This is a genomic window from Agrobacterium sp. BT-220-3 (genome assembly GCF_025910175.1).
Lineage (GTDB): Bacteria > Pseudomonadota > Alphaproteobacteria > Rhizobiales > Rhizobiaceae > Agrobacterium > Agrobacterium oryzihabitans.
Genome location: NZ_JAPAIX010000003.1, coordinates 282694 through 607128, shown reverse-complemented (window position 1 = coordinate 607128; position 324435 = coordinate 282694). Strand labels below are relative to the sequence as shown.

At 59.9% G+C, this 324435-nt stretch carries 306 protein-coding genes, 3 tRNA genes and 1 pseudogene (1 of these 310 only partly in view); 173 read left to right on the top strand and 137 right to left on the bottom strand.

All coding sequences use genetic code 11. The features are described 5' to 3' along the window. Positions 1-42: 42 nt before the first annotated feature. Positions 43-119: transfer RNA gene (locus OK142_RS13265), tRNA-Met, on the top strand. 77 nt (positions 120-196) lie between these two features. Further along, entirely contained in the window at positions 197-346 is a 150-nt protein-coding gene (locus tag OK142_RS13260; protein ID WP_164056413.1) for a hypothetical protein, read from the top strand. A gap of 373 nt (positions 347-719) precedes the next feature. Here OK142_RS13260 and OK142_RS13255 read toward each other — a convergent pair whose 3' ends face one another. Together OK142_RS13255 and OK142_RS13250 are read right to left on the bottom strand one after the other, a co-directional pair. Then, positions 720-1346: an SGNH/GDSL hydrolase family protein gene (locus OK142_RS13255; RefSeq protein ID WP_498683213.1), complete on the bottom strand. Its 627-nt coding sequence runs from the start codon at positions 1344-1346 to the stop codon at positions 720-722. Positions 1347-1387: 41 nt separating this feature from the next. Then, on the bottom strand, positions 1388-2299 hold the full coding sequence (locus OK142_RS13250) for a 2-dehydro-3-deoxygalactonokinase (protein WP_498683212.1): 912 nt from the start codon (positions 2297-2299) through the stop codon (positions 1388-1390). 118 nt (positions 2300-2417) lie between these two features. Between OK142_RS13250 and OK142_RS13245 the strand changes: the two genes are divergently transcribed. The 10 genes from OK142_RS13245 to OK142_RS13200 all read left to right on the top strand — a co-directional run bounded on the left by OK142_RS13245 (position 2418) and on the right by OK142_RS13200 (position 13662). Next, positions 2418-3323 carry a dihydrodipicolinate synthase family protein gene (locus OK142_RS13245; RefSeq protein WP_498683210.1) on the top strand — a complete coding sequence of 302 codons (906 nt, stop codon included), beginning with the start codon at positions 2418-2420 and terminating at the stop codon, positions 3321-3323. Next, positions 3320-4486, top strand: a complete 1167-nt coding sequence (locus tag OK142_RS13240; RefSeq protein ID WP_498683209.1) for a mandelate racemase/muconate lactonizing enzyme family protein — start codon at positions 3320-3322, stop codon at positions 4484-4486. Before OK142_RS13245 ends, OK142_RS13240 begins: the two co-directional genes overlap by 4 nt. Positions 4487-4510: 24 nt before the next feature. Then, positions 4511-5782 carry an ABC transporter substrate-binding protein gene (locus tag OK142_RS13235; protein WP_216330224.1) on the top strand — a complete coding sequence of 424 codons (1272 nt, stop codon included), beginning with the start codon at positions 4511-4513 and terminating at the stop codon, positions 5780-5782. Between the two features lie 67 nt (positions 5783-5849). Next, positions 5850-6776, top strand: coding sequence for a carbohydrate ABC transporter permease (locus OK142_RS13230; protein WP_498683208.1), 927 nt, complete (start codon positions 5850-5852; stop codon positions 6774-6776). A 10-nt stretch (positions 6777-6786) separates the two neighbouring features. Then, positions 6787-7617, top strand: coding sequence for a carbohydrate ABC transporter permease (locus OK142_RS13225; protein ID WP_003492168.1), 831 nt, complete (start codon positions 6787-6789; stop codon positions 7615-7617). A gap of 2 nt (positions 7618-7619) precedes the next feature. After that, positions 7620-8702: an ABC transporter ATP-binding protein gene (locus tag OK142_RS13220; RefSeq protein ID WP_003492167.1), complete on the top strand. Its 1083-nt coding sequence runs from the start codon at positions 7620-7622 to the stop codon at positions 8700-8702. After that, positions 8699-9682, top strand: coding sequence for an NAD-dependent epimerase/dehydratase family protein (locus tag OK142_RS13215; protein WP_444759651.1), 984 nt, complete (start codon positions 8699-8701; stop codon positions 9680-9682). The genes OK142_RS13220 and OK142_RS13215 overlap by 4 nt, the downstream gene beginning before the upstream one ends. Then, positions 9679-11361 carry an SMP-30/gluconolactonase/LRE family protein gene (locus tag OK142_RS13210; protein ID WP_498683206.1) on the top strand — a complete coding sequence of 561 codons (1683 nt, stop codon included), beginning with the start codon at positions 9679-9681 and terminating at the stop codon, positions 11359-11361. Before OK142_RS13215 ends, OK142_RS13210 begins: the two co-directional genes overlap by 4 nt. 2 nt (positions 11362-11363) lie before the next feature. Further along, entirely contained in the window at positions 11364-12125 is a 762-nt protein-coding gene (locus tag OK142_RS13205; RefSeq protein WP_498683204.1) for an SDR family NAD(P)-dependent oxidoreductase, read from the top strand. A 376-nt stretch (positions 12126-12501) separates the two neighbouring features. After that, positions 12502-13662 (top strand): iron-containing alcohol dehydrogenase, encoded by a 1161-nt coding sequence (locus tag OK142_RS13200; protein ID WP_498683202.1) that lies wholly within the window; start codon positions 12502-12504, stop codon positions 13660-13662. Between the two features lie 854 nt (positions 13663-14516). Here the strand turns inward: OK142_RS13200 and OK142_RS13195 are convergent. From OK142_RS13195 to OK142_RS13180, 4 genes are all read right to left on the bottom strand, one after another. Next, positions 14517-16235, bottom strand: coding sequence for a hypothetical protein (locus OK142_RS13195; protein ID WP_498683200.1), 1719 nt, complete (start codon positions 16233-16235; stop codon positions 14517-14519). Positions 16236-16368: 133 nt separating this feature from the next. Continuing rightward, positions 16369-16935: a hypothetical protein gene (locus OK142_RS13190; protein WP_498683198.1), complete on the bottom strand. Its 567-nt coding sequence runs from the start codon at positions 16933-16935 to the stop codon at positions 16369-16371. Between the two features lie 307 nt (positions 16936-17242). Further along, on the bottom strand, positions 17243-18022 hold the full coding sequence (locus OK142_RS13185) for a hypothetical protein (protein ID WP_137038238.1): 780 nt from the start codon (positions 18020-18022) through the stop codon (positions 17243-17245). Positions 18023-18179: 157 nt separating this feature from the next. Beyond that, the gene (locus OK142_RS13180) at positions 18180-19064 is read right to left on the bottom strand and encodes a LysR family transcriptional regulator (protein ID WP_498683196.1); all 885 of its coding nucleotides are present in this window, start codon (positions 19062-19064) and stop codon (positions 18180-18182) included. 101 nt (positions 19065-19165) lie between these two features. Here OK142_RS13180 and OK142_RS13175 point away from each other — a divergent pair, with 101 nt between their 5' ends. Further along, the gene (locus OK142_RS13175; RefSeq protein ID WP_498683194.1) at positions 19166-20500 is read left to right on the top strand and encodes an aspartate aminotransferase family protein; all 1335 of its coding nucleotides are present in this window, start codon (positions 19166-19168) and stop codon (positions 20498-20500) included. A 69-nt stretch (positions 20501-20569) separates the two neighbouring features. On the opposite strand, the gene OK142_RS13170 is transcribed toward OK142_RS13175, so the two are convergent. Beyond that, positions 20570-21640, bottom strand: a complete 1071-nt coding sequence (locus tag OK142_RS13170) for an aldo/keto reductase (protein ID WP_498683192.1) — start codon at positions 21638-21640, stop codon at positions 20570-20572. A gap of 240 nt (positions 21641-21880) precedes the next feature. On the opposite strand from OK142_RS13170, the gene OK142_RS13165 reads away from it, so the two are divergent. After that, a complete protein-coding gene (locus OK142_RS13165) occupies positions 21881-22813 on the top strand; it encodes an AraC family transcriptional regulator N-terminal domain-containing protein (protein WP_498683190.1) in 933 nt (310 codons plus the stop codon). 30 nt (positions 22814-22843) lie between these two features. On the opposite strand, the gene OK142_RS13160 is transcribed toward OK142_RS13165, so the two are convergent. Both OK142_RS13160 and OK142_RS13155 read right to left on the bottom strand, forming a co-directional pair. Beyond that, entirely contained in the window at positions 22844-24952 is a 2109-nt protein-coding gene (locus tag OK142_RS13160) for a sensor histidine kinase (RefSeq protein ID WP_498683188.1), read from the bottom strand. After that, the gene (locus OK142_RS13155) at positions 24949-25695 is read right to left on the bottom strand and encodes a winged helix-turn-helix domain-containing protein (protein WP_080835962.1); all 747 of its coding nucleotides are present in this window, start codon (positions 25693-25695) and stop codon (positions 24949-24951) included. The genes OK142_RS13160 and OK142_RS13155 overlap by 4 nt, the downstream gene beginning before the upstream one ends. Before the next feature lie 199 nt (positions 25696-25894). Between OK142_RS13155 and OK142_RS13150 the strand changes: the two genes are divergently transcribed. The 6 genes from OK142_RS13150 (at position 25895) to OK142_RS13125 (ending at position 33027) form a co-directional block, all read left to right on the top strand. Further along, on the top strand, positions 25895-26923 hold the full coding sequence (locus tag OK142_RS13150; RefSeq protein WP_498683186.1) for an ABC transporter substrate-binding protein: 1029 nt from the start codon (positions 25895-25897) through the stop codon (positions 26921-26923). 114 nt (positions 26924-27037) lie between these two features. Further along, positions 27038-28063: an ABC transporter substrate-binding protein gene (locus OK142_RS13145; RefSeq protein ID WP_003503939.1), complete on the top strand. Its 1026-nt coding sequence runs from the start codon at positions 27038-27040 to the stop codon at positions 28061-28063. A 98-nt stretch (positions 28064-28161) separates the two neighbouring features. Further along, on the top strand, positions 28162-30393 hold the full coding sequence (locus tag OK142_RS13140) for an ABC transporter permease (RefSeq protein ID WP_003492135.1): 2232 nt from the start codon (positions 28162-28164) through the stop codon (positions 30391-30393). Next, entirely contained in the window at positions 30390-31451 is a 1062-nt protein-coding gene (locus OK142_RS13135; RefSeq protein WP_003492134.1) for an ABC transporter ATP-binding protein, read from the top strand. The genes OK142_RS13140 and OK142_RS13135 overlap by 4 nt, the downstream gene beginning before the upstream one ends. A gap of 156 nt (positions 31452-31607) precedes the next feature. Beyond that, positions 31608-32333, top strand: a complete 726-nt coding sequence (locus OK142_RS13130) for a L,D-transpeptidase (RefSeq protein ID WP_137038230.1) — start codon at positions 31608-31610, stop codon at positions 32331-32333. Between the two features lie 31 nt (positions 32334-32364). Next, positions 32365-33027 (top strand): DsbA family protein, encoded by a 663-nt coding sequence (locus OK142_RS13125; protein ID WP_498683175.1) that lies wholly within the window; start codon positions 32365-32367, stop codon positions 33025-33027. Between the two features lie 96 nt (positions 33028-33123). Here OK142_RS13125 and OK142_RS13120 read toward each other — a convergent pair whose 3' ends face one another. Then, a complete protein-coding gene (locus OK142_RS13120; protein ID WP_498683252.1) occupies positions 33124-33726 on the bottom strand; it encodes a DsbA family protein in 603 nt (200 codons plus the stop codon). Continuing rightward, positions 33726-35576 carry a protein-disulfide reductase DsbD gene (gene dsbD, locus OK142_RS13115; protein WP_498683173.1) on the bottom strand — a complete coding sequence of 617 codons (1851 nt, stop codon included), beginning with the start codon at positions 35574-35576 and terminating at the stop codon, positions 33726-33728. Before dsbD ends, OK142_RS13120 begins: the two co-directional genes overlap by 1 nt. A gap of 155 nt (positions 35577-35731) precedes the next feature. On the opposite strand from dsbD, the gene OK142_RS13110 reads away from it, so the two are divergent. Beyond that, positions 35732-36394, top strand: coding sequence for a response regulator (locus OK142_RS13110; RefSeq protein WP_498683171.1), 663 nt, complete (start codon positions 35732-35734; stop codon positions 36392-36394). Beyond that, positions 36394-37752, top strand: a complete 1359-nt coding sequence (locus OK142_RS13105) for an ATP-binding protein (RefSeq protein WP_498683169.1) — start codon at positions 36394-36396, stop codon at positions 37750-37752. Before OK142_RS13110 ends, OK142_RS13105 begins: the two co-directional genes overlap by 1 nt. Positions 37753-37786: 34 nt before the next feature. Here OK142_RS13105 and OK142_RS13100 read toward each other — a convergent pair whose 3' ends face one another. After that, a complete protein-coding gene (locus OK142_RS13100; protein ID WP_498683167.1) occupies positions 37787-39823 on the bottom strand; it encodes an oxidoreductase in 2037 nt (678 codons plus the stop codon). 142 nt (positions 39824-39965) lie between these two features. On the opposite strand from OK142_RS13100, the gene OK142_RS13095 reads away from it, so the two are divergent. From OK142_RS13095 to OK142_RS13080, 4 genes are all read left to right on the top strand, one after another. Then, positions 39966-40604, top strand: a complete 639-nt coding sequence (locus OK142_RS13095) for a TetR/AcrR family transcriptional regulator (protein WP_498683166.1) — start codon at positions 39966-39968, stop codon at positions 40602-40604. A gap of 156 nt (positions 40605-40760) precedes the next feature. Further along, positions 40761-41435 (top strand): response regulator transcription factor, encoded by a 675-nt coding sequence (locus tag OK142_RS13090; protein WP_137038225.1) that lies wholly within the window; start codon positions 40761-40763, stop codon positions 41433-41435. A 35-nt stretch (positions 41436-41470) separates the two neighbouring features. After that, positions 41471-42871 carry a sensor histidine kinase gene (locus tag OK142_RS13085; RefSeq protein WP_498683249.1) on the top strand — a complete coding sequence of 467 codons (1401 nt, stop codon included), beginning with the start codon at positions 41471-41473 and terminating at the stop codon, positions 42869-42871. Positions 42872-43154: 283 nt separating this feature from the next. Further along, positions 43155-43784: an outer membrane protein gene (locus OK142_RS13080; protein WP_498683165.1), complete on the top strand. Its 630-nt coding sequence runs from the start codon at positions 43155-43157 to the stop codon at positions 43782-43784. Positions 43785-43899: 115 nt separating this feature from the next. On the opposite strand, the gene OK142_RS13075 is transcribed toward OK142_RS13080, so the two are convergent. Both OK142_RS13075 and OK142_RS13070 read right to left on the bottom strand, forming a co-directional pair. Then, the gene (locus OK142_RS13075; RefSeq protein WP_216330206.1) at positions 43900-44286 is read right to left on the bottom strand and encodes a hypothetical protein; all 387 of its coding nucleotides are present in this window, start codon (positions 44284-44286) and stop codon (positions 43900-43902) included. 103 nt (positions 44287-44389) lie between these two features. Continuing rightward, positions 44390-44821, bottom strand: coding sequence for a MarR family winged helix-turn-helix transcriptional regulator (locus OK142_RS13070; RefSeq protein WP_498683163.1), 432 nt, complete (start codon positions 44819-44821; stop codon positions 44390-44392). 206 nt (positions 44822-45027) lie between these two features. Here OK142_RS13070 and graD point away from each other — a divergent pair, with 206 nt between their 5' ends. The 7 genes from graD (at position 45028) to OK142_RS13035 (ending at position 51682) form a co-directional block, all read left to right on the top strand. Then, entirely contained in the window at positions 45028-45567 is a 540-nt protein-coding gene (gene graD, locus OK142_RS13065) for an FADH(2)-dependent resorcinol hydroxylase reductase component (protein WP_003492118.1), read from the top strand. 52 nt (positions 45568-45619) lie between these two features. Further along, positions 45620-46849, top strand: coding sequence for an FADH(2)-dependent resorcinol hydroxylase oxygenase component (gene graA, locus OK142_RS13060; protein WP_498683162.1), 1230 nt, complete (start codon positions 45620-45622; stop codon positions 46847-46849). Between the two features lie 45 nt (positions 46850-46894). Further along, positions 46895-47878, top strand: a complete 984-nt coding sequence (tsdA, locus tag OK142_RS13055; RefSeq protein ID WP_045017872.1) for a gamma-resorcylate decarboxylase — start codon at positions 46895-46897, stop codon at positions 47876-47878. Positions 47879-47881: 3 nt separating this feature from the next. Continuing rightward, complete coding sequence (graC, locus tag OK142_RS13050) at positions 47882-48937, top strand: maleylacetate reductase (protein ID WP_498683161.1); 1056 nt, start codon at positions 47882-47884, stop codon at positions 48935-48937. 12 nt (positions 48938-48949) lie between these two features. Next, on the top strand, positions 48950-49840 hold the full coding sequence (gene graB, locus OK142_RS13045; protein ID WP_498683160.1) for a hydroxyquinol 1,2-dioxygenase: 891 nt from the start codon (positions 48950-48952) through the stop codon (positions 49838-49840). Next, positions 49837-50166 carry a YciI family protein gene (locus tag OK142_RS13040; RefSeq protein WP_313608263.1) on the top strand — a complete coding sequence of 110 codons (330 nt, stop codon included), beginning with the start codon at positions 49837-49839 and terminating at the stop codon, positions 50164-50166. The genes graB and OK142_RS13040 overlap by 4 nt, the downstream gene beginning before the upstream one ends. 229 nt (positions 50167-50395) lie before the next feature. Continuing rightward, positions 50396-51682, top strand: a complete 1287-nt coding sequence (locus tag OK142_RS13035) for an MFS transporter (protein WP_003492112.1) — start codon at positions 50396-50398, stop codon at positions 51680-51682. A 42-nt stretch (positions 51683-51724) separates the two neighbouring features. Here OK142_RS13035 and telA read toward each other — a convergent pair whose 3' ends face one another. From telA to mprF, 3 genes are all read right to left on the bottom strand, one after another. After that, positions 51725-53053, bottom strand: coding sequence for a telomere resolvase TelA (gene telA / locus OK142_RS13030; RefSeq protein ID WP_498683158.1), 1329 nt, complete (start codon positions 53051-53053; stop codon positions 51725-51727). A gap of 284 nt (positions 53054-53337) precedes the next feature. After that, positions 53338-54723, bottom strand: a complete 1386-nt coding sequence (locus OK142_RS13025) for a virulence factor (RefSeq protein ID WP_498683157.1) — start codon at positions 54721-54723, stop codon at positions 53338-53340. After that, positions 54720-57320 carry a bifunctional lysylphosphatidylglycerol flippase/synthetase MprF gene (gene mprF / locus OK142_RS13020; protein ID WP_003492109.1) on the bottom strand — a complete coding sequence of 867 codons (2601 nt, stop codon included), beginning with the start codon at positions 57318-57320 and terminating at the stop codon, positions 54720-54722. The genes OK142_RS13025 and mprF overlap by 4 nt, the downstream gene beginning before the upstream one ends. A gap of 281 nt (positions 57321-57601) precedes the next feature. Between mprF and OK142_RS13015 the strand changes: the two genes are divergently transcribed. Next, a complete protein-coding gene (locus tag OK142_RS13015) occupies positions 57602-57895 on the top strand; it encodes a hypothetical protein (RefSeq protein WP_035241042.1) in 294 nt (97 codons plus the stop codon). Positions 57896-57959: 64 nt separating this feature from the next. On the opposite strand, the gene OK142_RS13010 is transcribed toward OK142_RS13015, so the two are convergent. Next, positions 57960-59000, bottom strand: a complete 1041-nt coding sequence (locus tag OK142_RS13010) for a dipeptidase (protein WP_137038215.1) — start codon at positions 58998-59000, stop codon at positions 57960-57962. 238 nt (positions 59001-59238) lie between these two features. Between OK142_RS13010 and OK142_RS13005 the strand changes: the two genes are divergently transcribed. From OK142_RS13005 to OK142_RS12975, 7 genes are all read left to right on the top strand, one after another. Continuing rightward, on the top strand, positions 59239-60834 hold the full coding sequence (locus OK142_RS13005; protein ID WP_498683155.1) for an ABC transporter substrate-binding protein: 1596 nt from the start codon (positions 59239-59241) through the stop codon (positions 60832-60834). 2 nt (positions 60835-60836) lie between these two features. After that, a complete protein-coding gene (locus OK142_RS13000) occupies positions 60837-61850 on the top strand; it encodes an ABC transporter permease (protein ID WP_498683248.1) in 1014 nt (337 codons plus the stop codon). Next, positions 61847-62749 carry a nickel transporter permease gene (gene nikC, locus OK142_RS12995; RefSeq protein WP_216330197.1) on the top strand — a complete coding sequence of 301 codons (903 nt, stop codon included), beginning with the start codon at positions 61847-61849 and terminating at the stop codon, positions 62747-62749. Before OK142_RS13000 ends, nikC begins: the two co-directional genes overlap by 4 nt. Before the next feature lie 3 nt (positions 62750-62752). Continuing rightward, the gene (locus OK142_RS12990) at positions 62753-63583 is read left to right on the top strand and encodes an ABC transporter ATP-binding protein (RefSeq protein WP_082182874.1); all 831 of its coding nucleotides are present in this window, start codon (positions 62753-62755) and stop codon (positions 63581-63583) included. Further along, positions 63580-64320, top strand: a complete 741-nt coding sequence (locus OK142_RS12985; protein ID WP_498683152.1) for an ABC transporter ATP-binding protein — start codon at positions 63580-63582, stop codon at positions 64318-64320. The genes OK142_RS12990 and OK142_RS12985 overlap by 4 nt, the downstream gene beginning before the upstream one ends. A gap of 227 nt (positions 64321-64547) precedes the next feature. After that, positions 64548-66059: a serine hydrolase domain-containing protein gene (locus OK142_RS12980; RefSeq protein ID WP_498683151.1), complete on the top strand. Its 1512-nt coding sequence runs from the start codon at positions 64548-64550 to the stop codon at positions 66057-66059. Positions 66060-66307: 248 nt separating this feature from the next. Then, the gene (locus tag OK142_RS12975; protein ID WP_313611086.1) at positions 66308-67204 is read left to right on the top strand and encodes a LysR substrate-binding domain-containing protein; all 897 of its coding nucleotides are present in this window, start codon (positions 66308-66310) and stop codon (positions 67202-67204) included. 6 nt (positions 67205-67210) lie between these two features. On the opposite strand, the gene OK142_RS12970 is transcribed toward OK142_RS12975, so the two are convergent. The 9 genes from OK142_RS12970 to OK142_RS12930 all read right to left on the bottom strand — a co-directional run bounded on the left by OK142_RS12970 (position 67211) and on the right by OK142_RS12930 (position 76147). Beyond that, positions 67211-68077 carry a D-amino-acid transaminase gene (locus OK142_RS12970; protein ID WP_498683150.1) on the bottom strand — a complete coding sequence of 289 codons (867 nt, stop codon included), beginning with the start codon at positions 68075-68077 and terminating at the stop codon, positions 67211-67213. A gap of 20 nt (positions 68078-68097) precedes the next feature. Beyond that, complete coding sequence (locus OK142_RS12965) at positions 68098-69156, bottom strand: DmpA family aminopeptidase (protein ID WP_498683149.1); 1059 nt, start codon at positions 69154-69156, stop codon at positions 68098-68100. 144 nt (positions 69157-69300) lie between these two features. Next, complete coding sequence (locus OK142_RS12960; protein ID WP_498683147.1) at positions 69301-70263, bottom strand: sugar kinase; 963 nt, start codon at positions 70261-70263, stop codon at positions 69301-69303. Between the two features lie 21 nt (positions 70264-70284). After that, positions 70285-71343 (bottom strand): ABC transporter ATP-binding protein, encoded by a 1059-nt coding sequence (locus tag OK142_RS12955; RefSeq protein WP_498683144.1) that lies wholly within the window; start codon positions 71341-71343, stop codon positions 70285-70287. Positions 71344-71373: 30 nt separating this feature from the next. Next, entirely contained in the window at positions 71374-72195 is an 822-nt protein-coding gene (locus OK142_RS12950) for a carbohydrate ABC transporter permease (RefSeq protein ID WP_026363927.1), read from the bottom strand. Between the two features lie 14 nt (positions 72196-72209). Further along, positions 72210-73148 (bottom strand): carbohydrate ABC transporter permease, encoded by a 939-nt coding sequence (locus tag OK142_RS12945; protein WP_020011696.1) that lies wholly within the window; start codon positions 73146-73148, stop codon positions 72210-72212. Continuing rightward, the gene (locus tag OK142_RS12940) at positions 73148-74479 is read right to left on the bottom strand and encodes an ABC transporter substrate-binding protein (protein ID WP_498683142.1); all 1332 of its coding nucleotides are present in this window, start codon (positions 74477-74479) and stop codon (positions 73148-73150) included. Before OK142_RS12940 ends, OK142_RS12945 begins: the two co-directional genes overlap by 1 nt. 105 nt (positions 74480-74584) lie before the next feature. Further along, complete coding sequence (locus OK142_RS12935; protein WP_498683139.1) at positions 74585-75241, bottom strand: GntR family transcriptional regulator; 657 nt, start codon at positions 75239-75241, stop codon at positions 74585-74587. Between the two features lie 21 nt (positions 75242-75262). Next, positions 75263-76147, bottom strand: a complete 885-nt coding sequence (locus tag OK142_RS12930; protein ID WP_498683137.1) for a dihydrodipicolinate synthase family protein — start codon at positions 76145-76147, stop codon at positions 75263-75265. Between the two features lie 282 nt (positions 76148-76429). Between OK142_RS12930 and OK142_RS12925 the strand changes: the two genes are divergently transcribed. The 7 genes from OK142_RS12925 (at position 76430) to rutF (ending at position 81707) form a co-directional block, all read left to right on the top strand. Further along, on the top strand, positions 76430-77041 hold the full coding sequence (locus OK142_RS12925; RefSeq protein WP_498683133.1) for a biliverdin-producing heme oxygenase: 612 nt from the start codon (positions 76430-76432) through the stop codon (positions 77039-77041). A gap of 462 nt (positions 77042-77503) precedes the next feature. Next, positions 77504-78595, top strand: coding sequence for a pyrimidine utilization protein A (gene rutA, locus OK142_RS12920; protein ID WP_498683131.1), 1092 nt, complete (start codon positions 77504-77506; stop codon positions 78593-78595). After that, on the top strand, positions 78592-79332 hold the full coding sequence (rutB, locus tag OK142_RS12915) for a pyrimidine utilization protein B (RefSeq protein WP_003492071.1): 741 nt from the start codon (positions 78592-78594) through the stop codon (positions 79330-79332). The genes rutA and rutB overlap by 4 nt, the downstream gene beginning before the upstream one ends. Positions 79333-79357: 25 nt before the next feature. After that, on the top strand, positions 79358-79744 hold the full coding sequence (gene rutC / locus OK142_RS12910) for a pyrimidine utilization protein C (RefSeq protein ID WP_003492069.1): 387 nt from the start codon (positions 79358-79360) through the stop codon (positions 79742-79744). A gap of 13 nt (positions 79745-79757) precedes the next feature. Further along, the gene (gene rutD / locus OK142_RS12905) at positions 79758-80549 is read left to right on the top strand and encodes a pyrimidine utilization protein D (protein ID WP_216330184.1); all 792 of its coding nucleotides are present in this window, start codon (positions 79758-79760) and stop codon (positions 80547-80549) included. A 16-nt stretch (positions 80550-80565) separates the two neighbouring features. Then, positions 80566-81156: a malonic semialdehyde reductase gene (locus tag OK142_RS12900; RefSeq protein ID WP_137038203.1), complete on the top strand. Its 591-nt coding sequence runs from the start codon at positions 80566-80568 to the stop codon at positions 81154-81156. A gap of 26 nt (positions 81157-81182) precedes the next feature. Beyond that, positions 81183-81707 (top strand): NADH-dependent FMN reductase RutF, encoded by a 525-nt coding sequence (rutF, locus tag OK142_RS12895; protein WP_137038202.1) that lies wholly within the window; start codon positions 81183-81185, stop codon positions 81705-81707. A 270-nt stretch (positions 81708-81977) separates the two neighbouring features. Here rutF and OK142_RS12890 read toward each other — a convergent pair whose 3' ends face one another. The 3 genes from OK142_RS12890 to OK142_RS12880 form a co-directional block, all read right to left on the bottom strand. After that, the gene (locus OK142_RS12890) at positions 81978-83423 is read right to left on the bottom strand and encodes an NAD(P)(+) transhydrogenase (Re/Si-specific) subunit beta (protein ID WP_498683127.1); all 1446 of its coding nucleotides are present in this window, start codon (positions 83421-83423) and stop codon (positions 81978-81980) included. A gap of 19 nt (positions 83424-83442) precedes the next feature. Further along, positions 83443-85017: a Re/Si-specific NAD(P)(+) transhydrogenase subunit alpha gene (locus OK142_RS12885; protein ID WP_142170144.1), complete on the bottom strand. Its 1575-nt coding sequence runs from the start codon at positions 85015-85017 to the stop codon at positions 83443-83445. 196 nt (positions 85018-85213) lie between these two features. Beyond that, positions 85214-87097 carry an MFS transporter gene (locus OK142_RS12880; RefSeq protein ID WP_003492052.1) on the bottom strand — a complete coding sequence of 628 codons (1884 nt, stop codon included), beginning with the start codon at positions 87095-87097 and terminating at the stop codon, positions 85214-85216. A gap of 507 nt (positions 87098-87604) precedes the next feature. Here OK142_RS12880 and OK142_RS12875 point away from each other — a divergent pair. Then, positions 87605-88639 (top strand): aspartate-semialdehyde dehydrogenase, encoded by a 1035-nt coding sequence (locus OK142_RS12875; RefSeq protein ID WP_035241030.1) that lies wholly within the window; start codon positions 87605-87607, stop codon positions 88637-88639. 216 nt (positions 88640-88855) lie between these two features. Beyond that, complete coding sequence (locus tag OK142_RS12870; RefSeq protein WP_003492049.1) at positions 88856-89671, top strand: lytic murein transglycosylase; 816 nt, start codon at positions 88856-88858, stop codon at positions 89669-89671. A 178-nt stretch (positions 89672-89849) separates the two neighbouring features. Here OK142_RS12870 and OK142_RS12865 read toward each other — a convergent pair whose 3' ends face one another. Next, positions 89850-90491, bottom strand: a complete 642-nt coding sequence (locus OK142_RS12865) for a carbonic anhydrase (RefSeq protein ID WP_498683124.1) — start codon at positions 90489-90491, stop codon at positions 89850-89852. A 74-nt stretch (positions 90492-90565) separates the two neighbouring features. Next, the gene (gene pdxY, locus OK142_RS12860) at positions 90566-91441 is read right to left on the bottom strand and encodes a pyridoxal kinase PdxY (protein ID WP_498683245.1); all 876 of its coding nucleotides are present in this window, start codon (positions 91439-91441) and stop codon (positions 90566-90568) included. A gap of 284 nt (positions 91442-91725) precedes the next feature. Between pdxY and OK142_RS12855 the strand changes: the two genes are divergently transcribed. The 3 genes from OK142_RS12855 to OK142_RS12845 all read left to right on the top strand — a co-directional run bounded on the left by OK142_RS12855 (position 91726) and on the right by OK142_RS12845 (position 94683). Continuing rightward, the gene (locus OK142_RS12855; protein ID WP_498683122.1) at positions 91726-93186 is read left to right on the top strand and encodes a phospholipase D-like domain-containing protein; all 1461 of its coding nucleotides are present in this window, start codon (positions 91726-91728) and stop codon (positions 93184-93186) included. Between the two features lie 70 nt (positions 93187-93256). After that, positions 93257-94099: an endonuclease/exonuclease/phosphatase family protein gene (locus tag OK142_RS12850; protein ID WP_498683121.1), complete on the top strand. Its 843-nt coding sequence runs from the start codon at positions 93257-93259 to the stop codon at positions 94097-94099. A 236-nt stretch (positions 94100-94335) separates the two neighbouring features. Then, a complete protein-coding gene (locus OK142_RS12845) occupies positions 94336-94683 on the top strand; it encodes a hypothetical protein (RefSeq protein WP_035241001.1) in 348 nt (115 codons plus the stop codon). Between the two features lie 95 nt (positions 94684-94778). Here OK142_RS12845 and OK142_RS12840 read toward each other — a convergent pair whose 3' ends face one another. The 4 genes from OK142_RS12840 to OK142_RS12825 all read right to left on the bottom strand — a co-directional run bounded on the left by OK142_RS12840 (position 94779) and on the right by OK142_RS12825 (position 100646). Beyond that, positions 94779-94982 (bottom strand): hypothetical protein, encoded by a 204-nt coding sequence (locus OK142_RS12840; protein WP_003491930.1) that lies wholly within the window; start codon positions 94980-94982, stop codon positions 94779-94781. A 292-nt stretch (positions 94983-95274) separates the two neighbouring features. Next, positions 95275-98469 (bottom strand): efflux RND transporter permease subunit, encoded by a 3195-nt coding sequence (locus OK142_RS12835; RefSeq protein WP_498683118.1) that lies wholly within the window; start codon positions 98467-98469, stop codon positions 95275-95277. 133 nt (positions 98470-98602) lie between these two features. Then, positions 98603-99793, bottom strand: coding sequence for an efflux RND transporter periplasmic adaptor subunit (locus OK142_RS12830; RefSeq protein WP_003491925.1), 1191 nt, complete (start codon positions 99791-99793; stop codon positions 98603-98605). Between the two features lie 55 nt (positions 99794-99848). After that, a complete protein-coding gene (locus OK142_RS12825) occupies positions 99849-100646 on the bottom strand; it encodes an alpha/beta hydrolase fold domain-containing protein (protein WP_035241821.1) in 798 nt (265 codons plus the stop codon). Positions 100647-100780: 134 nt separating this feature from the next. Between OK142_RS12825 and OK142_RS12820 the strand changes: the two genes are divergently transcribed. Further along, complete coding sequence (locus OK142_RS12820; RefSeq protein ID WP_003491921.1) at positions 100781-101680, top strand: LysR family transcriptional regulator; 900 nt, start codon at positions 100781-100783, stop codon at positions 101678-101680. Positions 101681-101714: 34 nt separating this feature from the next. On the opposite strand, the gene OK142_RS12815 is transcribed toward OK142_RS12820, so the two are convergent. Further along, entirely contained in the window at positions 101715-102614 is a 900-nt protein-coding gene (locus tag OK142_RS12815; protein WP_498683114.1) for a LysR family transcriptional regulator, read from the bottom strand. Between the two features lie 161 nt (positions 102615-102775). Here OK142_RS12815 and OK142_RS12810 point away from each other — a divergent pair, with 161 nt between their 5' ends. Further along, positions 102776-103957 carry an MFS transporter gene (locus OK142_RS12810; protein ID WP_498683113.1) on the top strand — a complete coding sequence of 394 codons (1182 nt, stop codon included), beginning with the start codon at positions 102776-102778 and terminating at the stop codon, positions 103955-103957. A 64-nt stretch (positions 103958-104021) separates the two neighbouring features. Then, positions 104022-104855, top strand: coding sequence for an aldo/keto reductase (locus tag OK142_RS12805; protein WP_498683111.1), 834 nt, complete (start codon positions 104022-104024; stop codon positions 104853-104855). A gap of 141 nt (positions 104856-104996) precedes the next feature. Here the strand turns inward: OK142_RS12805 and OK142_RS12800 are convergent. Continuing rightward, positions 104997-105071 (bottom strand) — tRNA-Gly (locus tag OK142_RS12800). A 382-nt stretch (positions 105072-105453) separates the two neighbouring features. On the opposite strand from OK142_RS12800, the gene OK142_RS12795 reads away from it, so the two are divergent. Next, entirely contained in the window at positions 105454-105675 is a 222-nt protein-coding gene (locus OK142_RS12795; protein ID WP_003522612.1) for a hypothetical protein, read from the top strand. Positions 105676-105753: 78 nt separating this feature from the next. Here the strand turns inward: OK142_RS12795 and dps are convergent, their stop codons facing one another. The 10 genes from dps to OK142_RS12745 form a co-directional block, all read right to left on the bottom strand. Then, positions 105754-106242 (bottom strand): DNA starvation/stationary phase protection protein Dps, encoded by a 489-nt coding sequence (dps, locus tag OK142_RS12790; RefSeq protein ID WP_003491909.1) that lies wholly within the window; start codon positions 106240-106242, stop codon positions 105754-105756. Between the two features lie 122 nt (positions 106243-106364). Next, positions 106365-107123 carry an iron ABC transporter ATP-binding protein gene (locus tag OK142_RS12785; RefSeq protein ID WP_498683109.1) on the bottom strand — a complete coding sequence of 253 codons (759 nt, stop codon included), beginning with the start codon at positions 107121-107123 and terminating at the stop codon, positions 106365-106367. Further along, positions 107120-108088, bottom strand: coding sequence for an iron chelate uptake ABC transporter family permease subunit (locus OK142_RS12780; protein ID WP_498683107.1), 969 nt, complete (start codon positions 108086-108088; stop codon positions 107120-107122). The genes OK142_RS12785 and OK142_RS12780 overlap by 4 nt, the downstream gene beginning before the upstream one ends. Then, positions 108081-109046, bottom strand: coding sequence for an ABC transporter permease (locus OK142_RS12775; protein ID WP_003491903.1), 966 nt, complete (start codon positions 109044-109046; stop codon positions 108081-108083). Before OK142_RS12775 ends, OK142_RS12780 begins: the two co-directional genes overlap by 8 nt. Positions 109047-109263: 217 nt before the next feature. Beyond that, the gene (locus OK142_RS12770; RefSeq protein WP_498683104.1) at positions 109264-110202 is read right to left on the bottom strand and encodes a siderophore ABC transporter substrate-binding protein; all 939 of its coding nucleotides are present in this window, start codon (positions 110200-110202) and stop codon (positions 109264-109266) included. 360 nt (positions 110203-110562) lie between these two features. Beyond that, the gene (locus OK142_RS12765) at positions 110563-110820 is read right to left on the bottom strand and encodes a hypothetical protein (RefSeq protein ID WP_137038191.1); all 258 of its coding nucleotides are present in this window, start codon (positions 110818-110820) and stop codon (positions 110563-110565) included. A gap of 129 nt (positions 110821-110949) precedes the next feature. After that, a complete protein-coding gene (locus OK142_RS12760; RefSeq protein ID WP_003491896.1) occupies positions 110950-112467 on the bottom strand; it encodes a tripartite tricarboxylate transporter permease in 1518 nt (505 codons plus the stop codon). Between the two features lie 107 nt (positions 112468-112574). Continuing rightward, a complete protein-coding gene (locus tag OK142_RS12755; RefSeq protein WP_003491894.1) occupies positions 112575-113069 on the bottom strand; it encodes a tripartite tricarboxylate transporter TctB family protein in 495 nt (164 codons plus the stop codon). Then, a complete protein-coding gene (locus OK142_RS12750) occupies positions 113066-114010 on the bottom strand; it encodes a Bug family tripartite tricarboxylate transporter substrate binding protein (RefSeq protein WP_035228016.1) in 945 nt (314 codons plus the stop codon). Before OK142_RS12750 ends, OK142_RS12755 begins: the two co-directional genes overlap by 4 nt. Before the next feature lie 423 nt (positions 114011-114433). Then, positions 114434-115531: an ABC transporter substrate-binding protein gene (locus OK142_RS12745; RefSeq protein WP_498683101.1), complete on the bottom strand. Its 1098-nt coding sequence runs from the start codon at positions 115529-115531 to the stop codon at positions 114434-114436. Positions 115532-115583: 52 nt separating this feature from the next. Between OK142_RS12745 and OK142_RS12740 the strand changes: the two genes are divergently transcribed. After that, on the top strand, positions 115584-116264 hold the full coding sequence (locus OK142_RS12740) for a response regulator (protein ID WP_010972345.1): 681 nt from the start codon (positions 115584-115586) through the stop codon (positions 116262-116264). Then, entirely contained in the window at positions 116261-117652 is a 1392-nt protein-coding gene (locus OK142_RS12735) for a sensor histidine kinase (protein ID WP_498683098.1), read from the top strand. The genes OK142_RS12740 and OK142_RS12735 overlap by 4 nt, the downstream gene beginning before the upstream one ends. Positions 117653-117678: 26 nt before the next feature. Here the strand turns inward: OK142_RS12735 and purU are convergent, their stop codons facing one another. The 4 genes from purU to hmuQ form a co-directional block, all read right to left on the bottom strand. Next, the gene (purU, locus tag OK142_RS12730) at positions 117679-118563 is read right to left on the bottom strand and encodes a formyltetrahydrofolate deformylase (RefSeq protein WP_082182853.1); all 885 of its coding nucleotides are present in this window, start codon (positions 118561-118563) and stop codon (positions 117679-117681) included. 202 nt (positions 118564-118765) lie between these two features. Continuing rightward, positions 118766-119542: a YbaY family lipoprotein gene (locus OK142_RS12725; RefSeq protein WP_498683096.1), complete on the bottom strand. Its 777-nt coding sequence runs from the start codon at positions 119540-119542 to the stop codon at positions 118766-118768. A 337-nt stretch (positions 119543-119879) separates the two neighbouring features. Next, positions 119880-120401 (bottom strand): heme utilization cystosolic carrier protein HutX, encoded by a 522-nt coding sequence (hutX, locus tag OK142_RS12720; protein WP_003491870.1) that lies wholly within the window; start codon positions 120399-120401, stop codon positions 119880-119882. A 9-nt stretch (positions 120402-120410) separates the two neighbouring features. Next, on the bottom strand, positions 120411-120758 hold the full coding sequence (gene hmuQ, locus OK142_RS12715) for a heme-degrading protein HmuQ (protein WP_003522597.1): 348 nt from the start codon (positions 120756-120758) through the stop codon (positions 120411-120413). Between the two features lie 196 nt (positions 120759-120954). Here hmuQ and OK142_RS12710 point away from each other — a divergent pair, with 196 nt between their 5' ends. Genes OK142_RS12710 through OK142_RS12700 form a run of 3 tightly spaced genes read left to right on the top strand, consistent with a single transcriptional unit; the run spans position 120955 to position 123712 of the window. Next, positions 120955-121848, top strand: coding sequence for a heme/hemin ABC transporter substrate-binding protein (locus OK142_RS12710; protein WP_498683094.1), 894 nt, complete (start codon positions 120955-120957; stop codon positions 121846-121848). Next, entirely contained in the window at positions 121845-122933 is a 1089-nt protein-coding gene (locus tag OK142_RS12705) for a FecCD family ABC transporter permease (RefSeq protein WP_498683091.1), read from the top strand. The genes OK142_RS12710 and OK142_RS12705 overlap by 4 nt, the downstream gene beginning before the upstream one ends. After that, positions 122930-123712 (top strand): heme ABC transporter ATP-binding protein, encoded by a 783-nt coding sequence (locus tag OK142_RS12700; RefSeq protein ID WP_082182848.1) that lies wholly within the window; start codon positions 122930-122932, stop codon positions 123710-123712. The genes OK142_RS12705 and OK142_RS12700 overlap by 4 nt, the downstream gene beginning before the upstream one ends. A gap of 13 nt (positions 123713-123725) precedes the next feature. On the opposite strand, the gene OK142_RS12695 is transcribed toward OK142_RS12700, so the two are convergent. Further along, positions 123726-124082, bottom strand: a complete 357-nt coding sequence (locus OK142_RS12695; RefSeq protein WP_082182847.1) for a YbaN family protein — start codon at positions 124080-124082, stop codon at positions 123726-123728. 252 nt (positions 124083-124334) lie between these two features. Between OK142_RS12695 and OK142_RS12690 the strand changes: the two genes are divergently transcribed. From OK142_RS12690 to OK142_RS12670, 5 genes are all read left to right on the top strand, one after another. Next, positions 124335-124730: a VOC family protein gene (locus OK142_RS12690; RefSeq protein WP_137038183.1), complete on the top strand. Its 396-nt coding sequence runs from the start codon at positions 124335-124337 to the stop codon at positions 124728-124730. A 13-nt stretch (positions 124731-124743) separates the two neighbouring features. After that, entirely contained in the window at positions 124744-125436 is a 693-nt protein-coding gene (gene ung, locus OK142_RS12685; RefSeq protein WP_498683087.1) for a uracil-DNA glycosylase, read from the top strand. 200 nt (positions 125437-125636) lie between these two features. Further along, positions 125637-126713, top strand: a complete 1077-nt coding sequence (locus OK142_RS12680; RefSeq protein WP_498683085.1) for a siderophore-interacting protein — start codon at positions 125637-125639, stop codon at positions 126711-126713. A gap of 164 nt (positions 126714-126877) precedes the next feature. Further along, positions 126878-127822, top strand: a complete 945-nt coding sequence (locus tag OK142_RS12675; protein ID WP_498683083.1) for a VOC family protein — start codon at positions 126878-126880, stop codon at positions 127820-127822. Positions 127823-127950: 128 nt separating this feature from the next. Further along, positions 127951-128565 (top strand): alpha/beta hydrolase, encoded by a 615-nt coding sequence (locus tag OK142_RS12670; protein ID WP_498683081.1) that lies wholly within the window; start codon positions 127951-127953, stop codon positions 128563-128565. Positions 128566-128766: 201 nt separating this feature from the next. Here OK142_RS12670 and OK142_RS12665 read toward each other — a convergent pair whose 3' ends face one another. Continuing rightward, positions 128767-129351: a transglycosylase SLT domain-containing protein gene (locus tag OK142_RS12665; protein ID WP_035228041.1), complete on the bottom strand. Its 585-nt coding sequence runs from the start codon at positions 129349-129351 to the stop codon at positions 128767-128769. Between the two features lie 683 nt (positions 129352-130034). Between OK142_RS12665 and OK142_RS12660 the strand changes: the two genes are divergently transcribed. Beyond that, complete coding sequence (locus OK142_RS12660; protein WP_498683078.1) at positions 130035-130568, top strand: transglutaminase-like cysteine peptidase; 534 nt, start codon at positions 130035-130037, stop codon at positions 130566-130568. A gap of 54 nt (positions 130569-130622) precedes the next feature. Here the strand turns inward: OK142_RS12660 and OK142_RS12655 are convergent, their stop codons facing one another. Further along, positions 130623-131510, bottom strand: coding sequence for a DMT family transporter (locus OK142_RS12655; protein WP_498683076.1), 888 nt, complete (start codon positions 131508-131510; stop codon positions 130623-130625). A gap of 241 nt (positions 131511-131751) precedes the next feature. Between OK142_RS12655 and OK142_RS12650 the strand changes: the two genes are divergently transcribed. After that, positions 131752-133050 (top strand): adenylosuccinate synthase, encoded by a 1299-nt coding sequence (locus tag OK142_RS12650; RefSeq protein WP_003491846.1) that lies wholly within the window; start codon positions 131752-131754, stop codon positions 133048-133050. A gap of 70 nt (positions 133051-133120) precedes the next feature. Then, a complete protein-coding gene (locus OK142_RS12645; protein WP_498683075.1) occupies positions 133121-135433 on the top strand; it encodes a hypothetical protein in 2313 nt (770 codons plus the stop codon). A 445-nt stretch (positions 135434-135878) separates the two neighbouring features. On the opposite strand, the gene rpoH is transcribed toward OK142_RS12645, so the two are convergent. The 3 genes from rpoH to OK142_RS12630 all read right to left on the bottom strand — a co-directional run bounded on the left by rpoH (position 135879) and on the right by OK142_RS12630 (position 139079). Next, positions 135879-136781 (bottom strand): RNA polymerase sigma factor RpoH, encoded by a 903-nt coding sequence (rpoH, locus tag OK142_RS12640; RefSeq protein ID WP_003491840.1) that lies wholly within the window; start codon positions 136779-136781, stop codon positions 135879-135881. Positions 136782-136946: 165 nt separating this feature from the next. Further along, on the bottom strand, positions 136947-137771 hold the full coding sequence (locus OK142_RS12635; RefSeq protein WP_498683073.1) for a class I SAM-dependent methyltransferase: 825 nt from the start codon (positions 137769-137771) through the stop codon (positions 136947-136949). A 285-nt stretch (positions 137772-138056) separates the two neighbouring features. Next, positions 138057-139079 carry an RluA family pseudouridine synthase gene (locus OK142_RS12630; RefSeq protein WP_498683071.1) on the bottom strand — a complete coding sequence of 341 codons (1023 nt, stop codon included), beginning with the start codon at positions 139077-139079 and terminating at the stop codon, positions 138057-138059. 38 nt (positions 139080-139117) lie between these two features. On the opposite strand from OK142_RS12630, the gene OK142_RS12625 reads away from it, so the two are divergent. Together OK142_RS12625 and OK142_RS12620 are read left to right on the top strand one after the other, a co-directional pair. After that, positions 139118-139510, top strand: a complete 393-nt coding sequence (locus OK142_RS12625) for a hypothetical protein (protein ID WP_003491837.1) — start codon at positions 139118-139120, stop codon at positions 139508-139510. Next, positions 139500-140360 carry a TrmH family RNA methyltransferase gene (locus OK142_RS12620; protein ID WP_498683068.1) on the top strand — a complete coding sequence of 287 codons (861 nt, stop codon included), beginning with the start codon at positions 139500-139502 and terminating at the stop codon, positions 140358-140360. The genes OK142_RS12625 and OK142_RS12620 overlap by 11 nt, the downstream gene beginning before the upstream one ends. A gap of 229 nt (positions 140361-140589) precedes the next feature. On the opposite strand, the gene OK142_RS12615 is transcribed toward OK142_RS12620, so the two are convergent. Beyond that, on the bottom strand, positions 140590-141816 hold the full coding sequence (locus OK142_RS12615; RefSeq protein WP_498683067.1) for a coiled-coil domain-containing protein: 1227 nt from the start codon (positions 141814-141816) through the stop codon (positions 140590-140592). Positions 141817-142088: 272 nt separating this feature from the next. Next, a complete protein-coding gene (locus OK142_RS12610; protein WP_003491833.1) occupies positions 142089-142685 on the bottom strand; it encodes a DUF1134 domain-containing protein in 597 nt (198 codons plus the stop codon). Positions 142686-142936: 251 nt separating this feature from the next. On the opposite strand from OK142_RS12610, the gene chpT reads away from it, so the two are divergent. The 3 genes from chpT to OK142_RS12595 all read left to right on the top strand — a co-directional run bounded on the left by chpT (position 142937) and on the right by OK142_RS12595 (position 145383). After that, positions 142937-143584 carry a histidine phosphotransferase ChpT gene (chpT, locus tag OK142_RS12605; RefSeq protein ID WP_498683064.1) on the top strand — a complete coding sequence of 216 codons (648 nt, stop codon included), beginning with the start codon at positions 142937-142939 and terminating at the stop codon, positions 143582-143584. Positions 143585-143673: 89 nt separating this feature from the next. Next, positions 143674-144201, top strand: a complete 528-nt coding sequence (locus OK142_RS12600) for a GNAT family N-acetyltransferase (RefSeq protein WP_498683062.1) — start codon at positions 143674-143676, stop codon at positions 144199-144201. A gap of 135 nt (positions 144202-144336) precedes the next feature. After that, positions 144337-145383, top strand: coding sequence for an alpha/beta hydrolase family protein (locus tag OK142_RS12595; protein ID WP_498683059.1), 1047 nt, complete (start codon positions 144337-144339; stop codon positions 145381-145383). A 53-nt stretch (positions 145384-145436) separates the two neighbouring features. On the opposite strand, the gene OK142_RS12590 is transcribed toward OK142_RS12595, so the two are convergent. Together OK142_RS12590 and ctrA are read right to left on the bottom strand one after the other, a co-directional pair. Beyond that, a complete protein-coding gene (locus OK142_RS12590; protein WP_003491825.1) occupies positions 145437-145952 on the bottom strand; it encodes a GNAT family N-acetyltransferase in 516 nt (171 codons plus the stop codon). A gap of 138 nt (positions 145953-146090) precedes the next feature. Beyond that, a complete protein-coding gene (ctrA, locus tag OK142_RS12585) occupies positions 146091-146795 on the bottom strand; it encodes a response regulator transcription factor CtrA (RefSeq protein WP_003491823.1) in 705 nt (234 codons plus the stop codon). Positions 146796-147276: 481 nt separating this feature from the next. Here ctrA and OK142_RS12580 point away from each other — a divergent pair, with 481 nt between their 5' ends. Continuing rightward, a complete protein-coding gene (locus OK142_RS12580) occupies positions 147277-147627 on the top strand; it encodes a flagellar export protein FliJ (protein ID WP_003491821.1) in 351 nt (116 codons plus the stop codon). 319 nt (positions 147628-147946) lie between these two features. Continuing rightward, a complete protein-coding gene (locus tag OK142_RS12575) occupies positions 147947-148150 on the top strand; it encodes a DUF1059 domain-containing protein (protein WP_498683056.1) in 204 nt (67 codons plus the stop codon). Between the two features lie 246 nt (positions 148151-148396). Here OK142_RS12575 and OK142_RS12570 read toward each other — a convergent pair whose 3' ends face one another. The 4 genes from OK142_RS12570 to cysQ form a co-directional block, all read right to left on the bottom strand. After that, the gene (locus tag OK142_RS12570; RefSeq protein WP_003491801.1) at positions 148397-148678 is read right to left on the bottom strand and encodes a GNAT family N-acetyltransferase; all 282 of its coding nucleotides are present in this window, start codon (positions 148676-148678) and stop codon (positions 148397-148399) included. Between the two features lie 242 nt (positions 148679-148920). Then, positions 148921-149196: a CtrA inhibitor SciP gene (gene sciP, locus OK142_RS12565; RefSeq protein ID WP_003491799.1), complete on the bottom strand. Its 276-nt coding sequence runs from the start codon at positions 149194-149196 to the stop codon at positions 148921-148923. Positions 149197-149387: 191 nt separating this feature from the next. Next, positions 149388-150431: a DUF2793 domain-containing protein gene (locus tag OK142_RS12560; protein ID WP_498683053.1), complete on the bottom strand. Its 1044-nt coding sequence runs from the start codon at positions 150429-150431 to the stop codon at positions 149388-149390. Positions 150432-150815: 384 nt separating this feature from the next. Continuing rightward, positions 150816-151610, bottom strand: coding sequence for a 3'(2'),5'-bisphosphate nucleotidase CysQ (cysQ, locus tag OK142_RS12555; protein WP_082182827.1), 795 nt, complete (start codon positions 151608-151610; stop codon positions 150816-150818). A gap of 343 nt (positions 151611-151953) precedes the next feature. Between cysQ and OK142_RS12550 the strand changes: the two genes are divergently transcribed. From OK142_RS12550 to OK142_RS12525, 6 genes are all read left to right on the top strand, one after another. Then, complete coding sequence (locus tag OK142_RS12550) at positions 151954-152856, top strand: branched-chain amino acid ABC transporter permease (protein ID WP_003491778.1); 903 nt, start codon at positions 151954-151956, stop codon at positions 152854-152856. A 4-nt stretch (positions 152857-152860) separates the two neighbouring features. After that, positions 152861-154258, top strand: coding sequence for a high-affinity branched-chain amino acid ABC transporter permease LivM (gene livM, locus OK142_RS12545; protein ID WP_003491776.1), 1398 nt, complete (start codon positions 152861-152863; stop codon positions 154256-154258). Continuing rightward, positions 154258-155124: an ABC transporter ATP-binding protein gene (locus OK142_RS12540; protein ID WP_003491774.1), complete on the top strand. Its 867-nt coding sequence runs from the start codon at positions 154258-154260 to the stop codon at positions 155122-155124. The genes livM and OK142_RS12540 overlap by 1 nt, the downstream gene beginning before the upstream one ends. After that, entirely contained in the window at positions 155124-155852 is a 729-nt protein-coding gene (locus tag OK142_RS12535) for an ABC transporter ATP-binding protein (protein WP_003491772.1), read from the top strand. Before OK142_RS12540 ends, OK142_RS12535 begins: the two co-directional genes overlap by 1 nt. Before the next feature lie 168 nt (positions 155853-156020). Beyond that, positions 156021-156374, top strand: a complete 354-nt coding sequence (locus OK142_RS12530; protein WP_003491771.1) for a DUF6867 family protein — start codon at positions 156021-156023, stop codon at positions 156372-156374. Between the two features lie 119 nt (positions 156375-156493). Further along, on the top strand, positions 156494-157612 hold the full coding sequence (locus OK142_RS12525; protein ID WP_003491769.1) for a branched-chain amino acid ABC transporter substrate-binding protein: 1119 nt from the start codon (positions 156494-156496) through the stop codon (positions 157610-157612). 192 nt (positions 157613-157804) lie between these two features. Here the strand turns inward: OK142_RS12525 and OK142_RS12520 are convergent, their stop codons facing one another. The 5 genes from OK142_RS12520 to OK142_RS12500 form a co-directional block, all read right to left on the bottom strand. Beyond that, positions 157805-158341: an AAA family ATPase gene (locus OK142_RS12520; protein ID WP_498683049.1), complete on the bottom strand. Its 537-nt coding sequence runs from the start codon at positions 158339-158341 to the stop codon at positions 157805-157807. 278 nt (positions 158342-158619) lie between these two features. Next, positions 158620-159549 carry a response regulator gene (locus OK142_RS12515; RefSeq protein ID WP_498683047.1) on the bottom strand — a complete coding sequence of 310 codons (930 nt, stop codon included), beginning with the start codon at positions 159547-159549 and terminating at the stop codon, positions 158620-158622. After that, on the bottom strand, positions 159546-162941 hold the full coding sequence (locus OK142_RS12510; protein WP_498683045.1) for a hybrid sensor histidine kinase/response regulator: 3396 nt from the start codon (positions 162939-162941) through the stop codon (positions 159546-159548). Before OK142_RS12510 ends, OK142_RS12515 begins: the two co-directional genes overlap by 4 nt. 31 nt (positions 162942-162972) lie before the next feature. Continuing rightward, positions 162973-163743, bottom strand: a complete 771-nt coding sequence (locus OK142_RS12505) for an SDR family oxidoreductase (RefSeq protein ID WP_498683042.1) — start codon at positions 163741-163743, stop codon at positions 162973-162975. A gap of 218 nt (positions 163744-163961) precedes the next feature. Further along, positions 163962-164996 (bottom strand): glutamine synthetase beta-grasp domain-containing protein, encoded by a 1035-nt coding sequence (locus tag OK142_RS12500; RefSeq protein WP_003520621.1) that lies wholly within the window; start codon positions 164994-164996, stop codon positions 163962-163964. A 480-nt stretch (positions 164997-165476) separates the two neighbouring features. On the opposite strand from OK142_RS12500, the gene OK142_RS12495 reads away from it, so the two are divergent. From OK142_RS12495 to urtD, 5 genes are all read left to right on the top strand, one after another. Then, positions 165477-165683, top strand: coding sequence for a DUF2735 domain-containing protein (locus tag OK142_RS12495; protein ID WP_003520619.1), 207 nt, complete (start codon positions 165477-165479; stop codon positions 165681-165683). Between the two features lie 367 nt (positions 165684-166050). Further along, positions 166051-167340, top strand: coding sequence for an urea ABC transporter substrate-binding protein (gene urtA / locus OK142_RS12490; RefSeq protein ID WP_035219970.1), 1290 nt, complete (start codon positions 166051-166053; stop codon positions 167338-167340). Positions 167341-167620: 280 nt separating this feature from the next. Continuing rightward, positions 167621-169234, top strand: a complete 1614-nt coding sequence (urtB, locus tag OK142_RS12485; RefSeq protein WP_498683040.1) for an urea ABC transporter permease subunit UrtB — start codon at positions 167621-167623, stop codon at positions 169232-169234. Continuing rightward, on the top strand, positions 169231-170403 hold the full coding sequence (gene urtC / locus OK142_RS12480) for an urea ABC transporter permease subunit UrtC (protein ID WP_498683038.1): 1173 nt from the start codon (positions 169231-169233) through the stop codon (positions 170401-170403). Before urtB ends, urtC begins: the two co-directional genes overlap by 4 nt. Before the next feature lie 4 nt (positions 170404-170407). Then, positions 170408-171169 (top strand): urea ABC transporter ATP-binding protein UrtD, encoded by a 762-nt coding sequence (gene urtD, locus OK142_RS12475; RefSeq protein ID WP_296068481.1) that lies wholly within the window; start codon positions 170408-170410, stop codon positions 171167-171169. A gap of 149 nt (positions 171170-171318) precedes the next feature. On the opposite strand, the gene OK142_RS12470 is transcribed toward urtD, so the two are convergent. Next, positions 171319-171603 (bottom strand): GIY-YIG nuclease family protein, encoded by a 285-nt coding sequence (locus OK142_RS12470; RefSeq protein WP_498683033.1) that lies wholly within the window; start codon positions 171601-171603, stop codon positions 171319-171321. Between the two features lie 248 nt (positions 171604-171851). Here OK142_RS12470 and urtE point away from each other — a divergent pair, with 248 nt between their 5' ends. The 16 genes from urtE to aidB all read left to right on the top strand — a co-directional run bounded on the left by urtE (position 171852) and on the right by aidB (position 183442). Further along, positions 171852-172547, top strand: a complete 696-nt coding sequence (gene urtE / locus OK142_RS12465; RefSeq protein ID WP_498683031.1) for an urea ABC transporter ATP-binding subunit UrtE — start codon at positions 171852-171854, stop codon at positions 172545-172547. Between the two features lie 255 nt (positions 172548-172802). Then, entirely contained in the window at positions 172803-174056 is a 1254-nt protein-coding gene (locus OK142_RS12460; protein WP_498683029.1) for a CE1 family esterase, read from the top strand. After that, positions 173963-174814 carry an urease accessory protein UreD gene (locus tag OK142_RS12455; RefSeq protein WP_498683027.1) on the top strand — a complete coding sequence of 284 codons (852 nt, stop codon included), beginning with the start codon at positions 173963-173965 and terminating at the stop codon, positions 174812-174814. Before OK142_RS12460 ends, OK142_RS12455 begins: the two co-directional genes overlap by 94 nt. Positions 174815-174926: 112 nt before the next feature. Beyond that, positions 174927-175229 carry an urease subunit gamma gene (locus OK142_RS12450; RefSeq protein ID WP_003491738.1) on the top strand — a complete coding sequence of 101 codons (303 nt, stop codon included), beginning with the start codon at positions 174927-174929 and terminating at the stop codon, positions 175227-175229. Between the two features lie 10 nt (positions 175230-175239). Continuing rightward, complete coding sequence (locus OK142_RS12445; protein ID WP_498683024.1) at positions 175240-175497, top strand: DUF1272 domain-containing protein; 258 nt, start codon at positions 175240-175242, stop codon at positions 175495-175497. 20 nt (positions 175498-175517) lie between these two features. Next, positions 175518-175823: an urease subunit beta gene (locus OK142_RS12440; RefSeq protein ID WP_003491734.1), complete on the top strand. Its 306-nt coding sequence runs from the start codon at positions 175518-175520 to the stop codon at positions 175821-175823. Between the two features lies 1 nt (position 175824). Next, complete coding sequence (locus tag OK142_RS12435; protein WP_003491730.1) at positions 175825-176181, top strand: GFA family protein; 357 nt, start codon at positions 175825-175827, stop codon at positions 176179-176181. A gap of 9 nt (positions 176182-176190) precedes the next feature. Continuing rightward, on the top strand, positions 176191-176601 hold the full coding sequence (locus OK142_RS12430; RefSeq protein ID WP_498683243.1) for a lysozyme inhibitor LprI family protein: 411 nt from the start codon (positions 176191-176193) through the stop codon (positions 176599-176601). 5 nt (positions 176602-176606) lie between these two features. Further along, complete coding sequence (locus OK142_RS12425; protein ID WP_498683021.1) at positions 176607-177251, top strand: Urease operon accessory protein; 645 nt, start codon at positions 176607-176609, stop codon at positions 177249-177251. A 4-nt stretch (positions 177252-177255) separates the two neighbouring features. Then, the gene (gene ureC, locus OK142_RS12420) at positions 177256-178965 is read left to right on the top strand and encodes an urease subunit alpha (protein ID WP_003491727.1); all 1710 of its coding nucleotides are present in this window, start codon (positions 177256-177258) and stop codon (positions 178963-178965) included. Between the two features lie 9 nt (positions 178966-178974). Continuing rightward, positions 178975-179643 (top strand): TIGR02117 family protein, encoded by a 669-nt coding sequence (locus tag OK142_RS12415; protein ID WP_498683018.1) that lies wholly within the window; start codon positions 178975-178977, stop codon positions 179641-179643. Positions 179644-179811: 168 nt separating this feature from the next. After that, on the top strand, positions 179812-180348 hold the full coding sequence (locus OK142_RS12410; protein ID WP_082182814.1) for a peroxiredoxin: 537 nt from the start codon (positions 179812-179814) through the stop codon (positions 180346-180348). A 354-nt stretch (positions 180349-180702) separates the two neighbouring features. Beyond that, a complete protein-coding gene (ureE, locus tag OK142_RS12405) occupies positions 180703-181191 on the top strand; it encodes an urease accessory protein UreE (RefSeq protein WP_498683016.1) in 489 nt (162 codons plus the stop codon). A gap of 3 nt (positions 181192-181194) precedes the next feature. Next, the gene (locus tag OK142_RS12400) at positions 181195-181866 is read left to right on the top strand and encodes an urease accessory protein UreF (protein ID WP_498683015.1); all 672 of its coding nucleotides are present in this window, start codon (positions 181195-181197) and stop codon (positions 181864-181866) included. Between the two features lie 136 nt (positions 181867-182002). After that, a complete protein-coding gene (gene ureG / locus OK142_RS12395; RefSeq protein ID WP_082182812.1) occupies positions 182003-182614 on the top strand; it encodes an urease accessory protein UreG in 612 nt (203 codons plus the stop codon). A 3-nt stretch (positions 182615-182617) separates the two neighbouring features. Continuing rightward, the gene (gene aidB / locus OK142_RS12390) at positions 182618-183442 is read left to right on the top strand and encodes an AidB family quorum-quenching N-acyl homoserine lactonase (protein ID WP_498683013.1); all 825 of its coding nucleotides are present in this window, start codon (positions 182618-182620) and stop codon (positions 183440-183442) included. Between the two features lie 72 nt (positions 183443-183514). On the opposite strand, the gene OK142_RS12385 is transcribed toward aidB, so the two are convergent. The 11 genes from OK142_RS12385 to OK142_RS12335 all read right to left on the bottom strand — a co-directional run bounded on the left by OK142_RS12385 (position 183515) and on the right by OK142_RS12335 (position 196812). Next, positions 183515-184204 (bottom strand): Crp/Fnr family transcriptional regulator, encoded by a 690-nt coding sequence (locus OK142_RS12385; protein WP_035240981.1) that lies wholly within the window; start codon positions 184202-184204, stop codon positions 183515-183517. Positions 184205-184663: 459 nt separating this feature from the next. Beyond that, complete coding sequence (locus OK142_RS12380; RefSeq protein WP_082182810.1) at positions 184664-187984, bottom strand: efflux RND transporter permease subunit; 3321 nt, start codon at positions 187982-187984, stop codon at positions 184664-184666. Positions 187985-187997: 13 nt separating this feature from the next. Beyond that, the gene (locus tag OK142_RS12375; protein WP_498683012.1) at positions 187998-189191 is read right to left on the bottom strand and encodes an efflux RND transporter periplasmic adaptor subunit; all 1194 of its coding nucleotides are present in this window, start codon (positions 189189-189191) and stop codon (positions 187998-188000) included. Between the two features lie 363 nt (positions 189192-189554). Continuing rightward, entirely contained in the window at positions 189555-190547 is a 993-nt protein-coding gene (locus tag OK142_RS12370) for an ABC transporter substrate-binding protein (protein ID WP_498683010.1), read from the bottom strand. 21 nt (positions 190548-190568) lie between these two features. After that, positions 190569-191441 carry an ABC transporter permease gene (locus OK142_RS12365; protein ID WP_003491714.1) on the bottom strand — a complete coding sequence of 291 codons (873 nt, stop codon included), beginning with the start codon at positions 191439-191441 and terminating at the stop codon, positions 190569-190571. Beyond that, the gene (locus OK142_RS12360; RefSeq protein ID WP_498683008.1) at positions 191438-192313 is read right to left on the bottom strand and encodes an ABC transporter permease; all 876 of its coding nucleotides are present in this window, start codon (positions 192311-192313) and stop codon (positions 191438-191440) included. Before OK142_RS12360 ends, OK142_RS12365 begins: the two co-directional genes overlap by 4 nt. A 210-nt stretch (positions 192314-192523) precedes the next feature. Further along, positions 192524-193318: an ABC transporter ATP-binding protein gene (locus OK142_RS12355; protein WP_003491711.1), complete on the bottom strand. Its 795-nt coding sequence runs from the start codon at positions 193316-193318 to the stop codon at positions 192524-192526. Next, positions 193315-193758, bottom strand: coding sequence for an NUDIX hydrolase (locus OK142_RS12350; protein WP_003491709.1), 444 nt, complete (start codon positions 193756-193758; stop codon positions 193315-193317). Before OK142_RS12350 ends, OK142_RS12355 begins: the two co-directional genes overlap by 4 nt. Continuing rightward, positions 193755-195209, bottom strand: a complete 1455-nt coding sequence (gene hydA, locus OK142_RS12345; protein ID WP_498683006.1) for a dihydropyrimidinase — start codon at positions 195207-195209, stop codon at positions 193755-193757. Before hydA ends, OK142_RS12350 begins: the two co-directional genes overlap by 4 nt. A 20-nt stretch (positions 195210-195229) precedes the next feature. Further along, positions 195230-195568, bottom strand: a complete 339-nt coding sequence (locus OK142_RS12340; RefSeq protein ID WP_498683005.1) for a hypothetical protein — start codon at positions 195566-195568, stop codon at positions 195230-195232. Further along, positions 195565-196812: a Zn-dependent hydrolase gene (locus tag OK142_RS12335; RefSeq protein WP_498683004.1), complete on the bottom strand. Its 1248-nt coding sequence runs from the start codon at positions 196810-196812 to the stop codon at positions 195565-195567. The genes OK142_RS12340 and OK142_RS12335 overlap by 4 nt, the downstream gene beginning before the upstream one ends. Positions 196813-197072: 260 nt before the next feature. Here OK142_RS12335 and rutR point away from each other — a divergent pair, with 260 nt between their 5' ends. The 3 genes and pseudogenes from rutR to OK142_RS12320 all read left to right on the top strand — a co-directional run bounded on the left by rutR (position 197073) and on the right by OK142_RS12320 (position 198560). Beyond that, the gene (gene rutR / locus OK142_RS12330) at positions 197073-197714 is read left to right on the top strand and encodes an HTH-type transcriptional regulator RutR (RefSeq protein WP_082182803.1); all 642 of its coding nucleotides are present in this window, start codon (positions 197073-197075) and stop codon (positions 197712-197714) included. Between the two features lie 254 nt (positions 197715-197968). Further along, positions 197969-198292, top strand: a pseudogene (locus OK142_RS12325) (DUF2325 domain-containing protein); the annotation flags it as partial. After that, a complete protein-coding gene (locus OK142_RS12320; protein ID WP_035240976.1) occupies positions 198273-198560 on the top strand; it encodes a hypothetical protein in 288 nt (95 codons plus the stop codon). The pseudogene OK142_RS12325 and the gene OK142_RS12320, both read left to right, overlap by 20 nt. 76 nt (positions 198561-198636) lie before the next feature. Here the strand turns inward: OK142_RS12320 and OK142_RS12315 are convergent, their stop codons facing one another. The 5 genes from OK142_RS12315 to uppO all read right to left on the bottom strand — a co-directional run bounded on the left by OK142_RS12315 (position 198637) and on the right by uppO (position 201603). Next, a complete protein-coding gene (locus OK142_RS12315; protein WP_003491691.1) occupies positions 198637-199002 on the bottom strand; it encodes a DUF423 domain-containing protein in 366 nt (121 codons plus the stop codon). Then, the gene (locus OK142_RS12310; RefSeq protein ID WP_003491689.1) at positions 198999-199400 is read right to left on the bottom strand and encodes a group II truncated hemoglobin; all 402 of its coding nucleotides are present in this window, start codon (positions 199398-199400) and stop codon (positions 198999-199001) included. The genes OK142_RS12315 and OK142_RS12310 overlap by 4 nt, the downstream gene beginning before the upstream one ends. Before the next feature lie 101 nt (positions 199401-199501). Further along, positions 199502-199855, bottom strand: coding sequence for a HepT-like ribonuclease domain-containing protein (locus OK142_RS12305; RefSeq protein WP_498683000.1), 354 nt, complete (start codon positions 199853-199855; stop codon positions 199502-199504). After that, entirely contained in the window at positions 199855-200151 is a 297-nt protein-coding gene (locus tag OK142_RS12300) for a nucleotidyltransferase family protein (protein WP_035240971.1), read from the bottom strand. Before OK142_RS12300 ends, OK142_RS12305 begins: the two co-directional genes overlap by 1 nt. 36 nt (positions 200152-200187) lie before the next feature. Continuing rightward, positions 200188-201603, bottom strand: a complete 1416-nt coding sequence (gene uppO / locus OK142_RS12295; protein ID WP_498682998.1) for a polysaccharide biosynthesis phosphomannomutase UppO — start codon at positions 201601-201603, stop codon at positions 200188-200190. Between the two features lie 257 nt (positions 201604-201860). Between uppO and uppM the strand changes: the two genes are divergently transcribed. Then, entirely contained in the window at positions 201861-203483 is a 1623-nt protein-coding gene (uppM, locus tag OK142_RS12290; protein WP_035240970.1) for a polysaccharide biosynthesis protein UppM, read from the top strand. A gap of 25 nt (positions 203484-203508) precedes the next feature. Here uppM and OK142_RS12285 read toward each other — a convergent pair whose 3' ends face one another. After that, a complete protein-coding gene (locus tag OK142_RS12285; protein ID WP_498682996.1) occupies positions 203509-203718 on the bottom strand; it encodes a hypothetical protein in 210 nt (69 codons plus the stop codon). A gap of 258 nt (positions 203719-203976) precedes the next feature. Between OK142_RS12285 and uppL the strand changes: the two genes are divergently transcribed. Next, entirely contained in the window at positions 203977-204777 is an 801-nt protein-coding gene (uppL, locus tag OK142_RS12280) for a polysaccharide biosynthesis UDP-hexose transferase UppL (protein ID WP_035241803.1), read from the top strand. Positions 204778-204953: 176 nt separating this feature from the next. After that, positions 204954-205202, top strand: a complete 249-nt coding sequence (locus OK142_RS12275) for a hypothetical protein (protein WP_035240965.1) — start codon at positions 204954-204956, stop codon at positions 205200-205202. A 34-nt stretch (positions 205203-205236) separates the two neighbouring features. Here OK142_RS12275 and uppJ read toward each other — a convergent pair whose 3' ends face one another. Together uppJ and uppH are read right to left on the bottom strand one after the other, a co-directional pair. Continuing rightward, positions 205237-206181, bottom strand: coding sequence for a polysaccharide biosynthesis UDP-hexose transferase UppJ (gene uppJ, locus OK142_RS12270; RefSeq protein WP_498682994.1), 945 nt, complete (start codon positions 206179-206181; stop codon positions 205237-205239). 8 nt (positions 206182-206189) lie between these two features. Next, on the bottom strand, positions 206190-207101 hold the full coding sequence (uppH, locus tag OK142_RS12265; protein WP_246231005.1) for a polysaccharide biosynthesis endo-1,4-beta-xylanase UppH: 912 nt from the start codon (positions 207099-207101) through the stop codon (positions 206190-206192). Positions 207102-207380: 279 nt separating this feature from the next. On the opposite strand from uppH, the gene uppI reads away from it, so the two are divergent. Continuing rightward, positions 207381-208448, top strand: coding sequence for a polysaccharide biosynthesis UDP-hexose transferase UppI (uppI, locus tag OK142_RS12260; protein WP_498682992.1), 1068 nt, complete (start codon positions 207381-207383; stop codon positions 208446-208448). A gap of 2 nt (positions 208449-208450) precedes the next feature. Then, a complete protein-coding gene (uppG, locus tag OK142_RS12255) occupies positions 208451-209530 on the top strand; it encodes a polysaccharide biosynthesis glycosyltransferase UppG (RefSeq protein WP_003491667.1) in 1080 nt (359 codons plus the stop codon). A gap of 269 nt (positions 209531-209799) precedes the next feature. Here uppG and OK142_RS12250 read toward each other — a convergent pair whose 3' ends face one another. Further along, positions 209800-210870, bottom strand: coding sequence for a GNAT family N-acetyltransferase (locus OK142_RS12250; protein ID WP_498683240.1), 1071 nt, complete (start codon positions 210868-210870; stop codon positions 209800-209802). Positions 210871-211397: 527 nt separating this feature from the next. Between OK142_RS12250 and uppW the strand changes: the two genes are divergently transcribed. Both uppW and OK142_RS12240 read left to right on the top strand, forming a co-directional pair. Beyond that, positions 211398-212768 (top strand): Wzy-type polysaccharide biosynthesis protein UppW, encoded by a 1371-nt coding sequence (gene uppW, locus OK142_RS12245; RefSeq protein WP_498683239.1) that lies wholly within the window; start codon positions 211398-211400, stop codon positions 212766-212768. 560 nt (positions 212769-213328) lie between these two features. Continuing rightward, positions 213329-215278, top strand: a complete 1950-nt coding sequence (locus tag OK142_RS12240; RefSeq protein ID WP_498682989.1) for a methyl-accepting chemotaxis protein — start codon at positions 213329-213331, stop codon at positions 215276-215278. 206 nt (positions 215279-215484) lie between these two features. Here OK142_RS12240 and OK142_RS12235 read toward each other — a convergent pair whose 3' ends face one another. The 3 genes from OK142_RS12235 to OK142_RS12225 all read right to left on the bottom strand — a co-directional run bounded on the left by OK142_RS12235 (position 215485) and on the right by OK142_RS12225 (position 217470). Then, complete coding sequence (locus OK142_RS12235) at positions 215485-215787, bottom strand: hypothetical protein (RefSeq protein ID WP_498682988.1); 303 nt, start codon at positions 215785-215787, stop codon at positions 215485-215487. A gap of 156 nt (positions 215788-215943) precedes the next feature. Further along, positions 215944-216567 carry a stage II sporulation protein M gene (locus OK142_RS12230; protein ID WP_498682987.1) on the bottom strand — a complete coding sequence of 208 codons (624 nt, stop codon included), beginning with the start codon at positions 216565-216567 and terminating at the stop codon, positions 215944-215946. A gap of 345 nt (positions 216568-216912) precedes the next feature. Beyond that, positions 216913-217470: a TetR/AcrR family transcriptional regulator gene (locus OK142_RS12225; protein WP_082182794.1), complete on the bottom strand. Its 558-nt coding sequence runs from the start codon at positions 217468-217470 to the stop codon at positions 216913-216915. Positions 217471-218152: 682 nt separating this feature from the next. On the opposite strand from OK142_RS12225, the gene OK142_RS12220 reads away from it, so the two are divergent. After that, positions 218153-219079: an alpha/beta hydrolase gene (locus OK142_RS12220; RefSeq protein WP_498682985.1), complete on the top strand. Its 927-nt coding sequence runs from the start codon at positions 218153-218155 to the stop codon at positions 219077-219079. Positions 219080-219504: 425 nt separating this feature from the next. On the opposite strand, the gene OK142_RS12215 is transcribed toward OK142_RS12220, so the two are convergent. Further along, positions 219505-219581: transfer RNA gene (locus tag OK142_RS12215), tRNA-Arg, on the bottom strand. A 521-nt stretch (positions 219582-220102) separates the two neighbouring features. Here OK142_RS12215 and OK142_RS12210 point away from each other — a divergent pair. Both OK142_RS12210 and OK142_RS12205 read left to right on the top strand, forming a co-directional pair. Then, complete coding sequence (locus OK142_RS12210) at positions 220103-220609, top strand: MarR family winged helix-turn-helix transcriptional regulator (protein WP_003491655.1); 507 nt, start codon at positions 220103-220105, stop codon at positions 220607-220609. A gap of 225 nt (positions 220610-220834) precedes the next feature. Further along, on the top strand, positions 220835-221110 hold the full coding sequence (locus tag OK142_RS12205) for a hypothetical protein (RefSeq protein WP_313608234.1): 276 nt from the start codon (positions 220835-220837) through the stop codon (positions 221108-221110). A gap of 51 nt (positions 221111-221161) precedes the next feature. On the opposite strand, the gene OK142_RS12200 is transcribed toward OK142_RS12205, so the two are convergent. After that, complete coding sequence (locus OK142_RS12200; protein WP_137038095.1) at positions 221162-221641, bottom strand: hypothetical protein; 480 nt, start codon at positions 221639-221641, stop codon at positions 221162-221164. A 72-nt stretch (positions 221642-221713) separates the two neighbouring features. After that, on the bottom strand, positions 221714-222718 hold the full coding sequence (locus tag OK142_RS12195; protein WP_498682983.1) for a LysR family transcriptional regulator: 1005 nt from the start codon (positions 222716-222718) through the stop codon (positions 221714-221716). Between the two features lie 254 nt (positions 222719-222972). Between OK142_RS12195 and chvE the strand changes: the two genes are divergently transcribed. The 4 genes from chvE to araD1 all read left to right on the top strand — a co-directional run bounded on the left by chvE (position 222973) and on the right by araD1 (position 227970). Further along, positions 222973-224037, top strand: a complete 1065-nt coding sequence (gene chvE, locus OK142_RS12190; RefSeq protein WP_003491647.1) for a sugar ABC transporter substrate-binding protein ChvE — start codon at positions 222973-222975, stop codon at positions 224035-224037. Positions 224038-224128: 91 nt separating this feature from the next. Further along, a complete protein-coding gene (gene gguA / locus OK142_RS12185) occupies positions 224129-225667 on the top strand; it encodes a sugar ABC transporter ATP-binding protein GguA (RefSeq protein ID WP_035240943.1) in 1539 nt (512 codons plus the stop codon). Then, positions 225664-226860 carry a sugar ABC transporter permease GguB gene (gguB, locus tag OK142_RS12180; protein ID WP_003491643.1) on the top strand — a complete coding sequence of 399 codons (1197 nt, stop codon included), beginning with the start codon at positions 225664-225666 and terminating at the stop codon, positions 226858-226860. The genes gguA and gguB overlap by 4 nt, the downstream gene beginning before the upstream one ends. Positions 226861-226974: 114 nt before the next feature. Continuing rightward, positions 226975-227970, top strand: coding sequence for a 2-keto-3-deoxy-L-arabinonate dehydratase AraD1 (gene araD1, locus OK142_RS12175; protein ID WP_498682981.1), 996 nt, complete (start codon positions 226975-226977; stop codon positions 227968-227970). A gap of 201 nt (positions 227971-228171) precedes the next feature. On the opposite strand, the gene OK142_RS12170 is transcribed toward araD1, so the two are convergent. The 6 genes from OK142_RS12170 to OK142_RS12145 form a co-directional block, all read right to left on the bottom strand. Continuing rightward, positions 228172-228582 carry a VOC family protein gene (locus tag OK142_RS12170; RefSeq protein WP_498682980.1) on the bottom strand — a complete coding sequence of 137 codons (411 nt, stop codon included), beginning with the start codon at positions 228580-228582 and terminating at the stop codon, positions 228172-228174. A gap of 46 nt (positions 228583-228628) precedes the next feature. After that, the gene (locus tag OK142_RS12165) at positions 228629-229093 is read right to left on the bottom strand and encodes a GNAT family N-acetyltransferase (RefSeq protein WP_498682978.1); all 465 of its coding nucleotides are present in this window, start codon (positions 229091-229093) and stop codon (positions 228629-228631) included. 120 nt (positions 229094-229213) lie between these two features. Then, a complete protein-coding gene (locus tag OK142_RS12160; RefSeq protein WP_137038092.1) occupies positions 229214-229810 on the bottom strand; it encodes a class I SAM-dependent methyltransferase in 597 nt (198 codons plus the stop codon). A gap of 4 nt (positions 229811-229814) precedes the next feature. Then, entirely contained in the window at positions 229815-230636 is an 822-nt protein-coding gene (locus OK142_RS12155) for a transglutaminase family protein (protein ID WP_003491633.1), read from the bottom strand. Between the two features lie 21 nt (positions 230637-230657). After that, positions 230658-231599 (bottom strand): alpha-E domain-containing protein, encoded by a 942-nt coding sequence (locus OK142_RS12150; RefSeq protein ID WP_498682977.1) that lies wholly within the window; start codon positions 231597-231599, stop codon positions 230658-230660. A gap of 3 nt (positions 231600-231602) precedes the next feature. Beyond that, positions 231603-233012, bottom strand: coding sequence for a circularly permuted type 2 ATP-grasp protein (locus OK142_RS12145; RefSeq protein WP_216330117.1), 1410 nt, complete (start codon positions 233010-233012; stop codon positions 231603-231605). A gap of 478 nt (positions 233013-233490) precedes the next feature. On the opposite strand from OK142_RS12145, the gene OK142_RS12140 reads away from it, so the two are divergent. The 4 genes from OK142_RS12140 to OK142_RS12125 all read left to right on the top strand — a co-directional run bounded on the left by OK142_RS12140 (position 233491) and on the right by OK142_RS12125 (position 236784). Continuing rightward, positions 233491-234387, top strand: a complete 897-nt coding sequence (locus OK142_RS12140; protein WP_082182788.1) for a DMT family transporter — start codon at positions 233491-233493, stop codon at positions 234385-234387. A gap of 78 nt (positions 234388-234465) precedes the next feature. Beyond that, positions 234466-235083 carry a L,D-transpeptidase gene (locus OK142_RS12135; RefSeq protein WP_003491624.1) on the top strand — a complete coding sequence of 206 codons (618 nt, stop codon included), beginning with the start codon at positions 234466-234468 and terminating at the stop codon, positions 235081-235083. Positions 235084-235324: 241 nt separating this feature from the next. Then, positions 235325-235714 (top strand): DoxX family protein, encoded by a 390-nt coding sequence (locus OK142_RS12130; protein WP_498682974.1) that lies wholly within the window; start codon positions 235325-235327, stop codon positions 235712-235714. A 161-nt stretch (positions 235715-235875) separates the two neighbouring features. After that, positions 235876-236784, top strand: coding sequence for a DMT family transporter (locus OK142_RS12125; RefSeq protein WP_498682973.1), 909 nt, complete (start codon positions 235876-235878; stop codon positions 236782-236784). A 380-nt stretch (positions 236785-237164) separates the two neighbouring features. Here OK142_RS12125 and OK142_RS12120 read toward each other — a convergent pair whose 3' ends face one another. Continuing rightward, complete coding sequence (locus tag OK142_RS12120; RefSeq protein ID WP_313608788.1) at positions 237165-238640, bottom strand: DEAD/DEAH box helicase; 1476 nt, start codon at positions 238638-238640, stop codon at positions 237165-237167. 461 nt (positions 238641-239101) lie between these two features. Between OK142_RS12120 and OK142_RS12115 the strand changes: the two genes are divergently transcribed. Further along, positions 239102-242800 carry a response regulator gene (locus OK142_RS12115; protein WP_498682971.1) on the top strand — a complete coding sequence of 1233 codons (3699 nt, stop codon included), beginning with the start codon at positions 239102-239104 and terminating at the stop codon, positions 242798-242800. A 27-nt stretch (positions 242801-242827) separates the two neighbouring features. Here OK142_RS12115 and mnmC2 read toward each other — a convergent pair whose 3' ends face one another. Further along, positions 242828-243583 (bottom strand): tRNA (5-methylaminomethyl-2-thiouridine)(34)-methyltransferase MnmC2, encoded by a 756-nt coding sequence (mnmC2, locus tag OK142_RS12110; protein WP_498682969.1) that lies wholly within the window; start codon positions 243581-243583, stop codon positions 242828-242830. On the opposite strand from mnmC2, the gene OK142_RS12105 reads away from it, so the two are divergent. The 11 genes from OK142_RS12105 to OK142_RS12055 all read left to right on the top strand — a co-directional run bounded on the left by OK142_RS12105 (position 243582) and on the right by OK142_RS12055 (position 250176). Beyond that, on the top strand, positions 243582-244790 hold the full coding sequence (locus OK142_RS12105; RefSeq protein WP_498682968.1) for an NAD(P)/FAD-dependent oxidoreductase: 1209 nt from the start codon (positions 243582-243584) through the stop codon (positions 244788-244790). The genes mnmC2 and OK142_RS12105 overlap by 2 nt on opposite strands. Positions 244791-244887: 97 nt before the next feature. Further along, the gene (locus OK142_RS12100; protein WP_313608792.1) at positions 244888-245595 is read left to right on the top strand and encodes a DUF1045 domain-containing protein; all 708 of its coding nucleotides are present in this window, start codon (positions 244888-244890) and stop codon (positions 245593-245595) included. Between the two features lie 200 nt (positions 245596-245795). Further along, complete coding sequence (puuE, locus tag OK142_RS12095) at positions 245796-246719, top strand: allantoinase PuuE (protein WP_498682963.1); 924 nt, start codon at positions 245796-245798, stop codon at positions 246717-246719. Further along, positions 246719-247216 (top strand): 2-oxo-4-hydroxy-4-carboxy-5-ureidoimidazoline decarboxylase, encoded by a 498-nt coding sequence (gene uraD / locus OK142_RS12090; protein WP_216330112.1) that lies wholly within the window; start codon positions 246719-246721, stop codon positions 247214-247216. The genes puuE and uraD overlap by 1 nt, the downstream gene beginning before the upstream one ends. Positions 247217-247269: 53 nt before the next feature. Beyond that, positions 247270-247560: a nucleotidyltransferase family protein gene (locus tag OK142_RS12085; RefSeq protein ID WP_082182779.1), complete on the top strand. Its 291-nt coding sequence runs from the start codon at positions 247270-247272 to the stop codon at positions 247558-247560. Then, positions 247557-247919 carry a HepT-like ribonuclease domain-containing protein gene (locus tag OK142_RS12080; protein ID WP_216330110.1) on the top strand — a complete coding sequence of 121 codons (363 nt, stop codon included), beginning with the start codon at positions 247557-247559 and terminating at the stop codon, positions 247917-247919. The genes OK142_RS12085 and OK142_RS12080 overlap by 4 nt, the downstream gene beginning before the upstream one ends. A gap of 2 nt (positions 247920-247921) precedes the next feature. Then, on the top strand, positions 247922-248422 hold the full coding sequence (locus OK142_RS12075; RefSeq protein ID WP_082184493.1) for an ureidoglycolate lyase: 501 nt from the start codon (positions 247922-247924) through the stop codon (positions 248420-248422). Further along, positions 248419-248775 carry a hydroxyisourate hydrolase gene (gene uraH, locus OK142_RS12070; RefSeq protein ID WP_003491599.1) on the top strand — a complete coding sequence of 119 codons (357 nt, stop codon included), beginning with the start codon at positions 248419-248421 and terminating at the stop codon, positions 248773-248775. The genes OK142_RS12075 and uraH overlap by 4 nt, the downstream gene beginning before the upstream one ends. Positions 248776-248780: 5 nt before the next feature. Further along, a complete protein-coding gene (locus OK142_RS12065) occupies positions 248781-249530 on the top strand; it encodes a metallophosphoesterase family protein (protein ID WP_498682958.1) in 750 nt (249 codons plus the stop codon). A 53-nt stretch (positions 249531-249583) separates the two neighbouring features. Beyond that, positions 249584-249835 carry a type II toxin-antitoxin system Phd/YefM family antitoxin gene (locus OK142_RS12060; protein WP_216330108.1) on the top strand — a complete coding sequence of 84 codons (252 nt, stop codon included), beginning with the start codon at positions 249584-249586 and terminating at the stop codon, positions 249833-249835. 56 nt (positions 249836-249891) lie between these two features. Next, on the top strand, positions 249892-250176 hold the full coding sequence (locus tag OK142_RS12055) for a Txe/YoeB family addiction module toxin (RefSeq protein WP_301183731.1): 285 nt from the start codon (positions 249892-249894) through the stop codon (positions 250174-250176). Between the two features lie 3 nt (positions 250177-250179). Here OK142_RS12055 and OK142_RS12050 read toward each other — a convergent pair whose 3' ends face one another. Then, positions 250180-251439, bottom strand: a complete 1260-nt coding sequence (locus tag OK142_RS12050) for a serine hydrolase (protein WP_498683237.1) — start codon at positions 251437-251439, stop codon at positions 250180-250182. 201 nt (positions 251440-251640) lie between these two features. Here OK142_RS12050 and OK142_RS12045 point away from each other — a divergent pair, with 201 nt between their 5' ends. Next, entirely contained in the window at positions 251641-252213 is a 573-nt protein-coding gene (locus OK142_RS12045) for a TetR/AcrR family transcriptional regulator (protein ID WP_498682954.1), read from the top strand. Continuing rightward, positions 252210-252554: a DMT family transporter gene (locus tag OK142_RS12040; protein ID WP_498682952.1), complete on the top strand. Its 345-nt coding sequence runs from the start codon at positions 252210-252212 to the stop codon at positions 252552-252554. Before OK142_RS12045 ends, OK142_RS12040 begins: the two co-directional genes overlap by 4 nt. A gap of 117 nt (positions 252555-252671) precedes the next feature. Here OK142_RS12040 and OK142_RS12035 read toward each other — a convergent pair whose 3' ends face one another. The 4 genes from OK142_RS12035 to puuD form a co-directional block, all read right to left on the bottom strand. Further along, positions 252672-253805, bottom strand: a complete 1134-nt coding sequence (locus OK142_RS12035) for an alpha-hydroxy acid oxidase (RefSeq protein ID WP_498682950.1) — start codon at positions 253803-253805, stop codon at positions 252672-252674. Between the two features lie 79 nt (positions 253806-253884). Beyond that, positions 253885-254604: a sulfite exporter TauE/SafE family protein gene (locus OK142_RS12030; protein ID WP_498683235.1), complete on the bottom strand. Its 720-nt coding sequence runs from the start codon at positions 254602-254604 to the stop codon at positions 253885-253887. 306 nt (positions 254605-254910) lie between these two features. Next, complete coding sequence (gene guaD / locus OK142_RS12025; protein WP_498682948.1) at positions 254911-256221, bottom strand: guanine deaminase; 1311 nt, start codon at positions 256219-256221, stop codon at positions 254911-254913. Continuing rightward, on the bottom strand, positions 256218-257480 hold the full coding sequence (gene puuD, locus OK142_RS12020) for a urate hydroxylase PuuD (RefSeq protein WP_080835594.1): 1263 nt from the start codon (positions 257478-257480) through the stop codon (positions 256218-256220). The genes guaD and puuD overlap by 4 nt, the downstream gene beginning before the upstream one ends. A 565-nt stretch (positions 257481-258045) precedes the next feature. On the opposite strand from puuD, the gene OK142_RS12015 reads away from it, so the two are divergent. Beyond that, positions 258046-258384 (top strand): hypothetical protein, encoded by a 339-nt coding sequence (locus OK142_RS12015; RefSeq protein WP_216330102.1) that lies wholly within the window; start codon positions 258046-258048, stop codon positions 258382-258384. On the opposite strand, the gene OK142_RS12010 is transcribed toward OK142_RS12015, so the two are convergent. The 5 genes from OK142_RS12010 to OK142_RS11990 form a co-directional block, all read right to left on the bottom strand. Next, entirely contained in the window at positions 258360-259286 is a 927-nt protein-coding gene (locus tag OK142_RS12010; protein WP_498682946.1) for a LysR substrate-binding domain-containing protein, read from the bottom strand. The two genes, OK142_RS12015 and OK142_RS12010, sit on opposite strands and share 25 nt — an antisense overlap. A gap of 238 nt (positions 259287-259524) precedes the next feature. Beyond that, the gene (gene xdhC, locus OK142_RS12005; RefSeq protein WP_498682943.1) at positions 259525-260379 is read right to left on the bottom strand and encodes a xanthine dehydrogenase accessory protein XdhC; all 855 of its coding nucleotides are present in this window, start codon (positions 260377-260379) and stop codon (positions 259525-259527) included. Between the two features lie 12 nt (positions 260380-260391). Further along, positions 260392-262731 carry a xanthine dehydrogenase molybdopterin binding subunit gene (gene xdhB / locus OK142_RS12000; RefSeq protein WP_498682941.1) on the bottom strand — a complete coding sequence of 780 codons (2340 nt, stop codon included), beginning with the start codon at positions 262729-262731 and terminating at the stop codon, positions 260392-260394. A gap of 200 nt (positions 262732-262931) precedes the next feature. Further along, entirely contained in the window at positions 262932-264401 is a 1470-nt protein-coding gene (gene xdhA, locus OK142_RS11995) for a xanthine dehydrogenase small subunit (protein ID WP_498682939.1), read from the bottom strand. A gap of 138 nt (positions 264402-264539) precedes the next feature. After that, positions 264540-265316 carry a 3-hydroxybutyrate dehydrogenase gene (locus OK142_RS11990; protein ID WP_082182771.1) on the bottom strand — a complete coding sequence of 259 codons (777 nt, stop codon included), beginning with the start codon at positions 265314-265316 and terminating at the stop codon, positions 264540-264542. A gap of 28 nt (positions 265317-265344) precedes the next feature. On the opposite strand from OK142_RS11990, the gene OK142_RS11985 reads away from it, so the two are divergent. The 5 genes from OK142_RS11985 to sbmA all read left to right on the top strand — a co-directional run bounded on the left by OK142_RS11985 (position 265345) and on the right by sbmA (position 270385). Next, a complete protein-coding gene (locus OK142_RS11985) occupies positions 265345-265500 on the top strand; it encodes a hypothetical protein (protein ID WP_318255121.1) in 156 nt (51 codons plus the stop codon). A 48-nt stretch (positions 265501-265548) separates the two neighbouring features. After that, positions 265549-266610: an LLM class flavin-dependent oxidoreductase gene (locus OK142_RS11980; RefSeq protein WP_498682935.1), complete on the top strand. Its 1062-nt coding sequence runs from the start codon at positions 265549-265551 to the stop codon at positions 266608-266610. A 54-nt stretch (positions 266611-266664) separates the two neighbouring features. Next, on the top strand, positions 266665-267417 hold the full coding sequence (gene map, locus OK142_RS11975) for a type I methionyl aminopeptidase (RefSeq protein WP_003494464.1): 753 nt from the start codon (positions 266665-266667) through the stop codon (positions 267415-267417). A gap of 323 nt (positions 267418-267740) precedes the next feature. Further along, the gene (locus OK142_RS11970; protein ID WP_498682933.1) at positions 267741-268931 is read left to right on the top strand and encodes an MFS transporter; all 1191 of its coding nucleotides are present in this window, start codon (positions 267741-267743) and stop codon (positions 268929-268931) included. Between the two features lie 176 nt (positions 268932-269107). Beyond that, positions 269108-270385 carry a peptide antibiotic transporter SbmA gene (sbmA, locus tag OK142_RS11965; protein WP_003494470.1) on the top strand — a complete coding sequence of 426 codons (1278 nt, stop codon included), beginning with the start codon at positions 269108-269110 and terminating at the stop codon, positions 270383-270385. Between the two features lie 208 nt (positions 270386-270593). Here sbmA and OK142_RS11960 read toward each other — a convergent pair whose 3' ends face one another. Then, entirely contained in the window at positions 270594-271577 is a 984-nt protein-coding gene (locus tag OK142_RS11960) for a polysaccharide deacetylase family protein (RefSeq protein ID WP_003494473.1), read from the bottom strand. A gap of 149 nt (positions 271578-271726) precedes the next feature. Here OK142_RS11960 and OK142_RS11955 point away from each other — a divergent pair, with 149 nt between their 5' ends. From OK142_RS11955 to OK142_RS11935, 5 genes are all read left to right on the top strand, one after another. Next, entirely contained in the window at positions 271727-272311 is a 585-nt protein-coding gene (locus OK142_RS11955) for an NnrU family protein (protein WP_003494475.1), read from the top strand. Between the two features lie 155 nt (positions 272312-272466). Beyond that, positions 272467-273138, top strand: coding sequence for a tetratricopeptide repeat protein (locus tag OK142_RS11950; RefSeq protein WP_082182765.1), 672 nt, complete (start codon positions 272467-272469; stop codon positions 273136-273138). A 133-nt stretch (positions 273139-273271) separates the two neighbouring features. Beyond that, positions 273272-274702, top strand: a complete 1431-nt coding sequence (der, locus tag OK142_RS11945; RefSeq protein ID WP_003494480.1) for a ribosome biogenesis GTPase Der — start codon at positions 273272-273274, stop codon at positions 274700-274702. Positions 274703-274875: 173 nt separating this feature from the next. Next, the gene (locus OK142_RS11940; RefSeq protein WP_003494482.1) at positions 274876-275484 is read left to right on the top strand and encodes a DUF2026 family protein; all 609 of its coding nucleotides are present in this window, start codon (positions 274876-274878) and stop codon (positions 275482-275484) included. Positions 275485-275605: 121 nt separating this feature from the next. After that, complete coding sequence (locus tag OK142_RS11935) at positions 275606-276217, top strand: hypothetical protein (protein ID WP_498682930.1); 612 nt, start codon at positions 275606-275608, stop codon at positions 276215-276217. Positions 276218-276419: 202 nt separating this feature from the next. Here OK142_RS11935 and OK142_RS11930 read toward each other — a convergent pair whose 3' ends face one another. Both OK142_RS11930 and OK142_RS11925 read right to left on the bottom strand, forming a co-directional pair. Then, a complete protein-coding gene (locus OK142_RS11930; protein ID WP_003494487.1) occupies positions 276420-277469 on the bottom strand; it encodes a bifunctional monoglucosyl/glucuronosyl diacylglycerol synthase in 1050 nt (349 codons plus the stop codon). Positions 277470-277854: 385 nt separating this feature from the next. Next, on the bottom strand, positions 277855-278775 hold the full coding sequence (locus tag OK142_RS11925) for a sugar kinase (protein ID WP_498683234.1): 921 nt from the start codon (positions 278773-278775) through the stop codon (positions 277855-277857). Between the two features lie 155 nt (positions 278776-278930). On the opposite strand from OK142_RS11925, the gene bglA reads away from it, so the two are divergent. Together bglA and aac(6') are read left to right on the top strand one after the other, a co-directional pair. Next, positions 278931-280595 carry a beta-galactosidase BglA gene (bglA, locus tag OK142_RS11920; protein ID WP_498682928.1) on the top strand — a complete coding sequence of 555 codons (1665 nt, stop codon included), beginning with the start codon at positions 278931-278933 and terminating at the stop codon, positions 280593-280595. Further along, positions 280592-281050 (top strand): aminoglycoside 6'-N-acetyltransferase, encoded by a 459-nt coding sequence (gene aac(6') / locus OK142_RS11915; protein WP_498682927.1) that lies wholly within the window; start codon positions 280592-280594, stop codon positions 281048-281050. The genes bglA and aac(6') overlap by 4 nt, the downstream gene beginning before the upstream one ends. Positions 281051-281358: 308 nt before the next feature. Here aac(6') and ade read toward each other — a convergent pair whose 3' ends face one another. Then, on the bottom strand, positions 281359-283053 hold the full coding sequence (gene ade, locus OK142_RS11910) for an adenine deaminase (RefSeq protein WP_498682925.1): 1695 nt from the start codon (positions 283051-283053) through the stop codon (positions 281359-281361). Positions 283054-283330: 277 nt separating this feature from the next. Between ade and OK142_RS11905 the strand changes: the two genes are divergently transcribed. Continuing rightward, the gene (locus OK142_RS11905; RefSeq protein WP_498682923.1) at positions 283331-284278 is read left to right on the top strand and encodes an HD-GYP domain-containing protein; all 948 of its coding nucleotides are present in this window, start codon (positions 283331-283333) and stop codon (positions 284276-284278) included. Here the strand turns inward: OK142_RS11905 and OK142_RS11900 are convergent. Next, positions 284275-284784 carry a GNAT family N-acetyltransferase gene (locus OK142_RS11900; RefSeq protein ID WP_498683232.1) on the bottom strand — a complete coding sequence of 170 codons (510 nt, stop codon included), beginning with the start codon at positions 284782-284784 and terminating at the stop codon, positions 284275-284277. The genes OK142_RS11905 and OK142_RS11900 overlap by 4 nt on opposite strands. Continuing rightward, positions 284784-286973: an anthranilate synthase gene (locus tag OK142_RS11895; protein ID WP_498682921.1), complete on the bottom strand. Its 2190-nt coding sequence runs from the start codon at positions 286971-286973 to the stop codon at positions 284784-284786. Before OK142_RS11895 ends, OK142_RS11900 begins: the two co-directional genes overlap by 1 nt. Before the next feature lie 282 nt (positions 286974-287255). Here OK142_RS11895 and OK142_RS11890 point away from each other — a divergent pair, with 282 nt between their 5' ends. Next, positions 287256-288176: an extensin-like domain-containing protein gene (locus OK142_RS11890; protein WP_498682920.1), complete on the top strand. Its 921-nt coding sequence runs from the start codon at positions 287256-287258 to the stop codon at positions 288174-288176. Positions 288177-288230: 54 nt separating this feature from the next. Here the strand turns inward: OK142_RS11890 and OK142_RS11885 are convergent, their stop codons facing one another. Beyond that, positions 288231-290447 (bottom strand): TonB-dependent hemoglobin/transferrin/lactoferrin family receptor, encoded by a 2217-nt coding sequence (locus OK142_RS11885; RefSeq protein ID WP_498682918.1) that lies wholly within the window; start codon positions 290445-290447, stop codon positions 288231-288233. Positions 290448-290850: 403 nt separating this feature from the next. On the opposite strand from OK142_RS11885, the gene OK142_RS11880 reads away from it, so the two are divergent. Together OK142_RS11880 and OK142_RS11875 are read left to right on the top strand one after the other, a co-directional pair. Then, entirely contained in the window at positions 290851-291372 is a 522-nt protein-coding gene (locus tag OK142_RS11880) for a TIGR00645 family protein (RefSeq protein ID WP_003494509.1), read from the top strand. A 100-nt stretch (positions 291373-291472) separates the two neighbouring features. Next, on the top strand, positions 291473-292189 hold the full coding sequence (locus OK142_RS11875; protein ID WP_003494511.1) for a helix-turn-helix transcriptional regulator: 717 nt from the start codon (positions 291473-291475) through the stop codon (positions 292187-292189). Between the two features lie 26 nt (positions 292190-292215). Here the strand turns inward: OK142_RS11875 and OK142_RS11870 are convergent, their stop codons facing one another. From OK142_RS11870 to OK142_RS11860, 3 genes are all read right to left on the bottom strand, one after another. Continuing rightward, positions 292216-293373, bottom strand: a complete 1158-nt coding sequence (locus tag OK142_RS11870) for a DUF2333 family protein (protein WP_082182751.1) — start codon at positions 293371-293373, stop codon at positions 292216-292218. Between the two features lie 236 nt (positions 293374-293609). Beyond that, on the bottom strand, positions 293610-294062 hold the full coding sequence (locus OK142_RS11865; protein ID WP_498682915.1) for a pseudoazurin: 453 nt from the start codon (positions 294060-294062) through the stop codon (positions 293610-293612). A gap of 155 nt (positions 294063-294217) precedes the next feature. After that, positions 294218-294799 carry a thymidine kinase gene (locus OK142_RS11860; protein ID WP_498682913.1) on the bottom strand — a complete coding sequence of 194 codons (582 nt, stop codon included), beginning with the start codon at positions 294797-294799 and terminating at the stop codon, positions 294218-294220. A gap of 386 nt (positions 294800-295185) precedes the next feature. Here OK142_RS11860 and OK142_RS11855 point away from each other — a divergent pair, with 386 nt between their 5' ends. The 4 genes from OK142_RS11855 (at position 295186) to OK142_RS11840 (ending at position 299037) form a co-directional block, all read left to right on the top strand. Next, on the top strand, positions 295186-296088 hold the full coding sequence (locus OK142_RS11855; protein WP_498683230.1) for a choline ABC transporter substrate-binding protein: 903 nt from the start codon (positions 295186-295188) through the stop codon (positions 296086-296088). Positions 296089-296277: 189 nt separating this feature from the next. Further along, complete coding sequence (choW, locus tag OK142_RS11850) at positions 296278-297129, top strand: choline ABC transporter permease subunit (protein WP_498682911.1); 852 nt, start codon at positions 296278-296280, stop codon at positions 297127-297129. Further along, the gene (choV, locus tag OK142_RS11845) at positions 297126-298172 is read left to right on the top strand and encodes a choline ABC transporter ATP-binding protein (protein ID WP_498682909.1); all 1047 of its coding nucleotides are present in this window, start codon (positions 297126-297128) and stop codon (positions 298170-298172) included. Before choW ends, choV begins: the two co-directional genes overlap by 4 nt. A 544-nt stretch (positions 298173-298716) precedes the next feature. Continuing rightward, a complete protein-coding gene (locus tag OK142_RS11840; protein ID WP_003524068.1) occupies positions 298717-299037 on the top strand; it encodes an ArsR/SmtB family transcription factor in 321 nt (106 codons plus the stop codon). A gap of 150 nt (positions 299038-299187) precedes the next feature. Here the strand turns inward: OK142_RS11840 and OK142_RS11835 are convergent, their stop codons facing one another. Further along, positions 299188-300363, bottom strand: coding sequence for a DUF3095 domain-containing protein (locus OK142_RS11835; protein ID WP_003494530.1), 1176 nt, complete (start codon positions 300361-300363; stop codon positions 299188-299190). A gap of 285 nt (positions 300364-300648) precedes the next feature. Here OK142_RS11835 and OK142_RS11830 point away from each other — a divergent pair, with 285 nt between their 5' ends. From OK142_RS11830 to queF, 4 genes are all read left to right on the top strand, one after another. Beyond that, positions 300649-301755, top strand: a complete 1107-nt coding sequence (locus OK142_RS11830) for a branched-chain amino acid ABC transporter substrate-binding protein (protein ID WP_003494532.1) — start codon at positions 300649-300651, stop codon at positions 301753-301755. A gap of 68 nt (positions 301756-301823) precedes the next feature. Then, positions 301824-302252, top strand: coding sequence for a glyoxalase superfamily protein (locus tag OK142_RS11825; protein ID WP_313608338.1), 429 nt, complete (start codon positions 301824-301826; stop codon positions 302250-302252). 156 nt (positions 302253-302408) lie between these two features. Beyond that, the gene (locus tag OK142_RS11820; RefSeq protein WP_003494536.1) at positions 302409-303311 is read left to right on the top strand and encodes a cation diffusion facilitator family transporter; all 903 of its coding nucleotides are present in this window, start codon (positions 302409-302411) and stop codon (positions 303309-303311) included. Between the two features lie 17 nt (positions 303312-303328). After that, entirely contained in the window at positions 303329-303793 is a 465-nt protein-coding gene (gene queF / locus OK142_RS11815) for a preQ(1) synthase (protein ID WP_003494539.1), read from the top strand. A 25-nt stretch (positions 303794-303818) separates the two neighbouring features. Here the strand turns inward: queF and OK142_RS11810 are convergent, their stop codons facing one another. Next, complete coding sequence (locus tag OK142_RS11810; protein WP_003494540.1) at positions 303819-304568, bottom strand: DUF2076 domain-containing protein; 750 nt, start codon at positions 304566-304568, stop codon at positions 303819-303821. Positions 304569-304668: 100 nt separating this feature from the next. Next, positions 304669-305259, bottom strand: coding sequence for a HupE/UreJ family protein (locus OK142_RS11805; RefSeq protein ID WP_498682902.1), 591 nt, complete (start codon positions 305257-305259; stop codon positions 304669-304671). Positions 305260-305494: 235 nt separating this feature from the next. Here OK142_RS11805 and OK142_RS11800 point away from each other — a divergent pair, with 235 nt between their 5' ends. Then, positions 305495-306076, top strand: coding sequence for an ATP-dependent Clp protease proteolytic subunit (locus OK142_RS11800; RefSeq protein WP_035242113.1), 582 nt, complete (start codon positions 305495-305497; stop codon positions 306074-306076). 99 nt (positions 306077-306175) lie between these two features. Here the strand turns inward: OK142_RS11800 and OK142_RS11795 are convergent, their stop codons facing one another. After that, positions 306176-306433, bottom strand: a complete 258-nt coding sequence (locus tag OK142_RS11795) for a pentapeptide MXKDX repeat protein (protein WP_003494546.1) — start codon at positions 306431-306433, stop codon at positions 306176-306178. A 185-nt stretch (positions 306434-306618) separates the two neighbouring features. On the opposite strand from OK142_RS11795, the gene OK142_RS11790 reads away from it, so the two are divergent. Continuing rightward, a complete protein-coding gene (locus OK142_RS11790) occupies positions 306619-307167 on the top strand; it encodes a sigma-70 family RNA polymerase sigma factor (protein ID WP_080600263.1) in 549 nt (182 codons plus the stop codon). Beyond that, the gene (locus OK142_RS11785) at positions 307164-307808 is read left to right on the top strand and encodes an NrsF family protein (RefSeq protein WP_082182742.1); all 645 of its coding nucleotides are present in this window, start codon (positions 307164-307166) and stop codon (positions 307806-307808) included. Before OK142_RS11790 ends, OK142_RS11785 begins: the two co-directional genes overlap by 4 nt. Before the next feature lie 83 nt (positions 307809-307891). On the opposite strand, the gene OK142_RS11780 is transcribed toward OK142_RS11785, so the two are convergent. Then, positions 307892-308974, bottom strand: coding sequence for an esterase-like activity of phytase family protein (locus tag OK142_RS11780; RefSeq protein WP_498682900.1), 1083 nt, complete (start codon positions 308972-308974; stop codon positions 307892-307894). Between the two features lie 286 nt (positions 308975-309260). Here OK142_RS11780 and OK142_RS11775 point away from each other — a divergent pair, with 286 nt between their 5' ends. Together OK142_RS11775 and leuA are read left to right on the top strand one after the other, a co-directional pair. After that, positions 309261-310448: a benzoate/H(+) symporter BenE family transporter gene (locus OK142_RS11775; RefSeq protein ID WP_498682899.1), complete on the top strand. Its 1188-nt coding sequence runs from the start codon at positions 309261-309263 to the stop codon at positions 310446-310448. A gap of 300 nt (positions 310449-310748) precedes the next feature. Then, positions 310749-312458 carry a 2-isopropylmalate synthase gene (gene leuA / locus OK142_RS11770; RefSeq protein ID WP_498682897.1) on the top strand — a complete coding sequence of 570 codons (1710 nt, stop codon included), beginning with the start codon at positions 310749-310751 and terminating at the stop codon, positions 312456-312458. 213 nt (positions 312459-312671) lie between these two features. Here the strand turns inward: leuA and OK142_RS11765 are convergent, their stop codons facing one another. Further along, positions 312672-313622: a metallophosphoesterase family protein gene (locus tag OK142_RS11765; protein ID WP_498682896.1), complete on the bottom strand. Its 951-nt coding sequence runs from the start codon at positions 313620-313622 to the stop codon at positions 312672-312674. A gap of 66 nt (positions 313623-313688) precedes the next feature. On the opposite strand from OK142_RS11765, the gene OK142_RS11760 reads away from it, so the two are divergent. After that, positions 313689-314180 (top strand): NUDIX domain-containing protein, encoded by a 492-nt coding sequence (locus OK142_RS11760; RefSeq protein WP_498682895.1) that lies wholly within the window; start codon positions 313689-313691, stop codon positions 314178-314180. A 13-nt stretch (positions 314181-314193) separates the two neighbouring features. Here the strand turns inward: OK142_RS11760 and OK142_RS11755 are convergent, their stop codons facing one another. Further along, a complete protein-coding gene (locus OK142_RS11755; RefSeq protein WP_498682893.1) occupies positions 314194-315186 on the bottom strand; it encodes a glutathione S-transferase family protein in 993 nt (330 codons plus the stop codon). Between the two features lie 299 nt (positions 315187-315485). Here OK142_RS11755 and OK142_RS11750 point away from each other — a divergent pair, with 299 nt between their 5' ends. Together OK142_RS11750 and OK142_RS11745 are read left to right on the top strand one after the other, a co-directional pair. After that, the gene (locus OK142_RS11750) at positions 315486-316055 is read left to right on the top strand and encodes a GNAT family N-acetyltransferase (RefSeq protein ID WP_035242115.1); all 570 of its coding nucleotides are present in this window, start codon (positions 315486-315488) and stop codon (positions 316053-316055) included. A gap of 337 nt (positions 316056-316392) precedes the next feature. Beyond that, entirely contained in the window at positions 316393-317706 is a 1314-nt protein-coding gene (locus OK142_RS11745) for an MFS transporter (protein ID WP_498682891.1), read from the top strand. A 59-nt stretch (positions 317707-317765) separates the two neighbouring features. On the opposite strand, the gene OK142_RS11740 is transcribed toward OK142_RS11745, so the two are convergent. Beyond that, a complete protein-coding gene (locus tag OK142_RS11740; protein WP_498682889.1) occupies positions 317766-318731 on the bottom strand; it encodes an MBL fold metallo-hydrolase in 966 nt (321 codons plus the stop codon). Between the two features lie 87 nt (positions 318732-318818). On the opposite strand from OK142_RS11740, the gene OK142_RS11735 reads away from it, so the two are divergent. After that, positions 318819-319772 (top strand): LysR family transcriptional regulator, encoded by a 954-nt coding sequence (locus OK142_RS11735; RefSeq protein WP_498682888.1) that lies wholly within the window; start codon positions 318819-318821, stop codon positions 319770-319772. Here OK142_RS11735 and OK142_RS11730 read toward each other — a convergent pair. The 3 genes from OK142_RS11730 to OK142_RS11720 all read right to left on the bottom strand — a co-directional run. Next, positions 319769-320182, bottom strand: a complete 414-nt coding sequence (locus tag OK142_RS11730) for a GNAT family N-acetyltransferase (protein ID WP_498682886.1) — start codon at positions 320180-320182, stop codon at positions 319769-319771. The genes OK142_RS11735 and OK142_RS11730 overlap by 4 nt on opposite strands. Before the next feature lie 88 nt (positions 320183-320270). Continuing rightward, positions 320271-322355: a hypothetical protein gene (locus tag OK142_RS11725; protein WP_498682884.1), complete on the bottom strand. Its 2085-nt coding sequence runs from the start codon at positions 322353-322355 to the stop codon at positions 320271-320273. Position 322356: 1 nt separating this feature from the next. Continuing rightward, on the bottom strand, positions 322357-324435 hold the 3' portion of the coding sequence (locus tag OK142_RS11720) for a DUF4159 domain-containing protein (RefSeq protein ID WP_498682882.1). Its footprint extends 732 nt past the window's final position; only the last 2079 of its 2811 coding nucleotides appear in the window; the start codon falls outside the window, past its right edge; the stop codon is at positions 322357-322359.

Sequence of the window (324435 nt, the reverse complement as noted above, 5' to 3'; positions counted from 1 at the left end):
TGATGCAGTCGCGATAAATCCAATAGGGATTTACGCCGGTAACGCGGGGTGGAGCAGCCCGGTAGCTCGTCAGGCTCATAACCTGAAGGCCGCAGGTTCAAATCCTGCCCCCGCAACCAAAAATACTTGTGAATTCGACCATTCTGTCTCTTTAACATCAAGCTCCTCCGCGTACGCGTCGAGGAGCTTTTTGCGTTTGGCATCCGTGTCCAACTCGCCGGCTCGAAGCCGTTCCAAGGAATCGGGCCGCGCAAGCGCCTCGAAACGCTTCTTCATGATCGTTGCTGCGTCCATCGCCGCCAAGATCGATGCGATCTGGCCACGGACCTCCAGCGAGGCCGGTTGATGGCCGGGCGTCTTGGCAATTACGACCTTCTGGATTAGGCGCCGGGTGCTGCCGATGAACGGCTGCATCGTCTCCGTATCCATGCCCTCGCGCATATGAAACAGCACGAGCGGCATTATCTGCTGAACCAGCTCGGGACGGGTAGCACTTGCATTGCGAGAAAACCTTTTAGCCGGCGTGCTCCGCACGCCGCGCCAACGAGGTGCAAGGTTACACCTAGCCGTGGGCGAACATGCATGGCGACCTTGACACCATGCCGGGAAGGTCCGGCGGAATTTAGTCGGACCTATGGGAAGAGGCTATCTTGAATGACAGGATATTGAAAGTCGAACGCCCTGGAACCTCGTTGTCGTTACCCCCTGCAGCTGTTGGTCTAACAGGCTTTTTTTAAACCGGCCTTGAGGTTCTGCGCCCAGATTGCATAACCTGCGGGGTTGAGGTGAACGAGGTCGGGTTGATAAAAGCCGAACCGCGGCAACCCGTTCTCACCCAGGAGGCCCTCGTTAGGATCCAGCCAGACTACCATCGTCCCCTTCTCACACCAGTCCCGCGTCAATCGGTTGAAGCGCTCGAACTCGTCGCGATATATCCAGCGTGCCGGACTGGGTTTGATCGCAAGAATGTACAACTGCGTTTGTGGCAAGGTTTCCGAAATGCGATCCGTCAATGTCAGGAAATGCCGAAACGCCGTTTCAGCCGTCTGACCGTCGCTGGCGATATCGTTCTCACCAAAATAGATGAGCGTTCGTTGGGGTTTCAGGGGCACCAGAAGCTGGTCCATGTAGTGGACTGCAGACAGGAAGGTGGCGCCACCAAAACCCAGATTGACGGCATCAAGCGAGTTCATATCTTCGGTGAGTGAATTCCACATGCGAAACGAGGAGGAGCCGTAAAATGCAATGGGATCGGTGGGTAACCCAAGGCGCTGCAGGCGGGTGAGGATGGCAACAATATCGCTATCATAGCGGTTCGTGCCGATGCTGGCCGGAAAGTGGTACATATTATCTCCTCTGATCCTGAACTGATTTCACCCAAGGCTCGTCACGAAAGCGTCTGATGCAGGACCGCCAGCGCACCTTTGGTCAAATCATCCTCGGTACCAATGGACGTCCTTAGGTCAAAGATCTCCGCCGCCTGTGCGTAGAGGTCATTGAGACCGTCATTACCGACAATTGTCGCTTCACCCTTTTCCACGAACCAGCCGGCATCCCGCGCCTGCTGAAACTCCTGGCCAATCACCAGTCCGCGGACGAATGATCGCAATTGATCGGCTGACAGCTTGCCCGCAAGGGTGCCTGTCCGCGCTGAAAATAACAGGGACGACATGGCGACGGATTGCTTTGCCTCTTTGAGCCCCCAAAGAAAAGCATCACCGTCATCTACCGGGGGCTGGGTGGAGCCGCGGGCGATGAAAGAGTGATTGATGAGCAGATTGAAGATTTCACCCGTGACGAACGTCTGAAAGCTGTCGATTTCCCCCGCTTTGATGCGCGCCCATTTGCTGTGTGTTCCAGGGATGATGACCGTAATGTTTCTATCGAGCCCATGGCCGACGATCTGGGTTTCTTCCCCTCGCATGACGTCCGGAAAAGGTCGGCGTGCAGGGTCGTTCAGGCCCGGCAGGAATACCAGATCCGATCCGTTCGGCAGCGTGCGGCGCACCGTCCCGGCGGCAAGTTCGGCCGGGCCTGCCGGGCAGGGCACATAGGGAACTTCGATCCAGCCGTTACGGCTGGTGATCATGCCCAGTGCCGCGACGGGCAATGCCCCGTGCGTGGAAAACCAGGAAGCAAGTGCCGCCATCAGGACAGCTTCGTGCTCCCCCTTGCTCAGGCTCGAGATACCCTGCGCCGTTTCAAGATGATCCAGTTCCTTGCCGTTTTGGCTGACGAGCGTTGCCCGCAACGATGTTGTTCCCCAATCGACGATGATGGATGTCGCTTGTCCTGCCATTCCGTGAACCTCCTCGCTCATTTCATCTGGGGGCTTGTCATAGGGCGCAAGTCTATGTAGTGTCAATTAGTGAATTCAAGGTATCAATATATGATACTTAGTGAGGAGGAGTAAGAGAGTGGTTGGCCTTAAGGGGATTTTGCCTGTCTTGCCGACGCCTTTTCTGGCGAGTGGCGGCGTTGACGAAGCGGGTATGGAGCGGCTGGTGAAGTTTGCGCTTGAGAAGGGTGTGGACGGTGTCGTGTTTCCCGGTTTCGCCAGTGAGGTCGAGGCCCTCAGCGCAGGGGAGCGGGCGGCGCTGCTGAAGATCGTCGTTGCGGCCGTTGCCGGCCGGGTGCCGGTCGTCGCAGGTGCCAGCGCTGCCGACTGGCGCGAGGTTGTCGAGCACGGGCGCGCTGCGGCGGATCTCGGCATTCGCCATCTGATGGTTCAGCCGCCAAAATCGGTGGGCACAGATGCGCCTGCCCTGATTGCGTTTCTCGGCAAGGTCGTCGAGGCGCTGCCGGAGGTGGAGATTATCCTGCAGAATGCGCCGGCGCCGCGGGGCTCAGACCTTTCGCCGCAGGCGATCGTCGAGATCGTGCGTGCTCTGCCTCAGGTCGCCTATGTGAAGGAAGAGACGCTGCCGGCGGGCCCGGCCATCAGCCATATCATGGCCCATGCGCCCGACACCCTGAAGGGTACCATCGGCGGCGGCGGCGCCCGCTACATTCTCGACGAATATGCCCGCGGCGCGACTGCCGCCATGCCGGCTCTGGAAATTGTCGAGGAACATGTGGCGATTGATCGGGCGATCAATGCAGGAAAGCATGATGAAGCCCGCAAGATCTATGTCCGCACCCTGCCGCTTCTGGTCCTGCAGGCGGTGTACCGCATGCGCCTGACCAAGCATGTGCTGGTGCGTCGCGGCGTCATCGAAGGTGTCGGTGTGCGTGCGCCCACGCCGGATCTCGATTCGGCGGCCATTGCCGATATCGATGCCAATCTGGTCGAGCTTGGCCTCCTTGCTCCGGAGGCCGCATGAACAGCCCCATCGCAACCATCGAGGTTTTTACGCTGACGCAGCCGCGCAAGGTTCCGTATCTCGGCGCCCTGCGTGAGGGGGAGGTGGTCAATCCCAACGGCTATATCGTGCGCAAGGGAAACCGCACGGTCTATCCGACCTTCGACCGCAGCGTGCTGGTGCGCATGACGACAGCGGCCGGTACGGTCGGCTGGGGGGAGACCTACGGTATCGTGGCGCCCGGCGCGGTTGCCGCGCTGATCAACGATCTTCTCGCCGGTTTCGTCGTTGGGCGCGATGCTTCGGATCCTTCGGCGATCTACGACGATCTTTACGACATGATGAGGGTGCGCGGTTATACCGGCGGCTTCTATGTGGATGCGCTCGCCGCTCTCGATATCGCGCTATGGGATATTGCCGGACAGGAAGCCGGCAAGTCCGTTCGCGATATGCTGGGTGGCGGCGTTGATGTTTTTCCGGCCTATGTTTCAGGCCTGCCGGAAAAGACGCTCAAGGCGCGTGGTGAACTGGCAAAATACTGGCAGGATCGCGGCTTCAATGCGTTCAAGTTCGCAACACCCGTGGCGGACGATGGCCCGGCTGCCGAAATGGAAAATCTCCGGCACGTTCTCGGACCGGATGCAAAGATCGCCGCTGACATGCACTGGAACCAGACGCCCGAACGGGCGCTGGAACTCATTGCCGAGATGGAGCCCTTCGATCCCTGGTTTGCCGAAGCACCGGTCTGGACGGAAGACATTGCCGGTCTGGAGAAGGTTTCCAAGAACACCGAAGTTCCAATTGCCGTTGGTGAGGAATGGCGCACCCACTGGGACATGCGCGCCCGCATCGAGCGCTGCCGTATCGCAATCGTGCAGCCGGAAATGGGCCACAAGGGCATCACCAATTTCATCCGTATCGGTGCTCTCGCTTCCGAGTACGGCATCGATGTGATCCCGCACGCCACCGTTGGCGCAGGCATATTTCTTGCCGCCAGCCTGCAGGCGTCATCGACATTGCCAACGCTTAAAGGTCACGAATTCCAGCATTCGATCTTCGAGCCGAACCGTCACCTGCTGGAAGGCGACATGGATTGCCGGGAGGGCACATATCACCTGCCGTCCGGACCCGGACTTGGGGTAAGGCCGTCGGAGGCGGCGCTCGGTCTGATTGAACGTATCTGAACTGGTTTTTTGGAGGAGGAAGCCATGAACAAGACAATAAGCCGGCTGGCGCTCGGCACCGCAACCGCCGTTTTGATGACAATGGGCAGCCTTGCCCCGGCCAGGGCCGATACCGTCCTGAAATTCATTTCCTGGCAGACGGATGATGCCGGTACCGGCGAATGGTGGCATTCGGCGATTGCCGCATTCGAAAAACAGCATCCGGGCGTGAAGATCGAATTCACCAAGGCGGAGCGCAGTTCCTATGCGGATACGATGACGACGCTTTTCGCGGCCAACCAGCCGCCGCAGATCGTCCATCTCGCATCCTTCGAGTTCCAGATGTTCGCCGATAGCGGATGGCTGGAGCCGCTGGACCCGTGGCTGAAGAAGGACGGGATCGACATGACCGGCTGGGCCGGTCAGCAGAAATGCGAATGGAATGGCGAGACTGTCTGCATCATGACGAACTATTTCGGTTTCGTCATGGCTTACAACAAGAAAATCCTCGACGCGGCCGGCATTGCCGTGCCGAAGACCTATGACGAGTTTCTGGCCGCCGCGAAGGCAACCACCAAGGACCTCAACGGCGACGGCATCATCGACCAGTTCGGCACCGGCCACGAAACAAAGGGCGGTCCGGGTCAGTATCTGACGGAAATGCTGAACTACATCATCGATGCCGGTGCTTACTGGACCGACAAGGACGGCAATGTCACCATCGATACGCCTGAAATGGTCGAGGGTCTGACGCGCTGGAAAACCGTCATGAAAAGCGGTGTCAGCCCGGTGGACATGAGCGCCAGCGACGTGCGCAAGCTGTTTGCCGATGGCAAGATGGCCATGCGGCTGGACGGCCCCTGGCTTTATGGCACCACCGAGAAGGGTTCGGCCAAGAGCGATATCGTCTACGCCGCCCCGCCGCTTCATCCGCCGCTCGGCGGATCGTCCAACGTGCTCGCCATGCCGGCGGATATTCCCGACGATCAGAAGGCTCTGGTCTGGGACTTCATCAAGCTGACCATGACACCGGAATTCCAGCGCAGCTATGCGACGCTGGGCGGCAATACGCCACCGAGCCCAACCGCGGATGTCTCCGGCGTCGAAAAGACCATTCCGCATTTCCCGGTGCTGATCGAGACGATGAAGGCCGCCTCCGAGGCCGGGATCGACCGCATTCCGACCGGACTTGAACTCTTCTACAACGAGTTCAGCAAGATGGTGATGGAAGAAAGCCAGCGGATGATCATTCAGGATCTCGATCCGGCGGCGGTAGCGAAAACCATGCAGACAAAGGCCGAAGCCATCAAGGGTTGATCCCGTTGTCTTGCCATGGTCCGGAAAGGGCCATGGCCATCATCCGCATCCGGCAGGAGGACCATCCATGACCGAACCCGTTCGGGCTGGGCGTCGCAAGTTCTTCGATCTTGCGCGTCCGAGCCGGCAACATCTCCTCGGCTATATTCTGATCGCGCCAGCGGTCCTGATGGTTGCCGCCATCATCGTCTGGCCGCTGATCCTTGCAATCGACCTGTCGTTTCAGCAGGTCAAGATACCCCGGCTTGGCGGCGCGAGCCGGCCGTTTTCGGTCAGCAACTACACCTGGCTGTTCTCCTCGCCGGAATTCTGGCTGGCCTGCTGGGTGACGCTGAAGCTGGTTATCGTCGTAACCGCCGGCAGCGTCGCGGTCGGCCTCAGCACGGCGCTTCTCGCCAATAACCGCTTCAAAGGTCGGACCGTCGCGCGGCTGGGAATGGCGCTGCCCTGGGCGGTGCCGGAAATCATCGCGGTCGTCATCTTCGCATGGATGTTCGACACGTCTTTCGGCCTGTTCGGATGGCTGGCGATAAAGCTCGGTTTCACCGACCAGATGATCCCCTGGGTCAGCAGTTCCACAGCCGCCTTCTGGGCGGTGTCGATCACCATGGTGTGGAAGGGCTTTCCTTTCGTGTCGATCATGTGCCTCGCCGGCCTGCAGTCCATTCCCGCCGATTATTACGCCGCCGCCAAGGTGGATGGCGCCAGCGTCTGGCAGCGTTTTCGCTGGATCACCATGCCTCTGCTGATGCCGGTCCTCGGCGTCACGCTGGTGCTGACCCTGCTTTGGGTGTTCCGCGACTTTTCCATCATCAAGGTCCTGACCGGCGGCGGCCCGCTGCGCTCGACGCAGACGCTGTCGATCATGACCTACGATCAGGCCTTCCAGTATCACAACTTCGGTCGCGCTGCCGCCGTCGGCGTGCTGACGCTGGTGATCTGCATCATTGCCAGCCTGCTGATGCTCGGCCGGCGCTCGAAATCAATCTACTGAGGAGGCTTTGATGAAACGTAGCTTTGCACAGAGCCTTGCCCTCTACGCGACGGTGATCTTCACGCTGGTGATGATCCTGTTCCCGGTCTACTGGCTGCTGGTTACCGCCCTTTCCACCACCGACGAACTCTACCGCCTGCCACCGACTTTCTGGCCGGACGATCCGCAATGGGACATTTTTGCCCGTGTCTGGGCGGCAAAGCCGATCCTTCTGTGGCTGTGGAATTCGATGCTTGCCGCTGTCGGCTCGGTTGCGCTGTCGATGCTGGTTTCGGTCAGCGCCGGTTACGCCCTGTCTCGCTATTCGATGCGGGGCGGCGCTACCATGGGAATGTTCGTTCTCACAGCCAAGATGTTGCCCGCCACGCTACTCGTCATCCCGCTGTTTTCGATCTTTTCGAGCTTCGGTCTGATCGGCAGCCTATGGACGCTGGTGCTTGCGCATTCGACCATGATCATTCCCTTCGCAACCTGGATGCTGAAGGGTTATTTCGATACGATCCCGAAGGAACTCGAGCAGGCGGCCATGGTTGATGGCTGCTCGCCGATCGGCGCAATGGTGCGTGTCGTGCTTCCCATCGCAACACCCGGGCTTGCCGCCACCGCGCTTTACGCCTTTGTGCTCAGCTGGGCCGATTACGCCTATGCGCGCACCTTTCTGGTCAACTCGCCGGACAACTGGACGGCCAATCTCGGCATCACCACGATGCAGGGCGAATATGTCACCTACTGGAACGACATCTCTGCCGCATCGGTGTTCATCGCGTTGCCGATCATCGCAATCTATTTGTTCCTTGAACGTTATTTGGTCGGCGGTTTGACCGCTGGCGCGGAGAAATAAGCATGGCCAATATTTCCATTCGCAACGTCAGCAAGTCCTATGGCGCGCTCAACGTGCTCAGACCCTTCTCGCTTGAAATCGAGAATGGCGAGTTCGTGGTGCTGGTCGGGCCTTCCGGCTGCGGCAAGTCGACGATGCTGAAGATCCTCGCCGGTCTCGAGCCGGCAAGCGAAGGGCAGATTTTCATCGGCGACCGCGAAGTGACCGACCTTGCGCCGGGCGACCGCGACATCGCGATGGTTTTCCAGAATTACGCGCTTTATCCGCATCTGACGGTCCGCCAGAATATCGGTTTCGGGCTGAAGATGCGCGGCACGGACAGGCAGGAGATCGACAGGCGCGTCGACGATGCGGCGCGTATCCTCGAAGTGACGCCCTATCTCGATCGCAAGCCGAAGGATCTGTCGGGTGGTCAGCGTCAGCGCGTGGCTCTGGGACGAGCGATCGTTCGCCAGCCGCAGGCGTTCCTCATGGACGAGCCGCTGTCCAACCTCGATGCCAAGCTGCGTGTCCACATGCGTGCCGAAATCGGCGCGCTGCACAAGCGGATCGGCGTCACCACCGTTTATGTGACGCATGACCAGGTCGAGGCGATGACGATGGCGGATCGTGTCGTCATCATGCAGGGCGGCATCATCCAGCAGATCGCGGCACCGGACGAGCTGTTCAACAACCCGGCCAATCTTTTCGTTGCCGGCTTCATCGGCTCTCCGGGCATGAACTTCCTCAATGCGGATATACGCGACGGTACGCTCACCCTTTTTGGGCAAAAGGTCTCACTGCCGGGTGCGGCGCGCCATCAGGGAAGCGTTGTCGTCGGTTTGCGGCCGGAACATCTCGTGCTCGGCGATGCACCCGTCACATTCGGCGTTCGCCCGACGCTGGTGGAAAGCCTCGGATCGGAAAAATACGTCTATTTCGATGCTGAGGGTGCCAGAATCGCCGATGGTGAAGAGGGCAAGTCCAAGGGGCTGATTGCCCGCGTTTCGCACACCGGCAACCTGCCGGGGAATGAAGAGCTGCGGCTTGGTTTCGATCCGGCCCAGCTTTATCTCTTCGACGCGAAGAGCGGAGAACGGCTATGATCCTCGTTACCGGATCGGCGGGTCGAGTCGGCCGCGCCGTCGTTGCCGCGTTGCGTGCAGAAGGCCGTGCCGTTCGCGGCTTTGATCTGCGGCCGTCCGGCACGGGCGGTGAGGAGGTCGTGGGGTCGCTGGAAGACACAGAGGCATTGGCTGGCGCCATTGAAGGCGTCACCGGCGTTCTGCATCTCGGCGCATTCATGTCCTGGGCACCGGGAGATCGCGATCGCATGTTTGCCGTCAATGTCGAGGGCACGCGCCGCCTTCTCGATGCGGCTGCGGCGGCCGGCGTGCGGCGGTTCGTGTTCGCTTCCTCAGGCGAGGTCTATCCCGAAAATCGGCCGGAATTTCTGCCGGTAACGGAGGAACATCCTCTCAATCCCAACTCACCCTATGGTCTGACCAAGCTGCTGGGTGAGGAGCTTGTAAGTTTCCACCAACGGGCCGGGACAATGGAAACGGTCATCCTGCGTTTCTCGCATACGCAGGATGCGGCCGAACTGCTGGATGAAGACAGTTTCTTTTCCGGCCCCCGGTTTTTCCTGCGGCCGCGCATTCGCCAGCAGCAGAACTTCGGAAACGTGGCGGTCGCCGAGCTTCTCCAGTCACGGGATATCGGCGAAGCATCGCATGTTCTGGCACGCAACGAGGAGGGACGGCCTTTCCGCATGCATATAACGGACACCCGCGATATGGTTGCCGGCATTCTGCTTGCCCTGGACCACCCGAAAGCGGCGGGCGGCATCTTCAATCTCGGAGCGGATGAACCAGCCGATTTCGCCGAACTTCTGCCGCGCATGGCAGCATTGACCGGCCTGCCAATCGTGACAGTCGATTTTCCCGGCGCCGGCGTTTATTACCATACTTCAAACGAGCGGATCAGAAACACCCTGGGGTTTGAAGCGCAATGGACGATGGACCGGATGCTGGACGAAGCGGCCACCGCAAGGCGACAGCGCCTCGCGAAGGAGCAGACGCGATGAAGCCGGAAACACCGGGGGGAACGGCGGCTCTTTCCAAGGGGCTGACGCTTCTCGATATGGTCGCCGATGCGCCCGAGCCGCCGCGCTTTGCCGAGCTTTTGCGTGCCTCCGGTCTGCCCAAGCCGACTTTCGCCCGCATCCTGCGCACACTCATCGCCTATGGCCTTGTGCGGCAGGATGAGGCGCGTGGCACCTACGTTCTGGGACAACGTTTTCTCGAAATGTCCCATAAGGTCTGGGAGAGCTTCGATCTCGTCTCGGCCGCGACCCCGGAACTGGAACGGCTGGCGGCTGAACTTGGCGAGACCGTCGCGCTTTGCCGGCTCGACGGCATCATGACGCAATATCTGGCCGAGCGCTCGCCCAATGGTCTTTCCGTCCGCGTCGAAGTGGGGCGGCGTGTGCCGTTGCATTGCACGGCACCGGGCAAGGCGCTGCTCGCCTTTCAGGATCCCGCCGTTGGTCGTTCTCTGCTGGATCGCCTCACGCTCGATCCGCAGACACCCAAGACCATCACCGCTCTTGATGCATTGCAGGCCGATCTGACACTGACGCGGGCGCGGGGTTATTCGATTTCTTACGAGGAACACCTGCCGGGCGTGAATTCCGTCGCAGCGCCGGTGATGGGCCGGGACAATACGCCTATGGGTGTGCTTGTCGCGCTCGGGCCGTCGTCGCGTCTCGACGCTTCCAATATCCACCCTGCCGGACGCGAGCTGATTGCCGCTGCCCGCCGCATCACCGGTGCGGCCGGTGCCGTCGCCATCAGTTCCCGACCCCGTCCGCGCTCGGCGACAGGCCGACCGATAGCCGAACTTAGCTGCATTCTGCCATGGGGTGCGCAACTGGGCGAAAGCCCGGTCTGGCATGAGGCCGAAAACGCGCTTTACTGGGTCGATATTCTCCATCCGGCTGTCCACCGTTACGATCCGGCCACCGGCCGTAACGAGACGTGTGAAACCGGCAAGCTCGTCAGCGCGGTCATCCCGGTTACGGCCGGAAGGTTGCTGGTGGCCTCCCAAGACGGGGTCGAATGGCTCGATTTTGCGTCTGGCCGCCTGACGCCTTTCGTCAGCCCGGAGGCCGGCATTGCCGACAACCGGCTGAATGATGCCAAATGCGGGCCGGATGGCGCGATCTGGGTCGGGTCGATGCGTATCGACGCTTCCAAGCCAACCGGTGCACTCTATCGGATCAATGCCGACGGCGCATTCGAGCGCAAGGAAGGCGGCATCATTGTCTCCAATGGTCTCGGCTGGAGCCCGGACGGCAGAACCTTCTATTTCGTCGACACGGTGCCGGGGCTCATACATGCCTATGATTGCGATCCGGCGACGGGTACGCTTTCGGAGCGGCGCGAATTTGCCCGCATCCCCGTGGCCGATGGCCGGCCGGACGGTCTCGCCGTCGATGCGGAAGGAGGCGTCTGGTGCGCGATCTGGGATGGCTGGTGCGTGCGCCGCTACCTGCCAAACGGCAAGCTGGACCAGGTCATCGAAATGCCGGTGCCGCGTCCAACCAGCATCGCCTTTGGTGGGCCGGACCTTTCGACGCTGTTCATCACCAGCGCCCGTACGCGCCTGCCGGCATCCACGCTCGCCGATGCGCCGCTATCCGGCGGTCTGTTTTCCTGCCGCCCGGGTATTGCCGGCGCGCGCATCTTATTGTTCGAAGGATAGAAATGCGTCTCGAAAGCGTCTTTGGTCTGAAGGGTCGTACGGCTCTGGTCACCGGTTCCAGTCGCGGCATCGGTGCGGCGATTGCCGAGGGGTTGGCGGGTGCTGGTGCGCATGTCATCCTGCATGGCGCGAAGCCGGGTGCGACAGCGGCCGTGCAGCAGCGGATCGTCGCGAGCGGCGCTACAGCTGATGAGCTGGCGGGCGATCTCTCCGAAGCCGGCGCTGGCCGGGCTCTCATCGAGCGCGCAGAGGCGATCGCACCGGTCGATATTCTCGTCATCAACGCAAGCGCTCAGATCAATGCCACGCTTTCTGCGTTGACGCCAAACGACCTGGCGTTTCAATTGGCGGTCAATCTGGGTTCGACCATCGATATGCTGCAATCGGCGCTGCCAAAAATGGCGGCGCGCAAATGGGGCAGGGTTGTTTCCATTGGCTCAGTCAATCAGCTAAGGCCAAAAAGCGTCGTTACCGCTTACGCGGCAACCAAGGCCGCGCAGCATAATCTGATTCAAAGCCAGGCGCGAGACTATGCTCGTGACAACGTCTTGCTCAACACACTTGCTCCCGGTCTTGTCGACACGGACCGCAACGCGCACCGCCGCACCGAGGACCCGGAGGGCTGGGAAGAATATGTCAGGACACTCAACTGGATGGGGCGTGCGGGGCGGCCGGAAGAAATGGTGGGAGCAGCGGTGTTCCTCGCGTCTCAGGCATGTAGCTTCATGACTGGTGAGACAATCTTTCTTACCGGTGGCTATTAGGTGGCCAGCCGGACTTGAGATTATGGGGATCGCTGCGGGCCGCAAGCAAGCTTTCCTGCTGATCGAAAAGACGTCGCCACAATTCGCATTTGTAGACATTCAATTGTCGGATGGGCAATTGTCGGATGGGGCGACGTCGGCCAACATCGCGTCGGGGCACTTCGAGAATGCGGTCGTCTGGAATTCGTTTCCGTGCCCGGCCTGCCGCCGTCAGTCTCGATACTACTGCAGGAGGTACACTCCTAGCCAAGGCGCCGCGTTCGGCGAGGTCCGGTAAAAGGTATTGGCCACGAGGATGCCAACGCGGTATCGATATATGTCGCGGCATAGACATCTCCCGATTGGCCGGTCGCTGATGCGGGACCGGGAGGATCAGATGATTATCAACCCCTTCGAATTTCGAACTGTTCCCTCCATCCAGGTTGCCTGGGGCGGCGCGAGAAGGCTCGGAGAACTTCTCTCCGTACGGTTCCCCGAGCGAAGAGCGCAGCTGATTACGGATAGCGGACTTATGAAAGCCGGGCTCGTTACCCCTGTCGCCGAGGCGCTTTCCCGCAGTGGGTTTTCGGTCACGATCTTTGACAGGGTGGTTGCCGATCCGCCGGAGCAGATCGTTACAGAATGCGTCGCCTCAGCAAAGGAGTCCGGTACCGATATCGTCATTGGCCTCGGCGGCGGCTCATCCCTCGATATCGCCAAGCTGGTCGCCATCCTTCTGGTTTCGGATCAGGCTCTTGCCGATATGTATGGCATCGGAAATGTGAGGGGCATGCGTCTGCCACTTGTTCTGGTGCCGACGACAGCCGGAACCGGCTCGGAAGTTACTAACATTTCGATTATTACCACTGGCCAAACCACGAAAATGGGGGTGGTGTCGCCTCAGTTGTATGCCGACTTCGTTTTGCTCGACGCGGAGCTGACGGTCGGCCTGCCCCGGACTCATACTGCGGCCACCGGCATCGATGCGATGGTCCATGCCATCGAGGCCTATACAAGCAAGCATAAGAAAAACCCACTTTCGGACTCGCTCGCACGCGAAGCACTTCGGCTTCTCGGAGACAATCTGGTGACCGCCTGCAACGAGGGAAAGAACAGGCCTGCCCGGGAGGCCATGCTGCTGGGAGCGACCCTGGCGGGGCAGGCCTTTGCCAATTCGCCAGTGGCAGCCGTTCATGCGCTAGCCTATCCTCTGGGGAGTCATTATCACGTCCCGCACGGGCTTTCGAACGCATTGATGCTTGGCCCTGTGCTTCGGTTCAATGCTGCTGCGGCAGCACCGCTTTACGCCGAGCTGGCCGATGTCCTCAGGGTCCCGGGAAACGGGGATGCAACGAGCCGCTCGAATGCCTTCGTCGAGCACATGGACAAGCTCATGGTGGCGAGCGGTGCGCCACGTCGTCTGCGGGACGTCGGCGTCACGGACAGCGGTCTTGCCATGCTTGCTGCGGACGCGATGATGCAGACGCGCCTGCTTGTCAACAACCCTGTCGAGGTTCGCGAAGACGATGCGCTGGCGCTTTATCGGGAAGCATTCTGACGTACGCAACCTCCGTTCTCGAAACCTTGCCTTCGCCAAGATCTCTCGAGTTCGGTGAGAAATTCGTCCGCGACATGGAATGTCGACGTCCCGCCTGTTGGCGCGACGCCATCATGTCCCGCCTGGCTGGGCCTAATTTAACCTCAGGCCAGTGCCGGGATCAAATATGTGAATGTCCGACGAGCCACTTCGACACCAAGCACTTCTCCGATAAATATTTAGTATTATATTGGTAATTTGAATTAAATTGTGAAATAATCTCTACAGAAATGGCCTTATGTCGAATATTGTAACTCAAAACATTAAATTCAGTGGCAACCGTAGTGCGATAAATTAGAAAAATTCCGTCTTTTTTTACAGATTGCCTAAAAATTTTATTGAAAGATGTATCCACTGCGCCGAGTTTTAATAAAATTAATCTCTGTTCCAGTTAGATGTTCGCTTTCGTCGAAAATAATAACATTCCAATTCGACCAACAGTAATCTGTTGTGTCATTCCCCCTGGCTAGGCATCCCCAGATATGCGGTCCGGCACGACGTTGCATGGTGCGAAATTTATACTGTGGTGCTACGAGGTGGCGCGAAACAGGCCTGTTTGATGCGACCCAGCGAACTTTTTCAGCAGATTGCCCCCTGCCGTTGAAAATCTCAATTTGAGTTGGTTCCCCGCAACCAAATAAACAATGATTGCAGCTTTTACGTTTCCAATACAACAATTCAGATGGAAATACGCCCGGACCTCGGACTATAGAAACAGGCTGAACATCGGCCTTCAATGGTTTTTGCCTGCTCCTTGGCATCCTATGTACCGATTGTTTCCACTCGCGTTGGAAGAGATGAAGTTGTCTCGGCACTCACTCCGGGAGGCGCTTAGCCACATCTAAATACTGGGCGCCCACCTGCACCAGCTTGCGCAGGGCTTCCTGCAAGTCGTCGTCGCTGGGAGCCTCTGGCAGCATTGTGATCGGCGACTGTCGTAGGAGCAACAGGGTCTGGGTGAAGGCTTCCTGCATTTTCGCGATGAGGGCCTCACTTGCCGCATCGAGCGGCAGATGCTCGCGTAGAATATTGAACTTCGTGCCAAGAAACTCCATTCCGATAGCGCGGTCCTCGCCCATGGCGGTGTTGAACCGTTCGAAAAGGAAACGCTCCAGATCGATCGTAATGCCGGCGTCGAGGAGCACATCGTCCCGTGCGGGCGCGCGTGCTTCCATGGGAGGATCGATGCGGTCGGATTTCAGGGCGATGAAGACGCTGGTGTCTTCCTGCGCCTCCATGCTGGCGATGAAATGCGCGGGGCTGCGGCCTGTGCCTGAGACGTCTGCAATTATCGTGCGCTGGCCCCGCAGCCGCGAGAAATAGGCAGCATAGGCCGGGCTTTGGGCAAGGAAAAGGTCTCGTGACGAAGGGAGATAGTGCACGGCGAGATTGCGCGGAGATAGGCTGAGCATCCAGCGCAGCAGATGGACCCACATATTGGAATCCCTGCCGCACATCAGCAATGTGTCCGCCTGGAGTGCATTTGCCCGCCGGATGAGAAGCATGCTGGCGACGATCAGCAGAGGGATGTTGGAGTCGAATTGCGCCAGCTGGGCCTGCCGCGCTGTCCTGTCAAAGGAAAAGCTGGTGAGCCGTGCTTTTCGCACGGCCTTGGCAAATTCGGCGAGGCCGACTGAACAGAGGATGGTTTCACCCGTGGACCAGCCGGAGATTGTGACGTATTCGGCGTCGATGCCAGCCTTGTGCGCCTGTGCGACATCCGAATGATGGTTGTCGCCGTGGTGCCGAAGGATACGATGCGTTGCGAGGATCGTTGGCCATATCGTACCGTGATGCTTGCCGTGATTGCTCAGATGAATTGTGAGCCCTGGCAGGCCGCATTTCTCCTCTACGATCTTCCGCAGGAAGGAATGGGGCAGGTACATGTCGGAAATGATAAGATCGTCGCGCCGAACACGGGCGACCATTTCCTGAATGGGAAACAGGTTGTCCCATTCTTCGGCAAGTTCCAGCATTTTCAACCGCTCGATCAGGCGGTCAGGCCAACCCGTCGCCTCGGCCAATTTCATATAGACATCATCGAGCGTGTAGTTCCCGCTTCGCCAGAGATCCGCCTCAAGGCTCTGACGGAGCCTTGCAAAGCCGTCTGCGCGGGCCTTGGCCTCTACCGAATGGAAAATCGCCAGTGGGTCAACACAATAGCGCGCCACCAGCGTATCGAAGAGATCGAAGGTCTGCACTGCCGGCAAATCATTTCTCAGCGCGAGAGGCCTGAAGTAGTGAAGGCGCACCTCCTCCTGCAACAGGAAGGGGCCGACAATCATCCAGCCTCCGTCATCCGCCTCCATCAGCATGGCGACGCAGGAGGGTGTCCCGTCCTCTGTCAGGATCAGCAACCTGTCGCCATCGATCCGCCATCCAGCTTCGTTTGGGTGTTGGTAGCCACCGATCCGGCCGTCCTTTTCGAAGATGAGGCCGGAGGTTACCAGATGGCGCTGTGGCCCCGCTTCGAAACTGAAGACGTGTCTGGTCAGCCATTCGGCCGCCAGCGTTTTTTCGGGGACCGCAGGCATGCCCGGTTCTGTTTGCCGGGAAATCAAGGGAGGGGCGCTCAGGTTCACAATGCTGCTCCGGCGTGTTGTATCTTCTGGACCGCGTTCGCCCGAACCGATGCGTCGCGGGCGGACCAGCGTCGAAGATTCGATCCTATTTTTTCTGGATAGCGATCATCTTGACCCGCCAGTGGTCGGTTCCGCCGCGCTCGTCCCAGTGCACGAAAACATTGGCGATCTGCGACTGGATCAACTCCCGTCTGCTCTCGTTGATCTGGGGGCTGTCGAGAAACCCGGTCCGCAGGTACTTCTGGAGAACGTCTTCAGTCCGCGGCGTAGGCGGCAGGATGTCATCGACTTCCTGATTGTGCCAATGAAGGTCCTCGATGATGTAGAACCCGCCCGGCTGCAATTTCTCAAACAGTTCGGAAAATGCGACCTGTTGATGATAGGGGCAATGCGAACCATCATCGACGATGATCTTGAGTGGTGGTGTGTTCCGCTTCACCGCTGTTAACGATTCACGCGAGCCAGCATCGCATTGGAAAAACGTGAACCGATCCCGTTCGTTCAGGGATGAGAAATCGGAAATATCGATGCCGTAGACATAGGCATTCGGAAAGAAATTGAGCCACATCTCGACGGATGGCGCGGTCGCTGAAACACGGTTTGCAGCGAGTTGCTGGTTCTGCGGACCAATTTGAAGGCCGATTTCGAGCATGTAAAACGGCTGCTCCCGGAAGCCTCCGAACAGGAAGGAATAAAGCGGCGCATAATTATGCGCGTGATGGACAATATCCCCTTTGTCCGAGCCAAAATGGTTGGCAAGCTTTGTCAGGTTTGGGGCGGGACTCAGCAATGCATTTCTCCGTTCCGTGTATTTCCAGATTGATTTCCCATCGACGGCGCCGATGAGATCTTGCCGGCGGGTTGGAAATACCAGCAGCGGCTATTTCTTCCTGAATACATGGTTCATCTTTACTGAGGCTTGCGGGGACGAATGGGGCCGACTGCGCTCAGCAACATCGTCAAAGTGGTGCCGGTGTCAGCTTCGGCAGGGCAAATCTTTCACCGAAAAGATGTAGCCACAGGCGCTCGAGGATGTAGCCGTAGACGGCGATACCGGACACCGAGAGATTGCGCAGAATATCGATGGATGCCTGGGGGACCGATGCGACCCTGCTGTTGCGCACGGCGAAGATGGCACCGTAAGAGAACACACCCACCATATGCCGCTCTGCTTCCGATGCCAGATCCTCTAGCCCGGCTAGGTTGAGGAAGTGGCTGGCAATGTTGGTCCCGTCAGGCAGGTCCCCGTGGATGGCCCGGTACACGCTTCCCATGCCCCAGGCGCCCTGATCGATGAAGTCGATCGGTCCCCAGGTCAGCAGCGAGAACCGTTCGAGGCGCACGCGTGGACGCCCGAAAAGGCCGCGCTCATACTCGGAAAGAAGCAGCGGCGGCGGTACATTCTTCTCGGAGAGCCATTGCCACGACATCGGCTGCAGATCAGCCCAGTTTTTCCAGGTGTGCAGTAGGCTGATGAAGTCCGGGCTATGCTCGAAGGGACCGCCCTGGGCATAGACGGTGAAACCGTCATCGTCCCGCACGTCGGTCAGCATGTGATGGAGGTAGGTTTCCGATTCCCGTCCTTCATTGGGACGGTCGATGATCCGCGCCGCGCGCTGCAATACGCCGGGCGTTTCGATTTTGTCACCCTTGTTGTAGATGATGACTTCAAAATCATCGGGGATCAGCTTGATCCAGTCCAGCGGTTCGCGATAGCGGGCAAGTACGACACGGTTCATCAAAAGCCTCCAGAGCGTCACAGGGACCTGAAAGGAGGCCTTCGCATCCACTGGTTCCTGCCTCTGGATATGGCATGAATATCTTGCTCAAGGCTGGCCAAGTCTGGGCACATTGGAGCGACGGACTGCCGTCGGGAAATCGTCCGTCGGCACTGACCTAACCACGATCCTGCGACTGATCACTCGAGAGATCAGCATTGCTCAACCCCGGCAGGACTGTGCGGATGTGCTCGCCCAGAACTCTGGCGGTCGAGGATGTCTGCGGATCGGCAAATTCCATCGCAATACCGATGGTTGGCAGGGGCGGAAGCCCCATTTCCACGATATGAAGATCGGGCGGAACGGCTGTCCTCGTCAGGACACTGATCGCATGGCCGGAGCGCGCGATTGCGATGAGACCGGCAAGGCTGTTGCTGGCAAAGGCAACACGGTAACGACGATTGGCAGCTTCCATGGCATCGCAGGCCGCACGGTGGTCAAGTGTCGCCGGTGCCGAAAGAGCAAGCGGCAGAATGTCCTTGGCAAGCAGATCCGGTTCCGGCTTATCCGCAACCCAGACGAAGCTTTCCCTGCGCAGGACGTCGTCGTGGTCCGGATCGGATTGCGAGACCAGCGCGATGTCGATCTGCCGCCGCTGCAGGAGGGGACGCAACTCTATCGTCGGCGCGCAAACCATGCGCAGCTCGACTTTGGGGTGGGCGGCACAGAAGCCGCGCAACAGTTCCGGCAGGAAGGCAATCGAATAATCTTCAGGGCACCCAAGGCTGACGGTGCCCTGAAGTGTTTCCCCGCTCATGTCGGCAAGAATTTCGTCATGCCGGGCAAGAAGTGCGCTGGCGTGGGCAAGAAGTTTCTCGCCCGCGGTCGTCAGCCGTACGCCCGAACCCGTTCGCTGCAGCAGGGTGTGGCCGACCAGTTCCTCAAGCCGCTGCATCTGCGTGCTCAGCGCCGATTGCGTGCGCCCAACCTGCATCGCAGCCACGCTGATGGAGCCGGCGCGGGCAACGATGATAAAGTTCTTCAGGAGCGTCAGATCGAGCATGGCGATATCAAAATTATCAATATCTGAGTAAAATACTATCAATTAGACTGGGGCGGCAAGCGCTTGTTATTCTCCGGGAAGATAAAATTGGGGAATGCATCATGGACAATCTCGCAAACAGCTTTACCTCGCTGAATGATGAGCCTGCCTTCTGGGAGGCCGCCAACAAACATCTGACCCGTTACGGACCCGCCTTCGAGGATATCATTGTCGAGCGCGCCGAGGGCAGTTTTGTCTATGACGCGGATGACCGCGCCATTCTCGATTTCACTTCGGGCCAGATGAGCGCTTTGCTCGGACATACCCACCCGGATATCGTCACTACCGTCAACCGGCAGATGGCTTCGGTCGCGCATCTCTTTTCCGGCATGCTGTCGCGCCCGGTGGTCGAGCTTGCAACGCGGCTGGCGGCTCTCGCGCCGGGGCTGGACCGCGTGCAATTGCTGACGACCGGGGCGGAATCCAATGAAGCGGCAATCCGGATGGCAAAGCTCGTCACCGGCGGTCACGAGATCGTCGCTTTCGCGCAGAGCTGGCATGGCATGACGGGCGCTGCGGCTTCGGCCACCTATAGCGCCGGCCGGCGGGGTTATGGCCCGGCCACGGCCGGCTCGCTGGTCATACCGGCCCCGAATGCCTATCGCCCGCGCTTCAAGAACCCCGATGGATCAAACGACTGGCAGGCGGAGCTGGACGATGCTTTCGAGCTGATCGACCGTCAGTCGACCGGCAACCTGGCTGCCTTCATCGCCGAGCCCATCCTGTCGAGCGGCGGCATCCTCGAACTCCCGCTCGGTTATCTCGCCGCCCTGAAGAAGAAATGCGAGGAGCGCGGCATGCTGCTGATCCTCGATGAAGCCCAGACCGGCGTTGGCCGTACCGGGCACATGTTCGCTTTTCAGCGCGACGGCGTGACGCCTGACATCATGACGCTGTCGAAGACGCTCGGCGCCGGCCTGCCGCTTGCTGCCGTCATGACCAGCGCAGAGGTCGAGCAGAAGGCATTCGAGAGGGGCTTTCTGTTCTATACCACCCATGTTTCCGATCCGCTGCCGGCGGCTGTCGGTGTGACGGTTCTCGATGTCGTGGCGCGCGATGGCCTGGTCGAGCAGGCGATCGTCCGTGGAAACCGTCTGAAAGAAGGTCTCCTGTCGCTGCAACAGCGGTTCGAATGTGTCGGCGATGTGCGCGGGCGCGGGCTTCTGCTCGGACTGGAAGTTGTCGCCGACCGGCACACGAAAGCCCCCGGTTTCGAGCTTGGCGCCCGTATCATGCAGGAAGCGATGCTGCGGGGCATGAGCATGAATATCGTCAAGTTGCCCGGCATGGGCGGCGTCTTCCGCATTGCACCGGCCTTGACCGTCTCGGATGCCGAGATCGATCTTGGACTGGATATATTGGCGGCGTCGATTGAAGCGGCGCAGAAGGCCGGTTAGGTTCGCCGCAGTAGTGATTTGCCTCTCGCCGTTGTCTGCAAGCGCCGGCGAGAGGCAATGTTACGTAGATTATGCCCGTTTGCTGACGGTGTTCGTTCCGAAGATGAGCTTCTGCGCCATGGGCCGGCCGATGAAGCGCTCCGGGAAGATCGGCTGGGGAGCGCTGGCCCTGTTCAGTCGCTCAAGCTGATCCTGCGTGAAGGAAACGCTCAAGGCGCCGAAGTTATCCTCGGCCTGCTCAAGGGTGCGTGCGCCCATGACCGGGGAAACGACCGCGGGATTGATCAGCGTCCAGGCAAGGGCGACCTGCGATCGCGAAACGCCAAGTTCCGCCGCGACTGCGCCCACGACATCGGCGACAGCGAGCGAGCGTTCATTGAGGTGGCCGGTCGATGCGATCACGCCCCTGCGGGTTGCCGCGACATTCGCCTCATTCTCGTCGGTCAGATCCGCGCGGCCATATTTGCCCGTGAGGATGCCGCCGCCGAGCGGGGACCATGGAAGAACACCGAGGCCCAGCGCCTTGGCCATGGGCATAAGCTCATGTTCGACGGTCCGCTCGACCAGGCTGTATTCGATCTGAAGCGCCACGAAGGGTGACCAGCCGCGGAGATCGGCAAGGGTCTGCATCTGCGCCACGCGCCATGCGGGCGTGTTACAAATGCCGACATAGAGGATCTTGCCGGCTCTCACGAGATCATCGAGCGAGCGCATGGCTTCCTCCGGCGATGTCGTGAAATCCCAGGCATGCAGGTAAAGGAGATCGATCCGGTCCGTGTCGAGCTGGCGCAGGCTCGTTTCTACCGACCGCACGAGGTTGAAACGATGGTTGCCGCCGGAATTGATATTCGCCGGATCACGGGCCATCGTAAATTTGGTTGCAAGCACGATATTATCGCGCTTTTCTTTGATGAAGCCGCCAAGAAGGCGTTCCGAGGCTCCGTTGGTGTAGTTGACGGCGGTATCGATGAAGTTGCCACCTCTGTCGACATATGCATCGAAAATGCGTCTCGCTTCTTCAGCGTCGGCTCCCCAACCCCAGTCAGACCCGAAGGTCATCGTGCCAAGCGAGAGCGGCGAGACACGCAGCCCGGATCGGCCGAGCAGTCTGTATTGATCGAGTGATTTCACTTCAGCCATGTTGGTATACTCCATTGGTCTTCGTTGATGCGCTGGGATGCGCCGGGTGGGTGACACCTTTTTCCGCGAAAGACCTGCGAGGGCGGTAGACCGGATTTCCGGAATTCTTGCACGATTGTCTCAAGCAGACGGGACAGGACTGCCTCTTCTGCCTGAGCTATTGTCCGGCGCTCTTGCACGATTGTCCGAGAAGCGGAGTTCTGGCTTCCATCACACAGGCGCATATGAGATAAATGGCGGATGACCTCAGACCGCCACATCGTCGATATCATCACCCGACACGCGCCACGAGACGGCACTTTTGAATGCCGGTTGCCGGGGGTGAAGCTCATCCGCTGTTCGCACCCAACCCTCCCCATGCCAGTAATCTATGAGCCGACGCTTTGCCTTGTGGCGCAGGGCCGCAAGCAGGCTATGCTGGGGCAATCGGCCTTCATCTATGACAAATCGCGTTATCTGATCGCTTCCGTCGATCTTCCCGTCATGGGCTCCGTCATCGAGGCGAGTGCGGAAGAGCCATATCTGTGCATGCAGCTCGACCTTGATACGGTCGAGCTGGCGGAACTGGCGATCCGCTATCCGTCGAAATCTCCCGGAAAATCCCGGCCGCAGGCCGGTCTGCTGCTGAATGAGACCAATCCCGGGGTGCTCGATGCGGCGGCACGCCTGTTGGGCCTTCTGGATACGCCTGACGATATTGACGCGATTGCGCCGCTGGCGCTGCGGGAAATACTTTACCGGCTGCTGACCGGGCCGGGCGGTGACGTTGTCCGGCACATGGCGCAGGCGGGCACCCATCTCCATCAGATTGCCCGGGCAATCGTCTGGATCAGAAGCCATTTCCGCGAAGCCTGCCCCATCGAGACGGCAGCCGAAATAGCCGGAATGAGCCGCTCCACCTTTCACGCTCATTTCAAGGCGATCACCTTGATGAGCCCGTTGGAATTCCGGGCGGAACTGCGATTGCAGGAGGCGAGACGCCTGATGCTCAGCGAAGGGCTGGATGCAGCAACCGCGGGGTTTCAGGTTGGCTATTCAAGCCCGTCGCAGTTTTCGCGCGAATATGTTCGGGTTTTCGGAATGCCGCCCTCGAAGCACGCCAATCTCCTGCGTCATCCTGCCGATGATCGGCAAGTGCCTCACGCCACGGCAGCGAACCAGAGTAACATCTAGGTTCGGGCTAGGCTGGCTCCCTTCTTGCCTCTATTTTGCGTGGTCAATGCCTGCCGGAAAAGTCAGCTGCACCCTTGCGCCTTCGCCGGGTTTTGAGCGGATATGCGCCTCGCCGCCGCTCTGGCGGACGAAGCCGTAGACCATGGCGAGGCCGAGGCCGGCGCCGCCATATTCTTCGCGTGTGGTGAAATAGGGTTCGAATGCCTTGTCCACGGCCTCGGGCGTCATGCCGGTGCCCTCGTCGGTGACGGCAATTATCAGCGCATCTTTCTCGGTCGTGGCCTCGATCAAGATCAGGCCGCCGTCCGGCATGGCGGCTGCGGCATTCAGGCAGAGATTGAGAATGGACTGCTCGAAGAGGGCGGGATCGAGCGGGATCGACGGGAGGTCGTCATCGAGATCAAGCGCGATCCGGCATTTCGGGCCGACCGCGATCTCGAGGATATCGGCCATGCCGCGCAGCAGGTTGGCGACGTTGATGTGGCTGGCATGGATAGGCTGCTGGCTGCCGATGGTCAGCATGCTGCTGGCGAGAGACCGGCCGCGGTCTGCCGCCTTGCGGATACGGGCGATATGCCGTTTCTGACGGTCGTTGAAACCCGCTTCGCGTTCCAGCAGGCCGAGGCTGCCGGTGATGATGCCGATCATGTTGCCCACCTCATGGCTGACCTGGTGGGTCATGCGCATGATGCCGTCCAGTCGCTGGGCCTTTACGGCTTCCGCTTCCTGGCGATCGAGAGCCGTCACATCGCGGGCGAGCAGGACGATGCCGCCATCCGGCTGGCGTGACATCGACACTTCGATCACCAGCTGATCTGCGGTGCGATGGCGCACGACGGCGCGGTCCATCAATTCGCCGCGCCCGCTCTCGAAGGGAAGCAGTGCGGGGTCGATTTCCGGGATCGGTTCGACAAAACGGCGAAGCGGCAGCTTTCGCGATGAGCCGGAGCGTCCGACAAGCTCGATGATGCGGCGGTTCATGGTGATTGGCCGGCCCGCCGGATCGAACAGCGCTATTCCCTCATTCATGTTGCGGAAGGTCGAGCGGATGGTGCGGGCCGCCGCTTCCGCCGTGCGCCGGAGGCGGGAGACACGATCAACGCTTTCATGGAAGGCACGGAAGGCGTCTAGCAGGCGGATCAGCTCCGTCTCGGACCCGGTATAGGATGGCGGGCCGACATCCTTCTCCCCCTTGGCAAGCGCGTTCATGCCGTTTGAAAGCGAGGCGATGCCGCGCGAGACGCGCATCACCGAGCGGATCGAGAAAATCGCCACCACCAGAACCAGAAGGGAAGCGACGGCGACGATGACCAGCAGCCGGCTAAGGGCATCGGAGGTCGAGATCAGGTCCTCGTTCAGGCTGCGGGCAACCGCGTCGCCCTGGGTTTCCGTGACATGGGAGAGATCGCGCGACACGGTGTGAAGCCGCGATACGGACGCGCGGATTGCGAACATTTCCAGAAGATAGCGGCTCTGGGCCTCGAAGACCCGCTCATAGGGCTGCATTTCCGCCAGCGGAAGACGCTCGCCGGGATAACCTTCCTGACGTGCCGTCGTTTCGGCGACGTAGCGGCGGCGCAGTTCGCCCAGCTGGAAGAGGCTGTCGGACGCGGATGCGGCCTGCACGATGCCGTTCATCCGCCGGCGCAGTTCAGGATCGACGATGCCCCGGCCGGTGGCGATTTCGCCGAGTGCCGCTGCCGCGTCCGCCTTGTGGCCCTGCGCCGCATCGGCATCCTTTGCCAGATCCAGCGTCTGCGCCCTTATGAGTTGAAGAAGTTCGACGATTCGGTCGTTGGCAAAGCCGCGGGTGACCCGGTCGTCGCTGCCCGGTCCTGTCATTTCGAGCAGGATGTCGACCTGTTGGACCACCGACCGGCTTTCGCTGGAAACGCGATAGGGAGAGGCGGCGTTCATCAGGAACGGGGCGCTTGAAACGAGGTCGGAGACCTGCCGCGAGACCAGCGATGCCTTGGCCAGGCTGGAAAAGGCCTGCAGACCGTAAGCGGCCATTTCGTCACGCGCCCGTTGCAAACCATAGATGGCGATGGCGGAGAGGCTGAAGACGAGGATGCAGATGAAGACGATCGCAAAGGGCAGGCGAAAGGCGATCGAGGAAAGGAAGGAACGGCTGATCACGGGGAAAGCTCGCCCTCGTCGGTATGCAGCACATAACCCTTGCCGCGCCGCGTCTTGATATGACGCGGCAGGTCCGGATTACGCTCGATCTTGCGCCTCAGCCGCAGCACCAGCACATCGACATTTCTGTCGATGTAGCGGTCGCTTTCAGAACCCAGCCGGTCGAGTATCTGCGAGCGGCTGACGGGCTGGTTGGGCGTTTCGGCCAGAATCTCCAGAAGCGCGAATTCGGCGCTCGTCAGCGTCTTGCTGCGATCGCTGAGGCAGACCGCCCGGCGCGCATCAAGATCAATCGCCCAGTCGCCGAGGTTGAGTGTCGCGCGGCCATGATCGCGCTCGCTATCCTTTTCCTGTTTCAGTGAGGGGATCGTCCGGCGCAGAACGGCCTTGATCCGGGCCGTGAGTTCGATGGGTTCGAAGGGTTTGACCACGTAATCGTCGGCGGCCGTCTCGAGGCCCAGAACCCGGTCGGCGGCACTGCCGGCAGCTGTTACCATGACGATGCCGATGTCGATGTCGGCCTTGCTGCGCAGTCTCTGGGCAAAGGTCCGACCTGATGTGCCGGGCAGATTGTGGTCGACCAGCACAAGCTGCATCACGTCCTTCGCCAGTATCTCGTCCGCCTCCTCGGCGGACCGGGCGCAGGTGGGCAGCCAGCCTTCGGCCTCCACGAGGTCCGAGATGAGCTCTGCCATATCCGGATCGTCCTCGACGATCAGAATGCGAACCTTCTGATTAAGCACTTTGTATTCCTCCCGCCATCATCATAGGCACGGTGACGGCGATCTTCAAAGGCTCGCTGGTTATCTCTCCTGTCATAATTGTAATATCTGTAATCTTGTTCGGAAAGATTGGTAACCATTCTTCGATTGCGGCGCGGGCAGGATGTGACATGCTGTTGGTGGAGACTGGAACGGGGAGGTTCCAGGCAGGGAGGCTTAATTGAAAGCATTGACCGCACTTGCGGCGAGCATGGTCCTATGGCTGTGCGGCGCAGGGCATGGCATGGCCGAGCCGAAGTTGAACGTCCTTTGCGGCGTCGACGAGGCTTGGTGTTTGACCATGCAGCGGGCTTTCGAGGCCAAGGCAGGTCTCGAGATTTCGATGGTGCGCAAGAGTACCGGCGAAATTCTCGACCAGATTCGTGCCGAACGATCCCATCCCACTGTCGACGTCTGGTGGGGCGGTACTGGCGATACCCATCTGCAGGCCGGCTCGGAAGGCCTGCTGGAAGAGTACACGCCCGTGCATCAGCGGGATCTGCTGCCCTGGGCGCAGAATTTCTATGCGATGTCCGGCTCGAAATCGGCTGGCATCTATGCCGGTGCGCTGGGTTTTGCCTATAATTCGGAACTGCTCGCGAAGAACAACCTGCCCGCACCCACCTGCTGGAAGGATCTGGCGAAGGATATCTATCGCGGCCACATCCTGACCGGCAACCCGAACTATTCCGGCACGGCCTTCACCATGCTGGCCACCCTCGTTCAGCTCTTCGGCGAGGAGGAGGCTTTCGGTTTCATGGCGAAGCTCAATCAGAACGTCGTGAGCTATACCAAGGTTGGTGCAGCGCCGGTCAAGGCGGCGGCGCGGGGCGAGATCGTGATCGGCATTTCTTTCATGCATGATGCCGTGACCCAGAAAATCGAAGGTTTCCCGCTGGTGATCGTCGCGCCCTGCGAGGGGACGGGCTATGAGATCGGGGCGGTCAGCATCGTCAAGGGCAACCACAATGATGCGCTGGCACAGGCCTTCGTTGAATTCGCGCTGAGCCCGGAGGGGCAGGCGACCGGGGCCAAGGCCGGGCAAAATCAGGTACCATCAAACGCCCGGGCGACATTGCCGCTGACGGCGCCTGACATATCGATGATCAAGATGGTGGATTACGACTTCGCCACCTTCGGACAGCCGGAAGAGCGAAGTCGGTTATTGAGCCGCTTCGACAGCGAAATTCACCCGAGCCAGACCCAGTAGGGCCAAAAACCAACACCTCAAAAAGACAGCGCGCGCGCCGCAGGGCGCCGCGACCGGCAGCGCCATGTTCGCGCATGGCCCAAGAATTCAGACGCAAGCTACAGGAGGATAACCATGCGACTGACGATACTTTCCACCCTGCTTTTTGCCGGCACGGCACTGAGCGCCGTTTCCGCACAGGCGGCGGGCGAACTCAACCTCATCTGCTCGGCCGATGTTGTCATCTGCGAACAGATGAAGGGCGATTTTGAAAAGTCGCATGACATCAAGGTCAATATGGTTCGCCTTTCTTCCGGCGAAACCTATGCCAAGGTGCGTGCGGAAGCCCGCAACCCGAAGACCGACATCTGGTGGGCCGGCACCGGCGATCCGCACATGCAGGCGGCATCGGAAAACCTGACGCTGGAATACAAGTCGCCAATGCTGGATCAGCTGCAGGACTGGGCCGTCAAACAGGCGGAAAGCACGGGTTACAGAACTGTCGGCGTTTATGCCGGTGCGCTGGGCTGGGGCTACAACACCGAAATCTTCAAGTCCAAGGGTTATAAGGAGCCGAAGTGCTGGGCCGACCTGCTGGCGCCGGAACTCAAGGGCGAAATCCAGATCGCCAATCCGAACTCTTCGGGCACGGCTTATACTGCGCTCGCGTCGCTCGTGCAGATCATGGGCGAAGATCAGGCGATCGACTATCTGAAGAAGCTCAACGCCAATATCTCGCAATATACCAAGTCCGGTTCCGCGCCGGTCAAGGCGGCAGCGCGTGGCGAAACGGCGCTTGGCATCGTCTTCATGCATGATGCCGTGGCGCAGACGGCGGAAGGCTTCCCGGTCAAGTCCATCGCGCCCTGCGAAGGCACAGGTTATGAAATCGGCTCCATGTCGATCATCAAGGGTGCGCGCAATCTCGACAATGCGAAGACCTGGTACGACTGGGCGCTGAAGCCGGAAGTGCAGTCGCGCATGAAGGACGCCAAGTCCTTCCAGCTTCCCTCCAACAAGACGGCGGAAGTGCCGAAGGAAGCGCCGAAGTTCGAGGACATCAAGCTCATCGACTACGACTTCAAGACCTATGGCGATCCGGCCAAGCGTAAGGCGCTGCTGGAACGCTGGGACCGCGAGGTCGGTGCGGTCGCGAACTGATCTGAAACACTGATCTTAATTCCGGCGACAGGCATCCCGGCTTTTTAAGCCGGGGTGTCCGCCACTCTTTCATCGGCATGAAACAAGCGAGGTCGGCCATGACACGTGGCAATCGCAGGCTGGACATCGTCCTGGCGTTCGGGGCTTTTGCCCTCATTCTTCTTCCCTGGTATCGCATCGAAGGCGGCTTTTTCAGCTTCCGCTGGCTTTCCGGATTTTTCTCGTCGGCCAGCAATGCGCCCGGTGTGCTGCAGATCCTGTCCTATGGAAAACCATGGCTGGTCGGCGTCGCTATCTTTTTCCTTGCCGCGTGTCTTGTCCGGCCTATCGGCGATCCGATGCGACGCGGCGGACTGCTTGCCATTATCGGTGCTATTGGCCTCGTTTTCCTCGCCTTGCAGGGGCTGGCCATCGGCTTTACCGGCTGGAGCTGGACGGTGAGCGAAAACCTCTTCGGCATGCTTGCCGATGGCCAACCCTCCATGGGTGCCGGTGCCGTCGTCATGTCGTTCGTCTTCGTGCTTCTTTTCGCCTTCGGGCTTGCCGAACGCGGCGTCATGAAAGGTGATGCCTTCGTCGTCGGCGCCATTTCCGTTCTGGTTTTCCTCGTCACGGTTTTTGTCTTTTATCCGATCGGCAGCATGCTGGTCGCTTCCGTTCAGGATTTCGACGGCTCCTTCAATGCTGATGGCTTCATTCGCAATATTCAGGATCCCGGCATCTGGAGCCTTGGCTGTGTCACAGGTGAAGAGCGTTGCGGTGTTGCCTGGCGCACGCTGTTCCTCGCCCTGATGACCGCCTTCGGCTCGACCGTGCTCGGTCTCGGCTTTGCGCTGATCGCCACCCGCACGCGCTTTCCCTTCAAGAAGGGCCTGCGGCTTCTGACGGTTCTGCCGATCATCACGCCGCCTTTTGTCATCGGTCTTGCCCTGACGCTGCTTTTCGGCCGCGCCGGTGTCGTCACTGAGTGGCTTTCCTATCTCTTCGGCATTGAGCCAGGTCGCTGGCTTTATGGCATGACCGGCATCTGGATCGCGCAGGTCCTTTCCTTCACGCCTATCTCGTTTCTGGTGCTGATCGGCGTGGTCGAAGGCGTTAGCCCGTCGATGGAAGAGGCGTCGCAGACGCTGCGCGCCGACCGCTGGCGCACCTTCTGGCGGGTATCGCTGCCGCTGATGAAACCCGGTCTCGCCAATGCCTTCCTTATCGGCTTTATCGAGAGCATGGCGGATTTCGGCAATCCGCTGGTGCTTGGCGGCACCCATGGCGTGCTGTCGACGGAAATCTTCTTCGCTGTCGTCGGCTCGCAGAACGATCCCTCGCGTGCGGCGGTTCTGGCGATCATCCTCCTGTGCTTCACGCTATCGGCCTTTCTTGCGCAGCGCTTCTGGCTGGCGGGCAAGAATTTCGCGACGGTGACGGGCAAGGGTGATAGCGGTGCGCATATCGCCCTGCCGCGCGGCCTTTCTATTGGCGTCCATGCGGTCGTCGTGCCGTGGATGATCTTCACCATCGTCGTTTATGGCATGATCCTCGTCGGCGGTTTCGTGAAGACCTGGGGTCTCGATAATTCACTGACGCTTGACCACTATATCCGCGCCTTTTCCGTCAGCTTCTCGAATGGCTCGATTGCCTGGACCGGCGTTGCCTGGAACTCGTTCTGGACGACCATGGAGATCGCGCTGGTTTCGGCACCGCTGACCGCTGCCGTCGGTCTTTTGACCGCCTATATCATCGTGCGGCAGAAGTTCGCTGGTCGGAACCTGTTCGAATTCGCGCTGATGATGAGCTTTGCCATTCCCGGCACGGTCATCGGTGTCAGCTACATCATGGCCTTCAACCTGCCGCCGGTGGAAATGACGGGTTCGGCGCTGATCCTCATCGCCTGCTTCGTGTTCCGCAACATGCCGGTCGGCGTGCGCGGCGGCATCGCGGCGATGAGCCAGCTGGACAAGAGCCTCGACGAGGCCTCGCTGACGCTGCGGGCCAATAGTTTCCGCACCATCCGCAAGGTCATCCTGCCGCTCTTGAGGCCCGCAATCACGGCCGCACTGGTCTATTCCTTCGTGCGCGCCATCACCTCCATCAGCGCCGTCATCTTCCTTGTCAGCGCGCAGTACAACATGGCGACGTCCTATATCGTCGGTCTCGTCGAAAACGGCGAGTACGGTGTGGCCATTGCCTATTCCTCCATGCTGATCGTTGTGATGATCACGGTCATTACCGGCTTCCAGCTTCTCGTGGGTGAGCGCCGTCTGCGTCGCGAAAACCGTGTCGCCGGTCTGCCGTCCGCTTCCTCCGTTCCTCTCGCTCAGGAGAAAACCGCATGATTTCCGTAAAGCCCGGTTCCGTCACCTTTCAGAATGTTCGCAAGACCTTCGGCGCCTTCACCGCCATTCCCGACCTGTCGCTCACCATCGAGCCCGGCACGCTGGTAACCCTGCTTGGTCCCTCCGGCTGCGGCAAGACGACGACGCTGCGCATGCTGGCGGGTCTTGAACACCCCACCTCCGGCCGCATCCTCATCGGTGACAAGGATGTCACCATGCTGCCGGCCAATGAGCGCGATGTCTCGATGGTCTTCCAGTCCTATGCGCTTTTCCCGCACATGACCGCGCTCGACAATGTCGCCTATGGCCTGCAATCCTCGGGATTGCGCAAGGCGGAAGCGCGGGAAAAGGCGGAAGAGGGGCTGAAGCTCGTCGGCCTCGCCGGCATGGGCCACCGCCTGCCTGCCGAACTCTCCGGCGGGCAGCAGCAGCGCGTAGCGGTTGCCCGTGCGCTGGTGCTGGAACCGCAGGTGTTGTTGCTCGATGAGCCGCTTTCCAACCTCGATGCCCGCCTGCGCCGGCGGGTCCGTACCGAAATCCGCGAATTGCAGCAGCGGCTGGGTTTTACCGCCGTTTACGTGACGCATGATCAGGATGAGGCGCTGGCGGTTTCCGACCGGATCATCGTGATGAAGGAAGGCGAGATCGCCCAGTCGGGTGCGCCACGCGACCTTTATGAAGCGCCAGCCTCCGCCTTCATCGCCGATTTCATGGGCGAAGCGAATGTCGTCGGCTGTGAAGTGTTGAGCCTTGAGGGGCCCGATGCGCTGATCCGCGTCGGCGGTGTGGATCACAGGGTTGCAGCACGCAACGCCCGGCCTGGCCCGGCAAAGCTTGCAGTTCGCCCCGGCTCGATTTCCATCGGCCAGCCGGGCGGGCAGGGGCTTGCGGGGCGGGTGCTGCACAGTGCCTATCTCGGCGGTCATGTCGAGTATGAAGTCGAGACCGATATCGGCACGCTCTTCATCGTCGACCATGCGGTTGAGACCAGTCTGCCGCCGGCAAGCGATGTCACGCTGGGTTTCAGGAACCGCGGCATTGCATTGATTCAGGCCTGAGTTTTTCACCGATCTCACCCAGGGAGGGGCAGACGTGGTTCTGCCCCCGGCATTTTTCCGTCCGGTCATGTCAAATAAATGTCTCACCGGGTCGCCTTAAGACTGGCTTAAGGTGCCGGCTGACTGTGTGTCGCCAAACAGGAGACATGCCGCAGAATGCACGACAGACCAATATTCATCAGCCGCCGAAACCTTCTTGCCCTGGGAGCCGCAAGTCTTCTGGCAAGCTGCGCCACATCCGGCCAGCCGCCGATGACGGCAACGCCGGTAAAGAGCGACGAACCTTTGCCAGCCGTAACGCCAGTGACCCCGGCGATGTATGCGGCGATGCCGGACGAGACCTTTCCGATCCCGGCGGTAAACATCAAGCAGGTGGACCCGAAATACTGGCGGCAGGTCGTCGATTATCCGACCGAAGAGAAGCCCGGCACGCTGATCGTCGATACGCCGAACAAATTTCTCTACCACGTGCTTCCCGGCGGGAAGGCGAGGCGTTACGGGATCGGCGTCGGGCGCGACGGCTTTTCATGGTCCGGTCGAGCGACGGTCGCCTACAAGCGTGCGTGGCCGAAATGGACGCCGCCGGACGAGATGGTGGCGCGGCAACCAGCACTCCAGCCCTATAGCATCGCGAATGGCGGCATGCCCCCCGGTCTTAAAAACCCTCTCGGCGCGCGTGCGCTTTATATCCATCAGGGTGGAAAGGACACTCTTTATCGCCTGCATGGAACGCCGGAGGCCTTCTCCATCGGCAAGGCGGTATCCTCGGGCTGCATTCGTCTGCTGAATCAGGACGTCATCGATCTCTTCAACAATGTCAGGGATGGCAGCCCCATCGTGGTTATCCCCGATCCCTCGAAGCGCTCGCAACTCGGCGTCTGACTGCTGGCATATGAAAGAGAGACTTATTCCCATGGCACACCAAATTCGAAACCGCGTGGACAAGGCAGGCTTTGACGGGCTTAGACGTCGCGCCTTTCTCCTTGGCTCGCTTTCGGCAGTTTCCGCCGCCGCTTTTCCGGCCGCCGCATTCGCAAACAGTCTCAGGCTTGAGATGATCCTGCGCGATCCCGCGGCACCCGTTTCCGGCAACCCAGCCGGTAAACTCAACATGGTCACCTTCCTCGATTATAATTGCCCGTGGTGCAAGAAGACGGCCATTCCCATGCGCGATGCGGTCTTGAAGGACGGGGATATCAGGGTGGTCTACAAGGACTGGCCGATCATTACGAAAGATTCCGTCGAAGGCGCCCGTCTGGCGCTGGCGGCGAATTACCAGGGCGGTTACGAGGTCGTGCATCATGCGCTGATGGCGATCAAAGCCCGCAGGGCGGAAGCGGACGAGATGCGCGCTGCCGTGCGCGCGACAGCCATTGATTTCGCGCGCCTTGAGAGTGATCTCAAATCCAGGGCGGCGGAGATCAATGCGCTGATTGAGCGCAATCACGAACAGGCAATGTCGCTGCAGCTGACCGGAACACCGGCCTTCATCATCGGTAAGTTTCTCGTTCCCGGCGCTATTCGGAGCGCGGAGGAATTCACCAGCCTTTTCGAAAAGGCACGCGAGCAGGTTTAGCTTTGCCGGAGAATGGTGGTTTCAGATCCGGTCGGACAGGAAGCCACCATTCTGTCTATTTAGGAACGATGGTGAGCAATGCACCTGCGTTTCTCGCTAGCCCCGCGCTTTTGCGATTGCGTCCTTCAGACCCTTGCGGTCAAGGACGCCGGCGAAGCTTGTCGACCCGACGACAAATGAGGGTGTGCCGATAAATTTGAAGGCGGCGGCCTGCACCCAGTTCCGGTCCAGCAGGCCGGAAATCCACGCCTGATGCTGAACAACGGCCTTGCCCACGCCTTCGAAGGTGAGACCGGCTTTCGCAAGGGCTTTTTCGACATCATCCTGTTGCAACTTGTTCGGCGTATGAAACATCGCATCGAGCGTCTTGTCGTATTTGCCGAGCTTGGCGCTTGCAAGCACCGCCTGCGCCGCCATGACCGATGCACCGCCGAAGACCGGCCAGTCCTTCAGCACAAGCCTGACCTTGCCGTCCTGCTCTACTACCTCGCGGACCATCTCGTAGGACGTCTTGCAGTAGGGGCACTGGTAATCGAAATATTCCACGACCGTCACATCGCCTTTCGGATTGCCGAGGACCGGTGCGTCCGGGTCGTTCAGCACCATCTCCCGGCTGGTCGGGTCGCTTTTGGCGGCAACAAATGACGGTGCAAAGGTCGCAAGGCCAGCCATCGCAACAAGCTTTCGGCGTGTGAGGATCATTGAAGGGTTCCTGAGGTGTTTGTGATTGCAGGTTTCATGAGGGCTTGCTGTGTCTGCGTCACCGCGTCGATGACGGATCGCACCGAAATCTCGCCCACCATGCGGGCGGAGGAGAGTTCGGCACCGCTTTTGTCGAAGAACAGCATGGTCGGTGGGCCGACGACGTTGTTGTCCTTCATCAGTTGTTGTTTCGCAGGCGTGAGGTCTGAAAGATCGACGGAGACGAGATTAGTATTCGCAAGGCTGTGAGCAACCTGCGGATCGGCGAGGACCGAGCGCTCTATGACGCGGCAGGAAACGCACCAGTCCGCGGTGAAATAGACGAGGCTCGGCTTTTTCGCACCGCTTACCGCTTCTCTCAGTTCATCGCCGGATGCGACTGTGGTGAAACTCGCCTTTGTCAGGCCGGGCAAGGAGGATGCAACGACGGAACTGCCGGAGCCCTGAAGCGGCTGGAGCATGCTCGTGCTGCCGCTTGCCGCACCGAAGGCGAGAAACGCGCCGTAGAGAACGGAAAGAAGGCTTGCGGATTTCATGAGCCGGCGACCGACACCCGCCTGTGGTGACAGCGTATCGAAAGCACCGAAGAAGACACCAAGCGTCACGAGAAATGCTGCGGAAAGCGCGAGTGTTGCGGGCGCGGGAATGAGCCGGTCCAGATACCAGATGGTCGTGCCGAGGAAGATGAAGCCGAACAGCCAGCGGACCTGCGCCATCCAGGCGCCCGCGCGCGGCAGGAGCGTTGCCCCGGAGGTGCCGATGAGGATGAGCGGAATGCCTTTGCCGATACCCAGTGCAAAGAGCGCCGCAGCGCCGAGAAGCACGTCTCCGGATTCGGCGATGTAGAGCAGCGCCCCTGCAAGCGGCGCGGTCACGCAGGGGCCGATCAGCAGTGCCGAACTGAAACCGAGAATGGCGGTTGAGCCGAAGGATCCGCCGAGTGAGCGTTGTGACCGCGCCAGCCGATCCCGCAGCCCCGATGGAAGCTGCACCTCGACCACGCCAAAGCTGGCGATGGCAAGGAGGGTGAAGACAGCGGCGGTGATGAGGATGGCCACCGGCGATTGAAGGACAATCTGAAAGCTCTGGCCGAGCCATGCGGCAAGTATGCCGAACAGGCTGAAGGCGGCGGCGAGAGCAACGACATAGGTGGAGGAGAGGAGGAAGCTGCGCCCCGGCGACAGGGAGGCTCCCTGACGACCCAGCGTGGCCGCAAGGATCGGATACATGGGAAAGACGCAGGGCGTGAATGCGAGCAGCACGCCGAGGCCCATGAAGGAGGCGAGCAGAAGCGCGATGCCGCCCTGATCGAGCATTCCCTCCACCATTCCCGGTTCGGCGGCGGGCGCAGGCCGATCTATTTTTTCTGGCTGTGCGGCCGGGGACATCGGGATGAAGGACTGGAATGCCGGCGGTGGTGACGGGTTCATCCCGAACGGCGCATCCACTTCGATCCGCGATCCGGTGATGGTGACCGTTCGCACCGGATAGCAGATGCCGCCATCCTGACATCCCTGAAACGTCACTTTCATCGTTTGGGGCGCATTGGCGAGCGTGGCGGTCGTTTGCCCGAAATAAACCTCCGTATTGCCGAAGCCGGGATCGTCCTTCATCTCGCCGGGCAATGTCTGAAGATCAAGTTGTTTTCCGTCATTGTCCGTGGCGTTGAGGGCGTCTCGATAGAGATAATATCCCTCTGCTATTTGCCAGCGGAAGGTGGCGGCTGTTCCCGTGCGGTCGATCGAGAGCTTGAACGCATCTGCCATGTCCATCGGGGGATTGAGCGCGAAGGCGGGTCCGCAGACGGTGAAGAAGACGAGGAGCACGAACGAAAAATTGAGACGCATTCTTTTTCCTTATGGGATAGGCCTTTTAGGAGAGACCTATAGGATAGTCCATGAGTGGCGCAGGCTTCCGGTGGCAAGCTTAAGCCAGCCTTAAGGTTCGTTTTTCAGGTTCCCGCACGTCAAAACATCCGTGCACCGGAATGATGGAGTAGTTTATGCGTCTGTTAGTGGTCGAGGACGATGATGTCCTGCTGGATGGTCTTCGTGTCGGGCTGCAGCTTGCCGGCTTCACCGTCGATGCCGTCACGACCCTTGAAGATGCAAAAACGGCCATCGACAGCTGCCGTTTCGACGCCGTCGTTCTCGACCTGATGCTGCCAGACGGTTCCGGCCTCGATCTTCTGCGCCACATCCGCAATGAGCGCAACCGGGTGCCGATCCTGCTGCTGACGGCGAAGGACGCGACCACGGACAAGATTTCCGGCCTCGATGCGGGTGCCGACGATTATCTGGGCAAGCCGTTCGATCTGGACGAAGTTGCCGCCCGCCTGCGGGCGATCATCCGCCGCGGCGAAGGCCGCTCGGAGGGGACGCTATCCGCATTGGGCGTGACGCTCGATCCGGCGAAGATGGTGGCGAAGAGGGCCGACAGCATCATTCCCCTGTCGCGCCGTGAATTCGCGATCATCCATGCCCTCATGCAAAATCCTGGCATGATCTTCTCCAAACCGGTTCTGGAGGAAAAGCTTTATGGCTGGCAGGAGGATGTGGAAAGCAACACCATCGAGGTTCACATCCACAAGCTTCGCTCGAAGCTGGGTGCCGGCTTCATCGAAACGGTGCGGGGCGTGGGCTACCGTGTCGGGAGGGCTGTGTAATGTCAATCCGGGCAAGATTGTTCACCGTGCTGCTGTTGATGACGGGCGTCGTCTGGCTGTCCGGCTGCGTGTGGATCTATACCAGCACGAAGGCGCGGCTGGAGCATGTTCTGGATGCGCGTCTGATGGAATCGGCAAGCATGGTCGCTTCCCTTGTCGGCGACCGTCCGGCCGATATTGGCGTTGTCGGCCACATGCCCGCAGCGGGTGGTCACGCAGAAGATGATGCGGCCGCGTCGATACCTTCCTATGAACGCCAGCTTGCCTGCCAGATCTGGTCCGTCAGCGGTCGTCTCCTGAGCAAATCGGACAGTGCGCCCACCGCTTCCCTGTCTGAACATGCCTCGGGTTATCAGAATACGGTCATCAATGGTGTCGAATGGCGGGTTTATGCCGTGGTCAAGCCCGATCTCGGCGTCAGGGTTCTGGTGGGAGACAGCATTCAGGTCCGCGACCGTCTTGTCGATGACGTGATCAAGGGACTTCTCTATCCGGCGCTTTTCATCATGCCGTTGATGGCCGGTCTCATCTGGTTCTGTGTTTCGCGCGGGCTTGCCCCCCTGCAGAAGCTCGCGAACGGTCTGAAAGCACGCGATGCAACCGAGCTTCATGCCTTCGCCGACAGGGGAACGCCATCGGAGCTTCGGCCGATGATCCACGCCTTGAACAGCCTTCTTGCGCGCGTTCAGGCAACGCGGGAAAGGGAGCGCGAGTTCACGACCTATGCCGCCCATGAGTTGAAGACACCCCTTGCCGGCCTGAAGACGCAGGCGCAGGTGGCCATGCGCTCGACCGATCCCAAGGTTCAGCAACAGGCGCTCAGGCGCATCGAGCAGAGCGTCGACCGGACAAGCCGGATGGCGAAGCAGCTTATCGATCTGGCCGCCGTCGACGCCACCGAAACGCAGACGGCGAAAACCGGCGTGGATGTTCCCCGGCTCATTCTGGATGTCATTCAGGAACTTGAGCCGCTCAGACGATTACGGGAGGTGGATATTGCCTGCCGGCTCTCGGAAGAGGCGGATACGATCCTCGTCGAGGCGGACCGCTCGCTCCTTCGTCTTGCCATCAGGAATGTCATGGAGAATGCCGTGCAGCACTCGCCGAAGGGCTCGACAGTCGAATGCCGCGCCGAGTTGATCGGCGGCAAGGTCAACGTCGTTGTCATCGATGAAGGGGCGGGGATCGCCGTGGAGGAGCAGGAGCGTGTGCTGCAGCGTTTCTACCGTTCGCCGCGATCGGAACCGGGCGGAAGCGGCCTTGGGCTTGCGATCGTCAAGATGGCCATCGACCGTCTGGGAGGGCGATTGCAGTTCTTGAGATTCGATCAACGGTTTGCGGTGTCTCTGGAGGTTTGAAACGAGGGCCGCAATGCTGCGGCTCCCGTTTGTCTCAAATGTCCTTTGCGAGACGCAGCGCATCGTAGATCGCCGCATGGGTGTTGCGTGCCGCAACCGCATCGCCGATGCGGAACAACCGATAGGTTCCGGCAGGATTGCGCTCGACGGTCTGGGCACTGCCCGCAAGCAGGGCGTCATAGGATATTTCGCCGAGGTTCTTCGAGCCCGGCTTGAGTTCGAAATAGAGATCATCCAGCGGGATCGTGCCGTGATTGACGACGATCTGGTCCACGGTCCTCGATTTCGTCACGCCACCATAGTCGCTGCCGATGTGGGCGATGAGCTGGTTGCCGCTTCTTTCCGCGGCCTCCAGACGATAGGTGACGGTGAAGGTGACGTCGCGTTTTTGCAGCGAGCGCATGTAGGGAACGAGGTTCATCGCCATGACCTCTGGGGCAAAGGCACGGTCCGGTGTCATGATCTCCACTTTCGCGCCCGTCTTCGCGAGACATTCGGCGGCCTGCAGGCTCGCATGATCGCCGGCATCGTCGAAAACCAGCACATTGGTGCCCGGCTTGACGTCGCCGGAAATGATATCCCATGCCGAGACGATGAGATCGTTGCCCTTTGACAGCACGTCGGTGTGCGGCAGCCCGCCGGTGGCGATGATCACCACGTCGGGATTTTCCGAAAGAACCGTGTCCGTTTCCGCCCATGTGTTGAAATGGAAGGTGACGCCGAGCCTTTCGCACTGGCTCATGCGCCAGTCGATGATGCCAATCATTTCGCGGCGGCGTTCGCTTTTCGCCGTCAGGCGGATCTGGCCACCGGGATTGTTTGCGGCCTCGAAGACGATGACCTCATGGCCACGCTCGGCACTGACACGCGCGGCCTCGAGGCCAGCCGGGCCGGCGCCGACGATGACGATCTTCCGCCGTTGCGCCGCCTTGGTTATCTCATGCGGCATGGTTTCCTCGCGGCCCGTTGCCGCATTGTGAATGCAGAAAGCGAGGCCGCCCTGATAGATGCGGTCGAGACAGTAGTTGGCGCCAACGCAGGGGCGAATGTCGTCCTCCCGCTTTTCCATGATCTTGCGCACGATATGCGGGTCAGTCATGTGGGCGCGCGTCATGCCGACCATATCGACCTTGCCGGAGGCGATCGCATATCGGGCGGTGGCGACATCCTGGATCTTGGCGGCGTGAAAGGTGGGGAAGCTGGTTGCGGCGCGGATTTCACCGGCAAAGTCCAGATGCGGGGCATTGGCCATGCCCTGAATGGGAATGACGTCGGTCAGACCGGGATCGGTATCGATATGGCCGCGAATGACGTTCAGATAGTCGATCAGGCCGCTCTCCTTCAGCCGTCTGGAGATTTCTAGGCCCTCTGCCTTTCCGGTGCCGCCCTCGAGACATTCATCGGCTGTATAGCGCACGCCGAGGATGAAATCGTCGCCGACGCGTTCGCGCATCGCCTTGAAGACGTCGAGACAGAAGCGCATGCGGTTTTCCAGCGAACCGCCATAGGGACCGTCCAACTCGTTTGTCAGCGGGGAGACGAACTGGTCGATGAGATGGCCATAGGCCTCCAGCTCGATGCCGTCCATGCCGCCTGCTTTCATGCGTTCTGCGGCATCGGCAAAATCCTTGATGATGCGCTCAATATCCCAGTCCTCGATCTTCTTCGGGAAAGCGCGGTGGGCGGCTTCGCGGTGATGGGAGGGGGAGAGGATCGGCAACCAGTCGCCCTTGTCCCAACGGGTGCGGCGGCCAAGATGGGTCAGCTGGATCATGATCGCTGCGCCCTCTTCATGCACGGCGTCGGTCATTTCCCTGATCCACGGAACGATTTCATCCTTATAGGCCAGCAGGTTGTTGAAAACGGGCGGACTGTCCTTTGATACGGCGGCGGAACCCGCCGTCATCGTCATGGCGACGCCGCCTTTCGCCCGCTCGACCGTATAGGCGTGGTAACGCCCCTTCGGCATGCCATCCTCGGGATAGGCGGGTTCATGCGAGGTGACGATGATGCGGTTGCGCAGCGTGAGATGCTTGAGCCGGTAGGGCTGAAGAAGGGGATCATTCGACATTGCCATTCTCCGGATGAGACTGATGGGAGAAGGCTAGGTGGAAATGTACATAGGTGTCAATTAATAAAACACGTGTGTTTATGCTTTCGACAGAGGTGGACATTCGGCTTGTCGCAACCAGGCCGATTTGATAGAAATCACCATGGAAGCGACATTGAACGAGACCGGTTGGCGCGGATCGCAGGAGGGTTGGCTGGAGGCTGCCTATCAGGCTCTGCTCGAGTCCGGTGTGGACTCCGTCAAAATCCTGCCGCTGGCGAAAAAGCTGAGCCTGTCGCGTACCAGTTTCTACTGGTTCTTCAAGGACCGGGAGGAATTGCTGGCCGCGCTCGTTTCCCGCTGGCGCGAGAAGAATACCGGAAGCATCGTCAGGCAGTCGGAGGCCTATGCGGAAACATTGGCGGAAGCGATGCTGAATGTTTTCGATTGCTGGCTGGATCCCGGCCTTTTCGACAGCAAGTTCGAATTCGCGGTTCGCAGCTGGGCACTTCAGTCGGATGATATTCTTGCCGAGGTGCGCAAGGCCGACCAAGTGAGGATGCATGCGCTTTCGCGTATGTTCATGCGTTTCGGTCATTCCGAAACCATGGCGGATGTGCGCGCCCGGACCACCTATCTCGTGCAGATCGGCTATATCTCCATGCAATCGCAGGAGGATGTGTCCGTGCGGATGACAAGGATCCCGGACTACATTGCGATCTATACCGGCGAGGTGCCGCAACAGCGTGAACTTGACCGATTTTATGCAAGGCATGGATACAGGTCCGGGCCAAATACCTAGCATGTGTTCGGCGGACGTTTTCTGAGAAGTCGCGCGATACCGGTCGGCTTGTGTCTGGCAAGGTGCTAAAGAAGAGTCCGGCTCCCGCCTGCAATGTAACTGCAATATTCACCGACCAGTGGTGGGCTGCCAGAACTCACCTTTGAGGAAAAGTCGTTGCGAATCCTGCTTCTTGAGGATGAACCCGAAATGGCGCGAGCGCTGCTTGAGGCCCTGCGACGGCGCGACGTGCTCGCGGATCACGTCAGCACCATCAGCGATGCCGATGCTCTTGCCCGCGACGGGGCTTATGATGTGCTCGTTCTGGATCGCCGCCTGCCTGACGGTGAGGGGCTGAACCTCGTATCCTCGCTTCGTCGACGCAAACATTCCGTGCCGATCCTCGTGCTGACGGCGCTTGGAAGTGTCGATCACCGCGTTGACGGGCTCGATGCCGGAGCGGATGATTATCTCGCCAAGCCCTTTGCAATCGAGGAATTGCTGGCTCGCCTTCGCGCGCTGCACAGGCGCGGTCCCTCGCTTTCCGACAAATATGTGAGTTTTGGAAATCTCAGCATCGATCCGAAAAGCAACGAAATCAGTGTTGCAGGTTCGATCATCGAGTTTCGACGCCGGGAGTATCTGGTGCTTGAAGCCCTGATGCGACGGCCGAACCGCATCGTCACACGATCCAATCTGATCGAGGCGGTTTACACCCTGGATGACGAGATCGAGTCAAATGCTCTCGATGCCCATATCTCCCGGATCAGGAAGAAGCTTGCGCAGGCCGAAGCCACGGTCGAGATAAGGGCCGTGAGAAACATCGGCTATCTCATCCGGTTGAATACATGAAGGAAAAACGAAACGGATCCCTGCGATGGGCGCTGATGAAGCGCCTTTTCGCCCTGCAGGCATTCCTGCTCGTCCTCTTTGTCATCCTTCTCGTCGGCTGGATCTGGATCATTGATCCACGGCTGGAGGGCGCCAATGAAGAGGCTGTCCGCATCGTTGCGGAAAGCGTGACGCAGGATGCGCAGGGCCGCGCACAAGTGTCGCCCACGCCCGGCTTGATAGAGCTGAAACAGCGCTATCCCAATCTTTGGTTCGTGGTGCGGAATGCCGATGACATCGTGCTGCAATATGGAGAAATCCCCGCACCCGCCTTGGCGGCGGATTTTCCCCGGAGCATCGAAAGAGCGCGCCTTGACGCCGGGGAAACTGTCCGGGCCACCATGGAAAACCGCGATACGCCCGCGGGCCGGCTGCAATTCATTGCCGGGACGGAGAAAGGTTTCCCGAATGACGGCCTCAGTCTCTGGATCAGTATGCAGCTTGATCTGGAAAAGGATGCCAATGGCGACATACGCTGGCTTACTGTGCTGCCGGGTGTAGGTTTCATCATCCTTATCGTCGTCGTGCCCATGCTGATCCTGACCGGTATCGCGACCTTGCTCGTGACCCCGAGGGCGGTCGGCCGTTCCTTGAGCGGCCTCATGGAAACGGTCAGCCAAGCGAAATCGATCAATTTCGAGAACCGTTCAGCCCGTATCGATCGTTCGAAGGTGCCAAGTGAAATCATTCCCTTGGTCGACGCCTTCAATGTGGCGCTCTCCAAGCTGGATGAGGGATATAATCGCCGTAACCGCTTTCTTGCCGATGCCGCGCATGAGTTGAGAACGCCAATTGCGATTGCGCGTATCCGGGCCGACCTTTTGCCCGATGACGCGCTGAGCCGGCAGCTCCGGGTGGATATTGATCGCCTCTCACGCGTCGCGCATCAGCTTCTCGAAATGCAGGCGGTCGGCGCGGTGGAGCTGCCCGCCGTGCAGCAGGATCTCAACATTCTCGTCGAGCGTATCGCGACCGATCTCGCACCGATTGCGATGGATGCCGGTTACGAGTTTGATTTCGAACCGAGCGAAGGCCATGTCGTGTTGACGATGCAGACGTCGATTATCGAGATGGCCGTCGTCAACCTCGTCCGCAACGCCATCGATCATGGCGGCGGCAGGGGCGCGATCACGATCCGGGTTAGCGCTGCAGGCTTCATTGATGTTTGCGATGAGGGGCCGGGCATACCCCTCTCGGAACGCGAGCAGGTGTTCGAGCCGTTTCACCGCATCAACACGAATTCGCCGGGAGCAGGCCTCGGGTTGAACCTGGTTCAGAAGGCGGCGGAGCTTCATGGCGGGCAAGTGCTTTTTCTCGATCTTAATCCTGGTTTTTGCGTGCGGCTGGAAATTCGATCGGTAGCGTCGAAAGATGCAGCGGCTGACACTGTCTGCTGACGAGGTTCGAGCGATTGGAGGTGCTGCGATGACGATATTTCTTACTATTTAGTTAAAGAAATTCGTGTAACTCATTTAAATAAATAAATTATTCCTAATAAATCTCGATACATGCAATGCAGGCGCAATTCTCGCGGGGAAAATGCCTCTATCTGCTCAACTCATCCGCACGTCGTGCTGATCGGCGCAGCAGGCCAACGGGAGCCGGCTTCCGGTTCTTCAACGCGAACTGAAACCTTGCGTGCGCCAGAAGACGGCGCATCGGTTTCGTCTGGAGTCATTCATGTCGATCATCAAGAAATCGCTTGTCGCCGTGACCATTGCCATTGCGGCTGCAAGCAATGGCTATTCCGCCGATCTTACGAATTACAATTCGCAGCAATCCTTCGACTACGGCAATCAGCCGGCATTCTCATGGGGTGGCGCTTATGTCGGTGTGCACGGTGGTGTTGCTTCCCCAAGGCTGAACCCATTGGCCAGCGGCCGTGGACTGACAGGCGGTGTGCAGGCCGGCTATAACTTCCAGTTCGGCTCCGGCGTTGTCGGTGCGGAAATCGAAGGTTCCTATCTTGGGAACGATGCCCGCGTGCCGAACGGCCGGTTGAGGGAGCGTTTCCGCGGGGCTGCCAAGATGAAGGCCGGCGTGGCGCTCGACCGCACGCTTCTTTACGGCACCGCCGGCCTGACCACCACCAAGTTCAAGGATGGAAATGGCGTCACAGGTCCCGATGGCTGGAAACAGGGCTACCTGGTTGGCGCAGGCGTGGAGCAGAGCTTTGGCGGCGGCCTGTCGGCCAAGTTTGAATATAACTATGTGAGCACCGGAAATGTGAGCACGACTACTTCCAGTGGCAGGTCGAAGACCGATGTGAGCGATCACGTCATCAAGGCCGGCCTGAACTATCGCTTCTGATCGGCCTGCCCGATGACAGATCCCAGGGAGAATGTTCAAAAGAAAGCCGCCGCTTTAAGTGTCAAAGCGGCGGTCAAACACAGGGTAGAGGGCGGAGTTCAAAATCCCGAAAAGGTCATTCGCATTCGAGCGAAGGCTGCCGGAAACTCGTGACGTACCATTCGTTGCCGGAACTGCGTGTGTAGAAAGTGTAAAAGCAGTCTATGCGCTCGACATAACCAGGCGTCTCGGACACTTCGTAACGCTCCCCACGCCGTGTCGTCCGCACTTCACCACTTGATGATCCGGCGACAGCCTGTGTCTTGTTCTTCCGCCACTGGTAGGCCTGCTGTCCGCCGCCCAGGCTATAGATATTGTCCGGCGGCCCATAGTCCAGCATCACGCTGGTGATGGGCGCGCCGATGTAGCCTTTCATGACTGTCGAGGCGCAGGCCGAAAGCAGGATCGAGCCCGTGACAAGGGTGACCGCTGCCGAAAAGGCGGGTGAGGATCTGTCGGACATCGGTAATTTCCTCCGCTGTGGTAAGTTTCCACAGGGATAGGAACCGGCCATTACAAGTACATTGCACGTGAAAACCGCGTTGCGGGCAGTGCACCCCGGTTGATCAGAGACCGGCGATGTTGCGGCCGATATGGCGCAGGATGCTCTTGAAAAGTTTCACTTCCGCAGGATCGAGGCCCTCGATTGCGGTTTTTTCGAACATGGCCGCGATGGGCATGAGTTCGTCGGCTAGTTCCTCGCCCTTTGCTGTCAGCGTGATGCGCACGATGCGGGCATTATCGGCCGGCCTGACGCGGCTGACGAGGTTGCGCCTGACGAGCAGGCCAACGAGCCGGGAGAGCGTGGAAATCTCCACCGATACCATGTCGGAAAGCTCTGTCAGCGTCTTGCTCTCATCTTGTCTCAACGCTGCCAGCACGCGGTACATTGGCAGGGTCATATCGTAGGATGCCAGCCTTACGGAGAAGCGCTCTCCAAGCCGAACGCCCACCCAGTTGAGCAGATAGGGTACAGAGTCAGTGAACTGATAGGACACAAGCAAAACCCCGTTTGAGAACCACGTGCGCAGAGGATGCGGCGCACCCATCGGCTGTACCGGCATAATCCATCTGTTTCAATAGCTTCGCTCCAGAAGATGGGGAAATGCGAGGCAAAATCGCGGCATTTAGCAGTGGAAAAACATTTGCATTGACAAATGTTGCAAATGAAAATAATTAAGAATGCAGGATTTGGGAGGATCTCATGACATCAGCATTGTTTGGCCTGAACAATCTTGCGCCTGAGGGTGTCGGCCAGAATTTCCGCACGACGATGCGCCGGTTTCCGGCGACCGTAACGGTCATCACCGCCTGTGCCTCGGGTGATCAGCGCGACCACGGCATGACGGTCACGGCCGTTACATCGGTCTCGATGGAGCCGCCCTCTCTTCTGGTTTGCCTGAACAATCGCACGCTGCTGCACGAATTGCTGCTCTGCCGGCCCGATTTCATCGTCAATGTGCTGACGCAGGATCAGATCGCCCTGTCCGATGCTTTCAGCGGCAAGGTGTCGCCGGAAGAGCGTTTCCGTAACGGCGACTGGCAGCGCCACGAAAACGGCGTTCTCTATCTGCCCCAGGCCCATGCCGCCATCGCCTGCCGCCGTGTCGCGGCAATGCCATATGGAACGCATACGGTGTTTATCGGGCAGGTGGTTTCGGCCGATGTCAGCGAGACGACGCGGCCGCTGCTTTATGAAAACGCCCAATATTGCGCCGCAAGCCCAGCAGGCGTGCCCGCCTGATATTTCCCGGCCATATTATTACCGGCCAAGTCATTTCCGGAAGGAGACAATCATGAACGATATGAGCCATGCGCCGCAGTCGGCGCAAACGAACCCGCATGTCCGCCTCGCCAGCCGCGTTGCCGGCATAGCCGATCTTTTCCGGTCGAGCGCCAGACAGACCGAGGAAGCCCGGCGCGTTCCCGCTGCCCATATCAAGGCGCTGCGCGGCATCGGTTATTTCGATATCGTCAAGCCCCGGGCTTTCGGCGGCAAGGGTGGCGAATTCGCCGAGCTTGTCGAAGCCAATATAGAGCTTTCGGCCGCCTGCGCGTCGACCGGGTGGGTTGCCGGCCTGCTTTCCGCCCATCAGTGGCTGCTGGCGATGTTTCCCGAAGAGGCGCAGGCCGATGTCTGGGGTGAAAACCCCGACGCACTTCTGTGCGGTTCCTATGCGCCGGTGAAGATGGGGGAGGCGGCCGATGGCGGTTATCGCCTGAGCGGCAAATGGGCCTTCGCCTCGGGCTGCGAGAATGCGCAATGGTCTCTCTGCGCAGCCATCCTGCCGCCGCAGGGCGAGGGCAAGCCGGTTCCCGCCTTCCTTCTCGTGCCCGCAAGCGAATATGTCGTTGAAGATACCTGGCATGTGGTGGGTCTGGCCGGCACGGGCTCCAAGACGCTCGTTCTCGATGACGTCTTCGTTCCCAAACACCGTGTTCTGACCTTTCCCGACGCCACCAGCGGCAACACGCCCGGCGGACGCTACTATGAGGAAGAAGGCCTCTTCAACATGCCGCTTTTGACCGGCATTCCTTCCTGTCTCGCCTCAACGGGCGTCGGCGCGGCCAAGGGCGCGCTTGCCGCCTATGTCGACCATGTCGGCGGCCGGGTGACGCGCGGTGCAGTGGCCGGCGGCAATAACCGCATGGCTGAATTTCCCACCATCCAGCTGCGTGTTGCGGAAGCGGCGGCGAGTGTGGACGCGGCCTGCGAAATCCTGCTGCGCGATGTTGCCCGGGCACAGGCGCTTTCGCAGGCGAGGGTCGAGGGCCGGGCGGAATTTACGGTGGATGACCGCCTTGTCAGCCGTCGCGGCCAGTCCTTTTCCGTCTCTCTGGCGCTGCGCGCCGTGCAGGCGCTCAACGATTCCACCGGCGGTGTCGGGCTTGATCTTTCCAATCCCGTCCAGCGGGCCTGGCGGGATGCCAATGCGGTCGGCCGCCATATCAGCATGAACTGGGATGCCGTGGGCACCATGATCGGCCAGAGCATGCTGGGTCTTGAACCCAAGGGCCAATATTGACCGCATATTCGGCGGCACATGAACAGCGATTTCGGAGGAAACAACATGCAAGGCAAGGTCGCTCTCGAGGAGCATTTCGCAATCCCGGAAACACTTCAGGATTCGGCCGGGTTCGTGCCCGGTGACTACTGGAAGGAACTGCAGCATCGCCTGCTCGACATTCAGGATACGCGCCTGAAGCTGATGGATGCGCATGGCATCGAGACCATGATCCTGTCACTGAACGCGCCGGCGGTGCAGGCCATTCCCGACACGAAGAAGGCGATCGAGATTGCGCGGCGGGCCAATGACGTTCTGGCCGAGGAATGCGCCAAGCGGCCGGATCGTTTCCTCGCCTTCGCGGCTCTGCCGTTGCAGGACCCGGATGCGGCGACCGAGGAATTGCAGCGCTGCGTCAACGATCTCGGTTTCGTCGGCGCGCTCGTCAACGGCTTCAGCCAGGAGGGCGATGGCCAGACACCGCTTTATTACGATCTGCCGCAATATCGCCCGTTCTGGGGTGAGGTGGAAAAGCTCGATGTGCCTTTCTACCTGCATCCGCGCAATCCGCTGCCGCAGGATTCGCGTATCTATGATGGTCACCCCTGGCTGCTTGGCCCCACCTGGGCATTCGCGCAGGAAACGGCTGTCCATGCGCTGCGTCTCATGGCATCAGGTCTGTTCGACGAGCATCCGCGCCTCAACATCATTCTCGGCCATATGGGCGAGGGCCTGCCTTACATGATGTGGCGCATAGACCACCGCAATGCCTGGGTGAAGTTGCCGCCGCGCTATCCGGCCAAGCGCCGTTTCATGGATTATTTCAACGAGAATTTTCACATCACCACCTCGGGCAATTTCCGCACCCAGACCCTGATCGACGCCATTCTCGAAATCGGCGCCGACCGCATCCTGTTCTCCACCGACTGGCCGTTCGAGAACATCGACCACGCTTCGGACTGGTTCAACGCGACGAGCATCGCCGAGGCCGACCGGGTGAAGATCGGCCGCACCAATGCGCGCCGCCTGTTCAAGCTCGACGGAGCCTGAGCCATGCAGGCGTTCGTCTACACGGCCGCCCCGGCCCGCATCGTCTTCGGCGCGGGCAGTTCAGCGGGGGTGGCGGAGGAAATCCGCCGCCTCGGCTTATCTCGGGTGCTGGTGCTTTCCACCCCCCACCAGAAGGGTGATGCGGAAGCCTTGGCCGCTCGGCTCGGTCCACTGGCTGCCGGTGTCTTTTCCGATGCGGCCATGCATACACCGGTCGAGGTGACGAAAAAGGCGGTCGAGGCTTATCGCGCCGCCGGTGCCGATTGCGTGGTGTCGCTCGGCGGTGGTTCCACCACCGGTCTCGGCAAGGCCATTGCGCTGCGCACCGATGCGGCGCAGATCGTCATTCCGACGACCTATGCCGGCTCCGAGGTGACACCCATTCTCGGCCAGACGGAAAATGGCGTGAAGACCACCATGCGCGGGCCGGAAATCCTGCCGGAAGTGGTGATTTACGATGCGGAGCTGACACTCGGGCTGCCTGTTGCCATCAGCATGACGAGCGGGCTGAACGCCATGGCCCATTCGGCGGAGGCCCTTTATGCGCAGGACCGTAATCCGATCGTCAGCCTGATGGCGATGGAGGGATTGCGGGCGATGGTCGAGGCGCTTCCCGGCGTGAGTGCGCAGCCGCAGGATATCAAGGCGCGGGAAACGGCGCTTTACGGCGCATGGCTGTGCGGCACGGTGCTGGGCGCTGTCGGCATGTCGCTGCATCACAAGCTTTGCCATACGCTGGGCGGTAGTCTGGACCTGCCGCATGCGGAAACCCATGCGGTGCTTCTGCCGCATACCGTCGCCTATGTGGAAGAGGCGGTGCCGGATCTGTTGGCGCCGCTTGCGGCACTGGTTGGCGGCAGGGCCGGGGCAGGACTTTACGACTTTGCCGCCCGGCTTGGTGCGCCGGTTAGTCTTGCCGCGCTCGGCGTGCGGCCGGAAAATCTCGATCCTATGGCCGAGCTTGCGACGGCCAATCCTTACTGGTGCCCGCGGCCAATCGAAAAAACCGCGATCCGCGCCCTGTTGCAACGCGCCTTCGAGGGTGCACGGCCGGAGTGATGGGAGGAAGACATGACGGACATGAAAACGATCGGTGACGACGGCTATTTTGTCGAGGAACGTTCGGCCGAAACCGTGGTCGCCCGTATGCGCGATTGCGACGATCCGCGCCTCAAGGAGATCATGGCGGTCGTTACCCGCAAACTTCATGAGGCGGTGAAAGAGATCGAACCGACCGAGGAAGAATGGATGAAGGCAATCCATTTTCTCACTGAGGTCGGCCAGATCTGCAATGAATGGCGGCAGGAGTGGATCCTGTTTTCGGATATTCTCGGCGTCTCCATGCTGGTCGATGCGATCAACCATCGCAAACCGAGCGGCGCGTCGGAATCCACCGTTCTTGGGCCTTTTCATGTGGCCGATGCGCCGGAAATGCCGATGGGCGCCAATATCTGCCTTGATGGCAAGGGCGAGGACATGCTGGTGACCGGCCGCATCCTCGATACCGATGGAGTGCCGGTCGCAGGCGCCCGCATCGATGTCTGGCAGGCCAATGACGAAGGTTTCTACGACGTGCAGCAGAAGGGTATTCAGCCCGATTTCAACCTGCGCGGCGTCTTCATCACCGGTGATGACGGGCGCTACTGGTTCCGGGCGGCGAAGCCGAAATATTACCCCATACCGGATGATGGCCCGGTCGGGCAGCTGCTGCGGGCCATGGGGCGGCATCCCTACAGGCCGGCGCACCTGCACTATATTGTTTCAGCGCGGGGGTTTACCACGCTGGTCACGCATATTTTCGATCCTGATGATCCCTACATCCGTTCGGACGCGGTTTTTGGCGTGAAGGAAAGCCTGCTGGCCGACTTCCAGCGGGTGGAGGATGCGGAAAAGGCCGGGGATATGGGTTTCTCTGACGGCTGGTTCTGGTCGGTGAACCACGATTTCGTGCTCGCCCGATGACAGGCGCAGGTGATCGTTCCGCGCTTTATGTGCGCTTTGCCGAAAGTGATCCCGCTGCTGCGGAGCAACGGAGTGCACAGATGGATGCCCACAAGGCTCATTTGCGCAATGAAGACGGTTTGCCGGAAGGGTTCAGAATTCTCGCATCCGGGCCGATGCAGGCGGAGGGCGGCGGGTCTGCCGCCGCTCTCATCATCGCTGAGGCCCGTTGCATCGAGGATGTCATCGCTTTCAGCGACGCCGATCCATTTGTCATTCATGGCGTCTATAGTCGCATTCGTATTTTGAACTGGATACCGACGCTGTCGAGGGTTTCCGGGCTGTAACGCGTTTGAAATCAACGTCAGCGATGGCGGTTGATCACTATTAATATTTCAATTGCAATTTTTGCAAATGCAACATTTAATCGAAGGCGGGTGATATCGGCGATAGGTGTCTTGACAGGAGCGGGACACATATCAGGGTGGAGCAAGCCGGGTACCCACGGAGCAATCGCAGGAACGGGAAGACGTCGATCCATTCCGGATGGCGCGTTCATGCGTGAAAGGGAGGAATATGTCCACGAATTACATGAGCGCCGCTTCAGTGCGGACGAAAAACCCGGCCGGCGTCATCGCGACATGCGGCCTGATGATCATGTTCGACGGGTACGATCTGGTCGTATACGGTGCGGTTGCGCCGGCGCTGCTAAAGGAAGGGGCCTGGGCGCTCAATCCGGCCATGGTCGGGCGGGCCGCGGCACTGACGCTGTTCGGCATGCTGCTCGGCGCATTGTTTGCCGGCACCATGGCGGATCGCATCGGCCGCCGGAAGGTCGTGCTCATCAGCCTTGCGGGATTTTCAGCGATGATGATCGCCTCGGCCATGACGCCGAACTTCCTCGCCTTCGAAATCACCCGCTTCCTGGCTGGTCTCGGCCTTGGCGCGCTTTTGCCGACGGTGACGGCGCTGGTGCTGGAATTCTCGCCGCCCCAACGCAGGGCGCAGGCAAATTCCCTGTCCTTCCTCGGTTACCTTATCGGCGGCATCATTTCCGGCCTCATGGGCATCCTTCTTCTGGAGAGCTATGGTTGGCGGCCATTGATGCTGATCGGCGGCCTGCCGCTCATTCTTCTGCCGCTGTTCATGCGGTTCCTGCCGGAATCACCGGAATGGCTGGCGAGCAAGGGCCGGCAGGCGGAAGCTGACGGAATTTGCGACACCTACGGCCTGCAACGCATCGTGCCGCATGCCAAGATTCAAAAGGGCGGCGTGGGCGCACTGTTCTCGGAAGGCCGGCTGCTTTCGACGCTGAATGCCTGGGGCATTCACTTTTGCTCGCTGCTCCTCACCTTCGGCATGGTCAACTGGCTGCCCACCATCATGAACAAGATGGGTTACGATATCAGCTCGGCGCTCAGCTTCTCGATCATGCTCAATGTCGGGGCCGCGATCGGCATCCTCGTGGGTGGACGTTTTGCCGACAAGGGCAACGTCAAGGTGGTGGTGGCGGTTCTCTTTGCCATCGGTGCCGCCTCGATCTGGGCTCTCACGGTGAACAAGGGGCCGCTTCTCTATCTTTTCGTCGCCCTTGCCGGCGCAGGAACGATCGGCACCCAGATTCTTGCCAATGTTCTGGTCGGGCGGCTTTACCCCGTCCATATTCGTGGCACGGGCCTTGGCTTTTCGCTTGCGGTCGGCCGATTGGGCGGAATTGCTGGCCCCATGATCGGCGGCCTCGTCCTGCAGCGCGGGCTGGCGCCGGAGTGGAACTTCTACATTTTCGGCTCGGTGGCACTGGTGGGGCTGGCGCTGACCGTGTTGACACTGCTTTACCGCACCTCAGGCGACGGGCGGGTTTGACGAATGGCGTTGCCAGCTGCGGATTGACATCCGCGGCTGGCTTTATGCTTTGCGGGAAACGGGCGCGATGGTCGCCATCTGCTGCAATGTCCGTTCGTTGACACGTTTGGCCCGTGCCAGCGCATCGTCGCGATCTTCCGGCAGGGTATAGGTCATATAGGAGAGCGAGGTTTCGAGGTCGTTGTTGTTGTGACCGAGAATGGCGGCGAAATAGCTGTTCTTGGTGACGTGGGGCGGGGCGAAATTGTGATATGCGACTTCCGCGTAAAGGTGCCGCAGGCCATAGGGCTTGGGAAGTTCTTCCCTGGGCCAGAGATCCTCGAACAGATTAAAAACCGTGTCCCTGAGCAGCAGGCGGGTTTCCGATGAAAAATCATCGATCGACATGCCGTGCCACAGTTTTCCCTGCCCGCTTGCGCGCAGGCGCTGATAGGCGGAGAGAATGGCCGCGGAGCGGGCAAGAACCGGAATTTCGTAGGTAATCCCGAACTTCGTTCCCTCGCCCTGCTTGGTCTTGGCCTGGCCGTTGAACAGGATGCTCCATTTGGAAACGCCCTTGCCATAGGGGGCGGGGGAAAACTCAGCTTGGGTGAAGATCTCATAAGGGCGTCGTCCCGTCATGCCGATCAGGCCGATGCCGATCATCAGGGGATCGTCGGACTGGAGATTGTCGGCGCAGATCTTCAGCACCTCTTTGTAATTCTCGAATGTAATCAGCGCGCCATGCTTGTTGGCGATCTTCTCCATCTTGACCCGGCGTGCATCGTCATACATCGCGGCATCGCCGGTCGCGATCTTCAGCATTGGATGGTCGTCGCCGAAGGCTTCACGGATGGCATTGCGGTATTTCGTGATGTAGGAAATGATCGTCGTCTGGGCTCTGCCCTTCATGATGCTGATTTCAGCGTCCCACAAGGCCTGCATCTCTTCCTTCGTACCCATGCCGTTCATCGCCGAAATGAAATCGGCAATGCGCAGAAGAACGGTTGGCTTCCGGCCGGCGGTGTTGAATTCCGCCCGTTCGATTTTTTCGACAATCGATGCCGCTACCCCGGTTTTCGGATAGTCCGCCCGCTCGATATAGGTGTTCAGACGCTCCCGCAGCTTTTTCATGTTGCAGATGGCAAGCGGCGTGCTCTTCGGGCCGAATTCGGCCTTCAGAGCGTAGCGATATTTCATGATGTAAAGTTCAAGCGTCTTTTCCGTGCGGCCATTGTCGAAATGGTCGCGAACCTCGGCGTCCCAGAGGTCGCGGATTTTCTTGTTTCGCAATGCATCGCTGCTTTTCATCGCCTCTCTGACGCCAGCGACGAACTGGTCGATGCGTTCCACGAGGACGGGTGTTTTTGTCTTTCGCTTTAAGGCGGGCATGCGGCGGCTCCCTGAACCGGTCCGAAAATATAAAATCCATGGTTGGCAATCAACAGAGGCATGGTTGAGGAAACGCCATGAACATTCGCCGCCGGCCGGGTTCTTTTGAATAATAATTTAATCGATTCCGCAAGCGTGGGTGGCGATCGAAGACGGGTTTCGAACCGCCGCCGGTCATTCAGGGGAGTTTGAAGGCTGCGGGAGGTGATGTTTCTGGGGAGGAGCCCGTAAATTCATGGTCGGAGCTTCGGAAATTCTCCCGAAGCCCCTCAGGTTAAAATGTTCTATTTAGGCAGCCGGGTCTTCAGCGATGTCACAATCCGCTTTGCAAGCGCCTCATAGTCTTCGTCGAAATGGTGACCACCTTCAATGGCGATCGTCTCGACACCCTTCGCCTTCAAACCGGGGCAGGGGTCTTCATCCTCTTCCTCCGTGCCGTATACGCACTGTACCAGCTTCGGATCGATCTTGGCGATGTCGTCCACCGTCTTGCCGCCCTTGCCTTCGCCAGCCACGCCAAGCCAGCCCTGAACGGAAATTTCGAAGTCCACTTCCGTCGACAAGCCCAGCAGGGAGAGCTGCACGACGTGGGATTTCGCGCGTTCCGGCAGAAGATTATAGGTTGCAGGAATGATGTCGGCACCGAAGGAATAGCCGATCAGCACGACATTGCGAACTTTCCATTGCTTGCGATAGGTGTCGATGATGCGTGCAAGGTCGCCCGCCACTTCCTGCGGCTGTTTTTCTTTCCAGAAATAACGCAGGGCATCGACGCCAATCACGGGAATGCCCTGTTTCTGCAGCGCACCACCCACTTCTTCATCGAGGTCGCGCCAGCCGCCGTCGCCGGAATAAATCACCGCCATGGTGTCCATGACAGGGCTCGTTTCCAGAACCTTGATCGGCAAGCCGAGCGGGCTGTCGGTGTCACCGGCGGCGTCGATCTGGTCGGAAAGCGTCTGCGTCAGGATTTCGTCCGCCTTGTCATCCACATCCGTCACGTCGATATCGGGATGCAGCTTGACGAGCGCGTTGACGTGGTCGCGGCCCTTCTGATCCGCAGCGGGCGTAAACAGCACGCTGACGGGTGCGGGCAGCGGACCATCGGTCAGACCATAGACCGTTTCGCCATCTACCTTGTCCTTGGTGGCGGGGGTGCAGAGTATCTTCTGAAGCGGCAGACCTGCTTTCGGGTCGACGGCGACGGCGTCGCGGACGGTCGAGACCGGGCTTTGCGCGATCATGGCCAGCGCCAGCGTTCCGCCCTTGCCGATGCCGGTGAGGATGGGCTGGCGGTAGCTGCTGGTGCCGGCGGTGCGCTGGATCTGCTGCGACAGCGATTCGATGTCCGAGATCATATAGATGCACTCGTCCTCGTCTGCCTCGAGCGCCTTCATATATTCCTTGAAATCGATGCCGACCACGGCGGCACCCTTTTCCACCAGCGCCTTGGCGCGTTCTTCATCGGCATTCGTCCATCCATCCGCATCGGAAATCAGGAAGACGCTGGCGAGGATTTCGCCATCCGGCACCATGATATGCTCGGCGGGGATCATGCCGGTCTCATAGGCCGGCTTGTCCTGCGAAAAAGCGGCGCTGGACGTAAACAGCGGGGAGGTCAACAGGGCGGAAGCGGCAAGCGCCGCCTTCAGCATGCTGGATTTTCTCATTTTCCGATCACTCCTCTGACGCCGCCGCTGATCAGAACCGTCGCGTCCATCAGCGCCAGAGCGGCATCTGCGCCGTTCTGCACGGCAAGGTAACGCGGTTCCCATTTCGGGTGGAACTTTGCCTTGAAGGCGCGAAGTCCCTTGAAGTTGTAGAAACGTTCGCCGTGTTCGAACAGCGTGCTGCCGATGCGGTCCCAGACGGGTGCCGCATCGCGCTTCGACATGCCGGACATGGGCGCCATGCCGAGGTTGAAGCTTTCATATCCCGCCTCGCGCAGATGCTGCATGATGCTGACGAAGAGAAAATCCATCGAGCCGCGTGGCGCATCCGGCGAAAAGCGCATGAGATCGACGGTGGCTTCCTTTTTCGTGTCCGTCACCATCAGATTGGCGAAAGCGGTGATCTTGCCGTCCTTGCGCAGGATGGCGACGGGCTGGGACAGGATGTAATCCGGCTCGAAAGCGCCAAGCGAAAAGCGTTTTTCCCGCGTGTTGTGATGCGCAAGCCAGCTGTCGGAGACCTGTTTCAGCTCATCCAGAATGGCTGGCACCTGCGCCTGTTCGATGACTTCGAAGGTCAGCCCATCACGCGCGCCGCGGCTGAGCGACTGGCGCAGGTTCGCGAGCTTGCCGCCCTTCAGTTCGAAGGCGGTGAGATCGACCAGCGCCAGTTCGCCGAGCTTGAAGGCGCGCAGGCCGGCATCGGCACAATGGGAGAGAAGGAAAGGCGATATCTGGTAGAAGGCGGCGCGTGCGCCTGCCGAGCGGGCGGCCTCGACAAATTGCCAGACGAGATCGGGGAAATCCTCCTCGTCGCCGACCGGGTCGGCAAAGGCGATCCAGGAGCGGCCCTGAATGCCATACATGATGAAGGCATTGCCGCTTTCCGAGAACATCACGTGCTTGTCGCCCATGCGCACCAGATTGGCGTCAGCCGCATCCTGCGTCATCACGATGTCAGTCGCGCGCACGACGTCGTCGGCCTCGATCGCGTCCGGTCTGTAGGCGACCGGCCGCATGAGGCTGAAGATGGCGATGGTGGAAGAGGCGAGTACGAGACCGAGAAGAGCGCGCAATCCGCGCGGCGCTTCCTCGGAGAATTCGAACTGCCACCACAATGTCTGGCTGTAATCCGTATCGCGGTAGACGAAGAGCAGGATGGTTGCCGCGCCCGCGACGATGACGGCCATGGCGGCGAGCCAGCTTGGGCCCAGCGCCTGCTTTACCAGCGAGGCATGGCGGTTGAAGCTGCGCATATTGGCGGCAAGGGCCGCGATGAAGACGCCGAGGATGGCGGCCTCAAAGACCGCGATGGCCTTGAGAAGGGAGAGAACCAGCGCCAGCGACGCGGCGACGAGCGCGATCCACCAGGCGCCGTCAAGCCGTTGGCCGAGGCCGCGCGAGGCGACGACGAGCACGAGGCCGAGAATGCTGGTGAGAAAATGCGCGGCCTCGATGATCGGCAACGGCACGAAATTGGACAGGAAGTCCAGATTGCTGTCCGGCGTCGGCGTCACGCTCGAGAAGATCAGCATGGTGCCGAGGATCATCGCGAAGGTTGACAGCAGCGGCGGCGCGAGCCTGACGGCAAGCTGGCTGATATCGGAGACTACGGGTTTTGCCGCGAACTGCTTCATTTCCGAGACGAGCATCACCAGAATGGCGACCACCAGCGGCAGGACGTGATAGATCACGCGGTAAAGAACGAGGCTTCCAAGCAGCTGGTCAACGCTGATGGCATTGCCGAGGCCCGCAACCATCACGGTCTCGAAGACGCCGAGACCGGCCGGCACGTGGCTGAGGACGCCGAGGCCGACGGCGGTGGCGTAGATCGCGAAGAATGTCGGCCATCCGAGATGGGTGTCGGGCAAGAGCACGTAAAGTACGGAGGCGGAGGCGGCGATATCGAAGGCCGAGACAAGGAACTGGCGCGAGGATGTGCGGCTGTCGGGAAGGCGAAGACGCCATGCGCCGAGCCGGATCGTATGGCCGTTGCGCCCGACATAGGCCGCGACGACGAGCACCGCGATGACGGCGAGTGCTGCGCCTCTGAGGATGACAGCATCAACCCCAATGATGGCGGCGATGCGCGGCGCGACGATGAAGGTGGAGACGGCGCTGACCGAAAGCAGGCCGAGCCCGAAGGAAAGCGTGACGAAGGCGATGACGCGGGCGATTTCGCCGGGCGAAAGCCCAAGGCGCGAATAGGCACGGAAGCGGATCGCGCCGCCGCTCAAAGGACCGAAACCGGCGGTATTGCCGATGGCATAGGCGGCAAAGGCCGTTGCCGCCATGGGCGGGAACGGCAGCTTGCGGCCGATATATTCGATCGCATTGGCGTCGTAGAATATCAGCGCCAGAAAGCTGAGCGCGGTAAAGAGGATGGCGAGCAGCACGGCCGAAACCGAGGTCTGCGTCAGCGCGTCGATGACGTCGTCATAGCGGACTTCCGACGTCAGGTGATAGATGGCGAAGGTCATCATCACGAAGACCAGCGTGATGGCGATCGCCGTCAGATAGGGCCGGTTTCTGGCAAAGAAGCTTTCAACCGCGGATTCTGCGACGTCGGTCTGTGTGATTTCGCTCTTGTCTGCCATGTGCTTTATCCAGCGCCCATTTCCCAAGGTTGGCGAACCACAGGAATGTGTCGCTAATTCGTTTCGGTTGAGGAAATGTGATTAGCAGAAAAGCATGAAGTGTCGATGTGAAGTTTGTGACTGTTCATCCCATGAATTTCGCCAAGTCTAAAGGCCAAATTGCAACTATGGAATGCATGATTTGCGGGATTGTTCCGAAAGGCAGTCAATTGACCGTTGCGGTTGCTTGGTGACGGGGTTTGATGCGACTACACGCTCCTTTCAATTGAAGGAGAATGCAAATGAACATGCCCACAAGAATAGTGATTTCGCTCATCGTCGCCATCGTGGCGGGCGGCGGTTACATGACCGTTGACAAGATGCGGGGCGCCGAATGGGTCGTTTCGCCGCAGCAGATCGCCGATGCCAAGGCGAGCGGACAGGCCGGATATGAAGAGCGTCCGGGAACGGTAACGGTTCTGCCGATCCGCAGCGAAACGGCGGATGCGCTGCCGGTCAAATGGGCGATGATTGCCGTGGTTGCCGGTCTTCTGGCGTTTCGCGCCACGGGCAAAAAGAAAGCGGCAAAGGCCTGAGGGCCCGCCGCTCTTCTCTCTCCGGCGCGGTTGCGCGCCGGACGAAGGGTGAAAACGGGGCGCTTTACGCGCCCCAGCTTTTCTCCAGCACGCGCACCCAGTTGCCATGGCAGATCTTGGCGAGTGCGTCGTCGTCATAACCGCCCTTGCGCAGAGCCTCGACCAGCAATTGCAGGTCGGCTGCATCCTTCATGGCGGCGGGAATGGTGGTGCCGTCGAAGTCCGAACCGAGGGCGACGTGATCGATGCCGATGCGGTTGACGATATAGTCCACGTGGCGGACCAGTTCGTTCAGGTCCGTGTTCGGGTTCTTCACGCCATCCTGACGCAGGAACAGAACGCCGAAATTGATGCCGGCAAGGCCGCCCGTGTCGCGGATGGCGTCCAGCTGGCGGTCCGTCAGGTTGCGGCTGTGATTGCACAGCGCATAGGCGTTGGAATGCGATGCCACCAGCGGCGCATCGGAAATCTTGGCGATATCCCAGAAACCCTGCTCGTTCATGTGCGACAGGTCGACCATGATCTTCAGTTCGTTGCAGGTCTTCACCAGTCGCTTGCCGGCATCGGTGAGGCCGGGGCCAATATCCGGCGTCGACGGGAAACGGAAGGGAACGCCGTAAGCGAAGATGTTCGGGCGGCTCCAGACCGGCCCGAGCGTGCGAAGGCCCGCTTCGTAGAGAACGTGGAGTGCATCCAGATCGGCGCCGATCGCTTCCGCACCTTCGATATGGAACACGGAAGCGAAAGCGCCCTCGGCTATCGCGTTGCGGATATCGGCGGCCGTGCGGCAGACCTTCAGAGCGCCCTTCGACTGCTTCTCGGCACGGAACAGCAGCCCCGCCATCGCAAGCGTCGCCTTCAGCGCGTCTGCCTCGGTCGGTGTCGAGTAATCGCCGTTTGCGTCCTTTTCCATGCTGGGCGAGGGCACATAGGCGGCGCAGAGGCCGCCGGCCAGGCCGCCCTTCTTCGCGCGCGGCAGGTCGATGTGGCCGACTGTATCCCCTTCGATGAGAAGCGTTTCGGGAGAAGCATTGCCCGATCGCCATAACCGCAGAAGCACGTCGTTGTGGCCGTCGAAGACGGGTACGGTTTTTTCATCGGTCATGGTCATTCACCTTTGGATATGCGGAGCCGCGCGGGCGCGCGTCCGTCAGACTTTGTGGGAATTGGTAGAGGAAAGGTCAAGGCGGGAGCAAATGCAATCCGTGCATAGGCTCTGCCAAATTTGGAATTGGTCGCGCCTCGTTTGCTCATGGTAATCGCGGGGAAACATAAAAAAAATGACTGGATTGGGGCAGACCCATACCGTTTTCCGAAAAATAAGGTCCGAAAGGGGATTTTCGATGATTTCAAGACGCAACCTGCTGATTGCTGGCGCAGCCGTACCGTTCCTGTCCTATGCGCGCATTCCGGCATTTGCCGCAACGCCCAAGGATATTCTGGTCGTTGCGCAGCAGCTGGACAACATGACGAGCCTTGATCCGCATGAAGGCTTCGAAGCCGTCGGCGGTGAAATCATGTCCAACATGTACCAGAAGCTGGTGCGCGCCAATCGCGAAGATTCCACCAAGGTCGATCCGGTCATCGCGAAATCCTGGGAAGCCGATGCTGACAGCAAGGTCTTCACCTTTGTCATCGGTGACGAAGCGACCTTCTCCAGCGGCGCGAAAGTCACGGCGGAAGATGTTGCCTTCTCGCTGCAGCGCGCCATCAAGATGAACAAGAGCCCGGCCTTCATCATCAGCCAGTTCGGCTTCACTGCTGAGAATGCCGAGACGACCATCGTTGCCGCCGATGACAAGACGGTGAAGCTGACGACGGCGAAGCCGACCGCCATCTCCTTCCTGCTTTATTGCCTCTCCGCCAATATCGGCGCGATCGTCGAAAAGAAGGCGGTTCTCGCCAATGCTTCCGGCGAAGATCTCGGCAATGGCTGGCTGCAGAAGAACAGCGCCGGTTCCGGCGATTTCATGCTTCAGGCCTGGAAGCCGAGCGAAAGCGTCGCACTCACGGTCAACCCGAACGGCCCCTACAAGGGTAACATCAAGCGCATCATCCTGCGCCACGTCACCGATCCGTCTTCCCAGCTTCTGATGCTGCAGAAGGGCGATATCGACATTGCCCGCGACCTCACCTCGGAACAGCTGCGCAGCGCCCAGAACGACGCGAACATCGAACTGGATCGCAAGAGCATTGCCTCGCTGGTGCTGATCTCGCTCAACCAGGGCAATGAGAACCTTGCCAAGCCGCAGGTCTGGCAGGCCATCAAGTGGGCGCTGGACTACAAGGGCATGCAGGAAAACATCGTGCCGCTGTCCCACAAGGTCCACCAGAGCTTCGAGCCGGAAGGTTTCCCCGGCGCCGTCGACGACACGCCGTTCCAGCGCGATGTCGAAAAGGCCAAGGCGCTGATGGCGGAGGCCGGCCTTGCCGACGGTTTCGAAATCAGCATGGACCACTATTCCGCGCAGCCCTATCCGGACCTGGCGCAGGCCATCCAGGCAAACCTTGCCGATATCGGCATCAAGGTACGTCTGCAGTCGGCTGAAAACCGTCAGGTCCTGACCAAGATGCGCGCCCGCGAGCACCAGATGGCGCTTTCTGCATGGGGTACGGATTATTTCGATCCGCATTCCAACGCGGATGTCTTCAACATCAACAAGGACAATGGCGACGACGCCAAGTCGAAGCCGTTCCTGTGGCGTTCGCGTTTCAAGAACGACGATTTCGCTGCCAAGGCGGAAGCCGCCCGCGACGAGAAGGATCCGGCAAAGCGCGTGGAGCTTTATGAAGCCCTGCAGCGCGAGCACATGCAGAACAGCCCGTTCGTCTTCATGTTCCAGACGACGAAAACGGCTGCCTTCCGCAAGGGCGTTTCCGGTTTCGAACTCGGCGTTCTCTCCGAGGGCAATTCCTACCACGATGCGAAGAAAGCGTGACATTGAACAAGCGCGTCAAAAGCATATCGTCGATACTGAGCAGCGTCATTCTGACGCTGTTCGGTTTGATGGTCATCACCTTCATGATCGGGCGCGTCATGCCCGTCGATCCCGTCATTGCGGCGGTCGGCGACAACGCGCCTGAAGACGTCATCGTGCGCGTGCGTGCGGAAATGGGCCTCGACCAGCCGCTGGTCGTGCAGTTCTTCCATTATGTCTCGCAGGTCCTGCACGGCGATTTCGGCAATTCCATCCTGACCCGCAATCCGGTCTGGGTGGATATTACCCGCGTCTTCCCCGCCACGTTCGAACTTGCCACGGCAGCCCTCATTCTCGCAGCCCTGATCGGCATTCCGCTCGGCGTATGGGCCGCCGTGAGGCAGGGCAAGACGACCGACCAGATCATCCGCATCGTCTGCCTTGCCGGCCATTCCGTGCCCGTCTTCATGCTGGCGCTGATTTCGCTGCTGGTATTTTACGCCACGCTCGGCGTCGCGCCCGGACCGGGCAGGCAGGACATCATCTATGACGGCATGATCTCGCCGGTCACCGGCCTGATGACTGTCGACACGCTGCTTGCCGGCGACTGGGGCGCGTTTTACGACACACTTGCCCATATGGTGCAGCCGGTCTGCATCCTCGCCTATTTCAGCATGGCCTATATCACCCGCATGGCGCGCGCCTTCATGATCGATGCGCTGAAGGGCGAATATGTCATTACCGCCCGCGCCAAGGGGCTTTCGGCCACGACCGTCATCTGGGGGCACGCCTTCCCGACGGTTGCCGTGCAGCTCGTCACGGTTCTCGCACTCACCTATGCCGGCCTTCTGGAAGGTGCCGTGGTGACGGAAACCGTCTTCAGCTGGCCGGGCCTTGGTCAATACCTCACCGTCTCGCTCATGAACGCGGACATGAACCCCGTCGTCGGAGCAACCCTGTTGATCGGCCTGATCTATGTCGGCCTCAACCTGCTCGCAGACGTGCTTTACCGAGTAATGGATCCCCGCGTTCGATGATGTTAGCTAATTTCAGAAACTGGGCTCTGGATGAGACTCCGCATTCCCGCAGCCAGGCTGCCTGGGGAAACCGGTACCGCATCTGGCTGAACCTCAAGTCCAACCCGCTGGCGGTGATCGGTCTGACCATCATCGTCGTCTTCATCGCGCTGTCTTTGCTGGCGCCGCTCATTGCGCCTTACGATCCGGCCGCGCAGAACCTTGGCAACCGCCTTGCCTTCCCGAATGCCGAGCACTGGTTCGGCACGGATGAGCTGGGCCGTGATATCCTTTCGCGCATCCTTTACGGCGGCCGCGTCACGCTCGGCATGGTCATCGCCGTCGTTGTTCTCGTCGCGCCGATCGGCCTCGCCATCGGCTGCATCGCCGGTTATTTCGGCGGCATCGTCGATACGGTGCTGATGCGGGTGACGGACGTATTCCTGGCCTTCCCGCGCCTCATCCTCGCGCTCGCCTTCGTCGCGGCGCTGAAGCCCGGCGTCGAAAGCGCCATTCTCGCCATAGCGCTCACCGCCTGGCCGCCCTATGCGCGTCTTGCGCGCGCCGAAACAATGACGGTTCGCGGTAGCGATTTCGTCGCGGCTTACCGGCTGACGGGTGCTTCCGCCTGGCGCATCATTGCCCGTCACATCGCGCCGCTCTGCGTACCGAGCCTTATCGTGCGCATCACGCTCGACATGAGCTCGATCATCATCACCGCCGCCAGCCTCGGCTTCCTCGGCATGGGTGCCCAGCCGCCTTCGCCGGAATGGGGCGCGATGATTGCGACTGCAAAGCGCTTCATCTTCGAACAATGGTGGGTCGCCACCATTCCGGGCATTGCCATCTTCCTCGTTTCGCTCGCCTTCAACTTCCTTGGTGATGGCCTGCGCGACGTGCTCGACCCGAAGGGACATTGAGCCATGCTGGTCGAAATCGAAAATCTGAAGATCGCTTTCCAAACCCGCACCAGCCGTTTCGAGGCGGTGCGCGGTGTTTCCATGAAGCTTGGAACCGAAAAGCTCGGCATCGTCGGTGAATCCGGTTCGGGCAAGAGCCTCACGGCGCGGGCGCTGATGAAGCTTCTGCCCTCCAATGCCGATATCAGGGCCGACAAGCTCTCCTTCGACGGTATCGACGTGCTTTCCGCCAGCGAAAAGCAGATGCGCCAGATCCGGGGGAAACGGGCGGGTTTCATCCTTCAGGATCCGAAATATTCGCTGAACCCGGTCAAGACCATGGGCGCACAGATCGCGGAAGCATGGCGCGCCCACAAGGGCGGCAGCAAGCGCGCGGCCATGGAAGCGGCCATCGCCCTGCTCGATCAGGTGAAAATCCGCAATCCGCGTCAGGTTGCGTCGTCCTATGCGCATGAGGTTTCCGGCGGCATGGGCCAGCGCGTGATGATCGCCATGATGCTGGCGCCCGATCCGGAACTCCTGATCGCCGACGAACCGACGAGTGCGCTCGACGCCACGGTACAGGCGGAAATCCTGCGGCTGATCGAGGAACTGGTGTCGGAACGCGGCATGGGCCTCATCCTCATCAGCCACGACCTGCCGCTCGTCTCGCATTTCTGCGACCGCGTGGCTGTCATGTATTCCGGCCGGGTGATGGAGGAGCTGAAGGCTTCCGAACTCCTGAAAGCCGAACATCCCTATACAAAGGGACTTCTGAACTGCATTCCCTCGCTGACGCATCCGCGCGAGCGTCTTCCCGTTCTCAACCGTGATGCAGCGTGGTCCAGCCAATGATCGACGTCGATAATCTCCGTATCAAGTTCGGCGACCGTGAAGTGGTGAAGGGCGTGTCCTTCTCGGTCGAAAAGGGCGGCAGCTTCGGCATTGTCGGCGAAAGCGGCTCGGGCAAGTCCACCATCCTGCGCGCCATGGCCGGTCTCAACGAAAGCTGGGAAGGCCGCATCGCCTTTGCCGGCAAGGACGCGCCGCTGAAGCGCACGCCGAAATTCTTCCGGCAGGTGCAGATGGTGTTTCAGGATCCCTACGGTTCACTGCATCCGCGCCAGACCATCGACCGCATTCTCAGCGAATTGCCGCTGGTGCACGGCATGGACAATATCGAAAAACGCATCCAGCAGGCTTTGTCCGACGTGGCCCTCCCGCAGGCGGTGCGCTTCCGTTACCCGCACCAGCTTTCCGGCGGCCAGCGCCAGCGCGTTGCGATTGCCCGTGCGTTGATTGCCGACCCGCAGGTGCTGCTGCTCGATGAGCCGACTTCGGCGCTCGACGTTTCGGTGCAGGCGGAAATCCTGAACCTGTTGCAGGACCTGCGTGCGGCGCGCAACCTCACCTATATCCTCGTCAGCCACAATCTGGCTGTTATCGCGCATCTCTGCCCGCAGGTGGGCGTGATGCTGAACGGTGAAATGGTCGAGCAGCTGAGTGCAGGCGATCTGCGCGAGGGCCGCATCAAACACCCACATACGGAAGAGCTACGCAGCCTGAGCATCAGGCTGGAAGAGCCGGCCTGAGGGCCAGCCCCGTAGCCCGCGTTGCGCATAGATCGAGCGGGTGCCGCTCGCTTCTTCTCCCCGCCGGGGAGAAGGTCGCGGCAGCGGGATGAGGGGGCAAGCTCTCCGAAATCCGGCAATGTTGCCCCCTCATCCGACCCTTCGGGCCACCTTCTCCCCGGCGGGGAGAAGAAACAAGTGGTGACGTCGAGGCTATCGACGTCGAAACAAAGACACGAGACCGAACAATGTCACAGCAATTCGACTGGAACGCCGCTTCAACGCTTGCCGAGAGCTTCGTCTCGCAATGGGCGGGCAACGAGCCGGGCGGGGCAGTCATTGGTTTCGATCTCGGCGGCATCCGTTTCGCCCATGCGGGTGGCGTGGAAAGCCTTTCCACCTTCACACCCTTCACGCCGAAAAGCGTGGTGCGTTATGCCTCCGTCACCAAACACGCCTTCTGCGCCATGGTGCTTGCCCATTCCGATCTGATTGGGCTTGACGATCCGCTCGGCAAGCATCTGCCGGAGCTGCAATCGCCGCTCCGCGACGTCACTGTCGGGCAGGCGCTGGATATGAGCGGCGGCCTGCCGGACACGCGCGAATGCCTCTCTCTGCTTGGTCTTTCCGTCTACACCGAAACGAAGGCCGGCCCGCTTCTAGACTATCTGTCGCGGCTGACGCGACTGAACTTCGATGCCGGCAGCGAGGTTTCCTATTCGAATACCGGCTATCGTCTGGTGGAAGCGGCGCTGGAGCGCCATGGTTTCCGTTTCGACGATTTCGTGCAGGCGCAAATTGCCGGTCCGTTCGGCGTTTTCCTGAAGGCGCCGGATGTCTGGAACGATCCGGTCGATGGATTGGTACCCGGCTACTGGAAGGCGGAAAGCAACTGGCAGCTTTCGGCGGCCGGCCTGCATATTTCCGCCTCTGGCAGTCTTGCCGGCAGTGCCGAAGCGCTGACCCGCTGGCTGCAGGGCCTGATGCGGGGGGAGGGAAGCTTTGCGGGTGTTCTGGACGGGCTTTCCATTGAACGCCGTTTGGCAGATGGGCGGATGAGCGAATATGGTCTCGGCCTGCGCTGGTCGCACCTTGGCGACAGGCGCTTCGTCGGTCACGGCGGTTCGCATCCGGGATACAAGACCTATTTCTTGCTCGATCCGGAAAACGGCACGGGTTTCGTCGTGGTGTCTAACCGCGAGGATACCAATGGCTTCAAGATCGCGCTGGAAAGCATGGCGGCCCTGACAGGTCTGCCTTTGCCCAAACCCGCCGCCAGCCTGCCGGAAGGCCTTTATGTTACTGAAAGCGGACCGTGGTGGCTGGAAATCAAGGGCAGCACATCCACTTTCATCGATGGCGACGACACGCTTTATGAAGATGCCGATGGCTGGGTGTCATCGCGTTCGGCATCGTCGCCCATGCACCTGAAGCTCGAGGGTGATGCGTTTATTGGGGAGGCTGGTCACGCCGCCCGCCGCTTCCTGCCGGTAGGCGATCATGCTGTGCCCGATGATCTTTCGGGGTCGTGGCGCTCCGATGAGGGAGCGGAATTTGTGATCAGCGGCTCCTCGCTGACGATGGGCATCGGCCCAACGCGACGCAGCATGCCTCTGAAGGCACTCGGCAATGGCCGTTTCCTCTTCACGCTGATTGATGGGCCATGGACGAAGCGTGTCTGCCTCAATCGTCTGGGCGATGACCGGATCGAGCTGGTTTCCAGCCGCGCGCGGATGATCGAATATTCGCGAAGCCGCTAACGGTCTGAAATCGATCCCGTTGCGTCCCACAAACTCGACGTCATCCTCGGGCCTGTCCCGAGGATCCATTGTCGCGCGTGGTTGTGGATCCTCGGGTCAGGCCCGAGGATGACGGAAGAGAGTTTCGTGGCCGTTTATCCGCATTTTCGGCCTTCCTAAAAGGGTTTCAATCAGCCCTTATTGCTCCTAATAAAGACCCCATGTTCCGGTTGAAGGCCGGGACGACATCTTTGTGGGAGAACAGGCCCTTGGAAGTCAAATGGCTCGAGGATTTCCTGGCGCTGGCCGGAACGCTCAATTTTTCGAAGGCGGCGGATGAGCGGCATGTGACGCAATCCGCTTTCAGCCGAAGGATCAAGCAGCTGGAAGCCTGGGTGGGCGCCACGCTGGTCGACCGCGCCTCTTATCCCTCCCGGCTGACCGAAGCGGGGGTGAAATTCGTGCCGGTGGCGCAGGAAACGCTGAAACAGCTTTACCACGCCCGGCGCACACTGCTTCAGGAGGAGGGGGCGGATGCGAAGACCGTGCGGCTGACGGCGCTGCACACGCTGTCTTTCACCTTCTTTCCAGACTGGCTGAAAAGGGTAAACGAGACGGCGGGGCCGCTGTTTTCAGTTTTGAGGCCCGATTCCGGCAGCATGGAGGAAAACCTTAATTCGCTGGTGGATGGGCAGAGCGATTTCCTTTTGACCTATGCCCATCCCGAAGTGCCGATGCTGCTCGATGCGCAGACCTTCGAGTTCCGCGTGCTGGGTGCAGAAAATATCATTCCCGTTTCCGCGCCGGCGAAAGATGGTTCACCGCTGCATGAACTCGTGGAAAACGCGAAGAAACCCTTTGCTTATCTGGATTACGAAAAGGCGTCGTTCTTCGGGCCGCTGCTGCGCGATCTCTTGAGCGCGCGCCTGCCGCAGTTCGAGCGGGTGCATGAGGGCAGCATGTCGGTGGGGCTGAAAGCCATGGCAATGGCTGGCTGGGGTGTCGCCTGGGTGCCGGAAAGCCTGATGCGGCACGAGCTGGACAGCGGCACGCTGGTGCGTGCCGCCGATCACAGTTTCGATATTGCCGTCGATATCAGGCTTTATCGCTCAAGAGAGAACCGCCGCCCCGTTGTCGAGCGCATATGGGCGGTTCTCGAAGATTGATCGAGGTCAGATCGCCGTGCGGCGGGCGTTTTCGAGATAAAGCGCGCGCAGGCGGCTCACCAGCGGGCCGGGCTTGCCATTGCCAACCGGCTTGCCGTCGATCTTCGTCACTGAAACCACGAAGTTGGAGGCGCTGGTGAGGCAGGCCTCATCGGCATTCAGCGCCTCTTCCAGCGTGAAAGGCCGCTCTTCCAGCGTGAAGCCGGCTTCCTTGGCCAGTTGCAGGGCGGCAAGGCGGGTGCAGCCGGGCAGGGTCTTGTTGCTGTTGCCGCGGGTGATGATCTTCCTGTCGCCGGTGATGATATAGGCGGTGGAGGATGCGCCTTCGGTGACAAAACCGTCCTCGATCATCCACGCCTCGTCGCAGCCTTCGGCCTTGGCGATGCGTTTTGCCATTACCTGCGGCAAAAGGCAGACGGTCTTGATGTCGCGGCGCTCCCAGCGCTGGTCGGGAACGGATTTGACCGCAAGGCCCGCTTCTTCGACAGAGGTGCCGATGAGTTTCTTGGCCTGGGTGAACATCACCAGCGTCGGCTTCAAATCGGCGGAGAACAGGAAGTTGCGGTCTTCCGCACCGCGCGTCAGCTGTAGGTAGATCATGCCTTCAACAAGGTTGTTGTCGGCGATCAGGCGACGTTCGGCCTCGACGATTTCCTTCGTCGTGACCGGCAGCGGCACGTCGATTTCACGGGCGCTGCGTTCAAGCCGGGCCATATGCAGGTCGCTGTCAATCAGCTTGCCTTCGAGAACGGAGGTGACTTCATAAATGCCGTCGCCGAACAGGAAACCGCGGTCGAAGATGGAAAGGCGGGCGTCCGCCTCGGGCAGGAATTCGCCGTTGAGGTAAACGATGCGACCGGATTGGCTAGTCATGAAAACTCCGTCTGGAAAGGTCAGGCTGAAAGAAGGGTTTTGAGGGTATCGATGGAAATGGCCTCGACAGTTGAGACCTTGCCGGTTGCGGCATTGAAGCCCGTTGTCGTCGTTGCCGTGCAGAGCGAATTGAGGATCGCCTCTTCGCTCGCCTCTATGGCGGCCTCGAACAGCGGCGAAATCGCATCGTTGGAGAGTTCAGGGAAATCGGCGACGGCCTTGCGGCGCGCAGGTGTTTTGCGAAGCCGCTCGTCGGTCGAAAATGCCAGTGCATAGTCGCCGGAACCATTGCTGAGTGCGGCGCCCGTGCGGGCCAGCCCGCCGAAGCTTCTGGCGGCCAGACGCTTCAGATTGCGGGAGGAAAGCGGCGCATCGGTTGCGATGATGATGACGATCGAGCCGTCCTTGTCCTTGTGCTCCGGGCTGACATAGGGTTTGCCGCAGACCAGCAGATGGCCGCCATAGTTGGACTGTACGAGAACGCCGAGCGTATAGGTCTCCCCGGCAATCATGACGATACGGGATGCGGTTCCTATGCCGCCTTTCATGCCGAAAGCCACGGTGCCGCTTCCTGCGCCAACGCCACCTTCGGCCACCAGGCCTTTGTTTGCGTTTTTCAGCGCAGCCGAGATTTCCTCGACGGTTGGTCGCCCGGCGCGGATATCATTGAGGCGAGAGTCGTTGGTCTCTCCGACGACGGCGTTGATAGAGACGATTTTTTCATTGCCCTGCTGCGACAGCGTATGGCGATTGATCGCCTCGATTGCCCTGCCGGTCGCGAGTGTATTGGTAAGGATAATAGGCGTTTCGAGTTCACCCAATTCCTCGATCTGGGTCGAGCCGGCGAATTTGCCGAAGCCGTTATAGACCGCAAAACCCGCGGGCACCTTGTCCTGAAAGATGTTGCCGCCGTGCGGAAGGATTGCCGTCGCGCCGGTGCGGATCTTATCGCCTTCGATCACCGTGGAGTGGCCAACAAGCACACCTTCGACATCGGTAATGGCGTTGAGCGCGCCAGTCTTGAAATGGCCGGGCGGCAAGCCGATATCGCGCAGTCTCGGGCGGGTCGTCTCATGCATCGGGTCGGTCACTTTTGCGGAATTAAGGCTGGCATGTCGGGCGAGCGCAGCTTCCGAAAAGCTTTGCCTGTCCGAACGTTAGCCTAGTTCGCCGCGAAACGGCATCGCAAAAATGGAATAGTTTTATGCGGGCAACGTATGTGCTCAGGAGGCGCGCTGAGCCGGTTTCCGCTCCTGTGCCAGCCATTGCCGCATGGCCTCTTCGGCCTCTGTCCTGGTGGGCGCGCCGACGCGGCCGCCGAAGACGGTGCATTTGAGTGCGGCGGCAATGGAGGAGAGCCGGATGGCCGCGCGGCTTTCCATACCCTCAGCCATCGCAAGCGCAAAGGTGCCGTGGAAGATGTCGCCCGCCGCCAGCGTATCTACCGCCTCGACCTGCATCGTTTCCTGAAAATGCACGGTCGGATCGCCAGCTTCCGTCCAGTAGCAACCTGCTGGTCCGGCGGTGACGGCTATGAAGGTCTGCGGGTAGCGGGCGTGCAGCACCGGCAGCATGGCTTCCACGACCTCAAGCCCCGTCAGCCGGGCGGCGGCGGGTTCGGAAAAAACGATGTGGGTTGCGGCAGGCGCGAGCTTTTCAAGCGTTTCGACGGGCGCGACATCACCATCCAGAATGGCGGGTTTGCCGAGCGCGCGCGCTACACCAAGAACATCAAGCGCCAGTTCCGGCCAGCGCACATCCACCAGAACGGCGTCGAAAGTGGCGAGGTCTGCCGGCGTGCAGGAGCGCTTCTTCTCGTGCAGCCGGTGATCGTAGAAAGGCACGATCAGCCGTTCGCCACGATCATCGATTATGATTGTCGAGAGTGCGGAACGAGCACCGGCGGCGACCGTCATGCCTGATGTGTCGATGCCGCTTTCGGCGAGGTCGCGCAGGATACGGGTGCCGGTCTCGTCGTCGCCGACTGCACCCCACAGGCTGGCGTGGCCGCCCATGCGGTGCACCGCATAGGCCGCGCTGGATGCCATGCCCTCGGCAATCTGCAGCATCTCATAGGGCAGGACCTTGCCTTCGCCCTTCGGCATGTCATGGACGCGAAACAGCGTGTCGAGCACGGCAGCGCCCACGCACAGCACATGCCTGCGGCTCTCGTGTTGGCTCTCCATGCCCGTCACCCTTCTCAGTTCTCAGATTCGCTTACCGCTTGCCTTGTCGAAGAGATGCACCATTTCCGAGTCGATGGCGATATGGATCGTATCGCCGAACCGAACGTCCAGCCGCTCGCGGAACAGGCAGGCGATCTCGTCGCCCTTGCAGTTCAGCTTGGCATAGATTTCCGAGCCGGTGCCTTCAACCAGTTCGACACGGCCTTCGATCCCGCCGCTTGCTGCGCGGATATGTTCCGGGCGCACGCCGTAGACGAGGTCGCGGCCACCCAGTGCAGCGATGTCTGCGTTTGCGGGCAGGGGCAGGCTCAGGCCCTTCACCGTGCGGAACACGCCTTCTTCAACGCGTCCGCGAATGAAGTTCATGGCCGGTGAACCGATGAAACCGGCGACGAAGAGGTTGGCTGGGCGATCGTAGAGCTCCAGCGGCGCGCCGATCTGCTCGATGACGCCATCATGCAGCACCACGATCTTGTCGGCCATGGTCATGGCTTCCACCTGGTCGTGGGTGACGTAAATGGTGGTGGTGCCAATGCGCTGGTGCATGGCCTTGATCTCGCCGCGCATCTGCACACGCAGCTTGGCGTCAAGGTTGGAGAGCGGCTCATCGAACAGGAAGACCTGCGGGTCGCGCACCAGCGCGCGGCCCATGGCGACACGCTGGCGCTGGCCGCCGGAAAGCTGGCGCGGATAACGGTCCAGCAGCTTTTCCAGTCCCAGAATGGCGGCGGCCCTGTCCACCTTGGCCTTGGTTTCGTCGGCGCTCACCTTCTTCAGCTTCAGCGCGAAGCCCATATTGTCCTTCACCGTCATGTGCGGATAAAGCGCGTAGTTCTGGAAGACCATGGCGATATCGCGGTCGCGGGCGGGCAGGTGGCTGACCTCGCGCGCGCCGATGTGGATTTCGCCGTCGCTCAGCTCTTCCAGCCCGGCAATCATGCGCAGCAGGGTGGATTTGCCGCAGCCGGAGGGGCCGACGAGCACGACGAATTCGCCGTCCTTGATGTCGATATCGATGCCGTGGATGATGTTGACCGCGCCGAAGCGCTTCTGGACGTTTAGAATATTGACCGGTGCCATTGTAAAGGTTCCCGTTATAATTTGTTTGGTTCAGCCGCCCTTGACGGCGCCGGCGGTCAGGCCCGCCACGATCTGTTTCTGCGCGAACATTGTGAGCAGCAGCACCGGCAGCGTGACGATGAGCGCGGCTGCGGCCAGCGGACCCCAGCTGACCTGTTCGAAGGAGAGCATGTTGTAGACCGCGACCGGCAGGGTGCGCGTTTCACGGCTGGCCAGCACGATGCCGAAGACGAAGTTGTTCCACGAGAAGATGACCGCGAGGATGAAGGAGACGACGATGCCGGGCTTGGCAATCGGCAGCGCCACCAGCCGGAACACCTGCCAGGAGGATGCGCCATCGATGCTCGCCGCCTCTTCCAGCTCCTTCGGCGTGGTTTCGAAATAACCGATCATGATCCAGACGACGATCGGAACCGTCACCACCAGATGGATGATGATCTGCGGCCAGAGCGTGCCCAAGAGGTTCAGCCATTGGAACAGCAGGAACAGCGGAATGAGGAAGGAGAGGCCGGGCGTCATGCGGGCGATCATGATGACGACAGCGGATTTTTCCGCCTTCAGCCTTGCGATGCCGTAACCGGCGGGCACGCCGATGACGAGCGCGAGAATGGTGGCGGCACCGGTGACGAGGACCGAATTCCAGAAATAGAGGAAGAAATTATTCTCCTCGAACACTTTCACATAATTCGACCAGGCGAAACGTTCGGGAATGAGGATCGGCGGATAGGCGCCATTGTCGATTTCATATTTCAGTGACAGCGAGATCATCCACATGAAGAACAGGATGACCGGCGAGATCATCACCAGCGCCACGAAGAACAGGCCGATGCGATCAAGCGTCTTGCGTTTCAGGACTTTTGCAGACATCAGCGATCCTCCATCTCGTTCCATTGCGAGCGCTGGCGCACCATCAGAAGCACGAAGGAGAGCGCCACGATGATGATGAAGAAGACGACGGCCATGGCCGAGCCGTAACCGATGTCGTAATAAGCGAATGCCGTGTTGTAGAGATAGATGTTGATGGTTTCGGACGCCGTGCCGGGTCCGCCTTGAGTCATCGCATAGATGATGTCGAAGCTTTTGACGGCGTCGATGGAGCGGATGATGACGGCGATCATCAGGAACGGTGCGATCATCGGCATGGTCAGGTAACGGAATTTCTGCCAGGCGTTGGCGCCGTCGATTTCGGCGCTCTCATAGGGCTCGCGCGGCACGGCAGCGAGACCACCAAGCACGATCAGCATGACGAGCGGCGTCCATTGCCAGGTTTCCACCAGCACCAGCGAGGGGATGACGGTGGACTGGTTGTAGATCCATTCCAGCGGGCCGATGCCGATGAAGGAGAGCAGATAGTTCAGCACGCCGAGCTGCGGGTGGAACATCATGGTCCAGACGAGCGCGATGGCGACCGGGGTCGCCATCATCGGCATGACGAAGACGCCGCGCAGGAAACCGCGCAGCGGAAACTGCGCATCGAAAACCAGCGCCGCCAATGTTCCGAGGAACAGCGGAGCGACGACCGACAGCACGGTATAGATGAGCGTGTGCCAAAGCGATTCCCAGAACCGTCCGTCACTTGCGAGCCGGATGTAGTTCTCGAAACCGATAAAGCTCTGCTCCTGTCCGAGCGTCCAGCGATGCGCGCTCATCCAGAGCGTAAAGACCCATGGAAAAACGATCACCGCCGAGATGACGACAAGTGCCGGTATGACAAAGGGCCAGTAGTTGGGAGCAAGCCTTGCCGGCCTGCTCCCTTCCTTGCGACTGACGCCTGTTTTGGTGTTTTCGATGCTCACGGAGGCCATTATCCCTCGCTACGCGCCAGAACGGGTGCGAACTGTTCCGTCGCCTTCTTGAGTTCGGCCGCCGGATCCGCGCCACCGATCATGTTGGTGAGGCCGACGCCGTAGATGTCGCGGAACTCCGTCACCGGAATGATGACGGGCAGGGCAAGCTGCGAGACCTTGCCGGAACCGACGACCGCATCCAGCCAGGCGGCCGGCATCTTTACGCCTTCGCGCACCTTCTGGTCTTCGAGGATGGACTGGCGGAACGGAACGCCCGCACCGGCCTGCAGGAGACGTGCACCCATTTCATGGGAGATCGCCCATTGGCAGAAGAGATAGGCGGCTTCCTTCTTGCTGCTGGCTTCGACAACACCAAGACCATCGCCGAAGGTGCCGGCGGCCTGGGTTGCAGGGCCCTTCGGCATGACGCCGTAACCGACCTTGCCGACGACGCGGGATTTTTCCGGGTTCTCGATCGGCGGTGCAAAACCGACGCCATCGAACCACATGCCGATCTTGCCCTGCAGGAAGGCAGACTGCGCTTCCGCCCAGTTGAAGCCGGAGACGCCGGGAGGAGCGGCTTTGGTCATCAGGCGTTGATAGAGTTTCGCTGCCTCGACCGCTTCCTTCGATTCGGTATCGATCTTTCCGTCAGCGCTGATCGGCTTTGCGCCGTAACCCAGCATCAGCGAGGTCCAGACCGGGGTATTGGCGTTCTTCAGGCCACGGGCGACGAAACCATAGGTGTTGGTGGAAGGATCGGTGATCTTTTCCGCCGCGGTCACCAGTTCCTCGAAGGTCTCAGGATATTTCAGGCCCTTGGCTTCAAAGAGTTCCTTGTTCCAGTAGACGATCCAGTAATCCACCGAGAAGGGCAGCGAGCGCAGCACGCCGTCACTATCCTTGGCAAACAGCATGCCGGCCTCGGCGAAATCCTTTTCGACGAGCGACGGATCGGTGAGCGACGGATCCTTCAGGAAGCCGCTGATATCGGCCAGCCACTTGCCCTTTTCAAATTGACGCTTCTGAACGTGGTAGCTCAGATGCACGACGTCGAAGCTTGGCTTGCCGGAGGAAAGCTCGATGACGACCTTCTGGCGCTGCTGCTGTTCCGGCGTTGCCTCGGCATTGACCTTGATGCCGGTCAGTTCTTCGAATTCGCCGAGATATTTGATCAGCGTTTCGCTGCGTGGGCTTTTGACGAGATTGACCTCAAGCGTGGTGCCGGCGTGTTTTTTCCAGTTCACCGCTGCCGATGCCGGGCGAATGCCGAGCATCGCGCCGCCGCCAAGCGCCGCCGTGCCTGCCAGAAAGGCGCGACGCGTGGGGTTGAGCAATGAATGCGTCATGTCAGTTCTCCTCCAGATTAGCCGGAAATTCTCCTCACCCCGGCTTGTTGCTTATTTTCCTGCAATCCCGGCGCAGGACCCTCTTCAGTCCCTGCCGGAATTGCCCTAAACCGCCAGCGCCCTGTCCCTTGCGTTGCGGATATGGGCGGTCAGCCGCTCCACGGCGTCTTCGACGGATCGCCGCTCGATGGCCTCTAGAATGGCGAGATGTTCCTTCATCACCGATTTCACATGGCCGGCAATGCGGAAGCGCTCTTGATTGATGAGGCGCATCTTGATGGAGTTGACCCGATAGGCGTTCGAGATGATCGAATTGCCGAGCGCATCGATAAAGGCGTCGTGCATGCCCCAGTCCACCTGCTGTGCGTGCTGGTCCAGTTCCGGCGATTCACCGCCCTTTTCAGCCGCTTCGGCAATATCGCGATGCTGTTTTAAGAGCTTTGCGATGGTCTCGTCGGAGGCCGAACGGGTAAAGAGCGCCACGGCTTCCTTTTCGAGAAAGATACGGAACTGGAACGCCTCGCGGATGAGGTTGAGGTCGATATGGGCGACCTGCAACCCCCGCTGCGGCACGGTCTTGATCAGGCCCTCCGCCTCCAGCCGTGGAATTGCCTCCCGGATCGCGCCGAGCGGCAGACCCGTCAATTCCACGAGGCGGCGTTGCGAGATGAATTGCCCAGGGCGAACGTCGCGCGAGAGAAGGTGATGCGTAAAGCTTTCATACGCCCGTTCCCGCAATGTCTGTTCGCCGGTATCGTCCATGCTCAACCTTTCAAGGTCTGTTCAGGCGGCCTGTTTGCGAAACAGCGCGTCGAATGCGCCTTCGATCTGCCGCCGGTCCTCCGGCGAAATGGCGACGAGCGGCGCGCGCACATCAGACCAGATATTTTCCCCTGTCGTGTGTGATACCAGCACCTTGACGGCGGGTGTAACCGGGAATTTCAGAAGTTCCACAACAAGATCGACGATGCGTGGGTCGTCCTTGCCGTCAACGGCCATGGCGCGCACTTCCTGCGTCAGGAAATTGGCGACGCCTGATATCGCGCCCTGACCGCCGAGGCGAACGCCCTTGGCGAGATCGCGTTCATCGCCAATCAGGATGGCGAGATCGCCGTGCTCTTTCAGCAGACGCTCGGTATGTGCCCAATTGCCGGAGGAATCCTTCACGCCGGTGACGATTCCCGGGAAGGCCTTCTTGAGACGACCCACCAGTTCGACCGACAGTGTCACCATGGTCACGGAAGGGATGTTGTAGACGAGAATATCGCGTGCGCCCTTGCCGATCTTTTCGAAAACCGCCGAGAACCAGGCAAACAGCCCGTCATCGCTGACATTCTTGAAATAGGAGGGCGGGGCGAGAAGAATATTGCGAGCGCCTGCGTTCAGGGCCTCGGCGGATTGTTCGGCCGCATCCTCGATTGAATCCACCAGAACGCCGGTAACCAGACGGGAAGGCGCGACGCCTGCCTCGATGAAGCGGGAGAGAATGACCTGCCGTTCGCGGCTGCCGACGGAGCATCCCTCGCCGGTGGTGCCGAAGAGCGTCACGCTGTCGCAGCCATTTTCAAGGCAGCGGCGGGCATGGGCGATCATGGCGTCGATATCGACCGTTCCGTCCGTTTTGAAAGGGGTCGTCAGGGCTGCCGAAAGGCCGAATTTCTGGGTCAATTAAGATGCTCCTCCAAGATGGCTGCAGATTGATGGCATACTGACATGTTAGTTGTAAAGCGGTAATTGCAAGATGATTGTTCGGTAGGCTGGAATGGCGGGCGGATTGGTTCCGGAGGCTGCTTGATGGGGTGTGTTGCATCCGGTGAGGCATGGAATGTTTACAGCGGTTTACGCGAATGTCATTTTTCCGCTGAACACCAAAAAATGCTAAAATAAAATTTGACTGTTTCAGTAAAGATTTTTATCAGGCAATCTGTTTGTGGGATAAAGGGAAGTATCATGACCGTTGTGGAGCCGTCAGCGCCTGTGGAAGAGATCGAACAGAGCCGAGTGAAGCGCCTGAGGGCTGCGACGCGCGGCGCGCATGGCGGTCTCGATGCCTTCATCATGGCAGCGAAGCCGTTCGAGAGCCGGGAGAACTTCGGCAAATTCGTGGAAACGCAGTATCTTTTCCATCGCGATCTCGATGTCTTCTTCGCCAATGCGACGCTTGACGGCCTGCTTCCCGATCTCAAGGGTCGCCGCCGTCTTGCGATGATCGAGCAGGATCTTGCCGATCTCGGCCACGCAATTCCCGAAACCGCGGCACCGCGCTTTACCAGCGAGACGCCGTTCGATCTGCCGGAGGCCATGGGCTGGCTTTACGTGGTCGAAGGCTCCAATCTCGGCGCGGCTTTCCTTCTGAAAGATGCAGCCAAGCTTGGCCTCACCGAAGAATTCGGCGCGCGCCATCTGGCCGGCGCTCCGGAAGGACGTGGCCTGCACTGGCGCACCTTTACCGCCGCGCTTGATGAAATTGCGCTGACGGTTGAAGAGGAAGAGCGGGTTGTCGCCGGTGCGGAAGCCGCTTTCCGGGCCGTGCATGCCTATGCGCAGCAGCGCCTCGTCTGAGGTTTTGGCATAGCTTTGCGATTGTTGTCCTCATCGCGCAGACGTGCCCCGTTGCGCGGGTCTGTTCGATTGAGTCATAAAGTCCCTGCGGCCTCACCCCGGACTTGATCCGGGGTCCAGTGCGATCAAGTCCTTGATCGCGAAAGACTCCTCTCACGGCGCAGAAGCGCCGTGGCTGGATGCCGGATCAAGTCCGGCATGACGGAGGTGAGCATTTCGGATGCCGTGCACGCTCTGCGACCGTTTAGAGGGTCTCCCATTTCCCGCACATTGTGTTCGGTATTTGCTGAATAAACAGGCAAATATTTTTACCAAATGATAAAAATTTTATCGTTTAGTCAACGCTCGATGTGCTCCGAAATTTTATCCATTTGATAAAATTATTTTATTTGGTCTGGCACAGAACCTGCTACTCTTTTGTCAAGTCAGGAGACACCTGACGCTAAAAAAGGGAACAGCAAAATGGAAGTTGGTGTTTTTATCCCGATCGGGAACAATGGGTGGCTTCTTTCCGAAAACGCGCCGCAATACAAACCGAGCTTCGACCTGAACAAGGCGATCACGCTCAAGGCGGAGCAATATGGTTTCGACTTCGCGCTGTCGATGATCAAGCTGCGCGGTTTTGGCGGCAAGACCGAGTTCTGGGATTATAATCTGGAATCCTTCACGCTGATGGCGGGCCTTGCCGCTGTCACCTCCAAGATCAAGCTGTTCGGCACGGCCGCCACGCTGGTCATGCCGCCGGCCATTGTCGCGCGCATGGCGACGACGATCGATTCCATTTCCGGCGGCCGTTTCGGCATCAACCTGATTACCGGCTGGCAGCGGCCGGAATATAGCCAGATGGGGCTTTGGCCGGGCGACGATTATTTCGGCGACCGCTACGAATATCTCGGCGAATACACCACCGTTCTGAAAGAGTTGCTGACGGACGGGCAATCGGATTTCAACGGCAAGTTCTTCAAGATGGAAGATTGCCGCATGAAGCCGGTGCCGCAGGGCGATGTGAAACTCATCTGTGCCGGCTCTTCCAATTCCGGCATGGCGTTTTCGGCCAAGTTTGCCGATTACAGCTTCTGCTTCGGTGTCGGCGTCAATACGCCGAAGGCCTTCGCGCCCACCAACGAGCGGCTTTTGGCGGCAACGGAAAAGACCGGCCGTGAGGTTAAATCCGTCGTGTTGACGATGGTGCTTGCCGAGGAAAAATCCGAGGATGCCTGGGCCAAATGGGAGCACTACAAGGCGGGTGCGGATGAGGATGCGATCAAGTGGCTCGGCCTGCAAAGCGCTGTCGACACCAAATCCGGCTCCGACACCAATGTCCGGCACATGTCCAATCCCGTCTCGGCGGTCAATATCAACATGGGAACGCTGATCGGCTCCTATGAGGAAGTGGCGGCCATGCTGGACGAGATGAGCGAAGTGCCGGGAACGGGCGGCGTGATGCTGACCTTTGACGACTTCCTCGAAGGCGTCGAAAAATTCGGCAAATATGTGCAGCCGCTGATGAAGAGCCGCAAGCATGTTCTGGCCGAACTGGAGGCAGCGGAATGAGTGAAGCCGTCGTGGCGGGTTACAAGGGGCCGGAAAGCCGTTCGGAAAGCGTGACGCTTCCGGCAAGGCCGGAGCCGATCACCCTGAAGCCCAGCGAGACCGCCGTTGTCGTGGTCGACATGCAGAACGCCTATTCGACCGAGGGCGGTTATGTCGATCTTGCCGGTTTCGATATTTCCGGGGCCAAGGGCACCATTGCCAACATCAAGAAGACGCTGGATGCGGCACGGGCGGCGGGTGTTCAGGTCATTTATTTCCAGAATGGCTGGGACAAGGACTATGTCGAGGCGGGCGGCCCGGGTTCGCCCAACTGGCATAAGTCCAACGCCCTGAAGACGATGCGCAAGAGGCCGGAGCTGCAGGGCCAGCTGCTGGCAAAGGGCACGTGGGATTATGCCATTGTCGACGAGCTGCAGCCGCAGCCCGGCGATATTCTGGTGCCGAAGACGCGTTATAGCGGTTTCTTCAATACCAATATGGACAGCGTGCTGCGCGCCCGTGGCATCCGCAATCTGGTCTTTGTCGGCATCGCCACCAATGTCTGCGTGGAAAGCTCGCTGCGCGACGCCTTCCATCTCGAATATTTCGGGGTGATGCTGGAGGATGCCACGCATCATCTCGGGCCGGACTATATCCAGCAGGCGACGGTCTACAATGTCGAGAAATTTTTCGGCTGGGTCGCCACCGTCAATGATTTCTGCGGCGTCATCTCGCAGGCCGCACCCGTCAGCGCTTGATATCCAACCACAAGAGGAGAACGAAATGCCGAAGAAGATCGTCGTGCCCGCCGGCACCAGCAAACCCATCGCTCCCTTTTCGCCGGGAACCCTTGCCGATGGCGTGGTTTATGTTTCCGGTACGCTGCCCTTCGACAAGGACAATAATGTCGTGCATGTGGGCGATGCCAGCGCGCAGACCCGCCATGTTCTTGAGACCATCAAGTCCGTCATCGAGACCGCCGGCGGCACGATGGAGGACGTGACGATGAACCACATCTTCATCACCGACTGGGCCAACTACCAGGCCGTCAACACGGTCTATGCCGAATATTTCCCCGGCGACAAGCCGGCGCGTTATTGCATCCAGTGCGGCCTCGTGAAGCCCGACGCGCTGGTGGAAATCGCCACCGTCGCCCATATCGGCAAATAGGGCGAAACGGCAGATGATGCATTTCGAGGTTCATGGCCGGACTGATCCTGGGGCGCCCACAATCCTGCTGTCATCGGGGCTGGGCGGATCGGGCGCCTATTGGACGCCGCAGATCGAAGCCCTTTCCGATCATTTCCGGATCGTCACCTACGACCATCGCGGAACCGGCAGGACCGGTGGCGAGGTGCCGCTGGAGGGCGGCATATCGGCGATGGCGGATGATGTGCTGGAAATCGCTTCGGCGCTGGACCTCGATAAATTCCACTTCATGGGTCATGCGCTTGGTGGTCTGATCGGCCTCGATATCGCGCTGCGCCGGCCCGGCCTTGTCGACAGGCTTGTTCTGATCAATGCCTGGAGCAAGGCCGATCCGCATTCCGGGCGCTGCTTCGATGTGCGGATCGAGCTTCTGGAGAAATCCGGTGTCGAGGCTTTCGTGAAAGCCCAGCCGCTGTTTCTCTATCCGGCCGCGTGGATGTCGAAACATCAGGAGCGGCTGGCGCGGGACGATGCCCATGGCGTTGCGCATTTTCAGGGCAGGGCGAATGTGCTTCGGCGCATCGCGGCGCTGAGGGCCTTCGATGTGGATACCCGCCTTGGCGAGATCGGCAATCCGGCGCTAGTGGTGGGCACGAAAGACGATCTTCTGGTGCCCTACACCCGCTCCATGCGTCTCGCTGAGGGTTTGCCGCAGGGCGAACTCTGCCTTCTCGATTTTGGGGCGCATGCGGTCAATATTACCGAAGCTGACCTTTTCAACGCTCGGCTTTTGCAGTTTCTGCTACCGGCAACACGAACATTCTGACGGGATTTCCAGGACAATGACGACAGCACTCGACGACAAGGCACTTGCAGCACTTTTCACCGCGGCGCGCACCCATAATGGCTGGGCTGACAGGCCGGTCGGCGACGAGACTCTGAGAGAGCTTTACGATCTGACGAAGATGGGTCCGACCTCGGCCAATTGCTCGCCGGGGCGTTTCGTGTTCGTGCGTAGCCAGGAAGCGAAAGAAAAACTGCGGCCAGCGCTGTCTTCGGGCAATCTTGAAAAGACCATGGCAGCACCCGTCACCGTGATCGCTGCCATCGACCGCGAATTTTACGAGAAACTGCCGGTGCTGTTTCCACATGCCGACGCGCGTTCGTGGTTTACCTCCAGCCCAGCCGTCGCCGAGGAAACGGCCTTCCGCAATGCCACTTTGCAGGCGGGTTATCTCATTCTTGCGGCCCGCTCGTTGGGATTGGATACCGGGGCGATGTCCGGTTTCGACAAAGGCAAGGTCGACGAGGCGTTTTTCGCAGGTACGACGTGGAAGTCCAATTTCCTGATCAATCTCGGCTATGGCGATCCATCGAAACTCTTCGGTCGTCTGCCGCGCCTTGGCTTTGAAGAGGCCTGTGTCCTGGCTTGAGGGCCTGTTAAGGAAGGATAGTTTAGATGCAGATGATGTCTCTTGAAAAGGAAGCGGATATGGAGACGAAGACTGCACAGCAGCGCAGCCTCGAATACAGAAACGCCATGGCGCGGCTCGGTGCGGCGGTCAATATCGTCACCACGGATGGTGCGGCAGGCCGGGCGGGCTTTTCAGCGACGGCGGTTTGCAGCGTTTCCGACAATCCGCCCACGCTTCTCGTCTGCCTCAACCGCAATGCCTCCGCGTATAAGGTGGTGAAGACCAACGGCGTCATCTGCGTCAATACGCTTGCTTCAAAACACGAGGTGCTGAGCACGCTCTTCGGCGGCAAGACGCCTGCGGAAGAGCGTTTCGCCGCTGGCAGCTGGGGTGTGCTTGAAACCGGCGCTCCGGTTCTGGAGGACGCGCTCGTTTCCTTCGATTGCCGCATCCGCGAGGCGCATGATGGCGGCACGCATGATATTCTGATCTGCGAGGTTGTGGATATGAAGATCAATGAAGGTGATGAGGCGCTGATGTATTTCAACCGGCGTTACCGGGTACTTTGAGCGCGGTCCTTTGAAAGTTGGAAGTGGCGGCAGTCTACGACAAACTCCCGTGGAACGGTTCCGTTTGGCGCGGCCGTAGCATCCGCACACCGTCACCCCGGACTTGATCCGGGGTCCAGCGCGATCAAGTCCTTGATCGCGTAGGGCTCTTTTCACGGCGCAGACGCGCCGTGGCTGGATGCCGGATCAAGTCCGGCATGACGGACGAAACGTATCGTCGTTTCTCAGAAATTCGAAGGCGTTTCCGGTCTCCCGGAAACGCCCTTTCCGTTACTTGATCAGCGGCAGAAGATCGTTGATCGACTTCTTGGCGTCACCATAGAACATGCGGGTATTGTCCTTGTAGAACAGCGGGTTTTCGATACCGGAGTAACCCGTGCCCTGGCCACGCTTGGAGACGATGACCAGTTTGGACTTCCACACCTCCAGAACCGGCATGCCGGCAATCGGCGAGTTCGGATCGTCCTGGGCGGCCGGATTGACGATGTCGTTGGAGCCGATGACGATGACGACGTCGGTATTGGGGAAGTCGTCATTGATCTCGTCCATTTCCAGCACGATGTCGTAAGGCACCTTGGCCTCGGCGAGCAGCACGTTCATGTGGCCGGGAAGACGGCCTGCCACCGGGTGGATGGCGAAACGCACGGTCTTGCCGTCAGCGCGCAGCTTGCGGGTTAGTTCGGAGACCGCGCTTTGTGCCTGCGCCACCGCCATGCCGTAACCGGGAACGATGATGACGCTATCGGCGTCGTTCAGCGCTGCGGCAACGCCTTCGGCATCGATCGCTACCTGTTCGCCATCGATTTCCATCGCCGGACCCGTGGTGCCGCCGAAGCCGCCGAGGATGACCGAGACGAAGGAGCGGTTCATGGCCTTGCACATGATGTAGGAGAGGATCGCACCCGAGGAACCGACCAGCGCGCCGGTGACGATCAGGAGATCGTTGCCGAGCGTGAAACCGATGGCGGCGGCCGCCCAGCCGGAATAGCTGTTCAGCATCGAGACGACGACAGGCATGTCAGCGCCACCGATGCCCATGATCAGGTGATAGCCGATGAAGAAGGCGGCCAGCGTCATCAGCACCAGCGTCCATGCACCGGCGCCGTTGCAATACATGATGAGCAGCACGAGCGACAGGATCGCAGCGCCGGCATTGAGCAGATGTCCGCCGGGCAGTTTCTTCGCCTTACCGTCCACCTTGCCGGCAAGCTTGCCGAAGGCGACGACGGAGCCGGTGAAGGTGACCGCGCCGATGAAGACGCCGAGGAAGACCTCGACCTTCATGATCGCCAGTTCAACAGGCGTCTTGTGGGCGAGGATGGCGGAAAAGCCCGTCAGCAACGAACGCGCGGTCTCATCGAGCGAGGCGACATGCGCTTCCTCGATATGGGCGTTGAAGCCGATGAAAACGGCGGCTAGACCGACGAAGGAGTGAAGGGCTGCAACAAGCTGCGGCATTTCGGTCATCTGCACGCGGCTTGCGACGAAGTAGCCGAGCACGGAGCCGCCCGCCAGCATCAGCAGCACGACGAGCCATTGCCCGACACCCTTGCTGATTTCAGGGCCGAAGACGGTGGCGACAACGGCAAGGCCCATGCCGACGATGCCGTACCAGACGGCGCGTTTGGCGCTTTCCTGTCCGGAAAGACCGCCGAGAGAAAGGATGAAAAGAACGGCTGCGGCAACATAGGCCGCGGAAACGATACCAATGGTCATAAACTGTCCCCTACACGGCTCAGGACTTCTGGAACATGGCGAGCATGCGCCGTGTCACGAGGAAACCGCCGACGATGTTGATCGTCGCGATCAGGACGGAAAGCGAGGCGAGGATCACCACCAGCCAGTTGCCGGAACCGATCTGCAGCAGAGCGCCGATGATGACGATGCCGGAAATCGCGTTCGTCACCGCCATCAGCGGTGTATGCAGCGAGTGGCTGACATTCCAGATGACCTGGAAGCCGACAAAGCAGGCGAGCACGAAGACGATGAAATGGCTCATGAAACTTGCCGGCGCATAAAGGCCGACGAGAAGCAGGACCGCCGTGCCGGCGACGAGCAGACCGACCTGGCTTTTCGTCTGCGCCTTGAACTCGGCGCGTTCCTTGGCGTGCTTTTCCTCCGGCGTCAGTTCCTTTGCTTTTTCCTTTGGTTTCTGCGCGGCAATGGCCTGGATCTTCGGCGGCGGCGGCGGGAAGGTAATTTCACCCTGATAGGTGACCGTCGCGCCACGGATGACATCGTCTTCCATGTTGTGAACCGGCTTGCCGTCCTTGGCGGGCGTCAGATCGGTCATCATGTGACGGATGTTGGTGGAGTAGAGCGTCGAGGCCTGCGTGGCCATGCGGCTCGGGAAATCCGTGTAGCCGATGACGATGACGCCATTGTCGGAAACGACACGCTGATCGGGAACCGTCAGATCGCAATTGCCGCCGCGCTCGGCGGCGAGGTCGATGATGACCGAACCCGGCTTCATCATCGCCACCATGTCGGCGAGCCACAGTTTCGGGGCGTCGCGGCCCGGGATCAGCGCCGTGGTGATGACGATATCGATCTGCGGTGCAAGCTCGCGGAATTTTTCGAGCTGCTTCTCGCGGAATTCCGGCGAGGAGGGGGCGGCATATCCGCCGGTGGCGGCGCCGTCCTGCTGCTGGTCGGCGAAATCGAGATAGACGAATTCAGCGCCCATGGATTCGATCTGTTCGGCCACTTCAGGGCGAACGTCGAAGGCATAGGTGATGGCGCCGAGCGAGGTGGCCGTGCCGATGGCGGCAAGACCGGCAACACCTGCGCCGATGACCAGCACCTTGGCGGGCGGCACCTTGCCGGCGGCGGTGACCTGACCGGTGAAGAAGCGGCCGAAATTATTGCCGGCCTCGATGACCGCGCGATAACCGGCGATATTGGCCATGGAGGACAGCGCGTCCATCTTCTGGGCGCGGGAAATGCGCGGCACCATGTCCATGGCGATGACATTTGCGCCCTTTTCCTTCGCCTGTTCCAGAAGGTCCTTGTTCTGGGCTGGGTAGAAGAACGAGATCAGCGTCTTGTCCGAAGACAGGCGATCAATCTCCGACGTTTCCGGCGGACGAACCTTGGCGATGATGTCGGAACCGGCGTAAAGCGCATCGGCGCTGTCGACGATTGTTACACCGGCGGCGCGATAGGCGTCGTCGGAAAATCCCGCCGCCTTGCCTGCTCCGGTTTCGAGGATGCAATCATATCCGAGTTTCTGCAATGCCTGGGCGCTGTCGGGCGTCATACCGACGCGCGCTTCGCCCTCATATAATTCCTTAGGCGTCCCGATCTTCAAAATGGCTCTCCCTCTGCCTGAAAATACAGGGGGGTCATAACCTATTCAGGGGGGCTTTGTCTCCATATTGATTTTGTCTTGCCTGCGACGCAATGACAGCCCCTTGCGACAGTTCGTTCGATATTGCGGTTCGCCGCGCAATAAAAGAACCCGGCGCCTGCGCGCCGGGTTCCGAAAATGTCCGTCAGGACGTGGCTCACTCCATGGTGTGGATGTCGCGATCCTTGGTTTCCGGCAGGAACAGCAGGCCGATGACCAGCGTGATGCCTGCGAAAATGATCGGATACCAGAGACCATAGTAGATATCGCCCTTCGCCGCGCTCATCGCAAAGGCGGTGGCGGGCAGAAGACCACCGAACCAGCCGTTGCCGATGTGATAGGGCAGCGACATGCCGGAGTAACGGATGCGGGTCGGGAACAGTTCGACCAGCAGGGCGGCGATCGGGCCGTAGACCATCGTCACATAGATCACGAGGACAGTCAGAACCGCGATGATGACGACCCAGTTCACGGCGGCCGGATCGGCAACCATGGCGAAGGTGCCGCCGCCGGCAATGCTGTAGACGGCCATTTCGGCTGCTCCGGCCGTTTCCGCCGGTGTCAGCAGCTTGTCCGCCACCAGCTTGTCGGTTGCCACCATCTTCTTGTCGGTGGCGCGAACCGCGTCGGCATTGAGGCCGAGTTCCGGGTTTGCGGCAATGAAGGCGTCCAGCTTCGCATCCGGCACCTGCACCGCGCCGCGCACCAGCGGATAGCCGCTGTCGTGCAGTGCGATGTTGACCTGCTTCTGGAATGCCTTGTCCTTGGCGGCGGCATCGGCACCGGCTGCGATGGCATCGTAGCTGGCGATGGTGGCATCGCCGATCTTGACGCTCGCCGGCTGGCCGGCTGTTCCCGCAACGACGTCATAGGGAACGGAGTTGCGTGTCAGGAACGAGGTGGCGATGTCGCAGGATGTGGTGAATTTCGCCGTGCCTGTCGGGTTGAACTGGAACTTGCAGTCGCCGGGGGCGGCGGTCACGGTGGCGCGAACGGTGGATTGCGCTTCCGCAAGTGCCGGGTTACCCGCCCAGGTGAGCGCCTTGAACAGCGGGAAATAGGTCAGCATGGCGAGAACGAGGCCGGCCATGATGATCGGCTTGCGGCCGATCTTGTCGGAAAGCCAGCCGAAGATCACGAAGAAGCTGGTGCCGAGGATGAGCGCTGCCGCGACCATGATGTTGGCGGACTGGCCGTCCACCTTCAGAATGCTCTGCAGGAAGAACAGCGCGTAGAACTGGCCTGTGTACCAGACGACGGCCTGACCGATGACGGCGCCGACGAGGGCAAGCAGGGCGATCTTGGCGTTTTTCCACTGGCCGAAGGCTTCGCTGAGCGGCGCCTTGGAGGTCTTGCCTTCTTCTTTCATCTTCTTGAAGGCGGGGGATTCGTTCATTTTCAGACGAATCCAGACCGATACGCCGAGCAGCAGAACCGAAACGAGGAAGGGAATGCGCCAGCCCCAGGCGGCGAAGGCTTCCTTGCCGAGTGCGAACTGCACGCCGAGAATGACCACCAGCGACAGGAACAGTCCGAGCGTTGCCGTCGTCTGGATCCACGAGGTGTAATAACCCCTGCGGCCGTTGGGCGCGTGTTCCGCCACATAGGTTGCGGCACCGCCATATTCGCCGCCGAGCGCCAGACCCTGCAGCATGCGCAGGACGATCAGGATGATCGGGGCTGCAATGCCGATCTGGGATGCACCGGGCAGGACGCCGACGAGGAAGGTCGAAACGCCCATGATGAGAATGGTGATCAGGAAGGTATATTTACGGCCGACAATGTCGCCCAGACGGCCGAACACCAGCGCGCCGAAGGGGCGCACGAGGAAGCCTGCGGCAAATGCCAGAAGCGCGAAGATATTACGTGTCGTTTCCGGATACTGGCTGAAGAAGTTCGCGCCGATATAGATCGCGAGCGAGCCGTACAGATAGAAATCGTACCATTCGAAGACTGTTCCGAGAGAAGAGGCGAAAATCACCTTCTTCTCCTCACCCGTCATGGGACGGGCGGCGCCGCTCACGGCTGCAACGTTTGCCATTGTCTGTCCTCCACAGATGTCAAATGAGCGCATTGCGGAGCCCTGTCTCTCCTCCGGACTCCCCCTTGAGGGTGCAATGCGCATGACATCAGAGTGACAGAAAATTAACCCCAATAAGAGCGATGCTTTCGGATTATGACTTTAGTCTAATGTATAACGTGCAAAAATGTCGCGAGCCGGTTTTTGGCTGTTCGCGCCGGCGGCCCGGGACATGCCTTTTTTCTTGACACAAACAATAAACCTTCTAATAGCTTCTCGCGAAGAAGGAGCATCACCTTGAGCAGGCATGTTGCAGACATGATTGTCATGGAAGGACCGGCACAATCCGCCGGCGATGATCCGCGCCTTTCTTATTCTATCCGAATTACGGCCAAAACGACGATTAAAACCGTCTAACGTCTCTGGCCCGCCGCTCTCTCCCCGGTTTGGCTGGGGATCGAGGAAGCCGCAATGCGATGCGGGTTCCCACCTCACCCAAAAGAGGAGAGACAGAAAGAGAGCTTGATCATGGGTTTCAAAGTTGCAATTGTAGGCGCCACCGGCAATGTCGGTCGCGAAATGCTCAATATCCTGGCCGAACGTGGTTTTCCCGCAGATGAAGTCGTGCCGCTTGCCTCCTCCCGCTCGCAGGGCACGGAAGTCTCCTATGGCGACCGCACGCTGAAGGTTGCCAACCTCGAAAATTACGATTTTTCCGACACGGATATTTGCCTGATGTCGGCCGGCGGCGAGATTTCCAAGAAGTGGTCGCCGAAGATCGGCCAGCAGGGCTGCGTTGTCATCGATAACTCTTCCGCATGGCGTTATGATCAGGACGTTCCGCTGATCGTGCCGGAAGTCAATGCCGATGCCGTCGAGGGCTTTACCCGCAAGAATATCATCGCCAACCCGAATTGCTCCACGGCCCAGCTCGTTGTCGCGCTGAAGCCGCTGCATGACTTCGCCAAGATCAAGCGCGTCGTTGTCTCCACCTATCAGTCTGTTTCCGGCGCCGGCAAGGAAGGCATGGACGAGCTGTTCCAGCAGACCCGCGCCGTCTTCGTGGCCGATCCGGTCGAAACCAAGAAGTTCACCAAGCGCATCGCCTTCAACGTCATTCCGCATATCGATGTCTTCATGGAAGACGGTTATACCAAGGAAGAGTGGAAGGTTCTGGCTGAAACCAAGAAGATGCTCGATCCGAAGATCAAGGTGACCTGCACGGCCGTGCGCGTTCCCGTCTTCATCGGCCACTCGGAATCGGTCAACATCGAGTTCGAAAACGAGATCACCGCCGATCAGGCGCGCGATATCCTGCGCGAAGCGCCGGGTTGCCTCGTCATCGACAAGCACGAGGATGGCGGCTACATCACCCCGGTTGAATCTGCCGGTGAGGACGCGACCTATATTTCGCGTATCCGCGAGGATGCAACGGTCGAAAACGGCCTCAACATCTGGGTCGTTTCGGACAATCTGCGCAAGGGTGCAGCACTCAACGCCATCCAGATCGCCGAACTGCTGGTCAATCGTGGTCTCATCAAGCCCCGCAAGGCGGCTGCCTGATACCATTTTTTAAGGTTCGTTAAGTATAACCCGTCTGTTCTGTGTGGGGCAGGCGGGTTTTCTGATTGGTGACGATCACGGCCAGTTTATTTGCAGGCCTTGCTGCCGAAAGGCAATTTAGGCCGCCAAAAGGCAATTTTGGCACCTGAATTCATACAGCGGTGACGTTTTTGTTCTCGGGATGAATTCCCCAAAGGATATCGAAGGCAGATTTTGATGCGGGCAATGAAGGCAATCCTGGCTGGTGTGGCCATGGTCTCGGTTTTGGCAGCGACGCCGGTTCTGGCTGCGCAATGCGGCAATACTTCGGCAGGGTTTGAGGCCTGGGTCGGCGCCTTCAAGCAGGAAGCGGCGGGCCGCGGCGTCAGCGCTTCGGTGCTTGATCGCGCTTTCGCCGGCGTTTCCTACAACCGGGCCACCATCAGCGCCGATCGCGGCCAGCACAGCTTCAAGCTGTCCTTCGAACAGTTCATGCAGAAGCGCGGCGGTCAGACGATCATTTCGCGCGGCAAGACCATGAAGAAGAACAACGCCTCTCTCTTCGCCTCGATCGAAAGAGCCTACGGCGTGCCGGCCGGTCCGCTGCTCGCCATCTGGGGCATGGAAACCGGCTTCGGCGGCTTCATGGGCAACCAGCACACGCTTTCCGCCGTCGCGACGCTTTCCTTCGACTGCCGCCGTTCGGATTATTTCACCGAGCAGCTTTATGCAGCCCTCAAGCTCGTTGGCAGCGGCTCGCTGAACGTCAACGCCAAGGGTGCAGCCCATGGTGAAATCGGCCAGACACAGTTCCTGCCGTTGAACGTCGTGCGCTACGGCGTGGATTTCGACCGCGACGGACGGATCGATCTCGTCGGCTCGCGTGCCGATGCCCTGGCCTCCACGGCCAACTTCCTTGTCGGTCACGGCTGGCAGCGCGGTGCTGGCTATCAGCAGGGGCAGGCAAATTATGCGGCCATCCAGGGCTGGAACGCTGCAAGCGTCTATCAGCAGGCCATCGCCTTCATCGGCAAGGCGATTGATGGCCAATAAGGCCGCTTTCCAAGGACTAAGGCCCATTTTCGTCATGCCGGACTAGATCCGGCATCCAGCCACGGCGCGTCTGCGCCGTGCAAGAGTCTTACGCGATCAAGGACTTGATCGCGCTGGACCCCGGATCAAGTCCGGGGTGACGAAGTTGAATGTTATTGGCGGCGACTACGCGTCTAAATCACAGATCCGGACGACGAAAATCACCTGTCTTGCCGTCCATCACCCACAATTCGCCGGTCGAAATATCGAACCAAGCGCCATGCAGCTTGACCTTGCCGGCGGTTTCCTGCGCCTTGACGAAGGGGAAGCCGCGCAGATTGGCGATGGAGTTGCGGATGGAAACCCGTTCCAGCGCCGTCTGGCGCTCGGATGCGGTCATGACATCGTTGCTCTGGATCTGCTCGGCGGCGGACTTCACCATGTTCATCCATTTGCCGATGAAGTCGCCCGGCGACAGGGGTTCGAGATTGGGGTCGAGCGCTGCCTGAATACCGCCGCAGCGGCCGTGGCCCATGACCACGATGTCCTTCACCTTCAGAACCTGCACGGCATATTCAATGGCCGCCGAGGTGGCGTGGTATTGCCCGTCCGGCTCGAAGGGCGGCACCATGTTGGCGACGTTGCGGACGACGAAAAGCTCTCCCGGTCCGCAGTCGAAAATGGTTTCCGGCGCCGAACGGGAGTCACAACAGGCAACGAACAGGGTCTGCGGTTTCTGTCCGGTCTCGGCCAGAACGCGATATCTTTCGCGCTCGTCGGCATAGCGGCCGCTCATGAAGTTCTTGTAGCCGTTGAGAAGGTTTTCCGGAAAATCTTTCATCTATCGCAGTACCGTTGTGCTTGGACCAAGATCACGGGGCGAACCTGGTGCGTTGAAGACCAATTCCTGAAGCGCTATTTGCGCTTGCTGCGTGAAGGATGCAAGAGATGACGCATCTGCACCATGGCCATGGGTGTGGAAAGACTTGAAGAATCGGTCTCAAGCGTCAGTTCGTTCATCTCGCGTTTTTTCGTGCGGGCCAGAATTTCGAACACGCTGGCGGTGGCCAGCTGCAGCGCCTTTTCATCATCCAGGCCTTCGAGCAGGCGGGCGAGGAACAGCGCGGACATGAGGTCACCAAGCCCGTTCGGCGCATTCTCGATGGCGCGGTGTTCGGCAAGCAGGGCGTGCCTGCCGCTGAGATAAAGATTGCCGGTGCCGCCCGCCATCATCGGCACGGCCGAGGTGACCAGCATTTTTGGCGGCCCGAGTGCGAGCGCCGCATCCATGATGGCATTGTTGCTTTCAAGCTCGGCGCCGCTCATCCAAGCCAGTTCGTAGCGGTTTGGTGTTGCGACGGTCGCAAGCGGGATGAGGTGATCGCGGATGGCTTCGGCGGTTTCAAGGGGAATGTAAAGGCCGCCCAGATCGCCCATAACCGGGTCGCAGGCATAAATCAGCGCCGGGTTCTTTTCCTTCAGATTGCGGATCAGCCTTGCGACGGCGCGTACCTGTGCGACGCTTCCGAAATAACCGGTCAGAACGGCTTTGACCTCGCCAATCCATTTGGCGTTTTCAAGATCGGTCATGGCCTTGTCGAAGTCGTCGTCCTGAAAGCGCATCCGTGTAGAGGGGCCGTGGCCGGGGTGCCAGGGCATGACGATGGTGGGCACCGCCCAGACCGGATAACCCAGCGTCTCCAGCGCAAAGACCGCTGCGCGATTGCCGACGGAACCACGCATGACGTGGCTGGAAATGACGATGACGGCGCCTTGGGTATTTTCCTGCATCACGGCCTTCTTGCTTTCAAACATCGCAGAAAGCCCGCAAGAACCCCTGCCTAAAGATCAAGATGCGCTCTCATGACATATCGCAAGGCCGGTTTCCACCGTTAATCCCGCAAGGGTCTGTCCCGCAAAAGGATGGGCGGGAAGCTTGGGGTCCGCTCACCGACCGCGTCTGCATCGCCGGGTTGTGATCGCTGGACAGGCAAACCGCTCAACCATTCCGTTTAGGCATCGGGTTTTTCGAAAACCGCGATACACTTTTCGGCCCGATGCCCTATAGTTGCATTATGCTCGATCTCGTCATCGCCTACTGGCCACATATCCTTGCCGTTCTCTCCATTTTGATGGGAACCGTGGCGGCCGTGCACGCAACCATGACGAAGGAGGAGGTCCGCTCGGCGCTTGGCTGGGTGGGCGTCATCGTGCTGTCGCCGATTGTCGGTGCCGTCATCTATGCCATTGCCGGCATTAACCGCATTCGCCGGTCTAACATCACGCAGCAGCGATCCTTCATGCAGGATGAGATCATGGATCGCGTGGCGCGTCTCGACGCGAGCGGCGAACTCATCGCCGCGCGGTTCGGACGCCGTTTCGAGGCGATGAAGACGCTGGGTGACCGGGTGACGCGCCATGCGCTGACAACGGGAAACACAATCGAGCCGCTTGTGACCGGTGATGCCGCTTATGCCGCCATGCTGGAAGCGATTGGGGAGGCGAAGCGGTCGATCATTCTCGAAACATATATTTTCGACAATGACAGGATCGGCGCGCGCTTTGTGGCGGCGCTCGAAAGGGCGAAATTTCGCGGCGTTGAAGTCAGGGTGCTCATCGATGCCGTGGGCGCGCGTTACTCCGTGCCGAGCATCCTGCCGACACTCAGGGAAAAGGGCATCGTCGCCGATGTCTTCAACGGCAATGTCATCATGGGGCTTCGACTGCCCTATGCGAATTTGCGCACCCACCGCAAGATACTGGCGGTGGACGGGCGGATCGCCTTTAGCGGCGGCATGAATATCCGCGAGGGTTTCACCTTCGAATTCGGTGGCGAGAAACAATCGCATGACACCCATTTCAAGATCAGCGGCCCGGTTGTGTCTGATTTTTTCTCCATCGCGGCGGAGGACTGGCGGTTCACGACGGGTGAGCGTCTGGATCAGCCGGTCTGGGACATCGCCATTCCTGATGGCGTACCGGGATCGCAGATCGTCGCGCGGGTCTCCTCTTCAGGACCGGACAGGAGCATTGAAACCAGTCACAAGATGCTGATGGGCGCGTTTTCGGTTGCCCGTTCGTCCATTCTCATCATGTCGCCCTATTTTCTCCCCGATCGGGAGCTTATTTCGGCACTCATTACCGCAGCGAGGCGGGGGGTAGTGGTGGATATCATTGTGCCGCAGAGCAACAATCTGGTGCTTGTGGACAGGGCGATGACGGCGCAGTTCGACCAGATGCTGAAGAATTACTGCCGTATCTGGCGGGCAACGGGGGCTTTCAATCATTCCAAGCTTCTGGTGATCGATGAGCGCTGGACCTATATCGGCTCTTCCAACCTCGATCCGCGTTCCCTGCGGCTGAACTTCGAAATCGATCTCGAAGTCATGGACGAGGAATTTGCCGCGACGATCGGAAATCGCATCCGGGATGCGCGGGCGAGCGCTTTACCGGTCCGGCTGAGCGAACTGAATGCGCGCCCATTCGTTGTCCGTCTGGGGGAGCGTGTCCTGTGGCTCGCTTCGCCTTATCTTTAGAGCGCCATGCGTCCGAAAGGACGCATATAGGACGCTCTAACCCCTTTTATCTGCGCGGAGACATTGCAGCGTGAAGAAAAACGGTTTGCTCCACAGTAAAACGGCCCTGGCGAAGACCAGCAGCCTGCCGGCCTTCGTCATGCAGTCATTGCGCGACCGCCGTCAACGGCAGAATGCGGAGCAGGCGAAGACAGACCATTCCTTTCCCGTCATCGCTTCCTACAATGTGCATAAATGCGTGGGCCGCGACCGCAAGTTCGATCCGGATCGCACCAGCCGCGTCATTCAGGAAATCGGTGCTGACATCATCGCGCTGCAGGAGGCGGACAGCCGTTTTGGCGAGCGCACGGGCCTGCTCGATCTCGCCCGGCTGGAGCGGGAAAGCGGGCTCATTCCCGTGCCGGTGCAGGCCGGGGTAAAGGCACATGGATGGCACGGCAATGTCGTGTTGTTCAAGGAAGGCGCGGTGAGGGACGTTCATACGCTGAAATTGCCGGGGCTTGAGCCGCGCGGTGCGCTTGTCGTGGAACTGGACCTGAAAAGCGGCGGCACGCTGCGCATCATCGCCGCGCATTTCGGCCTGTTGAGACATTCCCGCGCCCAGCAGGCGAAGGCGCTTATCGGTCTTCTGGACGCGCGCGATGAATGTGCGACCATTCTGATGGGAGACCTGAATGAATGGCGCCTCGGCAACGGTTCGTCGCTCAATACGTTCAGGGACGCTTTCGGCGTCCTGCCACCCGCCGTGCCGAGCTTTCCGTCCAATCTGCCGGTGCTGGCGCTAGACAGGATCATCGCCAATCGCGAGGGGCTGATCGAGCAGGTGGAGGCGCATGACAGCGCGCTGGCGCGCATCGCCTCGGACCACCTGCCGCTGAAGGCTGCAATCCGGACTGACCTGCTTCCGGCCTAGGCCCTGTTGACAAAGTCCTCCGTCGTCGAGAAATATCCGGCCCGTCAAGCGTTCGGAGGGATGCGTTGCCACCGTCTTCAGCAGTTTTCGAGAAGTACCGATCCGCGCTTATATCGCAACCGTTGTCGGCGGTCTGGCGAGGTCATGGCTCAGCGATTTTCTTGGAGTTTGGCCACTTGTCTCCTCGAGTGAAGCGCGATGGGTCTGCCGGAAATCCACGGGGCGACCTCACCGTCATGATCCAGTGGAGTTGGCGAATTGAAAATGAGGACGCTATCCTGTGTGGGAGCTGGAGCGACGAAGAAGGTTGGGAAGCAGTCTTCAAGTCGCTGATCGGCCGCAAAGTTCAAGATGCCTCGATATACGGGCGACTTCCGGAACTCTCGATTGCGTTGACCGGTGGCCTTTATGTAGCGTCGTTCATGACCGCCGAGGGCCAGCCCGAGTGGACCATATTTGATCGTTGCGCCGAGCAGCAGAAATCCAGCTACATCGCAGTTCGCAATGGCCAAATTTATGAAGACTTGGATGCGGAAATGGCTTTCGTCATCGCCGACCCGATTCTAAAATCTCCTGAAGCATGATTCAATACTTCCTTTTAGGAGGATGCTTTGGCTCGTGGAGACCTGACCGATCCAGAGTGGCGCATAATAAGTTCCCGCAATATCAGGTAAAGCGTTCAGAGCCTGTGCGCTGCTGTGAGGTGGCTGCGCGAACGGGCTTCCAACAACGATGTGCGAATGGCCTCCATCAGCCGCTCGCGGTTGTTTCTGGTCTTGCCCCTGTCCAGATTCTGCGCGGAAAGCGCCAGGTCCAGACCTTCATGCATCACTATCGAATAGGCAACGGTTGTTGCCCAGGATTCGTAATCCTGCTCCATCATGTAGCCCCTGAACTAAATCATTTAGTCCGAATCACCCTGTTCTTGGAAATTACCACAAAATACAAAGCATAAAATAGCATTGTTTCTTTTGATGTTCGTCAATGCGGCCGAATATATTAAGCTTCCGGAGCTTCTAGTGAGATACAATGTCCGGATTGTTATCGCTTAAGTATTTGAAACAGATTCTATTTCAGAAAAATCGCATGAACGTTTTGTGTCATGAAAAACGCCGCGCATCGGGGGATGCGCGGCGGGCTTGCGTCGAAGGTTGCGGTGGATGGGAGGTTAGGTTTCAGCCGGCCTTTTCGAGCTTGTAGTCCGAATTGGCCGGTTCTTCCTGCTTGTGCTGGATGAGCGGACGGTTGCCCGCCAGCTTGCGAACCAGCACATAGAATACCGGTGTCATGAAGATGCCGAAGAATGTCACGCCGATCATGCCGGAGAACACCGCGACACCCATGGCGGCGCGCATTTCCGCACCCGCACCGGTGGAGATGACCAGCGGCACCACGCCCATGATGAAGGCGAGCGAGGTCATCAGGATCGGGCGCAGGCGAAGCCGGCTTGCCTCGACCGCTGCCTGAAGCGGCGTTCGTCCCTCGAATTCCAGCTCCCGGGCGAATTCCACGATCAGGATCGCGTTCTTCGCCGAGAGGCCGACAAGGACGACAAGGCCGATCTGCGTAAAGATGTTGTTATCCCCTCCCGTCAGCCAGACGCCGGTCAGGGCTGCCAGCACACCGAGTGGCACGATCAGAATGATCGCGATCGGCAGTGTGAGGCTTTCATATTGCGCAGCCAGGACGAGATAGACCAACAGCAGCGCCAGCGGGAACACGACGATACTGGAGTTGCCAGCCAGAATCTGCTGGTAGGTCAGGTCCGTCCATTCGTAGTCGATGCCGGCGGGCAGGGTTTCGGCAAGGATTTTTTCAATCGCTGCCTGTGCCTGTCCGGAAGAGTAGCCGGGTGCCGGACCGCCGTTTATATCGGCCGCAAGGAAGCCGTTATAACGGTTGGTGCGTTCCGGTCCCGTCGTCGCATCCACCTTCAGCAGCGTCGACAGCGGGATCATCTGACCCGTTGCGGAGCGCACCTTCAGGCGGCCGATATCTTCCGCATGGGCGCGGAACTGCGCGTCTGCCTGCACACGCACGCTGTATGTCCGCCCGAAGGCGTTGAAGTCGTTGACATAGAGCGAACCGAGATAGATCTGCAACGTCTGGAAGACGTCGCTGACGGAAACGCCCAGCTGCTCGGCCTTGGCGCGGTCGAGGTCGGCGAAGAGCTGCGGCACATTGATCTGGAAGCTGGAGAAGATACCCGCCAGCTCCGGTGTCTGATATGCCTTGGCGATCACCGCCTTTGTCGCTTCATCGAGCGTCTGGTAACCGTAACCGGCACGATCCTCGATCTGCAGCTTGAAGCCGCCCGTCTGGCCGAGACCGTTGACCGGCGGCGGCGGGAACATGGCGATGAAGGCATCCTGAATGCCTGCATATTTCTGGTTCAGCTGCATGGCGATGGCGCCGCCCGACAGTTCCGGCGTCTTGCGGTTTTCGAAGTCGTCAAGAACCGCAAAGACGATGCCCGAGTTGGAGCCGATGGTGAAGCCGTTGATCGACAGGCCGGGGAAAGCGATGGCGTGGCTGACGCCCGGCTGTTCAAGGGCGATGTCGCTCATCCGCTTGATGACGCTTTCCGTGCGGTCAAGTGTTGCTCCATCAGGAAGCTGGGCAAAACCGATCAGATACTGCTTGTCCTGCGCCGGCACGAAGCCGCTCGGAACGGTGCTGAACATGCTGTAGGTGGCCGCGACCAGCGCCATATAGACCATCATCACCAGGCTTTTGCGCGTCACCAGACCGCCCACGGTTTTGCCGTAGCCATTGGAGGCGGCCCCGAAGGCGCGGTTGAAGCCACGGAAGAACCAGCCGAAAAGCCGGTCCATGACGCGGGTCAGCCAGTCTTTCGGCGCGCCATGTTCCTTCAGCAGCAGGGCTGCAAGAGCGGGCGACAGCGTCAGTGAGTTGATCGCCGAAATGACGGTGGAGATGGCGATGGTCAGCGCAAACTGCCGGTAGAACTGTCCGGAAAGGCCTGAGATGAAGGCGAGCGGCACGAAGACGGCGACCAGAACCAGCGCAATGGCGATGATCGGGCCGGAGACTTCACGCATCGCCTTGTAGGTGGCGTCACGCGGTGACAGTCCGTTTTCGATGTTTCGCTCGACGTTTTCGACGACCACGATTGCGTCATCCACCACGATACCGATGGCGAGCACGAGCCCGAACAGCGTCAACGCGTTGATGGAGAAACCGAAGGCATACATGACGGCGAAGGTGCCGATGATCGAGACCGGGACGGCGATCAGCGGAATGATCGAGGCGCGCCAGGTTTGCAGGAAGAGGATGACGACAAGCACCACGAGGCCAACGGCCTCGAGGAGTGTGTCAACGACCTTCTCGATGGAGGAGCGTACGAATTTTGTCGTGTCGTAGACGATCTCGTATTTTACGCCATCCGGCATCGCCAGCTGCAGATTGTCCATGGTGGCACGGACATTGTCGGCGATTTCGATGGCGTTGGAGCCCGGGGCCTGCAGCACGGCGACAGCGACGGCGGGTTCGCCGTCGAGCAGCGAGCGCAGCGTATAGTCGGCAGCACCGAGCTCGATGCGGGCGACATCGCGCAGGCGGGTGATTTCACCGTTGGCGCCGCTCTTGACGATGATGTTGCCGAATTCCTCCGGCGTCGTCAGACGGCCCTGGGCATTGACGTTGAGCTGCAGGTCGACGCCGTTCGGGCTTGGGGAAGCGCCGATGACGCCGGCTGCGGCCTGCACGTTCTGCTGGCGGATGGCGTCCGAGACGTCGCTGGCGGCGAGATCATGCTCGGCAACCTTCTGCGGATCGAGCCAGACGCGCATGGAATAGTCACCCGCGCCGAAGACCTGAACCTGGCCGACGCCTTCGATACGGGCGAGCCGGTCCTTGACGTTCAGCGTTGCATAGTTGCGCAGATAGGTGATGTCATAGGCATCTGTCTTCGAGACGAGGTTGACGACCATGATGAAGTCGGGCGAGCTTTTGACGGTGGTGATGCCGAGTGCGCGCACTTCCGCCGGCAGGCGCGGTTCGGCCTGCGACACGCGGTTCTGCACCAGCTGCTGCGCCTTGTCGGGGTCGGTGCCGAGCTTGAAGGTGACGGTCAGCGTCAGCACGCCGTCGGACGTCGCCTGGCTGCCCATATAGAGCATGTCCTCGACGCCGTTGATCTGTTCCTCAAGCGGCGTGGCGACGGTTTCGGCGATAACGGCCGGGTTCGCGCCGGGATAGGTGGCGCGGACGACGACGGATGGCGGAACGACTTCCGGATATTCGGAAATCGGTAGGGCGCGCATGCCAAGAAGGCCCGCCACCACGATCAGGATCGATAGAACGCCGGCGAATACCGGCCTATCGACAAAAAATCTGGAAATATTCATATCCAGTCCCTCTCCGGGTATATTTTGGAATGCAAAGGCCGTTCCGGCGGCTTTTCTGCCGCCGGTGAAGGCCGGTTCTGTCTGAAGGGGCGTCTCGCGAAAGCGCGGGACGCTTACTGATCAAAGAGGAGGGTTACTGCGAAGCAGCAACCTTGTCTTCCGCTTGTGGTGCGATGGTCGCACCGGGACGAATGCGCTGCAGGCCGTTGACAACAATCGTATCACCGGCGGCAAGGCCGCTATCGATGATGCGCTGGCCATCGGCCGGTGCGCCCGGCTTGATCTGGCGGTAGCTCACCTTGTTTTCGGCATCGACCACGAAGACGAACCGCTTGTCCTGATCCGTGCCAATGGCGCGGTCGCTGATGACGATGCGGTTTTCCGGCTTCGGTTCACCCATGCGAACCCGAACGAACTGGCCGGGAATGAGCCTGCCATCAGGGTTCTCGAAGACGGCGCGCACACCGATGGTGCCGCTTGCCGAATCCACCTGGTTGTCGATGAGATGCAGCGTGCCCTTGATCGGCGTGCCTTCATCCGAAAGCGTGCCGATTTCCACCGGGATCTGTTCCAGAGCGGGCAGGGCGTCGGTCGTCTTCGGCAGTTCGGACAGCGCCTTCGCAACCGTTCCTTCGCTGGCGTTGAAGCTGGCATAGATCGGGTTGACCGAAACCAGCGTCGTCAGGGCAGGCGATGTCGAGCCGGCGGCAACAAGGTTGCCGGCGGTGATCTCGATCCTGCCGACCTTGCCGGAAACCGGCGCGATGATCTCGGTATAACCGAGATCAAGCTGGGCCGTCGTCAGTGCGGCGCGGGCAGCGCGAAGCTGGGCTTCGGCATCCGCAAACGAGCTTTGCCGCTGGTCGAGATCGCTCTGGGAGATCGTGCGATTGTCGGAAAGCCTGCGGCCGCGGTCGAGTTCCGTCTTGGCAAGGCTGACCTTGGCCTCGGCGGAGGCGACCTGGGCTTCAGCGCCCAAAACCGCGGCCTGATAGGGGGCCGGATCGATGGTGAAAAGGGCGTCGCCTTCCTTCACCAGCGCGCCTTCGCGGAAATGCACGGCCTTGATCTGGCCTGCAACGCGGGAGCGGATCTGCACCCGGTCAACGGCTTCGAGACGGCCGGAAAACTCTTCCCAGCGCATCACATCGCGGCTTTCCACCTTGGCGACGGTAACAGGGATTGCGGGCGTTTCGGCAGGCGTGGAGGCAGCCGTCGCATCGCGGCTGGCGGGGAGGTCGAAAATGAGTGCTGCGGCTGCAACGGACATAGCAAGTCCGATACCGGCGCCCGTCAGGGCCCGGCGCTTTGTGGTCAGCGTCATGGGTTTCTCCTTGGCTCCGATCAGGAGCCGATCAGTTTCTCAATAAATGCTGTATTCAGTGTTTTATCTGGTCAACGAAGGTCTTGAACTCCGAACAGACGGATGAGACCCATCCGCCGCCCTCTCCTTGATAAAGCCCCGTCCAGCCGATGCCGGCGGGAAAAACATGCTGCCGGACGCTGACACCGGAGGCGATGAGCCTGTCGGCATAACCGACCGTTTCGTCGCGCAGAGGGTCGTCCTCGGCGGTAAAGATCAGCGCCGGCGCCACCCGGTTCAGCCGCGTGCACTGGCAGGGCGCGGCATAGGGGTGGAAAAACCCGCAGGCCTTGGCAAGGTAATGGCTCCAGCCATCCGCCCAGCGCTGGCGCATGCCGATCCTGTCCGCGTCGCGGAAGGATTCCGTCGTCATCATCGGGTCGATCATGGGCGACAGAAGTATTTGACCGGCAAGCTTGCCCGGCATGCGGTCCCGGGCCTTGAGCGCAAGTCCCGCCGCCACATTGCCGCCTGCCTCTTCACCGGCCACGAACAGCAGCGATTTCGCGCCGCCATAATGCTTGCGGTCCCGGCTCAGATGATCGAGCGCTTCGAACGCGCAATCCATCGCCATCGGAAACTCGTTGCCGGACGGCTTGCTATAGTCAGCCTCGACAACGATCGCGCCGCTCTCCGCCAGGGCTCTTGCTACCGGAAGCTCCGGGCAATTGCCGCCCTTTTCAAGAAACGAACCGCCACGCAAATAAAGGATCACGGGTGGGTGGCTGCAGAGGCCCGCACTTTCATATCGGCGCACGGAAAGCTCTGATGTGGAGCCCCCACAGCGTTCGATATTTTCCCAGTGCGCTTTCATCTGATCCGGTCCCGTGCACCGCCATCGGCAGCTCACCATATTTGCAAAATCTAGAATTCATATTATTGTTCGGGAGAAAACGATCAAGTACGTCAAAATGAAAACACTATTCCAAATAAACGGATAATAGCACCATGGATCAGCTTTCTGCCATGCGGGTCTTCACACGTGTCGTCGAAACCGGCAATTTCAGCCGTGCCGCGACAGCGCTGAACATGCCCAAAACCACCGTCACCAACATGGTGCAGGCGCTTGAGGCGCATTTGCAGACGACGCTTCTCAACCGCACTACGCGACGGGTCATGCTGACAACGGACGGCGCTCTCTATTATGAGCGGGCCTCGCAGATTTTGTCGGAAATCGAAGAACTGGATGGCAGCATGTCCAGCGCGCAGGTGCAGCCGTCAGGCCGGTTGCGCGTGGAAATGGCCGGTGTCTTCGCGGACCTCGTGGTTATCCCACATCTTTGCGAATTTTACCAGCGCTATCCACAAATCCGTCTCGATCTGGGCGTCGGCGACCGGCTGGTCGATTATATCGCGGAGAATGTCGATTGCGCGCTCCGCGTCGGCGTGCTGCGCGATCAGTCGCTGATTGCCCGAAAAGTCGGCGAGTTGAGATTCGAGACCTTCGCCGCCCCTTTCTATATCGAAAACTTCGGCATGCCGGAAAAACCGGAGGATCTGGAGAACGGCCACTATTGCGTGGGTTACCTCAACGCCACCACAGGCCAGATCATGCCGGCCTCCTTCGACAACGGCGTTCGCAGCGTCGAACTGACCCCGAACTATGTGGTGTCAGTCAATGACAGCCGCACCTATCTCAACGCCGCACTTGCCGGCATGGGCATCATACAGCTTCCCGTCTTCATGGTGAAGGATGCGCTGGCAAAGGGGGAGCTGGTGCCGGTTCTACCGGAATGGCGGCGCGAGCCCATGCCTATTTATGTCGTTTATCCGCAGACCCGGCATGTGACCAACAAGGTCCGCGTTTTTGTCGACTGGCTGGCCAAGCTGGTTCATGGCCTGGTTTGAGGTTCCCTTACCGGCAGGCCGCCATTTATGCCAGTCATCTCCCCACCCTCGCAGCGACAAAATCGATGAAGGCGCGAACGCGCGCTGCAAGATGTTCATGGCCGGCATAAACGGCGTGGATCACCTCCATCTCCTCGGCATTATAATCCTCCAGCACAGGCACGAGCAAACCGGCCTCGATGTCCGGTTCGATGTGAAATTCTCCGACCCTTCCGAGCCCGAGGCCTGTCAGGCAGAGCCTTCGCATCGCCATGCCGCTGTTGACCGAGACGTTACCGGTGATGGGGAGGCGGTACACCTCCGTCGAGCCAGGATCGCGGAAGGGCCATTCGTTGAGGCTGCGGCTGAAATTGAAGCTGAAGCAGTTGTGGTGCATCAAATCCTGCGGCGTTTCCGGCATGCCGTGTTTTTCGACATAGGCGGGGGAGGCGACGATGACCCGGCGGACTTCCTTCAGCTTTCGCGCCTTAAGGGACGAATCTCCCATGCTACCGGAGCGGATGGCGATATCGGTGCGCTCCTCGATCAGGCTGATGACGCCGTCGGTCAGCGAGATATCCAGCTCGATTTCCGGATAAAGTGACAGGAATTCTGGCGCGAGCGGCAGGAGGTAGCGTTCGCCGAAACCGAGCGTGGCGTTGATGCGCAGCAGGCCGCGCGGCATCACCTTGCCGCCGCTCGCCACGATCTGCTCTGTCTCGGCTATGTCAGCAAGAATGCGCCGTGCTCGGGAAAGATAGATTTCTCCCTCGGGTGTCAGCGTCACAAGCCGGGTGGAGCGAGCGAGAAGGCGGGTGCCGAGACGGTCTTCGATGCGGGTGACGAGTTTGCTCACTGCCGAGGGGGAGAGCTTCAGCCTGCGTCCGGCGGCGGAAAAACTGCCGAGTTCGGCTGCCGCCACGAAGACTTCCATTTCTCCGGCCCGATTGTCCATCGCCGCACCACCTGTGAAACTAATTCAAAGGCCTTTATCCGATCTTGCCGATTATCATGCAAGTCCTCGTCCCCCATATTGCGCTCATACATTTGATTCAACCGAACAGCGCCTGCTGTTAGAACGCCCGTGATCGATATCGGGGCGAAGAGGTATTCGTCATGCCATTGGCCATATTTGCCTTGACGATCGCGGCTTACGCGATCGGGACCACGGAGTTCGTCATCGTCGGCCTTTTGCCGACGGTCGCCAACGATCTTCATATCACCCTGCCGCTTGCCGGCCTCATCGTCAGCGTTTATGCGCTCGGCGTTACTTTCGGCGCACCGATCCTGACCGCGCTTACCGGCAAGATAGAGCGAAAGCCGCTGCTGCTCGGCCTCATGGCCCTGTTTATCGTCGGGAACACCGCCGCGGCGCTGTCGCCGAGCTATGAGACGCTTCTCGTTGCGCGGGTGCTTGCCGCCTTCGCTCATGGCGTTTTCTTCTCTGTTGGTGCGACGATCGCTGCCGACCTCGTGCCGGAAAACCGCCGTGGCTCGGCGATTGCCATGATGTTCATGGGGTTGACCGTCGCCATCGTCACCGGCGTGCCTATCGGCACCTATATCGGTCAGATCTTTGGCTGGCGCGCCACCTTCTGGGCCGTTGCCGCTCTCGGTGTTGTCGCTTTTGCCGGCATCGCGTCCCTGTTGCCTTCGACGCTGAAGAAAGCACCGCCTGCAAGCCTCCTCGATCAGGTCCGCGTGCTCGGTTCCGGTCGTCTGCTGATCGTCTTTGCCATGACTGCGCTCGGTTACGGCGGTACCTTCGTCGCCTTCACCTTCCTGGCGCCGATCCTTCAGGACGTCACCGGCTTCTCCGAAAAGAGTGTCAGCCTGATCCTTGTGCTCTACGGCATCGCCATCGCTGCCGGTAACATCGGTGGCGGCAAGATCGCCAACAGCAACCCGGTCAGGGCGTTGATCGGCCTCTTCCTGGCGCAGGCCATCGTCCTTCTGGTGTTTTCGTTCACCGCCGTCTCGCCGGTCCTGACCCTGATTACGCTGGTGGCGCTCGGCTTCCTGTCCTTCGCCAATGTTCCCGGCCTGCAGCTCTATGTCGTGCAGCTGGCCAAAGAACATCGTCCCGGCGCCGTTGATGTCGCCTCCGCGCTCAACATCGCCGCCTTCAACCTCGGCATCGCCATTGGCGCATGGCTTGGTGGTCTGGTGGTGGAATCGCCGATGGGTCTTGTCGCAACCCCATGGGTCGGCGCCATCCTCGTCGCCGTCGCCCTGCTCCTCACCCTCTGGAGCAGCGCCCTCGACCGCCGCGCCGCGCTCACGCTGAAAACGGCTTAAGCTTTTCACACCAATTCCCGGCCATTCCCAAGGCTGGCCGGGGCAAACTCACAGGAGAAAATATATGTTTGATGTCACCGCGAACGGCGCTTCGATTCCGGCGCTCGGCTTCGGCACCTTCCGCATTCCCGGTCCCGATGTTCTGCGGATCGTTCCGCATGCGTTGAAAGCCGGCTTTCGCCATATCGATACCGCGCAGATTTACGGCAACGAGGCCGAAGTCGGCGAAGCCATCGCCGGTTCCGGCGTGGCGCGAGGCGAGATTTTCCTGACCACCAAGGTCTGGGTGGAAAACTACAAGCATGACGCCTTTCTCGCTTCTGTCGACGAGAGCCTTAGGAAGCTGAAGACCGATTATGTTGATCTGCTGCTGCTGCACTGGCCGAGCGACGCGGTTTCGCTTGCCGAACAGATCGGCGCGCTGAACGACGTCCGCGACGCGGGCAAGGTGCGCCATATCGGTGTTTCCAATTTCAATACGACGCTGATGACCGAAGCGGTCAGTCTGTCAAAAGCGCCGATCGTCACCAACCAGATCGAATATCACCCCTATATCGACCAGGACGTGGTGATCGCAGCGGCCAAGGCCGCCGGCATGTCGGTCACGGGTTATTACGGCATGGCCGACGGCAAGGTTTTTGCCGATCCGGTGCTGAAGGATATTGCGGCAAGCCGGGGCAAGTCGGTGGCGCAGGTGGTGCTGCGCTGGCTGATGCAGCAGCAGGGTGTTGTCGCTCTTTCGAAAACAGTCAGCGAAGCGCGCGTCGATGAAAACCGCGCGATCTTCGACTTCACCCTGTCGGCCGATGACATGGCGGCGATCCGCGCTCTTGCAAAGCCGGACGGTCGCATCGTTTCGCCCGATGGGCTTGCACCCGTCTGGGACGAGGTCGCCTGATCATGACGGGCCGGGAGGGCAAACCTCCCGGTCTGGTGTTTTCGCGGGGGGACTGCGGCACATTACGAGACAGGAAACGCGCCAAATCGCAATGCATCAGCCATGGCGATGGCTGTCGACGATTTGCTTGATCTGGAAAACTGGAGCGGGCGAAGGGATTTGAACCCTCGACCCCAACCTTGGCAAGGTTGTGCTCTACCCCTGAGCTACACCCGCTCAAAAACCGCTGGTCCGGGGTAGTTCGCTGGACTGCGGGCCGCCGAAGCGGCGACGGGTGCTATATCGCTCAATCGTTTTTGGAATGCAACAGTTTCTTTGTGGTTTCGGCGGAAATTCGTTTGTCGCTCGCTCTTCTTCAATCGACGTGACCGAAGTTGATGAAGAGGCCGGGAGTCACCGTGAAGCCATTGTTAGAATTGGCGTTTGCGGGATCGCCGCTGGCGATTGCCCGCTGTGTAACGGAAAAAATCACCTATTTACATTTGGTTAAAATCTGATTCGACAAGTGATTCGTTCGGGTGTACAAATTGCCTGTCCACAAGAAAATCGAACGATATTTGGAACGATACTTGGCATATCATCATCGGGAGGATGAGCCTTGTCGTACGCAGCTTTTGAACGGGTTGGCGCACAATTGTCGCCAGAGCAGATCACCGATCTGCAGACTATTTTCGATGGCGTATGTTTCGAATGCTTTCAAGACCGCAGCAGCCATGTTGCCAATGAGTGCGCGGCGGTTTTGATCCGTAGCGCCCAGCGCGGCATTCTTGACCATGAGATGTTGCGCGATATCGGTCTTGCGGTTTTACGTCGGCATTGATTGCGCCATATTACAATAAAAAAGCGCCCGAGCATCTCGGGCGCTTTCGTGTGTGTTGTGGCGAGAGCCGCTTCCGGCTCAGCTCTTTTCCTGAACATGGGCTTCGAGGAACCACAGCGACTTGTCGAGATCGCGCGAGGCGGCGGTGAAGATGTCAGCCGTCGTCGGGTCGCCGGCCTCGTCGGAATCGTCGATCGCCTTGCGGATCATGTTCGCCACGTCGCCATAGCGGGCGATCAATTCGTCGAGATGGTCGTGGATCTTGTAGATATCGGTCGGATAGGCCTTGAGCTTCGTCGTCGAGGAGACGGATTGCAGGCTGCCGAGCGCCGTGCCGCCAAGCTGGACCACACGTTCGGCGATGGTGTCACCGTGATTGTCGAGCTGGGCGCGGAAGGTGTCGAGAAGTTCGTGGACGGCAATGAATTGCGGACCCTTCAGGTTCCAGTGGGCCTGTTTGGTCACCAGCGCAAGGTCGATCACCGAAGCCAGCGATTCGTTCAGAATGCCGATTACGGTCGACTTGGCGTTTGAAGGCAGGTCGTTCTTCGTCTTGTGCGTCTTCATCGATGTCTCCTGAAGTTGCGGACGGAATGCCGCTTTGGAAAAGTCCGTCGTTTAACGTCCGGGCCCTTGGCCCTGTTCCATGTTAGGCAATGCGACAGTAAAAATCCTGCGCAATCATCATGTCATTCATAAAACAGGCAGATGCGTCGGCCGTCGATTTCGTTGACGCGGATTGGCATGTCGTAGATGTCCTTGAGGATATCCGGCCGGATGATCTCTTCCGAAGGCCCCTGATGGCAGATACGGCCCTCACGCATGGCGATGATGGTGTCGGAATACCAGGAGGCGAAGTTGATGTCGTGCAGCACCAGAACCACGGTCTTCTTCAATTCGTCGGCGGCGCGGCGCATGATCTTCATCATGCCGGAGGCGTGTTTCATGTCCAGATTGTTGAGCGGCTCGTCGAGAAGCACGTAATCCGTATCCTGACACAGTACCATGGCCACGAAGGCGCGCTGGCGCTGGCCGCCGGAAAGCTCGTCCAGAAAACGGCCGGCAAGGTTTTCGAGATGGAGATAGTCCAGCGCCCGGTCGATATGGACCTTGTCCTCGATGGTGGGGCGGCCCTTGGAATAGGGGTAACGTCCAAAACCCACGAGATCACGCACCGTCAGGCGCGAGGAGATGTGGTTGTCTTGCCTGAGGATCGAGAGCCGCTTTGCCAGCGTGTCCGAAGGGGTTTTGGTCACATCCAGCCCATCCACCGTCACGGTTCCCGCATCCATGGACATCAGCCGCGCCACGATGGAGAGCAGCGTGGATTTTCCTGCGCCATTAGGCCCGATGATGGAGGTGACGCCGCCTGCCGGAATAGAGACGGTGACGCCATCGACTACAACCGTGTCGCCATAGGATTTGCTGATCTGACTGGCGATGATCATCGCGCACCCCGTTTGAGAATGAGACCGATAAAGACGATTCCGCCCAGGAATTCGATGATGATGGACAGTGCCGTATCGAAGGCGAATATCCGCTCCAGAACCACCTGACCGCCGACGAGGCAGATGATGGCGATGAGGATCGCCGCCGGCAGCACATAGGCATGTTTGCCGTTGCCGGTGAGATAATGGGCAAGGGCCGCGACCAGCAGTCCGAAGAACATGACAGGGCCGACGAGTGCGGTGGAGACGGCGACGAGCACGGAGACCAGCACGAGGATGATGGTGACCGTGCGTTTATATTCGATGCCGAGGCTGATGGCCGTTGCCCGGCCGAGTGAAAGGACGTCGAGCGTGTGCAGGAGCCGCAAGCCGATGACCGTCACCATGCCGATGATGATGACTGAAACCGTCAGGAGTGTCGGATCGATGGAATTGAAGCTGGCGAACAGCACATCCTGCAGCACCGTATATTCATTGGGGTCGAGCACGCGCTGCATGAAGCCGGAAAGGCTGCGGAAGAACACGCCGAAGACGATGCCGACCAGCACCAGAAGATGCAGGCTGCGTTCGGCGCCGATGAAAAGCCAGCGGTAGAGCAGGGCGGAGAAGCCGACGAGCAGCGCGGTCTCAGCAAGGAACTTCAGCTGCGGATCGATCATGACAACGGTTGCGGAGCCGAAGACGAAAATCAGCCCGGTCTGCATCAGCACGTAGAGTGAATCGAAACCCATGACCGACGGGGTGAGGATGCGGTTGTTGGTGACTGTCTGGAACAGCACCGTGGAAACGGCGATGGCATAGGCCACCAGCAGAAGCGACAGAAGCTTGATGCCGCGAAACGGCAGCACGAAGCTCCAGCTTCCCTTTGCGCCGAGTGTCATGAAGGCGGCCATGGAGATGAGCGCCAGCGCCAGAAGCGCCAGCAGCACGATTTTGGCGCGCCTTTCGGGATGTCTCTCATGCATGGTGGCGTTTCCGCAGCAGGAGATAGAGGAACAATGCGCTGCCGATGACGCCGACTACGGTTCCGATCGGTATCTCGTAGGGCGCGCGCACGGTTCTACCGAGGATGTCGCAGGAGAGGACAAAGACCGCGCCCAGCGTCGCCACCCAGGGGACGGAGCGGCGCATATTGTCGCCGATCATCAGGCTGACGACATTCGGTACGATCAGCCCGAGAAAGGGGATCATGCCGACGGTCACGACGACGACGGCGCTGACCAGCGAGACGATGGTGAGGCCGAGCGCCATGACCCGGCGATAGTTGAGGCCGAGATTGGTGGTGAAATCGCGTCCCATGCCGGCCACGGTGAAACGGTCGGCGGCAAGATAGGCGGCGATGGCGAAAACGAAACCGATCCACAGCAATTCATAGCGGCCGCGCAGCACGCCTGAAAAATCCCCCGTCATCCACGCGCCGAGCGATTGTAAGAGATCGAAACGATAGGCGAAGAAGGTGGTGATGGCGGAAATAACGCCGCCCAGCATGATACCGATCAACGGCACCAGAAGCACGTCGCGCAGCGGCACCTGCCTCAGGATACGCAGGAAGAGCGCCGTTCCGGCGAGCGCGAAAGCGGCGGCCACCAGCATCTTGCCGAAGATGGGCGTTTCCGGCGCAAGGAGCGTGACGGTGAGCAGGCCGAGGCCGGCGGATTCGGTGGTGCCTGCCGTCGAAGGTTCCACGAAGCGGTTGCGCACCAGCATCTGCATGATGAGACCGGCAATCGCCATCGAGCTTCCCGCCAGTATGAGCGCCAAAGTGCGCGGAATGCGGCTGACGAGGAGCACGCGCAGCGCATCCGCACTCGTATCCGGTGAAAACAGCGTGCCGAGCGAAACGTTGCTCACGCCCACGAACAGGCTGACGATGGCGAGCGTCAAAGCCAGAAGAAGGGCAAGGATGAGAGACAGGGATTTCACGTTGGTGGTTTTTCGAAAATGGCAGAGATTTTCAGCGATCTTGCAGCTTGCCGAGAGAACGCCAAACTTTCCACTGTCATCCTCGGGCTTGACCCGAGGATCCACAGCCTGTTGCTAGCGATAGATCCTCGGGTCAAGCCCGAGGATGACGCCGCGCGTGGAGCAGCCTGCGAGCGCGCGTGTAAGCAGCTTTTCACAAGCTGACGCCCTGCAGCCTTTACGACTTCTTCTCGGAGACGGCCTTGTAGACCTGATCGAGCAGGGTGGTGAGCGCCGTATAGCCGCTGCTGACGATATAGGCCGCCTGCGGGTCGAGATAGACGATCTGCTTCTTCTTCCAGGCGTTGGTCTGGTGGACCAGTTCGTTGTCCAGCACCTGTGCGGCGGCCTTGCCGGGGTCCGTCGCGCGGCCGACGCCGGCGTCACGGTCGATCACGAAAAGCCATTCGGGATTGACCTCGGCCAGATATTCGAAGGACACGACGTCGCCACGGTCGAAGCGGTCGTCGATATCGGCAGCGACCGGCTTGAAGCCGATTTCGGTGTGCAGCCAGCCCGTGCGCGAGCTTGGGCCATAAACGCCGACCTTGCCGGCATTGGTAAGCAGGATCATCGCCGTGCCGGAATTCGGCGCGATGGCCTTCAGTTTCTCAACTTTTTCATCGATGACGGCGTCGAGCTTCTTTGCCTCTTCCTGCTTGCCGAAAATATCGCCGAGCTTGGTGATGTTGCCTTTGACGCTGCCGATGAATTTCTTGGAATCGATCGACATGTCGATGGCAGGCGTGATCTTCGCAACGTCAGGATATTTCGCCCGCGAACGGCCGCCGACGATGACAAGATCGGCTTCCGCCGCATTGATCGCTTCGTAATCGGGTTCGAACAGCGTGCCGACCTTCAGATATTTGCCATCGGCATATTTCTGCAGATAGGTCGGCAGGTTGGAGCTGACCACACCTGTGGGCTCGACGCCGAGCGCATCGAGATTGTCGAGCGAGGGAATATCCAGAACCAGAACCTTCTTCGGCGCCGCCTTCAGCACGGTTTCGCCCTGCGCGTGCTTGATCGTCATTTCTTCGGCACTTGCCGTCATCGCGCCGAGGCTGAAGGCCGCTGCCGCCAGCAGCCGAACGGGGAAGGTGAAGTTGATGGCCACGGATATGTCCCTTGCAATATGGTTCTGAGCCGGCGGAAGTGCTCCCGCCGGGTTAACTTGATGTTCGCTATCAGCTTTATTGGCAAGGTATGCGGAAATCAAAATTATGTTTTAGAACGGTTCTGAATTGCCGTGAGCGGGAAAGGGGGAGCCGCGCGTAGCAAGACTCGTTGTGATCGCCGGACGTAGGACGCAGCCTAGCCACGACATCCGTCATGCCGGACTTGATCCGGCATCCAGCCGACGCGCGTCTGCGCGGCGATGAGGGTTCTTTCAGCCCAAGGACTTGGGCTGGCTGGATGCCGGATCAAGTCCGGCATGACGGGGTCTCAATAGCAGCAACAGGTAAGCAGGTTCCCCTCACTCCGGTGGCCAGTCACCGACGATTTCGCGTCTCTCCAGTTTCAGGGAGCGGTCCGGTTGCACGCGGTAGGTTTCGATCGCCAGCCGGCCGTCGCCCATGACGAATTCATTGCTGAGCGTGCTGCCGATGGGGGATTTGGTCAGTTTGGTGCGCGGCTGCCCGCCATAGGTGATGCTGCCGGGAATGGGTTCGACATCGGGGGCGGTGGTGCAGCCGGTAAGCACCAGAACCATCATGATCGCGATTGTGCGCATGTTTTTCTCCTGCGTTTGGGCGTGAATAATATCACGGCCGCGCCTGCGCCACACATCCCGTTGGCGTGAATAAAAAAAGCCCCGCATCCGAAGATACGGGGCCAGTTGCCTTGGGAGGCTCTTGGTTTCTCAGTCCTCGTTGGCGGCAAGCTGCGTCAGCACCTCGCCACGGCCGCGGATACGCATGATGAGCGGAATGATGAAGGCGGCTGCCGCGACAGCGAACAGGCCGACGGCGATCGGTGAGGTGAACAGCACCGTCGGATCACCCTGGCCGATGGCCAGTGCGCGGCGAAGCTGCTGTTCCGCAAGCGGGCCGAGGATCAGGCCGACGACCGCAGGCGCAATCGGATAACCGAAGATGCGCATGACATAGCCGAGGATACCGAAGGCGAGCAGCATGCCGAGTTCGAATACCGACGGGTTGGCGCCAATGGTGCCGAGCGTCGCGAACAGCAGAATACCCGCATAAAGCCAGGGCTTCGGAATGGTCAGCAGCTTCACCCACAGGCCGACGAGCGGCAGGTTCAGAACCAGCAGCATCAGGTTTGCGATGAACAGGCTGGCGATCAGGCCCCAGACGAGCTGCGGATTGGTGGCGAACAGCAGCGGGCCGGGCTGCAGGCCGAACTGCTGGAAACCGGCGAGCATGATGGCGGCGGTCGCCGTCGTCGGCAGGCCGAGCGTCAGGAGCGGCACGAGCGTACCGGCGGCGGACGCATTATTGGCCGCTTCCGGACCGGCAACGCCTTCAATGGCGCCATGGCCGAATTCTTCCGGATATTTGGTCAGCTTCTTTTCAGTGGCATAGGACAGGAAGGTGCCGATTTCAGCGCCGCCCGCCGGCATGGCGCCGATAGGGAAGCCGATCAGGGTGCCGCGCAGCCAGGCTTTCCAGGAACGCGCCCAGTCCTGCGCACTCATCCAGACCGAACCCTTGACGGCTTCGACCTTGTCGTCGCCAGTCTGGCCCTGCGCGACAATGAAGAGCGTTTCGCCGATGGCGAACATGGCGACCGCAAGCGTCGTCACTTCGACGCCGTCGAGCAGGTCGGGAATGCCGAAGCTCATGCGCGTCTGGCCGGTCAGCTGGTCGATGCCGACGATGGCGAGCGCAAAGCCGATGAACAGCGAGGTGAGACCGCGCAGCGCCGAATCCCCGAAGGCGGAGGAAACGGTGACGAAAGCCAGCACCATCAGCGCGAAATATTCGCGCGGGCCGAAAACCAGCGCCAGCTTGACGATAAAGGGCGCAACGAAGGCCAGCGCGATGGTGGCGATGAGGCCGGCGACGAAGGAGCCGATGGCGGCGGTGGCCAGCGCCGGGCCGCCTCTGCCCTTGCGGGCCATCTTGTTGCCTTCGAGCGCTGTGACGATCGAGGCGCTTTCGCCCGGCGTGTTGAGCAGGATCGAAGTGGTCGAGCCGCCATACATGCCGCCATAATAGATGCCGGCGAACATGATCAGCGAACCGGCGGGATCGAGCCGGTAGGTGACGGGCAGAAGCAGCGCCACGGTCAGCGCAGGGCCGATGCCGGGCAGAACGCCGACGGCGGTGCCGAGCGTGACGCCGATCAGCGCATAGAGCAGGTTCATGGGTTGGGCGGCAACCTCAAGACCGTGCAGCAGGAATTCAAAGGTACTCATGGACAGATGTCCCCCAAGTGGACCCGATGGGCGGGCGGAACGGCTGGCATTCGCGTCATCGCGCGCCTGCGGTTTCCTGTGATCTCGAATTTTGGTCGGAATGGCTGTTAGAAGAGCAGCCGTTCCAGAGGCCCGGCGGGCAGCGAAAGCTGCAGCAGCCGCGCGAAGATGAACCAGATGAAGAAGCTCAGGGCGATGCCGATGGGGATCGAATACCAGAGCTTGCGTTTGCCGAAGGCGCGCGCCGTGAAGGCGAAGAGCAGGCCGGTGGCGATGGAGAAACCGGCAATGTTCAGCAGCAGCATCTGTGCGGCAAGGCCGGCGACGACCCAGATAACCGGGGCGATTTCCTGTTTGTCGCGTTCGGGAAAATCACCGCGCCAGGCTTCGATGGCTGTCCACAGCGCCAGGCCGATAAGACAGAAGCCGATAGCGTAAGGCACCGTTGCCGGGCCGACCGGCGAATAACCGGTGACGCTTGCGAGACGCGCGCTGTCCCAGAAGATCACCGAGGCGATGATGACGAGGAAGATGGCGATCGCCAGCGCCGCCCAGTCAGGGCGGCGCTTTTGATGCTGCGAAGGGTTGGAACCCTGGCTCATTTTACCAGTCCGATGTCTTTGAGGATGGCGGCGGTGGCGTCGGTATCCTTGGCGAGCTGCGCCTTGAATTCGTCACCGGCGAGATAGGTGTCCATCCAGCTCTTGGTCTTCAGGGTTTCCTGCCACTTGGCGGACTTCACCAGCTTTTCGATGTCGGCATTGACGGCCTTTTCCTGCTCCGGCGTCAGGCCGGGAGGAGCGGCGACCATGCGCCAGTTCTGGACGACGACATCAAGGCCGCTTTCCTTCAGCGTCGGCGCATCAACGCCTTCCAGCTTCTCTTCGCTGGAAACCGCGAGCAGGCGCAGCGTGCCAGCCTTTACCTGGCTTTCGAATTCGCCGTAGCTCGAAATACCGGCAGTCACCTGCGAGCCGAGGATCGAGGCAAGCGCTTCGCCGCCGCCGGAATAGGCGATGTAGTTGATCTTGGTCGGGTCGACGCCGGCCGCCTTGGCGATCAGGCCAACGGCGATATGGTCGGTGCCGCCAGCAGAGCCGCCGCCCCAGGAAACGCTGCCCGGGTCCTTCTTGAGCTGGTCGACGAGGTCGCCGATGGTCTTCAGCGGCGAGGATGCCGGAACGACGATGGCTTCATATTCGCCGGTCAGACGGGCGATCGGCGTTACTTCCTTAAGCGTGACGGGCGCGTTGTTGGTGAGGATCGCGCCGACCATGACGTAACCGCCGACGATGAGGGCGTTCGGGTTGCCCTTCTGCTGGCTGGCGAATTGTGCAAGACCGATGGTGCCGCCGGCGCCCGGTACGTTCTGCACCTGAACGCTCTTGGAAATGCCTTCTTCCTGCAGCACGCTCTGCAGGGAACGCGCGGTCTGGTCCCAGCCGCCGCCGGGATTGGCCGGCGCGATGATGGTGTAATCCGCTGCAACCGCCGGAAGAGCGATCACGCCCGCCAGAAATGTGCCGATAAGAAAATGCTTCACTTGGAAAACCCTCCTCAGGATGCCCTTTTGGGCGTCGTTTTTCGTTTATGCGGGGGGCTTTAGGGCGCATCTATCCGGCGCTGCAATCACAGCGCGGGGCCTTGGCGATCGTCCCAGATTTCCTCCCGCATCTTCTTCCGCCTCCACGGAATGAAGAAGGATTACAGAGCATCATAAAAAGCTGTCATCTAACTGACGCTACGCAAGTCCTTGCGCATTTACTCTCTATTAATTTGTGTCAGGCGTCTACTGTGGCGTGTGGGACAGCGCTTTTAAAGCTTGCCGCTCCCTCATCCCTGTGCCCGTCACAGGGATCCAGCCGACGCGCGTCTGCGCGGCGAATAGAGTCCTTTCAGCCCAAAGACTTGGGCTGACTGGATTCCTGTGACAAGCACAGGAATGAGGGTTGGTGGGCGCTTTGCCCTACTGCGACCGCAATGCCTCGTTCCAGCGCTCGATCAGGCGGCTGCGCTTGACCTGATCCAGATAGACCATCAGGCCGGGGCTGACAGGGACCGGGCGCAGTTGCGCACCGTGGATGGCCTGCATGGTGTTGGCAGTGTTTTCGCCCGCCACTTCCGGGCTGACGGCGGGGATCTGCAACTGCCGGGCCATGATCGTTTGGCCCTCCTTCGACATGAAGAATTCCAGATAACGGCGGCCGAGCGCTGGGTTGGCGGCGGCTTCCGGCACCAGACCGATGCGCGACATGACGACGGTATAGTCTTTCGGCAGCACGATGCCGACATCGGGGTGGCGCGAGGCCCAGTCCGCCGCATAGGAGCCGAGAATATTGTAGCCCAGCACGAAACGGCCATCGGAAACACGTTCCAGAATGGCCGAGGAGGTGGAATAGACCTTCACGCCCGCCGCGCCCATGGCCTTGATGACGCTCCATATATCGCCGAACTGTTCCTGATCCCGCGACATGAACAGGAAGCCGACGCCGGAGCGCTCGATGTCGTATGTGGCGATGCGGCCATGTACTTCCTTGGCGTGGCGTTCCAGATAATCAACGAATTCCGCGCGGGTGGCGGGCGGTTTTTCGGTGGTGAAGCTCGGCTTGTGATAAACGAAGACTGCGGGTTCGAAGGTCAGCGCATAGGCGGTATTGCGCCAGTTGGCCCAGGCGGGCCAGCGGGCACTCATGGCGAGGTCAGAACGCTGGGCATAACCGTCATTGCTTAGCTTCACCTGCAGATCCATGGCGGATGAAAAGGCGAAATCGGCGGTCTTCTTGCCGGCATCGGTTTCCTTCACGATGCGGTCGTAAATCTCGCCCGTCAGCATATCCTCATAATGGACGGCGATATCGGGATTGGCCTTCTGGAAACCCTCGATCATCGGCGTCGCCAGTGGTTCGTCCAGCGAGGAATAGACCACCAGCGTCTCGGCATCCGCCTTGCCGGAGGGTGCCGGAAAGATGGCGACTTGCGCAAGGGCGGGCGAGGCCATGCAAAGACAGAGACAGAGGAGAAGGCAGATACGCATGGAAAAGATCATGCAGCAGGCGCTGGCCATTCACAAGCGGTAAGGGTCTGGTTAAACTTGGCAATGCTGTGGGAGGGAAGATTTGCGTATTTTGCTGGTCGAGGACAATCAGGTGCTGTCGGAGGGGCTGTCGGCGCTTCTGCGCGGCAGCGGTTATGCGGTGGATGTGGTGTCCGATGGCGCTTCCGCCGATGCGGCGATTGCGGCGGAAAGCTTCGATCTGGTCATTCTCGATCTCAACCTGCCGGAAATGGACGGTATCGAGGTGCTGCGCTCCATGCGCTCGCGCCAGGACAAGGCGGCGGTGCTGATCCTGACGGCGCGCGGCACGCCGGAGGAAAAGGTCAAGGGGCTCGACCTTGGCGCTGACGACTACATGATCAAGCCCTTCGACATCACCGAATTCGAGGCGAGGGTGCGGGTGCTGCTGCGCCGCAATGCCGGGTTGCGCTCCTCGGCGCTCAGTTTCGGCAAGGTGCTGTTCGATCTCACATCGCGTACCTTTTCGGCGGATGGGCGCCCGCTCGATATTCCGGCGCGCGAGGTGGCGCTGCTCGAAGTGCTGTTCATGCGGGCGGGCAAGGTGGTTGCCAAGGAAGCCATCGTGCAGTCGCTGACCGGCTTCGACGACGATATTTCCGCCAATGCCATCGAGCAATATGTCAGCCGCCTGCGCAAGCGGCTCGCGCCCCACGGGTTGACGGTGAAGACGGCGCGCGGCATCGGTTATTATCTGGAAAAGCTGCCGGAGATGGCTGAATGATACAGGCCGCCTATTCGCTCAGGCGGCGTCTTTTAGGCTGGCTTCTCATCTCCACCGCCATCATCGGCTGCGTTGCGCTGACCGACACATGGCGCGAGGCGGTCAATACCGCCAATGTGGTCTCCGACCGGGTGCTCTCCGGTTCCGCACTCGCCATTGCAGAGCGGGTGGTGGTGGCCGAGGACGGTTCGCTGGAAGTCGACATTCCCTATGTCGCGCTGGAGATGCTGACATCCGCCGCGCAGGACCGGGTGTTTTACCGTGTCGATGGGCCGAACGGGCAATTCCTCACCGGTTACCAGAACCTGCCGACCGTGGAGAACCCGGCGGGTGATACCCCCGCCTATCGCGATGCGGTGTTTCGCGACGAGCCGATCCGCATCGCCGCCATCCGCCGTTTTGCCTCCACCGGCATCAATTCCGTACCCTTTTCCGTAACGGTTGCCGAAACCACCATTGCCCGCAGCCAGCTGGCGCAGGCGATCATCCTGCGCTCTGCGCTGCGCCTGCTGTTGATGATCGTCGGGGCGGCGATCATCGTCTGGATCGCGGTGACGATTTCGCTGCGCCCGCTTTACCGGCTCAGCGAAGCGATTGCCGAGCGCAGCCCGAACGACCTGCACCCCATCCGCCAATCCGTGCCGGTGGAGGTGGAAAATCTGGTGGAGACCGTCAATTCCTTCATGGTGCGGCTGCAATCGGCGCTCGATGCGCTCCGGCATTTTACCGGCAACGCCAGCCACCAGCTGCGCACGCCGCTCGCCATCATCAGCACCCAGCTTGCGCTTTCCGCCCGCGCTGCGAGCCTTGAGGAAGCGCAGGCGGCGGCGCTGAAGGGCGGGGCGTCCGTGGCCCATGCCGAACATATCCTCGCCCAGCTGCTGCGCATGGCCAATATTGATGCCGCCGGTTCCAGCGAAAAGCATGATTTTTCCGCAATCGATCTCGTGGCCGTTGCGCAGAATGTGACGGCCGATTTCGTGCCGCGTGCGGCAGAGGCCGGCATCGATCTCGGTTTCGAGGGCGAGGGCGAGGCGACCATTCTCGCCGAACCGCTCCTCACCGGCGAGCTGATCGGCAATCTCGTTTCCAATGCGATCAATTACGCCGGGCGCGGGGCGGAAGTCACCGTGCGTGTCGGCAGGGATACGGGCGCCGTCTGGCTGGAAGTGGAGGATAACGGCCCCGGCATCCCTCCGGAAAAACGCGCCATGGTGCGCCAGCGCTTCGCCCGCGGCGAAGCCAACGCCGCCCCTGGCGCCGGCCTCGGCCTTGCCATCATCGAAGAGATCGCCGGGCTGTTCGGCGGGCGGCTGACACTGGAGGATGGCGCGGAGGGCCGTGGGCTGAGGGCGCGGGTGGTGTTTGGTGGGAGGGGGGACGCCTAAGGATAGTGTGCCCAGACCGCCGGTGCTTACCCCATCCGCTCGGAAGCATAACTTCCCGGGCTTGGCGGGAAGACGACGGTGCGGTTGCCGTTGATGAAGGTGCGGTGGTGGATATGGGCGTGGATGGCGCGGGCCAGTACCTGGCTTTCCACATCGCGGCCGAGCGAGACATAATCGTCGGCCGATTGCGCGTGGGTGATGCGCACCGTGTCCTGCTCAATGATCGGGCCTTCGTCCAGATCGGCGGTGACGTAGTGGGCCGTTGCGCCGATCAGCTTCACGCCGCGCTCATAGGCCTGCTTGTAAGGGTTGGCGCCCTTGAAGGAGGGGAGGAAGGAGTGGTGGATGTTGATGATCTGGCCCGACATCTTGCGGCACAAGTCGTCGGAGAGCACCTGCATGTAACGGGCGAGCACCACCAGTTCGGTGCCGCTCGTCTCGATGAGGTCCATCAGCTGCGCTTCGGCCCTGGGCTTGTTCTCCTTCGTCACCTTGATGTGGTGGAAGGGAATGTCGTGGTTGACCACCACTTTCTGATATTCGAAATGGTTGGAGACAACGCCGACGATATCGATGGGCAGCGCGCCGATCTTCCAGCGGTAGAGCAGGTCGTTGAGGCAATGGCCGAAGCGCGACACCATCAACATTGTCTTCATGCGCTGGCCGTCGCCGTAGATGCGCGCCTCCATGCCGAATTTTTCGGCCACCGGCTGAAAGCCGTCGGTGATGGCCTGCAGCGTCGCGCCTTCCTCGGAAATGAAGGAGACGCGCATGAAGAACTTGCCGGTCTCCAGATCGTCGAACTGCGAACTGTCGATGATATTGCAACCCTTTTCCGCCAGATAACCGGAAATCGCGGCGACGATGCCGCGGGTCGATTTGCAGGCCACTGTCAGAACATAGGATGTCATCGTTTTCCCTCAAAGACTTTGCACCGGATGAGCCGGCGTAATTGGCGCGTTCCATAGCGCAGCTCTGCGGCGGAGCAAAGCGCCAAGAAGAATGCAGCCAAAGTCATAGGACGGGAAATGGGTGCGCGCCGTGCCGGAAGCGACATGGAATGTTCCACTGCCAGCACGGCGGTGTGCGTTGTTGCGGCGAGCCGCGGCCGCCTCAGGCGCGGCGCAGCCGCATGACCGCACGGCCGCGGCCGTCGATCAACTCCAGCGTGCCCCGGCGCGGCTCCAGCCGGAAGGAACGGGCGCCTTCCAGCGCTTCGATGAATTGCCGTTCCTGGCGCATGATATCGGGTGCGCAGGCCATCTGTGTGGAAATCATTCGGCCGAAATTGACGCGGTTGCGGCTGATCTTCACTTCACCGCCGATGCCGTTGCAGCCGGCATTGCCGGAAACGCGGCCTTCGCGGGAAATTTCCAGCGTCGCCTCACGGCGGCCGCGAACCCGTTCGCCGCGAATGTCCTGCACCAGCCAGCGTCCGTCGATGCCGGCTTCCTGCTCCGGCCTGCCCGGGCCTGCCCCAACGCGCTCAAGCACGAGGTCGGTATCGTCGCGACCGCCGGTCAGCACCGAATAACGGCGGGTGGTGGTGAAAAGCAGCCGGTCGCGGTCGCGGATTTCGGCGCTCAGCGCATAGGAGCGGCGGGCGCGGATATCGCGGTCGTCATAACGCAGCACGAAGGGCACGGGCACCTGCCCGCGCGGACGGATGGTCGTTTCGGCGATCGTCTGCGAAGGCGCATCCGCGAGCGACACATCGATAAGGCGCACGGTGACGGTCACGCCCGGGGGCAGGGCGATCCGCTCGCGATAGGATACGCTGCCGCGCAGGCTTGCCGGTGCGGCAGCTGCGCCGCCCGCTGCAAAAAGCGGTGCAAGCGCGACAAGCCCGGCGAAACTGCGGCGCGAAAGAAGTGGCTGGCGGTTGTTCATGATGCTTGCTCCGTGCTGGTGCTGGTCGAATTTCAGCGGATCATAAAAAACGGCACTGAACGGGCGATGAACCGGTGGAAATTTCCTTACGAGTCAGGCGGAGACATCCCGGGTGGATGATGACGGGTGTGATCGCGAGAGCCGATGCCAGTGCATCCCCACCACCCTCATTCCTGTGCTTGTCACAGGAATCCAGCCGACGCACGTCTGTGCGGCGGAAAGGGTCTTCTCAGCCCAATGACTTGGGCTGGCTAGATTCCTGTGACAAGCACAGGAATGAGGAGGGAGGGAAACCGCCGGCGGAAGCAATATCCCGGCAGCGGCGGTCCCCATTCACTCAGCCGCGCAAACCGTCACGCAGCGCTTCGAACTTCGCCAGCTGTTCGACCCGCAGTTCCTTGTTCTCGTCACGGCGGACGAAAATCTTGAACATGGCGCCGCCCGCGGCATTCATGAACCACACGGAACAGGAGCGCCGACCGTGGAAACCGCGATCGACGAAAGTAATGCCGGCGCAATTGTCCTTCTTGATGTGACCGCCGATGGGGCTGTCACCGTGGATGTTGAACCAGCCGTGGCTTTCGCTGCCTTCCGGTAACTCGCCCGGCACTTCCAGCACGATATCGCCGGTCTGGACGATCATCAGGACTTCGCCCCAGCCGCGCATCTCGTTCCAGATCCCGTTGAACTGATCGGAACCGGCGGAAATGGCCGAACCTTCGGGCAGGATCGCCAGAATTTCGGCCGGCGTCACCTCGGCCTTGGCGGCAATGGCTTCCACGATACCGTCAGGCTTTTCGGCGAGTGCTGCGGCGGCGCGGGCCTGCCGGTCGTCGGTCTTTTGGGCTGCAATGCTCATCGGGCGGCCTCAGGCGGCAATCGAGCGGCGTTCGCCGTTCTTGTCTTCATGGATGATGACGTCGAAACCTTCGAAATGCGGGCCTGAGAGATATTCGACCTTGCCGCGGTTCTCACCGGCCTTTGCATGGGCGGCGCGGAACTGTTCGGATTTTGTCCAGGCAAGGAAATCGTCCTTGGTGGCCCAGACGGTGTGCGAGGCATAAAGCGTATGGTCGTCCGCCTTCGGGCCCTTCAGCATGTGGAATTCGATATAGCCCGGCAATTCGCTCAGATGCGATTTACGCTCGCGCCAGATGGATTCGAAGGTTTCTTCGTAACCCGGAACGACGCGAAAACGGTTCATTGCGATAAACATGAAATTCTCCCTTTAAGTTTCCAGTTTCAGTCAGGATATCCAGCCGTGGTTAAGTTGGAAAGAGGCTCACGACAAAGCGAACAAAATTACTCCACTTATCGATTGCGCCTTCTATAAACATGTGCAAATAACTCAAGTTAAATAAGATGGGCAGGCCCATATCTGCCCGTGCCAGCTTGTGTTTCAGGATAGCGCCATGTTGAACTTTCGCCTTCGTCCGTTCGTTTTCGCCGCCCTCGTGCCTGCCGTGATCGCGGTTGCCGCGCCCGGTGCGCAGGCCTCCGACAAGGGCAATCCGGAGGCGAAACGCATCGTTGCCGTCGGCGGCACGGTGACGGAAATTCTCTATGCCCTCGGCGCTGAAGAGCGCATCGTGGCGCGCGACAGCACCAGCAGCTATCCGGCGGATGCGCTTTCGAAGCCGGATATCGGCTATATGCGGGCGCTGTCGTCGGAGGGCATTCTTTCGCAGAAGCCTGATCTCATCCTGTCGGAAGACGGTTCCGGCCCGGCGGATGTCATCGCCATCCTCAAGGCCAGCGCGGTGCCTTTCGTCACCGTCGATACCCCGCCGAGCGGCGATGCTATTGCGAAGAAGATCGAGGATGTCGGTGCGGCGGTCGGTCTTTCCGACAAGGCGAAGGCGCTGGCCGCCGAGACCAAAGCCGGGCTGGACGCGCTGGCCAAGGATGTGTCGGCCGTGCCTGAAAAGAACAGGAAGCGTGTGCTCTTCGTGCTCTCCAGCGCCGGCGGCCGCATCATGGCGGCGGGCAAGGACACCGAAGCAGCAGCAATCATCGAGATGGCCGGTGGCATCAATGCCGCGCAGGAAATCAGCGGTTATAAGCCGCTCACGGATGAGGCAGTCATTGCCTCAGCACCGGACGTGGTGTTGACCATGGCGCGTGGCGACCATGCCGCCAAGGCAGCCGAGATTTTTGCGCTTCCCGCCTTCCAGTCCACGCCGGCTGCTGTAAGCAAGGCACTCATCAGCATGGATGGGCTTTATCTCATCGGTTTTGGCCCGCGCACGCCGGCGGCTGGCCGTGAACTCGCACACAAGCTCTACCCTGACGTGGTGAAGCCGTGAGCCTTGCTGCCTTGAGTTCCACGGAGGGCAGGGTTGCCGGCGACAGATCCCGCCAGGGGGTCGTCACCCTTGCCGTGCTCGTTGGCATCCTGCTGTTTGCCTGTGGCGTGTCGCTTGTCAGCGGACCCACGGGCGTCGGTATTTCCGAACTCTGGGCCTATCTCACCGGGAGCGCGGATCAGCTCGATGCGCGTGACAAAGTCATTCTCGAGGCGGTGCGCCTGCCGCGTACGGCGCTCGGCATGCTGATCGGCGCAGGGCTTGGCGTCTCGGGCGCGATGATGCAGGGGCTGTTCCGCAATCCGCTTGCCGATCCCGGCATTGTCGGCGTCACTTCGGGTGCCGCGCTGTTTGCGGTTGCAGCCATTTCTCTCGGGGAAGGCGCGCTTGCCACGGTTGCGGTGTTTTTCGGACCACATTTCCTGCCGCTGATGGCGTTTTTCGGCGGGCTTTTGAACACCTGGGTGCTTTATCTCATCGCCACGAAGGACGGGGCGACCTCCACCACCACGCTCATTCTGGCCGGTATCGCGGTAGCGGCAATCAGCGGTGCGCTGACTGGCCTGATGATCTTCGTGGCCGATGATCGGGCGCTGCGCGACATCACCTTCTGGTCGCTCGGTTCGCTTGGCGGGGCCACTCCCGCCAAGGTGCTTGCCACCCTGCCTTTCATCGTCGTCGTGCTCGCCATCATTCCCTTCGTCGCCAGGGGGCTGGATGCGCTGATCCTTGGCGATGCGGCGGCTTTCCACATGGGCATTCCCGTGCAGCGGCTGAAGCGGGTCGTCATTCTGGCCGTTGCCGCCGCCTGCGGCGCGAGCGTGGCGGCTGCCGGCTCCATCGGTTTTGTCGGCATCGTCGTGCCACATCTGCTGCGGCTCGCCATTGGCCCGTCGCATCGGTTCCTGCTGCCCGCCTCGGCGCTTGGCGGCGCGGCACTTCTGCTTCTGGCCGACAGTTTTGCCCGCACCGTCGCAGCACCGGCGGAATTGCCCATCGGCGTGGTCACGGCTTTGATCGGCGCGCCGGTCTTCCTGTTCCTGCTGCTTGGCCGGGGCGGATTTTCCATGCGGAACATGCCATGATCCGGGCCGAAAATCTCACCCTTATCCGTTCCGGCCGCCGCCTGCTCGACGCGGTCAACGTCGATCTGAAGCCGGGCAAGGTCAATGTCATCATCGGTCCGAACGGCGCCGGAAAATCGACGCTGATGAAGGTTCTCTCGGGCGAGATGCACGCCGAGGCGGGGTCGGTAACCTATAATGATGTTGCCCTGCCGTTGTTCACACCGGTTCAGCTTGCGCGCATCCGCGCCGTCCTGCCGCAGAATACCCAGCTGGCCTTTCCTTTCACCGCGCTCGAAATCGTGCGCATGGGCGCTGTTGCACAAGGGTCGCGTGCGCCGGAAGAACAGGCCCGCCGGGCGCTCACCAAGGCCGGGCTTCGCGGTTTCGAGCAGCGTTCCTATAACATGCTGTCGGGCGGCGAGCAGCAGCGGGTGCAATTTGCCCGCGCTCTTGCGCAGGTGCCGCATCCCGTGGAAAACGGCGAGGTGCGGGCGCTGTTTCTGGATGAGCCGACGGCCAGTCTCGATATTGGCCACCAGATCGCGGTGCTGGAAACGGCGCGCGATTTCGCGGCAGGCGGCGGTCTGGTGCTTGCCATCCTGCACGACCTCAACCTTGCGGCGGAATTTGCCGATCAACTTATCGTCATGCATGGTGGCCGCGTGACGGCGAGCGGTCCTTCGCTGGAAACGATCAGCGACGAGACGATCGCTAGGGTCTATGGCATTGGCGGCGTCGTCGGACGGCTGCCCGCGCGGCATATTCCTTATGTGCTGCCGCAGTCGCGGCACCGCTGAGTGCGGCTGACCTTCAGCTTTCCGGCCGGGTGACGATGAAGAGTGCAGAGCCCAGCATGACGGCGGCAACGATTGCTGCGCGCAGCGCCGGCGGTTCGCTCAGGAACCAGAAGGCGGCGTAACTCGCACACATGGCAGACAGGGCGGCGATCTTCGCCTTGCGGGCAATTGCGCCGCGCTCGCGCCAGCGGCGAAGCGAAGGGCCAAATCTGGGATGGGCCAGAAGCCATGCCTCCAGTTTCGGCGAAGAGCGGGAAAAGCACCAGAGCGCCAGAAGCAGGAACGGGGTGGTGGGCAAAACGGGAAGAAACGCGCCGACAATGCCGGTCGCGACCATAAGCCAGCCAAGACAGAGGTAAAGAAGGCGCATGGATATGCCGGTATCATGAGTTCTCTACTCATGATAGGGCGGAGCGCTGAAATCTGTGTGCCGTGTTGCCGCAGGCCCTCGCCCTGCGGGAAAACCGGGATGTTTCGCCATCACATTTGCCGTGATCGAAGCTTTGCCTCCCGTCACAAAGCGCCTTTAGGGTTGAAAGCGAAGCACACTGTCTTTATCCCGTTGGTCCGCAATGCCCGGAGCATAACCGGGCCACGACGACAGGAAGAAGAAGGAAACACCATGGCCAAGCTGATCCACTCGATGGTCCGGGTGCTGGACGAAAAGCGTTCGGTGGAATTTTACAAACAGGCTTTCGGGCTCGAGATTGCGGAACGCGCCGAGTTCGAAAATTTCACGCTGATCTATCTCAGCAATGCCGAAGGCGATTTCGAACTGGAACTGACCGTCAATCGGGGTCGTGAAGTGCCTTATGCGCTGGGCGACGGCTACGGCCACCTCGCCGTCAGTGTTGCCGATGTGGATGCCGAACATCAGCGCTTTATCGATATCGGCCTGTCTCCGGGCAAGATCATCGAAGCCGAATACAAGGGCCAGCCTTTCGCGAAATATTTCTTCATTTGCGATCCGGATGGTTACAAGATCGAAGTGCTGCAGCGCGGCAACCGGTTCAAGTAAGAAGAGGCACATCATGGCAGAGGCAGGCGTCAAACTCGAAGACAGCTGGAAACGTGTTCTTTCCGCCGAATTCGCCAGCCCCTACATGTTGAAGCTCAAAGATTTCCTGCTTGCCGAAAAAACCGCCGGCAAGCACATCTTTCCCAAAGGCGCCGAATATTTCCGGGCGCTGGATCTGACGCCGCTCGACAGGGTCAAGGTCGTCATTCTTGGACAGGATCCCTATCACGGAATTGGCCAGGCGCATGGCCTGTGCTTTTCGGTGCAGCCCGGCGTGCGCATCCCGCCTTCGCTCGTCAATATCTACAAGGAATTGCAGAGCGATCTCGGCATTCGCCCGGTGGGTCATGGCTTTCTGGAAAGCTGGGCGAAGCAGGGCGTGCTTTTGCTCAACAGCGTGCTGACGGTGGAAGAATCGCGCGCCGCCTCGCATCAGGGGCAGGGCTGGGAAAAATTCACCGATGCCGTCATCCGCGCCGTCAATGACGAGTGCGAGCATGTGGTGTTCCTGCTCTGGGGTTCCTATGCCCAGAAGAAGGCGGCCTTTGTGGACCAGAAAAAACATCTGGTGCTGCGTTCGCCGCACCCTTCGCCGCTTTCGGCCCACAACGGCTTTTTCGGCAACGGCCATTTTTCCAAGGCAAACGCCTTTCTGGTTTCCCACGGCCGCGAGCCGATCGACTGGCAATTGCCGGAAACCGCTTAAGCAACCTTGCTGGCCTCCTGCGTCATTCCGGCCTTGAGCCGGAATCCAGCCGACGTGCGTCTGCAGGGCGAGGGAGTATTTTCAAGGACTTGGGCTGGCTGGATTCCGGCTCAAGGCCGGAATGACGGGGAGCGCAGCAAATATCTTTACAGCGTGGTCGTGTCCGGTTTAAGGATACTAGACTATAAAGTGAAGGATTTATGCCCGTGTCTCTCCTGTCTGCAGAAACTTCTGTCTCGCTGCCCGATCCCGCATCGATTGTCGATGCTTTCGAGGATCATTTCTCCGAACATATGGAGATGGAGCGGGAAGGGACGACGGTGCGTTTCAAGGCGGAATATGGCCATGGCAGCTTCAGCGCCGAAGGCGGCCAGTTTGCCGCCCGGGTCAGCTGCGTTTCCGAACATATATTGATGTCGGTGAAGGCCATGGTGGCCGAGCATATTGTCGAATTTTCCGGCAAGACGGGGCTCGATTTCCGCTGGAGCGGCCACGGCGCCTATCAGCGCGAGCTGCCCAATCTTTTCGTCGGCAAGGTTGTCCGCGCCTATAATCTGACGCCGCATATGCGTCGGCTCGTGGTTTCCGTTGAAAGCGGCATCGAAAGGCTCGTCACCGGCGGCATGCATGTCCGCCTGCTGCTGGTGCCGGATCAGGCCCGTGCACCGGTCTGGCCTTATCTCGCTCCCACCGGCGCCATCGTCTGGCCGGCGGATGACGATCTTCTGACGCGGCGCGTCTATACCATCCGCTCCGGCGATGTCGGGCGCGGCGAGGTGGATATCGATTTCGTCATGCATGAGGGCGATGACATGCCGGGCGCGAATTTCGGCGCAACGGCAAAGCCGGGCGACGTTCTCGGCATCATCGGCCCGAGCGGCACTTGCCCGGAGGCGGAGCGTTACGTCTTTGCCGGTGATGAGACGGCGCTACCGGTGATGCTACGCATGGCGGCGGAAATGCCGGCCGGCAAAAAGCTCAGCGTCTATGCCGAGATCGACAACGAGGCGGAACGGCAGGAGATCGTCTGCGCCGCCAATGTCGAATGGACGTGGCTTTACCGTCGCGGCAAGCCCGCCGGCACCGCTGGCCTCATCGAACAGGCGCTGCGTGGTCATGCCTTTACGGGGGAGCATGAAGGCCTGCATGTTTTCGTCGCCTGCGAGAAGTCGGAGGCGAGGGCTGCCAAGTCCTTCCTCACCGATGAGATTTCCTTCCCCAAGGCATCGCTGCGCGCCGTCGGTTACTGGACCATGGGCCTCGCCGACGATCACTGAGACGTGCCGTCAGGCTTGGTTGAACAGTAGGTTTGATCGTTCACCAATCGGGAACAATCCGTTCCTGTTGCCGGTCTATGCCTGCCGCGCCTCTTACCCCATCTTTACGCCATGAACAGGGCGGGCCCGATTGCGAGGCCTGTCAGTGCGAAAAGGGGTTTACCATGCTGAACCAGATCAAGGGCCTGCACCACGTCACATCCATGGCGGCCAGCGCGCGCCAGAACAACAGCTTCTTCACCGATACGCTTGGCCTGCGCCGGGTGAAGAAGACCGTCAATTTCGACGCGCCGGATGTCTATCATCTCTATTATGGCGATGAGCTCGGCACGCCCGGCTCCGTCATGACCTATTTTCCGTTCCCGCATATCGCCCGTGGCCGTCCCGGCACCGGGGAAGTGGGCACCACGCTGTTTTCCATCCCCGAGGGATCGCTTGGCTATTGGCAGGATCGTCTTTCCAGAGCGGGTGTGGAGGGTCTGAAGGCCGACGAGGCCTTCGGCGAGAAGCGCCTGCATTTTGCCGGTCCGGATGGAGACGGTTTCGCGCTGGTCGAGGTCAGGGACGACAACCGTGCGCAATGGATCGGCAATGGCGTCGGTGCGGATCAGGCGATCCACGGCTTTCAGGGTGCCTCGCTGCGACTTCGCGATGAAGGGGCGACGGCCGAACTGCTGAAATTTATGGGTTATCAGGAAGTGGATCGTCAGGACGGCGTTCTGCGCCTCGGTATTGCCGGCGGCAATGGCGCTGATGTCATCGATATCGAAACCATGCCGAACATCTCCGGCGCGCGCCTTGGTGCGGGTTCGGTACACCACATCGCCTTTGCGGTCGAAAACCGCGAAAAGCAGCTGGAAGTCCGCAAGGCGCTGATGGATACGGGCTATCAGGTGACGCCGGTGATCGACCGTGATTATTTCTGGGCGATCTATTTCCGCACTCCGGGCGGCGTCCTGTTCGAGGTGGCGACCAACGAGCCCGGTTTCGACCGGGATGAGGACACCGCCCATCTCGGCGAAGCGCTGAAGCTGCCGACCCAGCATGCGCATCTGCGGCGGGTGCTGGAAAAGCAGCTGGAGCCGCTTGGGGATGAGAAGGCGGTTTAACGGCCGCGATCGATTTTAAGTGAAATTCGGCGGCCGTCACCCTCGGGCTTGACCCGAGGGTCCACTCGCTATCGGCGTGGATGGTAGGGTCAAGCCCGACCATGACGGGAAATAGAAGGAAGCAATTCATGACCAAGGACAGCTATTTCCACAAATCCCGCGCCGGTTCTGCCGGTGCGCCGCTTTTCGTTTTGCTGCACGGCACCGGCGGCGATGAGAACCAGTTTTTCGATTTCGGCTCCCGCCTGCTGCCTGAGGCCACCATTCTCTCACCGGTCGGCGATGTTTCCGAACATGGCGCGGCGCGGTTTTTCCGGCGCACCGGCGAGGGCGTTTACGACATGGCCGACCTTCAACGGGCAACCGGCAAGATGGCGGATTTCATCAGGGCGAACCGGGAGCATTATCAGGCCGGACCGGTCATCGGTCTCGGCTTTTCCAATGGTGCGAATATTCTCGCCAATGTGCTGATCGAACAGCCCGAGCTTTTCGATGCCGCGGTGCTGATGCATCCGCTCATCCCGTTCGAGCCGAAAATCTCCCCGGCCAAATCAACGCGCCGGGTGCTTATCACGGCGGGTGAGCGCGATCCGATCTGCCCGGTGCCGCTGACGAAGGCGCTGGAAACGAGCCTTCAGGCGCAGGGCGGCACGGTGGAAACCGTGTGGCATCCGGGTGGGCATGAAATCCGCTCGGGCGAGATCGATGCGGTCAGGGGGTTTCTGGCGGCTTATGGAGGGTAGCTTTCTGCCCGACCTCATTCTTCACCGTCATGCCGGACTTGATCCGGCATCCAGCCACGGCGCGTCTGCGCCGTGAAAAGAGTCTCTTGCGATCAAGGACTTGATCGCGCTGGACCCCGGATCAAGTCCGGGGTGACGGAGAGGGTAGGTGATCTGCCTTTCCACGTTGCATGCAGACAAAATGGTCCTACTACTCCAACTTCAACGATATCCGCATTGCTGCAACTGCGCCTCGTAACGCAGCGCCATGTTGGCGGAGCGGCGGGCGGCCTTCTGGACGCCGGAATTGTTGCGCCAGCTGCCCTTGGCATAACCGGCATGGCCGGAATAATAAGCGAGGTAGAGATTATAGGGGTCGTTCAGCGAAATGCCGTTTTCGCGGCGGCTCTTGGCGTGGTACCAGCCGACGAAATGGATCGCATCGGTAAAGTCGGTGCGGCTTGCCGACCAGCGGCCGGTTTCGCGCTGGTAAACACCCCATGTGCCGTCCAGCGCCTGAGCATAACCGTAAGCGGTGGACTGGCGTTTCCACGGAATGAAGCCGAGAAGCTTTGTGCGCGGTGGGCGGGCATAAGGGCGGAAGGCGGATTCGGTGTAGATCGTCGCCATCATGACAGGAACCGGCACGCCGAACTCGCGCTCGGCCGCCTTGGCGTCGCGTCGCCAGTTGTTGAATATGCCGTTCCGCTGCTCGAAAATCGCACAGGCATTGGTGACCTGTGACGGTGCGGTGGCACAGCCAGCCAGAACGAGCATCAGAAAAACTACGGCAAATACGCCACGCATAACGGAACCCTTTCGTTCCGCCATTCTTAAATTGCTAACCATTAACGTCGGGTTTTAAGACAAGGTTAATTCAAATGCCGCCGATCAAGGGCTTGTTAACCCGCTGAAAATTCCTGTGTCCGGGATGGGGCGAAAGCGTGTGCCGCGCCTCTCCAGCATGCCTTTTTTGAGATGCATTTATCCCCGCGCGTCCCCGGTCCAGCCGGGGGCGCTACACTCGCTTCATCCCGGTCATTGAGCGTGCGCGCGGCGCAAGGTGGGTGGGGCAGGCGGCCAAAACCGGGGAGTTTCCCAATGTCACGGTCAAGGCGGCCGGCATATGTCCATCCTCCAAACAGGAACCGGTTTGGCGGGCGGATCATATGTTGAAACCGGGGCCGCATCGTCTGCAAAACCCTGCACTACCCCCTTCGATACCCCCGCAGCGATGCGGCCCATTTATCGCCTCTCAACGCTGCGCCGGAATTCGGCGCGGTGATATCGGCGCATATTCGAAAAAAAGCGTCCGCTGTACAAAAATGAAAACCGATAAAATTGTAGCAATCGGCTTAAAGCGGCTGAAAACAGTGCTGTGCCATTGTGGGATCACAGACAAGGAGCGGACATCCTGCGAAGACGGGACGCGCCACAAAACAGAAATCGAGACCGGCAAAAGCCGGCGGATCGCCAAACGGGGTATGAAAATGCTGAAGAAGATTATTGCTGCCGCCATCTGCGGAATTGCCGTTGCTTCCATGTCCACCCATGTCGATGCGGCTGGCGCTGCCGGTTTTGCCCGTGGTTTTGCCGCTGTCGAAAAAAGCGCGGTGACGCAGATCGGTGTTTCGGCTCGGGGCGGTTTTGATGGCTGCGTTCTTTCCGCCGGCCAATGTGTTTCGACGATCGCCGCGCCGCTGACCGGCGAGCGCCGTGAAGAACTGCTGCGCGTCAACCGCGATGTGAACGCCACCATGGGTGCGCTCGATGATTATTTTACCGGTTTCGGAGCCGATCTTCCGGCAACGCCTGCGATGAGCGCTAATGATTGCGGCGATTGCGCCGCGATCAAGCGCACGGCACTTGCCGGCGCCGGCTGGTCCTCCGCTGCGCTGCGCCTTGCCTTCGCCCTGAATGATGACGGATCGCTCGAAAAAGTGCTGATCGTCACCACCGACAAGGGCGATATCGTACTCGGTAACGCCGTCTTTTCTCCGGCCGAGCGCGAAACCGCGCTTTAAGCCCACCTTTTTCATGCCTGCCAGACTGCGCCGGTTTCTTCTGATCCTTCGAGATCAGGGAGCCGGCGATTTTTTTCGTTCTGCGACGGCAATACCCGCCAGCGCCATGACCAGCGCCGCGATCTGGTAGGTGTGCAGGGTTTCGCTGAGCACCACAACGGACAAAAGCGTGCCGAAGACGGGCACGAGGTTGATGAAGAGGCCGGCGCGGTTGGCGCCGATCTGTTCCACGCCCTTGATGTACAGGATCTGCGCGATGAGCGACGCAAAAATGGCGGCATAGACCACCAGCACCCAGCCCTTCTGATCCGGCCAGACAACGCTGTTTCGCGAGATTTCCCAGAAGACCAGCGGCACCGAGGTGAGGAGCGCGAAAAAGGCAGGTATCGCCATCAGCGTGCGCCAGTCAACGGCGGGTTTCCAGCGCAGGATGACGGTGTAGATGGCATAGACCAGCACCGCGAGCAGCATGATGGCGTCGCCGGCGTTCATCTCCAGCTGCAGCAGCGAGACCGGATCGCCATGCGAGGCAAGCAGCGCCACGCCTGCTATGGTGAGGCAGAAACCGGCGATCTGGCCGAACAGCACGCGGGTGCGGAACAGGATGAAGTTCAGCACGAAGATGACCATGGGAATGCCGGCCTGGATGACGGCGGCATTGATGGCGGAAGTGTGTTGCAGCGCTGTGTAGAGAAAGACGTTGAAGGCGGTGTAACCGACGCTGCCGAGGACGAAGAAATAGGGCAGGCGCTTTTTCACCACCGGCCAGTCCCTGATCAGCTGCGGCACGGAAATGGCGAAGATGATGGCGACGGCCAGAACCCAGCGCAGGAAGGTGAAGGCCATGGGACTGATGTGGCCGACGGCGAGCTTGCCGGCGACAGTGTTGCCGCCCCAGCAGAGCGTGGCGATGATGAGGGCGATGTAGGCTTTGGAGGGCACGCTGATGTTTCGCTTCTTCACGGGGCGGGATAACGGCTAAGGGGTGAACGGCGGTCTTGCGCCCGCGCTTGGCCCCCACGGGGCGAGATAATGCGGGAAATCCGCGCCTTGTCACGGAAAAAGCAAAATTCTCCATAAGAAACAGGGTCGCTTTCCGTAAAACAACACAGTATACATTCGCGGGTTTGGGTTTCCCATCGGGTTATCGGGCGCGCAAGCGCCATGAGCAGGAAAGCAAGAAATGACGAATGTTGTGGTGGTCGGCTCGCAGTGGGGCGACGAAGGCAAAGGCAAGATTGTCGACTGGCTGTCCGAGCGGGCAGATGTCGTTGTGCGGTATCAGGGCGGCCACAATGCCGGCCATACGCTTGTCATCGATGGCATCAGCTACAAGCTTTCGCTTCTGCCTTCCGGCGTCGTGCGTCCCGGCAAGCTGGCCGTCATCGGTAACGGCGTCGTGGTCGATCCGCATGCGCTGATCGCCGAAATCGGCCGTCTGGAAGTTCAGGGCGTCAAGGTCACGCCGGAAAACCTGCGCATTGCCGACAATGCCACGCTCATTCTTTCGCTCCACCGCGAGCTGGACGGCATGCGCGAAGACGCCGCCTCCAACAGCGGCACCAAGATCGGCACCACGCGTCGCGGCATCGGCCCGGCTTACGAGGACAAGGTCGGCCGCCGCGCCATCCGCGTGATGGATCTGGCCGACATGGAAGCTCTTTCCGCCAAGGTCGACCGTATCCTCACGCATCACAACGCGCTTCGCCGCGGTTTCGGCGTCGCCGAAATTTCGCATGAAACCATCATGGAAGAGCTGGGCTCGATCGCCGAGCGCATCCTGCCGTTCAGCGAAACCGTCTGGCTGCTGCTCGACAAGAAGCGCCGCGCCGGTGCGCGCATCCTGTTTGAAGGCGCTCAAGGCTCGTTGCTCGATATCGATCACGGCACCTATCCCTATGTGACCTCTTCCAACACGGTTGCCGGCCAGGCCGCTGCCGGCTCCGGCATGGGTCCGGGTTCGCTGGGTTACATTCTCGGCATCACCAAGGCCTATACGACGCGCGTCGGCGAAGGCCCGTTCCCGACCGAGCTGAACGACGAGATCGGCCAGTTCCTAGGCGAAAAGGGCCATGAGTTCGGCACCGTCACCGGCCGCAAGCGCCGTTGCGGCTGGTTCGATGCGGCACTGGTGCGCCAGTCGGTCGCCACCAACGGCATCACCGGCATCGCGCTCACCAAGCTTGATGTTCTCGATGGCCTCGACGAGCTGAAAATCTGCGTCGGCTACAAGCTCGACGGTCAGGAAATCGACCATCTTCCGGCAAGCCAGGGCGCGCAGGCGCGGGTAGAGCCGATCTACATCACGCTGGAAGGCTGGAAAGAATCCACCGTCGGTGCCCGAAAATGGGCGGATTTGCCTGCTCAGGCAATCAAATATGTCCGTCAGGTCGAGGAATTGATCGGGGCGCCTGTCGCGCTTCTGTCGACAAGTCCGGAGCGTGACGACACCATACTTGTGACTGATCCGTTTGAGGATTAATGTCCTCAACGATCTAGATTCATAAACCATATCGGGCCGGTACGTCGCCGGTCACGACGAGAAAGTGCTTATGGCGGATTTTGTAGCAGTCATTCGCAAGGCCGTGGATGGCTTGGCGAACAATACTCCCGAAAACCGGGCGAAGGTTTACGACAAGGCGCGCAGTGCGGTTGTGCGCCAGCTCGAGAATATGAAGCCACGTCCGCCGGAAGAATTGTTGCGCCGGCAGATCGCCAAGCTGGACGCCGCCATTGCCGAAGTGGACAGCGAATATGCCGAGGCGCTTCCGGCGCTGGAGGAAGACGACGCTTTCACGCCGACGGCTGAAGAGACGGCAACATCCTACTATCGAGAGGATGTTGCCGAAGAACCTGCGGCCCATGCCGCCGAGCCGGACCATGCCAGCGAGCGGCAGGAAGAACGGTACGAGCCGGTCGAGGAAGAGCCCGCCCCGGTTGTCGCCGCACAGCCTGAGCCGGTTTACGAAGAGCCTGCCCGCGAGGAAGAGCCGCTCCACGAAGCGCCCGTTTCCGCCGCTGCCTCGCATGACGAGGAGCGTTACGCGGAACGCGAGCCGGACGAGCTTTCCGACGCGCCGGAACCCGTTCATGTGGCGCCGGCTCATGCTGCCGTTTCCCATGAAGAGGTCGGCACCTATTTTACCCGCGCGGAAGAAGAGCCCGCTCATCAGCCGGAAGCCGAGCGCGACAGCGATGTGGCCGCACCTGCCCAGGCCGATGATTCCGTGCCGCCCCATTGGGCGCAGCCGGTTGATGAGGATGACTGGCGCAAGCTGGACGAGGCCGAGGATGAGCATGCTCGCCCGGCTGCCGAGGATTATGCCGAAATCCGCAACGAGACGGATGGACGTCCTGTCGTCGCCGGTTATGCCGCGCAGCATTACCAGGCCCCGGATGTCAGCTTCGAGCCCGACAGGCGCGATGACGAAGACTATGCCGGCAACCGTGCCGGTGCGGATCACGATCCGATCTTCGGCGGACAGGGTGATTTTTCCGAACCCCGCCTGACGGAAGACACGGCTCCGAAAAAAGCCGCTGTCGTCGAGGATTTCTCGTCCTATTTCCAGGACACGGATATCGCCATTCCCGCGAAGGACGCGCCGGCGCTGCCACGCGCCGATAACGATCCCTTCGGTGACCGGGGCTCGCCCAAGGACAACAAGGAACGTACCCCCTGGGACGATCTGGACGAGCTGATCGGTTACGACGGCGCGTCGTCGTCCAACCGGGCGGCTGCGGATGAAACGCCCGCTTTGGGCGCAGGGGCCACAACACCGGCCTACATGGTCAAGAAGAAGCCGCGCCGCAACTATGCGTCGCTGGTGCTTGCCCTTGTTGGCGCCGGGCTTCTCGCCGGGGGCGGATATGCGCTCTGGCAGAACCGCGATGCGCTGAACGACATGGTCGGCGGGCTGGTACAATCGGCGCAGAAGGGTGGGGAAACTCAGACGCCTTCGCCCGATACGGCGCAGCAGACATCCACGCCGCCGGCTGGCCAGCAGCCGCCCGCGGCCGGACAGCAGCCTGCAACAAACCCGACCAACCATCAGGCACAGCCCCATGGCGATGACGGTTCCGTCACCGGCACGAAATTCACCCAGCGGCTTCTGGCCGATGGGTCCGAGCGTGATGAAGGGCCTGCACCGGGCGCTAACGGCCAGCCGGTGACGGCGGAAGGCCAGTCGGTCTACGAACAGAACGTCGCACCGCCGCCTGCGGGCGAGGCTCCGGCCAACACGGCGGGTGCGCCCGCTGGAACGCCTGCCGGCACGCCGCCGGCCCAGCAGCCTGCCGCTGCCGCCACCGGCGACCGCATGTTCCTTTACGAGGAAGTGCTCGGCCAGACGGTTCCGACCGCCATTCAGGGCAGCGTTTCCTGGTCGTTGCAGCAGGAAAACGACAATGATGGCCGCCCGTCCCCGACGGTACAGGGCCAGATCACGGTTCCCGGCCGCGGCTTGAGCGCGCTCATCACGTTCAAGCGCAATACCGATCCGTCTCTGCCCGCAAGCCATCTGATCGAAATCGTCTTCTCGGTTTCGCCCGGCTTCGAAGGCGGCGCAATCGACAGCGTCCAGCGCATCGCGATGAAGAGCACGGAGCAGGATCGTGGTAACGCCCTGATCGCGGTTCCAGCCAAGATCACCGACGATTTCCACATGATCGCGCTCAACGACTTCCCGGATGCGATGAAGACCAATCTGGAGCTACTGAAGAGCCGCAACTGGATCGATATTCCGGTTTCCTACCGCAACGGCCGGCGCGCGCTGCTGACCCTGCAGAAGGGCAATGACGGCATCGCCGCCTTCGACAAGGCGCTCAGCGAATGGGCGGCCGCAACGCCGGCAGCCGGCGGACAATAAGGATTGAAAGGGCGGCTCGGGTCGCCCTTTTTCGTTATATGGCTACGGCGGTGTCTTTGCGTTTGTCGGGTGATGGGTGGGTTAGTTGGTGCCGGTGGGTGTGGCTCACCCCCCTCTGCCCTGCCGGGCATCTCCCCCACAAGGGGGGAGATCGATATGCCGCGAGGTCTCGACCAACTCAACGGACGAGGATGAAGCGGAGGTAGAGCGTCTTGCCGATCTCCCTCCTTGTGGGGGAGATGCCCGGCAGGGCAGAGGGGGGTAAGCGGCATCCCCCGAAGCATGGATATTTTTCCTGCCGGTTTTCCTCCAGCGCAATCGCCGGTCTCGGATGGCAGGCCATTTCCAGTCGTCAGCCTTTTACCAACAAAAAATCCCCGGCCGAGGGCCGAGGATGATCCATGGCACGGACGCAAAACCGCTCCGCACTTTTGCTGGATATGCTTTACGCATCCACCACGCGCAGCGCGCGGGCGGCTTCGAGGGCTTCCTTCTGTACCGCTTCCTGAACCTTTTCGAAGGCGCGAACCTCGATCTGGCGCACACGCTCGCGGCTGATGTCGAACTCGGATGAGAGTTCTTCCAGCGTCACCGGGTCTTCAGCAAGGCGGCGGGCCTCGAAGATGCGGCGTTCGCGGTCGTTCAGCACGCCCATGGCTTTCGCCAGCATGCGGCGGCGGGTTTCCAGTTCGTCCTGCTCGATCAGCACGGCTTCCTGGCTTTCATGGTCATCCACCAGCCAATCCTGCCATTGGCCGGATTCGCCTTCGGAGGCCTTGATCGGCGCATTCAGCGATGCGTCGCCATGCAGGCGACGGTTCATCGAGATCACTTCTTCCTCGGAAACCTGCAGCTTTGTGGCGATTTCCTTGACGTGTTCCGGCTTCAGATCGCCATCGTCAATCGCCTGGATACGGCCTTTGAGCCGGCGCAGGTTGAAGAACAGGCGTTTCTGGTTGGCGGTGGTACCCATCTTCACCAGGGACCACGAGCGCAGGATATATTCCTGGATCGAGGCCTTGATCCACCACATGGCGTAGGTGGCAAGACGGAAACCGCGTTCCGGATCGAACTTCTTCACCGCCTGCATCAGGCCGACATTGCCTTCGGACACGACTTCGCCAATCGGCAGGCCGTAACCGCGGTAACCCATGGCAATCTTGGCGACGAGGCGCAGGTGGCTGGTGACAAGCTTATGGGCGGCGTCGCGGTCACCATGCTCGGCGTAACGCTTGCCAAGCATGTATTCTTCCTGCGGCTCCAGCATCGGAAATTTACGGATTTCGTCGAGATATCTATTGAGACCGGCTTCGCCGGCCGTAATCGTAGGCAAACTATTGCGGGCCATAAAGCACCCCCTTATCTATGGTCTGGAACGGCACCCTCATGGATTGACGATTACTCGCCTGAGGCACACCGCTAGTGGCGGGTCGTTACCGACCCCGCACGAACCCATGTGACAGATATGTATGCGCCCGCCGCGTTTCAAGCGAACGCTGCGTTCACACATATGTTATGTTCCGGCGACACTGTCTCTCACCTGTCTAACTTTTGAACGGTAGATTCGTTCCGAAAATCCGCCAAGGCCGGAGCGTACCATCAGCTCATACATTACCCGTCTGCGCATGGGATTATGCAGGCGCACGACGGTGGAGCCAAGAAACTGCGTTTCGACATGGCCAAGGGTCTGCAAGTCGGGTTCTTCGGCGATCGCGCCTGCGTAAAGCGCGTGAAATTCGCGGCGGCAGACATAGGTCTTATATTTGGTCATTGCGAAGCAGGCGAGGCTGTGGCCGTGCGTGCGCAGAAAATCGGCAACCCCCACCGTCACTTCCGGCCAGGCGGGATTGAAAGTGTCGTCAAAGACGATGACGCCATGCGGGGCGATCACCTCCATCGCCAGCTTCGCATCTGCCAGAACATGGTGCAGGTGGTGCCCGCCATCGATGCTGAAGAACCGCGCAGGGCCGATCCGCGAGGTGATGTCGGAGGGGGCGAGCCGGGTACTGTCACCCTTGATGATCAGGTCCTCATCCATCGCAAAACCCAGCCGCCGGCCATTTTCCATCAAGCGGTCATATTGGTCCAGGCTGCCATCCTCGGGCGGGTCCATTTCGAACAGGTCGACGCCCAGCACCTTTTCCTTCGTCTGCGCAAACCTGCGCAGCAGAAAATAGGAGCGACCATAATAAACGCCGATTTCAGCCATGCCGCCTTGAAGGTGGTTTCTCGTCTGGGCCTGCAGCAGCGCCTTGAAGACGAGCGCGTCGGGCGGGTCGATATAGCCTTCGACGCTGCGCAGATCCTGAAATATAAACCGGCGTTCATCGATGTTCATGCGCGATAGATCCCGTCATCATGCCGGTTCCGTTCAGGATATGCGGATCGAACGAAAGGCGTCCCCTGCGGCGTCCGTCATTCGGCAAGCTTGGTTTGCGTCACCGAAATGGGGGTGATTTCAAGCCTTGCAGGGGTCGAGGAGGTGCGACGATTGAAGCGAAATTGGGGCGGTCTATAAAAAGGACCGACTGCGGAATATCGCGATCCGCTAATCTTTTTTTATTATCCGTGGCTTCGGGCAGAATTTACGGCGCGGTTTTTTTGACCGCGCCGTACAGCATTTTCAGCCGCGCAGGGCGGTGATCAGTTCTTCCATGTCATCCGGCATGTCGGTTTCGAACTCCATCACCTCGCCGGTGCGGGGGTGTTCGAAGGCGAGCAGATAGGCATGCAGCGCCTGTCGCGGAAAGCGGTTGACGGTGCTTCTGGCCGGTTCTTCCAGCAGGTTCGCCTTGGTGCGGAAGGCCGCGCCATATTCGGGATCGCCGATCAGCGGATGGCCGATATGGGCCATGTGCACGCGGATCTGGTGGGTGCGGCCGGTTTCCAGGCGGCACTCCACCATGGAGGCGAGGCAGGATGCATCCGGCCTTTCATGGAAGCGCTCCATCACCTCGTAATGGGTGATCGCCTCGCGGGCGTCGTCCCTGTCCTCATGCTTGACAGCGCGTTTGGTGCGATCGGCGCCACGGCCGAGTGCGGCATCGATGGTGCCGCGAAGGGTGCGCGGGCGGCCCCAGACGACGGCCTTGTAGGCCCGCTCCAGTGGGCCGGTGCGGCCGTGGTCGGCAAATTGCGCGGCGAGATGGCGGTGGGCATTGTCGTTTTTCGCCACCACCATGACGCCGGAGGTTTCCTTGTCCAGCCGGTGCACGATGCCCGGGCGCTTCACGCCGCCAATGCCGGAGAGGCTGTCGCCGCAATGGTGAATGAGGGCATTGACCAGCGTTCCGGTCCAGTTGCCGGCGCCCGGATGCACGACGAGACCGGCCGGCTTGACGAGCACGATCAGGTCTTCGTCCTCATATTCAACGTCGAGCGGAATATCCTCGCCCTTGGGTTCGGGGTCTTCCGGTTCCGGCATCACGATCTCGATGCGGTCCTGCGGATGCACCTGCTTTTTAGGCTCCGTCACCGGTTTGCCATTCAGGAAAACCGCGCCCTGCTCGATCAGCGCCTTCAGACGGCTGCGTGACAGATCGCCACCGACTTCGGTCGCCAGCCAGGAATCGAGGCGGCCTTCGGCGTCTTCCCCGGCAATCAGGACTTTCCTTGAGTCTCCGCCTTGTTTAAAGGGGTCGTTCATTCTTATTTTTCCGATCCATCAGCATTTCAGGGAACCCGATGACGCAGATCGAGCAAGACGAACAGGAAGACAAGCCGCTTGATCCGGCCATGGAAAAAGTTCGCCGCAAGATGATCCGTTTGCAGATCGTGTCGGGCTCCGTGATGTTTATCAGCCTTATGGCCGTCTTCGGAGCGGTTGTCTACAAGGCGATGGGGCCGTCGAAAACGGTTGCGACGCAGAGCGAACCGCAAAATCTGGCTGTTCCCACCGGCAACGGGCCGCTGGCCGTCACCGCCAGCCTGCCGCAGGGCTTCGTGATCGACAATGTCAGCTATTCCGGCGGTGACATGCTGTTTTACGGCAGGCTTGCCAACGGCACCCGCAAGGCGCTGGTCTTCAACGTCGCGGCCGGCCGGTTCCTCGCCGATGTGACGGTCGATGCCCAGTGAGGGCAGCGATCATACGCTCTTGGACGGACGGGCGCTGATCCCGGTCGACGACCCGGCCGATCCGCGCATCGCCGCCTTTCGCGACATTCGCGAGCGTGACCTTACCGGTAGGCAAGGCCGCTTCATCGCCGAAGGCACGGTCGTGCTGCGCATGCTCGCCGCCGCCCACAAAGCGGGCGGCGCCTTTGCGGCGGAGAGCATCCTCATCCTTCGCAACCGGCTTGCGGGTGTCGCCGATATCCTTGCTGATTTTCCAGCCGATGTTCCGGTCTATGTGGCGGAAGCACCGGTGCTGGACGGCATCGTCGGTTTTCACCTGCATCGCGGCATTCTGGCGCTCGGACGGCGGGTTGAGGATCGCGGACTGGAGGAGATGACGGCGGCGCTTCCCGCCTCTTCGCTGGTGCTCGTGGGCTGCGGCATTTCTAACCACGACAATCTCGGTGCGATGTTCCGTAACGCGGCGGCGTTTTATGCCGATGCGGTGTTTCTGGACGAGACCTGCTGCGATCCGCTCTATCGCAAGGCATTGCGTGTTTCGGTCGGTTCGGTCCTCTCGGTTCCCTATCATCGCGGTGGGGGCGCGGTGCAGATGCTGGAGCGTCTCTCTGCGGCCGGTTTTGCGATCTGGAGCCTTTCGCCCAATGGCGAGACCGAGATACGCGACATTCCCCGTTCCGAGCGCATGGCGCTGGTCATCGGCACGGAAGGCGAGGGATTGCCGCAATCGGTGCTCTCGCGTTTTCACACCGCACGGATCGCACAATCGCCGCAGCTGGACAGTTTGAATGCGGGGACGGCTTCGGGGCTGGCGCTTTATCAGATGGCGAGCGCGATAGGGCGGGTTTAGGGGCGCGGCGTTGCGTGTGGGGTTTATTACCCTCGCATATGCGGCTCACCCCCCTCTGCCCTGCCGGGCATCTCCCCCACAAGGGGGGAGATCGACCCGAAGCGACGTCTCGGTTATCTCGGCATTTGAGAATGAAGAGGCGGTAGTGCGTCTTGCCAATCTCCCCCCTTGTGGGGGAGATGCCCGGCAGGGCAGAGGGGGGTGAGCAGCATACTCAAGGGCGTAGATATCACCCCTTCCGCTTCTCCACCAACGCACTCGCCTGCTTCGCAAGGCTCTCACGCCCCGATGAAGCGGAAGCCTTGGCAAGCAGCACCGGGATCGGCGATTTTTCGCCTTCCTGCGCGGCCGTGAGCGCAATCATCTGGGCGGCGATGCGGGCGATTTCTCGGCGGATCGGTTCGTCGTTGCCGGTGCCGCGCGCATTCAGAAGGCGTTCGGTGAGCGCCGTTCCCTGGTTGCGGATATCCTCGATCTCCTGCGCCAGCCCCTCCGGCGGCGTTGCCGTCGGCTCTTCTGCAACCGGCAAGACTGGTGCGGCCCCGGCGGTTTCGACCTCTGGAGTCTCTGCCGCAACGGCGGGGGCGATTTCAGGCGCAGATACGGCCGGTTGCTGCGGGCTCACGGCCTTCTCCACCGGCACGGCCGGGTTCGGCAGGCGAATGATCATGTCGTCGCTGCGGCCGCCCGTTGTGGCAAGCTGTTCCTTCAGGCGTGCGACCTCCTGATTGCGCAGCGTCAGCATGGTGTCGAGATCGGCATTTTTCGCCATGACCGTGGCGATCTGTTCTTCCAGCCGGGTGACCTTGCGGCTTTCGCGCGCAACCGCCGTCATGGCTTCCTTGTTGCGGGCCGCCACATCCTGCAATTCGCGGGTCGCGGTCTCGCCTTCCTTGCGGAAACGCGTGGCGCTCTGCTTGGCCTGTTCCGCCTCAAGGTCGCGGGTCGCGGCGGTGATTTTCGAATCATCCAGTTCGCGCGTCAGGTTGGTGAGGCGGGCGGTGAGATCAGACATCTGCGCGGCGCGCTCGTTTGCGGCCTGTTCCTGCTGCAGGAGGTTCGCCCCAATGGCACCGGCGCGTTCCTCGCTGGCGTCGAGGGCGGCGCGCAATTCGGTAATCTCCAGCGTCAACTCCTCGATTTTCAGCGAAAAGCCGCGGTTCTGCTCGCCGAGGCGATAGGCATCGCTGGAAGCGGCTTCGTTGGCGAGGCGCAGGGAGGTGTTTTTTTCCCGTTCCGTATCCAGTTCCTGGCGGACCTTGGCGTTTTCGGCGGCATAAAGCGCACGCGCCATGTCCTTCTGGGCGCGGACTTCCTGCGGGCTGATGGGCATCGTCGCGCGCAGGCGGTTTTCCGTATAGGCGACGATGCGGCGATGGATCGCGGGCGCGATCATCAGGGCCAGCAGGGTAGCGGTGAGAAAACCCAATCCGAAAAGAATGGCATATTCAATCACGCGGGACAGTCTCCGAAACTCAGATACGCGCGCATTCGGAAAGAGGGGCGCGAAGGCACGTTACGCTATTATTGCAACCGTGGGGAGGGGTCTTTCCGGCAATTGCCGAGGCGGTGTTCGTCCCACTTGTTTCTTCTCCCCTAGGGGAGAAGTCCGCGGCAGCGGGATGAGGGGGCGAGGGTAGAGATATCAGGAGAGCTTGCCCCCTCATCCGACCCTTCGGGCCACCTTCTCCCCCTCGGGGAGAAGAAAGACGCGGCACCCTCGCATAATCAGAAAGGGTTCCACGTCGGCTGCTGGGTGAGCTTCAGGTAACCGACATTGATGCCGAGGCGCGCACCGATGCCGGTGCGGATGGGCGCCAGCGTGACATCGCTGCTCTTGAGATAGGTCATGCCGACGCCGGCGACGATGAAGGCGGAGCCGCTGACGCCGCCGTAACGGCGGTAAAGCGCATCGACCGAAGGCAGGTTATAGACCAGCATCATGGCGCGGGTGCCCTGGCCGCCATAATCGAGGCCGAGCGAGGGGCCCTGCCAGAAGACCGGGTGCTGGCCGGCATTCTTGGTATAAAGCGTGCCTTCGCCATAGGTGAGGCCGGCGACGAAGGCGCCGGAGCCTTCCTGGCCGAGAATATAACCGTTCGGAAGACCGTATTGCTGGAAGGCGCGCTCCACCACCTTGGCGAGGCCGCCGGTGGTTTCACCGAAGAATCCGTGGCCTGCATCCACGACTTCCTGGATAGAATATTGATCGCTGGTCTGGGCCGAGGCCGGTGCGACCCACATCAAGAGGCTCGCAAGGAGCGCAATAATCTTTCCCAGTCCGAGGCGTGCAATGGTGCGGGTTTTCGTAAGGCGCATCGTCATGTCCGTCCGTCTGTTTCGTTAGCGCATCAGCCCGAAAATCCGAATCGATTTCCGAAAGGGCCGATGTGCAGATTCAAAGTTCTACAGCATGTTTCGTGCATCCTGGCGGATACACGGGGCTCCAGTGTGGCCTGTTAAGGCATTTGGCATTTTGAAACCATCCTATTAACAATCGGTTTACCAAATATGGTGTCATTATGGCTTAACAATTTCCACACCGTCCGCGCATCCCTTGCGCAGGAGAGAATTTTATGACGAGCAAACTCAATATCACGCTGTCCGGTCCCGATCTGGCGTCTCTTCTGTGCAGTCGTGTGTGCCATGACGTGATCTCTCCTGTTGGCGCCATCAATAACGGCCTTGAATTGCTGGACGAGGGCGGCACCGACGACGATGCGCTTGACCTCATCCGCACGTCCGCTCTTAACGCATCCGTGCGGCTGAAGTTCGCCCGCCTTGCTTTCGGTGCGTCGGGTTCCGCCGGCGCTTCGATCGATACGGGCGAGGCCGAAAAAGCCGCCAAGGATTTCGCCGCCGCCGAAAAGAAGGCCGAAGTCAGCTGGAACGGCCCGCGCGCCATCGTCGCGAAGAATCGTGTCAAACTCTTGCTCAACCTCTTCCTCGTCGCTTATGGCGCGATCCCGCGCGGCGGCAATGTGGATGTGCTGCTGGAAAGCCCCGACGGTGAAGCCAAGTTCGAAATCACCGTCAAGGGCCGGATGATGCGCGTGCCGGCCAAATTTGCGGAGATTTACGAAGGCAGGCTGGAAGAGGCCGTCGACGCCCATTCCGTGCAGCCCTATTACACGCTGCTTCTGGCGGAAGAGGCCAATATGGCGGTGGAATACAAGGTGCATGAAGATCGCATCGTCTTTACCGCGAAAACGATTGCCGAGTGACCGTTCGATTGCGGGCATGATTTTTCAGGAAAGGGCCGGGCTGCGTCTGCCGACGCTCCGGCCTTTTTTCCGTTTTGGGGAGCACGTTCATGACACGCCTGACAACCGCCCGCCTCATCCTGCGGCCGCATGCCATCGGGGATGAAACGCTTTATTGCGCATTCTGGGGAGCGGATGTCCTGCCTATCGAGGGGGTCAAATCGATTGCACCGCTGGATGCAGAACTCGCTTTTGCCCGCCTCCTGCGCTTCATCGGCCATTGGTCAGCCTTCGGTTTCGGCCCCTTTGTCGTCGAGGAGGCGGACACGGGACGCATCGTGGGCGAGGTGGGTTTTGCCCATATGCGCCGCGGAAACGGGGCGGATTTTGATGGTGTGCCCGAGGCGATGTGGAAAATCGACAGGCAGCTGGTCGGCAAAGGTGTCGCGACAGAAGCTGTGGAGGCCGCGACGAAGTGGTTCGACAGTAGCGGAATTTCGCAGCGGACCGTCTGTATGATCGATCCCCTGAATAGCCCGTCTTTAGCCATTGCCGCCCGATTCGGCTTTCAGCCGTTTCGCGATGCGATGTTCCGGAAAAACCCCGTGCGGCTTTTCGAGCGGATATCCGCGATCTAGTTAAGGCGCTCATACGGATCGTCTGATGAAGATGTTGCCTCGATCGCGTTTCAGAACGTCCTGAAACCTGTTTCAGGTCTCAGGCGGGGGCGGTTTGGGTGAGGAGTTGGTCCATCGCAACTCCTGGAGCATCCCATGCGCAATTTTCTTCTGGCGGCATTCGTCGTTTTCTCCACCGCTCAGGCCGCGATGGCGCAAGGCGCCATCGGCTTTAGACAGATCGAATTGCCGGATGCGGCGGGTGCGAGGGCGCTTGCCGTCTCATTATGGTATCCGGCCGCGCCCTCTGGAAAAAGCGAGGTCGTGGGTGAGAACGCGGCTTTTTATGGTCTTGAGGTGCAACCGGCCGCTTCTTTTCTCACCGGGTCTCGTCCCCTCGTGCTGTTGTCGCATGGTTTCGGCGGAAGCTGGCGCAATCTGAACTGGATTGCCGGCGCACTTGCTCAGCAGGGTTATGTGGTGGCCGCACCGGATCATGGCGGCGAATCATTTACCGAAAAGAATGCGACGGAGATCGTTCCCCTGTGGGAGCGGCCGCGCGACATCAGCAGGACGCTGACCGCGCTCATCGAGAATGACCAACTCGCCGGCCAGATCGACAGCAAGCGTATCGCCGTCATCGGCCATTCTCTGGGAGGCTGGACTGCGATGGAGCTGGTGGGTGCACGCTATAGCGCCGAACTCGCCTTGAAGGACTGCAATAGGGAAAAAGCGCCGCCGCAATGCAAGGCTCCCCGGCTGCTGGCCAAGGTCGGGATCGTCGGTGACGGCAAGGCTGATCGGCGTCTTTCGATGGATTTGAGCGATGTTCGCATCCGGGCGGCGATCGCACTCGATCTTGGGCCTGCTTCCGGTTTTCTGCCGGAGACGCTGCAAAGGGTGGAGGTGCCGGTTCTGGTTCTGGCCGCAGGTGTGGAGACGCCGGAGATTGCCGCCATCAAGGCCGATTCCGACTATATCGCCCGGCATCTGCCAAAGGCGACGACCGTCTATCGGGAAATACCCGATGCCAGCCATTTCAGCTTTATGCAGATTTGTAAGCCGAACGGCGAAAAAATCGTGGAGGAGCTTTCACCGGGCGAAGGTTTCGTCTGCCGCGACGGGGGAGGCCGGGACCGCACAGCCATCCATGCACAAATCGCGGAGGCAATCACCGGCTTCCTGAAAGTGGAAATGCGTTAGGACAGTTCGGGACGTCTCGGGGATCCTGGTTGTCCTGAGGCGTCCCGATTTTTTCACGCCGCGTTGGACGGGTGATAGCGATAAACGAGGTCTTCGGGGTCGGAGCGTGGCGCTGACGGATCGAGTGTGCCGCCGATGCGCTCGGCAACGGCTGCGGATTTGCTGTTTTCCGGCGAGACGTAGCTGACAAGTGTGGGCAAGCTCAGCGTCTCAAAGGCCCAGTCGCGCATTGCCACAGCGGCTTCGGCAGCATAACCGCGCCCTTCATGGCCGTCATAAAGCAGCCAGCCGAGTTCCTTTTCGGGAAATAGCGGGCCGTGATTGATACCGATCTGGCCGATGCATTCACCCGTCTCACCAAGGTCGATCATCAGCGCGCCATGGCCGAAAAAGTACCAGTTGGCCAGATCGTGGCAGAACACGCCCCATGTTTTCCAGAGATCATACGGCCCGCCGACGCCAATGGAGCGCGGCGACGCCATGAAGTGCTGATAGGCGGGAAAGTCCGCGATGAGCAGCGGGCGCAGCGTCAGGCGTTCAGTCTTAAGCGTGGGGATAGGGTGGTTCATGTGCCGTCGTCCTTTTTGGGAGCGTAGCTAGGCCCTTGTCATTACATGCCGATGACGTTGTCGCTTCTCCCTTGAAATCACAACAAAAAACCCGCTGTCGCCAGCGGGTCTTTTAAAAACTGTCCTGTCCTTGAGGGGTCAGGCGGTTTCAAGGAATTCCGTGGCTCCGTCAGGCTCGCGCAGAACATAGCCGCGGCCCCAGACGGTTTCGATGTAGTTTGCGCCGCCTGCGGCATTTGCAAGCTTCTTGCGCAGCTTGCAGATGAAGACGTCGATGATCTTCAGTTCCGGTTCGTCCATGCCGCCATAGAGGTGGTTCAGGAACATTTCCTTGGTCAGCGTCGTGCCCTTGCGCAGCGAAAGCAGCTCGAGCATCTGATATTCCTTGCCGGTCAGGTGAACGCGCTGGCCACCCACTTCAACCGTCTTGGCATCGAGATTGACGATCAGCTCGCCGGTGGAAATGACCGACTGCGCATGGCCCTTGGAACGGCGGACGATTGCGTGAATGCGGGCAACAAGCTCATCCTTGTGGAAGGGCTTTGTCATGTAATCGTCTGCACCGAAGCCCAGACCGCGAACCTTGTCCTCGATGCCGGCCATGCCGGAGAGGATGAGGATCGGCGTCTTGACCTTGGAAAGGCGCAAAGTTCTCAAGACTTCGTAACCCGACATGTCGGGCAGGTTGAGATCGAGAAGAATAATGTCGTAATCGTAGAGCTTACCGAGGTCCACGCCTTCCTCGCCGAGGTCGGTCGTGTAGACGTTAAAGCTTTCCGACTTGAGCATCAGTTCGATGCTCTGCGCTGTTGCGCTGTCGTCTTCAATAAGTAGAACCCGCATAATTATCCCCTTTGCCGCCCGCGAACCGGTAAATCATTGCCTCGCGCGATGCGGATCCAGACGTTGCCTGATTTGCAGGCTGCCACCAAATGGTTAACAAATTCTAATTGCCTTTGGCAAGGTGTATCGAATTTATTAAGCAAAGTAGGCATTTCTCTGTTTTTGCACGTGAATCCACCATCGCCATAATTGAATCTTAACGTGAGGATTTCCCGCTAAGTGATTCAATCGACTCTTACATCGTCTGGTCCGCTTTTTTGGACCTGGCATTTACCGACCCTTAAATGATCGTGTTTATCATTAACGATGCCCGTAAACGAAAGGTTAACGGCGGTGGTTTTTTATTAACGCCGGGTAACTTTTGGGAATCATTCCGGCACAACGGGTTAACCCGGCCGGTTGAACGGGCGGGTTAAACGGGCCGATCAGGGGGGCATAGTGCCTTTTTGATCCGGGTCTCGCTATCCATGGAGTATTGCGTATGAAGTCGCGTGACAGCCTGGTTCGCCTGAAGGAATTTCAGGTTAATGAAAAACGCCGGCAGCTTAACCAGCTGCAGCAGATGATGTCCGAGTTCGAGCGGATGGCAAAGGAACTGGTGCATCAGATATCTCTGGAAGAGAGCAAGTCGGGCATTACCGATCCGACGCATTTCGCCTATCCGACCTTCGCCAAGGCCGCGCGCCAGCGGGCCGATAATCTTCAGGTCTCGATCCGGGAGCTGAAGGCCCAGCAGGAAGCTGCCGAAGCTTCGCTGGAAGAGGTGCAGGCCGAATATGAAAAGGCCGCGGCACTGGAAAACCGCGACGGAGCGATCCGCGCCCGCGCCTGACGACCGGCGCAAATTCGATGAACGATCGTCCTCATTGACGGCTGCCGGTGGATCAGGAGGCGGCTTTCAATGACGGGACGCCATGCATTTTTTCGAAAGGCCGCCACCTTTGGCGGCCTTTTGCGTTGCCGGGTGTCGGTCCTTTTCGATCCGGTTTCCTCCCAGCGACCACTGGCGGGCATTTCGGTGTTTTCAATTGTCCGGAACGGGGGAAAGGCGTAATTTAACGGGGTTCCGATCATGAACCGGAGGTTTTACGCGCGCGTCCTGCATAACCCCTGCGAGGGTGGGCGCGGGCGGTAACAGCAGGGAGAAAGAAATGGCTCGCCAATATATCGATTGCCGCGAATTCCCCAGTGACAGCAAATGCACCATCGCCATCTCCGCCGATACGCCGGAGGAGCTGATGGAAGCGGCCGTTCAGCATGCCGTGGCGGTGCATGGCGCCAAGGACACACGCGAATTCCGCGAGGAAGTCCGCAGGAGCATGCATGCAGGGACGCCGCCGCTGAAGGTGGCGTGACGGGAGGATCGACGCGTACTTATGAATGACGCAAGATGGGAAGGGGTTGCGAGAGACCGGGGCGTATGCCGCTTGCTTCTTCTCCCCGCCGGGGAGAAGTCCGCGGCAGCGGGATGAGGGGGCGAGGGTAGAGGGATTCGGCAACGCCCCCTCATCCGACCCTTCGGGCCACCTTCTCCCCCTCGGGGAGAAGAAATATGCCGCGACGTTTGCGAATATTCTGCCCTTTTACAGAATTAAGCGCCCTTACCCGTTTATAACATCCGCCCATTCAGGATGGCGCAGCGTCTGGGCCTTGAAGAACGGGCAGAGCGGAATGATTTTCCAGCCGCCCTTGCGGGCCTCGTCGATCGCATGGGCGGCGAGCGCCTGACCGACGCCCTTGCCGCGCAGGGCATCGGGCACGCCGGTATGATCGATAATGATCAGCGAAGGGGAGGTGCGGGAATAGGTCATCTCGGCCTTGTGGCCTTCGACGGTTGCCGAATATTCGCCGTGCGATCCGGTTTCGGTGCTGAGGATGTCCATGGTTTTCGCCTCCTGTTGCGTTCGTTGTTTCCACTGTAACGGCTCGCGCCCGAATTGAAACAGCGGGAAAGAGAACGCAGCGGACACAAACCGGCGACAATGGTTTTACCGAAGGAGGGGCTCTACCGAAGCAGGACAGGCCTTGCGGGGAGAAACCCGAAATCAAACCGAAAACCCCGTCGATAATCCGGCGGGGTGTTTTTGAGAATTCGGCTTTGGCGCGTTTCCGCGCGGGCGCAATATCAGTGGCGATATTGCTGAATGCGCGTGGTGCGCAGGCCTGCAAGGCCATGATCGGCAATTGAGGACTGCCAGGAGAGGAATTCTTCAACGGTAAGCGTATAACGCTCGCAGGCTTCCTCGAGGCTCAAAAGTCCTCCGCGAACCGCTGCAACCACCTCCGCCTTTCTGCGAATGACCCAGCGACGGGTATTGGCAGGCGGAAGATCCGCAATCGTCAGAGGGCTGCCATCGGGGCCGATGACATATTTAACTCGTGGGCGTATCATTTCGGTCATTGGACACTCTATACAAACTCAAGACCATATGCCGGGAACTTTAGCCCCGTACCTTTAAAAATTGCCTAAGCAGCTCTAGACAATTTATTAAGAATTTGAACGGTTTCGCCTGATTTGTTCGAGTCGCCTTATTTTGCAGGGGAAAAATTTTTCCAAAAATTGCATTTTTTATCGTCCATCGGTTGTTTCCCTCATAGGGCCGCAAGCGAAAGGCACGTTTTCCCGCTGCCCTGGGTAAATTCCGCCGATCCTTCATGCTGCAGCCGCAGGCGGTCTCCGGCATTGAGCGGAAGAATGAAGGTGGCCGATTGCGAGGTGCCGGCGCTGGAGGCGTTTCCGGCAATGCCGAAGCCGCCCGCCGCGCCGTTCACCGACAGCGAAACCCGGTGGCCGGCGGAGGAGACCACGGCAAGCGACAGAATGGCGAGATAAAGACCCTTGGCAGGAACGACGAGTTCCCTTCCGCCGCCGGTACCAACCGGATCGCCGAGCGTAAAACCGCCCTCATCGATGAAGAGCATGGAGAAACCCGCAGCCGATCCATTGGCCGGCTTCGTCGTGCCCGCCGGCAGGCCTGCGGCGGCGAGTGCGCGATTGGGCATCGAGACGCGGCCATCGCCGCTGCACAGGAGCGCGGTGCGCCAAATAGCGCCATCGGCGCTGGTCTTGATCGAAAAACCGTCATTGCCGGCAAGGCCCATTTCCGCGCGGCCGCTCCAGCCGGACTGGAACAACACCGATGCCGTATCGGTCTTCGCTGCCTTGTTGATCGCCATGCGGTGGCTGCCATCCTCCTGGCTGTGGGTGAAAAGGCTGGCGGGAGCGGCGAGCGCCAGACGGTTGGCGCCGTCAGCTTCCGCGCCGATGCCCAGCCTTTGAAACGTGCCGGTGGCGGGCAGCGGCATGTCCTGCCATGCGCCCTGCCGTAGCACCCGATATTTCCCCTCGCTTGCAAACCATGCCGTCCAGCCGGGCTGCGGCGTTATCGACAGCCATGCGCCATCCTGCCGGAAGGCAAGCTTTCCGCCCTTGCCGACCCAATCGCCGGTGGCGTCCGGGAGGAGAAGGAAACACTCGCCCTCCGACGCGTTTTCGGGCGGTGCGGCGACCACGGCCTTGACGACCAGCTGGACGATCGCATCCAGCCGTTGCAGCGCCTCATTGTGGGTCACGTGTTTCTGTGCCTGAGAGGGCAGGATATAGGGAAGCCGAAGTCTCGCCGTCTGTTCCGTCATGATGTCTCTTCCGCGCTGGATTGCCGTTCACCAGCGATTGTGATGCGGCGGGGCGGTGCGGGGATGAGCGGGGAAGAGATTATTTTTGTTGATGGGGGGTGGGTGTGTTTGCAGCGAATGGCGTCTATGGGCGAGACGGCCTCTTGGCTTCGGCGTATGGGGCTTACCCCCTTCTGCCCTGCCGGGCATCTCCCCCTCAAGGGGGGAGATCGACTCGCGGTGACGTTTCGCCCATCTCGACGTTCGAGGCTAAAATGGTGGTAAAGCTCCTTGCCGATCTCCCCCCTTGAGGGGGAGATGCCCGGCAGGGCAGAGGGGGGTAAGCCCCATACACCGAAGCGAAAGTTTAATTACCCACGAAAGCGCAGCGGTCTACCCGCCCGTCTATGTCGCCGCTTCCACCGTCACTGCCATCGCACCCTCCGCAATGAAATCTGGATTGGCCAGCGCATCCTCACCGTCACCTCTCACCTCATAGGCAAGCGGCTGGCCGTCGCAATCCAGCGTTCTGCCGCCGGCGGCGCGCAGCACGGCATCGCCGGCGGCCGTATCCCACATCATGGTGCGGCTGAAGCGGGGGTAGATGTCGGCCGCGCCTTCCGCCAGCATGCAGAATTTCAGCGAGGAACCGACGGAAATACAGTCCTTGAGCCCGTGTTCGGCGACGAAGGCTTCCGTTTTCGCCGTGCAGTGCGAGCGGCTGATCAGCGCCACGGGCGATGCGCCGCGCTGGCGGGCGCGGATGGGATGGCGCGCCAGGATCGCGCCTTCGCCTGATATGGCGAGCTTTTCGGCACCGTTGTCCTTGCCCGTCCATGCCTGGCCGCGGCAGGGGGCGTAAACCACGCCTGCGACGGGAACGCCGTTCCTGATGAGGGCGATATTGACGGTGAAATCGTCCTTGCCGGAAATGAATTCCTTGGTTCCATCCAGCGGGTCGACCAGAAAGAACTCCCTGCCTGTCTCCGGCAGGATGCCGTTCGAGACGGCCTCTTCGGCGATAACGGGAATTTCGGGAAAATTGGCGGCCAGCGCCTGAAGAATGATCGTCTCGGCGCGCTGGTCGGCCTCGGTCACCGGCGAGCAGTCATCCTTGTAGGACACGTTCGGGCCCGCGCGGTGGACCGCCATGATCGCCTGTCCGGCGTCCAGCGCCGCTTTCGTCAATATGTCGATCATCTCTTTGCCGTTGCCATTCCATCGCCATCCCGTGGCGGGATCTTGCGATACAACTTGGCTACTCCTTTGGCCGCCGCCCGTCAAACAATGGCGGCCGACAAGGCTAAAATAGGCATTCCGTCGCCGTTTTTTTAGCACTTCCTGCCGAAATCATGGCTCTTTTGATCGGGAAAAGGGCAACTGATGTGGAAATTCCAAATTTTGTGCAGGATCGCCCGTTTTTGACTTCACATTTTTAACGAACACGATATGCATTTTGGTGTTGGGGGTAAGTTTGCGAGGGCTCCCCTATAATTAACATAACGAGGCGTGGCTCATCAGAGGTCATGCCCAGGGGAAAGACATGGAGTATTTTATCCAGCAGCTCATAAACGGGCTGACTCTTGGATCTATCTACGGCCTCATCGCAATTGGCTATACGATGGTCTACGGCATCATCGGCATGATCAACTTCGCCCATGGCGATATTTTCATGCTCGGCGGTTTCGCCGCGCTGATCGTTTTTCTGGTCGTGACATCTTTTGTCGCCGGCATTCCGGTGGTGCTTCTTCTGCTTTTGATGATGGTCATCGCCATGCTGATGACCGGATTGTGGAACTGGGTCATCGAGCGCGTCGCCTACCGGCCTCTGCGCGGCTCTTTCCGCCTTGCGCCCCTGATCACTGCCATCGGCATGTCGATCGCGCTGTCCAACTTCATCCAGGTCACGCAGGGTCCGCGCAACAAGCCGATCCCGTCTCTGGTGACGGAAAGCTATCATCTCGGCTCCATAACGGTTTCGCTGAAGCAGCTCATCATCATGGTGGTGACGTCGGTGCTGCTCTTCGCCTTCTGGTATATCGTCAACAAGACACCGCTCGGGCGGGCGCAGCGCGCCACCGAACAGGACCGCAAGATGGCGGCGCTTCTGGGCGTTGATGTCGACAAGACGATCTCCATCACCTTCATCATGGGTGCTGCGCTCGCTTCGGTCGCAGGTACGATGTATCTGATGTATTACGGCGTCGCCTCGTTCAATGACGGCTTCATTCCGGGCGTCAAGGCGTTCACCGCGGCGGTTCTGGGCGGTATCGGCTCGCTTCCGGGCGCTGTTCTCGGCGGTCTGCTGATCGGCCTCATCGAGTCGCTCTGGTCGGCCTATTTCTCCATCGCCTACAAGGACGTCGCGGCATTCGGCATCCTTGCTTTCGTGCTGATCTTCAAGCCGACCGGTATTCTCGGTCGTCCGGAAGTCGAGAAGGTGTGATCCCATGACCAATATCGCTTCCGAACACGACACTTCCAACCCGAGCCTGATGGCGACGGCGGTGAAGGAAGGCATCTTTGCGGGCATCGTCTCGCTTGGCATGTTCATTCTCTACGTCGGCATCGTCACCTATCAGGACATCAACAACCAGCTTATCTGGGGCACACGCTGGGGCCTGCTGGCGGTCTTCGTCGGCGTTGCCGCCGTCGGCCGTTTCCTGATGGTGGGCTTCATCAAGCCGTCGCTGGATCGCCGCAAGCTCGCCAAGGCCAAAAGCGGCATTCTGGAAATTTCCGAGGAAAAAGGCTTTTTTCACAAGCATTTCCTGAAGCTGGCGCTGGTTCTGCTGCTGCTTTATCCTGTGATCGCCGTGCAATTGTTCGGCTTTCAGGGTTCGCTGAAATTCGTCGACAATTTCGGCATCCAGATCCTGATCTACGTGATGCTGGCCTGGGGTCTCAATATCGTCGTCGGTCTCGCCGGCCTGCTCGATCTCGGTTACGTGGCCTTTTATGCGGTCGGCGCCTATTCCTATGCGCTGCTCTCCAGCCATTTCGGCCTGTCCTTCTGGGTGCTTCTGCCCGTTGCCGGCATTCTTGCGGGCTTCTGGGGCATCATTCTCGGCTTCCCGGTCCTGCGGCTTCGCGGCGACTATCTGGCGATCGTCACGCTCGCCTTCGGTGAGATCATCCGTCTCGTGCTCCTGAACTGGACGGATGTGACCAAGGGCACCTTCGGCATTTCCGGCATCGCCAAGGCGTCCGTCTTCGGCATCTGGTCCTTCGATGTCGGCGCGCCGAACAATTTCGCCAAGGCCTTCGGCCTGTCGATGTCGTCCGCCTATTACAAGATCTTCCTGTTCTACGTGATCCTCCTTCTGTGCATGCTGACGGCTTACGTCACCATCAAGCTGCGCCGCATGCCGATCGGCCGTGCATGGGAAGCGCTGCGTGAGGATGAGATCGCCTGCCGTTCGCTCGGTATCGATACCGTCATCACCAAGCTCACCGCCTTTGCGACGGGCGCGATGTTCGGCGGTTTCGCCGGTTCGTTCTTCGCCGCGCGTCAGGGTTTCGTGTCACCGGAAAGCTTCGTCTTCCTGGAATCGGCCGTCATCCTTGCCATCGTCGTTCTCGGCGGCATGGGGTCGCTCACGGGTATCGCCATTGCGGCGCTGGTTATGGTCGGCGGCACGGAGCTCCTGCGCGAGATGGAATTCCTGAAGCATGTCTTCGGGCCGGATTTCACGCCGGAACTCTACCGCATGCTGCTGTTCGGTCTCGCCATGGTCATCGTCATGCTGTTCAAGCCACGCGGCTTCGTCGGCTCACGTGAACCCACGGCCTTCCTCAAAGAACGCAAGGCCGTCTCCGGCAGCTTTACCAAGGAAGGTCACGGTTGATGGCTTCCGGAACGACAACAATGGCAAATGATACGATCCTCAAGGTCGAACATCTCTCGATGCGCTTCGGCGGCCTGATGGCCATCAACGACTTCTCCTTCGAGGCGAAGCGCGGAGAGATCACGGCGCTTATCGGCCCCAACGGTGCCGGAAAGACCACGGTTTTCAACTGCATCACCGGCTTCTACAAGCCGACGATGGGCATGATCACCATGCGTCAGCAAAATGGCGAGGCGCATCTTCTGGAGCGCCTGCCGGATTTCGAGATCACCAAGAAGGCGAAGGTGGCGCGTACCTTCCAGAACATCCGCCTGTTCTCGGGTCTGACGGTTCTGGAAAACCTTCTCGTGGCGCAGCACAATGCGCTGATGAAGGCCTCGGGTTACACCATTCTCGGCCTTCTTGGCCTGCCTGCCTACAAAAAGGCGGTCAACAGTTCGATCGAGAAAGCCAAATACTGGCTGGACAAGGCTGACCTCACCGACCGCGCCGACGATCCGGCCGGCGACCTGCCCTATGGCGCGCAGCGCCGTCTGGAAATCGCCCGCGCCATGTGCACGGGGCCGGAACTTCTCTGCCTCGACGAACCGGCGGCGGGTCTCAACCCCAAGGAATCGCTGGCGCTCAACGCGCTGCTGCGCGGTATCCGTGATGAAGGCACGTCTCTGCTGCTGATCGAGCACGACATGTCCGTGGTGATGCAGATCTCCGACCATGTCGTGGTTCTCGAATATGGCCAGAAGATTTCCGACGGTTCGCCTGACCATGTGAAGAACGACCCCAAGGTCATCGCCGCCTATCTGGGTGTCGAGGATGATGAAGTGGAAGACGTGATTGCGGAAGAACTCGACGGAGGAGCGGCCTGATGTCTGGTGAACCGCTTCTTAAAGTTCAGGGTGTCGAAACCTATTATGGCAATATCCGCGCTCTGGCGGGTGTCGATGTCGAAGTCAACAAGGGTGAGATCGTCAGCCTGATCGGTGCCAACGGCGCCGGCAAGTCGACGCTGATGATGACCATCTGCGGCAGCCCGCAGGCGCGTGTCGGCCAGGTGACTTTCGACGGCGAGGATATTACCCGTCTACCGACCCATCTGATCGCCCGCAAACGCATTGCCCAGTCGCCTGAAGGCCGCCGGATTTTCCCGCGCATGACGGTGCTGGAAAACCTGCAGATGGGCGCCAATCTCGACAACCTCAAATATTTCAAAGAGGACGTCGAGAAGATCTTCGTGATGTTCCCGCGTCTCAAGGAACGCCAGAGCCAGCGCGGCGGCACGCTTTCCGGCGGCGAGCAGCAGATGCTTTCCATCGGTCGCGCACTGATGGCAAGGCCGAAGCTTCTGCTTCTTGACGAACCGTCGCTGGGTCTCGCGCCGCTGATCGTCAAGGGCATCTTCGAAGCGATCAAAAAACTCAACCAGGAGGAGGGGCTGACGGTCTTCCTCGTGGAGCAGAACGCCTTTGCCGCGCTCAAGCTTTCCGACCGCGCCTATGTGATGGTCAACGGCAAGGTGACGATGAGCGGTTCGGGCAGGGAACTGCTCGCCGATCCGCAGGTGCGCGCCGCCTATCTGGAAGGTGGCCGGCACTGAAAGATTTTACTTGCGCCGAAAATTTTGCGGCGCAAGATTGCAAAAGGCGTCCCGCCGGGCCTTCGGGCAAGCGGCGGGATGTAAACAATAAAATGCCCTCCGGAAAAACGGCGGGACGACAGACAAGGCAGGGCTGGCGCATCGCGCCCGGCACTGATGGGGAAAGAGATGCAGGGCCTTTTTTTCGAGACCGATAGCGGCGTGCGTTATATTCTGCGCGCACTGGTTGTTCTTCTGGGTTTCTGGACCGCCTGGCGCGCGGGAAAATCCGTCGCCGATGGCTGGGGTGGTTACCCGCGTGTGGTCATCTACACGCTGGCATTGGGGCTCGTCATGCGGTTTCTGCATCACGCGCTCTTCAACGGACCGTTCATAAACGGTTTTTACTATGTGTTTGACGTCGTTCTTCTTCTGGTCTTTTCCAGCATCGGTTTCCGCATGCGCCGGACGAACCAGATGGTCAATAACTACTATTGGCTTTACGATCGCACGTCGGCATTCTCCTATAAGAAGAAGGATTGACAGCCGGATTCGTCCGACTGCACAATGCTCGTCAGAGTGGAACAGTTTCCTGTTCAGTGAAGGTGGGTACTGAACAGGCCCTAGTAACCAACCCATCCAAAGGAACTGGGAGTAAAGTAATGAAGAAGTCTCTTCTTTCCGCCGTTGCGCTGACCGCCATGGTCGCCTTCAGCGGTTCGGCCTGGGCCGATGTCCTGATCGCTGTCGGTGGCCCGCTGACCGGCCCGAACGCTGCTTTCGGTGCTCAGCTTCAGAAGGGTGCCGAGCAGGCTGCGAAAGACATCAACGCTGCCGGCGGCATCAACGGCGAACAGATCAAGATCGTGCTGGGCGATGACGTTTCCGACCCCAAGCAGGGCATCTCGGTTGCCAACAAATTCGTTGCTGATGGCGTGAAATTCGTCGTCGGCCACTTCAACTCTGGCGTTTCCATTCCTGCTTCCGAAGTTTATGCCGAAAACGGCATTCTCGAAGTAACGCCTGCTGCGACCAACCCCGTATTCACCGAGCGTGGCCTGTGGAACACCTTCCGCACCTGCGGTCGTGACGACCAGCAGGGCGGCATCGCCGGCAAGTATCTGGCCGACCACTACAAGGACGCCAAGATCGCCATCATTCACGACAAGACCCCCTATGGTCAGGGCCTTGCCGACGAAACCAAGAAGGCAGCCAATGCGGCCGGCCTGACGGAAGCCATGTATGAAGGCGTCAATGTCGGCGACAAGGACTTCTCCGCGCTGATCTCGAAGATGAAGGAAGCCGGCGTCACGGTTATCTATTGGGGTGGCCTGCACACGGAAGCCGGTCTGATCATCCGCCAGGCGGCCGATCAGGGCCTGAAGGCGAAGCTCATCTCGGGTGACGGCATCGTCTCGAACGAACTTGCCTCCATCGCCGGCGACGCTGTCGAAGGCACGCTCAACACCTTCGGTCCCGATCCGACGCTGCGTCCTGAAAACAAAGAACTGGTAGAGAAGTTCAAGGCCGCTGGCTTCAACCCGGAAGCCTACACCCTCTACTCCTACGCCGCCCTGCAGGCGATTGCCGGCGCTGCCAAGGCTGCCGGTTCGGTTGAGCCGGAAAAGGTTGCCGAAGCTCTGAAGAAGGGCACCTTCCCGACCGCGCTCGGCGATATCTCCTTCGACGAGAAGGGCGACCCGAAGCTTCCCGGTTACGTCATGTACGAGTGGAAGAAGGGCCCGGACGGCAAGTTCAGCTACTTCCAGCAGGGGACGTGAGTCCTACTGGATAATTTTCTATCGAAGCCCGGCAGCGATGCCGGGCTTTTTTTTGGTGAGCGGCTGAACTCTTCTGGTGTCATCCTCGGGCTTGACCCGAGGATCCACCGCCGCGCGAGGAATGGATCCTCGGGTCAGGCCCGAGGATGACGTCGAGTGTGAGAGCACACACACAGCCTGAGTTGCTGTACTTCAGCCCACTTTCGCCGCCAGCCTCTCCAGTACCATATCGGCGCGCTCCGAAACCGGAGCTTTCGGCAGCACCACCGTTTCATAATCCAGCCGGGCGTAATCACGCAGCAGGCGTTGATACTCTACCACCGCCGCATCCAAACCGTGTTTGCGCTCGCTGTCTCCCCGGTAAATTTCCGGCCAGGGTGGGGTGAGGAAAACCAGCTGGTTATAGCGATGCGTGTTTTGCAGCGTATCGATAAATCCGTCACCGCTGACATGGTGAAGTGCCGAGGCGGCGTCGATCAGGCCGCGATCGAAAAAGAGAAGGCCATTCGGCGGGGCCTTTTGCCGGTCTCCGAGCGCCATGGCGATGGCGCGGCGGGCGAAGGCTTCGATGTCGATCCACGGCAGGGCCGTGCCGCCATTGCGGGTTTCTTCGATGACGATGCGGCGGCCGGGCTCTCCCACGGTGGCGAAACCGCGTCGGGCAAGCTCGGCGAGAAGCGTGGATTTTCCGCCGCCGGAGCAGCCGGAAAGAATGATGAAACGGTCCATGGGAACGTCCTCCTTGTTGGGGATGCGAGATATGTTTGGGGGAATGGGTTGCGGCGTTGCCGTTTGTTTCTTCTCCCCGAGGGGGAGAAGGTGGCCCGAAGGGTCGGATGAGGGGGCAACGTTGCCGGATTTCGGAGAGCTTGCCCCCTCATCCCGCTGCCGCGGACTTCTCCCCCTCGGGGAGAAGAAACAAGGGGCCGCCGCTCGACTAGTTAGCGGACGCTACGCTCAAGCAGAAAATATATGTTGGCCGAACCATACCACACTCAGCGCTGTCGTCACCCCTGATGCAATATATGCGCCGCCTTCACAGCCGCCGAAGCGCGGTTTTCGACGCCGAGCTTTACATAGATCTGTTCCAGATGCTTGTTCACGGTTCTGGCGGAAAGGCCGAGAATATCGCCGATATCGCGGTTGGATTTGCCCTTGGCGATCCACAGCAGCACTTCCGATTCCCGCGTCGTCAGGGCGAAATGGCTTTTCAGCAGATGGTCGTCCGATTTCTCGTTGGCGGCGGTCAGGCGGAAGAGATATTCGTCCGGTCCCATGGCGCCGAGGAAGGAGAGTTGCAAAGCGGGCCGCCCGGCCTCAGTGATCGTCAGCGGCGAATCGCGGGCGGCATCCACCGTCGCCCTGTCCGAAAGCCAGCCGGAAATATGGGCAACGACGATCTCCAGCCCATCATCACGGCCGGTGGCGGCATTGACCAGCCGGGTCGCCTGCGGCGTCGACCAGTGGATGGCGCCATTGGCGCGCACCGCAAGCAGGTGGCGGCCGGCAGCATCGAGCGCGACGCGGGCGCTTTGCGCCGAACGGGCATTGGAGAGATGGACGCGGATGCGGGCGCGCAGCTCGTCGATGTTGATCGGCTTGGTCAGATAATCGACACCGCCGGATTCGAGCGCCCGCACCACATGTTCGGTCTCGGTCAGCCCGGTCATGAAGATGACGGGCACCTGCGCCACCGCCGCATTGGCCTTCAGGCGGCGGCAGGTCTCGAAACCGTCCATGGCCGGCATGACGGCGTCGAGCAGGATGATATCGGGCGTGATGCGTTCGGCAATGTTGAGCGCGGCCTGCCCGGATGTGGCGATCAGCGCCGAAAAGCCTGACTGTTCCAGCGCATCGGTGAGGAACCCCAATGCCTCCGGGCTGTCATCCACCAGCAATACGATGTCTCTCGGCAGTGCCGTCCCTGGCCCGCTCATGCCTTGCCGTCTCCCATGTCGCTATCCGCAAACCGTTTGAGAAAATGCGCGTAACCGGCCAGATCGAAGGCCTGCACATAGGTGCCAAGCTCTTGCGTGAAGGGCAGGTTTTCCGTGTTGCGGGCAAGATCGGCGAGTTTCGCCTCTATGCCGCGTATGTAGCCTATTTCGCCGAGCCTCTGCAAATCCTTGATATGAATTGCGCCGGGATGAACGATCTGCGCCGGCGGCTGGGGGATGGGTGCAGGGGGAAGGTCGGTATCGTAAATCCATTTCAGGCCGAGATGCACCGCAAGCCTGTCGCACAGGTGGCGGATATCGACCGGCTTGGCGATGGCGTCGTTGTGATTGTCTTCTCCGGCACCCGCGACAGTGCCATCACCGATATTGGCCGAGAGCATGATGAGCGGGGCGGTCTGCCCGGCTTCGCGCAGTTTCGTAACCAGCTGCCAGCCGGTCATGCCGGGCATGTAAATATCGATGAGGAAAAGATCGGGCTTCACGCCTTCGATGAGTGTCAGGCAGTCCGGCCCGCTCTGGGCGGTCAGCACCACGAAATCGAGCGGCGAAAGTACCTGCCGCATCAGCTCGCGGTGATCCTCGTTGTCATCAACCACCACGATGGTGCGGCGCGGGCCGGAATAGGAGCGGATGGTCTTTTCTGCCGCCGGTGCCGTGCTTGGCCGATGCACGGCAGAGAGCATGAGGCGGACGCGGAAGGTGGAGCCCTCATCTTTTTCGCTGGAGACGGAAATTTCGCCGCCGAGCGTGTTGGTCAGAAGCCTCGTAATGGTGAGCCCGAGGCCGAGGCCCGGCATGGGGCGCACGCTTTCGGCCTCGCCGCGCTGGAAGGGTTCGTAGATGCGGGCGAGGTCTTTTTCGGCGATGCCGCGCCCGGTATCCGACACCGTGAAGCTTGCCACCTGGCTGCGATAGGCGACATCGAAGGTGACGCTGCCCTCGTCGGTGAACTTGATGGCATTTGAGAGCAGGTTGACGAGAATCTGGCGCAGACGCTTTTCATCGGTGCGGACATATTGCGGCAGGGCCCGCGACCGGTCGTGGCGGAACTCCAGCCCCTTGGCCTGCGCCTGCGGGCGGAACATATCGACGATCTGGTCGAGGAAATCCTGAATATTGATCTCGTTGGAATAGACCTGCAGACGGCCGGCCTCGATCTTGGAAATATCCAGAAGCCCGTCGATCAGGCCGGAGAGATGGTCGGCGGAACGGCGGATGACCTTGATGGCCGATTGCCGGGGAGGGGGAATGGTCTCGTCACGTTCGAGGATCTGGGCGTAACCTAACACGGCGTTGAGCGGCGTGCGCAGCTCGTGGCTGAGGCCGACGACATAACGGCTCTTGGCGCGGTTGGCGGCTTCGGCCGTTTCCTTGGCGTCCTGAAGGGCGGCGTCGGTCTTTTTGTGGGCTGCGATTTCTTTGAGGAGCAATGTGTTCTGGCGTGAGGATTCCTCCTCCGCCACCACCCGGCTGTCATGGGCGAGAACCAGAAACCAGCAGACGATGCCGGCGATGACGGCGAAGACGAAGAACACGATGAGGATGGTGCGGTTGACCACATCTGCCGTTTCAGGCGAGGCGGTGCCGACCTGATGGGCGATCATCGCGAGAATGCCGCCGATGGCGGTGACGGCGATGGCCGCCGCCATGCCGTAACGCCCGAGCCGGGTGGCGAGTTTGGCCACCAGCTGATCCGGCAGGAAGGATTTCGCGACGGTGGCGACCTGATAATTGAGCTTGGCCTTCGGCTTGCACATGTCGTGGCAGCGGCTGTCCAGCGAGCAGCAGAGCGAACAGATCGGTGCCGCATAGGCCGGGCACCACGCCATGTCCTCCGGCTCGAACGGGTGTTCGCAGATCGAACAGGTGATGGCGCTCAGTTCGCGCCATTGCTGGCGCGGTTTGCGGGCCAGATAGAACTTGCCCTTCGTGCCCCATGCGATCAGCGGCGAGGCGATGAAGGCGACGATCAGGGTCAGATAGGGCGCAAGTGAGGCGGCGAGTTCGCCGAAGGTGCCGAAATGCGCCATCAGCGCAATGGTGGCCGAAAGCGCCATGGAGCCGACGCCGACCGGATTGATATCGTAGAGATGGGCGCGCTTGAACTCGATGCCTGATGGAGCAAGGCCGAGCGGCTTGTTGATGAAGAGATCGGCCGAGATGGTGCAGAGCCAGGCCATGGCGATGATGGAGAAGATGCCGAGGGTTTCTTCCAGCAGCCGGTAGATACCGAGTTCCATCAGAAGCAGCGCGATCGCCACATTAAAGACCAGCCAGACGACGCGGCCGGGATGACTGTGGGTGAGCCGCGAGAAGAAGTTCGACCATGCGAGCGAACCCGCATAGGCATTCATGACGTTGATCTTCAGCTGCGAGACCACCACGAAGGCGACCATCAGCAGCATGGCGGCGGTCTCGTTGGGGATCATGTAACCGAAGGCGGTGAGGTACATCTGGGCCGGATCGGCGGCGCGATCCACCGAGACGCCGGAGCTGAAGGTCAAGACCACGAGGAAGGAGCCGGCCAGCAGCTTCGGCACACCGACGACCACCCAGCCCGCTCCCGCCAGAAAGACCGCGATGCGATGGCGCAGCCGGCTCTGGCCTTCCGCGGGCAGGAAGCGGAGGAAGTCCACCTGTTCGCCGATCTGCGACATCAGCGCGAGAATGACGGCGGAGGCCGCGCCGAATTCCACCAGATTGAAGTGGGCCACGGTGCCCGGCGGGCCGGAAGCATGATGAATACCGGCAAAGGCGCGCCAGAGATCGTATTTTTCCCAGTCCATCAAAGCGATGAACACGAAAGGCAGGACGTTGAGGATGATCCAGAAGGGCTGGGTGATGATCTGGAAACGGCTTATGAGCCGCACGCCATGGGTGACCAGCGGAATGACCATGACGGCCGAGATGATATAGCCGATCCAGAGCGGAATGCCGAGCGCCAGTTCCAGCGCGCCGGACATGATCGACGCCTCGATGGCGAAGAGCATGAAGGTGAAGGCGGCGTAGATCAGCGAGGTGATGGTGGAGCCGATGTAACCGAAACTTGCGCCGCGCGTCAGAAGATCGATATCGACGCCGTGGCGGATGGCGTAGCGGCTGATCGGCAGGCCGACCGCGAGCATGGCGATGGCGGCGACGAGGATGGCGTAAAAGGCGTTGGTGGTGCCATAGGACAGCGTGATCGCGCCGCCGATGGCTTCCAGCGCCAGAAAGGAAATTGCGCCGATGGCGGTGTGGGAAATGCGGTTGGAGGAAAACTGCCGGGCGCTTTTGGCGGTGAAGCGCAGCGCATAATCTTCCAGCGTCTGGTTGGCGACCCAGCGGTTATATTCGCGCCTGACGGGGATGATGCGTTGCCGTGCGGCCATGCCTATCTAGCGCCTTTCCGCAACGGGCCTCTCACAGCCGCACCGACATGCCGCCATCCACCGTCAGCACATGGCCGTTGACGAAGGAGGCCGCGTCGCTGGCCAGAAACAGCGCCGCACCGGCGATCTCGTCCGGCCGGCCCCAGCGCTCCAGCGGCACGCGCAGCTTGGCGAAGGCCACCATCTCAGGGTTTTCAGCAAGGGCGGCATTGGTTTCTGTCGCGAACATGCCGGGTGCGATGGCGTTGCTGGTGATGCCGCGCGCGCCATATTCCACGGCAATGGCGCGCATCAGCCCGGTCAGCCCCTGTTTGGCGACGGGATAGATCGCATCGCCCGGCCGAACGATATGGCCGAGAATGGAGGTGATGGTAATGATGCGGCCGTAACCGTTGGTGTTCATGGCCTCCGCCGCGTCGCGTGACAGCGAGATGGAGGAGGTGAGGTCGGTACGGATGAGCTCCAGCACGTCCTCGTCGCTGAATTCGGCAAGCGGGCGGCGGTCGCGTGCGCCGACATTGTTGACGAGGATATCGAGATGGCCGAACTCGTCCATCATACGGCGAACAAGAGCGCTGCCGGCTGCCGTATCGGCAATATCGAAGGCGGCGTAATCGGCTTTTCCGCCAGCCTTGCGCAACGTGTCGACCGCCTGTTCCAGCGTTTCGGCATTGCGGCCGGTCAGCCACACATGCGCGCCCGCTTCGGCAAAGGCGCTGGCAATTTCAAAACCGAGGCCGCGGCCGCTGCCGGTGATGATGGCCGTGCGGTTTTCGAGAGAGAATTTCTGGAGAATGCCCATCGCTCACCTTCTTGCTTTAGAGCGTCGGACCGAAAACGACGGTGCGGTTTTCGGAAAATCCGAGGCTGTTGGTCAAGGCCACGCCGCTTGTTTGAGCTTGCGTATGGGAAGACTATGCCGTGTGCGGCGCTCGGCGAAAGGTCGCCTGACCGGCCCGGCCGTTCGGTGGACAGAAAAATGGCGTCGCCCGGTTGCGGGCGACGCCATGTCTTGGCTTATCAGGCAGCAGCCGACTTTGCGAGCGGCACTTCTGCGATCGTCTTCAGAACGACGGAAGCGATCTGGTAAGGGCAGCCCTGCGAGTTCGGACGACGGTCTTCAAGGTAACCCTTGTAACCGTTGTTGACGAAGGAATGCGGAACGCGGATCGAGGCGCCACGGTCGGCAACGCCGTAGGAGAACTTGTTCCACGGAGCGGTTTCGTGCTTGCCGGTCAGGCGCAGGTGGTTGTCCGGACCGTAAACGTCGATGTGCTCTTTCCAGTTCTTGGCGAAAGCGGCCATGAGGGCTTCGAAATAGTCCTTGCCGCCAACTTCGCGCATGAACTTGGTGGAGAAGTTGCAGTGCATGCCCGAACCGTTCCAGTCGGTGTCGCCGAGCGGCTTGCAATGGAATTCGACGTCGATGCCGTACTGTTCGCAAAGACGCAGCAGCAGATAACGGGCGATCCAGATCTGGTCGGCGGCGCGCTTGGAGCCCTTGCCGAATACCTGGAATTCCCACTGGCCCTTGGCCACTTCGGCGTTGATGCCTTCGTGGTTGATGCCGGCTTCGAGGCAGAGGTCGAGGTGCTCTTCAACGATTTCGCGGGCAACCGAACCGACATTCTTGAAGCCGACGCCGGTGTAATAAGGACCCTGCGGAGCCGGGTAACCCTGTTCCGGGAAGCCGAGCGGGCGGCCGTCCTGGTAGAAGAAATATTCCTGTTCGAAACCGAACCATGCGTCCTCGTCGTCGAGGATGGTTGCGCGGCTGTTCGAAGCATGCGGGGTGACGCCATCGGGCATCATGACTTCGCACATGACGAGTGCACCGTTGGAGCGGGCCGGGTCGGGATAGATCGCGACGGGCTTCAGCACGCAATCCGACGAGTGGCCTTCGGCCTGCTGCGTGGACGAGCCATCAAAGCCCCAAAGCGGCAGCTGCTCGAGTGTGGGGAATTCGTCGAATTCCTTGATCTGGGTCTTGCCGCGCAGGTTGGGGACCGGCTTGTATCCGTCCAGCCAGATGTACTCGAGTTTGAACTTAGTCATTACGAACCTCTCATAGGTAACAATGCGAAGCCTTGAGGCCTCCCGTGGCTTTGGCCACCGAAGCGCATTCGCGTTCAAGGGCTGACCCCTTAGATGCATGCCGCGTGCCAGATTGGCGATATCAGGCGATTTTTTCGAAAAATCTTTCAGGCCCCCTGTCGCGCAGGAGCCTGGATATCGCGCGTGGCTGGTTCTGCTGCGCTGCGGCAGGCAAATTCACCTCTCATGTTTCATCATTGAATCCTGATAGATAGCTGGCGTCTCCCGGCGGAATGCCCTGCTGCGGTGCAATGATTTCGGTTGCGCGCGAGGGATTGGCATTTGCCCCAAAAACCGGCGCTTTCGGAATGGTTTTTCTTGTAGATGAGCCGATTAATGCCTATATTTTTCGCAAGGTGATTTTTTTTTAATCAAACGGAGCGAATCTGGCCTTTGCGGGTTAGCTCCAGACATAAAGTGCTTCGATGCAAACAAAGTGAGATGATCGAAATGGCAACTGGCATTCATCGCGAGACGGCAACGATCTATCAATTCCCGGTCGGCGGGCGCGCGGGTCTTTCCAAGTTCCGCAACAGCAGCCTCAGCGACCTCGAGCGTCAGGCGCAGGAGCCGCATATCGATTTCGGTTCGTGGTATCACGACGATGCGATCCGCGACGAAGAGCGGAACGACAAGCCACATTCCTGATGTGGGATTTGTAAACTGCGGCCGATTGCCAGATAATCGGTCTATCTATCTGCGTGTCTCCAACACCAACTGCCCACTCTGCGTCATCCTCGGGCTTGACCCGAGGATCCACTATCTGGAGGGGCCATGGATCCTCGCCTCAAGGGCGAGGATGACGTCGAATAGGTGGTGACGGTCCGGCGTGGAACCGCATTGTGTTTCAACAACTACCTTCCCTCCCCAAACACCCCCTGCATCTTTCGCCACCCCGCCTACGTCAATTGACGTATACGGTTTCGCTCTCACGAGATCGATAGTCCCTTCCAGCAGCGGCCGCAGATGCCGCTGAGCCTCCACGAGAGGCCAAACAAGGAGAGGGGTTCTTCCGATGATATTCCGCAAGACGCTTAGTGCCGCGCTGCTTGGCGCGATCCTGTCCACCACCGCCTTCCACGGCGCTTTTGCCGCTGACGACACCATCAAGGTCGGCGTGCTGCATTCGCTGTCCGGCACCATGGCCATTTCAGAGACGACGCTGAAGGACGCCATGCTGATGCTCATCGACGAGCAGAACAAGAAGGGCGGCGTGCTTGGCAAGAAACTCGAAGCCGTGGTGGTCGACCCGGCCTCCGACTGGCCGCTTTTCGCCGAAAAGGCCCGCCAGCTTATTTCGCAGGACAAGGTCGCCGCCGTTTTCGGCTGCTGGACGTCTTCCTCGCGCAAGTCGGTTCTGCCGGTCTTCGAGGAACTGAACTCGATCCTATTCTATCCGGTTCAGTACGAGGGTGAAGAATCCTCGCGCAACATCTTCTACACGGGTGCTGCACCGAACCAGCAGGCCATTCCGGCCGTCGATTATCTCGCCAATACCGAAGGTGTGGAGCGCTGGGTTCTGGCCGGCACGGACTATGTCTATCCGCAGACCACCAACAAGATCCTGAAGGCCTACCTGATGTCGAAGGGCGTCAAGGAAGAGGACATCATGATCAACTACACGCCGTTCGGTCATTCCGACTGGCAGACGATCGTGTCCGACATCAAGAAATTCGGCTCGGCCGGCAAGAAGACCGCCGTGGTTTCCACCATCAATGGTGACGCCAATGTGCCGTTCTACAAGGAACTGGCAAACCAGGGCATCAAGGCTGAAGACATTCCCGTCGTTGCCTTCTCCGTCGGTGAAGAAGAGCTTGCCGGTCTCGATACCGCACCGCTGGTCGGCCACCTTGCCGCCTGGAACTACTTCCAGTCCGTCGATGCGCCGGTCAATGCCGAATTCATCAAGACCTGGCATGCCTTTACCAAGAACGACAAGCGCGTGACCAACGACCCGATGGAAGCCGCCTATATCGGCTTCAACGCCTGGGTAAAGGCCGTCGAATCCGCCGGCACGACGGATACGGACAAGGTTCTCGACTCGATTATCGGCGTTTCCGTGCCGAACCTTTCGGGCGGTTACTCCACCGTCATGCCGAACCACCACATCACCAAGCCGGTGCTGATCGGCGAAATCCAGGCTGACGGCCAGTTCGAAATCGTGCAGCAGACGCCGCAGGTCGTGGGTGACGAGTGGTCGGATTATCTGCCGGACTCGAAGGATCTGATCTCGGACTGGAGGAAGCCGATGTCTTGCGGCAACTTCAATGTGGCCAGCGGCAAGTGCGGCGGCAAGGGTAGCTGATTAGCGGAGGTTCGGGGGGCCGCCCCTCTGGGGGCGGTGGCTTGAACTTCTATCGTTCGAAACTGAACAAGCATGCCCCCCTCTGCCCTGCCGGGCATCTCCCCCACAGGTGGGGAGATCGACTCGCAGCAAGGCCCCGCCCTTTCTCATCTGTCGAGATAGAGCGACGTGAGTGCGTCTTGCCGATCTCCCTCCTTGTGGGGGAGATGCCCGGCAGGGCAGAGGGGGGTGGCGGCACCCGCAGACGGCACTTCTACCGGAAACGCTCTAAGGAACCGACATGACGATCCGATCTTTTCTCGGAGCTGTTTTTTTCTTTCTCACCCTTGGGATCGCGGCCCAATCCATGGCGCAAAGCGACCCAAAGGCGCTGATCGATGCGCTCGGTACGGCGGATTTCAAGCAGGCCGAAACGTTGATCGGGCAGATTGCCGCCACCGGCGACGCACGGGTGGTGCCGGCGCTTGAGGCATTCGCATCGGGCGAGCTTTACGTCCGCAAGGCCGACAATCTGGTGTTCATGACGCGGGCCGCCGGGTCCAACTTCACGCTGATCGATCCGCTTTCAGGCGAAACCGTGGGCGAAGCGCCGAAGGCGGCCGTTTCCAAGATCAGGGTCAACAATAATCTTCGCCGCGTCATCCGCGCCGCGATGGGCGGGCTGACGCTGCTCAGCCCGGAAAAATCCGTGCGGCTTTCGGCGGCGGATGCCGTCTTGAAAGCGCCGAGCGCGGAAAATCTCGAATTGCTGGAAGCGGCCATCGCCAGGGAAAGCGACAGTGAGGTGCGGACCCGGATGGAGGAGGCGCGAGCCGTTTCGCTGCTCTCCTCCGACCGGTCGCTCGCTGAGAAGAAGGACGCGATCGCCACCATCAAGAAGCTGGGCGGGCGCGACGCCATCGGCATTCTGATGGCGGCCTCCGCTTCCGTCGATCAAAGCCTGAAACCGGATATCGACAGCGCCATATCGAGCATCGAAAGCTCCCTTGCCTTCTGGGATTATGCGCAGAATGTCTGGTACGGCCTGTCGCTTGGTTCCGTTCTCCTGCTTGCGGCCATCGGTCTTGCCATCACCTTCGGCGTCATGGGCATCATCAACATGGCCCATGGCGAAATGGTGATGATCGGCGCTTACTCCACCTTCATGGTGCAGGAGGTAATCCGTTCCAACTTCCCCGGCCTGTTCGACTGGTCGCTTGCAATTGCCCTGCCTGTCGCCTTTTTGGTCACGGCCTTCGTCGGCCTTGTCATGGAGCGCGGCGTCATCCGCTTTCTCTACGGGCGGCCGCTGGAAACGCTGCTCGCCACCTGGGGCATTTCGCTCATCCTGCAACAGGGGGTGCGCTCCATCTTCGGCCCGACCAACCGGGAAGTCGGCAGCCCCGGCTGGATGTCCGGCTCCTTCAGCGTCGGTTATCTCAATTTCACCTGGAACCGGGTGTGGATCGTCTGTTTCTCGCTTTCGGTGTTCTTCGCGCTGCTGGTTCTCCTGAAGCGCTCTTCCTTCGGCCTGCAGATGCGCGCCGTGACGCAGAACCGCCGCATGGCCTCTTCCATGGGCATTCGCACCCCCTGGGTGGATGCCTTCACCTTCGCGCTCGGTTCCGGCGTTGCCGGTCTCGCCGGCGTGGCGCTGTCGCAGATCGACAATGTCTCGCCCAATCTCGGCCAGAGCTACATCATCGACAGTTTCATGGTGGTGGTGTTCGGCGGCGTCGGCAATCTCTGGGGAACGCTGGTCGGCGCGCTGTCGCTCGGCGTGCTCAACAAGTTCCTCGAGCCGACGGTCGGTGCCGTGCTCGGCAAGATTCTCGTGCTTGTTCTCATCATCCTGTTCATCCAGAAGCGGCCGCGCGGTCTCTTCGCACTCAAGGGAAGGGCGATCGAAGCATGATTACCGGCTTCCTCCTGCGCGCGCTCGACCGCCGCATCTCCATCGCCATCGGCATCATTCTGGCCATTGCCGTGCTGGTGCCCGCCTCCAACCTGCTGTTGCCTGCCGATAGCGCGTTTCGCATCCCCACCTACATCATGTCGATGCTCGGCAAATATCTGGCCTATGCGCTGCTGGCGCTGGCGCTTGATCTGGTCTGGGGTTATTGCGGAATTCTCTCGCTTGGCCACGCCGCCTTCTTTGCGCTCGGTGGTTATGCCATGGGCATGTATCTGATGCGGCAGATCGGCACGCGTGGCGTTTACGGTCATCCCGTGCTGCCCGATTTCATGGTGTTCCTCAACTGGAAGGAATTGCCGTGGTTCTGGCACGGCTTCGACATGTTCTGGTTTGCAGCACTGATGGTGCTGGTGGTGCCGGGGCTGCTGGCCTTCGTGTTCGGCTGGTTCGCCTTCCGCTCGCGCGTAAACGGCGTTTATCTCTCGATCATCACGCAGGCCATGACCTATGCCCTGCTGCTCGCCTTCTTCCGCAACGACATGGGTTTCGGCGGCAATAATGGGCTGACCGATTTCAAGGACATCCTCGGCTTTTCCGTGCAGGCGGATGGTACGCGCGCCGTGCTGTTCGCCATGACGGCGGTGATGCTGGCGATCTCGCTGCTGATCGCATCGGGCATCGTCAATTCCAAATTCGGCAAGGTGCTGGTGGGCGTGCGTGATGCCGAAAGTCGGGTGCGTTTCCTTGGCTTCAGGGTGGAAAACATCAAGCTCTTCACCTTCGTCGTATCAGCCATGATGGCGGGCATTGCCGGCGCGTTGTTCGTGCCGCAGGTGGGCATCATCAATCCCGGCGAATTTTCGCCCGCCAACTCCATCGAAGTGGTGGTGTGGACGGCGGTGGGCGGGCGCGGCACGCTGATCGGGCCGATCATCGGTGCGCTCTTGGTCAATGGCGGCAAGAGCTATTTCACCGGCGCTTTTCCGGAATTCTGGCTGTTTGCGCTGGGTGGCCTGTTCATCGCGGTGACGCTGTTCTTCCCGAAGGGCATCGTCGGCACCGTGCAGCATTATCTCGTCGGGCGTCGCGAAAAGCGGGGCGCGCGGGCGGCAGGCGACGCCCAGCAACCCGGCAACGACAGCGCGGTTGCGCAACAGGCGGCGGAGTAAGCCCATGAATACGGTTTCCGAAAACAGAACCAAAAGCCTGCTTTATCTGGATGGCGTCTCGGTTTCCTTCGATGGTTTCAAGGCGCTCAATTCCCTCTCCTTCGTGGTGGAACCGGGCGAGCTGCGCGCCATTATCGGCCCGAACGGTGCTGGCAAGACGACGATGATGGATATCATCACCGGCAAGACAAGGCCGGATACGGGCACGGTGCTGTTCGAAGACAGTATCGACCTCACCAAGAAGGACGAGGCGGATATTGCCCAGCTCGGCATCGGGCGGAAATTCCAGAAGCCGACCGTGTTCGAAAGCCATACCGTCTGGGACAATCTGGAACTGGCGCTCAACCGCAAACGCGGCGTCTTCGCCACGCTGTTCTATCGGCTGACGGAGGAAGACAAGGCGCGCATCGAGGAAATCCTCGCCACCGTGCGTCTCAGCCACCGCCGCGGCGATCTCGCCGCCAACCTCTCGCACGGCCAGAAACAATGGCTGGAAATCGGCATGCTCTTGGCGCAGGAGCCGAAGCTGCTGTTGGTGGACGAGCCGGTGGCCGGCATGACGGATGCGGAAACCGCCGAAACCGCCGTGCTTCTGAAGGAAATCGCCAAAACCCGGTCGGTGGTGGTGGTGGAGCACGACATGGGCTTCATCCGCGAGCTGGGCGTGAAGGTGACGTGTCTTGCCGAAGGCTCGGTACTGGCCGAAGGGTCGATCGATTTTGTGTCCAGCGATCCGAAGGTGATCGAGAATTATCTGGGGCGGTGATGGGGCGGCTCATTGTTTCGGTTATTTGGCGCTTGCCGCTATGGATCCTCGGGTCAAGCCCGAGGATGACGGCGGAGAGTGTGGCACTGGTATCGACAAAACCACTGACGTCATCCTCGGGCTTGACCCGAGGATCCACCCCCAAGCCCTCATCCAAATTGCTCATAAAGATCGCGCCACTCCGGATTAAAATCCTCGATCAGCTTGATCTTCCAGTCGCGATACCAGCGCTTCAGCGATTTTTCCCGCTGGATGGCGGTGCCAATGCTCATATGCTCCTCGTACCAGACGAGCCGTGTACAGCCGTAGATGCTCGTGAAACCTTTCGTCAGTCCTTCGCGATGTTCGTAAATTCGTTGCTCGAGGTTCGACGTCACCCCGATATAGAGCGTTCCGTGCCTGCCGCTCGCAACAATGTAGACGAAGCCGGTCAAGGTGGTCTCTCGGGGGTGGATCCTCGGGTCAGGCCCGAGGATGACGGGTGGGTGGGGGTTACGTCCAGAGATTATTCCGGGAGTGTTGCGAGAAAATTTTCGCTGCCTGGCTTTCCGCCGGCAGGGCGAAACAGCAAGTCGGAACTCATATCTGGCAAGGTCGCGCTGCGTCCAGCTCACTCCACGTCATCCTCGGGCTTGACCCGAGGACCCACACCGCAATCTCCCCTGCAATCACAGGTAGCGCCATGCTGAACGTCGAAAACATCAACCTCCATTATGGCGCAGCACAGGCCCTGCGCGGCGTGTCGCTGAAAGCGGAGATGGGCAAGATCACCTGTGTTCTCGGCCGCAACGGGGTGGGCAAAAGCTCGCTGCTGCGCGCGGTCACCGGCCAGCACGCCATCAGCGGCGGGACGATCAGTTTTGAAGGGGCGGCGCTGGATGGGCTGGCGCCTTACCACCGGGCCAAGCGCGGTGTCGGCTATGTGCCGCAGGGGCGGGAAATCTTTCCGCTGCTCAGCGTGCAGGAGAACCTTGAAAGCGGTTATGCGCCGCTCGCCCGCAGGGAGCGTTTCATTCCGGATGATATTTTCAGCTTGTTTCCGGTGCTGCAAACCATGCTGGGACGGCGTGGCGGCGATCTTTCCGGCGGACAGCAGCAGCAGCTCGCCATCGGCCGGGCGCTGGTGACGCGGCCGAAAATCTTGGTCCTTGATGAGCCGACCGAGGGCATTCAGCCGTCGATCATCAAGGATATCGGCCGGGCGATCAAATACCTGCGCGACTCCACCGGCATGGCGATCCTGCTGGTCGAGCAATATCTGGATTTCTGCCGCGAGCTTGCCGACCATGTCTACATCATGGACCGGGGCGAGATCGTGCATCAAGGGCTTGCCGAAACGCTGGATACGCCGGAAGCGCGGCGTCATCTGACAGTATAGATCGAGACTAAAAACGCCGCGCGCCGATCACGGCGTGCAAACGGCCGATTAATATTTTGAAAGCCTATGCGCCTGTGCATGGCTTTCATGCGCAATTTTAGCATTTCATTGAATAAAAGCCTGTGATATTGGCAGCGCAAATGCTGCATGCGAGACACAGGAAAAGTCTATTCGCACGCCGCGACAGTTGATCCCTTACATTCCACGCACGTCCGACGTATCGTCGGGGAAACCGTGCCCAATAAAGGCGTGTCAATGAATCAAGACTTTGCCCCTGGCCGGGCCGCCCGGCTGTTCCGCTCCGTCCGCACCCTCTTTATGGGTCTTGCGATGTGCGCGAGCGCCGGCGTCGCAGCGTCGGCATCGACCTGCGGTCAGCTTCAGGGCGCCGGCATGGAGCCGGGCCGGCATGATTTTTCCATTCTCTCCAGTGGCCAGAAACGCGACGGCGTCTATTTTGTTCCATCAGCCTATGACGGAAAAAAGCCGCTGCCGGTGGTGTTCGATTTCCACGGCTCCAACAGCAATCCGCATGGCCAGCTGAACCGCAGCGGCTGGGACAAGCTTGCCGAGCGCGACGGCCTGATGGTTGTGGCGCTGGCGGGCAGCCTCAATGGCGAAATGCCCGGCACCCATGCCTGGAATGTTCCGGGTGTTACCACACGTCCCGGCGGGCTGGATGAGGTGAGCTTCATTCGCGATGCCATTGCCATGGTGAAGGGCAAGTTCTGCGTGGATGAAGAGCGCTTTTACGGCTCCGGTTATTCCGGCGGCGGGCGCATGCTGTCACAATTCATCTGCAACGGCAGCGCGGATTTCACCGCTGCCGGCTTCGTCGCATCGCTGCGTGCCGGTTATCCGCTGGAGACCGAAGGCAAATGGGGGCCGGATGCGGCAAGCTGCAAGCCGGCGCGGCCGATGTCGATCATCGCCTTTGCGGGTCTGAAGGATCCCGCCAATCCCTATCAGGGCGGCGGCAAGTCCTACTGGCAATATGGCGGCGAAACGGCGCTGAAGCGCTGGGCCGAGATGGATGGCTGCAAGGGCGGCGCGAAAACCAAGCCGGGCGAGAGCTTCACCGTCAATTCCTACGACGTTTGCAAGGGCGGCGCACGCATCCAGTCCTATGTCATCGACAATTGGGACCATGCCTGGCCGCGCGCCACCATGAAGGCCGAAGTGCTGGCAGCGGCCGCGGTCGTCACCCGCAAGCCGGGCGGCGAGCAGACGCCGAAGGCGGAACCCGCCGTGGAGCGCAAGATGCCCACAGGCGAAGTGACGCGCACGGTTGATGCGGCGGAAAGAATGTGGGATTTCTTCCGCAACACGGAAGGACAGATGGTCGTTGACGCCGTCGTCAAAAAAGATTGCGGTGCCAAGGCCGGGTCCGCTTCCGCAACAGCTTCGGAGACCGCGTGCAGCCAGAACAGCAAGTCATCCGCCCTTCCGGTTGCGAAGACGGTCAACCTGCCCGGCAGCAGCGCGCCCGTGGCAGAGGACGCATTGTAACCAAGGCAGTCGAAGGGCGCAGCCGGCTGGAGCAACTGTTTCAGGAAGGCTGCGCCAAGATCCGCCTGCCGGATACTTTTTCCAATGAGATCGAGGCCATTCTCATCAATTCCTCCGGCGGTTTGACCGGCGGAGACGAGATGGAATGGCAGGCGGTTGCCGGTGCCGGCACCTCGCTGGTGGTGACGACGCAGGCCTGCGAGAAGGTCTACAAGGCGTCGTCCGGCACCGCCACTGTGACCGCCCGCGTTTCCGCAGGGCCGGGTGCGCGGCTGCATTGGCTGCCACAGGAAACCATTCTTTTCGACCGGGCGTCCCTGACCCGCAGGCTGGAAGCCGATCTCGATGCAACCTCGGAATTCATCGCCGTTGAGGCCGTGCTGCTCGGGCGTCAGGCCATGGGCGAGTCGATGGTGCAGGGCCTGTTCCGGGATCGCTGGCGCATTCGCCATCGCGGCAAGCTGGTGCATGCCGAAGAGCTGCTGCTTGCGGGCGAAGTGGCGGAGCTGACCGCCAAACCGGCGGTGCTTGCCGGCCAGGTAGCATTCGCCACCCTTCTTTACATCGGGCCCTTGGCCGAGGCGCTTTTGCCTAAAATCCGGGCTATTGCCGGGGAAAGCGGCGGCGCCAGCGAATGGCAGGGCAAGCTGGTCGTGCGCGTTTCCGCAGTCGACGGTTTCTCCTTGAGAAAAATACTTTTTCCGGTGATTTCGCTCTTGCGAAATGGTGCATCAGTGCCGAAAGTCTGGAATCTGTAAATCTCCGGATCGCCCGCGACAGGCGACCTTCCGGGGTCTGTCAAACAAGTCGGATCTGGCTCCGTAAACGCTTTGATTTGCGGGGCTAAGGTGCGAAAGCTGCGGGACGACGATGAACCTTAGCCCAAGAGAAAAAGACAAGCTCCTGATTTCCATGGCCGCCATGGTGGCCCGCCGCCGGCTGGAGCGTGGCGTGAAGCTGAATTACCCGGAAGCGATTGCGCTGATTACCGATTTCGTGGTCGAGGGTGCGCGCGATGGCCGCGCCGTGGCCGACCTGATGGAAGCGGGAGCGCATGTCATTTCCCGCGATCAGGTGATGGAAGGCATCGCCGAAATGATCCATGATGTGCAGGTGGAAGCGACGTTTCCTGACGGCACCAAGCTGGTGACCGTTCACGAACCGATACGGTGAGGGAACCAACATGGCGCTGGAACTTCGGCCCAATTGCGAATGCTGCGACCGCGATCTTGCCCCCGACAGCCGGGATGCGATGATCTGCTCGTTCGAATGCACCTTCTGCGTCGATTGTGCGACGGATGTGCTTCACGACGCCTGCCCGAATTGCGGCGGCGAGCTGGTTCGCAGGCCCATCCGCCCGGCGGCCAAACTCGTCAACAACCCGGCATCAACGGCGCGGGTGCTAAAGGCCGAAGGCTGCGCGACAGTCACCGCCGCTTGAGAGAGATAAAGGGGAGCACCATGAAACCAGGCGAAATCATTGCCGCTGAGGGCACCATCGAACTCAATGCCGGCCAGCCGACCGTGACGATCGAGGTGGCCAATACCGGCGACCGGCCGGTGCAGGTGGGCAGCCATTACCATTTCTTCGAGACCAATGCGGGTCTCGTTTTCGACCGCGACAAGGTGCGCGGCATGCGTCTCGACATTCCGGCTGGAACAGCGGTTCGTTTCGAACCCGGCCAGAAGCGGGAGGTGACGCTGGTGCCGCTTTCCGGCAAACGCGAGGTTTACGGTTTTCGTCAACAGATCATGGGGAGGTTGTGAAATGACGACGGAACATTATCACGGAAGTTGCCAGTGCGGCGATGTCAGCTTCGAGGTCGATGCCGATCTCGACCACACGGTCATCTGCAATTGTTCGCGCTGCAAGCGCCTCGGCTCGACCCTTGCCTTTGCGCCGCGAGACAAGTTCACGCTGCTTTCCGGCGAGGACAAGCTGACGGAATATCTGTTCAACAAGCACCACATTCATCATCTTTTCTGCTCCACCTGCGGCATTGAAAGTTTTGCCTATGCCGACGGACCGGACGGGACGCCGATGGTGGCGGTGAATGCCAATTGTCTTGATGGTGTCGATCCACGCGCGCTGAAGTCGCAGGCTTTCGATGGCGCGGCGGCCTGAATGATGGCGATGACCCTGCAAAAACTCCGTTTCGCGGCGGCTGGACTGCTGTCCCTTGCAGCTTTTCCCGCGCTGGCCCAGAACGCGCCCGACTGCAAGGAACCGCAGACGCAGGCGGATATGACGATCTGTGCCGGACAGGATTATGAGAAGGCCGACAAGCAGCTGAACGCCGAGTATCAGAAGGTTCGCAAGCAGCTTGCGGAACGCGACAGGACGGCGGATGAGAGCGGCAAGGGCGCCTCCGAGGCGCTGATTGCCGCCCAGCGCGCCTGGGTGGCGTTTCGCGATGCCAATTGCGATGCCTTCGGTTTTCAGGCACGCGGCGGCACGATGGAGCCGATGCTGGTTTCCTCCTGCCTTGCCGATATGAGCCGCAAGCGCGCCGACGAATTGCGTCAGCTTTCCGAGGGTTTCTGACCGGCATGGGGCGACGGATCATGATTGTCGGAAATGGGGAGTTGCCGCAGGGCATTGCGGACTTCATCGACCTCTCCGACATCGTCATCCGTTTTAACGATTGCCGTTCGCTGGGTTCGGGCGGCAGCCGCACGGATGTGGTGGCCGTCTGCAACACCGGACGGCCCGGCCGCGAGATGGCGGAAGAGACCGGGTGGCGCAATAGTGACGGCGTGCGGCAGGCCTCCGCCATCTGGTCGGTGCGCGATCCCGCGAAATTTTCCGAAATGGAGCCGGATATTCGCGCGCGCTGGCCGGAACTCACCGACTTCTGCGCCGATTATACTGCGGGTTTCGCCGCGATTGCCGAGGAGACCGGCAAGAGCCATACCGTTATTCCACGCGGCGTGCATGAGCGGCTGGATTGTGCCCTGCAGGCTTATTCGCCTGCGCCCTATGTGTGCCCGAGTACCGGTCTCTTCGCCATTGCCCATGTTCTCGAAAGCTTGAACGGCGATGATGACGAGGTGGCGATTACCGGTTTCGGCCATCAAGGCTGGAACGGGCATCCGTTTGCCGCCGAAAAACAACTGGTCGAAGCCCTGACACATCAGGGCCGGCTGACACGAATTTCTCCCACATCGATTTTCTCCGCGTCCGAAGGAGCCTGAACCCATGCCTTACAAGATTTCCCGCGCCGCCTATGCCGGCATGTTCGGCCCGACCGTGGGCGACAAGGTTCGTCTTGCCGATACCGAACTCTTCATCGAGATCGAGAAGGACTACACGACCTATGGCGAGGAAGTGAAATTCGGCGGCGGCAAGGTCATTCGCGACGGCATGGGCCAGAGTCAGGCGACGCGGGCCGAGGGCGCTGTCGATACCGTCATTACCAATGTGGTGATCGTCGACCATAGCGGTATCTACAAGGCGGATGTGGGCCTGAAGAACGGGCGCATCCACGCCATCGGCAAGGCGGGCAATCCCGATACACAGCCCGGCGTGACGATCATCGTCGGCCCTTCGACGGAGGCAATTGCCGGCGAGGGCAGGATACTGACAGCCGGCGGCATGGATGCGCATATTCACTTCATCTGCCCGCAGCAGATCGAGGAAGCGCTGATGAGCGGCGTCACCTGCATGCTGGGCGGCGGCTCCGGCCCCGCGCACGGCACGCTCGCCACCACCTGCACCGGCGCATGGCATATCGAGCGCATGATCGAGAGTTTCGACGCCTTCCCGATGAATCTGGCGCTCGCCGGCAAGGGCAACGCCTCGCTGCCGGCGCCGCTGGAAGAGATGATTCTTGCCGGCGCTTCCTCGCTGAAGTTGCACGAGGACTGGGGCACGACACCGGCCGCCATCGACAATTGCCTGACGGTGGCCGATGAATATGACGTGCAGGTGATGATCCACACCGATACGCTGAACGAAAGCGGTTTTGTGGAAGACACGGTTGCCGCCATCAAGGGACGCACCATCCATGCCTTCCACACCGAAGGGGCGGGCGGCGGCCATGCGCCAGATATCATCAAGGTCTGCGGCAATCCGAACGTCATTCCGTCTTCCACCAACCCGACGCGGCCCTATACCGTCAATACGCTGGCCGAACATCTGGATATGCTGATGGTGTGCCACCACCTGTCGCCGTCCATTCCCGAAGATATCGCCTTTGCCGAAAGCCGTATCCGCAAGGAAACCATTGCCGCGGAGGATATTCTCCACGATATCGGCGCGTTTTCGATCATTTCCTCCGACAGCCAGGCCATGGGCCGTGTCGGCGAGGTGGCGATCCGCACCTGGCAGACGGCCGACAAGATGAAGCGCCAGCGGGGCCGTCTGAAGGAAGAGGTGGGCGAGAACGACAATTTCCGCGTCCGCCGTTACATCGCCAAATATACCATCAACCCGGCCATCGCCCAGGGCGTCAGCCATGAGATCGGCTCCATCGAAGTCGGCAAGCGCGCCGATCTGGTGTTGTGGAATCCGGCCTTTTTCGGTGTGAAGCCCGAAATGGTGCTGCTCGGCGGCTCGATTGCCGCAGCGCCGATGGGCGATCCGAATGCCTCCATTCCCACGCCGCAGCCGATGCATTATCGGCCGATGTTCGCCGCCTATGGCAAGCTGCGCACCAATTCCTCGGTGACTTTCGTGTCTCAGGCGTCGCTCGATGCCGGCCTTGCAGGGCGTCTCGGCGTTGCCAAGAAGCTGATGGCGGTAAAGAACGTGCGCGGCGGTATTTCCAAGGCCTCGATGATCCACAATTCGCTGACCCCGCATATCGAGGTCGATCCCGAAACCTACGAAGTGCGCGCCGATGGCGAGCTTCTGACCTGCGAACCGGCGACGGTGCTGCCGATGGCGCAGCGCTATTTCCTGTTTTAACGGCGTTTCGTGTTGAGATTTATCACAAGGTCGATCGGCGGTGGCCTGCTGCTGATCATCCTGCTTCTTGTGCTCGGTACCGTCGTGCCGCGCCCGTTTTTCGCTGACGATACGGGTGGCGTGAAGGATCGCGAAATTCTGCTGCTGTCCAATCCGATCCACACCGATATCGCCCTGCCGGTCGATGAGGATCTGCGGCGGGTCTTTTCCGAGTTGCAGGAGGACGGTATTGCGGTCAATCATCCGGCCGCTGTCTATCTAATATTCGGCTGGGGCGGCCGGTCGTTTTATACGCAGACGCCCACCTGGGCGGATCTCAAACCCATGCCGGTCCTGCGCTCGCTGACGCTGGATCACTCGGTGATGCATGTGGATGTGACGGGGGACTTTCCCGCCGATCTCTCCGGGGTGAAACGACTTCGCATTTCCGAAGCGGGGTATCAGCGCCTTCTCGCCGGTGTCAGGGCGAGTTTCGTCCGGAAAGATGGCAAGGTTCAGCTTGTCCCCGGTGTCGCCTATGGTCTCAACGACGCTTTTTTCGAGGCGAATGGCTGGTTCAATGCGTTGGCCGGCTGCAACACATGGTCTGCCGCCATGTTGCGTGAGGCCGGCATTCGCACAGGCTGGTGGACACCATTGCCGCCACTGCTGCGCTGGTCGGTGGCGCTGCACAATTGATCTTCGGCCGGGGCGATGTTTCGTTCATTTGACGTCTGGTAATCCGATTTTTATGCTGCACCGCAATGCATCTTGCGCTATGGAAGCCGCAAAAGAATTCCGCGCGGAGCGATCCCAGGCGATCCGCGCAAAACGCCAGAAAATTGAAGACAGATCAGGAGACAAGACATGCTCGGCAAAAAAGTGCCCGCCGTAACCTTCCGCACGCGCGTTCGCGACGAGGCCGTTGGTGGCCCCAACCCGTTCCGTTGGCAGGACATGACCTCCGACGATTATTTTGGGGGCAGACGAGTCGTTCTCTTCTCGCTGCCCGGCGCCTTCACGCCGACATGCTCGACCTACCAGCTTCCCGATTTCGAAAAGCTGGCTGGCGAATTCCGCGCGCTCGGCGTCGATGAAATCTATTGCCTGTCGGTCAATGACGCCTTCGTCATGAATGCCTGGGCAAAGGGCCAGAACCTCGAAAACGTCAAGGTTATTCCGGATGGTTCGGGCGAGTTCACCCGCAAGATGGGCATGCTGGTCGCCAAGGACAATCTCGGCTTCGGCATGCGCTCCTGGCGTTACGCCGCCGTCATCAACGACGGTCTGGTGGAGCAGTGGTTCGAGGAAGAGGGTTATTCGGACAATTGCGATACCGACCCTTACGGCGTTTCCTCGCCGCAGAACATTCTGGAAAACCTGAAGGCGCGCGCTGCGGCCTGATTTTGGTTTCAAGATTATTGCGAAGGCCCGGCGGCAATGCCGGGCTTTTTTCGTTTTCTGGGACGTGATTGTCGTTCGCGGTGCCGCCTCATCCGCACATCGTCACCCCGGACTAGATCCGGGGTCCAGCGCGATCAAGTCCTTGATCGCGAAAGACTCCTCTCACGGCGCAGACGCGCCGTGGCTGGATGCCGGATCCAGTCCGGCATGACGGAGGAGAAGTTGCCGGACGCCTCAAGTCTTTACGCCGGCAATGCCGACCTTTTTCATGCCCTGCATTCATTCACCTTGAAATCACCCCGCCTATCCGGCAAAAATCAGACCCCCAAGACAGTTTCTGAAACGGATCATTCCATGCTGCGCGTCACCTCCTATCATCCGGCCGGAACCCCCACCGACGAAGCCTCCGGTTATGTCACCCTGGCGCACGACCAGCGGCATCTGCGTCGCAAGCTGCTGCATCTGCAAAACGACGAGATGGTGATGCTGGACCTGAAGGAAGCCGTGCTGTTTGCCCATGGCGATCTTCTGGTGGTGGAGAACGGCGATTTGATCGAGGTCCGGGCGGCGGATGAAAAGCTGTTCGAAATCAAGGCGAAGGACCGCCTTCACCTGATCGAACTTGCCTGGCATCTCGGCAACCGGCATCTTTCCGCTCAGATCGAGGAAGAGCGTATTCTCATCCTTCGCGACCACGTCATCCGCGCCATGCTGGAAGGTCTTGGCGCCACCGTGCGTGAGGTGGAAGAGCCATTCCAGCCGGCGCGCGGCGCCTATCACGCCCATGGCGGCCATTCCCACGGACATGATCATGGCCATGGCCACCATCACGACCACGGCTGAGGCGTGAGCGAGGATCGCGGCGTCGCCGCGCTGCTGCGGCTCATGGCCTGGATGTCGCCGGCCTTTCCCGTCGGCGGTTTTTCCTATTCCGGCGGGCTTGAAAAGGCGGTGGAGGACGGGCGCGTTCGCGGTGCCGCCGGTCTTCTCGGCTGGGTGGAGGTGCTTCTGTGCCACGGCAGTCTCTGGAACGACGCGATATTTCTGGCGGAAGCCTGGCGCAACGGTGAGGACGCCGCTGTCTTAAACGAAACGGCCGATCTGGCGCGGGCGCTGGCCGGTTCGGCGGAGCGCCATCGCGAGACGGTGCTTCTTGGTGATGCCTTCGTTGCCGCCGCCGGGGCCTGGCCGCATGCGGTTCTCGAGTTGTTGCCGAAGGATGTTCCCTATCCCATCGCCGTCGGCGCGGTGGCTGCCGGTCATGCGGTGCCGCTCACGGAAACGATTGCTGCCTTTTTGCATGCCGGGGTTTCGCAGCTCGTCTCGGCGGGCATCCGCCTCGGGGTTGCGGGACAGAAGGATGGCGTCACCATTCTGGCCGCAAGTGAGGCGATCATCGCGGAGATGGCGGCGCGGGCAATGCAATCCACGCTCGACGATCTCGGCAGCGCGACGATCATCGCCGACACGGCAGCCATGCGCCATGAAACACAGGGCACCCGGCTTTTCCGGTCTTGATGAGCGAGCGGTCGCCACTTGTTTCTTCTCCCCGCCGGGGAGAAGAAACGCGCGGCACGATCCTTGCATATCTTGAAGCGTCCCGTTGAGGGACTATGGTGAAACAAGACCGAAGCATATCGAAGGGAACAGCGTGATGAAATCGGGTAATGGGCCGCTGCGCGTCGGCATTGGCGGGCCGGTCGGTTCTGGCAAGACGGCGTTGACGGAAAAGCTCTGCAAGGCGATGAGCGCCGATTATTCGGTCGCGGTCGTCACCAATGATATCTACACCAAGGAAGATGCCGAGGCGCTGGTGCGCATGCAGGCGCTGCCGTCCGACCGTATCGTCGGGGTCGAGACGGGCGGATGTCCACATACGGCCATTCGTGAGGATGCGACGATCAATCTGCAGGCGATTGCCGGGCTCAATGCGCGGTTTCCCGATCTCGATGTGGTCTTCATCGAATCCGGCGGCGACAATCTCGCCGCGACCTTTTCGCCCGATCTGGCCGATATCACCATCTATGTCATTTCCGTCTGCCAGGGCGAGGAAATTCCCCGCAAGGGCGGCCCGGGCATCACCCGCTCCGATCTGCTGGTCATCAACAAGAAGGATCTGGCTCCTTATGTCGGCGCTGATCTGACGGTGATGGACAGTGATGCGACCCGCATGCGCAACGCCATGCCCTTCGTCTTCACCGACATGAAACGCGGCGACGGTGTCGATCGCATCGTCGGTTTCCTGAAAGAGCAGGGCGGTCTCTGAGACATGGCGACATCTTTCCGTTTCGGTCCGTATGAGGTTTCCCGCTTCGTCGACGGTGTCTACAAGGCGCCGGTTGGCCATCTCATCCACCGGCAGGGCGAGGCCGCCCTGGAAGCGGCTCTCGCGGGGCACGCGGGTGAAACGGTGGACATGGACGTCAACTGTTTTGCGCTCTCCGGACCTGACGGGATGACGCTGATCGATGCCGGCTGCGGCACGGCCTGGGGTGCAGCCTATGGTAATGCCCGCGCGGCGATGATCGCCGCCGGGATTCAGCCGGCCGATGTGACGCGCGTCATCCTCACCCATATTCACGGCGACCATGCGCTTGGCCTCATCGATGGCGACCGGCCTTATTTTCCCAATGCGGAGATATGGGTTCCCGAGGCCGATCTCGGCTTCTTCACCAGCGAGGCGGCGCGAAAGACCCTGCCGCCCGCCCGGCAGGGCGGTTTCGATCTTGCCGCGCGGCTGCTCGACATTTGCGGCGCCATGCTGCGGCCGATTCCCACGGGAAAGATGGCGGATGATGTGGAGGCCATCGCCATGCCGGGCCATACGCCGGGACATACCGGCTATCTCATCGGCCATGGCGATCACCGGCTGTTATTGTGGGGCGATGCGCTGCATGTGAGTGCGTTGCAGGCCGACGATCCGGGCATTGGTTTCGTCTATGATATCGATCCCGAAACTGCCTATTCGACACGTTTGAAGGCGCTGGCCGAGGTTGCCGATCACGGCTGGCTGGTTTCAGGCGGTCATCTCGGCGGGTTCTTCCGTGTGGAGCGGGAGGGCGATAGCTTCCGCTTCGTGCCGCAGCCGGTCTAATATCGGGTGTACCAAAATTCGAGGACGGAATACCCGCAGGTGTCCCGTCCTCTTCCTCTCCCCGGTAATGTTTCAGATCTGCTTCAGTGCGGCGACATCATTGACCTGCACGATGCGTCCGCGCACGGTGACGCCTGCCTTTTTCAGCGCCGAGAAAGCGCGCGACAGGGCTTCCGGCGCAAGGCCGAGCTTGCCGGCGAGCAGGCTTTTCTGAAACGGCAACCGCAGTGAAAAGGATGTCGCGTCGCGCGGGCCTTGATTGATGAGGTAATGGGCGACGCGCTGCGGCGCGGTCTGCAGCCGGTCGTTGGCGATGCAATCCATGGTGCCGAGCAGGCTATTGGAGAGGCAGCGCATGACAGCCTTGGCGATTGCCGGTTCCTGATCGATCAGGCTTCGGATTCTTGTGAGTTCGAAACGCGCCACGGTGCAGTTTTCCGCCGCCTGCGCGCTGTAACGATAGCTGTCGCTGCCGAAAATCAGGCATTCGTTGAAGGTTTCGCCCGGGCCGCTGACGCGCACATCCGCCTCGCGCCCGTGCCGGTCCAGCCTGTAGAGCCTGACATAACCCGACAGAACGCAGTAGAAATATTGCGCCGTCTCGCCTTCCTTGAAGAGTACGTGGCGGGCGTTCACATTGATGACGCTGGCCGCCTCCATCAGCTTCAATGCAGCCGCGTCATCCGCTATCCCGATCAGGGGTGCGCGCAGCAGAATGTTCCTGTCCCTGTTGCTCAGCTTCACGGTCTTGTTCACGTCCATCCGGCTCCCGCTCAAACCTTTTGCCGGGTTTTCCGAAGCGATACGAAACCGGGGATGTTCCTTTTCCCTCACGCCTATCTGAAAAGAGCTCATCGCATTATCCTTCGACCGGCAATTCCCGATAGGAGGGAGATTAGCAGCTGGGCCGAAAAGGGAATTGATTTCGATCAAATGGGTGTTGGTGTTGTGGGGTCGGGGGTGGGGCTGGGAATCTGTGCTTCAGATCAGGGGGGAATGCGGAGCGAGCGGGTGCGGCAACTTTCTTCTCCCCGGGGGGGAGAAGGTCGCGGCAGCGGGATGAGGGGGGCAACGCCGGTGGGATGCGGAGAGGGTGCCCCCTAATCTGACCCTTCGGGCCATCTTCTCCCCGGCGGGGAGAAGAAACCAGCGGCGACGCCCTGCGATAAGCAAACTCACCATAAAAAGAAACGCCGGGCACTAGGCCCGGCGCTTTAACTTTCACTCCGCAGCGAGCGGCGGCAGCCGCAATATATTGCTGCCCTTGTCGCCGGATTTTTCGCCGGTGCCCTTTTCCATGCCGGCGACCCGTGCCTCCAGCGAGGAGAGCGCGAGGCTGTTTTCGCGGGCGATCTCCGAGAGTTTCTCGTTGGAGAGAGCCTCTTCCTCCTCTTCCTTCTTGCCGACGAAGCGGCCGAAGAGGTGGGCGAGCAGGCGCGACACGTCGTCCATGATGAGGAAGAAGGCCGGAACCACGATCAGGGACAACACCGTCGAGACGATGATGCCGCCGATCACCGCGATTGCCATCGGTGCGCGGAAGGAGCCGCCTTCGCCGACGCCGAGTGCGGAGGGCAGCATGCCCGCCGACATGGCGATGGAGGTCATGATGATCGGGCGGGCGCGCTTGCGGCCCGCCTCGACCATGGCATGGACCCGTTCCATGCCATGACGACGCATTTCGATGGCGAAGTCCACCAGCAGGATGGCGTTTTTCGTCACGATGCCCATCAGCATCAGGATGCCGATGAGAACGGGCATGGACAGCGCGTTCTGCGTGATGATGAGCGCGACCGCCACGCCGCCAATAGCAAGCGGCAGCGAGAACAGGATGGTGAAGGGCTGGATGACATCCTTGAACAGGAGGATGAGCACCACCAGCACCAGCATCAGGCCGAGCAGCATGGCGTTGACGAAGCCCTGCTGCATTTCGCCCTGCACCTTGGCATCGCCGCTTTCGGCAAGGCGAACGCTTGCCGGCAGCTCGGTTTCCGCCACGATCCGCTTGAACTCGGCCGTCGAGGTGTCGAGCGCCGTGCCGAAGGGAACGTCGGAGCCGATGGAGACGACGCGGTTGCGGTCGTTGCGCTTGATCGAGCTTGGACCTTCCGAATAGTCGATATCGGCCACGCTATAGAGCGGCACCAGCGATCCCGAGGCTGTCTTGATCTTCAGCGCGCGGATGGTGGCGAGGTCGCGGCGGGTATCGAGCGATGCCTGCACGCGGATCGGGATCTGCCGGTCATCCAGCGAAATCTTTGTCAGCTGTGCGTCGATATCGCCGATGGTGGCGACACGCACGGTCTGCGAAATCTGCTGCGGGGTGATGCCGAGGCGGGCGATTTCGTCCTTGCGCGGGCGGATCTGCAGTTCCGGCCGGGGCAGGGCGCCTTCCGAGCTGACATTGGCGAGGATGGGCGAAGCGCGCAGACGGCTTTCAAGAACACCGACGGCGTCGTTCAGATCCTTTTCGTTCGACGAGAGGAAGTTGAAGCTCAGTTCCCGTTCCGCACGGTCGTTCAGCTTGATGATGCGCACATCCGGGATGGTGCGGACCTTGGCGAAAATATCCCGCTCCACATCCCATTGCGGACGGAGGCGGCCCTTTTCCTCCACCTTCGGCAGATACTCGCCGATAAGCGGAAGGGAGCCGAGACCCTTGTTGACCAGGGTTTTCAGCAGCGAGTGATCAATATGCTCGAGGATGACATTGACCGTGGCGCGGCGAAGCTCCAGATCGCCCTTGGGCGAAGCGCCGCCGAGGATGAAGACGCTTTCCACACCGTCGATATCGCGGATGGCGTGGTTGATCGCGGTCGTTGTCCGGTCGGTTTCGTCCAGCGTCGCATTGGGTGGCAGTTCCACCGAAAGCGTCACGCGTGAGGCGTCGTCCGGCGGCAGGAAGCTGCCCGGCACCTGGCTCAGAAGATAGACGGATGCGACCAGAAAGCCGATGGCGCCGAGCAGCGTCAGGTAACGCGCCCACCACTTGCGGGTGGTGGCGGAAACCATGCGCGTATAGGATTTCATCAGCCAGCCGTCATTGTCGGCATGGTCGTCCATCGCATCTTCGGCGCGCATCAGATAGGCCGCCATCAGCGGCGTGATGAGGCGGGCCACCGCCAGCGAGAAGAACACCGAGAAGGCGACCGTCAGGCCGAACTGGATGAAGTACTGGCCGGGAATGCCGGGCATGAACGACACCGGCACGAAGACGGCGATGATGGTGAAGCTGGTGGCGATGACGGCGAGGCCGATTTCATCCGCCGCTTCGAGTGCCGCACGATAGGGTGTCTTGCCCATCTTGATGTGGCGGGCAATGTTCTCGATTTCCACGATGGCGTCGTCCACGAGGATACCCGTGGCGAGCGTCAGGGCGAGGAAGCTGACGAGATTGAGCGAGAAGCCCATCAGGTCCATGATCCAGAAGGTCGGGATCGCGGAAAGCGGCAGGGCGACGGCGGCAATCAGGGTTGCGCGCCAGTTCCTGAGGAAGAGCAGAACCACGATGACGGCGAGGATTGCGCCTTCGATCAGCGTGTCGAGCGCGGCCTTGTAGTTGCCATAGGTGAAATAGACGGCGTCATCGACCATCTGGATCGAGACGTCGGGATGATCCTTGCGGACCTGGTCGAGGCTTTCCGCCACGGTTTCGGCAACCGAAACCTCGCTGGCGCCCTTGGAGCGGAACACCGCGAAGGTGACGGCGGGGTTGCCATTGAACCGCGAGAAGGACTTCTGCTCCTCATAGGTGTCACTGACCGTGCCGAGTTCGGAAAGCTTCACGAAGCGGCCATTGGAGAGTGCGATGGTGGTATTGGCGAGCTGGGTGACGTCGCGTGTATCGCCGAGCGTGCGGATCGTCTGCTCGTTGCCGCCCACCTGGCCGCGGCCGGAGCCGAGATCGATGTTGGTGCCGCGCAGCTGGCTGTTCACCTCGGTGGCGGTGATACCGTAGGCGTCGAGCTTTTCGGGGCTGAGCGAAACGCGCACCTCGCGGTCCGCACCGCCGTAACGGTCGACCTTGCCGATGCCGGATTTGCCCTGCAGCGCGCGCTTGATGGTGTCATCCACGAACCAGGACAGTTCTTCCAGCGTCATGTTCGGCGAAGAGACGGCGAAGGTCTGAATAGCCTGGCCTTCGACGTCGATCTTGCTGACAACAGGCACTTCGATATCGGCCGGCAGATCGCTGCGGATCTTGTCGATGGCGTCCTTGGTGTCCTGAACCGCCTCTTCCGTCGGCTTTTCGATGCGGAAGACGACCGTTGTCGTCGACTGGCCGTCAACGACGGTGGACTGGATTTCGTCGACGCCGCTGATGGCGGCGACGGCGTCTTCGATTTCCTTCGTCACCTGCATTTCGAGCTCGGAGGGCGAAGCGCCGCTCTGGGTCACGGTGACGGCGACGACGGGAACGTCGATATTCGGAAAACGGGTGATCGGCAGCGCATAAAACGCCTGCATGCCGAGGAACATCAAAAGCGCGAAGCCGAGCAGCGGCGCAATCGGGTTACGGATTGACCATGCGGAGAAGTTCATTTCATTCCCTCAATCAGTTGGACACAGCCGCAGGGGCTTCCACCGGTCTTATCCGGTCACCATCACGCACGAATGCTCCAGCTTTCTCGACAACCTTGTCTCCAGCGGCAAGGCCGCTGACAATCTCGATGAAACCGCTGTCTTCTATACCGGTCTCGATCTTCACCTGCTTGACGACGTCGTCTTCCACCTTGCGGGTGGTCGAGCCTTCACGCCCGGAGGTGACGGCCGAAAGCGGCAGGGCAAGCGCGTTCGTTTCTTCAACGATGATCTCGGCGCTGGCATACATGCCCGACCGTGCCGGGCTGCCGACAGGCAGCACCACATGTACGGAACCGAGGCGCGTCGCCGGATCGACGGTGGGCGAAACAAGGCGCACCTTGCCCTCTATCTTCTTGGCTCCGCCGGCGACCGTCAAATAGGCTTTCTGGCCGACCTTGACCTTCAATATGTCGGTTTCCGAGAGATCGGCGACAAGTTCGATCGCGCCGTCCTTGATGACGGTGAAAAGCGGGTCGCCGGCGCCGCTGGCAATGGCCCCGACCTTGGCATTCTTGGCCGATACGATGCCGGCGACAGGGGTTTTCACACCCGTCCGCGTCAGCTTCAGATTGACATCGTCTATCTGCGCGTCGACGACCTTGCTGTCAGCCTCTCCGGCGGAAACGGCCTGTTTGGCCGCGTCGAGACGGGCCTGCGCAACCTGGGCGGCGGCCTCCGTCTTTTCCGTTTCGGAAACCGAACCCGAGCCGCTCTGGCCGAGCTTTGCGGCGCGGTCGCGCTGGCGAAGGGCGTCGGCCAGATTGGCCTGGGCTTCCAGCACCTGCGCCTTCGACTGGGTGACAGAGGCCTCGGCCTTGGCCTTGTTGGCCTCAAGCTGGCTCTTTTGCAGAAGAAGACTGTCGGAAGACAGCACGGCGAGAACCGCATTGGCCTCGACCCTGTCACCAATATCGACGTTCAGCTCATCGATCGACAGCCCATCGACCAGCGGCTGGACGTATATTTCGTCCACGGGGCGGATGGTGCCCGTGGCGATGATACGGTCGACGAGATCGCGTGTCTTGGCATGTGCGACGATGATGGAGGGGAGGTTCTGCTGTTTGACCGGTGCCTGTGCTTCGCCTTCGGCGGCTGCCGAAAGGGGCAGGGCCGTTGCGGAAAGAAGAAGGAAAACAAAGCGGTTAAACGTAAATCTATGCTGCATGTGTCTTGGCTCGCGCAATATTCGATCGCATGTCCTGCAGCCTTGCGGCGTATATTAGAAGGTCATGCTGAAACGAATGTGAAACAAGGGATCACAATACTTCCTTTTCGATCCTCCCGATTCGAACGCCCCTCAACGCGAATCTTCAGCACTTTGCCCTGTGCTTTTCTTACAAGATCAAATCTGGCAGTCTTGTGGGCGGGACTCTAATTGTTGTTGTCGTGCAAATCAATCCGCATAGCTGCGATGCTTGATATACATTTTTGTATAGGTTGGGATATTGTAATTCGTCAAATACGTCACCAGCGAAAAAAGAAACGCGCGGACGGGGCCGCGCGTTCCATGCGTTCGGGTTCGATTTTACTATTTCAGCGCCGCATCGGTGATTTCGGTGGTGAAAGCGCCGGAAGGTTCCTTGGTGATGACCGGATCGGAACCGCCGCCCAGCAGGGTTTTCACCGTCCGTTCGTAGTCCGCCTTGTCGAGTGCGCCCTTCGAGCCGGCTGTCAGTTTTGCCACTTCGCCCATCATGCGCTTCTGGTGTTTTTCGGTCTGTGCGCCGGAGGCGTCGTTTTCCAGCACGATGTCGGCCGCATCGTCCGGGTTTTCTTCCGCCCATTTCCAGCCCTTCATGGAAGCGCGGACGAATTTGACCATGTCTTCCTTGAACTTGGCGTCCTTCAGCTTGTCTTCCAGAACGTAGAGACCGTCTTCCAGCGTCGCCACGCCTTCCGCCTCGTATTTGAAGGTGACGAGTTCCTCCGGCTTGATGCCGGCATCAATGACCTGCCAATATTCATTATAGGTCATGGTGGAAATGCAGGCGGCCTGTTTCTGCAGCAGCGGATCGACGTTGAAGCCCTGTTTGAGGACGGTGACGCCATCCGCGCCGCCGGTGGTCGGGATTTTCAGATGCGCCATCCACGAGAGGAACGGATACTCATTGCCGAAGAACCAGACGCCGAGTGTCTTGCCCTTGAAGTCATCGGGCTTGGTGACGCCGGTTTCCTTGAGGCAGGTCAGCATCATGCCGGAGGTCTTGAAAGGCTGGGCGATGTTGACGAGAGGGACGCCCTTTTCACGGGTGGCGAGTGCCGAGGGCATCCAGTCGACGATGACATCCGCGCCGCCGCCGGCCAGAACCTGTGCAGGCGCGATATCCGGGCCGCCCGGCTTGATGTCGACATCGAGGCCTTCCGCTTCGTAGAAGCCTTTATCCTTGGCGACGTAATAACCGGCGAACTGCGCCTGCGTCACCCATTTCAGCTGCAGGGTGATCTTGTCGGCGGCCTCGGCGCTCACCGCCGTCAGGACTGACGCGCCGGCAAGAAGCATGGATGCAAGTTTCATTTTCATCGCTGTTCCCTTTTTCGTTATTTACGTTCGTCCCCCACGGACGGACGGATGCCAGAAGGTGACGGCGCGCTCTGCGAGCGCCACCAGACCGTAAAAGCCTGAGCCCGCGAGCGCGGCGACCGCGATTTCGGCCCAGACCATATCGACATTGCTGCGGCCCATTTCCGCCGAGATGCGGAAACCCATGCCGACGATGGGCGTGCCGAAGAATTCGGCGACGATGGCGCCGATCAGCGCGAGCGTTGAGTTGATCTTCAGTGCATTGAAGATGAAGGGCCAGGCGGCGGGCAGACGCAGTTTTATCAGCGTCGGCCACCAGCCGGCGGCATAGGTGCGCATGAGATCGCGCTCCATGTGGCTGGAGGCGGCAAGCCCCTGAACCGTGTTCACCAGCATCGGGAAAAAGGTCATGATGACGACGACGGCCACTTTTGACTGCCAGTCGAAGCCGAACCACATGACCATGATAGGCGCGATGCCGACGACAGGCAGAGCGGAGACGAAATTGCCGATGGGCAGCAGTCCGCGCTGCAGGAAGGGCGAGCGGTCGATGAGGATGGCGACGATAAAGCCAAGACCGCAGCCGAGCACATAACCCGTCAGCACCGATTTGAGGAAGGTCTGGCGGAAATCCGCCCAGAGGATCGGCAGGGACGTGAGAAGGCGCGCAAGGATGGCGCTCGGTGCCGGCAGCAGGATGGGCGGCACGGCAAAACCGCGCACCACGCCTTCCCAGAGCGCGAGAATGGCCAGCCCGAAGAGGAGCGGCACGGCCATGCGGCTGATGCGCTTTATCGCTGGCGAGAAGAATTTGCGACGTACCAGCCATTCGTTGAAGGCCCAGGCGGCAAGCCAGAACAGGATCGCGCCGAAAAACCAGCCGGGATGGGTCATGGCCGGGCTCCCATTCTCTTGAGGACGGCCGCGTGAGCAATGCCGATGATCGACACCAGAATGGCGGCGACACCGGCGGCCATGAACAGCGCCGCCCATATCTGCACCGTCTGGCCGTAATAGGAGCCGGAAAGCAGGCGCGCGCCGAGCCCTGCGACGGCGCCTGTCGGCAATTCACCGACGATGGCGCCGACAAGCGCGATGGCGATGGCGATCTTCAGCGACGTGAAGAGATAGGGCAGGGCCGAGGGCCAGCGCAGCTTCCAGAAGATCTGGCTAGGTGAGGCATTATAGGTGTGCATCAGGTCCAGCTGGATGGTTTCAGGGCTTCTGAGGCCCTTCACCATGCCGACGACGATGGGGAAGAAGGAAAGATAGGTGGAGATCAGCGCCTTCGGCAGCAGCCCCGAAATACCGATGGAGTTCAGGACGACGATGATCATCGGCGCGACGGCAAGGATCGGGATGGTCTGGCTGGCGATGATCCACGGCATGACCGAACGATCCATGGCGCGGTTGTGGATGATGGCAACGGCCAAGAGGATGCCGAGTACCGCGCCGATGGCGAAACCAAGGAGCGTGGCCGAGAGCGTGACGCCGGCGTGATAGATGAGGCTGCGCTTGGAAGTGATCGCCTTGTTGGCGGTGGTGTCCCACAGTTCCGCGACGATCTGGTGCGGGGCGGGGAGGACAGGGCGTTCCTGGGCGAAGGTTTGCGGCAGGAGTTCGAAGAAGCCCGGTGTTTGACCGGCGCGGGTGGCCTGGTCGCGGGCGAAGGGCATGTTGAGGTAGACGACGGCGAGGTGCCAGAGGATGAGGATGGCGAGGAGGACGGTTACGATGGGGAGGATGCGGTGGCGGATGAGGGTCATGGGTTTTCGCTCCGTCGCTCACTTCGAGGGTGCGGCTTACCCCCCTCTGTCCTGCCGGACATCTCCCCCTCAAGGGGGGAGATCAGCAGGAGGCTATTCCGCCATTTCATTCTCAAGTGTCGAGATGGTCGAGACCTCGCCGCAGGTCGATCTCCCCCCTTGAGGGGGAGATGCCCGGCAGGGCAGAGGGGGGTAATGCTGGCGATGACCTCACCCCTCATAGCTATGCCCCGCCTTCAGCCCCTCACGCACGCGATGCGCAATCGCCAGAAACTCCGGCGTCTCCCTGATCTCAAGCGGCCTTTCCCGTGGCAGCGTGGACGTGATCACGTCCGTCACCCGGCCGGGGCGCGGCGACATGACGACGATCTTGGTCGAGAGATAAACCGCTTCCGGAATGGAATGGGTGACGAAGCAGATGGTCTTGCCGGTCGTATCCCAGAGTTTCAGCAGCTGCTCGTTGAGATGGTCGCGGACGATCTCGTCCAGCGCGCCGAAAGGTTCGTCCATCAGCAGCAGGTCGGCATCGAAGGCGAGCGCGCGGGCGATGGAGGCGCGCTGCTGCATGCCGCCGGAAAGCTGCCAGGGGTATTTCTTGCTGAAACCGCTGAGATTGACGAGATCGAGCGTGCGTTCGATGCGCTCCTTCTGTTCGGCCTTCGTGTAACCCATGATTTCGAGCGGCAGGGCGATGTTCTTTTCGATGCTGCGCCAGGGATAAAGGGCGGCGGCCTGAAAGACGTAACCGTAGGAGCGATCCCTACGGGCGTTTTCCGGCGTGGTGCCGTTGACGGTGATATCGCCGGATGTGTGTTTTTCCAGATCGGCGATGACCCGCAGAAAGGTGGTCTTGCCGCAGCCGGAAGGGCCGATGAAGGAGACGAAATCGCCCTTGCCGACCTCCAGGTCGACATTGGAGAGTGCATGCACCGGGCCATCGCCCGTTTCGAAGGTGAGGCCGAGATTTCTGGCGGAAACGACGGAATAGGACGAGGCCTGGTTCATCTTGGCTTGTTTCCACTTTCCGTCAGGGCCGCGCGCGCCAGCGGCAGCATGCGGGTTTCCGTGAGTTTGGCGATCGGCAGATCGGAGGCCGCATCGACATCGAGCCAGCGCACCTCCTCTATCTCCGCCTGCGGGACGACATCGGTATCCAGCTGGGCGACGAAGGCATGGGCGACGACGTCCGCGCCCGTTTCATTGGCGGCCTCCTCGCGAAAGACACCCTCATATCGCGCGGCATTTTCAGGAAGCGCCAGGCCGATTTCCTCGGCAAGTTCGCGGTGGAGCGCCTCCTCAGGCGTTTCGCCCGGATCGATCTTGCCGCCCGGCTGCATGAATTGTGTGGTGCCGCGTTTGCGCACCACCAGCATTTGTCGTCGTTCGTTCAGGAGAACGGCCGCGGCGATGACGATTTCGCGTTTCGGATCAGTGCTCACGGTCATACACCCGATGCCGGAATGCCTGTGCGCTCCACCTTGCGGGGTGCGACAAGTTCCTTCCATGTGGAAAGCGCCCGGCTGACCGCGGGGTTGGGTGCGCGGGCGACGAACCGGCCGTGGCCTTCCTGTGTTTCGATGGTGGCCTCCTCGATGCTGACGAGACCGCGCGACAGGGTGAAGCGCGGCAGGCCCTTGACCTTTTGCCCTTCGAACACGTTGTAATCGATGGCCGATTGCTGGCTCGTTGCGCTGATTGTCTTCGTCAGTTGCGGGTCCCAGACGACGATATCGGCATCGCTGCCAACGAGGATCGCGCCCTTTTTGGGATAGATGTTCAGGATCTTCGCAATATTGGTGGAGGTCACGGCGACGAATTCGTTCATCGTCAGGCGGCCGGTCGCCACGCCATGGGTCCAGAGCAGTGGCATGCGATCTTCCAGCCCACCGGTGCCATTGGGGATCTTGCGGAAATCACCGAGGCCGAAGCGTTTCTGCTCGGTGGTGAAGGCGCAATGGTCGGTCGCCACGCATTGCAGCGAGCCGGAGGCGAGACCTGCCCAGAGGCTGTCCTGATGCTGCCGGTTGCGGAAGGGTGGCGACATGACCCGACGGGCAGCATGATCCCAGTCGGCATTGGCATATTCGCTCTCGTCTAGGATCAGGTGCTGGATCAGCGGTTCGCCATAAACGCGCATGCCGTTCTGACGCGCGCGGCGGATCGCTTCATGCGCCTGTTCACACGACGTATGGACGACATAAAGCGGCGCACCCGCCATATCGGCGATGATGATGGCGCGGTTGGTGGCCTCGCCTTCGACGGAGGGGGGCCGGGAATAGGCATGCGCCTCGGGGCCGACATTGCCTTCCGCCATCAGCTTTTCCTGCATCTGCGCGACGATATCGCCGTTTTCCGCATGCACGAAGGGAATGGCGCCAAGTTCGGCGCAGCGCGAGAAGGAGGCGAACATCTCGTCGTCATTCACCATCAGCGCGCCCTTATAGGCCATGAAGTGCTTGAACGAGTTGATGCCCTTTTCCTGAACGACCGTCTTCATCTCGTTGAAGACCTGCTCGCCCCACCAGGTAACGGCCATATGGAAGGAGTAATCGCAATTGGCGCGCGTCGCCTTGTTGTCCCATCTTTGCAGGGCATCGAGCAGCGACTGGCCGGGCTCGGGCAGGCAGAAATCCACCACCATGGTCGTGCCGCCGGCAAGGGCCGCCCGCGTGCCGCTCTCGAAATCATCGGCTGAATAGGTGCCCATGAAGGGCATTTCCAGATGCACATGCGGATCGATGCCGCCGGGCATGACGTAACATCCCGTCGCATCGAGCACGGTCCCGCCGGTCAGGTCGGGTCCGATCTCGGTGATCCTGCCGCCTTCGATCTTTACGTCGGCCTTGTAGGTGAGGTCAGCGGTGACGATGGTGCCGTTCTTGATGATGGTGGTCATAATTGACGTTCCATTTAGAGTTAAACCTTTGAACGACGCATCTTCACTGCGTATTGGTTGGCCTGTAGGCGGTCACGAGCTTTGTTAATTTCTTCGGGTGAAAACAGATCCAGCCATCTGACGTCCTCGACCACCAACGCCTCGACGGTCAAATCAAGACGCTTCGCGAGCATCAACGCGGTGTATCCTTGCGATTGCTGCTCAGCGTTGATGAGTGTTTTGGCTGTCGCTACGCCTCCACGATTGAGGAGCATGTTGTAGAAGATCGTCGCGTTATATTTTGCTTCAGATTTTGCGCGATGATAAATCTCAAACATCGCCATCTCGAATTTCTGCTCCAAGGGCGAGATTTTTTTCATTCCACGATCTCCGCAGTCTCAAGCACCGCATGCAGCAGCACGTCGCAGCCCGCGGCGGCCCATTCCGGCGAAATTTCCTCCGCTTCGTTGTGGGAAAGCCCGTCCACGCAGGGGCAGAAGATCATGGTGGAGGGGGCGACCCTTGCGGTCCAGCAGGCATCGTGGCCGGCGCCGGAAATGATGTCCATGTGGCTGTAGCCGAGTTTTTCCGCGGCAGAGCGCACGCGGCCGACCAGCACCGGATCGAAGGTGACGGGATCGAAATGGCCGATGGCCTCGATCGTGCAGCCGACGCCGAGTTCTTCGGCGATAACAGGCACCTCGCGTTCGAAGATGGCGCGCATGCTGTCGAGTTTCGCCTGTGAGGGAGTTCTGAGGTCGATGGTGAAGACCACCTTGCCGGGCAACACGTTGCGGGAATTGGGTGTGAAGATCATCTGGCCGACGCCGGCGACCGCGCCCGGCTGGTGGGCCATCGCCACTTCCTGCACCTTTTCGAGAATGCGGGCGGCAGCCAGGCCGGCATTGACGCGCATCGCCATCGGCGTTGAGCCGGTATGCGCTTCCTTGCCGGTCAGCGTCACTTCCAGCCACCACAGGCCCTGGCAATGGGTGACGACGCCGATCTGTTTGCCTTCTGCCTCGAGGATCGGCCCCTGTTCGATGTGATATTCGAAATAGGCGTGCATTTTGCGCGCGCCCACCTCTTCCTCGCCCAGCCAGCCAATGCGCTTCAGCTCCTCGCCATAGGTCTTGCCGTCCGTATCGGTGCGGCCATAGGCGTAATCGAGATCGTGAACGCCGGCGAAGACGCCGGAGGCCAGCATGGCAGGGGCAAAGCGTGCGCCTTCCTCGTTCGCCCAATTGGTGACGACGATCGGGTGCTTTGTCTTGATGTTCAGGTCGTTCAGGCTGCGCACCACTTCCAGCCCGGCCAGCACGCCGAGCACGCCGTCGAATTTGCCGCCGGTTGGCTGGGTGTCGAGGTGGCTGCCGATATAAACGGGAAGCGCGTCCGGATCCTCGCCGGGGCGGGTGGCGAACATGGTGCCCATGCGGTCGACGCCAAGCGTCAGGCCTGCCGCTTCACACCAGCGCTGGAAGAGACTGCGGCCCTGCGCGTCCTCATCCGTCAGGGTGCGGCGATTATTGCCGCCGGCGATGCCGGGGCCGATTTTCGCCATGTCCATCAGACTGTCCCACAGACGGTCGCCATTGACCGTCAAGTTCTTACCCGCCGCCATGAAGTGTCGTCCTCACCTGTTTTGTTTTTATCGAAGCAAAGCTTGTGCCGTTCCCGTTTTTGCCGGTTAAGATAACAGCCATTGCCTTGTGATGGCGATGGGGGATAAATTGACCGGCTGGTAAACATTGCAAATTCGCCATGATGTCAGCAAGGGATTTTCGTGACGAATCGCACTAATTTTGCCTAAACTGTACGCGGCGATTATTTTTTAAGCATACTGTAACGGCAATTGCATCGAAAAGAAACAGAGAGCTGAGAATGGCCATACCGCGAGCAGCGAAAACACAGAAGCGGACCCGCATTCAGGAAGAAAAGCAGGAAGCTATCCTTGAGGCGGCGCTCAGTGTGTTCTCCACCAACGGCTTTCGCGGTTCCACCATCGACCAGATTGCCGAGGCGGCCGGCATGTCGAAACCCAACGTGCTTTATTATTTCCGCACCAAGGAGGCGATGCATCGCGCGCTGATCGAGCGGGTGCTGGACACATGGCTTGATCCGCTCAGGGCTTTCGATGCTGAGGGCAACCCCGAAAGTGAAATTCGCTCCTATATTCGCCGCAAGCTGGAGATGTCGCGGGACTTTCCGCGTGAGAGCCGCCTGTTCGCCAATGAAATCCTGCAGGGCGCGCCGCATATCGAGGACGAACTGAAGGGGCCGCTGAAGCAACTGGTGGATGAAAAAGCCGAGGTGATCCGCGCCTGGGTGAAGGCCGGGCGGATGGCCAAATGTGATCCCTACCACCTGATTTTCTCGATCTGGTCGACCACCCAGCACTATGCGGATTTCGATGTGCAGGTGCGTGCGGTGCTGGGCGACAAGAACGGTGGCGAGGGGCGTTTCGAGGATGCGGCCCGGCATCTGGAGCAGCTTTTCATGGGCGGATTGCGGATTAGCGGCTGAGCCGTGAGGTTCTCGCGATGATGTGATCGGTTCTTTGTGTCAAAACATGAGGAAAATTATCACCTTTATACTTTACTCCAAAACTCATCTTTATTATGGTGCCGACATCCCGAACGTCCGGGGCATTGAAAAATCAACCGGCAGGTGAGGGAATGGCACGCAAGGAAAAGAAGAAGGCGGGACGCGGCGAAAAGCAGGGCAAGGGCGCGCAACAGACCGAAAGGGATGTGGCCGAACAGCAGCTTTCCGGCCCGAAGAGCTTTCTTTATGTCGGCGGCCGTGACTGTCAGGTTGCGCATCTTCGCCAGATTGCCAGCAATTTCGGTGCCGAGCTCATCCATCACGATGGCGGACTGCGTGAGGCGGTCTCGCGCATCGATACCGTCCTTCCCTCCGTCGACTGCGTTTTCTGCCCGATCGACTGTATCAGCCACGATGCGTGTCTGCGGGTGAAGTCCGGTTGCAAGAAATTCGGCAAGACGTTCATTCCGCTGCGCAATGGCAGCAAATCCAGTCTGGAGCGGGCGCTGCAGACGATGAATGAACGGACCTCCAACGATGAGCGACGAGCACAATAATTTTAAGGATGCAGAGCCCGCGGCGGCTGAAGCCTGCCGCGTGGAACTGCACAAGATCGCCGAACAGGCTGCCGATCCGGCCCTGACGGACATATATGAAATCCTTGGCGAACGCGAGCGGCGCAACCGCGCCGCGGCCGGCGGCGGCAATGTGGTGAACTTTCCCCATCTGCGCACCCGCCAGCCCGGAGAAACGCCATCCTTCGATATCGGGGAGGCGGCTGAGAAGGGCCGCAACATCCTGTCGTTTCGCTGGACGCGGGGCTAGGGTTTAATCCTCTCGCCGAGTGTGAGGGAAGCTCCGCGCGCAATATGCGTCACGACGCAGATGCTCTAAAACACGATCAGCCCTTCGGCTTTAAAAACGCGCCGGCGCAGAGCACCAGCCATCCGGCAATCATGCCGAGGCCACCGAGAGGCGCTGCGTAGGGAAACAGGCTGTGGCCCGAAAAATGCCGCGTGACGAGGTCGCCGACGAAGACCGCCGTGCCGAGGCCGAGGATCAGTCCAGCCGGAATGGCGGTTCTGATGCGATCCGCGCCGATATGCAGCGCCACCAGCACCGGCGCATGCGCGAGCGCCATCGCGGAGGCATTGCCCAGCATATAGGTTTCGCCGGTATGGGTGGCGGCCGCGGCCAGCATGACGCCGGCAGCACCCATAAGGCCGCCCAGCAACAGAATGAAAGCGCGCAGTCTTTCGTGGGTCATGATTTATCCGCTTCCTGATTCTGCATGTGAAAGGCCAGTCGCTCCACCGGTGCCCAGATGATGTCCCGGAGCTTCGGGTTTTCGATGGTCTCTTCCATCGCGCGGCGGAAGCAGAGCAGCCATTCATCCCGTTCGGCGGGCCCGATGGGCGCCACGAAATGACGCCGGCGCAGCATCGGATGGCCGTGTTTTTCGACATAGACCGGCGGTCCGCCAAGATATCCGGTCAGATAATCGTAGAACTTGCTTTCGCTGCCGGAGAGATCGGCGGGATGGATGGCGCGGCAATGCGCCGCCTCGGGCAACGTGTCCATCAATTCATAGAAGCGCCGCGTCAAGGCTTTGACCGTCGCATCGCCGCCGATCGCTTCATAAAGGGTAATGGTCTCGCCGCTCACATCCCGCCTCCTTGAACCCTGCGGCCCTTATCGCTTTCCGGGGCGGGAAGAGCAACAGGTAAAGGCGGGATGCGACATTTGCGACAGCGCGGTGGCAAAATTCACTTTTCGGATTCGATAGACCATTGAATAGTCTGAACAGCGATTTTGAGCGGAGCTACATGCTCGGTTACGACCGCCCAAACCACATCGTCGGCGATCTTATGATATTCGTGACGAAGAATATTTCCGATACCGCGAATCTGCTTCCACGGTACATCTGGTGCGAGGTTTAGCAATTCTTCCGGTATATGGCGGGATGCCTCCGAAACGATTTCCAATGCGCGCTGCACGGCAAGTTTCAGCAGCCAATTTTGCTGGAAATCAGCAAGTGACAGACCTGCGGTGTGGGTCTCTATGCCGTCTATGGCTTCCAGAATTTCTGTGAGAACGGGCCTGACTTTGCGCCGGATCATCAGAATATCCGCACTGCAGATTGCTCGATGTCAGTTCGAAGCATCGGGTGAAGACTGTTGCGTGTCGTCACGTCCACTTCCACTTCCAGTTCTTCTTCCAGAAACTGCTTGATACCGACGAGATCAATCAAGGAGAAACGGCGACCCGGATCATAGTCGATGAAGATGTCCAAGTCGCTTGAGGCCATGGCTTCATTGCGGGCGGTCGATCCAAAGAGATACAGCGAAGTCGCGCCCATGCTTTTCACTGCTTGGGCGTGCTGTTTGAGCTTTCTGATCGCGTCCGTTCTCTTCATGCGTTCAACTTACATCATCCCGCATGCGCCATCCACTCATCCGAAATTGCGGATGAGATCGAGCCCCTTGTTGAGAAGCATTTCGGCTTCATCCTGATTGGCGGCCTCGACATAGCAGCGCATTTCGGGAGCGTTGCCGGAAGGGCGGAAATGGATGGTGCTGCCGTCGGTCAGCGCCACACGCAGGCCGTCAATGTCGCTGAGCGCCTTCACCGCGCCGACCGGGGCGAGGAAGGTTTCGAGATTGCTGCGTGAGGCGCGCAGATGCGCCATCAGGGCGGCGCTCTTTTCCTGCGCGAAGTTCTCCAGACGGTCGGCGGCGGCAACCGGCAGCCTGTAGGCGGCTGCGATTTGCGACAAAGGCTTTTTCTGTTCGGCGGACAGAAGCAACACGGCAAGGACAGGCAGGAAGCTGTCGCGCGTCGGCAGCGGCGAAAGCGGCCTGCCGTTGAGGGTGAAGGCAGAGGCGGTCAACAGGCCGCCATTGGCCTCGAAGCCCATGACGCCGTTCTTTCCCTCGGCAAGCGCTTCACCCATGCCGGCGATCACGAAAGGTGAGCCGACCCTGGTGCGGACGACCTCGAACGAACCGCTCGCTTCAATGCCGGAATTGGAGGTGACGGGGGTGACAACCACGCCGGCGTCGAGAAAATTGGCGGTAATAAGCCCGATCAGGTCGCCGCGCAGAGGCACGCCGTTTTCATCGGCGAGCAGGGGGCGGTCGCCGTCGCCATCGGCGGAAACGATGGCGTCGAGACCGTGTTCCGGCGCCCACTCCTTAAGAAGTTCCAGCGTTTCCGGCGAAACTGCCTCGGTATCGACCGGAATGAAGGTCTCGGAACGGCCGAGCGGTACGACCTCTGCGCCATAATGGGCGAGAACGTCGACGAAGAGATCGCGCGCCACCGTGCTGTGCTGGTAGACGCCGATCTTCAGGCCCGACAGCGCCTTTTCCGGCAGCAGCGCGATATTGCGCTCGTAGAAAAGTTCGGCGGCGATTGCGGAATGATCCTCTGCCGTTGCGGCCTCGTCGCTGATGCCTTCAGCCTCGACCTCGGCTGCGAGTGCGGCAATCGCCGTTTCGTCCTGCTTGTCGATTTCGCCGTCGGGACGATAGAACTTGATGCCGTTGCGGTCGGCTGGAATATGCGAGCCGGTGATCATCAGCGCTCCGGCCTTCAGGGAAAGTCCGTAAAGTGCGAGCGCCGGCGTCGGCACCGTGCCGCAATCAAGCGGTGTCAGGCCGGCCTTTTTCAGCGCGGCGATGCAGGTTGCGGAAATATCCGGGCTCGAATCGCGAAAATCGCGGGCCACGAGAATGGGGTCTCCCGCCTTTGCCTGGCCCGATGCGAGAAGGTGCCTTGCAAATGCCGTGGCGTAGACGGCGGAGGCTTTTCCTTTCAGATCGACAGAGAGGCCGCGAAGGCCGCTCGTTCCAAATTTCAGGCTCATGCCAAACTCCGTTTCGATAAAATCTTTGAGGTTCAAATGGATAATACAAAAATATAACGCCTGAAAGAACCGTATCGATCCATCCAAGTCAATCGTCTCTTTCATGGCGGCCGGGAATAGGCAATGATGGCGGGAATGACGCAGGTAACCTAAAATTCACCCGTCATATTTAAACTTGCCCGCTAATGGCGGCCTTGGCGACGGTGAAAACCATCTGTTGCCGGCCTTTTTGTGGTTCGTTCGAGTTGGATTGGCTGATGTACAGGCTTCAAAAGGCGGGACATAAGCAGGCACGTCCGCTGGATGAAAAAGCGGCGCCCGCCGCCAGACCCCACGGTTCCCTGCTGGACGATCTGGTGGATGAGGACGAGGTTTTTGAGCGCACGGTGCTGAAGGAGCATCTTGAGCCGAAGCCGGCGGCCGCCGTTGCCGAGCCAGCCCCTACTGATAAACCCGTCAGGGCGGCATCGCCGACCGGGAGCCTCGCGAATGCGCTGCCGGGCCTGAAATACATCGACAGGATTGGCCTGGATGATGTGCTCACCTGGCTGCGCAACGGCATCGTCTGGATCGTGCTTGCGATCATTCTCTGCGTCGCCGCCGCACTCTCCTATGCCTATGTGACGCCGCCGCGTTACACCGCCTATACGGATATCGTCGTCAACCCCTCCAACCTCAACGTCGTCAGCGACGGGGTGTTTTCGCCGAACCAGCAGCGTGACACCCAGATCCTCGAGGTGGAGAGCAAGCTGCGCACCATCACGTCGCGCAATGTGCTGGCGCGGGTGGTGGACGAGTTGAAGCTCGATCAGGACCAGGAATTCATAACGCCGCCACCGCTTGCGCGGCTGAAGGCGATTTTTTCATCGAAACCGGAGGATGGCGATAACAAGGTCGGGGCGCTTCGTTCGCTTGGAGACCGGGTGGCCGCCGAGCGCGATCCGCGTTCCTTCGTGGTGACGCTTTCTGTCTGGACCAATGACGCCGAAAAATCCGTGCTGGTCTCCAAGGCCATCGTCAAGGCTTTCGAAAGCGAGCTGTTTCAGACGACCTCCGACAGCAGCCAGCGCATCGTCGACGATCTGAGGACGCGGCTTGAGGAAATGCGCGAGAATGTGACGGAGGCCGAAAAGCGCGTTGCGGATTTTCGCCGTGAAAACGGCCTGCAGGAGAATAACGGCCAGCTGGTCAGCAATCTTGCGTCCGGCGAGCTGAATGCGCAGGTTCTTGCGGCGCAGCAGCGGGTCATTCAGGAGGAATCGCGCCTCAAGCAAATGGAGGCGGCGATCGCCCAGAACCGCACGCAGAGCGACGCCATCTTCGACAGCCAGACCATGAACACCATCCGCGCGCAATACAGCACTTTGCAGCAGCAGATCGGTGCGATGACGCTGACCTACGGTGCGCGCCATCCGCGCCTCGCAACGGCGGGAGCGGAACGCGCCATGCTGGAACGCGGCATCGCGGATGAGGCGCAGCGCATTCTGCAGGCCGCCAAGACCAATGTCGCGGAGGCCCGCTCCTCGCTCGATGCCCTGAGGCTGAAGGCCGTGGCGGAACGCGCCAACGTCTTCACCGATAACGAGTCGCAGGTGCGCCTGCGCGATCTGGAGCGTGACGCCAACTCGGCCGCGGCGATCTACGAGACCTATCTCAACCGTTCGCGCCAGATCGCCGAGCAGCAGACAATCGATGCCACCAATGTGCGGGTGATTTCGCAGCCGGTGGCGCCCAATTCCAGAAGCTGGCCGCCGGGCAAGCTGATCTTCCTGATCGCCGGCGGCGCGGGCGGACTGTTCCTTGGCCTTGGCATCGCCATCGCGCTTGGGCTTCTGTCTTATCTGCGCCGCAACGATCACGAGGAAATCGCGGCGCGCTAGCCCAAGGACGATGGCCGGGGTCCGCTTATTCCTCGGAAATCAGGCCGTCATAAACCTCAAGCAGGGCGGCGGCGATGGCGGCACCCAGCGCATTGCCCGCGTCGCGAATACTGGCCTCGTCGCCGTCGCGGACGGAGACGGCAAGATCGGACGCTTCGTTCGCGACGATTTCCTTCGCCCGCTCTATCGCCCAAAGGCCGAAGTCGCCGCGGTTGTCGATCGATATGGTTTCCATGGTCGGGACCTTCTGTGTGGTTTGGTTTCGCCGTCCCTTAACCCATCGGTAGCAAAACCGGAATAGGACGGAGAGGGCATGTGTGAGCGTGCACTCAACCTTCAGGCGTATAAATTGCTTGCCTCAAGCTACGGATTTATAAAAATATTAATGATAGTTCTTCGTAGTGTTTGAAGCCTTATGGCCTAGCATCTGCGTGAATATAACAATGAAACGATGCCTATCTTGGACACCGGACAGAATATGACAGGGAGAGACATCCCGGATTTGGAAGGACCTGGCGCAGTCTGGCCGGTTATTCCGCTTGCGGCTTTACCCATCACTGACGCGACGATCGACGAGACGGCACAGGATTTCATTCTGCGCGCGGAAGGCGAGCGCGTGGCCGGCACGAGGCCGTTTTATTCGACATCGGCGAATGGCCAGGTCATCGCTCTCTGCCATCAGGACAAGGAATTCGACGCCATGCTGCGGCAGGCGGACCAGATTCACGCCGACGGCATGTCGCTGGTGATCTTTTCCCGCAAGTTCTGCAGCAAGGCGCTCAGGGAACGCGTCGCGACCACGGATCTCGTTCATGCGGTGGCCCGCAGGGCCGAAGAGACGGGTGCGCGTTTTTATTTCCTCGGCGGCTCCGAGGAGGTGAACCGCGCCGCGGTTGAGGAAATGCAGAGGCTCTATCCGCGCCTGATCTTCTCGGGCAGGCGCAACGGCTATTTCAAACGGGATGAAGAGGAGGCGATTCTTTCCGATATCGTCGCCTCACAGACCGATATTCTCTGGGTCGGCTTTGGCATACCGCTGGAGCAACGGTTCGTTTCGCGCAATCTCGACAGGCTTTCCGGCATTGCGGTCATTAAGACGTGCGGCGGGCTGTTCGATTTTCTCGCCGGCAAGAACAGCAGAGCACCGCAATGGATGCAGGATATGGGGCTCGAATGGCTCTACAGGGCCATGCTTGAACCGAAACGTCTCGGCAAGCGCTATCTGCTGACCAATCCGATCGCTATCTACTCGCTGCTGAAACATCGCTACATGGCTTCCGGTCAGAACCGGTAAGTCTTGCCACGGCAAGGTCTGGTATCCGCAGTCCGCTCCCCGCACATTACATAAGGCCATTCTAACGTATTGGATGAATGCGTCCCCGCGCCGAAATTCGTTGCAACTGCGCGCAACGGCGCTACATTAGGCGGATATTAGAAATTTATTCGAATCAGAGATATTTGAGGACAGCGATGGTTATTACGTCCGTTTCTCTTTTCATATATGGAATTGGTACCGTTACCTCTCTTGCCATGACCTATATCGAAGGCGCCCGCCGCGACAGGGACTGGGACCTTTATCGGGTGACCGGTATCATCCTTTGCTTTTTCTGGCCGGTTCTGGTGCCGCTTCTCATTCTCGCGGCTGTGTTTTCGTCATTCGGTTTCCAGAAACGACGCATGAGCCCATTTTCTCTGCGCAGGGAAAAAAGCCTGAGCTGAGAAGCCGGGACCTGCGGCTGGAACGGCCCTTTGTTCAGGCCTTTTTCGCCGGCGCCTTGTAAGGTGTGAGGGTGATGCCGAGGCTTGCCATGACGCGGCCGATGGACATCAGCGGCGGATGGGTGGCGGGCAGCAGCGATCCAGTTTTAAAGAATGCGGAGACGGCGCGGACCAGCGACAGGCAGAGGCTGACGGCGTTTTTGGCGGCAAGCGTGAGCCCGCCCTTCAGGCCGGGGCGACGGGCGCGGTCGATGCTGTAATTGATGATGCCGGTTCTGAGCGAGCGCTCCATGATCCAGCGCGGCGCCATGCGGTTTTCCGGCACATATTCGATGATGAGGGCTTGAGCGTTCCAGGCGAATTTGAAACCGGCCTTGCGGCAGCGGGTGAAGAAATCCATGTCGCCGCCGCCGAGGAAATTGAACTGCACGTCGAATTCCGGTTTTGCCAGCGTTTCGAAAACCCGCCCTGAGATCAGGCAGTTACCCGATCCGTGAATTTGATCGACCGGGCCGGTCGGCGCGTCGATGGAGCCGAACAGCGGATGTGACAGCACCGCCTTCGATGCGGGCGCGTCGAATTCGCGGTTGACCGGACCGCCGACGATATCAGCGCCGAAAGACCTTGCAGCCGAGACCATCTCGGCGAGCCAGACCGGGGAGGCTGCCTCGTCGTCATCGATCATCAGGAACCACTCAGCGGAAGGGTAGCTCTGCCGGGCGGTGCGAAACGCCGTGTTGATGGCGTAACAATTGCCCTGCGTCGGCTCTACAAGCGCCTGGCCTGTCACTTCATTTTCGGCAAAGAAGGAGCGCGCAACGGCAAGGCCTGCCTGACCTGCGCCATCATTATCGACCACGACGATGGCGAAGGGAAAATCGACCTTCTGGGCCAAGAGCGATGCCAATGTCTTGCGCAGGCCTTCCGGCCTGCGAAAACTTGGAATGCACACCACCGCTTCCGGCATGATCTCGGACATGGAAACTCCTAAATACCGGCAAGCGCTGCGGCGGAAAAAACGACGGCGCGCAGGCTTTGGCGCGGGCGATTGAGGAAAGTATCGGCAAGTGCCGAAACGGCCTCGCGATAGCGGCGGGCGCGAAAGGCCTGCGCCACCGTATAGGCGTTCATGTGGTTTTCGGACCTGTGACGGAGCCGCCTCAGCTCCTGCGGTGCAATGGCGGCGACGATGGCGGGGTCCGAAAACACCGCCTCGATCGCCGGTTCACAATCCCGGAACGTCAAAAGCCGGTTCATCATTACACTCGTCCTGTGCACCCGGTAGTCTAGAATATGCTGGCCCGGCAGATAGACGAAGCGGCCGGCGGCGGCCAGTCTGCACCAGCCGTACCAGTCTTCCGCATAACGCAATGTTTCGTCAAAGCCGCCGAAATCCTGAAAGATGCGGGTGCGGACCAGCATGATGCCGCCATTGACGATGAAGTTTCCGCCCAGAAGCGGCTGCAGAATGAAACCACCGGGCTTTTCCCGCCGGCGGATGAGATTGCGCCGGCCAATCTTGGCGCCGTTCTCGTCAATGCGCTCGTAATCGCCGTAGACGGCAACGACATCCGGCGCGGAGGCGCCGGCGCAAAGGGCCGCGATCGCGCCCGGTTTCAGGCGGTCGTCCGCATCGAGAAACATTGTCCATTCGCCGCGCGCCTGCGAAAGGCCGAAATTGCGCACGGCGGAAACGCCCTGCCGGCCCTGCGGCCGCGCAAGCAGTTTCACGCGTGGATCGGCAAAACTTTGCACCTTCTGCGCCGTGGCATCGGTGGAGCCGTCATCGACGACCAGCACTTCGCAAACGGTTTCGCCCTGAAACAACACGCTTTCGATCGCTTCCACGATGTAACGCTCACCGTTGCGAACGGGAATGACAATCGAGACGGAAACCAAGACTTTAAACTCCATAAGGCGTGGGCCAAGAATTCGCACAGTGAAGTTACTACCCGATTAAGCGGGCTTGCGCCAATTGTGACGTGGTATAGCGTCAGTTAACCTTGCAAATCTTTAATATCCTTTTGGCATGATTGAGATGTTATGTTTTGAGAATTAGAGCGCCCTTCGTCCTTTCGGATGTATCAGGACGCTCTGAAACTTTTGATCTGCGTATCGTTCCTGTCGAGAATCCATTCCGATTTTCGACCGATGCGCCGGGGTTGCGGAGGCGGGTAAATGCGGATCGGGCGACGGAATTTTCTCGGTGGTGCGGCATGTGCCGGCCTGTTGCATGGCATGGTCGGCCAGGGATTTGCCGCGCAGAAGAAAGCGCCGGTGAAGGTGGCTCCCTATGGCGCGGCCGTCTATCTGCCGGATATGACCGCCGACAGCCGCCTTGGTGAGGCGGTCGTCAAATATTGCTCGCGCATCACGCCCGTGACCGAAATGAAATGGGAGGTCATGCGGCCTTCCGAAGATGTTTTCGATTTTGCCGCTGCCGATGCGCTCGCCAACTTTGCGCGCCAGCACAATCTCTCCATGCACGGCCATCCGCTCATCTGGTACGCCTCCAATGCGCCCTGGCTGTCCGGTATCCGTGGCGCGAAGGTCGAGAAGCTGATGGAAACCCACATCGTCAAGGTGATGGAGCGTTACAAGGATGTGGTCCATAGCTGGGATGTGGTCAATGAACCGATCCCCGACGTGCCCGGCAATGTCCGTTCGCGGCGCGATGCGTGGTATTACGGCGCGGGCCCGGACGCGATCAAAAAGGCATTCGAGATCGCGCATTCCGTCGATCCCAAGGCGCAGCTGGTTCTCAACGAATATGACGTGGAGTTTTCGGTCGAAAAATCGCCGGCCAAGCGCGCGGCCTTCCGCAACCTCATTCTCGAACTGCTTGAAAAGGGCGCGCCGATCAATGCCGTCGGCCTGCAGGGGCATCTGCGCGGCGGCTGGCCCATCGCCAAGGACGAGCTTGCCGCCTTCACCAAGGAAATGCGCAGCTACGGTCTTGCCGTTCTGGTGACGGAACTGGATGTGATGGACCAGACGCTGCCCGCGCCGGAAGCCGAACGTGACATGCTGATAAACCGCCAGGTCCGCGATTTTCTCGAAGCGGCCTGCGAAGGCGGGCCGCTTTCCTCCATCACCACATGGGGCATTTCGGATCAGTATACCTGGATCCGCTGGGCCTATCCGCGCAGGGACGGCACCGTGAACCGGCCGCTGCCGCTGGACTGGAGCTTCAACGAAAAACCGATGATGGCGATCATCAACGAATTCCGGAACCGTGGTGCGTGACTATGAGTGCTGAAATGCCGCTTCCTCCCGTACAAAAGGCGCTGCAAATCAATCTGCATCCTTTTGATGCGCCCCACGCGGCCCTTACGCTTCCGCATCAGCTGCGGGTCTGGGGCGGGCAGGTGGACCGCATTCTCCTGACCGTGGATACCGGGCAGGTCGGGGCAGGCCGCTACAAGGGCAACGGTTTTGAGGCGGCAAGCAAACGTCTGTTCGACATGCTGGAGGAAATGCAGGCCAACTATCCGCATCTCTATGTGGATGTGGTCGACTACAGCGATGCGGCGCGCCGCGCCGTGACGGAGACGTTCTTTTCACGCTCACCGACCCCCTATCCCGCCAAAGCCTTCGATGGCGGGCCCTTCCATGTCTATTTTCACGGGCTGAAACGCGCCAATGCCCGTTATGTGATGCATATGGACAGCGATATGATGTTCGGCGGCGGCAGCCAGAGCTGGTTCGGCGAAGCCATCGCGCTGCAGAAGGCCAACCCGGACGCGCTCTGCATCACACCCTTTTCCGGGCCGCCGACCGTGCGCGGCGATCTCGATGTTTCCCGCCATGTCGGCATGCCGGGAGTGCGGAACATCCCCGAGCCGCGCAAGCTGCCGTCGCGCATTCCCACATGGCGCTTCGCCACCGTTTCCACGCGCCTTTTCATGATCGACATGGATCGTTTCGCGAAACGTATCGGCTCGCTCGAATTGCTGAGGCCGGATGTCAAACGGCGCATCCGCTCCTATGCCTATAACCAGCAGCCGGTCTCGATGCCCGCCGAGGAGGTGCTGAGCAACAACATGATGCGGATCGGCGTTCACCGGCTCGATTTTCTCGGCACGGGCAAGGGCATGTATTCGCTGCACCCGCCCTATCGCTCGCCTGAATTTTACGCGGCGCTCGGCTCCATTGTCGAGCGTATCGAAAAGGGCGATATTCCCGAAGGCCAGCTTGGCGATTTCGACATCAACGGATCGATGGTGGACTGGACGAGCGCGCTTGCCGCCAAGACACGCTCAAAACGTTATGCGAAGGCGCTTCGCCACCTGTTCTCGGCGAATGTGCAGCGCTTTACCAAGGCTTAGAGGGGCTTGGTTTCCATTTTGAGCGTAACGCGATCTTTCAGCTTAACGGTACGCTAGACAAATTTTCCAGGTGTCAGCGGGCCGCCCCCTCATTCCTGTGCTTGTCACAGGAATCCAGCCGACGCGCGTCTGCGCGGCGAAAACGAGTCTTTTCAGCCCAAGGACTTGGGCTGGCAGGATCCCTGTGACAAGCACAGGGATGAGGGGAGAACGGCCAAAACCGGGGCCATTTTGAGGAGACATTCTTCAGCCGACGCGCTGATGCGGCATCAATAGTCGGTGATGAGCTTGCTCCAGCTCTCCGAGCTCAGCCCGCCAATATAGATATCGCCGGCAAGCGCCCGGTCCCTCAGAGCTTCATCCCGGGTGGCCATGCAGAAATAACCGCGGTGACGGAAGGTCATGTGGTTCTGGCGGTAAAGCGCGTTCATGAGAAAGGGCTGCGACATGCCCGTGACATGGGCATAGTTTTGATCATCGAAATGGCGGAACAGGGCGTTGAGCGCATCGTTTTCGCGACCGGCGTCACAGACGAGATTCAGCACATAGGCAGTTCGTCCCGCCTGGCCAAAAAACAGGGCGGCGCCGATGACCTTGCCGTCGTCATTTTCAATCGCGACGCTGCTCAATTCGCCGAGAGTGTCATTGGTTTTGCTCATTTCGATCAGCCAGTGGAATTCCTCGTGGGACCATTCCGGCCGAATGGAAAAGCGCTCGATCATCGCAAGCGCCGTGCAGCGGAATGTCTCGAAATCCACCGGTCTCACCTTGGTGCCGGCGACCTCGTGCGGCCTGATGCCTTTTTTCCAGGAGCGCAGGATACGGTCCGCAAAACCGAGCGCCATGAGGGCTGGCGTGGATTTGGCAAGCTGTGAACGGCGCGGCATGCCCAGGGCAATCGCGCAGAAGGGCTTGAGCGCCTTGTGCCATTGCAGGCTCTCCATCGGCAGCATGTTGCCGCCGATCGCAATCCAATGATCGGCGCTGACAGGGGAGGCCGTGTCCGAAAACAGCATATCGTGTTTCGTTGCGCGCATGCCGCGGGACAGGCGGGCTGCTCCAAGAGCGCCGAGTTTGCCTTTCGATGCGAAAGCGCACAGCAACCTTGCGGTTATGGTTTTCCCATTCGCGACAAATCGCATGGGCACGGCCAGAATAACGCTGGTGACCCCGTTCTCGCCGGCGTCGTAGACGACGCTGCCGTGATCGGGATGGAAAACGGGGCTGCCGAAAAACAATGTCTCGATGTAGGAGCGGAAGTTGAAGCTTCCCTCGCGACCGGTCTTCCTGAACGCGCTATCGAGCACAATCTCGACAGCCGGGACGTCCTCCCGGAGCATGGGGCGAACGCCCGTTGCACCCGATTGAACCGGGCGTTGTGTTGACTGATCGTTATTGCTATCGTCCATATTGGTGTGTATCGGAACGTCCACCTTAGGTTTCCAGCCTTTTTGCGTTTATGAGATCAACAAGCCAAAGATATATCCTGAGTTGTTAATATACGTTAAACAGAGTTTCGGATTATTACTTTAGTATATTCGCAATACATTGAAATGCCGCTGCGTGTACGCAGATGCAGGCGACCCTTTATATAGGCGCATTATTACCAAATAATAGAGAAATCAGCAACTTAAATTTGGAAAAAGAAGATCGGCCGCTTCGGAAATTCTATGTATTTCCATGCGTTTACCTTGAAGTATTTTCTTCGGCTTTTTTCCTTCATGATCGATACGGATTGCGGAAATACTATTCTTCCGTGTATTATGCATAACTAAAAAATAGGGATTTCGCGGGATATTCACATTATCGAAATGACGCATCGGAGACGATGCGGACGGGCATGGAAAAAGGAAGAGAAAAACCCCTTATGGATGCAGCGCACGAACAGCAGGGGCGTGGCTACTGGCGGGACGTCCTGTTTTATGTGACGTTCCTTTATTTCACGGTCGGTTTTTTGCCCTATGTCTCGCTCTCGTCGACCTATATGGGGTCCGCGATGGCGGCCGGATCCAACCTGCTCAACCAGCTCACTGCGATCATTCTGCTGTTCAGCTTTGCGGCGTTCATGGCGAAGGAACGTTCGTTCTCCATCATCTTCACGCCGCGTCTGCTGATGGCGGCGATTTTCGGCTGGTATGTCTTTACCTCGCTGGTGGGCGAAGCGCCGATGTTTTCGCTGCGGCGGCTTTTCATGTGCGCCATCATCTGCGTGCTTGCCGGCTGTTTTCTGCAATTGCCGCGCACGGAACGGCATTTCACCACGCTGCTTGCCGTCTGCACGATGATCATACTGTTCCTGTGTTATTTCGGCGTCATCGTTCTGCCGTCCCGATCCATTCATCAGGCGAGCGATGCGCTGGAACCGCTTCTGGCGGGCGACTGGCGCGGGGTTTTCCGCCACAAGAACGAGGCCGCCTCGGTCATGACGGTGTTGATCATCGTCGCGATTTATCTTTGCAAGCGCTGGTCCTTTGTCGGCGGTCTGGCGATGCTGCTGCTGTCGCTGGTCTTCCTTGTCAAGTCAGGCGGGAAAACGGCGCTCGGCCTGTTGCCGATCATTATCGCGACGGGATGGTTCATCCTGCGCTGGCCCCGATGGCGTTACGTGGTTGTGACCTCGCTTCTCGCCGTCTTCGCCGTGGTGACTGTCGGCACCACCGTCGATCCGGTTTTTTCGCAGATGCTGACCAAAATGAAGATCGATGCAACCTTTACCGGCAGAACCGATATCTGGACCGTGGCCATCGATTATATCCGGCAAAGCCCGTTGGTCGGTTACGGCTATCAGGCCTTCTGGCGAAGTGACGCCCTGATGACGAGCTTCACCGAGAACAATACCTGGGCGACGACGGCGCCGGATTCGCACAATGGGTATTTCGACCTTCTGCTTGCGGGCGGTGTGCCGGGTCTGGTGTTGGTGCTGCTGTGGCTTTATCTGCTGCCACTTGTGTATCTCGGCAAAATGGATGACGCCACGCGCAACAGCCCGTTGACGAGGCTTTATGTCAGCGTCTGGCTTTATGTGCTGCTCTTCGGCTTCCTTGAAACGATTTTCTTTCTCAGTACCGGCTTCGTCTGGTTTTTCCTTGCCGTTGCGGTGATGGGGCTGCGTTTGCAGGCCAATGCAAGCCTTGTCGAGGATGAGGCGGAGCTTGAGCCCCCCCAAACTGACGGACATGCGGATATGTTGCCGAAACATATTCAGCGACAGCCCTCCGAGGTCATTCACCCCGGGTGATATTCTGACGGGCGTGGATGCGTCCAAGCCACCGGCTCTCATTTTCTATAGGGGTATCTGGGCGGCCTGCGCACCCGGGGCAGCTTCGCCCGGCCTTTGCGCAACTCCATGCCGCAGAGATCAGCTATGCCCTCGGCTATGTCCGTCTCCCATGAAGGCAAGGTGCATGCGGCAGCCGCCGTGCCTTTCACTTTGCCGGATCATATTTTTTCAGCTCGCCCGGACATGAAGGAATTATAAAGTTTTTAATCATAATGATTTTGCAGAGAAATGAATTGAAGACATGGATGACGATTCATTGCAGCACTCTTTCTCTCACAAAACTCGGCTCGGCGTTTCCGCTTGCTGGCGGTGCCGCCGCACTGATGGGGAACTGTGACCCGCCATTATTTGAAGGGCGGGGGACGTTGTCTTCGGCGCATGTTTGATGCAGCCGTGACCAAGCCGATGAGCGGCTCACCGAAGCCTTGATGATCGAGGTGTTCCGACGTGCAATGTCAGTTTCGCCGAACACCTCCGGCACGGGGAAGGAGCGGTTTTTCATTGACGTGAGGTCTTCCGTGTCTTTTCTTCAAAACGCCAGCATCCGCACCAAAATCCTGTCGCTCATTCTGCCGCTTTGCATTGTCGGTCTGGGCGCTACCGCATTCATGTCCAGCCGTTTCAAGGAAGCGGACACGGCCTATTCGTTCTTCATCGCCAATGACAACGCCGCTCTGGTGGAACTTTCGCGCGCAAACCGAAACCTTGCAGCAGTGGGGTATGGCGCCTATCAGGTCGCGGCCTATGATGCGAACGGTTCGGATATCAAAACCGCCCGCGAATTTTACACCGAGAGCAAGAGGCTGCTGGTGATGCGCCTCAACAATGTAAAGGCGGCGTTTCCGGAGGAAGCGCAGACCATTGATGGTTTCCTGGCGAAATCCCAGGAGATCGTCGCAATCACCGACAAGGCCGTTGAATTCGGCCTTGCCGATCGCAACGCGGAAGCGGCAGCGGAGATGCTGAAGGCCGACGCCTCCATTCGCCCGACAGCCAATGACATGGCGGCCTTTCTGGACAAGCTGACCAAGGGTGTCGTCAAGGGAAGTGACGATCTGACGGACAAGACCAATTCGACGATCCTGACATCGCTGGCGATAATCGGTGTTGTCTTCTCAATCGGCATCATCCTTGCGCTGTTCGTCGCATCACGCGGCATCACGACGCCGATCGCCCGCCTGCGCGCGCGCATGGTGTCGCTCGCCAGTGGCGAGACGTCAGCGGAAATCGACGGCACCAGCCGCAAGGACGAGGTTGGCCAGATGGCAAATGCGGTTCAGGTGTTCCGCGAAAGCGCCATCGAGCGCATTCGTCTTGAACAGGAAACCGAAGCCAATCGCAGCCTGTCCGAGAAAGAGCGCATCGAGCGCGAGCAGCAAAAGGCAAAGGAATCGGCCGACGTCAAATTCGCCGTCGACAATCTGGCCGCCGGTCTCTCGAAGCTTTCGGAAGGCGATGTTTCCTATCGCATCGGCCAGCCGTTCACGGCGACACTCGATGCCGTTCGCAACGATTTCAACATGTCCGCTGAAAAGCTGCAGGCCGCATTGACGAAGGTTGCACAGAATGCCGGTGGCATTGGTGCCGGCGCAAATGAGATCAAGTCGGCCGCCGACGATCTTGCCAAGCGCACGGAACAGCAGGCCGCGGCCGTTGAGGAAACCGCTGCCGCTCTGGAGGAAATCACCACGACGGTCAGGGATTCCACCAAGCGCGCGCAGGAGGCCGGCCAGATCGTGAGCCGCGCCAAGGCCGGCGCCGAACAATCCGGCGAGGTGGTGCGCCGCGCCGTGGTGGCCATGGAGCAAATCTCCAAATCCGCCAACGAAATCAGCAACATCATCGGCGTGATCGACGAGATCGCCTTCCAGACAAACCTTCTCGCCCTGAATGCGGGTGTTGAAGCCGCCCGTGCCGGTGAGGCCGGCAAGGGTTTTGCCGTTGTCGCACAGGAAGTGCGCGAGCTTGCCCAGCGCTCCGCCAGTGCGGCGAAGGAAATCAAGGCGCTGATCAACACCTCGAACGACCAGGTGCAGCAGGGCGTCCAGCTGGTGGGCGACACCGGCAAGGCGCTGGCAACGATCGTGCTCGAAGTGCAGGAAATCAACCGCCACGTCGTCTCGATCGTGGAATCCGCACAGGAGCAATCCTCCGGCCTCCAGCAGATCAATACCGCCGTCAACCAGATGGATCAGGACACGCAGAAAAATGCGGCCATGGTGGAAGAAACCAATGCTGCAAGCCACAACCTCGCCAAGGAGGTTGCCTCGCTCAACCAGCTGCTCTCGCAGTTCAGGCTTGCCGACACCGCCTATCAGCAGAGGAGCCAGCCGGCTCCCGTTCGCAATGCCGGAAGCAACGACAAATATGTGGCATCGCCTGTGCGCGCACTCGGCCGCAAGATCGCCTCGGCATTCTCGGGCAACGCCGCGGTCGATACCTCAAAGGACGACTGGCAGGAATTCTAAGTCCGCCTGCCAGGGCCATGAGACCCCGGCGGGCCTGATATCCGGCCGATAACCGATAACACGCCGCGCAAGACCTGATTTCTTGCGCGGCATGTTGGCTTATTCAGGCCTTCCGGCTGAAGGATGAAGGTCGCTCACCCTGAAACACGGATATTGGCGGCCTATCGCTGCATGCAATTGCTTGTCGGCATGGCAGTCTTCTCAGGTCACCTCTTACCCTCCCGCAGCCTTCGCATCACTTCGAGGTTGTTGAGTGACGTCTCCGAGGTGGCGCGCATGGTTTCAACGGCGAGCAACTGTTCCTGATCCCGGCGCTGCTGCTGCTGGAGCATGCATTGGGTATAGGACTGGGATCCATAGTGCGAACCGAAATTGGCGCATGTGTTTCCATCCTGGTACAGATTTGCCCGGCGCTGCTCTTCAGGCGACATGCATCCGGTGAGCGCGAGGGTGAGGGCGAGCAGGCCGAGTGCCGTCCGGGAGAGCGTCTTCATTTCAAGATTGGCCATTTGGGTTTTGATCCTTGGTTGTGATTGTTGCTGAGGCCCCGCCACAGGTCGACGGCGGTGCGGAAGGCGCAGGTGATCGGCAGCGCACTGCGTGTGCGACTTCATTTTTCACCCGGTGGGACGGATGTGGATGTTGTGGCTGCGACGGCCGCCCGCTCAGATGATGCGGGGAATGATGTATATTGCTTCCAGGACCTCGTAGATCGCAGCTACGGCGAGGGCGAGGATGACAAGGCAATATATATTGGCGAGGGGCACAAGCCCGGCTTTCCAGGCCTCCCAGCGGGTACTTACCCGATATTCGCTTATCCGCAGAAATGTGCGTCCATGCACATAGGCGCCGAATGCGGCCAGCACGTAGGCTTGCCCCTCGATCAGGAGAGTTATGGAATGCGGCACGAGCATCGCTTTGTGAGCCCCGAGGGGTGCGAACATGATGCCCCACAGGATTCCCCGATGGAGTGTCGCCAATATGCCGATGAAGGGAATGATCAGTGACGGCAAAGTCGTCATGACAAAGGCAACCAGCAGGTTGATGATGAAGGTCATGCCCATCGCCTTGGGAAGGTTCTGGGAGCCATAGGCATCGGCGACCGTCTTCAAGACCCCTGGCCGCAGATAAGCCTCATCAATGCCGGTTTTTAAATAGGCCTGTATCTCGGGCAGCAGCATCGTGATCGCCATCGAGACGGCGAACAGGCCGTAAAAAGCCACGTTGAGAGTGAGAAAAGCTTTCCTGTGCTTTCGGATTACGGCGAAGGGGCCATGTAAGACGTCCATTGGAGGTTCCATTGACTTTCGAGCGAGAGACCGGATGGCCATTAGGCCGTATGATATGGTCCATTGCAGACCGTATTGATCTGTAATGGACCATATTGGTCTAACGTGGTTTTTTAAAACCGTCAAGCATGACGCGCGAACGCTTTTTCGCGGGATGGAAGTCGCAAATTTTCAATTACGTAGATATTTGTGGGAGGTCTTTTCCGCTGAGAAGCAGCGCCATTTCCTCCGCATAGGCGGTGTTGAACAGGCGCATGAGGCCGGCCGTGCAGGGCAGGGCTGCGCGGTTACGGGAGCGGGCAATATTACCGCAAAATCAGTTTTGTCAGGGGGGTACGCTTGGGCTTATGTGGCGCTGTGGCCCAATGCATCCATTGCCGCGGTGACGATCAGCCCGCGCCATTCTTGCGTCAGCTTTGTCCGGGTCGCCAAGCCGGCGCAGACGCCCAGGCCGGAAAACGCGCTGGTCACCCGGATCAACCGTTCCATATCGAGGTTGCCCATGTCGATGCCCAGTGCTTCGTACATCATGAAGCCGATTTCGTTCATCTCCGCATCTTCCGGGTTGGGATCCAGCGCTATGCGGTTGGAAAGTGCAGAGACTCCCGGTTGGCGAAAGGAAAAATCGACAGCCTCTTCCACGACGGCGAGGTCACGTGCCCGGCCGACCGGTAGAGATTTGACGTTGTCGCGAACTTCCCGGACGTGTTCCCTGAGCGCTTTGACGACAGCGTCATATATCGCCTGTTTGCTTGGAAAATGGTGCAACAGCCCCGTTTTCGAATAACCGACCGTATCCGCGATTTGTTGAACCGAAGTATGTGAAAAACCGTGCTTCGCAAACAGTCCGGCGGCACAGTCGATGATCTCGGCTTCAATCTGGGATTTTGTCGGTCGGAGCATGTCTTGAACGTTTTATTCGATGATTGAGTATGTGACGGATATAGCTGTCCACAGGCCACCATACGAGAGAGGGCGGTGTTTGTCTTTCGATTATTCATCGACGGCAAACGACTGATCGCGCCACGATACGTTTATCTGATGAGTGATGGTTTGCTCATGTGGTGAAAAGCTGAAGTGGCGCACCGCGCCGGGTGATGATGAGAACTACGTCTACGCTATAGCCCGGCCAGCTTGCATCACCTGCGACCCGCAAAGTCAGCCGCCTATCCTGAGGGCACAAGGAGATCCGGAAAGATATTACTTCTGAACGATTGCGCCACGACCAATGTCTGAAATTGGGCCGGTTGCAGACCGTCCGGTCTTGGTAGCGGGGTGACATAGCTGCTATAGAGCGCGGGCGACCTCTATGACTGCTTCCGACCCCATTGCGGCCGTTCGATGATATGAGACGAAGACAGCTAAAGCGGACCGTATAAGTCCCTGTCATATTGCTGCAGGTTTCAGGATTTTTGCGACAAATTACGGACAGCCTTACAGCTTGGCTGGCTGATAGCCGAAACCACCAATCTCAGCCGTCACGTTTTGTTAAGTACGAATCCATTCGATAAAATCTTAGTCATAATGCCGCGCGTGTACGCCATTAGTGGTCGACACCATAGTAATCCAAGCGCGGAGACTTCACATGCGACGATGTTTTCTGAATACCTTACTGATAACTGTCATCGCCGGCTTCAGCGTCCCGAGTGGTCCGACGCACACGTACGCTCAGTCGACTCCAAAAGCCCAGTTGGGAGAGGGGCGCGCATACGAGGTCATCGATAGCGAAGTCTGGGATGTGCCCGATCCGGTTTCCGGTCGCACTTACCAAGTCTTCGTCGCCTTACCACCGTCCTATGCGAAGGAACCTCAGCGGCGTTACCCCGTGCTTTACGTCACCGATGCTGATTACGCTTTCCCGATCATCCGGCAGATTGGCCGCCGTCTGAACGTCGAAGGGCCCCGGATCGAGGAGTTCATTCTTGTCGGTTTGTCTTATGGAAAGGGTGAGGATGGCAAGGTCAGCCGTCAGCGCGACTACACCCCCACGTCGAACGGTCCAAGGAGCGCACCTGCTGGTGCGATCCATGGGCAGGGACGGGCCTATCAGCGATATTTGGGTGATCAGGTGAAACCATCTATCGCCGCCCGCTATCGTACCGATCCCGCCAGATCGCTCTTCCTTGGCCACTCCTACGGTGCTTTGCTTGGCGCACAGATCCTGTTCACCGAACCTGGCTTGTTTAGCGGCTATATCCTCGGTAGCCCCTCTCTCTGGTACGACAAGCGCCACACCTTGAAGCTCGAAACGGATTACGCCACGCGGAACAAGGACCTGCCGGCGAAGGTCTATCTTTATGTCGGCGCCTTTGAGGCGCAGCGCAAAGGCGACCGGCGCTACAACCAGACGGTGGATATGGTCGCCGACAACCGGGCTTTAGAAGTAGCGTTGCAGAGCCGAAAGTATCCGAGCCTGCAATTGAAGTCGGCGGTCTTGGACGACGAGGATCACCTCACCGTCGCGCCGCGTGGCTTCACGCGGGGCTTAGAGTACCTTCTGAGTGTGCGCTGACAAATCGCATCGAAAACTGGAACGAAGCTGTCGCACGATTCCCACGTTTTGCGAGCATACCAGCCGCGCTGAATTTTCAGTGGAATATCCGTCACAAAGGTCAGGTGCAAAAGTCGGTCCTACGCGACCGACCTTTGCGATGCCGAATGGCCGCTTCATCCTCCCCAACTGGGCCATTCAGCCCAAACAGGCCGAGCGGTTGCTTTGGAGAAATTTGCGGCCCGCGTGAAGGCCGGAGTGGAGGCGCATAGCTGCCATTCCAAGCCACATAGGCGACATTTCCGTAGAGCAATCAATCGACCGCAAACGATTCGAACTTTTCCACCGCCGCTTCTACGCTTTTTCTGCGTACCGGGCGCATTTACCAGATGCGAAAGCGTATGTTCGGCGGCTACAGCGTACCGTGGAGGGCAATCGGCGGTATTTGGCGCACCCGACAGGATTCGAACCTGTGACCTTTGGAATCGGAATCCAACACTCTATCCAGCTGAGCTACGGGTGCAGCGGTCACGCTTGAATCGCGTGCAGCGGTTGGTTCATACCCCAGCTTTCTTTCCGCATCAATGTCTAAAAATCAAAGATTTGCGAAACCTTGCCGGTTTTCCTGTCGTGGCAATGGCGGGGCTTGTTGCGGGGTGTTGGCATCCGCTGTCGGGCAAAAGGGGCGGTGCGTCGTTTGACGTATTGTGTTTTTTGTGGAAAACGGTTTTCCCTTTTAAGTAGTATATTATTACCCGATCCGGCGGCGATTTCGCCGCTGCCGTACGCAGGTGGCCGGATTGGCGCAACGCCTTTGAAACAAGGAGCGGAAAGGGGATCGGGCCCCTCAAAATCGGCGGGTAATTAGTCGTACTTTTCTTGTCGCCAAGATGTTGATCTGGCTGTAAAGTTCGGCTATTCGGTTATTAACTGTCAAATTATTATACAATATTAGTATCATCTACATTTATTTGGGATACAGTTTCGGAACGTTGTCGGTTATGATTTCGGCAGGGTAAGGGAACGAATCAGGCGGGGGATCGGATGGCTTTGCGATTGGCACATAGCAACGGGCCGCGGGCGGAAAAAGCCGAAAGCGGCAGCATGGAGACGGCGCATCCTGCGACAATCGACTATGGGTTGCTGACGACGGCAATCGGTTATCATTTGCGGCACTCTCAACTTGCCGTGGCAAACGGGTTCTCCGATGTACTGGCGGAACTGGGATTGCGGCCGGCCGATTTTTCCGTTCTCGTCATCGTCGGTGGCAATCCGGGGCTCAAGCAGAGCGATGTCGCCGAAGCGCTCGGCATTCAGCGCGCCAATTTCGTTGCGATCGTCGACAGCATGGAAGACAAGGGATTGCTCGTCCGCCGCAGATCGGAAGAGGACAGGCGCGTTCATTTTCTCGATATGACCGATGAAGGCAGTAGCCTTCTCGACCGTCTTTCCGATGCATGGCGGGACCGTGAGGAAAAGCTGATCGACAGGATCGGCGGCAAAAAGGCTCGCGACCAGTTGCTGGCCCTGCTTGGCCGTCTGCGGGACTGAAACATCGAAAAGGCAGACGGGCGTGCGGCGCTGCGTCCTTGCACGGCGCTGCCCTCAGTCCATTGAGGGCATGGCGACATTAAACCTTTCACGACAGCCTGATCGGCCGCGGATCGATTTGCATTGCAATTTTCTTATGAAACGGCCAAGACGCGTGAACGTGTTTGCGCCTTGGCGCGCCGCGATCGCAATCTGATGTAATGGAAAGGCCCGGACGGGGACGCCATGCTGAATATCGATACGAGCCATCCGCTTTATCGCCCGCTATGGGTCAGATTGCTTATCGTCGGCTTTTGCGCCGCATGGGCCGTTATCGAATTCGTCAATCGCGAGTTTTTCTGGGGAACCATCGTCGGTGGCATCGCGGCTTATGCGGCTTATGAGTTGCTGGTGAAGTTCAAACCTGCGAATAGCAGCGGCGTCAGCACAAATGATGCAGGCAAGGCCGCACCAGATGATGCTGCCGAAAGCGCGCCGGCCGACAAGAACGACGCCGGCTGAGACGCTCCTATCTCTGTTTTGCACATTTTCAGAGTATAATACGCGGCATTTTTACCGGAAGTGCGCGCGGGTTCGCAGCATCCGGATCGCCTGGTCGATCAGGAGATTTGCTGCCGTCATGCGCAGTGTCGCATTGTGCCGGAACTCCGGCTTAACCCCATCGGGGTGATTTAGCCGGGCGAAGGCGCGGCGTTTCTCCGCCAATGTTGTAGCCGTGTCGGTTTCATCGATTGCCAGTTCCGCCGAAACATCGGCGAGCGAGGTTTTTTCGAGATATGCCGGCATCGGCTCGGGCTGGGGGGCCGGCTCGGGCTCGGGGGGCGGAGCGGGATCCGGCAGAAAAGCGAGATAGGCGTCGAGGTGGCCGTTTGCCGGTGGCGGCGCTTCAGGATGTGTGCCGACGACGAAACCCGAACTGAAACCGGCGATGCGGTGACCGGCGGGCGGCGGCTGTTCTTCAGCGCTTTCCTCTTCTTTTTCCTGTTTCAGTCTTTCGACCACCGACTGGAAGACGGATTGTCCGAAGAGCATGCGGCTTTTCCCTGCATCGGCCTGAATAGATCCGGCCTTATATAGAATGAAGGTGGCGTCTGGCTTGCCGCGTCAGACGCCGGCGAGCTTGCGGCTTTCATCCAGAACCAGGTCGTAAAGCAGGCGGGCGCTGGGCGGCAAAACGCGGCCTTTGGTGGTGATGATGCTGTAGGGCTTCACCACGAGCTCGAAATCCGTCGGCAGGATGCGCGTGCGGCCGATATCGGCCTCCTGGCCCGTCACGAACTCGGCCATGTCCTGGGCGATCGGCGCAATCGCATCGGTGTTGCAGATCAGGGCGAGCGTCAGGAGCATGGAGGGTGTGTTGATGATGTTGCGCGGCATGGCGACGCCATGGGTGAGGAACACATCTTCCATCGTTCTGCGCAAAAGCGCGCCGGGCGGCTGGAACACCCAGTCATAGGCGGAAAGGTCATCAAGGGTCACGGGCTCGCCGCCCAGCAGTGGATGGCCTTCGCGCACCACAAGACAGGCACGCTCGATGCCGATTTCATGGATGGAGAAGAGGCCCGGATCAAAATCATCCGGGATGCGGCCGATGATGAAGTCATGCCGCGCGGCCAGCAGTTCGCGGGCCAGCACGTTGCTGCTTTCCACCTGCACGTTGATTTCGATGCCGGGATAGGTGTCCATCGCCCGTTTTATGGCGGGAACGACGAGGCTGACGGCAGGCGCAGTGACGGCGCCGATATAGACCGATCCGCCGCTGCCGGATTTCATCTGGTTCAGTTCGCGGCTTGCCTCGCGCAGTTCCAGCAATATGGTGCGGGCCCGGCGGGCCAGCGCCTCGCCGAATTTCGTCAGCACCACGCCGCGCGAGGCCCTTTGACAGAGCGGGCTTTTGACGATTGCTTCCATTTCCGAGAGCATGCGCGAGGCCGCCGGCTGCGTCATGTTCATGGTGGCGGCCGCCGCGCTGACCTGTCCGTGCTCCTCGATCATGACCAGCATGCGCAGATGGCTCATCTTCAGGCCGGCGCGCAGAAGCGGGTTGTCCTCAAAGACGAAAAGCGCATCTGTTGTTTGCGTCTGCTCATACACTTTCTGGTTGCTCATGCGCCGCCCTATACCCCTCAATGGTTATTGTATCGATTTAATATATCATAATTGATATATGTTGGGCGACATATTCTATTTGACAGTTATATGGATTCAGAACAGTTTGCGGAATGCCGGGGAGGAGCGGCATCTGTTTCATTTCGCACCTGCGAGATCGAAACGGGCTAAATGCGGCTTCTTCCTCTGACGGCATGAATTTCATGGTGCGCCGCAGCAAGCGGCACCAGAGAAGGGTTCAAGGGAGAGAGTTAATGAAGTCCATTATTTCGCTGATGGCGGCTTGTGCCATCGGTGCTGCTTCCTTCGCAGCGCCGGCTTTCGCGCAGGACAAGGGTTCCGTTGGCATTGCCATGCCGACAAAATCTTCCGCGCGCTGGATCGATGACGGCAACAACATCGTCAAGCAGCTCGAGGAAGCCGGTTACAAGACCGACCTGCAATATGCCGATGACGATATTCCGAACCAGCTTTCCCAGATCGAAAACATGGTCACCAAGGGCGTCAAGGTCCTCGTGATCGCATCGATCGACGGCACGACGCTGTCGGACGTTCTGAAGCAGGCCGGCGAGCAGGGCATCAAGGTCATCGCTTATGACCGTCTTATCCGCAACAGCGGCGATGTCAGCTACTACGCAACCTTCGACAACTTCCAGGTTGGCGTTCTGCAGGCAACTTCGATCACCGACAAGCTTGGCCTGAAGGACGGCAAGGGTCCGTTCAACATCGAGCTGTTCGGCGGTTCTCCTGATGATAACAACGCCTTCTTCTTCTATGACGGCGCTATGTCGGTTCTCCAGCCTTACATCGACAGCGGCAAGCTGGTCGTAAAGTCCGGCCAGACCGGCATGGACAAGGTCGGTACGCTGCGCTGGGACCCGGCAACGGCCCAGGCCCGTATGGATAACCTGCTGTCGGCCTACTACACCGACGCCAAGGTTGACGCCGTTCTGTCGCCTTACGACGGTCTGTCCATCGGCATCATCTCCTCGCTGAAGGGCGTCGGTTACGGCTCGAAGGATCAGCCGCTGCCGGTCGTTTCGGGTCAGGATGCCGAAGTTCCCTCCGTCAAGTCGATCATTGCCGGCGAACAGTACTCCACCATCTTCAAGGACACTCGCGAACTTGCGAAGGTGACCGTCAACATGGTGAACGCCGTTCTGCAGGGCAAGGAGCCTGAGGTAAACGACACCAAGACCTATGAAAATGGCGTCAAGGTCGTTCCGTCCTACCTCCTGAAGCCGGTTGCCGTGACCAAGGAGAACTACAAGCAGGTTCTCGTTGACGGCGGTTATTACAAAGAAGACCAGCTGAAATAAGCTTCACGACACATGCGGGGATGACTTGGCGTCATCCCCGTTTTTCCATAAAAATAAAAACGCCGAAATTAATCGGGCGCTGGATTGCGATATGGCCAATACCATTCTCGAAATGCGGAACATCACCAAGACGTTTCCGGGCGTGAAAGCGCTTGAGAACGTCAACCTCAAGGTTAAAGAGGGTGAGATCCACGCACTCGTCGGTGAGAACGGCGCGGGGAAGTCGACCTTGATGAAGGTCCTTTCCGGTGTTTATCCCGCCGGCACCTATGAGGGCGAAATCCATTATGAAGGCGCAGTGCGGAATTTTCGCGCCATCAACGACAGCGAAGATATTGGTATCATCATCATTCACCAGGAGCTTGCGCTTGTGCCGCTCCTGTCGATTGCGGAAAACATCTTCCTTGGCAACGAGGTCGCCTCGAACGGCGTCATCAGCTGGCAGCAGACCTTCAACCGCACCCGCGAACTTTTAAAGAAGGTGGGCCTGAAGGAATCGCCGGAGACGCTGATCACCGATATCGGCGTTGGCAAGCAGCAGCTGGTCGAAATCGCCAAGGCGCTGTCGAAAAGCGTGAAGCTGCTCATTCTCGATGAGCCGACCGCCTCGCTCAACGAAAGCGATTCCGAGGCGCTGCTCAACCTGTTGATGGAATTCCGCAAGCAGGGCATGACATCGATCATCATCACCCACAAGCTCAACGAAGTGCGCAAGGTGGCCGACCAGATCACCGTGCTGCGCGACGGCATGACGGTGAAGACGCTCGACTGTCATCAGGAAGAAATCAGCGAGGATGTCATCATCCGCAACATGGTGGGACGCGATCTGGAAGATCGTTATCCGCCGCGCGATGTGCCGATCGGCGAGACCATTCTCGAAGTGAAGAACTGGAACGCCTATCACCAGCAGCACCGCGACAGGCAGGTCCTGCACGACATCAACGTCACGGTACGCAAGGGCGAAGTCGTCGGCATTGCCGGGCTGATGGGGGCAGGGCGCACCGAATTCGCGATGAGCGTCTTCGGCAAGTCCTATGGCCACAAGATCAGCGGTGAAGTGCGGATCCATGGCAAGCCGGTGGATGTCAGCACCGTGCGCAAGGCGATCGACGCCGGTCTTGCCTATGTGACCGAGGACCGCAAGCATCTCGGTCTCGTGCTCAACGACAACATTCTGCACAACACCACGCTTGCCAATCTGGCCGGCGTGTCGAAGGCCAGCGTCATAGATGACATCAAGGAAATGAAGGTGGCGAGCGATTTCCGCACACGCCTTCGCATCCGCTCTTCCGGGATCTTTCAGGAAACGGTCAATCTCTCGGGTGGCAACCAGCAGAAGGTTGTGCTCTCCAAGTGGCTGTTCTCAGATCCCGACGTGCTGATCCTCGACGAGCCGACACGCGGTATCGACGTCGGCGCGAAATATGAAATCTACACCATCATCAACCAGCTCGCTGCCGACGGCAAAGGCGTTCTGATGATATCATCGGAAATGCCCGAACTGCTCGGCAATTGCGACCGCATCTACGTCATGAACGAAGGCCGCATCGTCGCTGAACTGCCGAAGGGAGAGGCGAGCCAGGAAAGCATCATGCGCGCTATCATGCGCTCAGGGGAGAAGAACTCATGAGTTCGGCAAACACAACAAGCGAAGAAAGTAACGTCATCTCGGTCACCTCCTATATTCGCTCCAACATCCGCGAATATGGCATGCTGATCGCGCTCGTCGCCATCATGGTTTTCTTCCAGTTCTACACCGGCGGCATCCTGTTCCGTCCGGTCAACCTGACCAACCTCATCCTGCAGAACTCGTTCATCGTCATCATGGCGCTTGGCATGCTGCTCGTGATCGTGGCCGGGCATATCGACCTTTCGGTCGGTTCAATCGTCGCCTTCGTGGGCGCGATCGCGGCCATCTTGACCGTGCAATGGGGCATGAACCCATTTTTGGCGGCACTGATTTGTCTCGTCATCGGCGGCATCATCGGTGCGGCCCAAGGTTACTGGATCGCCTACCACCGCATCCCGTCCTTCATCGTGACGCTGGCGGGCATGCTGGTGTTCCGCGGGCTGACCCTTTTTGTGCTCGGCGGCAAGAACATCGGCCCGTTCCCCACCGATTTCCAGATCATCAGCACCGGCTTCCTGCCTGACATCGGTGGTATCGAAGGTCTGAACACCACGTCGATGATCCTGACGCTGCTGATTACGGTCGTGCTGTTCTATCTGGCGTGGCGCCGCCGCGTGGTGAACGTGAAGCACGGCATCGATGTCGAGCCGTTCGGTTTCTTCATCGTGCAGAATCTGCTGATCTCTGGTGCTATCCTCTTCCTGGGTTACCAGCTGTCCACCTATCGCGGTCTGCCGAACGTTCTGATCGTGATGCTGGTTCTGATTGCGCTCTACAGCTTCGTGACGCGCCGCACGACCATCGGCCGCCGCGTTTACGCCATGGGTGGCAATGAGAAGGCGACCAAGCTTTCCGGTATCAACACCGAACGCCTGAGCTTCCTCACCTTCGTCAACATGGGCGTGCTTGCCGGTCTTGCCGGCATGATCATCGCGACCCGCCTCAATTCGGCGACGCCGAAGGCTGGTGTGGGCTTCGAGCTTGACGTCATCGCGGCCTGCTTCATCGGCGGTGCTTCGGCATCCGGCGGCGTGGGCAAGATCACCGGCGCGGTCATCGGCGCCTTCATCATGGGCGTCATGAACAACGGCATGTCGATCGTCGGCCTCGGCATCGATTTCCAGCAGATGGTCAAGGGTCTCGTGCTTCTCGCTGCCGTGTTCTTCGACGTCTACAACAAGAACAAGGGCTGATCGGCCCACCCAAATCGCAAGTCAAAAAAGTGGCCGGTTTCCGGCCACTTTCATAAGATGCAGGCGCATGCGCCGATGAAGATAAGGCGCGTTGCGCCGGAGGAAGGAAATCCCGTGCTCATTTCACAGATCAAAGATGCCAGCGGCAAAATCACCGTAGCCGTTCGCGAGGAAGGCGGGCAAGCACGCGCCGTCAACAATGCAGAGTCGGTTTATGCGCTGGCCATGGAAGCTGCCAATGGCGGCAAGAGCCTTGCCGATGTCATTGCCGCCCATGGTCTGGGCGATGCCGTCGATCTCGAAAAGGCTTATACCGAAGGTCGTTTCCTGCCGCCGATCACCCATCCAGATCCGGCGCATCTGCATCTGACCGGCACGGGCCTGACCCATCTCGGCTCTGCTGCTACCCGCGACAGCATGCACAAGAAGACCACGGAAGCCGCCGAGGAGAGCCTCACGGATTCCATGAAGATGTTCCGCATGGGTCTCGAAAACGGCAAGCCGAAGGCTGGCGAAAAGGGCGTTCAACCCGAATGGTTCTACAAGGGCAACGGCCATGTGGCAGCAGCGCCCGGTACCGCGCTCACCTCTCCGTCCTTTGCGCTGGATGGCGGCGAAGAGCCGGAGATGGCCGGCATCTATGTGATCTCCGACAAGGGCGAAGCTGTGCGCATCGGCTTCGCCGTCTCGAACGAATTTTCCGATCACGTCACCGAGCGGATCAATTACCTCTACCTCGCCCATTCCAAGCTGCGCCCCGCAAGCTTCGGCCCGGAAATCCGCGTCGGCGCACCGCCGTCGGATATTCGCGGCACCTCGCGCATCCGCCGTGGTGACAAGGTGATTTTCGAAAAGCCGTTCGTCTCGGGTGAGGACAACATGTCCCACACCTTCGCGAATCTCGAATATCACCATTTCAAATACGGCCTGTTCCGTGCGCCTGGCGATGTGCATGTGCACATGTTCGGTACGGCCACGCTCTCCTTCGCAGACGGCATCAAGCCGGAAGCGGGCGATGTGTTCGAGATCGAAGCCGCCGGTTTCGGCCTGCCGCTGAAGAACCCGCTGGCCGTTGATGCGGAAGAAGAGATCATCGTTCGGCAGATCTGATCTGCGGACTGTGTGTGAAAAATGGTCGGGGGTGGGTCATCCCTCCCTCAACGTCATCCTCGGGCTTGTCCCCAGGATCTGCGACCGATTGATTTTACTCGACGTGGATAGATCCTCGGGACAAGCCCGAGGGTGACGCCAGATGATAGCTCTTTCATCCGATTATCCCTTTGTGCGTCGGGCAACTTTCAAGCGCTTGCCTTATCCGAACCCCCACAGCTTTCCTTCACCAACCTCCACCGAATTACCCGCCGGGTCTCGGATATAGACGGAATAGCTGTCATTCGGCCAATTGTGATAGTGTTCGATGGCGATGCCTAGCTCTTCGAAGCGCGCCTTCCAGCCGTCCACTTCCGCCTTGTCTTTCGCATAAAAACAGAAATGGCCTTGCCCGGTTGCGCCATGGCGCGGGATCGGATTGTCCGGCGTGGCCTTGCGTGATTGTTGCGGATCGAAGATCAGCAGCATCTGCCGGCCGCATTTGAAGAATACGAACTGCCCCGCTAGCCTGCGCACCACCTCCAGCCCGAAGACATCGCGGTAAAAGGCCTCGGCGGCGTCGAGATCATCCGCGTAGATCGCGGTTTCCATAATGGCGGCTGGCGGGCGCATGGTTTCCTCCGGTCGTCCATGGGCTGTCCGGCGCGGACAGACGGCTTCAAGTTTTCGTGCTGTAGGTCAGCACGGTCAGATCGTGTTTGCCGACACCGCGTTCAAGGACGGTCCAGCCGCAATTGATATAGTAGGTTTCGAGATCGCGCTCACAACACAGATAGCTGATGTGGTGACCGAGTTCGGCAGCCCTTTTCGTCGCGGCTTGCATCAGCGCCCGGGCGACGCCCGCCCCCCGACGGTTTTCTTCCACCCAGAGAGCGGCGACCCATGGCAGATATTGCGGACGTTCTTCCAGATCGCAATGGATGAGGAAGGCGGAACCGACGTAACCGTCGTCATCATGGGCGACGAAGCCGGTCGGCAGTGTATGGGGGTTCACCATATCCTTCAGATGTTCCGCAACATCGCCGACATGCAGGCCGCTATCCTGCCACCATGCCGTCCAGACCCGTTCAGCGATGGTGGGGCCATGGGACTGGCAGTCCCGATAGTCGGAAATCCTGTACAAAAGTCGTCTCCTCGCGGACTTCGTTGCCCGCAGGCTGAAGCCGGACCATGCCATGTCAATCGATGCCGCGATTTAAACGGTCGGGACGCGCTTTCGCAACCTGCAGGTTGCTGAAAAGGATCAGGACTTCGTTGCCGTCACATGCAGCCAGTCGGTCGGCAGCTTGTCATATCCGCTGCCCATCCGGGCTTCTATCTCGAGGCTTGTCCAGCCAAGCTGGCCGTACAGGTCTTCCAGCCAGACTTTCGAAGGATAGTTGTAATAACGGCCGAAGGTGTCGCGGCCTTCCGCCTCTCCCGCCTTGAAGCTGGCGTAGAAAACGCCGCCCCGCTTCAGCGCTGCATGGATGCGGCCGATGATGCCGGGAAGGGCGGGGCGGGGCACATGCAGCAGGCAGGCATTGGCCCAGACGCCGTCATAACGATCGCTGTCGCCGATATCCTCGAACAGCAATGTCTTGACGGGAATGCCAAGCCGGGCTTCCGCAGCCTTGGCGATGTCGGGCGTTCCATCGGTGGGGTGAACGTCGAAACCCGCAGCCAGCATGAATTCGCTGTCCTGCCCACCGCCGCATCCCAATTCCAGGACGGTCGCGCCGTCCGGCAGGCGCGCCAGAAATTCTTCCAGTTGCGGTCGGTCCGGCGCCTGTCCCCTTGATGTATAGGCTCCGGCGTTGTCGGTATAAAAGCCGATGGTATCGTCGTCTCTGGCGGTCACTGTCTCAACTCTGCGACTGGCTCTGGCTTTGTGTTTCCTGCACCGTTACCGAAACGCTCAGCGTTTCGCCGGCCGGACCGATGCGCATGCCGGAGATCGGCGCACAATCACGGTAGCAGAGGCCGGAGGCGATGCGGACATAATGGTCATCCGGGCAGATGTTGTTGGCGGCGTCGAAACCGACCCAGCCAAGCCCCTGAAGATGCACCTCGGCCCAGGCATGGGTGGCCGTCTGCTGCGCCACTTCGTCCATCATCAGATAACCGGAGACATAACGCGCGGGCAGGCCAATCAGCCGTGCGGCCGAAATCAGGATATGGGCGTGGTCCTGGCAGACGCCCTTGCCGGCCTCCAGTGCCGTTTCCGCCGTGGTTTCAGTGTCGGTCGAGCCCGGCACATATTGAACCTTGCGGTGAATATTCTCCATGAGGTCATGCAGGCGGGCAAGCTCGCTGTCACCGTTGCTGGTCTTTGCCAGTTCACGCACCAGTTTTCCCGGCTTGGTCAGCGGAGTCTCGCGCATGAAGAGCCACAGCGGCGCATTGCCGGTATGGGTACCGAACACACCGGCCTTGTCCTCGGTGATGACGAGGCCGCTTGCCAGAACCTTGACCTTCCGTTGCGGGCCTTCCGTCTCCACCAGGGCAACCCGGTTGCCGAAATGGTCGTCATAGGTCACTTCGACGGTGGCGCCGTCGACCGATACATCCCAGTCTTCGACCGTCTGGCATGGGCCGGTCTGCGGTGTCAGGCGCAGCCGCTGCAATGCATAGGGCATCGGCTCGTCATAGACATATTCCGTCGTATGGGTGATTTTCAGACGCATAAGATGTCCCCGTCCACGCGCTTACTGATAAAAGCGGTAGCCTTCCACGATTTCCTGGCCCAACTGACCGTTGCGGTTGACAAATCTCTCCAGAAACTCGTGCAGACCTTCATCCATGACACGGCCGATGGTCGTTTTGCGTAGACCATCCCGAATGCTTTCCGCCGTCTCATGCGCCTTGTGCCTTTCGCCGTAATCCTCGGCTATGTAATTGAGGTTGCTGGCGATCTTTTCGTAACAATAGGCGAGCGAGCGCGGCATGCGGCCGTTGAGAATGAGGAAGTCGGCAATATTGGCCGGCTTGTACTCCGCATCGTAGACCCAGCCATAGGAGCGGTGCGCCGAGACCGAGCGCAGTATGGATTCCCATTGCGCATTGTCGAGCGAGGAGCCGACATGGGCGACGGCCGGCAGCAGTACGTAATATTTCACGTCCAGAATGCGGGCGGTGTTGTCGGCGCGCTCGATGAAGGTGCCGATGCGGGAGAAGTTATAGAGATCGTTGCGCAGCATCGAACCGTGAAAAGCGCCGCGCACCAGACCGGCGCGATGCTTGATGACATCGATGGTCTGCGGCAGCTCGGCGTGGCTGAGCTTGCGGCCGAGGATATTCTTCAGCTCGATCCAGAATTCGTTGGTGGCTTCCCATGTCTCGCGCGTCAGCGCCGTGCGCACCATGCGGGCATTGTTGCGGCCCGCCTCGATGCAGGACATGACGCTGGAAGGGTTGGCCTTGTCCCGCAGGAGATAATCGATCGCATTCGCCGCCGTCACCTTCTCGCGCGTTTCGAGAAATTCGTCGTGCACGCCGGCGCTCTGCAACACGCCGTCCCAGTCCTCATCGCCGCTGCCGCTGCGCGTCAATGAAACGCGCAGGCCCGCATCGATAAGCCGGGCGATGTTTTCAGCGCGCTCGATATACCGGAACATCCAGTAGAGCCCGTTTGCCGTTCTGCCCAGCATGGCTTAGTCCTCCAGTACCCATGTATCCTTGGTGCCGCCGCCCTGGCTGGAATTGACCACCAGCGAGCCCTGCTTGAGGGCAACGCGGGTCAGTCCGCCAGGAATGATCTTCACCTTGTCTGAAACCAGCACATAAGGACGCAGATCGACATGGCGCGGCGCGATGCCGTTTTTCACCATGATCGGCACGGTGGAAAGCGACAGCGTCGGCTGCGCAATGTAGTTGGAGGGGCGGGCTTTCAGCTTTTCGGCAAAAAGCGCTCGTTCCTTTTTCGACGCGGTGGGCCCGACCAGCATGCCGTAACCGCCCGAACCGTGGACTTCCTTGACGACCAGTTCGGCAAGGTTGTCGAGAACGTATCTCAGGCTGTCCGGCTCCGAACAGCGCCATGTCGGCACGTTTTCCAGCAGCGGCTTGCGGCCGGTATAGAATTCGACGATCTCAGGCATGTAGGAATAGATCGCCTTGTCATCGGAAATGCCGGTGCCGGGGGCATTGGCGATGGTGATGTTGCCGGCGCGATAGACATCCATGATGCCGGGCACGCCAAGCGCCGAATCCGGCCGGAATGTCAGCGGATCAAGGAAATCGTCGTCGACGCGGCGGTAAAGCACGTCGATGGCTTCATAGCCCCGTGTGGTGCGCATCTTGACCTTGCCGTCCATGACGCGCAGGTCGGAGCCTTCCACCAGTTCCACGCCCATCATGTCCGCGAGGAAGGAATGTTCGTAATAGGCGGAATTGTAGATGCCGGGCGTCAGCACCGCGACACGCGGCTTGCCGGTGCAGCCGGGAGGGGCGAGCGAGGCGAGGGACTGGCGCAGGAGGTAGGGATAGTCCTCCACCCGCCGGACCTTGTTTTCATGGAAGAGTTCCGGGAACATCTGCATCATCGTTTCACGGTTTTCCAGCATGTAGCTGACACCGGATGGCGTGCGGGCATTGTCTTCCAGAACATAGAACTGGTCTTCGCCGGTGCGGACGATATCCGTGCCGACAATATGGGTATAGACGCCGCCGGGCGGAGTAAAACCGATCATTTCCGGCAGGAAGGCTTCGTTTTTCTCGATGATTTCGCGGGGAATGCGCCCGGCGCGGATGATTTCCTGTTTGTGGTAGATATCGTCGAGGAAAGCGTTGAGAGCGAGAACCCGCTGTTCGATACCCTGGGCCAGTTTGCGCCACTCACGGCCGGAAATGATGCGCGGGATGATATCGAAGGGGATCAGTTTTTCTGAACTGTCGGCGTGGCCATAGACTGCGAAAGTAATGCCGGTTTTTCGAAAGATGTTTTCCGCGTCTTTTGACTTCTGGATCAGGTGCGCCCTGTCCTGCCGGCTGTACCACTCGTTATAGTTTTCATATGGGCTTCGCGGCGTTTCGTCCGCATTTATCATTTCGTCAAATGCCAACTTCGATGTCCCCTTTTTTACCATATGAATACAACGACAAATGCAATGCAAGAACTATGCGGGCGTCCCCGCGAAGATTTTTCAGCGCCCTAGAGTTTTAAAAAAGAAGCGTTTTTTCGGTTTCAGCCTATAAATGCGGCATCGGCAAAATGGTTGCGCGGCGAGGCGGGGCTGATGAGGGTGGTGGTGCTGTGTGCGCCTTGGGCGAATGCATAAATTTTGTTCGTTCGCTTTCGGTTGATGGCTTGCGCCGCATACATCAGAAAATCTGAAAGATGGCATCACGAAAAGGCTTTTGACCTTTTAAGGGGATGGCGATACCGCCTTGCCGAAACGGCTCCGGTTTTGCCGCGTATATTGGCCGTCATCCGGCCTGGTCATTCGCCGGTTGCCTGAAGCTGCAGAAATATCAATTCGCCGCATGCATTGATGTCGCCCATCTCCGGTGACAGCGCCTTGCGGCACAGGGGATGTTCCCATGTCGCTTGACCGTCTGGCTCCGGCCATCTTCGTCTTTCTGTGGTCGACCGGCTGGGTCACCGCCAAATATGCCGTTTATTATACGGGGCCGCTGACCTTCCTGTGTCTGCGGTACATATTGGCGGGTGCGCTGTTGTGGGGCATCTGCCGGCTCTCCTCCATTCCGTGGCCGGAGCGGCGCACCGACGTCTTCCGGGCGATCCTGTCCGGCGTTTTCCTGCATGGTCTTTATCTCGGCATGATCTGGTGGGCGATAGGGCAGGGCGTGCCGGCGGCGATCGGCGGCATCATTGCCGGTTTGCAGCCCCTGATGACGGCGGTGGCGGCCCGCTACATGATCGGCGAAAAAATCTCGCCCTTGCAGAAGGCCGGCCTGCTCATCGGCTTTGTGGGCATCGCCATTGCGGTTCTCCCCAAGGTCATGGCGTCAGGCGCGCTCGGCCTGTCCGTGCCGCTTTACGCCGTTGCGGTGAATGTCCTTGGCATGACCTCGGTGACCTATGGCACGCTCTACCAGAAGAAATACGTCCATGGCGGAAACATCATGGCGGTCGCCACGCTGCAATATGTCGGCGCTTTGCTGGTCACCATTCCCTTCGCGCTATTGCTGGAGGACGGGCATGTGGACTGGAGCCTCGGGCTTGCCGCCACGCTTGCCTGGTCTGTCGGGGCGATCTCCATCGGCGCCGTGGCGCTGCTTCTTTACCTGATCCGGCGCGGGCAGGTCTCGCGCGCGGCCTCGCTGATCTATCTCGTGCCGCCGCTTGCCGCCGTGGAAGCCGCCCTGCTTTTCGGGGAAACGCTGACGCCGGCCATGATCGCCGGCACGGTTCTGGCGGTGACGGGGGTTTACCTCGCCAATCGCAAGCCTGCCGCAGCGGTTGCGGTACGTTAATTACCACAACCTCATATTAGGGGTTTGTTAACCATAAAATTATACCTCTCGTTAATCTAGAGATTTGGCGGGGGTTACATGTCTATTTCACGTCGTGGTGTTCTGTTCGGATTGCCGCTGTTTCTGGCCGGCTGCGCGAATACCGGCATCGGCCAGCAGAGGCTCAATTATGCGGCGAAGCCGGAAGAGAAATTCCCGCTTCCCGCCATGCATCTGGACAAGGTCAAGCCGGAGCTTCGCCGGCAGGAAGTCGCCTACGATACCGCGCATCCGGCCGGAACGGTGGTTGTGGATACGCCGGCGCGGCGGCTCTATTATGTTATGGGTGACGGACGGGCGATGCGTTACGGCGTCGGTGTCGGCCGGCAGGGGCTTGCGCTCAAGGGCGACGCCTATATTGGCCGCAAGTCCGAATGGCCTTCCTGGACGCCGACCGCGAATATGATGCGCCGCGATCCGCGCAATCTGAAATTTGCGGGCGGCATGGCGGGCGGCCCGAACAATCCGCTCGGCGCGCGTGCCCTTTATCTTTATCGCGGCGGCAACGACACCATGTTCCGCCTGCACGGCACCAACCAGCCGCAATCCATCGGCCACGCCATGTCCAGCGGCTGCATCCGCATGCTCAACCACGACATTATCGATCTTTATAGCCGCGTGCCTGTCGGCTCCAAGGTCGTCGTGTTGCAGGCTTGAGGGAGAGGCGGATTTTTCCGCCTTTGCCGCACGAAAAAATGTCTGAAGCCTTGAGTTGATTTTTCCGGATTAATGTGAGTTTTATACGGTGAAATCAACTATTTGTAGAAAATCGACTTTTGCTTATTTTAGGTAGTCCTGCAATATCGGAAACGTGATTTCCGCTCTTCGGGACGTGTATCCATAAACGTGCCAGCGCGCTTTAACCGGCGCTTCATCACTTCAACGGGGACACATCTACATGGCAGCTTTCGACAATCTCTCCCGCTACCGACCTTACGCCCTTGCGGCGTTGCGCATCATCGTGGCACTGCTTTTCATCGAGCACGGAACACAGAAGCTCTTCGGCTTCCCGGCATCGCAGATGCAGGGTTCGCTGCCGACAATGCTGTTGGTGGCGGCGCTTCTGGAACTCGTCGGCGGCATTCTCGTGCTGATCGGCCTGTTCACGCGTCCGGTCGCCTTCATCCTTTCCGGTCAGATGGCTGTCGCCTATTTCATGGCGCATGCGCCAAGCAGCTTCTTCCCGGCCCTGAACGGCGGTGACGCCGCCATCCTGTTCTGCTTCGTCTTCCTTTATCTGGTCTTTGCCGGTCCGGGAGCCCTCTCGGTGGATGAGCGCCGGGTCTGATCTGCCCGACCCTCGGTCATCGATCCTTTCGCTGAGGCTCCGCATGGCCATGCCGTGCGGGGTTTCTCTTTTAGGATGAAAACTTCGGCCGCCGCCGAAGCATAGATGGTTGTTTTCGGAGTAGGAACGGTTCATCCTGAACGCTGTTGGAAAATCGATCCGTGACCTCTCAAAATCCCATTGCCCGCGAATTGCTGCTGCTCGCCCTCCTGTCCACGCTGTGGGCGGCATCCTATACATTCATCAAGATCGGGGTGGAGACGATACCGCCGATCACCTTCATCGCATCGCGAACGCTTATAGCCGGTCTGCTGCTGCTCTCGGTCATCCGGCTGCGCGGACTGCGTTTGCCGAGGGATTTTGCGACCTGGCGGCTGTTCTTCATCCAGGCCTGCATCAACAGCGTGTTGCCCTTCACGCTGATCGCCTGGGCGGAGCAGAGCATCGATGCCGGTCTTGCCGTCATTCTCAATGCGACGACGCCGATCTTCACCTTTCTTCTCACGGCACTCGTCATCCGGCATGAACAGGTCAGCGGGCGAAAGCTGTTCGGCACCATTGCGGGCATGACGGGTGTGTGCCTCATCATCGGTCTCGATGCGCTTGGTGGTGCGGGGGAGGCGCTATGGGGCCAGCTTGCGATGCTGATAGCGGCCTTTTCCTATGCCTGCGCCGCCATTTTCAGCAAGAACTTCAGAGGGCTTGATCCGATCATGCCGGCTGCCGGCTCAATGATTTGCGGTGCAGTCCTGCTGTTGCCGCTGAGCCTGATCGTCGACCGGCCATGGACTCTGTCTCCGTCTGCGGCTTCCCTCACGGCGCTTGTGTGCCTGAGCGTATTTTCCACCGCCCTTGCCTTCATGATCTATTTCCGGCTGATGCAGACGCTCGGCTCGGTTGGCACCACGTCGCAGGCCTATCTCAGGGTCCCGATCGGTGTTGCCATCGGCATGGTGTTTCTGGGAGAAGTGCCGACATCAGCCATGTGGGTGGGGCTCGTCTGCGTGATCGCCGGTGTGCTGGCCATGACCTTGCCATCGCGGCGTCGTCCGGTGGCGCAGGGTGGGTGAGGGGAAAGCAAAGCCCCGTTAGCCGTGGTTTGCGGGGATTGATTTGCAAGGGGTGCTGCGTGTCGCCTTCTCCCCGAGGGGGAGAAGGTCGCGGCAGCGGGATGAGGGGGCAAGGGTGGAGATATAAGGAGAGGGCGCCCCCTCATCCGACCCTTCGGGCCACCTTCTCCCCGGCGGGGAGAAGAAACGCGCGACAACGCCGAGCCCGGAAAGATTTGCGCCCTTTGTCGTGCAGGGTGGTTGAAGGCAAAGAAAAACCCCGCTGGCGGTGGCCTGCGGGGTTCGATTGGTGAGTGAGCGATTGCGTCTTGTCGCCTTCTCCCCCACTGGGACAAGAAACGCTAGGCAATGCCGAGCGTCCTCAATCCATGCAGGGCAAATTAACGGTTGCGGCCGCGATTGCCGTTGCCGGAAGCGCGCTTTTCCTGGCCGTTGCCACCAGCAGGCGCGTGACGGTTTGCGCCGCTGCCGCCGGGCTTGCGGGCGGGGCGGCGGTGCTTGCGCGGGCCGGCCGGACGACCTGCATCGCCTTCAGCCTGCTTCACGCGCTTGAAGTCTGAAGTGACTTCCAGATCGTTATCGGCATCACGCGGTGCGTGGTTGCGGGACGGGCGGGATTCGCCGTTGTGACGTCCACCTTCACGCGGGCCGCGCTGCTGGCCGCCATTGTTGTTGTTACGGCCGCCACGGTTGTTGTTGGGACGCGTCGGGCTGGCGAGACCGGCCGGACGTTCGCCGGAGGCAACCGGGATATCGATCTTCATCAGCTTTTCGATATCGTGCAGCAGGCGGGTTTCGTCCGGCGCACAAAATGCGATGGCGATACCGTCGCGACCGGCGCGGGCGGTACGGCCGATGCGGTGAACGTAAGCATCAGGCACTTCCGGCAGGTCGTAGTTGAAGACGTGCGTCACGGCCGGAATGTCGATGCCGCGGGCGGCAACGTCGGTTGCGACCAGCACCTTGATGTCACCGTCCTTGAAGCCCTTCAGTGCCCGCTCGCGCTGGCCCTGGCTCTTGTTGCCGTGGATGGAGGCAACCTTGAAGCCGATATGTTCGAGATGCTTGTAAAGCTTTTCCGCGCCATGCTTGGTGCGCAGGAAAACGATGGCGCGGCCATCCGGGTTCTCGTTCAGCGACTTCTTCAGGAGATCGGTCTTGTCGTTCTTGCCGGCGACGAAATGCACGTACTGCTCGACCTTGTCGGCAGCCTTGCCCGGAGGGGTCACTTCCACCTTGACCGGATCGGTCAGGTAGCTGTGCGAGAGATCGGCGATCGCCTTCGGCATGGTCGCAGAGAACAGAAGCGTCTGGCGCTTGGCCGGGACCATTCTGGAAATCTTGCGCAGGTCGTGGATGAAGCCGAGATCGAGCATCTGGTCAGCTTCGTCCAGCACCAGATAGGTCACTTTGGAGAGCGAGATGGCGTTACGGGCGATAAGGTCCAGCAGGCGGCCGGGTGTCGCCACCAGAATGTCCGTGCCCTTTTCCAGCTGAAGCTGCTGCTTGTTGATCGACGCGCCGCCGACAACCTGATTGATGCGCAGCGGCGTCTTCTTCACGAAGGAGCGCAGGTTCTCGCCGATCTGGTTCACCAGTTCGCGGGTCGGCGCAAGGATGAGGGTGCGGGTGGTGCGGTTTGCCGGGCGGTCGGCTTGCTTCATCAGCATTTCGATGATGGGCAGGCCGAAGGCGGCCGTCTTGCCGGTGCCGGTCTGTGCGAGGCCGATCAGGTCACGGCCTTCAAGCAGCAGCGGAATGGCCTTTGCCTGAATGGGGGTAGGGGTGGTGTAGCCGAGTTGGGTAACGCTGGCCACGATCTTTTCGGAGAGGCCGAGTTCGCTAAAACTGGTCAATATATTGCCTTTCGGGGCGCCAAAACAACCTCAACCGGAACAGGGCTGCTGTCCGGTGGTTTCGGCGTCAAGAACCCCGCGTGAATTGGGAACTTGTGGGTTGGAATAACTTTCTGCGCATCAGTGCGGCAAGTGCCGTCTTCTGTATTCGTTGCGCTTTTCCTTCATGCGGGCCAAGTCATCTTGATCATACGCTGCAGCTCACGCGGCTGCCGAAGGTGAAAGCTTGACCGGCATGTGGGCGTTTTGTGCGTTAAAGTCAAGCGATAGTTTTGTAACGCCCCTGTCCGGCGGCGCATGGCAGCCATGCGCAAGGTCGGTCGTTTAGGGTCGGAATGGTGAGGCCGGGGCGAATAATTATGGTTAAAAAAGGGTAGCGATACCCGTCGTACATAGCAAAGAGCGATTTTCTCACATAACGTTTTTTGCAACGACGTCCGGAAATATTTGATTCGACAGGGATGGAACTGCACGGTGTGGAGTATCGATTGACCGAAGGCAGCGGGTTGCTGGAAAAAGCTTACAGGGCCGTTGCCGCCCTGGACCTGCCCGCGTGCATCAAGGACAGCGAGCTTCGCTACCTCATGGTCAATGCCGCCTATGCCCGGGTCATGGGGCGTCCGCCCGCGTCATTTCAGGGCCATACCAGCTTTTCCCTTTCCGCCGACATTCGCGATGCCGAGCGCGAGGACAGGGAGCGCCGCTCGCTGGTCTTTGCCACGGACGAGGTGATTGCCTGTCATGGCGCTGCGTCCTCTGCACCGCACACGCTTCGCTGCGAGCGCTTCATCGGCGATGACGGCAATCTGTTCCTGTTCGAGGTGTTCGAGGACATGCCGGCGGCGATCGTGGAAGGTTTTCCGGGCGGCGGCAGCGCGTTCGACCTGCTGTTCGGCAGCGGCGTGATCGACCTCATCGATGCCGGCATCGTGATTTATGACCGCGACAACCGCCTGGTCTATTGCAATACGCGCTTTGCCGAATTCTACAGCGCCTTCGGCGTCGAGCTGAAGCCGGGTGTGCGACTTGAGACGCTGATGGAGGCCGTTTATTTTTCGGGCGGTTACAGCGGCGCGAAAGAAGACGATCCTGCGTTTGAAGGTTGGATGCGGGAGCAGCTGCGGGATTTTTCACTGCCCTATCTCGAAAGGGTGGAGCAGTTCGCCGATGGCCGCTGGGTGCGCATGGTCAACAAGCGGCTGGAAAACGGCATGCTGGTCGGCCTGCGCGTCGATGTGACGGAGTTCAAGGCGCATGAGGCGCTTCTCAGCACGCAGATTCGCGAGACCTGGCTGCTGCGCGCAGCGCTGGAGCAGTTGCCGGTGGCTGTCTTCCTGCGCGACGATGAGCGTCGCCTGACTTTTGCCAATACGGCTTACGAACAATTCCTCGGAGGCGATCTCAGCCGCTATATCGGCATGACCGAAAGCGAGATGTTTCCGGAAGACAGCGAGCGGTTCCGGATTGAAAACGAGCGGCTCCTTGCAACCGGCGAGGCGATAGAGAAAGCAGAGACCCTGCCGCTGCCGGGCGGCGGTTCAGTTCCGGTGATAACGCGGGTCGGCCGGGTGGCGACACCCGATGACGAATATTATCTGGTCGGTTCCATCACCGATGTCAGCCTCCTGCACGAGCGGGAAAAGGCCCTGATCGCCGCGCAGGCAGAAGCCGAGGCGCTGCATCGCCAGCTGGAGGCGGTTCTTCACGCCCTGCCGGTCGGTGTGCTGCTGCTGAGCCCCGATCTCGTCATCGAATATGTCAATCCGTTCTTCCATGAAGTCTGGGGCGAGATAGGCGGTGAGAAGTCGCTTGTCGGCAAGAGCTATCGCGAATTCATGGAGATGAATTTCGAAAGCGGCCTTTATGACTATGGCGACATGCCCTTCGAGGAACTCTATAACCAGAGGGCGGAGCGGCTTCTCAGCGAAGAGGTTTTCGCACCCCGGGAGGTGCGCAGCAAGAGCGGCAAGGTCACCGTCATCTCGAAAACCCGCCTCGATGGCGGTAAGATTCTCAGCACCTATGCCGATGTGACGGATGTGCGCATGCGCGACGCCGAGATCAGCAAGGCGAAGGCCGAGCTGGAGCGTGTCGGCGAATATATGCAGGGCGCCACGCGCGCCATGGCGCAGGGGCTGGTGCTTGTCGAACAGGGCACGATCATCATGTCCAACGAGGCGATGGCGCGGATGTTCGACGTGCCGCCGCATCTCCTCGAAAAGGGCTGCAACTGGTCGGGTTTCTTTGCCCATTGCGCCGGTCGCGGAGATTTCGGCACCGACGAGGAGGCGGCCGGGACGCTCGCCGCCTGGAGAGAGAATATCGCCGCCAACAGGCCTTTCTCCTGGCTCATCCACGTCGCCGGCAAGAGCTGGCTCAATCTGGAAGCCACCAACAGTTCCGGCAATTACTGGCTCATCATCGTTACCGACGTCACCGAGATGAAGATGCGCGAGGAGGAGTTGCAAAGGCTGCTTTCGCGCGCGGAAGCGGCGGATCGGGCCAAATCGGAATTCCTGGCCAATATGAGCCATGAAATCCGCACGCCGATGAACGGCGTCCTCGGCATGGCGGAGCTTCTGGCCAAGTCCAAGCTGGATACGCGCCAGAAAACCTTCACCGATATCATCGTCAAATCCGGCAATGCGCTTCTGACGATCATCAACGACATTCTTGATTTCTCCAAGATCGAGGCCGGGCAGATGCGGCTGCGCAGCGTGCCGTTCGATCCAGCGGAGGCTGTGGAGGACGTGGTTTCGCTGCTGTCCTCGGCGGCGCTGGAAAAGGACATTGAGCTGGTCGTCCGGATCGATCCGTCCGCTTTCGGCAAGGTCATGGGTGACGCCGGACGGTTCCGCCAGATCGTCACCAATCTGGTCGGAAACGCCGTCAAGTTCACGGAAACGGGACATGTGCTGATCGAGCTTTCGGCGCAGTCGGCGGAAGCGTCCGAGGCGATCCTGTCGCTGCGTGTCGAAGATAGCGGCATCGGCATTCCGGCCGACAAGCTGGAAACGATTTTCGACAAGTTCAGCCAGGTCGACGGTTCCGCGACGCGCAGGCACGAGGGAACGGGGCTCGGGCTGGCGATCACCGTCGGCCTCATCGGTCTTTTCGACGGTGTGATCAATGTCGTGAGCGAGGTCGGCACGGGATCGACCTTCGAGGTCAATATTCCGTTTCAGGTGACCGAGAGACGGCGCGACGTTCCGTTGCCCGCCATGGCGATCGACGATATCCGGGTGCTGGTCATTGACGACAACGACGTCAATCGCCGCATATTGACCGAGCAGCTGCGGACATGGGGTATCGACGGCCATGCGGTGGAGGACGGGCCATCCGGCATTGCCGTGCTGCAGGAGGCAGCGTCTCTCGGCTTTGCCATCGACGCCATCATCCTCGATTATCATATGCCTGTTATGAACGGGCTGGATGTTGTCGAGAGGATAAGGGCGGATAGTCGTTTCGACGATATCGCCATTGTCTTCCTGACCTCGATGGATGTCGTCGGCGACGAGACCCTGTTTACCGATCTCAGCATTCAGGCGCATCTGATGAAACCCGCGCGGGCGCGTCTTTTGCGCTCAACCCTGTTCGATGTGGTGCGGGATGTGCGGTTGAAGCGCGCCCGGCAGCACCCGCCCAAAATGGGGGCGGAGGGTGGCAATGGGCCGGTCCGGACGGAAGGCGGTCCTGCCGAGAAGGCGCAGCGGGCTGCGCCGCCAGCGGCTCCCGACCGGCGCAGGCCCTGCCTTGTCGATGTGCTGGTCGCCGAAGACAACGACGTCAACCAGATCGTCTTCACCCAGATCTTGCAGCAGGCGGGTTTGCGGTTCCTGATCGTCGGCAATGGCAAGAAGGCCGTTCAGGCGTGGGAGGAGCACAATCCCGCGGTCATCCTCATGGACGTCTCCATGCCTGTCATGAACGGGCATCAGGCGACACTGGCGATCCGCGCCGCCGAACAGGCGGCTGCCGACGGCCGGCATGTTCCGATCATCGGCGTAACCGCCCATACGCAGGACGCGGACCGCGAGCAATGCCTGGCAGCCGGCATGGACGACTATCTGTCGAAACCGATCAGTCCTGAAATACTCGAGGACAAGATCGCGCAATGGCTGGGGGACAACCGGTCGCGCCGCGACGTGCCGACCGCCTGACGATGCCGGCCGGCTGTGCAGGATGTCTCAGCGGGCGGGCTTGGTGCCGCAGAGCATTTCCCGTTTTCCTGCAAAACCCTTGCGGCGCTCCAGGTCAAAACCGGCGGCGATGAGATTGCGGCGGACGAAGCCGGCGGCGGCATAGGTGGCGAACGTGCCTTCCGGCGCGGTCTTGCCGAACAGCGTCTGCATGATTTCCAGCGACCACATGTCCGGATTGCGGGCAGGCGCGAAACCATCCAGAAACCAGGCGTCGAAGCTTTCGGTGCGTCCGGCAATGCCCGCGAGCGCTTCGCCGCACACCACCGTCAATCGTGTCTGGTCGTCCAGTTCGATCTCGACTTCGCCTTTAGGCTCTTCCGGCCAGCGGGCGACGAGCGCCTTGCGTTCCGCATCCACTTCCGGCCAGCGGGACAGCGCCCGGTCGATCTCATCCGCCTTCATCGGGTAAAGTTCGAAGGACATGAAATGCAGCGTGGAGCGGCCGTTGCGGACCTGTCTCCGGGCCGCCTTCCATTGACGCCAGGTTTCGCAGAGATTGAGGCCGGTGCCGAAGCCGAGCTCGCCGATGCGGAAGACACCTTCCCGTTCAAGCCAGCGTTGCGGCAGGCCGTTTCCGGACAAAAACACATGACCGCATTCCAGCCTGCCATCCGTCTGGCAATAAAAATGATCGTCAAAGGCCAGTGAATAGGGCATATCCCCCTCACGCCAGTCGAGCGCGGTGGGCGGGTTGTCGGCTGCCGAACCGACATCTGCGGTGTTTTCCTTGGAATGTGTCATGACCAATGCCGATAATCCCGCTTTTGAACCTGGTCAATCGCCAAGATTGCCGGTTTCCGTGCCTCTCCTCATCGTCGGCGGCGGCATCATGGGGCTATGGGCCGCCGTCAAGGCGGAACGGCTCGGCATAAACGCCCTGCTGGTGGAGGCGGACCGGTTTGGCTGCGGGGCGAGCGGCGGGCTGTTGGGCGCGCTGATGCCGCATATGCCGGACCGCTGGTCGGACAAGAAACAGTTCCAGTTCGACGCGCTGGTGGCCCTCGAAAAAGAGATTGCCGAACTGGAGGCAGAGACCGGACTTTCCGCCGGTTACCGGCGGTGCGGCCGGATCATTCCCCTGCCGAAACCGCATCTGCGCACCATTGCCGAACGGCATGAGCGGGATGCCGGCGAAAACTGGGTCTCGGGTGAACGCCGGTTCCATTGGCATGTTGGTGACAGCCCTTCCGTTGCCGGATGGGTGGATGATGCGGCGGGGGAGGCGGGCTTCGTGCTCGATACGCTGGCGGCAAGGGTTTCGCCGCGTGCGATGATCGCCCTTCTGTCGGCTTTCCTACAAAAGGCCCGGCATGTGCGGGTGGTGGAACAGTGCCGCGTGCTTTCGCTTGATCCGAATGGTGGGCGAGCGATGCTGTCGTCGGGAGACGATGTTCACTTCGGCCATGCTGTCGTTGCCAACGGCCATGATTCCTTTCCCCTGATCCGCGATGCGCTCGGTCTCGACGCAGGTATCGGGCTTGGACAGGCGGTGAAGGGTCAGGCGGCCCTTCTCGACGCGGCAGCCGATCCGGCCATGCCGGTGGTGTTCCTGAACGGCCTTTATATCGTGCCGCATGAGGATGGCACCGTCGCCATCGGCAGTACCAGCGAAGATTGTTTTTCCGATCCTTTCAGGACCGACGAAAAGCTGGAAAAACTGCTTGGCGAAGCCTGTCGGGTCGTGCCGGCGCTTGCCCGCGCGCCAGTACTAGAGCGCTGGGCGGGGCTGCGGCCGAAGGCGGTTGGAAGGGATCCGATGGTGGGGTCTGTCGCCGGCCATCCGAAGCTTGTCGCGCTGTCAGGCGGCTTCAAGGTCAGTTTCGGCCTTGCCCATTTTCTTGCCGATGCAGCCTTGCAAACCGTGTGCGGTCACACGCCTGCCATCCCCTCCGGCTTTCGTCTTCAAGAACACGTGAGTATTGCCGCTACGGACTTTAGAAAGTTCTGACTGGGCGGCTTACGTCGTTAATCTGTCACGCAAATCACTTATCTGCTGGCCTGCAACGAGGCCGTTTTGGCCGCTTTTGCGTCGAGGTGACCAGCGCATGCGATACGCCATTCATTTCACGCCTTCCCCAAATGACCCCCTGACGCTGGCAGCCGCCGCGTGGCTGGGGCGCGATGCCTATTCCGGTCAGGCGGTGGAGCCGCCGGGCATGATCGATCTCGGCATGCAGGAGATTTCATACCACACGGCGCTGCCGCGCCGGTATGGTTTCCATGGCACGATAAAGGCGCCTTTCCGGCTTGCCGAAGGCCATTCCGAAGCCGCGCTTTTGCGCGACCTGATGTATTTTTCCGGCAAGCAGGAGCCCTTCACGTTGCCACAACTGGTGGTAGCGCGGCACGAGAATGTTTTCAGTCTCGTTCCCGAGCGGCCCTGCGAGGTGCTGCATTTTTTTGCGGCCCGCGTCGTGCAGGAATTCGACCGTTACCGTGCACCGCTCTCCGAAGCGGAAATAGAGCGGGCGGATCCCGACCGCCTCTCGGCTTCGCAGCTGACCAATCTGCATCGCTGGGGCAGCCCGCATGTGATGGATGAGTTCCGGTTCCAGATGTCGCTGACGGGCGGTGTCGAACCCTCCAGCAGCCAGAGGATCGAGCGCGCCGTGCGCAAGGTTTTCGAGCCGCTCCTGACGCGGACGCTACCATTTTCGAGCCTTGCGCTTTTTATCGAGGATGAGCCTGGCGCACCTTTCCGTGTGCACTCGCTTCATCCCATGGGCCGCGTTTCCGCCCGCAAAATCGCCTGAGAAGCGTCGCTCGGGAATCGTACACAAAAAAGCATCGGAATGTCGGCAAAAATCATCTCGACATTCCGGATGCGGATGCTACCGTCCGCGCATCGCATGTCTGAAGCGTGTGGAGTTCTCCCGTTCGGGATTGCGCGCTTCAGAGGCTTGTTTGCTTCCCAGGAGCGGTTTCCGCCTTGGGAGAGATGTTGGGTGGCTGAATGATTTCCGAAAATTACTCCCGCAATCTGGTGGGCTACGGCCGCAATGTGCCTGATCCGAAATGGCCGGGCGGTGCGCGCATCGCCGTGCAATTTGTCATCAATTACGAAGAGGGCGGCGAAAGCTGCATTCTCGACAATGACAAGGCGTCGGAATCGCTGCTGTCGGAAATCGTCGGCGCGCAGCCCTGGCCCGGGCAGCGTAACCTGAATATGGAATCGATCTACGAATATGGCTCGCGCGCCGGTTTCTGGCGGCTGTGGCGCATGTTCACCGGCCTCGGCGTCACCACCACTGTTTATGGCGTGACCGCCGCCATGGCCCGTAATCCCGAAGCCGTTGCGGCCATGAAGGAAGCGGGCTGGGAAATCGCCAGCCACGGTTATCGCTGGCTGGAATACAAGGATTTCTCCGAGGACGAAGAGCGCAAGCATATTGCCGAAGCCGTGCGCCTCCATACTGAAGTGACGGGCGAACGTCCCTTTGGCATGTATCAGGGCAAGCCTTCGGACAATACCCTGCGCCTCGTCATGGAAGAGGGCGGGTTCCTTTATTCGTCGGATTCCTATGCCGACGATCTGCCCTATTGGGTGAAGGGCGTGGGCGACGACCCGTTCCTCATCATTCCCTATACGCTTGAAACTAACGATATGCGTTTTGCCACGCCGCAGGGTTTCAATTCCGGCGACCAGTTCTTCACCTATCTAAAGGACGCCTTCGACGTTCTTTATCAGGAAGGGCTTGAAGGCGCGCCGAAGATGATGAGTGTCGGTCTGCATTGCCGCCTCGTTGGCCGTCCCGGCCGCGCCGCGGCCCTTCGCCGTTTCATCGAATATGTACTGGGCCACGACAAGGTATGGATCCCGCAGCGGATCGAGATTGCCCGTCACTGGCATGAAAACCATAAGCCGGTGGCTCCGTGATGGTGGCGCGGGACGAATTTGTCACCCGTTTCGGTGGCGTGTTCGAACATTCACCTTTTATAGCCGAGCGCGCCTATGATGTCGGAGGCGCAGGTCTGGAGTTGACGGCGAAGGCGGTTCATGGCGCATTATGCGCGCAGTTTCGTGCCGCCTCCGAAGCGGAACGGCTTGGCGTTCTGCGGGCGCATCCTGATCTTGCCGGCAAGCTGGCGATTGCTGGCGAATTGACCGCCGATAGCCGCAACGAACAGGCGGGCGCCGGGCTCGACCGGCTGTCGCCGGAGGAGCATGCGCGCTTCACCGAGCTGAATTCCGCCTATACGCAAAAATTCGGCTTTCCCTTCATCATTGCCGTCAAGGGGCTGAACAGGCACGATATTCTTTCCGCCTTCGAGGCGCGTATCGACAATGATGCGGCGACAGAATTTGCGACCGCTACGGCGCAGGTGGAAAAGATTGCCTGGCTGCGCCTTTCCTCGATGCTGCCGGAGGGCTGAATTGGCGAGCGGCCGCCGTTCCGTTATACTCGCGCTGTCTGGAGATTGACCCCATGAGACCTTCCGAGGTGCTGGAAAAGAACAGGGAAGCGATCCGCGAAGCGACAAAGCGCTTCAATGCGGCAAACCCGCGCGTTTTCGGCTCCGTCGCCCGCGGCGAGGACCGGCCGGACAGCGATCTCGATATTCTGGTGGATGCGCTGCCGGGCACGACATTGTTCGATCTTGGCGGATTGCTGGAGGAACTTAAAGCCATACTCGGTGTCGAAGTCGATGTCGTCACCTCAGGCGGTCTGCGTTCGGATATCCGGGCGCGTGTTCTGAAGGAATCCAAAGCGGTATGAGTTCAGATCGGCTCCTGCTCTACCTGACGGAAATGGATATTGCCGCTTCGCGAATATCCGATTTCACTCACGACATGGACGAATCAACTTTTTCTTCCGATACGCGCACGCAGATGGCTGTGATGATGGGCCTTGCCCTGATTGGCGAGGCTGTCGCAAAGCTCGACAAACACTACCCCGCGTTTCTACAACAGCATCCGGAAATCCCATGGCTGAAGATGAAGGGTATGCGCAATCTGATCGTGCACGACTATTTTCGGGCGGAACTTTCAGTCGTATGGAAAACGATCACTGAGAGTATTCCCGATTTACAGGCGCGCCTCTCTCTTCTCCGAAACTGGCATGCCCAAGGTGAATGACATTGACTGATTTTCTCGAGATCAAGCCGCTGACCAAAGAGGCCTTCGCATCCTTCGGCGATGTGATCGAAATCACCCCATCTTCCATGCGCCACATCAATGGCGGCCAGACCGAGCGACATCATGCGCTTGCCGCACCGGAGGCGGCGGGTGAGGGCGCGCGTATCATTCTCAATATCTTTCGCGGACAGGCGCGGGCGTTTCCGCATGAAATCGAGATGATGGAGCGGCATCCGCTTGGCAGCCAGAGCTTTTCGCCGCTTTCCGGCAGGCCTTTCCTCGTTGTCGTTGCGGAAGATGACGGCGGCCGGCCCGCGCGGCCGCAGGTGTTTCTGGCGCGTGGAGACCAGGGCGTGAATTACCGCCGCAATGTCTGGCACTATCCCCTGATGCCGTTGCAGGCCATTTCAGATTTTCTGGTTGCCGACCGCGAGGGGCCGGGCAACAATCTGGAAGAGTATTTTTTCGATGAAACCTTCATGATCGCGGAGCCCCAGCCATGACCGGTCTGACTACCCATGTTCTCGACGCCGCCCATGGCGTGCCCGCCGAGGGGCTGACGATCGAGCTTTACCGGCTTTCCGGTGATCGCCGCGAGAAGCTGAAGACGGTCAAGACCAATAGCGACGGCCGTGTGGATGGCGGGCCGCTGCTTGTCGGCGACAGCTTCAAGGCGGGCGAATATGAGTTGATTTTTCATGCCGGCGATTACCTGCGGAGTAAGGGTGTGGAACTGGCGAAACCCGCCTTTCTCGACATCATACCCATCCGTTTCGGCATTGCCGATGAGAGTGGCCATTACCACGTGCCGCTTCTGCTTTCGCCCTATAGCTATTCCACCTATCGAGGAAGCTGACCGCCATGATCTTTGCCGCCATTGCCGATATTCATGGAAACTGTGCCGCGCTGGAGGCGGTGCTTGAGGATATCGCCCGGCTTGGCATCAAGGACATCGTCAATCTCGGCGATTGCTTCAGCGGCCCCCTGGAAGCGGGTTTTACCGGTGATGTGCTTGTTGGTAACTGGATACCCAGCATTCGCGGCAATCATGACCGGGAACTGATCGAGCGTGCGCCCGAAGAGATGGGTAGCTGGGAAAGGCCCGCCCATGCGCAGATGACCGCCGCACATCTGGACTGGCTGCAGACGCTGCCGTTCAGCATGGTTTTCAAGGATGTCGCCTATTGCTGCCACGGTTCGCCACGCAGCGATCTGGAATATTGGCTTGAGACGCTTTCGCCGGAGCGGGTGCTGAAGTTGCGGCCGCTGGCCGAGATCGAGGCGATGGCTGATGGCATCACCCAGCCGCTGATGCTGTGCGGCCATACGCATATTGCCCGCACCGTGCAGCTTTCCGATGGCCGGCTGATCGTCAATCCCGGCAGCGTCGGCTGCCCCGGCTGGAAGGACGACACGCCTTTCGACCATCACGTCGAGGCCGGGCATCCGCTTGCGAGCTATGCCGTGCTGGAAGAGACCACGCGCGGCTGGCAGGTCTATTTCCGGCAGATACGCTACGACAATCTTGCCATGGCAGAGATGGCGAGGGCCAACGGCATTCCCTATCTGGCGGATGCGCTGGCGAGCGGTTGGCTTCACAAGGATGCTTGAATTATGCGGGGAGTTGTACTATTTATTGTACAACTCCTATTGAGGTTACAATTATGCGCACGGTGATGTTTTCAAAAGCACGCGAATCCCTTGCATCGCTTCTGGATGAGGTGGCGCAGGATCGCGTGACTGTGGAAATCGTGCGGCGCGACAAGCCGTCAGCCGTTCTTATCGATAAGGACGAATACGAAGGCTTGATGGAAACCTTGCATCTCTGCTCGTCGCCGGAGAATTTTGCCAGACTTAGAAAATCGATGTCCGACGTGGACGCTGGGGTTTTCGAAAGCCACGATCTCATCGACTGATTTTTTTTATAATCCATCGCGCATGAGTGCGAGCTTCCATCAGGAGAAACTCTCTCATGCAGCAAAAGGGTACGATTGCTCTCTGCTGGAGCCACCAAGGCTGGGAAGACTATCTTCACTGGCAGCAATATGATCGCAAGATGCTGGAACGCATCAATGAACTCATAAAGGATTGTCGGCGGCATCCGTTTGAAGGCATCGGAAAACCCGAGCCGCTACGTTTTCAGTTGAAAGGTCTCTGGTCACGCCGGATTTCGCAGGAGCATCGGCTTGTCTATGAGCTACGCGGTGAAGGGGAAAAGACTGTCCTGATTATTCACCAATGCCGCTTTCACTACTGATCCTCACCCCTCGCTGGTCATCACCACACAGGCATAAGACTGCGCCTTCAGTTCCTTGCAGGCGGAGACCGCCGAAGACTGGTCTTCGAAACCGGTGAAGCGGGCGCGGTAGAGCGTTGCCGAGCCGCTTTGCACCGCTTCGGTATAGGGGGCGATACCGGCATAACTTCCCGCGATATTGGAGCGGGCATTGGCGAGCAGCGAGCGGGCCGCGGCTTCGCTGTCGGTGGCGGCGATCTGCACTTCCCAGCGGCTGCGCTGGCCGATGGCGGCAGCGGGTGCGGGTTTCGGAATGGCCGAGACCTGGATCATGTCCGCCATCTGGGTGTTGGCCGTGGCAATCTGCATGGCGACCGGATCCTGGCGGCGTTCGGCAAACATCGGCAAGGGTACCGCTGCAGGCGGCACATCAAAGGTGCGGCTGACATTGGCGCTGGCGACGAGCTGTTCGGTATTGCGGCTTCTCGATGCCTGCGGCACGGCCTTGTCCAGAAGGGCGGCCATCTGCGCATCTCGGCTGCGCGCGGTCTTGCCGCCGAGCACGACACCGACGACGCGGCGGCCATTGTGATTGATGGCGCTGACAAGGTTGAAGCCGGACGCATTGGTGTAGCCGGTCTTGATGCCGTCCATGCCCTGATAGCGGTACATCAGATTGTTATGGCCGCGGATGCGCTTGCCCCGGAAGCTGAAGGATTCCATGGCAAAGAGGCCGTATTCCTTGGGAAAGTCGCGCTGCAGCGCAAGGCCGAGCTTCGCCATGTCGCGCGCGGTCGTCACCTGCGATTTGCTGGGCAGGCCGGAGGCGTTGCGGAACACCGTCTTCGTCATGCCGAGCTGGCGTGCCTTGCGGGTCATCATCTCGGCGAACCTTGCTTCGGAGCCGCCGAGATGATCGCCCATGCCTTCCGCCATGTCATTGGCGGATTTGACGATCATGCCATAGACGGCCTCACGCACGGTGAAGGTCTGGCCCTGGCGCACATAAAGCTTCGAGGGAATGGTGGCTGCGCCATTCTTGGACATCGTTATCTTCTGGTCCCAGCGGATCCGGCCGGCGTGCAGCGCCTCGAAGGTCATGTAGAGGGTCATCATCTTGGTCAACGAGGCGGGGTGGTTCAGCACATCGGCATTGCGGGCGGCCAACACCTTGCCGGTATTGGCATCCATGATGAAATGGGCGTAACCAGCCTGGGCAGGCGATGCCTGCAATGAGAGGATCGCGCAAAAGAAGGTGAGTGCGAAGACCCATGCACCCGCCATTCCCCGTTTGACCGTTCCCGACATAATCCACCCCTTTTGTTCGATCGCCGCAATGAGCGAAGTTTTACTGACACTTTCCGGCAACAAAACCGCTAAAACTTTAGAGATCGCTTTCATGCTTAATTAAGAATGAATTTCAACCCGCACGCGGCTTCCACAATTTCCTTGAAAAGAAACCAACCATCCGGTATGTTTTAAAGCATGACAAATGCTCACGAACGCAAGAAGCAGCCTGAGGTCGTACGCCGCAATCTTCTCGATTGCACGGCGAAACTCGCTGCTGATCAGGGTGTTGCCGCACTTTCCGTGCAGGCGGTGGCGGATGCGGCTGGGGTGACGAAGGGTGGCCTGTTCCACCATTTCGCCTCCAAGCAGGCCTTGCTGGAAGCCGTGATGGCGGACCTTCTTTCGGCACTGGACATGGAAATCGACGCGCTTATCTCACAGGATTGTGAAGCTTATGGGAGCTTCACGCGGGCCTATGTGAACGCCGTTTTTGCCGATCGCGATCGGGAATCAGGCAGGCAGTGGGCTGCGTTATCCGTGTCGATGGTCGGCGAGCCGTCGCTCAGGCGCATGTGGACCAGCTGGTTCGAGGCGCGTCTTGCCCGTCATAAAGAAACGGATGACGGGGTGGTACTGGAGTTCGTGCGGCTTGCGGCTGATGGTATCTGGTTTGCCGATCTTCTGGCCGATGACGGCAGGGCAGGTGGCGACAGGGCAGCTCTCAAGGCCCTTATGATCGCTCAGACGAAAAAGGAAATGGAACGATGAACGCGGCTGTTTTTACCTATGGGGCGCTTGTCGCGGCCATTGTCTGCGAGGTCATAGCGACCTCTTTCCTGCAGCAGTCGCAGCAATTTACCAAGCTCTTGCCGACGGTGCTGATGGCGCTGTTTTACGGTGCGGCCTTTTATCTGCTGTCATTCACGCTGCGGGCCATGCCCGTCGGCGTGGCCTATGCGATCTGGAGCGGGCTCGGCATCGTGCTGATTTCCGGCATCGGCTATTTCGTGTTCCGGCAGACGCTGGATATTGCTGCGGTGGTTGGTCTCGGTTTCATCATCACCGGCGTGGTGATCGTCAACGTGTTTTCGAAGACGGTGGGGCATTGAGCGGACTTCTCCACCTCATCCCTGTGACAAGCACAGGGATGAGGGAGGCGGCGTAAAGGCGATATTCTTACCGAAGCATCGGCTTCGATCTTTACGTTGTATGCCGTGTCCTCACCATCACGCCAGAATGCTCTGGTCCACATCCGTAATCAGCCTCTTGCCGCAAAGCGCCATGCTGACATCCATCTCCTTGCGGATGATCTCCAGCGCCGTGGTCACGCCCTGTTTGCCATCGGCACCGAGGCCATAGAGGAAGGGTCGGCCGATATAGGTGCCCTTGGCGCCGAGCGCCACGGCTTTCAGCGCGTCCTGACCGGAGCGGATGCCGCCATCCATATGCACCTCGACCCTGTCGCCGACGGCGTCGACGATCTTCGGCAGCATGGCGATGGAGGAATGCGCGCCGTCGAGCTGGCGGCCGCCATGGTTGGAGACGATGATGGCGTCGGCGCCGGTATCGAGCGAGGCGCGGGCGTCTTCCTCGTCAAGAATACCCTTGAGGATCAGCTTGCCGCCCCAGCGCTCCTTGATCCATTCGACATCCTTCCACGACAGGCGCGGATCGAACTGCTCCGCCGTCCAGGAGGAGAGCGAGGAGAGGTCGGAGACATTTTTCGCGTGGCCGACGATGTTGCCGAAGCTGCGGCGCTTGGTGCGAGCCATGTCGAGGCACCATTTCGGGCGTGTCGCCATCTGCCAGATGTGTTTCGGGGTGAATTTCGGCGGCGCGGACAGGCCGTTGCGCAAATCCTTGTGGCGCTGGCCGAGGATTTGCAGGTCGAGCGTCAGCACCAGCGCCGAGCATCCGGCGGCCTTCGCCCGGTCGATCAGGTTGTTGACGAAATCCCGGTCCTTCATCACGTAAAGCTGGAACCAGAAGGGTTTCGAGGTGACGGAAGCGACATCCTCGATGGAGCAGATGCTCATGGTGGAGAGCGTGAAGGGCACGCCGAATTCTTCGGCCGCTTTGGCGGCCAGCATTTCGCCATCGGCATGCTGCATGCCCGTCAGTCCGGTGGGGGAGAGGGCTACCGGCATGGATACCTTCTCGCCGACCATTTCGGTGGCCAGCGACCGGTCGGTCATATCCACCAGCACGCGCTGGCGCAGCTTTATCTTTGCAAAATCATCCTCATTGGCGCGGTAGGTGCTTTCCGTCCACGCGCCGCTATCGGCGTAGTCGAAAAACATCTTTGGCACACGGCGTCGCGCCTGTTGCTTCAGGTCCGCTATGGTGAGGATTTTGCCCATGGATAAAGCCTTCACATTTGAATGATGGCTTCACATAACACGAATGGGACGGCTGCAACATCAAAATCGACGGGGTGGATCACCAGAAAGCCCGCAAAAACAGCTCGGCTCCCAATAAAAGCAGGCAGATGAGGAACCAGCGCCGGAATGTGGCCGGGCTGACGATGTTACGGATCTTCTGGCCGAGCCACATGCCGAGAAGCGCGGGCAGCACGGCGAGTGCGGAAAGCGATAGATGCTCGACGCGGAAGGCGTCTTGAGACGCAAGGCCGGCTGCAAGTGCAATGGTCGAAACAGTGAAGGAAAGGCCGAGCGCCTGCACGAGATCGTCGCGGTTGAAACCGAGCGACTGGATATAGGGCACGGCGGGCACGACGAAAATTCCGGTACCGCCGGTCAGCAGGCCGGTTGTCAGCCCTATGGCCGGCGAGAGCCTGGATTCCAGCCGTGCCGGAACGGAGAGGGGTTTGGCGAAGAGGCTGTAGGCCGCATAAGCAGCAAGGCATAATCCGAGTGCCGAGGTGGTCCAGATGCCGGTGCCTGCCGTCATCAGCCGGATGCCGATGAGGGCGCCGCCGGCGATGGCGATCATCATCGGCCATAGCCGCGCGACGATGGCCCTGAAATCTGGCCCCGCCAGCAATTGCCAGATATTGGTGATGAAGGAGGGCAAGATGAGCAGACCTGCGGCAAGGACGGGCGGCATGAACAGGCCGAGCACGCCCATGGCGACGGTTGGCAGCCCCATGCCGGTTACGCCCTTGACGATGCCCGCGATGATGAATGTCGCGAGGACCATGAGCATTGTGGTTGTGTCTAAATCCGGCACGGGGCACTCCAGAGGTCATTCGCGTTTCGGCCGGTGTGGCGTCAGCTTGTCATTAGAAGCGAGCGGGTGCGGCATGGTTTCTTCTCCCCGCCGGGGAGAAGGTGGCCCGAAGGGTCGGATGAGGGGGAAACGTTGCCGAATACCTCCACCCTTGCCCCCTCATCCCGCTGCCGCGGACTTCTCCCCGGCGGGGAGAAGAAACACGCGGCACCCGCTCACTCCAATATGTAACCGATATAAATGAGGTCGCAGCTATATGTTTCGGCCCAAGCCGAACTATGCAAGCGTGCTTTTCATCGCCTTGCCGGCCACGTAGGTCTCGACGACGGTGCGGTCGTCGCCCATGGTCAGCATCAGGAACAGTTCTTCCGTCAGGCTGTTCACCACTTCCATCTTCAGCGCCATGGCGGGGGTGGAGGAGGCGTTGAGCACGGTGATGTCGGCATCCGTGCCGGCATCGAGCGTGCCGATGCGGTCGACCATGGAAAGCGCTTCGGCATTGCCGCGCGTCATCAGATACCAGCTTTCCAGCGGGTTCAGGCGCTCGCCCAGCAATTGCTGGATCTTGTAGGCCTCATCCATGGTGCGCAGCATGGAATAGCTCGATCCGCCGCCGATATCGGTCGCAACCGCGATCCGCACCGGCTTTTCGCGCCGTTGCAGCTTTTTCATCGGGAACAGGCCGGAGCCGATGAAGAGGTTTGATGTGGGGCAATGCACCGCCACGGCGCCGGTTTCCGACAGCACGTCCGCTTCGCGCTCCGAGAGGTGGATGGCGTGGCCGAGCAGGGTCTTTTTGCCCATCAGGCCGTAGCGCACATAGATGTCGGTGTAATCTGTCGCTTCCGGGTAGAGCTCGCAGGTATATTTGATCTCGTCCAGATTTTCGGAAAGATGCGTCTGGATGAAGAGATCGGGAAACTCCTGCGCCAGCGCCTGGGCGGCTTCCATCTGCTTCGGGGTGGAGGTGATGGCGAAGCGGGGGGTGATGGCGACGTGGTTGCGGCCTTTGCCGTGCCAGTCGGCGATGACCTGGCGCGTCTCGTCATAGGAGGTTTCCGGCGTGTCCAGCAGGCCCTGCGGGGCGTTGCGGTCCATCATCACCTTGCCGCCCACCATCAGCATGTTGCGCGTCATGGCCTCAGTGAAGAAGGCGTCGGCGGAGGTCTTGTGCACGGAGCAATAGGCAGCCGCCGTGGTGGTGCCGTGGCGCAGAAGCTCGTCGTAAAAATGCGTGGCGATGCGCTGGGCATGGGCGCTTTCGACGAAGCGGCATTCCTCCGGGAAAGTATAGGTGTTCAGCCATTCCAGCAGATTGGCGGCATAGGAGCCGATGACCTGCATCTGTGGGAAATGCAGGTGCATGTCGATGAGGCCCGGCACGATGAGATTCGGCCGGTGGTCCTTTTCCTCGATGTCTTCGGGGGCCTGCTTATGGATATCGGCGTATTCGCCGATGGCGGCGATCCGGCCGTCTTCGATCAGCAGGCCACCGTCTTCGATATAGAAATAACTTTGCGTATCGTCGATTGCGAGCGGCGCGCGGCGGAAGCTCAGCAGGCGGCCACGCAGCAGAACCATGCTCATTCAGTCTTTCCTTCGGCTTTTCCAGCCCCGGAAACCGCGCTTTCATACCAGGCGGTCAGCACCTTGCGCTCATCCGGGGTGATGGCGGTGATGTTGCCGGGAGGCATGGCATGGCTGCGACCGGCTTGCAAATAGATTTCGCGCGCATGGGCGGCGATCTGTTCGTCCGTTTCCAGCTTCACCGATTTCGGCGTGAAGGGTACGCCTTCCCACACCGGCTCGGCCGCATGGCACATGGAACAGCGGCCCTGAACCACATCGCGCGCCTTGGCGAAATGGGCGTCGGCGACGAATTGCTGCTGCATCGGCGAGAGTGTCGCGGCCTTCTGTTCTTCTTCGCCGGTCAGCACCTTCGGCACGGTGGAAAGCCACATGATGACGATGAAGATGAGGGCGGTCAGTAGCCAGGTCCATGTCGGCTTGCCCTTGCGGGCATGGGTGGTGTTGAACCAGTGGCGGATGGTGACGCCCATCAGGAAGACGAGTGCGGCGATGATCCAGTTAAACTGCGTGGCAAAAGCCAGCGGATAATGGTTCGACAGCATGAAGAAGATGACGGGCAGTGTCAGATAGTTGTTGTGCAGCGAGCGCTGCTTGGCGATGCGACCATATTTCGGGTCCGGCGTGCGCCCGGCGATCAGGTCGGCGACGACGATCTTCTGGTTGGGGATGATGATGAAGAACACATTCGCCGACATGATGGTGGCGGTGAAGGCACCGAGATGCAGGAAGGCGGCGCGGCCGGTGAAGACCTGCGTATAACCCCATGCCATCGCCACCAGCGCCACATAGAGCACGATCATCAGGCCCCAGGTATTGTTGCCGAGCGGCGATTTGCACAGGAAATCGTAAAACAGCCAGCCGATGGCAAGCGAAGCGAGCGACAGACAGATGGCCTGGAACTGCGTAAGCGCCAGCACCGAATGGTCGATGAGGAAGAGATCGGCGCCGCCGTAATAAACGATGCAAAGCATGGCAAAGCCGGAAAGCCAGGTGACATAGCTTTCCCATTTGAACCAAGTCAGGTGCTCGGGCATCTGGGCAGGCGCGACCAGATATTTCTGGATGTGATAAAAGCCACCGCCATGCACCTGCCATTCCTCGCCATAGGCTCCCGGCGGCAGATGCGGCCGTTTGACCAGCCCGAGATCGAGCGCGATGAAATAAAAGGATGAGCCGATCCAGGCGATGGCGGTGATGACGTGGAGCCAGCGGACGGCAAAGGCCATCCATTCCCACGCAATGGCATATTCGTACATGCGGTTCCCCTGATCCTTGTGCAGCGCACCTTGCGAGAAATTTGGCCTTTAGGAAAGGGAAAAGCAGAGGGCGGGAGGTGATTGTTCACAATCCGGTTCGCTTGTGTCCACAACATCAGCCGAAGTGGCTCGCCTCTGGTGGCAGGCCCGGTAAAGTTGCAGCGGAGGTTTGCTGTCGCATAGTTTGTGCTTAGCTGGCTAACGCGACTCAGCTATTATCCTTTGTGCAGCCTGCCAATGTGCTAAAATAAAAGGCTGCGGAGCTTTGGAGCGCCCTGCGTCCGAAAGGACGCGACAAAGGACGCTCTAACTTTTTAAGTGGCGCATCGTTCCTGTCGAAAATCGGTCTCGATTTTCCGGCCGATGCGCAGGGCTCCCATGACATGTTTTCGCTGGCGGTTCATTCCGAAAGCGGGCGCTGCGAACCCCGGGGTGGGGCAGATCAGGGGCGGGCGTAGCAGTTCCCGGTGCCGTTGCGTCCGGGTCGCGTTGATGTTTTGATTTCGAATAAATGGACGCAATGACCTTCCGGCTGCCGCCGTTGTTTTCAACGGAGACCATGCCGATGCGCCTTGTTCTGACGGTCTTTTTCCTGCTCCTGGCGGTGAGCGCCACGGCGCTTGCCCATGAATCCCACAAGGGGTTCAAATATGAAAGCTACTGCTGCAACGGTGACGCCCAGACGGGAGATTGCCAGATGATCCCCACGCGAAGCGTTCGCGTCACGCCGGATGGTTATGAGGTGTCGCTGGCCCCCGGCGATCATCGCATGGTCACGCGGCGGCATGTCTTCAACTGGTCGCAACGGGAGGCAAGACGGTCGGAGGATGGCGAATATCATCTCTGTCTCTTTCCGGATGAAGACACGCCGCGCTGTTTTTATGCGCCGGATATGGGATATTGAGATGTTTGCGGCCGGTTTTCCTCGATCCGCTGCAATATCCAGTCGCGAAATAGCCTTATCTTGCGAATGTTCCTGCGGTTTTCAGGATAGACGAGCCAATAGTTCTGTCCTTCGCTGCTAAGATGCTCGAAGGGTTGATACAGCCGGCCGAGTGCAATTTCGTCCGCATAGAGTTCAGGGGTGAGCATGGCCACGCCCTGGCTGGCGATGGCCGCCGCGGCTTCGAATGCCTGGACGTTAAGGCGGCTGCGCGGATAACGGTCGAGGCCCGGATTTTCGACACCTACTTCCTGAAACCATTGGCTCCACCAGATGTCGCCGGGATCGATGATGCGCAGGCGCAGAAGATCCTCCGGCTTTTTCAATCCACCGATGGTTTCGGCAAGGTCGGGATGCAGCATCGGCGTATAAACGCCCCTGACAAGCCGGTGATAAATCAACCCCTTGCCATCGTCGTTGCTCCAGCGGATGGCGACATCGCAGTCGGACTGCGCAAAATCGATCAAGGCGTTGGATGTTTCCAGCCGGACGGCGATCGAAGGATGTTCAAGCTGGAAAGCCCCCAGATGTCGTGAAAGCCAGCGTGATGCGAAAGTGGCGGTGGAATGAATGGTCAGCGTCGTGTCTGACGTATCACGCACATTGTCGACGGCTTCCCGCAGGCTGTTAAAGGCTTCGGCCACTCTCGGCGCCAGCTTCTGCCCGGCCTCGGTCAACTGAACCTGGCGCGCTTTGCGTATGAAGAGCGGCTCGCCAATATTCTCCTCCAGCAGCTTCACCTGATAGCTGACCGCCGTCTGCGTCATGCCCAATTCCTCGCCAGCCCTGGTGAAACTCAGATGCCTGGCAGCGGCCTCGAACACGCGCAAGGCATTCAGGGGGAACTGGCGAGACATTTTCATGGATAAGTTCTCTTTATGCTAATCGCCAAAGGTTTCATTGGTTTTTACTCATAAATCAGAGCATTTTTAGTCCAACTCATCAACTGAGCTTCTGATATTTTTTGAATGGAGACGAACATGCGCACAGCACTCATGCGCGCGTGGTCCCGCCTGCGTGCGGGCCTGCGGACAGCGGAACGGTTTACCCTTGAAAGCCTTGCACCGGATAATCTGGCGGATGAAAGCCTGCCCGACGGGCTCAGGCGTGATCTTGGCCTTGAGGATGGCCGTGTCGATTTTCGTTGCGACGGATTTCGGCAGCGGAAAATGCTTGCAACAACTCGGCTGCCACAAGGGCCGCTATGACGGCGGGGCGCTTGTCCCTGACGCTATTGCCACCGATGGGCAAAGTGAGTTTTGCAAGGCGGGAAGGCGGTTCGCCCTCCCGCTCCAGCCAATGGGAAAAGGTGGCGCGTTTGGTCTTTGAACCGATCATGCCGACATAGGCGAGATCGTCGCGGGCAAGCGCTTCCCTGGCGATCAGGAAATCAAGTGCGTGGTCGTGGGTGACGATGATCGCAGCGCCGTTTGCGGGAATTTTCGCGACGAGCGCCTCCGGCATGGGAGTGAGCACGGATGTGGCATCGGCTGGAAGATCGTGCAACTCCGTTTCCCGGGTCTCTACCACTGTCAGCGTCAGGGGCAGCAGCGACAGCGCTTCCGCCAATGCCTTGCCGACATGACCAGCCCCGAAAATGAAGACGGCGGGCTGCTGTTCGGCTTCGCCTTTCAGCCGCGTCTCGAGAGCGAGCGCGATCTCCTTCGTCACCCGCCGGAAGCGGATGAGGGTGCGGCCGCCGCAGCATTGGCCGATTTCCGGGCCGAGCGGAATATCCATGCGGTCCTCGGCCGCACCGTTCCTCAGCATGGCGCGGGCATGGTCCATCGCCATATATTCGAACTGCCCGCCACCGATTGTTGCCCACAGCGCATCCTGACTTACCAGCATGAAGGTTCCGGCTTCACGCGGCGAGGAGCCTTTCACGGCCTCGATTTCCACGAGGATCGCGGCGGAGGAGCGGGCAAGGAAGTTGGAAAGGGAGGTGTCAGGCATTTGTTGGCCCCCTCACACCTTCTTCAGCCGTTCCACCGCCATCAGAACCCGTTCGGGCGTTGCCGGCGCATCGAGGCGAGGGCAGACCTTGTAATCGGCGACGGAGGCGACCGCCATGGAGAGGGCTTCGAGAACCGAGATCGCCAGCATGAAGGGCGGTTCGCCCACGGCCTTGGAGCGGCCGATGGTGGGTTCGGCATTTTCCGCCCATTCCGCCAGCTTGACGTTGAAACTCTTCGGCCGGTCGGAGGCGAGCGGGATCTTGTAGGTAGAAGGCGCGTGGGTCCGCAGCCGTCCCTTGCCATCCCACCACAATTCTTCCGTCGTCAGCCAGCCCATGCCCTGCACAAAGGCGCCTTCCACCTGGCCGATATCGATGGCCGGGTTCAGCGACTTGCCGACATCGTGGAGAATATCGGTGCGTTCCATCATATATTCGCCGGTCAGCGTATCGATCGATACTTCCGAGCAGGCCGCGCCATAGGCGAAATAATAAAACGGCGTGCCACGGCCGGCGGCGCGGTCCCAGTGGATTTTCGGCGTCTTGTAAAAACCGGCGGCGGAAAGCTGCACGCGGGCGAAATAGGCCTTCTTGATGAAATCGTTGAAGGCGATTTCCTCGAGGCCGATGCGCACCCGGTTCGGCAGGAAGACGACTTCTTCTTCCGGCACATTCCAGTTCTCGGTGGCGAATTTGACGAGCCGCTCGCGGATCTGGCGGGCGGCGTCATAGGCCGCCATGCCGTTCAGGTCCGTACCGGATGAGGCGGCGGTGGCCGAGGTGTTCGGCACCTTGCCGGTGGTCGTTGCGGTGATCTTCACCCGGCCGATATCCACCTGGAAGGCATCGGCCACCACCTGCGCCACCTTGGTATAAAGGCCCTGACCCATTTCGGTGCCGCCATGGTTCAGGTGGATGGAGCCGTCATTATAGATATGCACCAGCGCACCCGCCTGGTTGAAGGCGGTCATGGTGAAGGAGATGCCGAATTTGACGGGGGTGAGCGCGATGCCCTTGCGGATGATCGGGCTCGTTTTGTTGAACTCGATGATCGCCTCGCGTCGCGCGCGATAGTCGCTGGAGGTTTCCAGCTCCTCGACGATGCGGGCGATGATATTGTCCTCGACCTCCTGATGATAGGGCGTCGTGGTGCGGCCCGAGCCGGTCTCGCCGTAGAAATTGAGCTTGCGGACATCAAGCGGGTCCTTGCCGACGGCATAGGCGATTTCCTCGATGAAGCGCTCGGCCCCGAGCATGCCCTGCGGGCCGCCGAAACCGCGAAAGGCGGTGTTGGAGACCGTGTGGGTTTTCAGTGGCCGCGAGGTGAGGTGCACATGCGGATAGAAATAGCTGGAATCGGCGTGAAACAGCGCGCGATCCGTGACCGGGCCGGAGAGATCGGAGGAAAAGCCGCAGCGGGCGGCATAGGTGGCGTCGACGGCGTGAATGCGGCCTTCCTCATCGAAACCAAGCTCGTAATCGACGCGGAAATCGTGGCGTTTGCCGGTCGCGGTCATGTCTTCGTCGCGGTCGGGGCGGATTTTCACCGCGCGGTTCAATTTCTTGGCAGCGATGGCGCAAAGGGCGGCGAACTGGTTGCCCTGCGTTTCCTTGCCGCCGAAACCGCCGCCCATGCGGCGCACCTGCACCGTGACGGCATTGGACGGCACCTGAAGCATATGGCTGACAATGTGCTGGATTTCGCTCGGATGCTGGGTGGAGCTCCACAGCGTCACCTCGTCATCCTCGCCCGGCACGGCCATGGCGATGTGGCTTTCGAGATAAAAATGCTCCTGCCCGCCGATCCGCATGGTGCCGGTGAGGCGGCGCGGTGCGACATGCATTTCGATTTTGGCATCGCCACGCTTAAGCGTCATCGGATCGATGACCAGCGCGCCGCCATTTTCAATCGCCGTGTCGATATCGGTGAAATGCGGCAGGTCCTTATAGGTGATCTTCGCCTTGCGGGCCGCCTTTCTGGCGATATCGCGGGTTTCGGCAAAAACCGCGAAGATCGGCTGGCCGTGGAATTCGACCTTTGTCTCGGCCAGCAAAGGTTCGTCGTGACGTCCGCCTGACGAGACATCGTTTTCGCCAGGCACATCCTTGCCAACCATGACCCACAGGACGCCCGGTGTAGCCTCGACTTCGGACAGGTCCACGGAGACGATTTCCGCATGCGCCCGGTCGGAAAGGCCAAGCGCGCCGTGAACGAGGCCGGCGGGTTCGGGAATATCGTCGATATATTCGGCGCTGCCCGTCACATGCTTATGGGCGGAATCGTGCCGGAGCGAGGCGTGTACAGGGCCGTCGATTTCCGTTTTGGTCTTGTCGAAGCTTGTCGTGTCCATGTTTCAAGCCTCCCCTTCATCAATTGCGGCATATGACATCGACAATAAACCCTCATTCCTGTGCTTGTCACAGGAATCCAGCCAGCCCAAGTCTTTGGGCTGAAAGGGTTGTCTCGTCGCGCAGACGCGCGCCGGCTGGATTCCTGTGACAAGCACAGGAATGAGGGAGGTTGTGGGTGTCGCCAACGTCATCGTCATCGTCACGCCTCCGCCAATGCGAAACGGCTGAGTTCCTGCTTTTGCCCCGAAGTCTCGAGGAAGAACCGCGTCAGCAGGTTCTTGGCCGTCAGTTGCCGGTATTCGGCGGTGGCGCGCCAGTCGGTGAGCGGGGTGAAATCCTCGTCCAGCGCATCGCGCGCCGCATCGATCGTTTCCTGTGACCACTCTTTGCCGAGAAGTGCCGCCTCAAGATGCGCGGCGCGTTTCGGCGTGCCGGCCATGCCGCCAAAGGCGATGCGGATATCTTCGACGGTGCCGTCGGCATCGAGCGTCAGGTTAAAGGCGGCGCAGAGCGCGGAAATATCCTCGTCGCGCCGCTTGGAGATTTTGTAGACCGCGTAGTGGCTTTCGGCTTTCTGGAACGGGATGAAGAGTTTTTCGACGAATTCGCCGCTCAGCCGGTCCTGTTTGCCATAATCGATGAAGTAGCTTTCCAGCGGCACGGTGCGGCTGCCGGAGGAGGAGTGCAAGGTGAGCGTTGCTCCAAGTGCGATCAGCGCCGGCGGGGTATCGCCGATGGGCGAACCGTTGGCAATATTGCCGCCGATGGTTCCCATGTTGCGCACCTGCTCGCCGCCGAGACGATCGAACAGCCGGGCAAGCGGCGGGAAATGTTCCGTCACGGTCTTGAAGGCCTGGCTGTAGGTGACACCGGCACCGAGCGTGACGCCATTCTCATCCACGACAATGCCCTGCAGGTCCCCGAGATTGTTGATGAAGATGACGGGGTTCAGTGCCCGCATCTGCTTCGTTACCCACAGGCCGACATCGGTGGAGCCGGCGACGATGGTTGCCTTCGGCTCGGCGGCATAGATATCGGTGAGGTCAGACAGTGTCGCCGGAATGATGGTCCGATCCTCGTCGCGCGTCACCACGATCGTCTCGTTGGCGCGGATTGCCCAGAGCCTTGCCATGATATCGGTGCGGTCCCGTTGCAGCGGGTCGAACAGCGCGCTCGGGCGGGCGGCGGCGATCTTTTCGGCGGCCCGCACGATCGGCTCGTAACCCGTGCATCGACAGAGATTGCCTTGCAGCGCCTTTTCTATATCGGCGCGGGCAGGGTTTTCACTGGAAAGCCAGAGGCCGTAAACCGACATGATGAAGCCCGGCGTGCAGAAACCGCATTGCGAACCGTGGAAATCCACCATCGCCTGCTGCACGGGGTGCAGCGTACCGTCGCGCGCGGCCAGATGCTCGACCGTCACGATATGGGTGCCGTGCAGCGAGCCCAAAAAGCGGATGCAGGCATTGACGCTTTCATAACGCAGCGAACCGTCCAGCAGCCGCCCGACCAGCACCGTGCAGGCGCCGCAGTCGCCTTCGGCGCAACCTTCCTTCGTCCCGGTCAACCGTCTTTGAAGGCGGAGATAATCGAGAAGCGTGTCTGTCGGTCCGAAATCCTTCAGCGAGATGGTTTCGCTGTTGAGGATGAAGCTGATCGCGTCGTTCATGCAATGCCCTGCTTTTTTGACCGGCTGCCGAGCCGGTTTCTTGTCATTATCCCTGCGCATCATATGCACGCCCACGCGCGCATATCGATTTCCGTTTTGGCAATTCATTGTGTCCATAACGGAAAGAAAATCCGGCAATTATTGCGCCGTCCACCCGCCATCCACGGAAATATGCGTTCCCGTGATGTTGCTTGCGGCATCGCTTGCCAGAAACAGCGCGGCGGCGGCCACGTCATCGACGGTGACGAATTGCTTGGTCGCCTGCAATTCCAGCATCACATCGTTCTTCACCGCTTCTTCGCTGATGCCGCGCACTTTCGCCATTTCCGGTATCTGTTTTTCAACGAGCGGCGTCAGCACATAACCGGGACAGATGGCGTTGACGGTGACGCCCGTCTGCGCAAGTTCAAGCGCTGCCGTCTTCGTCAGGCCCATGATGCCGTGCTTGGCCGCCACATAGGCTGATTTGAACGGCGAGGCGACGAGACCGTGGGCGGATGCGATGTTGATGATACGGCCTTTTCCGGCCTTCTTCATCAGCGGTATCGCAGCCCGCATGGTATGGAAGGAACTGGTCAGATTGATGGCGATGATCCAGTCCCATTTCTCCGGGGGAAATTCCTCGATGGGTGCGATATGCTGAATGCCGGCATTGTTGACGAGTACATCGACCGAACCGAGTTTTTCGTTGGCGGAATTGATGAGGTCGGCGATCTCGTCCGGTTTCGTCATATCCGCCGGGTGGTAAAGCACACGCCCGCCGCTTTCGGCTTCCAGCAAAAGGCGGAGTTTTTCAATTTCGTCCTCGTCGCCAAAGCCGTTCAGCACGACATTGGCGCCCTCCCTCGCAAATCGCTGTGCGATGCCAAGGCCGATACCGCTTGTGGAGCCTGTCACGATAACTGTCCGATGCATGCTTTCCCCTTTTTGCATTACTTCGCACATGTTTAAGCAGGTTATGCCCAAACGGGGCGGGCTGGCAATCGTCATTTCGGGCGCGATTTTGGGGGATGCCCGCAAGGGACATAAAGTGGCCGCGCCCATCCATTTTTTCGAAGCTAAGCATCCAGATTTTGCGCCAGATTTTGCATTTGTCTGAAGGGCCGTCCGTCCCTATCTCTCAGACAATCAAACAGAGGTATCGTCTATGGAACTCGGTCTTTACACATTTGCGGATGTCAATCCCAACCCCGCCGATGGCCGTGGGCCGGAAGGTGCGCGCCGGCTGCGGGAACTCATCGAGGAAATCGAGCTTGCCGATCAGGTCGGGCTCGATGTTTTCGGCCTCGGCGAGCATCACCGCCCGGACTATGTCGCGTCCTCACCCTCCACCGTGCTTGCGGCGGCGGCAGTGAAGACGAAAAACATCCGCCTCACAAGCGCCGTCTCGGTTCTGAGTTCGGATGATCCGGTGCGGGTCTTCCAGCAGTTCTCCACCGTCGATCTGCTGTCGAACGGCCGCGCCGAGATCATGGCCGGGCGCGGTTCCTTCATCGAATCCTACCCGCTGTTCGGTTACGACCTCGAAGATTATGACGTGCTGTTTGCCGAAAAGCTCGATCTGCTCTTGGCGCTGCGCGAAAACGAGATCGTCACCTGGTCCGGCACCAAACACCCGGCCATCAATGGGCGCGGGGTCTATCCGCGTCCCCTTCAGGAGCGTCTGCCGGTCTGGATCGCGGTTGGCGGCACGCCGCAATCGGTGGCGCGGGCAGGGGCCATGGGGCTGCCGGTGGCGCTTGCCATCATCGGCGGCGAATATCGCCGTTTCGCGCCGCTGTTCGATCTCTATCATGAAGCCGCACGCCGGGCGGGGCAGGAAAAGACGAAGCTGCGCACCAGCATCAACGTACACGGCTTCATTGCCGACACCACCGACACGGCTGCGGACCAGTTTTACGGGCCGCAGGCGGAGGTGATGAACCGGATCGGTCGCGAGCGCGGCTGGGGCCCGACGAACCGCGCACATTTCGATGCGTCGCGCGGGCCGGAAGGCAATCTCTTCCTCGGCGAACCGGAACTGGTGGCGGAAAAGATCATCAAGGCGCACGGCGTTTTCAGGAACGACCGTTTCCTGTTGCAGATGGCCATCGGCCTGATGCCGCATGACCAGATCATGCGCGGTATCGAGCTTTATGGTACGAAAGTCGCCCCGATTGTCAGAAAAGAATTGACGGGAAGCGCCGATCCGGTGAAAGCCACGGCCTGATTATTACCAAGGCGGGTATCTCGATACCCGCCATTCGGAACGACGGACAGAAACATGGTCATCTCCACCGACGAAGAACTGGTTTTGCTGAAGGATATCGGCCGCATCTGCGCCGTGGCCATGCAGACCATGGCGGATGCGCTGGAACCCGGCATCACCACCGCCGAGCTGGATGCTATCGGCCGCAAGGTGCTGGAGGACAATGGCGCGCAATCGGCGCCGGAGTTCTGCTACCAGTTTCCCGGCGCGACCTGCATCAGCGTCAACGAGGAAGTGGCGCACGGCATTCCCGGCCCGCGCATCATCAAGGCGGGCGATCTCGTCAATATCGATGTCTCGGCGGTGAAGAACGGTTTCTTCGGCGATACGGGCTCGTCTTTCGCCGTGCCGCCGGTGAAGAAAGAGATCGAGCGGCTGTGCCGCGATGGCAAGCGCGCCATGTGGACGGGCCTGCAGCAGGTGAAAACCGGGCGGCCCTTTGCTGACATAGGCAATGCCATCGGCTCCTTCGCGAAAAAGAACCGCTACACGCTAATCACCAATCTGGCGAGCCACGGCATCGGCCGTTCCCTGCATGAGGAGCCGAAGGAACTGGCAACCTGGCCGGACAAGGACGAACGGCGCATCATGAAAGAGGGCATGGTGTTCACCGTCGAGCCTTTCCTGTCGACAGGCGCCTACTGGGCCGAAGACGGCGACGACGATCCGTGGACGCTCTACAGCGACCCGAGCGCCCCGACCGTGCAGTATGAACACACCGTGGTTGCGACCAAGAACGGGCCGCTGGTGCTGACGCTGGCTGAGTGAGGGGTGAAGGCGCCATTGTGTCCGGCGTAATGCCGTGGCCTGGTGCGTCAGTCACGAGGCTTGCGCTCTATTAATCGACGTTTCTTCACCCTCATTCCTGTGCTTGTCACAGGAATCTAGCCAGCCCAAGTCCTTCGGCTCAAAAGACCCCTCTCGCCGCGCAGACGCGCGTCGGCTGGATTCCTGTGACGAGCACAGGAATGAGGGTGGATGAGGATGCACAGGCGACGGGGGCCTTGCATCTCGTACCGATAAACACCGCTTATAACGCCGATCAAAATAACTCGCTTGTTCCGGGGTGGTGCGGTTGCGATAAGCCAAGCATGAGCATCGACAAACCACTTCCCGCCAGGCATCTGACTGCGCTCGGTTTCGCCGGAGCCTTGATGATGGCGTCCGCCATGGGCTTCGGCCGTTTTTCCTTTACCCCCATTCTTCCCGGCATGATGGCGGATGTTCCGCTTTCCGCGGGCGATGCGGGTATCGTCGCGGCGGGGAATTTCGCCGGTTATCTCGCGGGTGCGGTTCTCGCCGCCTATTCGTGGGGCTCGGGACGGGAAAGGCTGGTCGCGCTTTGCGGCCTGTTTTCCACGGCCACGCTGCTGCTTGCCATGGCCGCCTTCAACTCCGTTGCGGCCTTTACCGTCATCCGATTCCTGGCCGGTGTCGCCAGTGCGCTGACCATGATCTTCACGTCGCAGATCGTCATCGGCCATGCCATGAAGGCGGGCAAGGACCATATTCAGGCAATGCATTATGGCGGTGTCGGTGCCGGCATCGCGATTTCCTCGCTCGTGGTCTATCTCATCGGCGTCGTTTTTGATGGCGGCGGCGCTTCCTGGCGACAGGAGTGGATCGCAGGCGCCGTCTTTTCCTTCATCACCTTCCTTCTTGTCTTACGCGTGCTGCCCGCGGGACCTCCGCGCCACGCTTCTTCGCTTGCGGAGCCGCCGCTCAAATGGACGAAGCCGCTCTTTCTGACGACGCTTGCCTATGGGCTGTTCGGCTTCGGGTATGTCATTACCGCCACCTTCATCGTCGCGATTGCCCGCATGGCCGCCGCCGGTGCTTTCGTGGAGTTTCTGGCCTGGTTCGTCACGGGCTGCGCCGCCGCCGTCTCGCTTTTCCTCTGGAAGCCGGTTTTGAAGTCGCAGGGGCTGAAGCGTGCCTTCGTGATCGTTCTTGCCCTGGAGGCCGCAGGCGTTTTTGCGTCCGTCATGTTGCCGCCGGTGCCGGGTGTGCTGGCGGGCGGCTTGCTTCTGGGGCTGACCTTCATGGTCATTACCGCCTATGGCCTGCAGCTCGGCCGGGAATTTGCAGGGCCAAGCCCGCGCCGCGCCTTCGCGCTGATGACGGCGGCCTTCGGTACGGGGCAGATCGTCGGGCCACTCGCCGCCGGCTGGATTGCCGAAGTGACGGGAAGTTTTACCGCGCCAAGCATTCTCGCATCCGCCGTGCTTGTCGCCAGCATTCTTTTGATGCTGCCGGTTCTCGCCACGGAGCGGCAACGCTAAGCATCCTCACCGGGGCCTGATTCACGGTATTTTGCGGGGATTGCGGCGCCATCTGCGCCTTACATCTTGTTAAGGTCGTCGCTTCTCCGTTGCTGTGCACAAATTTCTGCCCTAGGTTCGGGCCATCTAGTGCTTCGCCAATAATGGCTGACTTCAAACGCGCGTGAGTTCAAAACGTGTTTCATTCCTTTTTCCCAAAACCGAAATTGTTTTTTACCTCGGCTGCGCTGTGGACAGTCGTCTGTATCGCGGTGTGGTACAGCGTTGGACCGCAAATGGGTGCTGCTCTCGGAATGCCGCCCCTGGCGCCCGGGGAAACCGCGCCGCTTGGCATCGCATATTTCTTCTCCCGTGATAACGTCTGGTTCTACCTCTATTTTACGGTCTTCGTGGCGATATTCGGCGTCACCTGGCAAATCATTGCCAGAGATCATCCGTGGAAAAACTGGTCGATCTGGGGTTCGGCGTTCATCATTTTCATCGCCTATTTCGCCGTTCAGGTTTCTGTTGCGATAAATAACTGGCGTGGTCCTTTCTTCGACCTGTTCCAGCGTGCGCTGGAGAGCCAGCCCGGCATCACAGCGTCGCAGTTCTATTCACTTCAGTTGCGTTTTCTCGAAATCGGTATGGTTGGCGTGGCGATGAACGTCATCACCGCCTTTTTCACCAGCCACTATGTGTTCCGGTGGCGCACCGCGATGAATGATTTCTACCTGTCGAAGTGGGAGAAGCTGCGTCATATTGAAGGTGCCTCGCAGCGTGTGCAGGAAGATACGATGCGATTTGCCTCGATTGTCGAGGGGCTCGGTGTCGTCCTGATCAACTCGGTCATGACGCTGGTCGTGTTCTTGCCTCTTCTGTTTCAGATGTCAGCGCATGTCACAGAGCTACCCCTCCTCGGCGCAATTCCGCATTCGCTTTTCTGGCTTGCGCTGTTGTGGTCTGTTTTCGGCACGGTGCTGCTCGCCGTGGTCGGCATGAAGCTGCCGGGGCTGCAATTCCGCAACCAGCGTGTCGAGGCGGCTTTTCGTAAGGAACTGGTCTATGGTGAGGACCATGAAGACCGGGCTCAGCCACCGACCATGCGGGAACTCTTTGCGAATGTGCGCAAAAATTACTTCCGCATGTATTTCCACTATCTCTATTTCAACGTTGCCCGCTACACGTTCGGCCAACTTGATGCCCTTATTCTAACATTCATGCTCATCCCCACCATCGTGGCAGCCAAGATCACGATGGGCATCTGGCAGCAGATTGCCACCGCCTTTGGACAGGTCAGCGACAGCTTCCAGTATCTGGTAAGTTCCTGGTCTACGATCATCGAGCTTCTTTCGATCCGCAAACGTCTGGTTGCGTTCGAATCCGCGATCGAAGACCAGCCCCTGCCGGATATCGACGAGCGCTATCTGCAGCGGGAAGCGGAAGCCGGAGAGATGGCGGCCAACAAACCCTGACGAAAAAAGGCGGCCGATTGGCCGCCTTTTTAATTCTAGTTAATATGCAAAATTTCCTGCGTCATCCTCGCCTTGAGACGAGGATCCGCAGTCGATTGAAAGCATGGATCCTCGGGTCGAGCCCGAGGATGCCGTCCAGTTTGGAGAGGGGATTGTCATCAAATTCATGGCGGCCGACCGGTCGCCATTTTTTGTATGACGAGAGCTTTCAGCCCTCAGTTTTCTGTTTCCTGCGCGCCTCGATCATCGGCATGGCCTGCGCATAACTCACGCAAGCGACATCGTCTTTCCGGCAGACTTCGCGCAGCAGCCTTTCATAGGCGTTCCAGTATGCGCCGCCGTTCATTTTCACGAAATGGAAGCCCATCTGCAAGGGGATGCGTTCGCCATTATATTGCCTGTCGAAAGCGTTGCGGAAAGCCGTATAGGCGCGTTCCTCGAATTCCTGCGCCCGGTCCGGCGTCTCGACGCCGATGGAGTGGCGGATGAAGAGATTATAGTCCATGGCGATGATCGGGCGGTTGCCGGGACCTTCGGGTATGAGCGGCAGGCCGAAATGCTGGATGCCGTCGCGCTCCACCGGCCATTCCGGCCCCTTGGTGACGCTCGTGGCGTCATAAACGAAACCGTGCTTTTTCTGCGCGGCGGTCAGCGCCGGTCCCTGTGAGAGATAGGGCGCGCGAAAACCGTTGATCTTTTTCACCATGTCGCGCCAGCCCTCAGGTTCCTCACCCTTCTTGCCGATCATCTGCCAGGCGTTTTCCAGCGTGCTGGTGAAGGTGGTGAATTCGCCGTCCCATTGCTCGGCGCTCCATTGGCCGCCATCGAAATGGCCGCAGGTGTGGTTGCCGATTTCGTGGCCTTCGCGATAGGCCGCCCAGATGTTTCTGAGCCGGGCTTCCACCTCCTCCTGCGACTGGCCGAAGCCGACATTGGAGCGGCCGGCCTTCTGGCCGGGGCCCTGATAGGTCTTGGCGCTGGTCTTGCGGTCCATCACCAGCGTGCAGGCGAGGAAATAGGTGAAATGCGCGCCGACCTCTTTCGCCGTCGCGCGGCTTCTTTCCCACAGCGTATTGTCGCCCGCGCCGTCGAAGGAGACGATGACGAGCTGCTTCGGCTTCTCCGCATTTTCGGCAAAAGCGGGCAAGGCAAGGCAGAGCGACAGGGAAAAGGCGGCAAAGGGGCGATACATCAGTCATCCGTCATATGAAACACCATGGCCTTTTGCGGGTGGAATAAGGCGAAGCTTTGAATAAACTGGCTTTTTTACGTCTTTCAGCCTAATTCGTTTCTGCGTCGCGGTGACAGCGCCGCTTTCGTTCCATCGGGGGACCACGTTCCATGCTCTTTCTCGTAATCTGTCTTGCCCTGTTTTTCCTGACGCATCTTCTGAAGGTGTTTGCGCCGCAATTTCGCGCGCGGATGATCGCGAGGCTGGGAGAGGGGCCTTTCAAGGGCCTGTATTCTCTTGCAAGCCTCGTTACGCTTGGTCTCGTCATCTATGCCTTTGGCGAGGCGCGGCAGGAGACCGGCATGCTCTGGTCGCCGCCGGTCTGGACGAGCCATCTCGCCGTGACCCTGATGCTGCCCGCGATGATCTGTCTTATCGCCAGCCTCATACCGGCTGGCCACATTGCCACTAAAACCAAGCATCCGCTCATTCTTGCGGTCAAGATCTGGGCGCTTGCCCATCTTCTGGCCAATGGTGAGACCTCTTCGATCCTCCTTTTTGCGTCGTTCCTCGCCTGGGGCGTTGTGATGCGGATTTCGCTGAAGCGTCGGGAAAGGGCGGGAGAAAAAGTGGTGCGGGACTTCGTTTCGAGCCGGTATGATCTGGTGGCCGTTGTCGGCGGCATCGTTCTCTGGGGGGCTTTCATCCTGAAACTGCACGAATGGTTGATCGGCGTTCAACCGATCGCCATGTAGGAAATCGACGTTTCCCCCTTACATATCAGGCAAAATAGGCTAGAAGGCCGACCATGACCCGGTCGATTTCGCTTTTGCTTGCCCGGGTAAGCGGCTTGGTATGTCCGCGGACGGATGGATCGGTGACGATCTCCGCGCGGGTAACGGAGAATTTGATGGCAAACGAGAATGATACCTTTATCCGCGAAGTGAACGAGCAGATCCGTTCCGAGCAGCTGTCGCGCTTCTGGGGCCGTTACGGTATCGTGGTCGTTGGCGCCGCCATTCTCGTGGTTGTGGGCGCTGCCGGCGCCGGCATCTACGAATACTGGAACACCAGCCGCGCTTCCAATTCCGGCGACCAGTTCCTTGCGGCGCTGAAGCTCGCTTCGGAAAACAAGACGGACGATGCGCTGAAGGCCTTTGCCGATCTCGAAACGTCCGGCCACGGCAATTATCCTGTTCTGGCGAAGTTCCGTTCCGCCACGCTGCTGTCGCAGAAGGGTGATGCGGCCGGCGCCATCGCTGCCTTCACCGCGATCGGCAACGATACCTCCGCACCGCAGGTCTTCCGCGATACTGCCAAGGTGCGTGCGGCGTGGCTCCTGGTCGACAACGGTACCTATGATCAGGTCGTCGCCTTGGCCGAACCGCTCAGCGCCGAAGGCCAGACCATGCGCGCATCCGCCCGCGAGGCGCTCGGTCTTGCGGCCTACAAGGCCGGCGATTTCGTCAAGGCCAAACAATGGTTCGAGCAGATCGTCGGCGATGCGCAGGCACCGCGCAACGTGACGAACCGCGCGCAGATCATGCTCGACAATATCACCGCTTCAGGCAAAGCTGCTTAACGCCGCTTCGCCACGCGAGATCGCCCCGGCATTTCTCCGCATTGCCAAAGCGATCTAACTCTTTATTTTACGCATGTCTTTTGCCCAAAACAGGTAACGTTTTGGGCAGACTTGCTTCAAGGAACAAAGATCAATGAGCTTCACCGTCGCCATAGTCGGGCGCCCCAATGTCGGCAAGTCCACGCTTTTCAACCGTCTGGTCGGAAAGAAGCTCGCCTTGGTGGACGACACGCCGGGCGTGACCCGTGACCGCCGCCCCGGCGAGGCGAAACTCGTCGATCTGCGCTTCACCATCATCGATACCGCCGGTCTGGAGCAATCCGGGCCGGAAACGCTTCAGGGCCGCATGTGGGCGCAGACGGAAGCGGCGATTGACGAAGCCGATGTCACGCTTTTCGTCGTTGACGCCAAGGCAGGCCTGACGCCCGCCGATGAAACGCTGGCGGAAATGCTGCGCCGTCGCGGCCGGCCGGTGGTTCTGGTGGCCAACAAGTCCGAGGCGCGCGGTTCGGATGCGGGCTTCTACGACGCCTTCACGCTGGGTCTCGGCGACCCCTGCGCCATCTCTGCCGAACACGGGCAGGGCATGATCGACCTGCGCGACGCCATCGTCGAGGCGATTGGTGAAGATGTCGCTTTCCCGCCTGAGGTGGACGAGGCGGAAACCGATATCGTTCTTCCGCGCCCTGAGCCCGGCAGCGAGGAAGAGGAAGACGAAGAGCCCGTCTATGACGAGACCAAGCCGCTGCGCGTCGCCATCATCGGCCGGCCGAATGCGGGCAAGTCCACGCTCATCAACCGTTTCCTTGGCGAAGACCGCCTGCTGACCGGCCCGGAAGCCGGCATTACCCGCGACAGTATCTCCGTCGAGTGGGACTGGCGCGGCCGCACCATCAAGATGTTCGATACGGCCGGCATGCGCCGCAAGGCCAGGGTGACGGAGAAGCTGGAAAAGCTTTCGGTGGCGGATTCGCTGCGCTCCATCCGCTTTGCGGAGACGGTGGTGATCGTGTTCGACAGCACCATCCCCTTCGAAAAGCAGGATCTGCAACTGGTCGACCTCGTGATCCGCGAAGGGCGCGCCGCCGTGCTCGCTTTCAATAAATGGGATCTGGTCGAAGACCCGCAGGCATTTCTTGCCGATCTGCGCGAAAAAACCGAGCGGCTTCTGCCGCAGGCGCGCGGCATCCGTGCCGTTCCGATTTCCGGTCAGACGGGCTACGGCCTAGACCGGCTGATGCAGAACATCATCGATACGGACAAGATCTGGAACCGCCGTATCTCGACTGCCAAGCTGAACCGCTGGCTGGATTCGCAGACGACGCAGCATCCGCCGCCGGCCGTCTCCGGCCGCCGTCTCAAGCTGAAGTACATGACGCAGGTAAAGGCCCGCCCGCCGGCCTTCATGATTTCCTGCACAAGGCCGGAAGCCATTCCGGAAAGCTATACGCGTTACCTCGTTAACGGGCTGCGCAAGGATTTCGACATGCCGGGCGTGCCGATCCGCGTGCATTATCGTGGCTCGGATAATCCGTTCGAGAGCAAGGCGAAGAAGAGGCGGTAATCTTACGCGCGGGCAGACGTTGACTACTGGGTCTCCTCGCATCGAAGGTCATCCTCGGGCTTGACCCGAGGATCCACAACTCTCTGATTTTGCTGACGTGCTTGGATCCTCGGGTCAAGCCCGAGGATGACGCCGAGCGAAAATAACAAATCAGCGAAAAGGTATAGGGCATCATGTTGATCAAGCAGACGGACTATCACCGGATTTACCGGGTCATCAACAGCCTGCTCGTCAGCCAGAATGCCGATCCCGCTTCGGCCTCCATGTATTTCAGCACCTTTGGCGCGTTCATCCTGCAGCAGCACTACAAGGTGAAAGCTGTGCCGAAGGGCGGGCTCGCCGCCTATAATCTGGGCGGTACGGTCCTGCTTTTCGCCGATCACCGCGAAGACGGTTATGTGACGGGTGCGGGCGAGAATTTCCATTGCTGGGTGGAGGCGGATGGATGGGCGATCGACTTCATGGCGCCCGCTTTTTCACAAGGGTCCGATGCGCTTTCGGTGCCGGCGAAAATGTTTCAGCGTCCTCTGTCGGCAATGTCGGCGTCCATCAACGATCTCGGGCAATCCGGTGATTTTTTCTATCGTTCGGAGGCAGAGGCCACGGCCAAGCGCTTCGCCGACTGGCACAGGCAGGCGATGATCGGCGATATGGCGAGCGTTGCCGCCAACTGGTTCCGCAAGTCGCCGAAACAGATGGCCGCTTCGCTTTCGGTAACAGATCGCGACGGCAAGGCGCGGACCGTGCCGCTTTCCGGCCAGATGCTCACCGGAGCATGGTGAAGGCAGGTTACGCCGCGCAGTGTCGATCCCGAAGGTTTTGGCAGCAAAAGGCCTTTTGATTTATAAGGGCAATCGTTGCTACAAGACTGAGTTTCAACAGCGACGGGATTGATGTGCTCCTATGGCCGATGACACCATTTCAATTAGCTTCACGCCCGACCCGAAACATGTCCCCGCTTATGTCTACGGCTACCAAAATCAGGCCTATGAAAATTACAGCATGATTTTCGACAAGGCCTGGGCGCGCCACTTTGCCTCGGCAAGGGTCAAGCTGTCATTGTTTGCGGGACTGGCCGCCGGATTTATCTATTCCGTGAGCCTGCCGTGGTTCCCGGGCGTCTGGCCGGTTGTCGGTTATTGGGTCTTCGCGCCCGCGCCGTTTGTGGCTCTTGTCATCTGGTACATCATCTGGCAGGGCGCAAAAAGGGAAGCGAAATCCTATTACGAGGTTCTGGCGCACTGGAATATCGCAAATGAGCGAATGTATTCGCCTCACTCGCAGATCGAGATCGGACCTGACGGCTACAAGCAGGTCACACGACTGGATACCGTGCAGCTGAGCTGGGCACGCTATCATCTCGCAATCACGCCGCCGGACAGTCTGGTGCTGGTTTTCCACGGAACGGTGGTTGTCATACCCAACAGCGCCTTGCCGATGGCTGCCAAGGACATTGTCGAGAAGATTAATCATTGGAGCGCAGCCCAACAAAAAGAGCTTCTTCCCTTGCCCTGAAGCGGCGTTTCGAAGGGTATGGCGGGATATCATCAGGAAACAGGACGGCCAGCGTGTCCTCGCGGCAGCCGCCTGACGTCAATCAGCAGCCCGACCCCGTTCTATAGATAACGGCGGTCGCGTCCTGACCGTCTTGTGACACCGCCGCTCCGTTTCGTCTACCGTCCGCCGATAAAATGTCGGGGATCGACGCGTATTCGTGTCAGGCAAGCTGCGAACGCGACAGGAGCGGCAGCGATTTTCCGGCGGCGTGGATGACATTGTCGAGGAATTGCCGTGACGCCTTCTCCCAGCTGTAGCTTCTGGAAAGCGCCAGTGCCTCCTGGGGCGAGCAATTGAGTGCTGCAAGACAGGCATCGCGAAGATTATTGTCCAGCGCGCCGGCGGCAGGGTTGCCGCCGAGAATATCGATCGGGCCGGTCACCGGAAAGGCGGCCACCGGCACGCCGCTCGCCAGCGCTTCGAGAATGGTGTTGCCGAATGTATCGGTCTTCGAGGGGAAAACGAAAACATCGGCCTGCGCATAGGCATCGGCCAGCTCTTCGCCGGTCTTGACGCCGGTAAACAGCACGCCGGGATATTTTTCCTGCAATTCGTGGCGGGCAGGGCCATCACCGATGACGACCTTCGATCCGGGCAAGTCGAGCTCGAGGAAATCCGGCAGGTTCTTTTCCACAGCCACGCGTCCGACCGTCATGAAGATCGGTCTCGGCAGATCAAAAGGCAGCGTGGATTTCGGGCGGGGATGGAAGAGTTCGGCATCGATGCCGCGGCTCCAGCGCTTCAGGTTCTTGACGCCACGGGCTTCCAGCTCTGTCTCAAGGCTCGGGGTGGCCACCATGCAGGTGTTGCCGCCATTGTGGAACCAGCGCACGAAAGCATAAAGCCAGCTTTCCGGGACGGGGAAGCGCGCCGCCACATATTCGGGAAAGCGGGTGTGATAGCTGGTGGAAAAACGCATGTGGTTCTTCACGCACCAGCGCCGCGCCATGAAACCCAGCGGCCCTTCGGTGGCGATATGCACGAAGGAGGGCTGGCTCTTTTCAATCTCCGCCGCGACACGGCGATAGCCTGCGACCGACAGGCGGATTTCCGGATAGGTCGGGCAGGGGATGCTGTAAAAGCTCTGCGGCGTGACCATGCGCACATCCACGCCCAGCCGCGCAAGTTCGGTATTGGTGTTTTCTATCGAGCGAACCACGCCGTTGACCTGCGGGTGCCAGGCATCTGTGACAATCGTGATTCTCGTCATGAAACACTGATCCTGCTCATCTGCGCACGGGCGATTCCCCACCACCCGGCTTCCGCCCGTATATGCGGCGTGCGTGTTACAGGATCATGTCAGGGTGAATGAGGGTAGAGAAGCGGCCTCTGTGTGTAGTTTCAAGGCACACGGCGGGTGACGTAGTTATTGGTTTCAGCGCGGTATATTTGAAGCTTGCGGTTGTCCGCAATGTTCTCTTTTGTCCTCATCCCTGTGCCTGTCACAGAGATCCAGCCAGGCCAAGTCCTTGGGCTGAAAAGACTCCTCTCGCCGCGCAGACGCGCGTCGGCTGGATTCCTGTGACAAGCACAGGAATGAGGGAGCGTGGGGTAGCCCACCCCGAAAATCCGCGTTCGCTCAGTTTGGCTGAACGTTATCCCACCAGCGGAAGAAGCTCGGGGCTGATCAGCGCGCCGTGGTGGCCGATGACGGTTGCGGCCGCTCTTGCAGCAAAGACGGCCGCCTCTTGCGGTGAGCTGCCCGTCACATAACGGGCGAGGAACGCGCCGTTGAAACTGTCGCCGGCGCTTGTCGTGTCCACCACCTCCACGGCCTCCACGGCCGACGCATGGCTGCGGTTGCCGCCGAAATCGAGCGTCGCGCCCTTTGCGCCGTCCTTGACGACGACATTGGCGACGCCGAGCCCGCGGTAGCGGTCGATGGTCACTTCCACGGAGCCGTCACCGAAGTGGCTGGCTTCATCGTCAAAGCTCGGCATGACAAGCGTCGCGGCGCGCGCGCCGTTGGTGATCGTCTCCAGCATCGCATCCTTGTCGGACCAGAGGCGCGGGCGGATGTTCGGGTCGAAGACCACGGGTTTGCCGGCGGCTTTCGCCCGGCGCAGTTCGGCCAGGAAGGTATCGACATCGTGGGGCGAGGCGAGAATGGCAAGCGTGATGCCCGAGAAATAGATGACGTCGGCGCTTTCCACCGTCCTGCGCAGGTGATCCGCATCGGCGGCAAGCTGTCTTGCGGCAGCGGCGTTGCGCCAGTAGCTGAAGGTGCGTTCACCATCTTTGAGGTTGATCAGGTAGAGACCGGGCGTGCCACCCTTGATGCGGCGGATTTTTTCCGTGCCGATGTCGGCGTCCGCGATGAAGGCCAGCATGTCTTCCGAAAGAGGATCGTCGCCGAGCGCTGTGAAATAATCCACGGACCAGTCTTCCGGCAGGCAGGCACGCGCATACCAGGCCGTATTGAAGGTATCGCCAGCAAAACCCTTGCGCAGAAGCCCGTTTCCGGCCTGCGACAGTTCCACCATGCATTCGCCAATCGACAGAAACCGTCCGCCCACGCCATCGTCCTCCTCTTGCTGCATCTTCGGGATTACGACGACAGGCGGTGCCTGACAAGCCCGCTTCGAGGTGATTTTGGGCATTTGCGAAGTTCCGGTTTACGCAAGGGCAGCTGCTTTATATTCTCGCGCCAACCCTCACCAGGAGATCACTCATGCCGACACCCCATGCCCCGGTCCTCAAATCCCAAGCGCAATCGGACTGGTGGAAGGGAGCGGTGATCTATCAGGTCTATCCACGATCCTTTCAGGATACCACGGGCGACGGATACGGTGATCTTGCCGGGGTGACGAAGCGGCTGTCCTATATTGCCTCGCTCGGCGTAGACGCCATCTGGCTCTCGCCTTTCTTCACCTCGCCCATGGCCGACATGGGTTATGACGTTTCCGATTATTGCAATGTCGATCCGATGTTCGGCACGCTTGCGGATTTCGACGCGCTGATGGCCGAGGCGCATCGGCTGGGGTTGAAGGTCATCATCGACCAGGTGATTTCGCACACGTCCGACCAGCATCCCTGGTTCGTGGACAGCCGTGCAAGCCGCAGCAACAGCAAGGCCGACTGGTATGTCTGGGCCAACCCCAAGCCGGATGGGACCGCACCCACCAACTGGCTCTCCGTGTTCGGCGGGCCGGCCTGGGAATGGGACGGCGTGCGCAAGCAATATTACATGCACAGCTTTCTCGCCTCGCAGCCGGACCTCAATTTCCACAATCCGGATGTTCAGGATGCCCTTCTGGAAACCGTGCGGTTCTGGCTTGATCGCGGCGTGGACGGTTTTCGTCTCGATACCGTCAATCACTATTTCCACGACAAGCTTTTGCGCGACAACCCGCCGCTTTTCGACGAAGAGAGTTTTGGTCTCGACGCATCCGACGTCAATCCCTATGGCATGCAGGATCATCTCTACGACAAGACGCGGCCGGAAAACGTGGCGTTTCTCCAGCGTTTCCGCGCGCTTCTCGACGAATATGTGGGCCGCGCCACCGTGGGAGAGGTGGGGGACGGCGCGCGATCGCTGAAGACGGTTGCGGCCTATACGTCCGGCAACGACAAGCTCAACATGTGCTATACCTTCGATCTCCTGGGGCCGGATTTCAGCGCAAAACACCTGCGCGGCTCGGTCGAGACTTTCGGCAAGGTGGTGACGGATGGATGGGTGTGCTGGGCCTTTTCCAACCACGATGTGGTGCGCCACCTCAGCCGTTTTTCTGAAGGCACGGAGGAGCAGACCCGGGTTGCGAAGCTCGCCATCTGCGTTCTCGCCAGCCTGCGCGGCTCGATATGTCTTTATCAGGGGGAGGAGCTGGGTCTGACGGAGGCGGAACTCGCCTTCGAGGATTTGCGCGACCCTTACGGCATTCGTTTCTGGCCAGCATTCAAGGGCCGCGACGGGTGCCGCACGCCGATGGTGTGGGAGACCGGTAAACCGAATGCCGGTTTTTCGAGCGCTGAAAAGCCGTGGTTGCCGGTGCCCTATGCCCACGCCATGCAGGCGGCGGATGCACAGGAGCGGAAGTCCGACTCGGTTCTGAACCACTACCGCGCGGTCTTGTCCTTCCGCAAAACCCATGGTGCCCTGCGCGACGGCGATATGAATTTCATCAAGACCAACCTCGACGTGCTGGCCTTCACGCGCCACAAGGGTGATGAAAAACTGCTCTTCGTCTTCAACCTGACCCGCGAGGCGATAGAGTTTCCGGTGCCGAAGGGCATGCGGGTCACCGATATCCTGCCGATGCCGGGCTTCGAGCCGTTGTTCGACGCCGGTATCGTGAAGCTTGAGGCGCTGGATGTGTTTTGCGGGGTCGTCGCATGAGCGGGCAATTCGTCATCAAGGCAGCCGACGCGGCATCGTTGGACGATTGGTCCCTCCTGCGGCACCGCTTATGGCCCGATGCCTCGCCTGCCGAACACAGCGAAGAATTGCAGGACCTCTCCGACAACGAGGCCGGATTTATTGCCTATAATCTGGCCGGAGTGGCCATCGGTTTTGCCGACGTCAGCCTGCGGCAGGATTATGTCAATGGATGCGACACCTCGCCCGTGGCCTTTCTTGAAGGCGTCTATGTGGAGGGGGCCTTTCGCGGCCAGGGCGTCGCCGCCGCGTTGATCGCCGCGGTGACCCGCTGGGCGGTCGGCAAGGGTGTAAGCGAGCTTGCCTCCGATGCCGATATCGCCAATGTCGATTCACACCGCATGCATGCGGCGCTGGGGTTTGAGGAGACCGAACGGGTGGTTTACTTCCGCAAGCTGCTGCCATCGGGGTCATAACTTGTCGATGCTTTTAAGCCAGCCATTTTAGCAATCTTTCCGCTTCGCGTTGCCTGAACGGGTGTTTTCACGCCAACGTTGTCCGTGAGGTCACTCCGGCTCTTTTATGCTCATTCCGGGAATTTGCATCGGACGGAAGTGGCAGCTATGTCGACAAGGCAACGGGAAATCACGCCTATTTTGGCAGGGTCGCGGGCAAATATTATTACGTGACCTGGCCCGTAGAAACGAAAACCTAAGTCTGCTCTCGCCGCCTTAGATACCTAGATCAGGCGTATTCCGCTGCTTCCGGCCGATAAGCTTCATCGTCAGATCAGCGCAAACCGATCCACATCCACCATGCCCATGTCTGAAATCTTGAGATGCGGGATGACCGGCAGGGGCAGGAAGGCAACCTGCAGGAAGGGTTCCTCCAGCGTCGTGCCGAGCGCATAGGCGGCCTTTCGTAGGGTGTGAAGCGTATCGCGCACCGTTTCGTAAGGTTCGAGGCTCATCAGACCGGCGACGGGGAGCGGGATTTCGCCGGTTACCTTGCCGTCTTCGACCACCACGAAACCGCCTTTGATTTCACCGAGCCGGTTGGCGGCCAGCGCCATGTCGTCCTCGTTCACGCCGACAACGCAGATATTGTGGCTGTCATGGCCGACGGTGGAGGCGATGGCGCCTTTTTTCAGGCCGAAGCCCTGCACGAAGCCGTTGGCGTGGTTGCCATTCTTGCCGTGGCGCTCGATGACGGCGACCTTGATGATATCGTTTTCGAGATCGACGGTCGTCTGGTTGCCGTCCGTCGGCAGAACATAGCGGCGATGTTCGGTGATGATCTTGCCGGGAAGCACACCCATGACGGGGGTCTCGCCTTCGGTAACCGGTACGCCGAAATGGGAGGCCAGCACCGGTCTTGCCTTGACGCTGTCAAGGCCGACGGGAGCGACCGGCTTCCGGGTGGCAAACAGGGCGTCATCGACGATACGGCCGCCGGAAAGCACCATGCCGGCCTTGCAGTTCTGCAGGCTGTCGATCACCACGAGGTCGGCGCGCCAGCCGGGCGCGATGAGACCGCGATCGCGCAGGCCGAAGGCCTTAGCGGCGGAAATCGAGGCAGCACGGTAGATGGCGAGCGGTTCCACGCCGCTGGCGATGGCCGTTCGGATCATATAATCGAGATGGCCCTGTTCGGCGATATCGAGCGGGTTGCGGTCATCCGTGCAGAGCGCGAGATAAGGCGAAAGGCGCTCGGTGATGACTGGCATCAGGGCATGCAGGTCTTTCGAGACCGAGCCTTCGCGCACCAGAATATGCATGCCCTTGCGGATTTTCTCCAGCGCCTCGGCAGCGCTCGTACATTCATGTTCGGTGCGGATGCCGGCCGCAAGATAGCCGTTCAACGCCGTTCCCGACAGCAGCGGCGCATGCCCGTCTATATGCTGGCCCTGAAAGGCTTCCAGCTTCGCCATGCATACCGGGTCCTTGTGGATGACGCCGGGAAAATTCATGAATTCGGCAAGCCCGATGACCTTCGGATGATTGCGAAACGGCAGCAGTTTTTCGATCGGCAGATCGGCGCCGGAGGTTTCCAGATGCGTTGCGGGCACGCAGGAGGAGAGCTGCACCCGAATGTCCATGATGGTTTCCATGGCGCTGTCGAGGAAGAACTGAAGCCCTTCCTCGCCGAGTACGTTGGCGATCTCATGCGGGTCGCAGATGGCCGTGGTGACGCCATAGGGCAAGACGCAGCGGTCGAATTCGTGCGGCGTGACGAGCGATGATTCGATATGAAGATGCGTATCGATGAAGCCCGGAACGACGATTTTTCCGGAAATATCGATTTCCCGGCGGCCATTATAGCTTTCGCTGGTTCCAACGATGGTATCGCCGCAGATGGCGATATCAGAGGCAACTAGTTCTCCCGTCACGAGATCGAAGAATCGTCCGCCTTTGAGGACCATATCTGCCGGTTCACGGCCTGTACCTTGATCGATGCGCGTTTCAAGTTTCGAATTCATGCGGGTTTTCTTCGGCTCCTGGTTTACGTCGTATGCGAGAATTTACAGTATTTACATTCTTGGGTTGTTTCTTGAGTTATTCATGTTGATTCTTTGTGTTTTAAATATAACGGGAGTAAAAAATTTTCATATTTGTGTTATCTTATATTTAAAGTTCAGCATTTGAATAATTTTGGGAAAGTGTAACTTCATCTTTAAGGGCGGGCCGGTCCTGTGCTGGCGTTTCCAAGATAGCGGTTGAGGTTACCATCCCCGGGAAGGAAAATAAAAGCGTCTGATGCTCAAACGAATTTCCACCCAGCAATTGACTGTTGGCATGTTTATCGAAGCGGTCGAAGGAGCGTTTTCGAACAATGATTTTTTACGGCGGCACCGTTTCCTTTTGCGGCATGAGGAATTGATGCGTCAATTAAAACTGAGCGGCGCTGAGAGCATCATCATCAACACCGCCAAGGGTAGCGACATTGATGGCAGGCCGCGTTCGGCCGGAGCCGGTGCGTCAAACCCGGATAATTGCCCCGAAACGATCGCTGCCGTCACCCATGCCGTGCGCTCTGCCGCCGATGCGATCGCCGAGACATTCGCGGTTGCCGAAGCCGGCGGCTGTGTGTCGTTGAAGGGCATGGCTTCAGCCGCGGGCAAGATTTCCGACGCGGTCCAGTCGAACCCGGCGATTTTCATCGGTGTCACCCGATTGAAATCGAAGGACGAAACGACTTTCGTGCATTCGGTTTCCGTCAGTGGATTGATGATCCATTTCGGTCATTATCTCGGACTGGACAGGGGAACGGTCGATCTGCTCGGCATCAGCGGGTTGCTGCACGATATCGGCAAGGTGGAAATTCCCTCGTCGATCCTCAACAAGGCAGAAGGGCTGAGCGCCAGCGAGCGGGAAATCATCAATCTTCACCCGGCTTTCGGCCGGGATATATTGTCACGCAATGAACAGATGCCGGCCATGGTTCTCGACGTCTGCTTCAATCATCACGAACGGATAGATGGCGGCGGTTATCCAAGCGGGCGCGTCGGAAACGAAATCAGCCTTTACGCGCGGATCGCGGCAATCTGCGATGTCTATGACGCGGTCACCTCGGTGCGTCCCTACAAGAAGCCGTGGACAGCAAATGACGCCCTGACCTGGATGCTGCGCCGGGAAGGTCATTTCGACACGCAGCTTCTGAAGAAGTTCGCACTGTGCATTTCGGCTTCGCTGCCGAGGGGTTAATCGCCGAGGATGACCGCCATCTGCAGGCTGTCGGTGTAGTGCCCGTCGATCAGAACGGCGTCGCGTGCCCGGCCTTCATGCACGAAGCCGATCTTTTCATAGAGCGCAATCGCCCTTACATTGTCGGCATGCACGCAGAGTTCGACGCGGTGCAGGCCGAGTTCGCGGGCCGCATCGAGTGCGCGCCCCATAAGCCGTGCGCCAAGCCCCCTGTCACGGTGCGGCGGCAGAATGCCGATGCCCAGCGCGCCGCGATGAGCATGGGTCGGTCTGCTTTCACGGCGAATATCGCACCAGCCGATCACTTCGCCATCCGCAATCGCCACGAATTGCGGATGGTCGTTTTCGATCATGTCGAGAACGAAAGCGCGCACCGCTTCAAGCGGCGGCGCCTCCAGAAAGCTCAGATATTTGCGTTCGCGCGACACCGTGTCGAGAGCACGGTGAAAGCTTTCAACGTGCTCCGCGCGGATCGGCTCGATTGTGACGACGCCATCGCCCGTCATCACGCCGCTTTCGTTTTCGCCTTGCGGGTCAGATGCACCACGACATTTTCGATCATGCGCATGCCGGCGTCCTGGCCGAGCGTCATGATCGATTCGGGGTGAAACTGAACGGCGGCCACCGGTTCCTTGGCGTGTTCGATACCCATGATCGTGCCGTCCTCGCTTTCCGCCGTGATGATGAAATCACGCGGAAGGGTGGCGGGGTCGGCGAAGATCGAGTGGTAGCGACCGACAGTCACTTCCTTGCCGAGACCGGAGAAGACGAGGCCCGGTTCCAGCACGCGGATGCGCGAAGGTTTGCCGTGCATCGGCACCGCAAGCTGGCGAAGCTCGCCACCATAGGCTTCCGCCAAAGCCTGAAGGCCGAGGCAGACGCCGAAGATCGGCAGGTCCCGGGCGCGGGCGGCCTTGATCGTCGCCTTGCAGTCGAAATCCGTCGGGCTGCCGGGTCCGGGCGAAAGCACGACAAGATCGGGCTGGAAGCGATCGAAGACCTCTGCCGCAACCGGCGTTCTGACTGTCGACACCGTTGCGCCGGTCTGGCGGAAATAATTCGCCAGCGTGTGAACGAAGCTGTCCTCGTGATCGACCAGCAGGATCTTGACGCCGTTACCCACCTTGGCGGCGTCACGCTTGGTGGCGGCGGCGTTGGTGCCTTTTGCGTCACGAATGGCGGCGATCATGGCGGATGCCTTCAGCTCGGTTTCGGCTTCTTCTTCCTGCGGATTGGAATCGTTGAGCAGCGTCGCACCCGCACGCACCTCGGCAATGCCGTCCTTGATGCGGATGGTGCGCAGCGTCAGCCCCGTATTCATGTCGCCGTTGAAACCGACCATGCCGATCGCGCCGCCATACCAGGCGCGCGGGCTCTTCTCGTGGCCTTCGATGAAGCGCATGGCCCACAGCTTCGGCGCACCGGTGACGGTGACGGCCCAGGCGTGGCTGAGGAAACCGTCAAAGGCGTCCATGTCATCGCGCAGGCGGCCTTCGATGTGGTCCACCGTGTGGATGAGGCGCGAATACATCTCGATCTGGCGGCGGCCGATGACCTTCACCGAACCCGGCTCGCAGACGCGGCTCTTGTCGTTCCGATCCACATCCGAACACATGGTGAGTTCGGATTCGTCCTTCTTCGAATTCAGCAGTTTCAGGATCTGCTCGCTATCGGCAATCGGGTCGTCACCGCGCTTGATGGTGCCTGAAATCGGGCAGGTCTCGATACGGCGGCCGGAGACGCGTACGAACATTTCCGGCGAGGCGCCGACCAGATACTCCTGATGGCCGAGATTGATGAAGAAGGAATAGGGCGAGGGATTGATCGCCTTCAGGCGGCGGGAGATGGCCGACGGATTGCTCTCGCAACGCTCCATGAATTTCTGGCCGGGGACGACTTCGAACAGATCGCCGCGGCGGAAGCTTTCCTTGGCCTTCACCACCAGTTCGGAATATTCGCCGGGACGATGATCGCCCTTGGGCGGGATCGTATCGGTGGTTTTGAACGGGTCGGGTGTGATCTCCGAAGACTTGCCGTCCGTGGTCACGCCGGCCTTTTCGAAATCGTAACGGTCGATCCAGGCCTTGGCGGAATAGTGGTCAACGACGAGGATTTCGTCGGGCAGGAACAGAACCATGTCGCGCTGGTCTTCCGGGCGCGCCAGCGACAGCTTGATCGCATCGAACTGGAAGGCAAGGTCGTAACCGAAGGCGCCGAACAGGCCGATGGCCGAATCCGCATTCGAATAGAAGAGGTCGACGATAGCGCGCAGGGCCGTGAAGACGGTCGGGATTTTCGAGCGTTCTTCTTCGGTGAAGACGCGGTCCGGCTCATTGACGGTGAGATCGAGACGGCGCGTGGTGGAGGCACCGAGGGTAAGATCGGGCGTCGCCTTCAGCTTCTCGGTGATGAAGGAAAGCAGCACTTCACCGCGACCATTATAGGCCTCGATCCACATCTTGCGGCCGAAACAGGAGATGCCGAGCGGCGGATCGACAATGGCTGTATCCCAGCGCGTGTAGCGGCCCGGATATTCGTAGTTGGATGAAAAAACCGCGCCGCGATGGGAATCGAGCTTCTCGATGTAATTGTCGATGGCGCTGGCGTAATCGGCAGGCCTGCGCTTTCGGCTGACCTTGATGCCGCCTTTCGTCTCGTAGGTTTCCGCTCCGTCATCCTGAATAATCGTTACCATTTCTTTCGCACTTCCCGTTTTTCAGGCCCGATGACAGGCGGCAGAATAACAAAAAAGCCGCCTGAAAATTCGGGCGGCTTGGACTTTGTCTGAAGACATGACTGGTCAAGGCCGCGTAAAGCTGCTCCACCACCAGTTAGCAATGTTCATAGACACGATGTTCATGGGAAAATTGTTAGCGTGCACAATTGGCCTTGGCAAGGGGATTCCGAAGGCGGAATGAACCTTACCAGCCGCCGCCGCGTTCCTGCCCTGCCGAAACGGTCAGGAGTGCCCCGCAAAATGCTTCATCGTCTGTGTCTTCTGGTGATCAGCCTCGCATTGATTTCCGCTTCCGAACCGCCGCAGCAGGTGCCTGTGCCGCAACCGAAACCGGTTGAGGGGCAAGCCCCCGCCGGGGCAGAAAAGCCGGCGGACAAGGATATGCAAAAGCCGGGCGAAACGCCAAAGCCCACTCCCAAACCCGAGGTGCCGAAAGAGCCGCAACCCGATGGCAAGCAGCTGCCAGCCGGTAAAGGCGGCGATGGCGCAACGAAAGAGGGAGAGCGCAAGGAAGGCGAAAGCAGGGAGGGAGAGCAACCGAAACCGGCTGACGAGGCCGCAAAGCCTGAAGAGAAACAGGTGGAGCCGGTGAAGCCGGAAGACCCGGCCGCTTTGCAGGCTTGCCTTGGCGCCTTGAAAGAGATCGGTGCGGAATTCAAGCAGCTTGAACCGATCCGGGATGAGGAGCAGGGCTGCGGCATTGAAGCGCCGATCGAGCTTTCCGTGGTTCTGCCGGCCATCAAGCTTGAACCATCCGGCACCATGCGCTGCGAGACCGCGCTTGCGCTATCGCGCTGGACCAGGGAGATGATGCTGCCCGCGGCGGCCCTTGCCCTGCCGGAGAAAAAGGTCACGGCGATCGCCAATGCTTCGACCTATATCTGCCGCAACCGCAATAGTGCGGAAAACGGCAAGATTTCCGAACACGCCAAGGGCAATGCCGTGGATATTTCCACCATAGCCTTCGACAAGGGCGAGCCATTGGTGATGAAGCCGCGCGGCGAGGATGGAACGCCGGAGGGTGCCTTTCAGCGTGCGATTACAGCCACCGCCTGCCTGTTTTTCCGCACCGTTCTGTCCCCCGGCAGCGACGCCACCCATCAGGATCACCTGCATCTCGACGTGCTGGAACGAAAGGGTGACTATCTTTATTGCCGCTGACAAAAAAGGGCGACCCGAAGGCCGCCCCGACTGGAGTTCTTGTTTGAGACCTTGTTAGAACCTCTGGGTCAGAGAGATTTTGAAGGTGCGGCCCGGCTCGGAGTAATATTCATTCGCTTGCGAACCGGCGGTGCGCGCAGTGGCATAGTCGTAATACGTCTTGTCAAAGACGTTGTAGATGCCTGCGTTGATGCGGAGACCCTTGACCTGTTCGGGTTCGTACCATGCCGTCAGGTCTACGATGCCGTAACCCGGCGTCGCAAAATATGTTCTTTGACCGTTGGTGAGGATGTCCTTGCCGCGTCCGCCGTTAGCCGCGATCCAATCGATGCCGACACCCCAGGTTTCGGTGTCGTAAGCAGCGCTGATGACACCCTTCAGCGGTGAGACCGACTGGAGGAAGGTGTCATTGTCGAGGTTCTTGCCATTGGCATAGGCGAGGCCCCCGCGCAGGCTGAAGCCATTGTCGAAACGCACATGCGCCGAGAGTTCGGCACCGTAAATACGGGCACGGTCCAAATTGACGCCGCGCGTAATGCCGCCTTGACGGTAGTTGTTCAGATCATAACCGAGCGCTGCCGCCTGGCTTGCGGTGAGGCTGGTGGTTTCGATGAAGTTCTTATAGCGGTTGTAGAAGAGGTTGATGCGACCGCCGAGGTCCTCATCACCCAGGTTGGCGCCAATTTCGAAACCGTTGCTGGTTTCCGATTCAAGATTGGGATTGCCGAGCCGCAGGTAGGTGCCGGGGCCGCCGAAAACGCTATACAATTCGCCGGCGTTCGGTGCGCGGAAACCCATTGCCCATTGCGCGTACAGTTCCACCTTGTCGGAAACGTCATAACCTGCACGCAGCTTCGGGGAAACGGCCACGTCGTCGAACTCGCCCGGGAGTGCAGGGCGGTTGGTGTTGCGGGCATATTCCGATGTCATTTTGGGTGTGTGCTGCACCCAGTCGAAACGCAGGCCGGGGGTCAGCGTGAAGCCGCTTTGGCCGAAGCCGATCTCGTCATCGATATAAAAACCGATCCGGCTGCTATCCACCTTCGGCGTATCGGCCTGGTTGGTGTGGAGGTTCGCGCATGCCGCAAAAGCGCCGGTATAAGGCAGTCGGCAATTGTCGACGCCGGAGGAATATTGTTCAGAGGTGCTTCTCGAAAGGTCGAAGCCAAACGTCACGTCGTGATTAAGCTGGCCGGTCTCGAATTTCTTCTGCAGAGCGCCGACAAGGCCGAAGCTGTTTTCGTCGTAGTCGTTGAGGCGGCTGATATTGCCGACGACGGTTGTCGAGCGGTAGCCATTGTAGCCAGTTTCGCGGGACTGTTTCTGCCAGTAAAGCGACGCCCAGGAGCTGTCGAATAGACCATCCGTGCCGGTCGCATCATAGGAATAGTCAAGCGAGATGCGGTCGCGGGCCGTTGCGTTGTTGGTGAAATAAGCACCGGGCAGGTAGTTGTCGCGGGGACCCAGCACGGCAACCTGGTTGATTTTCGAGTTGGTGTCCCGGTCGCGGCGGAAACTTTCGGCCGTCACGCCGATGCGATGGCCGCCTTCCAGATCCTGGCGCAGCTTGAACAGAAGGTTGTGCTGATCGTAATCCGAGGGATCGGCTTTCGTGCGCGTCGGACCGTAGGAATCCACACTGCCGTTGGTTTTACGCTCCTTGCCCTTCTTGTAGCCGCCCTGGAACATGATCGAGGTATTCTCGATTTTCTTTGCTACTGCGACGGATGGCTCATAGCTGGTGTCGGCGCTGTCGAATGTGAATTTGGCTACGCCGCCCCAATCGCGGCCTTCCTGAATAAGGTCTTCGGGCTCCAGTGTCTGCAACCCGAGAACGCCACCGAGAGCGCCGGAACCGGCGCGGCTTGAATCTGCACCGCGCAGAACGTCGACTGCGGACAGCGACGAGAAGTTGAAGGAGTCCAGGCCGCCGGTCGCGCCGCGCGTGGCGTCGGACAGATACCGCACGGGAATTCCGTCAATGGTGGTCAGAACACGGTCGCCTTCGAGGCCGCGAATGTTGACGGCACCCGTGCTGCGGTTGAACGAGACGCCGGGCTGTGCGACGCGGCCCAGATCTTCGATGCTCGTGATCTGTTTCTTCTCGATCGTCGCGGCCGTCGTTTCCGTTGCAAGGGGGGTGTCGGCTACAGCGCTGCCACCCTTCACACGCTTGCCCTTGACCACGATCTTCTCGAGCGTGGTGGTGCCGTTCGCCTGCGACGCGGCGTCCTGCGCCCGCGCTGGCCCGGCAAGGGGCAGAAGAGACATGGCAGTGCACAAGAGCAGCGCGGAATGTGTGCGCGAGATGGACATAAAGTACCCCCGGGTAGGCGCGCGCATAAACCACGGCGCGCAAAAACGCGCCGCGCTTGCTGTCGCGGCTGAAACTGTTTTGAATTGTTACGGGCGAGCCGATAAGGGAGGACTAAAAAACATGACGATAACTGTCAACATATTATATATGACTTTTTACATCATGTTTTAAAGCATAACAGTGCGTTGCAAAAATGTGACGCTTCACCATGCCGCATGCAAAGCGCTGGATAGGGGGCGAAAACGCCGCCATGCGGCCAAAGTCCCGACATTGCCGCTTGCTAGGATATTCGCAGCCAGTTTACATGGCGAAAGAAAGAATGCCCAACAATAAACAGATCATTAATCGGATACGGAAATGAAGTCTCTTGAACTGCTCGTCGAGCGGATCATTCTCTCCAGCCGCTGGCTGCTCGTTGTATTTTATCTCGGGCTCGTGGCGGCGCTGGCGGTTTACGCCTTCTCCTTCACGCTCAAGTTCCTGAAGGTTGCGAAAAACGTTTTCACTTACGATGAAGCGGACATGATCCTTGCCATGCTCGGGCTGATTGATGCTGCGCTGGTTGCGAGCCTCATCGTGATGGTGATGATCTCCGGCTACGAGAATTTCGTCAGCCGCTTCGATCAGGCGGATGACGAGGTTTCGTTTCTGGGCAAGCTTGACTCGGGCAGTCTGAAAATCAAGGTCGCGTCGTCGATCGTGGCGATTTCGTCGATCCACCTGCTGCAGATATTCCTCAACGCCAGCCAGTATACGGACAGCCAGCTGATGTGGTTCACCATCATTCATCTGGCCTTTGTCGTCTCGGCGGTCATGCTCGGTTTTCTGGAAAAACTGATGGCGAAGCCAAAGGAAAAGTCTGAAAAGCCTGTGCTTTGATGAGGGTGGTCCGCTTGTTATGAAGGTCGAAACCGTGTCTGCCGAAGCCGTATGTTCCCTGCTCCGGGGTATCTCGCCCCCACTCGGTGGCGGCGCCTGAATGCTGAAGACGGAGCGCCAGGACAGCCTTTGCCGTGATCTGTCGGCTGCCGCCGACAGGCAGCAATGGCTGGTGGCGCTGCAGGCGGTCATGCAGGCTTTCGGTTATTCCCACGTGACCCTTCTGAGGTTGCCGGGTTTCGGCAACGCCCATGCCCTGCCGACGGTTGTGGAAAGCAGCCTGCCGGTCTGGGTCGTGAACGCGATGACCAAGAACGGTGCGCTCGGCGACTGTCCGGTCATCAAGCGCGGCGCTTCATCGATGATGCCGCAATATTGGTCGCTCGACGATGCGGAACTCGCCTGCGAAACGCTGGTGGAGGCGGGGTCATCGCTCAGCAGCATCGGCGTCACCTCCGGTCTCATGGTGCCGGTAAACGGCATGAACGGGTACCGCCATCTGATGAATTTCGCAGGTGATCGCGACGCCCTGTCGCAGGCGTCGCTGAACGAATTGGGCATGATCGCGCTGCATGCGCTGGAGGCCTATGACCGCCTTTGCCGCACAGGCTCCAAAGGCCCGTCGCCCCTGACGAAACGCGAACTCGAGGTGGTGCGCTGGACGGCGCAGGGAAAGACGTCGGTGGAGATCGCCGAGCTCCTGTCCATCTCTGAGCACACCGTCAACGCCTACATGAACAACGCCATGCGCAAGCTCGATTGCGTCAACCGAACGCAACTGGTGGCCAAGGCCATACGCCAGCGCCTGATAGACTGAGCCGGCGGCAAGGCCGGCTCCGTTACCTATCGGTCGAGTACGGAGCGGAGTTCGACGAGGTTCGAGCGCACCCGCAGAACGTAAAACCCCATGGTGGCAAGGTGCGACGGCATGATCCAGCCGCTTTCCTCGCCGTTGGAAATGATCGCCGGCTGGATGCGCAGGGCAGCGCGGGTCTGAAGCAGCGTGTCGTTCCACAGATTGGTCAGGTTGCGTTCGCGGATGACCTGCGCGAAGTCCGATCCTGCGGCGGAAAGCACGCCGTAATAGCCATAGAGCTGGCCATAGGCGAACCAGAAACGGTCGTCAGCACGGGTATCGAACCAGCCGCCATTATAGTTTTCCGAACGCTCGCGCAGGATGGCGGATGTTGAACCGATATCGCCGGCAATGCGGTCGATGAACTGGATGAGGTTGTCGGCACGGGTATCGAAGACGGCCTTGCAGGCGACAAGTTCGCCGTTGAAGGCCTGGAGGCTGCGAATGGCGGCGCGATAATAGCTTGGTGTCGGCGTCTTCGGGCCGAAGGGATCAAGGCCGAAATACCAGGAATATTCGCTGAACTGCATGTTGCCACGCGCTTCCTGGAGATTGTTGTTGATGCCGGAGGTTCCGCGAACACGGCCGAGCGTATCCACCAGTTCCACCGAGGTACGGCGCACCGCCTGGTTCACGCCGCGCTGGAAGGACGCCTTGTTGTCGAGAAACGGCGTGCTGTCCCAGTCCATGCCGAAGAGGCCGAGACGATAGAGCAGCATGGAGGAAATCCACGCGTTCTGATTGACGTTGAAATCGGTAAGATCGGCAGCGGCATCAACGATGGCAGAGCGCTGGCACACCGGCGCGGAGGTGTTTGCGGCAGCACCGGTTGCCCCGGCGGCGGCAGCCGGGGTCGCGGCCGGCAATTCCTGTCCGGGCGGCACGGTGCGTTCGGCAAGCTTGTACCGGGAAATGTAATCCGGGTCGAAATTGCTCCAGACCTGCGTCTGCCAGACGAAATATCCGTAGAAGCCGGCAAGGAGAATGAGCACCAGAGCGATCGGGCCCTTGATGATCCAGTTGCGGCCGCTGTACCAGCCGTGGGCGGCCATGAAAGGCCACAAAAGCCAGGCGACGACGAGACCGGCGGCCCTGCCGATGGCGCTGAAGGCTGCCTGAATCAAAGCGGTGATCCGGTCGATCATGTCGTCATGGTCTCCTCTGCCCGTGGGGCTGGATGCCGGAAGGAACCCGTGGCTGCGCCACTCGTCCCCGGCACTTCATCAATCCGCGGTCATCTACTGTCCTGCAGATATGTCCCGCTTACCCGGGATACAACATGATTGCGAAACTTTTCTCAACCTGTGGTCCGCGCCGGGCGTTCCGGTATTTGCAGCAGGCTTAACCGAACATCACCGGCCGCGGACACTTCAGGATGTTGCTAGAGGCCGAGCTTGGCGATCTCTGCGTCCAGCCGGTCCCGCGCCTTTTTCGGCAGCTTGCCGTTCCTGACGGCGTCCAGATTGGCCGGCGCGGCATCACCGACAACGACGAGCGCGACCATGCCCATGCCGAGATGCGGCGTGCATTTGATGACGTAGGCGCCTTCCTTGTCGACGGTCACCTTCACCGTCTCGTTCATCTTGCCCTTGAAGTCGGCGACACCCTCCGGGATCATTTCCTTGACGGCTGCCGCATCATGGCCCTTGTCCACCGGGACGAAGGTGATGACATCGCCGATGGCTGCCTTGACGGTTGCCGGTTCAAAGACCATCGCCTGGCCGTCGCTGCCCTTGTTGAGCATCTTCACCTCGATTTCGGCCGACAAGGCGGGAAAGGCAAAGAGGCCGGCTGCTATGGCGAGGCTGGCAATTCTGGCAGTTTTGTTGTGCATATCTTTTGCTCCTGGGAGAAAGCACATCCACGCGAATGTGTCTTCGCGGTCTTAGCGCAGGAGCCAGAAGACCATCCTTGCGAAAAATCAAATGCGGCAACCGGACGCAGGGTTAGAGTGTTTCCGGACGGAACCGGGGGCTTCCTGGAAATACTCTATTCGCCCTTGACGGTTTCCACCCAGTGGTGGCGGCAGAAGGACACATATTTTTCATTGCCGCCGACATCGATCTGCGCGCCTTCCCTGACGACATTGCCCTGGTTGTCGAAACGGGCGACCATCGTCGCCTTGCGGCCGCAATGGCAGATGGTGCGGATTTCGCGAAGCTCGTCGGCAATGGCGAGCAGTTCCCTGGAGGCCGGAAAGAGCTTGCCCTGAAAATCCGTTCGCAGGCCGTAGGTCATGACCGGAATGTTCAACCGGTCGGCAATTCCGGCAAGCTGCCAGACATGGTGTTCGGACAGGAAGTTGGCTTCATCGACAAAAACACAGGCGACCGGCGCTTCGGCGTGCAGGGCCGATACTTCGGCGAAAATATCGGTGGTGTCATCGAAGGTTCGCGCGTCGGAAGACAGGCCGATGCGCGAGGCGACCCGGCCAACGCCGGCCCGGTCATCGAAGGCGGCCGTGAAAATCAGCGTGCGCATGCCGCGCTCCTGATAATTGTAGGAAGCCTGCAGCAGCATGGTCGATTTGCCGGCGTTCATCGCTGCATAATTGAAATAGAGTTTTGCCATTATCCACTCCCGGAGCGCTTTCGCGTCTTTTCGACGCCTTGCAGCAATGCTCCAACCTATTGAATCGGCACATCGCGCCTCACGGAATCGATTCCGGTCTATGAGCGGATGCTGCATTGTGCGTCTTTTGACGGCGAAGAAGCGGGTTGAAAAGTGCCGGAGCAGGAAAAACACAGATTTCCGCAACCCGTCATTTCCGGCGCTGCACGGCTGAAACCGCCTATTTTCACCGTTGTGTCGCAAACGGTGCGCCAAAGCACGCAAATGCACGCGAGTTGATTGTGTCCGGCAGATATTGATAATGGCAAGGGAACGAAAAAACAGGGAGCAAGCGAATGTTTGCAAATAGAAGTCGCTGTCTGGCCTTGGCCGCAGCAATCTCCTCCATGACGTTCAGCGCGGCCGGTGCCGCGGAGCCGGCAAGTTGCGGCACGGTGCGTTTCTCCGATGTGGGCTGGACCGACATCACCGCGACGACGGCAACCGCCACGGTGCTCCTGAAAAGCCTGGGCTATGAAACCGACGTCAAACTTCTCTCGGTGCCCGTTACCTACACATCGCTGAAGAACAAGGATATCGACGTCTTCCTCGGCAACTGGATGCCGACCATGGAAGGCGATATCGCGCCTTATCGTGCGGACAAGTCGGTCGAGACGCTGCGTGAAAACCTGACGGGTGCGAAATATACGCTTGCGACCAATGCCAAGGGCGCCGAACTCGGCATCAAGGATTTCAAGGACATCGCAGCCCATAGCGGCGATCTCGGCGGCAAGATCTATGGCATCGAGCCCGGCAATGACGGCAACCGCCTGATCCTCGACATGGTGGCCAAGGACACGTTCGGGCTGAAGGCCTTCGAAGTTGTCGAATCGTCCGAGCAGGGCATGCTGTCGCAGGTCGCGCGGGCGGAAAAATCCGGGGAGCCGATCGTCTTCCTCGGCTGGGAGCCGCATCCCATGAATGCGAATTTCAAGCTGACCTATCTGACCGGCGGCGACGAAGTCTTCGGTCCCAATCTCGGCGGCGCGACGATCTACACCAATGTCCGCAAGGGTTACGTCGAGGAATGCCCGAATGTCGGCGTTCTTCTCAAAAACCTGCAATTTTCCCTGCCCATGGAAAACGAAATCATGGGCAAGATCCTGAATGACGGTCTGGAAGGCGAAGCTGCCGCAACCGCCTGGCTGAAGGCAAATCCGGCCGCGATCGAGCCGTGGCTCGCCAATGTCAAGACCAAGGACGGCAGCGTTGATGCCTTGCCCGCCGTCAAGAAGGCCCTGGGCCTTTAAGCCGCAAGACTATGCATGACTGCGTCCGGCCTGTGCGACAGGCCGGACTGCAGCTGGAAATAACGATGCCCATGCGTGATCTCAGCCGGCGAATTTGTCGCATCGCAGGTCACGCGCCAGCACCGCGCCCGGCAGCCCCGCTGCCGGCCGTCGTTTCTGCATTTGTTTGACGAAAGGTATTTTCTTACCGTGGAATGGCTCAGCGCTCTTGAAAACCGCCTGCCCGTCGGCCGATATGCCAAGGAGGCCATTGACTGGCTGACCGGCAATCTCGCTTTTTTCTTCGATTGGCTTTCCTTCATTTTCCAAAGCGTCATCAATGCCCTGCTTTTTGTTTTGCAGGCGCCGCATCCGCTCGTCATCGTCGCGATCCTGACGGCTCTTTCGGCCTGGACGCGCCGCTCGGTCGGCATGCCTGTCTTCACGGCGCTCGGCCTTCTGCTCATCATCAATCTCGGCTACTGGAAAGCGACGACGGAAACGCTGGCGCTGGTTATTGCCGCGAGCGCCGTGTGCATGATCATCGGCATACCGCTCGGCATATTGGCGGCGCGGCGCAAGTGGATTTATGCCGGCATGCGCCCGGTACTGGACCTGATGCAAACCATTCCGACCTTCGTCTATCTCATCCCGGCGCTGGTACTTTTCGGTCTCGGCATGGTTCCGGGGCTGATCGCCACCGTTATCTTCGCCATACCGGCACCCGTGCGCCTTACCCGTCTTGGCATCGTCTCGACGCCGCCGGCACTGGTGGAAGCGGCCGTTGCCTTTGGCGCGACACCATCACAGGTGCTGCGTAAAGTGGAGCTTCCCTTCGCCGCGCCACAGATCATGGCGGGTCTTACCCAGACGATCATGCTGTCGTTGTCGATGGTGGTCATTTCCGCCCTCGTCGGCGCCAATGGCCTTGGCGTGCCGGTGGTGCGTGCATTGAACACCGTCAACATTGCCATGGGCTTCGAAGCCGGGTTGTGCATCGTCATACTGGCGATCGTTCTCGACCGGCTGTTCCGCCTGCCCGGCGCGGAGGATGACCTATGAGCGACGCCATCATCTTCGGAAATGTCGATATCATCTTTGGTGACCGGCCCGATGCGGCGCTGCCCATGATAGACCGGGGCAGCACGCGTGACGAGATCAACACCGAGACCGGGCTGGTTCTCGGCGTCGCCAACGCCTCGCTCTCAGTGAAGGAAGGCGAAATCCTCGTGCTCATGGGGCTTTCCGGTTCCGGCAAATCGACGCTGCTCAGGGCCGTAAACGGTCTTGCACCCGTGGTGCGCGGCAATGTCGGCGTGAAGACCAAGTCCGGCTATGTCGACCCCTATCGCTCGACCGCAAAAGCGCTGCGCGACCTGCGCATGCACACGGTGTCCATGGTGTTTCAGCAATTCGGCCTTCTGCCCTGGCGCAACGTTGCCGATAATGTCGGTTTCGGGCTTGAGCTTTCCGGCGTGCCGGAAGCCGAGCGCAAGCGCATGGTGGCCGAGCAGCTGGAACTGGTGAACCTGTCCGCCTGGGCCGACCGGAAGGTGGGTGAGCTTTCGGGCGGCATGCAGCAGCGCGTGGGGCTGGCGCGGGCCTTTGCCACCGGCGCGCCCATTCTCCTGATGGACGAGCCGTTCTCGGCGCTCGACCCGCTCATCCGAAGCCGCCTGCAGGACGAGCTTCTGGAATTTCAAAGCCGGCTGAAGAAGACCATCCTCTTCGTCAGCCACGATCTGGACGAGGCCTTCCGCATCGGCAACCGCATCGCCATGATGGAAGGCGGGCACATCATCCAGTGCGGCACACCGCAGCAGATCGTCAAGCAGCCGGCCACGCAATATGTCGCGGATTTCGTGCAGAACATGAACCCGATCTCCATGCTGACCGCCGCCGACGTGATGAAGCCGGGTGTGGATGAGCGGAACGGCCGCCTGAATGTGGCCGCCACCGCCCGCCCGTCGTCACCGCTGATCGACATCCTCGATGCGCTGGCGAAACATTCCGGTGCGATCGGCGTCGTCGACAATGGCGCGATCGTCGGCACGATTTCAGCGGATGAAGTTGTAGCCGGCCTGACGCGCCACCGTAAAAAATAATATTGTATCCGTCTGGGAATGAGAAAGGGCCTTCCGACATGGAGGGCCCTTTTTGTGTTTCAGGTGTTTCTTGCCGTAAAAAGCTATACCTTCCTACGGTAGCAAAGAATATTTTTGATATCATAAGTTATGCATGAAAATAATTACTAATAAAAATCATATTGCAAACTTAGAGAAAATTGCGCAAAGTTAATCTAGATTCTGTTGCTCGCTGCTAAATTTAAGGTGGTAAAAGATTGCGGCCCTAAAATCCGGCATTGGGAATCAAGATTTCGACGCTCAACTTTTGATCGTTTGTTGCTTATAAATACTGCCGCTAATACATATCTTTATTGCTAGATTGACAAAAAACAGGCAAAAAGCTGATAATTTGGTCACAGTGTCTTAAGTAAATAACCAGTGAAGAATAGTCTTTGAAAGGGACACGATATAAGCAAGATTTAGGTATATACAACGTATCCACCGAATTATAAAAACACCTTTTGGAACACCTATAATAGCCACCATGACCGTCTTTTTGACTGTCATCAGGAGACTTGAGCGTATGGATAACCAATCTCTGTCGGAACATAGCATCGCCGCTGCAGACTTGCTCTCAGCGATGGCGAATCCCAAGCGCCTGATGATCTTATGTACGCTGGTGGATACGGAAGTGCCGGTCGGTGTTCTCGCCTCACAGGTTGGTCTCAGCCAGTCCGCTCTCTCGCAGCATCTTTCGAAATTGCGTGCGCAGCGGCTGGTGAAGACACGACGGGATGCGCAGACCATCTATTATTCCAGCAATTCCGAATCCGTCAAAAAGATCCTCGCTTCCCTCGAGGAAATTTATTGCCAGGCGCAGAAGAGCAGCAAGACCGCCGCCTGATCCCACGGCCATATTTCAAGGCCCGGCGGCCTCAATCCGTTGAAACCGGCGCACGACGCCGGTTTTTCGTTTTCTGGCCCACCGTCCGCATTGGGCCGGGAAAAATGATCAAACGACAAAGAGAGATGGGGCCTTCGGCCGGCGCTGTCTTCAGGGTTGTGAGGCGGCCAGCATCTGCTGCTTGAGCCGGCTCGCCGCTGCGGCATAACCGCCGTCCGCGCCGTCCACGAAATGCATGTGGTCCTTCGATAGCGGGGAGGGCACGATGCATGTCATCAATGCGGCGTCCTGCTCGTGCAAGCCAAAATAACAGGTTCCGGAGAGGCGGCCCAATTCCAGCCGCGCGCGGATTTTTTCAAGCCGGGTGACGTCTATATCCACCGTCATCTTCAGGCCGTCATCGAATTTCCTGAAATCGGTGTTGCTGGCCACAGAGCGCCTGTAGCGATCCGCGTTGAAACGTCCGAGCGACAATCCCGTCAAGCCGAGGAGATTGACGAGGAAGCTTTCGCCGAGAATGCGAAGCGAGCGGCGCATCTTGCCCCAGCTATCGTGATAAGCCGCACCTGCCCGGGCTTCGAGACCGAGCCCTTCCCGCACGAAGCCGAGTTTCGGCCCATCCTCCGGCACGGGATGGCCATGTCTTGCATCCTGTTCAGCCAGATCGACAAGATCGATGACGAGTTGGCGGAATGCAGGCATATCCCGCGAGGGGCCCGGCACGGCAATGACCGACACCACCTTGCCATGGGTCGCCGGAATGGGGTTCCAACGGCAGGAAAGGCCGGTCAGGTCCGGCCGCCCGCCCGCGGCAGCGGCGGGCAGGGTGTATTGCCCTTCCTTCATCCGTGCTTCCGCCCAGCTGTTGCCGCCGCCCGAAAACATCGCATAGGAGACGTCCTCGCTTGCCTGGAAGCGGGCGACGCGAATATCGAAGCCGTTCTTGCGGATGTCCTCTATCGGAACCAGCGCTACCCGCATTGCAAGGCTGAGGTCATCCTTCACCCAGCGCTGCACATTGGAAAGCGCGGCGCCTGCGACCGGGAGCCCATCTGGCGGCACCGCAACGGCGGCGCCATCGCCGCCGAAGACGAAGGGCAGGTCATGGCGCCCAAGGCTGTTGGAGATGCTTGAAATGACGGCGGCGCCCGCCATGTTGACGGCCTTGTATCTGCCGGTGCCGATCGCCGAAGTCGAATCGATGATGTCGGCAATCGCCAGCGCCCATCCCGGCGGCAGGGCGCGATAATGCGCCGGGTCGGCCACATCTTCAAAATGCCGGAAGACGGGCAGGCCCGTCAGAAATTCGTCGTCTGCTGCGATCATGGCGTATTATCTCTCAGCGGCGGCCAAACGCAACGCATTTACGCTATGGCGATCCGCCGTTCAAACGACGCGATCATGGCCGGCTTCGCGATTGATTTACCGGGAATAGACCTTATCCAGCAAAGGTGACTTGCATAAATCATCAAACCTTCCGTATGAGTTGAGTTGAAGGCTCGGAATTCAAACATGGAACGGGTTTTCGCCGGGAGGCGTCCGATAGTTTCACTCGGTCGACGCCCAAGGCGCTCATCGGGGCTGAGACCCCCTATCCAAGGAGACACCAGGATGAAACTGAAGACATTGACCAGCGTGACGCTCGCAGCGTCCTTCGCATTCGCACCACTTGCCCATGCCGAAATCGTCATCGGCCTGATTGCGCCTCTTACCGGTCCTGTCGCTGCCTATGGCGACCAGGTCAAGAACGGCGCTCAGACGGCAGTCAATGAAATCAACAAGAAGGGCGGCATTCTCGGAGAACAGGTCGTCCTGAAGCTTGCCGATGACGGCGGTGAGCCGAAGCAGGGCGTTTCCGCTGCCAACCAGCTCGTCGCCGAAGGCATTCATTTCGTCGTCGGTCCGGTGACATCAGGCGTTGCCATTCCGGCATCGGATGTCTTTGCTGAAAACGGCGTCCTGATGATCACGCCGACGGCGACCGCGCCGGGCCTGACGAGCCGTGGCCTTGCCAACGTCTTCCGCACCTGCGGCCGTGACGACCAGCAGGCAGAAGTTGCAGCGAAATACGTGCTTGGCAACCTCAAGGACAAGAAGATCGCCATCATTCACGACAAGGGCGCTTACGGCAAGGGCCTGGCGGATGCCTTCAAGACGACGCTGAATGCCGGTGGCGTTACCGAAGTTCTCTATGATGCCCTGACGCCTGGTGAAAAGGATCTCGGCGCGCTGACGGCCCGTCTGAAATCCGAAAATGTCGACATCGTCTATTTCGGCGGCTACCACCCGGAAGCCGGTCTTCTGGTGCGCCAGCTGAACGATATCGGCGCGAAGGCTGCCGTTATCGGCGGTGACGGCCTCTCGAACAGCGAGTTCTGGAACATCGGTTCGAAGGCTGGCGAAGGCACGATCTTCACCAATGCTTCCGACGCCCTGAAGAACGACGATTCCAAGGCTGCCGCCGAGGCGCTGAAGGCTGCCAACATTCCGGCTGAAGCCTTCACCCTTAACGCTTACGCCGCCGTCGAAGTGCTGAAGGCCGGCATCGAAAAGGCTGGAAGCGCCAAGGACTCTGAAGCGGTCGCCACGGCTCTGAAGAGCGGCGATGCTTTCGCAACGGCAATCGGCAAGGTCACCTATGGCGAGAATGGCGACCTGTCGTCGCAGGCCTTCTCGCTCTACAAGTGGCAGGACGGTAAGATCGTCGCAGCCGAATAAGGCGATAAGTACCGGCCGCACCTGTTGCGGCCGGTACCGTTTCTGCTGCCTGGAAAAGGATATGCAGAATGGGCAACGACCACAACGCCCCGGATGCGCGCGCAACGGGCACCGAAGACCGTCCGGAAATCGGATTTGCGCAGATATTCCCGATCCTCAGGATTTTCGACGAGGCCAAGGCACGGGAATTCTACGTCGATTTTCTCGGTTTCAAGGTGGACTGGGAACATCGTTTCGGTGAGAACTTTCCGCTCTATATGCAGGTTTCCCGGGCTGGAATGGGGCTCCACCTCAGCGGCCATCACGGCGACGCGACGCCCGGTTCCAACATCTTCGCCACCATGCAGGGCGTTCACGCCTTTCAGAAGGAACTGGCTGGAAAAGACTATCGCTTCCTGAAGCCGGGGGTAGAAGAACTGCCATGGGGTGATGTGATGGAAGTCACCGACCCATTCGGCAACCGCATCCGTTTCTGCGAACAGAAAAGCGAGAAGTGACGTCTTGGGACGTGACCTTCTGGGTCTTGACCTTGGCGGCGGTTTGAACGATAGAAAACGCAAATAACGAACCGCGTGCACGGAAACCCGTGCGCGCGGTTCGTGCGTTTTGGCAGTCGGTTCTGCAATTCGTTCGCATCCGCACGGGGGGCAAAAATGAACAGTGAAGGCAATGCACTGGTAAGGAAGCTCGCATTCTGGGGCATTCCACTTTCTTTCGGCGTGCTGGGTCTCAAGCTCGTGGCCTGGTGGGTCACGGGGTCGGTGGCGCTGCTGTCCGATGGTCTGGAATCGACCGTCAATGTGGTCGCGGCCTTCATTGCCTATTTCGTCATTCGCTACGCGCAGAAGCCTGCTGACGACGATCACCAGTTTGGCCACCATAAGGCTGAATATATCTCCGCCGTCGTGGAAGGCGTGCTGATCGTCGTTGCCGCACTTCTGATCGTACAGGAAGCCTGGGGCGGTCTCTTCAATCCAAGGCTGCCGGAAGCGCCGGTTCTCGGTCTCGCCATCAACGCGACGGCGGGCGTCATCAACGCCGTCTGGGCCACGACCCTGATCCGCGTCGGCAGAAAATATGCTTCGCCGGCGCTTGCGGCCGACGGTCATCACATCATGTCGGATGTTGTGACGTCTGCGGGCGTTCTTGTCGGCCTCGTTCTTGCCCTTCTGACGGGTTATGCCATTCTCGACCCGCTGCTCGCCATTCTCGTGGCCATCAACATTCTGTTTCAGGGTTCCAAGGTCATTCTGCATTCGCTTGGCGGGCTGATGGACCGGGCGGTGGAGCCGGAGGAGGACGAGGCGATCAAGAAGGCGATCGCCGAGAATTCGGGTGGCGTCATTGGCGTACATGACCTCAGGACGCGCCGCGCCGGCTCGGCCGCCTTCATCGATTTTCACGTCGTTGTTCCCGCAACGATGACGGTGCGGGCGGCGCACGATATTTGCGACCGCCTTGAAGATGCCATAAGGGACGTCATACCGGGCGCAAGCCTTGCCATTCACGTCGAGCCGGAAGGCGAAAAGGCGCATGGCGTCAAAGTGATTGTTTGAATAAGCAGGAGTTTTCCATGTCCGTGACGGATGTTTCCGGCCTGTCGCAGCTGGGCACGAAGGTCGATACGCCCGAGAGCCCGGAAAAGGCCATTCTCGAGAAGGTGCCGAACGGCAATGCCGGCACCGATTACGTGGTGCGTTTCACCGCGCCCGAATTCACCTCGCTTTGCCCGATGACCGGCCAGCCGGATTTCGCCCATATCGTCATCGACTATATTGCCGGCGATTTTCTGGTGGAATCGAAGTCGCTGAAGCTTTTCCTGCAATCCTTCCGCAATCACGGCGCATTCCACGAGGATTGCTCGGTCTATATTGCGAGGCGGCTAGTGGAGCTGTTGCAGCCGAAATGGCTGCGGATCGGCGCCTACTGGTATCCGCGCGGCGGCATTCCGATCGACGTCTTCTGGCAGACCGGACCGGTGCCCGAGGGCGTGTGGCTGCCGGATCAGGGTGTCCCGACCTATCGCGGCCGTGGCTGATCCGGCTTTTCAGAAAGCTTAACGTTCAGGCGAACGAACCGTCGTCGCCTGAATCGAAATCCGCATCGTCGGCGCTGTCGTCGGCATCGGCCTGCTGGATATCGTCATCATTGTTGTTCTGCGGGCTCGCGCCGTCGCCATAATAATTATTGATGACGGTTTCCTCGACCGGGGCATTGCCCGCGGCATTGCTCCCGCCAAAGGGAGAGCCGAGCCCAAGCGACGACATGTGGCTGCCGAAAATTCCGCTCAACGAGTTGGCAAGCAGCATGCCGCCGGCAACGCCGGCTGCGGTGCCGAGTGCGCCCTGCAGAAAGCCGCCACCGGACGAGCGTCCGAATGCTGCCGGCTGCTGGCTCCAGGGGCCGGCCGGTTGCTGACCGGCGGGTGAGCCCCAGGGACCAGCCGTCTGGCCGGCGGTGTCGTTACGCCAGGAAGTTTGCGTGGTCGGCGCGGCGGGCGTCGGTGCAGGTGGCTGCGGCTGGCCGGTGCCGAAGATGGAACTCAGAAAACCGCCCTGTGCGGCCGCCTGCGGGGCGGCATTGCCGCTTTCCAGCGCATGGATGCGATCTTCGAGCTGCTTGATGTGGGCTGCCGCCGCTTCCAGACCCTTTTCCTGAACGATGACCGCCTGGGCGAGATAATAGGGGGCTGCGGGCTGATCGCGCACGGCGTCTGCGATCAATGTTTCCGCCTCGCGGTCACGCGGGGTGGCGGATGCGGTTCTGGTCCTGTCGAACAGGCTTTTGAGAAGCTGGCTTTCTTCCGGTGACATATGATGCCTCCTTACCGTGAAGCGAAAATCCACGATAAGGAGGTAGGCCTCAATTCCGGCTTTTCAAAGCGGTCCGAATTTTAAATTTCGGTAATGATCGTCAGCCGCCGAAGGCGAGCGACAGGCCCGCAATCGCCGTCAGAGCGCCGACGGTGCGGCTTGCCACCGAACCGAAACGGGCAATGCCGAGGCCGAGTGCGATGCCAGCCAGATGCAGGAGGGCTGTGGCGATCATGAAGCCGATGCCGAATTGCCAGGCGCCCGCGCTGCCGAGCTCACCACCATGGGCGTGGCCATGGAAAAGTGCGAAGGCACCAACGACCGCGGCTGCTGCTGCGGTGGGAAGCCTTGCCGCCATGGCAACCAGCAGACCAAGGCCGATGACGGAGGCCAGAATTGCGGGTTCGACAAAGGGAAGGCCTACCCCATAAACCGCCATCAGGAAGCCCACGGCCATGGTGCCGACGAAGGCGGATGGCACGATCCACAGCGCCTTGCGGTCGCCCTGGGCCACGGCGATCTGCGAGGCCCAGATGCCGACGGCGACCATCGCCAGAATGTGGTCCGCGCCGAAAAAGGGGTGGGAAACACCGGCCATGAAGGAACCGTGTTCTTCCGGGTTCAGATGGGCGAAAGCGGGCAGGGTGGTAACGCCCAGTGCGGCGGCAGTGAGGCTTAGTCTTTTCAGCATGGTTCCCTCTTTTGATTGTCGCCGCCGGTATGGGAATCTTGGGGTTTCCAGCAACAGCGGCACTGCAATGAGGAGCCGACGATATCGCGAATGGCGAGACGCTGTCCATGCGTCATCTGCCGGGGGTAATGTTTATTGTTCAGGCGCAAACCTTGCCTTTTTCTCTCATTGCCTTACGTAACAAGTCGCACTATGTCCGAAGGGCATGCACGAATTACGCTGGAGAGAGCCGTTGATGAACGAAGACGAAGACGACAAGAGCAAGGAACTGCCGATCGGCAAGGAAACGGAAGCGAATCTTTTCAAGTCGCGTTCGATCTTCATCTATGGTGGCATCACGCAGGAACTGGCGCAGAAGGTCTGCACGCAGCTCGTGGCCCTTGCCGCCGCCAGCGACGACGACATTCGCGTTTACGTCAATTCGCCGGGCGGCCATGTCGAATCGGGTGATTCCATCCATGACATGATCAAGTTCATCAAGCCGAAGGTCTATATCATCGGCACGGGCTGGGTCGCCTCCGCCGGCGCGCTGATCTATGTATCGGTGCCGAAGGAACGCCGCCTTTGCCTGCCGAACACCCGCTTCCTGCTGCACCAACCCTCCGGCGGTACGCGCGGCATGGCATCCGACATCGAAATCCAGGCTCGCGAAATCATCAAGATGAACCAGCGCCTGATCAAGATCTTCTCCAAGGCCACCGGCCAGAGCGAAGAAAAGATCGCCAAGGATATCGATCGCGATTACTGGCTGGGCGCGGAAGAGGCCAAGGATTACGGCCTCGTCGGCAAGATTGTCGAGAGCCAGTCGGAAGTTTGAGCTTTCGAGTTTTAAATTGAGAAAGCCCGCATCGGTGGAAACCGGTGCGGGCTTTTTCCATTCTGGCCTGTAAATATGCTCAATGCAGGCCGGTATGCGTCATTTCATCATGTCGCAGGCCTTCATCATGTCGGCCTTTTTCATCTTGTCCATTTCCATGCCGGCCTTGTGCATGCAGTCCTTTTTGCTTGCCATGGACATGCCGTCCTTCTTCATCGGCTCCATCTTCATGGTGTCGCTGTGCATCGTGTCTTTCTTCATCGCATCGGGTTTCATGCTGTCGGCGTGGGCGATGCCTGCGAAAGACAGTGCGGACAGCATGGAAGCGGTGGCGATGGCGGCAAAAATGCGGGTCATGAAGGGTCTCCTCTGGACGTCGTTGTATGTCCGCCGGCATTGTGCCGGGGCTCACGATTGTCCATTCGGTCGGGAACGGCCCATTGTTACGACTTCACGCGCTTGTGACGTGATATTTGGGCGAGATTTTTTTCAAGCCATTGTGTAACAATATCCTGCGGACTGCGAATAACCCGATAGTGACGATGACAGGCAGCCTTTCGGAAGAAACATTGAAAATGCTGATGCTGCGTTCCCTCGACGGGGACGAAAGCGCTTACAGGCATTTGCTTCATGCCTTGCGCAGGCTGCTGATCGCCTATTACGGCCATCGCATGTCGTCGGCATCCAGAGGCGATGTGGAGGATCTTGTCCAGGAAACTCTGCTGTCGCTTCACGCCAAAAGGGAGACCTATGATCGTGCGAGGCCGTTTACGGCCTGGTTCTTTTCGATAGCGCGCTACAAGCTCATCGACCACTATCGAGGCAGGGGCGCGCGTGCGCTGACCGAAGTCGAGCTTGATGACACGCTTGAGGCGGAATCGTCCGTCGATGCGGTTACGGCGCGCATGGATGTCGAGCGGTTGCTCGATGATCTGCCGGAGCGGCAACGCGACCTTATTCGCAGGGTGAAGCTCGAGGGGCAGTCGATCGCCGAAGCGGCGGAAAAATCCGGCCAGACCGAGCTTGCGGCAAGGGTCGGCATTCACAGGACACTGAAAATCCTGGCGGCAAAGTTGCGGGGAGACACGTGAGAAAGACGGATGACATCATTGACCAGCTGGCGGGGGATCTGAAGCCCGTACCGGCTTTTGCGCTTGAGCGCAGGCTGGCGCTTGCCGCCGTGCCGGCGATCTTCGTTTCGCTGCTGCTGATGCTCTTCATTCTCGGGCTACGTGGCGATATGGATGCTGCCCTGACCGAAGTGGGGTTCTGGATCAAGTCCGCCTACAACGCCTTGCTGGCTATAATTGCTTTCGTCGCTGTCAGACGCCTTGCCCGTCCTGACGGTGAAAGCGGCTGGCTGTTCGCTTGGCTTGCGGTGATTTTCGTTGCGATGGCAGCGATAGCGCTGGTCCAGCTGGGGTTTGCACTGCCGGGCAATTATGGTGCGCTTATTATGGGGTCATCCGCGCTGCATTGCCCGTTTCTGATCGTCGCCTTCGGGCTTCCCATCTTCCTGGCGAATTTTTCGGTTCTCAAGCGCTCCGCTCCCGCTGATCCTGCGCTTGCGGGTTTTGTCGCGGGTATTGCGGCGGGTGCGGCCGGAGCCTGGGTCTATTCGTGGTTCTGCACCGAAAACGGCATGGCCTTCGTGCTGATCTGGTATTCGCTGGGCATTCTTCTGACCGGACTTATCGGCGCCTTTGCCGGTTCACGCCTTCTGCGCTGGTGAAGGGCGCATCCTTTGCCACATCGCCTCGTTTGCCGATGCCGGCCCGGACGTCGTCCCGAGCCGGCATTGTCTTTTCACGGGTTTCACTGACCCAGGTTGGCGGGGATTGCGAATGCAGCAAACTGGGTGAACTGCTTGCCCGGATTGAAATTGTCGTCAGAGGCAATGACGAAAAGCTGTTTGCCGTCCACCACCGGTCCGAATGCGAGGCTCTCGATATTGTCCACATCGAGACCGAAATCGCCTTCGTTGATTTCGAACCATGGTGTTTTCGATACGGGGCGCATATTCGCTGCATCGATCTTGTCCTTGCCGAGAATGTTTTCGGCGCCGGACAGATCGACTATGAAAAAGCGGATATGGTTGCCGACGCCGGAGGCGAAATTGCGCTCCACGGCGACGAAACGGCCATCCGGCAGGGCCGCAAGGGCGGAGAGACCGTTATCGTTATATTTCGGCTCGGCGGCCGTCGGGGTCTTGGAGATCGCTTCGGTGACATAGACATGTTCGGCGACGGGTTTCAGCGTCGCGGTGTCGATGACGAGAATACGCGCCGGGCTGCCGGCCTGCGGTGTCGCCTTCTGACCGTCCTGGGTCAGCGCATTTTCCGTGGCGGCGATGAGCTTGCCGGATGCGAGGCTCAGCCCTTCGAAGCCGAGATTGTTCTGAACGCCTTTGGTCTTCGCGTCGTTGACGAGGTAGGCATCGGGCAGCTCCAGCCGCTTGACGTTGCCGCCATCGAGGTCCGAAACATAAATTGCCGGCTGGTTTTTCAGGTCGCGTTCCGAGGACCAGTAAAGCTTGCCGCCCTTGCGGTCGAGCGCGATGCCTTCCGCATCGATACCCTGCGGTGCGAAGGCCGCCCCGGTCTCGTCCTTCAACTCGCGCGTGGCGGCGATGTTCAGCGTGACGACGCCTTCCGTCACGGCCAGTTCCAGCTCGTAATAGCGGGCAGGGCCTTTTTCGACGCGATCATCGGAGATGGCGAGATAGCGACCGGTTTCGCTGTCGAAGGTCAGATCGGAAATGCCGCCAAAGGTGACGCCATTGATGGAAAGGCCGGAAGGCACGACGATCTGCCCCAAAAAGCTTGGTGCCGGCGGGGTTTGTGCTGCGGCCGGAAGGGCAGCGAAACAGAAAGTGGCGATGGTGATGATGCGAAACATGGAGACGACCCCTGTTGTGGCGAATGCCCTGTCGTGACGACTGCCCAGAGGATTAGCGTGCTGCCGCTAAACTTTGATGACGTTTTCCATGCCGCCGTACCTGAAGTCTGGCACCTCATCTTGCCAAGCAGCTTCTTTTTTGATCCTGAATGATATCAATGCTTCATCCAAAACGTGCCGCCATCTTCGGATTCGCGCTCCACGTTTTGAGTTTCGTTTTCTGCCTGTCGCCAGTGCATAGCGCTTTATGTCTTCCGCGACAGCCAGCAGGCCGTAGAGTGCTTTTATGCTGAGAGATTTTTCCGTCCAGAGCCTGTTCATGGGATGCCTGACCGCCTTTGTCGGCTTCGCCAGTTCCTTCGCTGTCGTGTTGCAGGGCCTCAAGGCTGTCGGCGCGACGGATTTCGAAGCGGCCTCCGGGCTGATGGCGCTTTCGGTGGCGATGGGGGTTTGCGCCATCGCACTTTCCGTCGCCACCCGGCTTCCCATCAGCATTGCATGGTCGACGCCCGGAGCAGCGCTTCTGGCAACCACCGGCGTGATCGAGGGCGGCTTTCAAGCCGCCGTGGGCGGGTTCATCATCTGCGCGATATTGATCATCATTGCCGGCCTGTTCAGGCCGCTCGGAAGGGCGGTTGCCTCCATTCCCGCGCCACTTGCCAATGCCATGCTGTCAGGGGTCATCATCGGCCTGTGTTTCGCGCCGATCAAGGCGATCGGTTTCAACCCGATGCTTGGTCTGCCGATCATTCTCGCGTGGATCGTGGTGGGAGCCTTCCGGCGGCTTTTCGCGGTGCCCGCCGCCCTTGCCGCCTTCGTGCTGGTGATGATCTTCGGCGTCGATATTCCGGCGGGCGCGCTGGACAGCGTGGCGCAATCGCTGACACCGCCGATGGAATGGGTCACGCCCGTCTTCAGTCTCCACGCGGTTGTTTCCATCGCGCTGCCGCTCTTCATCGTCACCATGGCCTCGCAGAATATTCCCGGCATCGCCGTGCTGAAGGTCAATCATTACGATCCCCAGCCCGGACCGCTTTTCGCTGCCACCGGCTTTTTTTCTCTGCTTTCCGCGCCCTTCGGCGGCCATGCGGTCAATCTTGCGGCCATCACGGCGGCGATGTGCGCTGGCGAGGACGCCCATCCTGATCCAAAGCGACGTTACTGGGCGGCGATCATCGGCGGTGTCGGTTACATCATCTTCGGCCTCCTGGCGGGCGTGGTGACCGCCTTCGTGGCGCTTGCGCCACCCATCCTCATTCAGGCGGTGGCCGGGCTTGCACTGGTCGGCGCCTTTTCCGGCTCAGCCGTTGCGGCCTTCAGGGAGCCGGAAACGCGTGAGGCAGCGGCGATCACCTTTCTCGTCACCGCTTCCGGCCTTTCCTTCGCCGGTATTTCGGGTGCCTTCTGGGGGCTGATCGGTGGCGGGCTGATGATGGCGTTGACCGGTTTTGTAAAAGGAATGAAGAGACAATAGCCCTTGCATCAAAATATTTCGCCGATTATAAGCTTGGCCATGAGCAACAGCATCGCAACCATTTCCGGCATGAGCGCGCAGATTTCTGCGAAGGCCTCGCCGTGCGGTGCACTCTCGCTTCTTAGCCTCGACCTTACACGCGGTTGCCGGGTCCAGTGAGGAGCGCCCGGCGGCCGAAAGCCCGCTGGCGCTAACGCTCCTCATCTCGAAATCTCATTTTATACTGGATTTAGGCCCTAAAGGGCCGCGCATCCGCCGATGGCTTGAAGAAGCCCGCGGACTGCGCAAGGAGGAAGCGAAATGGACGCCAAGATTACCAATATTTCCAAGGGCATGACCGACGCGAGCGTGAAGTATCGCCCATACCCCACCATCAATATCCCTGACCGCACATGGCCGGGCAATACCATCGACAAGGCGCCAATCTGGTGTTCGGTGGACCTGCGCGACGGCAACCAGTCGCTGGTCAACCCCATGGGCCACGACCGCAAGGCCCGCATGTTCAAGCTGCTGCTCGAAATGGGTTTCAAGGAAATCGAGATCGGTTTCCCTTCCGCCTCGCAGACGGATTTCGATTTCGCCCGCTGGTGCGTGGAAGAGGGCAATGTGCCTGACGATGTTTCCCTGCAGGTGCTGGTGCAATGCCGCCCGGAGCTGATTACCCGCACGTTCGAGGCGCTGGAAGGCGCCAACAAGCCGATCATTCACTTCTACAATTCCACTTCCGAATTGCAGCGCCGCGTGGTGTTCGGCAAGGATGTGCACGGCATCAAGCAGATCGCCGTCGATGCGGCCAAGATGATCACCGACATGGCGGCCAAGGCCGGCGGCGGTTACCGCTTCGAATATTCGCCTGAGAGCTTCACTGGCACCGAGCTGGAAGTGGCGCTGGAAATCTGCAATGCCGTGGTCGAGGTGGTGAAGCCGACGGCGGACAACAAGCTGATCCTGAACCTGCCTTCGACGGTGGAAATGGCGACGCCGAACATCTATGCCGACCAGATCGAATGGATGTGCCGCAATATCGACAATCGCGAAAACGTCATCATCTCGCTGCACCCGCATAATGATCGCGGCACGGGCATCGCCGCGACCGAACTCGGCCTGATGGCGGGTGCGGACCGCGTCGAGGGCACGCTGTTCGGCAATGGCGAGCGCACCGGCAATGTCGACGTCGTGACGCTGGCGCTGAACATGTATACGCAGGGCGTCGATCCTGAGCTGGATTGCCGCGATATCGAGCGCATCAAGGCGGTCTACGAATATTCCAACGAGATGACGATCCCCGAGCGTCACCCTTATGTCGGCGAACTGGTCTATACGGCGTTTTCCGGCTCGCATCAGGATGCGATCAACAAGGGCATGAAGGCGATCAAGGTCGCCAATCATCCCGTCTGGGAAGTGCCTTATCTGCCGATCGATCCGAAGGATGTCGGCCGCTCCTACGAGGCGATCATCCGCATCAACTCGCAATCCGGCAAGGGCGGCATCGCCTATATTCTCCAGCAGGATTACGGCATCAACCTGCCGCGTAACCTGCAGGTGGAGTTCCGCGAGGAGATCCAGCGCATTACCGATGAAGAGGGTGTCGAGCTGCCGGCCAAGCGCATCTATGAGCGCTTTATCGAGCGCTACGTGACGCAGCCCAATGCGCGCATCAAGTTCGTCGATCACCACACCTATCCGGCAGGCGATTTCAAGGGCGTGCGCATCGTGGCTGCCGAAATCACCGATAATGGCGAGGTGAAGCGCATCGAGGGCAAGGGAACGGGTCCGATCGACGGGTTCATCAACGCGCTGTCGGTCTATCTCGGGATCGATCTGTCGGTGAATGACTATTCCGAACATTCGCTGCAGCATGGCTCGAATGCTTCGGCCATCGCCTATGTCGAGATGGAGCATCCGGGCGGCAAGCTGTTCGGGGCAGGCGTCAATACGAACATCGTGGCGGCGTCGCTGGAGGCGATTGTTTCGGCGGCCAATCGGGTGCTGGAAGAGCGGGCTAGGTAAGCGGGGTTCGAAGGGTGGGGCTTACCCCCCCTCTGCCCTGCCGGGCATCTCCCCCTCAAGGGGGGAGATCGGCAGGAGGCCCTACCATCGCTCCATTCGCAAACGTTGAGATGGGCGAGACCCAACCACGAGTCGATCTCCCCCCTTGAGGGGGAGATGCCCGGCAGGGCAGAGGAGGGTGAACTACACCCACTGACACAAGCGCTCCGGCCTCTATTCCTTCGGCAAAGAAAACCCCAGCGGCCTGCCATTTTCATAAAACACCCGCACATCCTCAAGTGCGATACCCGTCCCCGTCTCATTGAGGCTATGGCGTTCACACGCGACATTCCAGGTGCCGGGTCCGCCGGAAATGTGGAAGAGATTATAGGCCGCGCGCGGTTTTTCGCCGCCGGGTCCCTGGCTGGCAGAGGAAATGCCGACAACCGGGATGTGATCTTCCCCGTGATGGGTGTTCAGCCAGTAGACGGTGTTGAGATGGGTGTGGCCATGCAGCACGAGTTCCGCGCCGCCGACGCCGAGAGCGGCGGCAAAGCGGCGAACGCCGAACATGCGTTTATGGGCGGCAGTGGCGCCCCGGATCGGTGGATGATGGATCATCACGACGCGGAACAGGCCCTGTTCACCGGCTTTTTTCAAAAGCTCCGCCGTTGCGCGCGCCTGCCGGTTGCCGAAATAGCCGGTGGCCGAAAAGGGCGGCGTTGCAATCGAGGTTGAGCAGCCGATCAGCGCGACGGGACCGCGCACCCGCATATAGGGAAAGATCTTGCGGTCGTCGTCCCATTCCGCCGGATCGCCATCGCCGCGCACATAAGGGTACCAGGCCCGCATGGCCTTGTCGTGCGCGCCGGAAACATAGGCGTCGTGGTTACCGGGAACAACGGAGGTTCTTTCCGGATCGCCCACTTCTTCCAGCCAGTCGGCGGCGGCGCGAATTTCAATGCCGGTCGCAAGATTGACGAGATCGCCGGTAATAGCCAGATGATCCGGCGACTTTGTCTCCAGATCGTCGAGCAGCTTTTCCAGCGTGTCTGTGAACAGGTGCTTGCGGCGGTTGCGGTGCCAGTTGACGAAACCGGTGATACGCTTGGATGCAAGTTCCCGGAAAGTGAGTTTCGGCAGTGGCCCCAAATGGACGTCTGAAATATGCGCAAGTTTGAACATGGCGGCAGAGATAACCTATGATATGCGGCACGTCCAATAAAAGCCTGCCGAAGGGGAGATACCAGGGTGAATGACGAGACAACCGAGCGGCGGGCCCGTCCGTTCCACACACGCGTCCTCATCCGTCTGCTTCATTTCGTTTTTCTGTTCACCCGGGGTGCAACGCTTGGCGTGCGTGCGGCCTGTTTTGATGACAGGGGCAGGATTTTTCTGGTGCGACACACATATCTGCCGGGCTGGTATCTGCCGGGCGGCGGGGTGGAGCGTGGTGAAACCCTGCTGATGGCGCTCCACAAGGAAATCCGCGAGGAAGGCAATCTCGAGGCGGCCTCAAAGCCGGAGCTTTTCCATGTCTACCTCAATCTGGAAGGCAGCAACCGCGATCATGTGGCGCTCTACCGGCTGGAGGTCGCCCAGACCACGCTGAAAAAGCCGGATCATGAAATTTCCGAAAGCGGCTTTTTCGATCTCTCGGACCTGCCGAAAAACGTGACGCCCGCCACCCTCCGCCGCCTTGCCGAGCTTTCCGGCGAAGCGGCGATCGCCGACCACTGGTAGTAACGGCTTTCCGTCAGGCGAGCACCTCGCGGCCGTGCGCCATGGTGAGGTCCAGTTCCGGGCCGATGGGCACGATGCCGGTCGGGTTGATGGTGAGGTGGCTGCGGTAATAATGTTCCTTGATGTGGCGCATGTCGACCGTCTCCGGCACGCCTGATGTCTGGTAGAGATCGCGAAGATAACCCGTCAGATGCGGGTAATCGTGAATGCGGCGGATGTTGCATTTGAAATGGCCGACATAAACCGGGTCGAACCGCACCAGCGTGGTGAACAGACGCCAATCGGCCTCCGTCTGCTCTGAGCCGAACAGGAAACGTTGCTCCTTTAACCGGCCCTCCAGCATATCAAGCGTTTCGAACACCTTCACGGCATTCTGCTGATAGGCATCCTGGGTGGTGGCGAAACCGGCCTTGTAGACGCCGTTATTGACGGTATCGTAGATGACGTCGTTCAGCGCGTCGATCTCTGCGCGCAGCGGCTCGGGATAGTAATCCGCTTCTGATCCGGTGAGATCGTTGAAGGCCACGTTGAACATGCGGATGATTTCGGCGGATTCATTGGAAACGATGGTGCCGCGCTGCTTGTCCCACAAGACCGGAACGGTGACCCGGCCGGAATAATTGGCGTCTGCCTTCGTATAAACCTGCCACAGCGTGGAGAAGTCGAAGAGGTGATCCTCGGTCGCCCCCGGCGTGCGCTCGTCTTCCGGTCTGAATTCCCAGCCGTTTTCCAGCATCAGCGGATCGACGACGGAGACGGAGATCAGGTCTTCCAGCTTTTTCAGCCTGCGGAAAATGAGGGTGCGATGCGCCCAGGGGCAGGCAAAGGAGACATAGAGATGGTAGCGATCCTTCTCGGCCTTGAAGCCGCCCGTTCCGGAAGGACCGGGCTCGCCGTCCGATGTTATCCAGTTGCGGAATTGCGAGGCGCTGCGCTTGAAGTGCCCCTTGGTTTCCTTGGTGTCGTACCAGACGTCTTTCCATACGCCTTCCACCAGCATGCCCATGACGATCTCCTTGGTTGTTTCCCTGTTGGCGCCGATCCTAACCGTTCCGCATCGTTCCGCGAACCCGCGACGCGTTGAACAATGCGTTTCCGGTCTTGCATCAGCTGAATGGGACAGGGTCGAGATTTGTTCTGGACGGGTGCGGATTTTCCTGATAATTGCGATTTTCACAAATCTGAGGAAATTGTCGATTATGATCGAAACACGGATGCTCCGACGACGCTGACGCTCCTGAACGCCCTTACCGGCGCAGCCGTCATCTATTGTCGCATCCGCATTCTGGAAGTTTCGGTCTCTTCATGTCCAAGCACGATCTTGTCTACCTCACCGAGGACGCGTCGCACGACGCCATCATCGAAGTCATCAACGAAGAAGCATTCGGTCCCGGCCGTCACACAAGGGCAGCCGCGCGCATCCGCGAGCAGGGTCCGCATGACCGGTCGCTCTCCTTCGTCTGCGCCGACGATGGCGAGACGATTGCTTCGGTGCGCATGACGCCGGTTCTGGCGGGCGGCGTGCAGGGCCATATGCTCGGCCCGCTTGCGGTTAGGCCTTCGCACAAGAATATGGGCATCGGCCGGGAACTCGTCCGGATTGCGATTGCCGCCGCCCGGCGGAAAGGCTCCGAGGCCGTGATCCTGATCGGCGATCCGCCCTATTACATGCCGCTCGGTTTCGAGAAGGTGGCTTACGCGGCGCTCGATTTTCCCGGCCCGGTGGATATGAACCGGGTGCTGGTCGTGCCTCTTGGTGACGACGTGCACCAGCGGCTGAAGGGCAAGATCGGCTGGCACAAATGCGAGGCCAGCGTGCCTGCTGCCACAGCGGAAGAGGATGGCTTCGAGGAGCCTCTTCGGGTTTACGCCTGACGGATTTCATTTGCGGCGGATTTGCCGTTTCTTGCCAGTGCGCTCTATTTCCCTCATTCCTGTGCTTGTCACAGGAATCCAGCCAGCCTAAGTCCTTGGGCTGAAAGGACTCCTCTCGCCGCGCGAGAGCCGCGTCGACTGGATTCCTGTGACAAGCACGGGAATGAGGGCGTTGGGCATGGAGTCGCCCCATATCAGCACGGGCCGGTTATGTCGCTAAGACGAGGCGATGGCATTCTGTCTTGAAACCATGCATCGCACTCCGCAAAATTCAATTCCGTTTCTCTCCCCCATGCGATAGCACTCGGAAGTCGATTTCGACGAAGGGGGCAGGCATATGACGGCAATTACCATGAACGATGCGCTGGAGCGCGCGGGCGCAGGCGCCTATCAGCGACGGCTGATGGGTATTTTCGGCCTCGTCTGGGCTGCGGACGCGATGCAGGTTCTGGCGGTCGGCTTCACTGCCGCTTCGATTGCCGCGAGTTTTGGCCTGACGGTGCCGCAGGCCCTGCAGACCGGAACGGCTTTCTTTTTTGGTATGCTTCTGGGCGCTGCCGGTTTCGGGCGTCTGGCGGATCGTTATGGCCGTCGACGTGTGCTGATCATCACCGTTGCCTGCGACGCTGTGTTCGGCGTGCTTTCCGTCTTTGCGCCGGATTTCGCCATTCTCCTTGTCCTGCGCTTTCTGACCGGGGCGGCCGTGGGCGGTACTCTGCCGGTGGACTACGCGATGATGGCCGAATTCCTGCCGGCGAAAAATCGTGGGCGCTGGCTGGTCTTTCTGGAAGGTTTCTGGGCGATCGGCACCCTGATCGTGGCGCTCGCCGCCTGGGGCGCGAGCCTTGCCGGCGTTGCTGATGCCTGGCGCTACATCTTTGCGGTCACGGCCTTTCCTGCCGTTCTCGGCCTCGGCCTACGGTTCCTTGTGCCGGAATCGCCGCTTTTCCTGATGCGCTCGGGTCGGTCGGAGGAAGCAAAGGCGGTCGTCAACCGCATGCTGGTGGTGAATGGTCGCGCGCCGCTCGATGCCGGAACCGGGCTTTTCCAGCCCGATGTCACCAAGGGACAGGGGATATTTTCACCGGCGCTCAGACAGCGCAGCATCATGATCCTAGCCATCTGGTTCCTCGTTTCCGTCTCCTACTACGGCGTATTTACCTGGATGCCGGCGAAACTGGCGGGTGACGGTTTCGGCTTCGTGCGCGGTTACGGTTTCCTCGTGCTGGTGGCTCTGGCGCAGATCCCCGGTTATGCGCTTGCCGCCTATGGCGTTGAAAAATGGGGCCGCAAGCCGACGCTGATCGGTTTCTGCCTGCTGTCAGCACTCGGTTGCCTTCTCTTCACGCTTGCCACCGGCGGCGCGATGATCGCCGCCTCGCTTCTCATCATGAGCTTTGCGCTGCTTGGCACCTGGGGCGCGCTTTATGCCTTTACGCCGGAGCTTTACCCGACGGAGTCGCGGGCGACCGGCATGGGGGCGGCAGGCGCCATGGCAAGACTCGGCGGCCTGCTGGCGCCGTCATTGCTGGGCTATGCGATCGCGCAGGGCTTCGGCGTCGCAATCGGCATTTTTGCCGGGCTTTTGGTACTGGCCGCCGTTGCAGCAACCATGATCAATGCCGAAACACGGCAGGTGGCACTGACATAGGCTGCGGTAATGTGGAGGACGGCCTGACCCTTTCAGTTCAGACCGTCCTGCTTTTTGCTCTATAGGGTCGTGTAGTTGACAGGCAGCCAATCGTAATTGGTGCTGTCGGTGCGCACATGGCCTATGCCGGGGAAGGCGATATGGGCGCCGGCCACCAGATATCTGCCTTCGACCGCCTGCCGGAATGCCAGATCGCGCGCAATGATGGCGGCCTTCTGGTCGACATCGAACTCGATGGCGACATCCGGCTCATCGAACTGGAGGATGTCGCCATGGGTGATATCGCCCCAGAAGACGATTTTTTCCCCTTCGCTTTCAACCACGATACCGCTATGGCCCGGCGTATGGCCGGCATAGAGGATTGAGCCAAGGCCGGGAACGGGTGTGGCATTATCCGCAAATGTCTGGAACTTCCCGGCGTCGATATAGGGCTGGACGCTTTCCTTAGCCTCGACATAACCCTTCTTCAGTGCTTCGGGTGCTGCTTTGGCCTTTGCCTCGTCAAGCCAGAAGGCGGCCTCGCGCTCGTTGACGTGCAGCGTCGCATTTGCAAATACACGTTTGCCCTTCGCTGACAGCCCACCGGAATGGTCAGTATGGATGTGGGTGAGAATAACGTCGTCTATATCGCCGGCCTTGTAGCCGGATGCCTCTATGTTGGCGACGAGCTTGCCGAGGGACGGGCCGAGATAGGTGCCCGTTCCGGCATCGATGAGCACCAGCCTGTCTCCGGTGTTGACGAGATAGGCATTGACGGAGGTGGGCGTCTGTTCTGGCAGGAAGGCATCCTGCAGGGCTTTGCCCGCATGTTCCGGTGTTGTGTTGGTGTAGATTTTGGCAAGCGGCAGGGCGATGACGCCGTCCGACAGGGCCGTAACCTCCACCTTGCCGACCATCAGGCGATAAAAGCCGGGTGCTTGAGTGGCGGCGAGCGGTGCCCTGGCAAATGCGAGGGAGGGTGCAACGAAGGGGGCGGCGAAGATGGCGCTGGCGGCACCTTTGAGAAGCGAGCGACGTGATGGCATTTTGAGCTCCTGAGTTTTGGGGAAGCCTTGAAAGTTTCCTAACTCCAGCTAAGTGTAGTGAGGCCAGCAATCAAATCGATGTGACTTATGCAAAGTATCGATCATTTCAATCTTCGTTCCTTCGACCTCAATCTTCTCATCGCTTTCGATGCGATGATGGAGGAGATGAGCGTCACGCGGGCTGCACGCCGGCTCAAAATCCAGCAGCCGGCCATGAGTCACAATATTTCGACATTGCGGACCCTGTTTCAGGATGAGCTTTTCATTCGAGTGGGGCAGGAGATGAAACCGACGGCACGGGCCATCAATCTGGCCGGTCCCGTGAGGCTGGCATTGCGGCAGGCGCAGGCAGCGGTTTTGACGGCGGATGTGTTCGATCCGGCGACGGAGCGCCGCACATTCCGGCTCGGAATGTCGAGCGAGGTGGAGCTGTTGCTGCTGCCGGATCTGACCGCGAGGCTGCGCGAGATTGCGCCCGGTATCCGCATCTTGGCGCGCAGCGGGCAGGAGCAGGAAATTACGGCGATGCTGGATACCGGCGTGATAGACATGGCTGTGGGGTGCACCTATTCGAAAGAGCAGCGCCACCATTGCGAGCCGCTTTATTCCTCCAGTGTGCTCTGCTGCTTCAATCCGGCTTTGCTTGATCTGCCAAATCCCGTCGGACTGGATGCCTATATGGAAGCCAAACATGCGGTCATATCGCAGACGGACAGCCTGCATGGCTGCATCAAGGATGCGTTGGAACTGACCGGCGTCGAGATCGACGTCGTCGCGGCTGCGCCGGATTTTCTCTCGGTTCTGGCAACGGCGCGATCCTCGGCGGTGCTGGCGACCGTGTCCTCACGCATCGCGCTGCGTTATGCGCCGATGCTCGGACTTGAGATAAGCCCGGTGCCGGTGACGTTGAAGTTCCCGCCCGTCGCCATGGTCTGGACATTGCAGACCGATGCGGATGCCGGAGCCGTGTGGCTTCGCCAGCAAATCCGCGACGCTATGGGCCGGACCGTTGATTGTGGCCTATCCGGGATCGCGGCCTAGAAGCGTTTCTCCAGCCATGTGATCGACTGGCCCGTGGAAAGCGGCGCAAGCGAGCCAATCTTCGTGAAACCGCAGCGTTCATAGAGCCGCAGGGCATCCGGGTTCATCGTGTCGATATAAGCGCCCATGCAGCCGCGTTTCTTGGCTTCCTCCTCCGCCATTGCCAGCAGCTTCGGGCCGGTGCCCTGGCCGCGCATGGTTTCCGGCACGAAAAGTAGCTGCACGTAAAGCCATCCACGAGCCGTATAGCCTACGAGGCCGCCGGTCACGGCGTTCTCGTCATTACGGATGGTGATGGTGAGGTCGCGTTTGCCGCTTTGGCCGAAACGGGCGAGATTATAGGCCACCAGCGGATCGCGGATGGCCTTTTCAGCCTCTGCATCCGCGATATCGCTCAGAACGAAATTCATGATCATCTTTCCCGGGCCGCCAACGGCGGCCGTTTCTCGTTTTCCAATCCGAGACGTGAAAGCGCGTTAAGCCCTCACCGGAAAATTCCTACCGGCCTTCACGCCACCACAGCGCGGAGAAGGCAAGCAGCAGGGCGGCCAGCCCGGCAAAACCGGCAAACAGCGGCAGGGTGTTGACACCTTTCAGCACCGTCTCGTCGGTCATGCGTATCAGCATGCGATCCTCATCGGCAACCCTGATATCGCCTCTGACAGGCAGGATATCGGGCAGCGCCACGCGGCCGGAATTATCGGCGACACGGTGGACGCTGCCACGGGTGGCGTCGGAAAGCGGCTTCAGCGTTTCGGTCGTCGAAATCATCGCCTTGAATTCCGGCGCATCCACCGCGCCAACATGGACGAGGGTGGTGAAATCGCCGTTCCTGATTTCGAAGAGGCCGGTTTCATCCATGCGGCGCTCGATCTTGTAAAGACCCGGCTCCGTGGTGGTGAAAGCCATGTTTTCGGTCTTGCCGGAAGGGAAACGCACGGTTGCCTGACCGGGATCGTCGCCGATGGTCTGGCGGGTGATCTGCAATGTGCGGCCGTTCGCCCGCGCCGTCAGCGCCTCTTCCTCAAGCTCGGGTTCCTTCATCAGCCAGTGGGCGATGCGGCGGTAAAGCGCCACATGCGGGCCACCGCCCTCGAATCCGCGTGCCCACAGCCAGCCCTGATCGGACAGCAGCATGGCGACGCGGCCTTCGCCCTGACGGTTCAGCACGAGCAGAGGGTCCTGCCCGTCGCCCAGCATCACGGTCTGGCCCTGCGGCGGGTCGACGCTGATTGTGCGGAACCAGCGGCCCCATTGTGGTGGCTCGACGCCCGATCCATCCAGCCCGCGGGTCACGGGATGTTTCTTGCCGGCTTCCGAAAGGCGGGGGTAAAAGGCGGCCTGATGCACCTGACCCGTCGGCTGCGCCGGCAGCACGGAGGCAAGCGGCGTCATGGCGATCGAATCCTGACCGGCATGTTCCGGCCCGGCGGCGATCAAAAGCGCGCCGCCCTTTTCGACATATTGAGCGATGTAATCGTAATAGAGGATCGGCAGTACGCCGCGATGCTGGTAGCGGTCGAAGATGATGAGGTCGAAATCCTCGATCTTTTCGACGAACAATTCACGGGTTGGGAAGGCTATCAGCGAGAGTTCGTTGATCGGCGTGCCATCCTGTTTTTCCGGCGGCCGCAGAATGGTGAAATGCACCAGATCGACCGAGGCGTCGGATTTCAGGAGGTTGCGCCAGGCGCGCTCGCCCGCATGCGGTTCTCCGGACACCAGAAGCACGCGCAGGTTCTGGCGGATGCCTTCGATCAAGTGAACCGCGCGGTTGTTGGCGGCCGTCACTTCACCGGGAAGCTCGGCGACGGAAAATTCCATGACATTGTTGCCGCCACGCGGAACCTTGAAGTTGAAGGGGGTCGGCTGGCCAGGTGTGGCTTGAAGCGTGGCGATTTCCTGCCCGTTCATCTTCACTGTCACTTCCGCCGAACCGCCACCGGCGGGGCGGCCATCATCGAAGACGCGCAGTGTCAGCTGCTGTTCCTCATTGACGATGCCGAAGCGCGGGGCGCGGACGATTTCGATGCGGCGGTCAAATTCATTGGCCTTGCCGGTGATCAGCCCATGAACGGGGGCGCGGAAACCGAGCGCCTGTTCGGCATTGGGCAGCGCATTTGGAATATCGTGGATTTGTCCGTCGCTGAGAAAGATCGCGCCGCCGACACGCGACGGCGATACATCCGAGACGGCCGAGGAAAGTGCGGAGAACAGTTGCGTCGAGGGTGAATCGCTCTCGCCATTGTCGCGCACTTCCACGATGCGCGGCTCGATGCGCGGGAAGCGGGACAGCCGGTCTTTCAGCGTCTCCAGCGCCGTATCGGTCATTTGCGGCCGGTCCTGCACGTCCTGGCTCTGCGAACGGTCGACGATGACGGGCACGATGGTGGAGAGCGGCTCGCGCTCCTCCTGCGTCAGAAGCGGATTGGCGATGGCCGCAAGCAAAGCGGCAAGCGCCAGTCCGCGCAGCCATGCGCCGCGCACGCCGCGCCAGAGGCCGATGAAGGAGAGGAGAAGGGCGGCGACGGCCAGAACGGCAATCACGATCCACGGCAGGAATGGGGAGAAGGTTAATGTCATGTCACTGCCCCAGCCGTTCGAGAAGTGCGGGGACGTGAACCTGATCGGCCTTGTAGTTGCCGGTCAGCATATACATCATGATGTTGACGCCGGAGCGGAAGGCATGCTCGCGCTGCATCTCGTCCGGCGGCACCGTTGGCAGAACCGGCGCGCCCTGCGGGTCAACGGCCCATGCGCCGGCGAAATCATTGCCCGTTATCATGATCGGCGTCACGCCATCGCCGGAGGAGGAGAGGCCGGATGTGGTCTTGGCCGCCCCCTGGCGCGATTCCACCCAGAGCGGCGAGCCGTTGTAACGGCCGGGAAAATTGGTGAGCAGGTAGAAGGAGCGTGTCAGAACGTGGTCTTCCGGCACGGGCTCCAGCGGTGGTATATCGATATTGGCGAGGATCGCCTGCAGGCGTTCGCCGTTAGGGCTGGTCGCACCGGTATCGAGCGAAGAGAACTGGTCGCGCGTATCGAACAGCACGGTGCCGCCGGCGCGCATATAGGCGTCGATGCGCGAGATGGCGGCGCTCGACGGCATCGGCGCGGAAGCCGATACCGGCCAGTAGATGATGGGATAGAAGGACAATTCATCCTTGGAAATATCGAGGCCGACCGGCTGGCCGGGCTCCAGCGTCGTGCGCCAGGTCAGGAATTCGCTGAGGCCCTGCAGACCCTGCTCTGAAATGCGGTCGACATCGTCTTCGCCGGTGCGGACATAGGCGAGATGGGTCGTGTCCAGCCGCTCGAAAATCTGCTCGTCGCCGGGTTTCGGATCGTCGGCGCGCGCATCCGTTGGGGACATCGCGGCAAAGGCGCCAAGCGCCAACAGCACGGTGGCAGCGGTGGCGCTGCGGGCTTTCGGCAGGCGGGCGAAGGCGCCGTTCATGAAGAGCACGATGAGGCTGTCTGCGATCAGCATCAGGAAGGCGGCGATGAAGAGCGCGGGGCGCAGCGATTTCGCCGTTTCGCCGATCAGGGCTTCGCTGGTGGTGCTGACACCGGCGACCGATGTGTCGAGCGGGCGAAGCGTGGCGCCAGCCGGCAAAAGATTGAGAGCCACGAAGCCATCCTCAGTGCCGTAAAGGCCGGGGGGATTGTCGAAACCGGTGTGGGGCGGCTGGCCGGCGCGCATTTCCAGCGGGCGGGCAGAACCGATTTCGGCCGACAGGGCGCCTTCAGCCGTCAGCAGCCGGAAGGGCGGCAGGGCGGCGGCCGGAGCATTGGCGTTGGCGGAAGCGCCGCCCGCCTTCGACAATTGCACGATACGGCGCAGCATATCGACAAAATGGCCTGATATCGGCAGATCGGACCAGCTTGCCTCGGCGCTGACATGGAAGAGCACGATGCGGCCGGCCTCGACATTGCGGGTGGTGACGAGCGGTGTGCCGTCGGCAAGGCTTGCCCAGGTGCGTTCAGCGAGGTCCGGTGTCGGCTCGGCGAGAACCTGCCGTTTTACGAGTACGCCATCGGCTTTCGGCATGCCTGCGAAAGCGCCGAAATTCGGGAAATCGGCAAGCGGCTGCGGTTCGGCCCATGAGAGCGCGCCGCCAAGCGCGCGTTCGCCCTGCCTGAGCGTCACCGGCACCAGCGGATCGTCTGCGGGGGCTGCGGCAAGGCGCGGTCCGGCAAAACGGATCAGCGTGCCGCCACCGGCGAGCCAACGCTGCATCGGCTCATAGGTTTCCTGCGGCAGACGGCCGATATCGGCCATGACGATGACCGACGGGTTGGATTGCAGGATTTCCGGGATCGCCTGCGCCAGATCGGCCTGCCGCTGCGGGATGAGATCGGCAAACGGCTGAAGCGCGCGGCTGATATAATAAAGCGGCTGCAGCAGCGGCTGGAAATCATTGCCGGTTTCACCGGCGAGCAGGGCCACGCGGCGGCGGCGGAAACCGTCATCCAGAAGATGCACCGCACCCGCCGTCGACACTCCGTCGAGGGAGAGGCGGGCGAAATCATTGCGCAGTTCGAAAGGTGCTTCCACCGTCGCCGTGGTTTCGGCCGCGCCGGGCGCGAAGTTCGCGATGCCGTTGGCGAGGATGCGGCCCTGGCTGTCCTGCGCATTGACGGTCAGCCGGGCGGCTTCCGT

Excerpts from the sequence above, each read along its gene's own strand:
- OK142_RS12625 (WP_003491837.1), top strand. The coding sequence starts at position 139,118 with ATGACGCAGATCGAGCAAGACGAACAGGAAGACAAGCCGCTTGATCCG.
- OK142_RS12200 (WP_137038095.1), bottom strand. The coding sequence starts at position 221,641 with ATGCTCTTCGGACAATCCGTCTTCCAGTCGGTGGTCGAAAGACTGAAA.
- OK142_RS12710 (WP_498683094.1), top strand. The coding sequence starts at position 120,955 with ATGTTGAACTTTCGCCTTCGTCCGTTCGTTTTCGCCGCCCTCGTGCCT.
- OK142_RS11865 (WP_498682915.1), bottom strand. The coding sequence starts at position 294,062 with ATGCACAACAAAACTGCCAGAATTGCCAGCCTCGCCATAGCAGCCGGC.
- OK142_RS12595 (WP_498683059.1), top strand. The coding sequence starts at position 144,337 with ATGCGCAATTTTCTTCTGGCGGCATTCGTCGTTTTCTCCACCGCTCAG.
- OK142_RS11835 (WP_003494530.1), bottom strand. The coding sequence starts at position 300,363 with ATGATCGCAGCAGACGACGAATTTCTGACGGGCCTGCCCGTCTTCCGG.
- OK142_RS12440 (WP_003491734.1), top strand. The coding sequence starts at position 175,518 with ATGAAACCAGGCGAAATCATTGCCGCTGAGGGCACCATCGAACTCAAT.
- OK142_RS11880 (WP_003494509.1), top strand. The coding sequence starts at position 290,851 with ATGAAGTCTCTTGAACTGCTCGTCGAGCGGATCATTCTCTCCAGCCGC.
- OK142_RS12375 (WP_498683012.1), bottom strand. The coding sequence starts at position 189,191 with ATGCAGCATAGATTTACGTTTAACCGCTTTGTTTTCCTTCTTCTTTCC.
- OK142_RS12220 (WP_498682985.1), top strand. The coding sequence starts at position 218,153 with ATGCGACGATGTTTTCTGAATACCTTACTGATAACTGTCATCGCCGGC.
- rutB (WP_003492071.1), top strand. The coding sequence starts at position 78,592 with ATGAGTGAAGCCGTCGTGGCGGGTTACAAGGGGCCGGAAAGCCGTTCG.
- OK142_RS12210 (WP_003491655.1), top strand. The coding sequence starts at position 220,103 with ATGGCTTTGCGATTGGCACATAGCAACGGGCCGCGGGCGGAAAAAGCC.
- OK142_RS12550 (WP_003491778.1), top strand. The coding sequence starts at position 151,954 with ATGGAGTATTTTATCCAGCAGCTCATAAACGGGCTGACTCTTGGATCT.
- gguA (WP_035240943.1), top strand. The coding sequence starts at position 224,129 with ATGGCCAATACCATTCTCGAAATGCGGAACATCACCAAGACGTTTCCG.
- OK142_RS12630 (WP_498683071.1), bottom strand. The coding sequence starts at position 139,079 with ATGAACGACCCCTTTAAACAAGGCGGAGACTCAAGGAAAGTCCTGATT.
- OK142_RS13100 (WP_498683167.1), bottom strand. The coding sequence starts at position 39,823 with ATGTCGAATGATCCCCTTCTTCAGCCCTACCGGCTCAAGCATCTCACG.
- OK142_RS12610 (WP_003491833.1), bottom strand. The coding sequence starts at position 142,685 with ATGACGATGCGCCTTACGAAAACCCGCACCATTGCACGCCTCGGACTG.
- OK142_RS12385 (WP_035240981.1), bottom strand. The coding sequence starts at position 184,204 with ATGGACGTGAACAAGACCGTGAAGCTGAGCAACAGGGACAGGAACATT.
- hmuQ (WP_003522597.1), bottom strand. The coding sequence starts at position 120,758 with ATGTTTATCGCAATGAACCGTTTTCGCGTCGTTCCGGGTTACGAAGAA.
- OK142_RS13095 (WP_498683166.1), top strand. The coding sequence starts at position 39,966 with ATGGAAGCGACATTGAACGAGACCGGTTGGCGCGGATCGCAGGAGGGT.
- OK142_RS12660 (WP_498683078.1), top strand. The coding sequence starts at position 130,035 with ATGCTGAAGAAGATTATTGCTGCCGCCATCTGCGGAATTGCCGTTGCT.
- guaD (WP_498682948.1), bottom strand. The coding sequence starts at position 256,221 with ATGAGCATGGTTCTGCTGCGTGGCCGCCTGCTGAGCTTCCGCCGCGCG.
- OK142_RS12410 (WP_082182814.1), top strand. The coding sequence starts at position 179,812 with ATGCTCGGCAAAAAAGTGCCCGCCGTAACCTTCCGCACGCGCGTTCGC.
- OK142_RS13165 (WP_498683190.1), top strand. The coding sequence starts at position 21,881 with ATGACCTCAGACCGCCACATCGTCGATATCATCACCCGACACGCGCCA.
- OK142_RS12350 (WP_003491709.1), bottom strand. The coding sequence starts at position 193,758 with ATGACCGTGAGCACTGATCCGAAACGCGAAATCGTCATCGCCGCGGCC.
- OK142_RS12370 (WP_498683010.1), bottom strand. The coding sequence starts at position 190,547 with ATGAAAATGAAACTTGCATCCATGCTTCTTGCCGGCGCGTCAGTCCTG.
- pdxY (WP_498683245.1), bottom strand. The coding sequence starts at position 91,441 with ATGCAGGAAAATACCCAAGGCGCCGTCATCGTCATTTCCAGCCACGTC.
- rpoH (WP_003491840.1), bottom strand. The coding sequence starts at position 136,781 with ATGGCCCGCAATAGTTTGCCTACGATTACGGCCGGCGAAGCCGGTCTC.
- OK142_RS12985 (WP_498683152.1), top strand. The coding sequence starts at position 63,580 with ATGATCGACGTCGATAATCTCCGTATCAAGTTCGGCGACCGTGAAGTG.
- OK142_RS12170 (WP_498682980.1), bottom strand. The coding sequence starts at position 228,582 with ATGCGCCCGCCAGCCGCCATTATGGAAACCGCGATCTACGCGGATGAT.
- graB (WP_498683160.1), top strand. The coding sequence starts at position 48,950 with ATGACGGACATGAAAACGATCGGTGACGACGGCTATTTTGTCGAGGAA.
- OK142_RS13180 (WP_498683196.1), bottom strand. The coding sequence starts at position 19,064 with ATGCTCGATCTGACGCTCCTGAAGAACTTTATCATCGTTGCCCGCGCC.
- urtD (WP_296068481.1), top strand. The coding sequence starts at position 170,408 with ATGAATACGGTTTCCGAAAACAGAACCAAAAGCCTGCTTTATCTGGAT.
- OK142_RS13195 (WP_498683200.1), bottom strand. The coding sequence starts at position 16,235 with ATGCCTGCGGTCCCCGAAAAAACGCTGGCGGCCGAATGGCTGACCAGA.
- OK142_RS12945 (WP_020011696.1), bottom strand. The coding sequence starts at position 73,148 with ATGGCCTCCGTGAGCATCGAAAACACCAAAACAGGCGTCAGTCGCAAG.
- OK142_RS11765 (WP_498682896.1), bottom strand. The coding sequence starts at position 313,622 with ATGTTCAAACTTGCGCATATTTCAGACGTCCATTTGGGGCCACTGCCG.
- OK142_RS13235 (WP_216330224.1), top strand. The coding sequence starts at position 4,511 with ATGAACAAGACAATAAGCCGGCTGGCGCTCGGCACCGCAACCGCCGTT.
- OK142_RS11820 (WP_003494536.1), top strand. The coding sequence starts at position 302,409 with ATGAACAGTGAAGGCAATGCACTGGTAAGGAAGCTCGCATTCTGGGGC.
- OK142_RS13005 (WP_498683155.1), top strand. The coding sequence starts at position 59,239 with ATGATTTCAAGACGCAACCTGCTGATTGCTGGCGCAGCCGTACCGTTC.
- OK142_RS12315 (WP_003491691.1), bottom strand. The coding sequence starts at position 199,002 with ATGACCCACGAAAGACTGCGCGCTTTCATTCTGTTGCTGGGCGGCCTT.
- OK142_RS13200 (WP_498683202.1), top strand. The coding sequence starts at position 12,502 with ATGATTATCAACCCCTTCGAATTTCGAACTGTTCCCTCCATCCAGGTT.
- cysQ (WP_082182827.1), bottom strand. The coding sequence starts at position 151,610 with ATGATCGACATATTGACGAAAGCGGCGCTGGACGCCGGACAGGCGATC.
- OK142_RS11780 (WP_498682900.1), bottom strand. The coding sequence starts at position 308,974 with ATGTTTCGCATCATCACCATCGCCACTTTCTGTTTCGCTGCCCTTCCG.
- OK142_RS13135 (WP_003492134.1), top strand. The coding sequence starts at position 30,390 with ATGATTTCCGTAAAGCCCGGTTCCGTCACCTTTCAGAATGTTCGCAAG.
- OK142_RS12970 (WP_498683150.1), bottom strand. The coding sequence starts at position 68,077 with ATGACTAGCCAATCCGGTCGCATCGTTTACCTCAACGGCGAATTCCTG.
- OK142_RS12855 (WP_498683122.1), top strand. The coding sequence starts at position 91,726 with ATGCTCGATCTCGTCATCGCCTACTGGCCACATATCCTTGCCGTTCTC.
- OK142_RS12890 (WP_498683127.1), bottom strand. The coding sequence starts at position 83,423 with ATGACCATTGGTATCGTTTCCGCGGCCTATGTTGCCGCAGCCGTTCTT.
- OK142_RS13220 (WP_003492167.1), top strand. The coding sequence starts at position 7,620 with ATGGCCAATATTTCCATTCGCAACGTCAGCAAGTCCTATGGCGCGCTC.
- OK142_RS12285 (WP_498682996.1), bottom strand. The coding sequence starts at position 203,718 with ATGGAAACCATATCGATCGACAACCGCGGCGACTTCGGCCTTTGGGCG.
- OK142_RS13210 (WP_498683206.1), top strand. The coding sequence starts at position 9,679 with ATGAAGCCGGAAACACCGGGGGGAACGGCGGCTCTTTCCAAGGGGCTG.
- OK142_RS12065 (WP_498682958.1), top strand. The coding sequence starts at position 248,781 with ATGATCTTTGCCGCCATTGCCGATATTCATGGAAACTGTGCCGCGCTG.
- OK142_RS12835 (WP_498683118.1), bottom strand. The coding sequence starts at position 98,469 with ATGAATATTTCCAGATTTTTTGTCGATAGGCCGGTATTCGCCGGCGTT.
- OK142_RS12045 (WP_498682954.1), top strand. The coding sequence starts at position 251,641 with ATGACAAATGCTCACGAACGCAAGAAGCAGCCTGAGGTCGTACGCCGC.
- OK142_RS12900 (WP_137038203.1), top strand. The coding sequence starts at position 80,566 with ATGACGACAGCACTCGACGACAAGGCACTTGCAGCACTTTTCACCGCG.
- ureE (WP_498683016.1), top strand. The coding sequence starts at position 180,703 with ATGCTGCGCGTCACCTCCTATCATCCGGCCGGAACCCCCACCGACGAA.
- OK142_RS12695 (WP_082182847.1), bottom strand. The coding sequence starts at position 124,082 with ATGCGCCTTCTTTACCTCTGTCTTGGCTGGCTTATGGTCGCGACCGGC.
- map (WP_003494464.1), top strand. The coding sequence starts at position 266,665 with ATGGTCATCTCCACCGACGAAGAACTGGTTTTGCTGAAGGATATCGGC.
- OK142_RS12580 (WP_003491821.1), top strand. The coding sequence starts at position 147,277 with ATGAAGTCGCGTGACAGCCTGGTTCGCCTGAAGGAATTTCAGGTTAAT.
- OK142_RS11800 (WP_035242113.1), top strand. The coding sequence starts at position 305,495 with ATGAACGAAGACGAAGACGACAAGAGCAAGGAACTGCCGATCGGCAAG.
- telA (WP_498683158.1), bottom strand. The coding sequence starts at position 53,053 with ATGCCCGCCTTAAAGCGAAAGACAAAAACACCCGTCCTCGTGGAACGC.
- uppI (WP_498682992.1), top strand. The coding sequence starts at position 207,381 with ATGCGGATCGGGCGACGGAATTTTCTCGGTGGTGCGGCATGTGCCGGC.
- OK142_RS11950 (WP_082182765.1), top strand. The coding sequence starts at position 272,467 with ATGGCAAACGAGAATGATACCTTTATCCGCGAAGTGAACGAGCAGATC.
- OK142_RS11960 (WP_003494473.1), bottom strand. The coding sequence starts at position 271,577 with ATGTATCGCCCCTTTGCCGCCTTTTCCCTGTCGCTCTGCCTTGCCTTG.
- OK142_RS11940 (WP_003494482.1), top strand. The coding sequence starts at position 274,876 with ATGTTGATCAAGCAGACGGACTATCACCGGATTTACCGGGTCATCAAC.
- OK142_RS13175 (WP_498683194.1), top strand. The coding sequence starts at position 19,166 with ATGGACAATCTCGCAAACAGCTTTACCTCGCTGAATGATGAGCCTGCC.
- OK142_RS12380 (WP_082182810.1), bottom strand. The coding sequence starts at position 187,984 with ATGAACTTCTCCGCATGGTCAATCCGTAACCCGATTGCGCCGCTGCTC.
- OK142_RS12430 (WP_498683243.1), top strand. The coding sequence starts at position 176,191 with ATGACCCTGCAAAAACTCCGTTTCGCGGCGGCTGGACTGCTGTCCCTT.
- OK142_RS12675 (WP_498683083.1), top strand. The coding sequence starts at position 126,878 with ATGCTGAACCAGATCAAGGGCCTGCACCACGTCACATCCATGGCGGCC.
- OK142_RS11870 (WP_082182751.1), bottom strand. The coding sequence starts at position 293,373 with ATGATCGACCGGATCACCGCTTTGATTCAGGCAGCCTTCAGCGCCATC.
- der (WP_003494480.1), top strand. The coding sequence starts at position 273,272 with ATGAGCTTCACCGTCGCCATAGTCGGGCGCCCCAATGTCGGCAAGTCC.
- OK142_RS12780 (WP_498683107.1), bottom strand. The coding sequence starts at position 108,088 with ATGCATGAGAGACATCCCGAAAGGCGCGCCAAAATCGTGCTGCTGGCG.
- rutR (WP_082182803.1), top strand. The coding sequence starts at position 197,073 with ATGGCCATACCGCGAGCAGCGAAAACACAGAAGCGGACCCGCATTCAG.
- OK142_RS12305 (WP_498683000.1), bottom strand. The coding sequence starts at position 199,855 with ATGATCCGGCGCAAAGTCAGGCCCGTTCTCACAGAAATTCTGGAAGCC.
- OK142_RS11750 (WP_035242115.1), top strand. The coding sequence starts at position 315,486 with ATGTCCAAGCACGATCTTGTCTACCTCACCGAGGACGCGTCGCACGAC.
- OK142_RS12785 (WP_498683109.1), bottom strand. The coding sequence starts at position 107,123 with ATGATCATCGCCAGTCAGATCAGCAAATCCTATGGCGACACGGTTGTA.
- OK142_RS11725 (WP_498682884.1), bottom strand. The coding sequence starts at position 322,355 with ATGACATTAACCTTCTCCCCATTCCTGCCGTGGATCGTGATTGCCGTT.
- OK142_RS12040 (WP_498682952.1), top strand. The coding sequence starts at position 252,210 with ATGAACGCGGCTGTTTTTACCTATGGGGCGCTTGTCGCGGCCATTGTC.
- OK142_RS13205 (WP_498683204.1), top strand. The coding sequence starts at position 11,364 with ATGCGTCTCGAAAGCGTCTTTGGTCTGAAGGGTCGTACGGCTCTGGTC.
- graD (WP_003492118.1), top strand. The coding sequence starts at position 45,028 with ATGACATCAGCATTGTTTGGCCTGAACAATCTTGCGCCTGAGGGTGTC.
- OK142_RS12620 (WP_498683068.1), top strand. The coding sequence starts at position 139,500 with ATGCCCAGTGAGGGCAGCGATCATACGCTCTTGGACGGACGGGCGCTG.
- OK142_RS12755 (WP_003491894.1), bottom strand. The coding sequence starts at position 113,069 with ATGAGCCAGGGTTCCAACCCTTCGCAGCATCAAAAGCGCCGCCCTGAC.
- OK142_RS12880 (WP_003492052.1), bottom strand. The coding sequence starts at position 87,097 with ATGGCAAACGTTGCAGCCGTGAGCGGCGCCGCCCGTCCCATGACGGGT.
- OK142_RS12500 (WP_003520621.1), bottom strand. The coding sequence starts at position 164,996 with ATGACTAAGTTCAAACTCGAGTACATCTGGCTGGACGGATACAAGCCG.
- OK142_RS12520 (WP_498683049.1), bottom strand. The coding sequence starts at position 158,341 with ATGGACCGTTTCATCATTCTTTCCGGCTGCTCCGGCGGCGGAAAATCC.
- rutF (WP_137038202.1), top strand. The coding sequence starts at position 81,183 with ATGCAGATGATGTCTCTTGAAAAGGAAGCGGATATGGAGACGAAGACT.
- nikC (WP_216330197.1), top strand. The coding sequence starts at position 61,847 with ATGATGTTAGCTAATTTCAGAAACTGGGCTCTGGATGAGACTCCGCAT.
- OK142_RS13140 (WP_003492135.1), top strand. The coding sequence starts at position 28,162 with ATGACACGTGGCAATCGCAGGCTGGACATCGTCCTGGCGTTCGGGGCT.
- OK142_RS13025 (WP_498683157.1), bottom strand. The coding sequence starts at position 54,723 with ATGAGAAAATCCAGCATGCTGAAGGCGGCGCTTGCCGCTTCCGCCCTG.
- OK142_RS11990 (WP_082182771.1), bottom strand. The coding sequence starts at position 265,316 with ATGCATCGGACAGTTATCGTGACAGGCTCCACAAGCGGTATCGGCCTT.
- bglA (WP_498682928.1), top strand. The coding sequence starts at position 278,931 with ATGCCGACACCCCATGCCCCGGTCCTCAAATCCCAAGCGCAATCGGAC.
- OK142_RS13125 (WP_498683175.1), top strand. The coding sequence starts at position 32,365 with ATGGCACACCAAATTCGAAACCGCGTGGACAAGGCAGGCTTTGACGGG.
- ctrA (WP_003491823.1), bottom strand. The coding sequence starts at position 146,795 with ATGCGGGTTCTACTTATTGAAGACGACAGCGCAACAGCGCAGAGCATC.
- OK142_RS12980 (WP_498683151.1), top strand. The coding sequence starts at position 64,548 with ATGTCACAGCAATTCGACTGGAACGCCGCTTCAACGCTTGCCGAGAGC.
- OK142_RS11890 (WP_498682920.1), top strand. The coding sequence starts at position 287,256 with ATGCTTCATCGTCTGTGTCTTCTGGTGATCAGCCTCGCATTGATTTCC.
- OK142_RS13250 (WP_498683212.1), bottom strand. The coding sequence starts at position 2,299 with ATGGCAGGACAAGCGACATCCATCATCGTCGATTGGGGAACAACATCG.
- OK142_RS12525 (WP_003491769.1), top strand. The coding sequence starts at position 156,494 with ATGAAGAAGTCTCTTCTTTCCGCCGTTGCGCTGACCGCCATGGTCGCC.
- OK142_RS12965 (WP_498683149.1), bottom strand. The coding sequence starts at position 69,156 with ATGCATGAGACGACCCGCCCGAGACTGCGCGATATCGGCTTGCCGCCC.
- OK142_RS12360 (WP_498683008.1), bottom strand. The coding sequence starts at position 192,313 with ATGACCCTCATCCGCCACCGCATCCTCCCCATCGTAACCGTCCTCCTC.
- chpT (WP_498683064.1), top strand. The coding sequence starts at position 142,937 with ATGACGAGCAAACTCAATATCACGCTGTCCGGTCCCGATCTGGCGTCT.
- uppJ (WP_498682994.1), bottom strand. The coding sequence starts at position 206,181 with ATGTCCGAGATCATGCCGGAAGCGGTGGTGTGCATTCCAAGTTTTCGC.
- OK142_RS11885 (WP_498682918.1), bottom strand. The coding sequence starts at position 290,447 with ATGTCTCTTCTGCCCCTTGCCGGGCCAGCGCGGGCGCAGGACGCCGCG.
- uraH (WP_003491599.1), top strand. The coding sequence starts at position 248,419 with ATGACCGGTCTGACTACCCATGTTCTCGACGCCGCCCATGGCGTGCCC.
- OK142_RS12955 (WP_498683144.1), bottom strand. The coding sequence starts at position 71,343 with ATGGCACCGGTCAATATTCTAAACGTCCAGAAGCGCTTCGGCGCGGTC.
- OK142_RS13255 (WP_498683213.1), bottom strand. The coding sequence starts at position 1,346 with ATGTACCACTTTCCGGCCAGCATCGGCACGAACCGCTATGATAGCGAT.
- urtE (WP_498683031.1), top strand. The coding sequence starts at position 171,852 with ATGCTGAACGTCGAAAACATCAACCTCCATTATGGCGCAGCACAGGCC.
- ureC (WP_003491727.1), top strand. The coding sequence starts at position 177,256 with ATGCCTTACAAGATTTCCCGCGCCGCCTATGCCGGCATGTTCGGCCCG.
- OK142_RS11900 (WP_498683232.1), bottom strand. The coding sequence starts at position 284,784 with ATGACGGGCGATGGCGTCGTCACAATCGAGCCGATCCGCGCGGAGCAC.
- OK142_RS11980 (WP_498682935.1), top strand. The coding sequence starts at position 265,549 with ATGGAACTCGGTCTTTACACATTTGCGGATGTCAATCCCAACCCCGCC.
- OK142_RS13105 (WP_498683169.1), top strand. The coding sequence starts at position 36,394 with ATGTCAATCCGGGCAAGATTGTTCACCGTGCTGCTGTTGATGACGGGC.
- OK142_RS12765 (WP_137038191.1), bottom strand. The coding sequence starts at position 110,820 with ATGCGCACAATCGCGATCATGATGGTTCTGGTGCTTACCGGCTGCACC.
- mnmC2 (WP_498682969.1), bottom strand. The coding sequence starts at position 243,583 with ATGACACATTCCAAGGAAAACACCGCAGATGTCGGTTCGGCAGCCGAC.
- mprF (WP_003492109.1), bottom strand. The coding sequence starts at position 57,320 with ATGGCAGACAAGAGCGAAATCACACAGACCGACGTCGCAGAATCCGCG.
- OK142_RS12810 (WP_498683113.1), top strand. The coding sequence starts at position 102,776 with ATGCCATTGGCCATATTTGCCTTGACGATCGCGGCTTACGCGATCGGG.
- OK142_RS11775 (WP_498682899.1), top strand. The coding sequence starts at position 309,261 with ATGCTGAGAGATTTTTCCGTCCAGAGCCTGTTCATGGGATGCCTGACC.
- OK142_RS12495 (WP_003520619.1), top strand. The coding sequence starts at position 165,477 with ATGATCGAAATGGCAACTGGCATTCATCGCGAGACGGCAACGATCTAT.
- OK142_RS11755 (WP_498682893.1), bottom strand. The coding sequence starts at position 315,186 with ATGGGCATGCTGGTGGAAGGCGTATGGAAAGACGTCTGGTACGACACC.
- OK142_RS13185 (WP_137038238.1), bottom strand. The coding sequence starts at position 18,022 with ATGAACCGTGTCGTACTTGCCCGCTATCGCGAACCGCTGGACTGGATC.
- OK142_RS12530 (WP_003491771.1), top strand. The coding sequence starts at position 156,021 with ATGCAGGGCCTTTTTTTCGAGACCGATAGCGGCGTGCGTTATATTCTG.
- OK142_RS12725 (WP_498683096.1), bottom strand. The coding sequence starts at position 119,542 with ATGAACAACCGCCAGCCACTTCTTTCGCGCCGCAGTTTCGCCGGGCTT.
- OK142_RS12805 (WP_498683111.1), top strand. The coding sequence starts at position 104,022 with ATGTTTGATGTCACCGCGAACGGCGCTTCGATTCCGGCGCTCGGCTTC.
- OK142_RS12830 (WP_003491925.1), bottom strand. The coding sequence starts at position 99,793 with ATGACGCTGACCACAAAGCGCCGGGCCCTGACGGGCGCCGGTATCGGA.
- ung (WP_498683087.1), top strand. The coding sequence starts at position 124,744 with ATGGCAGAGGCAGGCGTCAAACTCGAAGACAGCTGGAAACGTGTTCTT.
- OK142_RS11970 (WP_498682933.1), top strand. The coding sequence starts at position 267,741 with ATGAGCATCGACAAACCACTTCCCGCCAGGCATCTGACTGCGCTCGGT.
- OK142_RS12515 (WP_498683047.1), bottom strand. The coding sequence starts at position 159,549 with ATGAGCGGGCCAGGGACGGCACTGCCGAGAGACATCGTATTGCTGGTG.
- OK142_RS12925 (WP_498683133.1), top strand. The coding sequence starts at position 76,430 with ATGACCGTTGTGGAGCCGTCAGCGCCTGTGGAAGAGATCGAACAGAGC.
- OK142_RS12235 (WP_498682988.1), bottom strand. The coding sequence starts at position 215,787 with ATGGCCAATCTTGAAATGAAGACGCTCTCCCGGACGGCACTCGGCCTG.
- OK142_RS12135 (WP_003491624.1), top strand. The coding sequence starts at position 234,466 with ATGTCTATTTCACGTCGTGGTGTTCTGTTCGGATTGCCGCTGTTTCTG.
- OK142_RS12115 (WP_498682971.1), top strand. The coding sequence starts at position 239,102 with ATGGAACTGCACGGTGTGGAGTATCGATTGACCGAAGGCAGCGGGTTG.
- gguB (WP_003491643.1), top strand. The coding sequence starts at position 225,664 with ATGAGTTCGGCAAACACAACAAGCGAAGAAAGTAACGTCATCTCGGTC.
- rutD (WP_216330184.1), top strand. The coding sequence starts at position 79,758 with ATGATGCATTTCGAGGTTCATGGCCGGACTGATCCTGGGGCGCCCACA.
- OK142_RS13015 (WP_035241042.1), top strand. The coding sequence starts at position 57,602 with ATGAACATGCCCACAAGAATAGTGATTTCGCTCATCGTCGCCATCGTG.
- OK142_RS12560 (WP_498683053.1), bottom strand. The coding sequence starts at position 150,431 with ATGACGGAACAGACGGCGAGACTTCGGCTTCCCTATATCCTGCCCTCT.
- OK142_RS12645 (WP_498683075.1), top strand. The coding sequence starts at position 133,121 with ATGGCGGATTTTGTAGCAGTCATTCGCAAGGCCGTGGATGGCTTGGCG.
- OK142_RS13110 (WP_498683171.1), top strand. The coding sequence starts at position 35,732 with ATGCGTCTGTTAGTGGTCGAGGACGATGATGTCCTGCTGGATGGTCTT.
- OK142_RS11855 (WP_498683230.1), top strand. The coding sequence starts at position 295,186 with ATGACGTTCAGCGCGGCCGGTGCCGCGGAGCCGGCAAGTTGCGGCACG.
- OK142_RS12155 (WP_003491633.1), bottom strand. The coding sequence starts at position 230,636 with ATGCGTCTGAAAATCACCCATACGACGGAATATGTCTATGACGAGCCG.
- OK142_RS12105 (WP_498682968.1), top strand. The coding sequence starts at position 243,582 with ATGACCAATGCCGATAATCCCGCTTTTGAACCTGGTCAATCGCCAAGA.
- OK142_RS12815 (WP_498683114.1), bottom strand. The coding sequence starts at position 102,614 with ATGGACAATCGGGCCGGAGAAATGGAAGTCTTCGTGGCGGCAGCCGAA.
- OK142_RS11790 (WP_080600263.1), top strand. The coding sequence starts at position 306,619 with ATGACAGGCAGCCTTTCGGAAGAAACATTGAAAATGCTGATGCTGCGT.
- OK142_RS12600 (WP_498683062.1), top strand. The coding sequence starts at position 143,674 with ATGACACGCCTGACAACCGCCCGCCTCATCCTGCGGCCGCATGCCATC.
- OK142_RS12535 (WP_003491772.1), top strand. The coding sequence starts at position 155,124 with ATGTCTGGTGAACCGCTTCTTAAAGTTCAGGGTGTCGAAACCTATTAT.
- OK142_RS13040 (WP_313608263.1), top strand. The coding sequence starts at position 49,837 with ATGACAGGCGCAGGTGATCGTTCCGCGCTTTATGTGCGCTTTGCCGAA.
- rutC (WP_003492069.1), top strand. The coding sequence starts at position 79,358 with ATGCCGAAGAAGATCGTCGTGCCCGCCGGCACCAGCAAACCCATCGCT.
- OK142_RS12195 (WP_498682983.1), bottom strand. The coding sequence starts at position 222,718 with ATGAGCAACCAGAAAGTGTATGAGCAGACGCAAACAACAGATGCGCTT.
- OK142_RS12825 (WP_035241821.1), bottom strand. The coding sequence starts at position 100,646 with ATGAAAGCGCACTGGGAAAATATCGAACGCTGTGGGGGCTCCACATCA.
- OK142_RS12320 (WP_035240976.1), top strand. The coding sequence starts at position 198,273 with ATGAGCGACGAGCACAATAATTTTAAGGATGCAGAGCCCGCGGCGGCT.
- OK142_RS12840 (WP_003491930.1), bottom strand. The coding sequence starts at position 94,982 with ATGATGGAGCAGGATTACGAATCCTGGGCAACAACCGTTGCCTATTCG.
- OK142_RS13075 (WP_216330206.1), bottom strand. The coding sequence starts at position 44,286 with ATGTCCGACAGATCCTCACCCGCCTTTTCGGCAGCGGTCACCCTTGTC.
- urtC (WP_498683038.1), top strand. The coding sequence starts at position 169,231 with ATGATTACCGGCTTCCTCCTGCGCGCGCTCGACCGCCGCATCTCCATC.
- urtA (WP_035219970.1), top strand. The coding sequence starts at position 166,051 with ATGATATTCCGCAAGACGCTTAGTGCCGCGCTGCTTGGCGCGATCCTG.
- ureG (WP_082182812.1), top strand. The coding sequence starts at position 182,003 with ATGAAATCGGGTAATGGGCCGCTGCGCGTCGGCATTGGCGGGCCGGTC.
- puuE (WP_498682963.1), top strand. The coding sequence starts at position 245,796 with ATGATTTCCGAAAATTACTCCCGCAATCTGGTGGGCTACGGCCGCAAT.
- OK142_RS11805 (WP_498682902.1), bottom strand. The coding sequence starts at position 305,259 with ATGCTGAAAAGACTAAGCCTCACTGCCGCCGCACTGGGCGTTACCACC.
- OK142_RS11830 (WP_003494532.1), top strand. The coding sequence starts at position 300,649 with ATGAAACTGAAGACATTGACCAGCGTGACGCTCGCAGCGTCCTTCGCA.
- OK142_RS12760 (WP_003491896.1), bottom strand. The coding sequence starts at position 112,467 with ATGAGTACCTTTGAATTCCTGCTGCACGGTCTTGAGGTTGCCGCCCAA.
- xdhC (WP_498682943.1), bottom strand. The coding sequence starts at position 260,379 with ATGCCTGACACCTCCCTTTCCAACTTCCTTGCCCGCTCCTCCGCCGCG.
- OK142_RS11730 (WP_498682886.1), bottom strand. The coding sequence starts at position 320,182 with ATGAATTTCGTTCTGAGCGATATCGCGGATGCAGAGGCTGAAAAGGCC.
- OK142_RS12425 (WP_498683021.1), top strand. The coding sequence starts at position 176,607 with ATGGGGCGACGGATCATGATTGTCGGAAATGGGGAGTTGCCGCAGGGC.
- OK142_RS11875 (WP_003494511.1), top strand. The coding sequence starts at position 291,473 with ATGCTGAAGACGGAGCGCCAGGACAGCCTTTGCCGTGATCTGTCGGCT.
- OK142_RS13170 (WP_498683192.1), bottom strand. The coding sequence starts at position 21,640 with ATGGCTGAAGTGAAATCACTCGATCAATACAGACTGCTCGGCCGATCC.
- OK142_RS12055 (WP_301183731.1), top strand. The coding sequence starts at position 249,892 with ATGCAGCAAAAGGGTACGATTGCTCTCTGCTGGAGCCACCAAGGCTGG.
- OK142_RS12820 (WP_003491921.1), top strand. The coding sequence starts at position 100,781 with ATGGATCAGCTTTCTGCCATGCGGGTCTTCACACGTGTCGTCGAAACC.
- OK142_RS11860 (WP_498682913.1), bottom strand. The coding sequence starts at position 294,799 with ATGGCAAAACTCTATTTCAATTATGCAGCGATGAACGCCGGCAAATCG.
- OK142_RS11935 (WP_498682930.1), top strand. The coding sequence starts at position 275,606 with ATGGCCGATGACACCATTTCAATTAGCTTCACGCCCGACCCGAAACAT.
- leuA (WP_498682897.1), top strand. The coding sequence starts at position 310,749 with ATGGACGCCAAGATTACCAATATTTCCAAGGGCATGACCGACGCGAGC.
- choV (WP_498682909.1), top strand. The coding sequence starts at position 297,126 with ATGAGCGACGCCATCATCTTCGGAAATGTCGATATCATCTTTGGTGAC.
- OK142_RS12100 (WP_313608792.1), top strand. The coding sequence starts at position 244,888 with ATGCGATACGCCATTCATTTCACGCCTTCCCCAAATGACCCCCTGACG.
- OK142_RS12035 (WP_498682950.1), bottom strand. The coding sequence starts at position 253,805 with ATGGGCAAAATCCTCACCATAGCGGACCTGAAGCAACAGGCGCGACGC.
- queF (WP_003494539.1), top strand. The coding sequence starts at position 303,329 with ATGTCCGTGACGGATGTTTCCGGCCTGTCGCAGCTGGGCACGAAGGTC.
- OK142_RS11840 (WP_003524068.1), top strand. The coding sequence starts at position 298,717 with ATGGATAACCAATCTCTGTCGGAACATAGCATCGCCGCTGCAGACTTG.
- graC (WP_498683161.1), top strand. The coding sequence starts at position 47,882 with ATGCAGGCGTTCGTCTACACGGCCGCCCCGGCCCGCATCGTCTTCGGC.
- OK142_RS12570 (WP_003491801.1), bottom strand. The coding sequence starts at position 148,678 with ATGGACATCCTCAGCACCGAAACCGGATCGCACGGCGAATATTCGGCA.
- OK142_RS11740 (WP_498682889.1), bottom strand. The coding sequence starts at position 318,731 with ATGCCATCACGTCGCTCGCTTCTCAAAGGTGCCGCCAGCGCCATCTTC.
- OK142_RS12460 (WP_498683029.1), top strand. The coding sequence starts at position 172,803 with ATGAATCAAGACTTTGCCCCTGGCCGGGCCGCCCGGCTGTTCCGCTCC.
- xdhB (WP_498682941.1), bottom strand. The coding sequence starts at position 262,731 with ATGGACACGACAAGCTTCGACAAGACCAAAACGGAAATCGACGGCCCT.
- OK142_RS11735 (WP_498682888.1), top strand. The coding sequence starts at position 318,819 with ATGCAAAGTATCGATCATTTCAATCTTCGTTCCTTCGACCTCAATCTT.
- OK142_RS12635 (WP_498683073.1), bottom strand. The coding sequence starts at position 137,771 with ATGAACATCGATGAACGCCGGTTTATATTTCAGGATCTGCGCAGCGTC.
- dps (WP_003491909.1), bottom strand. The coding sequence starts at position 106,242 with ATGAAGACGCACAAGACGAAGAACGACCTGCCTTCAAACGCCAAGTCG.
- OK142_RS12690 (WP_137038183.1), top strand. The coding sequence starts at position 124,335 with ATGGCCAAGCTGATCCACTCGATGGTCCGGGTGCTGGACGAAAAGCGT.
- OK142_RS13240 (WP_498683209.1), top strand. The coding sequence starts at position 3,320 with ATGAACAGCCCCATCGCAACCATCGAGGTTTTTACGCTGACGCAGCCG.
- OK142_RS12540 (WP_003491774.1), top strand. The coding sequence starts at position 154,258 with ATGGCTTCCGGAACGACAACAATGGCAAATGATACGATCCTCAAGGTC.
- OK142_RS12450 (WP_003491738.1), top strand. The coding sequence starts at position 174,927 with ATGAACCTTAGCCCAAGAGAAAAAGACAAGCTCCTGATTTCCATGGCC.
- OK142_RS12870 (WP_003492049.1), top strand. The coding sequence starts at position 88,856 with ATGCGGGCAATGAAGGCAATCCTGGCTGGTGTGGCCATGGTCTCGGTT.
- OK142_RS11985 (WP_318255121.1), top strand. The coding sequence starts at position 265,345 with ATGTTTAAGCAGGTTATGCCCAAACGGGGCGGGCTGGCAATCGTCATT.
- uppG (WP_003491667.1), top strand. The coding sequence starts at position 208,451 with ATGAGTGCTGAAATGCCGCTTCCTCCCGTACAAAAGGCGCTGCAAATC.
- OK142_RS12505 (WP_498683042.1), bottom strand. The coding sequence starts at position 163,743 with ATGGGCATTCTCCAGAAATTCTCTCTCGAAAACCGCACGGCCATCATC.
- OK142_RS11825 (WP_313608338.1), top strand. The coding sequence starts at position 301,824 with ATGGGCAACGACCACAACGCCCCGGATGCGCGCGCAACGGGCACCGAA.
- OK142_RS12060 (WP_216330108.1), top strand. The coding sequence starts at position 249,584 with ATGCGCACGGTGATGTTTTCAAAAGCACGCGAATCCCTTGCATCGCTT.
- puuD (WP_080835594.1), bottom strand. The coding sequence starts at position 257,480 with ATGTACGAATATGCCATTGCGTGGGAATGGATGGCCTTTGCCGTCCGC.
- OK142_RS12340 (WP_498683005.1), bottom strand. The coding sequence starts at position 195,568 with ATGAAAAAAATCTCGCCCTTGGAGCAGAAATTCGAGATGGCGATGTTT.
- OK142_RS12940 (WP_498683142.1), bottom strand. The coding sequence starts at position 74,479 with ATGACGCATTCATTGCTCAACCCCACGCGTCGCGCCTTTCTGGCAGGC.
- OK142_RS13080 (WP_498683165.1), top strand. The coding sequence starts at position 43,155 with ATGTCGATCATCAAGAAATCGCTTGTCGCCGTGACCATTGCCATTGCG.
- xdhA (WP_498682939.1), bottom strand. The coding sequence starts at position 264,401 with ATGAACGACGCGATCAGCTTCATCCTCAACAGCGAAACCATCTCGCTG.
- OK142_RS12010 (WP_498682946.1), bottom strand. The coding sequence starts at position 259,286 with ATGAAAATGTCTCGCCAGTTCCCCCTGAATGCCTTGCGCGTGTTCGAG.
- OK142_RS12935 (WP_498683139.1), bottom strand. The coding sequence starts at position 75,241 with ATGGACGATACCGGCGAACAGACATTGCGGGAACGGGCGTATGAAAGC.
- uppO (WP_498682998.1), bottom strand. The coding sequence starts at position 201,603 with ATGAGCCTGAAATTTGGAACGAGCGGCCTTCGCGGCCTCTCTGTCGAT.
- OK142_RS12130 (WP_498682974.1), top strand. The coding sequence starts at position 235,325 with ATGGCAGCTTTCGACAATCTCTCCCGCTACCGACCTTACGCCCTTGCG.
- OK142_RS12510 (WP_498683045.1), bottom strand. The coding sequence starts at position 162,941 with ATGGCCGCACGGCAACGCATCATCCCCGTCAGGCGCGAATATAACCGC.
- OK142_RS12960 (WP_498683147.1), bottom strand. The coding sequence starts at position 70,263 with ATGGAGAGCCAACACGAGAGCCGCAGGCATGTGCTGTGCGTGGGCGCT.
- OK142_RS12590 (WP_003491825.1), bottom strand. The coding sequence starts at position 145,952 with ATGAACCACCCTATCCCCACGCTTAAGACTGAACGCCTGACGCTGCGC.
- graA (WP_498683162.1), top strand. The coding sequence starts at position 45,620 with ATGAACGATATGAGCCATGCGCCGCAGTCGGCGCAAACGAACCCGCAT.
- OK142_RS12140 (WP_082182788.1), top strand. The coding sequence starts at position 233,491 with ATGTCGCTTGACCGTCTGGCTCCGGCCATCTTCGTCTTTCTGTGGTCG.
- OK142_RS12435 (WP_003491730.1), top strand. The coding sequence starts at position 175,825 with ATGACGACGGAACATTATCACGGAAGTTGCCAGTGCGGCGATGTCAGC.
- livM (WP_003491776.1), top strand. The coding sequence starts at position 152,861 with ATGACCAATATCGCTTCCGAACACGACACTTCCAACCCGAGCCTGATG.
- ade (WP_498682925.1), bottom strand. The coding sequence starts at position 283,053 with ATGAATTCGAAACTTGAAACGCGCATCGATCAAGGTACAGGCCGTGAA.
- OK142_RS13190 (WP_498683198.1), bottom strand. The coding sequence starts at position 16,935 with ATGCTCGAAATCGGCCTTCAAATTGGTCCGCAGAACCAGCAACTCGCT.
- OK142_RS11795 (WP_003494546.1), bottom strand. The coding sequence starts at position 306,433 with ATGACCCGCATTTTTGCCGCCATCGCCACCGCTTCCATGCTGTCCGCA.
- OK142_RS12275 (WP_035240965.1), top strand. The coding sequence starts at position 204,954 with ATGGTTATTACGTCCGTTTCTCTTTTCATATATGGAATTGGTACCGTT.
- OK142_RS12355 (WP_003491711.1), bottom strand. The coding sequence starts at position 193,318 with ATGAACCAGGCCTCGTCCTATTCCGTCGTTTCCGCCAGAAATCTCGGC.
- uppM (WP_035240970.1), top strand. The coding sequence starts at position 201,861 with ATGTACAGGCTTCAAAAGGCGGGACATAAGCAGGCACGTCCGCTGGAT.
- OK142_RS11955 (WP_003494475.1), top strand. The coding sequence starts at position 271,727 with ATGCTCTTTCTCGTAATCTGTCTTGCCCTGTTTTTCCTGACGCATCTT.
- OK142_RS13215 (WP_444759651.1), top strand. The coding sequence starts at position 8,699 with ATGATCCTCGTTACCGGATCGGCGGGTCGAGTCGGCCGCGCCGTCGTT.
- OK142_RS12015 (WP_216330102.1), top strand. The coding sequence starts at position 258,046 with ATGCGCCTTGTTCTGACGGTCTTTTTCCTGCTCCTGGCGGTGAGCGCC.
- OK142_RS12990 (WP_082182874.1), top strand. The coding sequence starts at position 62,753 with ATGCTGGTCGAAATCGAAAATCTGAAGATCGCTTTCCAAACCCGCACC.
- OK142_RS12745 (WP_498683101.1), bottom strand. The coding sequence starts at position 115,531 with ATGGCCAGCGCCTGCTGCATGATCTTTTCCATGCGTATCTGCCTTCTC.
- aidB (WP_498683013.1), top strand. The coding sequence starts at position 182,618 with ATGGCGACATCTTTCCGTTTCGGTCCGTATGAGGTTTCCCGCTTCGTC.
- OK142_RS12865 (WP_498683124.1), bottom strand. The coding sequence starts at position 90,491 with ATGAAAGATTTTCCGGAAAACCTTCTCAACGGCTACAAGAACTTCATG.
- OK142_RS12085 (WP_082182779.1), top strand. The coding sequence starts at position 247,270 with ATGAGACCTTCCGAGGTGCTGGAAAAGAACAGGGAAGCGATCCGCGAA.
- OK142_RS12680 (WP_498683085.1), top strand. The coding sequence starts at position 125,637 with ATGCCCGTGTCTCTCCTGTCTGCAGAAACTTCTGTCTCGCTGCCCGAT.
- OK142_RS12875 (WP_035241030.1), top strand. The coding sequence starts at position 87,605 with ATGGGTTTCAAAGTTGCAATTGTAGGCGCCACCGGCAATGTCGGTCGC.
- tsdA (WP_045017872.1), top strand. The coding sequence starts at position 46,895 with ATGCAAGGCAAGGTCGCTCTCGAGGAGCATTTCGCAATCCCGGAAACA.
- OK142_RS12445 (WP_498683024.1), top strand. The coding sequence starts at position 175,240 with ATGGCGCTGGAACTTCGGCCCAATTGCGAATGCTGCGACCGCGATCTT.
- OK142_RS12205 (WP_313608234.1), top strand. The coding sequence starts at position 220,835 with ATGCTGAATATCGATACGAGCCATCCGCTTTATCGCCCGCTATGGGTC.
- OK142_RS12700 (WP_082182848.1), top strand. The coding sequence starts at position 122,930 with ATGATCCGGGCCGAAAATCTCACCCTTATCCGTTCCGGCCGCCGCCTG.
- OK142_RS12250 (WP_498683240.1), bottom strand. The coding sequence starts at position 210,870 with ATGCTCCGGGAGGACGTCCCGGCTGTCGAGATTGTGCTCGATAGCGCG.
- OK142_RS12230 (WP_498682987.1), bottom strand. The coding sequence starts at position 216,567 with ATGGACGTCTTACATGGCCCCTTCGCCGTAATCCGAAAGCACAGGAAA.
- OK142_RS13225 (WP_003492168.1), top strand. The coding sequence starts at position 6,787 with ATGAAACGTAGCTTTGCACAGAGCCTTGCCCTCTACGCGACGGTGATC.
- sciP (WP_003491799.1), bottom strand. The coding sequence starts at position 149,196 with ATGACCGAAATGATACGCCCACGAGTTAAATATGTCATCGGCCCCGAT.
- OK142_RS12845 (WP_035241001.1), top strand. The coding sequence starts at position 94,336 with ATGATCCAGTGGAGTTGGCGAATTGAAAATGAGGACGCTATCCTGTGT.
- OK142_RS13010 (WP_137038215.1), bottom strand. The coding sequence starts at position 59,000 with ATGACCGATGAAAAAACCGTACCCGTCTTCGACGGCCACAACGACGTG.
- OK142_RS13145 (WP_003503939.1), top strand. The coding sequence starts at position 27,038 with ATGCGACTGACGATACTTTCCACCCTGCTTTTTGCCGGCACGGCACTG.
- hutX (WP_003491870.1), bottom strand. The coding sequence starts at position 120,401 with ATGAGCATTGCAGCCCAAAAGACCGACGACCGGCAGGCCCGCGCCGCC.
- OK142_RS12300 (WP_035240971.1), bottom strand. The coding sequence starts at position 200,151 with ATGAAGAGAACGGACGCGATCAGAAAGCTCAAACAGCACGCCCAAGCA.
- OK142_RS12650 (WP_003491846.1), top strand. The coding sequence starts at position 131,752 with ATGACGAATGTTGTGGTGGTCGGCTCGCAGTGGGGCGACGAAGGCAAA.
- OK142_RS12050 (WP_498683237.1), bottom strand. The coding sequence starts at position 251,439 with ATGGCGGGTGCATGGGTCTTCGCACTCACCTTCTTTTGCGCGATCCTC.
- uppW (WP_498683239.1), top strand. The coding sequence starts at position 211,398 with ATGGATGCAGCGCACGAACAGCAGGGGCGTGGCTACTGGCGGGACGTC.
- OK142_RS12665 (WP_035228041.1), bottom strand. The coding sequence starts at position 129,351 with ATGCGTGGCGTATTTGCCGTAGTTTTTCTGATGCTCGTTCTGGCTGGC.
- OK142_RS12735 (WP_498683098.1), top strand. The coding sequence starts at position 116,261 with ATGATACAGGCCGCCTATTCGCTCAGGCGGCGTCTTTTAGGCTGGCTT.
- OK142_RS12080 (WP_216330110.1), top strand. The coding sequence starts at position 247,557 with ATGAGTTCAGATCGGCTCCTGCTCTACCTGACGGAAATGGATATTGCC.
- OK142_RS13230 (WP_498683208.1), top strand. The coding sequence starts at position 5,850 with ATGACCGAACCCGTTCGGGCTGGGCGTCGCAAGTTCTTCGATCTTGCG.
- OK142_RS11930 (WP_003494487.1), bottom strand. The coding sequence starts at position 277,469 with ATGACGAGAATCACGATTGTCACAGATGCCTGGCACCCGCAGGTCAAC.
- OK142_RS12030 (WP_498683235.1), bottom strand. The coding sequence starts at position 254,604 with ATGGTCCTCGCGACATTCATCATCGCGGGCATCGTCAAGGGCGTAACC.
- dsbD (WP_498683173.1), bottom strand. The coding sequence starts at position 35,576 with ATGCGTCTCAATTTTTCGTTCGTGCTCCTCGTCTTCTTCACCGTCTGC.
- OK142_RS11810 (WP_003494540.1), bottom strand. The coding sequence starts at position 304,568 with ATGTCACCGGAAGAAAGCCAGCTTCTCAAAAGCCTGTTCGACAGGACC.
- purU (WP_082182853.1), bottom strand. The coding sequence starts at position 118,563 with ATGACATCCTATGTTCTGACAGTGGCCTGCAAATCGACCCGCGGCATC.
- rutA (WP_498683131.1), top strand. The coding sequence starts at position 77,504 with ATGGAAGTTGGTGTTTTTATCCCGATCGGGAACAATGGGTGGCTTCTT.
- OK142_RS11745 (WP_498682891.1), top strand. The coding sequence starts at position 316,393 with ATGACGGCAATTACCATGAACGATGCGCTGGAGCGCGCGGGCGCAGGC.
- OK142_RS12335 (WP_498683004.1), bottom strand. The coding sequence starts at position 196,812 with ATGGCGGCGGGTAAGAACTTGACGGTCAATGGCGACCGTCTGTGGGAC.
- OK142_RS12670 (WP_498683081.1), top strand. The coding sequence starts at position 127,951 with ATGACCAAGGACAGCTATTTCCACAAATCCCGCGCCGGTTCTGCCGGT.
- OK142_RS11895 (WP_498682921.1), bottom strand. The coding sequence starts at position 286,973 with ATGGTAACGATTATTCAGGATGACGGAGCGGAAACCTACGAGACGAAA.
- OK142_RS12150 (WP_498682977.1), bottom strand. The coding sequence starts at position 231,599 with ATGCTGGGCAGAACGGCAAACGGGCTCTACTGGATGTTCCGGTATATC.
- OK142_RS13130 (WP_137038230.1), top strand. The coding sequence starts at position 31,608 with ATGCACGACAGACCAATATTCATCAGCCGCCGAAACCTTCTTGCCCTG.
- uraD (WP_216330112.1), top strand. The coding sequence starts at position 246,719 with ATGGTGGCGCGGGACGAATTTGTCACCCGTTTCGGTGGCGTGTTCGAA.
- OK142_RS13035 (WP_003492112.1), top strand. The coding sequence starts at position 50,396 with ATGTCCACGAATTACATGAGCGCCGCTTCAGTGCGGACGAAAAACCCG.
- hydA (WP_498683006.1), bottom strand. The coding sequence starts at position 195,209 with ATGACCACCATCATCAAGAACGGCACCATCGTCACCGCTGACCTCACC.
- OK142_RS12365 (WP_003491714.1), bottom strand. The coding sequence starts at position 191,441 with ATGACCCATCCCGGCTGGTTTTTCGGCGCGATCCTGTTCTGGCTTGCC.
- OK142_RS13085 (WP_498683249.1), top strand. The coding sequence starts at position 41,471 with ATGAAGCGCCTTTTCGCCCTGCAGGCATTCCTGCTCGTCCTCTTTGTC.
- OK142_RS11905 (WP_498682923.1), top strand. The coding sequence starts at position 283,331 with ATGCTCAAACGAATTTCCACCCAGCAATTGACTGTTGGCATGTTTATC.
- chvE (WP_003491647.1), top strand. The coding sequence starts at position 222,973 with ATGAAGTCCATTATTTCGCTGATGGCGGCTTGTGCCATCGGTGCTGCT.
- urtB (WP_498683040.1), top strand. The coding sequence starts at position 167,621 with ATGACGATCCGATCTTTTCTCGGAGCTGTTTTTTTCTTTCTCACCCTT.
- OK142_RS12225 (WP_082182794.1), bottom strand. The coding sequence starts at position 217,470 with ATGCTCCGACCGACAAAATCCCAGATTGAAGCCGAGATCATCGACTGT.
- OK142_RS12575 (WP_498683056.1), top strand. The coding sequence starts at position 147,947 with ATGGCTCGCCAATATATCGATTGCCGCGAATTCCCCAGTGACAGCAAA.